428 protein-coding genes, 11 tRNA genes, 3 rRNA genes, 2 pseudogenes, 1 riboswitch and 3 other annotated features (2 of these 448 running past the window's edge) are annotated in these 461373 nt (G+C 36.5%); of the genes and pseudogenes, 361 read left to right on the plus strand and 83 right to left on the minus strand.

What is annotated here, in order from left to right:
• The 9 genes from MOO47_RS04825 to MOO47_RS04865 all read left to right on the plus strand — a co-directional run.
• Positions 1 to 587: the 3' portion of a lysophospholipid acyltransferase family protein gene (locus MOO47_RS04825; RefSeq protein WP_249512341.1), read on the plus strand. It extends 268 nt beyond the left edge of the window; only the last 587 of its 855 coding nucleotides appear in the window; its start codon lies beyond the left edge, outside the window; its stop codon occupies positions 585 to 587.
• Between the two features lie 215 nt (positions 588 to 802).
• Entirely contained in the window at positions 803 to 1180 is a 378-nt protein-coding gene (locus MOO47_RS04830; RefSeq protein WP_249512342.1) for an MFS transporter, read from the plus strand.
• The gene (locus MOO47_RS04835; protein ID WP_249512343.1) at positions 1170 to 1865 is read left to right on the plus strand and encodes an MFS transporter; all 696 of its coding nucleotides are present in this window, start codon (positions 1170 to 1172) and stop codon (positions 1863 to 1865) included. The genes MOO47_RS04830 and MOO47_RS04835 overlap by 11 nt, the downstream gene beginning before the upstream one ends.
• A gap of 822 nt (positions 1866 to 2687) precedes the next feature.
• On the plus strand, positions 2688 to 3422 hold the full coding sequence (locus tag MOO47_RS04840; RefSeq protein WP_249512344.1) for an HXXEE domain-containing protein: 735 nt from the start codon (positions 2688 to 2690) through the stop codon (positions 3420 to 3422).
• A gap of 47 nt (positions 3423 to 3469) precedes the next feature.
• Complete coding sequence (locus tag MOO47_RS04845; protein ID WP_249512345.1) at positions 3470 to 4441, plus strand: NADP-dependent oxidoreductase; 972 nt, start codon at positions 3470 to 3472, stop codon at positions 4439 to 4441.
• An 83-nt stretch (positions 4442 to 4524) separates the two neighbouring features.
• Positions 4525 to 5454, plus strand: a complete 930-nt coding sequence (locus tag MOO47_RS04850; RefSeq protein WP_249512346.1) for an SDR family NAD(P)-dependent oxidoreductase — start codon at positions 4525 to 4527, stop codon at positions 5452 to 5454.
• A gap of 276 nt (positions 5455 to 5730) precedes the next feature.
• A complete protein-coding gene (locus MOO47_RS04855) occupies positions 5731 to 6426 on the plus strand; it encodes a nicotinamide mononucleotide transporter family protein (protein ID WP_249512347.1) in 696 nt (231 codons plus the stop codon).
• 560 nt (positions 6427 to 6986) lie between these two features.
• Positions 6987 to 7229 carry a hypothetical protein gene (locus MOO47_RS04860; RefSeq protein ID WP_317617082.1) on the plus strand — a complete coding sequence of 81 codons (243 nt, stop codon included), beginning with the start codon at positions 6987 to 6989 and terminating at the stop codon, positions 7227 to 7229.
• 2 nt (positions 7230 to 7231) lie between these two features.
• The gene (locus MOO47_RS04865) at positions 7232 to 7600 is read left to right on the plus strand and encodes a type II toxin-antitoxin system PemK/MazF family toxin (RefSeq protein WP_396022017.1); all 369 of its coding nucleotides are present in this window, start codon (positions 7232 to 7234) and stop codon (positions 7598 to 7600) included.
• Between the two features lie 659 nt (positions 7601 to 8259).
• Here MOO47_RS04865 and MOO47_RS04870 read toward each other — a convergent pair.
• From MOO47_RS04870 to menB, 3 genes are read right to left on the minus strand one after another with little or no spacing between them, the layout of a single operon-like run.
• Positions 8260 to 8787 carry a DUF308 domain-containing protein gene (locus tag MOO47_RS04870; protein ID WP_249512349.1) on the minus strand — a complete coding sequence of 176 codons (528 nt, stop codon included), beginning with the start codon at positions 8785 to 8787 and terminating at the stop codon, positions 8260 to 8262.
• A gap of 30 nt (positions 8788 to 8817) precedes the next feature.
• The gene (locus MOO47_RS04875) at positions 8818 to 10251 is read right to left on the minus strand and encodes an o-succinylbenzoate--CoA ligase (RefSeq protein WP_249512350.1); all 1434 of its coding nucleotides are present in this window, start codon (positions 10249 to 10251) and stop codon (positions 8818 to 8820) included.
• A gap of 33 nt (positions 10252 to 10284) precedes the next feature.
• Positions 10285 to 11100 (minus strand): 1,4-dihydroxy-2-naphthoyl-CoA synthase, encoded by an 816-nt coding sequence (gene menB, locus MOO47_RS04880; protein WP_249512351.1) that lies wholly within the window; start codon positions 11098 to 11100, stop codon positions 10285 to 10287.
• Positions 11101 to 11135: 35 nt separating this feature from the next.
• Between menB and MOO47_RS04885 the strand changes: the two genes are divergently transcribed.
• Positions 11136 to 11510 (plus strand): PaaI family thioesterase, encoded by a 375-nt coding sequence (locus MOO47_RS04885; RefSeq protein ID WP_249512352.1) that lies wholly within the window; start codon positions 11136 to 11138, stop codon positions 11508 to 11510.
• 207 nt (positions 11511 to 11717) lie between these two features.
• Entirely contained in the window at positions 11718 to 13445 is a 1728-nt protein-coding gene (locus MOO47_RS04890; RefSeq protein WP_396022018.1) for a pyruvate oxidase, read from the plus strand.
• 117 nt (positions 13446 to 13562) lie between these two features.
• Here the strand turns inward: MOO47_RS04890 and MOO47_RS04895 are convergent, their stop codons facing one another.
• Positions 13563 to 13889, minus strand: a complete 327-nt coding sequence (locus tag MOO47_RS04895; RefSeq protein WP_249512353.1) for a hypothetical protein — start codon at positions 13887 to 13889, stop codon at positions 13563 to 13565.
• A 62-nt stretch (positions 13890 to 13951) separates the two neighbouring features.
• Positions 13952 to 15127 (minus strand): MFS transporter, encoded by a 1176-nt coding sequence (locus MOO47_RS04900; RefSeq protein ID WP_249512354.1) that lies wholly within the window; start codon positions 15125 to 15127, stop codon positions 13952 to 13954.
• A 105-nt stretch (positions 15128 to 15232) separates the two neighbouring features.
• Here MOO47_RS04900 and MOO47_RS04905 point away from each other — a divergent pair, with 105 nt between their 5' ends.
• Entirely contained in the window at positions 15233 to 16420 is a 1188-nt protein-coding gene (locus MOO47_RS04905; RefSeq protein ID WP_249512355.1) for a MalY/PatB family protein, read from the plus strand.
• A gap of 97 nt (positions 16421 to 16517) precedes the next feature.
• On the opposite strand, the gene MOO47_RS04910 is transcribed toward MOO47_RS04905, so the two are convergent.
• Entirely contained in the window at positions 16518 to 16961 is a 444-nt protein-coding gene (locus tag MOO47_RS04910; protein WP_249512356.1) for a Fur family transcriptional regulator, read from the minus strand.
• A 119-nt stretch (positions 16962 to 17080) separates the two neighbouring features.
• Here MOO47_RS04910 and MOO47_RS04915 point away from each other — a divergent pair, with 119 nt between their 5' ends.
• The 6 genes from MOO47_RS04915 to MOO47_RS04940 all read left to right on the plus strand — a co-directional run bounded on the left by MOO47_RS04915 (position 17081) and on the right by MOO47_RS04940 (position 24445).
• Entirely contained in the window at positions 17081 to 17965 is an 885-nt protein-coding gene (locus tag MOO47_RS04915; RefSeq protein ID WP_249512357.1) for a metal ABC transporter solute-binding protein, Zn/Mn family, read from the plus strand.
• A gap of 40 nt (positions 17966 to 18005) precedes the next feature.
• Positions 18006 to 18599, plus strand: coding sequence for a metal ABC transporter ATP-binding protein (locus MOO47_RS04920; protein ID WP_260523916.1), 594 nt, complete (start codon positions 18006 to 18008; stop codon positions 18597 to 18599).
• Entirely contained in the window at positions 18599 to 19411 is an 813-nt protein-coding gene (locus tag MOO47_RS04925) for a metal ABC transporter permease (protein ID WP_249512359.1), read from the plus strand. Before MOO47_RS04920 ends, MOO47_RS04925 begins: the two co-directional genes overlap by 1 nt.
• Positions 19412 to 19553: 142 nt before the next feature.
• Complete coding sequence (locus tag MOO47_RS04930; RefSeq protein ID WP_249512360.1) at positions 19554 to 21728, plus strand: phage tail tip lysozyme; 2175 nt, start codon at positions 19554 to 19556, stop codon at positions 21726 to 21728.
• A gap of 196 nt (positions 21729 to 21924) precedes the next feature.
• Positions 21925 to 23319 (plus strand): APC family permease, encoded by a 1395-nt coding sequence (locus tag MOO47_RS04935; protein ID WP_249512361.1) that lies wholly within the window; start codon positions 21925 to 21927, stop codon positions 23317 to 23319.
• Between the two features lie 55 nt (positions 23320 to 23374).
• Positions 23375 to 24445, plus strand: a complete 1071-nt coding sequence (locus MOO47_RS04940) for a S66 family peptidase (RefSeq protein ID WP_249512362.1) — start codon at positions 23375 to 23377, stop codon at positions 24443 to 24445.
• 34 nt (positions 24446 to 24479) lie between these two features.
• Here the strand turns inward: MOO47_RS04940 and MOO47_RS04945 are convergent, their stop codons facing one another.
• Positions 24480 to 25316, minus strand: a complete 837-nt coding sequence (locus tag MOO47_RS04945; protein WP_249512363.1) for an outer membrane protein assembly factor BamD — start codon at positions 25314 to 25316, stop codon at positions 24480 to 24482.
• A gap of 82 nt (positions 25317 to 25398) precedes the next feature.
• Here MOO47_RS04945 and MOO47_RS04950 point away from each other — a divergent pair, with 82 nt between their 5' ends.
• From MOO47_RS04950 to MOO47_RS05010, 13 genes are all read left to right on the plus strand, one after another.
• Complete coding sequence (locus MOO47_RS04950; RefSeq protein WP_249512364.1) at positions 25399 to 26133, plus strand: hypothetical protein; 735 nt, start codon at positions 25399 to 25401, stop codon at positions 26131 to 26133.
• Positions 26134 to 26198: 65 nt separating this feature from the next.
• Positions 26199 to 26906 carry an MgtC/SapB family protein gene (locus MOO47_RS04955; protein WP_249512365.1) on the plus strand — a complete coding sequence of 236 codons (708 nt, stop codon included), beginning with the start codon at positions 26199 to 26201 and terminating at the stop codon, positions 26904 to 26906.
• Between the two features lie 66 nt (positions 26907 to 26972).
• Positions 26973 to 27191: a hypothetical protein gene (locus tag MOO47_RS04960; RefSeq protein WP_249512366.1), complete on the plus strand. Its 219-nt coding sequence runs from the start codon at positions 26973 to 26975 to the stop codon at positions 27189 to 27191.
• Positions 27191 to 27538: a type II toxin-antitoxin system PemK/MazF family toxin gene (locus MOO47_RS04965; protein WP_249512367.1), complete on the plus strand. Its 348-nt coding sequence runs from the start codon at positions 27191 to 27193 to the stop codon at positions 27536 to 27538. Before MOO47_RS04960 ends, MOO47_RS04965 begins: the two co-directional genes overlap by 1 nt.
• Positions 27539 to 27661: 123 nt before the next feature.
• Positions 27662 to 36112, plus strand: a complete 8451-nt coding sequence (locus MOO47_RS04970; protein WP_249512368.1) for a DUF1542 domain-containing protein — start codon at positions 27662 to 27664, stop codon at positions 36110 to 36112.
• Positions 36113 to 36452: 340 nt separating this feature from the next.
• Positions 36453 to 38741: a BspA family leucine-rich repeat surface protein gene (locus MOO47_RS04975; protein ID WP_249512369.1), complete on the plus strand. Its 2289-nt coding sequence runs from the start codon at positions 36453 to 36455 to the stop codon at positions 38739 to 38741.
• 258 nt (positions 38742 to 38999) lie between these two features.
• The gene (locus MOO47_RS04980) at positions 39000 to 40535 is read left to right on the plus strand and encodes an SLAP domain-containing protein (RefSeq protein WP_249512370.1); all 1536 of its coding nucleotides are present in this window, start codon (positions 39000 to 39002) and stop codon (positions 40533 to 40535) included.
• 156 nt (positions 40536 to 40691) lie between these two features.
• Positions 40692 to 41696, plus strand: coding sequence for a glycoside hydrolase family 73 protein (locus MOO47_RS07695; protein ID WP_317617083.1), 1005 nt, complete (start codon positions 40692 to 40694; stop codon positions 41694 to 41696).
• A gap of 128 nt (positions 41697 to 41824) precedes the next feature.
• Positions 41825 to 42775 (plus strand): peptidoglycan recognition protein family protein, encoded by a 951-nt coding sequence (locus MOO47_RS04990; protein ID WP_249512371.1) that lies wholly within the window; start codon positions 41825 to 41827, stop codon positions 42773 to 42775.
• A gap of 431 nt (positions 42776 to 43206) precedes the next feature.
• Complete coding sequence (locus MOO47_RS04995) at positions 43207 to 44697, plus strand: hypothetical protein (protein ID WP_249512372.1); 1491 nt, start codon at positions 43207 to 43209, stop codon at positions 44695 to 44697.
• An 18-nt stretch (positions 44698 to 44715) separates the two neighbouring features.
• Positions 44716 to 45732: an AI-2E family transporter gene (locus MOO47_RS05000; protein WP_249512373.1), complete on the plus strand. Its 1017-nt coding sequence runs from the start codon at positions 44716 to 44718 to the stop codon at positions 45730 to 45732.
• A 74-nt stretch (positions 45733 to 45806) separates the two neighbouring features.
• Complete coding sequence (locus MOO47_RS05005; RefSeq protein ID WP_249512374.1) at positions 45807 to 47228, plus strand: RNA-binding protein; 1422 nt, start codon at positions 45807 to 45809, stop codon at positions 47226 to 47228.
• A gap of 134 nt (positions 47229 to 47362) precedes the next feature.
• Positions 47363 to 48052, plus strand: a complete 690-nt coding sequence (locus tag MOO47_RS05010; RefSeq protein WP_249512375.1) for a 2,3-diphosphoglycerate-dependent phosphoglycerate mutase — start codon at positions 47363 to 47365, stop codon at positions 48050 to 48052.
• A gap of 317 nt (positions 48053 to 48369) precedes the next feature.
• Here the strand turns inward: MOO47_RS05010 and MOO47_RS05015 are convergent, their stop codons facing one another.
• Entirely contained in the window at positions 48370 to 49764 is a 1395-nt protein-coding gene (locus MOO47_RS05015; RefSeq protein WP_249512376.1) for a TPM domain-containing protein, read from the minus strand.
• A gap of 37 nt (positions 49765 to 49801) precedes the next feature.
• On the minus strand, positions 49802 to 51010 hold the full coding sequence (locus tag MOO47_RS05020) for a TPM domain-containing protein (protein ID WP_249512377.1): 1209 nt from the start codon (positions 51008 to 51010) through the stop codon (positions 49802 to 49804).
• Between the two features lie 243 nt (positions 51011 to 51253).
• Here MOO47_RS05020 and MOO47_RS05025 point away from each other — a divergent pair, with 243 nt between their 5' ends.
• The 6 genes from MOO47_RS05025 to MOO47_RS05050 all read left to right on the plus strand — a co-directional run bounded on the left by MOO47_RS05025 (position 51254) and on the right by MOO47_RS05050 (position 62810).
• Entirely contained in the window at positions 51254 to 52057 is an 804-nt protein-coding gene (locus MOO47_RS05025) for a PfkB family carbohydrate kinase (RefSeq protein ID WP_249512378.1), read from the plus strand.
• The gene (locus tag MOO47_RS05030) at positions 52054 to 52605 is read left to right on the plus strand and encodes an ECF transporter S component (RefSeq protein WP_249512379.1); all 552 of its coding nucleotides are present in this window, start codon (positions 52054 to 52056) and stop codon (positions 52603 to 52605) included. The genes MOO47_RS05025 and MOO47_RS05030 overlap by 4 nt, the downstream gene beginning before the upstream one ends.
• Positions 52605 to 53288 carry a YczE/YyaS/YitT family protein gene (locus MOO47_RS05035; protein ID WP_249512380.1) on the plus strand — a complete coding sequence of 228 codons (684 nt, stop codon included), beginning with the start codon at positions 52605 to 52607 and terminating at the stop codon, positions 53286 to 53288. Before MOO47_RS05030 ends, MOO47_RS05035 begins: the two co-directional genes overlap by 1 nt.
• Positions 53289 to 53410: 122 nt before the next feature.
• Entirely contained in the window at positions 53411 to 55990 is a 2580-nt protein-coding gene (locus MOO47_RS05040) for a BspA family leucine-rich repeat surface protein (protein WP_249512381.1), read from the plus strand.
• Positions 55991 to 56303: 313 nt separating this feature from the next.
• A complete protein-coding gene (locus tag MOO47_RS05045) occupies positions 56304 to 60185 on the plus strand; it encodes a BspA family leucine-rich repeat surface protein (RefSeq protein ID WP_249512382.1) in 3882 nt (1293 codons plus the stop codon).
• Positions 60186 to 60434: 249 nt separating this feature from the next.
• Positions 60435 to 62810, plus strand: a complete 2376-nt coding sequence (locus MOO47_RS05050) for a BspA family leucine-rich repeat surface protein (protein ID WP_249512383.1) — start codon at positions 60435 to 60437, stop codon at positions 62808 to 62810.
• A gap of 405 nt (positions 62811 to 63215) precedes the next feature.
• Here MOO47_RS05050 and MOO47_RS05055 read toward each other — a convergent pair whose 3' ends face one another.
• The 3 genes from MOO47_RS05055 to MOO47_RS05065 form a co-directional block, all read right to left on the minus strand.
• Positions 63216 to 64190, minus strand: coding sequence for a BspA family leucine-rich repeat surface protein (locus MOO47_RS05055; RefSeq protein WP_249512384.1), 975 nt, complete (start codon positions 64188 to 64190; stop codon positions 63216 to 63218).
• Positions 64191 to 64260: 70 nt separating this feature from the next.
• Positions 64261 to 66909 (minus strand): L-type lectin family protein, encoded by a 2649-nt coding sequence (locus MOO47_RS05060; protein WP_249512385.1) that lies wholly within the window; start codon positions 66907 to 66909, stop codon positions 64261 to 64263.
• 326 nt (positions 66910 to 67235) lie between these two features.
• Positions 67236 to 68174, minus strand: a complete 939-nt coding sequence (locus tag MOO47_RS05065; RefSeq protein ID WP_249512386.1) for a sugar-binding transcriptional regulator — start codon at positions 68172 to 68174, stop codon at positions 67236 to 67238.
• A 181-nt stretch (positions 68175 to 68355) separates the two neighbouring features.
• Between MOO47_RS05065 and MOO47_RS05070 the strand changes: the two genes are divergently transcribed.
• The 13 genes from MOO47_RS05070 (at position 68356) to MOO47_RS05130 (ending at position 82407) form a co-directional block, all read left to right on the plus strand.
• Positions 68356 to 69501: an NAD(P)-dependent malic enzyme gene (locus tag MOO47_RS05070; RefSeq protein WP_249512387.1), complete on the plus strand. Its 1146-nt coding sequence runs from the start codon at positions 68356 to 68358 to the stop codon at positions 69499 to 69501.
• 64 nt (positions 69502 to 69565) lie between these two features.
• Positions 69566 to 70834 carry a 2-hydroxycarboxylate transporter family protein gene (locus MOO47_RS05075; protein ID WP_396022065.1) on the plus strand — a complete coding sequence of 423 codons (1269 nt, stop codon included), beginning with the start codon at positions 69566 to 69568 and terminating at the stop codon, positions 70832 to 70834.
• 15 nt (positions 70835 to 70849) lie between these two features.
• A complete protein-coding gene (gene citC, locus MOO47_RS05080; protein ID WP_249512389.1) occupies positions 70850 to 71908 on the plus strand; it encodes a [citrate (pro-3S)-lyase] ligase in 1059 nt (352 codons plus the stop codon).
• Complete coding sequence (gene citD / locus MOO47_RS05085; protein WP_249512390.1) at positions 71898 to 72191, plus strand: citrate lyase acyl carrier protein; 294 nt, start codon at positions 71898 to 71900, stop codon at positions 72189 to 72191. The genes citC and citD overlap by 11 nt, the downstream gene beginning before the upstream one ends.
• On the plus strand, positions 72192 to 73106 hold the full coding sequence (gene citE, locus MOO47_RS05090) for a citrate (pro-3S)-lyase subunit beta (protein WP_249512391.1): 915 nt from the start codon (positions 72192 to 72194) through the stop codon (positions 73104 to 73106).
• On the plus strand, positions 73096 to 74634 hold the full coding sequence (gene citF / locus MOO47_RS05095; protein ID WP_249512392.1) for a citrate lyase subunit alpha: 1539 nt from the start codon (positions 73096 to 73098) through the stop codon (positions 74632 to 74634). Before citE ends, citF begins: the two co-directional genes overlap by 11 nt.
• Before the next feature lie 42 nt (positions 74635 to 74676).
• Entirely contained in the window at positions 74677 to 75213 is a 537-nt protein-coding gene (citX, locus tag MOO47_RS05100; RefSeq protein WP_249512393.1) for a citrate lyase holo-[acyl-carrier protein] synthase, read from the plus strand.
• A gap of 3 nt (positions 75214 to 75216) precedes the next feature.
• A complete protein-coding gene (locus MOO47_RS05105; RefSeq protein ID WP_249512394.1) occupies positions 75217 to 76068 on the plus strand; it encodes a triphosphoribosyl-dephospho-CoA synthase in 852 nt (283 codons plus the stop codon).
• Between the two features lie 77 nt (positions 76069 to 76145).
• Complete coding sequence (locus MOO47_RS05110) at positions 76146 to 77516, plus strand: NAD-dependent succinate-semialdehyde dehydrogenase (protein ID WP_249512395.1); 1371 nt, start codon at positions 76146 to 76148, stop codon at positions 77514 to 77516.
• Between the two features lie 157 nt (positions 77517 to 77673).
• Complete coding sequence (locus tag MOO47_RS05115) at positions 77674 to 78870, plus strand: aminotransferase class I/II-fold pyridoxal phosphate-dependent enzyme (protein WP_249512396.1); 1197 nt, start codon at positions 77674 to 77676, stop codon at positions 78868 to 78870.
• Between the two features lie 58 nt (positions 78871 to 78928).
• A complete protein-coding gene (locus MOO47_RS05120; protein WP_249512397.1) occupies positions 78929 to 80311 on the plus strand; it encodes a hypothetical protein in 1383 nt (460 codons plus the stop codon).
• An 87-nt stretch (positions 80312 to 80398) separates the two neighbouring features.
• Positions 80399 to 81667: a tyrosine--tRNA ligase gene (gene tyrS / locus MOO47_RS05125; RefSeq protein ID WP_249512398.1), complete on the plus strand. Its 1269-nt coding sequence runs from the start codon at positions 80399 to 80401 to the stop codon at positions 81665 to 81667.
• An 8-nt stretch (positions 81668 to 81675) separates the two neighbouring features.
• Positions 81676 to 82407, plus strand: coding sequence for a DUF975 family protein (locus MOO47_RS05130; RefSeq protein WP_249512399.1), 732 nt, complete (start codon positions 81676 to 81678; stop codon positions 82405 to 82407).
• 32 nt (positions 82408 to 82439) lie between these two features.
• On the opposite strand, the gene MOO47_RS05135 is transcribed toward MOO47_RS05130, so the two are convergent.
• On the minus strand, positions 82440 to 83090 hold the full coding sequence (locus MOO47_RS05135; protein ID WP_249512400.1) for a metal-dependent transcriptional regulator: 651 nt from the start codon (positions 83088 to 83090) through the stop codon (positions 82440 to 82442).
• A gap of 88 nt (positions 83091 to 83178) precedes the next feature.
• On the opposite strand from MOO47_RS05135, the gene MOO47_RS05140 reads away from it, so the two are divergent.
• From MOO47_RS05140 to MOO47_RS05165, 6 genes are all read left to right on the plus strand, one after another.
• On the plus strand, positions 83179 to 83697 hold the full coding sequence (locus tag MOO47_RS05140) for an HdeD family acid-resistance protein (RefSeq protein WP_249512401.1): 519 nt from the start codon (positions 83179 to 83181) through the stop codon (positions 83695 to 83697).
• 56 nt (positions 83698 to 83753) lie between these two features.
• Positions 83754 to 83826: transfer RNA gene (locus tag MOO47_RS05145), tRNA-Thr, on the plus strand.
• 132 nt (positions 83827 to 83958) lie between these two features.
• Complete coding sequence (locus tag MOO47_RS05150) at positions 83959 to 86496, plus strand: M1 family metallopeptidase (RefSeq protein WP_249512402.1); 2538 nt, start codon at positions 83959 to 83961, stop codon at positions 86494 to 86496.
• A gap of 93 nt (positions 86497 to 86589) precedes the next feature.
• On the plus strand, positions 86590 to 86898 hold the full coding sequence (locus MOO47_RS05155) for a glycine cleavage system protein H (protein ID WP_249512403.1): 309 nt from the start codon (positions 86590 to 86592) through the stop codon (positions 86896 to 86898).
• A 236-nt stretch (positions 86899 to 87134) separates the two neighbouring features.
• Positions 87135 to 89279, plus strand: a complete 2145-nt coding sequence (locus MOO47_RS05160; RefSeq protein WP_249512404.1) for an ABC transporter permease subunit — start codon at positions 87135 to 87137, stop codon at positions 89277 to 89279.
• The gene (locus MOO47_RS05165) at positions 89276 to 90013 is read left to right on the plus strand and encodes an amino acid ABC transporter ATP-binding protein (protein WP_249512405.1); all 738 of its coding nucleotides are present in this window, start codon (positions 89276 to 89278) and stop codon (positions 90011 to 90013) included. The genes MOO47_RS05160 and MOO47_RS05165 overlap by 4 nt, the downstream gene beginning before the upstream one ends.
• A 33-nt stretch (positions 90014 to 90046) precedes the next feature.
• Here the strand turns inward: MOO47_RS05165 and arcD are convergent, their stop codons facing one another.
• A complete protein-coding gene (gene arcD / locus MOO47_RS05170) occupies positions 90047 to 91453 on the minus strand; it encodes an arginine-ornithine antiporter (protein ID WP_249512406.1) in 1407 nt (468 codons plus the stop codon).
• 259 nt (positions 91454 to 91712) lie between these two features.
• Here arcD and MOO47_RS05175 point away from each other — a divergent pair, with 259 nt between their 5' ends.
• Both MOO47_RS05175 and MOO47_RS05180 read left to right on the plus strand, forming a co-directional pair.
• Positions 91713 to 93062 (plus strand): cytosine permease, encoded by a 1350-nt coding sequence (locus tag MOO47_RS05175; RefSeq protein WP_260523898.1) that lies wholly within the window; start codon positions 91713 to 91715, stop codon positions 93060 to 93062.
• A gap of 134 nt (positions 93063 to 93196) precedes the next feature.
• Complete coding sequence (locus MOO47_RS05180; RefSeq protein WP_249512407.1) at positions 93197 to 95146, plus strand: hypothetical protein; 1950 nt, start codon at positions 93197 to 93199, stop codon at positions 95144 to 95146.
• Positions 95147 to 95198: 52 nt separating this feature from the next.
• Here the strand turns inward: MOO47_RS05180 and asnB are convergent, their stop codons facing one another.
• Entirely contained in the window at positions 95199 to 97157 is a 1959-nt protein-coding gene (gene asnB / locus MOO47_RS05185; RefSeq protein ID WP_249512408.1) for an asparagine synthase (glutamine-hydrolyzing), read from the minus strand.
• A gap of 156 nt (positions 97158 to 97313) precedes the next feature.
• On the opposite strand from asnB, the gene MOO47_RS05190 reads away from it, so the two are divergent.
• Entirely contained in the window at positions 97314 to 97580 is a 267-nt protein-coding gene (locus tag MOO47_RS05190) for an SWEET family sugar transporter (RefSeq protein WP_249512409.1), read from the plus strand.
• A 37-nt stretch (positions 97581 to 97617) separates the two neighbouring features.
• Here the strand turns inward: MOO47_RS05190 and MOO47_RS05195 are convergent, their stop codons facing one another.
• Together MOO47_RS05195 and MOO47_RS05200 are read right to left on the minus strand one after the other, a co-directional pair.
• Positions 97618 to 98490, minus strand: coding sequence for an aldo/keto reductase (locus MOO47_RS05195; protein ID WP_249512410.1), 873 nt, complete (start codon positions 98488 to 98490; stop codon positions 97618 to 97620).
• Between the two features lie 51 nt (positions 98491 to 98541).
• Positions 98542 to 99012, minus strand: a complete 471-nt coding sequence (locus MOO47_RS05200; protein WP_249512411.1) for a nucleoside 2-deoxyribosyltransferase — start codon at positions 99010 to 99012, stop codon at positions 98542 to 98544.
• Between the two features lie 94 nt (positions 99013 to 99106).
• On the opposite strand from MOO47_RS05200, the gene MOO47_RS05205 reads away from it, so the two are divergent.
• Complete coding sequence (locus MOO47_RS05205; RefSeq protein WP_249512412.1) at positions 99107 to 99985, plus strand: RluA family pseudouridine synthase; 879 nt, start codon at positions 99107 to 99109, stop codon at positions 99983 to 99985.
• A 198-nt stretch (positions 99986 to 100183) separates the two neighbouring features.
• Here MOO47_RS05205 and MOO47_RS05210 read toward each other — a convergent pair whose 3' ends face one another.
• The 8 genes from MOO47_RS05210 to MOO47_RS05245 all read right to left on the minus strand — a co-directional run bounded on the left by MOO47_RS05210 (position 100184) and on the right by MOO47_RS05245 (position 105393).
• The gene (locus tag MOO47_RS05210; protein WP_249512211.1) at positions 100184 to 100489 is read right to left on the minus strand and encodes a DUF4176 domain-containing protein; all 306 of its coding nucleotides are present in this window, start codon (positions 100487 to 100489) and stop codon (positions 100184 to 100186) included.
• A 21-nt stretch (positions 100490 to 100510) separates the two neighbouring features.
• Positions 100511 to 100834 carry a DUF4176 domain-containing protein gene (locus MOO47_RS05215; protein WP_249512413.1) on the minus strand — a complete coding sequence of 108 codons (324 nt, stop codon included), beginning with the start codon at positions 100832 to 100834 and terminating at the stop codon, positions 100511 to 100513.
• A gap of 16 nt (positions 100835 to 100850) precedes the next feature.
• On the minus strand, positions 100851 to 101471 hold the full coding sequence (locus MOO47_RS05220; RefSeq protein ID WP_249512414.1) for a hypothetical protein: 621 nt from the start codon (positions 101469 to 101471) through the stop codon (positions 100851 to 100853).
• The gene (locus tag MOO47_RS05225; protein WP_249512415.1) at positions 101468 to 102145 is read right to left on the minus strand and encodes a hypothetical protein; all 678 of its coding nucleotides are present in this window, start codon (positions 102143 to 102145) and stop codon (positions 101468 to 101470) included. Before MOO47_RS05225 ends, MOO47_RS05220 begins: the two co-directional genes overlap by 4 nt.
• A 269-nt stretch (positions 102146 to 102414) precedes the next feature.
• Positions 102415 to 102825 carry a hypothetical protein gene (locus MOO47_RS05230; RefSeq protein WP_249512416.1) on the minus strand — a complete coding sequence of 137 codons (411 nt, stop codon included), beginning with the start codon at positions 102823 to 102825 and terminating at the stop codon, positions 102415 to 102417.
• Between the two features lie 2 nt (positions 102826 to 102827).
• Positions 102828 to 103574: a hypothetical protein gene (locus MOO47_RS05235; protein ID WP_249512417.1), complete on the minus strand. Its 747-nt coding sequence runs from the start codon at positions 103572 to 103574 to the stop codon at positions 102828 to 102830.
• Positions 103501 to 103983, minus strand: a complete 483-nt coding sequence (locus MOO47_RS05240) for a hypothetical protein (protein WP_249512418.1) — start codon at positions 103981 to 103983, stop codon at positions 103501 to 103503. Before MOO47_RS05240 ends, MOO47_RS05235 begins: the two co-directional genes overlap by 74 nt.
• Positions 103984 to 104295: 312 nt before the next feature.
• Positions 104296 to 105393, minus strand: coding sequence for an SLC13 family permease (locus MOO47_RS05245; protein WP_249512419.1), 1098 nt, complete (start codon positions 105391 to 105393; stop codon positions 104296 to 104298).
• A gap of 171 nt (positions 105394 to 105564) precedes the next feature.
• Between MOO47_RS05245 and alsS the strand changes: the two genes are divergently transcribed.
• The 4 genes from alsS to htpX all read left to right on the plus strand — a co-directional run bounded on the left by alsS (position 105565) and on the right by htpX (position 109498).
• Complete coding sequence (alsS, locus tag MOO47_RS05250) at positions 105565 to 107238, plus strand: acetolactate synthase AlsS (protein ID WP_249512420.1); 1674 nt, start codon at positions 105565 to 105567, stop codon at positions 107236 to 107238.
• A 9-nt stretch (positions 107239 to 107247) separates the two neighbouring features.
• Positions 107248 to 107955: an acetolactate decarboxylase gene (gene budA / locus MOO47_RS05255; RefSeq protein ID WP_249512421.1), complete on the plus strand. Its 708-nt coding sequence runs from the start codon at positions 107248 to 107250 to the stop codon at positions 107953 to 107955.
• Between the two features lie 67 nt (positions 107956 to 108022).
• A complete protein-coding gene (locus tag MOO47_RS05260) occupies positions 108023 to 108577 on the plus strand; it encodes a LemA family protein (RefSeq protein ID WP_249512422.1) in 555 nt (184 codons plus the stop codon).
• Positions 108578 to 108589: 12 nt separating this feature from the next.
• Complete coding sequence (htpX, locus tag MOO47_RS05265) at positions 108590 to 109498, plus strand: zinc metalloprotease HtpX (RefSeq protein ID WP_249512423.1); 909 nt, start codon at positions 108590 to 108592, stop codon at positions 109496 to 109498.
• Between the two features lie 41 nt (positions 109499 to 109539).
• Here htpX and MOO47_RS05270 read toward each other — a convergent pair whose 3' ends face one another.
• Complete coding sequence (locus tag MOO47_RS05270; protein ID WP_249512424.1) at positions 109540 to 110202, minus strand: HAD family hydrolase; 663 nt, start codon at positions 110200 to 110202, stop codon at positions 109540 to 109542.
• Between the two features lie 47 nt (positions 110203 to 110249).
• Here MOO47_RS05270 and MOO47_RS05275 point away from each other — a divergent pair, with 47 nt between their 5' ends.
• From MOO47_RS05275 to MOO47_RS05285, 3 genes are read left to right on the plus strand one after another with little or no spacing between them, the layout of a single operon-like run.
• Complete coding sequence (locus MOO47_RS05275; protein ID WP_249512425.1) at positions 110250 to 111212, plus strand: SGNH/GDSL hydrolase family protein; 963 nt, start codon at positions 110250 to 110252, stop codon at positions 111210 to 111212.
• Positions 111213 to 111223: 11 nt separating this feature from the next.
• Positions 111224 to 112879, plus strand: coding sequence for a putative polysaccharide biosynthesis protein (locus MOO47_RS05280; protein ID WP_249512426.1), 1656 nt, complete (start codon positions 111224 to 111226; stop codon positions 112877 to 112879).
• 25 nt (positions 112880 to 112904) lie between these two features.
• The gene (locus MOO47_RS05285; protein ID WP_249512427.1) at positions 112905 to 113690 is read left to right on the plus strand and encodes a hypothetical protein; all 786 of its coding nucleotides are present in this window, start codon (positions 112905 to 112907) and stop codon (positions 113688 to 113690) included.
• Positions 113691 to 113904: 214 nt separating this feature from the next.
• Here the strand turns inward: MOO47_RS05285 and galE are convergent, their stop codons facing one another.
• On the minus strand, positions 113905 to 114900 hold the full coding sequence (galE, locus tag MOO47_RS05290; protein WP_249512428.1) for a UDP-glucose 4-epimerase GalE: 996 nt from the start codon (positions 114898 to 114900) through the stop codon (positions 113905 to 113907).
• A 174-nt stretch (positions 114901 to 115074) separates the two neighbouring features.
• Between galE and MOO47_RS05295 the strand changes: the two genes are divergently transcribed.
• The 3 genes from MOO47_RS05295 (at position 115075) to MOO47_RS05305 (ending at position 120831) form a co-directional block, all read left to right on the plus strand.
• Positions 115075 to 116427: an NCS2 family permease gene (locus MOO47_RS05295; RefSeq protein ID WP_249512429.1), complete on the plus strand. Its 1353-nt coding sequence runs from the start codon at positions 115075 to 115077 to the stop codon at positions 116425 to 116427.
• Positions 116428 to 116523: 96 nt separating this feature from the next.
• Positions 116524 to 117684 carry an MFS transporter gene (locus tag MOO47_RS05300; RefSeq protein ID WP_249512430.1) on the plus strand — a complete coding sequence of 387 codons (1161 nt, stop codon included), beginning with the start codon at positions 116524 to 116526 and terminating at the stop codon, positions 117682 to 117684.
• Between the two features lie 222 nt (positions 117685 to 117906).
• Positions 117907 to 120831 carry a BspA family leucine-rich repeat surface protein gene (locus tag MOO47_RS05305; protein WP_249512431.1) on the plus strand — a complete coding sequence of 975 codons (2925 nt, stop codon included), beginning with the start codon at positions 117907 to 117909 and terminating at the stop codon, positions 120829 to 120831.
• A gap of 127 nt (positions 120832 to 120958) precedes the next feature.
• On the opposite strand, the gene MOO47_RS05310 is transcribed toward MOO47_RS05305, so the two are convergent.
• A complete protein-coding gene (locus MOO47_RS05310) occupies positions 120959 to 121450 on the minus strand; it encodes a peroxiredoxin (protein WP_249512432.1) in 492 nt (163 codons plus the stop codon).
• A 102-nt stretch (positions 121451 to 121552) separates the two neighbouring features.
• Here MOO47_RS05310 and MOO47_RS05315 point away from each other — a divergent pair, with 102 nt between their 5' ends.
• The 20 genes from MOO47_RS05315 (at position 121553) to MOO47_RS05410 (ending at position 142964) form a co-directional block, all read left to right on the plus strand.
• Positions 121553 to 123055 (plus strand): glycosyltransferase, encoded by a 1503-nt coding sequence (locus MOO47_RS05315; RefSeq protein ID WP_249512433.1) that lies wholly within the window; start codon positions 121553 to 121555, stop codon positions 123053 to 123055.
• A 95-nt stretch (positions 123056 to 123150) separates the two neighbouring features.
• The gene (locus MOO47_RS05320) at positions 123151 to 123639 is read left to right on the plus strand and encodes an LPXTG cell wall anchor domain-containing protein (protein WP_249512434.1); all 489 of its coding nucleotides are present in this window, start codon (positions 123151 to 123153) and stop codon (positions 123637 to 123639) included.
• 90 nt (positions 123640 to 123729) lie between these two features.
• Positions 123730 to 124461 carry a WxL domain-containing protein gene (locus tag MOO47_RS05325; protein WP_249512435.1) on the plus strand — a complete coding sequence of 244 codons (732 nt, stop codon included), beginning with the start codon at positions 123730 to 123732 and terminating at the stop codon, positions 124459 to 124461.
• A 146-nt stretch (positions 124462 to 124607) separates the two neighbouring features.
• Complete coding sequence (locus MOO47_RS05330) at positions 124608 to 125642, plus strand: DUF3324 domain-containing protein (RefSeq protein WP_249512436.1); 1035 nt, start codon at positions 124608 to 124610, stop codon at positions 125640 to 125642.
• Between the two features lie 102 nt (positions 125643 to 125744).
• Entirely contained in the window at positions 125745 to 126749 is a 1005-nt protein-coding gene (locus MOO47_RS05335) for a WxL protein peptidoglycan domain-containing protein (RefSeq protein WP_249512437.1), read from the plus strand.
• A gap of 32 nt (positions 126750 to 126781) precedes the next feature.
• On the plus strand, positions 126782 to 127810 hold the full coding sequence (locus MOO47_RS05340; RefSeq protein ID WP_249512438.1) for a DUF916 domain-containing protein: 1029 nt from the start codon (positions 126782 to 126784) through the stop codon (positions 127808 to 127810).
• 37 nt (positions 127811 to 127847) lie between these two features.
• Positions 127848 to 128582: a hypothetical protein gene (locus tag MOO47_RS05345; protein WP_249512439.1), complete on the plus strand. Its 735-nt coding sequence runs from the start codon at positions 127848 to 127850 to the stop codon at positions 128580 to 128582.
• A 3-nt stretch (positions 128583 to 128585) separates the two neighbouring features.
• Positions 128586 to 129650 carry a WxL protein peptidoglycan domain-containing protein gene (locus MOO47_RS05350; RefSeq protein WP_249512440.1) on the plus strand — a complete coding sequence of 355 codons (1065 nt, stop codon included), beginning with the start codon at positions 128586 to 128588 and terminating at the stop codon, positions 129648 to 129650.
• On the plus strand, positions 129647 to 130441 hold the full coding sequence (locus MOO47_RS05355) for a WxL domain-containing protein (RefSeq protein WP_249512441.1): 795 nt from the start codon (positions 129647 to 129649) through the stop codon (positions 130439 to 130441). The genes MOO47_RS05350 and MOO47_RS05355 overlap by 4 nt, the downstream gene beginning before the upstream one ends.
• A 12-nt stretch (positions 130442 to 130453) precedes the next feature.
• Positions 130454 to 131488, plus strand: a complete 1035-nt coding sequence (locus tag MOO47_RS05360) for a WxL protein host-binding domain-containing protein (protein WP_249512442.1) — start codon at positions 130454 to 130456, stop codon at positions 131486 to 131488.
• A gap of 124 nt (positions 131489 to 131612) precedes the next feature.
• On the plus strand, positions 131613 to 132392 hold the full coding sequence (locus tag MOO47_RS05365; RefSeq protein ID WP_249512443.1) for a WxL domain-containing protein: 780 nt from the start codon (positions 131613 to 131615) through the stop codon (positions 132390 to 132392).
• 42 nt (positions 132393 to 132434) lie between these two features.
• The gene (locus tag MOO47_RS05370) at positions 132435 to 133490 is read left to right on the plus strand and encodes a DUF3324 domain-containing protein (RefSeq protein WP_249512444.1); all 1056 of its coding nucleotides are present in this window, start codon (positions 132435 to 132437) and stop codon (positions 133488 to 133490) included.
• 23 nt (positions 133491 to 133513) lie between these two features.
• A complete protein-coding gene (locus MOO47_RS05375; protein WP_249512445.1) occupies positions 133514 to 134287 on the plus strand; it encodes a WxL domain-containing protein in 774 nt (257 codons plus the stop codon).
• A gap of 250 nt (positions 134288 to 134537) precedes the next feature.
• A complete protein-coding gene (locus tag MOO47_RS05380; RefSeq protein WP_249512446.1) occupies positions 134538 to 136124 on the plus strand; it encodes a helix-turn-helix domain-containing protein in 1587 nt (528 codons plus the stop codon).
• A gap of 240 nt (positions 136125 to 136364) precedes the next feature.
• Positions 136365 to 137642 (plus strand): serine--tRNA ligase, encoded by a 1278-nt coding sequence (gene serS / locus MOO47_RS05385; RefSeq protein WP_260523899.1) that lies wholly within the window; start codon positions 136365 to 136367, stop codon positions 137640 to 137642.
• Positions 137643 to 137930: 288 nt separating this feature from the next.
• A 16S ribosomal RNA gene (locus MOO47_RS05390) occupies positions 137931 to 139497 on the plus strand.
• Between the two features lie 165 nt (positions 139498 to 139662).
• Positions 139663 to 142571 (plus strand): 23S ribosomal RNA (locus MOO47_RS05395).
• A gap of 75 nt (positions 142572 to 142646) precedes the next feature.
• Positions 142647 to 142763, plus strand: a 5S ribosomal RNA gene (rrf, locus tag MOO47_RS05400).
• The 16S, 23S and 5S rRNA genes sit together here with 2 tRNA genes alongside, the layout of an rRNA operon.
• Positions 142764 to 142770: 7 nt before the next feature.
• A tRNA-Asn gene (locus tag MOO47_RS05405) sits at positions 142771 to 142843 on the plus strand.
• Between the two features lie 48 nt (positions 142844 to 142891).
• Positions 142892 to 142964: transfer RNA gene (locus MOO47_RS05410), tRNA-Thr, on the plus strand.
• Positions 142965 to 143086: 122 nt separating this feature from the next.
• On the opposite strand, the gene MOO47_RS05415 is transcribed toward MOO47_RS05410, so the two are convergent.
• Positions 143087 to 143533 carry a GNAT family N-acetyltransferase gene (locus MOO47_RS05415; protein ID WP_317617084.1) on the minus strand — a complete coding sequence of 149 codons (447 nt, stop codon included), beginning with the start codon at positions 143531 to 143533 and terminating at the stop codon, positions 143087 to 143089.
• Between the two features lie 48 nt (positions 143534 to 143581).
• On the opposite strand from MOO47_RS05415, the gene MOO47_RS07770 reads away from it, so the two are divergent.
• From MOO47_RS07770 to MOO47_RS05445, 7 genes are all read left to right on the plus strand, one after another.
• On the plus strand, positions 143582 to 143899 hold the full coding sequence (locus MOO47_RS07770; protein WP_396022022.1) for a DNA-3-methyladenine glycosylase: 318 nt from the start codon (positions 143582 to 143584) through the stop codon (positions 143897 to 143899).
• On the plus strand, positions 143830 to 144210 hold the full coding sequence (locus MOO47_RS07775) for a DNA-3-methyladenine glycosylase (RefSeq protein ID WP_396022023.1): 381 nt from the start codon (positions 143830 to 143832) through the stop codon (positions 144208 to 144210). Before MOO47_RS07770 ends, MOO47_RS07775 begins: the two co-directional genes overlap by 70 nt.
• Positions 144211 to 144332: 122 nt before the next feature.
• On the plus strand, positions 144333 to 145793 hold the full coding sequence (locus tag MOO47_RS05425; protein WP_249512447.1) for a peptide MFS transporter: 1461 nt from the start codon (positions 144333 to 144335) through the stop codon (positions 145791 to 145793).
• Positions 145794 to 145993: 200 nt separating this feature from the next.
• A tRNA-Tyr gene (locus MOO47_RS05430) sits at positions 145994 to 146076 on the plus strand.
• A gap of 4 nt (positions 146077 to 146080) precedes the next feature.
• Positions 146081 to 146152 (plus strand) — tRNA-Gln (locus tag MOO47_RS05435).
• A gap of 77 nt (positions 146153 to 146229) precedes the next feature.
• Complete coding sequence (locus MOO47_RS05440) at positions 146230 to 146922, plus strand: GntR family transcriptional regulator (RefSeq protein ID WP_249513550.1); 693 nt, start codon at positions 146230 to 146232, stop codon at positions 146920 to 146922.
• An 11-nt stretch (positions 146923 to 146933) separates the two neighbouring features.
• The gene (locus MOO47_RS05445; RefSeq protein ID WP_249512448.1) at positions 146934 to 148343 is read left to right on the plus strand and encodes an O-antigen ligase family protein; all 1410 of its coding nucleotides are present in this window, start codon (positions 146934 to 146936) and stop codon (positions 148341 to 148343) included.
• 116 nt (positions 148344 to 148459) lie between these two features.
• On the opposite strand, the gene MOO47_RS05450 is transcribed toward MOO47_RS05445, so the two are convergent.
• Positions 148460 to 149176 carry a WecB/TagA/CpsF family glycosyltransferase gene (locus MOO47_RS05450; RefSeq protein ID WP_249512449.1) on the minus strand — a complete coding sequence of 239 codons (717 nt, stop codon included), beginning with the start codon at positions 149174 to 149176 and terminating at the stop codon, positions 148460 to 148462.
• 77 nt (positions 149177 to 149253) lie between these two features.
• Here MOO47_RS05450 and MOO47_RS05455 point away from each other — a divergent pair, with 77 nt between their 5' ends.
• The 17 genes from MOO47_RS05455 to rlmD (MOO47_RS05535) all read left to right on the plus strand — a co-directional run bounded on the left by MOO47_RS05455 (position 149254) and on the right by rlmD (MOO47_RS05535) (position 167135).
• Positions 149254 to 150330: a glycosyltransferase gene (locus tag MOO47_RS05455; protein ID WP_249512450.1), complete on the plus strand. Its 1077-nt coding sequence runs from the start codon at positions 149254 to 149256 to the stop codon at positions 150328 to 150330.
• A 28-nt stretch (positions 150331 to 150358) separates the two neighbouring features.
• Positions 150359 to 151177 (plus strand): ammonia-dependent NAD(+) synthetase, encoded by an 819-nt coding sequence (gene nadE / locus MOO47_RS05460; RefSeq protein WP_249512451.1) that lies wholly within the window; start codon positions 150359 to 150361, stop codon positions 151175 to 151177.
• Positions 151178 to 151191: 14 nt separating this feature from the next.
• Positions 151192 to 151623 carry a hypothetical protein gene (locus tag MOO47_RS05465; RefSeq protein WP_249512452.1) on the plus strand — a complete coding sequence of 144 codons (432 nt, stop codon included), beginning with the start codon at positions 151192 to 151194 and terminating at the stop codon, positions 151621 to 151623.
• A gap of 47 nt (positions 151624 to 151670) precedes the next feature.
• Positions 151671 to 151756 (plus strand) — tRNA-Leu (locus tag MOO47_RS05470).
• Between the two features lie 208 nt (positions 151757 to 151964).
• A complete protein-coding gene (locus MOO47_RS05475) occupies positions 151965 to 152165 on the plus strand; it encodes a cold-shock protein (RefSeq protein ID WP_249512453.1) in 201 nt (66 codons plus the stop codon).
• A gap of 102 nt (positions 152166 to 152267) precedes the next feature.
• Positions 152268 to 152900, plus strand: coding sequence for a glycoside hydrolase family 73 protein (locus MOO47_RS05480; RefSeq protein ID WP_249512454.1), 633 nt, complete (start codon positions 152268 to 152270; stop codon positions 152898 to 152900).
• 51 nt (positions 152901 to 152951) lie between these two features.
• Positions 152952 to 153527: a xanthine phosphoribosyltransferase gene (locus MOO47_RS05485; protein WP_249512455.1), complete on the plus strand. Its 576-nt coding sequence runs from the start codon at positions 152952 to 152954 to the stop codon at positions 153525 to 153527.
• A gap of 8 nt (positions 153528 to 153535) precedes the next feature.
• Positions 153536 to 154648, plus strand: a complete 1113-nt coding sequence (locus tag MOO47_RS05490) for an ATP-grasp domain-containing protein (protein ID WP_249512456.1) — start codon at positions 153536 to 153538, stop codon at positions 154646 to 154648.
• A gap of 15 nt (positions 154649 to 154663) precedes the next feature.
• Entirely contained in the window at positions 154664 to 155962 is a 1299-nt protein-coding gene (gene purB, locus MOO47_RS05495; RefSeq protein WP_249512457.1) for an adenylosuccinate lyase, read from the plus strand.
• Between the two features lie 126 nt (positions 155963 to 156088).
• Positions 156089 to 158326, plus strand: coding sequence for a DNA helicase PcrA (gene pcrA / locus MOO47_RS05500; RefSeq protein ID WP_249512458.1), 2238 nt, complete (start codon positions 156089 to 156091; stop codon positions 158324 to 158326).
• A gap of 4 nt (positions 158327 to 158330) precedes the next feature.
• Entirely contained in the window at positions 158331 to 160349 is a 2019-nt protein-coding gene (ligA, locus tag MOO47_RS05505; RefSeq protein ID WP_249512459.1) for an NAD-dependent DNA ligase LigA, read from the plus strand.
• Between the two features lie 9 nt (positions 160350 to 160358).
• Entirely contained in the window at positions 160359 to 161504 is a 1146-nt protein-coding gene (locus MOO47_RS05510; protein WP_249512460.1) for a CamS family sex pheromone protein, read from the plus strand.
• A 35-nt stretch (positions 161505 to 161539) separates the two neighbouring features.
• Entirely contained in the window at positions 161540 to 161836 is a 297-nt protein-coding gene (gatC, locus tag MOO47_RS05515) for an Asp-tRNA(Asn)/Glu-tRNA(Gln) amidotransferase subunit GatC (protein ID WP_249512461.1), read from the plus strand.
• Positions 161837 to 161838: 2 nt separating this feature from the next.
• On the plus strand, positions 161839 to 163284 hold the full coding sequence (gene gatA / locus MOO47_RS05520) for an Asp-tRNA(Asn)/Glu-tRNA(Gln) amidotransferase subunit GatA (protein ID WP_249512462.1): 1446 nt from the start codon (positions 161839 to 161841) through the stop codon (positions 163282 to 163284).
• Positions 163284 to 164714 carry an Asp-tRNA(Asn)/Glu-tRNA(Gln) amidotransferase subunit GatB gene (gatB, locus tag MOO47_RS05525; protein WP_249512463.1) on the plus strand — a complete coding sequence of 477 codons (1431 nt, stop codon included), beginning with the start codon at positions 163284 to 163286 and terminating at the stop codon, positions 164712 to 164714. The genes gatA and gatB overlap by 1 nt, the downstream gene beginning before the upstream one ends.
• Positions 164715 to 164727: 13 nt before the next feature.
• A complete protein-coding gene (locus MOO47_RS05530) occupies positions 164728 to 165726 on the plus strand; it encodes a diacylglycerol kinase family lipid kinase (protein ID WP_249512464.1) in 999 nt (332 codons plus the stop codon).
• A gap of 53 nt (positions 165727 to 165779) precedes the next feature.
• Positions 165780 to 167135: a 23S rRNA (uracil(1939)-C(5))-methyltransferase RlmD gene (gene rlmD, locus MOO47_RS05535; RefSeq protein WP_249512465.1), complete on the plus strand. Its 1356-nt coding sequence runs from the start codon at positions 165780 to 165782 to the stop codon at positions 167133 to 167135.
• Between the two features lie 47 nt (positions 167136 to 167182).
• Here rlmD (MOO47_RS05535) and MOO47_RS05540 read toward each other — a convergent pair whose 3' ends face one another.
• From MOO47_RS05540 to trpX, 3 genes are read right to left on the minus strand one after another with little or no spacing between them, the layout of a single operon-like run.
• Entirely contained in the window at positions 167183 to 167947 is a 765-nt protein-coding gene (locus tag MOO47_RS05540; RefSeq protein ID WP_249512466.1) for an ABC transporter ATP-binding protein, read from the minus strand.
• The gene (locus MOO47_RS05545) at positions 167934 to 168839 is read right to left on the minus strand and encodes an ABC transporter permease (protein ID WP_249512467.1); all 906 of its coding nucleotides are present in this window, start codon (positions 168837 to 168839) and stop codon (positions 167934 to 167936) included. The genes MOO47_RS05540 and MOO47_RS05545 overlap by 14 nt, the downstream gene beginning before the upstream one ends.
• The gene (trpX, locus tag MOO47_RS05550) at positions 168836 to 169834 is read right to left on the minus strand and encodes a tryptophan ABC transporter substrate-binding protein (RefSeq protein ID WP_317617085.1); all 999 of its coding nucleotides are present in this window, start codon (positions 169832 to 169834) and stop codon (positions 168836 to 168838) included. The genes MOO47_RS05545 and trpX overlap by 4 nt, the downstream gene beginning before the upstream one ends.
• Positions 169835 to 170225: 391 nt before the next feature.
• Here trpX and MOO47_RS05555 point away from each other — a divergent pair, with 391 nt between their 5' ends.
• Entirely contained in the window at positions 170226 to 171254 is a 1029-nt protein-coding gene (locus MOO47_RS05555; protein WP_249512468.1) for a branched-chain amino acid aminotransferase, read from the plus strand.
• Between the two features lie 3 nt (positions 171255 to 171257).
• Here the strand turns inward: MOO47_RS05555 and MOO47_RS05560 are convergent, their stop codons facing one another.
• Entirely contained in the window at positions 171258 to 172553 is a 1296-nt protein-coding gene (locus tag MOO47_RS05560; RefSeq protein ID WP_396022025.1) for an APC family permease, read from the minus strand.
• A gap of 72 nt (positions 172554 to 172625) precedes the next feature.
• Here MOO47_RS05560 and MOO47_RS05565 point away from each other — a divergent pair, with 72 nt between their 5' ends.
• The 6 genes from MOO47_RS05565 to MOO47_RS05590 all read left to right on the plus strand — a co-directional run bounded on the left by MOO47_RS05565 (position 172626) and on the right by MOO47_RS05590 (position 178473).
• Positions 172626 to 173381 (plus strand): GH25 family lysozyme, encoded by a 756-nt coding sequence (locus tag MOO47_RS05565; RefSeq protein WP_249512470.1) that lies wholly within the window; start codon positions 172626 to 172628, stop codon positions 173379 to 173381.
• On the plus strand, positions 173382 to 174377 hold the full coding sequence (locus tag MOO47_RS05570) for a Gfo/Idh/MocA family protein (RefSeq protein ID WP_249512471.1): 996 nt from the start codon (positions 173382 to 173384) through the stop codon (positions 174375 to 174377).
• Positions 174374 to 175549, plus strand: coding sequence for a DEAD/DEAH box helicase (locus MOO47_RS05575; RefSeq protein WP_249512472.1), 1176 nt, complete (start codon positions 174374 to 174376; stop codon positions 175547 to 175549). Before MOO47_RS05570 ends, MOO47_RS05575 begins: the two co-directional genes overlap by 4 nt.
• Positions 175550 to 175595: 46 nt before the next feature.
• Positions 175596 to 175669, plus strand: a tRNA-Arg gene (locus MOO47_RS05580).
• A 288-nt stretch (positions 175670 to 175957) separates the two neighbouring features.
• Positions 175958 to 177100: a non-hydrolyzing UDP-N-acetylglucosamine 2-epimerase gene (wecB, locus tag MOO47_RS05585; RefSeq protein WP_249512473.1), complete on the plus strand. Its 1143-nt coding sequence runs from the start codon at positions 175958 to 175960 to the stop codon at positions 177098 to 177100.
• Between the two features lie 23 nt (positions 177101 to 177123).
• Positions 177124 to 178473 carry a serine hydrolase domain-containing protein gene (locus MOO47_RS05590; RefSeq protein ID WP_249512474.1) on the plus strand — a complete coding sequence of 450 codons (1350 nt, stop codon included), beginning with the start codon at positions 177124 to 177126 and terminating at the stop codon, positions 178471 to 178473.
• Positions 178474 to 178482: 9 nt separating this feature from the next.
• Here the strand turns inward: MOO47_RS05590 and MOO47_RS05595 are convergent, their stop codons facing one another.
• On the minus strand, positions 178483 to 178950 hold the full coding sequence (locus MOO47_RS05595) for a GtrA family protein (protein WP_260523917.1): 468 nt from the start codon (positions 178948 to 178950) through the stop codon (positions 178483 to 178485).
• A gap of 13 nt (positions 178951 to 178963) precedes the next feature.
• Positions 178964 to 179416: a flavodoxin gene (locus MOO47_RS05600; RefSeq protein WP_249512476.1), complete on the minus strand. Its 453-nt coding sequence runs from the start codon at positions 179414 to 179416 to the stop codon at positions 178964 to 178966.
• Between the two features lie 127 nt (positions 179417 to 179543).
• Between MOO47_RS05600 and map the strand changes: the two genes are divergently transcribed.
• The 3 genes from map (at position 179544) to galU (ending at position 182222) form a co-directional block, all read left to right on the plus strand.
• A complete protein-coding gene (gene map / locus MOO47_RS05605) occupies positions 179544 to 180332 on the plus strand; it encodes a type I methionyl aminopeptidase (RefSeq protein ID WP_249512477.1) in 789 nt (262 codons plus the stop codon).
• 2 nt (positions 180333 to 180334) lie between these two features.
• Positions 180335 to 181246, plus strand: coding sequence for a YihY/virulence factor BrkB family protein (locus MOO47_RS05610; protein ID WP_249512478.1), 912 nt, complete (start codon positions 180335 to 180337; stop codon positions 181244 to 181246).
• A gap of 82 nt (positions 181247 to 181328) precedes the next feature.
• A complete protein-coding gene (gene galU / locus MOO47_RS05615; RefSeq protein WP_249512479.1) occupies positions 181329 to 182222 on the plus strand; it encodes a UTP--glucose-1-phosphate uridylyltransferase GalU in 894 nt (297 codons plus the stop codon).
• Between the two features lie 7 nt (positions 182223 to 182229).
• Here the strand turns inward: galU and MOO47_RS05620 are convergent, their stop codons facing one another.
• Positions 182230 to 182517, minus strand: a complete 288-nt coding sequence (locus tag MOO47_RS05620; protein ID WP_249512480.1) for a hypothetical protein — start codon at positions 182515 to 182517, stop codon at positions 182230 to 182232.
• A 70-nt stretch (positions 182518 to 182587) separates the two neighbouring features.
• Between MOO47_RS05620 and MOO47_RS05625 the strand changes: the two genes are divergently transcribed.
• From MOO47_RS05625 to MOO47_RS05635, 3 genes are read left to right on the plus strand one after another with little or no spacing between them, the layout of a single operon-like run.
• On the plus strand, positions 182588 to 183751 hold the full coding sequence (locus tag MOO47_RS05625) for a thiolase family protein (protein ID WP_249512481.1): 1164 nt from the start codon (positions 182588 to 182590) through the stop codon (positions 183749 to 183751).
• Positions 183741 to 184985, plus strand: a complete 1245-nt coding sequence (locus MOO47_RS05630; protein WP_249512482.1) for a hydroxymethylglutaryl-CoA reductase, degradative — start codon at positions 183741 to 183743, stop codon at positions 184983 to 184985. The genes MOO47_RS05625 and MOO47_RS05630 overlap by 11 nt, the downstream gene beginning before the upstream one ends.
• A 13-nt stretch (positions 184986 to 184998) precedes the next feature.
• On the plus strand, positions 184999 to 186159 hold the full coding sequence (locus MOO47_RS05635; RefSeq protein WP_249512483.1) for a hydroxymethylglutaryl-CoA synthase: 1161 nt from the start codon (positions 184999 to 185001) through the stop codon (positions 186157 to 186159).
• 55 nt (positions 186160 to 186214) lie between these two features.
• On the opposite strand, the gene rlmD (MOO47_RS05640) is transcribed toward MOO47_RS05635, so the two are convergent.
• Positions 186215 to 187591: a 23S rRNA (uracil(1939)-C(5))-methyltransferase RlmD gene (gene rlmD / locus MOO47_RS05640; protein ID WP_249512484.1), complete on the minus strand. Its 1377-nt coding sequence runs from the start codon at positions 187589 to 187591 to the stop codon at positions 186215 to 186217.
• Positions 187592 to 187665: 74 nt separating this feature from the next.
• On the opposite strand from rlmD (MOO47_RS05640), the gene recX reads away from it, so the two are divergent.
• Positions 187666 to 188454: a recombination regulator RecX gene (recX, locus tag MOO47_RS05645; RefSeq protein WP_249512485.1), complete on the plus strand. Its 789-nt coding sequence runs from the start codon at positions 187666 to 187668 to the stop codon at positions 188452 to 188454.
• A gap of 63 nt (positions 188455 to 188517) precedes the next feature.
• Positions 188518 to 189054 (plus strand): DUF402 domain-containing protein, encoded by a 537-nt coding sequence (locus MOO47_RS05650; protein ID WP_249512486.1) that lies wholly within the window; start codon positions 188518 to 188520, stop codon positions 189052 to 189054.
• A gap of 64 nt (positions 189055 to 189118) precedes the next feature.
• Here the strand turns inward: MOO47_RS05650 and MOO47_RS05655 are convergent, their stop codons facing one another.
• Positions 189119 to 189574: a hypothetical protein gene (locus tag MOO47_RS05655; protein WP_249512487.1), complete on the minus strand. Its 456-nt coding sequence runs from the start codon at positions 189572 to 189574 to the stop codon at positions 189119 to 189121.
• A 105-nt stretch (positions 189575 to 189679) separates the two neighbouring features.
• Between MOO47_RS05655 and MOO47_RS05660 the strand changes: the two genes are divergently transcribed.
• The 4 genes from MOO47_RS05660 to MOO47_RS05675 all read left to right on the plus strand — a co-directional run bounded on the left by MOO47_RS05660 (position 189680) and on the right by MOO47_RS05675 (position 193250).
• Positions 189680 to 191257: a peptide chain release factor 3 gene (locus MOO47_RS05660; RefSeq protein WP_249512488.1), complete on the plus strand. Its 1578-nt coding sequence runs from the start codon at positions 189680 to 189682 to the stop codon at positions 191255 to 191257.
• A gap of 88 nt (positions 191258 to 191345) precedes the next feature.
• A complete protein-coding gene (locus MOO47_RS05665) occupies positions 191346 to 191669 on the plus strand; it encodes a PadR family transcriptional regulator (protein ID WP_249512489.1) in 324 nt (107 codons plus the stop codon).
• Complete coding sequence (locus MOO47_RS05670; RefSeq protein WP_249512490.1) at positions 191662 to 192318, plus strand: DUF1700 domain-containing protein; 657 nt, start codon at positions 191662 to 191664, stop codon at positions 192316 to 192318. The genes MOO47_RS05665 and MOO47_RS05670 overlap by 8 nt, the downstream gene beginning before the upstream one ends.
• Positions 192315 to 193250 carry a DUF4097 family beta strand repeat-containing protein gene (locus MOO47_RS05675; RefSeq protein WP_249512491.1) on the plus strand — a complete coding sequence of 312 codons (936 nt, stop codon included), beginning with the start codon at positions 192315 to 192317 and terminating at the stop codon, positions 193248 to 193250. Before MOO47_RS05670 ends, MOO47_RS05675 begins: the two co-directional genes overlap by 4 nt.
• 89 nt (positions 193251 to 193339) lie before the next feature.
• Here the strand turns inward: MOO47_RS05675 and MOO47_RS05680 are convergent, their stop codons facing one another.
• On the minus strand, positions 193340 to 195571 hold the full coding sequence (locus MOO47_RS05680) for an ATP-dependent Clp protease ATP-binding subunit (RefSeq protein WP_249512492.1): 2232 nt from the start codon (positions 195569 to 195571) through the stop codon (positions 193340 to 193342).
• Between the two features lie 227 nt (positions 195572 to 195798).
• Between MOO47_RS05680 and MOO47_RS05685 the strand changes: the two genes are divergently transcribed.
• The 4 genes from MOO47_RS05685 to MOO47_RS05700 all read left to right on the plus strand — a co-directional run bounded on the left by MOO47_RS05685 (position 195799) and on the right by MOO47_RS05700 (position 200485).
• Entirely contained in the window at positions 195799 to 195984 is a 186-nt protein-coding gene (locus MOO47_RS05685; protein WP_249512493.1) for a hypothetical protein, read from the plus strand.
• A 136-nt stretch (positions 195985 to 196120) separates the two neighbouring features.
• Positions 196121 to 196387 carry a phosphocarrier protein HPr gene (locus MOO47_RS05690; RefSeq protein WP_249512494.1) on the plus strand — a complete coding sequence of 89 codons (267 nt, stop codon included), beginning with the start codon at positions 196121 to 196123 and terminating at the stop codon, positions 196385 to 196387.
• Positions 196387 to 198120 carry a phosphoenolpyruvate--protein phosphotransferase gene (ptsP, locus tag MOO47_RS05695; RefSeq protein WP_249512495.1) on the plus strand — a complete coding sequence of 578 codons (1734 nt, stop codon included), beginning with the start codon at positions 196387 to 196389 and terminating at the stop codon, positions 198118 to 198120. The genes MOO47_RS05690 and ptsP overlap by 1 nt, the downstream gene beginning before the upstream one ends.
• 337 nt (positions 198121 to 198457) lie before the next feature.
• A complete protein-coding gene (locus MOO47_RS05700) occupies positions 198458 to 200485 on the plus strand; it encodes a copper-translocating P-type ATPase (RefSeq protein ID WP_249512496.1) in 2028 nt (675 codons plus the stop codon).
• On the opposite strand, the gene MOO47_RS05705 is transcribed toward MOO47_RS05700, so the two are convergent.
• On the minus strand, positions 200475 to 200876 hold the full coding sequence (locus MOO47_RS05705; RefSeq protein WP_249512497.1) for a hypothetical protein: 402 nt from the start codon (positions 200874 to 200876) through the stop codon (positions 200475 to 200477). The two genes, MOO47_RS05700 and MOO47_RS05705, sit on opposite strands and share 11 nt — an antisense overlap.
• Positions 200877 to 200904: 28 nt before the next feature.
• Between MOO47_RS05705 and MOO47_RS05710 the strand changes: the two genes are divergently transcribed.
• The 4 genes from MOO47_RS05710 to MOO47_RS05725 all read left to right on the plus strand — a co-directional run bounded on the left by MOO47_RS05710 (position 200905) and on the right by MOO47_RS05725 (position 203957).
• Positions 200905 to 201642 (plus strand): MBL fold metallo-hydrolase, encoded by a 738-nt coding sequence (locus tag MOO47_RS05710; RefSeq protein WP_249512498.1) that lies wholly within the window; start codon positions 200905 to 200907, stop codon positions 201640 to 201642.
• A 158-nt stretch (positions 201643 to 201800) separates the two neighbouring features.
• The gene (gene spxA, locus MOO47_RS05715) at positions 201801 to 202202 is read left to right on the plus strand and encodes a transcriptional regulator SpxA (protein ID WP_249512499.1); all 402 of its coding nucleotides are present in this window, start codon (positions 201801 to 201803) and stop codon (positions 202200 to 202202) included.
• A gap of 136 nt (positions 202203 to 202338) precedes the next feature.
• Positions 202339 to 202992, plus strand: coding sequence for an adaptor protein MecA (locus MOO47_RS05720; protein ID WP_249512500.1), 654 nt, complete (start codon positions 202339 to 202341; stop codon positions 202990 to 202992).
• A 41-nt stretch (positions 202993 to 203033) separates the two neighbouring features.
• Complete coding sequence (locus MOO47_RS05725; protein WP_249512501.1) at positions 203034 to 203957, plus strand: competence protein CoiA family protein; 924 nt, start codon at positions 203034 to 203036, stop codon at positions 203955 to 203957.
• On the opposite strand, the gene MOO47_RS05730 is transcribed toward MOO47_RS05725, so the two are convergent.
• On the minus strand, positions 203905 to 204519 hold the full coding sequence (locus MOO47_RS05730) for a DsbA family protein (protein ID WP_249512502.1): 615 nt from the start codon (positions 204517 to 204519) through the stop codon (positions 203905 to 203907). The genes MOO47_RS05725 and MOO47_RS05730 overlap by 53 nt on opposite strands.
• 158 nt (positions 204520 to 204677) lie before the next feature.
• Here MOO47_RS05730 and MOO47_RS05735 point away from each other — a divergent pair, with 158 nt between their 5' ends.
• The 4 genes from MOO47_RS05735 to mgtE are packed head-to-tail and all read left to right on the plus strand — an operon-like array spanning position 204678 to position 208405.
• Positions 204678 to 205361, plus strand: a complete 684-nt coding sequence (locus MOO47_RS05735) for a GTP pyrophosphokinase (protein WP_249512503.1) — start codon at positions 204678 to 204680, stop codon at positions 205359 to 205361.
• Positions 205333 to 206133: an NAD kinase gene (locus MOO47_RS05740; protein ID WP_249512504.1), complete on the plus strand. Its 801-nt coding sequence runs from the start codon at positions 205333 to 205335 to the stop codon at positions 206131 to 206133. The genes MOO47_RS05735 and MOO47_RS05740 overlap by 29 nt, the downstream gene beginning before the upstream one ends.
• The gene (locus MOO47_RS05745; protein ID WP_249512505.1) at positions 206130 to 207029 is read left to right on the plus strand and encodes an RluA family pseudouridine synthase; all 900 of its coding nucleotides are present in this window, start codon (positions 206130 to 206132) and stop codon (positions 207027 to 207029) included. Before MOO47_RS05740 ends, MOO47_RS05745 begins: the two co-directional genes overlap by 4 nt.
• A 5-nt stretch (positions 207030 to 207034) precedes the next feature.
• A complete protein-coding gene (mgtE, locus tag MOO47_RS05750) occupies positions 207035 to 208405 on the plus strand; it encodes a magnesium transporter (protein WP_396022026.1) in 1371 nt (456 codons plus the stop codon).
• A gap of 28 nt (positions 208406 to 208433) precedes the next feature.
• Here the strand turns inward: mgtE and MOO47_RS05755 are convergent, their stop codons facing one another.
• On the minus strand, positions 208434 to 209261 hold the full coding sequence (locus MOO47_RS05755; protein ID WP_249512507.1) for an undecaprenyl-diphosphate phosphatase: 828 nt from the start codon (positions 209259 to 209261) through the stop codon (positions 208434 to 208436).
• 29 nt (positions 209262 to 209290) lie between these two features.
• Positions 209291 to 210310 carry a lactonase family protein gene (locus MOO47_RS05760; protein ID WP_249512508.1) on the minus strand — a complete coding sequence of 340 codons (1020 nt, stop codon included), beginning with the start codon at positions 210308 to 210310 and terminating at the stop codon, positions 209291 to 209293.
• Between the two features lie 121 nt (positions 210311 to 210431).
• On the opposite strand from MOO47_RS05760, the gene MOO47_RS05765 reads away from it, so the two are divergent.
• Positions 210432 to 211586 (plus strand): AI-2E family transporter, encoded by a 1155-nt coding sequence (locus MOO47_RS05765; RefSeq protein ID WP_249512509.1) that lies wholly within the window; start codon positions 210432 to 210434, stop codon positions 211584 to 211586.
• Positions 211587 to 211613: 27 nt separating this feature from the next.
• Here the strand turns inward: MOO47_RS05765 and MOO47_RS05770 are convergent, their stop codons facing one another.
• The gene (locus MOO47_RS05770) at positions 211614 to 212600 is read right to left on the minus strand and encodes a GMP reductase (RefSeq protein ID WP_249512510.1); all 987 of its coding nucleotides are present in this window, start codon (positions 212598 to 212600) and stop codon (positions 211614 to 211616) included.
• Positions 212601 to 212889: 289 nt separating this feature from the next.
• On the opposite strand from MOO47_RS05770, the gene trmL reads away from it, so the two are divergent.
• The 21 genes from trmL (at position 212890) to MOO47_RS05875 (ending at position 234764) form a co-directional block, all read left to right on the plus strand.
• The gene (gene trmL / locus MOO47_RS05775) at positions 212890 to 213399 is read left to right on the plus strand and encodes a tRNA (uridine(34)/cytosine(34)/5-carboxymethylaminomethyluridine(34)-2'-O)-methyltransferase TrmL (protein WP_249512511.1); all 510 of its coding nucleotides are present in this window, start codon (positions 212890 to 212892) and stop codon (positions 213397 to 213399) included.
• A 19-nt stretch (positions 213400 to 213418) separates the two neighbouring features.
• On the plus strand, positions 213419 to 213796 hold the full coding sequence (locus MOO47_RS05780; protein ID WP_249512512.1) for a DUF1149 family protein: 378 nt from the start codon (positions 213419 to 213421) through the stop codon (positions 213794 to 213796).
• Between the two features lie 77 nt (positions 213797 to 213873).
• Positions 213874 to 214641 (plus strand): YveK family protein, encoded by a 768-nt coding sequence (locus MOO47_RS05785; RefSeq protein WP_249512513.1) that lies wholly within the window; start codon positions 213874 to 213876, stop codon positions 214639 to 214641.
• 11 nt (positions 214642 to 214652) lie between these two features.
• A complete protein-coding gene (locus MOO47_RS05790) occupies positions 214653 to 215369 on the plus strand; it encodes a CpsD/CapB family tyrosine-protein kinase (protein ID WP_249512514.1) in 717 nt (238 codons plus the stop codon).
• A gap of 68 nt (positions 215370 to 215437) precedes the next feature.
• The gene (locus tag MOO47_RS05795) at positions 215438 to 216376 is read left to right on the plus strand and encodes a GDP-mannose 4,6-dehydratase (RefSeq protein WP_249512515.1); all 939 of its coding nucleotides are present in this window, start codon (positions 215438 to 215440) and stop codon (positions 216374 to 216376) included.
• Between the two features lie 23 nt (positions 216377 to 216399).
• The gene (locus MOO47_RS05800; RefSeq protein WP_249512516.1) at positions 216400 to 217776 is read left to right on the plus strand and encodes an exopolysaccharide biosynthesis polyprenyl glycosylphosphotransferase; all 1377 of its coding nucleotides are present in this window, start codon (positions 216400 to 216402) and stop codon (positions 217774 to 217776) included.
• Positions 217769 to 218581 carry a glycosyltransferase family 2 protein gene (locus MOO47_RS05805; protein WP_249512517.1) on the plus strand — a complete coding sequence of 271 codons (813 nt, stop codon included), beginning with the start codon at positions 217769 to 217771 and terminating at the stop codon, positions 218579 to 218581. Before MOO47_RS05800 ends, MOO47_RS05805 begins: the two co-directional genes overlap by 8 nt.
• Positions 218568 to 219575 carry a stealth family protein gene (locus MOO47_RS05810; RefSeq protein WP_249512518.1) on the plus strand — a complete coding sequence of 336 codons (1008 nt, stop codon included), beginning with the start codon at positions 218568 to 218570 and terminating at the stop codon, positions 219573 to 219575. The genes MOO47_RS05805 and MOO47_RS05810 overlap by 14 nt, the downstream gene beginning before the upstream one ends.
• A gap of 3 nt (positions 219576 to 219578) precedes the next feature.
• Complete coding sequence (locus MOO47_RS05815) at positions 219579 to 220676, plus strand: hypothetical protein (protein WP_249512519.1); 1098 nt, start codon at positions 219579 to 219581, stop codon at positions 220674 to 220676.
• Positions 220673 to 221749: a glycosyltransferase gene (locus MOO47_RS05820; RefSeq protein ID WP_249512520.1), complete on the plus strand. Its 1077-nt coding sequence runs from the start codon at positions 220673 to 220675 to the stop codon at positions 221747 to 221749. The genes MOO47_RS05815 and MOO47_RS05820 overlap by 4 nt, the downstream gene beginning before the upstream one ends.
• 16 nt (positions 221750 to 221765) lie before the next feature.
• Positions 221766 to 222992, plus strand: coding sequence for an oligosaccharide flippase family protein (locus MOO47_RS05825; protein ID WP_249512521.1), 1227 nt, complete (start codon positions 221766 to 221768; stop codon positions 222990 to 222992).
• Between the two features lie 98 nt (positions 222993 to 223090).
• Positions 223091 to 225331, plus strand: coding sequence for an FtsK/SpoIIIE family DNA translocase (locus MOO47_RS05830; RefSeq protein WP_249512522.1), 2241 nt, complete (start codon positions 223091 to 223093; stop codon positions 225329 to 225331).
• Complete coding sequence (locus MOO47_RS05835) at positions 225324 to 226595, plus strand: M16 family metallopeptidase (RefSeq protein ID WP_249512523.1); 1272 nt, start codon at positions 225324 to 225326, stop codon at positions 226593 to 226595. The genes MOO47_RS05830 and MOO47_RS05835 overlap by 8 nt, the downstream gene beginning before the upstream one ends.
• Positions 226588 to 227844: an EF-P 5-aminopentanol modification-associated protein YfmH gene (gene yfmH, locus MOO47_RS05840; protein ID WP_249512524.1), complete on the plus strand. Its 1257-nt coding sequence runs from the start codon at positions 226588 to 226590 to the stop codon at positions 227842 to 227844. The genes MOO47_RS05835 and yfmH overlap by 8 nt, the downstream gene beginning before the upstream one ends.
• Positions 227841 to 228566, plus strand: a complete 726-nt coding sequence (ymfI, locus tag MOO47_RS05845) for an elongation factor P 5-aminopentanone reductase (protein WP_249512525.1) — start codon at positions 227841 to 227843, stop codon at positions 228564 to 228566. The genes yfmH and ymfI overlap by 4 nt, the downstream gene beginning before the upstream one ends.
• A 51-nt stretch (positions 228567 to 228617) precedes the next feature.
• The gene (locus MOO47_RS05850) at positions 228618 to 229460 is read left to right on the plus strand and encodes a helix-turn-helix domain-containing protein (RefSeq protein WP_249512526.1); all 843 of its coding nucleotides are present in this window, start codon (positions 228618 to 228620) and stop codon (positions 229458 to 229460) included.
• 4 nt (positions 229461 to 229464) lie between these two features.
• Positions 229465 to 230046, plus strand: a complete 582-nt coding sequence (pgsA, locus tag MOO47_RS05855; protein WP_249512527.1) for a CDP-diacylglycerol--glycerol-3-phosphate 3-phosphatidyltransferase — start codon at positions 229465 to 229467, stop codon at positions 230044 to 230046.
• A gap of 93 nt (positions 230047 to 230139) precedes the next feature.
• Positions 230140 to 230667 (plus strand): CinA family protein, encoded by a 528-nt coding sequence (locus MOO47_RS05860; RefSeq protein WP_249512528.1) that lies wholly within the window; start codon positions 230140 to 230142, stop codon positions 230665 to 230667.
• A gap of 36 nt (positions 230668 to 230703) precedes the next feature.
• The gene (recA, locus tag MOO47_RS05865) at positions 230704 to 231759 is read left to right on the plus strand and encodes a recombinase RecA (protein ID WP_260523900.1); all 1056 of its coding nucleotides are present in this window, start codon (positions 230704 to 230706) and stop codon (positions 231757 to 231759) included.
• A 227-nt stretch (positions 231760 to 231986) separates the two neighbouring features.
• A complete protein-coding gene (gene rny, locus MOO47_RS05870; protein WP_249512529.1) occupies positions 231987 to 233549 on the plus strand; it encodes a ribonuclease Y in 1563 nt (520 codons plus the stop codon).
• 129 nt (positions 233550 to 233678) lie between these two features.
• Positions 233679 to 234764 (plus strand): glycosyltransferase family 4 protein, encoded by a 1086-nt coding sequence (locus MOO47_RS05875; protein ID WP_249512530.1) that lies wholly within the window; start codon positions 233679 to 233681, stop codon positions 234762 to 234764.
• Here MOO47_RS05875 and MOO47_RS05880 read toward each other — a convergent pair whose 3' ends face one another.
• Complete coding sequence (locus tag MOO47_RS05880; RefSeq protein WP_317617102.1) at positions 234765 to 235415, minus strand: YigZ family protein; 651 nt, start codon at positions 235413 to 235415, stop codon at positions 234765 to 234767.
• A 48-nt stretch (positions 235416 to 235463) separates the two neighbouring features.
• Between MOO47_RS05880 and MOO47_RS05885 the strand changes: the two genes are divergently transcribed.
• The 25 genes from MOO47_RS05885 to MOO47_RS06005 all read left to right on the plus strand — a co-directional run bounded on the left by MOO47_RS05885 (position 235464) and on the right by MOO47_RS06005 (position 265285).
• On the plus strand, positions 235464 to 236741 hold the full coding sequence (locus MOO47_RS05885) for a DEAD/DEAH box helicase family protein (RefSeq protein ID WP_249512531.1): 1278 nt from the start codon (positions 235464 to 235466) through the stop codon (positions 236739 to 236741).
• Entirely contained in the window at positions 236734 to 237417 is a 684-nt protein-coding gene (locus MOO47_RS05890) for a ComF family protein (RefSeq protein WP_249512532.1), read from the plus strand. The genes MOO47_RS05885 and MOO47_RS05890 overlap by 8 nt, the downstream gene beginning before the upstream one ends.
• A 77-nt stretch (positions 237418 to 237494) precedes the next feature.
• Entirely contained in the window at positions 237495 to 238055 is a 561-nt protein-coding gene (gene hpf / locus MOO47_RS05895) for a ribosome hibernation-promoting factor, HPF/YfiA family (RefSeq protein ID WP_249512533.1), read from the plus strand.
• A 160-nt stretch (positions 238056 to 238215) separates the two neighbouring features.
• A complete protein-coding gene (secA, locus tag MOO47_RS05900; protein WP_249512534.1) occupies positions 238216 to 240576 on the plus strand; it encodes a preprotein translocase subunit SecA in 2361 nt (786 codons plus the stop codon).
• 92 nt (positions 240577 to 240668) lie between these two features.
• Positions 240669 to 241782 (plus strand): peptide chain release factor 2 gene (gene prfB, locus MOO47_RS05905; protein ID WP_396022027.1). Its coding sequence is split into 2 segments (ribosomal slippage): positions 240669 to 240728 and positions 240730 to 241782, totalling 1113 coding nucleotides; the frame shifts between segments, so codons are not numbered across the junction.
• A gap of 18 nt (positions 241783 to 241800) precedes the next feature.
• The gene (locus tag MOO47_RS05910; protein WP_249512536.1) at positions 241801 to 242472 is read left to right on the plus strand and encodes a response regulator transcription factor; all 672 of its coding nucleotides are present in this window, start codon (positions 241801 to 241803) and stop codon (positions 242470 to 242472) included.
• Between the two features lie 10 nt (positions 242473 to 242482).
• A complete protein-coding gene (locus tag MOO47_RS05915) occupies positions 242483 to 244153 on the plus strand; it encodes a sensor histidine kinase (protein WP_249512537.1) in 1671 nt (556 codons plus the stop codon).
• A 142-nt stretch (positions 244154 to 244295) separates the two neighbouring features.
• Entirely contained in the window at positions 244296 to 246497 is a 2202-nt protein-coding gene (locus MOO47_RS05920) for a BspA family leucine-rich repeat surface protein (RefSeq protein WP_249512538.1), read from the plus strand.
• A gap of 72 nt (positions 246498 to 246569) precedes the next feature.
• Positions 246570 to 247427: a phosphate ABC transporter substrate-binding protein PstS family protein gene (locus MOO47_RS05925; RefSeq protein WP_249512539.1), complete on the plus strand. Its 858-nt coding sequence runs from the start codon at positions 246570 to 246572 to the stop codon at positions 247425 to 247427.
• Between the two features lie 10 nt (positions 247428 to 247437).
• The gene (gene pstC / locus MOO47_RS05930; protein ID WP_249512540.1) at positions 247438 to 248358 is read left to right on the plus strand and encodes a phosphate ABC transporter permease subunit PstC; all 921 of its coding nucleotides are present in this window, start codon (positions 247438 to 247440) and stop codon (positions 248356 to 248358) included.
• The gene (gene pstA / locus MOO47_RS05935) at positions 248355 to 249239 is read left to right on the plus strand and encodes a phosphate ABC transporter permease PstA (RefSeq protein WP_249512541.1); all 885 of its coding nucleotides are present in this window, start codon (positions 248355 to 248357) and stop codon (positions 249237 to 249239) included. The genes pstC and pstA overlap by 4 nt, the downstream gene beginning before the upstream one ends.
• 1 nt (position 249240) lies before the next feature.
• Positions 249241 to 250041 (plus strand): phosphate ABC transporter ATP-binding protein PstB, encoded by an 801-nt coding sequence (gene pstB, locus MOO47_RS05940; protein WP_249512542.1) that lies wholly within the window; start codon positions 249241 to 249243, stop codon positions 250039 to 250041.
• A 10-nt stretch (positions 250042 to 250051) separates the two neighbouring features.
• Positions 250052 to 250810, plus strand: a complete 759-nt coding sequence (gene pstB / locus MOO47_RS05945) for a phosphate ABC transporter ATP-binding protein PstB (protein WP_249512543.1) — start codon at positions 250052 to 250054, stop codon at positions 250808 to 250810.
• 12 nt (positions 250811 to 250822) lie between these two features.
• Positions 250823 to 251491 (plus strand): phosphate signaling complex protein PhoU, encoded by a 669-nt coding sequence (phoU, locus tag MOO47_RS05950; RefSeq protein ID WP_249512544.1) that lies wholly within the window; start codon positions 250823 to 250825, stop codon positions 251489 to 251491.
• Positions 251492 to 251538: 47 nt separating this feature from the next.
• Positions 251539 to 251886: a phage holin family protein gene (locus MOO47_RS05955; protein ID WP_249512545.1), complete on the plus strand. Its 348-nt coding sequence runs from the start codon at positions 251539 to 251541 to the stop codon at positions 251884 to 251886.
• A gap of 40 nt (positions 251887 to 251926) precedes the next feature.
• Entirely contained in the window at positions 251927 to 252877 is a 951-nt protein-coding gene (gene hprK, locus MOO47_RS05960; RefSeq protein WP_249512546.1) for an HPr(Ser) kinase/phosphatase, read from the plus strand.
• Positions 252874 to 253719 (plus strand): prolipoprotein diacylglyceryl transferase, encoded by an 846-nt coding sequence (gene lgt / locus MOO47_RS05965; protein WP_249512547.1) that lies wholly within the window; start codon positions 252874 to 252876, stop codon positions 253717 to 253719. The genes hprK and lgt overlap by 4 nt, the downstream gene beginning before the upstream one ends.
• A 65-nt stretch (positions 253720 to 253784) precedes the next feature.
• The gene (trxB, locus tag MOO47_RS05970; protein WP_249512548.1) at positions 253785 to 254711 is read left to right on the plus strand and encodes a thioredoxin-disulfide reductase; all 927 of its coding nucleotides are present in this window, start codon (positions 253785 to 253787) and stop codon (positions 254709 to 254711) included.
• A 130-nt stretch (positions 254712 to 254841) separates the two neighbouring features.
• The gene (locus MOO47_RS05975) at positions 254842 to 256563 is read left to right on the plus strand and encodes a phospho-sugar mutase (protein WP_249512549.1); all 1722 of its coding nucleotides are present in this window, start codon (positions 254842 to 254844) and stop codon (positions 256561 to 256563) included.
• 145 nt (positions 256564 to 256708) lie between these two features.
• The gene (gene uvrB, locus MOO47_RS05980; protein WP_249512550.1) at positions 256709 to 258721 is read left to right on the plus strand and encodes an excinuclease ABC subunit UvrB; all 2013 of its coding nucleotides are present in this window, start codon (positions 256709 to 256711) and stop codon (positions 258719 to 258721) included.
• A complete protein-coding gene (uvrA, locus tag MOO47_RS05985; RefSeq protein ID WP_249512551.1) occupies positions 258721 to 261567 on the plus strand; it encodes an excinuclease ABC subunit UvrA in 2847 nt (948 codons plus the stop codon). The genes uvrB and uvrA overlap by 1 nt, the downstream gene beginning before the upstream one ends.
• Positions 261568 to 261708: 141 nt before the next feature.
• Positions 261709 to 262593, plus strand: coding sequence for an RNase adapter RapZ (gene rapZ / locus MOO47_RS05990; protein ID WP_249512552.1), 885 nt, complete (start codon positions 261709 to 261711; stop codon positions 262591 to 262593).
• Positions 262594 to 262602: 9 nt separating this feature from the next.
• Positions 262603 to 263646, plus strand: coding sequence for a gluconeogenesis factor YvcK family protein (locus MOO47_RS05995; protein ID WP_249512553.1), 1044 nt, complete (start codon positions 262603 to 262605; stop codon positions 263644 to 263646).
• A complete protein-coding gene (gene whiA / locus MOO47_RS06000) occupies positions 263646 to 264605 on the plus strand; it encodes a DNA-binding protein WhiA (RefSeq protein ID WP_249512554.1) in 960 nt (319 codons plus the stop codon). Before MOO47_RS05995 ends, whiA begins: the two co-directional genes overlap by 1 nt.
• Positions 264602 to 265285, plus strand: a complete 684-nt coding sequence (locus tag MOO47_RS06005) for an SDR family oxidoreductase (protein ID WP_249512555.1) — start codon at positions 264602 to 264604, stop codon at positions 265283 to 265285. Before whiA ends, MOO47_RS06005 begins: the two co-directional genes overlap by 4 nt.
• A gap of 35 nt (positions 265286 to 265320) precedes the next feature.
• On the opposite strand, the gene MOO47_RS06010 is transcribed toward MOO47_RS06005, so the two are convergent.
• On the minus strand, positions 265321 to 266166 hold the full coding sequence (locus MOO47_RS06010) for a YitT family protein (RefSeq protein WP_249512556.1): 846 nt from the start codon (positions 266164 to 266166) through the stop codon (positions 265321 to 265323).
• A 74-nt stretch (positions 266167 to 266240) separates the two neighbouring features.
• On the opposite strand from MOO47_RS06010, the gene MOO47_RS06015 reads away from it, so the two are divergent.
• The 4 genes from MOO47_RS06015 (at position 266241) to rbsK (ending at position 269533) form a co-directional block, all read left to right on the plus strand.
• Positions 266241 to 266311: transfer RNA gene (locus tag MOO47_RS06015), tRNA-Gly, on the plus strand.
• A gap of 175 nt (positions 266312 to 266486) precedes the next feature.
• Positions 266487 to 266618: a hypothetical protein gene (locus MOO47_RS07665; RefSeq protein WP_260523901.1), complete on the plus strand. Its 132-nt coding sequence runs from the start codon at positions 266487 to 266489 to the stop codon at positions 266616 to 266618.
• Positions 266619 to 266870: 252 nt separating this feature from the next.
• The gene (gene argS, locus MOO47_RS06020) at positions 266871 to 268571 is read left to right on the plus strand and encodes an arginine--tRNA ligase (protein ID WP_249512557.1); all 1701 of its coding nucleotides are present in this window, start codon (positions 266871 to 266873) and stop codon (positions 268569 to 268571) included.
• 29 nt (positions 268572 to 268600) lie between these two features.
• The gene (gene rbsK, locus MOO47_RS06025; protein WP_249512558.1) at positions 268601 to 269533 is read left to right on the plus strand and encodes a ribokinase; all 933 of its coding nucleotides are present in this window, start codon (positions 268601 to 268603) and stop codon (positions 269531 to 269533) included.
• A 421-nt stretch (positions 269534 to 269954) separates the two neighbouring features.
• On the opposite strand, the gene MOO47_RS06030 is transcribed toward rbsK, so the two are convergent.
• Positions 269955 to 270416, minus strand: coding sequence for a MarR family winged helix-turn-helix transcriptional regulator (locus MOO47_RS06030; RefSeq protein ID WP_249512559.1), 462 nt, complete (start codon positions 270414 to 270416; stop codon positions 269955 to 269957).
• A 141-nt stretch (positions 270417 to 270557) separates the two neighbouring features.
• On the opposite strand from MOO47_RS06030, the gene MOO47_RS06035 reads away from it, so the two are divergent.
• Positions 270558 to 271247 carry an ABC transporter ATP-binding protein gene (locus MOO47_RS06035; protein ID WP_249512560.1) on the plus strand — a complete coding sequence of 230 codons (690 nt, stop codon included), beginning with the start codon at positions 270558 to 270560 and terminating at the stop codon, positions 271245 to 271247.
• 4 nt (positions 271248 to 271251) lie between these two features.
• The gene (locus tag MOO47_RS06040; protein ID WP_249512561.1) at positions 271252 to 273501 is read left to right on the plus strand and encodes an ABC transporter permease; all 2250 of its coding nucleotides are present in this window, start codon (positions 271252 to 271254) and stop codon (positions 273499 to 273501) included.
• Positions 273502 to 273520: 19 nt separating this feature from the next.
• Here the strand turns inward: MOO47_RS06040 and MOO47_RS06045 are convergent, their stop codons facing one another.
• The 4 genes and pseudogenes from MOO47_RS06045 to MOO47_RS06055 form a co-directional block, all read right to left on the minus strand.
• Positions 273521 to 273787: a hypothetical protein gene (locus MOO47_RS06045; protein WP_249512562.1), complete on the minus strand. Its 267-nt coding sequence runs from the start codon at positions 273785 to 273787 to the stop codon at positions 273521 to 273523.
• Positions 273788 to 273816: 29 nt separating this feature from the next.
• Positions 273817 to 273954 (minus strand): hypothetical protein, encoded by a 138-nt coding sequence (locus MOO47_RS06050; protein WP_249512563.1) that lies wholly within the window; start codon positions 273952 to 273954, stop codon positions 273817 to 273819.
• 126 nt (positions 273955 to 274080) lie between these two features.
• A pseudogene (locus MOO47_RS07780) lies at positions 274081 to 274296 on the minus strand (helix-turn-helix domain-containing protein); the annotation flags it as partial.
• 422 nt (positions 274297 to 274718) lie between these two features.
• A complete protein-coding gene (locus MOO47_RS06055; protein WP_249512564.1) occupies positions 274719 to 275585 on the minus strand; it encodes an RluA family pseudouridine synthase in 867 nt (288 codons plus the stop codon).
• Positions 275586 to 275689: 104 nt separating this feature from the next.
• On the opposite strand from MOO47_RS06055, the gene MOO47_RS06060 reads away from it, so the two are divergent.
• From MOO47_RS06060 to MOO47_RS06070, 3 genes are all read left to right on the plus strand, one after another.
• Positions 275690 to 277744, plus strand: coding sequence for a transglycosylase domain-containing protein (locus MOO47_RS06060; protein WP_249513554.1), 2055 nt, complete (start codon positions 275690 to 275692; stop codon positions 277742 to 277744).
• Between the two features lie 18 nt (positions 277745 to 277762).
• A complete protein-coding gene (locus MOO47_RS06065; protein WP_249512565.1) occupies positions 277763 to 278104 on the plus strand; it encodes a YlbF family regulator in 342 nt (113 codons plus the stop codon).
• A gap of 61 nt (positions 278105 to 278165) precedes the next feature.
• On the plus strand, positions 278166 to 279122 hold the full coding sequence (locus MOO47_RS06070; protein WP_249512566.1) for a 3'-5' exoribonuclease YhaM family protein: 957 nt from the start codon (positions 278166 to 278168) through the stop codon (positions 279120 to 279122).
• A gap of 38 nt (positions 279123 to 279160) precedes the next feature.
• On the opposite strand, the gene MOO47_RS06075 is transcribed toward MOO47_RS06070, so the two are convergent.
• From MOO47_RS06075 to MOO47_RS06085, 3 genes are all read right to left on the minus strand, one after another.
• Positions 279161 to 280090, minus strand: a complete 930-nt coding sequence (locus tag MOO47_RS06075; RefSeq protein ID WP_249512567.1) for a peptidylprolyl isomerase — start codon at positions 280088 to 280090, stop codon at positions 279161 to 279163.
• A 114-nt stretch (positions 280091 to 280204) separates the two neighbouring features.
• Entirely contained in the window at positions 280205 to 280474 is a 270-nt protein-coding gene (locus MOO47_RS06080; protein WP_249512568.1) for a hypothetical protein, read from the minus strand.
• 2 nt (positions 280475 to 280476) lie between these two features.
• Positions 280477 to 280917, minus strand: coding sequence for an HIT family protein (locus MOO47_RS06085; protein WP_249512569.1), 441 nt, complete (start codon positions 280915 to 280917; stop codon positions 280477 to 280479).
• Between the two features lie 90 nt (positions 280918 to 281007).
• Between MOO47_RS06085 and MOO47_RS06090 the strand changes: the two genes are divergently transcribed.
• The 3 genes from MOO47_RS06090 to trmB are packed head-to-tail and all read left to right on the plus strand — an operon-like array spanning position 281008 to position 283605.
• Positions 281008 to 281736: an ABC transporter ATP-binding protein gene (locus MOO47_RS06090; protein ID WP_249512570.1), complete on the plus strand. Its 729-nt coding sequence runs from the start codon at positions 281008 to 281010 to the stop codon at positions 281734 to 281736.
• A gap of 5 nt (positions 281737 to 281741) precedes the next feature.
• Entirely contained in the window at positions 281742 to 282953 is a 1212-nt protein-coding gene (locus tag MOO47_RS06095; protein WP_249512571.1) for an ABC transporter permease, read from the plus strand.
• 13 nt (positions 282954 to 282966) lie between these two features.
• On the plus strand, positions 282967 to 283605 hold the full coding sequence (trmB, locus tag MOO47_RS06100) for a tRNA (guanosine(46)-N7)-methyltransferase TrmB (protein WP_249512572.1): 639 nt from the start codon (positions 282967 to 282969) through the stop codon (positions 283603 to 283605).
• 48 nt (positions 283606 to 283653) lie between these two features.
• Here the strand turns inward: trmB and MOO47_RS06105 are convergent, their stop codons facing one another.
• Positions 283654 to 283968, minus strand: coding sequence for a hypothetical protein (locus tag MOO47_RS06105; protein ID WP_249512573.1), 315 nt, complete (start codon positions 283966 to 283968; stop codon positions 283654 to 283656).
• 122 nt (positions 283969 to 284090) lie between these two features.
• On the opposite strand from MOO47_RS06105, the gene MOO47_RS06110 reads away from it, so the two are divergent.
• From MOO47_RS06110 to MOO47_RS06170, 13 genes are all read left to right on the plus strand, one after another.
• Positions 284091 to 284414 (plus strand): thioredoxin family protein, encoded by a 324-nt coding sequence (locus tag MOO47_RS06110; protein WP_249512574.1) that lies wholly within the window; start codon positions 284091 to 284093, stop codon positions 284412 to 284414.
• A 27-nt stretch (positions 284415 to 284441) separates the two neighbouring features.
• Positions 284442 to 285077 carry a YtpR family tRNA-binding protein gene (gene ytpR / locus MOO47_RS06115; RefSeq protein ID WP_396022066.1) on the plus strand — a complete coding sequence of 212 codons (636 nt, stop codon included), beginning with the start codon at positions 284442 to 284444 and terminating at the stop codon, positions 285075 to 285077.
• Positions 285078 to 285096: 19 nt separating this feature from the next.
• A complete protein-coding gene (murC, locus tag MOO47_RS06120; RefSeq protein WP_249512576.1) occupies positions 285097 to 286416 on the plus strand; it encodes a UDP-N-acetylmuramate--L-alanine ligase in 1320 nt (439 codons plus the stop codon).
• Positions 286417 to 286539: 123 nt separating this feature from the next.
• Complete coding sequence (polA, locus tag MOO47_RS06125) at positions 286540 to 289200, plus strand: DNA polymerase I (RefSeq protein WP_249512577.1); 2661 nt, start codon at positions 286540 to 286542, stop codon at positions 289198 to 289200.
• Between the two features lie 81 nt (positions 289201 to 289281).
• Positions 289282 to 290112 (plus strand): DNA-formamidopyrimidine glycosylase, encoded by an 831-nt coding sequence (gene mutM / locus MOO47_RS06130; RefSeq protein WP_249512578.1) that lies wholly within the window; start codon positions 289282 to 289284, stop codon positions 290110 to 290112.
• The gene (gene coaE, locus MOO47_RS06135) at positions 290082 to 290708 is read left to right on the plus strand and encodes a dephospho-CoA kinase (RefSeq protein ID WP_249512579.1); all 627 of its coding nucleotides are present in this window, start codon (positions 290082 to 290084) and stop codon (positions 290706 to 290708) included. Before mutM ends, coaE begins: the two co-directional genes overlap by 31 nt.
• Positions 290709 to 290710: 2 nt before the next feature.
• Positions 290711 to 291229: a transcriptional regulator NrdR gene (gene nrdR / locus MOO47_RS06140; RefSeq protein ID WP_249512580.1), complete on the plus strand. Its 519-nt coding sequence runs from the start codon at positions 290711 to 290713 to the stop codon at positions 291227 to 291229.
• Positions 291207 to 292514 (plus strand): DnaD domain protein, encoded by a 1308-nt coding sequence (locus tag MOO47_RS06145; protein WP_249512581.1) that lies wholly within the window; start codon positions 291207 to 291209, stop codon positions 292512 to 292514. The genes nrdR and MOO47_RS06145 overlap by 23 nt, the downstream gene beginning before the upstream one ends.
• 13 nt (positions 292515 to 292527) lie before the next feature.
• Positions 292528 to 293433, plus strand: a complete 906-nt coding sequence (gene dnaI / locus MOO47_RS06150) for a primosomal protein DnaI (RefSeq protein WP_249512582.1) — start codon at positions 292528 to 292530, stop codon at positions 293431 to 293433.
• Between the two features lie 260 nt (positions 293434 to 293693).
• The gene (gene thrS, locus MOO47_RS06155) at positions 293694 to 295637 is read left to right on the plus strand and encodes a threonine--tRNA ligase (protein WP_249512583.1); all 1944 of its coding nucleotides are present in this window, start codon (positions 293694 to 293696) and stop codon (positions 295635 to 295637) included.
• Between the two features lie 131 nt (positions 295638 to 295768).
• Positions 295769 to 296494 carry an ABC transporter ATP-binding protein gene (locus MOO47_RS06160; protein WP_249512584.1) on the plus strand — a complete coding sequence of 242 codons (726 nt, stop codon included), beginning with the start codon at positions 295769 to 295771 and terminating at the stop codon, positions 296492 to 296494.
• Positions 296491 to 297600, plus strand: a complete 1110-nt coding sequence (locus MOO47_RS06165) for an ABC transporter permease (RefSeq protein ID WP_249512585.1) — start codon at positions 296491 to 296493, stop codon at positions 297598 to 297600. The genes MOO47_RS06160 and MOO47_RS06165 overlap by 4 nt, the downstream gene beginning before the upstream one ends.
• A 1-nt stretch (position 297601) precedes the next feature.
• Positions 297602 to 298237, plus strand: coding sequence for a TetR/AcrR family transcriptional regulator (locus tag MOO47_RS06170; RefSeq protein ID WP_249512586.1), 636 nt, complete (start codon positions 297602 to 297604; stop codon positions 298235 to 298237).
• Between the two features lie 43 nt (positions 298238 to 298280).
• Here MOO47_RS06170 and MOO47_RS06175 read toward each other — a convergent pair whose 3' ends face one another.
• Positions 298281 to 299456 carry a hypothetical protein gene (locus MOO47_RS06175; protein ID WP_249512587.1) on the minus strand — a complete coding sequence of 392 codons (1176 nt, stop codon included), beginning with the start codon at positions 299454 to 299456 and terminating at the stop codon, positions 298281 to 298283.
• Positions 299457 to 299611: 155 nt separating this feature from the next.
• On the opposite strand from MOO47_RS06175, the gene MOO47_RS06180 reads away from it, so the two are divergent.
• From MOO47_RS06180 to MOO47_RS06250, 15 genes are all read left to right on the plus strand, one after another.
• Positions 299612 to 300811 carry a metal-dependent hydrolase family protein gene (locus tag MOO47_RS06180; protein ID WP_249512588.1) on the plus strand — a complete coding sequence of 400 codons (1200 nt, stop codon included), beginning with the start codon at positions 299612 to 299614 and terminating at the stop codon, positions 300809 to 300811.
• A gap of 50 nt (positions 300812 to 300861) precedes the next feature.
• Positions 300862 to 300970, plus strand: a sequence feature (ribosomal protein L20 leader region).
• Between the two features lie 52 nt (positions 300971 to 301022).
• The gene (gene infC, locus MOO47_RS06185; protein ID WP_249513555.1) at positions 301023 to 301532 is read left to right on the plus strand and encodes a translation initiation factor IF-3; all 510 of its coding nucleotides are present in this window, start codon (positions 301023 to 301025) and stop codon (positions 301530 to 301532) included.
• Positions 301533 to 301550: 18 nt separating this feature from the next.
• Positions 301551 to 301751 carry a 50S ribosomal protein L35 gene (rpmI, locus tag MOO47_RS06190; protein WP_249512589.1) on the plus strand — a complete coding sequence of 67 codons (201 nt, stop codon included), beginning with the start codon at positions 301551 to 301553 and terminating at the stop codon, positions 301749 to 301751.
• A 37-nt stretch (positions 301752 to 301788) separates the two neighbouring features.
• Positions 301789 to 302145, plus strand: a complete 357-nt coding sequence (gene rplT, locus MOO47_RS06195; RefSeq protein WP_249512590.1) for a 50S ribosomal protein L20 — start codon at positions 301789 to 301791, stop codon at positions 302143 to 302145.
• A 72-nt stretch (positions 302146 to 302217) separates the two neighbouring features.
• Entirely contained in the window at positions 302218 to 302757 is a 540-nt protein-coding gene (locus MOO47_RS06200; RefSeq protein WP_249512591.1) for a YqeG family HAD IIIA-type phosphatase, read from the plus strand.
• Complete coding sequence (gene yqeH, locus MOO47_RS06205) at positions 302750 to 303862, plus strand: ribosome biogenesis GTPase YqeH (RefSeq protein ID WP_249512592.1); 1113 nt, start codon at positions 302750 to 302752, stop codon at positions 303860 to 303862. The genes MOO47_RS06200 and yqeH overlap by 8 nt, the downstream gene beginning before the upstream one ends.
• 13 nt (positions 303863 to 303875) lie before the next feature.
• Positions 303876 to 304190, plus strand: a complete 315-nt coding sequence (locus MOO47_RS06210; RefSeq protein ID WP_249512593.1) for a YhbY family RNA-binding protein — start codon at positions 303876 to 303878, stop codon at positions 304188 to 304190.
• A 70-nt stretch (positions 304191 to 304260) separates the two neighbouring features.
• Entirely contained in the window at positions 304261 to 304842 is a 582-nt protein-coding gene (locus MOO47_RS06215) for a nicotinate-nucleotide adenylyltransferase (RefSeq protein ID WP_249513556.1), read from the plus strand.
• Entirely contained in the window at positions 304826 to 305404 is a 579-nt protein-coding gene (gene yqeK, locus MOO47_RS06220) for a bis(5'-nucleosyl)-tetraphosphatase (symmetrical) YqeK (protein WP_249512594.1), read from the plus strand. The genes MOO47_RS06215 and yqeK overlap by 17 nt, the downstream gene beginning before the upstream one ends.
• Before the next feature lie 14 nt (positions 305405 to 305418).
• Entirely contained in the window at positions 305419 to 305772 is a 354-nt protein-coding gene (gene rsfS / locus MOO47_RS06225; protein WP_249512595.1) for a ribosome silencing factor, read from the plus strand.
• A 1-nt stretch (position 305773) separates the two neighbouring features.
• Positions 305774 to 306916 (plus strand): nucleotidyltransferase, encoded by a 1143-nt coding sequence (locus tag MOO47_RS06230; RefSeq protein WP_249512596.1) that lies wholly within the window; start codon positions 305774 to 305776, stop codon positions 306914 to 306916.
• Between the two features lie 8 nt (positions 306917 to 306924).
• Entirely contained in the window at positions 306925 to 307482 is a 558-nt protein-coding gene (locus MOO47_RS06235; protein ID WP_249512597.1) for a DUF177 domain-containing protein, read from the plus strand.
• Positions 307483 to 307567: 85 nt separating this feature from the next.
• A complete protein-coding gene (gene gndA / locus MOO47_RS06240) occupies positions 307568 to 308983 on the plus strand; it encodes an NADP-dependent phosphogluconate dehydrogenase (RefSeq protein ID WP_249512598.1) in 1416 nt (471 codons plus the stop codon).
• Between the two features lie 178 nt (positions 308984 to 309161).
• The gene (locus tag MOO47_RS06245) at positions 309162 to 309851 is read left to right on the plus strand and encodes a response regulator transcription factor (protein ID WP_249512599.1); all 690 of its coding nucleotides are present in this window, start codon (positions 309162 to 309164) and stop codon (positions 309849 to 309851) included.
• A 53-nt stretch (positions 309852 to 309904) separates the two neighbouring features.
• Complete coding sequence (locus MOO47_RS06250; RefSeq protein WP_249512600.1) at positions 309905 to 311359, plus strand: HAMP domain-containing sensor histidine kinase; 1455 nt, start codon at positions 309905 to 309907, stop codon at positions 311357 to 311359.
• 45 nt (positions 311360 to 311404) lie between these two features.
• Here the strand turns inward: MOO47_RS06250 and yidC are convergent, their stop codons facing one another.
• Both yidC and MOO47_RS06260 read right to left on the minus strand, forming a co-directional pair.
• Positions 311405 to 312376: a membrane protein insertase YidC gene (gene yidC / locus MOO47_RS06255; protein WP_249512601.1), complete on the minus strand. Its 972-nt coding sequence runs from the start codon at positions 312374 to 312376 to the stop codon at positions 311405 to 311407.
• Positions 312377 to 312390: 14 nt separating this feature from the next.
• Entirely contained in the window at positions 312391 to 312666 is a 276-nt protein-coding gene (locus MOO47_RS06260; RefSeq protein WP_249512602.1) for an acylphosphatase, read from the minus strand.
• A 147-nt stretch (positions 312667 to 312813) separates the two neighbouring features.
• Here MOO47_RS06260 and MOO47_RS06265 point away from each other — a divergent pair, with 147 nt between their 5' ends.
• The 15 genes from MOO47_RS06265 (at position 312814) to MOO47_RS06335 (ending at position 325874) form a co-directional block, all read left to right on the plus strand.
• Positions 312814 to 313581: a TrmH family RNA methyltransferase gene (locus MOO47_RS06265; protein WP_249512603.1), complete on the plus strand. Its 768-nt coding sequence runs from the start codon at positions 312814 to 312816 to the stop codon at positions 313579 to 313581.
• Between the two features lie 12 nt (positions 313582 to 313593).
• Positions 313594 to 314088: an HD domain-containing protein gene (locus MOO47_RS06270; protein ID WP_249512604.1), complete on the plus strand. Its 495-nt coding sequence runs from the start codon at positions 313594 to 313596 to the stop codon at positions 314086 to 314088.
• A gap of 29 nt (positions 314089 to 314117) precedes the next feature.
• Positions 314118 to 314307: a binding site (T-box leader), on the plus strand.
• Between the two features lie 59 nt (positions 314308 to 314366).
• Complete coding sequence (gene pheS, locus MOO47_RS06275) at positions 314367 to 315410, plus strand: phenylalanine--tRNA ligase subunit alpha (RefSeq protein ID WP_249512605.1); 1044 nt, start codon at positions 314367 to 314369, stop codon at positions 315408 to 315410.
• Positions 315411 to 315413: 3 nt separating this feature from the next.
• Entirely contained in the window at positions 315414 to 317834 is a 2421-nt protein-coding gene (gene pheT, locus MOO47_RS06280) for a phenylalanine--tRNA ligase subunit beta (RefSeq protein ID WP_249512606.1), read from the plus strand.
• Between the two features lie 67 nt (positions 317835 to 317901).
• Positions 317902 to 319038: an endolytic transglycosylase MltG gene (gene mltG, locus MOO47_RS06285; RefSeq protein ID WP_249512607.1), complete on the plus strand. Its 1137-nt coding sequence runs from the start codon at positions 317902 to 317904 to the stop codon at positions 319036 to 319038.
• A gap of 49 nt (positions 319039 to 319087) precedes the next feature.
• Positions 319088 to 319735: a uridine kinase gene (gene udk / locus MOO47_RS06290; protein ID WP_249512608.1), complete on the plus strand. Its 648-nt coding sequence runs from the start codon at positions 319088 to 319090 to the stop codon at positions 319733 to 319735.
• A 21-nt stretch (positions 319736 to 319756) separates the two neighbouring features.
• Positions 319757 to 320230: a transcription elongation factor GreA gene (gene greA, locus MOO47_RS06295; RefSeq protein WP_249512609.1), complete on the plus strand. Its 474-nt coding sequence runs from the start codon at positions 319757 to 319759 to the stop codon at positions 320228 to 320230.
• A gap of 51 nt (positions 320231 to 320281) precedes the next feature.
• Positions 320282 to 320578, plus strand: a complete 297-nt coding sequence (locus tag MOO47_RS06300; RefSeq protein ID WP_249512610.1) for a HesB/YadR/YfhF family protein — start codon at positions 320282 to 320284, stop codon at positions 320576 to 320578.
• Positions 320579 to 320668: 90 nt separating this feature from the next.
• Complete coding sequence (locus MOO47_RS06305) at positions 320669 to 322765, plus strand: peptidoglycan D,D-transpeptidase FtsI family protein (protein ID WP_249513557.1); 2097 nt, start codon at positions 320669 to 320671, stop codon at positions 322763 to 322765.
• 76 nt (positions 322766 to 322841) lie between these two features.
• Positions 322842 to 322991 (plus strand): 50S ribosomal protein L33, encoded by a 150-nt coding sequence (gene rpmG, locus MOO47_RS06310; RefSeq protein ID WP_249512611.1) that lies wholly within the window; start codon positions 322842 to 322844, stop codon positions 322989 to 322991.
• A 55-nt stretch (positions 322992 to 323046) separates the two neighbouring features.
• Positions 323047 to 323583: a 5-formyltetrahydrofolate cyclo-ligase gene (locus MOO47_RS06315; RefSeq protein WP_249512612.1), complete on the plus strand. Its 537-nt coding sequence runs from the start codon at positions 323047 to 323049 to the stop codon at positions 323581 to 323583.
• 12 nt (positions 323584 to 323595) lie between these two features.
• Positions 323596 to 324261 carry a rhomboid family intramembrane serine protease gene (locus MOO47_RS06320; RefSeq protein WP_249512613.1) on the plus strand — a complete coding sequence of 222 codons (666 nt, stop codon included), beginning with the start codon at positions 323596 to 323598 and terminating at the stop codon, positions 324259 to 324261.
• 18 nt (positions 324262 to 324279) lie between these two features.
• Positions 324280 to 324489 (plus strand): YqgQ family protein, encoded by a 210-nt coding sequence (locus MOO47_RS06325; RefSeq protein ID WP_249513558.1) that lies wholly within the window; start codon positions 324280 to 324282, stop codon positions 324487 to 324489.
• Complete coding sequence (locus tag MOO47_RS06330; RefSeq protein WP_249512614.1) at positions 324489 to 325451, plus strand: ROK family glucokinase; 963 nt, start codon at positions 324489 to 324491, stop codon at positions 325449 to 325451. Before MOO47_RS06325 ends, MOO47_RS06330 begins: the two co-directional genes overlap by 1 nt.
• 21 nt (positions 325452 to 325472) lie before the next feature.
• Positions 325473 to 325874 (plus strand): rhodanese-like domain-containing protein, encoded by a 402-nt coding sequence (locus MOO47_RS06335; RefSeq protein WP_249512615.1) that lies wholly within the window; start codon positions 325473 to 325475, stop codon positions 325872 to 325874.
• A gap of 57 nt (positions 325875 to 325931) precedes the next feature.
• On the opposite strand, the gene MOO47_RS06340 is transcribed toward MOO47_RS06335, so the two are convergent.
• The gene (locus MOO47_RS06340) at positions 325932 to 326123 is read right to left on the minus strand and encodes a DUF3042 family protein (protein WP_249512616.1); all 192 of its coding nucleotides are present in this window, start codon (positions 326121 to 326123) and stop codon (positions 325932 to 325934) included.
• 91 nt (positions 326124 to 326214) lie between these two features.
• Between MOO47_RS06340 and miaA the strand changes: the two genes are divergently transcribed.
• The 5 genes from miaA (at position 326215) to MOO47_RS06365 (ending at position 330318) form a co-directional block, all read left to right on the plus strand.
• On the plus strand, positions 326215 to 327135 hold the full coding sequence (gene miaA / locus MOO47_RS06345; RefSeq protein ID WP_249512617.1) for a tRNA (adenosine(37)-N6)-dimethylallyltransferase MiaA: 921 nt from the start codon (positions 326215 to 326217) through the stop codon (positions 327133 to 327135).
• Between the two features lie 2 nt (positions 327136 to 327137).
• Positions 327138 to 328388 carry a methionine gamma-lyase family protein gene (locus MOO47_RS06350; protein ID WP_249512618.1) on the plus strand — a complete coding sequence of 417 codons (1251 nt, stop codon included), beginning with the start codon at positions 327138 to 327140 and terminating at the stop codon, positions 328386 to 328388.
• An 80-nt stretch (positions 328389 to 328468) separates the two neighbouring features.
• On the plus strand, positions 328469 to 328834 hold the full coding sequence (locus tag MOO47_RS06355; protein WP_249512619.1) for a MerR family transcriptional regulator: 366 nt from the start codon (positions 328469 to 328471) through the stop codon (positions 328832 to 328834).
• A gap of 21 nt (positions 328835 to 328855) precedes the next feature.
• The gene (gene glnA, locus MOO47_RS06360; RefSeq protein ID WP_249512620.1) at positions 328856 to 330196 is read left to right on the plus strand and encodes a type I glutamate--ammonia ligase; all 1341 of its coding nucleotides are present in this window, start codon (positions 328856 to 328858) and stop codon (positions 330194 to 330196) included.
• A 48-nt stretch (positions 330197 to 330244) separates the two neighbouring features.
• Positions 330245 to 330318 (plus strand) — tRNA-Arg (locus tag MOO47_RS06365).
• A 686-nt stretch (positions 330319 to 331004) separates the two neighbouring features.
• On the opposite strand, the gene MOO47_RS06370 is transcribed toward MOO47_RS06365, so the two are convergent.
• Together MOO47_RS06370 and MOO47_RS06375 are read right to left on the minus strand one after the other, a co-directional pair.
• Positions 331005 to 332204, minus strand: a complete 1200-nt coding sequence (locus MOO47_RS06370) for an MFS transporter (protein WP_249512621.1) — start codon at positions 332202 to 332204, stop codon at positions 331005 to 331007.
• Positions 332205 to 332423: 219 nt separating this feature from the next.
• Entirely contained in the window at positions 332424 to 333431 is a 1008-nt protein-coding gene (locus MOO47_RS06375) for an AraC family transcriptional regulator (RefSeq protein WP_249512622.1), read from the minus strand.
• A 179-nt stretch (positions 333432 to 333610) separates the two neighbouring features.
• On the opposite strand from MOO47_RS06375, the gene MOO47_RS06380 reads away from it, so the two are divergent.
• The 5 genes from MOO47_RS06380 (at position 333611) to MOO47_RS06400 (ending at position 340521) form a co-directional block, all read left to right on the plus strand.
• Positions 333611 to 335314 carry a glycoside hydrolase family 3 protein gene (locus tag MOO47_RS06380; RefSeq protein WP_249512623.1) on the plus strand — a complete coding sequence of 568 codons (1704 nt, stop codon included), beginning with the start codon at positions 333611 to 333613 and terminating at the stop codon, positions 335312 to 335314.
• 23 nt (positions 335315 to 335337) lie between these two features.
• Positions 335338 to 338145: an alpha-L-rhamnosidase gene (locus tag MOO47_RS06385; protein WP_249512624.1), complete on the plus strand. Its 2808-nt coding sequence runs from the start codon at positions 335338 to 335340 to the stop codon at positions 338143 to 338145.
• Between the two features lie 8 nt (positions 338146 to 338153).
• On the plus strand, positions 338154 to 338807 hold the full coding sequence (gene pgmB, locus MOO47_RS06390; protein ID WP_249512625.1) for a beta-phosphoglucomutase: 654 nt from the start codon (positions 338154 to 338156) through the stop codon (positions 338805 to 338807).
• 577 nt (positions 338808 to 339384) lie between these two features.
• The gene (locus MOO47_RS06395; protein ID WP_249512626.1) at positions 339385 to 340134 is read left to right on the plus strand and encodes a response regulator transcription factor; all 750 of its coding nucleotides are present in this window, start codon (positions 339385 to 339387) and stop codon (positions 340132 to 340134) included.
• Positions 340135 to 340215: 81 nt separating this feature from the next.
• Positions 340216 to 340521 (plus strand): DUF4176 domain-containing protein, encoded by a 306-nt coding sequence (locus MOO47_RS06400; protein ID WP_249512627.1) that lies wholly within the window; start codon positions 340216 to 340218, stop codon positions 340519 to 340521.
• A gap of 70 nt (positions 340522 to 340591) precedes the next feature.
• On the opposite strand, the gene clpP is transcribed toward MOO47_RS06400, so the two are convergent.
• Together clpP and MOO47_RS06410 are read right to left on the minus strand one after the other, a co-directional pair.
• Positions 340592 to 341179, minus strand: a complete 588-nt coding sequence (gene clpP / locus MOO47_RS06405; protein ID WP_249512628.1) for an ATP-dependent Clp endopeptidase proteolytic subunit ClpP — start codon at positions 341177 to 341179, stop codon at positions 340592 to 340594.
• A 126-nt stretch (positions 341180 to 341305) separates the two neighbouring features.
• Positions 341306 to 341860, minus strand: coding sequence for an NADPH-dependent FMN reductase (locus MOO47_RS06410; RefSeq protein ID WP_249512629.1), 555 nt, complete (start codon positions 341858 to 341860; stop codon positions 341306 to 341308).
• Between the two features lie 212 nt (positions 341861 to 342072).
• Here MOO47_RS06410 and MOO47_RS06415 point away from each other — a divergent pair.
• The 14 genes from MOO47_RS06415 (at position 342073) to MOO47_RS06480 (ending at position 355443) form a co-directional block, all read left to right on the plus strand.
• A tRNA-Arg gene (locus MOO47_RS06415) sits at positions 342073 to 342144 on the plus strand.
• A gap of 275 nt (positions 342145 to 342419) precedes the next feature.
• The gene (locus MOO47_RS06420; protein ID WP_249513559.1) at positions 342420 to 343457 is read left to right on the plus strand and encodes a sugar-binding transcriptional regulator; all 1038 of its coding nucleotides are present in this window, start codon (positions 342420 to 342422) and stop codon (positions 343455 to 343457) included.
• Between the two features lie 35 nt (positions 343458 to 343492).
• Positions 343493 to 344512, plus strand: a complete 1020-nt coding sequence (gene gap, locus MOO47_RS06425; protein WP_249512630.1) for a type I glyceraldehyde-3-phosphate dehydrogenase — start codon at positions 343493 to 343495, stop codon at positions 344510 to 344512.
• Between the two features lie 103 nt (positions 344513 to 344615).
• Positions 344616 to 345830: a phosphoglycerate kinase gene (locus MOO47_RS06430; RefSeq protein ID WP_249512631.1), complete on the plus strand. Its 1215-nt coding sequence runs from the start codon at positions 344616 to 344618 to the stop codon at positions 345828 to 345830.
• Between the two features lie 24 nt (positions 345831 to 345854).
• Complete coding sequence (gene tpiA, locus MOO47_RS06435; RefSeq protein ID WP_249512632.1) at positions 345855 to 346610, plus strand: triose-phosphate isomerase; 756 nt, start codon at positions 345855 to 345857, stop codon at positions 346608 to 346610.
• A 69-nt stretch (positions 346611 to 346679) separates the two neighbouring features.
• Positions 346680 to 347975, plus strand: coding sequence for a phosphopyruvate hydratase (eno, locus tag MOO47_RS06440; protein WP_249512633.1), 1296 nt, complete (start codon positions 346680 to 346682; stop codon positions 347973 to 347975).
• A 181-nt stretch (positions 347976 to 348156) separates the two neighbouring features.
• Entirely contained in the window at positions 348157 to 349221 is a 1065-nt protein-coding gene (locus tag MOO47_RS06445; RefSeq protein ID WP_249512634.1) for an alcohol dehydrogenase catalytic domain-containing protein, read from the plus strand.
• 62 nt (positions 349222 to 349283) lie between these two features.
• Positions 349284 to 349562 carry a hypothetical protein gene (locus tag MOO47_RS06450; RefSeq protein ID WP_249512635.1) on the plus strand — a complete coding sequence of 93 codons (279 nt, stop codon included), beginning with the start codon at positions 349284 to 349286 and terminating at the stop codon, positions 349560 to 349562.
• A gap of 325 nt (positions 349563 to 349887) precedes the next feature.
• Positions 349888 to 350859, plus strand: a complete 972-nt coding sequence (locus tag MOO47_RS06455) for a DUF4097 family beta strand repeat-containing protein (RefSeq protein WP_249512636.1) — start codon at positions 349888 to 349890, stop codon at positions 350857 to 350859.
• Between the two features lie 149 nt (positions 350860 to 351008).
• Complete coding sequence (gene secG / locus MOO47_RS06460) at positions 351009 to 351245, plus strand: preprotein translocase subunit SecG (RefSeq protein WP_249512637.1); 237 nt, start codon at positions 351009 to 351011, stop codon at positions 351243 to 351245.
• Positions 351246 to 351302: 57 nt separating this feature from the next.
• A complete protein-coding gene (locus tag MOO47_RS06465; protein ID WP_249512638.1) occupies positions 351303 to 352043 on the plus strand; it encodes an alpha/beta hydrolase in 741 nt (246 codons plus the stop codon).
• A 9-nt stretch (positions 352044 to 352052) separates the two neighbouring features.
• Complete coding sequence (rnr, locus tag MOO47_RS06470) at positions 352053 to 354377, plus strand: ribonuclease R (protein WP_249512639.1); 2325 nt, start codon at positions 352053 to 352055, stop codon at positions 354375 to 354377.
• Between the two features lie 12 nt (positions 354378 to 354389).
• On the plus strand, positions 354390 to 354860 hold the full coding sequence (gene smpB, locus MOO47_RS06475; RefSeq protein WP_249512640.1) for an SsrA-binding protein SmpB: 471 nt from the start codon (positions 354390 to 354392) through the stop codon (positions 354858 to 354860).
• A gap of 37 nt (positions 354861 to 354897) precedes the next feature.
• A complete protein-coding gene (locus MOO47_RS06480) occupies positions 354898 to 355443 on the plus strand; it encodes a hypothetical protein (RefSeq protein WP_249512641.1) in 546 nt (181 codons plus the stop codon).
• A 138-nt stretch (positions 355444 to 355581) separates the two neighbouring features.
• On the opposite strand, the gene thiE is transcribed toward MOO47_RS06480, so the two are convergent.
• From thiE to thiM, 3 genes are read right to left on the minus strand one after another with little or no spacing between them, the layout of a single operon-like run.
• Positions 355582 to 356232, minus strand: coding sequence for a thiamine phosphate synthase (thiE, locus tag MOO47_RS06485; protein WP_249513560.1), 651 nt, complete (start codon positions 356230 to 356232; stop codon positions 355582 to 355584).
• The gene (gene thiD, locus MOO47_RS06490; RefSeq protein ID WP_249512642.1) at positions 356213 to 357043 is read right to left on the minus strand and encodes a bifunctional hydroxymethylpyrimidine kinase/phosphomethylpyrimidine kinase; all 831 of its coding nucleotides are present in this window, start codon (positions 357041 to 357043) and stop codon (positions 356213 to 356215) included. The genes thiE and thiD overlap by 20 nt, the downstream gene beginning before the upstream one ends.
• A gap of 2 nt (positions 357044 to 357045) precedes the next feature.
• On the minus strand, positions 357046 to 357840 hold the full coding sequence (thiM, locus tag MOO47_RS06495; RefSeq protein WP_249512643.1) for a hydroxyethylthiazole kinase: 795 nt from the start codon (positions 357838 to 357840) through the stop codon (positions 357046 to 357048).
• Between the two features lie 94 nt (positions 357841 to 357934).
• Positions 357935 to 358033, minus strand: a riboswitch (TPP riboswitch).
• A 159-nt stretch (positions 358034 to 358192) separates the two neighbouring features.
• On the opposite strand from thiM, the gene MOO47_RS06500 reads away from it, so the two are divergent.
• On the plus strand, positions 358193 to 358789 hold the full coding sequence (locus tag MOO47_RS06500) for a C40 family peptidase (RefSeq protein ID WP_249512644.1): 597 nt from the start codon (positions 358193 to 358195) through the stop codon (positions 358787 to 358789).
• Between the two features lie 12 nt (positions 358790 to 358801).
• Positions 358802 to 358987 (plus strand): hypothetical protein, encoded by a 186-nt coding sequence (locus MOO47_RS06505; protein WP_249512645.1) that lies wholly within the window; start codon positions 358802 to 358804, stop codon positions 358985 to 358987.
• A gap of 39 nt (positions 358988 to 359026) precedes the next feature.
• Here the strand turns inward: MOO47_RS06505 and MOO47_RS06510 are convergent, their stop codons facing one another.
• Entirely contained in the window at positions 359027 to 359500 is a 474-nt protein-coding gene (locus tag MOO47_RS06510; protein WP_249512646.1) for a nucleoside 2-deoxyribosyltransferase, read from the minus strand.
• A gap of 159 nt (positions 359501 to 359659) precedes the next feature.
• On the opposite strand from MOO47_RS06510, the gene MOO47_RS06515 reads away from it, so the two are divergent.
• The 3 genes from MOO47_RS06515 (at position 359660) to MOO47_RS06525 (ending at position 362932) form a co-directional block, all read left to right on the plus strand.
• A complete protein-coding gene (locus tag MOO47_RS06515; RefSeq protein WP_249512647.1) occupies positions 359660 to 360691 on the plus strand; it encodes a zinc-binding alcohol dehydrogenase family protein in 1032 nt (343 codons plus the stop codon).
• Positions 360692 to 360752: 61 nt separating this feature from the next.
• Complete coding sequence (locus MOO47_RS06520; RefSeq protein WP_249512648.1) at positions 360753 to 361466, plus strand: response regulator transcription factor; 714 nt, start codon at positions 360753 to 360755, stop codon at positions 361464 to 361466.
• A complete protein-coding gene (locus tag MOO47_RS06525) occupies positions 361466 to 362932 on the plus strand; it encodes a sensor histidine kinase (protein ID WP_249512649.1) in 1467 nt (488 codons plus the stop codon). The genes MOO47_RS06520 and MOO47_RS06525 overlap by 1 nt, the downstream gene beginning before the upstream one ends.
• A 47-nt stretch (positions 362933 to 362979) precedes the next feature.
• On the opposite strand, the gene MOO47_RS06530 is transcribed toward MOO47_RS06525, so the two are convergent.
• Positions 362980 to 365100 carry an LTA synthase family protein gene (locus tag MOO47_RS06530; RefSeq protein WP_249512650.1) on the minus strand — a complete coding sequence of 707 codons (2121 nt, stop codon included), beginning with the start codon at positions 365098 to 365100 and terminating at the stop codon, positions 362980 to 362982.
• An 80-nt stretch (positions 365101 to 365180) separates the two neighbouring features.
• On the opposite strand from MOO47_RS06530, the gene MOO47_RS06535 reads away from it, so the two are divergent.
• Complete coding sequence (locus tag MOO47_RS06535) at positions 365181 to 365795, plus strand: VanZ family protein (protein ID WP_249512651.1); 615 nt, start codon at positions 365181 to 365183, stop codon at positions 365793 to 365795.
• A 56-nt stretch (positions 365796 to 365851) separates the two neighbouring features.
• Positions 365852 to 367192 carry a glucose-6-phosphate isomerase gene (locus MOO47_RS06540; protein ID WP_249512652.1) on the plus strand — a complete coding sequence of 447 codons (1341 nt, stop codon included), beginning with the start codon at positions 365852 to 365854 and terminating at the stop codon, positions 367190 to 367192.
• 39 nt (positions 367193 to 367231) lie between these two features.
• On the opposite strand, the gene MOO47_RS06545 is transcribed toward MOO47_RS06540, so the two are convergent.
• Positions 367232 to 368164, minus strand: coding sequence for a glycosyltransferase family 2 protein (locus MOO47_RS06545; protein ID WP_249512653.1), 933 nt, complete (start codon positions 368162 to 368164; stop codon positions 367232 to 367234).
• 82 nt (positions 368165 to 368246) lie between these two features.
• Here MOO47_RS06545 and MOO47_RS06550 point away from each other — a divergent pair, with 82 nt between their 5' ends.
• The 8 genes from MOO47_RS06550 to MOO47_RS06585 all read left to right on the plus strand — a co-directional run bounded on the left by MOO47_RS06550 (position 368247) and on the right by MOO47_RS06585 (position 375061).
• On the plus strand, positions 368247 to 368735 hold the full coding sequence (locus MOO47_RS06550) for a GNAT family N-acetyltransferase (RefSeq protein WP_249512654.1): 489 nt from the start codon (positions 368247 to 368249) through the stop codon (positions 368733 to 368735).
• Positions 368736 to 368822: 87 nt separating this feature from the next.
• Entirely contained in the window at positions 368823 to 370253 is a 1431-nt protein-coding gene (locus MOO47_RS06555) for an APC family permease (RefSeq protein ID WP_249512655.1), read from the plus strand.
• A 165-nt stretch (positions 370254 to 370418) separates the two neighbouring features.
• On the plus strand, positions 370419 to 370886 hold the full coding sequence (locus tag MOO47_RS06560; protein WP_249512656.1) for a PTS sugar transporter subunit IIB: 468 nt from the start codon (positions 370419 to 370421) through the stop codon (positions 370884 to 370886).
• Positions 370887 to 370912: 26 nt separating this feature from the next.
• A complete protein-coding gene (locus MOO47_RS06565; RefSeq protein WP_396022067.1) occupies positions 370913 to 371725 on the plus strand; it encodes a PTS mannose/fructose/sorbose/N-acetylgalactosamine transporter subunit IIC in 813 nt (270 codons plus the stop codon).
• Positions 371706 to 372527, plus strand: a complete 822-nt coding sequence (locus MOO47_RS06570) for a PTS system mannose/fructose/sorbose family transporter subunit IID (RefSeq protein WP_249512658.1) — start codon at positions 371706 to 371708, stop codon at positions 372525 to 372527. Before MOO47_RS06565 ends, MOO47_RS06570 begins: the two co-directional genes overlap by 20 nt.
• Positions 372528 to 372538: 11 nt before the next feature.
• Complete coding sequence (locus MOO47_RS06575) at positions 372539 to 373609, plus strand: SIS domain-containing protein (protein WP_249512659.1); 1071 nt, start codon at positions 372539 to 372541, stop codon at positions 373607 to 373609.
• A 15-nt stretch (positions 373610 to 373624) separates the two neighbouring features.
• A complete protein-coding gene (locus MOO47_RS06580; RefSeq protein ID WP_249512660.1) occupies positions 373625 to 374620 on the plus strand; it encodes an SIS domain-containing protein in 996 nt (331 codons plus the stop codon).
• A 12-nt stretch (positions 374621 to 374632) separates the two neighbouring features.
• Positions 374633 to 375061, plus strand: coding sequence for a PTS sugar transporter subunit IIA (locus tag MOO47_RS06585; RefSeq protein WP_249512661.1), 429 nt, complete (start codon positions 374633 to 374635; stop codon positions 375059 to 375061).
• Between the two features lie 31 nt (positions 375062 to 375092).
• Here MOO47_RS06585 and MOO47_RS06590 read toward each other — a convergent pair whose 3' ends face one another.
• Positions 375093 to 376145: a YdcF family protein gene (locus tag MOO47_RS06590; RefSeq protein WP_396022029.1), complete on the minus strand. Its 1053-nt coding sequence runs from the start codon at positions 376143 to 376145 to the stop codon at positions 375093 to 375095.
• Between the two features lie 31 nt (positions 376146 to 376176).
• Positions 376177 to 378591 carry a Xaa-Pro dipeptidyl-peptidase gene (locus tag MOO47_RS06595; RefSeq protein WP_249512663.1) on the minus strand — a complete coding sequence of 805 codons (2415 nt, stop codon included), beginning with the start codon at positions 378589 to 378591 and terminating at the stop codon, positions 376177 to 376179.
• A 160-nt stretch (positions 378592 to 378751) separates the two neighbouring features.
• On the opposite strand from MOO47_RS06595, the gene MOO47_RS06600 reads away from it, so the two are divergent.
• The 28 genes from MOO47_RS06600 to MOO47_RS06735 all read left to right on the plus strand — a co-directional run bounded on the left by MOO47_RS06600 (position 378752) and on the right by MOO47_RS06735 (position 401273).
• The gene (locus tag MOO47_RS06600) at positions 378752 to 378997 is read left to right on the plus strand and encodes a GlsB/YeaQ/YmgE family stress response membrane protein (RefSeq protein WP_249512664.1); all 246 of its coding nucleotides are present in this window, start codon (positions 378752 to 378754) and stop codon (positions 378995 to 378997) included.
• Between the two features lie 97 nt (positions 378998 to 379094).
• A complete protein-coding gene (locus MOO47_RS06605; RefSeq protein ID WP_249512665.1) occupies positions 379095 to 380471 on the plus strand; it encodes a hypothetical protein in 1377 nt (458 codons plus the stop codon).
• 254 nt (positions 380472 to 380725) lie between these two features.
• Positions 380726 to 380923 (plus strand): CsbD family protein, encoded by a 198-nt coding sequence (locus MOO47_RS06610; protein WP_396022030.1) that lies wholly within the window; start codon positions 380726 to 380728, stop codon positions 380921 to 380923.
• A gap of 86 nt (positions 380924 to 381009) precedes the next feature.
• Positions 381010 to 381684, plus strand: coding sequence for an NAD(P)H-dependent oxidoreductase (locus MOO47_RS06615; RefSeq protein ID WP_249512666.1), 675 nt, complete (start codon positions 381010 to 381012; stop codon positions 381682 to 381684).
• A complete protein-coding gene (locus MOO47_RS06620) occupies positions 381668 to 381853 on the plus strand; it encodes a hypothetical protein (protein ID WP_249512667.1) in 186 nt (61 codons plus the stop codon). Before MOO47_RS06615 ends, MOO47_RS06620 begins: the two co-directional genes overlap by 17 nt.
• Positions 381854 to 381918: 65 nt before the next feature.
• Positions 381919 to 382155, plus strand: coding sequence for a hypothetical protein (locus MOO47_RS06625; protein WP_249512668.1), 237 nt, complete (start codon positions 381919 to 381921; stop codon positions 382153 to 382155).
• 58 nt (positions 382156 to 382213) lie between these two features.
• Positions 382214 to 382281, plus strand: a sequence feature (ribosomal protein L21 leader region).
• Between the two features lie 8 nt (positions 382282 to 382289).
• The gene (gene rplU, locus MOO47_RS06630) at positions 382290 to 382598 is read left to right on the plus strand and encodes a 50S ribosomal protein L21 (protein WP_249512669.1); all 309 of its coding nucleotides are present in this window, start codon (positions 382290 to 382292) and stop codon (positions 382596 to 382598) included.
• 2 nt (positions 382599 to 382600) lie between these two features.
• A complete protein-coding gene (locus tag MOO47_RS06635; RefSeq protein WP_249512670.1) occupies positions 382601 to 382945 on the plus strand; it encodes a ribosomal-processing cysteine protease Prp in 345 nt (114 codons plus the stop codon).
• A gap of 15 nt (positions 382946 to 382960) precedes the next feature.
• Entirely contained in the window at positions 382961 to 383242 is a 282-nt protein-coding gene (gene rpmA / locus MOO47_RS06640) for a 50S ribosomal protein L27 (RefSeq protein ID WP_249512671.1), read from the plus strand.
• A 113-nt stretch (positions 383243 to 383355) separates the two neighbouring features.
• Entirely contained in the window at positions 383356 to 383919 is a 564-nt protein-coding gene (efp, locus tag MOO47_RS06645; RefSeq protein WP_249512672.1) for an elongation factor P, read from the plus strand.
• Between the two features lie 20 nt (positions 383920 to 383939).
• On the plus strand, positions 383940 to 384356 hold the full coding sequence (locus tag MOO47_RS06650; protein ID WP_249512673.1) for an Asp23/Gls24 family envelope stress response protein: 417 nt from the start codon (positions 383940 to 383942) through the stop codon (positions 384354 to 384356).
• A gap of 16 nt (positions 384357 to 384372) precedes the next feature.
• The gene (nusB, locus tag MOO47_RS06655) at positions 384373 to 384786 is read left to right on the plus strand and encodes a transcription antitermination factor NusB (RefSeq protein WP_249512674.1); all 414 of its coding nucleotides are present in this window, start codon (positions 384373 to 384375) and stop codon (positions 384784 to 384786) included.
• A 58-nt stretch (positions 384787 to 384844) separates the two neighbouring features.
• Positions 384845 to 385690: a bifunctional 5,10-methylenetetrahydrofolate dehydrogenase/5,10-methenyltetrahydrofolate cyclohydrolase gene (locus MOO47_RS06660; RefSeq protein WP_249513562.1), complete on the plus strand. Its 846-nt coding sequence runs from the start codon at positions 384845 to 384847 to the stop codon at positions 385688 to 385690.
• Between the two features lie 2 nt (positions 385691 to 385692).
• Positions 385693 to 387030, plus strand: a complete 1338-nt coding sequence (gene xseA / locus MOO47_RS06665; protein ID WP_249512675.1) for an exodeoxyribonuclease VII large subunit — start codon at positions 385693 to 385695, stop codon at positions 387028 to 387030.
• A complete protein-coding gene (locus MOO47_RS06670; RefSeq protein ID WP_249512676.1) occupies positions 387023 to 387274 on the plus strand; it encodes an exodeoxyribonuclease VII small subunit in 252 nt (83 codons plus the stop codon). Before xseA ends, MOO47_RS06670 begins: the two co-directional genes overlap by 8 nt.
• Positions 387267 to 388160 carry a polyprenyl synthetase family protein gene (locus tag MOO47_RS06675; protein WP_249512677.1) on the plus strand — a complete coding sequence of 298 codons (894 nt, stop codon included), beginning with the start codon at positions 387267 to 387269 and terminating at the stop codon, positions 388158 to 388160. The genes MOO47_RS06670 and MOO47_RS06675 overlap by 8 nt, the downstream gene beginning before the upstream one ends.
• On the plus strand, positions 388157 to 388984 hold the full coding sequence (locus MOO47_RS06680; RefSeq protein WP_249512678.1) for a TlyA family RNA methyltransferase: 828 nt from the start codon (positions 388157 to 388159) through the stop codon (positions 388982 to 388984). Before MOO47_RS06675 ends, MOO47_RS06680 begins: the two co-directional genes overlap by 4 nt.
• A gap of 12 nt (positions 388985 to 388996) precedes the next feature.
• Positions 388997 to 390673: a DNA repair protein RecN gene (gene recN / locus MOO47_RS06685; protein ID WP_249512679.1), complete on the plus strand. Its 1677-nt coding sequence runs from the start codon at positions 388997 to 388999 to the stop codon at positions 390671 to 390673.
• 94 nt (positions 390674 to 390767) lie between these two features.
• Positions 390768 to 391385, plus strand: coding sequence for a guanylate kinase (gene gmk / locus MOO47_RS06690; protein ID WP_249512680.1), 618 nt, complete (start codon positions 390768 to 390770; stop codon positions 391383 to 391385).
• A gap of 2 nt (positions 391386 to 391387) precedes the next feature.
• Positions 391388 to 391672: a DNA-directed RNA polymerase subunit omega gene (gene rpoZ, locus MOO47_RS06695; protein WP_249512681.1), complete on the plus strand. Its 285-nt coding sequence runs from the start codon at positions 391388 to 391390 to the stop codon at positions 391670 to 391672.
• A gap of 58 nt (positions 391673 to 391730) precedes the next feature.
• Positions 391731 to 394106 carry a primosomal protein N' gene (gene priA, locus MOO47_RS06700; RefSeq protein ID WP_396022031.1) on the plus strand — a complete coding sequence of 792 codons (2376 nt, stop codon included), beginning with the start codon at positions 391731 to 391733 and terminating at the stop codon, positions 394104 to 394106.
• Between the two features lie 3 nt (positions 394107 to 394109).
• Positions 394110 to 395054 (plus strand): methionyl-tRNA formyltransferase, encoded by a 945-nt coding sequence (gene fmt, locus MOO47_RS06705; RefSeq protein ID WP_249512683.1) that lies wholly within the window; start codon positions 394110 to 394112, stop codon positions 395052 to 395054.
• On the plus strand, positions 395008 to 396378 hold the full coding sequence (gene rsmB / locus MOO47_RS06710) for a 16S rRNA (cytosine(967)-C(5))-methyltransferase RsmB (protein WP_249512684.1): 1371 nt from the start codon (positions 395008 to 395010) through the stop codon (positions 396376 to 396378). Before fmt ends, rsmB begins: the two co-directional genes overlap by 47 nt.
• 3 nt (positions 396379 to 396381) lie before the next feature.
• Positions 396382 to 397137, plus strand: coding sequence for a Stp1/IreP family PP2C-type Ser/Thr phosphatase (locus MOO47_RS06715; RefSeq protein WP_249512685.1), 756 nt, complete (start codon positions 396382 to 396384; stop codon positions 397135 to 397137).
• Positions 397130 to 399073, plus strand: coding sequence for a Stk1 family PASTA domain-containing Ser/Thr kinase (gene pknB, locus MOO47_RS06720; RefSeq protein ID WP_249512686.1), 1944 nt, complete (start codon positions 397130 to 397132; stop codon positions 399071 to 399073). The genes MOO47_RS06715 and pknB overlap by 8 nt, the downstream gene beginning before the upstream one ends.
• A 1-nt stretch (position 399074) precedes the next feature.
• Complete coding sequence (gene rsgA / locus MOO47_RS06725; protein WP_249512687.1) at positions 399075 to 399965, plus strand: ribosome small subunit-dependent GTPase A; 891 nt, start codon at positions 399075 to 399077, stop codon at positions 399963 to 399965.
• 5 nt (positions 399966 to 399970) lie between these two features.
• On the plus strand, positions 399971 to 400642 hold the full coding sequence (rpe, locus tag MOO47_RS06730; RefSeq protein ID WP_249512688.1) for a ribulose-phosphate 3-epimerase: 672 nt from the start codon (positions 399971 to 399973) through the stop codon (positions 400640 to 400642).
• A complete protein-coding gene (locus tag MOO47_RS06735; RefSeq protein ID WP_249512689.1) occupies positions 400629 to 401273 on the plus strand; it encodes a thiamine diphosphokinase in 645 nt (214 codons plus the stop codon). Before rpe ends, MOO47_RS06735 begins: the two co-directional genes overlap by 14 nt.
• Positions 401274 to 401306: 33 nt before the next feature.
• On the opposite strand, the gene rpmB is transcribed toward MOO47_RS06735, so the two are convergent.
• Positions 401307 to 401492 carry a 50S ribosomal protein L28 gene (rpmB, locus tag MOO47_RS06740; RefSeq protein WP_249512690.1) on the minus strand — a complete coding sequence of 62 codons (186 nt, stop codon included), beginning with the start codon at positions 401490 to 401492 and terminating at the stop codon, positions 401307 to 401309.
• Between the two features lie 187 nt (positions 401493 to 401679).
• Here rpmB and MOO47_RS06745 point away from each other — a divergent pair, with 187 nt between their 5' ends.
• From MOO47_RS06745 to rplS, 15 genes are all read left to right on the plus strand, one after another.
• Positions 401680 to 402045, plus strand: a complete 366-nt coding sequence (locus MOO47_RS06745; protein WP_249512691.1) for an Asp23/Gls24 family envelope stress response protein — start codon at positions 401680 to 401682, stop codon at positions 402043 to 402045.
• A 15-nt stretch (positions 402046 to 402060) separates the two neighbouring features.
• Complete coding sequence (locus MOO47_RS06750) at positions 402061 to 403740, plus strand: DAK2 domain-containing protein (protein ID WP_249512692.1); 1680 nt, start codon at positions 402061 to 402063, stop codon at positions 403738 to 403740.
• Positions 403741 to 403789: 49 nt separating this feature from the next.
• Entirely contained in the window at positions 403790 to 405814 is a 2025-nt protein-coding gene (recG, locus tag MOO47_RS06755) for an ATP-dependent DNA helicase RecG (protein ID WP_249512693.1), read from the plus strand.
• Between the two features lie 12 nt (positions 405815 to 405826).
• Positions 405827 to 406825, plus strand: coding sequence for a phosphate acyltransferase PlsX (gene plsX / locus MOO47_RS06760; protein ID WP_249512694.1), 999 nt, complete (start codon positions 405827 to 405829; stop codon positions 406823 to 406825).
• Positions 406826 to 406846: 21 nt separating this feature from the next.
• A complete protein-coding gene (gene acpP, locus MOO47_RS06765; protein ID WP_249512695.1) occupies positions 406847 to 407089 on the plus strand; it encodes an acyl carrier protein in 243 nt (80 codons plus the stop codon).
• A 25-nt stretch (positions 407090 to 407114) separates the two neighbouring features.
• Positions 407115 to 407801 carry a ribonuclease III gene (gene rnc / locus MOO47_RS06770; protein WP_249512696.1) on the plus strand — a complete coding sequence of 229 codons (687 nt, stop codon included), beginning with the start codon at positions 407115 to 407117 and terminating at the stop codon, positions 407799 to 407801.
• 12 nt (positions 407802 to 407813) lie between these two features.
• Positions 407814 to 411365 (plus strand): chromosome segregation protein SMC, encoded by a 3552-nt coding sequence (smc, locus tag MOO47_RS06775; RefSeq protein ID WP_249512697.1) that lies wholly within the window; start codon positions 407814 to 407816, stop codon positions 411363 to 411365.
• A gap of 3 nt (positions 411366 to 411368) precedes the next feature.
• A complete protein-coding gene (ftsY, locus tag MOO47_RS06780; protein ID WP_249512698.1) occupies positions 411369 to 412601 on the plus strand; it encodes a signal recognition particle-docking protein FtsY in 1233 nt (410 codons plus the stop codon).
• Positions 412594 to 412929: a putative DNA-binding protein gene (locus MOO47_RS06785; RefSeq protein ID WP_249512699.1), complete on the plus strand. Its 336-nt coding sequence runs from the start codon at positions 412594 to 412596 to the stop codon at positions 412927 to 412929. Before ftsY ends, MOO47_RS06785 begins: the two co-directional genes overlap by 8 nt.
• Positions 412930 to 412941: 12 nt before the next feature.
• Positions 412942 to 414378, plus strand: a complete 1437-nt coding sequence (gene ffh, locus MOO47_RS06790; protein WP_249512700.1) for a signal recognition particle protein — start codon at positions 412942 to 412944, stop codon at positions 414376 to 414378.
• A 105-nt stretch (positions 414379 to 414483) separates the two neighbouring features.
• A complete protein-coding gene (gene rpsP / locus MOO47_RS06795) occupies positions 414484 to 414762 on the plus strand; it encodes a 30S ribosomal protein S16 (protein ID WP_249512701.1) in 279 nt (92 codons plus the stop codon).
• A gap of 14 nt (positions 414763 to 414776) precedes the next feature.
• On the plus strand, positions 414777 to 415022 hold the full coding sequence (locus MOO47_RS06800; protein ID WP_249512702.1) for a KH domain-containing protein: 246 nt from the start codon (positions 414777 to 414779) through the stop codon (positions 415020 to 415022).
• Between the two features lie 93 nt (positions 415023 to 415115).
• Positions 415116 to 415640, plus strand: a complete 525-nt coding sequence (gene rimM / locus MOO47_RS06805) for a ribosome maturation factor RimM (protein WP_249512703.1) — start codon at positions 415116 to 415118, stop codon at positions 415638 to 415640.
• The gene (gene trmD, locus MOO47_RS06810) at positions 415630 to 416352 is read left to right on the plus strand and encodes a tRNA (guanosine(37)-N1)-methyltransferase TrmD (protein WP_249512704.1); all 723 of its coding nucleotides are present in this window, start codon (positions 415630 to 415632) and stop codon (positions 416350 to 416352) included. The genes rimM and trmD overlap by 11 nt, the downstream gene beginning before the upstream one ends.
• A 111-nt stretch (positions 416353 to 416463) precedes the next feature.
• The gene (gene rplS / locus MOO47_RS06815; protein WP_249512705.1) at positions 416464 to 416820 is read left to right on the plus strand and encodes a 50S ribosomal protein L19; all 357 of its coding nucleotides are present in this window, start codon (positions 416464 to 416466) and stop codon (positions 416818 to 416820) included.
• 765 nt (positions 416821 to 417585) lie between these two features.
• On the opposite strand, the gene lexA is transcribed toward rplS, so the two are convergent.
• Entirely contained in the window at positions 417586 to 418212 is a 627-nt protein-coding gene (lexA, locus tag MOO47_RS06820; protein ID WP_249512706.1) for a transcriptional repressor LexA, read from the minus strand.
• An 83-nt stretch (positions 418213 to 418295) separates the two neighbouring features.
• Between lexA and MOO47_RS06825 the strand changes: the two genes are divergently transcribed.
• From MOO47_RS06825 to MOO47_RS06840, 4 genes are all read left to right on the plus strand, one after another.
• On the plus strand, positions 418296 to 418556 hold the full coding sequence (locus tag MOO47_RS06825) for a DUF896 domain-containing protein (RefSeq protein ID WP_249512707.1): 261 nt from the start codon (positions 418296 to 418298) through the stop codon (positions 418554 to 418556).
• 90 nt (positions 418557 to 418646) lie between these two features.
• Positions 418647 to 418862 (plus strand): YneF family protein, encoded by a 216-nt coding sequence (locus MOO47_RS06830; RefSeq protein ID WP_249512708.1) that lies wholly within the window; start codon positions 418647 to 418649, stop codon positions 418860 to 418862.
• Positions 418863 to 418998: 136 nt separating this feature from the next.
• Positions 418999 to 420732 carry an ABC transporter ATP-binding protein gene (locus MOO47_RS06835; protein ID WP_249512709.1) on the plus strand — a complete coding sequence of 578 codons (1734 nt, stop codon included), beginning with the start codon at positions 418999 to 419001 and terminating at the stop codon, positions 420730 to 420732.
• A 9-nt stretch (positions 420733 to 420741) separates the two neighbouring features.
• On the plus strand, positions 420742 to 422514 hold the full coding sequence (locus MOO47_RS06840) for an ABC transporter ATP-binding protein (RefSeq protein WP_249512710.1): 1773 nt from the start codon (positions 420742 to 420744) through the stop codon (positions 422512 to 422514).
• A 46-nt stretch (positions 422515 to 422560) separates the two neighbouring features.
• On the opposite strand, the gene MOO47_RS06845 is transcribed toward MOO47_RS06840, so the two are convergent.
• Positions 422561 to 423187: a lysophospholipid acyltransferase family protein gene (locus tag MOO47_RS06845; protein WP_249512711.1), complete on the minus strand. Its 627-nt coding sequence runs from the start codon at positions 423185 to 423187 to the stop codon at positions 422561 to 422563.
• Positions 423188 to 423246: 59 nt separating this feature from the next.
• Between MOO47_RS06845 and MOO47_RS06850 the strand changes: the two genes are divergently transcribed.
• The 17 genes and pseudogenes from MOO47_RS06850 to rbfA all read left to right on the plus strand — a co-directional run bounded on the left by MOO47_RS06850 (position 423247) and on the right by rbfA (position 441916).
• A complete protein-coding gene (locus MOO47_RS06850) occupies positions 423247 to 423969 on the plus strand; it encodes a tRNA1(Val) (adenine(37)-N6)-methyltransferase (RefSeq protein WP_249512712.1) in 723 nt (240 codons plus the stop codon).
• Positions 423962 to 424216: a GIY-YIG nuclease family protein gene (locus MOO47_RS06855; RefSeq protein ID WP_249512713.1), complete on the plus strand. Its 255-nt coding sequence runs from the start codon at positions 423962 to 423964 to the stop codon at positions 424214 to 424216. The genes MOO47_RS06850 and MOO47_RS06855 overlap by 8 nt, the downstream gene beginning before the upstream one ends.
• A 140-nt stretch (positions 424217 to 424356) precedes the next feature.
• Complete coding sequence (gene rpsB / locus MOO47_RS06860; RefSeq protein ID WP_249512714.1) at positions 424357 to 425130, plus strand: 30S ribosomal protein S2; 774 nt, start codon at positions 424357 to 424359, stop codon at positions 425128 to 425130.
• Between the two features lie 85 nt (positions 425131 to 425215).
• A complete protein-coding gene (gene tsf / locus MOO47_RS06865) occupies positions 425216 to 426094 on the plus strand; it encodes a translation elongation factor Ts (protein ID WP_249512715.1) in 879 nt (292 codons plus the stop codon).
• Between the two features lie 93 nt (positions 426095 to 426187).
• Positions 426188 to 426919, plus strand: coding sequence for a UMP kinase (gene pyrH, locus MOO47_RS06870; RefSeq protein WP_249512716.1), 732 nt, complete (start codon positions 426188 to 426190; stop codon positions 426917 to 426919).
• The gene (frr, locus tag MOO47_RS06875; RefSeq protein WP_249512717.1) at positions 426912 to 427469 is read left to right on the plus strand and encodes a ribosome recycling factor; all 558 of its coding nucleotides are present in this window, start codon (positions 426912 to 426914) and stop codon (positions 427467 to 427469) included. Before pyrH ends, frr begins: the two co-directional genes overlap by 8 nt.
• Before the next feature lie 90 nt (positions 427470 to 427559).
• Positions 427560 to 428288: an isoprenyl transferase gene (locus tag MOO47_RS06880; RefSeq protein WP_249512718.1), complete on the plus strand. Its 729-nt coding sequence runs from the start codon at positions 427560 to 427562 to the stop codon at positions 428286 to 428288.
• A gap of 14 nt (positions 428289 to 428302) precedes the next feature.
• Positions 428303 to 429118, plus strand: coding sequence for a phosphatidate cytidylyltransferase (locus tag MOO47_RS06885; RefSeq protein WP_249512719.1), 816 nt, complete (start codon positions 428303 to 428305; stop codon positions 429116 to 429118).
• A 17-nt stretch (positions 429119 to 429135) separates the two neighbouring features.
• Positions 429136 to 430404, plus strand: coding sequence for an RIP metalloprotease RseP (gene rseP / locus MOO47_RS06890; protein WP_249512720.1), 1269 nt, complete (start codon positions 429136 to 429138; stop codon positions 430402 to 430404).
• Positions 430405 to 430425: 21 nt separating this feature from the next.
• Positions 430426 to 432132, plus strand: a complete 1707-nt coding sequence (locus tag MOO47_RS06895; RefSeq protein WP_249512721.1) for a proline--tRNA ligase — start codon at positions 430426 to 430428, stop codon at positions 432130 to 432132.
• Between the two features lie 19 nt (positions 432133 to 432151).
• Positions 432152 to 436453: a PolC-type DNA polymerase III gene (locus MOO47_RS06900; protein WP_260523902.1), complete on the plus strand. Its 4302-nt coding sequence runs from the start codon at positions 432152 to 432154 to the stop codon at positions 436451 to 436453.
• 181 nt (positions 436454 to 436634) lie between these two features.
• Positions 436635 to 437108, plus strand: a complete 474-nt coding sequence (gene rimP / locus MOO47_RS06905; protein ID WP_249512722.1) for a ribosome maturation factor RimP — start codon at positions 436635 to 436637, stop codon at positions 437106 to 437108.
• 17 nt (positions 437109 to 437125) lie between these two features.
• Positions 437126 to 438175: pseudogene (gene nusA / locus MOO47_RS06910) on the plus strand (transcription termination factor NusA); the annotation flags it as partial.
• Positions 438176 to 438235: 60 nt separating this feature from the next.
• A complete protein-coding gene (rnpM, locus tag MOO47_RS06915) occupies positions 438236 to 438544 on the plus strand; it encodes an RNase P modulator RnpM (RefSeq protein WP_317617088.1) in 309 nt (102 codons plus the stop codon).
• Positions 438541 to 438843, plus strand: coding sequence for a L7Ae/L30e/S12e/Gadd45 family ribosomal protein (locus tag MOO47_RS06920; protein WP_249512724.1), 303 nt, complete (start codon positions 438541 to 438543; stop codon positions 438841 to 438843). Before rnpM ends, MOO47_RS06920 begins: the two co-directional genes overlap by 4 nt.
• Before the next feature lie 23 nt (positions 438844 to 438866).
• Positions 438867 to 441551, plus strand: a complete 2685-nt coding sequence (infB, locus tag MOO47_RS06925) for a translation initiation factor IF-2 (RefSeq protein ID WP_249512725.1) — start codon at positions 438867 to 438869, stop codon at positions 441549 to 441551.
• A gap of 11 nt (positions 441552 to 441562) precedes the next feature.
• Positions 441563 to 441916 carry a 30S ribosome-binding factor RbfA gene (gene rbfA, locus MOO47_RS06930; protein WP_249512726.1) on the plus strand — a complete coding sequence of 118 codons (354 nt, stop codon included), beginning with the start codon at positions 441563 to 441565 and terminating at the stop codon, positions 441914 to 441916.
• Between the two features lie 41 nt (positions 441917 to 441957).
• On the opposite strand, the gene MOO47_RS06935 is transcribed toward rbfA, so the two are convergent.
• The 4 genes from MOO47_RS06935 to MOO47_RS06950 all read right to left on the minus strand — a co-directional run bounded on the left by MOO47_RS06935 (position 441958) and on the right by MOO47_RS06950 (position 445850).
• Positions 441958 to 443112: an ArgE/DapE family deacylase gene (locus tag MOO47_RS06935; RefSeq protein WP_249512727.1), complete on the minus strand. Its 1155-nt coding sequence runs from the start codon at positions 443110 to 443112 to the stop codon at positions 441958 to 441960.
• Positions 443113 to 443121: 9 nt separating this feature from the next.
• Complete coding sequence (locus MOO47_RS06940; protein WP_249512728.1) at positions 443122 to 443874, minus strand: amino acid ABC transporter ATP-binding protein; 753 nt, start codon at positions 443872 to 443874, stop codon at positions 443122 to 443124.
• Entirely contained in the window at positions 443867 to 445360 is a 1494-nt protein-coding gene (locus MOO47_RS06945; RefSeq protein ID WP_249512729.1) for an ABC transporter substrate-binding protein/permease, read from the minus strand. The genes MOO47_RS06940 and MOO47_RS06945 overlap by 8 nt, the downstream gene beginning before the upstream one ends.
• A gap of 94 nt (positions 445361 to 445454) precedes the next feature.
• On the minus strand, positions 445455 to 445850 hold the full coding sequence (locus MOO47_RS06950; protein ID WP_249512730.1) for a hypothetical protein: 396 nt from the start codon (positions 445848 to 445850) through the stop codon (positions 445455 to 445457).
• Positions 445851 to 446107: 257 nt separating this feature from the next.
• On the opposite strand from MOO47_RS06950, the gene truB reads away from it, so the two are divergent.
• The 11 genes from truB to MOO47_RS07005 all read left to right on the plus strand — a co-directional run bounded on the left by truB (position 446108) and on the right by MOO47_RS07005 (position 458357).
• Positions 446108 to 447004 (plus strand): tRNA pseudouridine(55) synthase TruB, encoded by an 897-nt coding sequence (gene truB, locus MOO47_RS06955; protein WP_249512731.1) that lies wholly within the window; start codon positions 446108 to 446110, stop codon positions 447002 to 447004.
• Between the two features lie 9 nt (positions 447005 to 447013).
• Entirely contained in the window at positions 447014 to 447961 is a 948-nt protein-coding gene (gene ribF, locus MOO47_RS06960; RefSeq protein ID WP_249512732.1) for a riboflavin biosynthesis protein RibF, read from the plus strand.
• A gap of 87 nt (positions 447962 to 448048) precedes the next feature.
• On the plus strand, positions 448049 to 449128 hold the full coding sequence (gene hrcA / locus MOO47_RS06965) for a heat-inducible transcriptional repressor HrcA (protein WP_249512733.1): 1080 nt from the start codon (positions 448049 to 448051) through the stop codon (positions 449126 to 449128).
• A 14-nt stretch (positions 449129 to 449142) separates the two neighbouring features.
• Positions 449143 to 449709, plus strand: coding sequence for a nucleotide exchange factor GrpE (gene grpE / locus MOO47_RS06970; RefSeq protein WP_249512734.1), 567 nt, complete (start codon positions 449143 to 449145; stop codon positions 449707 to 449709).
• Between the two features lie 21 nt (positions 449710 to 449730).
• Positions 449731 to 451560, plus strand: coding sequence for a molecular chaperone DnaK (gene dnaK / locus MOO47_RS06975; protein WP_249512735.1), 1830 nt, complete (start codon positions 449731 to 449733; stop codon positions 451558 to 451560).
• A gap of 91 nt (positions 451561 to 451651) precedes the next feature.
• Positions 451652 to 452788, plus strand: coding sequence for a molecular chaperone DnaJ (gene dnaJ / locus MOO47_RS06980; RefSeq protein ID WP_249512736.1), 1137 nt, complete (start codon positions 451652 to 451654; stop codon positions 452786 to 452788).
• 75 nt (positions 452789 to 452863) lie between these two features.
• The gene (lepA, locus tag MOO47_RS06985; protein ID WP_249512737.1) at positions 452864 to 454696 is read left to right on the plus strand and encodes a translation elongation factor 4; all 1833 of its coding nucleotides are present in this window, start codon (positions 452864 to 452866) and stop codon (positions 454694 to 454696) included.
• 30 nt (positions 454697 to 454726) lie between these two features.
• Positions 454727 to 455386: a class A sortase gene (locus tag MOO47_RS06990; RefSeq protein ID WP_249512738.1), complete on the plus strand. Its 660-nt coding sequence runs from the start codon at positions 454727 to 454729 to the stop codon at positions 455384 to 455386.
• A 12-nt stretch (positions 455387 to 455398) separates the two neighbouring features.
• Positions 455399 to 457714, plus strand: coding sequence for a single-stranded-DNA-specific exonuclease RecJ (gene recJ / locus MOO47_RS06995; RefSeq protein WP_249512739.1), 2316 nt, complete (start codon positions 455399 to 455401; stop codon positions 457712 to 457714).
• A gap of 14 nt (positions 457715 to 457728) precedes the next feature.
• Positions 457729 to 458241, plus strand: a complete 513-nt coding sequence (locus MOO47_RS07000; RefSeq protein WP_249512740.1) for an adenine phosphoribosyltransferase — start codon at positions 457729 to 457731, stop codon at positions 458239 to 458241.
• Between the two features lie 27 nt (positions 458242 to 458268).
• Positions 458269 to 458357, plus strand: a tRNA-Ser gene (locus MOO47_RS07005).
• 223 nt (positions 458358 to 458580) lie between these two features.
• Here MOO47_RS07005 and MOO47_RS07670 read toward each other — a convergent pair.
• From MOO47_RS07670 to MOO47_RS07020, 4 genes are all read right to left on the minus strand, one after another.
• The gene (locus MOO47_RS07670; RefSeq protein WP_260523903.1) at positions 458581 to 458838 is read right to left on the minus strand and encodes a tyrosine-type recombinase/integrase; all 258 of its coding nucleotides are present in this window, start codon (positions 458836 to 458838) and stop codon (positions 458581 to 458583) included.
• Positions 458801 to 459415, minus strand: coding sequence for a site-specific integrase (locus tag MOO47_RS07010; protein ID WP_260523904.1), 615 nt, complete (start codon positions 459413 to 459415; stop codon positions 458801 to 458803). Before MOO47_RS07010 ends, MOO47_RS07670 begins: the two co-directional genes overlap by 38 nt.
• A 313-nt stretch (positions 459416 to 459728) precedes the next feature.
• Complete coding sequence (locus tag MOO47_RS07015) at positions 459729 to 460649, minus strand: hypothetical protein (protein ID WP_249512741.1); 921 nt, start codon at positions 460647 to 460649, stop codon at positions 459729 to 459731.
• Positions 460650 to 460906: 257 nt separating this feature from the next.
• On the minus strand, positions 460907 to 461373 hold the final stretch of the coding sequence (locus MOO47_RS07020) for a DUF5067 domain-containing protein (protein WP_249512742.1). 469 nt of this gene lie beyond the right edge of the window; the window shows 467 of its 936 coding nt (coding positions 470–936); its start codon lies beyond the right edge, outside the window; its stop codon occupies positions 460907 to 460909.

Here is a 461373-nt window from a genome sequence, read left to right on the forward strand (position 1 = left end):
TGCCAGCTCTAAAAATGCCAGCTATTATTACTTCCAATCATTTTAGTCCGATTGATAGTTTGCTGCTTCGCCGGGGGTTGCAGTTGCGACGGATGGCGATTGTCATTGAACCGACCAATTTGAAAATGCCTGGAGTTTTGGGTTATTTGATGAATTACACGGATACGATTCCAGTGAGCCAAAGCTTTACCTATATGAAGAAGGATTTTCAAAGTTTAATTACACATACTTTGCATCAGCAATTGCCACTGCTAATCTACCCAGAGCGGGAAATGTGGTTCAATTATCGCAAGCCGCGACCTTTACAACGCGGGGCCTATTATTATGCGGCTAAGAATCAGGTGCCTATTTTGTCTTGTTTTACGGCAATGTATGATGCACCAACCAATAAAGATCCTCACGCGATCCGCTATGAATTAATGGTCTTAAAGCCGATCCTGGTAGATTCGAGTTTGTCAATTAATGCAGCGTCGGAAAAGATGCGCCAGCTTGATTATCAACAAAAAGTGGCGGCTTATGAACAAGCCTATCACAAAGCTTTTAAGCCGGAATTCGAAGCTGCAGATATTGCTGGGAATTATATGTAAAAGTGAGATATTTTATTAATGAAACGCTATTCTTAATGTTGATGACCTAATTCAAAATAAGGATAAATTTATATGATTAATCACTTAAGTGTGATAAAGACAAATAAAAACTTAAAATATCTTGTTTCAGCTAAATTTCTTTCTGATATTGGCTCCCAAATGCAACGTTTTGGTTTGCCCTGGCTCGTCTACGAATATACTAGTCTGGTAGCCTGATGGCATTAAATTTCACACTGACCTTGCTTCCGGGATTGTTATTTGGAATTATTGGTGGGAAAATTGCGGACATCGTTGATAGAAAAAAGATTCTGATATTAGGTGATATTATCTCGGGTCTTACAACAATATGTTTATTTGGTTTGCATCTCATTGAGCCCAATATTTCCGTAATTATCATCTTTGTTTTGACTTTTATTTTGTCGGCGATATCCTCATTTTATACACCGGCATTCACAGCGATTTTGCCCAATATCGTTAAGAAAGATGAAGTTGTTGATTCTAACAGTCTTTTGAGTCTTTTTGATTCCATTGTTAGCTTAATAGGACCGGTGTTTGCTACTTTGATTATTGGTGTTATGGGCGTTGCTCATTAATGCGGGTTCTTTTGTCTTATCAGGCTTCATTTTATTTCATTTAAAATATGTAAATGATGATAATGTAGCAACAGCTAACAAATCTCATTGGAATTTTAAAAATATGTTAACAGTTTTCGCCGATTTTTCTTGGCTAAAATTTTATCTGTATATTATGGTCGTGTTATATTTCTCTTTGGGGTGCATAGGAAGTATCTTACAATACTACTTCATCCATAACTTGCATTTAAAGGGAATCTATTTAGGTTTAACTTTTGTATTATTTGAGTTTGTTCCGGTTTTGTTAGCTAGTCTGCTCATTAATTATTTGATAGCGAAGTTTTCTTATAAATTCTCGATAGTTTTAGGTGTTGGTGTATTTGCTATTAGTATAATAACAATGGGTTTGAGTACTAATTATTTGATTGTTGTACTATCAGGAATGGTTCAAAACTTTTTTGGAACGATAGCCTTGATTTCTTGGGAATCAATTAGACAAGAAAGAATCCCCAGTAATACGTTAGGAACAGTATCAGGAGTTGTAGTTACTGTTCAATCGGTTCTAACACCTATTGGAGGAATTATCGCATCAATTTTATTGAGCAAAATTCACGTGCAAAATATATTCATATACTCAGGCTTATTTTGTTTAATATTAACGTTAATAATTTATGGAGTATTTGAATTTAATGATGCAACAGATTAATATTTGGTAGCTGATTGCGGGCTGATTAAAATATTCGCCCAAGAGAATTTATTAAGTGGAGTACTAATGGTCCACTGTTATATATAGCCCCACTGGGAAGTCCTGTTAGCGCAGGGCTTTTTTGCGTCCTTATCATGGGGCTAGCCAGTAATACCGGTTTAACACAATTGTGATTTTTAAAATAAAGATGTTATTGCATAGTGCGCAAGTCGATAATTGGTTTTTTTCAGCATAAAATGTTATTTTGAAAAATTATTGAGGTAAGGTAATCAAATTACTCAAAATCATTCAAGCAAAAAATTTACGACGAAGGTATAAATCAAACCGTATAAGGGATTATGTAACGTTGTCGCAATGTTAAGGAGGTTACAATGTGTGTAGCTGATGATATTTATTTTTATTTGCAGAAAAGTTAAATGAATTTATTTTAACCGAAAGACAAAAGGCTGTTTTACGTGCAAAGTTAATTTTATTGTCAGCGGAAGAACAGTTTATCAATAATTTAAAGCAAAATATTAATTGTTAGATACTATTATTAATCTGATTATTGCGTATATAATTTCAAAATTAGCAAATGTCAAACAATTACGGGTTGACGAGTAGCGAATTTTAAACAAGTTTTGCGTAATTTAAATGCGGATCAGATCAATTTGTTAAGCATAACTTGCCTACAAATATTGAATATTAGCTACAATAAGGATATTTGATCATGTATTAGCTAGTTATGTGGTTTCAATGTTGAACAAGTAAACAACAGAGTTTTTAATACAAGAATTAATATCAATTGAAAAAATAAAGAATGTTAGGAGTTGAACGGTAAAAATGATAAATACAACGCCTTGGTATCAATGGGTTTGGCCCTGGATTGGTTTAGGAGGGGCTATCGTAATTATAATTTTGCTATTTTGTACTAATTTTTTACGGCGCAACTTAAATATCACACGTTGGCGTGACCCAGCTTGGCTAGCTTGGGCCTTAACAGCAGCTTATTTAATTCATAACACGGAAGAGTATGGGATAGACTTAACAGGTGCTCTGTATAATTTCCCAACGACTATGTCAAAAATGTTAAATACTGGGGCAAGTGTCGGCGGTAATCCACCTGCAGACTTTTTTACCGCAGTCAATATATCAATGTTTTGGATTGCATCACCAATCGCAGCTGTACTTGCACGCAAAGGTCATAAAGTTTTTGCTGTTGGAATGGCAGGTGAAGAATTGTTAAATGCTTTTTCTCATATTGTTCCTTTCTTTATTGGTCGTGGTTATAATTCAGGAGCTTTATCAGCAATAGTTATTTTCTTACCACTTTCTTTGTGGACTTTTTATAGTTGTTTCGGGAAAGGAAAGCTGAAGTATGTTACAATGTGGCTTGTTGTTGGAACCGGTGCCTTTTCCCATCTATTTTTGATGGCTTCCATTATAATGTTTACACATGGACTAATTGGCTCACAAATTTTAGTTTTACTGCAAATTATTAATGCATGTCTAGCCTTATTCTTATGGTGGTTAATTGAAAATGTAGATGGAAAGCGGTTTGTGCAAATAAAATATTAGTCATGTTAATTTAACTGCATGATGAACAGATATTGGAGATTTTTTTTATGACAGAACAAAAAAAGACGATGGAAGCAGCATATTATAATGAATTTGGTGGACCTGAGGTTCTTGAAGTTGGTCAAATGCCAATGCCTCAAATTAGTGACAATCAAGTGTTAGTCAAAGTTGCCGCTGTTTCCTTTAATCCCTTAGATGGTTATCAAAGAATGGGACAATTGGGAGATGTTCAGTTCCCACATATTCCGCAAATTGATTTTTCTGGGATAGTTACGGAAGTTGGAAGTCAAGTTACAGATTTTAAATCTGGTGACAGAGTTATTGGAGCTAACGTTGATTTTCAAAAAGATGGTGCGGCAGCTGAATATGTTGCTTTGGCAATTGATGATCCGACAAGTATGCTGGTCCATGCACCAAGCAATGTATCACTTGCTGATGCTGCTACCTTGCCTTGTGCAGCCTTGACTGCTTACCAAGGTTTATTAACACATTGCCAGGTCAATAAAGGTGATCGTATCTTCATTGCAGGAGGTGCAGGAGGAGTTGGTTCTTTTGCAATCCAGATAGCTAAAGGGCTAGGAGCTCATGTTATCTCATCTGCTTCTTCGAAGAATTTAGATTTTCTGAAATCTTTAGGTGCAGATGATGTTTTTGACTATGCAAATGATAGCCTAGAAAACCATGTGAATGAAAAATTAGATGCTGTTTTTAGTATTGCGCCGATCTCGACGGAAGCACTGGATCAATTTATTCCTAGCATAAAAGAGGGTGGTCATCTTGTATCTACTCTAAATCCAGCAAGTGAAGAGCTGGCTGAACAGTATAAAATTAAGGCTTCTACTATGGCAGTGACTCCTGCAACCAATGATCTACAAGAAGTTGTTAAATTAGTGGAAAACAATGTTGTTAAACCATATGTTACTGAACGTTATCCGTTAGACCAAATTGTGCAAGCCCATGCAACTGCTGGACAAACACATGGCAAGGTAATAGTTGTAGTGGACAATGATCTTAATTAGAAAATTTTAGCGTATAGGATTATTTTGTAGCCCACTTCATTTTAAGCGTGTGGATGATGGATTTAATTTGAGGAGAATGTTTTATGACTGAATTTTCAATACCAGAACCAGAAAAATTTACTGAGCTTTTATCTTTAAAAAACAAAGTAGCTATTGTAACGGGTGGTAGTCGCGGTATCGGGAAACAAATAGTTAAGCGATTATCTGAAGCCGGGGCTACAGTAGTTTTTACGGCCAGAGGAAAAGACGCTTTACAACAAACTCAAGAAGAAATTACCGCTGCAGGTGGCAATGTTGTGGGAGTGCAAGCTGATTCTAGTAAAATACAAGATTCTAAGCGGGTGGTTGACTACACCGTTGAAAAATTTGGAGCAGTTGATATTTTAGTTAATTGTGCAGCTGTTTTTCCCATGAAAAATGCTATGGACATGGACGAAAAAACTTGGGATCAGACTTTTGCGATTGATACTAAGGGAGCCTTTTTCTTTGCTAAGTTAGCTGCAGAGAAAATGATTGCTGCCGGCAATGGTGGACGAATCATTAATATTTTGTCGACGGCCGCTAATAAACCACTTAGTTCGTTGATTGCTTATGGTGCCGCTAAGAGTGCATTATGGTATGTTACACAAGCATTGGCACAAGAGTTAGGACAAAATGGTATTGTTGTGAATGCAGTAACTCCTGGTGGAACGATGACCGAAGAACGTTTGGCAGCTTTAAAAGGCGGTGACATGGGAGATCTAGCTCAGTCATTTGCGGGTTCTGATAGCGCTAATGGATCGGATGGACCTGATTTTAATACTATTTTAAATAAATTACCTCAAATGATAAAAAGCATGATGCCTTTAGGTCGATTAGGCTTCCCAGATGATATCGCGAAGGCAGTTTTGTTCTTAGCTTCTGATATGGGTCAGTATATCAGTGGAGTGAACATCACTGTTGACGGTGGTCAAAGCTTAGCAGATCCTAAATCTTCTATGATGCAAAAAATTCAAGATTCTAGTAAAAATTGATAAAAATTATTTGTTCTAAAAATTAAAGTTTATTTTAAAACACCTGTATTATTAGCATTCACTGTTAATATTATGGGTGTTTTATTTTGCTAGTCCTGCAATTCATACTATTGTACGACCGTCTACTGTCCATTTTGGCTTGTTTGGTCTAATGCATTATCTTGAAAGGGATCAATAAATTATAATAAAAAAATTTTAACCGTAATAGTATAATCAGTAAGCAAAAGAGGGTTGCTTCCGTTACGCCTTCTTAAAAACAAGCAGGAGATGACTTAGATGTTAGTTAAAATAGCCAAATCAAAATGGTTTGACTTGCTAGGAATTGCCATTGTCATAATAATTTCCATTGCTTCAGGTTACTTAACAGAAACCTTAGCTGATGTAGTCAACTGGGGTTCGTGGACACGTTGGGTGCCCTTTGGTATTATCAGTATTTTTAATACCGTTTTGTCAGTTATGTCAACGCGCTTGACTGGGCGCATGTTAAACTCTGGTAATATAGTAGGAATTATTAATACTGTTTTATCAGGAACGATTGACTATCTACTAGGAAATAAAGCTGCTGTTATAACTTATCCCATTACTTTTATAATTTATGTACTAGCCATTAATAAGTGGAAAAATAGTGAGAAATATAAAGCAAGTAAGCCTTTAACCGGCAGGAAAGGTTTGCTGACGGTGTTAGCTATCTTATTAGTTAGTTTTGTGTTTAGTTATCTCGTGAATTATGCTGGTTATCAAGGCAAAATTAGTCTTTTGTTCTGGTTAACCACGATAGTTTTTGGGTTATCAATGGCGGCGAATATTTTAAATGCGATGAAATTATCTGTTCAGTGGAGTTATTGGTTCATATATAATATTGCTCAGTTAATTAAAGCTTTTGTTCAGGGGAACTTTGCTAATGTCGGAAAATATATTTATTATATTATTAATGCTGTTGCTGCAGCTAGCTTCTGGAAAAAGCCAGCCTAGATAAATAAAAAAAGAAGAGACAATTTTCTCTTCTTTTTTATTTAATGACTAGCAATCAAGTAATAAGAAATACTATTTAAAATTATTGTCACCTCATACTAGCTAGTTAATTATTTTGGTTTTACTACTGCTAAATCCTTAAGGGTACAAAAACTACAATTCTCTCGCGGATACTACTTGTTTAGTTTTACTACTGCTAAATCCTTAAGGGTACAAAAACTAAAACATAGATCAAAGATAACCAGTTATAGTTTTACTACTGCTAAATCCTTAAGGGTACAAAAACCTCAAATCAAATAAAAAGTCTAATAATTATTTTACATATGAAGTTTTTGCACAATTTAATAAAAGATTTATTAAACAAAATGACGTCTCATAGCCTAATAATTTCTCATTGATTTTATCATAGCAAAAACATTGACAAATAGTAAAGTTCTTTAATATTTAATTACACTGAAATTATTAACAATACCTAAATGTATATACAAATGTATTGATAATAACTATATTTTAGTATATTCTTTGACAAAGAAGGTAGGTGATTTTCAATGAGTAAATTTGTGACGCTTCGAAAATCTGGCAATAGTCTTGTTTTAACTGCTCCATCGACTTTAAAAGATAAGGTTGGTTATAAGTACGAAGTTGAGAATAGATCTGACGGTTCTATTGTTTATCAACCAGTAAAAAAGCAAAATATTTTTGATAATTTAGATTGGATGCAATATGATTACCAAAAAGATTTATTAGAGGATCCTGAATTACAACAGCTTAATCCAGTCGGAAAAGAATGGCCGAAAGAATGAAAATGCCAGAACAAAAAGATGTTGTTATTGTAGATGCGGAACCTTATTCAGGAAGAGAATATGGTGGACATGCACCGCATAGTGGCAATGTTAGACGACATATGGTTGTTATGAGTTCGAGTAGTTATACAAAGGCAACGGGCATGATCTTAGCAATGCCAATTACAACATCAAATAGATATATGAATAATCCACGTTATCTGCCTATTCTATTAAGTGGTGGCAAAAATGCAGGTGTTAAGGGATTTATCGCACTTTGGCAATTGCAGAATTTTGATTTTATGGCCCGCAACGGTGCGATTGTAAACAAAATTAGTGATAAAACTTATCAAGACTTGTTACCTTATGTAAAAGACATGTTAGGTTTGTGATAATTTATGCAAGAGATTTATAAGTAGTGCTATTCTGAAATCTTTTGGGAAATTCTTACGTATAATTAATACGTAAGAAACTGAAGGACTGCAACAGGGTAACCAGAATAAACAAAAAAATTGCTTCACATGACTTTGGCTGTTGCAGCGCCTTTTTTATTTATAAAACGATTATGTTATTTTGAGAGACTTCGTAAAAAAATAAATTTAATTTGGGCAATGTACCTTTCTTTTTAGTTTTGCTGAATTTTTAGGAGTACAAAAACTGATCATGAATAGAATCAATTTAAAAATACGTTTTACTACTGCTAAATCCTTAAGAGTACAAAAACAAAACCGTCACTTTGATGTCCCCGTCGAGTGTTTTACTACTGTTAAATCCTTAAGGGTACAAAAACATAAAACTTTTTGCGCTGGAACGATAGCCAGTTTTACTACTGCTAAATCCTTAAGGGTATAAAAACCTCAAATCAAATAAAAAGCCTAGCAATTATTTTACATATGAAGTTTTTGTACGTTTTAATGAAAGATTTATTAAACAAAATGACGTCTCAAAGCCTAATAATTTCTCATTAATTTCATCATAGCAAAATGCGCCGTCAATAGTAAAGTTCTTTTGATAATCCACATAAAAAAATAGCGCCGATCAGGCACTATTTTTAATGATAAAGTCGCGTATTGATGAATTCTAAAATCGCTAAAATCATTAAGCCAATTCCTAAAATCCTAAAGAATAATTGCAGCATGCCAAACGGGTTAAAGATTAAGACAACACCTACAATAATCAGTAGCAACGAATAAATATAATCTGGCCAAGGCGTGATATTAACATATTTGCGATTCACACGCGCATTGAAGAATTGATTGACGCCATTAATTAGTAAGATAATCCCTAAAATTAGTGGCAACAATGGCAATAGAATATGTGCCACCGGAAAAATTAAAATTGCTAAAATAAAAGAAATCGTTGCTGTTGCAAAGGGACTATTGTTATCGCTATTGTTTTTAGCTAATAGCCAACCATCACGCAAAGCAATGATGCCTAAAAAAACCAAGTAAGCTGCGATGAGATAAAGTATACCATTTAAGCTTTTATTAGGATTGAGCACAATTAAAAGCCCAGCTAGAAACAAAAATACAATTCTCAACCAGCGATACCAATGAAACTTGCGTGAATATTGATTCATATATATCACCTAAATTTAAAATGTAAACAATTAAAGTAACTCGAAAGATAATTTTGCTAATGCATGGCGCTGGATTTTACCACTGCCAGTGCGCGGAAAAGCCGATATTCGGCGAAATTCCACCGGCACTTTATAATGTGCTAAGTTTTGACGTCCAAAAGCTTGTAATTGTGCTTTAGTTAAAGAAGCATCGTCTATGAGATAAGCAATCGGTACTGCGCCCCACTTATTGTCTGCTTGGTGGTCAACCACGATTTCTTTGATAGCCGGTATTTGCTGGTAAACAGCTTCAATTTCGTTGGGAAAAATATTTTCGCCACCAGAAACGAACATATCATCACTTCTACCTTGCACAAATAAATAATTTTGTTCATCTAAATAGCCGACATCACCGGTTTTAAACCAACCATCTGGTGTTAATTTTTGTTGGAATAAAGCATCATTTTGCCAATAACTTGGGGCTAAAGCAGGTGACTTAAGTTGGATCTCACCTGTAGAACTAATCCGCACTTGATTGGTAAACAGCGCTTGACCGCACGAGCCCGGTTTGCGTGTCGCGTCAGCTGGATTTAAAGCCACAATATTGGAACAAGTTTCGGTCATACCGTAAGATTGTACCAATGGAATTTGCCGTTCTTGACATTGTTGCAAAGTTTGGCTGTCGCTAGGTGCACCGCCCAAAAACATTAAGCGAAAAGCTGAATTATATGGCGTTGCCTGTGGATTGACTGCTAATAATTCTTGTAACATTGTCGGCACTACAGAAAAAATTGTTATTTTTTGCGTAATTAATAATTGATGACATGTGGCAGCAGAGAATTTAGGCTCCAAATAAATCGGAATGCCATAAATTAAAGAACGCAGAAGAATTGAAAAGCCAGAAATATGAAATAACGGTACTACACACAACCAAGCATCTTGTTGAGTAACTTGGAAATTTAATAACGTGTTCATAGCCGAAGCCCAGTGATTACCATAAGTTTGGATAACGCCTTTGGGCTTGCCGGTTGTGCCAGAAGTGTACATAATGCTGGCAATATCGCTATCTTGCAACTCAGCTGCTTGATAAGATATATTTGCTAAGTTTTGTAACATTTTTGGTGTTAAAATTTTAGTATTCGTGACTGCTCGTAAATTTTCTGGTACTTGATTTTGGTCACAGAAACAATATTTAACTTGTGCATCAGCTAATTGATCTTGCAACTCATTAGCAGCTAGTCGCGTATTTAACAAAACTAGCGTGACATTAAGTTGCTGCAAAGCTAATATATTGAGATACATTTGCCAACTATTTTGTCCAAAAAGGGCAACGCGATCTTGTGATTGTAAGTTTAAAGTCGCGATTTTTTGTGTTAGTGCGCGAACTTGTTCATAAACTTGCGCAAATGAATACGCTTGTCCTTGATAAACAAGTGCAGTTTGTTTTGGCGATAAAGTGGCACGTTTAGTTAACCAATTGTCCATTATAGCTGATCCTTTTGTCCAAAAAGCATATTATTAGGGAAACTTGGGGAATTTATCAAAATCCGGTTCACGTTTTTCTACAAAGGCATCGCGCCCTTCTTTACCTTCATCGCTTTCATAAAAGAGCATTGTTGAATCGCCGGCGATTTGTTGCAAACCTGCTAATCCGTCGGTGTCGGCATTCATGGCTGCTTTAATGAAGCGCAAAGCTGTAGGCGATTTTTTCAAAATTTCTTGACACCAAGCTAAAGTTTCTTTTTCTACGTCAGCTAAAGGAACAACTTTATTGATCCAACCCATTTCTAAAGCTTCTTGGGCTGTATAAGGTTTGCACAAGAACCAAACTTCTTTAGCTTTCTTATGACCAATGACGCGTGCCAAGTAAGCTGAACCGTAACCGGCATCAAAACTGCCGACTTTAGGACCAGTTTGCATGAATTGAGCATTATCAGCAGCAATAGTTAAATCACAAACTAGTTGCAAAATATTACCACCGCCGACAGACCAACCGCGCACCATAGCAATAACAGGTTTAGGAATAACGCGAATTAAACGTTGCAAATCTAAAACGTTGAGGCGAGCAATCTTATCTTTGCCGACGTAACCACCGTTGCCCCGAACTTTTTGGTCGCCACCAGAACAAAAAGCGAGATCACCTTGTCCGGTTAAAATAATTACGCCAATACTTTCATCGTCGCGGCAATAAGTGAACGCTTCGATCATTTCTTGAATGGTGTCGGGAGTAAAAGCATTGCGTACTTCCGGACGATTGATTGTTATTTTAGCAATGTGGTCCATACGTTCAAACAAAATTTCGGAATAAGTAGTAATAGTTTTCCATTCAGCCATAATAAAACTCCTTTAATATTTAATGAGGTAATTTAATGAATCTAATCGAATCTTTGCATATCCAAACTGTAACTAAGACGCCGGAAAAAGTCGTTTTACAGATGCCTGTGACGGCTGAGGTGAAACAACCTTTTGGTTTGGTACATGGTGGCATTAATGCAGTTTTAGCCGAGACAGCTGCGAGCATTGGTGCTAATCTAACTTTAGACACTGAACATGTTGCTGTAGGCTTACAAATTAATACGAATCATCTCCGCAGCGTCCAAACGGGAATTCTATATGTTCAAGCTGTTCCTGTCAAAATCGGACATCAGGTGCAAGTTTGGCAAGCAACCACATATCAAGTTGATGTTACTAAAGCGACCAGTTTTAGTACGGTTAATCTTAAGATTCAAAAAATTAGCAGTTGATTTCTGGGTATCACTTGTAATAGCATAGTTAATTAGTGCTAATTGGTCAACTGCAAACAACATCGTGTTAATATGTGCACAATCATTTGTGAAAAAAGCTTTCAAAGCCTAGTTATGGAACCACATTTATTTAACTTTAGTTTGTGATTGATTAGTGTTAAAGTATCTAATATGTAGTTAGAAATTTATTCGGAGAAGGATTATATTATGACAAAAATTAATGCAGCCGATAAAATGGTCCAGGTCATGGAAGCTTGGGGCATTGATAATGTATATGGTTTGCCCGGTGATTCAGTTGATACAACAGTCGAAGCTTTGTATCGTCAACGTGACAAAATTAAGTTTACACAAGTGCGCCACGAAGAAGTTGCTGCTTTAGCTGCTGCTGCACATGGCAAGTTAACAGGTAAAGTGAGTGTTTGTTTGTCCATTGGTGGACCTGGTGCGATCCATTTATTGAATGGTTTATACGATGCTAAGATGGATCATGCCCCAGTTGTGGCTATTTTAGGTCAAATTCAATCGCATTTGTTAACGACCGGCTTTTTCCAAGAAGTTAACACACCAACATTGTTTGAAGATGTCGCTGTTTATAATCAAATGGTTACCAATCCCAATACTTTGCCCGCTGTGATGGACGAAGCTATTCGGGCTGCTTACACACATAATGGTGTAGCTGTGTTGACGATTCCTGATGATATCCCTAATCATACTATTTCTGATACTTTCCAACCAACGGCTGAGCAATTTTACATTGATAAACCACAAACTAATATTACAGATATTGATAAAGCTTTAGCAATGATCCAAAAAGCTAAAAAACCAGTTGCTTTAATTGGTGGTGGTGCTAAGAATGCTCAAGTTGAAGCTAAAGAATTCGTGGAACGCTATTCTATCCCATTTATTCAAACTATGCCTGCTAAAGGTACAATTGATGACGATCATCCTAATGCCTTAGGACAAATTGGTAAATTAGGTACTAAGCCGGCTTATGAAGCTATGTTCAACTCTGATTTACTAATTTTAATTGGAACAGATTATCCTTATGCACCTTACTTGAATAAGAAGATTCCAGCTATTCAAATTGACAATGACCCAGAAAAAATTGGTCACCGTCATAATATTGATTTAGCATTGGTAGCTGATTCTAAAGATGCGCTAACATTATTGAATACTCGCGGTGAAGTGGTAGCGCAACGTCCATTTTTGTCTGCTTGCCAGAAAAATATGAAAACTTGGCGTTCTTGGATGGAAGATGCTAAAAATAAAAAACATACTGGCGTTTTGCCATCTAAAATGTTTGCTAAGATGAGTGAAGTTGCTCCAGATAATACAGTTTGGTCCATTGATGTTGGTACTTCTACTTCCTTTGGTGCGCGTTTCATCGATGTTAAGTCTACTCAGAAATATACTATTTCCGCTTGGCTTGGAACAATGGGCTGTGCTTTACCGGGTAGTATTGCTTCTAAATTAGCAATGCCTGAACGTCCGACCTATGCTATTTGTGGGGACGGTGCTTTTGCTATGGTCATGCAAGACTTTGTTACTGCTGTTAAATATGATTTGCCAATGGTGGTCGTAGTATCTAATAACCACTTGTTAGCTTTCATTGAATACGAACAACAATCTGTAGGTCAACAAAACTACGGTATTGATTTGGCAGATATTGATTTTGCTAAATTTGCCGAGGCTTGTGGCGGTATCGGTGTGACTGTTAAGACAGACGAAGAATTTGCACAAGCTATTGAGCAATACAAGAATCCAACTAAGCCAGTTTTAATCAATGCTGCAACTTATGATGAAGCGCCTTTACCAGGTAAAATTGTCAAGGATGAAGCTGAAGGTTACTTGAAATTTGGTTTTGAATACTTCAAAGAAAAATTCGAAATTCCTAAGATGCCACCATTGAGAGAAATCATGCGTCAATTCTTATAGAATATAAAAATGCTGTCTCTTCAAAAAAAGGCAGCATTTTTTAGTTATAATACGCCAAATAAAAAACGTACATCGTTAACATAATAGTTGAAGATGTGCGTTTTTTATTGAGTTGTTTTATCGATCAGGGTAACTGATCTGATTTTTTTGCTCCGTGTACCAATTCTCCCAAGCTTGGGGCGTATCTAGAGTATCAACCGCCAAATCGGCATTTTGGATCAAATCATCCAGCAACAGATTGATAATTTCTATGTGACGGTTGATGAGGAGCGGAACGATGTCCTTCAGGCGAAAACTACGATCCCAAGCAATAAAAGCATTCAATTCATTAACATGATGATCCACATCATATTGAGAAATAACTTCCAAGTCATCAGCATTGAAATGATGAATATAAAAGGTTAAAAATGATGTGATGAATTTCTCACTGTAACGCTTATCCACACAATTCCTCCTTAGATACTACTTTTCATCATACACTAAAGAAGCCAATTATAAAAGATTTACTATGATTTGTGATTTTGCCAATAAGTTGTGCTAATTAATAATATTCCCATGACGGTAGCGATAATTAGCTGCATAATATAAGTTCCTTGTAACAAGTTTTTGGTGAAATGTCCCACAATGCTATTAAATAACAAAGCAGAACTAGAAAAACCTAGGCTAGTGATCGCTGAAAAAATCCCCATTACTAACGGATAATGTTGAGCAGGCGTTAAAGTGGATAAAATATATGGTACCGTCATTAAGGTGGAAGCACTAGCAGCACCAATGACAAAGGTTGCTATAGCAATACTGAACGCACTATGCCAAGTTAACAGCAACAAACTGCCGAGGATTACTAGAGAAAAGTTGAACACTAAAATATATTTTTTAAACAAGCGACGCAACCACCTAATAATTAAGCCGACCACAATGGCTGCTAAGCCGTCTAACATCATAATTTTACCAGCTAAAGCGGGAGAACCAAGCTTAAACTGCTGAATATATAAAGCATTTTTGTTGTACAAAACAGCTTCTAATAAAACCATGACGCTAGCAGCTAATAAGTAATAAATAATTTGGGATATTTTAAGAGTGGTTACCACCTCGTTGGCTGGTGTACCTTCATTTTTTTGATCGGGTCGTCGATTAGGAATAACGATGCAAGTAATGACGAGTGTAATTAAAGCTAGGAAAAATAGGTAGTAAGCATGTAGCCAATTTTGACTAGCCAATAAGCCACTGAAAAAAACGAGTAACATTGAAGAACCATTCTCAATAGCAACTACAATGCCCAACATGGTGGCTAATTTTTCTCCGTCAAAGGCATAAGCTTGTAAACTCGGCAAAAGTGTTGTGATACCGCCAGTACCCAAACCAGCGATGAACCCCCAAAGTAGTAACTGATTGACTGATTGATGTAAGAGTAACGGTAAAAGTCCCCCCAGACTTAAAATGGCAACACTTATCAGCGCAATCCATTTGAAAGACCAGCGATTGAGCATCTTGCCGATTAGTAAGGCAGAGATTACTGCTGCTGCGTCACCAATGGTTGCGATAGATTCGACAGCAGTATCACTAGCTTGTGGAAAAGCATGTGCAATAGCTGCAATAGCAGGTGAAGTAGAGGACGATAAGCGGGCAATTACAGCTAAAGCGATGATCCCTATGAGAATATGAGTTGACTTTTTAGAAGACATAAAAGTTCCTTTCTGAATAACAATTTAATTTTTATGAAAAATAATAACGAACTACCTACATTAATTGTATAGTAGTGATATATTAAATTTTGCGGAGGACTGTTGATGGAATTTGATCAAGTACAACCAAGAAAGAATACTTACAGTATTAAATGGGACGGCGCAGCAGCCGTTTACCACCACAAAGAAGTGTTGCCGATGTGGATTGCGGATATGGATTTTCAATCGCCACCAGCCGTTGTTAAAGCGATATGCGAGCAGGCACAACGTGGTATTTACGGCTATGTAACGGAGCCACAGACAACGCGGGTGCCCCAAGTGATCGCCGATTGGTTGCAGAAACAAAATGACTGGCAAATTAATCGCCATTTTCTAGGTTATAGTGCGGGAGTGGTCAATGGTTTGTCACTAGCGATTCGCGCCTTGACACAAGAAGGTGATGCAATAATTACGCAAACACCACTTTATGGTCATTTTCAAAGTGCCGTAGAAAGCAGTAAGCGCCGTTTAGTTACTAACCCTTTACATCAGCACAATGGTCGTTATGAATTTGATTGGCAATTATTTGAACAGCAAATTCAAACCAAACAGGTTAAAATGGCCATTTTATGTAATCCACATAATCCCACGGGACGCGTATGGACTATAGCTGAATTAAAACAATTTGCGCAAATTTGTGAACGGCATCAAGTCATTATTTTGTCTGATGATATTCATAGCGACTTGATTTTGCCAGGTTATCATTATCAGCCATTAGCTAAAGTTTATCCGGAATACCAAGATCAGATTATCACTTTTAAGTCGCCTTCAAAGACTTTTAACTTAGCGGGTTTGCAGTTCGCTTACTATTACACCACTAATAAGCAATATCGGCAACAAATGACGCAACAAGCTGCTTATGCTTGTGATCCTGATCTACCAACGGCGTTTGCTTTGCCAGCAGTGATCGCAGCTTATGAGCAATCGGATGAATGGTTGCTCGATTTATTATGTTATTTGAAAGACAATTTGCAGTGGATGACTGCTCAAATCGAAACAACTACGGCTGCTAAGGTTACTCGCAGTGAAGCAACTTACTTATCTTGGATTGATGTCAGTTATTTACGAGTTTCTGAAAAAGCTTTGCAAACAGCTTTAGCGGATCATGGTGTGGGCTTGCAAACTAACGAAGATTTTGGTTTGAGTGCCAAAGATGGTTTATTCATTCGCTTGAACTTTGCTACAGCGCGCAAAACGCTAGAAGAAGGCGTGAATCGCTTGATTGAAGCTCTGCAAAGTTTAGAGCATAAGTAAAAATATATCACATGTGACATGTAGATTTCGTTCAAAATTTATTACCTTTATTTTTGCGAAAATTAGACAATTAACTGGTTTAAAGACTAGATGTTATTCAGTCGCCTTCAGGCGGCTGTTTTTGATTGCATTGTGCACAAATACCCTGCAATTCGACAAGTTGTGTTTTAATGATACAATTGCCCAATTCAGCTTGCGCAGTGGCAAAATCGGGCAACGGAATCTCTGTGGTACGTCCGCAATTTTGGCAAATGAAATGACTGTGTTTTTGTGATAGAAAGTCACATTGAAATTTAGCACGTAAGCCATTTTGAAAATGCTTAGTCTCGACAATGCCGATATCATGCATTTCTTTAACATTACGATAGACTGTTTCATGACTCATTTTTGGAAACATAGCGCGTAAATGCTGATCAATTTGGGCTAGCGCAATATAATAATCCGCATTTGTAGCCAAATATTGCAATAAAGCTTGGCGTTGCTTAGTCAATTTATAATTATTAGCTTTTAAAACAGCGAGTGCTTTTTGTAAATCGGACAATTGCTCACTTCCATTATCATTTATAGACGTTACGATAAGATTATGCTAAAATGTAAAAAGTAATTATTACTGTTTAGAGTATATAATTAACTATTTTATCCGTCAATAAGGAGTTTATCATGTTCAAGAAACGTTTATTTTGGCTAGTTCCTGTTTTACTGCTGTTAGTTGGTTGTCAAACTACCAAGTCACAGCAAAGTTCCAAAGCAACAACCAAGATTCAAGTGGTAACATCAACCCCTACGTATGCCCAAATGGCACGCAAAATTGGCGGAGGGCAAGTTGCGGTCACTTCTTTAATTAGTAATCCTAATGCTGATCCGCATGATTTTGAGCCGAGCGTGCAAGACGCTAAAAAAGCCAGCCAAGCCGCCGTGGCAATTTATAATGGACTTGGTTACGACAGCTGGATGAATAAATTGCTGGTTAATAATGAGCAAGTGCACAAGATCAATATTGGTCAGCTAATGAATAAAAAAACTGGTGATAATCCGCATATTTGGTACGAACCGAAAGCTTTACCTGCAGCAGCCAATCAGCTAGCGCGTGAATTGAGTGCCCAAAGGCCAGCTAAAAAGAATTATTTTGAAAAGAATGCACAAAAATATATTGCTGATTTAAAACCAATCAATGAACAACTTCAAACTATTAAACAAAAGCGACAACTCAAACAAGTTGCAGTCAGCGAGCCGGTTTTTGATTATTCATTAGCAGCTATGGGATACGAAATTGTGGATGCTGATTTTGCCAAGGCTGTGGAATCTGGTTCTGATCCAGCTCCTAAAGACGTAGAAGCTTTGCAAGAGTTGATCAAAAAGCGTGAAATTGCGTTTTTTGTAGTGAACAAACAGACTACCAATCCGGTTGTAGGCAATTTAACTAAGCTAGCGCAACAACACCAAGTTCCAATAGTCAAGGTTAGTGAAACCCAGCCAGCCGGGCAAACTTATCAACAATGGATGCAAAAGCAATACCAGCAAGTTTTAAAAATCGAGGCGCATTAAATTGACAGCACAAGCATTAATCCAAGTTAAAAATCTCAAAATGAGATTTGACCAACACTTAATCTTTGAAAATATTTCCTTTGAAGTCCTTCAAGGGGATTTTTTTTGTATTGTGGGACCAAATGGTTCTGGCAAGACCACACTGCTCAAAATTTTGTTAGGGCAATTGACACCGACTAGTGGCCAAGTACAACGGCAAGTTGATAATTCTAAAATTGGCTATGTGCCACAATTTCGTAATTTAGATATTGAATATCCTTTATCGGCACGCTCGTTTGTTGCGCTGAAGTTGAGCCATTCGCTAATACCTTGGCTGAGTAGGAGTGAACGCCAACTGGTGCAAAACTCTTTAGCACAAGTACATTTAACTTCTAAAAGTAGCTTTCGTGTAGGACAAATGTCAGGTGGAGAAAAACAACGTGCTTATTTAGCACAAGCAATTGTCAATCAGCCAGAAATTTTGATTTTAGATGAGCCGACAGCAAGTTTGGATGAACACGCTAAATTTTTGGTGATGGATGTTGTACAAGAATTGAATGATCGTGGTACCACGGTGATTTTGATCTCGCATGATTCCTCGGTGCTACAACGTTTTGGTAAACACAAATTAGAATTAACGGGGGCAAAAGACTAATGCTGCAATATGAATTTATGCAAAATGCGTTCATCGTCGCGACAGTTATTTCAATCTTGTGTGGCGTGATTGGCGTTTTTATTACCATACGACATTTATCATTTTTGACGCATACTTTATCTGAAATTGGTTTTGCAGGAGCCAGTTTTGGATTATGGTTAGGCTGGACACCTTTGAATGGTATGTTACTGTTTACTATTTTTAGTGCTCTGGCTGCTGGTACAGCGAATCGTAATCGGCCTTTGAAGAGTACTGTGATTAGTTTGATATCTGCTTTTTTTATGGGTTTGGGCGTTTTATTTTTGTCAATTTCACAAGCCAATTCTTCATACGCGACTAATATCTTATTTGGTAGTATTGTAGGAATTAGTAATCATGATGTGATACAAATTTTGTTAATTGCACTTGGTGAATTAGTGGTCGTCTTTTTATTATATCGGCGCCTGAAATTTACTTTTTTTGATCCGCTTGGTGCGCAAAATAGTATTCGGCATAGTTGGGCAATCAATTTGTTGTTTTTAATTATGATGTCACTGAGCGTAAGTGTTGTTTCACAGATTGTCGGCTCGCTATTAGTCTTTGCTTTATTGACTTTGCCGGCTGCTGCAGCGCAATTTTTTGGTCGATCAACCAGCAGTTTAATTGGTTTGAGTATTGTTTTTGCCTTAGTTGGCACTTGGCTAGGATTATTTTTAGGCTATTTGACTAATTTGCCGGTTACTTTCTTTATTACTACCGTGGAAACAATTATTTATTTAGGTTCAGCATTGATTAATAAAAGTTTAACTCTTGGAATTTTTCACAAAAGTTAATGATAATGTTAAGAAAATGTAAAGCTTTTTTAAAGATTTTGGGTTTCTTGTTGATGTTAATGCTGTTAAAATGTATTGCAGATGTTTAGGATAATGCACCCAGGCAATTTATTGTGGTTCATTATCACAGGAGGACAGTATTTTGCGTAATTTAAATTATATTTTAGGATCGTGTTTGGTTTGCGGCGCTATGTTGACAGTTAATAATGTCACTAATGTGCATGCTGCTGATGTGAAACAAGCTGAAACTGGACAAGTACAATCACCAAACAACAATAATGAACAGTCATCCTCTCAGATTGGTGTTGCTGATCAGGAGGTGACACCTGCTATTGAGCAGAATCCTGCTAATGATTACCAGCAAGAACAGAATGTTGCTGGACCAGATGTAGCTAATGATATTGAGGCTGAGACCTCCGTAGCAACACAGAATTCTACTTATACAGTTACAAATCAGTCTGTTGCTAGTTCAGCGTCCACTACTCCAGCAGATCAGATTGATTCCAGCGCTACTGCCAATAATATTGAAGCTACTCCCAACCAAAATGACACGTCAATAACAACTGCAACTAATGATGTTGATGTGACGGCATCGACCATGCAAGATAATCAAGTTGTTAATCCTGCACCTGCTAGTGCCCCAAATATTAGTGTGGCTAATTTTGCCTCGACTAGTCCGAGCGCTTCATATACGCAAACACAAATTGCTAATGCCCAATATATTTATAATTTCTTTATTCAACGTGGTTGGACGCCTAATGCAATCGCTGGTTTGATCGGAAATATTGTTTCAGAAAGTGCTTTATATCCAGATACTTGGGAAAATGGTGGTGGCGGTGGCTACGGTTTGGTTCAGTGGACGCCAGGTAATAAATATATTACATGGGCCCAAAATCAAGGTCTAGATCCTAAATCACTTTACGCTCAATGTTTACGCATCAACTATGAAATGAGTAATCCGAGTGCTGGACAATATTATGCAACTTCTAAATATCCAATGACAGCAACACAGTTTACTCAAAGCACCCAATCTCCGGAAACTTTAGCTTTAGTTTTCTTAGCCAATTATGAACGACCGGCTAATCCTAACCAGCCGCAACGTGGCACGCAAGCTAGATACTGGTACAATTATTTAAGTGGTACTACTGATAGTAGCGATGTGAATGGTACTTATACTTTTAAAGTGGATACTAATATTCGGTTGAGTCCTAGTTTGAGTGGCCAAATTGTCGGTCGGTATGCTGCCGGTGAACAAGTAAATTATTTCACTGTTGTGCAAGCTGATGGTTATAGTTGGCTAGGCTACTATACTGCTAGCGGGCGAATTTGTTACGTTGCAGTAGTCGATAGTGGCAGTAATACAGATAGTGCTGATATTGAAACGCCAGATGAAGTGGTTGACAATACTGAAGTGCCAGCCAATGGTACTTATACTTTCACTGTTGATACCAATATTCGCTTAAATCCTAGTTTGAGTGGCCAGATTGTTGGTCGCTATAGTCGCGGTCAAAGTGTGAATTATTCGTCTAAAGTTGAAGCCGATGGTTATACTTGGCTTGGTTATGAGACCAATTCAGGTCGTCGATGCTATGTGGCTGTAGTTGATGGCAATGTACCGGATGACAATAATACGCCGGTTGTTGCCCCACCAGCTAGTGAAAGCTCGACAGGCACTTATACCTTTACAGTGGATACCAATATTCGCTTAAATCCTAGTTTGAATGGTCAAATTGTTGGTCGCTATAGTCGCGGTCAAAGCGTGAATTATTCTTCCAAAGTTGAAGCTGACGGTTATACTTGGCTTGGTTATGTGACTAATTCAGGTCGCCAATGCTATGTTGCTGTAGTTGATGGCAATGTACCAGATGACAATAACACGCCGGTTGTTGCCCCACCAGCTAGTGAAAGTTCGACAGGCACTTATACCTTTACAGTGGATACCAATATTCGCTTAAATCCTAATTTGAGTGGTCAGATTGTCGGTCGCTATAGTCGCGGTCAAAGCGTAAATTATTCTTCCAAAGTCGAAGCTGATGGTTACACGTGGCTGGGATATCAGACTGCTTCTGGTCGGACTTGTTACGTAGCTGTTGTGGACAATTACGACACACCAAGTTCTGCTGTATCTCAACAAGGCAGTTATTATTTCACTCAAACAACTAATATTCGTTTAAGTCCTAGTTTAAATGGTCAGATTGTTGGGCAATATCAACCTGGTGAGACCGTTTATTATTATCAAACGGTGCAAGCTGATGGATATACTTGGTTAACTTATAAGACCAATTCTGGGCGAACTTGTTATGTTGCAGCTTTATAGACAATTCCAAAGCGTTGCCAGCAAGCAGCGCTTTTTTTGTAGAATAGATCCATTTTTCTAATTGTGATTTAATATACGCATTTGGTTATTTTTATTTCTAAATATATTATATTGATGCTGTCATTCCATGTCGATTTGACAGTAGCATCAATTTAATTTATCCTAAAAATTAAATTTAAATTAAAGGATGATACCTATGTCAGTTTGGAAACAGATGACCCAAAAAGCAGCCGTTCAAGACTATTTGCAGGCTGATCAGCGATTTGAGAAAACCATGACCGCTAAAGATTTGATGGCTTTAGGCATTGGCGCAGTTATCGGTACTGGTATTTTTATCTTGCCAGGTACTGTGGCAGCTACTGTTAGCGGTCCGGGTGTTATTTTAAGTTTCTTGTTGGCAGCTGTAGTTTGTGCAACAGCAGCGATGTGTTATGCCGAATTTGCTTCTGCTTTACCAGTTGCGGGCAGCGCTTATTCTTATGGAAATATTATTTTTGGTCAATTTATCGGTTGGGTGATTGGCTGGGCTTTGATTTTGGAATATATGTTGGCTGTAGCAACTGTTTCTGTTGGCTTTTCAGCTTATTTTCATTCTTTTTTGCAAGGTTTTGGTGTGCAATTACCTAAAGCGATTTCTGGGGCGTGGAATCCCAGCCAGCATACGTATATTAATGTTGTCGCAATCTTGGTAGTACTAGTTATTTCATTAATGTTGTCACGAGGTATGCAAACCTCCATGAAAATTAATGATTGGATGGTACTTATCAAAATTGCCATTATTGTGTTGTTTGTAGTTGTCGGTTGTTTTTATGTGAAACCTAAAAATTGGTCACCTTTTTTGCCATTTGGAACTAATGGTATGCTAGCGGGTGCCTCGACGGTCTTTTTTGCTTATCTAGGTTTTGATGCAGTGTCATCATCAGCACCAGAAGTGAAAAATCCGCAGCGCAATTTGCCAATCGGCATCATTGGCACTTTAATTGTAGCGACGATTTTATATATGGCAGTATCCACCGTTTTGACTGGGATGTTACCATATAGCAAGTTAAATTTAGCGGATCCAGTTTCTTATGCTTTGCAATATTTTCATTTAAATAAAATTGCAGGAATCATTGCGATTGGTGCCATGGCAGGCATGTTTACGATGATGATTACCATGATTTATAGTAGTTCACGTTTAGTTTATGCAATTGGTCGTGATGGTTTACTGCCTAATTTTTTGGGTCAAGTTAATAATAAACATTTGCCAAACCACAGTTTAACTGTAGTAACAATTATTATTGCTTTGATGGGTGGATTAATCGACTTAAATCAATTGGCAGAATTGGTTAATATTGGTACGCTGATTGCCTTTTCCTTCGTTTCACTAGGTGTGATTTTCCTACGTAAGCGTGACGACATTGTGAATGATGGTTTCAAAGTTCCTTTATATCCTGTGCTACCAATTATTTCGTTGTTGTTATGTATTGGTCTGATGCTGAAATTACAGCGAATTACGTGGATTGCATCGCTCATCTGGTTTGCAATTGGGGCAGCCATTTATTTTGCATATGGCATGCATCATAGTCATATGAAGAATCATAAGATTTAGTCGCATAATTAAGCGGCTTTATTGCTACATAGATGGGGAAAAACGGGGGATTTTGATGCAAAAACCAGTAGTATTAAAACATGATGATCAAGTAGCCATTGTAAGTTTATCAGCAGGTACTTTGGGTGAATCATTTGCTGCCCATCAGTTGCATTTAGGCACGCAACGTTTGCGCCAATTTGGCTTGAAACCAGTCATGATGCAGCATACCTTAGCAGGGCAGGATTATTTAAAAGCACATCCTGAGGCTCGTGCCGCAGATTTAAAACAAGCTTTTCATGACTCCAATATTAAGGGCATTATTGCTGCCATTGGTGGTAATGACACTTATCGCTTGTTACCTTATTTACTGGAAGATACTGACTTTAAGCAAGATGTCTATGATCATCCTAAACTTTTTACTGGTTTTTCTGATACGACAATTAATCATTTATTGTTCTACAAGTTAGGTATGCAGTCTTTTTATGGACCTAATTTTTTGAATGATTTAGCAGAATTGGGTCCAGAAATGTTGCCGTACACGCGGCAAACTTTCATGCATTATTTACAAGATCAAGCACAAACACCAATTGAATCCAGTCCCAGTTGGTACGAAGAGCGTACTGATTTTTCTGTTTCTAGTGTTGGCAGTCAACGCGTCATACATCAAGAGCAGCATGGCTATCAAGTTTTGCGAGGACGAGGAATTGTTAGCGGACAATTATTAGGCGGTTGTCTGGATAGTCTTTTTGCTGCCTTAGCAGGTTCAGATGAAGAAGTGCAATTGATTAAGCACTATCATCTTTTCCCACCGGCAGCACAGTGGCAAGACAAAATTTTGTTCTTGGAAACCAGTGAAGAATGTCCAAAACCAGCTTTATATCGGCAAATGTTGCAAAGCTTAGCTTCCACAGGAGTGTTAGAATATGTGGCAGCTATTATCGTTGGTAAACCACAAAATGAAAAATATTTTCATGAATATAGGGAGATACTACTAGCACAAACGGCGCAATGGCAGATGCCAATTTTATACAATGTTAATTTTGGGCATGCTTATCCACGGACGATTTTACCATATGGTGCGCAAGTCCAGTTGGATCTAGATCAACCTGGCCTGACGGTTATGGAACCTTATTTTCAGCACTAAAAAAGCAGCCCATTATTGGACTGCAATTAACAGATTAAGCACCAACATCTTCGGGAGTAACTTTGGTCCTTCCTTGTGAAGCGGCTTTTTGAATACCACGAATGATGTCGCTATCACTTGCCGCTTTTTCTTGGACACCTTGTTCTTGTAATTGCTGGCGGGCCTTTTGAATATCTTCAGCGGTGATTTTCTTGCCATTGGCAGTTGGATTTTGTATGGTGTCTGTTTCACCAGGTGCAGAATTGTTCTGATTATTGGTAGCATTTTTATTAGTATCATTATCAGTTTGAGAAGGATTATTCGAAGTTTTTTGATTGTTAGAACTTTGAGAACTCGTTAGCAAAATTTCGACAGCTTGGTCATATAAATCACGGTAATAATTCTGGTGAAATTTGGTTGTTTTCAAGAGCTTAGTAACTTGCGCATGAGCTTGTTGGGTATTGCCCTTGTCATTATTTTGCTCCGCTTGTTCAATTTGTTCGTGGTACAAGTGGCGATTTTTCTTGACGGTTTTCAGAGTTTTTAGTTGCTGTTTAGCGACTTTGATCATCTTGTCGGAACCGTTATCAATGTGCGTAACGGCTGTCAAAGAATCCTTAGCATTGGCAAAATAAAATTTGGCAATATAGTTTTGCGCATCTGCTAAATGTTGAGCTTGCTTTTGGTAAGCACTAGTCTTAGTATTATTTTTTTCTAGACTGGCAGATTTGAAATAAGCTTTGGCGGCTTGATAATTTTTTTGTTGCACAGCCTTGTTCCCTTTTGCCATAATAGTTGAATATGATTGGGTACTATTTTGATTCTGGCAACCAGCTAGTGTCAGAGCGCTGATGCCTAAAATAATGATTGTCGTTAATCGTTTTTTGATCACAGTAAAGACCTCCATGTTTAAGACTTATTTATTATAGCATGCACAGGATCAATCTAATAGTTTAGGAAGATGGAGAAGTAAGATGTCAACAGGACGAGCTCAAATTAAATATTCGGATATGCAATTAAAAGAGTTGCTGCCAATGCGAGAATTACAAGGGCCAGCTGGTCAAAAAATTAGTTTAGAAGTTCCTAAAATTAATAATTATGTTTATTTCATGACGACGGCTTTACAAACAGTTGCTCAACAACAACCTGTTTTTCAAGCAGAGACACTGCAAGTTTTTGAGTTGCGTTACTTATCAATTGCAGAAAGTGAAAGAATGATTGCCGCTTCTAAGCAAGTTACGCAAAATAGTCGGCGTTGTTTTCAAGTAAGATTGGATAAGATGATTGTGCCAGTAGTCAACCAAGATAATCAGCCGTGGTTTTACCGAACTTTAGTTGCGGGTACTTATCATGTATATCAAGGTATTCGCCAATTGCGAGATACGAAATTGTATCGACTGGGGGGCAATCAGTGGGTGCGCGCTAGCGATGTTGCTTTAATCAATCATTCTTGGCAAGCAGATCAAAGCATTTTTGCGAAAACTTTACAGAAAATTAATCAAAAAGTATGTGTGCAAGTTCCACAAGGTTTAGCAGTTACTTTGTGGGATATTGATAAGCAAACGGCAACTGCTTATCAGTTGCCTCAACAGCGTGTTTTAGCAGGGGAGATTCTAGACATTGATCAGCAAGTTCAACTAAATGGCGAACTTTTTAACCATATTGTCAATGGTCATTGGATTAAACAGCGCCGTGTAGTGCAATTGTGAATACTTTATCTATATTTCAAAGCAGTATATACTATTTAGTGTTATTCAAAAAAAGGAGCAATTTTATGGGTTTACATTTACCTCTTAGTGAAATTATTATTCGGTTGTTATTGGCGGTTTTTTGTGCGGGTTTAATTGGTTATAATCGCCAACAACGTAATCATTCGGCTGGCGTGCGGACACATATTTTGGTTTGTGTGGGTGCTTGTATTATTGCCATGATTCAAAAAGAAATTGGCTTTGATGCGTTGAATGTGGCTGCTAGATATCCTCATTATGCCGGAGTTTTACGAGCAGATAATGCACGTTTAATTGCTCAAGTAGTCAGTGGCGTCGGCTTTTTGGGTGCGGGTACAATTTTAGTGCATCATCATGTGGTACGCGGTTTGACGACAGCAGCCAGTTTATGGACGGTGGCTGGTTTGGGCCTAGCCGTTGGTATGGGTAATTACGAAATTGCTGTTGCTGGAACGGTGGTCATTTTTCTAGTTTTAACAGCTTTAAAGCGGATTTTTCATATTGTGCCTGTGAAAAAAATTATGATTGAATATCGCCATAAAAAAGAAACTAAAGAATTTATTCAAAAATATTTTGATATGCATAATATCACAGTGAGAGATGTAAACTTTAACGTCAGCAATAGTGATACTGATAATCGGATTTACACTAATATTTATGAAATTGAAATCCCTAATAAATTGAATTATGCCAATATCATTGAAGATATTTCTATGAATAAGAATGTCATGGCGATTAAAATGATCAGTGTTTAGCTGAGCTATTTAGTTGTGTTATTTCTCTAGCGAGTGGTTTACTCAATAAAAGAGGAGATGACACCCATGAAGGAAGTTCAAGTTCAACAAATTGGTCAACGGCTATTTTTAGAGTTACCTGCAGATGGTTCTTTTACAGTGGAACAGCAATGGTTGTTGATCCCACAAGCTGGTAACAATTACTTATTGATGAAAAAAACAGCAAATCCTTATCTCAACCCCAATTTTCAGAAGCAGTATGTGCCTGAAGAGTGGGGTGATTTTGATTTCTTTGAGGTGGAGTGATGGATTCTAGTCGTGTCCGCCAACGCGATTTGGTCTGGGTAGATTTTGATCCTCACCGAGGTCGCGAAATAAAAAAACGACGTCCCGCGTTGATTTTGAGTAGTGATGCTTTCATTGCTGACACGGGTTTTATTATTGTGGCACCAATAACTTCGACAATTCGTCAAAAACACGGTTTTTTTGACTTGGTTGGCTACCATACAGCTGGTCAAGTCGTTGCTCGGCAGATTTATTCCTTTGATATTACAGCCGATTCCAAACGGCACGTCGAGTTCATTGAACGGATGCGTTACGCTGATTTTTATAGCGTAGCACAGCTGATTGCCTTTGATTTTGGTTTTATGTAAACAGCTTCTTCTGATTTTGTAAGCGATTTATTTGACGATAATTCATTTAATATTGTACGATGCGCTCGTCAATAGTGAAACAATTCTCAATAATGCAAATTGATTTATGAGGAGATAGATATTATGCCAAGTAAAAATAAAGTTTTACTAACAATGGGTGTTACGTTATTTTCAACTACCTTGTGGTTATCAATGAATGACAACAAAGTAGCTGCCGACAGCGTTGACAATCCACAAGTTGAGACTGCTGAAAATTCTGCAACTAGTCAATCAGAATCAAAAACGCCTCTATCAAGTCAGACGGATGTCCAACAACCAGCAACAACGCCAGTTGCTAGTCAACAGGCGTTAGCTTCCTCAGCCGACTCGTCCACGGTAAATACAAATACTAATCAAAATAGCACTAGTCCAGCTACTAATAGCAATGCTGACAGCACAACAGCTAGTAACAATATTACAACACCGACTACTGATAATTTAGTTGCTAATAAAGCCACGGATCCTAGTGATAGCGCAACAGTTGCCCCTCAGCAACCAACAATTACTAATTTAGATAGTACCGTAACGCATGTTACCAATAGCCAAGAGTTTAAAACAGCTTTGAACAATCAGGATATCAATACGATTTATATTGATAATGATATTACGATGAGTGGTTCAGGTATCTTATCAACCCCCGCGCGTAATTTAACGATTCAATCAACTGCCGGAAATCACTTTTATATTGATTTTAAAGGTACTTATGTTCAATTATCTAGCGCAGTGGATAATCCGATAGTGACTTATCGTGATTTAGATTTATACGGGACTTCTTATTGGGGAATTGCGCAAACCGGAAATATTGGTGCAGCAACGATTATTTTAGATAATATTAGCTACACTGGTTCGCAGATGATTTATGCTGGTAATAATCAAACTTTCATTATGCAAGGTCATGTTACTTCTAATTCAGTACCGACTTATGTAAGTCCATCAGATAATGCTTCCAATGTGACAGACGATAATTCCCAACAAGTTTTTGAAATTGGAAATGGTGGGAAAGTTATCTTTGATGAAAATTCCGTTTTTGAAGGTACTACAGACCGTGATAATGTAATTTATATTTCTGGTGCCGGCAGTGTAGATATTAGAAAAGGTGCACAAGTTACTTTTAATCCGCATTCTCATGGTAATCTTGCCCAAAATACTTGGAGTAGTGGAGGAGGTATTTATTTAGCGGGTACAGGTAAAGTAACTTTAGAAACCGGGTCCACGTTAAATATTAATATTACTGGTTCCGGTAATGATACGGCTAATGCCATTTATATGGCAAGTTCTGGGTCAAGTTTAACTGTTAATGATGGTGCTACGCTTAATGTTACAACAAACGGCAATATTAAAAGTACTAATGGCGATAACGCAATTACTGTTGGTGGTACTTTTACTACTGGCAAAAACTCGGTAATTAATATTATTGGCGATGATATGGGTACTTACAGTGGTAGTTTGGTGGCCTTGACGGGTTCTAATGCCGCACTAAAAATTACTGGTAGTCAATTTAAAGTTGCTTTGAATGATACGACCGGAAGTGGTTCGGGAACTGGCAATATTAAGTTATTGAATTTGACTAATGGTGCTCATATTACTACCGATAATCCTGAGGACTTTGTCCTAGATGCCGGTAAAAATACGACAGCTAGCTTAATTTCTAGCGGTGTAATCTTGACTTTATCGACAGTTAGTTATGTTTTTACTGATTCGGAAAATAAAGATAAATCAGATCCTTTAAAGAAAATCAATTTACAAATTGGTAATGACAATACGGTGGTGCCGATCACTGATGATAACATTGAAGGTATTGATCAAGACACTGAACAAGCTGTTACAGCAGATTTAGATAGCAAGAATCCACGGCGTATTGAATTTGTCGCTGCTGGTGATTTCGTAGATATCGTTAATGGCAGTGTCACAGCACATAAAAACACCGACGGTTCATGGGATATTTCTGGTAAAACTTCTGTTGGTGATGCTTATTTATCTGTGAGTTCAGTGGTTAATGGTAATACCACTACGATTGAAGGTACGTTAGATAGTCCGTATTGGCGTGAACAACAAGATGGTAATATCGTGAAATACTTTGCCAAATCTGATGATAATGGCAACTTCAACTTCACCATTAGTGCTGATCAAGCTAACCAAATGGGTACAGATCCTACTGTCTCCATTACCGCTACGAAAGATTTTGTCTACAGTGATCCAATTCAAATTAATTTGGAACAGGCAGTCTTTAATCAAGATAAAAATGCAGCTGTGACAACTTTACAAACCACACTTGCTAACGCTAATGACAAAATCAATGGTATGAATGTATCCCATGATGCTCAACAGCAGTTAAAACAAGAGGCACAAGAAGCTTATAATGATGCAATTAACGCTTTAAATTCTGCCACAACACAAGATGATTTGACGACTGCCACTAACGACGGTGTGACAAATATTAACACAGTTGTGCAATCTGGCTTGGGTCAAGCATTATCTGGCGCACAAACAGATGCTTTAAATGGTTTGCAAAATGTTGCTACTAGTGCCAAACAATCAATCTCCGGCATGAATTTAACTAATGAGCAGAAAAAAGATTTTGATAATCAAATTCAAACAGCTTATGAGCGAGCTGCAGCTAACATCAATAGTGCTACAACGGTAGAAGATGCCACTAAAGCACAAGATCAAGGAATTTCAAATATTGATGATATTTTGCAGACCGCTAATAAGCAACATACTTTAGGAGAGGCACAATCTGATGCTTTAAATGCTTTGCAGACGGCAGTTAACACGGCTAATCAAACTATTGATAATATGAGTTTGTCACAAGAACAAGAAGACCAATTTAAACAAAGCGTTAAAGATAAATATGATGCTGCTGTTACAAATGTGAATAATGCGACTAGTGTTGATGGAGCTTCAGCGGCGCGTGATTTAGGAATTAGTGATATTAATGGTGTTGTTATAGATGCTACTAATTCTGATTTGGCACAAGCTAAAACCGATGCCACGCAAGCTCTGCAAAATGCGGTCAATTCGGCTAAGCAAGTTATTGATAACACAAATAGTTTGACTCAGGCACAAAAAGATACTTTGAATCAACAAGTGCAAGATGCTTATAATACAGCAGCTGATAATGTGAAAAATGCAACTTCGCCTGCCAGTGTGCAATCGGCTTCGTCTGCGGGGGTCACTAACATTAATAGTATTGCTAATCAGGCAGTCAGTGATGATTTGTCACAATCTCAATCTGATGCCAATGCTGCTTTAGAATCTGCAGCCAATAAAGCAATCACTAACATTCAAGGTATGAATTTGGATGATGATACTAAAGCTGGTTTAGTTCAGCAAGTTAATTCTGCTTTAACGACTGCTAAAACGTCGGTTAATGACGCTACTTCCTCGACAGAGGTTGCTGTTGCACGTGATACAGGTGTTAATAATATCAATAATGTGCAACAAAAAGGTACTCAGCAAGTTTTGCAAGCTAATAAAAATAAAACCAATTCTGAGTTAGCTGATGCAGCTGCAACTGCTAAAAGTAATATTGACAGTATGGGTCTTTCAGCTGAAGATACAGAAGATCTCCAAAATCAAATCAATGCTGCTTTGCAAGATGCGCAAAATAATGTTAATAATGCAAATAGTGAGTCTGAGGTAACGACTGCGCAAACAGCTGGCAAATTAGCAATGCAAAAGGTTAATGCCAATGCTGCTTTGCAACAAGCTGCTAACAAGGCTAATACCGCAATTGATGCTACTGATCTTTCTGCTACTGCTAAAAATGATTTGAAACAACAAGTCAGCGATAAATTAGTTGCTGATAAATCAAATATTAATAATGCTGACACATCTGAAGCCGTCACTAACGCACAAGATAATGGTGTTGCAGATATTAAAAGTGTGCAAACTGATGCTGGCAACCAAGAACAAGCGCTCACGCAAGCTAAAAACGATGCTAATAATGCTTTACAGCAAGCTGTGGATAATACTATTGCAAAGATTAACCAATCCGACTTGCCAGAAAGTGATAAAACCAACTATGTTAATCAAGTCAATGATGCTTTAGATACAGCGAAAAATAATGTTAATACGGCGACAAGTACTGACGACGTCACCTCTGCCCAAACAGCTGGTGAGCTTAATATTCAAAAGTTGAGCGCAAATACTTCACTGCAACAAGCTGCTGATAAGGCGAGTGCAGCAATTGATGCCACTGATCTTTCCGATGAGGTTAAGACTGACCTTAAACAACAAGTTGCTGATAAGTTGAGCGATGCTAAAACGAATGTCGAGAATGCTACAACAACTGACGATATTAATAATGCGCAAACAGCCGGCGAACTTAATATTCAAAAAGTGAGTGCTAACGCTGCATTACAGCAGGCTGCTACTGAAGCTCAAAATTCCATTGATCAGACTGAATTATCAGACACAGATAAAAATAATTTGAAATCTCAAGTTGATAGTGCTTTGACTACAGCACAAGGAAAAGTCAATTCTGCCACAACTTCTGCTGATGTTACGACAGAACAAAACACTGGTACAAACAATATTAATGACGTTAAAACTAGTGCTGCTAATCAGAATGGTTCTCTGCAAACCGCGCAAAATAACGCCGATACTGCTTTAGATAATAAAGCGCAATCTGCTAAAGACGCTATCAATGCGACTGATTTATCTGCCGATGATAAACAAGCTTTGCTTGATCAAGTAGATTCTGCTGTGACGACTGCTAAGAATAATATAGCTGCAGCCACGACACCAGAAGCAGTTACAGACGCTCAAAATACCGGCGAACTTAATATTCAAAAAGTGAGTGCTAACGCTGCATTAGAGCAGGCTGCTACTGAAGCTAAAAATTCCATTGATCAGACTGAATTGTCGGACGCCGATAAAAATAATTTGAAATCTCAAGTTGATAGTGCTTTGACTACAGCACAAGGAAAAGTCAATTCTGCCACAACTTCTGCTGATGTTACGACAGAACAAAACACTGGTACAAACAATATTAATGACGTTAAAACTAGTGCTGCTAATCAGAATGGTGCCCTGCAAACCGCGCAAAATAACGCCGATACTGCTTTAGATAGTAAAGCGCAATCTGCTAAAGACGCTATCAATGCAACTGATTTATCTGCCGATGATAAACAAGCTTTGCTTGATCAAGTAGATTCTGCTGTGACGACTGCTAAGAATAATATAGCTGCAGCCACGACACCAGAAGCAGTTACAGACGCTCAAAATACCGGCGAACTTAATATTCAAAAAGTTAACGCTAACGCTGCTTTACAGCAAGCCGCTACTGAAGCTAAAAATTCCATTGATCAGACTGAATTATCAGACACAGATAAAAATAATTTGAAATCTCAAGTTGATAGTGCTTTGACTACAGCACAAGGAAAAGTCAATTCTGCCACAACTTCTGCTGATGTTACGACAGAACAAAACACTGGGACAAACAATATTAATGACGTTAAAACTAGTGCTGCTAATCAGAATGGTGCCCTGCAAACCGCGCAAAATAACGCCGATACTGCTTTAGATAGTAAAGCGCAATCTGCTAAAGACGCTATCAATGCGACTGATTTATCTGCCGATGATAAACAAGCTTTGCTTGATCAAGTAGATTCTGCTGTGACGACTGCTAAGAATAATATAGCTGCAGCCACGACACCAGAAGCAGTTACAGACGCTCAAAATACCGGCGAACTTAATATTCAAAAAGTTAACGCTAACGCTGCATTACAGCAGGCTGCTCAACAAGCTGATGCAGATATTGACCAAACGAGTCTTTCCGAAGCAGCTAAGTCAGAATTAAAAGGGCAAGTTAATGATAAATTAAGTTCTGCCAAAGCAGCTGTTAATAGTGCAAGCACTAATAGTGCCATAACAGACGCAAAAAATGATGGTGTTTCAAATATTGAAAGTGTACAAAACACTGCGCATAACCAAGATAAAGCTTTATCAGATTCTAAAACAACAGCTAATAATAATTTGACCCAAGCAGCTGACAATGCCAAAAATGCAGTTAATGCCTTGAATTTGTCTGAAGATGTCAAAACAGATCTCATTGATCAGATTAATTCGGCTTTGTCCACCGCTCAAACAAATGTTAATAACGCAACTAGTCCTGACGATGTTAATAATGCGCAAACAGCTGGCGAATTGGCAATGCAAAAAGTTAATGCTAACGCTTCCTTGCAACAAACAGCTGACGATGCTACAAATGCAATTGATGCAACCGATCTTTCCGATGCTGATAAAACTGACCTCAAACAGCAAGTCGCGGATAAATTAAGTGACGCAAAAACATCTGTTGATCATGCTACAACGTCTGAAGCCGTCACAAATGCACAAACAGCTGGCAATTTAAGTATTGATAAAATCAAGGCCAATGCTACTTTACAGCAAGATGCTAAGCAGGTTGACGACTCAATTGACCAAACGACTTTGTCGAATTCTGATAAAGCTGATTTGAAAAATCAAGTCGAACAAGCTTTAACTAACGCGCAAAATCAAGTTGCAAGCGCTATCGATTCTGATGCTGTCAATACGGCTCAAGCAGCTGGTTCTGCTAAGATTACCAATATTCAAAACGATGCTGATAAGCAAAACTTAGAGCAAGCTCAAGCTGGGGCTAACGCTGCTTTACAGCAAGCTTATAATAATGCTAACGCGGTAATTGATAATTTGGCTATCTCGTCTGTCGATAAAGCCGCCGCTCGCCAAAAGCTTCAAAATCAATATAAAGGTGCAAAAGCAAATATTGATCATGCAACAACGTCGACAGAAGCACAAGTAGCAGGTCAAGCTGGTGCACAACAAGTGCAAGAAGTTGTTTCTTTGAATCAAGATAATAATAATTTAGATCAAGCTAAAACTGATGCTCATCAGCAATTGGATTCTGCTTTAGCAGCCGCTAATTCAGCTATTAGTGGTCTGCCATTATCGGCGACTGATAAGCAAAGTTTGCGTGATCAAGTACAAAATGCCTACCAAAATGCACTCAATAATGTGCAAAACGCTACCACTGCAACTGCTGCTAATACTGCTGCTAATAACGGGGTTGTTGCCATCAATGAAGCTGTGACCCAAGCAACTACAAATAATGATTTGGCTTCTGCCCAACAAGCAGCACTTTCTGGCTTGGATAATGCTAAGACGACAGCTAATCAACGGATTAACGCTCTCAATGTTCCCGACAGTAAGAAGAAAACTTTGCGCGATCAAGTCAATAGTGCTTATACCGCTGCTAAAGATCAGATTAATGCTGCTACTACGTCTGCTGATGCCATGGCTGCTGGCTTGTCTGGTAATTCTGCCTTGGATGCGATTGCTAATAGTATTAAGGGTTCTGATATTGATCAAGCTAAGCAAGATGCTTTGAACAGCTTAGCTAATACGCAAAATAATGTGAACGCAATTATTGATAACTCGAACTTATCGTCTGAAGCTGTGACTGCTTTGAAACAACGAGTGAAAGATGAATTTGCTAAAGCTTCCACTAATGTGAACAATGCTACAACGCAAGATGGTGTTGGTTCAGCGGCTAACGTCGGCATTTCCAATATGAATGGTTTGCTCACTGATCAGCTGTCTGATGGTGATTTAGCTGATGTTCAAGCTATGGTGCAACAAGCTTTGGCTGCTGCTAAAAAACAAGCTATGGATCAAGTTGCTGGTTTGAATGGTTCCACTGCTGATAAGCAAGCTTTGGAAACTAAAATTACTCAAGCTTACAATGATGCTTTAAATAATATTACTAGTGCGCCAACTAATTCAGCAGCAATTGCAGCTGCGATTAATGGCATTGATGATATCAATGCGAATATTACTGATTACCAAAATCAGCACCCTAGCGTACCAGCTTCGACTAATTCACAACCTGGTCAATTAACTGACAGCCAACAAGCAATCTTGCTAGCTGCTGGCGATGGTGGAAATTTTGTTCAGATTTATGATCAAGATGGTCAACCGATGGCTTCTGATACGTTTTTGACAAGTGGTTCTTGGTTCTATATTGATAAGAAAGTTAGCGTTAATGGTGAAGACTTCTATCGAATTTCACCACACCAATTTGTTAAAGCTAGTGATATTCAGCAAAAGATGGATGCTATGGGTACGTTGATGATTGCGCCTGAAAGTCAAGCTTCTATTTATGACGCTAATGGTCAGTTGACTGCTACAGTGGTGCCGGCTGGTTCGCAATGGATTGTTACAGATAAAAAGAAGTTGGTGGACGGTCAAGTGTTGTATCAAATTGGTGATAACCAATATGTTCATGCAGAAGATATTGCTGCTACATTAGTTCATAAAACTGATCATATGAATGATATCGGTGCTAATCATGCTGTGATGATCACTACAGCACCTCAAGCTAGCTTGTATCAATTGAACTACGCTACTGGTGCTATGGCTAAGATTAGTAATTGGGTCTTGCCAGCAGGTACGAGTTGGCAAGTTGGTGTGACTGTGCAAATTTCTGGTCAAACTTATTATCGAGTATCGACTAATGCATGGGTTAAATCAATTGATGGTTTACTGAATTAAATTACGCAAAAAACCAAATTGTTTTGCAAAGCAATTTGGTTTTTGTACATAAAGTTAATGTGCTATTTTAGTTATTTTTTGGTTTTGTGTGGGCAATTTACTTTAAATAATTTATATAGTGAAATAATAAACATACCCGTTTTTGTGTAGTATAATAGCGATGAGGTGATACATTAGGATTCTTTTTTGACTCTCAATGATATCTTATTTATTACCATAAATCTGTATGGACATAATATAGATATCATTGTTTATCTCGTGTCATAACCATAGTATTCTCTTAAATAATTATAACTAATATATGTTTTACGATATTGCATACGATCATTGGGGAGATATTATGTTTAGTAAGAAGTTTATCAAAATTTTAGGTAGTCTATTAATGACTGCCTTTTTATGTATTCTGGTTATGTCTAATGTCTATAATGCTGTTAACGCTAGCGATATGCAGCAAACCATAGATTTTAATCAAAAATTAACTTCCAAGACTCCAGTTTCCACTGGTGATAATGATACTTCCTCTCCCCTCACTTGGAAAGTGACTAATAATTTAGACGCCACCACCACAACAAATGTTCCTGATTTTAGCGTTAATGATCCTAATGATTCAACAAAGTGGTGGTACATAAAAGATAATGTCTTGCACATCAGAAATCATCAATTAAACTACAGTAATGATGCGCTTTCAGGTGTTTTGAATGATCCTAATGCCCCTATTGCAATTATATCTCGTCCGTGGCCTTGGACAAAGTATGCGCAATACATTACCTCAGCAGTGATGGAAGATACTACAACTGCTACTTCAATTCCCGCATTGTTTCAAAATTGTATTAACTTACGTCATGTGACTGGTTTAGATAGATTGATTAGTAGTGATATTACAAGGCTAAATTCTTTATTTGCTGGATGTAAAAGTTTGACTGACGACGATCTTAATGAATCTATCGATTTTTCTAAATGGGATACCAGTAATGTGATTACTGTTGAGTCCATGTTTGAACAGTGTTCTTCTTTAACTACTATTGATTTGAGTGATTTAAATTTATCTAAGGTAACATCTACCTCAAAGATGTTTAGTAAAGACACAAGTTTGCAAAGTGTCACTTTGGCACCTACCATGCTTGCGGTCGCAGGTTGTGGAAGGATGTTCTCTTACGATGATAAACTGCAAAAAATTAATTTTAATGATTTCAATATGCCTCCTGACAGGAGTGCTAGACAAACAGATTCACCATTAACCGGTTGTAGTAGTCTCTGGCAGTTTTCTGTGGGACCTAATGCTAAAATTAATATCAATGTTGTTGATGTACCGGGAATTTCCGGAGGACAATCTTACTACACTAATCTCTTTCCTACTAGGGATCGTTCAGCAGCTCCTTACGAATTAGCTGCTGAAGACGGTGGTGCTTGGAATTGGAAGGAAATGGGAGGCAAAGTTGGTATTCCTGAAACCGATCCTACTAAGGCTAATGGGGTAGCTACTCTGTCACCAATGCTACTTATCGATGATATTAACTCTCACAATAGTAATAGTGTCAATTCTATAACAGGGTTGCCTATTTGGACATATGTTTGGGAGCCACAGTGGTGGACAATTGATGATCAAGGAACTTTACACATTGCTCACCATCAGTTGTCTGACACTGATCATCAAACTTTCTATTGGCCTTGGAATTCAGAATCTTCGGCTAATATTGGTGCAGTACAACGAGTAGTTATCGATGATGATGTAACGGTTAAAGGTAGTAGTCTGAATGGTTTTTTTCAAAGCATGTACAATCTAACTGAAATTAAGGGCTTACAGCATTTGTTTAATTCTAATATTTCTTCGGCTGAATCTTTGTTTGCTGGATGTAAAAGCTTACAGACCCTTGATTTGACTGGATTAAATTCTAATGGTGGTGCATACACAACTAGTATGCTTTCAGGTTGCACAAGTTTATGGCACTTGCATGTTAATGGTAAATTTAATGCGAAGGATGCAGGTTTACCTAGTCATACAGCTAATCAAGTTTTTTATGATAGTGATCACCCTAAGTATCTATTGAAAGCTGCTAGTGCTAATTGGCGCGAAGTTAAACCTAGTGATAATCCTAATGAACCAGCAGGAGACAAATTTTCACAGGACGATGTGTATAAAGCCATGGCAGACGGGAAAGATCATGATTTCGTCTGGGATCAAAATCCAGGTTTATTAACCATGAGTGCGCCTACTAAGTTTAATTTTGGTAGCCACTTTTTACTGACAAGTAACTCTTCACAATTGCATCCATTGGGTACTGGTTCTGGCGATCTAAAAATTGTAGACACGCGCTATGATCGCTTGGATCGTGATGCTGTTCCTAATGATGTGACCATGACTGCTAGTCATCCTGCAAGTGCTGATTCTTTCGATCTGGCTAATCATTTATTTTTCCGTCAGAGTGAAGATAGTCCTTGGCAGTCACTTGAAAAACCGATAGGTTTAACTGATGTTGATTTAAACAAAACAGTTGCTGCCGACCAAGTTAGTTATAGTAAGACAGATCTAGCTAGTTTATTTCAGCTACAATTTCTACCAAATAAATATCCTAAATGGGGTACCTATAAAACAGCAATTACCTATACTTGGAACAATACCCCCCACTAATATTGCAGTTATGTAACAAATTATTTACGGATCCCCAAAGAATATGATTATTCCTTGCAAACGAACTCAAATGCGTTAAAATAACTATGTTGGTAATAATATCGATTAGTTGACGGTAACTATGATGTATCTGTTCAGTACTTGACGACTATCAACGATTCATTCATTGTGCTGGGGTTTGGATGCAATTTAAGTTATACTGCGAGTAATCGATGTTAGTTTAATATTATGATAATTTCCAAGGAGGAATACCACACTATGAAAAAATCTTCATTAATGGGTGCTAGCGTTGTGGCTGCTGCTTTATTGGCTGTTGCTCCAGTCGCTGCTCCCGCTGTAAGTGCCGTTTCTGGTACACAAGTAGTTAAAGCTGATAATGCTCCTACAGATGCTCAAAAAGATGCTGCTGTTTCTAAGGCTTTATCCGCTTATAACTTTGCCAATAGTAAAGATGAGAGCGTTTCTGTTTTAAGGCCTAGCTCTGATGGTAGCGTTCCTGCTGAATTGACAGTTGACGGATTTGATAAAGATGGTACTACTTTGGCTGATTTCTTTAATGGAACTTCAGCTAGAAACGCGTTTGCAAAGTACTTCCAAACTGGTGCTTTAGCTGGCAAGGATGATGTAGCTGCTTTGGCTGCCGCTAGTGGTTACAATGTCAAAGTAACTTACAGTGATGGAACTAATAATTTAGGCCAAGATGATTTATCTACAGCTATTAGCAAAATTTCTGCTGACAATAAAGGTAGTCTTAAAGAAACAGTTACTGTAACTGCTAAGAACACTGATGGTAGTGAACGTACGGTTGCTACTTTACCAATGACTCTTAATTTCACTCCTGCAGCTACTCCGGCCCCAGACCCAGCTGCCGAAACAACATCTTTGTATGTGAGTGGTAAAACTGATTTCACTCCCGCAGCCGGTGATAGTGTATATCCTTACCTTTTGAATTCTTCTTTTAAGAATGAAGGCGGCACTATTTATAATCAAAATGCTGATAGTGTAGGTAGCGCTGCATCAGGCAAGATGTATGTTGCTGATGCTTCTGGTAATGCTACTGGTGATGCTTTGACTTCATCTGATAAGTTTGAAGCTGGTAAAACTTACACACAAGATATTAGTATCGCGACTAACGATTTTAACTTGAGTAATAATGATGTTGATCGTAACCCACTTATTTTCGTTAACGGTAAACCTGTCGCAGCAGATGCTACGGGTAATGTTACTTTAAAACGTACTTTCACAGTTCCTAAGGGTGATGGCGTTAATGTTACTCCAGCACCTGCTAAAGAAGAAGCTGTTGATGGCGTTGTTGTAATCAACAGTGACGTTGCTCATGGCAATGCTCAATTATATGATGAAGCTGGCAATCCGATTGTTGACTGGGTCTTACCTGCTGGTACACCTTGGTATACAGGTATGAAACGTACTATCTTGAAAGATGGTCAAGCATACTACCAAGTTTCCACACATGCTTACGTTAAAGCTAGCCAAGTTAAATATATCCCTGAAGCAGATTGGCAAGCACAAACTGCTAAAGCTGATATCACTAACGTTAACGGTGTCTTCACTGTTAAAGTCGATGGTTCCGATATCTTACCTTTAAAGACGGTTGCTTTGAATGATGCACAAAACTCTTTTGTATCATCTGACCGTGTCTTAAATGGTGGCACATCTTGGGCAGTTGACCAAAAGGCTGTTTTAAATGGTGAAACTTACTACCGTGTATCCACTAACTTATGGGTACGTGCTTCCTCAAACGGAATCAGCAACGGTAACTTTGTTGAACGTTAATCTTAATTGATTGTAAAAGACGAGATCTTTGGATCTGGTCTTTTTCTTTTACATAATATTAATATTTTATTTGTGTTACATCTTTTTAATAGCTCTTGTTTCACTTTCTTTTTATCGCTATCATGAATTTATACTTGATTTGCAGGAGGCTTTCCTTTGAAACGTACTATTTTTAATTCGGCTTTGGTTGCTACTTTGTTAGCAACGGCGATTACACCTGCTATAGCTAATAGCACGCAGGCAGCTGACAATAACAATGTTGCCGCTAGCCAAGCTGACACCAATAATAACAACCAACAAATTGATTCGGCTACTGCCCAAGCGGCTAATCAAGCTAGCAACAATCAACCACAATTTTCCACGAAGGACCAACAAGTGGATCCAACGGTTAGTCCAGTAGCACCAACTGCAACACCAGCAGTTTCGACGAAATCAGTAACGACTTCTAACTATGCTTCACCACAAAGTTTCATTCAACAAATTGCGCCTTATGCACAGCAATCGGCTAATAATTATGGTCTTTATCCTTCCGTCATGATGGCACAAGCCATTTTAGAAAGTGGTTGGGGTTCTTCGACTTTATCGCAAGCACCAAATTACAATTTATTTGGTATCAAGGGTTCTTATAACGGTGCTTCTGTATCCATGCCTACATTAGAATGGATCAACGGTGGCTATGTCACGGTTAATGCTAATTTCCGCAAGTATCCGAGCTATTTAGAATCTTTCAATGACAATGGTGACAAGCTGCGCAATGGTATTTCTGGTGCTCCTGATTTTTATAAAGGTACTTGGCGTGAGAATACTAGCAGCTACAAAGATGCCACTGCTTGGTTGCAAGGACGTTACGCAACGGATCCTAGTTATGCTAGCAAGTTAAATAATATCATCCAAACTTACAATTTAACACAATATGATGGTAGTTCTACTACTGGTGGTAGTACAGGTACAGCCACTGAAGGCAGTTATGTAGTCCGGATCACTAATGTTGATCAATATGCGAATATGTATGATGATCAAGGCCAGTTAGTCGATGGTCCTGTCTTATTGAAGAACACTGATTGGAAATCTGACAAATTAGAAATTATCAACGGAGTGCAATATTTCCGTGTTTCTACTCATTTGTGGGTGAAAGCTTTAGATGTTACGCGTATTAAATAATTTAGAAAAGTAATACTTTTGAGTAAGTATTACTTTTTTGCATTTGTGTTACACAATGATTAAAGATATTGTTGTCACAGGCACAGCTTGCTAAAATAAAAGTAACAATATAAGAGAAGGATAAATAGATGTTGAAGTCAAAAAGTAAAGTCTTCACTATTTTGTGGAGTAGTTTATTAGCGCTTTTAGCAGTGCTAGTTTTTCATCAGCGTGTCAATGCGCAATCAGTGAATGATTACATTGAACAAAATAATATTCAACCAACCAATATTCAGCGAGTAGCAGGTACTTTTGATCAGTGGTTCGGCTATCGTAATGGTGTTGGTAAGCCAGAAGGGGTTGTGATCCACGAAACAGCTACGCCTGGTGCTACTGCATGGAATGAAGTAACTTATTTCAATCGTGAATGGCGTAATGCCCAGACTTATGTGCATGCCTTTGCCGATGCTAATAATATTTTGCAAATTCACGATACTGATTACGGTGTTTGGGGTGCAGGATTATGGGCTAACCAGCGCTTTATCCAGATTGAACTTTGTCGCGAAACAACTTGGGATAACTTTGCTCGTTCTGTAAATAATCAAGCTTATTTTGCTGCTTACATGCTCAATAAATACGGTTTGAAGCCATCCTTGGCTGATAATACTGGTAGTGGAACAATTTGGTCACATGATGCTGTTAATAAGTATCATCCATCTGCTGGTATGCACACTGATCCGATTGGTTACTTTAATCAATGGGGTTACAGCATGCAACAGCTGTTTGATTTAATTCAATACCATTACAACAAGTTGCATGGCGATCCAGGCAATCCTGCAGCTGGCAGTGCTGATAATGGTTCTAATGCTGATCAAGGTATTGTGCGTGTTAATAGCAATATTCCGTATACGCAACTATACACTGAACAAGCCGACGGCAGTTTGACACCGATTGATTCTTGGGTGCTATTAAAGAATACAGATTGGTTGACCAACAAAACAATGGATTACAATGGTCATCGTTACTACCGTGTTTCCACGCATGCTTGGGCAATTGATAGTGATGTGCATATTACCAAACCAATTCCTAATCAAAAATAAAATAAAAACGCCTCTTGATTGAGGCGTTTTTTTGTGAGCGTTTGGAGATAACAAAAAAGAGCGAACAATGTTCGCTCTTCTTCGTATTTTCAATAAGCGACCTTACTGAAAAAAGGATTTGACAATACGGTCTGGGGGAACCTTATCGTCAGCTGGGGATTCGTAGTACCAACGTACTACGACAATAGTTATTATATGATACCATCTAAAAAATAGCAAGATATTTATTCGATTTTTCAATAAAAAAAATTGATCTATCTTTTTTAGTTACGCATTTATAAATTATCAATAAATACTAAAAAAAATCGCTTAAATTTACTACCAATTTACCACCTTATATTTAGATTACCATAATTAGATAGCTAATTGCTTCCAGAGATATTATAGTAGTAATAAGAGCTAAATTCGAAGCTGGGAGATAAATATTTTTCATGTTTAAAAAAAATTTCCGTATTTTTAGCGTAATATTAATTAGCTTGCTTTTGTTAGTAGGGTGTCATTCACGTGTGCCTTTCAACCAGCAAATTACTCAAAGTAATAAGGCTTGGTATTTGTACCGGCAAGATAGTCATAAGCATCCACACAATGTTATGCGTCTGCAATTTTATAATGATAAAAGTGTTAGTGTGCAAAATGTTAATCTGTTAGGTGATCAACACGGTTATAATGTTTTGGATAAGGATTTTGCTAATCCGGCTTACCATCTCAATCAAGATGGTAAAGAGATCATTATTGAAACGGCGCATCCACGTATGGATTTAGCAGTTAAAGATGCTTATCAAGCCACCGTAGCAGGTTATAAGATGCAAGGTTTTCATGTGACCTATCAAGGCGCAAATTGGAATCTCGCACAGATTAAAGGGCAAAACAAGAAGCAGGTACACAATTACCAAAAGCAAGCTAAAAAGACGAATTATATTTCTAAAAAGCGTTCTGATCAATTGGGGAAACATCTTATGCAACATTTAGTTAAGATACCAGCGAAAGCATCTAAAAGTGTTGAAATTGCGCAACACAATGTCGCTGGCAATTACAATTATCGAGCAATGCTTGAAAATAAGCGAGTTTATGGTCATTTAATGCTCACCCAAGATGGTCAATTTACGAATACACTTTATATTCATGCTAAGCAAAGCAAAAAAAATCCCACTATCGATAATCCTGTGATTGAGCAACAACAAACAACAAATGGTTATTTACAAAGTGCTTATGGCAAGTTGTATATGAAGCCCTTGAATCAGCTCACGATTAAGTATTTCACGACTAACCAAAATCCTGATAACCCAGCCATTGATCAAATTAACTTGCACACTAATTCCAAGCGTTCTGGGCAAAATATTCGTACTGCCAGCTATCGGCTAGAGCTCAATAATGATAAGTTGTTTTTGTATAATAATACTTTAGCTGCTTGGACAGACGATCAACAAGCTAATTCGACAGGAATTATTTTGTATAGCGATGATAATGCGCAGACTAACTTATCTTTGCCAGAGCAGTACAAGGAACTTTATCAACATTATCAACAGCTCAAAAAACAACCAATCGCCTCTAATAAGGATTTGCGTCAGTTTGTTGGCATCACCGCTCAGCAACATGATGATGCAATTGCTGGTATTGATATTAACTTAAATGGTAAATTTAGTGTGACACAAAAAACAACCGACTTTATCGGTGTGGCGCGTTCGGGTAAGAAGCAAGCAAAAATGCAATATTTGACGATGCTTGAACCAGCGATTATGCAAGAACAAAAAAGTAAGCATACAATTAATACCGCTGTGGGACAATTTTTGGTATTTGGCTATCGTCAGCAACAATTATACTTGTTGCAACAACCCAACACTGATTCGCAGACAGTTACTTGGACTAAATTTAATAATTTGCCTGTTCACTTGCCACTTGCTAACATTACTTTAAATAAATAATTATTCATGGGAGTTACGATGAAAGCATATCAGAATTTTGTTGCTAATAGATCTTTGCGCCGAATGGTGGTACTACTGTTTTGTATTGTCTTGATCTGGTTTATGCGTAGCATTATGAGTACTGTTTTATTGACTTTTATATTCACCTTTTTGTCTATTAGTTTGATTCGTTGGGTGCAAAAATATCTCAAGTGGAGTCCTTTTTGGATAATTACTCCGATTTATTTGATTATTGTAGGTTTAGTTTATTTGGTGGCGACGCATTATATTCCCAGTATCGTGGATTCTACGGTTATATTGGGTAAAAAAGTTTTTCACTTCTATAACAGCAGTCAAGTTCAGCACAACCCTAATATCAGCGTGTTAGTTGATTGGCTCAAAACACTTAAATTAGATGAACAGCTTAAAACGGGGGTAACACAAATAGTTCACTATGTTACAAGTATCGGTGCTATGGGTGTCACTTTGGTTATTTCATTTTTATTAAGCTACTTTTATAGTTTTGAAGCTGATCGGATGAATGCTTTTGGTCGCATGTTCAAAAATGGGCGTTTTAGTTGGTTTTTTGAAGATGTGCAATATTTTGCACAAACCTTTGTGAATACTTTTGGGGTAGTATTAGAAGCGCAATTAATTATTGCTTTTATCAATACGATTCTAACGTCAATTGTTTTGATTGCTTTGAAGATCCCCAGTGTACCAAGTCTAGCTATTATGATTTTTCTGTTATCACTGATCCCGGTGGCTGGTGTTATTGTGTCTTTGGTGCCATTGTCAATTGTGGCTTATACCGTCGGCGGCTTTCGAGTGATGGTCTATATTTGGATTGCCATAGCTTTAATTCATTGTTTAGAAACTTATGTTTTGAATCCAAAGCTAATGTCAAGCCGTACCCATTTGCCGATTTTTGTTACATTTATTATCTTATTAATCTCCGAAAAATTATTGGGGACTTGGGGATTAATTGTTGGTATACCAATTTTTACATTTTTCTTAGATATTATGGGAATTCGTCAAGGAAAAGTAAAAAAATGAATTTTATATGATGTTTAGATGAGCTACTTTGTGCTAAACTAAAGTAGCTAGTATAGGATTGTGAGGGGACTTATATGTCATTATTTAAGCAACAACCTAAAAATCAAGAAGCAACGCAAAATTTTCCAGTACCTGATAATCCAGATTTGAGATCGCAACAAGCTAATGAGTCTGGGGATCAGCAAAATCAACAACAATATTTTCAAGATGTTACGGAATACCCGGTTAATACAGCACCGGCTTCCGGCACAGAAGATAATTTATATAGTTCAAGTAGCAATAGTGATCCAATTGCTATGCCAAATAGTGCGCCAGTACCTAATGAGCAGGCTTTTCCTAATGTGAATGAATGGCAAGCTACGGAGGAACAGTTGAATAATTTGGAGGATCAAGCCGGCAATTTAAAGCGTATTCTCAAGGATCAATTACTTAATAGTCGAACTTTTTATAATCAAAAATTACAAAGTACGACGGTTGTTAATGATGCTTATTCTGCTGATTTGCAACAAATTCAGCAGATTAATGATTCTTTAAAGCGTTGGTTCGGTACGGATGCTATTTCAGGCAGTATTGCATTTGATTCAGCACGTAAATATTTCATTATGTCCGAGAATTTATTCACGGACACGGATCAGCGCCAAAATAATATGGCGGATTTAAATTATTTTTTAGATGATTATGGTATTTTGCCAACAATGATGACGATCAGTTATGATGAAGATTTGACTGGTAAATGGCAAGATTACATTAATGCTGGAATCGTTAATCCTGAATCGAATTTAATTAACATTTATCAATATTTTCAAAACGAGAACCAAGCCAATACTCCAGCAGCTTTACGCAAAGGAACTATTGAGATTAGTCCACATGCGCGAGTTGAAAATGATGCTGAAAATAATATTGACCGGATTTATGAGGGCAATAGTCTGATTATGCGCGTGGTTAAGGATCTGAATAATCATCCTGCTCAGATTTTTCATTATTTTGATGATATATTGTTAAGCTTAGATCACTTAGATGTGCAAGGTAATAATTTATTGACGCAATTTTTCGATAAAAATGATGCACAGCATATTTTGCGGGAACATTATTATCGTCTTGATGGTAGTTTGGCTGTAATCAAGAGTTTCCAAGATACAGAGCCATATGTGCAAGTTATGAATCAAGCTAACGTGTTGGTGCAAGCTTTTAATACTGAACAAGATTTTATTGCTTGGTGGTTGGTCAATAAGATTTTGGATGAGCAGACAACCATTATTTTACCTATTGATTCGCCAATTTTGCCGATTTTATTGGACTATCCGGATGCAAGTTATCAAGTTATTCCTTATATCACTAATTATCATAAGCAAGAAGCTTTGGTTGATAAATTGCTAGCACGTAACTTGGAAGCTGGTCCCGGTATTTTGGTTAATGATCAGCAAGCACAGCTGAAAATTAGTGAATTGACTCAGGGTCAAGTGAATGTGTCAGTCGTTTCTGATACGAATGCTTAAAGATTTTATTTTTCAGATTTTTGAAGAGTAAAATCTTTTTTATTAGTCAGGTATTTAAAGATAATTGACACGTTTTTCATGAAAACATATAATATTTGTGAGTTTGTAAACCGAAAAGAAGAGGTATTTCAATTATGGCAAAATTAGTATTTATTCGTCATGGCCAAAGTCAATGGAACTTGTCTAACCAATTTACTGGTTGGGAAGATGTTGACTTGAGTGATGAAGGTGTACGCCAAGCCAAGAATGCAGGACAATTATTGAAAGCAGAAGGCATTGAATTTGATCAAGCTTATACTTCTGTTTTAACTCGTGCAATCAAAACTTTGCACTATGCTTTGGAAGAATCTGGTCAATTATGGATCCCAGAAGAGAAGTCTTGGCGCTTAAATGAACGTCATTACGGTGCATTGCAGGGTTTGAATAAAGAAGAAACTGCTGAAAAATATGGTGATGAACAAGTGCATATTTGGCGCCGTTCTTATGATACTTTGCCACCATTACTAGATGCTAGTGATGAAGGTTCTGCTGCAAATGATCGTCGCTATGCTTATTTAGATCCTCGTGCTATTCCTGGTGGGGAAAACTTGAAAGTTACTTTGGAACGGGTTATCCCATTTTGGCAAGACAAAATTGCCCCTAAATTGATCGACAATAAGAATGTCATTGTTGCTGCTCATGGTAATTCCTTACGCGCTTTGACTAAGTATATTGAAGATATCTCTGATGAAGATATTATGGATGTTGAAATGGCAACCGGTGAACCAGTTGTTTATGATTTGGATCAACAATTAAATGTTATTAGTAAAAAGAAATTAAACTAGTTTATAATATTTGCTGAATATAAGATTCGCGATGATTAGGATTTTGTCCTGATTGTTGCTAGTTTTTTTGTGCATAAAAAGAATATGTATTCAAAAGATAGAGGGAAAGCATCAGATCAATTCTAAAAATCAAGAATGCAATATGATAATTTTTTTCAACATGTAAAATAAATCCAATAACTTATGTTATTGAAATTTAGTAAATAGTGTTCAGTAAATTAAGATAAATTAAAAACCATCCTTAAGGATGGTTTTTAATTTGCATATCTGACAAAGACGGATTATTTTGTTGTACCCTCGTTTTTATTAAACTACTTTTACCAACTACCAGTTGCTCCCCCGCCAGAAGATGAACCCCCGCCGAAAGAACCACCACTGTTGTTTTTGTAATCAGATGTGGAGTAGTGATGTGTCAAGATAGCACCGTCATAATCATATAGTGTATCATCATATAAAAAGTGTTTGCGCTTGATTTTACCATCAGGAAATTGGAACTTGAAGCGGCGTAAATTGATTTTTTGCTCAAGTGATTCTGATGTTAACAGCCATGGGAATGTGCTTGTTGTCAGCATAAATAAATCAATTTGTAGCACAACTTCGTAAGGTAATAAATTATCTGGATAGTTGTACACAATTTGTTTCATTTCTGCATACATTTGATCTAAATACCTCTTTGTGTAAGGCAATTCAAAGTTGATATAAAAGGCGATAATTAAGTCAACGATAATTAGAACGACAAAGCAGATGATCGGAAAACGCCATAAATGACGTAATAATTTTTTGTCAGAGTGAATTAAGGTAGTCTTAGAAGGATGCATGAGCGGTGTTAACATATTAACAGTCCTTAAAATACCATCGGAGTAATCATCACCGCGATAATCTTTCTTGACTGTTTTGTCATCGACAATTGTCTGGCAAGTGCCATTATCTAAAATATTTTCTAAACCAGTGCCCACTGTAATCCGCGTTTGATGATCTTCCACGTCAATTACATACAAAACGCCGTTATTAAGATGACGTTGACCAATTCCCAACGTGTTGAAAGCCTTTAAAGCGAATTTATCAATCTTTTCATCTGAGGATAAACTGTCTAGTGTAATGACCATCAATTGCGCGCCGTTAGCATTTTGCTTCAAATCCTGATTAATATCATAAATCTTCTTTCTGGCACTTTTAGGAATAATATCGGCGTTGTCGGATACATAAATATTATTGTGATTGACAGCAATGTCGCCATAGTCACCAATTTCGACATCGTAATTAGCTGCTTTACTATGATAGCCACGATCTTGGTGATATGAATTTTGTTGCAAAACTTGAGGTTTAATTTTGTGATTGCTTTGTAACTGGGCGATTTGAGTTTTTAGAGCTTGACGATAAGGCTGGGTTTGTTGGTGATGAATGATAATTATGCCCACTGTAATTAAAAAAGTAGCTAAAATGATCCAACTAAAACATTTTTGTAAAATACGAATTGTTTTAGTAGCACGTTTATAAAATTTAGCACTTCGAATTTGAATAGTGGGGCGATGATATTTTTGATTGAGTAACTTACGCGGAACCTTGTCTAAAGCAATAATTCGTTTTTTCTCAGTTTGGCGTCGGTTATCGAAATCTTCATTGTATTCTTGCAGATTTTCCTGTTTAGTTTTTATAGGATAATCTTTACCATATTTGGCTTCATCGCGCTGATTTTTGTTTTTGGACTCCATTTATTGGCATTTCCCCTTCTGTTTGTTAATAAAATTTTTACCAACCACCAGTTGCTCCTCCGCCAGAAGATGAACCCCCGCCGTAGCCACCACCACTGTAGCCTCCGCCGAAGCCTCTGCTATGAAAAGGAGCAGTCAAGATAAAGAATATGCAGCCAACGCATCCCATGTTATACCAGTGCTGACTAGCATATACAGATGTCCTGAAATGTTTAGTTATCACTTTTCCGTTGAGATCATATAAAATATCGTCATCTACAAAACCCGCCTCTTTAAAATGGCCATCTGGAAAGCGAAATTGTAGGCGACGTTGATCAGTTCGTTTGGTTATATTAGCAGTAGTTTGCTTTATAATTTGATCGCCTGTAGACAACATAAATAAATCAATTTTGAAGACTGCTTCAATCGGAACTTCTGTGCCATCATTATCTTTTAGACTATCCTGCATCTGTTGGTTCATTTGTCGCATCAATTGGTCACTTTTGGCTAGGTCCCAATCGGTATACCAAATTGTGATGCTGAGTAGTACTAGTGCCAGCAGGATTATTCCAATTGGTATATACCACAATTGTCGCAATTTTTGATGAATGATTTTTATACGACTATCTTGTTGTGGTGTCTTATTTTTCATTTTGGAACTAATTTTATTTACGACATCCATGACACCTGTTGAATAATCATTTTGTTGATAGGCTCTACGTGATTTTTTAGCGTCTAAAATTTTTTGACAAGTACTATCCGTAAGAATCTCGTTATAACCAGTGCCGACAGTAATACGATCTTGGTGATCTTGAACCGCGATTAAATAGAGCACACCGTTGTTCAAGTAGCGCTGCCCGATACCCGGCGTATTAAAAATATCCAGTGCATAATCTTGAATATCGCTAGCTTTATCTGGAACATGATCGACTGTGATGACGACTAATTGAGTCCCGTTAGCTTGTGTTTTCAAGGTTTGATTGAGCTGATAAATCTGCTGTTGTGTTGTTGACGGAAGCACTTGGGCATTATCGGAAACAAAAATATTATCGCGATGAATTGTTAGCGTGGAACCATCAATAAATGCTTTATAAGTACGTGAACCGTGTGAGAAGTGATACGAATTATCCGTGTTTTGAACCTTTTCGGTCACTATTTTTTGCTTATGATGTTGCTGTGTAGTTAATTGGGTGTGTAAATGTTGTTGATAAGGATGTATTTCATGAGCATAAAATAAAAGTATTATTGCCGTAATGCTTAAGATCACAATTAACGGAATTTTGCGCCATTTATAAATTTTGGCTTAGGTTTTTTACGCTTGTAAGCTTTTTTGGTGTACGACTTAATGCGCGGAACTTGATAATGATAATTTTTTGCAGTTCTAATTGTAGAACGCCCCCCCTATATGTTTAATAAAAATAATTTTAGCATAAATTATCCGTCAAACGTTTTTTTGTTGTGGCAGCAGCATGTGTTAGAATGGATTTATATCAAATAGGAATGAATTTGGATGATTGATAGTAAAAAACGTTTTTTAATCGGACAAGACTGGTCGAGTTGGGGCGATATTTCACTACAAAGTGCTACGACTATTTTTAATATTCTGGGTGTTCCGGCGATTAAATTGCCAGTTCATTTGTTGGCGGCCCACCCAGGTTGGGATCCCAAAGCACCTCAGCAAGATTTGTCAGCTTGGATTAAGCAAGTGTTGACGTTTTGGCCTGCAAATAAGTGGGCAGGTGTCTATTTAGGATATTTGGGGACCACCGCAATGGTTGAGCAATGGTGTTTTTATGTTAAAGATTGTCCGCAGTTGGTGATTGTTGATCCGGCGATGGGTGATCATGGTCATTTGTATCGTTCATTGGATGCTGATTATGTGTTAGCGCAGCAAAAATTACTTGCCAATGCTGATGTGATTACGCCTAATGTCACGGAAGCCCAGTTATTATTGCAACATCCGATCACTGATTTAAAGCAAGCTTTGTTAGAATTACAGGAACTCATTAAGGGTTCACAGGCGGTCATCACAAGTGTGATTCAAGGCTCACAAATTGGTTGTGCTTATTTGAGTCATGAACATTTGCAACTGCTGATGCAGCCACGCCAAGAACGTGATTTATTTGGAAGTGGGGATTTATTTACGAGTTTATTAGCAGCCCTTTTGTTTACCGGCATTGACTGGGAAGAGGCTTTAGAACAAGCTACGCAACTGGTGACCAAAGCAGTCCGTCAAACGGTGTCTTGCCAAAAAGATGTCCAAATTAAACCTATTGTGGCAGATCTGATGAACCTGGGAGGTAATCTGGAGTGAAAATTAATCAGCTACGTAAAATTATTTTGACTGGTTTATGCGCGGCAATTATTTTTGTCGGAGTAAGTTTATTTCGCATTCCGATCCCGGCCTTGGTTGGGCGTCCGTTTATCCATTTTGGGAACACTTTTGCCGTACTCACTGTGCTGATCTTAGGTTTTCGCTACGGTGCTGTTGCAGCCATGATCGGCTTGGGTTTGTTTGATTTGTTAAATGGTTATGCAGCTACAGCTTGGCTGACAGTCTTAGAAGCATTGGTATTGGCAGCAGTTGTAGCGGTTGTTTTCAAGGGGGTCAATTATCAACAAAAGCCACGCGTTTTGAAATTATATGCGGTGTCCTTGGCAGCTGGTTTAATTAAATTGTTGACTTCATGGTTAAGTGGAATTGTCGAAAGTATGATGGTTGGCACAAGCTTTTCAGTGGCGGTTATTAGAGCATTTTTGAGTTTGCCAGCAACGTTAATTAATTCGATTGTATTGTTTTTAGTGGTTCCGTTATTGTACGTGGCATTAGCTAAAACGGTTTTGCAAAGGTTGAAAATCTGATGATTGAACAAGCAAATGGTACGCTGCGACGTTTACGGTCTTTTGAAACGATATTTTACTTACTATTTTCTATTGCATTAAACTCTCTGGCCAATGGCTTGACGATTGCTACTAATTTGGGTAGTGCCGTCTGGACAGCTTCGGCGGTTAACTTAAAAGATCAGTTGTCTTGGAGTTTAGGGACCATTTTGTTTGTGTATGCCATTTTGGTGCAATTGGTTAATATACTTATTCGCCGGCGATTTTTAGGTAAGCTTGTTGTTAGTAATTTGCTTTTTGCTTTTTTATTTAGCTATTTAGTGCAATTTTGGCACCAAATATTTTTGCGTTTAGGTGTGACTAATTTGCCACTTGGTTGGCGCTTAGTTTTAGATCTGGTGGGGATTGTCTTGATTGCAACGGGGGTGTCTATTTACCAAAGAGTTAATGTAATGTTGCACCCTAATGATGAATTGAGCTATTTGTTGCGTTTTCGTTTTTTTCATGGCAATGCGACAGTGGGGCAGATTGTGAGTTACGTCACGCCAGTGACAATTATGTTGTATTGTTTGTGGCGAGCTAAAACCTTGTATGCAGTGGGATTAGGAACTGTGTTTGCTATTGTGTGTCAAGGGGGGTTAACAGGTTGGGCTGATAAGCATATTTTCAAGCGTTTGCATCATCGTCGAGTAAAAAGTAGCTAGTTTGATAATTTTATCACAAAAAAGCCAAGTTATTTATGATTAATTTGACTTTTTTTAATTTTTAATTACAATGAGATGTAATTACATAAGAGCTATAATATCGAAATTCTGGGGGATTTTGTTTGTTGAAAGCTAAAAGTGTCTTTAAATGTATCTTACAAATTGCAATGGTTGTAGTGTTATTAATACCTGTCTGGGGGGGAGATGTTGCACCAGTTAGTGCATCAGCTACTAAAAGTAAGCAATTTTCCAGTAGTTTGCACAGCTTACAGGTCAAACAGACAGTGGCTCCAGTTACTTCTGCGCCTGCTGACAATAAACCTGACATCAAAACTACACAACATGATCAAGCAGGTCAAGCTATGCAAAATTTGCCGCGCCAGTTTTCGGGAAAAAGTGTTGATTTGAAGGATGGTACTGATGCTGTTGATTTAACGTTAGGCACCAATTGGTGTAAATTGATACCAAATGCGGACGGAACGACTTATACACTAGATATTTATCAAAATGGGCCTGATGGCAGGGGTATTAATTATTGGAATGATACTGTGAGGAATACTGATTATTCCCCAGATCCTGATGGTACTGTTTCCTATCAAGCTTCTAGGTGGTGGCCATGGCAAGAAAATGAGACTGTAAGATCATCAGTAAAGGATATTGATATTGAAACTAAGCTGACCGTAGCTCCTACCGACAATTCAATTTCTGAAGCACCTTCCTTGGAATATTTATTTGGCTCATTATCTGATTTGGATTCAATTATTAATTTAGAGAGGCTGGATACAAGCGGAGCTACCAGCTTGCAGGCAATGTTTACCAATGATAGAATGCTTAGCTCATTGGACGTGAGCAATTTTCATACAGAAGATGTTATTAATATGAGTATGATTTTTGCATTTGTTGGCCTTGATTATGATTATCCATCAGAATCACCTACAACTTTGTCTTTGTCATCATGGGATACTAGTAAAGTTACAGATATGTCAGGACTTTTTATGGGTTGTGATGAGTACCTTGATGGCTATGAGGACTTTGATACCAGTAATGTACAGAATATGAGATCAATTTTTGAGTCGTATTTTGTAACCAATATACCGGGGGTTGATCAATCCGTGCCTATAGATATTAGTAAATGGCAAACACCATCCTTAACAGCTGCTGATTCTATGTTTGAGAGCAGTAATGTAAGTGAGATTAAATTTTTCTCCAGTGATCCTACCACCGGCCCTACCACTGGTCTTGATACTAGTCGTATTACGAACATGTCACATATGTTTGCAGGAACTAAACATTTAAAACAGCAGCCCGTAGCAGATGGAGTATCTAAAATAGACCCTACAAAAGATATTGCTAAATTAAAGACTGATAATGTAACTGATATGTCAAATATGTTTTCGTTAACAGCTTTTTCGACAATTGATCTGAGTGGTTTTGATGTTAGTAATGTCACGGATATGAGTGCAATGTTTTATAGCAATAGAAATTTAACGACAGTAAAAGGTATATCTCAGTGGAAGACTGGTAATGTAACTGATATGTCAAATATGTTTTCGTCTTGTAAATCTTTAACGCAAATTTATAATGGTGATGGTGATCTGAGCGGTTGGGATACTTCTAACGTTATTAGGATGAATGCTATGTTTCAGGGTACGGGTATTGATTATATTGATGTCGGTAATTGGGATGTATCTAATGTTATATATATGCAATATATGTTTTATAAATGTTCTAATTTAGTACATTTAGATTTATCCAAGTGGTCTTGGAATGCTGAAGGTAATGGTAATTTAAACCAAGCTGCGTCTATGTTTAGTAGAGATAGTAAATTAGTTTCTTTAAATTTAGGTGGTATGAATACTCGTCTAGCTGCAAGTAATACTGAGGGTGGTGCCTTAGAAAATATGTTTAAAGGTGATGACAGCCTTTGGAAATTAACTATGGGTAAAGATACGGTTTTCACTGATATGGGCAATGGGGGTACTGCGCAGACATCGGGGTTGAACGACGCTTTAAAAGATAAAGTTATTGCACCTGATCAATTAACGAATACACCCAATTTTCCTACATCGTATGTTTCTACTGGTGGGTGGCGAGTTTTACAAGTTGATGATAAGGATGATCATCATCCTACTGGCTACGTACCTGTTGAAGAGGAAACTGACGACAAGGGTACTGGTACAGCTGTTTTGACGGATCCCAAGCGTAGTGGCTTAACAACTTATGTATGGAATCAGCAAGAAGGTGATGTTTCCTTAACTGCTATTCCACAATTTGATTTTTCGGGTTCTAAACACATAATTGATTTAGACAAGAAAAATATTAAAGGTGAGTTTATGAAAGACGGGGTTACAAATCAGCCTTTGAATTCTCTGAGTGTGAGTGATACCCGGTTTGGCTCGCTCCAAGGGAATTTTAGGATCAATTATAGTTTTACGCCATTTAAGAATTTAGATAATTCTAATGCTGTTGAGTTAACCCCTGTAATCACATATTATGGATTGAATGATACTGATGGTATAAAGGGGGCTAGTGGGACAATGGTCTCACAAGCACTAGGATCTCCTTCAGATGGTAGTTCTGCTTATACGTGGTCATTTAATAAGGTACCATTTGTTTTTGACTTCAGTAATAGTAATCAAATATCTAGCGGTAGATATGAATCTACTTTAACTTATCAAATAGTTTCGGGAATAGACGATTAATATTTTTGATTTATAGGTTTGGTAAATCAACTTTAATGCATGGTTCTGACATTTTGCTGGCATCATGTGTTTTTGTTACATAATTTTTAATATGATATTCGGATTTTACTATTTTAATTATAAAATGAAATAATGGATGTTTGCTAGGTTACAACTATATCACTAAATTAAAATATATATTTACAAAATTAATTATTTGATTTACAATTTCTAATTGTAAATCAGTTTTATACGCAATAAACAAGGAGGCTGTGGGAGAGTAATATAGTAATATTAGTAATTTAATTTTATGATATTGAAGGGGAGATTTATTTTGAATAAGCGACAAAAAGGTTTAACTTCGGCTGGAACATTTCTAGGATTAGTGTGTGGATTAGTGCTAACACAACAAGTTGTTTCAGCTGACACTAATGCAAATACTGACCAAAATACACAGGTAACGGTTCAAACAACAAGTAATAATATGACAAACACTGCTGATAGTGGTAGCACAGCAGCGCCAGTCGAACAGCAACAGGCTACAACGCAAGCGTCAGCTACAGATGGTAATAACAATATCGTAACTAATTCGTCGCCAGCTGTTGTTTCAGATGCATCGTATGCTAGTGACGACACAGCAACAAGTAATAATACTGTAGCAAACAATGTTGCTCAACCAGTTGCCGAGACTACTTCAGATAGTTCAACTTCAGATGCAACTACTGTTCCGATAACGTCTGACACTGTAGCTAGTGGCGTTTGGGGAACTAGCGCATGGGATTTAGTAAACAATGATTTTGACTATACGCTAAACTTTCATGCTGGAACTTTAGGATCCGGATCAATTAAAAGTAATGTTTTAGCTGATAATGCCGACTGGATTAACAGTTTAACTACGATTAATTTTGATCAAGGTGTTGTAGCAAATGAAGATTCAACTTACCTGTTTTTAAATTTAGATCATTTATCCAACATTAACTTGGCCAATTTAGATACATCTAATGTTACTACTATGCAAAGCATGTTTTATGGTGACAGTAATTTAACAAGTTTGGATCTCAGTAATTTAGATACATCTAAGGTTAAGAATATGTCTTATATGTTCGAGAATGACAGCAGTTTAACCAGCCTAGACCTGAGTAATTTTGACACGTCTAACGTTAATAGTATGTTTGAAATGTTTTATGGCGCTAGCGGTTTAACCAGCTTAGACCTGAGTCACTTTGATACGTCTAATGTTACTGACATGTATGGAATGTTTTCTGATGATATTAGATTGTCTCATTTAATTCTAGGGTCCAAAACGCGTCTTGATAATGATTCTGGTTTAGCAAATGTTCCTGGTATAGGTACAACAATTGCCGGAACCAACAAAGTAGTAAAATCCCCTAATTGGGTAGCTACTAGTGGCTATCAACAAGGACAAAAATATAGTTCTAAAGATTTGGTTAATTTAACTAGCCGCGATCAGGTGACAGTCTATGATTGGGACAGCATGCCTGAAACAACTCATGATTCAATACTCGTAACAGATGGTGTCTGGGGTACCAGCGCATGGGACTTAATGTTGCAAGATGGTAGATATACTTTGAATTTTCATGCTGGAACCTTGGGAGCTGGATCAATTAAGGATAATATTTTAGCTGATAGTGACAACTTAGTCGTTAAGTTAAACAAAATCAATATTGATTCCGGCGTGGTAGCAAATGAAGATTCATCTTATTTATTTGCTGATTTACGAAATTTGATTAATCTAGATTTGTCCAATTTGGACACATCTAATGTAACCGATATGAGTTATATGTTTACTAATGATGATAGTTTAACGACTTTGAATGTGAGTGGTTTGAATACATCTAATGTAACTAATATGATTGGTATGTTCGCAGCCGATAATTCTTTAAATAGTTTAGATTTAAGTAACTTCGATACTTCCCAAGTAACTTATATGGATGGAATGTTTGATGGTGATAGCAGTTTAACCAGTCTGGATGTAAGTAACTTTGATACTTCCCAAGTAACTGATATGAATGGTATGTTTGCTAATGATAGCAATTTAACCAGTCTGGATGTAAGTAACTTCGACACGTCCAAAGTAACTGATATGTCTTATATGTTTTCTGGTGACATCAGTTTAACCAGTCTGGATTTAAGCAACTTCGACACGTCCAAAGTAACTGATATGATTTGGATGTTTGATGGTGATTACGGTTTAACTAGTCTGGATGTAAGTAACTTCGACACGTCCAAAGTAACTGATATGAATGGTATGTTTGCTAATGATATCAATTTAACCAGTCTGGATTTAAGTAACTTCGACACTTCCCAAGTAACTGATATGAATGGTATGTTTGATGGTGATTACAGGTTAACTAGTCTGGATGTAAGTAACTTCGACACTTCCCAAGTAACTGATATGAATGGTATGTTTGATGGTGATTACGGTTTAACTAGTCTGGATGTAAGTAACTTCGACACGTCCCAAGTAACTGATATGAATGGTATGTTTGATGGTGATGACGGTTTAACTAGTCTGGATGTAAGTAACTTCGACACGTCCCAAGTAACTGATATGAATGGTATGTTTGATGGTGATGGCGATTTAACCAGTCTGAATGTAAGTAACTTCGACACGTCCCAAGTAACTAATATGGGTGGGATGTTTGATTTGGATATCAGTTTAACGAGTCTGGATTTAAGTAACTTCGACACGTCCCAAGTAACTGATATGAGTTGTATGTTTAATGGTGATGACAGTTTAACTAGTCCGGATGTAAGTAACTTCGACACTTCCCAAGTAACTGATATGAGTTGGATGTTTGCTGAAAATATCAGTTTAACCAGTTTGGATTTAAGTAACTTCAACACATCCCAAGTAACTGATATGTATGGTATGTTTTCTAATGATAGCAGTTTAACGAGTCTGGATTTAAGTAATTTTGATACCTCCCAAGTAACTGATATGAGTGGTATGTTTTGGTTTGATAGCAGTTTAACGAGTTTGAATTTAAGTAACTTTGACACGTCCAAAGTTACTAGTATGAGTTATATGTTTTCTAATGATAGCAGTTTAACGAGTCTGGATTTAAGTAACTTTGACACGTCCCAAGTAACTGATATGATTTGGATGTTTGATGGTGATGACGATTTAACCAGTTTGAATTTAAGTAACTTCGACACGTCCCAAGTAACTGATATGAGTCGGATGTTTTCTGGTGATAGAAGTTTATCTCATTTGATTTTGGGATCCAAAACCGATTTACGTGCTGATAATTCTTTAGCAGATGTTCCTAAAGTTGGCAGTTATATTCCGGGAACCGACAAAACGGTGACTTCGCCCAATTGGATAGCTACTAGTGGTTATCAACAAGGGCAAAAATACAGTTCCAAAGATTTAATGAATTTAACAGGTCGTGATCAAGTAACGGTTTATGATTGGGACAGTACACCTGTAGCTGCTACTAATACCTCTGTAGTACACAGTGTTACCCGCACAATCAACTTTCATTTACCGAACGGCTTGACACAAACCCAAACGCAGCGCGCTTTGATTACGCGTACTAAAATTGTGAATAGTGATGGCACCATTAGTTACAGCGCTTGGACACCAGCTCAATGGTCTAACGTGGATATTCCAAGCGTGCCTGATTATCAAGCTAGTCAGCCGGAAGTTCCCGAAGTAGATATCGACAGTGACACAGCTGATCAAACAATTGACGTTTATTACACGCCAATTCAGCACACTTTAACGATTAATTATGTAGATGCCGATGGTAAGACAGTGAGCTCGCAAAAGTACAGTGGCGCTAAAGGATCTACGATAACCCCGCAATATTATTTGCCAAATGGTTATCAATTGGCCAGTGTTCCACCGACAACTGTGCAAATGGATAATACTGATCAAACCATCAATGTTTTAGTTAGTCATGCGCTGGACTTCAGTGACGAACAACATTCGATTGTGCGCTTGATTAACGTGCACCAACCGAACGGACAAACACAGACCATCACGCAATGGGTTACTTTAAAGCGCAGTGTGAAGATTGATCGTGTCACTGGTGCTAAGACTTATGGTCATTGGTCGATGGATTATTGGGATGAATATGAAGTTCCGACTTTTAATGGTTATACCCCAAGTCAAAGTGTAGTTGAAGAATCACCAGTAAGTAGTGATATGACCGACCAAGTGGTGGATATTTATTACACGCAAGTTTAACTGAACGCAATTCAATATCAATACACGATTCTGTTAATTTAACGGAATCGTGTATTTTTGTTTATAGATTATGATAATGAAGTAATAAATATTTATTAGTCGATAATAATCTCGTTAGATTAAATTATATATTTACAAAACTAATAAATGAGCTTACAATTTCAACTGTAATTTAATAATAAAAGGGGCTGTGAGTAAAATAAACAATATTAGTAATTTGATTTTATGATATTTAGGGGGAGATTTATTTTGAATAAGCGACAAAAAGGTTTAACTTCAGTTGGGACATTTTTAGGTTTAGTATGTGGTTTTGTACTAACGCAACAAGTTATTTACGCTGATACTAATTCAACTGCTAGCCAAACTCAAAATATACAGGCAACAGTTACATCGACAAGTACTGGTTCGCTGTCGAGAACTGCTGATAGCGATAATGATCAAACGCCTGTTGTATCACAGTCGTCATTCGCAAATGATAATAATAATACGGCTAGTTCGTTGTCAGATACAAGTGCTGATACGGTGGAAAGCAATAACAGTGGTTCATTCAACAATGCAGTACAACCAGTTGCGGACACTGCTACAACCTCAGATAGTTCTACTCCAGATGTGACTACTGATCCAGTATCATCAGAACCTGTAACTAGTGGTGTTTGGGGAACTAGTGCGTGGGATTTAGTGCAAAATGATGCTGACTATACTTTGAATTTTCACGCTGGTAATTTAGGATCTGGATCAATTAGCGACAATGTTTTGTCTAATAATGCTGACTGGATAACTGGATTAACTACGATAAATTTTGATTCTGGTGTTGTAGCTAACAAAGATTCATCTTATTTGTTTCATAATTTGAGAGATTTGGCACAACTGAATTTATCTAATTTAGACACTTCAAATGTTACTAATATGAATCACATGTTTTCCATGGATAATTATAGTCATTTAGTTAGCTTGGATTTGAATAATTTCGATACGTCCAATGTAACGGATATGTCTAGTATGTTTGCAGGAGCTATGTCATTAACCGGTTTGGATTTGAGTAATTTTGATACTTCTAACGTTACAAATATGTCTAGCATGTTTTCTATTGGCAAGAATTTGAAAAATCTGGATTTAAGCAGCTTTGACACATCTCATGTTACTAACATGGCTTATATGTTCAACGGTGATCGTTGTCTAACCGGTTTGGATCTAAGTGGTTTTGACACATCTCATGTTACTAACATGGCTTATATGTTTTCAGGAGATAGGTCATTAATCAGTTTGAATTTGAGTAATTTTGATACTTCTGACGTTACAGATATGAGGGCTATGTTTTACGGTAACAGTGCTTTAACCAACTTGGATATTAGTAATTTTGATACATCTCATGTGCTACTCATGCCTAATATGTTTGCTAGTGATAGTAATTTGACGACTCTAGATTTAAGCAGTTTTGATACGTCTAATACAACTAATATGATTGCTATGTTCTCTAATGATAGTAGTTTAACGAGTTTAGATTTGAGTAATTTCAACACTTCCCAATTGCATAGTATGGATTCCATGTTTCAGGGAGACAGTAGTTTAACTAGTCTAGATCTAAGCAGTTTTGATATATCTAAATTTACTAATATATACTATATATTTTCTGGTGATTATGGATTATCTCATTTAGTTTTAGGTCCCAAAACTTATCTAAATGCTAATGTTGATATGCCTGACGTTCCTCCTGTCGGTACTCTAATTCCTGAAACCAATAAAGTAGTCACTTCTACTAATTGGGTATCTACAAGTGGTTACCAACAAGGACAAAAATATAGTTCTCAAGATTTAATGAATTTGATCGGTCGCGATCAAGTAACAGTTTATGACTGGGACAGCACAGAACCCATAACTACTGAATTTCACACTGTGACACGGACAATTAATATTCATCAACCTGATGGAACTTTGCAAGTTAAAACGCAATATGCGTTAGTAATGCGCAATAAGATTCTGAATAGCGACGGTACCATTAGTTATGATTCTTGGACTTCGGCTCAATGGCCCGGTTTCACTGTACCAGAATTTGATGATTATCAGACTAGTCAAACTAAAGTTCCAACAGTTACTGTAGATGGTAATACAGCTGATCAGACAGTTGATATTTATTACACACCTATTTGTCATAATTTAGTAATTAATTATGTAGATCAAGACGGAAGTACAGTAGGGTATCAAAAGTATAGTGTTTCTAATGGTGTTACAATTACACCGCAGTACAATATACCTGCAGGTTATAAATTAGCCAGTGTACCGCCAACATCAGTGCAAATGGATAATGTCGATCAAATTATCAATGTTTCAGTTAGTCATATTATTGATTTTAGCTATGAACAACATTCTATTACACGGATAATTAATTTGCATCAACCTAATGCGCAAATACAGTCTATCAAGCAATATGTTACACTTAGACGCAGTGTTGAAACTGATCGAGTTACAGGAACTAGAACTTATGGTCAATGGTCAGTTGGTAACTGGAATGAATATGATGTTCCAATGTTAGATGGTTATATGCCAAGTCAACTGACAGTTGCAGCAATGCCGATAACTATTTATACACCAGATCAACTGATAGATATTTATTATACTCATAATTAGTTGAGTGCGATAAAAAATTATATATTTTAGTTGTTAATTTTAAATGCACGAATTCGTTACTTAACGATTTTGTGTATTTTTTTGTGCTTTATACAATGCAAAAATAAATTGTAAGTTTTACTTGTAGATTAAAGAATAGCTTTAGGAATAAAATTTTTTGTATGTTTATTATGTAAGGTGATTTTATAGTCTTAAAACAAGCCCAAAATGGTTTTTAGCACCAGCATATTTCCCAGTATTTATGAAAATATGTTACAACGAGTCAAGTTTTCAGTTATATAAAATATTTGTTAATAAAAAAAGTGTTCATAACAATCAGATTTATATCTGACTACTACGGAACACTTTAATTTTACTTGTTCATGTGGCTAATACTGTAAAAAATAATTTCCACAAAAAATAAATCTAGTTTGACCATACTACAGTAAACGGTGCAGTTGCTTTTTGAGAATTATCTATTACATTTTTGGCCGTGCATATATCACCTATAGGATCATAGTCACTACCTTCACCAACAATAGTCCAAGTAGCCTCTGTATTCGGAATGTCGGGATTTTCTGGCATAGGATTACCGTCATCGGGAGGGTTAGATAAACCACAGTCAGATATTAGGTAGCTATAATTTCCAAATTTAATTTTCCATAAATTGAATTTGGCTGACATCTTCAACATGTTTGTTTCAACTACTTTTTTATCGGTTGTATTCCAGTTGCTTAGGTCTAACTGTAACAAATTATTATCATAATAGAATAATCTTGTTAGATTGACAGCGCCATGAATGTTCCAATTGGACACATCCAATTTCTTTATAGAATCTAGTCCTTCAAACATTGATTGTAGATTAGTTGCGTTATCAACGTTGATTAAATTAGCGTCCAACGTTTCCAATTTAGTATCGTTTAAGAACATATTTTGAAAATTATTAACGTTGTCTGTTTGAAGTTTGTCTAGACCGTCAATCTTAGTTAAGTTAGGCATATAAGCAAACATATTGCTAACTGATCCATTCTTAGAACTTACTTTACCGTCAAAGATAATATGATTAACTTGATCACGAACGTCGTTCCATGGCCAATCACTTGAAGATGGATTAATGTTACCATTAAAATCTTCACTATTCATATCATGTTTGTAAATTGTTAAAGTATGATCTTTCAGACCCCACCATTTAACATTTACAGTCGGATCTGGCACTTTAACTGTTTTTTTGTCACTATCTTTGTCGTTGTCTAAAGTAGTATCACCCTTCAGATCTCCTGATTCACTAGTGTCACCAATTTGTACTTTATAAGTTTTAGTAGTGGATACAGGGTTTAGGTTAAGATCTACAATGTTAGATTGCGTTCCAGAAGGATCCGTATACATCCAGCCAACTGGCAATTGATTCTTTAAATGAATATTCTTCCAACCGGATTTACGGTTATCTATTGTGAGTTTATATTCTAATATATCACCTCTGCCTCGCTTGGGTATATGATGAATAATCAGTATCACCGTTAGTTATATTTTTAACAGTTTCAGTAGCTACAGGACTTGTTGCTTCTGATACTGTTATGACAGGTTCATTGTTCACTTTAATGTCTTTATGGTTAGGACTTGTTATAGTAGTTGAACTTTGAACCTCACCCAGTGGCGTTTTACCAACTTTGACCTTGTAGGTAAGTGGATTAGTAGGTGTCAAATGATTATTTGACGGATTATCTAGTTGTAACGTAATAGTGTTACTACCATCAAGTGGTGATTTCCAAGTTCCTGGTAGTGTATCTATTAGATTTACAGTGTTCCAATTCTTGATACCATTACTGTTATCCACAGCTACTTTATATTCTAAAGTATCACCAGGTTTTGCAGTAGCCGTCTTGGTGAATGGTGCATTAGGATCATCGGTAGTGTTTCTGACAGTCTTTACGATAGACGGTTCATGATCACTACTTTGAATATTAATAGTGGGATCACTCACTTTAACATTCTTATAGTTACTACTCTTGAAAACAGTTGTACCTTGAGCTATACCTATAGGAGCATCATCATTAACTTTTACATTATAAGTTGTTTTAGTTGGTGTAGTACTGTTAGTAATGTTTTTATCAAACACGAACTGTATTGAATTGGATTCATTGAGAGGTGATGATAAACCATCAGGTAATGTATCAGTTAGTTTAACATCGTTCCAACTGCCATTCACACCTTTGCTGTTATCAATGACAACTTTATATTTCAATTTATCGCCTTGAGTGGCATTAGTGTTTTTAGAGAATTTAGTGTCACCGGCAGTAATATTTTTCACTTTGATTTTGATACTTGGATTTTGATCACGGCTCTTTATATTAATAATTGGGTCGTCAACTGTAACTGTCTTGTAATTGCTACTACTAAAGGTAGTCTTACCTTGAGCTAGACCCACAGGAGCATCTTTATTAACTTTTACCTTATAAGTTTTTTTGGTCAATGACAAGCTGTTAGAAATATTCTTTTCAAAGTCGAATTTTATTTCATTTGAATCATCCAAAGGTGATGCCAATCCCTTTGCTAAGTCATCAGTGAACTTGACATCGTTCCAACTGTCTTTAACACCGTCACTATTATCGATGGAAACTTCATACTGTAAAGTATCACCTTGTGTGGCATCAGTGTTTTTAGTGTACTTATCAGCCCCAGTAGTGAGGTTTTTAACTTTTGTAGTGATTACCGGGTCTTTATCGTTACTTTTGACGTTAACTATTGGTTCAGATTGTGGTCTAGCGATCATTCCATCACCTGGCCAATTTTTTCCGGTTAATTTATCTGATTGACTTTGTAATAACTGGTTTTTCGTATTTTTATCAATCGTTGCGCGATAAAAGAAAGATACAGAGCCAGTATCTAGACCAACATTGCCAACATATTTATCAAAAGTATTCTTACCATCTGTGGCCGATGACATTCCAGTAGGTAAGACGTCATGATATTGAACATCATACCAAGGACAACCAATACCATGTGCAGTAGAATTGTTAATTGTAACTTTATATTCCACTATATCACCTGGGTTTGCATCTACTGTATTGGTATATTCAGAATTAGGATCTTTTGTAAAGTTATGAACTGTCTTCGTTATTGAAGGACCACTAACAACAGTAGGTGTTGTCGGATTAGTTGAGGTATCTTGTCCTGGTAATGACGTGGAGCCAGTAGGTGCAGTCTTTACATAGTCCAAAGCTACAGCAGCATTCATTGTTTGATTACCTGTGGCAGAAGTAAAGCCCCAGTATACAGGTTTATTGCTGTCATAGTCGCTTAAGTCTTCAACATAGCTGATTTTTTGAGAATAATTATCAGGAACATTGGTTTCTGGGAATACAGCATCATCTTCTTGAAAAACTGTTAAAGTGCCTTTGTTAGTTAGATTATTTGGATCCCATTGAACAGTTACATGTTTCCAGGCATTGGAGACCATCTTAGCATCGTAAAATTTGTTCCAATGATTGATAGCATAATGACCGTTACTCATACGAGTAGTACCGTCAGTGATTGCTACGTGAGAACGATTTACTTTAACAGCATCCCCAGTATCCAATGCTAAATCACTGTCACTTGTATTCTCATTATACTTAGGGTCAAATTCTACTGTTAAACCACCATCATATGGTTTGGTGTAGCTACTAGAATTACGCAGACTGCCGTAAATACCTATGGCTTCGCCGGCAGAACCCAGTAATTGGTTACCGGAGTTTTGCATAGTGAAAGTTAAACCGTCACCAGTATGAGTGGTATCTTTACCATTCATGTAGTAGTAAAAAGAAATGCAGAACGGTTTATGGATATTGATTGGTGTCTTGTTCCACATTGCCTTGCTGGCATCGTTTTCCCCTGAAGCCATTTTTTGTGTTTCCGGGTGACCAGGAATAATTGTTTGACTACTTGAGCCTAAGTTACCACCCAAAATGTTAAAAGTGTCATTATTAATGGCATTTGTAGCATTTAAACTTGTGGGTGGGTTCGTTAAATCTAAAGTGGGTGTAGTTGCTGCCGATGCTTTGACAGCAGTGAAAACACCCAAAATAAATAACGTGGAAAACATTTTCAGTATTGAAAATACTGAACGTAGTTTGTTTTTCATTGTATTTCCCCCTGTAAAATTTAGTTGAGTGTTTGTACAAATTGAAGCTATGATACAAATACTCACTACTATATTACAACTAATTTATGCGGGAAAAGCAATGCCCTTATTCATCATTTATTCATTAAATTATATTAAAACGTCAATTATTAATAATATTTTCATCAATTAAATGATTTTTTTAGTGTAAAAAATGATAAAAGTGTATTTTACTAGTCCTAATTTTTGGCAAAATAGTTATTTATTAACTGTTTTAAGCCACCAAAAAATAATTAAATTTATTATCTCAATTTATACACGCTTATTATTTCATTAGTTATTAATAATTACTTAGTTAACTCATATAAGGCGCGTCGGGCAACACTTTCATTAGTGATGATGTGGGTAAATAATTTGCCACGTAAAGCACCTAATAAAGCCTCAACTTTAAATTTGCTATCAATAATGCCAAAGCGTGTCGGTGTTTGTAAAATAGTCTCCAAGTCAAGGCCAAATGTTTTATCAGTTTCAGGATTTAAAAAGTGTCCATTAATATCATAAGGTCGCCCATAAGCCATACCGGCGACTTGATTTAAGTCGACTTGTGCAAAAATTTGTTGCCGGTTACGCCACCAAATAGGAATCGACTTCACGGAGTGGAGCGTGCCAATGCCGGTAAAGATCATTTCCATGCGTTGTGCTTTTTTGATAGTTTCTTGTGTGGCGATTTCTTGAAGCATTCCGTGCCGCGTCTCGTCATTCAATATATATAAAGGCCCTGATAATGTCGAGTAATTACTAGAGAATTGGTTAGCTGCATACTCCACCATTCTTGCAGACCCTACAGCAGAATTATATTTCATATTTTCACCAATAAATTGCACAAATTGCAGATCTGGCAAACTGCGTCGTTCAAACTTAGTAATGACATTATAAACAGTACTACCCCAGGCGGTACCAACGATATGACAATGTTGTAATTTTTCTTCAATTTTTTGTGCTGCGTAACGTGTGAGAATATCCATATTTAGAGCGGCATCATTAGAATCTTTCAAAACATAAATATTAGGAATTGCAGACAACTGTTGCAAATCATTTTCTAAATTCCAGTTACGGGCAGTCGGTGATTGAATAGAGAAAGTAACAATCCCTTGTTGTCGCGCTTTATCCAATGCTTGGTTCACTAAATAGCGACTAATATGGTATTTTTCAGCTAATTCAGCTAAATTTAAGCGATTTACATAATAATCTTTGGCTAAATTAGCTAATAACTCATTTTTAAGCATGATTTTACCTCCTGCCATCAGTGTAAACTTCTTTTTAAAAAAATTAAATCATTAGAATTTTTTTGTGTTAAATAAAAACATGCTTTAAATTTTTTAAAAAATGGTAGTTTATCATTTTAAAATTTAAATTTGTTGCTACAATGATGACGTTTTTATAGATAGATGAAAGGGGAGAATCATTGTGGCACAACAGCAAGATGAATTGTTGCGTCTGCATGAACAGCACACTGGTGTTTTGCGTATTGCAGGTGAGCTGCCTGTCACCAACCGTGAGCAATTAGGGCAAGCTTACACACCTGGAGTGGCTAAACTAGCTAAGTTGATTGAGCAAGATCCAGCTACCAAGGCTAAGTACACAATTAGTGGCAAGCTAGTGGCTGTGATTACAGATGGAACAGCGATTTTAGGCTTAGGTAATGTTGGTCCAGCAGCAGGATTACCAATTGTGGAAGGCAAGGCATTGCTTTATAAACAATTAGCCGGCGTGGATGCAATTCCATTAACTTTACAACAAGTAAAGACAGACGAATTAGTGCAAACGATTGTTAATTTTGCCGATTCGTTTGCGGGTATTCATTTGGAGGATATCAAAGCACCACGCGTATTTGAAGTCGAAGATCAGCTCAAGCAAAAGCTAAATATTCCTGTTTATAACGATGATCAAACGGGAACAGCGATTGTGGTGTTGGCTGGGCTCATTAATGCAGCTAAAGTAGTGCACAAAAATTTAGTCGACTTAAAGATTGTGATTAATGGTGTTGGTGCTGCTGGAGTTGCCACGGCAAAATTACTATTAGCTGCAGGTATTAAAAACATTACTTTGGTGGATATTCATGGCGTAATTCAAAGCTCTGATGAACGCTATAACCATTATCAACGTGATTTGGCAGCACAAGTTTCACCAGCAACGGGGACAACATTGGATGAAGTTATTACGGGACAAGATGTTTTTATTGGCTTATCAGTAGCTGATGTTTTAAATGCACAACAAGTACACAAAATGTCCACGGATCCAATTATTTTTGCTTTGGCTAATCCAGTACCTGAAATTAATCCAGAGCAAGCACTGCAAGCAGGCGCCAAAATTGTAGCGACAGGCTCTTCACAATGGGCTAATCAGGTTAACAATATCTTAGTATTTCCTGGTTTATTTCAAGGTTTGCTGCGTTATGACGTTAAACAAGTGGATCTAAAACTTCAACAATCAGTGGCGGTTAAATTAGCAGCATTAATTAAAGAACCAAGTGCACAAGAAATTGTTCCGGGCGTCTTTAGTTCAGGCGTTGTGGCTGCAGTTAGTTCTGCAGTCGAGGAATATCAAAAATAGAATTAATTTATTATTGGGGGATCTAACAGTGATTGCTAAATTGAAAAAAATAAAGATTGGTTTTATGCCTTTACCGCTTTATTTGGTATTAGCGTTGGGCTATGTGTTATTGACATTGACTAATGTCATGCCAACTAACGACATGCTGATCTCTCTAGGAGTAATGGTTGTGTTTTCTTATTTGTTGGAAGAAATAGGTCAGCACATACCAGTTTTGAATAATTTGGGTGGTAAAGTTTTAGTTGTTACTTTTGTACCCTCGTATTTGGTATTCATGCATTGGCTACCCCAAACGACAATCAAGACAGTGTCGGATTTTATGAATCATAATAATTTCTTGATGTTTTTTATCACGATGCTGGTAGTCGGTGCGATAGCTTCGATGAATCGGCGTACACTGCTAAAAGCTACTTCACGCATTATTGTTGTTTTAGTATTGTGTGATGTTATTGGTTCTTTAGTAGGAACAGGTGTTGGAATGCTGCTGGGACTGTCGGCTTATAAAGCTTACTTTTTTGTGGTAGCACCTATCTTAGCTGGTGGCGTTGGTGAAGGTGCTATGCCGTTATCAATTGGTTACGCTGCAGTGATTAGTGGCATGACGCAGGGAGATATTTTCGGCTCTATCTTGCCAGCTGTAATGTTAGGCAGTTTAGTGGCTGTTGTGTTAGCTGGTTCATTGCGACGTTTGGGTGATAAGAAGCCAGAATTGACAGGCAATGGTCGCTTAATAGATGATGACGATCAGCTAGCTAATTTGAAAAGTGGCAATCAAGAAGTGAGTGTCGAAAAAACTTTAATGGCTGGTGTTTTGGCTATTGCACTGTACTTTTTAGCGGTATGGCTTAATTTTGTGATTCAAAAATATTTGCACATCTCGATTCCATCACCAATTATTCTATTAATTGTCTTGATGGCCGCTAAAATGCTGGGTTATATTCCTAAAAGCATTGAAGAAGGTGGGATTTCATTAAACAGTTTCACAGTGAAAGGTATCACGCCACCACTATTATTTGGCGTAGGTGTGGCACAAACAGATTGGAATAAATTGATTCAAGTTTTTAAATCACCAGCTTCTATTGTGGTAATTATCGCTACGGTGGTGGCAGTGGTGGCAACTGCATTCATTGTTTCAAAGTTACTAGGAATGTATCCTGTGGATACAGCAATTGCAGTTTCTTGTTGTTCTGGACAAGGTGGAACCGGAGCACTAGCTATTTTATCGGCGGGTGATCGAATGGAATTAATGCCGTTTGCTCAAGTTTCAGTACGAATTGGCGGAGCTTTAACAGTTACACTAGCCATTTTTTTGATGGGGTTAATAGTTCATTAGGAGCAGCGAGCATTTATGGAAGTCATTAAAGATTTATATTTGCTAAATAGTGCTGTAAAAAAACAGTGGGAGTCATTTCTACAGCAGCATGGAATTGATAATTTTAATAATGCAGAGACTAAATATCTGAATCAGACTGTTGGTTTATTTGATGAGCATGATCAGCTGGTGGGTACCGGATCCATTGCCCAAAATGTCATGAAATATGTGGCAATAGAGGTGCATGGGGAAATCCATGCTGGTGTGCGATTCAATAAAATTATATCAGCCTTGATTCAACGTCTAGACCAAGCGCAAATAAGCCACTATTTTGTTTTTACAAAGATCAAATATGTTAGTAGTTTTAAGCACATTGGTTTTCATTGTTTGGCGCAAGTGCCGCAAGGTGCACTATTGGAAAGTGGATTTCCAACGATTAAGAATTATTTGGCACAATTATCGCAGCCTAATAGTGAGCAACAACAAGTTGCTGCAATTGTAATTAATGCCAACCCTTTTACAAAGGGGCATCGCTATTTGATTGAAAAAGCTGCCCAAGAAAATGATCTAGTGTATGTGATCGTAGTTCAACAAAATGCTTCGTTATTTACAACACCGCAACGCTTGTATTTAGTACGCTTAGGTGTGCAGGATTTAATGAATGTAAAAGTTATTGATGGTGGCGAGTATACTGTTAGTTTTGCCACTTTTCCCGCTTATTTTTTGACTAGCAGTGATGCTGTCATTGACTATCAAACGCGTTTGGATGCACAATTATTTAAAAATTGGTTTGTACCGGCTTTGCAAATCAAGCGTCGCTATTTGGGTACAGAGCCAACATCGCATACTACACGATTATATAATGATAATTTACAAGCTATTTTACAGCCCGAAGTTGAAGTGCTTGTTGTGCCTCGTTATCAGTTGGCTGATGGACAAATAGTATCTGCTTTTCAAGTACGTCATTATTTGGTGACCCAAAATTTAGAGCAGATTGCTCGGTTAGTTCCAGCGACAACCTTTGATTTTATCAAGGCACATTGGGCTATTTTGCAACAACGAATTCAGAAAGGATGGCATGGTAATGGAAATTAAAAGGATTGCTACGGCAGGAACCTTAGAATCATCTGATATCCAAATAACTATTGCACCAGGTAATAATGGTTTACAAATTGAGCTGCAATCTGATGTTATTAAACAATTTGGCGCGCAAATCAAACAGACAATTATTGATGTTTTAACAAATTATGGTGTTCAAAACGCGCAAATCAAAGCAGTTGATAAAGGAGCTTTGGATTTAGTAATCAAAGCGCGTGCGATCGCTGCCGTACAAAGAGCCCTGGAGATTAGTGAAGAGCCACGTTGGGAGGTGCTTTAAATGTCTGATTCTGCAACAAGATTAAGACGCACAATGATGTTTGTTCCAGGCAATAATCCTGCCATGATTAAGGATGCAGGTATTTATGGCGCTGATTCAGTGATGTTTGACTTGGAAGATGGCGTTTCTTTAGCTGAGAAAGATGCAGCTCGTTATTTGGTTTATGAAGCGCTAACTAATATTGATTACGGCGATACAGAACTAGTTGTGCGAATTAATGGTGCTGATACGCCTTTTTATGACAATGATATTAAAGCTATGGTTAAAGCGGGTGTTGATGTAATTCGTTTACCTAAAGTGGAATCTGCAGAAATGATACAAGATCTGGAAGTTAAAGTAGCTGCTGCAGAAAAGGAATTTGACAAGCCGGCAGGTTCAATTAATTTAATGGCAGCAATTGAATCTGCGCAAGGTGTTTTAAGCGCTGCAGAAATTGCTAAAGCTTCTAAGCGCATGATTGGTATTGCACTTTCAGCAGAAGATTATACGACAGATATGAAAACGCATCGTTATTCAGACGGTGCAGAACTATTTTTTGCTCGGAATATGATTTTGCATGCTGCACGTGCTGCCAAAATTGCTGCTTTTGATACCGTCTTTACTAATATGGATGACCCTGAAGGATTTTATCGTGAAACTAAATTAATTCATCAATTAGGTTTTGACGGTAAATCGTTGGTTAATCCACGACAAGTAGAAATGGTTAATAAAGTTTATGAACCAACCAAGAAAGAAATTTTGAATGCCCAAAATGTGATTGCTGCTATTGCACAAGCCCAGAAAAAGGGTTCTGGTGTTATCTCGATGGATGGTCAAATGGTTGATCGTCCAGTAGCGTTACGTGCACAAAGAGTCATGATGTTGGCTAAAGCTGCTCATTTGGTAGACGAGGAGGGGAACTATCTTGGAGAATAGTCTAGGTCGCAATTTATCAGCTGAATTATTACAAAAATTAGCATATCAACCTTATCAAACAACGGATTTTGGTCATCCAAAAATTCAACGTCATGCGCCAATGGTGACCGCTACTACTGGTAATGATAAAGTCGTAAATTCCTTAAAAGAGGTCGTGCAAAAAACGGTACGCAATGGCATGACTATTTCGTTTCACCATCATTTTCGGGAAGGTGATTTTGTTTTTAACAAAGTCATGCGTATTATTATTGATGCAGGTTACCAAGATTTGACGTTGGCGCCATCTTCATTAACTAATGTAATGAATGATATTGTTGTGGAAGCTATTGAGAAGGGTGTTGTTACAAACATTACTTCATCGGGGATGCGTGGATCTTTAGGTGATGCTATTTCACACGGTGTGTTAGATAATCCGGTTATTTTTCGCTCACATGGTGGTCGTGCCCGTGCTATCGAAGAGGGTTCTTTGAACATAGATGTTGCTTTTTTAGGTGTTCCCAACGCGGATCGCTTAGGTAATGCGAATGGTATGAATGGTAAAACAGCTTTTGGATCCTTAGGCTATGCCCTCATTGATGCGCAGTATGCCGACAAAGTGGTGTTGATTACTGATAATTTGCAAGAATATCCGAATACACCCGCTTCCATTAAGCAAACACAAGTTGATTATGTGGTGCCAATTGAGCAAGTGGGTGACCCTGATAAAATTGGTTCTGGTGCAACACGTTTTACGAAAGATCCAAAAGAGTTAAAAATTGCGAAAATGGTTAATCAAGTCATTGTTAATTCACCTTATTTTAAGGAAGGTTTTTCTTTTCAAACTGGATCTGGTGGAGCAGCATTAGCGGTAACTCGCTTTTTGCGCGAGTCAATGTTGGAAAAGGATATTAAAGCTTCCTTTGCGCTGGGAGGCGTCACTAAACCAACCGTTGATTTATTAGAAGAAGGATTGATTGGGCGAATTATGGATGTGCAAGATTTTGACAAAGGCGCCGCTAAATCAATGCACTTGAATCAAAATCAGCAAGAAATTGATGCTTCTTGGTATGCTGACCCTGCTAATAAAGGGGCCATGGTTGACCAACTCGATGTGGCGATTTTATCCGCGTTGGAAGTGGATACTGACTTTAATGTGAATGTGATGACAGGATCGGATGGTGTGATTCGTGGTGCTATTGGCGGGCACCAAGACGCAGCAACTGCTAAATTAACAATTATCTGTGCACCACTTGTGCGTGGACGCATTGCCACGATCGTACCCAAAGTGACTACTGCAGTTACACCGGGGGCTTCGATTGACGTGATTGTGACGGAAATTGGCATTGCCATCAATCCTAAACGTACCGATTTGCAACAAGCCTTAGCGCATGTGCCAGGGCTAGTTGTTTATACGATTGAACAGTTACAACAAAAAGCGGAAGCAATTGTTGGTAAGGCTCAACCATTACAATTCAAGCAACGTCCTGTAGCATTGGTGGAATATCGCGATGGTACAATTATTGATGAAATCAATGAAGTACAAGATTAAAAAATTAAGGGGCGAAAGCCTCTTTTTCTTTGAGGTGTGCATGTGATTTTAGATGAAGGAAAACCGCAATCCTTACTTAAGATTTTACAAAATAAAGAATGGCGTCAATATTATCAACGACAATTATTGGATCGCGCACCTCAAGCTAGTTTGGTAGCTGTAAAATTGAATATTCCAGGTGCAATTAAAAATAACTTTTATTTACAAAAAATGTTTCAAAGTGGATGGCAAGAATTACTTGCACAAATTAAACTTGAGTCGACTATTTTAGAATCCGCTGTTTATTTACAATTATCCACAGGACCTGAAGCTTTTGCCACCACGAAGTTGAATAGTACTGATTTAAAGCAAATAACGATTGCATTTGAAGATAATTTTGCTTTAGGACGACTATTTGATGCAGATGTTTTGTGTTCTGACACACCCCAACCGTTTTCACGACAAGATTTAGCACTTCCGCCTCGGCGCTGCTTAGTTTGTGATTTGCCGGCTAAGCAATGTGCCCGCGAACAGACACATTCTAAAGCACAATTGCGACAGGCTATTGAAAATTATTATCAAAATTATTTTGGAGCGTAAGTCATGTCAGAGCAGACGAAATTTTTAGCGCAAATGGCGCAAAAAGCCTTACTTTATGAAGTAGTCGTGCACCCTAAACCCGGTTTAGTGGATCCGGTTGATACCGGCTCGCATACGGACATGGATATTTTTACTTTTTTAGATAGTACAGTTAGTTTATTGCCGTATTTTCAACAAGCCAGTCAATTGGGAGCAAGTTTTGTGGGTGACAAGCTGCCAGCTTTATTTCAACAATTGCGGGTTTTAGGACGGCAAGCTGAAAAAACTATGTTTGCTGCCACTCATAATATAAATACGCATAAAGGGGCAATTTTTTCTTTAGGAATTGCAATTGGGGCAACTAGTTTTTGCTGGCAACATGAAAAGCGTGATTTGCCAACAATTCAAGCGACTATTCAAGGTATGCTGGTCAACTTAATTCGAGATGATTTGGGCGCTGCAATATCGAAAAAAAGCCCACAAACTGCAGGTGAGCAGCAATTTGTGCAATATGGTTTATTAGGTATTCGTGGTCAAGCCCAAGCTGGTTTTCCAGTGGTTATAGAACAAGCTTTACCATTTTTGCGACAAAGCCACGGCACTACTAATACACGGTTGTTAGACACTTTAATGCTTATTTTGCAATATACGGATGATTCCAACTTAATTAAACGCGCGCACAGCCAACAAATCATGCCTTGGGCACGTCAACAAGCCCAACGATATTTCGACTTAGGTGGTGCGAATACACGATCTGGGATGGCCTTTTTGCACAAATTAAACCAAAAATTTATTCGATATAATTTGAGTTTAGGTGGGTGTGCAGACTTGTTGATCTTGACGATTTATTTTGGTTTACTGGAAAATATTATTTGAGTTGTATGCTACTTTAGTTCTTTTAATTTATAGATGCACTATAATAAGTATGAATTTATGAAGGAGGTCATATTATTATGGCATATCAAACGATTTATCCATATACTGGTGAGTTATTGCAAAAATATGATGATGCGACAGAGGCAGATTTGGAAGCTGCGTTATCGACTGCTAATCATCTGTATCAAACTAGGCGAAAGCAACCAGTTTCTGAACGTGCCCAAATTTTACACCAAATTGCGAAAGCGCTAACAAATCATGAAGATGAGTTAGCTAAAGCAATGACTTATGATATGGGTAAGTTACTGACTGAGTCCAAAGGCGAAGTTGAATTATGTGCTTCTATTGTGGAATATTACGCTCAACATGGCGAAGAATTTATGCAACCAGTCCCATTGGATTCACAATCCGGTAAGGCTTATTATTTGAAACAAGCTACTGGCGTGATTGTGGCTGTGGAACCGTGGAATTTTCCTTTATATCAAGTTATTCGGGTGTTTGCTCCTAACTTTATCGTGGGTAATCCAATAATTTTGAAGCACGCTTCTATTTGTCCTACTTCAGCACAAAAATTGGCTGATGTTGTCTTGGAAGCAGGGGCACCTAAAGGTGCGTTGACTAATTTGTTTATTAATTATGATTTAGTAGCTAAAGCTATTCATGATCCTCGAGTTACGGGTGTTTGTTTAACTGGTTCTGAGCGCGGGGGTGCCTCGGTAGCCAAAGAAGCCGGCGATGCTTTGAAAAAATCTACCTTAGAGTTGGGCGGTAACGATGCTTTTATTGTTTTAAGTGACGCTGACGATGCCCAACTTAAAAAAATTGCCCCGAATGCGCGGTTATATAATGCAGGGCAAGTTTGTACTTCATCCAAACGTTTTATTGTCATGGCTGATAAGTATGATAATTTTGTGGCGATGCTAAAGGAAGCTTTTGCGAAAGCTAAAATTGGCGATCCGATGGATCCAGAAACGGTAATTGCGCCACTGAGTTCACAAAGTGCTCAAGAAAAATTGCAAAAACAAGTTGATACAGCTATTGAACATGGCGCTAAATTAGTTTATGGTAACGAGTCAATCAATAGTACCGGTTTCTTCTTTCAACCGACCATTTTAACTGATATTAATAAAGATAATCCAATTTATAATCAAGAAATGTTTGGTCCGGTGGCTACTGTCTACAAAGTAAATTCTGAACAAGAAGCTATTGATTTAGCTAATGATTCCAGTTACGGCTTAGGAAATACGATTTTTTCTAGTAATGTGGAACACGCGAAAGCTGTGGCAGCTAAAATTGAGACAGGAATGTCTTTTATTAATTCTGGCTGGGCTTCCTTACCAGAATTGCCATTTGGTGGTGTGAAGAATTCCGGCTATGGTCGAGAATTGAGTAGTTTAGGTTTAAATGCTTTTGTGAATGAACATTTAGTATTCGAGCCTAATAATTAATAAGAATAGCCTTGAGCTGACCATCAACTTAAGGCTATTTTTATTCTTAATTTTAATGAAATTTAACCATAATTGTTTTCCATTTAATAATAGCGGTATAATTAAGGCTTACAAGTTTACGATAATTGCTAGCCAAATATAGAAAGGGACTCATTATATGTTTGACATGGAACAAAGAATGAATACGGTTGCATTACAAATTAAACCTCAAGATATTTTTTTGTTTAATGCGCGTGCTTTAAAAACACCGGGTATCATTAATATGACAGTGGGTGAGCCTAATTTTGCTACGCCAGAGCATATTCGCCAACACACCAGTACACAACTTTTGCAGCAAACTATGCACTATACTATTCCTGAAGGAAAGCCTGCATTAACAGCAGCAATTGCCAATTTTTTGCATGATAAATATGATTTGAATTATGATCCAAGTAGTCAAATTATCGCAACGCTTGGTGTGACTGAAAGTGTTTATACCACTTTGGCTGCTATCTTAAATCCAGGTGATGAAGTCATTGTGCCCACGCCTTCTTTCACAATTTATGGACCTGATATTATTTTAAATCAAGCCAAACCAGTTTTTGTGGATACCTCTAAAACTAATTTTCGTTTGGATCCTGCAATGCTACGTGCAACATTGCAAGAACACCCTCGAGCAAAGGCTTTAATTTTGAATTATCCTAATAATCCTACGGGAATTACTTATGATAAAGCGCAATTACAAGCTTTAGCTGAAGTTCTGCAAGAATATGCTATTTTTGTGATTAGTGATGAGATATATAGCGAATTATCTTATGCACATAAGCATGTTAGTTTTGCAACTTTATTACCAGAACAAACGATTTTATTAAATGGTTTATCAAAGTCGCATGCGATGACTGGATGGCGTGTGGGCTATATTTGTGGTCCACAAAAAGTGATTGCACATATTTTGCATGTACATGAGTTAATCACTACTTCTATTCCAGAAGTGACGCAAGATGCCGCTATTGAAGCTTTGACTAATGGTCAAGACGATACGCATACTATGAGTGTTCAATATCAGAAACGACGGGATATTTTGTATAATGGCTTGCAGCAATTAGGGTTTAAAGTCGCTAAGCCACAAGGTGCTTTTTATATTTTTGCTAAAATTCCAGCGCAGTTGACGCAAGATGATGTGAAGTTGGCAGAAGACTTAATTGCCAAAGAAAAATTAGCATTGTTGCCAGGAAGTTTCTTTGGTATTGGTGGTGCAGGTTATTTGAGGATTAGCTATGCTGCCAGCCTTGAAAATATCAAGATTACATTAACAAAATTGCAACATTATTTAGTTGAAAATGGGGTGGAGACTAAGATTGAGGGGAAGAGTTAGGCTTTATACAACCAATTTATTAAAGATAGTTTTAATTATATTTGCTTCACTGATAGTCGTGGGTGCCGGTTTAGCTAGTTGGCAGTTATTGTATGCTGATCCGCTAAGTGGGCGCTTGAAAATATTATTTGGTTGGTTATTGATCGCAATACTAGTGCTGGTAGCTAGCTTTATTTTAGTTAAAATACCTGACCAGAGATCAACTAATTATTATGTGATCGGTAGTGTGCTTGGTTTATTTGCCATCGTCTATCTAGTTTGGATTAAGCAAACACCAGTCCAACAATCTAGTGACTATCATACTTTTTGGCACACTGCTGATGCAGCACTTAAAGGCGTGCCGATATATCACAGTGACAATGGTTATTTTGCTAAATGGGCTTATCAAACAGGTTTTTTAGCTTATGTGATATTAGTAGTTAAGCTTTTTGGTCATCAAATTCAAGTGGTGCAGTATTTGAATGTCATACAGCAAATGCTGATTTTGCTGTTGACTTATCGTTTAGCAGTTAAAGTTACTGGCAAAACCACTATTGGGCGACTTAGTTTGTTATTGGTGGGAATTAATATTGAATGGTTTGCTTTAAATAATCGAGTCACCAATCAATATTTAGCTACGATCTTTTTTTTAATTGCCATAATTTTAGTCTTATCACCAAGACGCTTTAATTGGTTGTGGGCAGCATTTTCGTTAGCGATTGCTAATATTTTGCGTCCACTCGGGATTGTTTTTTTAGCAGGAATTATTGTGTTTGTGGTGATTTATCAACTATCAAAAGTAAAACGGACACAATTAAAAGCTGCTATAAGTAAATTAGTTGGCTTGATAATCATTTATTTTGTTACTTTGCTGAGTGCTAGTTTTGCTGTTAAAGCAACTAATTTTAATTCTTATGGACTCAGCAATCAAGATAATCCGTGGAAATTTGTTTTGGGCTTGAATTATGAAAGTAACGGTACTTATTCGACAGCTATTAAGAACCAAATTAATCCGCACGCTGATCGCAAAGCGTGTTTAGTTCAGGAAAATCGATTGGTCAGGCAAAATATTATATTTTTGCAACAACGCCATTTATGGTGTCGATTATTTATACACAAATTTTTTATTTTGTGGGCGCAACCATCCAATACATTGGATTTTTCGTTATTTGCCAACAACCATAGTTGGGTACACACGCAACAATTAAAATTAATAGCTTACGGAATCAGTGTGTTGGAAATGCTGGGAGTGTTTTTAGGTGCACTTGTTTTATGGCGCAAGTCAGTGGGAGATGATTTATACCTATTATTGTTGACTTTATTTGCTTATGCCAGTGCGCAACTGCTGATTGAAGTGCAAGGGCGCTATCGCTTAGAGTTTGTTCCCTTTTTAGCGATTATTGCTGCGATTGGACTGGATTTTGTTTGGACTAAAATCACATTGATAAAATTTAAAGATTGATTATGGTGATTTGTTGGTATAATTAATTATTGATATGATTACACATAAATTAATACTTAAATAAGGATTATTTTTCAGGAGACCAAGATGACTAAAAATATAATAGATGAATTAATTTGGCGTGATGCCATTAACCAACAAACCGATGCTGCTGGTTTAAGGGAATATGTAAATGATCACCACATTGCCTTATATTGTGGTGTTGATCCGACCGGCGATTCTTTGCATATCGGTCATTTAATTCCCTTTATGATTTTAAAAAGATTTCAGTTATTAGGTCATAAGCCGGTTATTGTGATTGGTGGAGCGACAGGATCTATTGGCGATCCTTCAGGCAAGAAAGCCGAACGCGTTTTACAAAGTAAGGAACAAATTGAGCACAATCAAGCTGCTTTAACACAACAGATGATCAACTTGTTTGGTACAGAGAACTTTGAAATTGTGAATAATTATGATTGGCTATCACGTTTAGACTTGTTAACTTTTTTGCGTGATTATGCCAAGTTATTTAATGTTAATACTATGTTGAATAAAGATGTGGTGGCTTCACGGTTGAAGACGGGAATTTCTTATACAGAATTCACATACCAAATTTTGCAAGCTATCGATTTTTTGACGTTGTATCGTGAACATAATGTGCAATTGCAAGTTGGCGGTGGCGATCAATGGGGTAATATTACCGCGGGTATTGATTTACTTCACCGCGTTGAGGGTGCTGATACTAAAGTTTTTGGTCTAACCATCCCACTATTACTAAAAGCAGATGGTACTAAATTTGGTAAAACGGCTGGTGGCGCAATTTGGTTGGATCCTAAGAAGACTAGTCCTTATGAATTTTATCAGTTTTGGTTAAATACTGACGATCGTGATGTGATTCGTTATTTGAAATACTTTACTTTTTTAGATGCAACGGAAATTGCTGATTTAGAGCAGCAAGTTCAAAGTGCACCAGAAAAACGTATTGCCCAAAAAACTTTGGCACAAGAAGTAACGCGTTTTGTGCACGGTCAAGCAGCAGTAGAACAAGCAGAACATATTTCTGAAGCTTTATTTGCTGGCGATTTATTGAGTTTAACAGCAGTTGAAATTGAACAGGGCTTTAGCTCGGTGCCTACAGTAACTTATGATGGTGCCACCTTGAATTTAGTGGAATTTTTGGTAGATGCTACAGCAATCGAACCGTCACGTCGCCAAGCGCGCGAAGATATTCAAAATGGCGCCATTTATATTAACGGTACTCGACAGTCCGAACTGGATTACCAAGTGGACCCTAATGCTGCTTTTGAAGGACGTTTCGTTATTGTTCGCAAAGGCAAGAAGAAATACACGCTAGTGCGTGTTGCAACAAATGATTAGGAGAAAGTATGCAACATATTAGTATAATTAAGCGTGAAGCTAGACATGTATTAAGTAAAAAGCCACATAATCTAGTAAATTTGGGTTTAATACCCACGATTGTTTTAGTTATTTTGTTCATATTACTTTTTAGATTATCAACACAAATTGTGTTGCAACTGAATTTAACGCAAATTGATAAGCAATTTTATGCTGATGTACAAAGTTTTTTGACTAATAATCCACAGATTTCATTGTATTATTTAGAAGGATTCTTAGCTTACGGAATGTTTGCAGTTAGTGTTTCGTTTGCTGCTTTAGATCAATTGCGTGAAACTACCAAACAAATGGGGATTGCACAAAGTTTACAGGTTTTTTCAGGCGTCTACTTTTTTAAAGTTTTAGTTTTATGGTTAGTAATCTATTTGATTTATTATTTAGGTAATTTAATTTTGTTGCCAATTGGTCTATATTTTTATTACGGCTTCAAGTTAACCTATTTCATTTTAAAAGACTTGACGCAAGGATCTGCCCGTATTTCTTGGCGCAACGCATTAAAAACTTTAGGTTATAGTTGGACAATGATGCGTGGTCATAAATGGCAATTATTTGTTTTAGATTTGAGTTTTATTGGTTGGGATCTCTTGAATTTTATGACACTAGGTCTTTTTAATTTATATGTGGCGCCTTATCGGGCTGCTAGTTATGCTGTTTTCTATCAAAACTTATTAGATCAGCAAATTGGTGCAAGGTTATCATAATAAAAAAATCGTCTGGCTTAGCCAGACGATTTTTAGATTTTCTCAACAAATATATAATGGGTCAATTCTTTACTAACGGAAATTTTTTGGTGCTCTTTGGTTTCCAATAATAAAGAATGATCAAAATTAGAACGTTTCACAACAGTTAATACTTGGTTTAATTTCAAGCCTAAGCTGTGAAAGTAACTTAGAAAATCGCGATTATCAAAAATGCGCACAATTTTAATTGTTGTATTTTCTGTGATGTTACTCAATAATAAATCATCATCATCACTTTGTCCTTGTCCGTTACCTGGAATAATTCCGCCGTGCGGGCATTTTTGTGGATATTGGAGATATTGATTTAAAGCTTGCGCTAATTGAGTATCAGTAGCGTGTTCTAGGTCATCAGCAGCTGAATGAACTTGATCGATATCATAATGTAATTTATTTACCAGAAACACTTCCCATAAACGATGCTTTTTGACCAAATCTTTCGCCAATGCTTGACCATTTTTAGTTAAAAAAATCTGGTTATACGGAGTATGCTCAATCAAGTCGTCTTTGGCTAAAGGAACTAACATTTCTGTTACTGAGGGTGCGCTAACTTGCATCATTTCAGCCAGACGTTTATTGGTAACTTTTTGGGAACTATGCTGCAATTCGAAAATGTTTTTAAGGTAATTTTCCTTATTGGGTGACAAATTTTTGCTACCTCTCCTATTATGGTATATCCTACATTATAGGATTTTCCGTGGGAACCTGCAATTTTATTTATGAGGTGGAGTTAGTATGAATAGTAAAAAAGGTTTTGATATTTTTAGTTTGATTATCGGACTTTTCTCGTTGTATGTGGGTTATTTAGTTATCAAAAATCCGATAACTGGTTTGTTATCAATAGTGATTACGATTGGTATTTTTGCTTTAATTCGAGGGATTTATCAGTTGTACTTGAGCTACAAGTTACGCAAATGGACCGATAAAAAAGTTGGTTGGTTGATTTTTTCGGGGATTGTTGATATTTTATTGGGCATTATTTTCATGTTTAACCTCGCTTTAGGACTACAAACTTTGATATTGATTTTTGCTATTTGGTTTATTATTGATGGAATTGCTGAGCTGAGTTTGGCTCCCATTTATGATCTTGCTGGCAAAAGCTATCGTTGGCTGATTATTGTTTTGGCTGTTTTAAGTATTATTGCGGGGATTATTTTATTATTTCGACCGTTATTAGCAAGTGTGTTAATTGTTAGTTTAGCAGCTATTTATTTCTTTGTTGCTGGGATTTTAGAAATAGTTGAAGCTTTTTAATAAATTAGTTCTTGGCAAAGACTGTTACTTTTGCTATCATAAATAGGTGCTCAGTTGCCATCTTAGCTCAGCAGGTAGAGCGCCACCATGGTAAGGTGGAGGTCGTCGGTTCGAATCCGACAGATGGCTTATTAGAAAGCCTGTCTTGATAGACAGGCTTTTTTGTTTGGTTGATTGTTAGATGCTAATCTTGTAATCTAGAAGTTGACCAGTTAAAATTTACTCAATTGGACGAAATAAAAATATTATAAGGTAAGGATAATGATAGAAGTTAAAAGATTTTATGACACTTTTGTACCAGAGCACTATGATTTGTTTCTGGATATCAATCGAACGAAAAAAACAATTACTGGTCAAGTTAAGGTGCAGGGAGAAGCCAAGGAGTTAAATATTTTATTGCACCAAAAAGATTTGCAAATTGTCGGTGTGCACTTAAATGATCATCCTGTTTTATTTCAAGTTTTGCCACAGCAAGATGCTTTACAAATAACTTTGCAAAAAACAGGCATTGTACAATTGGTTATTGATTATACAGCCGAACTAACGGATTCAATGATGGGTATTTATCCTTCATACTACCAAGTCGATGGTGTTAAAAAGCAGATCATAGGAACGCAATTTGAAACAACTTTTGCACGACAAGCTTTCCCTTGTGTCGATGAACCCGAGGCTAAGGCAACCTTTACACTAGCTTTGAAGTTTGATGAGCATCCTGGTGAAATTGCTATTAGTAACATGCCAGAGCAAAAAGTTGTTGGGGGGGTACATTATTTTGAACCAACAGTGAAAATGTCTACTTATTTAGTTGCCTTTGCTTTTGGGGAATTACAAAGTGAAACTACACAAACTAATAGTGGTGTCCAAGTTGGCGTTTTTGCGACAAAAGCACATCCAACAAAAAATTTGAAATTTGCATTGGATATTGCTAAAAGAGCGATCGAATTTTTTGAAGAATATTATCAAACACCTTATCCGTTGCCACATTCTTGGCAGTTAGCATTACCGGACTTTTCAGCGGGTGCCATGGAAAATTGGGGATTGATCACTTATCGAGAAGCTTATCTGCTTTTGGATCCAGAAAATGATTCTTTAGCCACTAAAATCAGTGTAGCAACTGTGATTGCCCATGAATTAGCGCATCAATGGTTCGGGGATTTGGTAACTATGAAGTGGTGGGATGATCTTTGGTTGAACGAAAGTTTTGCCAACATGATGGAATATGTAGCCATTGACGCATTGGAGCCGGATTGGAAAGTTTGGGAAACTTTTCAAGATAGTGATGTTCCCTTAGCTTTACAAAGAGATGCGATTTTTGGTGTACAGCCAGTGCACGTGCAAGTTGAACATCCTGCTGAAATTGATGCTTTATTTGATTCAGCAATTGTTTATGCTAAAGGTGCACGAATGCTTGTAATGGTACGTTCTTTGATTGGTGAGCAAGCTTTGCGTACAGGATTGAAGAATTATTTTGCACAGCATCAATATCATAATGCGACAGGTGAAGATTTATGGACAGCTTTAGGTGCTGCTGCCCAATTAGATATTAAGTCTATTATGAATACTTGGTTGGAGCAACCCGGTTATCCTGTGGTGCGCGCGCAAGTTGTAAATGGTCAATTGACATTAACGCAACAACAATTTTTCGTTGGTGCGAGTCAAGATGCAGGACGTCTATGGTCGATACCTTTAAATGGAAATTACGCAGCTACACCGCAAATTTTGCAGGCAAAAAATATTACTTTAGGTGACTATCAAAAGTTACGTGATCAAGCAGGTCATCCTTTCCAATTGAATTGTGGTAATAGTTCTCATTTTATTGTGCAATACGATAAGTTGCTATTAACAGATTTGTTGACAGATTTGCCAAATTTGGCTGCTATTGATCAACAGCAGTTATTGCAAGATTTACATTTGTTGGCTGAAAGTGGTGCGATTGCTTATGCTGATTTAATGACTTTAATGACTAAGTTTGCCGACAGTCCATCTAATATTGTGATCAATGCTTTATATAAAATTATGAACGATGTTAAAAAATTTGCAGTGCGCGATGCAGTGACCGCCAATAATTTGCGTCAATTTTTTGATAAATTGAGTGGATCTAAATTACAAGATTTAGGCTATGAACCAAGGACAACGGATACTTTAGATGACCAATTGGTACGTCCTATAATATTAAAGGCTTCATTGTATGCTAAAAATAAGCAAACGATGCAAGCTTTGCATGCTATCTATCAACGTTATGATGCTGATCTAGCTACTTTGCCAGCTGACATTCGGTACTCGGTACTTCTAAATGAAGTCCAAAATTATGGCAATTTGGCGTTGCAGCAACATTTATTAACCACTTATCAGACAACAGCTAATAGTAGTTTCAAGCGAGATCTACAGCAAGCTTTGACTGGTTCACCGGATAAGCAATGGTTGAATAAATTGGTAACTTCTTTTGAAGACAGCAAAGTTATTAAGCCACAAGATTTACGTGCCTGGTTTGCAGGAATCTTGGCTAATCGCACGGGACAACAACTAGCTTGGGATTGGATTCGCAATGATTGGTCTTGGCTAGAAAGAACAGTTGGCGGGGACATGGAATTTACAACCTATATTACTGTCATCTCCAGCACTTTCAGTACAGCGCAACGTTTGCAAGAATTTACTGAATTTTTTGAGCCAAAACTAGAAACGCCAGGTCTGACACGCGAAATTACGATGGATACCCAAATCATTCAACAGCGAGTCACCTTAGTTGATAAAGAATATTTGGCTATGGTAACCCAATTAGCTAAATGCGCTAATAAATAAACAATTGGCTACTTTCTGAATTTTTGGAAAGTAGTTTTTTATTGATTGAGGTCTGTAACTACTTATTATAAAATGAGTTTGGAGGTGGATTGAGTGGGTAATAATGAGCAAGATTATTTCTGGCAAGACCAATTAGCCAATGGGCATACTTTAATTGGGTTAAATGAAAAAGGGCAAGAAGAGATTGGCACTGCTGCTTTTGTGGACTTTGCACCTAATTTAAAGAACGTTCAATTAGGTGACCCGCTTGTGGCGATTGAAGGATCCAAAGTAGTAACACAGTTTGATACGCCGTTAGCGGGTAAAGTAGTTCAAATCAATCAAGACTTGTTGGAACATCCGGAGAACTTGAACAGTTCGGATCATCAGGCAACTTGGATCGTGGAATTAGCAGAGGAATAATAATTTTAAGGTGGGGTAACAATATTATTGTTGATATGCCATCTTTTTTTGAATAAGCACTAATTAATTAAGACTTATAATTGCTCACTTATTTCTAACTATCTTGATTAGGTGTATAATATTTTTATTATTTCGTGAAGCACATCAATCAATCTAAATAAATGGATTATTAGAATGGAAAGAATAATTTATTCCGCACGCTAAATAATAGATCAATCATTGACGGAGGAATTAAAATGAAAAAACGATTGAGGCAAGTCTTCACGTGGTTAATGTTCCTAAGTGTTTTTGTGACTTGTTGGAACTTAACAACCACCAAAACACAAGCCAAAACTTATCAAATTGGGACAGATGTTACCTATCCCCCCTTTGAATTTGCGAACGATCAAAATCAATATGTGGGGATTGATATCGATTTATTAAAAGCAATTGCTAAAGAAGAGGGTTTCCAAGTCCACATTAAGCCAGTTGGTTTTAATGCGGCAGTGCAATCTGTGCAATCTGGGCAATTAGATGGAATTATTGCTGGTACGACTATTACCAAGGAACGCCAAGCTAAGTTTGATTTTGGAACTCCATATTTTAAAACGGGCGTCGTCATGGCGGTTGGCAAAAATAGCGCTATCACTAATTTGAAACAGTTAAAAAATAAAAAAGTGGCTTTAAAGACAGGGACAGCAGCTGCTAGTTATGCTAACAGTATTAAGGACAAATATGGCTTTAAAACCGTGACTTTTGACGATTCTAATAGTATGTATCAAGATGTAAAGACTGGAAATTCAGTGGCTTGTTTTGAAGATCAGCCAGTGATGCAATATGCCATTAACCAAGGTATGGATTTGAAGATTGTGACTAAGGCTGCTAATACTGGCTGGTATGGTTTTGGTGTGAAAAAGGGCACTAATCCAGAGTTAATACAAAAATTTAATGCTGGTTTTCGTAAGATCAAGCAAAATGGTACTTATAACAAGATTATCAATAAGTATCTAGGTACTAAACAGAATCCTGCGGTTAAAGGCAAGACTTTCACGATCGGAACCGATGTAACTTTTCCTCCCTTTGAATTTGCGGACAAGCAAAATAAATATGTGGGTATTGACATTGAACTGATGCAATCAATTGCTAAAGATCAAGGTTTTAAAGTTAAGATCAAGCCATTGGGTTTTAATGCTTCAGTACAAGGATTACAATCTGGGCAAATTGAAGGCATGATTGCGGGTACTTCGATCACTAAAGATCGGCAAAAAGTATTAGATTTTTCAGAGCCTTATTTCACATCAGGGGTGGTCATGGCAACTTCTGATAAAGGCGATGTTCATAATTTGTCCCAACTGCATGGCAAGAAAGTGGCTATTAAAACCGGAACCGCCGGTGCGCAATATGCCAACAGTATTAAGAAGAAGTATGGTTTTAAGACAGTTACTTTTGATGATTCTAATAACATGTATCAAGATGTGTTAACTGGTAATTCAGTGGCTTGTTTTGAAGATCAACCAGTAATGCGTTATGCCATCAAAAAAGGTACAAATCTGAAAATTGTTACGAAGCCGGCATTAAAGGCACCATATGGATTTGCCGTAAAAAAAGGTGAAAATAAAGCGTTGTTGAGTGCTTTTAATAATGGTTTGAAAGATGTTAAGGCTAACGGCACTTATGATGATATTAAAGCTAAATATTTGGGAACTAAGAAAGATAATAATGCAGCTGTTAGTAGCAATGACCAAGATGATCGTAGCTTTATGGGATTGTTGAAGCAAAATAAAGATGCTTTATTATCTGGTTTTGGGCAAACAATGTGGTTAACGTTGGTGGCTATTTTCTTTGCAACTATCTTTGGTATTTTAGTCGGTTTAATGGGTGTGGTGCCTATTAAATTCTGTAATTGGCTATCTAGTACGTTAATTTATGTTTTCCGCGGAATGCCCTTGTTAGTTTTAGCCCTGTTTATTTATACTGGAATTCCTAGTTTAACAGGACAGAAAATCCCCGCTTTTATAGCTGGGATCATTACTTTGACGTGTAACGAAGGGGCTTATATTGCAGCTTTTGTCAAAGGTGGTATTGAAGCTGTGGATTCAGGGCAAATGGAAGCGGCGCGTAGTTTAGGTTTGCCTTTTGGTAAAGCGATGCGTAAAGTTATTTTGCCACAAGGAATCAGGATTATGATTCCTTCCTTCATTAATCAATTTATTATTACCCTAAAAGATACTTCAATTTTGTCAATTATTGGTATTTTAGAATTGACGCAAACTGGTAAAATTATTATCGCTCGCAATTTGGAGGGTTTCAAAGTTTGGACCATTATTGCATTAATTTATTTGATCGTCATTACCTTGTTAACATGGCTTTCTAACTGGGTGCAAAGGAGAATTAAAGGATGAGTGCGCGAATAAAAGTAACGGATTTAGTCAAAACTTATGGCAACAATGAGGTACTCAAGGGTGTCGATTTAAATGTTAATAATAATGAAGTGGTCGTGATTATTGGACCCTCAGGATCTGGGAAAAGCACGTTGTTGCGGACATTGAATAAGTTGGAAGCGCCGACTTCTGGCTCAATTGTCGTAGATGGTGTGGATATTGCTGATAAAAGCGTGGACATTAACAAAGTACGTGAAAATATCGGTATGGTTTTTCAACATTTTAACTTATTTAATAATTTATCGGTTGGGGATAATATTACTTTGGCACCTTTGCAATTAGGTAAAAAAGATAAATCAGCGGCTGTGCAACAAGCTCAGAAGTTATTGGAAACTGTCGGCTTGGCTGATAAAATTGATCAACCGGTTAATTCTCTATCGGGTGGGCAAAAACAACGAGTTGCCATTGCCCGTGCTTTAGCAATGGAACCTGATATTATGTTATTTGATGAACCAACATCAGCTCTAGATCCGGAAATGGTCGGTGATGTTTTACAAGTTATGAAGAATTTGGCTAGTCAAGGTATGACGATGATTGTAGTGACCCATGAAATGGGCTTTGCCAAAGAAGTGGCGGATCGGGTAGTCTTTGTCGATGAAGGCAAAGTACAAGAGCAGGGCACACCAGAACAAATATTTAATCAACCAAAAAATGCCCGGTTACGTGACTTTTTAAATAAAGTGCTGAATATATAAAAAAAGGACAAACCTAATTGGTTGTCCTTTTTTTTATATTTTAATAATTTGTGCTAAAACAAGAATTAGAGCTAAGACGCCTAGAAAGATTAAGCAGATGACACCCCATTTTTCACGTTTGCTAAAAAGTGGTGCTGAAAGTTGGCGCCGAGCCAGATAATAGAGATAAATTCCCGGAAGATAAATAATTGTACAAACTAACAAATATTGAAGACCAGCTAAAGTAATGCCGACTAATTCGAATAGTAATGTTCCCCAACCAATTGCTAATTGTAGGCGATTGCCTTGTTGTTTAGCTTGCTTGATTTGAAAAGCAGCTACGATGATGTACGAAATGACAACTGCTGCTGTGCACAAACTGTAAGCTAATTCATAAGCTTCTTGACTGAATAGTAGGGTTATCAGAAAGATTTGCACCATTACTCCAGTAATAACTAAGGCAAAAGTTGGCGCTTTGTGTTTGTTCAATTGTCCAATTTTGGCAGGTAGGAGTTGTTTTTTAGCCATTTCACTGAGGGTTTCTGCAGGCAACATTGTCCAAGAAATCCATGCACCGAAAATAGATATTAATAAGCCAATGCTAATAAATGTGCCACCCCAAGAACCTACTAATTCTTTAAATAGGTAAACCATGGCTGGTTGTTTAGCGTTAATTAGTTGGACTCTTGTAAAATGACCATAAGGTAATATAGAAGCACAAATATAGATCAATAATAAACAAAGTACCCCAATGATGGTAGCGCGTCCAGCTGCTTTTTGACTGGAAGCACGCGCAGATAACACGGAAGCTCCTTCAATGCCGACAAACACCCACATCATCACCATGAAGCAATTTTTAATTTGTTTCAAAATGCTGCCATCACCAACAGAATTATGCAAATTACCCCAGAAATCTTGTGTAAAAATACCACTTTTAAAAGCAAAGATGCTAACGATGATAAATGTAAAAATGGGAATTAATTTGCATAAAGTAATAATGGAATTGATGAAAGCAGCATTTTCAACGCCACGATTGACTAGCCAAGTTAAAAACCAGGAACAAAGACTAGCAATAATAATTGATATAAGACTATTATTTTTGAGGAAAACAGGAAAAAAATAACCTAAGGTGCTCATGAATACTGTGGAAAAGGCAACATTGCCTAACCAACATGACATCCAGTAGCCCCAGCCACTAATAAAACCAGTGAAAGGACCAAAACCAGATTGACCGTAACTGAAAATACCTTGTAAATCTGGTCGTTCGTGCAATAAATTATTGAGAGTGGTAGCCAATAATAAAATGCCGCAACCAACAATGAACCACGATATTAAGGCAGGACCAGGTGACGCAGCCTTTGCTAAATCGCTGCTCAAGGCAAAAATACCGGAACCAATTGAGGTGGTCACCACTAATGAAACTAAAGTTAAACTATTAATTTTTTTATTTGGTGTTTCCATGAAATACTGACAACTCCTAACTTGCTTACACAATAATAGCAAATTTTATAAATATAAGATATAAAAGATTACTATGTAAAATACAGTATGTTAGATGGATTGACATTTGATAAAACGATCGGTAAAATGCTATCCAAGGTATACGTTAAATCCTTTAAATAATTCAGAGAAGTTATTAAGGAGCGTTAGTTGTTGATAGTGACTAGGCGCACAAGATAATAACTTGTGCGCTTTTTTTGTGGAAAACAGGAGAAATGTTGTGGGATTTAGAGATAAAAATGTAGTTCCAAAAGCACAGCGTAATTTGTCAAATTGGGATATGTTTGCTACTTGGATCGGTGCGAATGCCAATAATGGTACTTGGTATATTGGTGGCGTGATTGCTGCTTGTGGTTTTGTAACTTCTTCGACTTTATTGATTTGTGTGGGAATTTTATCTTATGTTTTGCTAGCTTTAGTTTCATTGGCAGGTTTTGAAACAGGTTTGAATTCTATGAACTTGATGCGGGGCGCTTTTGGTGTTAAGGGATCTTTGCTTCCTTCGGTGATTAATGTTATTCAATTCATTGGTTGGGCGGCTGTGAATACTTATATTGCGGCTATTTCAGTCAGCTTTATTTTGCGGGATATTTTTGGTTGGTCAGCCAGCAATCAACAGCTTGATCGTGTTGGCTTGTTTGCCGGTATTATCATCATGTCTTTACTCCATTTGTTGAGTATTTCCTTGGGTGAAAAATCTGTGCGTTGGATTGAGCGAATTGGGATTATTTTGGTAACAATTTTTGTGATTTGGGAATCCATCATTGTTTTAAAAATGGTTCCTTTTCACGAAATTGTTAAATGGCGCCCACAAGCTAGTTTACGTTTAGACAATGGTGTAGCAATTGATACGTTAGCTGCTTTTAATCTGGCATGGGTTACCGCTGCAGCTGATTTTAGTCGCTACGCTAAAAATAAAAAATCTGCGGTGAGTGCTTCATTTTTCGGCGCTAATATTGGTTTGATTTGGTTTGCGTTGATGGGGGTCATTGCTACCATCGCAACCGCTATTACTTTGGATAAATTTGATCCAAATAATTCTGATCCTAGTACGATTGCAACCAAATTGGGATTAGGTGTTTTAGCACTCGTTGTGATTATGTTAACCAGTACAACCGCTAATGCAGTTAATTTAATGGCTGCGGGATCAGCTGCAACTAATATTTTTACCAAATTGAAATTAAAGCCAGCTTTATGGATTGTAACTGGTGTGGCAACGTTAGTAACATTTATTCCAGCTTACATTGCGACCTTTTTAGAAACTTTTGAATTGTTTTTAAATGGTGTAGGTATGTTTTTGGGCCCAGAAATTGCAGTCTTTTTAGTGGACTACTTCATTATCCATCAGCATACTTATCAAATTGATGATTTTGATCAAGTACAAGGCCAATATTGGTACACTAAAGGTATTAATTTACGTGCTCTCTTGGCGTGGCTAATTGGTGTAATTTTGTACTTTGTTTTGCGCCAATTGCATGTAGTTAACGTTACTGTGGGTGCTACATTTATTTCAATGCTGGTTACAGCTGGTATTTACTTGTCGTTAATGAAGAGAATAAAAAATAAATAATAAATTCAACTAGCTTTTCTATACTTAGAAAAGCTAGTTTTTTATTTGGTTTGAAAAATGAGGAGAAATAAAGGTATCCACGCTATGCCAATAATGATATTATTACTCCTGTAAAAAAAATTGGGGGCGTGTCCATGCTACAAAGGTTTTATCGAATTATCCTGACTTTATTTTGTATTCCATTAATAATCGGGATTATTACCAATGTTTTTACTAAGCGTTATTGGCCGCTAACGCTAATTTTATTGGTGCTCCTAGGTTGTTGGCTATTTTGGCGACCCAAAGTGGCGAGATATTGTCAAACGTTAAGTAATAAACAAATTAAATGGCTAGTTGCGGTTGCTTTGAGCTTGATTTTGTTAATTCAACTTTTTTCTTTAAAAGAACTGCCAGTCAGTGTCTACCACGATCCTTACCGTGTTTTGTATCAAGCTCAGCGTCTGAGCCAAGGTAGCCACAATTGGGGCGAAACGACATATTTTTGGCATTATCCGACCAACGTGCCAGTGACTTGGATTCTAGCAGGCTGGTTATATATAACTGCCAAAATAGGCTTAAGTACAGTTTGGGCCATGAATTTAATTAATTTATTGCTGTTAGATTGTTTTATTTTGGTATCTGTAAAGCTGATATATCGGTATTCCATTAGTAGATTAGGTCTATTGGAATACTTATTTTTCTTGATTGTCAGCAGTTTTAGTTATACTTATTATTTAAAAGTATTTTATACAGATATGCCTTTGTTGTTAGCTTTGATAGTAGATTTTTATATCTTGCTGTCGTGGTCAAATAGTTCTACTAAGAAAAGAATTTTAGCAGTTATTGTGTTATTAGCTGTTAATATTTTTGCACAATTAGCGAAAAGTAATTTTGCGATAATTGCTTTGGCGGTAGTTTTAGTTGTTGCTTTATTTGCTAAGAAACAGCGTGCTTCTATTCATAGACTTTATCAGCCTTTACTTGCCATTGTGTTGGGGTGTTTGTTGGCATTACCGACGGGCAAAATTATGCAAAATCAAGTAGGTTTTCACCATAATGAGCAATATCAAGTTGCGTTGACTCATTGGATTCATATGGGGTATAATCCGCAAACCCACGGTATTTATTCCGGTGATGATGTGCATAATTTTATGAAGCATAAAGATCCACAGGATCAAAAGCTTTATTTAAAACAACAATTAAAGAATCGTTTACAACATTTAGGACCGTTAGGAATTGTTAAGCAATGGTTTGCCAAAACTAGTTCACTTTTGAATATTAATTCGTGGATATGTGCTTATAACGGTGGTTTCATCAAAATACCGCGTGGCTACAGCGCAGTGCAGGCATTCTTGCATTATTGGGGTGTCTTAATGAACCAACTTGGCTATATTATCTTATTTAGCGCAGCATTGATTGTAACGCTGAAAAATTTATTTAAAAAGACGTCCCCCAATTTAGTTAATTGGTTAAGCTTGATTACTGCAGGTGGTTTTTTACTATTTTATATTTTGATTTGGGAAGTAAATAATCGTTATGGACAAGTTTTAATCCCGTTGTTGCTGGTTTATTTATGCACTGCAAAACAGACACCGCAACTAGCCATTAAATGGCGCAAAAGTTCTGTATTGACAGTCGTAAGTTGTTTAGCGGTGATCTTTGGCATTTGCTTGGTGGATGATTTACACGCCAAACCACAGAAAATGTCAGTTGCTACACAAACTAGTCAATTATCGCATCAGTTTAAATTTAAAACGCCAGAATTTAGGCAGATTAGTCTGATAGAACAACAGATTACCCTTAATCACGCCGTTAATAATTTTACTTTACTGATTCCTAAACGTGCCAACTATACCACTACTTTGCAAAACACAAAAACTAAAAAATATTATCCTGTTCCAATGACGTATCCTTTAGCCAGCAATCAAAGCGTAATTCCCGCGGGAACTTATAAGTTGCAGCTGAAGACGATTGATCCACAGAATAAAATTAGAGTAGTTTTGACCAGTGGACTAGGGCTAAAAATAGCTCAACAAGATGTATTGCTTGATAACAAGCCTTTACATCATACTTCACTAGTTTATAAAGCTTCTTATGACAGATAAATTTTAAATATGTAATTAAAAAAAGCAGCAGTTTTCAAAACTGCTGCTTTTACTATACCAACGTACCATTGGCGATAAATTTTTGCACGTCAGGTTGTACATGGCAATATTTTTCTACAGTCTCATCAAAGTCAATGAAGTACAATTTGTACCAGGTTAAGAAAGTATAAATATTCCATATTTGCCGCCGTGCGTCAATGTTCTTTTGATAATTATCATCCAAGATAGCAATGATTTTAGCTTGATCAAAAATGTCAGCGACCCAATCTTCACTAAATAAATCATGAACTTGTTGATAGTACTTTTCTTCCCGCAACCAAGAAGTGATTGGGACAGGGAAACCTAATTTTGGACGATTAGCCCAGTCTTCTGGCAAATGTCGATGAGCGGCTTTACGAAAAGCAAATTTTGTATCGTGATTGTTTAACAACATCCTTGATGGAATGGAATTGGCTAATTCTGCGACCGCTTTATCCAAATAAGGCACCCGCAATTCCAAAGAGTGTGCCATTGATATTTTGTCAGCTTTTTGCAAGATATCATTTATCATAAAATGATGCAAATCAATATATTGCATTTGCTTAACATCTTCAGCATTTTCAACTTTCGCAAAATCTTTTTGGTAAATGCCGTTAACAGTTAAATCATTTTGGTAATCATTTTGCAAAATATTATTAGCTTGCTGCGAAGTGAAAATCGTAGGCTGATCGAGATCGTAAATTAATGATTCACCAACATAATAGTCCGAAGGCTTGGCATTGCGGGTATAAAGATGAACTTTTCCCGGGAAATTTGGTAATTTTTTGATACCCTTAGCCAAAGTATAGCGAATGTTCCGCGGTAACTTATGCAAACCACCAGCAAATACTTTGACGACACTATTATGTGTGTGCATGCCATAATTGACGTACCCAGCGAATAATTCATCTGCACCTTCGCCAGACAAAGCGACTGTCACTTTTTTACGGGCCAAGCGACATAAATACCATAAAGGAATGACCGATGGATTACTGTCTGGTTCGTCTAGATGATACTGCATTTCTGCAAAATCACGAAATGCTTCATCACCATCTACCGTTGCTAGATTGAAATGTAATCCTTCTTCATCGGCTAATTCTTTAGCAACGCTAGCTTCATCATAAGGACCATTATCAAAATTGACGCTAAACACTTCTTGCGGGCGCAAAACAGAAGTTACATAACTTGAATCAACACCCTCTGACAAAAAACTACCCACGGGAACATCAGCAATGTTGTGCAATTTAACTGAATTCATGACTGTATCATCAATTTCGTTCACAGTTTTATTCAAAGAACGTTGGTGGTTAATATTATATTTAGCATCCCAATATTGATGTGTCTGAAAGTTATTATCATGCAATTCAAACCAATGCCCTGCCGGAAAACGATAAACATCTTTGAAGAATGTTTCATCCAAATCATTATATTGGTTCATCAAAAAAGGCTTCAAAGCTGTCTTATTGAGTTCCTTTTTAAAATGTGGATGCTTCAAAAAGGATTTAATTTCTGAACCGACAATGAATGTTTCATCTTTGTGATAGTAATAAAGGGGTTTAATTCCGAAAAAGTCGCGAGCTCCAAAAAGAGTTTGCTTGTTGCTGTCCCAAATTAGATAGGCGAACATACCGCGAATTCGATCCAGGGTGCCTTGCATACCCCATTCTTCATAACCGTGCAATAAAACTTCGGTATCTGTTTGGGTCTTGAAATCATGTCCCGCTTGAATTAGTTCAGTTCTTAAAGTTTGATAGTTGTAAATTTCACCATTAAAAGTTATTAAAATTGAATTGTCTTCGTTATAAATTGGTTGGTGACCTCCCTTGAGGTCGATAACACTTAGTCGGCGAAAACCCAAGGCAACTTGATCATTTGTGTAAAATCCACTGCCTTGGAGATTAGGACCACGGTGTTCGATCATTTTCATCATGGACTTGATGGTTGTTTCTTTGTCTTCAACAGCCGGGTCACTAAATGCAATAATGCCGCACATTAATTATTCCTCCTATACCATAATAAATTAAGTTTAATGAATGAATTGAAGTGTGTCAATTTGATTAGATCTAGTAATGCTAAGTTTTATTATTTTATTTGTTTGCTAAGATGTGTTTATACTATCTATAATAATTAACTACTAGGAGGAGTTACTTTGCATAATAATAAAAAAGTTCAACTTTTGGGAACTGTTGCCGCTGTTGTCTGTGTATTGATGTATGTTTCCTATATTCCACAGATTATATCCAATTTTTCTGGTAATCCTGTCCAACCCTTGCAACCATTAGTGGCCATGATTAATGCCACTTTATGGGTTACTTATGGTTGGCTATTGAAGCCTAAGTCTTGGCCAGTGATTATTGCTAATTTTCCTGGTGTGATTTTTGGCTTAGTAACGTTTGTGACGGTTTATATCCACTAAAAAAACTTGCTGGTTATAAGCAAGTTTTTTGTTTGCATTAATTTTTAGGGTAGATAGTTTTAGTTTCATTCAAGTAAGCCTGATCAGAAGGATCATGACCATTTGGCTGGTTTTTATCTAGTTGTTTAATTTGTTGCATCTGCTCAGCAGTCAGCTCAAAATCAAAAATATCAAAATTTTCTTGCAGTCGATTTTGATGGACTGATTTTGGGAAAATGATTCGTCCAGATTGAATATGCCAGCGCAAAACGACTTGTGCGATACTTTTGTGATGTGCAGCGGCAATTTTTTGAAGCACTGGTTCAGTTGATAAATCATTGCTGCCTTGTCCTAAAGGACCCCAAGCTTCTACAGCAATATTTTGCTCAGCTAAATAATTAGTTAATTCCGGACGTTGATAATAAGGATGCAGTTCAATTTGATCCACTGCCGGCGTCACGCTACCGCGCGTTAAGATATCTTGTAGATGTGATGGTAAGAAATTAGAAACGCCAATTGCTCTAATTTGCTCATCATGATACATTTCTTCCATTGTAATCCAAGCTTTCGCATATCCTGGAGCTGGCCAATGAATTAAATAAAGATCTAAATAGTCAACACCAAGGCGTTTACAAGAATCTTGATAAGCTTGTTGTGGATCGTCAAAATCCGACGGCCATAATTTGGATGTTAAAAACAAATCTTGGCGGTCAATTTCAGCATTGTTGATAGCTTCACCAAGCCATTTTTCATTGCCATATATCGCTGCCGTATCAAAATGGCGATAGCCAATTTCTAAAGCCCAATTAAAGGCTGCCATAAACTGCTTTTTGTCTTGCATTTTAAAGACGCCTAAGCCCAATTGGGGAATTAGAATATCATTATTAAGCGTTACTGCAGGCACTTTTGTCAAAATAATTCCTTCTTTCATTCAATTTATAGTTATGATAAATCAAATAAAGCTGGAAAGGTTGTACTAAGTTTAGATGATGTCACCTTGATACAGCTTAGTAGGTAATAAGTTAAAGTCGTAAGTTTCCAGTTCCGACGTTGTAGTCAAATAAGCTTTAATCCCCTTGACGAGCATTAGATTCAAACCTTCAGTTTGTACATCATCTTCGCAAAACATAATTACTGGTTTTTGGCTGGCTAACATGTAACCCATTTCCCAAGCTGTACCCGTATCTGGATTTTGATTGTCCCAAGAGATGACCGCTAAATCGGCTAGATTCATGGCTGTTACATCGTTGTTATAAGTTTCATTAGCCCATTCATAACTACCAAAAATACCATCTGGATCGTGGTCAATGCTGGCATTTTTGTATTGATGATCTCTAGGACTGTGGATGTAGCCAACAGTTTCGTTATTTTTTAAGGCGGCTTCCACGCGATCTAATAGTGCGATTTGTTTCGGGTTGAAGAACCCACCTGCTAAATAAATATGCTTTTGCAATATTATTCTCCTTTGTGAACGTATTTCTGTTACAATTTTATTCTAAAATATTAATAAATCCTAGTGTTTAATCCTAGTTTAGTTAGGTAAATATATGAAGATAACATTTTTAATTAATGAAACACAACCAACCACTTTAAAAAAATTTTTACAGCGGCAGGGAATTAGTCATCGTTTATATCGCAAATTAAAAAATGATTTGCGTAATTTTCGGGTGAATGAGAAGTTAGTTGATGGCACGCAACTGGTTCACGATAATGATTGCTTAGAATTATTTTGTCCGCCAGAGCCCAGTGATTCCAATGTTGCTATTAGTAGTCAAGCTTTGGAGATTGTTTACGAAGATGCTAACTGGTTAGTTGTCAATAAGCCAATTTTATTGAGCTCAGTGCCGGGCCCCAGCAATCGTGTGGATACTTTAGTTAATCGAGTGAAGGGTCATTTGATATCACAAGATAGTGAATATTTGGTTCCCCACGTTATAACGCGCTTAGATCGCGATACACAAGGCTTAGTACTGATTGCTAAAAATTTATTAGCCAATAGTTTAGCCAATCAGCAGTTAGCCCAACATCAAATTATTAAATATTATTATGCGCTTGTTGCTGGGCAGCTATCCAGCGATCATCAGCTAATTGATGCACCGATTGGACAAGTTGATGGTCAAATCGCTCGTCAAGTAATTGCCACTGGACAGCCTTCCAAGACAGAATATTGGGTGATGGAGCGTTTTGACGATTGTACTTTGGTGAAAGTTCAATTGCACACAGGACGTACGCATCAAATTCGGGTTCATTTTGCTAGTTTAGGGCACCCGTTAGTTGGCGATCGCCTGTATGGTGGACCGCTAATTAGAGGCTTTAAGCAGCAAGCTTTGCAAGCTTATCACTTATCATTTTTTGATCCGTTACAGCAGCAACAATTGACTTTTACATTGCCTAATAAATTAATAGCACACCAAAAAAGATCATAATCTGATGTGTCCCAAATTTGAGACAGCTTAGTAACTTAGGATTGATTGTCGGTAATTATATCGGCATCAATCCTTTTAGTTACTTGACGCTAGCCGTGGCGCCGAGTTAATTGAGATATTCATATGTCTATTTTAGATGATTTGACCATAAAAAATGCACCTCCAAAATTGTCTGAATTTGGGGATGCATTTTTTTTACTAATCATCAACCGACAATTTGTCGTAGCCGGAAGCTTGAACTAAATCTTCGTAATTATCCGCAAATTCCAATTCTTCATCGTCGCGGTAACCGAGAAAAATTAATTCTGCGATATCTTCATGATTGAAAAAGCACAGTTCATTACTATCCTGCAAGCCCGCTGGATAAATTACGGAAGAATAGTCAAAATAACCGGTTTGTTCTTCAGTTTCGTATAAAGCAGCGCGATTAATGATCATGACGGGAGTGCCGTTGCCATTTTTGAGGGTGACGATCGAGCCAATTGGTAAAATTTTATCTTGCATAGTAAATTCTCCTTAGTAAATTTATTTTGTTGCCAGATCTTGCACCGTTAATTTGTGGTGAGTATCATCTTTTATCATGGTGTCGTAATTTTGTTCAAATTCTAATTCTGCTGGATCGCGATAACCTAAGAAAAGTAAATTGGCAATATCTTCGCGATTGAAATAATATTTATCATCACTCGGATCATCCAATCCTTCAGGGTAAAGCACAGCTGAATAATCCAGATAACCTAGACATTGCTCCTTTTCGTAATATAACGGTGTGCGATTGACGATCATGACCGGCGTATTACCACTGTTTTTGAGAGTGACGATCGAGACAATTGGTAAAATTTTGTCGTTCATTTGGTAGTTCCTTTCGTTAAAATTCCAAATTATATTTATGCGTAACTAACTTGCGGGCAATACCGATCCACAGTAAATATTCCCACAAGGCGGTCCAAAAAATAAAGAAAAAAGAATCCGCAATGAAATAATATAAGCTGGTTCCACTGATAAACATACATAATAATAAGATATCCATTGCTAGTGCCGCTAATATAAATAAAGGTATAACCAAACCCGTATGCTTTGGTAAAGACTTTGCATTCTCTTTACGATCTTCATGACAGTATTTTTTCAGCAATTCTAAATCTGTAAAATTAGCTTGCAATAGCTTGCCACTTTCGGCTTGCTTGCCAAATAAATAGTACATAACTATCATTAATACCACTGCCGAACCAAGATAAATTAATATTACTTTACCCATATTTGGTGTTTGAATTAACGGCTTAATATGATAGCCAGTTTCTTCGATATAATGCTTTGTAGAATAATCTTTGGCGGGCATGACTCCCAAAAAAGTTAGTACTCCAATAGTAATAATAAGTGCTTTATTAATCGTTTTAGGTTCCTGATACTCACTAAATTTTTTAGTTGCAAAGTCGTACATGATATAAGAATTAGGTGTTTTACAAACGCGAATGTGCGCAAAGACTGTCATTTGTTAACTCCGGTGTTTTTGGCTTCTCTTTTGCAAAGATGTTTTTCAATTAAAAGACGCTCTATATATATTATCAACATATAAAAAATAGGCACAAAACCACACCACGTCAAGAATATGAGAGCTCCAGCAACAAATATACTATCATCATATATTGCAAATATATTGAAAAAGTTTAGAAAGAGAAAACCGCATACAAAAGTAAGCATTATAATACTAAATAATTTAAAATTAAATTTTTTAGAATATATATTTTTTTCCTTGATCTTAAACTGTTTTATATAAGCTTGACGTAAAAGTGTAAAAGCTTTTCTGAGATCTGTATCGTCTAAATCTTGGTATAACTTTCCCGATCTTTCCAATTCATTTTGGATTAACATAGAAAGTAAAAATCCGCCAATAACAATTGAAATAAGATACCACATTGCTAATTGTGGAAAATTAGAATATCTGATTAGAGGTATCGTTTTGGCAGTTTCTCGTCTGAAAACTCTCACAAATGCCGCCAAAGAACTAGAAACTCCAGAAACAGCTATACAAATAGCTAATACTTTAATAACTAATTTACTAGGCTGTTTTGGCTTGTGGTAGCCGATAACTTTGTGTGTGGCAAAATCGTACATAATTCGCTTATTTTCATTGTCGCAAATCCAAACGCGTGTTAATAATGACATAATTATCCTTAATTTTGATTTTTTTGAATTCTTTTGTTCAAGCCTATTTCTACTAACTTTCTGTAAATCGTTACAATTAGTGTATATGTCATAGGTACGTATCCGAACCAAAATAGAATAAAGACTGCTAGTACTATCAAGAAATTTTTATCATATAATTCCACACTGCCAAAAAGTGATAATGCTAAAAATCCCAGTATAATAGCCAATATATTGATTAAATTTAAGATGACTTTGAATTTTGTAGAATCAGTATCTTGAATATTAATTCAAAAAGCTTTTTTATATCTTTTTCTGTTCAGACTAAAGTATCTTTTCAGCTCTAGATCACCTACGTGCTGATATGGCATTCGTCCTGCACGTTCGATTTCTCTTTGAGTAAGCCAATACATAATTAATCCGCCAACTAATACTGAAATAAAATAGTATAAAAGAACCTTAGTTAAATATGGTTGCTTAATTAAAGGATCCATTTTAGTTCCAGTGTGCATAATAATACAAGAAATTCCCGCTAAAGCACTGGAACCACCAGAAATAACTATACAAACAGCCATTAATTTTATAAATAATTTACTGGGTTCTTTTGGTAAATTGTAAGCAAGAAGTTTTTTAGTTTTAAGATCATAGACCAATCTTTTTTTATCTAGATCTGCTATCCAAATGCGTGTTAATAATGACATATTTACCTTCGGTTTTTATTTACTCTAGTATCTAGTCTTTTTTTAGCAAAATATCTAAATATTGAGACAATATTGCCATAAATAATAGCTGCTGAGCAGAACAAAAGTAATGGTGAGATACTCAGGATTTTGTTTAAAATTGTTGTAGTCACGCACATTAATAGCATAATAAATAATATTAAATATGATACTAAAAATATCAGTATATATTTATATTTAAAATTATTATTGAATATTTTAGACGTTATTCGCCCCTTAATTCCTAAAGATTTTTTGTATTCTGAATCCAGTTTATTTAAAGCTTTGCTTATTTGTTCGTTGTTTAATTCGTAATTTACTTGTCCAGCGCGTTCCAATTGTTGTTCTGATATTATGTGAAATAATATAGTTCCTAAAATTGCCAAAAATAAATAAATTAGAAGTATTTTCCAGAAGTAAGGCTGATCCTTCAGTGGTTTAATCCGCGGTGAAGTTACAGCGGAATAATGAATGGTTCTTCGGGAAGAACCGCCAAACCAGATTGCGATTCCAATTACTACAGTAAACACATAAAAGAAGATTACACTAGTTTTCTCGGGCTTTTTGTAACCTAAGACTTTTTTAGCATGTACATCATAAATTACGCGAACGTTATCAAGATCAATAATAAAAATTCTGGTCAAAATAGACATAAAATCACCCAAATAAATGAAAGTGCTTATCAGTTTTATCGTTAATGGCTGAACCAGCAGAATCACCAATCCAACCACCAATGATATCACCAGCGACAGATCCTATAGCAGCTCCTGCCTCCGTTCCCAATCCTGGAAATACAACAGTTCCGATTGCGGCACCCATGGCAGCACCGACTTCTGTACCAGCGCTAGAACCTAAAGCTGTGGTTCCGGCTGTAACTGCTAAATGTTCGCTAGCATAAGCGGCTGACGATAAAGCGCTGTGTTTACGATTCAGATTTTGAAAATCGTCTACCCAATCAATGGCATCACTAATAATTCCTAATCCTTTGCCAATTTTAGAATCCTCTATAGCATTAGCTCTGTGATATTTATTAGTCATTTCTAGGTCATTGCTAACTTGACTGTGTCCATATAATTTTATATTACCTCTACGTTCCGCTTGATAGAGATGCTTAGTAAAGAATTTTTTGAGCGAATTCATAGAATATAAGTACCATATAAACTTAGCATTAAATTGTTATTTTGCAATAGATGATTTTTAAGTTGACTAAAGTTTTGCTATTTGAGGGTTTTATTTATCATTGATATTATTTAATTTTCACTGCTGTATGTGTCTTAAAACGGTACACTTTATCATGACCGCGTCATAGTCCATATCCGGAGCGATGAGTTAATTCTTCAGGGTTAAGATGATCATGTGTCCACAAATAATAAAAATCCATTTTATCCTGTTTAGATAATTTAACTATAAAAAATACACCTCCAAAATTGTCTTAATTTTGGGGATGCATATTTAAACCAGTAAAAAGCCGATAGTTCCTAAAATAGCTAGTAAAACAACATTTAAAGCAAAGGAAATTTCTAAAAAACGTAAGGCTCCTTTTTTATTGGTGAAAAAAACATATTGCTTATAGGAAAGTAGGTTTGCCATGGAAGCAATAATTGTCCCCAAACCGCCGATGTTAGATCCTAATAAAATGGGATAAATATGATGGGTAAACTTAGCGATAAGAATTGTGGATGGCACATTACTAATGAATTGACTGAGCCCTAAAGAAGTCAGGTAAGTAGAATGTTCTTGAGCAACCAAACGATTGATAGTATCAGCAATCCAAGGTGAGCGACTAATGTTGCCTACAGCAATAAAAAAACAAATAAAGACTAAAATTGTTGCGTAATCGACTTGTTGCAAAATTTGCGGCTTAAGCCAACAAGCGAATAATAAAGCAATTATCACTGCACTGAAAGTCGGCACTACCTTAAAAATACCCAAAAAAATATAGATCGTTAATATCAAAGTAGCCATAATTTTCTTATAGTTGATCTCAAGGGGCACAATTTTTACTTCAATGGGTTTAGATTTAGTTAAAATTAAAGTGATAATTAAAAGCAATACAATGCCAATGAAAGTTATTGGCGTCGTCATCTTAAAAAAACTGAGCGGTGATAAATTGTAATGTGATAGTAAGAATAGATTATGTGTATTGCCAAAAGGTGTAAAGGCACTGCCTAAATTAGCGGCAATGGTGATTAAAACAATCGTTAAAGTGCGGCTCAATGGGACTTTTTTAGCAATTTTAAAAAATAAAGGGGCAATGATCAAAATTGTGACATCATTAGTCACAAACATAGCACTAAAAAAAGCCAGCAAAACCAATGCTAGCATCAGTTGCCGGGTATTTTTGGCTTTAGAAGTTAAATTAGTTGAAATGTATTGCAATAAACCAACGTTTTCTAGTACTTGGACGAGAATCATCATTGCTAAAAGGGAAAAAATTGTATGAAAATTAATATCAGAAATTTGGGGACTACTCACTAAGGTTGATAAAATGGCAGCAGTAGCGGAAATCCAAAGCATCTTATCAGTGAAAATATTTTTTAACAGGGCCATTTAGAAACCTTCTTAACTTATAATGCATAACTATTACAGCACTTAATATTGTACTTTAAAATTATTTTATAATAAAGAGTTAATTATTGCTGTAAACTTAACTTTTATGACTTTCATATCAAATTTATTCCTAGTATACTGTAGTAAATTTTTATATTTGGAGGGAACAAGATGACAACTAATTCTGCAGCTTCGGCTTTAGTTGAAACAATGATTAATTATGATATTAAATATGTTTTTGGCATTCCAGGAGCGAAGATTGATAAGTTGTTTGAAGAATTGGAGTACAATCAAAGTCCTAATAAACCACAGCTAATTATTGCTCGCCATGAGCAAAATGCGGCTTTTATGGCGGCAGCTGTAGGACGTTTAACCGGTAAGCCTGGGGTTGTATTAGTAACTTCTGGTCCTGGAGTTGCTAATTTAGCAACAGGCCTTGTAACAGCAACTTCAGAAGGTGATCCAGTTATTGCTTTGGGTGGTCAAGTGCAACGTGATGATTTAGCGCGTTTGACGCATCAAAGTATTCCCAATCAGGAATTATTAAATCCAGTTACCAAGTATAGTGTAGAAGTTCAAGATCCTGATAATTTATCTGAAGCCTTTGCTAATGCCTATCAAGAAGCTTTAGCTGCCAAAAATGGTGCAGTTTTTATTTCCATTCCGCAAGATGTTATTGATGCCAATGTTAAGCGTGAGGTGATGGTTAAAAGTCCGTTAGTCGAGCAAGGAGTGCCCGCTAAAGATCAGTTGAAGTCTTTTGTGCAAGAAATCAAACAAGCGCAGATGCCCGTTATTTTAGCTGGCATGCGTGCTTCACAACAAAAGGCGACACGAGCTTTGCGTACTTTATTACATGATGTAGCTTTGCCAATTGTAGAAACTTTCCAAGGAGCGGGCGTACTATCGCGTGATTTGGAAAATTTATTTTTTGGACGAGTAGGTTTGTTCCGCAATCAAACTGGTGATACGTTATTAAAACAAGCTGATCTAGTTATCACAGTTGGTTATGATCCGATTGAATACGAAGCGCGTAATTGGAATAAAGAACGCCAAAGTAAAATTATTCATTTAGATAGTGTAGTACCAGAATTAACGCAAGAATATCAGCCAGAATTGATTTTGCAGGGTGATATTGGTGATACATTATTAGCTTTGCGAGAAATTTTAAAGGGTGATTATGCCTTGTCTACTTCTACCAAAGAGCATTTACTTGCAATTAAAAAAGAATTTGACGATAAAGATGTGCCACCGACAACACAAAGTAATCAAGGTTTACATCCGTTAACTATTGTTAATGAGTTGCAACAACATGTTTCTGATCAAATGGTAGTTACTGTTGATGTTGGAAGTCATTATATTTGGATGGCGCGCCATTTTCGCAGTTACGAACCGCGCCACTTGTTGTTTAGTAATGGGATGCAAACTTTAGGTGTAGCTTTGCCTTGGGCTATTGCGGCATCGTTATTGGATCCTAAGCGTAAAGTGGTTTCAGTAGCCGGCGATGGTGGTTTTATGTTTTCTAGTCAAGAATTGGAAACTGCAGTTCGCTTGCATTCTAATTTGGTTCAATTAGTTTGGGTGGATGGTTATTATGATATGGTGCGTTTCCAAGAGCAAAGCAAATACGGGCAAGAAGCTGGTGTCAAATTTGGACCGATTGACTTTGTGAAATTTGCCGAAAGTTTTGGCGCAAGAGGACTGCGTGTCGATGAGCAGCATGATTTGTCGACGATTTTGGATGAAGCTTTTGCTATCTCGGGTCCGGTAGTTGTGGAAATTCCTGTTGACTATTCGCAAAACTTCAAATTAAACCAAAACTTATTAACAGATCAATTTAATTAGGAGGGCAAGATGAATTCAACTTTATATCAACACGGTACTTTAGCGCTATTAGTTCCTGGTTTATTGAAAGGTACAATAACTATGGGTGAACTTTTAAGCCATGGCAATACGGGTATTGGTACGGGCGAAGGTTTAGATGGTGAACTTGTCATTTTAGATGGTACGCCTTACAAAGTCGGTGGTGATGGACAAATTGTACAAGTTCCAGCGACTTTCACAATGCCATTTGCCAACATCCATCAAGCAGATTATCAAACATTAACTTCTTTGACTAATTCAAATAGTGCGGCTACCTATCAAACAGTATCTGAGCAAGTGCAATCTCCCAATACTTTTTATTCGGTTCAGATTAAAGGTCTTTTCCAAGCTGTTAAAACTCGGGCAGTTAATAAAGCTTCACGACCTTATCCGACTTTGGTGCAAGCTTCTCAAGCACAATCTGTTTTTCAACAGGAACAAGTAGCAGGTACTTTAGTGAGCTATTATTCGCCGGAAGTTTTCCACGGAGCAGCTGTGGCTGGTTTTCATAGTCATTTCTTAGCCGACGACTTATCAATCGGCGGACATGTTTTAGATTTTACGGTGGAACAAGCCGCTGTCACTGTACAGATTTTTGATACGTTGCAACAACATCTACCTGTTGGCGACATCGATTATATGCAGCATGATTTTTCTGCGGATAATGTAGCACAAGATATTAGCACTGCCGAACAGTAATTTTAACAAAAAATTAAATAAGCTTAAAAGTTATGTTAAAATGTTAGTAAAAATGAAGGAGAATTATATGTCGACCACAATGTGGATTATTTTAGCGATTATTGTTTTGGTGGTTATTGCCTATATTATTTGTTATAACGGTTTAGTGCAAAAACGTAACCAAGCGCAAGAATTCCAAAGTCAGATCGACGTGCAATTAAAGCGCCGGACAGATCTTATTCCCAACTTAGTTGAGACGGTTAAAGGTTACGCTGATCATGAAAAGCAAACGCTGGCTGATGTTGTTAAATTACGTAATTCAGTTATTAGTGCTGATTCTTTATCAGAAAAAGTGGCTGCCGATAACAAATTAACAGGTGCTTTGCGGCAAGTGTTCGCACTTGCTGAGAATTATCCGGATTTGAAAGCTAATCAAGAATTTGGCAAATTGATGGAAGAATTAACTAACACGGAGAATAAGGTGGCTTATGCTCGCCAAGCATATAATAGCTCAGTGCAGTATTACAACACTGCTACAGAAACTTTTCCTCGCAACATCGTGTCTAGTATTCATCATTTCCGTAAAATGAATTTCTTAGAAGTTCCGGAAGCTGATAAGCAAGCTCCGCAAGTTAAATTTTAAGGAAATTAATTGATGTTATATCAACAAATTGCTAGTAATAAAAGAAAGACTTATTTAGTTTTTGCAGTATTTTTTACAATTTTAGCGACTATTGGTGCAGTCATTGGTTATTTGTTTTTTGATTCTATTGGTAGTGGTATTGTTATTTCATTGGTGATTACGGTCATTTATGCATTATTGATGTATTTTAAGTCTACTAGTTTAGTTATGCAGATGAATGGGGCCACAAAAATAACAGCCAGTGATCAAGCTCCAATGCTATGGCACATTGTTGAAGATTTATCATTTGTCGCTAAAATACCACAACCGGATATTTATATCATTGATGATCCTAGTCCCAATGCTTTTGCGACGGGACGCGATCCTAAACATTCGGCAGTAGCTGTAACTAGTGGATTATATGATATGATGGATCGTCAAGAACTAGAAGGTGTTTTGGCGCATGAAATATCCCATATCCGCAATTATGATATTCGCGTTTCTACGATTTCGGTAGCTTTGTCATCCGCGATCGTTTTCATTTCTTCTATGCTAGCTAATATGTACCGTTGGAGTTGGTTGTTTGGTAGTAATGATCGCGACGATGATGATTCACGTGGCAATATAATTCGTTTAGTTTTGTGGTTAGTAGGCTTGGTCTTTGCAATCCTCGGTCCTATGATTGCGACAATTGTACGTTTAGCAATTTCTAGAAATCGGGAATATTTGGCAGATGCTTCCGGTGTAGAGTTAACGCGTAATCCGGCTGGATTGATTGGTGCTTTGCATAAATTGGCAGATAATACGCAACCGATGCAGCAAGTAGATGATGCGAGTGCAGCTTTATATATTACTAATCCACTTAAGCATCAAAATTTTGCACATTTATTTGATACGCACCCTCCTTTGGCAGATCGAATTAAGCGTTTAGAAAAAATGTAATATAAAAAAACACATCGCATTAGGCGATGTGTTTTTGTGACTTATAAAACTTTTAAAACATCTGCAGGCTGTTGAAAAAGATATTCTGCGTCAGAAAAATCATCTTTTTCATTAGCTCCCCAACCGGCTAATCCAAAAGCAACATTGGCACCGTGTGCACTACCAATATCGCTTCTTGAGTCGCCGATAAATAGGGTCTCAGAAGAATTAGCTTGTAATAATTGCAAAGCCTTTTTTGTTGGCTCAGGATCAGGCTTTGGATTATCAACTTGATCGGCGGTCACTGCTTGATTGAAAAAACTATTGATCGCAGTTTGTTGAAAAATCGCCTTAAATTCTTGTTGATCTTCAGAAGTAACAATAATTAAATTAATCTGCCGTGCTTTCAATTGCGCCAATAGTTCAGGGATGCCGTCAAAAGTTTGGACTTCATTAATAAACTCAAAAGCATTTTTCATGACACTTTGGGCTGCAGTAGCATGTTGCTCTTCTGGAATGTTAAAGCCATTAAAAACTTGTTTTGCCGTACTAGAGAAAGCAAATTCTAACTCGGCGATGGTTTTATCAATTTGATAATCATCTTTTAAAGTTTTTTGTAAAGCTAATAAGCCAACTTCCTTAGTTTCTAGTAGAGTGCCATCAACATCAAAAATAATATTTTTAATCATCAAGATCATTCCTTTAGTAAATGATATAGTAATCATTATAATATTATTGTTCCGTTAATGGTAATAGTCATAGGAGGATAATTATGAAATTACAAAAAACATCAGCTAATTTTGATATTGCGGGGTTATACTTTGTCGGTCGCTGGGCCCATACTGAGCATGGTATGTACACTAGTAATTTAGGTGCACAGATTTTTACACAATTAACGGATTGCGCACAAATTGAATTTGTTTTTTCCACTAAAGCTAGCTTAGAAGATACTTGGTTAGCCTATCAGATTGATGATGAATCCTATCAGCGACAAAATTTGACTGCTGGTAATTTGAAAATTATCTTGCCCGACAAAAAAGCACACTCAATTCGCGTATTTTATAGTGGTTGTGATGTTGAAAATAATTTATGGAAGCGTCATGAAGGTTTATATTTTGATAAAATAATTGCTGATAAATCTGCTAAATTAACACCTGTGAAGCCAGTCAATGAAGCAATTGCCTTCATTGGTGATTCGGTTAGTGCTGGTGTGCGTGTCAAAGGTACACAAGCTGGTTCAGATACTTGCTCAGAATTAAGTTACGCAGCCCAAGTAGCTAATTACTTTGATGCATCAGATATTCGTATTGCTTACCCGGGTGCTTCAGTGACCCATCCTGGAAAAGGTAGTGTACCTAAAATTGCTTTGACCTTAGATAAAATAGATGTCAGTCATTTATGGCAACCAATTCCTAGTGCTGATGTAGTAATTAATATTGGTACGAATGATCAAAAAGCTAATGAACAACTTTTTAGAGTAGATTTTGAAGTTCTAATGCAAAAAATAAAATTATTATATCCTACTAGTCGTTTATGGGTAGTGATTCCTTTATCGCAATTACATGCACAAGTAATTCGCGAAGAAACCAGAGAATACGCAAATGCACAAGTTATTGAAACCAAAGATTTAGATTTAGTATATACTGACGGATTGCATCCCGATGTTGCTAGTTCGAAAACATTTGCAAAATGTGTCATAGATTCTATACAGACTAAGCGCAAACCAGAATATTAGGAGTTTATAGCATGACTAAACAAGAAGCTAATAGTGACAATAAGTTGAAACAAGATTCTTTATTGTCAGGTTCGGCTTGGATTACGGCTAGTGGCATTGTTTCGCGAGCCTTATCAGCACTATATATTATTCCTTGGAATATTTGGATGGGTTCAGCAGTCGTGGTTGCGGCAGCGAATGCTTTATATGGTAAGGTTTACCATATTTACGACTTCTTTTTATTAATTTCCACAGCAGGTTTACCAAGTGCGATCTCCAAACAAATTTCGCATTATAATGCGCTGGGTGAGTACGAGGCTAGCAACCAATTATTTAAGCAGGCTTTGAAAGTTACGGCATTAATTGGAATTTGTTTTGCGGCTTTGATGTATTTCGGCGCTAGTTGGGTAGCAACTTTATTTACGAATGGCGATCCGCACAGTATTCCTGCTATTAAAGCCTTGGCGATTGCAGTTTTGTTGTTGCCGACTTTAAGTATTATGCGTGGTTATTTGCAAGGTCATGCTCAAATGGGACCGTCGGCGATCTCAATGATGTTAGAGCAATTGGCGCGCGTCGGTTATATGCTGTCGATTACGTATATTATTATGCAAATTAAACATGGTAATTATGTGGATGCAGTTACTAAATCAACATTCGCTTCATTTGTTGGTGCTACAGTATCTATCTTGTATTTGCTATATTGTTTTTGGCGCCAGCGACATACCTTTGCTGATTTAGCTAAAAATGGCAAGCACGAAATTAGTTTTACGGCGCGTGATTTCACGAAAGAAATTTTGCTTCAAGCTATTCCTTTCATTATTATTGATTCGGCTATTACGGTGTTCAATTTATTTGATCAATCAACTTTCAATCCTATGATGCGCAGTTTTATGACTATTTCGCAACAGCAACTAGATTATTATTACTCTTTATTCGGTTTTCAAGCTAACAAATTAATTATGGTAGTCGTTTCATTAGCGACAGGCGTCGTATCTTCTTCCATACCACTAGTTTCATCGCTATACACTACTAAAAATACTAGTAAAATTAAGCAACAAATTGTCAGCATTTTGCGCTTGTTTGGATTTTTCATGGTTCCTGCAGCTTTAGGTATGTTAGCAGTATCAAGACCTTTATGGAGTTGTTTTTATGGCTATGATCAATTAGGTGTTAAAATCATGCAATTGTCTTGTTTGATGGCACTATTGTTTGGATTTTTCATGGTTTTAGCAGCGATTTTGCAAGCTTTATACCGGAATACTTTAGCAATTAAGTATTTAGTCTATGGTTTTGTTTTGAAAATTATCATCCAATGGCCTTTAGTTTACTTGTTTCATGAATATGGACCGATTGTGGCTACGATCATTGCAATGATTTGGATTTGCTATTTAATGTTAAACAAAATCCATGAACTGTATCCCTTTAATTTGCGCGATTTTATCTTGAATGATTTGCGTAAAATAACTGTAATTGCAATCTTAATGACTATTGTAGTGTTGTTGCTAGATTGGATTTTATATGCAACTAATCAACATGTTGGACGTATTATGAGTACTGTCTATTTGCTGATTGAAGTAGGACTGGGTGGCATAATTTATGGTTATTTAGTTTTGAAAACTAGATTATTGGATCAAGTATTGGATTTGAATGCGCAAAAATTGCGTCAACTGCTCCATATTAAATAATATGCAAGGCAAAAAGAGGTAAATTATGATTCAAGTGCAAGATGTCACTGTTAGTAATGGTAAATTGGTTTATTATTTTGAAGATAATCAGCAAACTAAAAATACGATCTTTTTGCCAGATATGACGCAAAGTGTGAATAGTTGTTTGCAAATAATGATTTATAATGGCTTAACTAATAGTTATGCGTTAGATTTTCGCTATCATGGGCTATCTTCGGCACAAGGTGCTTATGATTTAAATAGTTTAGCGTCAGATTTGACAGAATTTATCCAAAAAATAGCTTTGACTAATTATCAAATTGTCGCCGCTGGTAATGCAGTTTGGGTAGTGGAGCAAGCTATTTTGCAATATCAAATTCAGCCACAAAAAGTTGTAGCATTAGATTCAGATTTTATTACTGATAATACTTCAATTTTGGATGCTGATTTTGCGGATTACTCCACTCTACTAGCAACGAAAAAACAAGCTATTAATCAACAAGCAGCAACTTTAGATTTGCAGGAATATCAGCAGCAGATGATTTTAAATGCTCAAATGGCGGACTATCATAAAGTTGAGCAAGCATATCAATTATATGTAACAACTACAAAACAGCAAGAGTTCAATGCTAGTTTACCTAGACGTAGTTTTAGTAGTTTAGCAATGCCAACTACACTGTTGTTGACCAAAGCTTCCCAGCAAAAAATTGTGACACAGAAACTAACGCCAACTCAACGAAAAAGTTACGCAGCCTTTGAATGTTATGTTATTGATAAAACACCACATGAACTTCTGTGGTATGCACCGCTAACAGTTTTAAATTTTATCTAAGCAAACAAAAAAACCACTCCTAAGAGTGGCTTTTTTAATTTAAATATTGAGGGGGGATTCAAGATTTAAATATTTGAGGGGGGAGAAGAGAAGTATTGTTAAATACCTCATCAACTTACAAAACATATTCTAAAGCTTAACTGTGAATCCTTGACTACTAAAATGTGAATTATTTATGAAATAATATTAAATTAATGGTAAATATAACTTAATACTAATCGTTGTATCCATTAGGATGCTTTTGCTTCCAAGTCCAAGCGGTTTGTACAATATCGTGAATATTATCATATTGTGGTTGCCAACCCAAAATTTTGCGAGCACGGCTACTATCAGCCACTAAAATATCTGGATCGCCATCTCGGCGTGGGGCAATTTTAGCGGGGATTTCTTTGCCGGTAACTTTTCTAGCCGCTTCCACAATCTCTTTTACAGAAAAACCGGTACTGGAACCGAGATTGAAAATATCACTGGGATTACCAGCAATTAAATATTTCAAAGCTAAAATATGTGCTTTTGCAAGATCTAAAATATGAACATAATCACGTACATTAGTACCGTCAGGCGTATTATAATCATCGCCATAAATTTGCAAAGTGGCTTGCTGACCAATGGCAGTTTTCAAAACAATCGGAATCAAATGTGTTTCCGGAGTATGATCTTCACCCATCGAACCATCAGCCATCGCTCCTGCAGCATTAAAGTAACGCAAAGCTACGTATTTGATCCCATAGGCTTGATCTACCCACTTCATGATTTTTTCCATCATTAACTTACTGTCACCATAAGGATTGATTGGATCCTTAGGCGCATCATCTGGAATAGGTGTTTTTTGGGGATTGCCAAAAGCGGCAGCTGTCGAGGAAAAAATCAAATATTTAATATCCTGATCGCGCATTGCTTCTAATAAGGCAATCATGCCGATGACATTGTTGTCAAAATATTTCAGCGGATCCTTGACTGATTCCGGAACGATAGAAAAAGCATCCATATGAATTACAGCAGTAATATCTTCTTTTTGAAAAACTTGCTGCAAAAATTGTTTATCACGCGTATCGCCCTCGTAAAAACGAGCGGCAGGGTTAATTGCTTTTTGATGACCAGTAGAAAGGTTGTCTGCAACAACTACATCATAATCTTCATCAAGTAACTGTTGTACCATATGCGAACCAATATAGCCGGCACCACCCGCCACCATAACTGTTTGTTTCATTGCCAAAACCCCCTTAAATTTACTTAATTATAGCATTGATCAATATTTTTGAGTAAAACACGAACATTAATTAATTTATCAATTAAAATATTAGTAAAAAATACTTTAAAATGTTAAATATTACTGTATAATGAATGATGTTCTTTGAAATAGTTAACATTATGGAGGAAAACCATGGGAACAAAATCCAACAAAGTTAGTCAAGATAATATTTTAGAACGAATTTTTAAGCTAACTGCTAACCAGACGAATATTCGCCAAGAAGTGGTTGCTGGAGCAACTATTTTTATGGCAATGTCTTATATATTATTTTTAAATCCAACTGTTTTGGGCGCTGCAGGGATGGACAAGGGTGCTGTATTTGTGGCAACTGCTCTAGCAACAATCGTTGGCTGTGTGGCAACCGCTTTTTTGTCTAATTATCCGATTGCGATTGCTCCTTCTTTAGGTAGTAATGCCTTTTTTGCTTATACAGTGGTTCAAGGTATGAAGATTCCTTGGCAAACAGCATTGGCAGGGATATTTGTAGCTGCATTGCTGTTTTTACTGGTAACTCTTTTTAAAATTCGTGAAAAAATTATTGATAATATTCCAGCAGACTTAAAATCTGCGATTGCTGCCGGCATCGGTTTATTTGTGGCTTTTGTTGGTTTGCAAAATGGTGGCTTAGTTCGAGCTAGCTCTTCCACTTTATTAACTATTACAGATTTTCATGATCCTACTGTTTGGTTAACCGTATTTGGTTTGATTTTCACTTTGATTTTGATTTGTTTAAAAGTCCCAGGTAATATGCTTTTGGGAATGGTCGGAACTTCAATTGTCGGGATTATTACAGGCTTAATTAAAATGCCACAAGCTGTGGTAGCGCCAATTCCGAGTCTGAAACCGACTTTTGGGCAAGCTTTATTTCATCTGCAAGATGTTTTTAATCCGCAAATGATTATAGTTATTTTGATTTTCTTTTTAGTTGCTTTCTTTGATACTACGGGTACTGTAGTTGGTTTAGCTGAACAATCAGGCTTGATCAAGCGCGGTGGAAAAGTTCCGCCAAGATTAAGTAAAGCTTTATTGAGCGATTCTTTATCTATGATTAGTTCTTCTGTTTTTGGTAGTTCACCGACAGCAGCCTATGTTGAATCTTCTACCGGAATTGCAGTGGGTGGGCGCACCGGCTTGACTTCTTTGACGGTGGCAGGATTGTTTGGTGTTAGTTTGTTCTTCTCGCCATTGTTAGCTGTAGTTACTTCGCAAGTTACAGCACCAATTATGATTATTGTAGGTGCTTACATGATTACAGCAGTTGGCAATATTGATTGGAGCAAATTTGAAAGCTCATTTCCGGCGTTTGCGGTCATGGTTGGTATGCCACTGTTTTATGATATTGCGTATGGTTTTGCTTTTGGCGTAATTTCGTATGTTTTGATTATGGTTGCACAAAAAAAGGGGGAACAAGTTAGTCTAATTATGTATATTGCTGCAATCATTTTCTTAATATTATTGGTTGCTATGAATCAAGCACATTATTAATAACTAAGCCTACTAATCTTTTGGTAGGCTTTTTTTGTGGCTTTGAAGTAATTGTTTTGTATTATACAATGGAGTGAGTTTGAAGCTGGAGGAAATATGAAAAAACTGCATTTAAAGCCTTTATTAATAGTTGCCTTTTTAAACGAAACAGCCTATAGCATGATGTGGCCTTTGGCGACGATCTATATTCATGATATATTGCATAAATCGTTGACAATAGCGGGAATTGCCTTACTACTTTTTTCCACGGCTAACGTTATTGGAGCGGTAGTTGCCGGTAAATTATATGATCGCTGGAATCAATTCTGGTTAACGATTGGCGCCATGATTGGATGCATAATAGTTTGTATATTAGGGGCTTTTTTCGTGGATTGGCCCGGATATGCACTTGTTTTGACAGGTTTTGGTTTTGTGACTGGTTGGCTAACTACGGCAGTAAATGTATATGGTACGTTGATGAGCGGTCGTTCCACTACTAAGATCTTTAATGAATTATATTTAGTTTTGAATTTAGGCTTAGTAATAGGTACTATGGCGATCAGTGAAATTTTTAAAAATTCAGTTGTGCCAATTTTTATTTTAGTTACCATAATTTATATCGTTTCCTTAGTAGTTTTGTTGTTTTATTTTCCACAGCAACGTTTGGAATATACTAGCTTTCAAGCTGACAAAAAAGTTGCGAGCCAGCCAACTAAGCGACTTGATTCACGGATATTAGCCGTTAGTTTTTTAAGTTTGGTAATTATGTGGATGATGTATACGCAGTGGGAATCTAATTTTTCAATTTATTTGTTGGATAATGGTTTTAAATTGCGCTTTTATAGTTTGCTTTGGGCGCTCAATGGCGTGGTTATTATCATTGTGCAATTATTATTAGCCCGTTGGCCACAATTAATTAGTAAATTGAAAAATCGCATTATCGTGGGATTACTGTTTTTGGCAATCTCGTATTTCGTCACTTTAGCGACCAATAGTGTTCTTTTGATTTGTGTCGGCATGATTTTATTGACGATCGGCGAAGCTTTTTATGTACCGACAGTGCCCGCTTTGATTAATGCAGGCACACCTGTGGAACAAAAGGGGCATCGGCAAGGATTGGTTAATGGTTTTTCTTCCATAGGTCGCGCGATTGGTCCCATGTTTGGTGGCTTGATTGTTGATCATGCGTCTTTTAAAGTATTATTCATCGTGGCTGGCTTTGCACTTTTAGCGATCACTTTGTTGAATTATTGGGCAAGTAAAGGAATACAAGAATGAAAATTTTTGGTGTATAGTGGAGGACGTTTGATATTCATTGCTTGATAAATATCTCTTTGAATAAAATTATATATTTACAAAACTTATGAATACGTTTACAATTCTAAACTGTAAATTAATATTGGAAATGATAGGTTTTTCTTTTTTGTACATAGGTAAAAAGAGGAAGTGAAAGTTCAATATTAATAATTTTATTTTGTGATATTTGAGGGGTGATTTATTTTGAATAAACGACAAAAAGGTTTAACTTCAGCTGGAACATTTTTAGGATTAGTTTGTGGGCTCGTACTGACACAACAAGTTGTCTCGGCTGATACTAATGCAACTACCGATCAAAATGCACAGGTAGCAGTTCAAACAGAAAGTAATGACAATAATAATAGTAACAATACGGCGGCAGCGCCAGTTGCACAGCAATCAGCCACAGATGATGATAATAGTATAGTTAGTCCGTCGGTGGCTACAACTTCAGATATGTCGGTTGATGGCGCTGATACTGCAGCAAGTGATAATACCGATACTAACAACACAGCAAACAATGCGGCTCAACCAGTGGCCAGTACTACGACAGATTCTGACGGATCAACTTCAGAATCGACTAGTACTCCGGCAACTGACTCTGTAGCGAATGGAGTTTGGGGGACTAGTGCTTGGGATTTAGTGCAACAAGATAAGGATTACACTTTAACTTTTCACGCTGGTACTTTAGGATCCGGGTCAATTAAAAGTAATGTTTTAGCTAATAATGCTGACTGGATTAACAGTTTAACTACGATTAATTTTGATCCAGGTGTTGTGGCAAATGCTGATTCATCCTATTTGTTTGTCAACTTGGATAAAGTAGTTCAGATTAATTTGGCGAATTTAGTTACGTCTCAAGTAACCAATATGTATGAAATGTTTTCTGGTGATAGCAAGTTAACCAGTTTAGATTTAAGTAACTTTGATACTTCCAAAGTAACTAGTATGGCTAATATGTTTTATGGTGATAGCAGTTTAACCAGTTTAGATTTAAGTAACTTCGATACGTCTAAAGTAACTAGTATACATGCAATGTTTGAAGGTGATAGCAAGTTAACCAGTTTAAATTTAAGTAACTTTGATACGTCTAAAGTAACTAGTATGTATGCAATGTTTTATGGTGATAGCAGTTTAACCAGTTTAGATTTAAGTAACTTCGATACGTCTAAAGTAACTGATATGTCTTTTATGTTTTCTGGTGATAGCAGTTTAACCAGTTTAGATTTAAGTAACTTCGATACGTCTAAAGTAGCTGATATGTCTTTTATGTTTTATGGTGATAGCAGTTTAACCAGTTTAGATTTAAGTAACTTCGATACGTCTAAAGTAACTGATATGTCTTTTATGTTTTATGGTGATAGCAGTTTAACCAGTTTAGATTTAAGTAACTTCGATACATCTAAAGTAACTAGTATGCATGCAATGTTTGAAGGTGATAGCAAGTTAACCAGTTTAAATTTAAGTAACTTTGATACGTCTAAAGTAACTAGTATGTATGCAATGTTTTATGGTGATAGCAGTTTAACCAGTTTAGATTTAAGTAACTTCGATACGTCTAAAGTAACTGATATGTCTTTTATGTTTTCTGGTGATAGCAGTTTAACCAGTTTAGATTTAAGTAACTTCGATACGTCTAAAGTAGCTGATATGTCTTTTATGTTTTATGGTGATAGCAGTTTAACCAGTTTAGATTTAAGTAACTTCGATACGTCTAAAGTAACTGATATGTCTTTTATGTTTTATGGTGATAGCAGTTTAACCAGTTTAGATTTAAGTAACTTCGATACATCTAAAGTAACTAGTATGCATGCAATGTTTGAAGGTGATAGCGGTTTAATAAGTTTAGATTTAAATAATTTTGATACTTCCCAAATAACCGATATGTCTTTTATGTTTTATGGTGATAGCAGTTTAACCAGTTTGGATTTAAGTAACTTTGATACGTCCCAAGTAACTGATATGTCTTTTATGTTTGAAGGTGATAGCAGTTTAACCAGTTTAGATTTAAGTAACTTCGATACGTCTAAAGTAACTAGTATGTATTATATGTTTGAAGGTGATAGCAAGTTAACCAGTTTAAATTTAAGTAACTTTGATACTTTCCAAGTAACTAATATGTATTATATGTTTTTGTCTGACAAAAATTTATCGCATTTAATTTTGGGATCCAAAACCAATTTACATTATTATTCTTATTTAACGGATGTTCCTAAGATGGGTACTTCCGTTCCTAGAACTAAGAAAAAAGTAACTTCACCTAACTGGGTGGCTACTAGTGGATATCACCAAGGTCAAAAATATAGTTCCAAAGATTTAATGGAATTAACGGGTCGTGACCAAGTAACGGTTTATGATTGGGACAGTACGCCAATTGATACTATTGAAACACACAGTGTTACCCGCACAATCAACTTTCATTTACCGAACGGCTTGACACAAACCCAAACGCAGCGCGCTTTGATTACGCGTACTAAAATTGTGAATAGTGATGGCACCATTAGTTATAGTGCTTGGACACCAGCTCAATGGTCTAACGTGGATATTCCAAGCGTGCCTGATTATCAAGCTAGTCAGCCAGAAGTTCCCGAAGTAGATATCGACAGTGATACAGCTGATCAAACAATTGACGTTTATTACACGCCAATTCAGCACACTTTAACGATTAATTATGTAGATGCCGATGGTAAGACAGTGAGCTCGCAAAAGTACAGTGGCGCTAAAGGATCTACGATAACCCCGCAATATTATTTGCTAAATGGTTATCAATTGGCCAGTGTTCCACCGACAACTGTGCAAATGGATAATACTGATCAAACCATCAATGTTTTAGTTAGTCATGCGCTGGACTTCAGTGACGAACAACATTCGATTGTGCGCTTGATTAACGTGCACCAACCGAACGGACAAATACAAACTGTCACTCAGTGGGTTACTTTAAAGCGCAGTGTGAAGATTGATCGTGTCACTGGTGATAAGACCTATGGGCATTGGTCGATGGATTATTGGGATGAATATGAAGTTCCGACTTTCAATGGTTATACCCCAAGTCAAAGTACGGTAGAAGAAACCCCGGTAAGCAGTGATATGACTGACCAAGTGGTGGATATTTATTACACGCAAGCTTAACTGAACGCAATTCAATATCAATACACGATTCTGTTATTTTAACGGTGTCGTGTATTTTTGTTGTGCAATATTTTGTGGGCAAAATAAAAAGCCACCAGCCAAGCTGATAACTTTTTACTGTTCGGATTTAGTTTTGGTTCAATTGATCTAACGCCTTGCTATAATTGGGCTCATCAGTCATTTCGGACATGATTTCGGAATAAATAATTGTCCCTGAAGGATCTAGAATCCAAACAGAACGTGCCAATAATCCTGAATCAGCCATCAATAAATTGGTTTGTTTACCAAAATCTAGCTTTTCGTCAGAAAGTAAACGCATTTTCTGAACGCCTTCAGCAGCACACCAATTTTGCTGTTGTGCAACGGAATTAGTTGAGATCGTCACAAAGTTAATTCCGTTATAGTTGTCCATTTCTTTATTGAAATGTTGAGTTTGCAGACTGCATACGCTAGTGTTGATATCCGGTACTACGCTAATTAATAGCGGACGATCTAGCAACTTCGCTAATTCCACTTCCTGATTTTGATCATTGATTACTGTGAAATCAGCCATTTTTTGACCAACTTTAGGATAGTTAGTGATTGTGCAAAATTTCTCACCCTTGCGTGTAATGTCCATAAAATCACCTCTAAATTGATTATAACCTTTTTTGTGTTATTAGTCGCTGTCGTAATCTTATGTTATTTATTATAAAATTAGTTGAGAATTGGAGGGGGAACAATGAATTTTTTTATTAATACTGATCTATCAAATGCTTCTTCAGGTATTGAACATTCGCAAATTAAACGTTTACATTTATTTCAGCAATTCCAAGAACCAGCTAAAATAATTACTACTTTTTATCGCAACAATTGGGCACAGGGTCCTGGTAAATTCAATGTTGCTTTAGATGATGTAATCAATGTATTTGATTATTTTGGCAATAATCGAACAGACTATTTTCAAGTAAATACCCCGCAAACATATTGCAAGCAGCATGGCTTTCACATACAGCGATTTTTAGGTGTGGATAAGAATGAAGAAGGCTATTTAGCTATTACTGATGATCATCGGCAATTATTAATTCGCAGTGATACGCATAGCCATCAAGTAACTTCTGTGGTGTTTTCTAATCTTAATAGTTCAGTACCTACCTCAGCGGAGGGTTATGATACTCGCGGATTTTTATCGGCACATTATGAATATAATCGCCGGGGCCAGGCTGCTAAGCTAAGAATTATTAATCAGCAAGGGCAAGCTTTTTGTACAGAAATTTTCAAAGATGGCCAAAAAGTAATGTTATATAAATTACTTTTCCGGGGTCAAAAGCACAATTTTAATAATTTATACTCTTTTCAAGCTTTTTTCTTTGATAATTTGAATCAAGATTTCGGCGAAAATAATTTATTTATTTCTGATCGCGTTGAATGTACTCAAGGTTTATCTCAGATGCAAACACCAGCTAAAAAAGCAGTTTATATCCATAGTGTATTTTCCAAAGATGTAATAAAAAATGATCCTATGACTGACGAATTGAATTTCAATTATGAATACGCTTTGCGACATGCTGAGCAATTTGATTATCTTATTTGTCCCACACAATGGGAGAAAGATGAACTTAATCAGCGATTTTCTTTAGGAGATAAAGTACGAGTTATTCCGAGTGGAACTACTACGCCATCTCTGAAACGCATTCCGATGAAAAAACGTGATCCCTACTTAGTGCTGTTAGTCGCGCGGATTTCCCCAGAAAAACAAATTGATCAAGCGTTAAAAATTATTGCGCGTGTTAAAAAACATATTCCACAAGTTAAATTAGAAATTTATGGTGGGATAACTTATATGCAAGAAGCAACTAAAATTAATAATTTGGTCAATGAATTGCATTTAAAAGATACGGTTTCTTTTAAAGGTATTGTACCTAATTTAGATGATGTTTACGATCAAGCTTCTGCTTTAATGTTAACTTCTAGTAATGAGGGGTTGTCTTTGGCGTTGTTAGAGGGCTTGAGCCATGGCTTACCAGAAATTAGTTATGACTGCCGCTACGGTCCAAGTGACATAATGGTCGACAACCAAAATGGCTATCTTATTGCTCAAGGTGATATTTATTCAGCTACTAAAAAATTAACTACTATTTTGTCTGACAGTAAATTGCGTCAAGATTTGTCCGACAAATCTTATGAACTAGTGCATAATTTTTCGCCCAAAACTATTTGGCAAAAATGGCAAACCATTATTTAGAGATACAATATGGTTTGAAATATCCTTGCCACGGTGATATATTGTTCGTTGTGAACATGTATTGTTATGAGGTGCTTACGAAAGGGGTTATGGCTATGAAAAAACAGCCATCACATGATTTTAAGCGACTCACTTGGCGGAAAGTAATTGGGATTACAGTTGCTGTAGTAGCGACTATTGCCGTGGTAATTGGTGTTTATTCCACTTCAATGTGGGCTGGCACGGGTTATGATTATCAAGGTAATGAAGTTGCTCGAGCACTCCCAGTTACTAAGGGATCTAGTCAGGGGGGAAGCGATACTAGTGATAGTTCACAAAGCAAAGGTAGTACTGCTCGTGTTTTTGTTAAAGATAATGTTGGTGAACAAACAACGACTGTCCAACCAAAATTAGAACATTTGAACACTGAGGGTGGTGCCGTGAATGTTGTTCAAAATCCATCTTATCCACAAACTGGTGATCAGGTGAATTACGGAGCAGTTCTGCTAGGTTTTGCGCTGTTACTAGGTCTAGCATTTATATATCGCAAGAGTTTAACAACATTATGTAAGAATAATTTATCTATTATTCGTGAAAAATATTAGATATTTGTTGTTTTTTTTGTGAAAAGTGCTATCCTATTTATTGTATCAATTGCACCTTAAGGTGTGAAATATTTTTAGGGGGATTCTATTATGAAAATGAATAAATTATTTGCTTCAGTCGCAACTGCTGCTGTTGCTTTGTCAGCTATTGCACCTGCTACAATAGCTAATGCTGCTACTGGTGTTAATGGTGACAACATTAAGTTGAATGATTCAAACTCAGATCAAGTTGCGGAAGCTAATTCTGGTACTAACGCAGTTGCTAATTCATATGCTAGTGTTAATGTTGTAGAGGATACTTTGTCTCTAGATAGAGTACCTGATTTCAACTTCAACCCAGCAGTTGCTGGATCAGATGCTGTCTTGAAAAACAATTTGAACAACAGTGGCAAAGCTGCAGATGGTAATAAAGATGGTGTTTTGCAAATTACTGACTCGCGTGCAGATAGTTCAACTGGTGATGAGGGCTTAGGTTTTAAATTGGCACTTGGAATGGGTAAGATGAATGACACTTCTACGGGTTCAGCTGCAACGAATCCAGGCTTTGCTTTGAACTTGCCTACAGTGACATCTGATGGTCTAAGCACTGTTGGTCATAAAACTGTTACTTTTGGAGCAAATACTATTAAAGCTAATGATGCTGCAAAAACTGTCATTGATGCACCAAAGAATGAAGGTAAAGGTAACTTTGTGTTCAATTTCCAAGACCAAGATGGTATCACAATGACTGTTCCACAAAACACACCAAAAGGTAGTTACGCTGCAGAATTGACTTGGACTTTGTCTACTGATGTTGATCCTTCTACAGTTGGAAGTAATTAATAGTTTATTTTTATTTATGTAGAGAGATAGTTTCTACTATCTTTCTATTTTTTTGAAAACCATGATATGACGTTGAATTTATTTTTTATAAGTATACAAGTCTATCATAGTTTTACATAGATTCTATACTTGAGGTGTGGTTATTGATGAAAAAATTTATTAGATTGTTTGTATCTTTTGTTATGACTGTAAGCTTTGTGAGTTTGAGTAGTACGTTAGTGGATGCATCTGTAGGTAATTATGGTTTGAAGCCAGTGTATGGCGACAATCAATTGGGGAAGAGCGGTTTTATTGATATTTATGGTGATCCGGGGAGTACACATACTATTGCTACGACCGTAATTAATAAAGATACTAAATCACATAAATATACTGCTAATGTTTATACTGGTTATACTAATAATAGTGGGACATTAAGTTTTTCATCTAATTCTGCTAATGACCCTAGTTTGAAAATTAAGTTGCGTAATATTGTGCAACCTAAAGCCCAGACAGTTACGGTGCCTGCTGGTGGCATGGTTGATGTTAAGTTCCAAGTGCAAATTCCAGTTCAAAAATTCAAGGGATTTTTAATGGGTGGTATTGCTGTTACACCTGCTAAAGGTGAGAAGACGCAAACGACTGTTTCTAGTAATGGAACTTTGTTGAAGAATAAATTTGTGCAAGGTATGGGCATTGTTATTCGTCAAGATAAGAATTCCAAAATGCAACCTAACTTCAAAGTCCGGACAGTCGTACCGTTCGCCAATGCTACGTTGAAACAACGTGGTGTGAAAGCTAACTTGCAAAATTATGTTAAAGGTTATAACGCTAGCATCGACGCTAAAGCTACTGTAACGCGACGTCCTGATGATCATAAATTCAAAAAAACAGCTACTATGTCGGCTATTTCTCCTGCCCCTAATTCCAACTTTGATTATATGATTGATTGGGGCAAGACACCTTTACAAGCTGGTGATTATCATTTGCGGATTAAATTAGTTTCTAATGATAAGACAAAATCCTGGGTAGTTAACAAAGACTTTACAATTTCTGATGCTGATGCAGCTAAATATAACAAGTTGTCAGGTATTAAGCCCAACTATATGTGGTTATGGATTTTAATTGCCATTCTAGTTATCTTGTTAGTTTTAGGTTTAGGTATTTACTTTGGTCGGCGCAATCAAAAAAATAATAATTAACTGTAGTTAATGACACAATTTTTATAATGCAGATACTTTTAATAGGTGTCTGCATTTTTTGTACAAAGTGTGATATCATCATTATTATTGTGTGGGGTAATTATGAAGAAAATACGATTATTTCTATTTGCGATTTTATTTTGTACATTGTTTATTTTTACTAATAGAACTATCGCGACTCAGGCTAGCACTGAAAATGTGTCGGTAACACCAATTATTGATAATTCAGATATTACAGATCATTTTCAGATTATTGCTAAACCTAATCGCATGTATCAAGTGAAGCTTTCGATAACTAATTTTGGCGTCGGTAGTGTTAAACTGCGCGTTCGTCCAACTAATGCGTCAACTAGCACTGAGGGAACGATTACTTATCAACAGGTTATTAGTTCTGGGCAAAATGGTCTGCGTTATGCTTTTAAAGATATGACACAAGCTAAGAATGTTACTTTGGCACCCAATCAAACAAAAGAAATCGCTTTTAACATTAAAACACCAGCCAAGTCTTTTACTGGCTTGATGATGGGTGGCTTTTATATTTATGATCTTAGTCAGCCGTCTAGTCCTGGTTTAAAGGTTCCTGTTTGGTTGACTGAAGATAATAAAGCGGTTGGTGGTGTCTTAGTACTATCCGATGTTTCTGCAGAAGTTGTTCAAAAAAAGCCTTTTATTAATGTCAATTTATCCAATAATCAACCTGGTTCAATGAAAAATGTAACGGTGCACATGAATTTGAAACGCAAGGGGCTTTTAGAGTTACTCCATTTAGGGTTCAAACCGGTTAATGTGGATCAAACTTATAAGAATATTGCACCTAATTCAACGGTTCCCGTTGCTTTTGACCAGCAATCACTTCCTGTAAAGCCTGGTATTTATCAAGCTACCGGAACAGCGCGTAGTGGTAAAACGCATTGGAGGTTTTCTGGTAGTTATCGTATTACTCAGACCCAAGCTGATCGCGTCAATAAAGCAAGTAGTAATTTGATACCTGACCGGACAGTAATGTATTTAATGATTGTTTTAGCACTTTTGTTATTGATTTTCTTTGTAGTGTGGGGACTTTGGAGCCAATCCCGTCAACAAAAAACGAGATCTGTGCACCGTTAAATTTAATTAATGAACAAGAGAAGTGAGATTGTATGAAATATAAAATTTCGATGCTGATAATGATGATTTGTAGCTGGTTTGTTTTTCTACAACCAACCAATGCACAGGCTCGTAGTGGTGATCAGACGCAACCACATTCTTTTTCAGTTCGAGCCATTTTGCCGGATAATCAGATTAATAATAAAGAAACGTTTTATGATCTAAAGGTTACGCCCGATGCCCAGCAGGATTTAAAATTGGCAGTTATTAATTTGGGTACGAAGACTACAAAAGTAACTGTAGCGGTGAATGATGCTTATACTTCAAACAATGGGATTATCAGCTATGATCGCTCTAATGTAAAATTGTACAAGGCTAATCAGCCATCCTTGAGTTCTTTGATTGTGGGGAAGCATTCAAAGAAAGTCATCCTGAAACCTCAAGAAACAAAAGTGGTTAGCTTTACTTATAAAGCACCTAAAAATCCATTTTCTGGAATTATTTTAGGGGGAGTTTCGGCGACAGCCAATGCGGGGGAGTCGACGAATAGTAATTTTGCCATTCAAAATCGTGTTCAATATGTGACTGGTATTGTTTTACGCAGCAAGCCAGATGAAGCAGTGACGCCTAATGTTACGATGAGCAAAGATGTGGTAGCTCGCAGCCGTAATATGCAAAAGGGAATTGGTTTTGAGCTACGTAACTCTGCTCCTATCAATGTTAGCGGCATGAAATTGCGAGCAACTTTTATCCATAATGGTAAAAAAACGGTTAAAAAAATGGATAATTTGCAAATGGCACCAAATTCAATTTGGCATGTATTATTACCATTTGATAAATTACCAGCAGGGTCTTATAAGCTTACGTTAGTTATTAATGCTAAAAATGGTTATAGTAAGACTTTTGTTCGTCACTTTACGATTACTCAAAAACAAGCCACTAAAGTTGAGAAATCAACACAGCCTAAAAGACCTCATCGCTTCTTGCCATGGTTGTTTATATTTGGCATTCTAATAGTTCTAGCTGTTGTTTTATATTTATTATGGATTTATATGAGGGGACAAAACCAGCATAGACGTTAAGCAAGATGATTGCTATAATAAATTTGAGGTGTGTATAGTGAATAAGTCAAAATGGGGTATTGTTTTATTTGCGGTTTTCCTAATGGGGGGAATTACTGCAGCCAATGATTTTGAGAGTGTTTGTGCAGACGATGTTACGGGAACAACGGATGTCTCAGTTACTTTTACTGATGCTAAGTTATATATTGTTAGTATGCCTAATTTAGATTTTGGGACGAATAAAAATTATCGTAAAACTAGTTTGAATTTGGCAAATACAAATACAGAAGAAACAGGAAAAGATAGATATTTACAAGTTAATTCACCTGACACTAATGTTCCTTTTAAGGTGTCGGTTCAAAATGGTACCAACTATTTAGTGAACCCTGCTACTGGTAAAAAAGTTGATGATGATGCGTCTGATTTGATTAGCGAAAGTGACAGCGAATCGGGTCTGGGTACTTTAAGTTTATCCAGCGATGCTAATTCAGTATCGGTTTCATCAACGGGGAATGCTAATGATTGGACTACTGAATCGGGGGTTGCAGGAGTTAGCGGTGATATTCCATTAGGTGGACAGACTCCTACCGATGTCTTTACTTCTGCTGCTGGTTTTCAAGGACAAGTCCGTGTAGCGCTTAATGATAAATCGTCTGCAACTTTACAATTAAATCCAGGTACTCGACGTAATTTAGAGGCAAAATTAGGTAGTTACGGAAATACTGGTTTAACCCTGATCATGCCATTAACTTGGACTATTTCCATTGATAATACTCAAAGTATGGGGCTGTAATTTGTGCAATTCCCGAATATTAATATAAAGCGGCGCTGTTTTTTTGTTTTAAGTTGTATCAGCTTAGTTATATTTACTGTATGTCATTTTAATACGCCTGTTCAAGCTGCAGGTGGCACTTTTAGTGTCATTCCTGAAGCTACAGAACATCAAGTAGGTTCTGTGAAAGGTGGTTGGTATTTAGCAGTCCAGCCACAGCAGACTTACACGTTAAAATTCAAGCTGATTAATCTGACTAACAAAGAAAATATAATCACCGTTACCCCAACAGTTGCACAGACTTCCAATGATTTACAAATTGGAATTGACAATCCTAAGAATAATCCTGGTCCGGGTGCACAGAACGATTTGCGTAAGCTAGTTTCTAAGCAGAAAGTAACGGTTCCGCCCAATGGTTCAACTGATTCGTCAGTAATTTTAACTACTCCTCAACGACCTATTAAGGGTACATTGATGGGAGGGCTGTTCTTTAAGTCAGAATCAGACGTTGCTCACCAGACTAGTCGGGTGAAGAAAAATCACAATCAGTCTGTTATTTCAACAGCGGCGATTAGTTATGGCTTGAATATTTTTCAAAAAAGAGCAGCACTGGCACCGAAGTTTTCAGTTGCTGCCCCAACATTGAAGTCAGAAAATGGCAAGGTTATGTTACGGACACCAATTAGTAATCGGCAGAATTATCCTTTGCTACGGGCATCCGCCCGAGTTAAAGTGGAGCAAGCTCCCAAGTCACGGCTTAATTTTCAGAAAACTTTCCCAAATGTGGAATTCGCGGGAAACTCTAAGCTTAATTGGTTGGTACCTTGGGGCAAGGGTCCCTTGGTAGCAGGAACATATAAAGTTACTTATGTTTTAAAGAATAAGAAGCGACATTATGTATTTCATCGCAATTTGATAGTTACTAAAAAGCAAGCACAAGAATTCAATAAATTATTACCCAAGAAAGATCCAGATTATAAGGTTATAATTATTGTGGTATTGGTTTTATTGTTACTAGTTATGGTTTTATTGACTTGTTTAGTTTACTATTACGGTGGTAATCAAGCTTTTAAAGGGGGAGAAAAATGAACTTAAAATTACAATTATCTGTTGGTGTCATTATGGCGCTGGGAGTAGGGAGTTCAATGGTCAATGTTTTACCTGTTAATGCAGACAATGCACTGGGTGGTAGTGGAGTTCCTAATGGAATTGATGGAGTTCCTAGTGGAATTGATCCGGATGGTGTGACAGCTGCTAAGACTTCTTCTAGTACAGGGACGTCTTATGCTGGAGTGAATTATACAACAGACTTAGTATCTGCTCCTTTGAGCCTGACCTCCGTTCCTAATTTTGATTTTGGTAGTAACAAAAGCAATATAAAGTTACCTAACTTCGACGATAGATATAGATCAACTTGGATATCCTTAAATAATGAAAAAAAACCTGGTGATCGTAAATTAGTAGTTGAAGATGGTAATAATAATGTTAATTGGAATGTGTCTGCAAACCTTGCATCACCTACCAATGCACCTACCAATGCTTCTAATAGTTATCCTAATTCCAAAATTAGTTTATATTTGAACCCTTCCTTAAAGGATCCAAATCCAGGTTCTCCTGCTGCTGCTGATGTTGCAACTTATAAGCCAACCTTGATAGCTGATGACAGTTCTAGTACTAGTAATCATGTGTTAGTATCTAGGAGTAAAAGCACTGATATTTCCAATCCCATCACTAGTACTACTTATTCTTTCACATTTTCTGATAATTCTTCTACTGATAAAAAGGTTCAATCGGGTCTTTTATATGTTCCTAGTAGCTATATTTCTGTCAATAAAACATATTTGATGGATATTACTTGGACCTTGTCCACAACAGCTTAAGGTTTTATTTAAATGATGAAAAAACACAGCTTTTCTTATTTCATGGTGATAGTTTTGATCAGCGCGGGATGGCTTTTTTGTAATCAACATGAAGTGCATGCAATAGATCAAGGAATGCCGATTACTACGCAACTGGAAGTTCCAGCAACTAATAAAGTTCTAGCGTCTAGTTCTGTAGTCAATGTTGATTTGCAGCCCGAAGCTACTGCCGATTTTGCGGTTCGTTTGAATAATACCTCTAATCGTGATCTCAAGGTGTTGGTTCGTGGCACAATTGCTCATACTGATGCTACTGGCAATATCAATCTGGTCGATCCTAGTCATCATAATTTGGATAAGTCGTTCAAATATGATCTGCAGCAATTGGGGTTAAAGCCGCAGAAAGTTACTGTTAAAGCACATTCAACAACACGTGTTCCATTGACTGTGGAAGCACCTAATAATTATCAAGGAACGATCTCTGGTGCAATTCTAGTCAAATTGTTACAAAAACATCATCGTCATAATCAAGTTAATACTTTTCAAATTGCTTATGGCGTACTATTAAATATTGGTGATTACAATCAATTGAAACCTAAAGTTGACTTGGGTAAAGTCGCTTTCCAGAGCAAATCAGGCAGTGTCAATTTAGTTGCCAATTTGCATAATCAGCAGCCACTTTATTATGGTAGTGGGGCGGTTGATTATCAGATGCAACTTAAAAATAGTCAAGGCAAGGTTATTAAGCAGCAGCATTTGACTGCCGGATCTTTGACAGCCAATGCAATTGCCCCATTGAGTTTAGATATGGGGAGGCAAATGATTAAGCCAGGACGCTATCAATATTCTATGAAAGTGGATACTGGTGATAGCAAATGGCATTTTAAGCGCTATTTAGTGGTTAGTGAGCATGAAGCCAATAGCTTGAACAAACATAATCTGTTTTTGAAACATGATAAGTTGCCATTTATTATTATTATAATTATTTTAGTTATTTTATTGTTTATGATTTTTTTATATGTTATGTTTAAGTATGCTTTTAACCGCGGTATTAAGCGGCAAAGGTAAATTATTATTTAAATGGTTACAATGTTTGTGACATAATTGTGACTTGTTTGAACTTTATTTGTGTTTTTAGTTAGCTTATAATGTTAAATTATAAGTGTTAAATATTTGAGGAGGGAATTAATTCATGAAATCTAATAAATTAAGTATAGCTTTTAGTTCTGTTGCATTGTTGGCTGTAGGAGCTCCGTTAGTAGTTCAAAATGTTCAAGCTGCTGGTAGTGGAGTATTAAGCAGTGATTCAGAGGAAATTAACGATGGCTCTGGCGTAGCAGCGACATCTGGTTCTGCTGCCACTCATGATAGCACAGCTGGTGTGCAGTTTGAATCTGGTGATTTATTGCTTGTTCAAGTGCCTAACTTTGATTTTGGCGCAGGCAATAAAGTTTCTACGAAACCACTTAATCTATTTAATGCCGATTCTGGTAGTGATGGTAGTGATAGGAATCGGGCTGCTATTGTTGTTGATAATCGTGATACAGAGGCCAACACTGCTCCAGATCATTCTTGGAATTTAACATTATCTATGGAGGAATTTGCTACTGCTGATTCCGGTGATGCTAAAATAAATATCCCTATGAAAATCAGTGGGGTTAACTTTAGTAATATAAAGACTACAATCGATTCAGACGGTACTCCATCATATTCAGTTGATAGTGGTAGTCCAAGTGCTACAGATAAGATTTCTTTAGATGGTCCTTCTGCTGATTCACCAGTCTCAACTGTTAGTACCAACCCATCGGTTATAGCTAGTGTCAAGCGTTTTGGACCTACTGGTATTAGTTTTCCTAGTGCAGATGTCACTTTAAATCCAACTGTTGACAACATCCAAAGTATAAAGACTGGTAAAGTTTATAAATCAACACTAAATTGGACACTTAATGCAGATCCAACACCTGGTAACTGATAGTAATGTTTTATTAACCTGCACATGAACTAAGCTAGGAGAATGATAGTGCGACAATTTCGACGAATATTTATAGTGGTAGCTATTTTAGTAGTTGCTGTATTTGGATTCCATACTACTGCTAAAGCTGCTATTAGCGGTGCAGCAGGTTTTTCTGTGGAGCCTACTACTGGTGCGCAACCTACCGCCAGTAAAGATGATTTTTTTACTGTTAGTGCGCAATCCGGACAAAGTTACCCACTAACAATGAAGATTACAAACAACCATAAGTATCCAATCAAAGTGGTTGTTGTACCAACCGTTGCCGGTACTACTAGCCAAGGTCAACTTAATTATTCGAATTTGTCGCATAAAGTTGACTCTAGCTTAAAGTATAACTGGACTAAAATGGGTCCTACCAAGAAGACTATCAAGATTCAACCAAAACAATCGCAAGATGTAGTGGAGAATGTTCAAGTTAATGCACCTAAATTAAATGGTGCTATGCTTGGTAGCTTTTATATTTATTCACCTACTGTGAATAATAAGGCAGCTAAAAAGTCAGCTTCTAAATCTGGTATGCACTTGAATAATGTTTATTCTTACGCTGTCAGTGTGTTGTTCAAGGTCGGTAACTTTGATGAGGCGCAACCTGATTTGCGTTTAGTTCGAGTTAAACCAGCGCTTTTAGCCAACAATCCTGCTGTATTTATCAATTTGCAGAATTTTGAACCTAAGTATATAACTAATAATGACATGCAGGTGGATGCTAAAATTTATCCTGCTAATAGTAATAAGTTGTTATTTAGAAGTAACCAGAAGCAGATGAATTTTGCCCCTAATTCTAATTTTGATTTTCCGATTAGTTGGGGAAATGAGCCTATGAAAGCTGGTAATTATCAGGCTCGTGTTCACGTTAAGACTTCGGCTCGTAGTTGGAATTTTAAAAAGAATTTTACTATTTCACCTGAAGATGCTAATCGTCTGAATAGACAAAATCCTGCTGTAAAGAAGAATTATTGGCCGTTGATTATTATTATTGTTATTATTTTAATTATTTTGATCGGGATTTTGTTCTACTGGTTTTATAGAAAAGGTCAAAAGAAAGCATCAAAATGATATATAGATAGTGGGGGGATAGTTTGAAAATTTCAAAGCTGCTAAATATATTTAGTCAATTTTTGAGTGTTCTGGCTATCATAACTGCATTAATTTGTAGTTATAATATTGAGGTTAGTGCAGAAAGTTTACCTGATAATGTGCCAGTTGATCCTACAAGTTCTAAGCCACCACAAAGTACAAGTGGTGTTGGTTTTGCTACGGGCAAACTGGGTGTTTATACACCCAGTACTCAAAACTTTTATTTCGGAAAGCAATTACAATATGTCAGTCGTAAGTGGCATTTTGTTCCATATTCTGATGGTACACAGCCTGTAGATAACGCTAGTATTTTACAAAATTCAGTCATTGTTGCTGACAGTCGGGGTGCTGATAATACAGGCTGGAGTTTAAGTGCTAGCATATCTCCTTTTAAAAATGGAGATAATGTGCAAGATATTGAATCACTGAATATTGAGTCGTCTACAGTTTATGCTGTTAAGAACTTTTATGAGAATGCTGGCGACCCTATATTTGAAAGTACTGCGGGAATGGCTACGGCGCCGTCTAGCAGTAATGTTAATAATAGTAATCCTATATCCATTAAGCCTGTTGAACCTGTTACTTCACAAGGTTTGCTTAAAGACGATGTACCTACTTCTGCTGTAGTTATGTCTGCTGACAAAGGAAAAGGTACAGGTGTATGGGGACTGTGTTTTAATAAGATGAATTTATATACTGGTCCTACTAGTGGTCAAAAAGTAGGTGATTATACTGCTACAATTACTTGGACACTTGCTGCGGACAGCACACAATAGTAAAAATACCTTCACTAAAAAGTGAGGGTATTTTTTTGTGCTAAATGTTATTTTTAAATCTCATTTCATGGATTTTTTTGGTGCGTTTTAAGGTCATAGGCAAGATAAAATAATAAATTATTGTTTTATTTGAATTTTTATCTTTAATAGGATAGATTATAACTAGTATCATAACAATATATTAGTTTGAATTATTTTGTTTATGATAATAGATTTGGGGAAATCTTATTAGAAGCTGGAGGATTGAATTTTGGATAAACATCAAGATATATTTTTATCGACTTCGGATTTAGAGAAATTAAAATTGTTTGAGCAAGTTCGACAGTCAAAGATTTTGGAGCACGCTAACAAAGCTAGTTTAGATGCGTATCGTGACCTGCAATTTGATATTTACGATATTAATTTTAGACAGATTGCTGCTCAAATGAACAAAAGTTACGGCAGTATTTATAACACTTATGACAGTATTGTGCATGATATGAAGGTTTTACTTGATAAATTAGATCCTTCTATTAGGGATATTTTTGCAGTTAGCAATGATGAGTATCATTATTTTTTGGTTAAGCAATCAGATACTTTTAATTTTATGAGTGCCATTTTGGAGGGAAGTTGCCAATCTTTTGAGAATTTTTATCAAGAACGTGGCAACAGCAAGGCTACAGCTTTACGTCATTTACGTTCTATGCGTATTTTTTTGAAGAAATTTGATATTCGCGTTACTTATGAGCCAATGCGCTTTGTAGGTGACGAGAAAGATATTCGTTTGGCTTTGGGTATTATGTTTTGGGATGCAACAAGAGGATTTGCCTGGCCTTTTAAAGAATTTGACCAAAAATCTGCTGTTTGGTTGATGCAAAATGCGCTGCAACAACTAAGATATTCGGACTTCAACGAAATAACTTTCTTGCTCTTTACTAATTTTGCTGCTGTCAGTTGTTTACGCAGTTATCATGGTCATTCATTGAAAAAGGATCCACGAATTAACTATATTCAATATCCGCATACTAATATTTATAGCTCACTTTTGAAAGATGCTGATAATAATAAAGTTACTGAATCTGGATTGAAACCTATTATTAAACATTTCTTGGATTTGCCCGATTCAATATTGATGAATGAAACTTATAATTTATATAATTTAATCCATTGTTCTTTAAATGATATTCCTTATCGTGCTGATAAATTAGGAGAAATTCTGGATTATGTGAAGGAATATGATACAACAATTTATCATTTTGTGATTGAATCTTTGCAAGCTATGCCTTACGACGTGCAACAGCGCCTAAATCTTGATGATGATGCCATGAAGTTGTTACAAGTGAATTGTGTACGCATTATTATTGGAATTTTGGCGTTTGGCAATAGTTATTATCAGATGGTAACTTTCTATGCTGGTGAAGAAATGGATATGTCAAGTATTGATTTACCGGAATATAAAAAGCAGATTAGAACAGTTTTGACTAATTTAGTCAATAATGAAGAGTTTTTGGATTTTGATGATAAGGTAACTCTTTTGACTGATACATTATATAATGTATCTCTACGTTTAATGGTTTTGTCTTCAAAACATTTTGCGGTGAAAGTATATCCTAGCATAGAAGAAGATTTCTTTTACTATGTTGACTTAATCGGGACTTTATATGCTTTGCCTTATGTAGAATTGGTTGATGATTCCACGACAGCTGATTTGATAATTACCACAAGTTCAACAATCAATGTTAAGCATAAATCAACTGCTTACATGTTTCAGTGGAATCATGATACTGATAGTATTCAATATGGTCAATTGTTGAGTCTGATTAGAGATATTTGGACTAATGAGAAAATTTCTAAGTAATTGCAATTTGGTATGCATTATATTATCATGTATGTAGTATATGGTACCTTTAGAATTTACAGAGAGCTAGAAGAAGTTGAGAATCTAGCAATTCGTCTTCCAGTATCATGAATATATTCTCAATTATTTAAATAAAAACATCAAAGTGGCAACATTAGTTTGTTGAACGTGGGTGGTACCGCGAATCTAGAGATTCGTCCCTATTGGGGATGAGTCTCTTTTATTTTTGGAGGAATTGTTATGTTAGATATTAAATTAATTCGAAAAAATCCAGCTTGGGCTAAAGAAAAAATGGAGCAACGAAATGTTTCAGGTAGTCAAATTGATGATTTATTAATTCTAGACGCAAAAAGGCGTGAAATAATGACTCAAGTTGAAGAACTAAAAGCTCAACGTAATGAAGTTTCTAAGCAAATTGCTACTTTGAAAAGAGCTAAAGAAGATGCAAATCAACAAATTACCAAGATGCAGCATGTTGGACAAGATATTAAGCATTTAGATGCACAATTGGAACAAATTAGTGAGCAAACGGAACAAATTTTAGTTCGCTTACCTAATTTTAGTGATGATTCTGTTCCTGTAGGTGCTGATGAATCAGCTAATACTGAATTGCGCAAATGGGAAACCCCTCGTGAGTTCAGCTTTGAGCCTAAGGCACATTGGGAGTTGGGCGAAAATCTTAATATCCTGGATTTTGAACGTGGTGCTAAAGTAGCAGGAAGTCGCTTTGTATATTACATGGGCTTAGGTGCTAAATTAGAACGTGCTCTATATAACTTTATGTTAGATGAACATCAAAAAGATGGCTATACTGAAGTGGTTCCACCATATTTGGTGAATAATGATTCTATGTTTGGTACAGGACAGTTTCCTAAATTTACGGAAGATGTTTATTCAATTATGGATGAAGAACGTCCTTTAACGTTAATTCCTACAGCTGAAGTTCCTTTGACTAACTATTATCGTGGTGAAATTCTTAGTGAAGAACAATTACCAACTTATTTGACAGCTTTGACACCTTGTTTTCGTTCAGAAGCTGGTTCTGCTGGACGTGATACTCGTGGTTTGATTAGATTGCACCAATTCAATAAAGTTGAAATGGTCAAATTTTGTAAACCTGAGGATTCATGGAATGAATTGGAAAAGTTAACAGCTAATGCAGAAAATATTTTGCGTAAATTGAATTTGCCGTATCGTGTAATAACATTATCAAGTGGTGATGCTAGTTTTAGTTCTGCAAAAACGTATGATTTAGAAGTATGGATGCCTCAACAAAATATGTATCGAGAAATTTCTAGTTGTTCTAATTGCACGGATTTTCAAGCTCGTCGCTCGCAAATTCGTTATCGTAATTCAGAAGGTAAGCTAGAATTTGTTCACACTTTAAATGGCTCAGGATTAGCTGTAGGGCGTGCTGTAGCAGCAATCTTAGAGAATTATCAAAACGAAGATGGTACTGTTACTATTCCTGATATTTTGGTTCCTTATATGAATGGGGAGAAAAAAATAACAAAATAAAGAAAAAAGTACTTGCCAAAAGGACGAAAAGTTGATAATATATCATTTGTTGTCAGCGAGACAGACACAGGCGTTGAAAGAAACGCAAACACTTCTAAAAAAAGTTGTTGACATGTGATCGTTGAGATGATATAATATGAGAGCCGACGCAAGTCGACGAGCAACAAAGTAGACCTTTGAAAACTGAACAAAGTTTCTTTTAAGCAAAGTGCAGGGTTCACAAGAACCTGTCAATTAAGAGCAATAAAGAAGACAAGAACGCAAGTTTGAGTCTATGAGTCACAAACTAAAAATGAGAGTTTGATCCTGGCTCAGGACGAACGCTGGCGGCGTGCCTAATACATGCAAGTCGAGCGAGCTGAGCTAACGGAATACCTTCGGGTAGGAAGATAGTAAAGCGAGCGGCGGATGGGTGAGTAACACGTAGGTAACCTGCCCCAAAGCGGGGGATAACAACTGGAAACAGTTGCTAATACCGCATAAACCTTTTGGTCACATGGCTAGAAGTTGAAAGACGGTTTCGGCTGTCACTTTGGGATGGACCTGCGGTGCATTAGCTAGTTGGTAAGGTAACGGCTTACCAAGGCAATGATGCATAGCCGACCTGAGAGGGTAATCGGCCACATTGGGACTGAGACACGGCCCAAACTCCTACGGGAGGCAGCAGTAGGGAATCTTCCACAATGGACGAAAGTCTGATGGAGCAACGCCGCGTGGATGAAGAAGGTTTTCGGATCGTAAAATCCTGTTGTTGAAGAAGAACGTATTTGAGAGTAACTGCTCAGATAGTGACGGTATTCAACCAGAAAGTCACGGCTAACTACGTGCCAGCAGCCGCGGTAATACGTAGGTGGCAAGCGTTGTCCGGATTTATTGGGCGTAAAGGGAGCGCAGGCGGTTTTTTAAGTCTGAATGTGAAAGCCCTCAGCTTAACTGAGGAAGAGCATCAGAAACTGGAAGACTTGAGTGCAGAAGAGGAGAGTGGAACTCCATGTGTAGCGGTGAAATGCGTAGATATATGGAAGAACACCAGTGGCGAAGGCGGCTCTCTGGTCTGTTACTGACGCTGAGGCTCGAAAGCATGGGTAGCGAACAGGATTAGATACCCTGGTAGTCCATGCCGTAAACGATGAGTGCTAAGTGTTGGGAGGTTTCCGCCTCTCAGTGCTGCAGCTAACGCATTAAGCACTCCGCCTGGGGAGTACGACCGCAAGGTTGAAACTCAAAGGAATTGACGGGGGCCCGCACAAGCGGTGGAGCATGTGGTTTAATTCGAAGCTACGCGAAGAACCTTACCAGGTCTTGACATCTCCTGAAAGCTGTAGAGATACAGGGTTCCCTTCGGGGACAGGAAGACAGGTGGTGCATGGTTGTCGTCAGCTCGTGTCGTGAGATGTTGGGTTAAGTCCCGCAACGAGCGCAACCCTTGTTACTAGTTGCCAGCATTAAGTTGGGCACTCTAGTGAGACTGCCGGTGACAAACCGGAGGAAGGTGGGGACGACGTCAAATCATCATGCCCCTTATGACCTGGGCTACACACGTGCTACAATGGATGGTACAATGAGAAGCAAACTCGCGAGGGCAAGCAGATCTCTTAAAACCATTCTCAGTTCGGATTGCAGGCTGCAACTCGCCTGCATGAAGTTGGAATCGCTAGTAATCGCGGATCAGCATGCCGCGGTGAATACGTTCCCGGGCCTTGTACACACCGCCCGTCACACCATGAGAGTTTGTAACACCCAAAGCCGGTGGGGTAACCCTTCGGGGAGCTAGCCGTCTAAGGTGGGACAAATGATTAGGGTGAAGTCGTAACAAGGTAGCCGTAGGAGAACCTGCGGCTGGATCACCTCCTTTCTAAGGAAAATAACGGAAGCACTTTGTAGAAACTTTGTTTAGTTTTGAGAGGTCTACTCTCAAAAATTAGTACTTTGAAAACTGAATATTAAGAGAAAGAAACAGAAAACACCGAGAAACTGCGAATCGAGAGATTCAAGAAGAAACGAATTATTGTTTTAGTAAGGTTAAGATGATAAGGGCGCACGGTGGATGCCTAGGTACTAGGAGCCGATGAAGGACGGAACGAACACCGAAATGCTTCGGGTAGCTGTAAGTAAGCGTAGATCCGGAGATCTCCGAATGGGGCAACCCAGCTAGAGTAAAAGCTAGTTACACCTTAACGAAAGTTAAGAGTGAGGTAAACGTGGTGAACTGAAACATCTAAGTAGCCACAGGAAGAGAAAGAAAAATCGATTTCCTGAGTAGCGGCGAGCGAAATGGAAAGAGCCCAAACCAAAGAGCATGCTTTTTGGGGTTGTAGGACTGGGACATGAGAAAGTCAAAGATAGCAGAATCAGTTGGGAAGCTGAACCAAAGATAGTGACAGTCTAGTAAGCGAAATCAGAGACACTCTACCAGGATCCTGAGTACGGCGGGGCACGTGAAACCCCGTCGGAAGCAGGGAGGACCATCTCCCAAGGCTAAATACTCCCTAGTGACCGATAGTGAACAAGTACCGTGAGGGAAAGGTGAAAAGCACCCCGGGAGGGGAGTGAAATAGATCCTGAAACCGTGTGCCTACAAGTAGTCAGAGCTCGTTAAAGAGTGATGGCGTGCCTTTTGTAGAATGAACCGGCGAGTTACGTTTGCGTGCAAGGTTAAGTTGAAAAAGACGGAGCCGAAGCGAAAGCGAGTCTGAATAGGGCGAAGAAGTACGTAGACGTAGACCCGAAACCAAGTGACCTACCCATGTCCAGGTTGAAGGTGCGGTAAAACGCACTGGAGGACCGAACCCACGTAAGTTGAAAATTGCGGGGATGAGGTGTGGGTAGCGGTGAAATTCCAAACGAACTTGGAGATAGCTGGTTCTCTCCGAAATAGCTTTAGGGCTAGCCTCGAGGAGAGGATCGTGGAGGTAGAGCACTGTTTGGACTAGGGGCCCGTCATGGGTTACTGAATTCAGATAAACTCCGAATGCCATAGATCTATACTCGGGAGTCAGACGGTGAGTGATAAGATCCATCGTCGAAAGGGAAACAGCCCAGATCACCAGTTAAGGTCCCAAAATCCATGCTAAGTGGAAAAGGATGTGGAGCTGCATAGACAACTAGGATGTTGGCTTAGAAGCAGCAATTCATTTAAAGAGTGCGTAATAGCTCACTAGTCGAGTGGCTCTGCGCCGAAAATGTACCGGGGCTAAGCATGGTACCGAAACTGTGGATGTGCACGTAAGTGTATGTGGTAGGAGAGCGTTGTAAGCACGAAGAAGCCAGATCGAGAGGACTGGTGGAGAGCTTAGAAGTGAGAATGCCGGTATGAGTAGCGCGAGATCAGTGAGAATCTGATCCACCGGAAGACTAAGGTTTCCTGGGGAAGGCTCGTCCGCCCAGGGTTAGTCGGGACCTAAGATGAGGCCGAGAGGCGTAATCGATGGATAACAGGTTGAGATTCCTGTACTAATCAGTTTTGTTTGAACAATGGAGGGACGCAGGAGATTAACGTGAGCATGCAGCTGGAAAAGCATGTCCAAGCAGTGAGTCTGGGAATGAGTCAAATGCTTATTTCTAAGGACGAGCTGTGATGGGGAGCGAAATTAAGTAGCGAAGCACGAGCGTCACACTGCCGAGAAAAGCTTCTAGTTAGAAACTGATTACCCGTACCGCAAACCGACACAGGTAGTCAAGGAGAGAATCCTAAGGTGAGCGAGAGAACTATCGTTAAGGAACTCGGCAAAATAGCCCCGTAACTTCGGAAGAAGGGGTGCTGGTGTAAAAGCCAGCCGCAGTGAAAAGGCCCAAACAACTGTTTATCAAAAACACAGGTCTCTGCAAAATCGTAAGATGACGTATAGGGGCTGACGCCTGCCCGGTGCTGGAAGGTTAAGAGGATGAGTTAGACTTCGAGTCGAAGCCCAGAATTGAAGCCCCAGTAAACGGCGGCCGTAACTATAACGGTCCTAAGGTAGCGAAATTCCTTGTCGGGTAAGTTCCGACCCGCACGAAAGGCGTAATGATTTGGGCACTGTCTCAACGATAGACTCGGTGAAATTATAATACCCGTGAAGATGCAGGTTACCCGCGACAGGACGGAAAGACCCCATGGAGCTTTACTGTAGCTTGATATTGAATTTTTGTGTAACATGTACAGGATAGGTAGGAGCCATAGAAATCGGTACGCTAGTATCGATGGAGGCAATGGTGGGATACTACCCTTGTTATATGAAAGTTCTAACCCACGCCGTTGAAGCACGGCGGGAGACAGTGTCAGGTGGGCAGTTTGACTGGGGCGGTCGCCTCCTAAACAGTAACGGAGGCGCCCAAAGGTTCCCTCAGAATGGTTGGAAATCATTCGTAGAGTGTAAAGGTAGAAGGGAGCTTGACTGCGAGACAGACAAGTCGAGCAGGGACGAAAGTCGGGCTTAATGATCCGGTGGCACCGTATGGAAGGGCCATCGCTCAACGGACAAAAGCTACCCTGGGGATAACAGGCTTATCTCCCCCAAGAGTTCACATCGACGGGGAGGTTTGGCACCTCGATGTCGGCTCATCGCATCCTGGGGCTGTAGTCGGTCCCAAGGGTTGGGCTGTTCGCCCATTAAAGCGGTACGCGAGCTGGGTTCAGAACGTCGTGAGACAGTTCGGTCCCTATCCGTCGCGGGCGTAGGAAATTTGAGAGGATCTGTCCTTAGTACGAGAGGACCGGGATGGACATACCACTGGTGTACCAGTTGTCTTGCCAAAGGCATCGCTGGGTAGCTATGTATGGAAGGGATAAACGCTGAAAGCATCTAAGTGTGAAACCCACCTCAAGATGAGATTTCCCATTCAGTAATGAAGTAAGACCCCTCAAAGAAGATGAGGTAGATAGGTTGCGCGTGGAAGTGTAGTGATATATGGAGCGGAGCAATACTAATCGGTCGAGGGCTTAACCAAGCAGTGAAGGTGAAGAATTATCTTAATATTCAGTTTTGAGAGGACTAAGGTTCTTTCAGAAGAGAAGAGAGCAAGTGTGGTGGCGATAGCGAGGAGGAAACACCTGTCGACATGCCGAACACAGAAGTTAAGCTTCTCAACGCCGAAAGTAGTTGGTGGGAAACTGCCTGCGAGGATAGGTCGTTGCCACGCTGTTTATTCCGGTTTAGCTCAGTTGGTAGAGCATCTGACTGTTAATCAGGGTGTCGTCAGTTCGAGTCTGACAACCGGAGCTATAGTCGGGATACCGGCTTTTTTTGTTTACTGGTTTTCTTTTCTTCGCCAGTTTAGCTCAGTTGGTAGAGCATCGGTATCGTAAACCGAGGGTCACAGGTTCGAATCCTGCAACTGGCATGAGCATTGATCAATAAAAAAACATAGTATATATTCAATATACTGTGTTTTTTTGTTGTATAAGTATATACCCTAAAATTAAGTGTGTGCTTGTTTTCCCCAAATATTAACAGATGCATCTCTTAATTTATTGTTTTTTTCATATTGTGGTGTTTTATTCCAGCATCCAGAAATTGTTTACTGGTAACTTCATAGCCTAATTTTAGATAAAATGGCTGAGCTTGATCTTGTGCTGATAGTTCTAAATAGGTAATATTATTCATTTTGGCCTGTTGTTCTATATAGTCAAGCAACTGTTTACCTAGTCCTTTATGGCGATATTCTTTTAAAGTAGCGACACGCTGAATATGCCAACCGGAATTATCTGAAGTTCTTAAAGAGCGAGCAGTAACTACGGGGATTTCGTTGTCATATCCTACATAGTGTGTATAAATTTCTTCGTTGTTATCAATTTCCAGATCAATAGGCACATTTTGTTCTTTTACAAATACTATTTTTCTGATTTTAAGGCTATCTTGATAAATTCTATTATTTAAGTTATTAGTTTTAATAATTTTAATAGTTCTCACTTCCTATCTAGATTTCATTTTAACATTTTGATTTAGGAGTAAACAATAATGAAGTCAGGGTTAACTGGATTTTGTCAAAATAATGTAACCTCACAAATTGCGCAAGATATCTTAGGGTGCGAATTGGTTTATCGGAATGGATCACAAATTACAAGTGGATTAATTGTAGAAGCTGAAGCTTATTTGGGTGGAGAATATTCGACTGCTCATGCCTATAAAGGACATCGGAGTCTTGCTAATGAAGCATTGTATGCTGATCCAGGACCTATTATATTTATTCTCTATATGGACACCTTATGCTTAATCTGGTTACGCAAAAAAGAGATTTGCCACAAGGAATTTTATTGCGTGGTTTGCAGCCAATAAGTGGAATTGATTCAATGGAAAAAAATCGCTCACAAACTGGTTTTAACTTGAGTAATGGACCTGGTAAACTGACACAGACCTTGGGAATTACATCGAAGCAATTAAATTTAGCGTCAATTTTTGACTCGGCGTTAACTATGAAAATACAGAGAAGTAAGATTCCTCGACGAATTATGAGTTCACCGCGCATCCATGTAAGCAAACGTGGTACATGGACTGATAAGCAACTGCGTTTTTATGTATCTGGCAATCCATATGTTTCAGAAATGAATAAAAGTAATATTGATTATAAAAATTATGGTTGGATTTGATATAATCTTATATTTATAGGTTTAATTATAAATTTATTTATTATTTTTGATAAGAACTGCTTTGACTTTATTCTTAATAAATATTAAAATATCTCTTGTATGTTTAATATTAGGAGATTACTATGGAAAATAAATCTGACAGAGCGTTTTTTGGTCAACCAAAGGGTTTAGAAACGCTTTTCATGACTGAGTTTTGGGAAAGATTTAGCTATTATGGCATGCGTGCTATTTTACTTTATTACATGTATTATGCAGTTAGTAAAGGTGGTTTAGGTTTTAATCAAGAAACAGCGGCTTCAATTGTTGCTATCTATGGTTCACTAGTTTATATGACTGGTGTGTTGGGTGGTTATATCAGTGACCGTATTTTAGGTAGTCGTCGCACAGTTTTTTGGGGTGGCGTCTTAATTATGTTTGGACATATTTGTTTGTCACTACCATTAGGTGCTCCCGCATTATATATATCAATCTTATTTATTACTATAGGTACTGGATTATTAAAACCAAATGTTTCTGAAATGGTCGGCGGATTATATAGTGAAACTGATCAAAGGCGTGATGCAGGTTTCAGTATATTCGTCATGGGAATTAATTTAGGTTCAATGATTGCTCCTTTTGTGGTTAGTCAATTTTGGAGTTGGTTCAATTTCCATGTTGGTTTTTCATTGGCAGCAATTGGTATGTTCTTTGGTTTAATCACTTACTATTACCAAGGTAAGAAGTATTTACCAAAGAACAGTTTAGTTGCCCCCGATCCATTGAATCATGCAGAAAAAATTAGTTTAATTAAAAAAGTATTTGTGGCAATTATAGCGCTTATTATTATTGCTTTAGTTATGTTTATGACTAAAACGGCTAGTCTAAATAATGTTATTTTGTTGCTAAGTATTTTTGGTGTTATTTTGCCAATTGCTTATTTTATAATTATTTTGAGTAGTAAAAAAGTTACTAAGATTGAAAAATCGCGAGTTAGTGCTTATATTGGCTTATTCGTTGCCGCAGTTATTTTTTGGGCAATTGAAGAACAGGGATCGTCCATTTTGGGATTGTTTGTTGCTAACAATACTCAGTTGAATATTGGTGGCTTCAAGCTGATTCCTAGTTGGTTCCAAAGTTTGAACCCATTCTTTATTATTATTTATACGCCGATTTTTGCTTTGTTATGGACCAAATTAGGTAAAAAGCAACCGTCTTCGCCAACTAAATTTTGGTTGGGTCTTATCTTTACTGGGATTTCTTATTTAGTTTTAGTATTGCCCTTGATGTTTGGTAATGGTGGCAAAGTTAGCCCATTATGGCTAGTCTTGAGTTGGGGTATTGTAGAGATTGGTGAAATGTTGATTTCGCCAATCGGTCTATCTGTTACGACTAAATTAGCTCCAAAGGCTTTTTCTTCTGAAATGATGAGCATGTGGTTTTTGACAGATTCTGCAGGCCAAGCAATCAATGCACAATTAGTGAAGTTCTATCCTGGTCATGAGATGGTTTACTTTGGTGCTATTGGTATTGTTGCCATTTTCTTTGCCATTTTATTAATGATTGTTACACCAAAAATAAAAGAATTGATGGCTGGTATTAACTAAAAAGGTTCGACTAATTTGTCGAATCTTTTTTATTTTGTGAAGTGCTAATTTTAGTTTTTTGGCACATTAATTGTTATACTTCTTATTGTATTAATGTTTTTAGCAAAATATTCAATAGAATTCATTGAAAAAATTAAATTAACTATTGCAATGAGTGATAATATTAGGTATTATTATTTGTGTTCTATTGATAGTTTTTTGGAAGGGTAGCGAAGTCTGGCTAAACGCGGCGGACTGTAAATCCGCTCCTTCGGGTTCGGTGGTTCGAATCCACTCCCTTCCATTATTGGGTTATAGCCAAGCGGTAAGGCAATGGACTTTGACTCCATTATGCGCTGGTTCGAATCCAGCTAACCCAATTCTTAGCTGAAACGTTAGTTTCAGCTTTTTTATTTTATAAAATTAATGGGAAGTAGGAGGGAGATCTGTGCAGGAAATGCCAATTTATGTACAAATACATAATACAATTAAGCAAGATATTGCTGCGGGTAAATGGAAAATCGGGCAGCGGATTCCATCTGAAAGAGAACTAGCTACTAGTTTTAAAGTTAGTCGGATGACTTTACGACAAGCAGTACAGACGTTAGTTGATGAAGGTATTTTACAAAGGAAGGTGGGATCAGGAACTTTTGTAGCGCGCCAAAAGGTTCAAGAAAAAATGTCGGGAACAACTAGTTTTACTGATATAATGTTAGCACAAGGTAAAAAGCCTTCTAGTAGAGTTGTTTCCTATCATATGGCTAAACCTACTGCTAGCGAACGTGATCATTTGCGGCTTGTGCAATTGGATCAAGTCTTGAGAATGGAGCGGATTCGTTTAGCTGATCAATTGCCTATTTGCTTTGAGATAACTACTGTACCAATTAAGATTGTAGAAAATTTGAGTCGTCAGGAAATTACCCAATCTTTTTACCATGCTTTGGAACAAAAAGGCTATGAATTAGGGCATGCACAACAAACAGTTTCTTCTATGCTATCTTCGGAAAAAGTATCTGATTTATTAAATATTAAACGAGGATCGGCAATTTTGCGACTGCGACAAATAACTTATTTAGCAAATGGACAGCCATTTGAATATGTTAGAACTCAGTATGTGGGTGAGCGTTTTGAATTTTATTTGGAAAGATGATGGATAATATTTTGAAGAAAAAGCAGCTACAAAATTTTGGTTTATTCTTAATATATTTTGTGATATTGCAACCCGTTTTGGATGTTATTACTGGTTGGCAAGTTAAATTAATGCCACACTTTGGTTTAACGATCGGTGTGTTGGTGCGCGCCATAGTATTATTAGCAGTTATTTGTTTTGTGGTTTTTGCAGCTAAAGAGAATAGTAATTGGTTAGATCGTTTGGTTCCTTGGTATTTAGTCACGTTATTAGTTTTTATTATTGTTAATTTAGTAGTTAGTAAGTTTAATAAACCTGTTTTTTCGCTGACTAATGAAGGCGTCAGTACTTTTAAAACGATAAATTATTTGTTAATTTTTTTAGGTATGTATTACGCATTACGTAATTTAAAAATAGAAACTGTTAGAGTTTTAGTACCTAAAGTTATCTACTGGGCCGTTATGATAATTAATATAGTCATGATTGGGGCAACTTTAACGCATAGTGGCTTTAATACTTATCCTCAGGGTAAAGTTGGTCAAAGTGGCTGGTTCAACGCTGGAAACGAATTAGGTGCTATATTAGCCATTTCTTTTCCGATAATATTATTATATGCGATTAATTATTCTTATAAACATGGTAGATATTGGCATTTTATTGGTGTTTTTTTAACAGTATCTTCTGTCGTGATGTTAGGAACCAAAAGTTGTTTTTATGGTATGATTATTGGCTTGATTTTTGCTTTAGTTTATTTAGTTATTAAATGGTTTACTAAAACTAAAAATGGCAAAAGATCACAAAATTCAGTCAATATTTTGTTGATTATGGTCACTTTTATCGGAATTGGGATGATTTATCCAAAATCGCCGGTGCACATGAATAGCGCAATTCAAGCGGATATTATTAAGGATAATCAAGCCAATAAGAAAAAAATTATTCGTGATAAAAAAGAACATAAACATATGGATCATTATGAGAAATTTTTGATTCAAAACAAGGAATTGAGCAACCCATTAGTTGCCAAATTATTAAGTGGTCGTACTAACTATTTTCGGGTAACTGCTGAGCAATACACTAGAGCCCCTGTAGCACAAAAATTGTTTGGGCTAGGTGTTGGTGGCAACTATAAAAATAGACCCCGAACAATTGAAATGGATTTATTTGATCTCTATTTCCAATTTGGTATTATAGGATCAATCTTAACAATATTACCTTTAGTTGGGTTGATTTTATATCTGGCATTTTATTTTGTTCGTTATTTAACCAAGTATGTTATTCAAGACAACTTACTGTACTTTGTGGCTTTTGGTCTAGGACTTTTCATGTCAATTTTGTCTGGACATGTGCTGAACGCTCCTGGTGTAAGTATTTATTTCGGATTAGTAGCGGCGTATTTAGTGAATCAATTGGAATATTTTTCGCAAAATAAAAAAAGATACTAAAAACAGTGCTCGATAATAGTTGGTTAGCCAGCTGATTATGCAGAGCACTGTTTGTTTAATTAGCAAGCAAAATAAAATCCGCTACACCTAAAATAGTCTTGGCGGATTTTATAATACTAATGTTGTTCTTTTTTTACTAGTTTAATGAACCGAGGTAAAACTTTGATGCGCTTCAACCTTGTAGGATGTGTAGCAAAGCGGTAGAACCATTCCAAATGAAGATCTTGGAAAATTTTTGGCGCGCGTTTGACTTTGCCTGATAAAACATCAAAACTGCCTCCGACACCAATCCATACAGCGTCGCTAATATTACGATTACGAGCGATAAATTCTTCTTGTTTGGGATAACCTAAAGCTACTGCTACGATGTTAGGTTGCTTTTCTTTAATATCAGCAACAATTGGCTGCTTATCAGTAAAATAACCATCATTGTAACCTACTAGCTGTAAATTAGTATATTTTTGCTGAATATTTTGAACAGTTTGTTGAATAATTTCGGGCTTAGCACCTAAAAGATATATTTTCAGACTATGATTATTGGCAATTTCTAGTAAACTAGTAAGTGTATCAAAACCAGTAATCCGCTCAGTCAATGGTTTGTTGAGCATTTGTGATGCTTTAACGATTCCAATGCCATCTGGGGTAATATAATCTGCCTGCTGAATTAATTGTTTGTAAGCGGGATTATCATGAGCATAAACGGCGATTTCTGGATTAGCAGTTACAATAAAAGTATTTAGTTTTTTTTGCAGGCGTTTAACTAATTCTTGATTGAACTTTTCCTGGGTAGTGTTGATAAAAGGTAAATCTAAGATTGTTATTTTTTGATTCAATTTATCTACTCCTTGCTGAATTACTTTAAGTGTACGATAACTGTAAAATTTTAACAATTTAATTGTGAGGGTAATTTATGAAAACTTTACAAATTAATGCTGGTAATGAAACCGGCGGTGGACGCACTGTAATTATTAATTTATTAGCGGCGTTGAATAAAGAAGAAAATCATAATTCGCAGTTGCTCGTTTTTGAAAAGGGACCAGTATCTGATTGGTCAATGAAAAAAGGTCTGCCGACAACGATTATGAATCAAAGCAGTCAATTTGACTTGCGAGTAGTTCATCGGTTGAAGAAGTTTATCAATGATAACCAAATTGATGTCGTTAACACCCATGGGCCACGAGCTAACTTTTTAATGAGCTTAATTCATAAAAAAGTCAAAGCTAAGTGGGTAATTACAGTTCATAGTGACCCTAATGTTGATTTTCCGGACACACTGAAGGGTAAAATTATGACTAAATTGAATGTGCGAGCTTTAAAGAAAGCTGATTTACTAACATTAGTGACACCTCGTTTTCAACCCATTTTAGAAAAATTAGGAGTAGCAAGAGCTAAAATACATCCTATTTTTAATGCAATTGAATTTAGAAAACAAGCGCCGCAAACGACACGTCAACCAATTTTTACGATGATCAATGTTGCTCGTTTAGTACCAGTGAAAAATCAACAATCTTTGATTCGTGCATTAGCAGATTTAGATTTTGATTATCGATTGCAAATTATTGGTAATGGTGTTGATGAACCAAAACTGAAGAAATTAACTAAAAGGCTCAATTTAGAACCTAAAATTGATTTTGTGGGTTTTAAAGACGACACTACACCGTATTATGATAATGCTGATCTTTTTGTGTTACCGTCCACTTCAGAAGGTTTCTCAATGGTGCTTTTAGAATCGGCTAATCACGGCCTGCCAATGATTGTTACAGATACTGGATCCAATGCTTCAGTCATTGCTCCCAATACTGGCTGGGTTGTAGAGATTAATAATATTGAACAGTTGAAGAAGGCAATCTTAGCTGCTCATGAAAAATGGGAAAACGATCAATTAAGGCCGATGGGACAAGCTTTTTATCAATATTGCGCTAAGAATTTTTCTAGCACCCATTTAGCAAAGACGGTAACGAGTATTTACCAAGATATGCTAAAATGAGTTCTATTTGGTAATGGGAGGTTTGAAAATGCGAGCTTTGCAAAAAGAGATTATTGAATATGAAAAAGTGCAACCAACAATTGATCCACAGTTGGAAGTGAAACGCTCAATCGGATTCATGAAAGAATTTTTGAAAAAAAGTGGTTTAAAAACTTTAGTTTTGGGTATATCTGGTGGGCAAGATTCCACTTTGGCTGGTAAATTAGCGCAAATGACTGTGGAACAATTACGTCAAGAAACAGGTCAAAAAAGTTATCAATTTGTAGCAGTACGGTTGCCGTATGGTCAACAAGCTGATGAAAGTGATGCTTTGCAATCAATCAATTGGATGAAACCTGATCAAGTTTATCGTGTTAACATTAAACCGGCAGTAGACGCTATGGTTGACAGCATTGCCGAAAATAATTTAGTTATTAATGATTTTAATAAGGGCAATATTAAAGCTAGACAACGCATGATTACGCAATATGCGATCGCTGGTGAATTGCAAGGTTGTGTTGTGGGGACAGATCATTCTGCTGAAAATGTAACCGGTTTTTATACTAAATTTGGCGATGGTGCAGCTGACATCACTCCTCTGTTCAGGTTAAATAAACGACAAGGTAAGCAATTACTAGAATTTTTGGGAGCACCTAGCATGTTGTATCGAAAAGTACCAACAGCTGACCTAGAAGAAGATCGTCCTGGATTAGCAGATGAAGTAGCTTTAGGTGTTACTTATCAGGAAATAGATGATTATTTAGAGGGTAAAGAAATTGCCGCTGATTCTGCGAAAAAGATTGAATCCTGGTACTTAAAAACAGCACATAAGCGACAATTGCCATATACAGTATTTGATAAATTTTAGTGAGGTAAAAACTTATGAATAAAGCACAACAGCGTGCAATTAAATATGTAAATACGTTGAATGAGATTATTGAAACAACGCAACAAGTTCAAGAAAAATTAAATCCGGGCTATCAAGAAATTAAAGCTGCTTTGGAGCAAGAAAATTTGATCAATATGGATGCTAGCCACTATTTGCAAATTCAAAGTAGTTTTCAAATGGGAACTGATGAATATGCTGAGTTGACAAAAAAATTACAACAAACTAAAGCACCTGCTCGTATAATGGGTGTTAATATGCTTTTGGTTGATGCTTATAAAGATTATGTGGTAGCTTGTCAATCGATGGTTGACAGCATGCATGATGATCGGACGGTAGATCAAGAACAATTTTTGGCTGCAGAACAAGCACAAGATAAAGCTACAGATTTAATCAGTAAGCATTTGCAAAAAATGAATCAAATGTAACTTGCAAATTTTGCTCATTCATATTATCATGAATGGGTGTTATTTTTGCGGGTATGGCGGAATTGGCAGACGCGCAAGACTAAGGATCTTGTGGAGAATTATCTCCGTGGAAGTTCGAGTCTTCTTACCCGCATTAGGTGGTCTTGTTATGAGGTTGCTTTTTTGTCGAGAATTATTTCTTAAAAAAACATTAATTTTTTAAGAAGTGTGATTGATTATATTTTTCGAACATGTTAAGATAAGAACGTATTTTTGAATGGTTATGGTTCGATGGTTCATGTGTAACTACATCCATATAGACCACAATGAAATGCAAAAAGTGTTTTGAGGAGGATGTTCACATGGAACATGGAACAGTAAAATGGTTTAACGCTGAAAAGGGTTATGGTTTTATCACTCGCGAAGATGGTAGTGATGTATTTGTACATTTCTCAGCTATCAACGGTGAAGGTTATAAGACTCTTGAAGAAGGTCAAGCAGTATCTTTTGATATTGAAGAAAGTGACCGTGGACCTCAAGCTGTCAACGTTAACAAAGACTAATTCCATCAGTTTTAGTTTGAACCAGCCATTTGGCTGGTTTTTTTGTACATAATTTGCGTACTTAAAAAGGGGATATCCGGAAGTCGGATAAGGGTTAATAATTTGGCAAAAAGGTTACGTTTTAAAAAATTCAAAAAAAATCCTGGTCGTTCATTACTGACTGTTGGTGCCTGCACAGTCGTGCTCGTGGTTTTATTGACAATAGTCAGTTTGTTACGTCCAACAGCTGATCACCAAACTAAATCTGTGACTGTTACTAATCAATATAATCAAAAAAATGAGTTCATTAAACAAATTGCACCAGCAGCAATGAAGTATGGCAATCAGTATGGTGTTTTTCCTAGTATTACGATTGCACAAGCTATTTTGGAAAGTGACTGGGGAAAAAGTCAGTTAGCTGCCGATTATCATAACTTATTTGGGGTAAAATCTGATGGCGGAGATCAGTACGTGTCTTTGCAAACTAAAGAATATGTTAATGGTGATTGGCAAACAGTGTCAGCTCAATTTCAAATATATAATAGTTTTGATGCTTCTATTGCTGACCATGATAAATTACTGGCTTACGGAACTAGTTGGAATACACATCAATATAAGCATGTGCTAGCATCAAGCAATTATGTTGAAGCTGCTCAAAATCTGCAAGTAGATGGCTATGCGACAGACCCTGACTATACTGATAAGATCATTAGTTTAATTGAAAAATACAATTTATATCAATATGATACCAAGTAATCATTAATTGCCGTATCATGATTGCTAAATAATAGTCTGGAGGAGATAGCTGTGAAAGAATTAGAAGATAAGATTCTGGAAAAGGGGCAGGTATTAAATCATGATGTTTTGAAAGTTGATAGCTTCTTGAATCATCAGGTTGACTCGCAACTTATGTATAAAATAGGTCAAAATTTCTATGAATATTTTAAAGCTCAACCGATTACTAAGATTTTAACAGTAGAATCTTCAGGCATAGCACCAGCAGTAATGACTGGATTGTTTTTTCAGGTGCCAGTTGTTTTTGCCCGCAAGCATCGTTCAGTGACGATGAATAGTGATATATTTGTGGCGGATGTTTATTCTTTTACTAAAAAAGTTAATAATAAAATTAGTATTTCTAAAAATTTTTTACAATCAAGTGATAATGTCTTGATCGTTGATGATTTTTTAGCTAATGGACAGGCAATTGCTGGGCTCACGGATATCATTAACCAGGCAGAAGCTACTTTATATGGAATTGGCATTGTTATTGAAAAGACTTTTCAAAAAGGTCGCCAAATGGTTGAGCAACAGCAAATACCAATTAAATCTTTAGCACGGATTGCAGGTTTTCAAAATGGTCAAGTTATTTTTGCTGAAGAGTGAGGAAAAAGATGAATTTTCTAGGACCGAATAGTACAGTTGGAATTATCACAGGTGATAAGCAGCCTCTGAGGCTTGCACAAAAAGCTAATGAAATGGGATTTAAAGTTGTTGTGCTAACTCAACAACTTGCTATGTGGAAATTTGTTGATTGTCAAGTGATTGTTGGTGATTCACAAAATAGAGTCGATTTGCAAAAATTATTAGACGTTAGTGATGTAGTTTTGTATGGAGAAGGTAACGTTCAACTAGCGGATCTACAGACTTTGACCGCTGCGTCTAAGTTGGTGCAGGACACGGAAATCTTAGATTTGGTGCAAGATGCGTATTTGGAAAAATGCTTTTTTAACGATAATAATATTAATATACCGCCATTTACGACTGTTGTAGATCAAAATGATTTGCAACAAACTGTACAAGAAATTGGTTTTCCTTGCGTCTTAAAGCCAATTCAGCGTAGTTTAAATCATTCCTTTCACAAAATCTTTACTAATCAAGAAGAAATTGATAACTATCGATTGCCGATGCAAACTTTTATTTTGGAATCTTTAGTAGATATTGAACAAGAGTTATTTGTTATGGTCGGTAAAGACCAATCTAAGCAAATTCAATTATATCCAATTATTAAAGTTAATCAGACGGATGGCCTACAAACAGCTTTTGTCAATCTAAAAGACAACGATGTTATCGCTAAAGAGGTCCAAGATATTGCACAAACCATTGCTACTGCGATCACTTATCAAGGCTTGTTAGCTGTTAAATTGTGTGTTACAAAGACTGGCATGCTTTATGTCGAACGAATTTATCCGGGGACGATTTTTGCTGCAGATATTTATCGCGAAGTAATGAATTTTTCACAAGAAGAGCTATTGTTGCGCAGTGTTTGTCAATGGCCGATGCCCTTAGGGCAACCTAGAATTAGTGGCTGCAACTTAATGGTTACACATGACAATTTAGACCAAATTATTAAGTTGGTTCAAGAACATCCTCAATGGAAAGTAACTTTTAATAATAATTATCAACAAGATGTCGGTTCCAATCACGTAGGCGTTCTAACGATAACGGCTGATAGTGAACAAAAATTACGCAGAATGGTAAATGCCACTAATTTATGGAAATTATAAGAGGTATAAAATTTGATGGTTATTAAAAGATATCAGCGTCCAGAAATGGCACATATTTGGAGTGAACAAAATAAATATCAAGCTTGGCTTGATGTGGAGATAGCCGTTGACCGAGCTTGGAATAAATTAGGTAAAATTCCGGATACTGATTTGGCAAAAATTGAACAAAATGCGTGTTTTGAAGTGGCTGATATTTTAAAAATGGAGCAAATTACCAAACATGATGTGGTAGCTTTTACACGAACAGTATCTAAGAGTCTAGGACCAGAAAAGAAATGGATACATTTTGGAGTTACATCGACTGATGTTGTGGACACAGCTTATGGCTATTTGTTGAAGCAAGCCAACGATTTATTACGAAATGATTTACGAAAATTAAAGCAAGTGGTGGCGCAAAAAGCTAAGAAATATCAAGATACGGTGATGATTGGTAGAACACATGGCGTCCATGCTGAACCGACAACGTTTGGCTTAGTTTTGGCTAACTGGTATGCAGAAATTAACCGCGATATTGACCGTTTTGAGCATGCAGCTACGGGAATTGAAGTTGGTAAAATCAGTGGTGCAGTTGGGACTTTTGCTAATATCCCACTAGAAGTAGAAAGTTTGGTTTGTGCAGAATTAGGATTAACTCCCCAAGATATTTCGACGCAAGTTTTGCCGCGTGATCTGCATGCAGAATATATCATGACCTTAGCATTAATTGCTTCTTCTTTGGAGAGATTTGCTTTAGAAATAAGACACTTACAACGTACCGAAGTACGCGAAGTGGAAGAATATTTTGCGGCCGGTCAAAAAGGTTCTTCCGCAATGCCGCATAAGCGCAATCCGATTGGTTCGGAAAATATTACTGGTTTAGCGCGTGTGATTAAGGGGCATGTTTTCACAGCTTTAGAAGATATTCAGCTGTGGCATGAACGTGATATTTCACATAGTTCTGCTGAAAGAATTATTTTACCGGATACTACTGAATTATTGGATTACATGTTGCAACGTTTCACTAAAATTATGCAAGAATTGACTGTTTTTCCTGATAAAATGGTAGCTGATTTGAATATTACGCATGGTTTAATTTATTCACAACGGGTCATGTTAAAATTGGTGGAAGCTGGATTGAGTCGTGAGCAAGCCTATGATCTAGTGCAACCTAAGACAGCGCAAGTTTGGGAACAACAAGTTGATTTTCGTCAACTTTTAGAGTCAGATAATACGATTATGCAGCATTTAACGCAAGCCGATTTAGATGATGCTTTTGATTACCAATGGCATTTGCGTAATGTGCAATCTGTGTTTGATCGCTTAGGCTTAATTTAATATTGATTATTTAGGCGGGATAAGTTTGTTATCCGCGCCTTTACTTTTTTATGTTGGTAAATCAGTTTTACAAGCCGTACTTTGCTATAATTAATTTGAATAATTACGAAAAAGAGGAAGATTTTCATGTCTGATGCAGCGATTTTGCAAGGCTTAAATGATAAACAGCAATTAGCTGTCAGCACAACGCAAGGTCCGCTATTAATTATGGCAGGAGCTGGCAGTGGTAAAACTAGAGTTTTGACACACCGTATTGCTTATTTAATTCAAGATAGGCAAGTTTTGCCGTGGCATATTTTAGCAATTACTTTCACTAATAAAGCGGCTCGTGAAATGCAAGAACGAGTTCAGAAATTATTAGGTGAAAGTGCTCAAGGTGTTTGGGTATCTACTTTTCATTCAATGTGTGTACGAATTTTGCGCCGTGAAGCTGAAGCTATTGGTTATAGTCGTGCTTTTACAATCACTGGTTCGTCGGAACAATTAACTTTGGTAAAACAGATCTTGAAGCGTTTAAATTTAGACCCTAAGAAATATGATCCACGTTCACTTTTGCATATTATTAGCAATGCTAAAAACAGTGTGCAGACACCGGAAGATTATCAAAAAGTGGCTGCTTCACCGTTTGAAAAGATCGCGGTTGATGTTTATCAACAATATCAGAAAAGTTTGCAAGATAATCAAAGCATGGATTTTGATGATTTGATTATGCAGACGATTATTTTATTCCAAACTAATCCGCAAGTTTTGCAATATTATCAAGATAAATTTCAGTATATTCACGTTGATGAATACCAAGATACCAATGATGCACAATATCAGTTAATTTATTTATTAGCACAAAAGCACCAAAATCTATGTGTAGTTGGCGATGGTGATCAGAGTATTTATGGTTGGCGTGGTGCAAATATGGATAATATTATGAACTTTGAGAAAGATTATCCTACAGCGCAAACGATTTTGTTGGAGCAAAATTATCGTTCCACGCAAAATATTTTGCAAGCAGCCAATGATGTTATCGCGCATAATAATTACCGTAAGCCTAAAAAATTGTGGACTGATAATCCAGCCGGAGAATTGATTACTTATTATCGCGCTGCTACAGAAAAAGACGAAGCAATTTATGTGATTGAGCAAATTAAAAAATTGCAACAAGAGCAAAATTATCATTTAACTGATTTTGCCATTTTATATCGAACTAATGCCCAATCGCGTATTTTAGAGGATCGTTTATTAAAAGCCAATTTACCTTACAAGATTATAGGTGGACATAAATTTTATGATCGTAAGGAAATTAAGGATACTTTAGCTTATTTACAGTTGATTGCTAATCCTAAGGATTCTTTGAGTTTTCAGCGAATCATTAATGAGCCTAAAAGAGGAATTGGTGCCGGTTCGTTAGAAAAGTTGCAGTCTGTGGCTTTGGAGCAAGATTGGAGTTTGTTAGAAGTTGCTTTGAATGCTGATACGGTAGGTAATTTGACTACGCGTGTCAAAAATAATTTACAAAAATTTGCCCAATTTATTACCGAATTGATTGATAATCGTGCGGGACAATCAATGACTGAGTTACTGACACAAACTTTAGAAAAAAGTGGTTATGTCGCGGAATTAGAGCGACAAGATACATTGGAAGCGCAAACCCGCTTAGAAAATATTCAAGAATTATTGACAGTTACCCAGCAATTCGATAAAGATTATCAACCTGAAGACGAAAATGCTGACCGTTTGGTAGATTTTCTAGCTGACTTAGCCTTAGTTAGCAGTGAAGATCGTACTGATGACAAACAAGATCAATTGACCTTAATGACTTTGCACGCAGCCAAAGGATTGGAATTTCCGGTAGTCTTTTTAGTTGGAATGGAAGAGGGAATTTTCCCATTATCGCGTTCTCTAACAGATGACAATGAGCTGGAAGAAGAACGCCGGCTAGCTTATGTGGGAATTACGCGAGCACAAACTAAATTATATGTAACTAGCGCTTGGTCCAGAATGTTGTATGGACGCACGCAAAGTAATGTACAATCACGCTTTATAGATGAAATTAGTACTGATTTGTTGGATGTGCAAAATAATTCTAATATGCAGCAAATGGAGGCCGACTACCCATTTGAGAATTCTGCACGTTCAGTGCGTCGACCACGTAAGCATAATCAGCCACCTAAAGCGCCTGAAGTAATGAACCATTTTGCGACCGAAACGATCATTTGGCAAGTCGGTGATCAAGTTCAACATAAAAAGTGGGGTACAGGTACAGTTGTCAAAGTAACCGGTAGCGGTGAAAATACTGAATTGGATGTTGCCTTTAGTGAACAAGGTATTAAACGCCTATTAGCTGAGTTTGCGCCAATTCAAAAAGTATAGGAGGTTGCTATTTTTGGATAAAAATCAAGCCGAGCACCAATTAGAGCAGTTGCGCAAAAAGTTAAATCAAGATCGCAAAGCTTACTATACTGATGATGCACCTTTAACAACAGATGCTAATTATGATCAAAAATATCAACAGCTATTAAAGTTGGAGCAACAATATCCAGAGTTGATAACTGCCGATTCGCCCAGCCAATTAGTGGGGGGAGCTGTATCACCAGAATTTTCTAAAGTTAGTCATGAAATACCGATGCTTTCGATGGGGGATGTTTTTTCTTTCGCAGAATTGGCAGAATTTAATGAACGCGTTAAGAAATTGATTGGCCATCCAGTAGATTATAATGTGGAACTTAAAATAGATGGATTAGCTTTAGCTTTGCTTTATCAAGATGGTAAATTAGTGCAAGCTTCTACACGTGGTGATGGATCAGTTGGTGAAGATGTAACTGCTAATGTCCAAAATATTGTTGATGTACCAAAAGTTTTGCCATATCCTATCAATGTTGAGGTTCGTGGTGAATGCTACATGTCTAAAGCAGCTTTTCAAAAGTTGAATGATGCCCGTGATCAAGATGGACAAAATGTTTTTGCTAATCCGCGTAATGCTGCGGCTGGCAGTTTGCGGCAGCTGGATCCGACAATAACTAAGCAGCGGCAATTAAGTACGTTTATCTACACTTTGGTTGATCCCGAAGATCTGCAAGTTACTGAACAGTCTGAAGCTTTGGCAAAAATGGCAGAATTAGGTTGGCATACTAATACTACTAGTTTTGTTAGTCATGATTTAATAGGAGTAGCAGACTATATTGCAAAATATCAAAAATTGCGGTTAGATTTGCCTTATGACATTGATGGTATAGTTTTAAAGGTTAACAATTTGAATTTGCAGCAAGAATTAGGTAATACAGTTAAAGTACCGCGTTGGGAAATTGCCTATAAATTCCCACCAGAAGAAGCTAAGACGGTTATTCGGCAAATTGTTTGGACAGTAGGACGTACGGGAGTGGTGACACCAACAGCAGTAATGGACCCTGTCCAATTGGCAGGAACAACAGTAACACGAGCTACTTTGCACAATATGGCGATGATTCAGCAAAAAGATATTCGCTTAGGTGATTCGGTAATGCTTTATAAATCTGGTGACATTATTCCAGAAATTGCCAGAGTCTTGGTTAATGAACGCTCTAAGAACAGCACTAGCTATCAAGCACCGACTTTATGTCCATCTTGTGGATCTAAATTGGTCCATTTGGAAGATGAAGTTGCATTACGTTGTATCAATCCCATGTGTTCAGCGCAAGTTAAAGAAGGTTTGACACATTTTGCTTCACGCGATGCTATGGATATTACGGGGTTAGGTCCACGAATAATTCAGCAATTATGGGATCAACAATTAGTTCATGATGTGGCTGACTTATATCGACTTACAGAAAGTGATTTAGCGCAATTAACAGGTTTCAAAGAAAAATCCATTAACAATTTGTTGCAGTCTATTGCATCTTCAAAGCGCAATTCGCTAGAACATTTATTATTTGGCTTGGGAATACGCCATGTTGGTGCTAAAGCTGCACGGTTATTGGCTCAAAAATTTCAAAATATGACTGCTTTATTGCAGGCTTCTAAAGAACAGTTGGCACAAATTGACAGTTTGGGTGAGATTATTGCAGATAGCGTGACCGTTTACTTTGCTAATCCAAAAGTTCAAGAATTAATTAGAGATCTGCAACAATTAAATGTTAATATGAATTATGTAACTGCTAATTTAGTGTCCGATGTATCTAATGATAATTATTTTACAAATAAAAAGGTGGTTATCACTGGCACTTTAGCACATTATAAGCGTCATCAATTAGGTGAATTGTTGGAACAATTAGGGGCTCGGGTTACCAATTCAGTTTCACAAAAGACTGATTTATTGATTGCTGGTCAAAAGGCAGGTAGTAAACTCGGCAAGGCACAACAGTTAAATATTACCGTTATGAACGAAACACAATTACAACAAAAGCTAGATTCATTGTAGGGGTTAAGTATGAAGAATTTTTATAAAGTAGGATTAATGCTAACAGTTAGTGCATTGTTGGCGGGTTGTGGCAATTTAACTAATTCTTCTTTGTCATCGCATTCTAATGGAACTAAGACCAGTAAAGTAACTACTACTGGTACTTCAAAATCAGGTCAATATAGCACATTGTTGCAAGGTGGTGAATACCATACGAGTGCGATTACCGGACTCAATTCTGAAAGTGATAGTGACAATGCAAGTAATCCTAAATCATTTGAAGCCGGACTTTTGGAGATATCCAAAAAAGAATTTTCACCTGATAAATATTTTTTCCAAGAGGGGAAAATGATCTCTGCTAGTCAGGCACAAAAATGGCTGGGGCGAAAATCTAAAAATAATCCGGAAGGTTTAAATCCGGAGGATAATGGTTCAACGGATGCTGATAAGCGCAATCCTATTTATTTACAGCAGTTATTGGAACAAGATTTTTATACACAAAATGACAAAAACTATGATTTATCAGGTATGACAATTGGTTTATCAATGAATGATGTAGATTATTATACCAAGGAAAAATATGGTGCTAAGTTTGAAACCAAGATTTCTGATGAGCAGCGTTTGAGCGAAGGTCGTGAGATGGCTAATGAAATTGTTAATCGTTTGCGGCGGAGATCCAATTTGAAAAATATTACTATTACAGTAGGATTATACAAGCAAAATGTTAATGATTCACTGGTTGGTGGTACTTTCTTTAATTATGGCGTAAGTTCTCCTGGGCAAAAAAAGGTCACTAATTGGAAAAATATCAGTCAGCAAAATCAAGTTTTGCCAGTAGTTAACGATGAAAAACCAATTAATAGTAATGATTCAGAAGATTTTTCGAACTTTAAGAATCATATTCAAAGTTATTTTTCAAATTTAAGTGGAGTAACTGCGCAAACGCATTATCAAGATGGTAAGCTAAAGGGTATGGCAATCAATATTACGACGCAATTTTATGGTGTAGCGCAGATTGATAGTTTTACACAGTTTGTACAAGATGCAGCCGGCAAATATTTACCACAGCAGCCGACAATTGAGATTAAAATTCAGACTGTGCAAGATCCTGAGGCAATTTTGGTGAAAGATTACAATACCAAACAGTATAGTAGTCATGTGTTTGCATCTTATTAATAGATATAAGTTGTAAGAAGAAAGGAAGTTTAAAGATGCTTGATAAAGAACTAGTACAACACGTAGCTCATCTGTCAAAGCTAGAATTTGACGAGGCTGATTTAGAAAAATTCACTTTACAGTTAGACGAAATTATTCAAATGGAAAATGAGCTAACTGCAGTCGATACTACTAATGTCCGGCCAACAACACACATTGCGCGCCAAGAAAGTACTTTTCGGGCTGATGAACCGCAAAAAGGACCTAGCCGGACTGAGTTACTATCTAATGTGCCAGAACAAGCTGATGGCTTCATTAAAGTTCCATCAATATTGACAACGGAGGAGGATTAACTGTGAATTATTTTGATGAAACGATCACTTCTTTGCACCAAAAATTGGTTACTAAACAAATTAGTAATGCTGAATTAGCTCAAGCAACTTTAGACAATATTGATAAAACTAACGATACTATTAATTCTTTTATTTCAGTAAATACGTCCATTGGTCAAGAACCGGCATTTGAGATTGCTGCTGACCAACCCCTACAAGGTATACCGTTAGCAATTAAGGACAATATTTTAACTAAAGATTTAAAAACTACAGCAGCTAGTAAAATGTTGGCTAACTTTCGGCCTATTTATGAAGCAACTGTAGTTGATAGAGCTTTACGAGCAGGCATGGTCAACATTGGCAAGACCAATTTAGATGAGTTTGCGATGGGTTCATCTACGGAAACATCATATTTTGGTGCAACTAAGAATCCTTGGAATTTGAATAAGGTTCCTGGTGGCTCTTCTGGTGGTTCAGCTGCAGCCGTGGCTTCAGGGCAAGTTATTGCAGCACTAGGAACTGATACTGGTGGTTCTGTGCGCCAGCCTGCTTCATTTAATGGTGTTTTTGGTATTAAACCTACTTATGGGCGTGTTTCACGGTGGGGTGTGATTGCATTTAGTTCTAGTTTGGATCAAGTTGGTATTTTATCACGTCATGTTGTTGATTCGGCGCAAATTTTAGAGGCTATCAGTGGCTATGATAAGCATGACGATACTACTTCAACACAGGAAGTACCGGCATTTAGTAAAATTAAAGCTGATGTTAAGGGATTGCGAGTTGCTGTACCAGAAGAATTTATGGGTTATGGTGTTGATCCTAAAGTTAAAGAGCAAGTTCAAAAAGCAATCAATACTTTACAGCAGCAAGGTGCCGTTGTGGAAAGTGTGCAATTGCCTCATGCACAGTACGCTGTCCAAGTTTACTACATTATTGCTTCTAGTGAAGCTTCATCTAATTTGCAAAGATATGATGGGATTCGCTATGGTTATCGGGCTGATGATGTTCATAATTTAGAAGATGTTTACATTAAATCGCGGAGTGAAGGTTTCGGTGATGAAGTTAAGCGACGCATCATGTTAGGAAGTTTTGCTTTGTCAGCAGGTTATTTTGATGCTTATTTCAATAAAGCTGCTCAAGTAAGAACTTTAATTATCGAAGATTTTAAGAAAATTTTTGCAGATTATGATTTAGTAGTTGGACCTACTGCACCGACTACGGCTTTTGATCTTAATTCGCGAATTGATGATCCTGTAGTTATGTATATGAACGATATTTTGACAATTCCTGCTAATTTAGCTGGTTTACCAGCGGCTTCTGTTCCTGTAGGCTTGGCTGATAATATGCCAGTAGGATTGCAGTTGATTGCACCTCCCTTTGCTGAACAAACGATTTTTAATGCGGCACAAGTTTTAGAAAATGAAAGTAACTTTTTGCAAATGCAACCAAAGATGGGAGGTCAAAAATAATGAATTTCGAAACGACAATTGGACTTGAAGTACACGTTGAATTAAAAACTAAATCTAAGATGTATAGTCCTTCTCCTGTTAGTTATGGGGCTGCTCCTAATACAATGACCAATGTGATTGATTTTGGTTTTCCTGGCGTTTTGCCAACTTTGAATAAGAATGCTTACCGTTTAGGCATTATGGTCGCACTGGCTTTAAATGCTGAAGTTGAGCATCATACACATTTTGATCGTAAAAATTATTTTTATCCTGATAATCCTAAGGCTTATCAAATTACGCAAAAAGAAAAGCCACTGGCCCACGATGGTTGGGTGGAAATTGAAGTTAATGGTCAACACAAAAAAATTGGAATTGAAGAAATGCATGTGGAAGAAGATGCGGGTAAAAACACGCATGCCACTGATGGTTATTCTTATGTTGATTTAAATCGGCAAGGAACCCCGCTGATTGAGATTGTTTCCAAACCTGACATTACTTCACCAGAAGAAGCCCATGCTTATTTAGAACGTTTACGACAAATTATTCAATTTACCGGTGCTTCTGACGTTAAGATGGAAGAAGGATCAATGCGTGTGGATACTAATATTTCGATTCGACCAATTGGTTCTGACAAATTAGGACAAAAAGTAGAGTTGAAGAATTTGAACTCCTTTAAGCACGTTTTAAATGGTTTAGCCTATGAACAAAAGCGCCAAGCTGATATTTTACGGGCTGGTGGCAGTATTGGACAAGAAACCAGACGTTATGATGAGGCAACTGGATCAACTATTTTGATGCGGGTCAAAGAAGGTGCTGATGATTATCGATATTTCCCAGAACCAGATTTGCCAGATTACCATATTACCAGTGAATGGATAGAACAAATTAGCCATGAAATACCAGAAATGCCTGATAAAAGGCGACAACGCTATATTAAAGAATTAGGAATTCCGGAATATGATGCTGGTGTTTTAACTGATACCAAAGAAATGTCAGACTTTTTTGACCAAACTGTAGCTTTGAATGCTGATCCTAAACAAGTTTCTAATTGGTTAATGGTGAATGTTAACGCTTATTTAAATGAAAATAATTTAGATTTAGAGCAAACCAAATTGACGCCACAGAATTTAGCCATGATGATTAATTTAGTGAAAGACGGTACGATTTCTTCAAAAATTGCGAAAAAAGTTTTTGCCGAAACGATTGCTAATGGTACTGATCCGAAGGCTTGGGTGGAGCAAAAGGGAATGGTGCAACAATCTGATCCTGCCGTTTTAGAACCTATCATTAACCAAATTTTAGATGATAATGAGCAATCTATTATTGATTTTAAAAATGGTAAAGACCGCGCTTTTGGCTTTTTAGTTGGTCAAATTATGAAGCAAACACGTGGTAAGGCTAATCCTAAAGTTGTTAATCAGCTTTTGACGGCAGAAATTAATAAACGCTAAGAGGATACAGTGCATGAAAGCTCGTTTAATTTATAATCCTACTTCTGGAAATGAAACAATTTTAAAAAGTGTAGCGGATATTCTTGATGTTTTAGAGCTGGCAGGTTATGAAGCTAGTGCTTTTCGTACTACACCTGAACCATTATCGGCCCAAAACGAGGCTAAAAGAGTTGCTGAAGCAGGCGTTGATTTAATTGTTGCTGCTGGTGGCGATGGAACTTTGAATGAAGTGGTCAATGGGATTGCCCCCTTAGCTAAAAGACCACCAATGGCCATTATTCCGGGAGGCACAACTAATGATTATGCACGTGCTTTGAAGATTCCACGTAACGATCCAGTAGCGGCAGCTAAAATTATTTTGAAAAAGCAATTGCTGCCAATGGATATTGGGCAAGCTGGTGATCATTATTTTATGAATATTGCTGGCGGTGGTTCTATTTCAGAGCTGACATATGAGGTGCCATCTGAATATAAGTCGATCTTAGGTTATTTGGCTTACCTGGTAAAAGGCGCGGAAATGATCCCACGGATTAAGCCGATGAATATGCATTTAGAATACGATGATGGTGTTTATGACGGTGATGTGACACTTTTTTTGTCTGGTTTGACCAATTCGGTTGGTGGATTTGAACAGATTGCACCGGATTCTGAGCTAGGGGACGGCAAATTATCATTATTAATCGTTAAGGGTGCTAATATTGCGGAATTAATGGTATTAGTTGCTAAGGCACTTAATGGTGGCAAACATATTCATGATCCAAAAATAATTTATACAAAAACTAAGAAATTGTTTGTTAAATCCAATGATAACAATCAGATTATGATTAATTTGGATGGTGAATATGGTGGTGATGCGCCGATCACATTGAGTGTGTTACGCCATCACATTAGTATGTTTGCTGATGTTGATGCCATACCAGATCAATCGATTAATTCGGAAACATTAGTGCAAAAACAGGCAGAAGATAACTTTGTGCAAGGTGTAAATGCCTTGCGACATGATGAAGACTAAGTTTTAATAACCCGAGTAGGTCTAGCTGCTCGGGTTTAATTCTAAGGAGAATTATGCAAACAACTAATTTAACCAAGAATCAACAAATAAAGCTCAATATTTTAGACTTGTCTTATGAGGGGTTAGGGGTAGCCAAAGTTGATGGCTATTCTTTATTTGTTGAGAATGCACTGCCAACAGAACAAGTGGTAGCAATTGTGACCAAAGTGGGCAAAAATTTTGGCTTTGCCAAAACTATCGAAATTTTGCGACCATCAGCTGATCGTGAAACACAATATGATCTTAAATATTTACAAACCGGCATTGCCCCTTTGGCGCATTGGCGTTATGAACGTCAACTAGAGTTTAAGCGTCAGCAAGTTGTTAATAATTTTGCTAAACAAAAATTAACGATCCCTGTTAAGGAAACATTAGGGTCACAAGATCCGGTGGGGTATCGCAATAAGGCACAAATTCCAATTCGAACGGTTGCTAATCAAGCTACGACGGGTTTTTTCAGAAATCGTTCGCATAATTTGGTGCCAATGGAAGATTTTTTGATTCAAGATCCACAAATTGATCAAGCAATTAAACAAATTCGTGATTATATGCGTGAATTGAATATTCAAGGTTATGATGAAATTAAGAATAATGGACAAATACGCCACATCATGGTGCGTCGTGCTTATTATACAAGAGAGATTATGATAGTGTTAGTTGTTACTAATTCTAAATTCGCTACTTTGCCACAGCTACTGGATAAAATTATGCAAAATATGGCACCAACTTCTTTGTACATTAATGTTAATTCAAAAAAGACCAATGTGATTTTGGGATCTAAATTTAAATTAGTTGCTGGACAAGAATACATTACAGATGAAATTCTGGGTAAAAAATTCCGCATTTCACCGCAATCTTTTTATCAAGTTAATCCTAAACAAACACAAAAATTATATCAGCTGGCAATTGATGCAGCAGATTTGAAAGGCAACGAAATTGTTGTAGATGCTTACTCAGGAATTGGAACCATCGGTTTGAGTATGGCTGACCGTGCGCAAAAAGTCATTGGCATTGAAGTTGTGGATCAAGCGGTGCAAGATGCTAAAATGAATGCGGCAATTAACGGCATTACTAATGCCGAATTCATTCAAGGTAAAACAGAAGATGTTTTACAAAAATGGGCCAAAGAGCAACAAAAGATTGATGTTCTAATAGTTGATCCACCGCGTAAGGGATTAGCGGATCGTCTTGTTCAAAGTATTTTGGCGTTGCAGCCACAAAAAATTGTTTATATTAGTTGTAATCCGGCTACTTTAGCACGTGATGTAGCAGCCTTGGCCGATGTCTATCAAGCTAGCTTTGCAACACCAGTTGATATGTTTCCACTTACCAAGCATGTGGAAAGTGTTACTACTTTAAATGTACGTTAAATAATTAGCAGCCTGATAAGGCTTATTAATTATACATATAAATAATTTTAGTTTGCTCTTTCAAATATTTGTAGCAATTGTTCTTTGGTTAACTGGGATTTTTGTGTGGCATCAAAATCATATTTGATTTTACCTTGATCTAACACTAATAAACGGTTGCCAAATTGCAAAGCGTCATCCAATTGGTGCGTAATCATTAAGCAGGTTAACCGGTCTTTATTAATATACTTGTTAGTTTGTGTCATTAAAGTGTGGCTAGTTTTGGGGTCTAAAGCGGCAGTATGCTCGTCTAGCAATAGTAACTTTGGACGCACTTGTACAGCCATTAAAAAACTTAGTGCTTGTCGTTGACCACCTGACAAATTTTCGGTGGCAGTGTTTAAGTGTTGATCTAAATCATTGTACATCGCTTGCGTAATTTGTTGGAACTGACCTAAATGCTGTTTCAAATGACGGTTACGTAAACGGCGTTTTTGTCCACGATGCAAAGATAATAATAAATTTTCAGCAACTGTCAACCGAGGCGCCGTACCAACTTTGGGATCTTGGAAGACGCGACTCAAAAATTTAGTTCGCTGGATAACTGACCAATTAGTTATTTCTTGCTCTTGCAAAAAAATATGGCCACTACTAGGTAATAAATTGCCACTAATAGTGTTAAATAAAGTTGATTTTCCAGCACCATTTGCTCCCAAAACGGTAATGAAATCTTTTTCATGAATTGTTAAGTTTAGATTATTTAGAATTTTGTGGTTATTAGCGGTCACGGAAACATTTTGCATGGTTAATAATGGTTTTTTAGCGTCGATCATAAGGAGTCAAGCCTTTCTTGAGAACATTACTTAAGTGTAGTTTATTTTTTAAGCTTGGCAAAATTAAGCAAGTTGCCAAAATCAGAGATGAAATCAAATTAAAGTCATTCGTATTGAAACCTAATTGTAAGACAATTAGTAAAACTAAACGATACAAAATACTGCCACAAATGACTGCCACTAGACGTTGATTGAGTGTAAGTTCACCAAAAGCTACTTCGCCGATAATAATAGAAGCTAGTGCAATAACAATAATACCAATTCCCATGTTGATATCAGCATAACCGTTATTCTGTGCGATTAAGGCACCGCCAACAGCGATTAGGCCGTTAGAAACAACTAATCCTAAAATAGTCATGTTATCCGTATTGATACCTAAAGAATGCGCCATTTTAGGATTGTCACCAGTAGCAATGAAAGCTTGACCTAAGTCGGTTTGTAAAAAGAAAGCTAGCAACAAAGTAATAACAATCATTAAAATTAAGCCGACGCAAACACTATCAAAATAGTTGGGTAAAGACTTTAGAAATGAATTACTAAAAATAGTTTTTTTGCCTAAAAGAGAAATATTGGCACTACCCATAATACGTAAGTTAACTGATAAACAAGCATTCATTACCAAAATACCAGCTAGTAAAACTGGGATTTTTCCTTTGGTGTACATCAAACCAGTCAAAAGTCCCGCACAACTACCAGCCACGAAAGCCAAAATTGTGGCTAATATGGGATTCAAACCGTGTGTGATTGCAGTTACTGCAGTAGCTGCTCCTAATGGGAAAGTCCCTTCTACCGTCATGTCTGCAAAATCTAAAATTCGAAAAGTCAGGTAAAGCGCCACACCCAAAATGGCCCATAATAGACCTTGACCAATGCTGGAAACAACCATACTCATTTAAAAATCACTCCCTTTTGTTGTGCGTTATGAATTAATTGATGAGGAAATTTGATGTCTAATTGTTTTGCTTCCTTGAAGTTCAGTACTACTTGCCCATGTGTTAAAAATTTGATGGGATAAGTTTTGGGGGCGCGCCCTTTCAAAACTTGTGCTGCTATTTTGCCCGTTGCTTTACCTACAGCAAATTGACTGGTGGACACTGTCGCTATTCCGCCATCTTTGACCATGGTGTCAACTGCTGGAATAACCGATATTTTGGCTTTATTAGTGACAGCAACCAATGTTTTCATGGCACTAGCAACACCGTTATCTTGTGGCGCGTAAACGACGTCTACCTGTCGACTCATAGTTTGGGCTATTTGTTGCATGTCATTGGTATTGGCGATCGTAAAGAGTTTGGGTTGTAAATTATTTTTTTGGCAAAGTTTTGCAAATTTTTTAGCATTATATTCGCCACCCTTATCAGAAGTTGTATAAATAATACCGATTCGTTGTGCTTGAGGAAACAATTGTTGTATTAAATTTAATTGTTCTTTGAGCGGGGATTCGCCGGAAGTCCCGGTAACATTATTGCCAGGTCGTCGCTCACTTTTGATTAAATGTCCACCAACTGGATCAGTAATACCTCCTAGAATGACTGGAGTTTTTTGATTAGCTGCTTTAGCTAAAGATTGGGCAGCTGGTGTAGCAATCCCCACCACTAATGCATCATTGTTATCGATAAATTTTTGACTCATCGTCTTCAGGTTGCTTTGATCATTTTGAGCATTTTGGTAATCAATTTTGATATTTTTATTGGGAGTATAGCCTTCTTGTTTGAGACCAGCGATAATGCCACGATGAATGTCATTTAAAGCCGGATGATTTACTAATTGTAAAATCCCGATAGTTGGAACTTGTTGAGTGGTATTATTTTTGGGCGATTGCATTTTAACAAAAGCAAATGTTAAAAATAAAAACACTACACTAATAAATGCTACTAATCTTTTCAATGAAAGTACCTCTTTTAAAATTAAGCAAAATAAAAGGACAAACCAGCAGCACTGATTTGTCCTAGGAGAACGCATTAGCTTGCTAGTAACTTTAAATTATTCCTGCAAGCTTGCTATGATATGAATAAGCTGGCAGAACACAAACTGGAAGCAGATTGTGTTCACCTTGGAACTACAATCTACACACTTGTGCTTTGCCAATAGCTATAATTGTAATTAAAGCTTATCAATGACATCATTTTCCCTCCACTGTTTGAATTACTAAAAATGATACTGCTTAATAAAATGACTGTCAACTCCTCAAATAAATGAGCAATTTGATAATGGTAATTGACATCAGTCAGTTAAATGGTACGCTGATAAACAATAACATTATTGGAGGTAATTAATTATGGTTAAAAAAGAAGATGTTGATTTTAATAATTTGGGATTCGATTACCTTAACTTGCCGTATCGATATCAAGCTATTTATCGAGATGGTGATTGGCAAGAAGAAGGCTTATTAACAGACAATGAAATGCATATAAGTGAGGCCGCGACAGCTTTGCATTATGGTCAAGCAGATTTTGAAGGTCTAAAGGCATATCGTACTAAATCAGGTCAGATTCAATTATTTCGTCCTGAAGAAAACGCGCATCGTATGCAAAAAAGCTGTGCGCGTCTATTGATGCCACAAGTATCAACTAAGATGTTTGTTGATGCAGTTAAAAGTGTGGTGCGTGCTAATGCGGATTTTGTGCCACCTTACGGTAATGGTGCCACCTTATATTTACGTCCCATTATGATTGGTGTAGGTGATACTTTGGGGGTTCATCCGGCTAGTGAATATATTTTTCGTATTTTTGCTGTGCCTGTCGGCAATTACTTTAAAGGTGGCTTAACGCCTACTAATTTCACTACTTCTCAGTACGATCGAGCAGCGCATAAGGGAACTGGTCAAAATAAAGTTGGCGGTAACTATGCGGCTAGTTTAATGCCTGGTGAACAAGCGCATCAAAACGGCTATTCTGATTGTGTCTATTTGGATCCCATCGAACATAAAAAAATTGAAGAAGTTGGTTCCGCTAATTTCTTTGGCATTACTAAAGATAATGTTTTTGTTACCCCAAAATCGGACTCTATTTTGCCTAGTGTCACTAAGTATTCGTTATTGTACTTAGCGGCTAATAATCTTGGTATGCAAACTAAAGAAGGCGACGTTTTCATTGATCAATTAGATCAATTTACTGAAGCAGGGGCTTGTGGCACAGCAGCAGTGATTTCACCAATTGGTGCTCTAGAACATGAAGGTAATGTACATGTTTTCTATAGTGAGACCGAAGTTGGTCCCGTAACTCAGAAATTATACGAATTGTTAACGGGAATTCAATTTGGTGATATTGAGGGTCCCAAAGGTTGGATCCTGCCAGTAACGGAATAAAGATTATTTATTTTGCCAATAGTAAATCGGCAAGCCCGAGAGGGTTAGTAAAATGCCAATAATTGCTAAGCTTGGTTTGGTTATTGTTGTGGTGATAATGATAAATAAGCCGCCTAAAATAGCAAGAATTGGAGTTAGTGGATAGCCGAATGTTTTATAAGGACGAAGTAAATCAGGCTTATTTTTGCGTAATTTAAAAACGCCGATGAACAATAAAATAGAAAAAATCCATGAAATATAAACAAGCATGTCTGTCAATGAGTCAAACGTGCCTGAAAAAATCATAATAATAGCGATGATGCCCTCAAATAATAAACTGTTTGTGGGCATTTTAGTAATAGGCGAGAGCTTTGCAAAAAATTGTGCTTTAGGCAACTGTTGGTTAGCGCCCATTGCGTAAGGCATACGCGATCCGGTAATGCAATGACCGTTAATAGCACCATAAACCGAAATTAAGATTCCTAGAGTTAATATTTTGCCACCACTGTTGCCGAGTAATTTTTGTGCAGTTAAGAAAGCTGTATTCTGATTGCCAATGATTTGATTTAACGGCAAAGTCCGCAAAAAACTCAAATTCAGTAGCAAATAAATAATAGTAATTGCAACTAAACCACCAATAATTGCTCGCGTGAGATTTTTAGCTGGATTTTTCAGTTCACCGGCCAGATTACCGATACTCAGCCAGCCATCATAAGCAAATAAAGTAGCTAATAAAGCTTGACTTAAAGCAGAAATGAAACTTGTATGTGTACCATTAGTTAATGGCCACAAATGTACTTGGACAGGATGGGTATCAACCAAAGATGCGATGATCAAAATGAAAATAGGCAATAATTTAACTATTAAAGTTAATTTTTGGACCCAACCGCTGAAGCGGGTACCCAACCAATTAATCAAAAGAATTGATAAAGTGGTCAAAATTGCTAAAGGGATGGGATTAGCTAGCGGCAAATTTAATAAATTAATAGCTTGTGTGGCAAAAACAATTGCTAAAGCAGCAATATTTGCTGGATAATAAATAATAATTAATGACCAGCCAAATAAGAAGGAAATTTTTGATCCATAAATTTCCTGTAAATATTTGACGGGACCACCATTTTCGGGGAAGGCAGCGGCTAATTCAGCAATGCACAAACCAGCAGTGATAGCAATAATGCCTGCTAAAAGCCATACAAAAAGTGTTAAGCTGGTACTGTGTGTCAGTGCAGTTATGGTAGCAATTTTGAAGAAAGCACCTCCACCGATGACAGTTCCCATCACGGTGGCTAGCGCTGACGTTAAGGTTAGTTGACGTTTCATGATTTTCATTCCTATCTTGTATTAAGCATAACTTAAAAAGTATATCGTAAATGTGACTTTTGAGGTAAATTATTGAAAGATAAATATCAATTACGTCATCAAAAAAAAGATTTAAGTTTTTCTCGTAATTTATTTTTGATGTTCTTGACTGTTTTTTTAGTAATGATTTTGTTAGGTAGTTGGCTAATACGCTATTGGCAACGTGATGGTCGTCCCAATATTAATGATTACCCGGTTTTGGGGGTTAGTTTGAGTCAAGAAGATGGATACCAAGATTTTCGTTTGCTGAAAAAGCACGGAATTGATTTTGTTTATTTAAAAGCGACTCAAGGCGCTGATTACTTCGATGATGCTTTTAATACTAATTACTTTTTGTTGCAAGGTGCGCAAATTCCTTTTGGAGTTTATCATTATTTCAGTTTTAGTACGACTCCGCAACAGCAATTCGTTAATTTCAAAACTAATGTTCAGCAAAATATTGGTACGCTACCAATTGTTATTCAGGTTAATAATTATCAGGAAACATTGCCCAAGCCAGCAACTGTTAAAAAATCTGTTTCGCAATTATCAGATTTATTGCTAAAATATTACCAGCGTCCGGTGTTGATTGAAGCTGATCCCCAATTTAATTATTTGAAAGATGTTACAAATAACAGCTTATGGTTGCAACAACGACCACATCCAACTAATAATTTAGTGGTGACTTTTTGGCAATACAGCAGTCACAGCAAAATTCCCAGTTTGGCTTCGGATAATCGTTATCATTTATCAGTTTTTAATGGCACACAGGAGCAATGGGATCATTTTAGGCAGACAGGGGGTAATTAAATGTTAAAACTAGGCGTGATTGGTACTAATTGGATTACGAAGCAATTTGTCGAAGCTGTGCAAGAAACAGCAACTTTTCAACTGACAACTATCTATTCACGTACTATGGAGCACGCTTTGGAATTTAAAGAACAGCTAGCGAATGGTTCTTACCAGCTAGAAACTAATTTAGAGCATTTTTTGAGTAGTACAGAAGTAGATGTTGTTTATGTAGCATCACCAAATAGCTTGCATTTTGCACAAGTTAAACAGGCAATTTTACACGGTAAACATGTCATTGTGGAAAAGCCACTTGTTTCGACTCGCACAGAATTTTTGGCGCTACAAGAATTGTTAGCGCAACATCCTAAAGTATATGTATTTGAAGCGGCGCGCCATATTCATGAGCCAGAATTTAAGTTTCTACAAGCGAGTGTTGCAGCATTACCCAAAATTGATGGTGCAACGATTACTTATCGTAAGTATTCTAGTCGATATGATCAAGTTTTAGCTGGGCAAACACCCAATATTTTTTCACCTGTTTTTTCAGGAGGAGCCTTATATGATTTAGGTGTTTATTTATTGTATGATGCGCTGTGCTTGTTCGGTATGCCGGAAAAAAGTGAGTACATGCCCCAAATGTTACCGACTAAAGTCGATGGTCAAGGCACGATTATTTTACATTATCCTACATTTGATGTTACTTTATTAGTTGGCAAAATAAGCAATTCTTTTTTGCCATCAGAAATTTATAGTGGGTCCAAGACTATCTTGTTTGATGATGGCGGGACAGTTCGTAAACTATGGAATAATGAAGTAACGACACCGATTGTTTTTCCTGAGCATAATCCGATGTTGGCAGAAGCACAAGTTTTCAGTCAAATCCTTCAAAAACAAGATCGTGGAGCTTTCAATAAATTATGGTCTTTAGCAGACCAAGTTAACCAATTATTAACTACATTACGTACCACAGCTGGCATTGAATTTGCTGCTGATTCAGAAATGAGGAACCAATGACAATCCCCCAAGCTTTTCAAGAATATTACCAAAAGCATCACTTTAAAGAACTAACACCAATTCAAGCACAAGTTTATGAACCTTTATCGCAGGGTGCCTCAGTATTAGCATTAGCACCAACCGGATCAGGTAAAACATTAGCTTTTGGCATGCCTTTAGTCCAAACAGTTCAACCAGAAGGTGGCGTTCAAGCTATCATTATTGAGCCTTCGCAAGAATTAGCGATTCAAACGCGCGATACAATCCGTGAACTGAATCCTCAATTACAAGTTTATGGCTTAATTGGTGGCGCTAATATCAAACGGCAAATTGAACATTTAAAAACTAAACCAGAAGTGATTGTTGGCACAATTGGGCGTTTATTTGATTTAGTTGAAAAGCGTAAATTAAAGCTTAAAAATGTGCAGCATGTGATTATTGATGAAGCTGATGTAATGTTAAGTGATAAATTAGGTGAGGTCCGTTCATTATTAAGTCGTATTCCGGCTGATTTTCAGTTAGCGCTATTTTCGGCAACAGTAGCACCAATTTTTGAGCAATTGTCGCGTTGGTTTAATCAACAGTTTATGACAATTGATTTACGGCAGACTGGCAATTTTCGGGCCGGCATTAAGCATTATTTTTTGTTGACATCCAATGCACATAAGGCTGATGTTGTTCAACAATTGGCGCATCGTTTGAAAAAAAGTAATCTGGTTTTTTATCAATCTAGTAAAGAACTGCATCATTGGGCGGCTGATATGCGCTATCGACGGACTTATTTTGCAGTGCTTGATACCAGTGATCCTAAAAAAAGACGTGAAGATGCATTGAAAGCTTTGCGTAATCATAAAACCTCGCTTTTATTAACGACTGATGTAGCAGCACGGGGCATGGATATTACAGGATTGTCCACTGTCATTAATTTTAATAATCCACAGGATCTGACCCAATATATTCATCGCAGTGGGCGCACAGGTCGTATGGGCAGTAATGGTGAGGTTATCACCTTAGGCAATGAACATGATTATCGCCAATTACAAAATATGTTACGCCCAGCTAAAATTAGGTTGCAACAAGTACAATTACAAGATAAAAAATTGCTGTTAAATAATGCTTCAACTGCTCCACGTGTAACTTTCAAGAAAAAGAAAACACATGGATCTAAAAATAAAGGTCAGCACAATAAATAATATCGGACCTTTACAAGGATAACTTTTCGTGGCAAGATAATGCTATGGTCTCGTAGCTCAGCTGGATAGAGCAACTGCCTCCTAAGCAGTAGGTCATCGGTTCGAATCCGATTGAGATCATGGTTTGAATAGTCATAATGACGAACACTGCTGAATTTGGCGGTGTTTTTTTATTAGCAAAGGTAATTGTATAAAATGCTGAGTAAAACAACGGTGATTAAAATAAATATGCTTAAAGCTAACCAACCCAAATATCTTTTTTTGGTACTTATTAAATAGTAAATTGTGAAAATACCGCCAAAGCCACAAATAAATAAGCCAAAACCTAGAATTAATAATTTTAACAATGTTATTTCCTGCTTATAAATAAATTTGATATAATTTGGAATGACGAATGGGAGTATAGTAATGCGAAAAATTAAAGTAATGACTGTTTTTGGTACGCGACCAGAAGCGATTAAAATGGCACCACTGGTTTTAAAATTGCAAGAACAAAAAGAATATTTTGAAACAACAACAGTAGTGACTGCTCAACATCGGGAAATGTTAGATTCTGTTTTGGATATTTTTAAAATCAAACCGGATTATGATTTGAACATTATGAAGCAAAAACAAACCCTGAGTGGTATCACGAGCTCTGTTTTGTTGGAATTGGACAGTGTTATTGAAAAAGTTCAACCAGATATCGTGTTAGTTCATGGTGACACAACGACAACATTTGCTGCGGCGGTATCTTCATTTTACCATCAAACTGCGATTGGGCACGTGGAAGCTGGTTTGAGGACTTGGGATAAATATTCTCCTTGGCCGGAAGAAATGAATCGGCAGATGACAGATGATTTAGCGGATTTATATTTTGCACCAACAACGCAAAGTAAGACTAATTTGTTAAAAGAAAATCATTCTGCAGAGCGGATTTTTGTGACGGGTAATACGGCCATTGATGCCTTAAAGCAAACTGTACAAACTGATTACCAACACGAAGTTTTGGCTGATTTAGATACCAATAAGCGTATGATTTTGGTGACAATGCATAGAAGAGAAAATCAGGGTAAACCTATGCGACGAGTGTTTAAGGCAATGTTAGCAGCTGTCCAGTCGCATCCGGATGTGGAAATTGTTTATCCGGTGCATCTGAATCCTGTAGTTCAAGCAGCAGCTCAAGAAATTTTAGGCAATCAAGCACGAATTCATCTAATTGATCCCTTAGATGTAGTTGATTTTCATAATTTAGCTGCACGCTCTTATTTTATCATGAGTGATTCTGGTGGGGTACAAGAAGAAGCACCCGCGTTAGGTAAGCCGGTCTTAGTTTTGCGTGACACGACCGAGCGTCCTGAAGGAATTGTTGCCGGCACTTTGAAGCTAGTAGGTACTGATCCAGCAGAAGTGCGTCGCGAAATGGAAAAATTATTAGATGATCAATCAGCTTATCAAGCTATGGCACAAGCTAAAAATCCTTATGGTGACGGTTTAGCTAGCGAACGCATTTGTGCAGCTATTCGCTATCATTTTCAACAAATAACTGAGAGACCGGCGGAATTTGAATAATTGTGCTTCATGGGGAGCAAAATATGGATCTGGATAAAATTATCCAATGGGCGGAAGTTGCGCAACAACAATTTGATTTGCCTAGCCTAGGAATTGGAATTAGTCAAGGAGATCAGCATTTTACTGCGGTTTATGGTGATGCTGATGAACAAACTTTATATCCCTTGGCTTCAATCTCAAAAACATTTTTAGCCACAGCAATTTGTCGGTTGGCACAGCAACAACGCATTGATTTGGATTTACCATTAAAAAAATATTGGTCGGATTTTCGATTGCAAGATTCTTATGCCACTACTCATCTGACATGGCGTGATGTGTTGTGTCATCGCAGTGGTTTGCCGGCACACAATGTAATGCGTTTTACTAATCGCAACAAACAACAGCTTTCGCTAGAACAAATAGCTACTAAAGTTCGTTATCTACAACCAAGTTGTGAATTGCGCTATAAGATGCACTATAGTAATTTGATGTATGCAGTGGCTTCTTACGCTTTTGAGCAAGTGGTGCAAGAAGATTATGGAACTTACTTACGTAAAAATTTGTTGCAGCCCTTAAATTTGCAGCACACGTATATCAATCATCATGAAAAATTAGATGCACCGATTGTTACACCATACATCAAAACGACTGCTGGGCAAGTAATATCGGTTCCGTTTATTGCACCAGGACCTGTTGGTGGTGCTAGTAGCATGTTAGCCACAATTGCTGATTTATTACATTGGGGCGAGTATCAATTAAAAAGTTTCCAAGAATCTGCTAATCCACGTTTTCAACCACAGATGGTGATGTCTTCTCGCAGTTCACTCAATGGTGCGGTTATTAACTATGGTCTTGGCATGATGTTAGAAAATTATCAAGGTTATCAATATTTTTATCACAGCGGGTCGTTCATTGGCTGTTGCTCATTAATGGGGATAGTGCCTGAACTGGATTTGACATTTGTCTTGACGACTAATTTGGATTCAACTACAGCTTTGTTCGCGCTAGCTTATCAAATTATAGATTTAGCCATTGGCAACACATCTACTGATTGGTTGCCAAAAGGTTTAGAAGTTGATCAGCAGCGTCGAGAACAAGTTTTACAGCGCCAAATTCGAGCTAAAGCAATGAAAAGTGTGGCGGTGGTTCCTGAATTATTAGGTGATTATCAAAATGCTGGTTACGGATTAGTAACGATCACAAAACAAGACGATTGTTTGCAAATAGTCTTAGGGCCAGTAATGGCACAAATTTTACAAGATGCACAACGGCAAATGTTTGTGCAGTTGCCAGAATCATCAGAGTTATTGCCTTTGACCATTAATTCCAGTGTCTTGCAATTACACACGGAACCAGCTATTAAGCAACCTACTATTTTTCAAAAAGTTAATTAAAAAAGACCATCATTTTAAATGATTGGTCTTTTTGATTTTTAAATTAAGATTACTAATATATTGAACTAAATGACTGCTTTCACGCGAAAAAATAGCTTGGGTGGATAAGTAATTTAGTAAACCAACTAAAATTTGGTCACCCACTTTGACTAAAATATTATTCCAGTGCAATAAATTAACACCTAGCCACATAAAAATGTTGTCACAAATTAAAGCTAAAATACGTTGGGATAAAAATAAGCAACTTTCACTGCCAAAAGATCTTAAACTCTTAAATTTGGATTTGAAAACAAACTTTTTGTTGGCAATGAAAGAAAAAATATTAGCAAATAGCCACGCCCACGTATTAGCTGCTAATATATTTATTCGGCACTGATTGTGTAACAAACTAAATATAATGACGTTCAATATGGAAGCTAAAAAACCGTATATGGAGTAAATAAAAAAATTATGATACTTTCTAAAATGAAATTTCATGTTGAGTTCTTTTCTATGCGAATTTTGCAATAATTTGTTGAGCAAATTCGTCCAAATTAGCGATATCTTGGCTGTTAGGAGCAAGCTCGACTTTGACACTTGGGGCACCTTGCAGAGCACCTGCTTGTTGAAAAGCAGTTGTGAAGTGATCTACTGCGACACCAAATTCCTCATAAAAAGTATCACCTGAACCACACACTCCAAAAGTTTTGCCTGTTAAATCACTATCTAATAAATCATGGTAGAAATCCAAACCCTCATCAGGAATATTACCTTCTAGACCATCAGAGTAAGTGTAGCTAACCATGATACATATATCGGCGTCTTGATAATCTTGTACGTCGGTTTGCGAAATTTCGGAAATATCGACCTCCATGCCAGCTTCTTCGAAATTTTCACTCAAAATATCGGCCATATCTTCATCATTACCAGTCATACTGGCAAATACTATCTTAACTTTTGTCACTAAACTAACCTCATTTTAAATTCTTTGATAATATTATAGCAAAATATCGGCAAAAGCTCAGAACTAGATTCTCTATTAGATCACAGTGTTATAATGTTAAGCAGAGAAAATAACGGAGGTATTGTATTTGATTACGTTAAAATCAGCACGTGAGATTGAAGGAATGCGCAAGTCTGGAGCTTTATTAGCACAAACGCACTTGGGTATTAGCAAAATTATTAAACCGGGAATTTCCAGCTTTGAAATTGAGAAATTTGCGGATGATTTTATCACTAAAAATGGTGGCCATCCTTCCGAAAAAGGTTTTGAGGGTTATCAATATGCAACTTGTGTCTGTGTTAATGATGAAGTTGCGCATGCAGAACCCCGTAAAAATTTAATTTTAAAAAAGGGTGACATCGTTAAAGTAGATATGACCGTGGAGTTGGACGGTTATCAAAGTGATTCTTGTTGGTGTTATGCAGTTGGTGAAATTTCTCCTGTTAAACAGCATTTGATGGAAGTTACTAAAAAAGCTTTGTACTTAGGCATTGATCAAGCGCAAGTTGGCAATCGTTTAGGTGATATCGGTTATGCAATTCAGCATTATGTAGAAGATATTGAACATTATGGCGTGGTGCGCGATTTGATTGGTCACGGTATTCAACCAACAATGCACGAAGCACCTAATGTGCCACATTATGGTGAACCAGGTAAGGGGTTACGTTTGAAAGAAGGGATGACCATTACGATCGAACCAATGGTTAATTTAGGTACTTGGGAAATAACTAGCAAATTTACACCTAATGATTGGGAATATTTTGTATCTGCAGATGGGACAACTTCAGCACAATATGAGCATACGATTGCCATTACCAAGGATGGACCGAAGATTTTAACATCACAAGATCCCATTGCTGATCAAAAATATTTATAAATATGAAATGGACAGAGCAAAATTACTGGATCAAGAAAATAATAGAATTTGTCAAATTAGTAATTCAAAAAATTAATAACGGTAATTTGAGTTTATCTTCTAAGGCGGTTGTTTATTATGGCTTGCTGTCCTTTTTCCCATTGATCTCCTTGTTAGGTAGTGTTTTACCATTATTTAATATTGATCGGACATTATTAACAGATCAAATGGCACTTTTGATGCCTAAGCAATTAAATCATTTTGTTGAGCCTATAATTGTTAAATTATTAACACAAAAAAGTGGTGGCTTACTATCTTTTGGTATTTTGGGTACGTTGTGGTCTAGTTCAGGTTTGGTAAATATTTTAAAGTATAGCATCAATGAAATTTATGGCTTGGACAATAGCAGTGTTTATACAAAACGTTCGATAGTTAACTATGTAATTTTGCGGCTGGCTTCAATATTGACGACAGCATTATTTATTGTTCTGGTAGTTGCAGTAATGTTAATCCTAGTAATTGGACAGCAGTTTTTAGATTGGGTGAAACCTTACTTTATCTTATTGCCCAATATTTTGACAGAGTTATTACGGTGGAGATGGCCTTTAGCTGTCTTAATGTTGTTATTTATGATGATTTTAGCCTATTACTTTTTGCCTAATTCACGCGAAAAATTTCGATATTTGTGGTCAGGTTCGTTATTTGCAACATTTGGTTTTATTTTATTAACTTTATTTTTCTCCTTGTATGTCAAGTACTTTGGGGGACGCTTGAATTCTTATGGTACGATCGGCACCTTTTTTATTTTAATTATTTGGCTTAATTTAGTTGCTTATATTTTTTTGATTGGTGCGGCAATTAATGCGGCAATGACACAAATAAAGACTGGCAAGATTGTCCAATCTAGTGGTTTGCAAAGATTTCAGCACAAGTAACGAGATATTTTTTATTTAACGAAATTAGTGTATGATTAATGCTGTAATTAATTTAAATGGGGTCAGGTTGAGGAAAATAACCATGAAAAAAGTTAGAAAAGCTATTATTCCTGCTGCTGGATTAGGTACTAGATTTTTACCAATCACTAAAGCAATGGCGAAGGAAATGCTGCCGATTGTTGATAAACCAACGATTCAATTTATTGTGGAAGAAGCTAAAGCTTCCGGGATTGAAGATATCTTGATCATAACTGGTAAAGGTAAGAGACCAATTGAGGATCATTTTGACTCTGCACCTGAATTGGAACAAAATTTGGCTGCTAAGCATAAAGATAAATTGTTGGATTTAGTGCAAGCAACAACTAATATTGGTGTTAATTTGTATTTTACCAGACAATCTTATCCTAAGGGGCTCGGCGATGCTGTCAATTTGGCGCGTTCTTTTGTGGGTGATGAACCATTTGTAGTCATGCTCGGCGATGATTTGATGTATGATACAATACCACTAACTAAGCAATTAATGAATGAATATGAAAAAACGCAGTCTTCCACTTTAGCAGTTATGCAAGTTCCTGAATCGGAGGTTTCTAGCTATGGTGTCATTGATCCGGACAAGGAAGTTAAGCCAGGGTTATATCAAGTGCATAATTTTGTGGAAAAACCGGCTGTAGAAGATGCTCCTAGTAATTTAGCCATTATTGGTCGCTATTTATTGACACCAGAAATTTTTGATATGTTAGACACCCAAAAACCTGGTGCGGGCAATGAAATTCAATTAACGGATGCAATTGATCGCTTGAATAAGGAGCAGCATGTTTTTGCGCATGAATTCAAGGGTGATCGTTTTGATGTTGGCGATAAATTTGGTTATATGAAAACCAGCATTGAATATGGTTTATCGCATCCTGAAGTAAAAGAACAATTGCGTGAGTATATTATTGGTCTGGCACAAAAATTACAGTCAACTAATGATTAGTGCGACATTATTTCAAATAAACTTTTCCGTCATCAAATCGTAAACCAAAGATTTGATGACTTTTTTGATGATCTAAGACATAAATTAAAGTGTCGTTTGGCAACTTTTGTAATAAAATTACCAGTTCCCAGACTTTCAGTCCATTGGCTGTATTTTTAGTAAGTAGATTAACACAATGCGTGTGATCGTATTTCAGACTAGTTATTCCCAATATTTTATTAATCCCTATTTCAAAAAAAACATGAGCATTTTTTTTGACGTCAGCTAATAATGTGATTAAATTTTGAACATTCATTTTTTGCCTCATACTTTACTGAACTCTAATGTATAATATAAGTTATTTTTAGTTATTTAGGAGTGATTTTTTGAAAACAAACGAAATTGTAATTGTAGCAGCTAAAAGAAGTGCTACTGGTAAATTTCGCGGTAGTTTAAGTAGGCTAACAGCGGTGGAATTAGCCACAAAATTAGTAACAGAGATGTTGGCACAGACTAAAATAACTCCCACAATGATTGACCAGGTGATTTTAGGAAATGTTTTATCAACAGGTTTAGGACAAAATATTGCACGCCAAGTACAAGTTAAGGCTGGTTTACCAGTTACTGGCACGGCAATGACTATCAATCAAGTTTGTGGATCTGGCTTAAAAGCGGTTCGTTTAGGGCAAACAGCCTTGATGTTAGATGATGCACAAGTAGTTTTAGCTGGTGGCGTTGAAAGCATGTCTAACGCACCTGCTTTTGCTGCACGTAAGGATAAAAAAGCTTTTGCACTTGATGATTTTCAAGATACTTTGTTTTATGATGGTTTAAATGATGCTTTTGGTGGTTACGCGATGGGGGTCACGGCGGAGAATTTAAATCGGAAATTTAATTTAGATAGAGTGCAATTAGATCAGTATGCACTATTATCACAAAAAAAAGCTACTCAAGCGCAACAAAACGGTTTTTTGACTGAAGAAATTGTACCAATTAATGGTTTGGCATATGATGAAGTAGTTAGATCGAATACGACACTTGATAAATTAGCAACCTTAAAACCCGTTTACCAAGAACATGGTTTAGTTACTGCGGGTAATTCTTCGCCTTTGAGTGATGGTGCAAGTATCGTAGCGTTAACTACTAGTCAAACCGCACAAGAACAAGGATTAAAACCTTTAGCGACAATTAAAGGATTTAGTGAGGTAGGGTATCAACCAGAATTGATGGGGTACACACCAGTTTTAGCAATCCAAAAATTGTTGCAGACTCAGCAACAAACAGTTGCCGATATTGATTGGTTTGAAGTTAATGAAGCTTTTGCTAGTCAAGCTTTAGTTGTACAACAAGAATTACAAATTGATTCGGCTAAATATAATCCTCTGGGTGGAGCTTTAGCTTTAGGACACGCTTTAGGTTCTTCAGGCGCCCGTATTCTAACAACTTTAGTGCATAATTTAAAGAGAACAAAGCAAAAGACCGGCATTGCCGCTTTATGTATTGGTGGCGGACAAGCAGTAGCGATGGAAGTGGAAAATTGTGAAGTCTAAATTTTATGAATTAAGTACGCAACAGCGTTTGCAAGAGTTGCAGAAAGCTGGTTATTTGACAATGGATGATCTGCAACTTTTGATTGAACAACCTGCTTTACCAGAAGTTGTGGCTAGCAATTTGGTAGAAAATCAAATTGGTAGTTATCCACTGCCTCTAGGATTAGCAACTAATTTTTTAATTGATGGCAAACAATATTTAATTCCTTTGGCAACGGAAGAGCCATCGGTCGTAGCAGCAGCTAGTAATGCAGCCAAAAGATCGCAAGCTAGTGGCGGTTTTCAAACACGAGTTCAGCGACAAGGCTTGAGTGCGCAGGTAGTTTTTCAAGGACAATTAACTGATGCACAGGTCTTTTTGCAACAACATTTGGCAAAAATTAAGCAAATTGCTCATCAAGCGCATCCTAGTTTACAGGAACATGGTGGCGGTTTACGACAAGTTAGTGTGCAAAATATTGTTGACTATGTCGAATTTAACTTATTGATTGATACGGGTGAAGCAATGGGGGCAAATATTGTGAACACAATTGCTGAAGCCATCGGTGATTACTTGCAACAGCAACTGCCCCAATTATCATTATTGATGGCGATTTTGTCTAATGATGCACCTACGCAAATGGCTAATGCTAGTACTAAGATAGCTTTTGATCAATTGGCAACAGCTGATCTTTCTGGACAGCAGGTAGCGCAAAAAATTAGTGCAGCGAGTGATTTCGCACAAATTTCGCCACAGCGTGCAGCTACGCAAAATAAGGGAATTATGAACAGTATAGAAGCCTTAATTTTAGCAACGGGTAATGATACGCGTAATGTAAATGCTGCTGCATATAGTGTTTTAAATGATACGCGTAAAACTTGGAGTAACTGGCACGTGGTAGATCAATATTTGGTGGGTGAAATTAGTTTGCCTTTACCTTTAGGTGTTGTTGGCGGTGCGATTTCCACTTTGCCCTTGGCGCAGTTGAACTTGCGCCTGTTGCAAAATCCTTCTGCCGAACAATTAATGGGGATCACGGCAGCTGTTGGCTTAGCGTCTAATTTGGCAGCTTTGCGTGCTTTAGTCACCCAAGGAATTCAGGCCGGACACATGAATCTACAATTACAAAGTTTAGCTTTAATGGCTGGTGCGACAGCTTTAGAAGTGGATACATTAACTGAGCAGTTGCGAAAGCAGGCAAAGCAAGCTAATTTGACTTTAGCTAAAAAGTTACTAGCAAAATTACGTAATTAATAGGAGAACGACAATGAAGATCGGAATTGATAAAATAGATTTTTACACTCCACCACAATATTTAGATTTGGTGGACTTAGCGCATGCCCGCCAAGTTGATCCTAATAAATACTTAATCGGAATTGGGCAAAAGAAAATGGCAGTGGCACATTTAGATCAAGATATTGTGGCAATGGCGGCCAATGCTGCGGAAAAAATTTTGACGCCAGCTGATAAACAAGCTTTGGGATTGGTGATTGTTGCTACGGAAAGTGGTGTTGATCAATCTAAAGCCGCAGCTTTATTCGTCCAGCAAGTATTGCAATTGACTACTAATTTACGGGCGATTGAAATTAAAGAAGCTTGTTATGGTGCAACGGCAGGCTTGCAAATGGCAAAAGATTTTGTACAGTGTCATCCTGATAAAAAGGCTTTAGTGGTGGCTTCAGATATTGCCCGCTATGGTTTGAATTCCGGTGGTGAAGTGACGCAAGGAGCTGGTGCGGTGGCAATGATCGTTAGTGTTGATCCACACATTTTAGCTTTAGAAGATCAATCTATTTATCAAAGTCAAAGTACCGGTGATTTTTGGCGTCCTAATTATTCGACAGAAGCTTTTGCACGTGGCAAATATTCTGAGGAAGTTTATTTACAAATGTTTAGTGATATTTGGCAGCAAGCTAGCTCGCAAAAAATGACACAAACTGAACAACTGCAAGCTTTATTGTTCCATATTCCTTTTTCCAAAATGGGTCGAAAAGGTTTGAAGACACTAGAAGATAAATTGGCAACTGCCGATTACCAGCGCTTGTTGCAGCGTTTTGAGCAGAGTATTATTTACGGTCAAGATGTTGGTAATATTTATACGGGATCTTTATATTTGAGTTTACTTTCATTGTTGGAAAATGATTCTACACTTCAAGTTGGTGATCGCATCGGCTTGTTCAGCTATGGTTCTGGTTCGGTAGCTGAATTATTTTTTGGACAATTACAACCAGATTTCAAGAAGTATTTAACGCCTCTTGTGCATCAGGAGTTATTGAAACAGCGAAAACAGTTAACGTTAGTTGAATATGAAAATATTTTTCGACAAAAGTTGGTAACTGATGGTTCAACGCAAAAATTGTCGCAAAGTGATTGTAACGCGCCACATTATTTAACAAAAATACAAGATCATGAACGTTTTTATAAATAAAAAATAATGGCAAAAAGAATTATTGCTTTTGCCATTATTTATACATAAAAGTTCATTACATTTTGCGCAACGAAACCACAGCTTCAGTTTGAGGTGTTTGTGGGAACATATCAAAAGGTTGAATGAATTCAACTTGGTAACGTTTGCGTAATATTTTAAGGTCTCGCGCAAGCGTGGAAGGATTGCAGGAGATGTAAATCATTTTAGCAGGACAATACTTCAATAATAATTGGGTGAAGCTTTTTTCCAACCCCGTTCGTGGTGGATCAACTATTAAAGCCGTGGGTTTAATACCTTGCTGTAACCATTGCGGATATAAGTTTTCTGTTTTGCCGACTTCATAAGTGATGTTGCTTAATTTATTTAACTTGATGTTTAATTGCGCATCATTTACAGCTGCTGGGATAATTTCTGAACCTATCACTTGTTTAACTTTTTTTGCTATCGCAATTCCGATAGTTCCCACGCCAGCATAAGCGTCAACAACAATATCTTGCGGTGTGAGTTTCAAAGCAGCAATTGCAGTTTGATATAATTTGGCAGTTTGGTGCGGATTTAATTGTAAGAAAGCTTGGGGTGATAGTAAGTAATCAAATCCTAAAATTTGTTCGTGTAAATATTTTTTGCCCCACAATAATTTAGTTTGGTCGCCCCAAACTAAACTTGTTTCACCAGGATTAAAATTTTGCGATAGTGAAATGACTTCTGGAATGCGTTCTTGTAATAAACTTAAAAATTTAGAAAGATGGGGCACTTTCCAGGAGTTAGTGACTAATGTTAGTTGTGCATTATGATCTGCCACAGACTCACGAACGATAACTGTTTTGAAAATACCCGAATTATGGGCGGGATCATAAATTGGCCATGCTAGTTCAGTCATAATATCTACCAAACGCTGCAAAATACTCAAAGTTAGTGGTTTTTGAGTGGGCATGTTAAGTGAATCAATAACGGTATGGGTCTGATTTTGGTATAATCCACAAACAATTTGATTGTGGATTTCACGTAGTTGAAACTGTGCTTTGTTACGATAGTGCCACGGATTTGTCATACCAATAGTTGGCTTAACAATGAAATTTTGGTAATCTTGGGGATGAAAGTGGGTCAAAGCTTGCATAATAACATCATGTTTATATTTTAGTTGTGCAGGATATTTTAAGTGAACTAATTCTAGCCCACCAACTTGCCCGTACAACTCTGGCGGATTAAGATTGCGCAGAGAGCTGAAATTATGAAATTGCAATACTTTAGCGCGCAAAAAATGGTCTTTAACCTGGGTTATTTCACAAGTTACGATTTCTTGCGGGAGTGCTTGGGTGATGAAAACTAGTTTTTTTTGTAAATAAGCTATACCTTCACCATTGATACCTAATTTTTTAATTGTTACTTTAATTTTTTGACCGACTTGAAAAACGGCAGTTTGATTTTTCACGATAATAATTCCTTATAATTAACAATTTAGCATTAAACCAATTTAGTATAGCATATTAATAGAGAGGAGCATTTATGGCAACAATTACCAAAATTACTACTCAAAAACGCCCGGGACGTTACAATATTTACATTGACAATCATTATGCTTTTGCAGTAGGTGAAAATATTTTATTGCAGCAACAATTAAGCAAAGGTATGCAGTTATCCAAAGAGCAAATAACGCAATTACAGTCTGCTGATAATAAGGATTATGCTTTGCAACAAGCTTTAAATTACTTAAGTTATCAGTTGCGTACCCACTATGAATTGCAGCAATTTTTAATAAATAAAGATATTGACACAACGATAGTTGATTGGGTTTTGCAAAAGTTGCAAGATCAAGGTTATGTTGATGATTTAAATTATGCACAAAGTTTTGTACGCACGGCGATGAAAACGTCCATGGACGGTCCAGCGCAAATTAAATACAAATTACAACAAAAAAAAGTGGCGCCAGTGTTAATTCAAAAAGCCTTACAATTATATACTTTAGAAATCCAAACTTCGATAGCTAACAAAGTAGCAAGCAAAGTTTGGCAACAAAATAAACGGCAAGCTTATCGCAAACGTTTAGACAAAATTAAGCAAAAATTACTTATTGCTGGTTTTGATCCTGCAGTTCAACAACAAGTTTTAGCACAATTACCACCAATGGAAGATGAGGAGGAACAAGAACAAGAGTTGTTGCAACAAGCCGTTCAAAAGCTGTGGCCGCGTTATCAAGATAAGCCCCAAGGAAAAAGAAAATTATATGCTGCTCTTTTGCGCCGGGGCTTTATGAGTTCTGCAATTGCTAGTTCTTTAGAAAATTTGGATAATTAGTGTCACATACTATGGATTTTGTTATAATTTATGTGCATTAGTAATTAGAAAGCCGGGTCGTCTATGCAAGTTCCGCGTGAAGGAGATTACATAGCAATCCAAAGTTATAAGCATGACGGTCATTTACATCGTACTTGGCGGGACACGATGGTATTGAAAACTAGTGAAAATGAAATTATTGGCTGTAATGATCATACTCTGGTAACTGAATCTGATCGTAGACGTTGGTTTACTAGAGAGCCAGCCTTAGTTTATTTTCACAAGCATTATTGGTTCAATATCGTGACGATGTTGAGAGATAGTGGACCGGCATATTATTGTAATTTGGCAACGCCATTTGTTTTAGATACGGAAGCTTTGAAATATATTGACTATGATTTAGATGTCAAAGTTTTTCCTGATGGTGAAAAGCGGCTTTTAGATGTTGATGAATATGCTGCCCACAAAAAAATGTGGCACTATTCCACAGATATTGATGAGATTTTAAAGTACAGTACTGAAACATTAATAGACTGGATCAATCACCAAAAAGGTCCTTTTTCTGCAGGATATGTTGATCTTTGGTATCGAAGATATCAAGAATTATTACATCGTGCTTAGTGGATTGACTATGTAAAAGGGGGTCGGAATGTTCTTGTTCCGGCCCTCTAGTCACATTAAAGTATTAGTTTTGATCAATACTGAGTGTTTGATATTCAATGTTAGAAGCAAAGACTAATGATAAAATAAGTAAAGCTATGATCCATCCTGTCAAGGTTCCTTGGATTTTATATAATGGAAATAAGTGATGAATTATAAGAGACATTACAATTGTCAAAATAAAATCAATGGCAAAATTATAATAAAAATTGCGAACGCTATAATCAATGTTAAAAAAATTAATAACATTTTTCAAAAAATTATTGGTCGTTTGCTTAGTAATTATTTTGATAGGTCGGTGAGCAATTGATTTGATCGCCAACATTAAAATAGAGCCAATCAAAGCGCAAATCATTAAGCGCCACCAGCTGCTATAATGTCTGATCAAGGCGTTATAACCCGTGGCAATCAGAGCTAGGCACAGCAAGTAGGGAATAATAAATAAAAAAGTATAAATAACGGATATTTTTTTGTTTGACATAACTAATTCCTTTCATTGCTTTTATCCTACAGTAAACCTTGATATTTGTCACACTGTTACATTTTAAGTAATTTATGGAAATAATAGAAATTTTGAGGTAAAACGATGAAAACAGAACAATTAGCCCAAGAAGTAGCTAAACGTCGAACTTTTGCGATTATTTCGCATCCGGATGCTGGTAAAACTACGATTACAGAACAAATGCTGCTGTTTGGTGGTGTTATTCGTTCCGCAGGGACGGTAAAAGGTAAAAAAACAGGTAATTATGCTACTTCTGACTGGATGGAAATTGAGAAAAAGCGGGGAATTTCTGTCACTAGTTCTGTCATGGAATTCGACTATCAAGGTAAGCATGTTAATATTTTGGATACTCCTGGACATGAGGACTTCTCGGAAGATACTTATCGAACTTTAATGGCAGTCGATGCTGCTGTGATGGTCATTGACTCGGCTAAAGGTATTGAAGCACAAACCAAAAAATTATTTAAAGTTGTTAAACAACGCGGTATTCCGATTTTTACTTTCATGAATAAATTAGACCGTGATGGTCGCGAACCATTAGATTTGATCGGTGAATTGGAAGATCTATTAAATATTGAAGGTTGTGCAATGAATTGGCCTATGGGTAGTGGTAAAACGCTACGTGGCTTGTATGATATGCATAATCAGCGTGTCGAATTATACCATCCAACTAATGAGGATCAGCGTTTTGTAGCTTTAGATGCTAATGGACATTTACCAGCGGATAATGAACTGACAGCTGATAGTATTTATCAACAAACTTTGGATGATGTTAGTTTATTGCAAGAAGCTGGTAATACTTTTGATCCGGAAAAAATAGCTCAAGGTAAGCAAACACCAGTCTTTTTTGGTTCAGCATTGACTAATTTTGGTGTACAAACTTTCCTAGATGAATTTTTACGTCTGGCACCAGCACCTAGCAGTCACAAGTTAGCAGATGATCAAGAAATTGCTGCTGATGCTTCACAATTTTCGGGCTTTGTTTTTAAAATTCAAGCAAATATGAATCCCAAGCATCGTGACCGGATTGCATTTATTCGTATTGGTTCAGGAGAATTTACGCAAGGCATGGATGTTACTTTGCAACGTACACAAAAAGATTTGCGTTTAAATAATGCGACAGAGTTTATGTCCGATCAGCGTGAACAAGTCAAGCATGCAGTTGCTGGCGATATTGTTGGTTTGTATGATACTGGTAATTTTCAGATTGGTGATACCATTTATACAGGTAAACAAGCATTAAAGTATCCAGCCTTGCCACAATTTACACCAGAAATGTTTATGGAAGTAACTGCTAAAAATGTTATGAAGCAAAAATCTTTTCATAAGGGCATGCAACAATTGGTGCAAGAAGGTGCCGTGCAGCTGTACCGCAATTATCAAACAGGTGATTATATTTTGGGGGCTGTTGGTCAATTACAATTTGAAGTATTTAAGTTCCGAATGCAAAATGAATATAATACAGAAGTGGTAATGAAGCCGATTGGCTCGCGAATTGCACGGTGGATTGATCCTGAGCAATTGGATCCAGCAATGTCTTCCACACGTAATATTTTGGTGAAAGATCTGCACGATCAACCATTATTCTTGTTTGAAAATCAGTTTGCGCAACGCTGGTTTAGCGACAAATATCCAGATGTTAAATTAACAGCTAAATTATAAAAAGAAGAAGTGTTATTGCCAATTGTCAATAGCATTTTTTTGTTTTATAATACTATATACAATATAATATTAGCGAGGAAATGATGTTATGGCAATTCAAATTCCTACGCGGTTGCTTGATGGTGCAGTCTTATCTTTTTTACGGGTAGATGATTTGTATGGGTATGCGTTGACACAAAAAGTACAGTCGATTTTCGATGTATCAGAATCAACTATTTACCCGGTTTTGCGTAGGCTAAAAAAAGATGACTGTTTAAGTACTTATGATCAACCTTACCAAGGTCGTAATCGCCGTTATTATCATTTAACAACCGTGGGACTGCAGTTGTTGACCGATATTCAAGACGAATGGCAGGATTTCAGTCAACAAATGAATAAAGTGATGAAGGAGACAAAGCTAAACGATGATTAATAAATATATTACAGAATTAGAATCTTATTTAACCGCTTTGCCACCACAAGAACGGCAAGATGTTGTGGACTTTTATCGTGAATTCTTACTAGATGCCCATTTTAATCAAGTTGAATCAATTTATGATGAGTTAGGAAACCCTAAGCAATTATCTCATAAAATTTTGGCTGATTATTCGTTGACACCTGCCATTATTCCCACTCAAAATAAGCAAATTTCGGGTAACAAAAAAGTTAGTTCTCGCCATAATCTACAAATGATTTGGTGGATTTTGTTAGGAATGATGGCTGCCCCTGTGGGCATCCCTGTGATTTTAGTAGTTGTTAGTGCAATTGTTGCATTGGTACTGATCTTTTTAGGTATTATGGTTATGTTTGCTGTCGTTTTGCTGACTTGTATTATTTTTAGTCTCTTTTTGCTTATTAAAATGGTGCCTCTGTTGTTTTCCTTGCATTGGTCTAGTGCTTTGTTTTATGGCGGAAGTGCACTAGCTTTGCTGGGAATAGGTGCTATAGGAATTGGTATTGGTCTAAAATTATTGCGCTTTTTGAGTAGTAAATTAGTGCAAGCAGCTCGGTATTTAGGTAATAAAATCTTTAAAAAACATTATTATCAAAAAAAATCCCAACATAAGGAGCCAAAAAAATGAAAAAATATTATTTTGGTAGTTTAGTCGTGGTTCTGGTGGGCTTTATTTTGGCAGTAGTAGGTGCTATGAATGGCGGTATTAAGCAAGTTGGATTAATGCAAAATTCTTTGTTATCTAGAGCTATTATTTTTAGCGATGACAAACAAGTCTACACTAAAAATCTGGCTTCTTTTAAAAAGATTAAAGTCGATACCCAGACGGCTGATTTGGTGATTAAACCGGGGGATAATTACCATGTCAAAGTGACTGATACGCCTAATTATGCCATTACCACTAAAGTTGACAATAATCAATTGGTTATTAAGGAAAAACAGCGAGCTAATATGATGATTAGTTGGGGTCCCAGTCATACTAAAGTGGAAATCACAGTTCCTAATCAAAAAGCTCTAAAAGAACTGACTGGAACAGCTCAAACTAGTAAATTAACATTAACGAATTTAAAAATGGATAAGCTTGATCTTCAGCAAGATGCTGGAAGGATAACTTTGCAAAATGTGCAATTCAGTCACAATTTTAAATTGCACGCCGATGAAAGCCGAATGAATCTGCATAATTCGCAATTGCAAAATGTCCAAGTTTTAGCTGATGAATTGAATTTAACTGCTGATAATACGATGTTGTCTGATAGTAGTATGACTAGTTCAGATAGCAATCTGAAGTTAACTAAAAGTTCGTTAGCCAATTCGATGGTGAAAGCTAGTGAATTAAATATTACTACAAAAAATTGTAAATTGACTGGTGATAATGTCTGGCATGCAGATGTGGGCAAGCTAAAGTTAGCAACCATGAATAGTCCATTAGTTTATTCTGTGGATCAAGCACGAATAAATTATTTTGGGCAACATAAGCGATCTTTAAAGCAGTCTGCGCATTCAGTTGATAAATTACAGGTTAAGATAGAAGATCCCTCAACTACTGTAGATATTTCATGATGATAAAAGCAAGCATTGGATTGCTTGCTTTTTTACATAAAAAAAGTTCTTATCAGCACTGATTTAACAGGCTAATAAGAACTTAAATATTACTTTTTATCTTTGGCTTGGTCATCTTTAGTTTTCTTGTCGTCTGCAGCAACTTCTTTTTCTTCAGCAGTATTATCCACAACCTTAATGTTGTCATTGTCTAGTACTGCTTTGAGATGCTTGCGTTTAGGATGATCCAAATAATAATCAGCAACTCGATCTTCGATCTGATCTTGAATTACTCGTCGCAATGGTCGAGCACCAAGACTTGGATCATAACCAAGATCCACGATTTTCTCTTTGGCTGGTTGGGTAACTTCAATATCCAAGCCTTGATCGGCGATCATTTTGTTAGTATCAGCAATCATGAGATCAACGATCTTTAAGAGATTTTCTTTAGATAATGGAGCAAATTCAATAATACCATCGAATCGATTAATAAACTCGGGCTTAAAGTAATTGCTTAATTTATCCAAGACAGAATGGGTCTTACCTTCGTTTTCAGCACCAAAACCAACATTAGCTTCAACTTCGCCTTGACCAGCGTTAGAAGTCATAATAATAATTGTGTCTTTAAAACTAACAGTCCGCCCTTGAGAATCAGTTAGACGTCCATCATCTAAAATCTGCAAGAACATGTGCAATACATCAGGGTGTGCTTTTTCAATTTCATCTAACAATATTAAACTATAAGGATGACGGCGCACTCTTTCAGTTAATTGACCAGCTTCTTCATAGCCCACATACCCCGGAGGTGAACCGATTAGCTTGGAAACACTGTGTTTTTCCATATATTCCGACATATCAAAGCGGATCATGGAATCTTCACTGCCAAATAATTCTTTAGCTAGTTGTTTAGCAAGTTCTGTTTTACCAACACCAGTTGGACCAACGAATAGGAAAGAACCAATTGGGCGACCAGTTTTATTGAAACCAACACGATTACGTCTAATAGCACGGCTAACTTGTTCGACAGCTTTATTTTGACCAATAACATTAGCTTCCAAGTCAGAAGTTAAATTACGTAATTGTTCTTGTTCTTGCGATTTCAATTCACCAACTGGGATATTAGTCCGTTGTTCTACGATGTGCTCAATATCTTTTTCGTTAACAGTAGGTTCTTTTTGCGTATCTGTTTTATTATCACGTACTGCTTCGAGTTTTTTGACTTGATCGCGATAAAAAGCAGCTTTTTCATAGTCTTCATTACGCAAAGAAGTTTGCTTATTACTCTCAGCTTCCTTGAGTTTTCTTTCAATATCTTTAGGATCTACAGGACTCAAAGTTAGATTCTTTTTAGAACCAGCCTCATCTAATAAGTCGATTGCTTTATCAGGCAAAAAGCGATCTTGAATGTAGCGATTAGACAAGGTAGCAGCTGCTTTGATAGCGCCTTCAGTGTATTTAACGTGATGATAACTTTCGTACTTGGGTTCCAAACCTTTTAAGATTTGGACGGTTTGATCAACAGATGGTTCATTAACTTCAACTGGTTGTAATCGACGAGCTAAAGCGGAATCTTTTTCGATTTGGCGATATTCATTGAAAGTAGTAGCACCAATTAATTGCAATTCACCACGAGCTAAGGCTGGTTTTAGCACATTACCAGCGTCCATACCGCCCTCAGCATTGCCAGCACCAACGATTTCATGAATCTCATCAATAAATAAAATAATATCTTTGTTATTTTGCAAAGCGTCGATTAATTCTTGCAAGCGTTGTTCAAATTGACCACGCACACCAGTACCTTGCACTAGCGAAACGACATCTAGGCGAATAACGCGTTTGTTTTGCAACTTTTCAGGAACTTCGCCGTCTACGATTTTTTGTGCCAGACCTTCAACAACTGCTGTCTTACCGACACCGGCTTCCCCAATCAAAACAGGATTATTTTTTGTTCTACGATTTAAAATTTCAATGACACGATCAATTTCTTTATCACGACCAACTACTGGATCAATCTTACCGTCTTTGGCTTGGGCAGTTAGATCAACACCAAATTGATCCAAGACACCACTACCCGAACCATTGTTGCCACCACCATTACCACCTTGTGGTTGCATTGGTTGTTGTCGATGTACGGATCTTTGGGGCTCTATGGCACCAAATAATTCGCTGAGATCACCAAAACCAAATGGATCATTATTCATATTTGAATTACCTCCCATTGCTTGTTGTTCTCTCAATTTTTGATAACAGTTTTGGCACAGATTAATTTCTGCACGATGACCATTAACATTAGTATAGAGATGGATGGTTGCTTCATTTTTGTGACAATTTTGACAAAGCATTAAACACGTTTCCACCTTTCTTATGAAAATATGATAGTCAATAAGCAACTATCACCTTGTTAGCTAAAATATTTTAGCTTGGTGCCAATTATACAATTAGCACTCACCTATATCAAGTGCTAATTGCTAAAAAGACACTAAATTACAGACAATCTTTACTTGATTGTCGACCATATTATACAAGGTGTGTCATAATTATTACAATTATTTGCATCGAGGTGATGAAAATGGATTACCGGCAATTATTGTCAGATTTAATAGACGGTAAAATTGATAAAATTGAAATAGATGAGCAGAGTTTTTTTGCCTTCAATCAAGCTTGGAAAGAATGTACGAAACGTAAGCAAATTATAGGAACCGCTGGGCGTGGCGGGCATGTTATATACCGCTTTTCTGAAAGCGACAACAAGTGAGTTATAAAGGGCAATCAACTGAGTATTTTGTTAGGAAAAAACTTGCCTTGTATTTTGAATAATGTTAATGTTGTTCATGTGTAAAGTTAACCCTTTTCATTTAAAATGAAAATTATATATTAGCGAGGTTTTAGACATGGAAAAGAAAGATTTTAATATTATTGCAGAAACAGGAATTCACGCACGTCCCGCAACAATGTTGGTACAAACTGCTAGCAAGTTTAGTTCTGATATCAATTTGGAATATGATGGCAAAAATGTTAATTTGAAGTCCATTATGGGCGTTATGTCTTTGGGTGTTGGTCAAGGCGCCAATGTCTCCATCACTGCTGAAGGCGACGATGCTAGCGATGCTATTGCTGCAATTAGTGAGACAATGACGAAAGAAGGACTTTCTGAATAATGTCGACAACTTTAAAGGGAATTGCCGCTAGTGATGGTTTTGCTAATGCACCAGCATATATGTTGGTGCAACCAGATCTTTCTTTTGACAAGAAGGAGATTACTGACATTGATGCTGAAGTAGAACGCTTACAGGATGCAATTAAACAGTCTGATGATGAACTAACAACTATTCGTGATATTGCTAAGGAATCTTTGGGCGAAGAAGAATCTCAAGTTTTCGATGCTCATAAAATGATTTTAGCTGATCCTGAATTTACTGGTGCTGTAGCAACACAAGTAAAAACAGATCAAGTTAATGCCGAACAAGCTTTGCAAGATGTTTCTGATAAATTTATTGCGATGTTTGAAGCAATGACTGATAACAAGTATATGCAAGAACGTGCTGCTGATGTTCGTGATGTATCTAAGCGCGTTATGAGTCATTTGTTAGGTGTTAAATTGCCTAGTCCTGCTTTAATTGATCAAGAAGTTATTGTGGTTGCCCATGATTTAACTCCTAGTGATACTGCACAATTAAATAAAAAGTATGTTAAAGCTTTTATCACTGATATTGGTGGACGAACTGCTCATTCAGCAATTATGGCACGTTCATTGGAGATTCCAGCTATCGTAGGTAGCGATACAATTACTAAAGATGTGCAAGATGGCACACCTTTGATTGTAGATGGTGTTAATGGTGAGGCAGTTATTAACCCTGATGCTGATGATGTCAAGAAATATCAACAATTAGCTGATAATTATGCGCAAGAAAAAGCTGAATGGGCTAAATTGCGCGATGCTAAAACAGTTACAGCAGATGGCAGACATTTTGAGATTGCTGCTAACATTGGTACACCAAAAGATTTAGCTGGTGTTAAAGAAAATGGTGCCGAAGCGATCGGTCTTTACCGGACAGAATTTTTATATATGGATTCTTCAGAATTACCGTCTGAAGACGATCAGTACGAGGCTTATAAAGAAGTCTTAAAAGGTATGGACGGTAAACCAGTTGTTGTGCGGACAATGGATATTGGTGGCGATAAGCATTTGCCATATTTGCCATTACCAGAAGAAATGAATCCGTTCTTAGGTTATCGTGCTATTCGGATCAGCTTAGATCGTCAAGATATTTTCCGAACACAATTACGTGCTTTATTACGCGCTTCTTCATTTGGTAAATTACGCATTATGTTTCCGATGATTGCGACTGTTCAAGAATTTCGTCAAGCTAAAGGCATTTTGCAAGAAGAAATGGCTAAGTTAAATGATGAAGGAATTGCTTTTGATGCCAACCTAGAAGTCGGCATTATGATTGAAATTCCTGCTGCCGCAGTTTTGGCAGATCAGTTTGCTAAAGAAGTTGATTTCTTTAGTATCGGCACGAACGATTTGATTCAATATACGATGGCTGCTGACCGTGGTAACGAACATGTTTCTTATTTGTATCAACCTTACAATCCTTCCATTTTGCGCTTAATCAAAAACGTAATTGATTGTGCGCATCGTGAAGGTAAATGGGTTGGTATGTGTGGTGAAGCTGCTGGCGATTCTGTCATGGTGCCATTGTTGTTAGGTATGGGCTTAGACGAATATTCCATGAGTGCAACTTCAGTTTTACGGGTACGCTCTTTGATGAAGCACTTAGATACCAACGAATTACAAGATTTAGTTGAACAAGCTTTGAATGTTTCATTAACTAATGCAGACAATGAAAAATTAGTTAATGATTTTGTAGCTGATCATCGTAAATAATTTTAATCAAAAGGTTGCTGTTTTAAACAGTAGCTCTTTTTTTGTGGTTTAATTTTTGATAGGAGTTTATTTTTATGCTAATTTTGTCAATATAAATTGAGTGAAAGAGTTGCAGTGTCTACTTGGTTGTGAGACTACTGAAAGTACAAGGATTAATGTTAGTGTAACTGAATTTTTTGATAGTTTATGTGCAAGTCAAAAAAGTAAGTCGCAATATTTAAGTTGTTAAAGACGACAATTATCAGTCAAAATGATATTTTAAAACTAGGACAAGCCTTGGTCGAAAAAAGTGTGCCGATTGAAGTGGCATACAATTGTTTGTAGGAGGGTACTTGTAATGAAAATGAATGACATGGACATGAATATGGACATGGGGCACCACCAACATGAAATGGGTGGTGGCGATATGATGATGCATGGTGGACACATGATGCACATGGGAAATTTAAAACAGAAATTTTGGGTATCTTTAATTTTGGCGTTACCTATTTTATTTTTGTCACCTGCGATGGGTGTTTGGTTGCCATTTCAGTTTAGTTTTCCAGGGGCACATTGGGTAGTAATTATTTTCGCTACAATTTTATTTTTCTACGGTGGGCGCCCATTTTTTAATAGTGCCTATTATGAAGTGAAAGATCACAAGCCTGCGATGATGACTTTGATTACTTTAGGAATTACTACTTCATATCTTTATAGTTTGTATGCTTTTGTTAGTAACACTTTTTTCCCTAATCGTCCTCATGTTACAGATTTCTTCTGGGAATTAGCTACTTTAATTCTGATTATGCTGTTAGGTCACTGGGTTGAAATGAATTCTATGATGAAAGCCAGCAGTTCCTTGCACGATCTAGCTTCTTTGTTACCGGCAATGGTGCATGTAAAAAACGGTGATAATTTTAAAGATGAAGCTTTGGATCAAGTTCAAAAAGGGTCAACTGTAATGGTGAAGGCTGGCGAAGCGATTCCTTTGGATGGTACTGTGATTTCTGGGACTAGTGATGTCAATGAAGCTTTAGTAACTGGAGAATCCAGTGCGGTTACTAAGGAAAAGGGGTCTTCAGTAATAGGAGGATCGTTGAATAATTCACAAACTTTGGTGGTTAAAGTTAGCCAACCAGCCACTTCTGGTTTTTTGGCAAACGTCAATAATTTAGTTGAAACTTCCAAAGAAAATAAATCTAAATTACAAACTTTAGCAGATCGAGTTTCTGGTTGGTTGTTTTATGCAGCGGTTCTAGTGGGATTACTAGCGTTAATTATTTGGAGTATTGTGACTAATTTTGCAACAGGATTGGAAAGAATGGTAGCTGTTTTAGTGATTGCTTGTCCGCATGCTTTAGGTTTAGCGATTCCTTTAGTCAATGCACGCAGTACTTCTTTGGGATCAAAAAATGGGTTATTGGTGCGCAATCGGCAAGTTATTGATATCAGTGAACACATTGATTATGTAGTTTTGGATAAGACAGGAACTTTGACACAAGGCAACTTTAAAGTAGAAGAATATCATACTTTTAATGCGAAGATTTCTGATGAAGAAATTTTGCAGTTAACTGCTAGCTTAGAGCAACAATCTGATCATCCAATTGCTAAAAGTATTACAAAATTAGCTAAAACTAAGCAGATAACTCTAAAACCGGCAACAGCCGTCCAAACTTTAGCTGGTCAAGGTATCAAAGGTAAAATTGGTGATGTTGAATATCAAGTTGTTAATGAAAAATCTTTGGCAAAGCAAGAAATTTTTGTGCCAAAATTAGCTAATAATGCTGCAACAATCAGCTACTTGGTAAAAAACAATACGGTAATCGGTTATTTGACGGTTGGCGATCAAATTAAAGCGGAAGCGCCTGAATTGATTAAGCAATTAAAGAAGCAAAATATAACACCGCTCATGTTGACGGGTGATAATCAAGCAGCAGCCAAAGCCGTTGCTGAAAAGTTAGGAATTAGTGAATTTAAAGCAGAGCTTTTACCGCAAGATAAACAAAAGATTATCAAACAATTGCAACAACAAGGTCATAAAGTGATGATGGTGGGGGACGGAATCAATGATGCTCCCAGCTTAGCCCAAGCAAATATTGGGGTAGCGATTGGTGCCGGAACTGATATTGCACTTGATTCAGCAGATGTTATTTTAGTCAATAGCAATCCAATTGATATTATTAAATTCTTCAATTTAGCTAATAACACCCATAAAAAAACTGTGGAAAATTTATGGTGGGGAGCAGGCTACAATATTATTGCAATTCCTTTAGCTGCTGGTATTTTAGCTTTTGCAGGCATTATCTTAAGTCCAGCAGTTGGTGCCATCTTTATGTCTTTGTCAACAGTGGTAGTGTCAATTAATGCTTCATTGCTTAAACTATAAGATATTCTATTAAAGATGAATTTAAATTAGCCACACTAACGTGTAACATTTGACTGACAGTCGCTAAAATATTTTGATCACTGGTCAAAATTAAAAGCACTTGTTGGTCATTTCTTTTATATAAAATACTCTGTGGGCGTAAAGCTGCTGCTTGATTAATGAGTAATGCACGATTTGTTTGATCTAAATCTAAACGTGCTGCATAAAATTTATGAGTCAATAATAAAGTAGCGTCGCTAGGAAGTGAATGCCAAGTGATATTTTCGGCAAATGTGGTTTGAATTAATAAATAGTCGTGAGGGTGTTGTGCATTATGAGCAAGTATACTATTCTTGTCCATACGTTGTTCTAAGAAATTCTTGGTTCCTAAAGTAAGATTGATTGTGGACATAATATTTTCTCCTAACGAGGTGTGGTTGATGAAAATAACAGTACTAGGTTATTACGGTGGCTATCCTTACCGTCAGCAAGCTACAAGTGGATATTTAATTCAAGATCAAGGTTTTAATTTGTTACTGGATTGTGGCAGCGGTGTACTGAATGCCCTACAAAACTATCTTGATCCGTTGCAACTGGATGCGGTGGTTTTAACACATTATCACCATGATCATATTGCGGATGTGGGTGTTTTGCAACATTATTGGCAATTAAATTCTGGTAGCAAAAAGCACGAATATTTGCCCATTTATGGTAATACCCAAGATCCGTTGCATTTTGCTAGTTTAAATTTTGGCGATTTTACTAAGGCAATGCCTTATGTTGACTATGATAAATTGCAGCTAGGACCTTTTACGTTACACTTTCAAAAAACGATTCATCCAGTTCCCACTTTTGCAGTTCGAATTATTGATAGTCAAAAGAAAATTTTTACTTTTACAGCGGATACAGCTTATTTTGATGGTTTAATTGATTTTGCCCAGCAATCTGACTTATTGATTACAGATACTAATTTTGGTGCTGCTAAAACAGGACGAATTTGGCATATGACGTCTACGCAATCGGGATATTTAGCACAGCAAGCGCACGTTAGGCACTTATTATTGTCACATTTGCCCCAAGAATATCCGCTAGAATTATTAGAGCAAGAAGCTAAAAAGGAAGTTTCTGGTGCAATGGTTCGGCGAGCTAGAACAGGGTTATCATTAATATTAAGTTAATGATTTAACTAACTTTGCCCTAATATTCGCTATTTTGATGTATATAATTATTAGATTTTAATAAAATGCTTATAGCTGGACAATATTTTTGTTGTTAGATACAATCTGATTGTGGTGATTTGTTATTAATAATTCATGTGAAAAGGAGAGATTTATCTATGGTCACTTTATATACATCTCCAAGTTGCACATCTTGTCGCAAAGCTAAGAAATGGTTTAAAGAAAATGCTATCCCCTATAAAGAACGTAACATTTTTTCGCAACCATTGTCTAAAGATGAAATAAAAAACATCTTGCAGATGACTGAAGACGGAACCGAAGAAATCATCTCCACGCGTTCTAAGGCTTATCAAGCTTTGAATGTGGACATCAATGATTTGACGATTGATTATTTGATTGACTTAATTGAAGCTAATCCTGGTCTGTTACGTCGTCCAATCATGATGGATGAGAAGAGTTTGCAAGTTGGTTATAATGAAGACGAGATTCGCCGTTTCTTACCGCGTTCTGTTCGAGTTATGGAATTACATCAACTGCAGCAAGCACAGATTAATCTTTAAGTATCAACAATATAATAAATCACTCAAAATAAAGAAGTAATTTAATTATTTAAATTACTTCTTGTTTTTTTGTAAGTCTGTAGCTTTACTTTCACTAATAGGCTGATAGAATGAAGTAATAAGTGAGGTGGTAGCTGTGGAAGTTGAACACGTAAATGAAAATATGATCCGTGTTATCTTAGAAAGAAACGATCTGCAAGAACGCGGTGTTGAAGTTTTAGATCTGTTAGAAAATCGCAAACAAATTGAAAGCTTTTTTTACAATATTTTAGAAGAAGTTGATACTGATCATAGTTTTGTGAAAGATCAGACCGTTACCTTTCAAGTAGTGCCTAATAATCAAGGTTTAGAGTTGTTGATCACTAAAGTGCCTTTAGATGAGCAAAATAATTTTGATGATAGCTCAGTGGTACAAGCTACTGAAGCTTTGGCAGAGCAATCAGAAGACAATGATAGTGACGGTGAAGAAACTATTGAAAAAACCAGTAATAAGTTTAGGAAAACGGTAATTTTTAGTTTTATTGACTTTGAGAATTTCGTTGATCTTAGCAAAGTTTTACGCATTGATGGTGCTAGTGTTATTACTAATTTATATCAATATAGGCATAACTATTATTTAGAATTGAGTTTAGATCCTGAAGAACTTCGCGAAACTAGTTGGGCTGATCTTATTGCATTGATGAAAGAATATGGTTTTCTGGAATCAATTGCACCAGCTACAATTGCAGAGTTTGGAACTTTAGTAATGAAGCAAACGGCGCTTGAACTAACACGCTATTATTTTAATTGAAAGACGCAAAAAATTGCGTCTTTTTTTGTAATTAAATAAGGGTGATTATAATACTTATTGCTAAAAATAATTTAGGACAATTAATTTATGCTGTTAATTATCAAGCAGGCATGCCAGTATTTTGTCCAGACTGTGACCGACCAGTAGAATTAATAGTTAGACCGCAGCAAAGACCTTATTTTCGTCATAAGGTTACACATCGTGGCAATAATGAAACAAAAGTCCACCAGCAAGGCAAAAATTGGTTGGCAGACTTTTGGCGACAACAGGGAAAAGTACGCTTAGAAGCTGTAATTACTAGTCAGCAACGCGTAGATGTTTTGGTGCAAATGCGTAATATACAATTAGCTGTAGAATATCAATGTTCATCAATTAGTGCCCAGCAACTACAACGGCGACAACAGCTTTATTTACAGCAAGGTTTGCATGGACTGTGGATTTTCGGGCCTTCGCACTATAATAAAGCTAGCAAATTAGTCCATTTGCAAACGATAATGAGCTATACTGCGCGGTGGGGCTTTTTCGTTATTTTTAAATTGCCCCAAGAAAATTATTTACGCTTGCAATATCACTATCAAGTGCATCCTACCAGTAATCAATTATATTATCAGCAGCAAAAAATTAGCACAGTTCAGCAATTATTGAATTTTAGACCAGTTCTAACTTCTAAAAAAATTGCCATGATTAATTGGCAAAATTGGTATCAATATCGCCAAAGACGTCCAGATAGGCAATTTATTTTGCTACAAAATTGGTGTTATCAGCGACAAATAAATTTATTGCAAACAATAAAAAAAACATCGCTATTCGCGGTGTTACCAATTTATAAATATTTAGCTTGTTATTTAACAATTGTTAGACAAATACCGAATGCACAATATTTGGTTGAAGTTCCTTTAGTCGGTGATAATATTATTCAACAATGTGCAGATCAGGAGTCTGCGCAGCAATTTGGTCAGATTTAACTAAATTATCCATTAAGCTGTCTAGATCATCAATGCTGCAGCGATCAATAAAGACGCCACTTTCATCACATGGCTTGCTATAATCATAAATAATTGTTGATGGTGTTGAAGAGACTCCTAATTCAGAAGCTCGTTGTTGATCAGCAAAACATTGTTTTAAAATTAAATCACTATGACTATCTTTTTCCAATGCTTCCCAATTTAAACCAACTTCTTGTGAAATATCATAAGCTAGTTGATTATTAAATTCTTTATTATCAACATTTAAAGCATTTTGCATGCTCATCAAAAATGCGCGAGCTTTTTTGTTGCCTTGTAAAGTAGCTGCTTTATAAAGTAAAGTTGTTCGATAGGTTTTTTGTGTAATTTCATTACGTAGGTCTATATTATGAATGTCAAAGTTATTGTTTTGAATATAATTATTAACGGTTTGGAAGCTGCTTAAAGCGATAAAACGGAAATGAGCTTTGATATTGTGCTTATTTGCAAATTCAATGATTGTTTGTTCTGTTTTTAAACAGTGATTTCCAATAGGATTAATAAATGAGAAAACTTCCCACATTGAAAACAATCCTCCTTCGTATGCTATTTTGTAACGCATAATATAAAGATATCAAAAATAAAAAATTTTACAACAAATTTGCTTAATCTGTTGGATTTAAATTATTAAATTAATTCGTTATAGTCTGTGTTATAGTTAATCACGGCGAGGTGATCATTATGGTTGAAACAAATTGGAATAGCTTTTTATTGCCGTATAGTCAAGCGATAGCTGAGCTTAAAATAAAATTACGCAGTATTCGAGCTGAATTCATTGAAAATGGCGAGCATTCGCCCATTGAATATGTGACCGGACGTGTCAAATCGGTTGATAGCATTAAAGAAAAAATGAAGCGTCGTTATATTTCTGCTGATTTATTAGAGCAAGATATGCAAGACATTGCAGGTTTACGTATCCAATGTCAATTTGTGGAAGATATTTATCAAATCGTAGATATTTTGCATGATCGTACCGATTTAGCAGTGGTGGAAGAGCGTGATTATGTAACCAATAGTAAGCCTAGTGGTTATCGTTCTTATCATATTGTCTTACAGTACCCTGTGCAGCAAGCTAGTGGTGTTAAAAATATTTTGGTGGAAATTCAAATTCGGACGTTAGCGATGAATTTTTGGTCTACGATTGAACATTCTTTGAATTATAAGTATCAAGGTGACTTTCCTGAGGATATCAATTCACGTTTAAAACGAGCTGCAGAAGCTTCTTTCATGTTAGATGAAGAAATGTCAAAAATTAGAGAAGAGATCCAAGATGCTCAAAAATATTTTACGCATAGTAAGTCATCTGATTTTCAATCTTTAAAGGGGAGCCAGCAACATGAAGGTGTGGATTCAAAACAATCATAAAAAATTATCACAGCGTATTGCCGAAGAACTGTGCGCTAAATTAGTGCAAAAAGGTGTACAAATTGCGGAATTGGATCCTGATTTAGTAATAACTATTGGTGGCGATGGAACATTTTTAAGTACTTTTCACCGCTTTAGTAATCGTTTAGCTAAAACCAAATTTGTAGGGATTCATACCGGGCACCTGGGTTTTTACACAGACTGGAAAGATAGTGAAGTTGATGATTTAGTTGATAATATCACGCATAAAGAACCTGAGGTTACGTTGTTTCCTTTATTAGATGTAAAGTTGACAATGGAAAATTTACAAAGTAGTCATTTTTTATCGCTAAATGAGTCTGTCCTCAAGCGGGTTTCGCAAACGATGCGTGCGGAAGTTTATATTGATGATGATAAGTTTGAGCGTTTTCGTGGTGACGGTATAGCAATTTCGACACCGACTGGTTCAACTGCTTATACTAAGTCAATTGGTGGCGCCTTAGTAGATCCCACGATAGCAGTCATGCAATTCAATGAAATAGCTCCTATCAATAATCGGGTCTATCGGACAGTTAATTCGCCTTTGATCTTGCCTCGAGGTCAGGTAGTCACGATTATTCCTGATCAACAAGATGATTATGTAGTGACGATTGATAATTTAGCTAATGCTAATCAAGCAGTAATTAAAGCTCAATATCAAATTGCTCAAGAGCAATTACAGATGGCTACTTACCGTCCTAAGAACTTTTGGGTGCGCGTTCGTAATGCTTTTTTGGTGGATGGAGATCAATGAATTATAAGTGGTATAAACAAACACTTATCTCGCAAAGTTTAGGGAGCTTTTTGCAGCAAAAAGGCTTTTCACGGACGCAATTAAAGCAGTTTAAGTTTAGACAAGGACAAATTTATGTCAATCATAAAAAACGGCACTTGGATTTTAAATTAGTCTTAAATGATGAAGTTATCGTGGTATTGCCAAAAGAAGTAACTTCCACCAAAATTAAGCCAATGGCTGGCAAAATTGATATTTTGTTTGAAGATGATAATTATTTATTACTCAATAAACCAGCAGGAATCGCTTCCTTGCCAGCCAAAAATATAAATACGCCAACAATGGCTAATTTGGTGAAATATTATTTACAACGAACTAACCAAGATAATGATGTTATTCATTTAGTGTCACGTTTAGATCGAGATACTTCTGGTGTATTGACTTTGACTAAGAATTCCTATGCGCATCATTTGATTGACCGACAATTTAGAACAGCTAATATTCAAAAAGAATATTTAGCATTAGTACACGATAAATTGCCGGTTTCAACAAAGTGGCAAACAATTGATTTACCGATCGGAATTAATGACAGTAACCCTAATTTACGGCAGGTTACAAATGATGGTAAACCTTCTGTGACTAAATATTTGACTGTTCAACAATTTAGCAATTATACGCTGGTTAGATTGCGCTTAATAACGGGACGAACGCATCAAATTAGGGTTCATATGGCTGCGATTGGGCATCCTTTGGTGGGCGATTTGAATTATGGTGGATCTCAAGATATCATCAAACGGCAAGCATTACATTGTATAAGTTTAACTTTTTGGGATTATATTGGTGATCGAAAGCTTCAAGTACGGGCTCCTTTGCCCAAAGATTTCAAATTATTAGCAGATAAAACAGTTGGGAAGTGACTATTTTGCAAGAATTAGAAAAGCGTGTCAAATTACAATTTCAAAAGTTGCATCAGTTATTAAAGGATGATCGTGCGAAACAATTTCGTAAAAATTTTTTGGATATGCATTTTTACGAGCAGGGGCAATTCTTCTTAACTATGAATGCTTCACAGCGAAAGCAATTCTATCAAATAATGAATCCTGATGAAGTGGGAGATATGTTTGATACCTTGCGAGATGATCAATTGGATATTTCCCAACTTTTAAGTGAGATGGATTTGAAATATGCTTCAGAAATGTTGAGTGATATGTATGATGATAATGCGGCTGATTTGTTGGAGCATTTGGATAAAGTTGAGGTAGATCGCTATTTAACAGTGATGGCACGCGAAGATGCCAACCAATTACGTGGTTTATTGCATTATGATACCGAAACTGCCGGTGGGTTAATGACAACTGATTATGTGGTCATGCAACAAGATGTGACAGTGCAAGAAACCTTAAAAGCGTTGCGCAAATTTGCACGAACTACGGAGACTATTTATTACATTTATGTTATAGATGTCAATAATGATTTAGTAGGTGTTTTGTCCTTACGTGATTTATTCGTGCACAGTGATAAAACTCTTTTGAGTAGTATTATGACGCACAATGTGATCTCGGTGTATGTTGATGATGAACAAGAAGAAGTCGCACAATTTTTCCGGGATTATGAGTTTACTTCTCTGCCAGTTGTAGATCATGCTAATCAATTAGTTGGGGTGGTAACCGTTGATGATGCGATTGAAGTTATGGATAACGAAGCCCAAGATGATTATTCCAAATTAGCGGGTGTTGATGTTGATGAAGATGACAATAGTCCAATTAAATCAGCCACCAGTCGTTTGCCATGGTTAATCACTTTACTGTTTTTAGGTATGATTACAGCTACATTGATCTCCCATTTTGAAACTTTATTGAGTAAAGCTAGTATTTTAGCTGTTTTTATTTCTTTAATTACAGGTACTGCAGGAAATGCCGGTACGCAAAGTCTAGCGGTGGCGGTACGCAAATTGTCTGTCGAAAATAATAAAGGACGGCATATTACCAAATTATTGTTAAAAGAATTAGTTACGGGTTTATTTATTGGCTTAGCGACAGGGGTTACCATTACAATTGTCGTTGGGATTTGGAAGCATAATTTTGTTTTGGGATTTGTGATTGGTTTAGCAATGATGGTAGCAATTACAGTAGCTAATTTTGCGGGAAGTTTGATTCCAATGTTAATGTCTAAAATTGGTTTTGATCCAGCGGTCGCTAGCGGCCCCTTTATTAGTACTTTAAGCGATTTAACTAGTGTTTTGATTTACTTTAATATTGCTAGCTTATTTATGAAATTTTTTGTAGGTATGTAAAAAGCCCATTATATGGGCTTTTTTGTTACTATCTAATAAAACCAAAATAGCCAATAACTATGATTGCCAAAATAATTCGATACCAGCCAAAGGCTTTAAAGTCGTTGCTCTTGATATAATTTAATAAGAATTTAATTGCAAAGTAAGCTACGATGAAAGATACTAGTGTACCAACGAGTAAGACAGTGACTTGCATGCTGGTAAAAGTATTACCCGCTATGAAGAATTTGGCTAGTTTTAGTAAACTAGCACCAAACATTGTTGGAATAGCTAAAAAGAAAGAAAATTCTGTTGCCACGAAACGTGAAGTGCCAATTAAAATGGCCCCTAAAATCGTTGCACCAGAACGCGAAGTTCCCGGAATTAGCGATAAAACTTGGAATAGACCGATTATTAAGGCAATGGAATAAGGTAAATTATTTAAATTAGTTAAACGTGGTTGGCGTTTTTTATTCCAATTTTCAATAACAATAAATAAAATACCATAAACTAATAAAGTCGCGGAAATAACTTGCCAATTATTAAAATGTTCATCCATAAAATCATTTAGCGGCAAACCGATAACGACGGAGGGAATACAAGCAATTATAACTTTTAACCACAAAACCCATGTGTCTTTTTTAGCACTAGTATTTTTTTTGGGGGAAAAGGGGTTCAATTTATGAAAGTAAATAATCACGACAGCTAAAATAGCACCTAATTGTATGACTACCATAAACATGTGGATAAATGCCGGTGATTCTTGCAATTTGATGAATTCATTAGCCAAATAAAGATGTCCGGTGGAACTAATTGGCAGAAATTCAGTGATTCCTTCAATGATTCCCAAGATTATTGCTTTGAAAATATTTAACATAAAAAGTTCTCCATTCATTGCCTGATAGCTTAATAAAATTTGATGCAAGTTCCTTCTGGTACTTTGCTGTCATTATTTTGAAATGTCAAATAACCAGTTTGTAAATTGCGTTGTAGTACAGTTACATCGTTTGATTTTTGATGAGGGACAAGCAAATAATTTTCAGTAGGATCCAAAATAAAATCGCGCGGGAAATCACCCTTTGTTTTGACAGTTTGTAGATGTTCTAAAGTACGTCCATCAGCGCTGATTTTAAAGGAAACAATCGAGTTATGACCACGATTGGAAGTATATAAATATTGACCGTCTTCAGAAATGCGGATAGCAGCAGCTGTATTTTGCCCGCTATAACTTTCTGGTAATAAAGTTTGTTGATCAATGAGTTTAAAATGTCCATCTTGATAGTTTAAAACGAGCACAAGAGATGCTAATTCACAAATACAATAAGCAATCTGTGGGTGCTTAGGATTGAAAATTAAATGTCTCGGGGCAGCTCCGGCAGGTGCATTAAATTCACTCAAAAATGTTGCCTTGCCAGCATCATCGAAGCTATAAGTAGTAATTTTGTCAGTCCCATAATCACAAATGACTAAATTATCGTCAGGTGTCAAGTGTGCCATATGCGGATGACTGGCTTCTTGTTCAGAGCGCACGCTATGTCCGGTTAGTTGAATTTGATCAGTAATTGTTAAAGTTTGATCAGCATTGATTTTGTGAATAGTGACAATTCCTGTATGAAAATTAGCAGAGAAAACAAGCTTGTGTTTTTCTGCAATTTCAACATAAGCTGGGGAATCAGCAGGCTGCAAGGAGCTGCCTAAGTATTTGAAATTGGCGTTAATATCATAGGCAGCAATCCCACCTTGCTTGTCAGTTTGTACAATTGTATATAAAATATTTTTAGCAGAAACAGTAAAATAAGTAGGTCCTTGTAATTTTACTGCCAGCTTAGCAGACGATAATTTACCTGTTTGCGTATTGAGGCTCAATTGGTAAATACCTTGACTAGTTTTACGCGTGTAACCGCCGATTAATAAATTTTCTTGCATAAAAATTCCTCCTTATGCAATATTTTATAACAATCTGACAGGAATTGCTGGCAGGATTATTTTTATTTGCTAATATATATGTTAAAACGGAGTAATGGTTTGCTTAAGGAAGCTGGTATGAATGAAAACAAAAGAAACTTGGTTTACAAAGTGGTTTCTAAATAATAAAATTACAATCTTTCTATTAAATATTTTATTGATTTTTTTGATTATTGCTATTTTTGCACAAATTGGTTATGTTTTTCGACCAATTAATAAAATTATTAGTATTGTGTTACCGCCAATTGTGGTAGCAGGTATTTTATATTATTTAATCAATCCGCTAATTAATTTTTTGGAAAAACGTTGTCATATTAACCGGATATTGTCGATTACTGTGATTTTTTTATTGATTATTCTTTTGTTGGTTGGACTGGTCTTGACTTTGATCCCGGCAATTCAGAGTCAAGTTAATTCTTTAATTCACAACTTGCCGCATTATTGGAATGATATTCAGCAAGCCAGCAATAATTTATTGGATAATCCACATCTGCGACGTTTTCATCTGGATGAGAATATTTCCTGGGATAAATTTACTAAGTCATTTATCAATAGTTTTGATGGTACTTTTAACACTGCTTGGAATAATTTCACTTCGGCGGTTGGCGTGATTTCTAATATTTTGATGATTATTTTAACTGCGCCGTTTATCTTGTTTTTCTTATTAAAAGATGATCGCAAGATCAAACCACTGATTTTAAAATATGTCCCGTTACGTTTGAGAAATTCAACATCCCAAACATTAAGTGAAATCAATGAATCTTTGAGTTCTTATGTACGTGGACAATTGACGGTAGCATTTTGGGTAGCGGTAATGTTTTCTTTGGGTTATTTAATTGCTGGTATGCCTTATGGTGTTTTATTAGGGATTTTTGCGGGACTTTGCAATTTAATTCCGTATGTAGGCTCGGCAATTGGTTTGATGCCAGCGATTATCTTAGCTTTATTGTCAGGTCATAATATGATTTTTAGTGTAATTATCATTTTTGCAGTTGAACAAACGATTGAAACACGTGTAGTTTCGCCTCTAGTTGTGGGCAATAAAATGAAAATGCACCCAGTAACCACAATTTTGGTGCTGTTAGTTTCAGGAGGGATGTTTGGTCTAATTGGCGTGATTGGTGGTATTCCGATCTTTGCTATCTTAAAAATTTTGGTCAGTCATTTCTTTGATTGGGTAGTGCGCAATTCTACATGGTATCAAAATAATAATGTTCCACAAGATAAAGATATGTAAAGCATGCTAAATTAGCATGCTTTTTTACTAGTCACCATTAAAAATAGAATTACGTACCACCACATAATCTACTTTTTGCAAATCGGCAATTTTATTACCACCAGCATAGGAAATGGCTGACTGGATATCTTCTTGCATTTCTTTTAAAGTGTCTTTGATACTGCCACGATAAGGAACAGTTAATTTTTTACCCTCAATATTTTTACGAATTTTTTTCTGAGCTTGCGAAGCTGAACCGTAGTAAACTTTAACTTTCTGTTCGTTAACTTCAAGTACTTCGCCAGGGTTTTCATCATGACCCGCTAACATTGAACCTACCATCACCATTTTGGCGCCGAAGCGCAAGGATTTAGCGATATCACCATTACTGCGAATTCCACCATCAGTAATAATAGGCTTTTGCGCAGCATGAGCACACATTCTGAGAGCTGATAATTGCCATCCGGCGGTACCAAAACCAGTTTTGATTTTAGTAATGCAAGCTTTACCTGGTCCGATACCCATTTTAGTAGCATCAGCTCCAGCGGCTTCTAGAAAATGAACTGCTTCAGGGGTCGCTACATTACCAGCGATGACAAAAGTATCAGGCAATTTATTTTTAATATAAGCAATCATATCAGCAACAGCATCGCTATGACCATGTGCAATATCAATAGTGATATATTCGGGGATTTGCTTTTGCATTGCTATATTATCAATTAATTGATAATCCTCAGCTTTAATACCAACACTAATTGAGGCAATTAGATTAAGAGAGTGTAATTTTTGGATAAATTTTAAGCGTTTCTGGGGTTCAAAACGATGCATGATATAAAAATAATTGTTTGTTGCTAGCCAAATAGCTAATTGCTCATCAATAATGCTAGCCATGTTGGCAGGGATAATTGGTAATTTAAAAGTATGCTGCCCCAACTTAACGGAAGTATCAGCTTGGTGACGATGTTCTAAAATACATTTTTTGGGGATTAATTGAATATTTTCGTAATCAAAAACTGGAAAAGCATTATTATTCATATATTAGACCACCTTATTCGTTATTTACGAACTATATTGTAACATAAATGATAAATAGTTCGATATTTATATCGAACTATCTTTTCTAAACAGCATATTAACTAAATTGATTATTGATAATCATCGTCAGTGATACTATAATGATTAACGTAGACTTATTTGAGGTCTTTTATTAGACTATGGTTTGATAAAAGAATTCAATTAGAGGTGGACTAACGTATCTTCTTGCTGCATATGCCGAGGGGATGCGTTTTTTTATGATCTATATTAAATAATAAGGAGTATTATTATGACTAATCATATTGCATTGTTTGAGCCATTGATGCCAGCTAATACCGGCAATATTGCGCGTACTTGTGCAGGGACGGATACTGTTTTGCATTTAATTCGGCCTTTAGGATTTAGCTTGGATGATAAACATATGAAGCGTGCGGGGCTAGATTATTGGGATAAAGTGAAATTAGTTTTGCACGATGATTTGGCTGATTTTATGGCTAGCGTACCCGACAAGAAACATCTGTATTTGATTACAAAATTTTCTGATCAAGTTTACAGTGATGCGGATTATTCAGATGTTAGTCAAGATCATTATTTTTTGTTTGGTAAAGAGACCACTGGTTTGCCAGAAAAATTCATGCGCGAATATCAAGAGCAGTGTTTACGAATACCGATGACTGAAAATATTCGGGCTTTAAATTTGTCGAACAGTTGCGCTTTGGTTATTTATGAAGCTGTGCGCCAGCAAAAGTTTCAAGGCTTAGAATTAACACACTATTACGAGCACGATAAATTACATTAAAATTTCTGGAGGTTATAAAATGCAAGTAGCTAGTGGACCAATAATTATGCAGTCGTATCATTATGATTTAGTGGAGGCTGATAGTGAAGCTAAAACCGATATTCAAGTGCAAATACAAAATTATGAAGTCGAAGATGAAAATGTATCTGGTACTATGATCCAGCTTTTAATACCTTTTGATGTTCATCCAGAAAATGTTGGTTTTGCGATTTCTGGATTGGTAGGACAAGTAATTCAACTGACAGATTTTACAGGTGAGATTAGTGATTTAACGGGTGAACAAGTTGAACAATTGTCTCGTCCCTTAATTACAGAAATTCAGTCCTTAACTTATCAAGTTACTGCTTTGACACTAGACCATGGTTATAATTTGGATTTTCAAGCTAACACAAATTGATATTTTTGCAAAAAAAATAATTTATTTTTTATGGAAACTATAATAAAATATTTATAAATTAGTTTTGGAGGATATAAATGGACCAAACCCTAAGCGTTGCTGCTTTCGGTAGAATTATGAAAAAGCATTGGCGAATTCTACTGAATAGTACAGTGGCAGGCATTGTCTTAGCTTTGATCGTTACTTTTATTGTGATGACTCCGAAATATCAATCACAAACGCAAGTCGTCGTTTCTTTGCCTAAAACAGCTTCTCGTAATGGTGCTAATGATGTCAGCAATAACTTACAGTTAGTAAACACTTATAAGGAATTTGTCACGGGTGATGTTGTCTTAGAGCGTTCATCGCAAGCTTTAGCTAAAATGGGCATTAAACGCAGTAGTGCTCGTTTGAAAAAAGAAATAAAGGTTACACAACCACAGAATTCTTTGATGTTTACTATTACTGTTACAGATACTAGTCGCTATGATGCTAAGGTTATTGCTGATACGGTTTCTGACTCCTTTCGCAATAATGTCACAAAATATATTAGTGTTAGTAAAATTGCAATTGTTTCTCAAGCGCAATTAGCTCAGGCACCTGCTACACCCAAAAAGTCTTTTAATCTAATGATTGGCTTAGCTTTTGGAATCGTTGCTGGTATTATTTTAGCGTTATTGCTGGAAATGACTGATTTAACTGTGAAGGATGAAGAATTTATTAAGGATAAATTGGGTTTGCCTATCATTGGTTATGTTTCACAAATTTCGCTCCCCGATTTACAAAAAACGACTAGAATTCGCTCATTTGCTGCTGATGAGCAAGCAGTTAAACCGCAAATGTCGCGTTTTCATTCGGAAGATTAGGTGAGTCAAAAATGTTTAATCGTAAGAAAAATAAGACCAAATTTGCGACACGACCACAACCAGTTAGTTTGATTAGTTTATTAGATTCTCGTTCTAATATTACCGAACAATATCGGACGATCCGAACCAACGTGCAATTTGCATCTTCCAGTGACCACCCAATTAAATCCATTGTAGTTACTTCTGCTGGTCCGAGCGAAGGTAAGTCTACAACTGCTGCTAATTTGGCGGTGGTTTTTGCTAAGTCTGGTCAAAAAGTATTGCTGGTAGATGCTGATATGCGTAAACCGACGGTTTGGCGCAGTTTTAAGTTAAATAATGAACAGGGTTTGAGTACTTTGCTAGTTTCAGCAAATGATGTTACGCAAGCAATACAAAAAACGGTTATTGAAGAGTTAGATATTTTAACTAGTGGACCTAAACCGCCCAATCCTTCAGAATTATTAGGATCTAAGCGTAAAGATGAAGTTTTGCTGCAGTTAAATTATTTATACGATATTATCATTATGGATATGCCACCAGTTGTAACAGTTACTGATGCACAAATTATGGCTTCTAAAGCCGATGGCACTATTTTAGTTACGCGAGAAAATATGAGTGATAAAACGGATCTAATCAAAGCTAAAGAATTGTTAGATATTGCGCATGCTCGCATTTTGGGTGTTGTTTATAATTGTGTTGCCAACACTAAAGAACGTAATGATTACTATGGTGCATTTGCCAAATAGTTTAGAATTAAGTAAAGTAATTGTTGATTAATTTTGTCACAAATGTCGTTACTTTTAAGGGAGACTTAATGAAATATTTAGTTACAGGTGGGGCAGGCTTTATCGGCGCCAACTTAGTAGAATATTTAGTCAATGCTAATGAACAAGTTGTGGTGGTCGATGATCTGTCAATGGGTCAATATCAAAATATTGCAGCATTGGTAGGCGATAAGTTGCGATTTTATAAGCATTCTATTACGGATGATGCTTTTATGACAGAATTATTGCTTGCTGAAAAATTTGATTATATTATTTTGCTGGGTGCAATAGCTAGTGTGGCGGATTCTATTGCGCGTCCCATGCAAACACATCAGGTTAACTTGGAAGCCAATCTGCATATTTTAGAAACTATCCGTAAAAATCAATTGCCCTTGAAGAAATTGTTATTTGCTTCTTCGGCCGCCGTATACGGCAATCAAGGTGAATTACCTAAAAAAGAAACCTCGCCAATTGATCCTTTGTCACCTTATGCGATTGACAAATTTGCCAGCGAACGCTATGTCATCAACTACGGTAAATTATATGGTCTAAAAACGGTAGCAGTGCGCTTTTTTAACGTTTATGGTCCTAAGCAAAATCCTGCTTCACCTTATTCGGGGGTACTTTCGATTATTAATGATTGTCTGCTGAATAATAAGAAGTTTACGATGTATGGTGATGGACAACAAACGCGGGATTTTGTTTACGTTAAAGATGTTGTTATAGCATTAATGCTACTCTTAAATGAGCCAACAGCGTTGCACGATGTTTATAATATAGCTACTGGTACACCAACCACTTTGACTGAAAATATTATGGCTTTTGAAAAAGTTTGGCATAAAAAATTAGTTGTGCAACATGAACCAAGTCGAGCGGGTGACATCCAGTATTCTTATGCTAATATTGCTAAGCTAAAAGCTCTGGGCTTCACGCCTCAATACGATATTCAAGAAGGCTTATTCGAGTACATTCAACAAACAAAAAAATAAACTGCCAGAAAGGCGCCAGAACTTTGTCCATTAATAAAGATATGAACAGTGTTATTGACCCACAACAGCATTTTTACAGCAGTTTACAACTCAAAATAGTAAAGTTTGTCAATTTAGTTGGGGTAACGGCTATTTTTGCTTTAACATGGTTGTTTAGTTATGCAACTATGACTGCTGCCCACCTTAATAATTACGGAAATCATTTAGTTATTTTTTTATTTTCTCTTATTTACTTTTTTTATGGTCGCACGTATGACGCTTTTGTTGTGTCGCTATCTTCGATAGGTGATAAAGTTTATAGTCAAGCACTGGCTTGTTTCTTCACGAATACGATTATGTATATTGTGATTGTAATTTTAGCAGGCTCGTTAATTCATATTGGACCCTTAATTTTGTGTTTTGTGTTACAAATTTTTTTCGCGCTTGTTTGGAGTAAAGTCACTGAATATTGGTATTTTAAGAAATTTCCAGCACAAAAAACACTTTTACTGGGTGATGAATTAGCGGATTTTCGCGCGTTGCTTCATAAGCATGGCTTGAAACGCAATTTTATTATACAAAAAACTATGAATCTGCAGACTTTTTTTTTAAATGATCTTTCTCAATTACGTAATTTTGATTGTGTTTTCTTGATTAATATTCATAGTCACGAGCGTAATCAAATACTTAAATATTGTGTAACGCACGATATTAAAGTTTATATTGTCCCACGTATTGGTGATCTTATTATGTGCAGCTCAACACCAGTTCATATTTTGCATCTGCCTTTACTATATTTAGGACGTTACAATCCTAAGCCAGAATATTTATTGCTTAAAAGAATATTTGATTTAATTTTAGCGGGTCTCGTCTTTATTTTATTAATTCCGTCATTTGTTTTGATTGCGATGGCAATCAAAATTGAAGATCGTGGACCAATTTTTTATAAGCAAGTACGTTTAACTAAAGATGGTCAATTGTTTAATGTTTTGAAGTTTCGCTCAATGCAAGTTGATGCAGAGCAAGCTGGCAAAGCATTATTGAGCACTGGTAGTAATGACAAGCGTGTCACTAAAGTGGGAACTATTTTACGAAAATTTCGCCTAGATGAATTACCCCAATTATTAAATATTATTCGCGGCGAAATGAGCATTGTGGGGCCACGACCAGAAAGACCGGAAATTGCTACTGAATATGCAAAAAATTTACCAGAATTTGTGTTACGCTTGCAAACTAAAGCTGGTTTGACGGGCTATGCACAAGTTTATGGCAAATATAATACAACACCTTATGCCAAACTCGAAATGGATTTAATTTATTTGGCTAATTCTAGTCTGCTTGAAGATTTAAAAATTATTTTTGCTACAGTGAAAATTTTATTTAAATCAGATAGTACTGAAGGATTTGAAACCGATGAATAAAATAAATTCACCCTTTATTTCGATTATTATTCCAGTTTATAATGCGGCTCATTATTTGCCACAAACGTTAGACAGTGTTTTGCAGCAAACGGAGCAAAATTTTGAAATATTAATTTTGGATGATTATTCCATAGACGATTCTTTTCTAATTGCACAAAATTACGCTCATTTATATCCGCAAGTTCATTGTTGGCAAAATCCTACTAATTTAGGAGTGGCAAAAACGCGTAATCGAGGTGTTAAAAAAGCGCAAGGAGAATGGATTGCTTTTTTAGATGCAGATGATCAATGGAAACCAACAAAATTAGCGCAGCAAAGGCAAGTAATGTTGGAAAATTCGACTGCTCAATTCATTTTTACCGAGGCTACTTTTTGTGATCAGAAGGGACAAATAATTGACTATCATTTATCTGTCCCTAAGTTTATTAATTATCACAAACTATTAAAGCAAAATAAAATACCGTGTTCTTCTGTATTAATAGCCAAAAGCTTGTTAGTCTCGCATCCGTTGCCTGATGGTGACGGTTTTCATGAAGACTATGCTACGTGGTTGGCAATTTTAAAAACAGGGGTTGTCGCTCAAGGAGTTCAACTACCTTTGATTATTTATCGATTAGATAAAACTTCCAAATCTGGCAATAAAATTAAATCGATTAGTATGACTTATCGAACTTATCGCCAAAGTGGACTGTCGGTTGTTCACACATTATATTATTTAACTTGGTATTTATTTAAAAATTCTATCAAATATTTTAAATTAATGACAAAATTGATGAAAGGTAAACTAAAAAGTGAAGCAGCCTGATTTTGCGATTGATTTTATTATTTCGTGGGTGAACTATGATGACCCGCACTGGCAAAAAAAATATCAACAGCATGCGCATGCCGACCACGATTATAGTTCCAGAATTCGTTATCGTGATTATGGTACGCTTAAATATGCTTTGCGTTCTATAGAAAGATATGCTCCGTGGGTTAATAAGATATTTTTAGTGACCGATCAACAAATCCCTACATGGCTTTGCACCACCAATGATCAATTGGTGGTGGTGGATCATCAAGATTATATTCCGCAACGATTTTTGCCAACATTTGATTCTAATGTTATTGAACTTAATTATTTTCAACTACCAGAATTAGCGGAACATTTCGTTTGCTTTAACGATGATATGCTATTAAATAAACCAGTCTCACCGAGCGATTTTTTTGATCAAGCGGGTAATCCACGAGATTCATTGGCTTTAAATTCGATTATGCCAACGGAATTATTCGATCATGTTTATGTCAATAATTTAAGTATTGTCAATAATTTGTATCCTAAAGCGACTACTATGAAGCACTTATTTTTTCGATTTTTTACTTGGCGTAACTGGGAATGGAATTTGTTGACGTTATTATTGATGCCATGGCCAAAGTTTACGCGATTTTATGATCCGCATATACCGTTATCATTTAAAAAAAGTTCTGGACAGCAGATATTGGAGCAGTATCCGGTAATTTTAGAAAAAACCGGTGCTGCTAAATTTAGAACTGCTGATGACTTTTCTATTTGGGTGATTCGTTATTTGCAATTATTGTCCAGTGATTTTACACCGCGATCAGTGCATTTTGGTAAACAATATAATATGCAAAATTGGGCTGGTTTTGTCCAAGATGTCCAACATTCTCGGCATGCTTTATTAAACATTAATGATTTTGATTTTTCTGATCCCCTTGACTTTCAAACAGCTGCCAAGGCAGTAGAGGAAGCTTTGACAACCAAATTTGCAACTCAGTGCAGCTTTGAGATTAAGGAGTAATTGGTGGATATTAAGCTCAAACAAAATGTCCTTGTGTTAATAATTTCCATCGGTTATCAAGTTTTTTGTAGTAGCGCTTGGCAAGATATTCATACTAGTTTTTATTGGAAAATAGCCAATTATTTAATGTATGTAGCAATTTATTTTTTAGCAGCTTATGAAACAGCCTTCATGAATTTTAACAAAAAAAGGGCGATTTTTTTCGTTGTATTAACTAGTTTAATTATCATAGGCTTGCTTAAAGGACAAACGGCAGCGGTGATGGTCTTTATCTACTGTGCATTAGCTATCAATATGTCAACACGTGATTTGATATCGGCTTATTTAGTAGCGCTAATCATTGCAATTTTAATGGTAATTGTTTTATGCGTTGCTGGAATTTTGCCTAGTTATACAGAAGCAGGTCTTTTAGCATGGGGATTTAGGAATCCTAATGCACTAGGATTTTATTTAGCATTGATCTTTTTATTGGGACAAACTTTAGTTACCCATTCTAATTGGATAATAAACATTGTGGCATTTATATTAGTTCTTGTAGTTTATTTACCGCTTAATGACCATACAGCGTCTTTAATGATTATTTTGGGATTGGTTTTAGGTTGGTGTAGCTCCATATTTAAATACAAGATAATTAATATTTGTATTTCCACTATGCCACTATTTTTTACCGGGTTAGTATTTTGGATCGGTCATAATTATACCAACTATGCGTGGATGCCTCGATTTAATGATTTTTTTACGCTGCGTCCGATGATTTGGCATTTTTATTTTGATAATTTCCCCGTTACTTGGTTAGGTACTGCCATTCCTGATATGAAGTTAATTGGTTTTGGTGCTTTTGATGGCGCTTACGCTTTTTATACGATTACTTTTGGCATATTATTTATTAGCACTGTAGTAGGTGCTTTAACGTGGTCATTGAAAAAAACTTTAAATAGCCAAAATTATTATTTGACGATTTTATTATTAGTTTTGACTTTGGCAGCTGTTTCTGAAAATACACCCTTTATTGGTTTCCAGTCACCACTGATTCCTCTAGCTTTTTTGATTTGTTACCATACTTTATCCACTAAAAATGAATCTGACGGAGTACTAAAATGAAGAAAAAAGTGTTAATTGTTGCTAGTTTTTTGGCGGGGCACGGTGGAGAAGAAACTGTTATTAAGCAATTTATTAATTTAATGGCACCGGAGTTTAAGATTGATTTATTGGTTGTGCCAGCTATCGGTACTCAAACTTGGCTCAATGACGACCATGTGCCGCTAAATAGGCTTTATGTGACTACTAAACAAACTGCATCTGCGAAGTTTAGCTTTCTTTTACATAACTTGAATAAAAGCCAGCCAGACATTGTAATATGTTTAACACCCAAATTATTATTTAATGTTTGGCTGATTCAAAAAATTTTACGACGTAATTTTCGTATATTATCTTGGATACAATTTACTTTAAAAAATAAATTTGCACCAAAAATTTTACGTTTTTTAAGATTTGCAGATGGACATTTAGCTCTGACACGAGAAATGGTTGCAGATTTAAAGGATTTACAAATTCCTGCTACAAAAATTTTTTTAGTGCATAATCCTGTTTTACCGCAAAATAAAGTTATTATTCCTGCTAAACCAACACGTTTTTTGTTTGTGGGGCGCATTGAATTTAAAGGTGACAAGAATTTGCAAGAGCTATTGCATGCTTTAGCTTTAATTGAACCAACACAAAACTGGCAATTAGATATTTATGGTCACGATGATTCGCCAAAACAACAAGAAACTCAACAATGCAAAGCTTTGATTGCACACTTACATTTAGCTACACGTGTTAATTGGCGTGGTTTTCAACCACAATTATGGCAAAATTTGCAAAGAGCAGATTGTCTAATTTTACCATCATGTTCAGAAAGTTTTGGGATGGCAGTCTGCGAGGCAATTAGTTACGGGTTGCCAGTAGTAGCAGCAAATAGCGCCTGTGGTCCTGTTGAGATTATAAATAATAACAATGGTTTCTTGTATTCAAGTGGCAATATACAACAGTTAAGTAGTTATTTAACCGGTTTTTGTCAGCATAAATATCAATTTGAAGCAGAGAAAGTTAAAAAAAGCATTGAACCATTTTATACGGATAATTATCAACAAAATGTTAGTCAGATACTCCAGCACTTGCTAAAAGAAAATTAAGGTGTAATACGGAAATATGCAATCAAAAAAAATTATTAATAACACCATCATGCTGTATATTTTAAGCTTCACCAAAATTATTTTGCCGTTAATAACTTTACCTTATTTGACACGAGTTTTGACGGTGGAAATGTATGGTGTAACAACATATGTTAAATCAATTATGACTTACATGCAGATGATTGTTGATTTTGGTTTTATTTTATCAGCGACTAAAGATGTTGTGCGCGCACGATCTGATAATAAGAAAGTTGGGTTGATTGCAGGCAATGTGTTAATTGGCAAGTTGATTTTAAGTATTTTAGCTTTATTAATGTTAATAGTTTTGATAATTACTATCCCCCTATTAAGACAACATTTAATATTTACTTTGCTATCGTTTGTCCCAGTGTTTTTAACAATTTTTTTGTTTGATTTTTTGTTTCGGGGTTTAGAAATGATGCAAATTATTACTTATCGTTATTTAATCATGAAGGGATTTGCAACTATTTTGACCTTTATCCTGGTTAAAAGTGATCAAGATATTTTGTGGATTCCTATTTTGGATATTATTGGAACTTTATGTGCTGTTACTTGGATTTTTAGCACATTACAAAGATTAAATATTTGTTTGCAATACGGTTCTTGGCGACAAATAATTAAGACATTGCAAGATTCTTTTATCTACTTTTTTTCTAGTGTTGCTACTACTGCTTATACAGCTATGAATACAGTAGTGGTGGGAATGATACTAGCACCATCGGATGTAGCATATTGGGGATTAATAATGCAATTTGTAGTAGCTGTACAAGCATTGTACAGTCCTATTGCCGACAGTATATACCCTGAGATGGTTCAAAAACCTAACCTGAAAATAATGCAAAGATTATTTTTGTTTTTGGTACCATTAGTTATTGGTGGTTGTCTAATCACGTACTTTGAAGCACCTTGGATTCTACGCTTGGTGGGAGGCAGTAAATATATTGGTCAAGCCTATTTATTACGTTGGACAATACCATTATTATTTTTAAGCTTTTGGTCAATAATGCTTGGCTGGCCTTTATTAGGGGCCATTGATAAAAATAAAGAAACTACTTGGACGACTATTTTAGGTGCTTTAGTGCAAATTATAGGTGTTATTCTATTAGTGATCTTGCGGCGATTTACGCTGTTAAGTTTACTAGTTTTACGTTCATTTACTGAACTAGTTTTAGTGATGGGGCGTTCATTTTATATTAAAAAATATAAGAAAAAATTTTATTAGAATTATCCATTATTTCCTGGGAAATAATCTGTGATCAGTTTATCTTTGTGGTTTAATTATGTCATAATAAGCGATGAAAGATTGTTTAGGAGTATGCTATGTCTGCAAAAGTAACCAAAAAATCATCGAGAACCAAAAAAAAGGCTTCTAAAAAAACTACAGTCAACTATACAATAAATGTTGTAGGATTAATTTTGATTTTTATTTCTTTAATGGCTGACTTTAAATTCGGTATGTTAGGACGATTTTTGGCTAATATTTATCGCGTTATTGGTGGTAATACTTTTCAAATACTAGCTTTATTAACTGCTATCTTTGGAATTTCGCTTTTTGCTTTTAGTCGCATGCCAAAATGGGGCTTGAAACGTTATTTAGGAATTTGCCTGTTGATCAGTAGTTGTTTAACTTTGATGCATGTACAACTATTTCAGAAAATAACTTTGAATAATGATGTTACGATGATTTCTTGGCGTTTATTGCTAGAAGATTTAGCTAATAATCAAGTTGCTAGTGATGTTGGTGGCGGAATGATCGGAGCATTTTTATATAGTATCTATAAGCCGTTATTTTCTTTGCCGGGTACAATTATAATTAATGGCGTTTTGGCTATTATTGGCATTTTATTGTTATTCGATGTTAGGTTAGCCCAAGTTATCAACATTTTTCATTGGTTGCTTATTCAATGCCATAATTTTGTAGTATTACTACAAAATAAATGGCAACAACGTGAAACAACTAAAAAGAGTTCTAGGTCAAAGCATGCAAAAGTTCCAAAAACCGAGGCTGATCCTATAATAGCAACCAAAGAAATGAAAAAAGTTGATGATTTTACAATTGAAGGTCCAAAAGACACCCCACATAAAAATGTCAAAAGACCATCATTAGCTTCATCAACAGAGTCAGCTAAGGTTAATGATAACTACCAATTACCTACGCTAGATTTATTGACACCGGTTGATTCTAATGATCAATCAAGTGAATATCAATTAATTGAGCAAAATCGTAAGAAATTAAAGACTACTTTGGATAGTTTTGGGGTACCAGTAGAGGTTAAAAAAGCTACCTTAGGACCAACAATAACTAAATATGAAATTCAACCTGCAGTTGGCGTTAAAGTGAGCAAAATTGTTAATTTAACTGATGATTTAGCGCTTGCTTTAGCAGCTAAGGATATTCGAATTGAAGCGCCAATTCCTGGCAAGCCTTATGTAGGCATCGAAGTACCTAATCAACATCCAGTGATTGTGTCTTTTCACAGTATTATTGCTAATGAGCCACCACATACTCATCAAAAATTGGCTATTCCGATCGGTAAAGATGTTTATGGGCAAATTGCGATGTGTGATATTGCTAAATTACCTCATTTATTGATTGCTGGTTCTACAGGAAGTGGTAAGTCGGTAGCTATTAATACGATTATTACGGGAATTTTAATGCAGGCCCACCCAGAAGAAGTTAAAATGATTTTGATAGATCCAAAAATGGTTGAATTAAGTATTTATGATGGCATTCCGCATCTTTTGATCCCAGTTGTGACTGATGCTAAAAAAGCCAATAATGCTTTGCAAAAAGCAGTGCAAGAAATGGAACGGCGTTATGAATTGTTTCAACAACATGGCTATCGTAAGATTGAAGAATATAATGATGCTGCACAACAAAGTGATATAGAACCTTTGCCATACATCATTATTGTGATTGATGAATTGTCTGATTTAATGATGGTTGCTGGTCGTGATGTGGAAAATTCGATTGTGCGCTTAGCGCAAAAAGCACGTGCGGCAGGCATGCACTTGATTATTGCTACGCAACGTCCTTCTGTAGATGTTATTACAGGCTTAATAAAAGCTAATATTCCTTCCAGAATGGCATTTGCCGTTTCTAGTAGCATTGATTCCAGAACAATATTAGATGCTACTGGTGCTGAAAAACTATTAGGTCGTGGTGACATGTTATTTGAACCGATTGGTCAAAGTAAGCCTCAACGAATTCAAGGAGCTTATATTTCTTCACAAGAAGTAGAACGGGTTGTGGAATTTGTTAGCAAACAACAGCATGTAAAATATGATGAACAATTAATTCCACAAGACAGTGCCGAGCAAGATGACAAACAACAAACGCCCAATGATGAATACTGGAACGATGCTGTTAACTTAGTGGCACATGAACAAAAGGCTAGTGCTTCTATGCTACAACGGCGTTTTCAGATCGGTTATAATCGTGCAGCCCGTTTGATTGATGATATGGAAGAACGGGGCATTATTGGACCAGCACGAGGTGCTAAGCCTCGTAAAGTATTGGTTGAACGTCCAGAAATTGAGGATATTAGACAAGATGACTAAAATAATAAATTATAATTTGGCACCCGGAATTGAAGTTATTTGGTTGCCTAGTAACAAATTTAGTGCGCTTAAATGGAAATTTAATTTTATTGCTCCACAAATTGGCTCTAAAACTACGGCTAGACGTCTGCTGGCTGATCTTTTGCAACGTTCCAACCAAAAATATTCTAGTGAGGCACGATTAGCACAACGACTAGCTTTTCTATACGGAACGGATTTAAGTGCGCAAACGACTATTTTGCAAAATTTGAATATTTTGTCTTTGGCAGTTACGGTACCGCAAGTGCCTCATAAAGATGTCAATAATCAAGCATTGACGCTTCTATGGCAAACTTTACAGCATCCTAATCTAGTGCCGACGCATGACCAGTTTCAAGAGCAAGCGTTTCAGTTAGAACAATATAATTTAGCTAACTTGTACGAGTCATTGACAGATAATTATGCTTTACGAGCAAGTCTTGCTATGCACAAGATGCTCTATCAAAATAACCCTGAATTGGTTGTACCAGATTTTGGTTGTGCCAAGCAGCTTTCGACTTTGAATGCCGGTCGATTGTATCATGAATATCAGCAATTACTTACTACTAATCGCGTTATCATTAGTATTGTAGGTGACCCACGACAAGAAATCGTCCCCCAGCGTTTAGAGCAGCTTGACTTTTTGGCAAGCAATTATGATTTGTTGAAGTTAGAATCCAAAAATTTAGTTGAATTACCAACCAATTTCATTAAAAAACAAACTATTGAACCGCTTCAACAAACACAATTAGTTGTGGCTTATAAAATGACGCAAAATGTTTCCAAAGCTATTTCACATGTTTTGAATATGTTATTGGGTGGTGATGATCAAGCATTATTGTTCCAGCAAGTACGCGAACAAGCCGGGCTAGCGTATTCTATTTATAGTGAAGTCAATGTACGTCAGCAGTTTATAATAATTCAGGCGGGCATTACAGCCAAAGATATTGTGCAGGTGGAAGATTTAATTGACCAGCAAATTAAAAATTTAACGCAAAAAGTTGATGAACAAAGTCTAGCACATGCTAAATTAGCAATTATTAATCGACGTTTGGTAGGTTCTGATAGTCTGAATCAGCAAGGTGAACGTTTGCTAATGAAAGCTTTGGATCCAAAAATTATTTTGGATGATCAATATTTCATTGAGCAGATTCAAGCGGTCACAGTTCGTCAAGTAAAGCAAGCTGCTGCTGATTTAGTTAAGGTGGCTGAGTATGATTTGATAGGAAGTGTTGAAAATGGATGAACTACAGGCAATTAGAGTTGATAATGATTTAAATTTGCCTCTTTATGTGCTTGAAAGACCGCAATTTAATCAAACTTATGCCGTGGCAATGGTGGATTTTGGCTCTATTGACTCCGCCAGTGGACAAATACCTGCAGGTTCAGCCCACTTTCTAGAACACAAATTATTTGCTAAGCAAGGGTTTGATAGCTCACAAAAATATGCGCAATATGGTGCTAGTTCGAATGCTTTCACTAGTTATACTAAAACCGCTTATTTATTTAAAACAGTTGGTCAAGTGGAGAATAATTTAGGTGTATTATTGGATTTAATTAGTGAACCTTATTTTACAGCGGATAATGTTCAAAAAGAACGGGAGATAATTGGACAAGAAATTCAAATGTATGCTGACATGCCAGAGTGGGTTATCGAGCAGGTAACTTTAAATAATCTTTATCCCCAAGATGCTTTAGGTAATGATATTGCTGGTGATTTAACTTCCATATCGCAGATTGATGCCAAAGTATTGCTGGATATTTACCAAACTTATTATGTTCCTGACAGATTTCGCATCTATTTGGCTGGATCTGCCTCCACTACAGCGATTCAACAATATTTAACGTCAATTACCAAACAATATCCACATTTGCAGGAATTTGCTCAGCGTGTGCCGACAAATGCAATTCAACAATATCCTGTTTTAAATCCGGTAAAATCAATGCAAAGGATTACTTTTAAAGCACAGCGTCCACATTTGATGTTTGGTTTACGCATTGACCCACAACAACGTAATTTACAACAAATGATCATTTTACAAAATCAATTAGAATTATTGTTTGAATTGATTTTAGGTGATACAGCCACTTTTCATGAGCAAATGGTGGGGCAAAATTTAATTGATGATTCGTTTTCCTATAGTGTCATTGTGGAACGTCACTATTCGTTAGTGCTAATTAGTATGCAAACGGATCAACCGGAAAAATTAGCGCAAGCGCTGCATGATTATTTATTTAGTGATAGAATACTGCAGGAATTATTACCCGAGAAATTTGTAGCGGTTCAACGGGATAGCTTGGGGAGTTATTTGTTTGCACAAAATTATATGGAGAATTTAGCTTTAGAGTCTGCGGAATTAAATTTTTATGGTTTAACTTATCAGCAAATGTTTGAAGTTTTGTCAAATATTAATTTGCAAGATTTATTGGAGCTGGCAACTAATATTTTTCAAGAAGCCAATTTAACAACAACTTATTTGGAGCCAAAAAAATGAAATGGGCATTAATTTTAGGAGCTACCGGAGCTATTGGACAAGAAATTGTCCAAGAGTTAGCTCAATCTGGCTGGTCATTATATTTACAAGGTTTCAGTCAGCAGGAACAATTGCAACAGCAAGTGGAACAACTAAATTCAGACTATCCTGATCAGGATTTTTTACCGTTGATAATTGATATGACCAAAATTGATGAATTAGATATTATAGTGAATAATGTTTTTAGTTTGGATGCTTTGATTGCTGCTCAGGGGGTTACTGATTATCATTTATTCGCGCAATTGCCAGCTGATAAAATGACGCAAATTTGGTTAATTAATTTGCAATTTACTTTACGTTTAATTCAACGATTGCAAGTCAAATTAGCTAAAAGTCCGACGGGGAGAATTATTTTATTGGGGTCGGTTTACGGCAAACAAGGTAGCGCTATGGAAGTTATGTATAGTACGACTAAGGGAGCTTTGTCAGCTTTTGCTAAGTCTTATGCTAAGGAAGTTGCTAGTTTAGGCATTACCGTAAACGTTTTGGCACCAGGTGCAGTGGATACGCAAATGAATAATATGTTGAGTGAAAATGACAAAAATGATTTGATTGCGCAGATCCCCCTTGGCAGAATGGCTCAACCACAAGATATTAGCTATTGGGTAAAAGTCATGTTAGATGAACGAGCACAATATTTCACAGGTCAAACTCTTTACGTCACTGCTGGTTGGCTGGAATAATGTTTTTTGTTTGTGTTATACTTTACGAAGACTAATAATGGTGGTTATGTAATGAGTGAATTAGGAGATAAGTTACGTGATGCCCGCTTGCAAAAGGGGTATTCGATTGATGATTTACAGAAAATAACAAAAATTCAAAAACGTTATCTGACAGCAATTGAAGAAGGTGCTTTTGATCGTTTGCCAGGTGATTTTTATGTGCGAGCTTTTATTAAGCAATATGCACAAAGTGTTGGTTTAGATAGCGCTAAGTTGTTCGACGAATATGTCGCAGAAATTCCTACAGTTCAAACAGAAGAACCCAGTGAGGATGTTCCGGTTATTAAGAAAGAATCTTTACTGAGTAATTTAAAAAGACATTGGCCGCAAGTGACTATTTTGGCGATTGTTATTTTGATTGTAGTATTTATCGCAGTTGCGGTAGCGCAAACGCATAAAAAAAATGATGCACAAATTCCAGACTCTGGGCAAGAACAAGTTGCCAAAAAGCCGGCTGCTAAGAAGAAAAAGCCAGCTAAATCAAGTAATAAAGCGCCTGATAATAAAAAGGCAGAGCAACAAAAAGAGCGTAACCTAAAAATTGTGGCTGATCAGGATGCAACAGATCAATTTACTATTGAAAATTGGCAAGCTGAACAACAGCATACAGTTAATGTTACTACACAAGATGCTGATGCCTGGATTACTGTCAAAGTTGCAGATACTGTTTTGTGGCAAGGTACAGTCACTGCCGGTTCCAGTAAGGACATTAGTGTTGGTAATGACGTTAAAGAATTGCAAATTAAAACCGGTAATGCTCCAGTTACGAAAATTAAAATTAATAATCAAGATTTACCTGTTGCAGAAAAGCAGACAGGGACAGTTCATAACTATACTTTGAAGATTAAGGAGTAGTTGCATGAATTTACCCAACAAATTAACAGTAATTCGAATGTTTTTGATTCCTGTATTTATGGTTTTTATGTCTTTTAATTTTCATTGGGGACAAGTTCGTTTTTTAGGAACTAGTATTTCTTGGGAAATATTGATTGCAGCAGTTATTTTTGTGTTTGCTTCTTTGACTGATTATGCTGATGGACAAATTGCCCGTAAACGGCATTTAGTTACTAATTTCGGTAAATTCATGGATCCTTTAGCTGATAAGATGCTAGTTTTAACGGCCTTCACTTTTTTAGTGGCTCGTCAACAAGCTCCTGCTTGGGTGGTTGCGATCATTGTTTGCCGTGAGTTATTAATAACCACATTGCGCTTACTGATTATAGAACAAGGTGGTTCGGTAATGGCAGCGCAAATGCCAGGTAAAATTAAGACAACTACCCAAATGTTGGCAATTGTCTTTTTGTTATTGAATGATCCTATATTTAGTTATTGGCATATTCCGTTTGGAATGATCATGCTTTATGTTTGTTTATTGTTTACTGTCTATTCTGCTTGTGATTATCTTTGGCAAAATAGGCAATACTATTCTGATTTTAAATAATTATGGACCGGCCACTGAAAAAAAGGTGAGGCGGTTTTTTTAATTGTTAAATATTTTGGACAAAAAAAGTGTAATTAATAAAGGGGCAAAATAATGAATACGTTGCAGGACTTTATTGAACAAGAAAGTAATAATCTTCACTTTGATCTGGCTGCTTATAATCCTGTTATCAAGCAAGTGGTAGCAACTTTGAAATTGCAAAAACAGTCAATTACCGCAGCAGAAAGTTTGACAGCGGGATTGTTCCAAGCAACTTTAGCGAATATTTCGGGTGCTTCCAATGTTTTTTCTGGTGGTTTAGTTACGTATTCAATGGAAATGAAGAGTAAACTACTAAAAATTAATTTTAATTTACTGCAAAAATACGGTGTAATCAGCCAATGGACAGCAGAGCAAATGGCGCTACAAAGTGCTACTGTGATGCAAAGCGACTGGGGAGTAGGTTTGACAGGTGTGGCAGGACCTGAAACGTTAGAACAACGGCAAGTAGGAACAGTTTACATTGGCATTAGCAATAAAACCGATTTGTGGTGTCAGGAATTTTTGTTTAAAGGTCAGCGACAAATGATTCGTGAAAAAAGTGTCGTTGCATCTTTTATTATGTTAGCTACTCAGTTATAATGATGTTGAAAGAACAAATGTTCGGGAGGTATATTCGTGGCTAAAGATGAACGACAAGCAGCACTTAATATGGCTTTAAAAAAAATTGAAAAAGATTTTGGTAAAGGTGCTGTGATGCGATTAGGTGATAATGCGCAAACCCAAGTATCTTCAATCTCTAGTGGTTCTCTATCATTGGATCATGCTTTAGGAATTGGTGGATTTCCACGCGGTAGAATTGTTGAAATTTATGGACCTGAAAGTTCTGGTAAGACAACAGTTGCTTTGCAGACTGTCGCTGAAGTACAAAAAAACGGTGGCACAGCTGCTTATATTGATGCAGAAAATGCGATGGACCCCACTTATGCTAAGGCATTAGGTGTTGATATTGATAGCTTGTTATTGTCGCAACCGGATACAGGTGAACAAGGTTTAGAAATTGCTGATGCATTAATTTCTAGTGGCGCAATTGATATTTTGGTTATTGATTCTGTTGCAGCATTAGTACCTCGGTTAGAAATTGAGGGTGAAATGGGCGATTCTCACGTAGGTTTGCAAGCACGAATGATGTCCCAAGCATTACGTAAGTTGTCGGGGACAATTAATAAGACCAAGACAATAGCTTTATTTATTAACCAGATTAGAGAAAAAGTTGGTGTGATGTTTGGTAATCCCGAAACAACGCCTGGTGGGCGAGCTTTAAAATTTTATGCCACGGTTCGGTTAGAAGTGCGACGTTCAGAACAAATTAAAGATGGTTCAGACGTGATTGGTAATAAAGTTAAGATTAAAGTTGTCAAAAATAAAGTTGCACCACCCTTTAAAGTTGCTGTTGTAGATATGATGTACGGTCAAGGAATTTCACAAACTGGTGAAATTTTGGATATGGCTGTAGAAAAAGATATAGTCAATAAAAGCGGTTCTTGGTATTCATATCAAGATGAGCGAATTGGTCAAGGACGAGAAAATGCTAAAGCCTATTTGGATGAGCATTCTGATATGAAAGATGAAGTTAAGCAAAAAGTTCGTACTGCTTATCAGATGGATGAACAAAAGACTGATGAAGATCCAGAAACTTTAGATTTAGATGATAAAGAAAAAAAAGAATCCTAAAGATATGGGATTCTTTTTTATTTTTCTAATTAATGTTATTTTAACTGTTTATATTTGAATATACATCGTTGACAGTTTGCTAAATAAACAATAATATTGAAGAGTACCAAGTTTTTTGATAATCATTGGTACTTTAAATATTAAACTATAAACCAATTGTTAGTTCTGCTGTCTTTAATTTTAGATAGCACTGAATGGTTTTATTAGTGTGACTTGGAGGAATTTTTATGTCAGGTTTATTACTCCTCGCGGTCGCTGTGTTGATGCTAATTATTGGTGGGTTATCAGGTTTTTTGATACGGAAAAATGCTTATGAAAACAGCTTGAAGCAAGCAGGTCAATCGGCAGAAGAAATCATTAATTCTGCTCAAAAAACTGCTGCTAATGCAAAAAGAGAGGCATTACTAGAAGCGCGCGATGAAAGCCATAAATATCGCCAAAAGCAAGAAGATGAGCTGCGTGATCGCCGTAAAGAGTTGCAACGCCAAGAAAATAGAATGCTCCAGCGAGAAGAATCTTTGGATCGTAAAGACAATTCGCTGGATCAACGTGAGCATTCCTTGGAAAAGCGCGAACAAAAAATAGATGTCACCGAGCATAAATTAGATAGTCAACAAAAAGAAGTAGTCACTAATTTAAATTTGCAACACCAAAAGCTAGAAGAAATCGCGGGCATGACTCATGATCAGGCACGTAATTATCTTTTGGAACAACTGGACGCCAAATTAGTTCAAGAAAAAGCCCATTTAATTCGTATTAGTGAAGAGTCTGCACAACAAGATGCTGCTAAAAAGGCTAAAGATATTATAGTAACTGCTATCCAGCAAAGTGCTGCTGATACAGTATCGGAAACGACGGTTACGACTGTTTCTTTGCCTAATGAAGAGATGAAAGGTCGGATTATTGGTCGTGAAGGTCGTAATATTCGGACTATAGAGTCCTTGACGGGGATTGATGTCATTATTGATGATACCCCTCAAGCAGTGGCTTTGAGCGGTTTTGATCCGATTAGACGTGAAATAGCGCGGCTAACTTTAGAAAAATTAATTTCGGATGGCCGTATTCATCCGGCACGAATTGAAGAAACTGTTGATAAATCAAGAAAAGAAATGGATACAAGAATTCGTGAAATCGGTGAACAAACGATTTATGATTTAGGTATCCATAATATTAATCCTGATTTAATCAAAATAATTGGTCGCTTGAATTTTAGAAGTAGTTATGGGCAAAATGTTTTGAGTCATTCGGTTGAGGTTGCAAAATTAGCGGGTACAATGGCCGCTGAATTAGGTGAAGATGAAACTTTAGCGAAGCGAGCGGGATTGCTACACGATATTGGTAAGGCATTAGATCATGAAATTGAAGGTTCTCATGTGGAAATTGGTGTCGATATTACCACTAAATATAAGGAACCTAAATTAGTAATTAATACAATTGCTTCACATCATGGTGATGTGGAACCACAATCAACAATTGCTGTTTTAGTAGCAGCGGCTGATGCAATTTCAGCAGCGCGTCCTGGCGCTCGTTCAGAATCCATGGAGAATTATATTCATCGTCTTGAAAAATTGGAAGAAATTGCTAATAGTTATGATGGCGTTGATCATAGCTATGCAATCCAAGCTGGACGTGAAATCAGGATCATGGTGAAACCAGATAAAATTTCGGATAATCAATCGACTGTGTTATCACGTAAGATTAGAAATAGAATTGAAAAAGAACTTGAATATCCTGGCCATGTAAAAGTGACCGTAATTAGAGAAACTAGAAAAATAGCTTATGCTAAATAATCATGACTCATGCGATCAAGTGCTTGGCTAATAATGATTGTATGAGTCATTTTATCTATTATTCTAGTATTTTTGATGGACAACTATTGTAATCCAAAGAGTATGTGAGAAGAGGAGCTGCTACTGACGATGTTTAATATTATCGTAAAATTATTTTTAACCATGATTATTGCTGCAGCAATAACTCCTTTTGTACGTAAACTGGCGTTCGTTTTAGGTGCGGTGGATAATCCTAATGCACGTCGGGTCAATAAAAAGCCGATGCCCACTTTGGGTGGTCTAGCTATTTTTTTGGCTTTTAATTTTTCGACCTTTGTTTTATTGCGAACCCAGTTTCCTACGCATGAATTATTTAGTGTCTTTTTAGCAGAATGTATAATTGTTTTAACGGGTTTAATTGATGATATTCGTGAGCTAAAGCCAATGCAAAAGATGTTAGGTATTTTAGTCGCTGCTTTAGTTGTGTATTTTTTAGCAGGAATTAAGATGACCTATATTGTTTTGCCTGTTTTTGGGACTTTTCAATTAGGATGGTTGAGTTTGCCAATTACTATTTTTTGGATCTTAGCTATCACCAATGCAGTTAATTTAATTGATGGTCTGGATGGCCTGGCTACAGGCGTATCCATCATTGCCCTCTTTACGATGGGAATGATTAGTTATTTCTTTTTAACTTCAGGTGACACGTATGTTGCAATTTGGATCTTAGCCATGGTTGCTTCTTTATTGGGCTTTTTACCACATAATTTTCACCCAGCTAAAATTTTTCTAGGTGATACTGGTGCGTTGTTCATTGGTTTTATGATTGCGATTTTTTCACTGAAAGGTTTGAAGAATGTCACTTTTATTTCCCTAGTAATTCCAATTGTTATTTTAGGTGTACCAATTAGTGATACAGTTTATGCTATGCTGCGACGAATTTTAAATCATAAGCCGATTTCACAAGCTGATCGTCACCATTTACATCATCGTTTAATGCAATTAGGTCTGAGTCATCGACAGACAGTTTTGGTTATTTATGGTATATCACTAGTATTTTCGTTTATTGCTTTACTATATCCAGTTTCTTCTTTTTGGGGCAGTATTTTATTAACTGTAGCAGTTTTAATTGGTTTGGAGCTGTTTGTAGAGTCAATAGGCTTGGTAGGCGAGAATCGCCAACCTTTGTTGCATTTAATTCAGAAAGTAGTTAAAAAACTAGAAAAAGACGACTGATTAGTCGTCTTTTTTGTTGGGAAAATATTCAATTTCATTAAATACTATTTCACCAATTTTGATAGTCGTTTCTTGTTTTAATTGATTATTTAAATTGGTAATGAAAGAAGTAATCAAAGGCTGATCAATCAGTAAACTTACACTAATTTTGGCTTGGTATTTAACTTCGGTAATGTCCACAGGTTGCTGTTGCAACCAGTATTCCAGATTATTCCATTGCTTATAATCTACGTCAAAAAAGATTTGTTGTTGCATGACGCCTTGGACTAGACCACAGTAGTGAATGGCTTGAATGACACTTTGGCGATAGGCACGGATTAAACCACTGCTGCCCAATTTAATACCTCCAAAATAGCGGCTCGTGACTGCTAAAACATTTTGCACTTGCATTTGTTGGAGAGTTTCTAGCATAGGAACACCAGCAGTTTGACTAGGCTCTCCATCGTCTCCAGCATGTTGAATTTCATTATTTTCACCTAGAAGATACGCGACACAATTGTGATTGGCGCGAGAATTTTCTTTTTTAATACTTTGAATCAAGTCTTGAGCTTGCTCAAGTGCTTGAATACGCTTTAAAGTAGTGACAAAGCGAGATTTTTTGATGATAAGTTCGTGAGTGTCATTTTTTTTGATCGTAATGTAATTTTTGATAAAAAATTAACCTCCAAATTTCGTATTTTATGATGAGGTGATTTGATATTGCAAAATAAAGAACTATCGGGGCGATTATTAGTCCTTAGGCAGCCTTTAGTCAACAGGAGTGTACCTGCGTTAACTGAAATAGATGAAAATACTTTATTATGCCAGCGTTGTCAAATGTCGATTGCCAAAAAAATATATTATCTAGGGTCTAATACATTTTATTGTCCACATTGTCTATTCTTAGGACGCTTGACTAATAAAGACTATTTGTGGGCAGTGCCAGAAATTAACGCTTTCCCAAAGCAAAGCGCTCCACTAGTATGGCAAGGAAAATTGACAACCCAACAACAAATAGTAGCACAAAAGTTATGTCTGGCAGAGCAAAATAATCAAGATTATTTAGTTTGGGCTGTTACTGGCAGTGGAAAAACCGAGATGTTGTTTTTAGTTTTAGAACAAGCTATCAAAAAACAAAAGCGGATCGCACTAGTTGCACCACGAGTGGATGTTTGTACGGAGTTATATCCGCGTCTCCAGCAGGCTTTTGCTCAGGTAAGCATTCAATTGTTACATGGACAAGGCGCTCACGATTATCATTATACACAGTTATTAGTTTGCACTGTTCATCAATTGTTGAAATTTAGACAGGCTTTCGATGTCTTGATTTTAGATGAATGTGATTCTTATCCATATGCAAATAATGTTTTGCTGCATCGTGCTGTGGAACAAGCTGTAAAATCCACACATACAATCATTTATTTATCAGCGACTCCTAGTTCGGAGTACCAGCAATTAATTCACAAGAATAAGTTGGCTTATAGTATTTTAAATCGGCGTTTTCATGGCAAAGACTTACCGGTGCCACATTTTTATTTGTGTAGTAAAAAAAATAAGCACCAATTGCCCGTTAAGTTAGTTAGTCGTTTACAGAATTTAGTTACAACAAAGCAGCGCTTTTTACTATTTGTAGATCGTATTTTGCAAGCTGAACAAATCTCACAATTTTTACAAAAAAAATTGCCTCAATTAGAACAAACCTTTGTGCACTCTAAAGATCCAAAGCGTCAGCAAAAAGTTGCTGCTTTCCGCAAGGGGCAGCGCCAAGCTTTAGTTACAACAACCGTATTAGAACGAGGAGTTACATTTAAAAATATTGATGTTATTGTTTGGCAAGCCGATTCACAACGGTTTGATTCGCAATCTTTAATTCAAATTGCTGGCCGGGCTGGTCGAAGTAGCGAATTTAGTGATAATAAAGTTTCTTTCTATGCAACGACCTATAATAAAGCGATTGACCAAGCTATTAAAACTATTAAGAAGTTGAACCATGCGTAATTATTGTGTTTTGTGTCAGGAAGCAATTGTTCCACAGCTTACGATGTTACAAATATTAGGCATCTCTAAAGTTCAAAATAGTTCAATGTGTTGCCGATGTCGCCAAGAATTTTATTTTATTGGCGATAAGTGTTGTCAAGTTTGTGGCAAAATGGATATGCAACCAATTTGTTCAGACTGTGAAAAGTGGCAACAGCAAGGTTATAACGATTATAAACACCAGGCTTTATGCGTGTATAATGAATCAATGCATGATTATTTTAAGCGCTATAAGCGCTATGGTGATTTTTCATTACGTAAAGCTTTTCAAATGGATTTGCGGAAAATGTTAGTTGACTATCCTGAACCATTCATTTTTATTCCCAGTTCACAAGAACATTTACAGCAACGCCAATTTGATCCCACTGTTGGTTTGTTCGGTGATTTAATCAATTTAACTCCAGCGTTCATCAAAATGCCGACGAAAGTTGCTCAAGCGCAAAAAAATCGGCAGCAACGTCTAGCTACACCACAGTTTTTACAGTTTGATCATCAATATAATGCTTTGTTAACTGCTAAGCAGATTACAATTGTTGATGATATTTATACAACAGGTAGGACCATTTTACATGCTTATGATTGTTTGAGAGCAGCAGGCTTTACCGGCGTAATTCGATCTTGTTCACTAGCGCGCTAATTGTCTTTTATTTGTAGATAAATATAAAAATTATTATAATAATTCCAGTTAGCTGATATTTGAGGAGGCATGGTAGCATGTTAAAAATTAATGTCCGTGGTGAAAATATTGAAGTTACAGATGCGATTCGAGATTATGTTAACAAAAAATTAAATAATCTCAATAAATATTTTAAAGATACAGATAAGCCAATTGCGCATGTTAATTTAAAAGTATATAACGATAAAACTGCTAAAGTTGAGGTAACTATACCGATGGTTCACCTGATTTTACGTGCTGAAAAAAATGATCCTGACATGTATAAAGCAATCGATGATGTTTTTGAAAAATTAGAACGTCAAATCAGAAAATATAAAACAAGAATTTTAAAAAGCAATCGCGGTCCAGGAATTAAAAAAATAGATTTATCTGGACCAAACGATTCCAATTTAGATGAAACAATCAATGAAAGTGATGATGAGCAGATTGTGCGTACTAAACGTGTTTCCCTAAAACCGATGGCAGCACAAGAAGCAGTTTTACAAATGGATATGTTAGGACACAATTTTTTTGTGTTTGAAGATACAGAAACTAATGGCACTAGCATTGTTTATAAAAGACGTGATGGACGTTATGGACTAATTGAAACTGATGAATGAATTTTCAATAATTTTGTTTTGGCAAGATGGTCTGATACAATCATTGTTTCAGACTGTTTTTATTTGGAATTAATGAATGGTAGTTTAATTATCACGTTGTAAATGATAAGATGTTATAGATGAGTTAGACTCTTTGAAAGTACAGGAGAAATTTAAATAGATGGCTAATCCGATTAAAAAATTGGTAGAAAGTGACAAGCGTGAAGTTAAACGTATGGGGAAAATCGCTGATCGAGTCGAATCTCATGCTGATGAATACGCTGCCCTTTCTGACGAACAATTACAAGCAAAAACACCAGAATTAAAAAAACGCGTACAAAATGGTGAAACTTTAGACGATATTTTGCCAGAAGCTTTTGCTGTAGCTCGTGAAGCTTCCAAGCGAGTGCTGGGATTGTACCCTTTTAGAGTACAAATTATTGGTGGCATTACTTTACATGAAGGCAATATTGCCGAAATGAAAACAGGTGAAGGTAAAACTTTAACAGCTACATTACCAGTTTATTTGAATGCCTTAACCGAGAAAGGTGTCCACGTTGTTACAGTTAATGAATATTTATCGCAACGTGATGCTGAAGAAATGGGTCAGCTTTATAATTGGCTGGGTCTATCAGTTGGTTTGAATCTTAATTCAAAGAGTTCTGAAGAAAAGCGTGAAGCTTACAATTGCGATATTACTTATTCTACTAATAGTGAACTAGGTTTTGATTATTTGCGTGACAACATGGTTGTGTATAAAGATCAAATGGTTCAGCGTCCCTTGAATTATGCGATTGTTGACGAAGTGGATTCTATTTTAATTGATGAAGCACGGACACCCTTAATTATTTCTGGGCAAGCTGAGCAATCTACGGCATTGTATTTGCAAGCTGATCGTTTTGCCAAAACCTTGAATAAAGATGACTATAAGATCGATTGGCCAACTAAAACCATTGGTTTGACTGAAAGTGGTATCAAAAAGGGCGAGAAGAATTTTGCTTTAAAGAATTTATATGATATTGATAATACTTTGCTGAATCACCATATTGATCAAGCTTTGCGAGCTAATTATATTATGGAATTAGATAAGGATTATGTTGTTAGCGATAAAAAAGTGATGATTGTTGATTCTTTCACTGGACGTGTCATGGAAGGTCGACGTTTTTCTGATGGCTTGCACCAAGCGATTGAAGCTAAAGAAGGTGTGCCAATTCAAGATGAAACGAAAACGATGGCTAATATCACTTACCAAAACTTCTTTAGAATGTACAATAAACTTTCTGGAATGACAGGTACAGCTAAGACAGAAGCTGAAGAATTTCGGGAAATTTATAATATGGAAGTTATCTCCATTCCAACGAATAAGCCAATTGCGCGAATTGATAATTCAGATGCTTTGTATTTTGACTTGAACGCTAAATTTAATGCGGTTATTGCAGATATTAAGGAACGTCATGCTAAAGGGCAGCCCATTTTAGTCGGTACTGTCGCAGTTGAGACTTCTGAATATTTGTCCAAGCAATTGACAAAAGCTAATATTCCGCATGCAGTTTTAAATGCTAAAAATCATGCTAAAGAAGCAGAAATTATTTCTCATGCAGGTCAAAAGGGTGCAGTTACTATCGCTACTAATATGGCTGGACGAGGAACTGATATTAAATTGGGACCTGGTGTTCGAGAAGTGGGCGGACTTTGTGTTATTGGTACAGAACGGCACGAGTCGCGTAGAATTGATAATCAGTTGCGTGGGCGTTCTGGGCGTCAAGGTGATCCCGGTGAGACAATTTTTTACATGTCTTTAGAAGATGATTTGATGAAGCGTTTTGGTTCTGAGCGTGTGCAAAGAATATGGCAGCATAATGATGAAGAAGTGAAGAGTGCTCCCATCCAAAGTAAATTATTAAGTCGACAAGTGGAATCAGCTCAAAAACGGGTTGAAGGTAACAACTATGATACACGTAAAAATACTTTGCAATATGATGATGTGATGCGTGAACAACGGGAAGTTATTTATAACCAAAGGATGCAAGTTATTACAGCTAATGATAACTTGAAACCTGTTTTAATGAACATGATTAAGCGAACAATTAAGAGTCAAGTAGAGTCCAGAACTAATGGTGATATTAAGGAATGGGATTTAGATGGTATTTATGATTTTGCAATCACGGCACTAGTTAGTCCTAAGCAAATTCAACGTTCTGATCTTTCTGGTAAATCACGAGAAGAATTAATTCAACTGTTAGAAAATTTTGTTGAAGAAAACTACAATACTAAGCAGCAACAATTGCAAGATGATCAACAAATGTTAGAATTTCAAAAAGTGGTAATTCTGAGAGTTGTGGATGAGCATTGGACAGATCACATTGATGAGATGGATCAATTGCGCCAATCCATTGGCTTGCGGGGTTATGGACAGTTAAATCCGTTGGTTGAATACCAAGAAGAAGGCTTTCGGATGTTTGAACAAATGATTGCCGATATTGAATATGATGTTACGAAATTATTCATGAAAGCAGAAATTCGTGAAAATGCGCAACGCTAATTAAGTAAGTGTAGTTGGCAGGCTGGAACAAAACAATGTTTTGTTTGAGCCTGCTTTTATCTAAATAAAAACAATTTTTTGTGAGGTAAAATATGGAAATAGCAGATTTTAAAAGGAAATTAGGACAAACAGCGGCTAAAATTCAGCAATTTAGGGGGTCACTTTGACTTCGATGAATTGCAAGAAAGTATTGCTATTAACGAAAATAAGATGGCGCAACCTGAATTTTGGAATGATCAACAGGGTGCACAACAGTTAATTGAACAAAATAATACTTTAAAGACGAAATTAGAAACTTTTGAGCAATTGCAACAAATGCAAAATGATTTGCAAGTCGCCTTAGAATTATTACAGGAAGATCCAGCAGACCACAATTTACAACAGGAAATTGAAACTGATTTACAGCAATTGGAACAAAAAATGCAACAATATGAAATTGCGATGCTGCTAGATGGACCTTATGATACACACAATGCTATTTTAGAAATTCATCCTGGGGCTGGTGGAACTGAGTCGCAAGACTGGGGTTCGATGCTTTTGCGGATGTATGAGCGTTGGGCAGAGCAACATCATTTCCAAATTGAAGTTGAGGACTATCAATCTGGTGAAGAAGCGGGTCTGAAGAGTGTCACTTTAATGATTAAGGGTCATAATGCTTATGGTCTATTGCGGTCAGAGCATGGGGTTCATCGATTGGTGCGAATTTCACCGTTTGACTCAGCAGGACGTCGACACACTTCTTTTGCTTCAGTGGAAGTCATGCCTGAACTTGACGATTCCATCACAATTGAAGTTAATAATGATGACTTAAGGATTGATGTTTTTCGTTCTAGCGGAGCTGGTGGACAACATATTAATAAAACTTCATCGGCTGTGCGGATTACGCACTTGCCAACGGGAATCGTTACTAGTTCACAAGCACAACGTTCGCAATTGCAAAATCGTGAAACGGCTATGAATATGTTAAAAGCTAAATTATATCAGCGCCAGTTGGCTGCTCAGGCGCAAAAGCAAGCACAAATTAAAGGTGAACAATTAGAAATTGGTTGGGGTTCACAAATACGTTCCTATGTTTTTCACCCTTATTCAATGGTTAAAGATCATCGTACTAACTATGAAACCGGTAATGGTCAAGCAGTTATGGATGGTGAATTGGATCCTTTTATTTATTCTTATTTACAATGGAAACTCGGTCAAACTGATTAAAATATGTGAGGTCTGACTATGCAAAAAATATTGGTAGTTGATGATGAAACTACAATTGCTGAATTGTTGCGATACAATTTGGAACAAAATGGTTTTCAAGTTACGGTAGTTAACGATGGTCAAAAAGCCTTGGATTTATTGAATCAATCGCATTTTGACCTTGTATTATTAGATTTAATGTTGCCAAAAATTGATGGTTTACAAATTACGCGCCAATTACGCCAGCAAAATAATACAATTCCCATTATTATGTTGACAGCACGTGCTAATCAAATGGATAAAATTAGTGGCTTGGAAATGGGAGCCGATGATTATGTGACCAAGCCTTTTGACATTCAAGAATTGATGGCGCGTGTTAAAGCAATTTTGCGAAGGCATCGGCAATCCGCATCTGCTAAGTCCGGCTTAATGATTGATCATGCTAATTTTCAAGTTTTACTTGATGGACAGCCAATTGCATTAACTAAAACTCAATATAAACTTTTTGCTTACTTGTATAAGCATGCTAACCAGACTTTGACTCGCCAGCAAATTATGGATTATCTTTGGGGAACGACGCCGACAACGGCCTTGGATTCGCGTGCAGTTGATATTCAAATTAGTCATTTGCGCGATAAACTGGAAAAAGATCCGAAACATCCCCAATATTTACAAACAATGCGTGGATTTGGTTATCGGTTAGCTATTTGAAGGAGTATGTATGAAACGGCAACGACGTACTATTTTGTTAACAGCTTGTGTGGGGATTTTAGTTTATATATTTTGTTTGGTTATTTTGACGCAATTTAATAAGCAAGAACAAATTAAGCATTTGGTGGCTTTGCGTTCGGATTATCAAGTTTTTCAAGCTAACACTAATCAGGCTGACTTGAATAGTTGGGAGTCAGATCATCAGCTGAAAGTGGTTAAGCTCCAGCCCAATTCGCACAATTTATTACAAAAGCAAGTTCATGATTTATTGAGTCAAGATCAATTAAATAGTAAGCATCCTTATCAAATTGGTCATTATCAGGGGCGGAAGTATTTATTTTATTTGTTGACGACTAAAGACATTAACCAACAACAAGTTTTGGTAAAAAAATATCGCTCAATTTGGCAGGCTTCATCCTTAGTGACTTGTTTTTCAGTTATTTATTTGTGCTTGTGGGTATTGGGTTTTATGGTACAATATTTGACTTACCGACAACAGCGCAAGTATATTCATGCTCTAGTGCATAAGTTGCACAATATTAATGATAATCAGCATACGGACTCGTTAATAACTAAGGACAATACGCCTTATATAGAACTAATTCATACTGTGAATGCCTTGGATAAAAATTACTCGCAATTGGCAGAAAATAATGCTTTATTGCAGCGACGTTTTAGCAGCTTGTTGAAGCATCTGCCTGTTGGAGTAATGTTATTAGATGACGCTGGCAATGTTTTATTGCACAATCAAGCCATGGCAACTATTTTAGGGCGTGAATTAGAAGATCAGGTACATCCCTTTGTTGATGATGTACAGACCTATGCACTGAGTAAGTTAATTAAGCACACTTTGAAAGATAATCATAGTCGACATCAAGAAATACAACTATTCGGTGGTGCCAATCGGTTTGTTGATGCTAATGTGATTAGAATTGTTCCTGATGATGAGTCATTAGATCAGCAAGTGATTGTTATTTTATATGATTTAACAAATTTGCATCAAATTGAGCAACAACAACTTGATTTTGTTGGTAACGTGAGTCATGAATTAAAAACGCCATTAACAGCCATTATGGGTTTTACTGATACTTTATTACAAGGTGCTTTAAATGATCCGGTGAAAGCCAAAGAATTTTTACAAATTATTCAAAAAGAAACTGGGCGCTTAAGTAATTTGGTTGATGATTCATTAGCTTTAACAACCATGGATCAAGCTAAAACTTCAGCGCCACAAACTGTTGATATTGCTGAATTGATTAATACAGCTTTGCTTCAACGTCGAAAAAGAATTACTGCGCTCAATCTAACAGTCACTAAGCATTTTACTGGTATTTTGCAAGTTCAGATAGCTGTTGATGAAATTACGCAAATCGTAACTAATTTATTGAGTAATGCGATTAAATATAATCGCCAAAATGGTTCTATCAAGATTGTTGTTCAGCAAGACCAAGATTATTTGAATTTGATAGTTCAAGACAGTGGTCGTGGGATTGCATTAGAAGATCAAGACCATGTTTTTGAAAGATTTTATCGCTGTGATAAATCGCGTAATCAACAAATTAGTGGTACTGGCTTAGGACTAGCAATTGTCCAACAGGCTGTACGGAAATTAAATGGCACAATTAAATTAGCAAGTCAGTTAAATAAGGGTACTACGGTCAAAGTTCATTTACCACTGTAAATTCAAGTCAGCAATAGCTGACTTTTTTTGTTGCTTTTGGCTATAAGCAGATAAGCAGTTTTTCATTTGGGGCTGCTGTATACTGACACTGAAAAAAACAGTTAGCAATTGTTTATTGGCAACTGTTGGTTAGGGGAATTTGATGTCAGTAAAAAAAATAATAATTTCCACTGGCTTGACTACTTTATTATTTTTTATTTGGTTTACAATAGTGCAAGTCAGTGCCCAAGCCGCTAATTTTAAATTATCTGTTTTAAATCCTCCACGATTGGATACTACATTAACAACTGTACCTGCAACAGCTAATAACCTAAAAAAAGCTTCCACGCAAGATGATGATCAATGGTTCGCTTACGATTCTGCTAATCAAACATTGACCTTACAAGCTAATTCATCTGCTGCACCTACCTATGATAGTGCAGGTAATCCGCAATGGCCGTGGGCAGCTTATCAAAGCGAAATAACTCGGGTTGTGATTGCTGGCAACATCACGGTACAAAATGGTACGCAAATGTTTGCTAATTTGACGAATCTAAAAAGTATTTCGGGTTTAACTAATTTAGATGTTAGTCAAAATCAAAACTTCACGCAGATGTTCGCTAATTGTCCACAATTAAATGAATTGGATTTGAGCAATTGGGACATGCAACAAACGCAAGATACGACAGATATGTTTGCCAGCGACAATATGATGTGGAAAATCACTTTAGGACCTGCTGTGCGCTTTGATAATGATCCCCAACTGCCTGTTTCACCAGCTGATGGTAGTGAGATTCCTGATGGTCAAGCAGCTTCTGCAACTAAAATAGGCGAAACAGACTGGCAAGAAGTCGGTGATGGGAACCAAGATTTTTATCATCCTAGTGGTGAAGTGGTTAGCTATCAAGAAGACAGCACGGCGCAAAATTTACGGAGTACGCGACAAAATAAGTCAGGTTTATATCAACGTTACCAAAATGATCGCGATACCTATCCTAGCAGTGCTAAAACTTATGTTTGGCAACAAGATTGGTGGGGGATTAGTGATGATCCAGACAATCCCGGTTATAAATATTTAAAAATTTATCCGCATACAATTGATATCGCGATTACAGAAGTTATGAAAGGTGACGACGCTGCTGCTATGTGGCCGTGGCATCAGTATCGAGATGAAATTTCGCGCTTGCAGATTAAACCTGGTGTTAAATTTACGACAGGCAATAATGGTACTGCTAAAGCAATGTTTTCTAAGATGCCACATTTAAAAGTGGCTAGTGTACATTATCTGAATACTGCCAATTGTATAAGTTTTTCTTTGATGTTTGCCAAAGACACTGCTTTGACTAGTGTGACTGGTTTGCAACATTGGCAAACAGGTGATGAATCAGTTGGCAGTAATACTAATAGTTTGACGGATACTGCCAATATGTTTAATGGCTGCAGTAATTTACAAACTATTTCTGGTATCGGTCAATGGAATGTAGCTAAGATTACCAGCAGTGTTAATGGTATGTTGAGCATGTTTGCTAATTGCACTAAGTTACAGCAACTAGATTTGAGCGGTTGGCAAATGTCAAAAGATGATACGCCTAATACTTCAAATATGTTTCGTAGTGATCGTAACTTGTGGTTATTAAAACTTGGTGATTCTTTTTATTTTCGTGATAACAAACCACCTAAAATCCCCGCCCCCCCTGGTAATAATACTAATTTTCCTGATGGTAGCAACGCGCAAAGTATTGATAATTATTGGCGTTCTGTTGGTAGCGGAGATGTCCATAATCCAACGGGAGATCTACAAACTAGTTCAACATTATTTGCTTTATATAAAGCGAATAGTGAAAGTCACCCCACGGATACCAGAACCTATGTGTGGAATACAGCAGCTGATTATTTGTATCTTAATTTTGATCCAACAACAATTGATTTTGGTACCCATAAGTTACCTGTAAGTGATGTTAAGAGTACAAAATCTTTTGAACTATCAGTAAATGATTACCGTCCTGATAGAGCTGGTGCCAATTGGAGTGTAGCTGTTAAAGTATCGGCTATGCAACATGACGGTGACGAAAATAAACTAGCAGATACTACTTGGCATACAGATAGTTCTTATAATGATAGCGTACGATCAGAAGTTGTCCAATCTGGAACTAGCAATGCTTCCGAAACAAAATATCCACTTTTTACTGATGGCTTCCCATTTTATCTGCATTTTAATGCTAATGATCAACCGCAACTTGGTCAATATCATGCTCAGGTAACGTATAGTCTAACCAATGATGGTTTTTCTACAGCTATTGATCCAGATGATGCTGTAGGTAGTGATGATATTGATGCTATTTTTACAGGTAGCAACACTGAATAATTTACAAAAGATTTACAATACTGAAAATAAAGTTTTACATTCCTTTGTTATCCTAAAAAACGGAGGATTTTTATGAAAAAGTACAGATGTGGGTTGTTCATAGTTCTCGCAGTTTTATGTTTGACAGCCTGTTCTCACACCCAAGCTAAGGAGCAAACCATTACGGCCGTTGGCTCATCAGCTTTGCAACCTTTAGTAGAAGCAGCTGGTGAAAAATATAATCACGTTAATCCGGCGTCGTTTATCAATGTTCAAGGTGGGGGTAGTGGAACCGGCTTATCGCAGATTCAACAAGGAGCAGTCGCAATTGGCAATTCCGATGTTTTTGCAGAACAAAAAAAGGGTATTAAAACATCTAAATTAGTAGATCATCGTGTTTGTGTTGTACCAGTTGTGCCAGTTTTGAACAAGGATATTAAGGTTAAAAATTTGTCATTGCAGCAATTACAAAATATTTTTGTGGGCAAAATTACTAATTGGCGCCAAGTCGGTGGACCTGATTTGCCGATCGCGATTATTAATCGAGCTCAAGGTAGTGGTACACGAATGATTTTTGAACAGCAAGTGCTGCAAGGACACACAGGTATTAAATCACCGGAACAAGATTCTAGTGGTATGGTGCGGCAAATTGTCAAAAATACTCCCGGTGCAATTAGTTATGTGGCGCTGCCTTATTTGACAGATGATTTGGCAGCTTTGAAAATCAACGGTCATGCAGTAACTGCGCACAATGTCCAAACCAATAAGTGGCCTATTTGGTCTTACGAGCATATGTACACTACTAAAAATCCAGATCATTTAACTCGTGATTTTATGAAGTTTATTTTAAGCGATGAATTTCAGCAGCAAGATGTTAAAAAGATGCGTTATGTGCCGATTAGATCAATGCACTATCGACAAGATTATCAAGGAAATAAGACTAAAATTTAGGGAGCTTTTTATGGATCCGATCGCCAAAAGTTTAAAAAGTACGTCAGTATCTGCCAAAATTGAGCGACGTGGTAAATTAATTACACAATTGTGTACAATGGTGATTGTTTTATTAGTGATTGCCATTTTTGCTTTTATTGCTAGCAAGGGTGTGGCAATTTTTGGGCAAGATCATGGTAGCGTGTTAGATTTTTTTACTAAAACAACGTGGAATCCTGATAAACAAGATGCTTATCATCGTCCTTTGATTGGAGCTTTACCGATGATTGTGGGTTCTTTTGCAGTAACTTTATTATCAGTCATTGTTGCGACGCCTTTTGCTTTAGCAGCAGCTATTTTTATGGTGGAAATTTCCCCTAAATCTGGCAAAAAATTTTTGCAACCAGTTATTGAATTATTGGTAGGCATCCCTTCAGTTGTGTACGGATTTATTGGTTTGGTGGTCATTGTACCCTCTGTCCAAAAAATTGCTGGCGGTAGTGGATTTGGTATTTTAGCGGGTTCTTTAGTACTATTTGTGATGATCTTACCAACGATTACCTCAATGTCAGTTGATGCTTTGAAAGCTGTTCCTCGCTATTATCGAGAAGCTTCTTTGGCTTTAGGAGCAACGCGCTGGCAAACAACTTATAAAGTCGTTTTACGAGCTGGTGCTCCGGGGATTATGACGGCTGTTATTTTTGGAATGTCGCGGGCCTTTGGCGAAGCTTTGGCAGTCCAAATGGTTATTGGAAATGCAATTTTGATGCCTACTAATTTGGCTTCACCAGCAACAACATTAACCAGTATTTTGACGATGAATGTGGGCAATACTATTATGGGAACGACTGCTAACAATGCCTTGTGGACTTTAGCATTGCTATTATTATTGATGTCTTTAATTTTCAATATCATTATTAAATATTTGGCAAAACGGGGTGAACTCAAGTGAATCCTAAGCGCACTGATAAAATTGCAACCACGATTATTTATGTGATGGCGACGACAATTGTTGTCATTCTAATAGCTTTACTGTTATATATTTTCTTTGCTGGCATCAAAACTATCAATTGGCATTTTTTGACAGGCGCTGCTAAAAGTTTTCAGGCAGGTGGCGGAATTGGTGCGCAACTGTTTAATTCTTTATATTTGCTGGTTTTATCAATGCTGATTTCTTTGCCATTGGCTTTAGGAATCGCTATTTATTTATCTGAATATGCCAGTGCTCAAAAGGTTGCTGCTTTAATTCGCTCAATGATTGAAGTTTTGAGCTCGTTGCCTTCGATTGTGGTAGGTCTTTTCGGATTTTTAGTGTTTGTAATTAATTTTCATTTGCAGTTTTCTATTTTATCTGGTGCGTTGACATTAACAATTTTTAATCTACCTTTGTTAGTACGCGGAATTGAAGATGCTTTACAAACAGTTTCTAATAGTCAACGTGAAGCGGGATTAGCCTTAGGCTTATCAAAATGGGAAACCGTAACCCATGTGATTATTCCAGAATGTTTACCTGGGATCATTACAGGAGTGATTTTAGCAGCTGGAAGAGTTTTTGGTGAAGCGGCGGCTTTAATATATACAGCTGGGCAAAGTGCTCCGCCGTTAAATTTTAGTAACTGGAATATTTTGAGTTTAACGTCACCATTGAACCCTTTTCGTCCAGCAGAAACCTTGGCAGTGCATATTTGGAAAGTTAATTCAGAAGGACTAATTCCTGATGCGACGGCAGTTTCTGCTGGTTCATCGTTAGTTTTAGTAGTAGTAGTTTTAATTTTCAATATCTTGGCGCGTTATTTGGGTAATAAACTTTATAAACGCTTAACAGGAGAATAAGATGGCACAGGAATTAGCAACTTTTACCAGACCATTAGCAAAAGATGCTTCATCGGCGTTAAGCACGGAAGATTTACGGGTTCATTATGGTGCAAAAGAAGCTTTACATGGTGTCAGTCTCAATTTTGAACGCCATAAAATAACTTCTTTAATTGGCGCTTCGGGATCGGGCAAATCCACTTATCTACGCTCATTGAATCGGATGAATGATACAATTGCTACTGCGCAAATAACTGGTAAAATCATGTATCGCAACGTTAATATAAATTTGCCACAAGTGGATGTTTATGAGGTTCGTAAGCATATTGGCATGGTTTTTCAACGACCGAATCCTTTTTCTAAATCAATTCGCGATAATATTACTTTTGCATTGGAGCGACGTGGTTTAAAGGATCGCCAAAAATTAGCTGAAATTGTGGAACAAACTTTAAAGCAAGCTTCACTATGGGAACAAGTGAAAGATGATTTAGATAAGAGTGCACTAGCTTTATCAGGTGGACAACAGCAACGTTTGTGCATTGCACGAGCCTTGGCGATGAAACCTGATATTTTATTAATGGATGAACCAGCAAGTGCATTAGATCCAATTTCTACTGCTAATATTGAGACTACGATGCAAGAATTAAAAAAAGATTATACAATTATTATTGTGACGCATAATATGCAGCAAGCTTCACGTATCAGTGATTATACAGCCTTTTTTCATATGGGGCAGATGATTGAATTTGATCAAACGCGCCGCATTTTTACACGTCCGCAAGTACAATTAACGGAAAATTATGTCTCGGGACATTTTGGGTGAGGAATTTTGGATGACACAAGAAGTTATTACTGCACAAGATGTTCATTTGTTTTATGGTAAAAAAGAAGCTTTGAAAGGCATTTCCTTAGACGTTCGACAACATGAAATTATGGCAATGATTGGACCTTCAGGCTGTGGGAAATCCACGTTTTTACGCTGTTTAAATCGAATGAATGACTTAATTAATGATGTGACCATTACAGGTAATATTACGCTGGAAGGACAAAATATTTATGCTCCTGCTACTGACACCGTTAAACTACGTAAAAAAGTGGGAATGGTTTTTCAACAACCGAATCCTTTTCCATTTTCGATTTATGATAATGTGGTTTATGGCCTGAAAATTGCGGGTGTTAAAGATCGTCAAGTTTTAGATGAAGCTGTGGAAACTAGTTTGCGAGCGGCAGCGGTTTGGGATGATGTGAAAGATAAATTAGATCAAAGTGCTCTAGCCTTATCCGGTGGTCAGCAACAGCGCGTTTGCATTGCACGGGTGCTAGCAGTGAAGCCAGAAGTTATTTTGTTAGATGAGCCTACAAGCGCTTTAGATCCGATATCGGCAACACAAGTGGAAAATATGTTATTAGAGTTATGTTCACAATACACGATGGTAATTGTTACACACAGTATGCAACAAGCTTCACGCATTTCAGATCGGACTGCCTTTTTTTATCAAGGTGATTTAATTGAAATGGGTAAAACAAAAGATATTTTTTTGAATCCTAAAAATAAAAAAACTGAAGATTACATTAGTGGTCGTTTTGGTTAGAGAGAGTTAATTATGCGTAGTGAATTTGAAACGGAATTAAATGAATTGCATATTCGCTTTTCAGAAATGGCAATGATGATTAATGAAGCCATCAAAAAATCGATGCAGGCGTTCATTAATGATGATCCTAAATTAGCTCGCCAAGTGATTAAAGATGATCAAAAAATTAATAATCGCGAGGTGGATCTAGAGCAGAAATCTTTTGAAATGATCGCTTTACAGCAGCCAGTAACTTCTGATTTGCGAATGATTGTCACTATTTTAAAAGCTAGTTCTGATTTAGAGCGAATGGGTGATCATGCAGCTAAAATAGCGCAAACTAGTTTACAATTGCAAAATAAAGTGCCGATTGTGGATGCTAAAAATTTGTTAGCTCAGATGGCAACGGAGATTGAAACCATGTTTTCACAAACAATTGATGCTTATCTGAAAGAAGATGACAAAGCGGCTATTCAATTAGCGCAGCGTGATGATAATATTGATAAATTAGCTGAAAAAGTGGATCATGTTTGTATTGAACATATGAAAAATGATAGTCAAATGGTTGAAGATGGGACCTCTTATATGCTTATTTCGACTTATTTAGAGCGGATGGGTGATTATGTAACTAATTTATGTGAATGGATTGTGTATCTAAAAAGCGGTAAATTGTCTGAATTAAATGCCAAAAATCACAACTAGATGTATGTTATAATAAATATTACGTCAAAGCAGAAAGTGGGCTTGCTGTGAAAATTATTTATCAAACTTTGATTAATACATTACTTTTTATGGCAATTGCTCGCGTCTTACCAACAATGTTATGGTTAAATGACTGGGTAAGCGCTGTGATTGCTGGTTTTATTTTGTTTATTTTGAACATTACTATTAAACCTATTTTAAAAATTATTTCTTTACCGATTACTTTATTAACTTTTGGACTGTTTTCAATCGTAGTTAATGCACTGACATTGGAAATAGTTCGACTGATCATCCCGGGGTTTGGATTGAGTAGTTTTAGTGCAGCCATGCTTATTTCCGTGATTATGTCGATTGCCAATGCGTTTGTCGGTTATAATGCTTTTAAACGAACTTAGCTTATTAGCTAGGTTTTTTATTTACTTATAAGGGGACGTTATGGGAAAAGTAAGTGTTACAGTACAAGATTTAATTAATCATACTAATTTGACAGTTTATAGCGGTCAAGATTTTTTGAGCGAGCGATTTTTAACAGATACGGAAATTTCTCGACCAGGACTAGAATTAACTGGTTATTTTGATTATTACCCGGCTGATCGTGTGCAATTGTTTGGGCAAACGGAAACGTCGTATGCCCGCTCGATGACCTCAAAGAATCGCTATCATGTTTTACGTGAAATGTCGACTGATAAAACACCCGCCTTTGTCTTTTCCCGGGGAATAAAACCCTCAAAAGAAATGGCACAAGCTGCGAAAGCAGCACATATTCCTATTTTAGGCTCTAATTTAACTACAACTCGTGTTTCAAACATTATTACGCAATATTTGGAAAAAGTTTTAGCACCGCGTAAAAGTATTCACGGCGTTTTAGTAGATGTTTACGGTTTGGGAATTTTAATTAAGGGGGATTCGGGAATTGGCAAAAGTGAAACAGCTTTAGAACTGATTAAAAACGGGCATCGTTTGGTGGCTGATGATCGCGTTGACGTTTATCAACAAAATGAGCATACGATTGTCGGCGAAGCGCCAGAAATTTTAAAGAATTTGATGGAGATTCGGGGAATCGGCATTATTGATGTAATGACTTTGTTTGGTGCCAGTGCGGTTCGAACTTCTATGGAAATATCTTTGATTATCAATCTTAATAATTGGTCCAAAGATCAAAATTATGAACGTGTCGGTTTGGATAATAAGGTTGAGCGGATCTTTGATGTGGATGTCCCGTCGATGGTGATTCCTGTTAAAGTTGGTCGAAATATCTCTAATATTATTGAAGTGGCGGCCATGGATTATCGTGCTAAAAAATTGGGCTATGATGCCGCGGATCGCTTTGAAAATAATTTAACTGGTTTAATCAAAAAAAATTCAGAAAGTGATCGTAATAAATGACAAGAACTGCTTTAAATCCCATTTTTTTACAAATTGGTCCATTAACTATTCGTTGGTACGGCGTTTTAATTGCTATTGGAGCCATTATTGGCGTGTGGGTGGCTGTAAAAGAAGCTAATCGCCGTCAAATTATGTCAGAAGATATTATTGATTTGGTTTTATGGGGTGTGCCTTTTGCTTTGATTGGGGCCCGCCTCTACTATGTCATTTTTCAGTGGCCTTTTTATTCGCAGTATCCAAGTGAAATTATTAAAATTTGGCATGGGGGGATTGCTATTTATGGTGGCTTGATTGCGGCTTTCATCGTAACGGCAGTCTTTACTTATCATCGTCATTTACCTTTGTGGCTAGTTCTCGACATTGCAGCACCTAGTGTTTTAATTGGACAAATTGTTGGGCGCTGGGGAAACTTTATGAATCAAGAAGCTTATGGACGTATTACTTCTGCACATTTTTTGCATACTCTACATTTACCTAATTTTATTATTGAGCAAATGTTTATTAATGGACATTATCGCCAACCCACTTTTTTGTATGAGTCTTGCTGGAATTTATTGGGCTTGATTATTATCTTGAGTTTGCGACATAAACCGGGCTTATTTAAACGTGGCGAAGTTTTTTTGAGTTATGTTTTGTGGTATTCTTTCGGTCGTTTTTTTGTTGAAGGTATGCGCACTGACAGTTTGTATTTAGGTGCAGGCATTCGTGTTTCTCAGCTGTTGTCGCTTCTATTATTTGTTGCTGCATTAGTGATTTTTATTTATCGCCGTCGTCAAAAAAATATGCCGACTTATTTGGCTGGTAGTGGTTTACGTTATCCTTATAAACGTGAGGCAGATTAGTGGCATTTATGATGCCTAATAATTAAACTAGAATAATGATTAAATAGAGTTGAGGTGGGTATGTCTTGGCAAAAGAATATGATGTAGTAATTATTGGTGCAGGACCAGCTGGTTTGACAGCAGCTTTATATGCGTCACGGGCTAATTTGAAAGTTTTACTTTTAGATCGTGGAATTTACGGTGGGCAAATGAATAATACTGCTGCTATTGAGAATTATCCTGGATTTGATTCAATATTGGGTCCCGATTTGAGTGAAAAAATGTATCAATCGGCAATTCAATTTGGTGCACAGTATCAATATGGGACAGTAGAACAAATTGAGGATCATCAGACTTATAAAATTATTAAGACTAGCGACGAGGAATTTAAAGCTTTGGCAGTTGTTTTAGCAACTGGTTCCGAATATAAAAAAATTGGTGTTCCAGGTGAAGATGAATATTCTGGTAAAGGTGTATCTTATTGTGCGGTTTGTGATGGTGCTTTTTTCAAAAATGAAGATGTGGTCGTTATCGGTGGTGGTGACTCAGCCATAGAAGAAGGTGTTTATCTTACGCAACTAGCTAAGTCAGTGACGATTATTCATCGACGTGATAAATTACGTGCACAGCAAATTTTGCAAAAACGTGCTTTTGCCAATGATAAAATTAAATTTATTTGGAATGCAGCCGTAGAAGAAATTCAAGGCGACCAAAATAAAGTAACGGGTGTCAAATATCGCGACAAAAAAACGGATGAACAACGAGTAATCAAAACTAGTGGAGTCTTTATTTATGTAGGAATTCAACCTAATACCGAAAAATTACGGAATTTGGGTGTTACCAACGCTACTGGTTGGATTGAAACTAATGATTTAATGCAAACCAAAGTTCCTGGTATTTTTGCAGTTGGTGATGTGCGGCAAAAGAATTTGCGGCAAATTACGACAGCTGTCGGCGAAGGTGGCTTGGCTGGACAAGGTGTCTTTGATTATATTCAAACTTTAAAAGACTAGCTGAATAAAGCTAGTCTTTTTAATATAAATCTTGGCGACAGCGAATGTTTCTTATAATATTGATAGTGATAATTCATTGTTATGATAAAAAGGTATAATAAGGACAGCAAGATATTTGGAGGTTCAACTTATGAGTTGGCAGGATAATTATCAAGTTTGGCAAAATAATTCAGAAATAGATCCAGCATTAAAACAAGAACTAACGCAGATGGTAGCCAATCAAGCAGAATTGGAAGAAGCTTTTTATGCACCTTTAGAATTTGGCACTGCGGGAATGCGTGGCTTGATGGGGCCAGGCATTAATCGCATGAATATTTATACGGTACGCCAAGCTGCCGAAGGTCTAGCGTTATTTATGGACACATTACCATTGGAACAAAAGCAAAGAGGTGTGGTAATTAGTTTTGATTCACGCTATCACTCAGAAGATTTCGCTCAACAAGCAGCTCGTGTTCTAGGACAGCATCAAATTCCTGTCTTTTTGTTTGACAGTTTGCGTCCAACGCCAGAATTATCTTTTGCGGTGCGCCATTTGAATACTTATGCTGGAATTATGATCACGGCGAGTCATAATCCGGCACCTTATAATGGTTTTAAAATCTATGGACCTGATGGTGGTCAAATGCCGCCACAAGAATCCAATTTAATTACTAATTTTGTGCGCCAAGTTACCGATTTATTTGCTATTGAAGTAACTACTTTACATCAAATGCGCCAGCAACATTTATTACAATTGATTGGTGAAGATGTCGATCAAGCCTATTTGCGAGAAATTAAAGCTGTCTCGTTAGATGAAGAATTATTGCATGAATATTCGGATTTGAAATTTGTTTACACACCACTACACGGTACGGGTAAAATGCTAGCTAGTCGCGTCTTTGAACAAGCCGGGTTATCTAATATGCGTATAGTGGCTGAACAAGCAATTTTGGATCCAGAATTTGCCACTGTGGAATTTCCTAATCCGGAATTTCCAGAAACCTTTGATCTGGCGATTAAGCAAGGTAGTGCTATTTCTGCCGATGTTTTGATTGCAACAGATCCGGATGCTGATCGCTTAGGAGCTGCAGTTCGCCAACCTGATGGTCAATATCAGTTAATGTCTGGTAATCAAATTGCTTGTGTATTATTAAATTATATTTTAAGCACAAGGCAACGGCAAAATAAATTACCAGCTAATGGCGCTGTGGTTAAATCAATCGTTTCTACAGAACTAGCGTCTAAGATTGCACAATCTTATGGCGTAGAGATGATTAATGTGTTGACTGGTTTTAAATTTATTGCGGAGCAAATTCAGTCTTTTGAAGAGACTGGTGAACATGAATTTTTATTTGGTTTTGAGGAAAGTTATGGTTATTTGATCAAGCCTTTTGTGCGGGATAAAGATGCTTTGCAGGCTAGTTTATTGTTAGCCGAGGTGGCAGCTTATTATCGCAGTCGGGCCATGACTTTGTATGATGGTTTGCAAGAAATTTATGCAGAATATGGTTATTTTGAAGAGAAAACTATTTCTAAAACTTTTGTCGGCATAAATGGTACGCAACAAATGCAAAATTTGATGGATTCTTTTCGCAAGCAAGCTCCCAAAATGATCGGTGATACTGCAGTAGTTAGTGTGCAGGATTTTCAAAGTGGAGTGCAAACTGAGCAAGATGGCAGTCAAATAAATTTAGGTTTGCCTAAGGCAAATGTGTTAAAATTTATTTTAGCTGATGGTACTTGGATTGCTGTACGCCCTTCAGGTACTGAACCTAAAATTAAGAATTACATTGGGGTGGATGCTACTACTGCTAAAGAGGCAGCTGCTAAAATTGCTGATTATGAACAAGTTATCCAAAATTGGTATAAATAAATTGATTAAGCGTCCTTTGTTCAATGACAAAGTGGCGTTTTTTGTTATTGTGCGCTAAAATAGCGAAAGTATGTTCGGTATGCTATGATATTTGTTAGTATGCAAAATTGTGTATTGTCGACTTTTGTTTGGAGGAAAGTAATTAATGATTGAACGAGTTACTAATAATCAATTTCAATTAGTTTCTAATTATCAACCAGCTGGTGATCAACAGCAAGCAATTAATAAGATTGATGCTGGTTTCCAAAAGGGCGAAAAGGCGCAGATTTTGAAAGGTGCTACGGGCACGGGTAAGACCTTTACTATGGCAAATGTTATTCAAAATTTAAATAAGCCTACTTTGGTGATTTCACATAATAAGACCTTGGCAGGTCAATTGTACGGTGAATTTAAAGAATTTTTTCCGCATAATGCAGTGGAATATTTTGTTAGTTACTATGATTATTATCAGCCAGAAGCTTATGTTCCTTCTAGTGACACTTATATTGAGAAAGATTCTAGCATTAATGATGAAATTGACAAACTGCGTCATGCTGCTACTTCAGCTTTATTGGAACGCAATGATGTGATTGTGGTGGCTTCTGTTTCTAGTATTTTCGGTTTAGGTGATCCACGTGAATATCAAGATAGTGTCATTTCTTTACGGACAGGACAAGAAATTAGTCGTGATTGGTTGTTAAAAGAACTAGTGCGTAATCAATTTGATCGTAATGATATTGATTTTCAAAGGGGACGTTTTCGGGTCCGTGGTGACGTGGTCGATATTTTCCCTGCTTCCAAAGATGATAACTCATTGCGGGTGGAATTTTTTGGTGATGAGATTGATCGGATTTTGGAAATGGATCCGTTGACTGGTGAAATTTTAGGTGAACGATCACAAGTTTCGATTTTTCCGGCGACGCATTTTATGACTAATGATGAGCAAATGCAAAGGGCAATTCAAAGTATTGAAGTGGAATTAAAACAGCGTTTAGCTGAACTTAAGCAGGCGGGACAATTGTTGGAAGCACAACGTCTAGAACAACGTACCAACTATGATATTGAAATGATGCGAGAGATGGGCTACACTTCGGGAATTGAAAATTATTCGCGCCATATGGAAGGACGCTCAGCCGGTGAGCCGCCATTTACGCTGTTGGATTTTTTCCCAGATGATTTTAATATTATGATTGATGAATCGCATGTGACGATGCCACAAATAAGAGGGATGTACAACGGTGACCGAGCTCGTAAGCAAATGTTAATTGATTATGGTTTTCGTTTACCGAGTGCTTTGGATAATCGACCGTTAACTTTAAAGGAATTCGAAAGTCACGTGCACCAAATTTTGTATGTTTCTGCTACACCAGGTGATTACGAAATGAATCAGACCGATCATGTCGTGGAACAGGTTATTCGTCCAACTGGGTTATTGGATCCTCAAGTAGAGTTACGTCCAATTATGGGACAAATTGATGATCTGGTAGGCGAAATTAATCAACGCATTGAGAAAAATGAACGAACCTTAGTTACTACTTTAACTAAGAAAATGGCAGAAGATTTGACGGATTATTTAAAGGATTTAGGTATAAAAGTCGCTTACTTGCATAGTGATATTAAAACTTTGGAACGTACCGAAATCATTCGCGATCTACGTTTAGGTAAATATGATGTGCTAATTGGTATTAACTTATTGCGAGAAGGAATTGATGTACCTGAAGTGTCTCTGGTAGCGATTTTAGATGCCGATAAGGAAGGTTTCTTGCGTTCAGAGCGTCCACTTATTCAGACTATTGGTCGAGCAGCACGTAATGCTCATGGGCATGTCTTGATGTATGCGGATAAGATTACCGATTCTATGAAAGTGGCTATCAGTGAAACTAAGCGGCGCCGTCAATTACAAGAACAATTTAACAAAGAGCACCATATTACACCGCAGACAATACAAAAACCAATTCGTGATGCGATTTCGGCTATTAAATTAGTAGATAATAATGGTAATGAACAAGAAGAAATTGTAGCCGATCATTTTGATTTTGAGAATCTATCTAAGCATGATCAGCAAGATTTATTAGAACAATTGACAGCACAAATGCAGCAAGCTGCTAAAAAGCTAGATTTTGAACAAGCTGCTAATTTGCGAGATACAATTTTAGATTTGAAAGCAGAGATTAGCTAATGGCAAATGAAAATATCGTAATTAAGGGAGCGCGATCCCACAATTTAAAAGATGTTAACGTAACTATTCCGCGTAATAAAATGGTTGTCGTTACCGGACTATCTGGCTCGGGGAAGAGTTCTTTAGCATTTGACACACTCTATGCCGAAGGGCAAAGACGTTATGTGCAGAGTTTATCGTCTTATGCCCGCCAATTTTTAGGACAAATGGATAAGCCTGATGTTGACTCCATTGATGGTCTGAGTCCAGCGATTTCGATTGATCAAAAAACTACTTCTAAGAATCCGCGTTCAACTGTCGGCACAGTGACTGAAATCAATGATTATTTACGGTTACTGTGGGCACGCGTTGGTACGCCAATTTGTCCGAATGATGGTACGGAAATTACTAGTCAATCAGTTGAGCAGATGGTTGACCGCTTATTACAATTACCTCCCAAAACTAAATTACAAATTTTAGCGCCAGTTGTGCGTAGTAAAAAAGGGCAACACAAAAAAGTTTTGGCACAAATTGCTAAACAAGGTTATGTGCGTGTGCAAATTGATGGACAGCAATATAATATTACTGATGAAATTGAATTAAGTAAAAATCAAAAGCATAATATTGCTGTGATTGTTGATCGAATTGTCATCAAAGAAAATATTCGTTCACGTCTTTTTGATTCGGTAGAAGCAGCACTGAGAATGTCTGGTGGCTACATGAATGCTGATGTGATTGGTGATCAGACATTGATTTTTTCTGAACATTATGCGTGCCCTTTATGTGGCTTTACTGTTGGTGAATTGGAGCCTAGATTATTTTCTTTTAATGCGCCTTTTGGTTCTTGCCCTGATTGTGACGGATTAGGAATGAAATTGGAAGTAGATCCGGAATTAGTAGTGCCTGATTCAACGTTGTCCTTAGATCAAGGTGCCATTGTACCTTGGAACACAGATCACTCACAATATTATCCGCAAGTTTTAGAGCAAGTGGCTGATCAATTAGGGATTGATCGACGTAAACCGTTTGCTGATCTGAGCGAACAGCAGCAACATGAAATTTTGTATGGTACCAATCGTAAACAAATTCATTTGCATTTTGATAATGATTTTGGCAGTGTGCGTGATGTGGATACGGAATTTGAAGGAGTTATTCCTAATATTGAACATCGCTATCATAAGCCTTCTAGCGCTTTTATGCGTGAAATCATGCGTAAATATATGACAGAATTAGTTTGTCAAACTTGTCATGGTACGCGCCTGAATGAAAAAGCTTTAAGTGTGCAAATCGCTGGTCATAATATTGCAGAAATTTCTGACTTGGCTATTAAACAAGGCTTGCCGTTTTTTGAAAATATTCAACTTTCTCAGCAAAATCAAGTTATTGCACAGCCAATTCTAAAAGAAGTAATTGATCGTTTAACGTTTTTGAAAAATGTTGGTTTAGATTACTTGAATTTATCTCGTGCTGCCGGGACTTTATCTGGTGGTGAAGCTCAACGAATTCGTTTAGCTACGCAAATTGGTTCTAATTTGTCGGGTGTTTTATATATTTTAGATGAGCCATCAATCGGTCTGCATCAACGTGATAACGATCGTTTGATTGCGTCATTGAAGAAAATGCGCGATCTTGGTAATTCTTTAGTGATTGTGGAGCATGATGAAGATACGATGCGCCAAGCAGATTATTTAATTGATGTAGGTCCTGGGGCTGGATCAGCAGGTGGTAAGATTGTGGCTTCCGGTACGCCGAAAGAAGTGCAAGCTAATCCTCAATCATTGACCGGACAATATTTATCTGGTACTAAATTTATTCCATTGCCCGCTACGAGACGTTCAGGGTCCGGTGAATTTGTTGAAATTTTTGGCGCCAGTGAAAATAATCTGAAACAGATTGACGTTAAATTTCCGTTAGGCAAATTTATCGCAGTGACTGGGGTGTCGGGTTCTGGTAAATCGACATTGGTAAATACGATTTTGCAGCGCGCTTTAGCGCAAAAAATTAATCGTAATTCCACACGACCGGGTAAATATCGAAAAATAACTGGTTATGAAAATATAAAGTCACTAATTAATATTGATCAAAGTCCAATCGGACGAACTCCACGCAGTAATCCAGCAACATATACGGGGGTTTTTGATGATATTCGTGACTTATTTGCGCGGACTAATGAGGCTAAATTGCGCGGTTATACTAAGGGACGTTTCTCCTTTAATATTAAAGGCGGTCGTTGTGAAGCATGTAAAGGTGATGGAATCATCAAAATAGAGATGAACTTTTTACCGGATGTTTATGTACCGTGTGAAGTTTGTCATGGTACACGCTATAATTCAGAAACACTAGAAGTAACTTACAAGGACAAGAATATTGCCGATATCTTGCAGATGACCGTGACGCAAGCTTTGCAATTTTTTGATCATTTACCAAAAATTAAACGTAAATTGCAAACCATTGAAGATGTTGGCTTAGGATACGTGCAATTGGGACAGTCAGCAACAACTTTATCTGGCGGGGAAGCTCAACGGATGAAGTTAGCTTCTGAGTTGTATAAAAAGTCAGATGGTCATAATTTCTATATTTTAGATGAGCCCACTACTGGTTTACACGTTGCAGATATTGAGCGCTTACTTGTTGTTTTACAGCGTTTAGTAGATCAGGGCAATACAGTTTTGGTAATTGAGCATAACTTAGATGTAGTTAAATCTGCTGATTGGTTGATTGATTTAGGTCCAGAAGGTGGCGATTTAGGTGGTCAAATAGTTGCGCAGGGCACCCCTGAAGAAGTTGTAACAATACCTGAATCTTATACTGGTCAATATTTAAAACCTATTTTAGCTAAGACACCCAAGATGTCGACTACTGATTAAAGATCTATTTGATTGTAGAATAGATCTTTTTATAATTACGTATTTTTAGATTATTTTTTTTAATTGTGGTCATTAATTAGAAATATTATAATTAACGAGAAGATAATAATATTATGGCAAACCGATTATTGAGGTAATTAAATGAGTAAAAAAGCAAATTCGCCGACAGATATTGTCATCGTTTCGGGAATGAGTGGTGCTGGTAAAAGTGTGGCAATTCAAGCTTTTGAAGATATGGGTTATTTTTGCTTAGATAATATGCCACCGTCTTTATTGGATAAATTTTATCAATTGGTGCAAGAATCCGGTACCACCAACAAAATTGCGGTGGTCGTTGATATTCGATCGCGGATTTTTTATGATCAGTTGCTCCGCATTTTGGCTGACTTTGAAGATGTTGCAGAAATGAAAAGTCAGATTCTGTTTTTGGATGCTACAGATATGGAACTAGTGGCACGTTATAAAGAAACGCGGCGTGTGCACCCTTTGGCAACTAATGGTCGTCTAATTCAAGGCATTCAAGAAGAACGACAATTAGTTCAACCAGTTTATCAAAAAGCTTCTTTAATCATTGATACGACTGATTTAACTGCTAAACAATTACGTGAAAAAATATTTAATGATTTTGCGGACGAAAGAACAGATCCTTTTCATATTGTGGTGATGTCTTTTGGTTTCAAATATGGCGTACCGATTGATGCTGATGATATGATGGATGTTCGCTTTTTGCCTAATCCTTTTTATATTCCCAAGTTGAAATCTAAGACTGGTCTTCAACAAGCAGTTGCTGATTATGTATTTGATCAGCCGATGACCAAAGATTTTTATCAACAATATTTACAACTACTAACAACTATTATTCCCGGTTATTATCAGGAAGGAAAGGCTAGTTTGACGATCGCAATTGGTTGTACTGGCGGTCAACATCGTTCGGTGGCGATTGCGCAAAAGTTGGGCACGGATTTGCAGCAACTCCCTTATCCTGTCGAAATTATCCATCGTGATATTGATCGTCATCAACAATAGGTAAATAGTATGAATGTTAATACCACAAAGACAATTAAAGTTATTAAAGGGCGTCGACCCAAGATTACGGTAATCGGTGGAGGCACTGGTTTACCGGTTATTTTAAAAAGTTTACGTAATTTAAATGCAGATATTACTGCTGTGGTTACAGTAGCTGATAATGGCGGTTCATCAGGCGCTATTCGCGATTATATCAATGTTGTACCACCGGGAGATATTCGTAATGTCTTGGTTTCTCTATCAAATCAAGAAAATTTAGCTTTAGATATTTTTCAGCATCGTTTCAATAGTAATGATTCTTTTTTAGCGGGACACGCGATCGGTAATTTGATTATTGCGGCGCTTTCCGAAATGTATAATGGTGATATTTTTACTGCAGTACAAGAACTTGCGCGCATGATGAACGTGGAAGGTCATGTTTTTCCGGCTTCTAATGTACCATTGACGTTAAATGCTGAATTCACTGATGGCACAATTATTGCAGGAGAACACGAAATCACTTATGCTGGCAAAAATATTTCACGAGTTTGGGTAACGGATACCAATCACCCTACTAAAACGCCTCAAGCGGTTTTACCTGTTTTAGCGGCAATAATGCAAGCCGATGTGGTTTTATTAGGACCAGGCAGTCTATTTACTAGTATTTTGCCTAATTTGATGATCCATAATTTAGGTAAAGCTTTGCGCCAAACTTCCGCGGAGATTGTTTATGTTTGCAACATTATGACACAAATTGGCGAAACGGTTAATTTTAGTGATGCCGATCATGTGCAAGTCTTAAATAAGCATTTAGGTGGTAATTACATTGATACAGTGTTGGTCAATAGTACGCCTATTCCGCAGGATTATATGGATCATGACAAGTATTCTGAATATTTGTCACAAGTCAGTTGCGACTTTCCAAGATTACGCCAAATGGGTTGTCGCGTGATTACTAATGATTTTTTGTTGTTGCGTGATGGCGGAGCTTTTCATGATGGTGATAAAGTAGCACATGAAATCATTAATTTAGCTTTTCAATACGGAAATCGTAAAAATAAGGAGCAAATTTAGTGGCATCTTATGCAAGTGAAGTTAAAAAAGAATTAACTACTTTAGAAGTTCATCCTGAGCATGCGCGCGCTGAATTATCAGCTTTGATCCGGATGAATGGTAGTTTATCTTTAATTAATCACCATTTTGTTTTAAATATTCAAACAGAAAATCCGGCAATTGCTCGCCGCATTTATGCGCTGTTACACCAGTTATATACTGTGGAATCTGATCTAGTGGTACGTCGCAAAATGAAACTTAAGAAAAATAATCAATATATCGTTCGTTTGCGCCAACATGTGCAGGAAATTTTGGCTGATTTACGAATTATTGAAGCGGACAGTTTTCAAATCCGTACAGATATTCCAGAAGACGTGCTGAATTCTAAGCAACGGGCGCGTTCCTATTTACGTGGCGCTTTTTTAGCAGGTGGCAGTGTCAATAATCCGGAAACTTCTAGTTATCATTTAGAAATATATTCATTATATGAAGACCAAAATACAGGTATTTTGCAATTAATGAATAAATTCGATTTACATGCCCGTGCTACGAGTCGTCGTAATGGTTTCATCACTTATTTGAAAGAAGCAGAAAAAATTTCGGATTTTTTCCAAGTTACTGGCGCAACATCTGCAATGCTGAAATTCGAAGATGTTCGTATTGTGCGCGACATGCGTAATTCGGTGAATCGTCTAGTAAATTGTGAAAATGCAAATATCAATAAAACCATCAAGGCTGCAAGTCAGCAAATAGAAAATATTAAGTTTTGGCAGGATAATTATGGCTTAGAAACTTTACCACCTAAATTGCAGGAAATTGCGCAAGTTCGGTTGGCTAATCCAGAAGTTTCTTTAAGTGAGTTGGGCAATTTAATTCCGAGTGGTACGATTTCTAAATCAGGTATTAATCATCGCTTGCGTAAATTGAATGATTTGATTAATTCCAAAAGGAGTCCGCAACAAATTGGGGAGGAAGTATGATGAGGGTTTTAGTGATTGGGGCACATGGTAAAATTGGTTTTCAAGTAGTCAATGCTTTGCAAAAGCGTTCAGAATATCAAGTTGTTGCTGGCTTAAGAGCTTTAACACAAGTACAAGATTACCAAAATAAAAATTACCAAGCACGTTTTTTGGATTTAGAAGGATCTTTAGCTGATTTGACAAATACTATGGCAGATATTGAAGCAGTTGTTTTCAGTGCTGGATCTGGTGGTGAAACCGGTGCTGATAAGACAATGATGATTGATTTGGATGGCGCAGTGAAAGCGATAGAAGCAGCTAAATTAGCCGGTGTGAAGCGATTTATTATGGTTAGCGCGATCAAAGCTGATGAACGATCTTTTTGGTCTTATAAGCAAAACGATTTAGCAGTGGGTAATTATTATTACGCTGCCAAATATTATGCTGATCAGTGGTTGCAGAATAGTGGATTGGCTTATACGATTATTCGACCTGCAGTTTTAACTGATGCACAACCGACAGGAAAAATTGATTTGGCAACTCAGTTGACACTCAAAAAAAATGAGCATGTGCGGACTATTACGCGCTCTGATGTGGCTCAGCTAATTGTAGTGGCTTTAGATAATCCTGTTAGTATTGGACAAGCATTTGATGTTAGCAATGGTGACTTGCCTATGAATGAAGTTATGCTTAATTTTTAAGCACAAAAAAAGTAAGCTATTGAAAGCTTACTTTTTTAGAATCTACCATTGTGCACTTCGGCCACACTATCAGCTAAGACAAAAGCTTCCGTGTCAATCTCAAAAATATTGTCTAAAACGGTACCGTAGTTTTGTGTGTCGGTAACTAGCATTAGCATCTCTTTTTGATCATTAGAATGGCCACCACGAACATCAAAGACGGTACTGCTAGCTTGTAATTCCAGCTCCAACTTATTTTTGATAGTATCTAGATGTTGTTCACTCATCACATAAACAACTAATTTTTTGTCAATACCAGTTTGAATATAATTTAGAACAATGGTTGAAATACCGACAGACAAGATTGCTAGAAAAAAGTGCTCGAAGCCAGAAACAAAAATATTTCCTAGACAAACAATACCATCAATTACGAAAAGACTGTTAGCTTTGCGGATCCGAAAATATTTATTCAAAATCATTGGCGGAACGGTTGTGCCACCAGCCGACGATCCTAAACGATACAGAATTGAAAGTCCAAATCCAAAAATAATACTGCCAATAATATCTGACAATAAGGGATTTTTGATGATCATATAATTTGGAGTAATAGCTAAGAAAATTGGGAGTACAATACTACCAAACGTGATTTTAGCAGCTGCTATTTTGTCCAGAAAGATCATCGTTAAAATCCACATGAAAATATTAAAAACCAGCAAGGTCATCGATAGTGGAGTGTTCCACAGTTCTTTGACTAAGATAGCAATACCGGTGGCACCACCAGCCGCAATCTTATGCGGATCAAAAAACATCGAAACACTGATTGCAATTAATTCTAGACCTAGTAAGATTGAGAGGAAGCGGATAACTTTTTTCAGATATTTGTTTCTTCTTATATTTACCATAATAATATTATTACAGATTTTTTAAAAAAAGTCAGCAAAAATAAAAAATTAGGTGTATAATAATGTTTCATATCGCGGATGTAGTTTAATGGTAAAATTTCAGCTTCCCAAGCTGACGTCGCGAGTTCGATTCTCGTCATCCGCTTTTGTAGACGTGCAAATATATATTTATGTGTGTGGTATATATGTTTTTGTAACCTTAAGGATTTAGCAGTAGTAAAACGCCATATTAATTTATATAACGCTCAAATTTTATTCTTGACACGATCCCAATATGTGAGTAAAATGGCGCTTAATCATTAATTAAGGGGGTAGTGAACATGAATAATTTGCGTATACAATTAGACATGGCTTCACAAAAGTTCATTGCCTTGATTCCGGGTGCTAACGAACATGGGCAAGGTCAGACTATTCAAGAAGCAATTGCAGATTTAGATCACAGTATCAATTAGTTCTTAGTAAGGTTCTTGAAAATTTAAATAGATTACTTTAAAATAAAAGCGCAGAGAATTAAAGCACTTTGTTATTCTGTTGTAGTGAAGCTGGATTAGTGAAAACCAGCTCAGATTAGGTGCCGTCGCGACTTTGTAATAATCAAATATGATTTTTAAAGTGGATTACTGATCAATTAGAGTGGTACCGCGGGTCAAACTCGTCTCTTCCAAATATATTTTGGAGGAGATTTTTTATTTTGGAGGTCAATAATGGATATTAAGCAAGCAAAACAGGCAGTTAGAGATGCGTTAGTTCCAGTTTTGAAATCAACACAACTAACAGCGGATGAAATTTTCAATTTAATTGAAGTACCCAAAAATGCCCGAATGGGTGATTTTGCATTTCCTACCTTTCAATTAGCCAAACAATTGCACCAATCACCAGTTAATATTGCCCAGGAAATAGTAGGAAAATTAGATCAAGCAGCTTTCACGAAAGTTGAAGCTAAGGGACCTTACATTAACTTTTTTGTTTTGCGTGATCAAGTAACACAAACAACATTAAATGATATTTTAGTGGCTGGTGAAAATTATGGTTTTAGTCAGCAAGGTCAGCAAAAGACGATTGTGTTAGATATGTCTTCGCCTAATATTGCTAAACCTATGTCTATGGGACATTTGCGTTCGACGGTTATTGGTAATTCTTTATCCAACATTTTCAATAAATTGAATTATAAAACGGTCAAAATCAATCATCTGGGTGATTGGGGAACGCAATTTGGTAAATTGATGGTAGCCTACAAAAAATGGGGCTCAGAAGAAGAAGTGAAACGAGATCCGATTACCAATTTGCAACGTTATTATGTTAAATTCCATCAGTTAGACAAGGAACACCCTGAATTAGACGATGAAGCGCGTGAATGGTTCAAAAAGTTGGAAAATGGCGATCCAGAAGCAACTCATCTATGGGAGTGGTTCCGGTCTGAATCCTTGAAAGCTTTTGAGCAAGTTTATGAAGAGCTGGGTGTAGACTTTGATTCTTTCAAAGGGGAAGCTTTTTATAACGATAAAATGTCGGAAATTGTGCAACTGTTAGAAGATAAAAATTTACTACAGGCAAGTCAAGGGGCCGAAATCGTTGATTTAGGTGATGATTTGCCACCGGCTATGATTAAAAAATCCGATGGCGCAACATTATATATTACGCGTGACTTGGCAGCAGCTTTGTATCGTAAGCGTACGTACGATTTTGATAAGGCGCTTTATGTGGTTGGTAGCGAGCAAAGTATCCATTTTGAACAACTTAAGGCAACATTAGCTAAAATGGGGTACGACTGGGCAAAAGATATTGAGCACGTTAAGTTTGGTTTGATTACGTCTGGCGGTAAAAAGTTGTCAACGCGTTCTGGCAGAGTAATTTTATTAGAGCAAGTTTTGCGCGATTCTGTTAAATTAGCACGCCAACAAATTGAAGAAAAAAATCCAACCTTAGCTAATAAAGAGCAGGTGGCTCATGACGTTGGTGTTGGTGCAGTAGTATTTCATGATTTGAAAAATAATCGGACTGATAATTTTGATTTTCAACTTGAAGAAGTGGTACGCTTTGAAGGAGAAACGGGACCTTACGTTCAGTACAGCCATGCTCGGGCAATGAGTATTTTGCGTAAAGCTAATTACCAAGTTGAAGCAACAGGATTACCAGCTGCTTTAGATGATAACACTTGGGCAATTGTGACGGATTTGGCAAAGTTTCCACAAGTTGTGCAACAAGCTGGCATGCAGCGTGAACCATCGGTGATCGCTAAATATGCTTTGCATCTAGCCAAAACTTTCAATCATTATTATGCGCATACAAAGATTTTAGTAGAGGATGCTGATTTACAGTTGCGCTTAAACTTAGTGCAAGCTGTGGCAATTGTGCTTAAAGAAGCGCTCAACATTTTAGGTGTGGCTGCGCCAGATGAAATGTAGGATTCCACTGCGTTAGTTAGGAGTTTGAAATGACAAATAAAATCGTAGTATTGGGCAGCTTAAACATGGATACTATTTTGACAATTACTCAATTGCCAAAACCTGGAGAAACAATCAAGTTAATTAATAAAAATACTGCTTCTGGCGGTAAAGGTGCCAATCAAGCAGTGGCAGCAGCCAGAGCAGGTGGTGCGATTACTAGCTTTATTGGTAAAATCGGTGCGGATCCAGCTGGTCAGCAACTTAAGGAAGCTTTAATAGCTGACAAAATTGACATTACTAATTTGACAGTGGATCCACAAAGTGGTAGTGGGCAAGCTTATGTTTTATTACAAGAAAATGGGCAAAATAGTATTGTGATTTCTGGTGGAACTAACGATTTGGTCGCAACTGCAGATATTGACCAGGCTAAATCGCTGATTGCTAAAGCCGATTTTTTGATTGCTCAATTTGAAGTTCCTTTGGCAACCATTGATTATGCGTTTGCATATGCGCATTCTGTGGGCGTAAAAACCATTTTAAATCCGGCACCAGCTAAAGCGGCTATGCCGGCAGAATTACTGCGTAATACAGATTTGATTTGTCCTAATGAAACAGAAGCCCAAGCAATCACAGGAGTCACGATTACCGATGAAGAGTCTATGCGACGAGCAGACCAGATTTTTAATGACTTAGGTTGCGTGAGGACTATTATTACAGTTGGCGAAAAGGGCGCTTTTTATGCTGATGAAGTTGCACATACTAGCTCATTTGTTCCAGCTTTTAAAGTGGTAGCTAAAGATACAACGGCAGCGGGCGATACCTTTATTGGTGCTTTAGCCGCGCAATTAAACCCCGATTTTAGTAATTTAGCCTTGGCGGTATTATTTGCTAATCAAAGTTCAGCTTTAGCGGTGCAAAAATTAGGTGCGCAACCTTCAATTCCTACTTTGGCTGAAATAAATGCTTTATTAAATAAATAACAAATTAAAAAACGCATCTTCCAAATTAAGACAATTTGGGAGGTGCATTTTTTATGGTCAAATTATCTAAATAGGATAAAGGTGAGCTTTATCCTATTTAATTGACCGTCACGGAATTAAAGTCTTGGATCGTTCTATATAGTGTCAAAATCAAGAAAGTGGTCAACAAGGTACCATTAACTCCAATTTAATGTAATTTCAAGCTTATTTGCTCTTCTAAAAGAAGGGGGGTGAGAAGAGTTTTAATAATTTAGCATACTTAGAAATAAATGGCTATCGAAGAATGTTACAACCATGACAGGACGAAAAGTAAATTAAAATGATTGATTCCGATAGAATATCAATGATCAATCCTGAGCTAAGTTATCAATATGTCTCAAATTTGGGCGCATATCACAAGTACTTTTTTGTTAGAGCAGTTTTATAAATTTTCAAAGCGATGTGCTAATTTAGCATAGCTTTCGGTATTTTTTAAATAAAAGCTGAGAATCTTGATTAATTCAGTAATTTGCTCTGGATTTTTAATTTTTTGTTTAATACTTGCATTAAATTCCGCATTCTTTTGGCGCAAGATTGGTATCAATTGCTGACCAGCAGACGATAATTGAACTAAATTCACTCGCTTATCTTTTTGATAAGGAATAGTCCGGGCTAATCCCTTATTTATAACGGAGGAAACTAAACGACTTGGTGATTGACGTTCACAAATTAATAGCTGCCCCAAATTTTTAATGGACATTGGACCATAAGTATCTAGGACAGTCAATACTTCAGCCTGATTAGCAGTAATCTTTAGTTCTTTCAAAAGATTGTTGAAGTTAGCTAAGCCTTCACGTTCACAGCTTTTTAGTAGGAAACGCAAAAGCTCAATTTGTTCATCCATCAAGGTGACCTCACTTAATTTATTATGCATTATTTTAACCGATTCAAAATTTTGGTTCAATGAAAAACATTGACATTAATATGAAACTAATCTAATATTCAATATACATGACATATCATGTATATTGAGGAGGATTTTAAGATGATTGAATTTAAACAAATAGATAAAGACTATTCGGTTGGCGATCAGACAATCAGGGCTTTGCACGATATTAATTTTCAAATTGAAACACATAAGCTGACAATTATTTTAGGACCATCTGGTTCGGGCAAGAGTACTTTACTAAATATTCTGGGGGGCATGGATCGACCTACGCGAGGAACAGTTCAATTTAATGAACAAAATGTTGCATCATTAAATGATCATGAATTGACTAATTATCGACGCAATTTAGTTGGCTTTGTCTTCCAATTTTATAATTTAATCCCTAGTCTGACAGCTTTGGAAAATGTTGCAATTGCGGCCCAATTGACGAAAAACGATGCCAACTCATTAAAATATTTAAAACAAGTTGGTTTGGAGCAAAGATTAGATAACTTTCCTAATCAAATGTCTGGTGGTGAAATGCAACGCGTTTCTATCGCCCGAGCGTTAGCAAAACAACCACAGTTGTTGTTATGTGATGAACCTACGGGAGCGTTAGATTCCAGGACCAGTTTAAAAATTATGAAAATTCTACAAGATGTTGCTAAAACTACTGACACAGCGGTCGTTTTGGTTACACATAATCCTGATTTTGAGCAATATGGTGATCAAGTGATTCGACTTAGGGATGGTCAGGTGGAATCTATCTCGCAAAATGATAATCCGTTAGCTATCGAAGGAGTATAAGGAGATGAAATATTTAAATCAAAAGCTTATTCGCGAAGTCAAACAAAATTGGACGCAATTTTTTTCTGTTTTTTTGATGGCGTTGTTATCAATTATCGTGTTTGTCGGACTACAAGGCTCTTGGAAAGGTCTAGAATCAAGTTTAAATCATTATATTAGTGACACTCATTTAGCCAATTACTGGGTTCAAAGTAGCTCCATTAGTGATACGGATGTGTGCAGAGTTAAAAATTTATCTGGAATCACAAACGCACAAAGTGGAACACGGATACAAACCAAACAGGGTAAACATCATTTAATCATTGATTCCTACAAAAAACCGGTTACCAAGTTACATGTAGTAACAGGAAAAAAATATCAGTCGACTCAAAATGGTATTTGGATTAATCAAGAATACGCACAAGCACATCATTTGAAAGTTGGCAATGATCTGCAAATTTCTTATCTTTCACGACATTTTTCACTGAAAATTCGTGGGATTGTGCAAAGTTCTGAGCGGATTTATTTTACAGGTACACGTGAATTTATTGCACCAAATTATTCTAATTATGGTTATGCTTATATTTCGCCGCAAACATTGGCTCAACAAGTCAAGTATCACGGACCTCAAAATGTGATGACCATTAAGGGATATCATCCTCAAATGCGCCATCAAGTGGAAAAAATTTTGCAGCAACGTTTAATGTCATATGATAATCGTTCAACATTACCCGATGTTTCCAATGCAATGGATCGGGTGGATGAAATCAAAAATCTTTCATATCTATTTTCATTCATTTTTATATTGTTGGCGATCCTAGCGATGTATACAACAATCAAAAGATTGATTGAAAGTCAAGGTCAAGAAATTGCGACTTTAAAGGCGCTAGGTTTTTCTAATGCCAAAATTATGATTCATTATGCTAGTTTTGGTCTCTTAGTGGGTGGTTTGGGTTCGCTGGTTGGTTTGTTAGTAGCACCATTCATTTCTTGGTTTGTTTTACGTACGCAAAAACAAATGTTTTCGATTCCTCAATGGACACTAGCTTACGGTTGGAGTTCTTTATTCGTGGTGTTATTGGTGACTTTGATTTGTGTTTTGGCCGCTTTTTTAGCGGCAAGAAGTGCTACGAAAGGTTTGCCGGCTGTTTTCTTGCAAGGAACCAAAACAACCAAAGTTCACAAAATTATTTTAGAAAAGTGGACAGGTCTCTGGAACCATCTTTCTTATACAGGTCGTTGGGCGTTCAGAGACATTTTTATTAATCGGACACGAACCTTGATGGGGATTATTGGTGTTGCAGGAAGCATGATGTTGATGATTGCAGGGATTGGCATGCCACAATCTATGACGCATTTAGTTAACAAGGCGTATAATCAAGATTTTACCTATAATCAGCGTCTTTATGTCAATAATTATCAGCAATATCAGCAAGCTCATCCTCATGCACAACAATGGGTTCAAATTAGTCAAGCCCATTTTTCACCGGATGATGGTTTTAACCGCCTTTTGATTGTGGTGGGTAAGGGGCATGAAGTGCATATGAAAACCCAGAATAATCAAAGTATCAAAGATGGTGGCCTTTATGTAACGCATGGTTTTGCTCAATCTGCTCATATTAAGAAAGGCGATCAATTAAAAGTTCGGACTTTTGGCAGCAATCAACAGTATCAATTTAAGGTTAAGGGCATTCTTTTAAGTGAAACGAATCAAGGAGCCTATTTAACCAAACACACTTGGGAACAAGCGGGTGGTTTGTCTGCGCCAACAACGCTATTAGTTGATCCCAATTATCACTATCACAAGCGTGATGTTAGTTCCACAATTTCCATTAAAGAACAAAAAAAGAATGCTTATAATTTTGTGAATAACTTGATGAGTATCTTCCTATTAATTATTGTCTTTGGTGTGTTACTGATTGTGATCGTTTTGTATAATTTAGGTTCACTTAGTTTTGTGGAAAGATTACAAGATTATGCAACTTTGCGCGTTTTGGGAATCCATAAACCAGAATTGAGAAATCTAGTTTTTATTGAAAATGTGATAACTACTTTTGTTGGTTGGCTGCTTGGTATTCCGGCTGGAATCTGGTTCTTGGGTCAATATGTTAAAACATTTTCCACGATTAACTTGGAATATACGCCATATGTTAATGTTTGGACCATTGTTATTTCCTCTGCATTTGTTTGGCTGTGCTCGTTATCGACGACCTTTTTTGTTAGTCAACGCTTGAAAAAAGTTGATATGGTACAAGCTTTGAAGGGATCTGAATAAAGTTAATGGAACGCAACTCTCAATGGTATGGACAGTGATAATATTTAATTTGCCAACGTCTGGAATCACAAGCAACGAGTTTTGAATCAGCCAGTAAATAAGTTGGTAAAATAGCGCTGACTTTTTCTTGTTTAACTAATTGTAAAATGTTTTCCAGCGAATCGATTTCGATGACATTGGTTGTCTCAGGCAATAAATCTAAAGTTAGCTTGCGAAGGGGACATTGTGTATCATGATTAACAGCAATGGGTAGCGAAGCTGCCACATTAGTATTCGTGCCTGCCATCCAGCAAGTCTCAATGCTAGCTTCTGCCGTTAAGTCATAACCCTTGAATTTAATGGGATTAAATGTAGCGACGTGTTGGAAATGGTTTTAGTTAAAGATTGCTGAAATTCACGCGTTTCTTTAATCGTAATTTCGTAATGATTAACATCGAACTCTTTTTGAGCCATAATTGGGTAATTTAATAATAATTCGGATATTAAGAGGCGTGGTTTGGTTGTAATCATGGTAGACTTCAATTGTTGAAATTGATCTAAGATTTGCTTGGCAAATTGATACAGCAGTTGACCGTTTTCGGTTGGTGAAACACCATTGTTGGTTCTGATGAAAAGATTCGTGTCTAATTCTTGTTCTAGTTGTTGGAGCCGGGCGGTTAAATTCGATTGTGTGTATTGTAATTTGTTGGCGGATTGATTGATAGACTTGGTTTCAAAAATCGTTTGATAGATTTCTAAGTTTTTGCAGAATAATTTGTAGGGGGTTAATAACTTGATGGAGTATGATACGTAAATTGAGTAAAAAAGTTCTGTTTAGTAAAATGAGTATTGGAAAATAAATATACTATAATTTCAAAGTAATAAAAAACGCATCTTCCAAATTAAGATAATTTGGGAGGTGCATTTTTTAATATTCAAATTATCTAAACAGGATAAAATTGAGCATTATTATTTAAGGGCATTAATTGACCGTCACTGAATTAAAAAGCTTGGATCGTTCGTCTTTATACAGATTGTTCTATAGTGTCCTAAATTAGGAAAGTGGTCAACAAGGTGCCATTAACTCCAATTTAATGCAATTTTCAAGCTTATTTGCCATTTTAAAGGACTGATTTGGGAATACTTTTAATAATTTAGCAGACTTAGAAATGGCTATCGAGAATATTATAACCATGATTGGATTAAATTTAGGATGCATATAAGATTCTTTGAGCTTTTTATTTTACTAATTGTAAAAAATCTGACGGAATAGACAAATTTATTTGGCGATAACTGGAACTAAAAGGTATTTGATAACGTAATTTATAAGCGTGCAAATATAAACGCGAGGCTGTTTGATTATTGTATAAAGGATCACCAATAATTGGTGCTTGAATTGCTTGTAAGTGAACACGAATTTGATGGGTACGTCCCGTTTGCAATTGTAATTGAAGTAGTGCTAAGTTTTGATTATGCTGCAGAATGCGATAATCAGTCAAAGCAGTTTGACCTTTAGGATCAACACGGCGTTTGCGCGGATCGGTTAAGTCAGCCCCAATTTTGGCATTTATGTGTCCAGTTGTCGGTAAATCCGGCTTATATGGAGTAATTGCCACATAAGTACGTTGCAACTGCTTTTTGGCTAACTGACGCTCGATAATAGGAACGATTAGCGGATTTTTACCAATCATGATTAAACCACTAGTTAACATGTCCAGACGATGCAACATCAAGGGACTGGTTGGTAGATAGCTTGTTAATTGATTAAATAAAGTATTTTTTTCTTTCGGAGAATTGGGGTGCGTTTTAAGACCAGCAGGTTTGTTGACGATCAATAAATCGGCATCTTCATAAACAACCTTAAAATCATGTTTTGGATTAGCTAAATAGACTTGTGGTTTAATATTAGTTTGTAAGTGCAGCTGAATTTGATCACCAGCTAAAATAGTTTGATTAAAATAACGATATTGACCGTTTACTAAAATTCCGTGTTGAATTCGTAATTCATGCTGCCATTTTCGTGGGATGCACCAGGTATTTAATAATTGACGGACTGTCAAACCAGAAAAAGCAGGTTCTACATTCAATTGACGTTCTAAAAGCAATTAAGTCTCCTATCTAGCTATGGTAAAATAAGCGTTGAGGTAAATTTATGAAACATAATGAAAAATTTGATTGGAGCGCTTGGCTACATCAAAAAGCAACAGCCATGGGGCAAGCACTTTTTTATTGGATTAAAAGATTTCACCTATTCAGATGGCTCGTGCTTATTTTTCTAACTATTTTTTTGTTTTTTAGTGGATATCTGACTTTTAAGGCCAAAACGGCAAGCGTTGGCAATCTAAAAGCCACTTTGCAGACTAATACAGTGATTTTAGATAAGAACAATCAAAAAGCGGGTTCGCTCTATTCTCAAAAAGGTTCTTATGTAAATTTAGATCATATTTCGGTTAATATGCAAAATGCGGTCATTTCCACGGAAGATCGGACTTTTTGGACGAATCACGGCTTCAGTATTAAAGGGTATGCGCGTTCTTTAGTTGGTTTAATATTACACCATCAAATTACTGGTGGTGGTAGTACTTTGACGCAGCAGTTAGCCAAAAATGCTTTGCTATCGCAAAAACAGACCTTTACACGTAAAGCTGAAGAGTTTTTCTTAGCGGTGGAAATTAATCGCGTTTACAGCAAAAAAGATATCTTATCCATGTATTTGAATAACGCGTATTTTGGTAATGGTGTGTGGGGCGTGCAAGATGCTTCTAAAAAGTATTTTGATCAAAATGCAGCAGATTTGACACCGGCACAAGCAGCTACTTTGACTGCCATGTTGCGCAATCCTAGCTTTTACGATCCTTATCGCAATCCTGATAACTCTAAATCGCGACGCAATTTGATTTTGCAGATGATGCAATCAAATAATAAACTAACAGCTAGCCAAGCTAAAGGTGAAAAGCAAGAGTCCTTGCAACTGACTGATGGTTATCAGAGACAAAATGGCTATCGTTATCCGTCTTATTTTGATGCAGTAATTTCTGAGGCAGAAAGTCGCTATCATTTAAGTGAATCAGATATTTTAAATAAAGGCTACACTATTTATACAACCTTAGATACGCAAATGCAGCAAAAAATGCAAGACAGCTTTGATAATGATCAACTATTTCCTCAAGATGCTGTAGACACCACGCCTGTACAAGGAGCTTCCATTGCTATTGATCCTAACACTGGAGGGGTTAGTGCGGTGGTTGGTGGACGTGGCCGTCAGCATGTTTTTCGGGCTTTAAATCGCGCTACGCAGATGAAGCGCCAACCGGGATCGACTATTAAACCATTGGCAGTATATACGCCGGCAATTGAAAATGGCTACAAAATCGATTCACAATTGCCTGATCAAGTGACTAGTTTTGGTAAGGATCATTATACACCGACGAATGCCGATGGCTCTTATGCTAACGAAATACCATTATATCAAGCTTTAAGCAATAGTGAAAATGTTCCTGCGGTAGCTTTATTGGATAAAATCGGTGTCAATAAAGGTGTAGCTTCTGTGGAGAATTTTGGCATTCAAGTGCCAAAATCCGATCATAATTTAGCATTAGCATTGGGTGGTTTGCAAACTGGTGTGACTCCATATCAAATGGCACGTGCCTATACTGCCTTTGCTAATCAAGGTAAATTAGCTAATACGCACTTCATTACTAAAATTGTCGATGCGACTGGAGCAGTTATCGCTCAAAATAGTGACCAAACTTCCCGTCCAATTATTAGCAAATCAACAGCGCAAACGATGACTAGTTTGATGCTTGGTGTATTCAATGAAGGTACTGGGCAAAATGCTAAACCGTATGGTTATAAAGTGGCTGGTAAAACGGGAAGCACTGAAGTTCCGCAAAGTTACAGCGCCAAAGGTACCAAAGATCAATGGATTGTTGGTTATACACCAGATATAGTGGTGGCAACGTGGGTTGGTTTTGATAAAACGGATAAAAATCATTTTATGCAAGAAAATAGTGAGCAAGGGGTTGCTCCTTTGTTTAGATCTGAGATGAATGGTATTTTGCCACAAACCAAGCAAACAACTTTTGAAACTGACGATGCTTCGACGATTATTAATCGGCAAAAGCATAATACTTCTAAGGACTGGAAAGACGATTTAGAATCGGGCTTTAAAAATACGGTTGATAATACAATAAATAAGTTTGATGATGCCCGCCAAAATGTTGGTCAATGGTATAATCAAGTGAAGGGTTTTTTTAGTCATTAATTAAGGAGAGAACATTAAATGGTCAATGTATATGATACTGCTAATCAATTAGAGAAAGATTTGCGTCAATCTGAAGAGGTTTTGGGCTTACAAGGGGCTTTTGCCAAAATGAAGGCTGATCCAATGGCTTATAAATTATTTCAACAGATGCAGCAAATGCAAGAACAATTGCAGCAAAAACAAGCTAGTAATCAAGAAATTAGCGATGATGAAATTAAGCAATTACAAGAGTTATCTGGTAAATTAGCTAAGTTTGATTCTGTACAAAACTTAATGGAACAAGAACGAAAAATCAATGCCATGATGGAAGAATTGAATAAGATTATTTCTAAACCTATTGCTGATGTTTATAATAGCTAGAAATTGAATCGGTACTGTTTACAGTATCGATTTTTTAGTACCATAATAAAAATGGAGGTGTATGATGACGCAAAAAATAGCGGAATTAAAAGTTAATGATAGTTTTGAATTGCCAGTTTTAATTAAGCAAGCCGATGTTCGGCTAACTAAAAATGGTAAACAGTTTTTAGCTTTAGTTTTTACAGATGATACGGGAACCATCAATGGAAAATATTGGGATGCTTCCGCCACTGATGTAGAAATGTTTCAAACAGGTAAAATTGTCCTGCTAAGCGGCAAATGTGAATTGTACAATCAAGTTATGCAAGTTAAAATTACTAGTTTGAAGCTAGCAGAGAATGATCAATATTCAATTACGCAATTCATGCCACATGCTCCTATTAGCAAGCAACAATTACAAGAAAAAATTAATGATTTGGTTTTACGTATTACTAAACCACATTGGAATCGCGTAGTACGTTATTTATTACAAAAACATCAAATAACTTTTTTTGATTTTCCCGCTGCCAAGTCCAATCATCATGATTATGCTGGTGGATTGGCATTTCATACTATCAGCATTGCTCATTTGGCATTAGCTGTTTGCAAGCAATATCCTCAAATCAATGAAGCATTGTTAATTGCTGGAGTGCTATTGCATGATTTAGGCAAAACTAGTGAATTAAGTGGTTCTGTTGGTACCCAGTATACTTTGGCGGGAAATTTATTAGGTCATATCGTGATTATTGATGAAGAAATTGTTGCAGCTTGCACACAACTTAAAATTGATGCACAAGCTGAAGATATGTTGCTCTTGCGTCATTTGATTATTGCTCATCATGGTTTAAATGAATATGGTTCACCTAAGCGTCCACAACTATTGGAAGCAGATGTTTTACATCAATTAGATGAATTAGATGCTTCAATTAATATGATTAGCAAAGCGACTGCTAAAACGGCATCAGGTAATTTCAGTGAACCAGTTTTTGGTTTGGATAAACGCCGATTTTATGTTTCTAGTGATGATGATGTTATGTAATAAAAAAAGACTACTTAAACAGTAGTCTTTTTTGTTGTCTATTGACCAGAACCTTGTTGTTGAGTAGAAGCATTACTATTAGATTTATTGTTAGATAAGAATCCGGATAGCACATTCTTCAAATCATTGTCTTTAATAGAAATGTCTGAACGCTTCAAAATCTTAGAAATAACTTTTTGCATTGTTACAGAATCATTCATACGAGCATCGTAAATTTGATTCTTCAATTGTTGTTCATGTTGTTTCATTGTTCCCTTAGCAGGACGTTTGTCCATCTTAATGATATGGTAACCATAAGAAGACTTGACAGGTTCTTTAGTGTACTCGCCTTGTTTCAACTTAAGAGCAGCCTTTTTGAAGTTAGCATCTAAAGAAGTATCATCATTGTTAAATGCAGGCAATTTTCCACCCTTATTTTTGGTTCCGCTATCGGTAGAATACTTCTTAGCTAATTTGTCAAAGTTTGCACCGTTGTTTAATTGATCAATAACTTGGTTAGCAGTATCTTTGTCTTTAACTAAGATATGTTGAGCAGTTACTTTAGGTGTATACTTCTTCCACTGTTTCTTTAATTGAGCATTGGAAACGGAGGTTTCTTTGCGGATTGCAACCTTAGTTAACAATTGAGTCCGAATGGTGTCTTTGAAATCAGAAGCATCCATTCCGTTTTGTTGCAATAATGTATTGAATTGGGAACCGTATTGCTTCTTGTAGTTGTTGTATTCCTTGTTAACTTGCTTATCACTAACATCATCACCGTATTGGGATTTTAAAGCTTGGGCGATGACCATTTGTTGTAACTGTTGTTGACCAGCTTGGGACTTCTTCATCTTTTGATAAAGTTGTTCTTGCGTGATTTTGCCACCCTTCATAGTCACAACGGCTTTATTACCAGAACACCCAGCAACTAAACTGACTGATAATAAAGCGGTTAAAGTCAGGACAAACTTGCTAAATTTTTTTGACATAATTACTTACACATCCAATCTATTCTATCTTAAATCTAGATAACATTATCAACGATAACATACATATGTTATTTTTAACATGCTAATAAGTCAAATCTAGTAAAAATTTAATATTTATAAAGGTAATTTTTCTTTTAAATCACTGGCTTGAGTTTTAATATTTTGCACATCAGCCATAATGGGATCTTTTTGTTCATCAAGACTAGTCTTTAACTCAGTTAGTGTTGGAATTACATCTTCTTTAACTTCAGTTAATAAATCTGTAATTTGCCCCTTGAGTCTTGTTATTTTCTGAATTTTGGGAGCATTACGCTTTAATAAAAAAATCCCCCCGATAACGCTAGCGCTACCACTAATCAATCCTAATTTGAAACTGTGTTTCATTATTAATCTCCTAACTTGCTTTGAATTGCTTGCGCAATTTGCGTCAGCTTTTCATTATCATATTTATCAGTGTTGTCAGCCCATTTCATCAAAACCCCGTCTTGCTCGCTATACCGGGGAATCAGGTGAATGTGGGAATGTAACACCGTTTGATAAGCAATTTTACCATTATTAAGGCAAATATTCATCCCTTTAATTTGTGGATTGGAGTCGCGAATCGCGCGGGCAATTACTGGAACTCGGGCAAAAACTTGCCCCGCATATTCACTGTTATAGGCATAAATATCTGGCAAGTGTTTTTTTGGTATAACTAATACGTGTCCCGGATTAACTTGAGAAAGGTCTAAAAAAGCTTTGACAATTTCATCTTCAAAAATTGTATAACTTGGAATTTCATTAGCAATAATTTTACAAAAAATGCAATCATTTGCTGTATTGGACATAAAAATCCTCCTTTAATGTTAAAAAAAACTATACAAGACTGATTTAATGCTATCATAGTTACAAGTAAATTGGAGGAAGTAGGATAAATAATGACCTTAAAAGTAGATAATTTAACTGGTGGATATGGGCGTTTACCAGTAATTAAAAATGAAAGTTTTACCGTTAAGGCAGGAGAAACAGTTGGTTTAATCGGCTTAAACGGCGCTGGTAAATCAACCACTATTAAGAATATTATCGGTTTACTGCAACCCCAAAGTGGCAGTATTACTATTGATGGATTGCGATTGAAAGATGATATTACCAAGTATCGTCAACAAATTGCCTATGTGCCAGAACTACCCGTGTTATATCCAGAATTGACTTTACGTGAGCATATCGAAGTTACAATGATGGCTTATGATCTGCCCAAAGAAGCTACTTGGCAGCAAGCTAATGAATTATTGAAGACTTTTCGTTTAGCGGACAAGTTGGACTGGTTTCCGATTAATTTTTCTAAAGGAATGAAACAAAAAGTTATGATTGTATGTGCTTTCATGACGACCGCTAAACTTTATATTATTGATGAACCCTTTACAGGACTGGACCCGCTAGCAGTTCGTGATCTATTAGCTTTAATCAAAGAAAAAAAATCACATGGTGCGGCAATTTTGATGTCCACGCATATTTTGGCTAATGCAGAGCAAAATGCTGATCGCTTTGTTTTGTTGAATCATGGGAAAGTGCGAGCTGAAGGCAGTTTAGATCAATTGAAAACTAAATTTGGCACGCAGGATGCTAATTTAGATGATTTATATGTGCAAATGTCACAGGAGGATTAATTTTAATGAAAACATTGTGGCAAAAGCGACTCGGTCTCCATCTGAAACAACAAAGTAAATTTTTAAAACTAGTTTTTAATGAATATTTTATTATTGCGATTATTTTTATGTTAGGCGCTTTTGGATTTTGGTACTCCAAAGCACTAGATCACCTAGTTCCTAATACATGGTGGGTCAGACCAGTAGGCATTATCGTGTTGACCATTGTGGTAATTTGCTTTCAAGCAGCGACATTACTACAACAAGCCGATGCTACTTTCTTATTGCCCAAAGAAGTTCAATTACAGTCTTATCTAAAACGTTGTCGCAATTACAGCTTGATAATGCCCACAGCCACTGTGATTTTAATTGGTTTTTTTCTGACGCCATTGTGGGCGCGCGGTGCCAATTGGACACCATGGAACGTAGCAGGTGTTACACTTGTTGCTGTAATTGATGTAGTGGCAGTAATCAATAATGAAATCAGTGCGCTTTACAGCTGGAAAAACAATTTTAATTGGCGCTTGAGTGGTGCATTGCTAACATTAATATCCTTAATTATTGCGGTCTATTGGCAATTTTGCCTAGGACTATTAATAGCCGTTTTAGGTGTAGTTTTAAGTTTTTATTTGTTGCATAATGTTCAAGTTAAACAACCGCTCAATTGGTTGTATATGGTCAAAAAAGAAGAGCAGCGCAGTTATCGCTTGAAACGTTTTTATAATTTATTTACCGATGTGCCTGGCTTAATCAGCAAAGTTAAGCGCCGCCGCCTTTTGGACACTTTTTTGCGCTTTATTAAAACTAAACAAGCTAATACGTATTTATATTTATTTGCACGCACATTTATTCGTAATACAGACTACAGTGGTCTATTTTTGCGCTTGACGATTATTGCAATGTTGCTCGCTTACGCAATTAATAACGTGGTGGTCATAACTATTGTGAGTGCACTGTTTATTTATTTGGTCGAATTTCAGTTGATTCCGTTGTATAAAAATTATGACAATAATGTTTTGTTGCAAATTTATCCTGTGACTGTTGCGCAAAAAGATAATAGCTTAAAACAGCTGTTATGGCTAATCTTGCTAATCCAATGGTTGTTAATTACGATTGTTTTGGTAATAATAAGAGGTGTTACTTTAGCGGCAGTAATTCCTAGTGGAATTAGTTTAGTCTTTTTAATAGTATTATTAATGCTATATTTACCGCGTCAGTTGCAAAAATTAAATAATTAAGGAAATCGTTACTATGCGTTTGCGAAACAAGCCTTGGGCACAAGAATTAATCAAAAATAATGAACAATATATTTTAGTAGAACCGACAGCAATGGCGGGTAATTGGCAAAAGCGTTTTGCTAAGTCACAACCTTTAGAATTAGAACTAGGTTCCGGTAAAGGCAAATTTATTTTAGAACAAGCAAAAAAACATCCTGAGAAAAACTTTATTGCTATGGAGTTGCAAACCATGGCTGCTGCAATGATCTTAAAAAAGCAGTTAGCAGAAAAGTTGCCTAATTTACAGATTTTGGTAGCCAATGGACAAAACTTATTAGAATTATTTGCTGTGGACGAAATTAGTAAAATGTATTTGAATTTTTCCGATCCGTGGCCTAAGACACGTCATGAAAAACGGCGTTTAACAGCACCTAATTTTCTGAAATTGTATCAACAAGTCTTGCAAGATAATGGTCAATTGGAGTTCAAAACCGATAATCAAGGACTGTTTGAATATTCTTTGGTAAGTATGAGTAATTATGGCTTGCATTTTGAGCAGATTTCATTGAATCTGCATGCTAGCGTGTTGGCAGATGATAATGTGACAACAGAATATGAAGAAAAATTTGCACAAAAAGGACAGCCGATTTACTTTTTGACCTGTCGATTCTAAAATTAAAGTCAAAAAAACAGTTAGTTTAAACTAACTGTTTTTTAAATGTTAAACACGTTTAATATCTAATAATTGACCGCTGAGGGCAGAAGCGATGAAGTGATATTGAACTTCCTTATCGTCTTGAACTGCGGTAACGCCACCAACTAAAGCCCAAATGTCACGACCATCTACGTTAACTTTTTGAAACATTGGTTCTACCCAAGTAGTAACAATAGTTACGTCAGATCCGAGGTTATTTTTGATACGATCCGTTACGGCCTTGCTATCGATTTGATGGGTTAAGTATAATACACCTGCGCCTACAGCAGCGACAGCAGTTGTTGCCACAACGGTTGACTTGATTAAACCTTTTAAACTCATAATGTAACCTCCTATAATATAATTCTATTCTATCATTATCTGAATTGAAGTTAAGGTAATTGACAACTTTTTTTTAATTTGTAAGATTAAATGTGTAATAAACAAAGAAGGGATGCTAATTTATGAAAAAGCTAGAAGACTATCAAACAACTGATTTGCAAGAGATTACTCAAGAAGGTAAATATATTTTATTTTTTGAGGCTGATTGGTGTCCAGATTGTCATTTTATTGAGCCAGAACTCCCTAGCATTGAAAAAGATTATTCCCAATATCAATTTATTCAAGTGGATCGAGATAAATTTCTGGATCTCGCTAAGGAACTTGGAATCATGGGTATTCCCAGCTTTGTCGCTTTTGAAAACGGTAAAGAAATTGGTCGATTAGTAAATAAAGAACGTAAAACTAAAGAACAAGTAGAAAACTTTATTGCTTCTTTAGCTAAATAATAAAAATGGAAAGTTATGGTGAAAAATGTGCAGGTAACATCTTATAATCCCCAAGAGTTGGGCGATGTTTTGATTATGGTTTTAGGTGCGGATACACCGAAACAATCAGTAATTCAAAAGGGCAATGTTGTACAAATTAAAGACGAACAACAAAAAGTCATTGGTTATAACTTTTTTGATGTTGCACAACAATTGAATTTGCAATCAACTGATAACGGACAAGTTTTTTTAGACGAAGCACAAATTGCGACACTAAATAATATCTTGCAAAATAATGACTTTGAACCTGATTTGCAAGTGGAAAGTACACCAAAATTAGTTGTCGGTGACGTTAAAGAAATTAAAAGTCATCCTGATTCTGATCATCTGCACGTTTGTCAGATTGAATTAGATAACGGTCAAATGGCACAAATTGTCTGTGGAGCACCCAATATCGCAGTTGGTCAAAAAGTAGTAGTTGCCAAAGTTGGTGCTATGATGCCCAGTGGGCAAATTATTTTTGCAGGAGTATTGCGTGGTGTAGATAGTGCGGGCATGGTATGTTCAGCGCGTGAATTAGGCTTAGAAAATGCACCGCAAAAACGTGGTATTCTGGTACTAGATAACAATTATTCAACAGGATCGGCGATTGATTTGGTAAAATTAAACCAAGCTTATCAATAAATCTGGGAAGGAATAATTCATGGATAAAGTATTTTATCATTTTGTGGGTATTAAAGGGACAGGCATGAGTGCGCTGGCTTTAGTGCTCCATGATTTAGGATATCAAGTGCAAGGCTCAGATATTACTAAAAAAACTTTTACGCAAAAAGGTTTGCAGCAAGCTGGCATTGATGTTTTACCCTTTGATCAAGCCAATATTCGTTCAGGAATGACATTAATTTTAGGAAATGCTTTTGGAACAGATAATGTGGAAGTAAAACGTGCAGAACAATTGGGGTTGCCGATCATTAAGTATACTGAAATGGTGGGGAAATTAGTCGATAGTTATACGTCGATTGCAATTGCTGGTGCACATGGTAAGACTAGTACAACTGGTTTACTAGCGCATGTGATTGGTGGCATTGAGCCAACTAGTTATTTAATTGGTGACGGAACTGGTAAAGGTCAACGTGATAGTCAATTTTTTGTTTTTGAAGCTGATGAATATCGGCGTCATTTTCTGGATTACAAGCCTGATTATTTGATCGTGACTAACATTGATTTTGATCATCCGGATTATTTTAAAGATTTAGCAGATGTTTTTGCGGCTTTTCAGAGTGAAGTATCGCAAACTAAAAAGGCTGTTTTGGCTTGGGGTGACGATCCATTAGCTCGCAAATTAGAAACACGCCCAGGAGTGCCTTTATATTATTATGGCTTAAAAGCACAAGATGATTTTCAAGCAGTGAAAATTGAACGTACGACGACAGGTTCAAGTTTTGAAGTTTTGCATCAAGGCAATAATTTAGGTCGTTTTGAAATTCCAATGTTTGGCGAACACAATATTTTAAATAGTTTGGCCGTCATTGCAGTCAGCTATTTAGAAAAAATTTCGTTAACTGATTTACAAAATGAATTAAGCACTTTTAGTGGTGTCAAACGGCGTTACAATGAGAAAAAAGTGGGTGATATGATTTTAATTGATGATTATGCCCATCATCCTTCGGAAATTAAAGCGACGATTGATGCTGCGCGACAACAATATCCTGAAAAAGAAATTATTGCCGTGTTTCAGCCGCACACTTATAGTCGGACTAAAGCTTTGTTTAAGGGATTTGTTCAAAGTTTAGATCAAGCTGATCAAGTTTTCTTGACTGATATTTTTGGCTCTATTCGCGAACAACAAGGTGATATCAGCAGCGCAGATATTGGAGCTGATTTGCAGCATGGCGGGCAAGTAGTTACACTTGATAATTTGCAACCATTACTGCAATATCATAATGCTGTTATTATTTTTATGGGCGCCGGCGATATTCAAAAATATGAGCAAGCTTATGAGCAGCTTTTAGCTACACGATAAAAAATAGTCTAGTTGAATTTTTAAACTAGACTATTTTTGTTACATAGCTTGAAACTTCTCGTTTTAAAACATATTTAAATTGTTATTTGGTAAAATTAGGTTAGTAGAAAACGAGGTAGCTAAATGAATTCAAAAAAATTAGTTTTAGTTGATGGCAATAGTATCGCCTTTCGAGCCTTTTTTGCCATGCACAACGTTTTAGAGAAATTCAAAAATGCTGATGGTCTGCATACCAATGCTATTTATGCTTTTAACAATATGCTGGATTTGATTTTGTCTAAAAGTAAACCGACAGATATGTTAGTTGCTTTTGATGCTGGAAAGACGACTTTTAGAACTAAAATGTATGCCGATTATAAGGGCAATCGACCACATACACCGAGTGAATTTAGTGAACAGCTTCCTTGTATCAAGGAATTATTAACTGCTAGAGGCATTAAAAGTTATGAATTAGCTAATTATGAGGCAGACGATATTATTGGAACGATGGCACGTACTGCGCAAAAGCAAGGTTACCAAGTTGTAGTAGTAACTGGTGACCGTGATTTGACACAGTTGGTTACTGATCAAATTACTGTAGCAGTAACTATCAAAGGAGTGTCTGATCTAGAGTTTTACACACCGGAACATTTTCAAGAAAAATTAGGGATTACACCAGAACAATTAATTGATTTAAAGGCTTTAATGGGAGATAATTCGGACAATTATCCAGGTGTGACTAAAGTTGGCGAAAAGACAGGACTAAAGTTGCTTAAGCAGTATGGTTCGCTAGAAAATCTCTATGCTAACTTGGATATGATGAAGCCGAGTAAATTAAAAGAGCATCTGCAAAGTGATCAAGAACAGGCTTTCTTGTCTAAAAAATTAGCGACGATTGATACTGCTGCTCCGGTGCAGCTTGATTTAGCAGATTTGGCATATGCAGGTGATCAAGAAGAGCAACTGATTCCCCTTTATCGTAAATTAAATTTCCGGTCTTTTTTAGATAAAATGAAAGTGCCATTTGATCCTAATCACATGGAAAGCCAACAACAAATTAACTACCAAATACTAGACGCAACAACTTTGCCAGATTTAATTGAAACGACGACCCCAGTTAGTGTAGTAGTGGAAATGATTGAAGATAACTATCATACTGCGCCTATCATTGGTTTAGCATTTGCTAGTAGTGAACAAGTTTGGGTGAGCGATGATGCTGGTTTGCTAGCTGATGCGTCATTTAAACAGTGGCTACAAGATGCTGCTAAAGCCAAATATGTATTTGATTTTAAACGAGATTACGTCGCATTACATCGCTATGGTGCTATTTTGGATGGAGTGCTGTTTGATGTTTTACTTGGCTCATATTTGTTAGATGTTAATGATAACTCAAATGACTTGGGATCGTTAGCACAGACTTATGGGTACAGTGGCTTATTGCCAGATATTGAATTTTACGGTAAAGGTGCCAGAAAGGCTGTTCCTCAAAGTGCACAACTGTTGGAGCATCTAGCTAGCAAAGCTGCTGCAATCAGATATTTGCAAACTAAGTTGCCTGAGCAACTACGCCAACATGATCAAGATCAATTGTTTGAAGAAATTGAATTACCGTTGGCACAAGTCCTAGCTGATATGGAAATTGATGGTGTGCGTGTTGATCCGACTATTTTGTACAAAATGCAAAATCAATTAGGCGAACGTTTACAACAATTGCAAAATGATATTTATCAGCAAGCAGGTAAAGAGTTTAATATTAATTCTTCACAGCAATTGAGTAAAATTTTATTTGAAGATTTAGGATTGAAACCACTCAAAAAAACCAAAACTGGTTATTCAACGTCGGTTGAAGTTCTGGAGAAATTACGCGATCAAGCGCCTATTGTGGCAGATATTTTAAATTATCGTCAAGTTGCTAAAATTCAATCCACTTATGTTGGCGGTTTATTGAATTCAATTGCACCTGATGGACGCGTGCATACACGTTATTTACAAACATTAACGCAAACAGGGCGTTTGTCGTCAGTTGACCCCAACTTACAAAATATTCCTGCTCGTTTAGATGAAGGACGTAAAATTAGACAGGCTTTTGTGCCTAAGCAAGCTGATTGGGAAATCTTTTCGAGTGATTATTCGCAAATTGAACTGCGTGTTTTAGCACATTTATCGGGCGATCAAAATATGCAACAAGCTTTTAAAGAAAATTATGATATTCATGCACACACGGCAATGCGGATTTTTGGGTTGGACGATATAGCTGAAGTGACACCAAATATGCGCCGCAAAGCCAAAGCTACTAATTTTGGAATTGTATATGGCATTAGTGATTATGGTTTAGCCAAAAATATTGGAATTTCTCGCACTGAAGCTGCACAATTTATTCAATCTTATTTTGATCAATATCCGGATGTTAAAAAATATATGGATCAAATGGTGCAATTGGCGCGCGAAAATGGTTATGTGGAAACAATCATGCATCGACGCCGTTATTTGCCTGATATTCATGCTCGTAATTTTAATTTACGGTCTTTTGCGGAGCGAACGGCGATGAACACACCAATTCAAGGTAGTGCAGCAGACATTATTAAGATTGCAATGATTAATATGCAAAAGCAATTGCGCCAACGAGATTTGAAAGCGCGGATGCTCTTGCAAGTTCACGATGAATTGATTTTTGAAGCTCCAGAAGATGAAATTCCAATATTAGAAAAATTAGTACCGCAAATTATGGATTCAGCAGTGCAGCTGGACGTACCTTTAAAAGTATCGTCTGCGCATGGTAAAAGTTGGTATGATGCTAAAGGGTAGGCAGAGACCCTTTTTTTTGCCTGAATTATGGGCTACTATTAGTTAAAATAATATTTTAATAATATAAAGGAGAATGAGTCTATGCCTGAATTACCTGAAGTGGAAACAGTTCGGCGCGGTTTAAATAAAATGATTATCGGTCAAAAGATAACGGCTATTGATATTTTATACGACAAGATTATTGTTGGTGATGTGGACACTTTTAAAGAACAGTTAATAGATGCAACAATTGCCTATGTTGGTCGACGTGCTAAATACTTACTCTTCAATTTTGACAATGGCTTGACGATGATTAGTCATTTGCGCATGGAAGGCAAGTATCAAGTTCGTTCTAAGATTAGTGACTTTGACAAACATGTGCACATTATTTTTCATTTGAGTAATGGAGAGTATTTGGGTTATCGTGATGTCCGTAAATTTGGTCGTATGCAATTGGTAGACACCAATGATGTGACAAAAGTGAAGTCGATCGCTTTATTAGGGCCGGAACCATTGACACCAGAATTTACTTATCAATCTTTATTAGAGGGTCTAAAGAGTACGAGAAAAACTGTAAAAGCAACTTTATTAGATCAGCATGTAGTTTCTGGGTTGGGCAATATTTATGCGGACGAAGTTTTGTGGCTTGCTAAAGTTCATCCCGAACAACCAGCTAATGAATTGACCACACAGCAAGTGAAAGATTTGCATAATGGAATCAATGAAGATATTAAAAAAGCAATTGATGCCGGTGGCACAACAATTCGCAGTTATGTTGATGCCACAGGACATAGTGGTGAATTTCAGTTTCAATTGAATGTTTATGGACGACAAGGTAAGCCTTGCAAGCGCTGTGAGACGATTATTGAAAAAATTAAAGTAGCTGGTCGGGGAACGCATTTTTGTCCACACTGCCAGGTTTTGCAGTCATGAAGCAAGTCATTGGTTTAACTGGTGGAATTGCCACAGGTAAAACAGCAGTACAACAAATTTTATTAACAGCAGGTTACAAGTTGGTTGATGCTGATGAGGTGGCTAGGCAAATAGTAGCTGTAGGTAGTAGTGGTTGGCAGCAAATCATTGAATTGTTTGGTGAGGAAATTTTATTACCCGATCAAACGATCAATCGCAAGCTTTTAGGACAGCTAGTTTTTCAGGATGCCCATGCTTTACAACAGTTAAATAAAATTGAGCAACCGTTAATTCGGCAGCGAATTGAGCAATTGATTACCACTGCACGAGAAGCTGAAATGCCGGTGTTTTTTGAGATACCATTACTATATGAGCAACATTATGAAAAATTATTTGACTATATCGTAGTAGTCACGGCAACCCAGCGACAACAATTATCTCGACTCCAACAACGTAATAATTTAACCAAAACTCAAGCTCGTCAGCGAATTAATAGCCAGCTATCTTTACAGCAAAAAGTTAAATTAGCTGACTATGTGATCTATAATGAAGGATCAAAACAACAATTACAAAAGCAAGTGCAGCTATTATTACAGACGATAGCAAAGGAGAATTAATTATGATTTGTCCCCATTGTCAACAAAACTCTTCGCGAGTAGTCGATAGTCGTCCGAGTGATGAAGGCAAGGTTATCCGTCGTCGCCGAGAATGCGAAAATTGTGGTTATCGTTTTACGACGTTTGAACGAGTAGAACAACCTCCATTGCTGGTTATTAAGCGTAATGGCAATCGCGAAGAATTTAAGCGCGAAAAAATTTTACAAGGCTTGATCAAAGCGGCAGAAAAAAGGTCGATTTCATTAACGACAATGAACCAATTGGTCAATACAGTGGAAGCTAACATTCGTTCACTTGATGAAAATGAAATTGAATCGCGACAAATTGGCGAATATGTGATGCAGCAATTAGCTACTTTGGATGATGTTACTTATATTCGATTTGCCAGTGTTTATCGGCAATTCACGGATATTAATGGCTTCATGAAGGAAGTCAAAGAAATGATGGTCAGTCAAAATGATTTGCAAAATATAGAAAGTAAGCGAGCCAAAAAGTACAATGATGAAGCAGAAAATGATTGATCCAATGCAAGGTTACTGGGTGATAGCTGAGCAGACTTTGACGGATCTTGATCGGAAAGTGTTGATTGATTTGTATCAGCCGCTGGTTGGCAGTGATGCGCTGAGTTTATATCAGTTATTATGGGGACATCAAGTAGCATTATTGTCCGATCGCAAAGCTCATGCGCAGCTGTTAAATTTATTGGATATTGATGCTACTGCATTTTATGTTGCACGCATCAAATTAGAGGCCGTTGGTTTATTGCGCACATTTTCTAGTCAAGATAGCTGGGGGGATTATCTTATTTATCAGTTAACTCCACCCGCTACGCCCAAAGAATTTTTCCAGACTAATATTTTGAAGACTTTTTTATATGAAAAGATTGGTCAAAATGATTTTAAATTGTTACAGCAAAAATATTGTCCGACCCCACGTAAATTGACGGCAGCAACAGAAATTACGCAATCTTTCTTTGATGTGTTTCAATTATCGAATAAAAATTTACTCACTGCGGATGAAAAACAGTCAAAAAGTATTAATGCTAACGTTCCTCAGTACAATACTAAGCAAATGGCGACTTTTGATTGGGACTTTTTGCAACAATTAGTAGCGCAATACCAAATTACTACAGCTGATGTTATGCGGCATCAGAGTGAATTATTTAATTTACATGTCTTTTACGGTGTTTCAGAAATGGAATTGGCTAATTTATTGGGCCGAACTGTCAATCGCAATACTAACCAAATTGATATGACAAATTTGCAGCGTCAAACGCAAAAAGCTTATGAACAAAGGGTTAATTTGCGCCCAACTTTGAATCAAAAAGCAACTGTTGCTAATAATCAAGATTTGTCACAATTTACCACAACGCAACGTGAATTAATTAAGCAGGCTAATCAGTTGTCACCCGCGGAATTTTTGGCAATGCAAAAGCATAGTAAAAATGGCGATGTTGTATATAGCTCAGAAACACGTGTTTTACGCCAATTACAATCGCGTGAAGTGTTATCTGCTCCTGTTTTAAATATCTTGGTGGCTTACGTTTTGGAGAATTCGTCTACGCTGACACAAAGCTTTGTGGAAAAAGTTGCGAGTGACTGGGTTCAGCATAAAGTCCAGGATGCGCCCGGTGCTGTGAAAAGAATTCAAGACTTTGCTACTAAGAAGAATTCAGCAGCACCAAAATATCGCAAAACTAATAATCAAAAAGTAGAAACAGGTACAGACTGGGCCAAACACAAAGTCACTAATGTTGATCAAACAGAATTACAAAAATTGCAGCAACAGTTAAAAGATCATTCGTAACTGAGGTAAAATTATGAAAAATTTAGCACAAGAGATGGCTGATATTATTGCTCAACATCAATGGAATCAAAAATATCAAGAATTACTGCAAGAAGCAGTGCAAGATGAAGATGTGCAACAATTTTTAGCAAGTCATCCACAAATTAAGTCAGTAGCTTTGCAACAAGATGTTGATGCTATTTACGAATTTGTGCAGGCTAAAAGTAAGAGTTTGGCTGGTTATCAGCCTCGTTTAATTTGGCAAAATCAACATATTTTAGTTAGTTATGAACCCGATCAGCAGTTAATTGCGCACAAAAAAGCGCAAGCTTTTAAAAATAAGTTCCAGACAATTGATATGGCTAGTGATTTAGATCAAGCAGATTTGGATGATTTTGCTCAAGGAGATACCGGACGTCAAGCGGCATATTTGCAAGCTTTGCGCTTTTTAACTAGTTATAATCCTCAGCAAAATTTTGTGCCGGGACTTTATTTGGCTGGTGATTTTGGTGTTGGCAAAACTTATTTATTAGCAGCGATTGCAAAAAAGTTGGTTAGCCAAAATACTGCTGTGATGCTAGTTCATTTTCCAACTTTTGCAGTTCAAATGAAAAATTCAATTAATGATCATTCGGTGATGGATAAAATTGAGCAGATCAAAGATGTGCCAATTTTGATGCTGGATGATATTGGCGCGGATTCTTTGAGTTCATGGGTGCGTGATGAAATTTTAGGTGTTATTTTGCAATATCGCATGCAAGAAAAATTGGCAACATTCTTTTCTTCCAATTTTTCGATGGCTGATTTACAAAAGCATTTAGCTGTCAACCAACGTGGCGACCAAGAGCCAATTAAGGCTGCTCGGATCATGGAGCGAGTTCATTTTTTAGCACAAGAAGTGGTCGTGTTAGGTACTAATCGCAGACATCAGAACCATTAAATAATTGATAGTTGCAAAATATTAAAAACCGTGTTTATAATTAAGTAGTTCTACTGGAGTTTTTGTAATAGGGAAAGTGATCTTAGACTGCAAGTCACTTACTGAAGACTTCAACCATAACAGACAAATTAAATGACGGTGGTTAGTCGCGTTAAAGACTGTAGAGTAGAGTACTGTGCACTTTAAGTGGGTGGAACCACGTCAATCGGCGTCCCTTAGATTAATATCTAAGGGATTTTTTTATTATTTGGAGGATAGATATGACACAAATAACTTTATCATTTCCTGATGGCTCAAGAAGAGACTTTGATCATGGTGTTACTGCAGTGCAAGTAGCAGCTTCCATCAGTAACAGTCTTAAAAAGCAAGCTATTGCTGCTAAGGTCAATGGAATTTTAATTGATCTACAACGACCAATTACCCAAGATGCGCAAATTGAAATTGTGACCGATAAAGATACTGATGCTCAACAAGTTGCGCGTGATACAACAGCGTTTTTGTTAGGTGCTGCTTTAAAACAAATGTATCCAGAAATTAATTTTGGTGAAAAACAAGTTAATGATGACGGTTTTTTCTTGGATACGGACAAAAAACCAACGCAAGTTAGTGTAGCTGAACTGGCAGATATCACAAAAGCAATGGAGCAAATGATTAAAGACAATCATCCCATTGAACGTCAATTAATGGACAAAACGGAATTATTGGCAATGTTTAGCGCTGATCCTTATCAAAGTGCCATTATTAATTCTTACGATAGCGTTCAAATTCCGGTATTCAAAATGGACGACTTTATTGATTTTGGCGAGCATGCTTTATTCCCGAAAGCCAGTGATTTGAAGCACTTCAAATTGTTGTCTGTGGCGGGGGCTTATTGGCAAGGTAAATCCAGTAATCCTATGTTGCAACGTATTTATGGGACAGCTTTCTTAAATGACGCTGACTTACAAGCTGATTTGAAACGACGTGCTGAAATTAAAGATCGCGATCACCGTACGATTGGTCGCGATCTAGATTTATTCTTTGTAGATCCAGATGTGGGCGCTGGTTTGGCTTACTGGATGCCTAAAGGTGCTACTGTACGTCGAACAATTGAGCGTTATATCACTGATAAAGAAATTGCTGCTGGTTATGAGCATGTTTATACGCCGGTTTTGATGAATTTGAATGCCTACAAGACTTCAGGGCATTGGGCACATTATCGCGAAGATATGTTTCCGGCAATGGATATGGGTGACGGCGAATTTTTAGAGTTACGTCCGATGAATTGTCCTTCCCATATTCAGATTTATAAACACCATGTCCGTTCTTACCGCGAATTGCCGATTCGGATTGCCGAATTAGGGATGATGCACCGTTACGAAAAATCAGGTGCTTTATCTGGTTTACAACGCGTAAGAGAAATGACTTTAAATGATGGTCATACTTTTGTGTCCTTAGATCAAATTCAAGCTGAATTTAAGAAAGTTTTACAGTTAATGATGGATGTTTATAACGATTTCAATATCAAGGATTATACTTTCCGTTTAAGTTATCGTGATCCAGCTAATACGGAAAAATATTTTGATGATGATGAAATGTGGAATCGTTCCCAAGGCATGTTAAAAGCTGCCATGGATGATCTTGGTTTGGATTATTATGAAGCTGAAGGTGAAGCAGCCTTTTATGGTCCAAAATTAGATGTGCAAACTAAAACCGCGCTTGGTAATGAAGAAACATTGTCGACGATCCAATTAGATTTTATGCAACCTGAGAAATTTAATTTGAGTTATGTTGGTGAAGATGGGCAAGAACATCGCCCAATCATGATTCACCGGGGCGTTATTTCGACAATGGAACGGTTTATTGCTTACTTGATTGAAATGTATAAAGGCGCGTTTCCAACTTGGTTAGCGCCGGTCCAAGTAAAGATTATTCCTGTTAAAAATGAATTGCATTTAAAATATGCGGAAGAATTGCGACAAAATATGCGCCAAAAAGGTTTGCGCGTAGAAATCGATGATCGTAATGAAAAGATGAATTATAAGATTCGCGATGCTCAAACACAGAAAATTCCGTACACCATCGTTATTGGTGATCAAGAAGTGCAAAATGCGGCAGTCTCAGTACGTAAGTATGGGGAAGCTGCTAGTGCTAGTGAAGATATCAATATGTTTGTTGATAGTGTCGTGGCTGACGTCAATAACTATTCACGTACTAATGACTAAAATAATATAAAGACAAGTTTGCTGACAAGGTAACTTGTCTTTTTTATTTGCAAAAATTGGGCTATAGAAGTATACTTGCTATGGTTAGTAATTACTTACTAACCGAAATTAAATTAGTAAGGAGCAAGCTAATGGCTAAAAGAATTGTTCAATTACAGCACGTGCATAAGAAATTTGGCACGCATACTGTGTTAGAAGATGTATCTTTTAATCTTGATCAAGGAGAAATTGTTGGTTTAATCGGTCCTTCTGGTGCTGGTAAATCAACTATTATTAAAGTTACTTTAGGTATGGAGAAAGCCGATGGTGGTCAAATAACTGTTTTTGGTGAGCAGATGCCACAACGTCAGTTATTAAAAAAGATTGGCTATATGGCACAAAATGACGCTTTATATGATTCTTTAACAGCTTATGAAAATTTAGAATTTTTTGCACAAATGAAAGGCGTGTCAGCTAAAGAAATTCCTGCCCAGATTGACCATGCTGCCAAAATTGTTGATTTGAAAAATCAAATTAAACAACGTGTAGGTAGTTATTCTGGTGGAATGAGACGGCGTTTGTCTTTAGCTATTGCTTTGTTAGGCAATCCGCCACTAATAGTGTTGGATGAACCTACTGTGGGAATAGATCCAGCTTTACGACGCCAAATTTGGCACGAGTTAAGTCGCCTGCGAGATGATGGACACGCTATTTTGGTGACGACGCATGTGATGGATGAAGCAGAATTAACTGATCGAGTAGCATTACTTTTGGATGGCAAATTGATTGCTAACGATAAACCAAAAATTTTAGAAAAGCAGTATCAAGTAGCTAATATTGAAGAAGTCTTTTTGAAAGCTGAAGGTGATCTGGCATGAGAATATGGGCCATTACTAAAAGAGTATTAAAACAGTTATTACGTGATAAAAGAACGCTGGCTTTAATGTTTATCGCTCCCCTAGTTGTTTTAGCACTGATGAGCTATATTTTTAGTGTGAATATGACTTCTAATGTAACAATTGGTACAGTTGGTGTTTCGCAAACTTTGCAGAAGGACTTGAACAAAGTTCAACATGTTAAAGTTAAAGCGTATTCTTCTAAACAAAAAGCGCAAACAGCACTTAAAAATGAGCAAGTAGATTCCACTTTAGAGAAGCGGCATAATAATTTTTACGCAACTTATGCCAACACTGATTCCAGTAAAACTAAATTGGCTAAAACAGCTTTACAAACAGTCTTAAAGCAGGAAAAAATGAATGGCTTAATACAACAATTTAAGCAGGTCCAACAAAAGTTACCGGCTACAGCAGCACAACAACAGCCAAAAACAAAGCAGACGACTCCCAAAATCCACAATGATTATCGCTATGGAAATGGTAATTCAACCTTTTTTGCTAAATTAATGCCGATTTTAATGGGATTTTTCGTGTTCTTCTTTGTTTTTCTAATTTCGGGAATGGCTTTATTAAGTGAGCGTACGTCAGGAACGTTAGAACGACTACTAGTAACACCAGTTAGACGTTCTGATATCATTTATGGTTACATGTTAAGTTATGGGCTGATAGCTGTTATTCAAACCTTGTTGATTGTCATTTTTACTGTTACAGTATTGAACGTTCAAGTCTTAGGTTCTTTGTGGCTAGTTTTATTGATTACCATTTTGCTAGCTTTGGTGGCTTTATCTTTAGGTATCTTTACGTCAACTTTTGCCAAATCAGAATTTCAAATGATCCAATTTATTCCGATTATTGTTATTCCGCAAATTTTCTTCTCTGGGATTATCCCGTTGGAGTCCATGGCTAATTGGGCCCAATGGTTAGCTGATGTGTTGCCAATGAAATATGCTGCTGATGCATTAACCGCTGTGATTATGAAAGATGCTACATTTACTCAAATTGCCGGCGATTTATTAGCACTATTGATCTTTATAATTGTTTTAACTGCTGGTAATATATGGGGGTTAAGACGTTATAGGAAGGTCTAAAATGGCACACCAAAACAAATTTAATTTTTCTGAATGGTTGATGCAAACTCCAATGCCGGAAGGTAAGCGCAAAATCATTCAAGCCAGTGTGAAATTATTTGCACAAAGGGGTTATCAGGCAACAACTACGGCAGCAATCGCTCAAGAAGCGGGAATGAGCGATGCTACAATGTTCAAGTATTTCAAATCTAAACAAGCATTATTAGATGCAATTATCATGCCGTTAATTGAAGAAATGATTCCCACTTTAACTGCTAATTTTGCCGATACTTTGAGTGAGCAATCTACTTCAATCGATGACTTGATTGCTTACTTTATCGCTGATCGTTACGCTTTTGTAGAACAAAATTATCAATTGGTTTTAATACTCTTAAATCAGTTGCTGGTTGATAGCAAATTACGTTCTAAGGTAATAATGCAATTAGAGCCTAATTTACAAAAGATCTTGCAAGTTTTACAACGGTTACTGGCAACCGATCCGCAAGTCGCTGCAAATTGGCAAGCAAGTGATGTTTTGCAGTTGATTGCTAGTCAGCTATTGACCCAATTTATTTGTCACCGTACGCTCAATTTATCAACTAACGATCAACAAGTTAATAAATTGATTACTTTGGTGCAACATGCTTTGCGTCCGTAGTCAAATATGTAAAAAAACCTGACATTTAGTCAGGCTTTTTTTGTTAAAGTAATTTTAAAAAGACGGAAGCAATAATGACTGATGCGACAGAAACTGTGGCAAAACCGCCAACTAACATTTTGGGAACCATATTATTAACAAGCATATTTTCTTCTGCTTGTGACTGAGCAACGTTTTGGCAAATTTCAGTAGTTAAAATATAATCAGCTGGGAAACCAAATAGGGCTGTTAATGAGCAAGCAAAAGCCATTTCACCACTCATTTTGAAAGGTTTAGCTAAAATCCAAGAAGCTGTAAACATACCTAAAATACCTAAGAACATTAAAACAATAATTTGTACAACAACTTGACCGATGATTTGTGGTGTCGTGATATTCAATTGCGAAAAAATATAAGCTAATAAACCGTACATTAGCCATTGGAACACTCCAGCTTTGTTTAAAGCATTGTCTTCTAATAGACCTAATTGGTGAGCAATGACTCCAAAAATCAAGCATAATACATTTGCATTAATAGTATTTTTAGTTAAAAGTGCTAAACCATTAGCCAATAGTGCTACTATACCAATACGTAATAAAATAAAACTAGCAGTTTGTAAACCACTAGGAAATTTAGCGATTAGACTATTTTGTGTTATTGCATTTTGCTTTTGCTCGTTATTTATATCGTCTAATTCTCCTTTACGAAATTTGGTAACTAAACGGCGACCCTCTTTTTTGAGCATAATCGCAGTTAATGGATAACCAATTACTGAATGAAAAACAAACATTGCAATTGGTAAGGTAACTAAAGTCGTACTGCCAGCTGCTTTTAACCCTGAGGTCATTAATAGAGCTGCAACTAAACCACCTGTCAATGGTGGAATAGCGGCAATAACAGTTTTCCAATCAAAAATGAAAGTCCCAATGGTAAGTGTCAATAAAATTGTGCCGACAACGCCTAATAAAGCAATACAAACGGCGCGCCATTGCTGTAATAATTCTTTGAGATTCATTAAGGTTCCTAAATGGACTAGTAGCAATGATATACAAACGTTGGCAAATTCTGGACCAAAAGAAGCCTGTGCAACAATGTTTTTAGGCAAAAAAGTCCAATAACCAATTAAAAATAAGATTGCCGTCACAAAAATAGATGGTACGTAAGCTTTGGTTAAATGAGAGATCCATTCGCCAATCAGCAAAAACAACATGACCGTTCCAAAAGCGAGAATTGCATTCATTTCAATCTACCTCCCCAATCGCAGAAATAAAATATTATGAGTTGCAACTAATCCTAAAGTATTAAAATTAAAAATTCAATAGTATTTTCTAAAAAAGTGTGTTAATTTAATTGATATAGTTTTTCAATATATCGCTGGGGAAGGTGTGTCTTACCATGAAAACTTTATATTATAATTGTCAGCTATTAAGTAGTGATTGCCAAAATTGGTTGACCGATGCATGGTTTGAAGTTGATACCAAAGGTAGGATTAATAATTTTGGTCAAAGTAAAATTCCTACCGCAGATCAAAAAATTGACTTGCATGGGCAATATGTGATGCCTGGTCTAATTAATGCGCATACGCACATTATGATGGATTGTAACGACAGTAAAACGGCTTATTTGACGGAAACTGAAGCAACAGTTAATGCTTTGAACAATTTGCAAGATTTATTAAAGTCAGGGGTAACTTATATTCGTGATTGTGGGGCAGTTTTTGATGTTGATGTTAAATTGATGAAATTGCGTCAAATGGGTAAAATAGCAGGTCCACATATTGTCGCTTCTGGGCGTCCAATGACGATTTTAGGCGGTCATGGTGATTTTCCTGAAGGCGATGATGGTAAGCAAGTTTGGGGGCATATTGTTAATTCAGGCGCTGATATGCGTCAAGCAGTACGTGAAGAGTTTAAGCACGGTGCTCAAAATATAAAAGTGATGGCAACAGGGGGCGTGATGTCAGCAACTGATGAAGTTGATGACACGGAATTAAGCCTGACCGAACTCAAAGTAGCTGTGGAAGAAGCTCATTCTAAGCATATGACGGTAGCAGCACATGCCCAAGGCAATAATGGAATTCAATTGTCGTTGGCTGCTGGCGTTGATTCTATTGAACACGGGATTTATTTAGATGATAAACAAGCTGATTTTATGAAGCAGCACAATATTTATTTAGTGCCTACTTTGAATGCTTCACAGGCGATTGCTGATGCTCCTGAAGGCGTTTTGCCACCTTATATGCAACGTAAAAATGAAGCTGTAAAAAAAATCTTTTTTGCAAATATTGCCAAAGCTTTAAAAAAAGGTTTAAAAGTAGTTGTGGGAACGGATGCTGGGACGCCTTATAATCGATTTGATCAAGGAACTTTCAATGAATTAAAATTGCTGGCAGAAATTGGTGCTACCACACAGCAGGTATTGTTAGGAGCAACACAATACGCCGCAGAGCTATTGCAGATTGATCGAGATTACGGTTCTTTAGTTACTGGCAAATATGCAGATTTTTTGGTGTTGAATGACGATCCTTTAAAGAATCTTGCAGCGTTGGCACAAGTTGATAAAGAAGTTTACCAAGCTGGTATCAAAGTTAGATAAATTTAGTGGTTGACAGATGAGTGCATTAATGGTTACAATGATATCTGTATTGAAACAAGCAGAAGTTCCCGCTTCTCACCTAAGCCATAGGCCACTAGGTAGATAATAATAATCGATTAATTATTGCGGGTGCTTTGGCACCCGCATTTTTTTGTGAGTGATAAATTTTCGGAGGTGGATACTCATAGCTAATAATAGCAAAAACAACATGATCTTGAATGATAAAATTCGTTCACGTGAATTGCGTGTCATTTCGGTTGATGGTGAACAATTAGGTGTTAAATCTACACAAGATGCTTTACGTTTAGCTGAACAAGCTAATTTGGATCTCGTTTTAGTTTCACCTAATGCCAAACCACCGGTTGCTCGGATTATGGATTATGGTAAATATCGTTTTGAGCTTCAAAAGAAAGATCGTGAAGCTCGTAAGAAACAAAAAACTGTCAGTATCAAGGAAGTGCGTTTAAGTCCTACTATTGAACAAAATGATTTCGATACTAAGCTTAAAAATGCACGTAAATTCCTTGAAAAAGGTTCTAAGGTTAAAGTTTCGATCAGATTTCGTGGCCGGGCTATCACTCACAAAGAAATCGGTCGGGATGTTTTAGAGAAAATGGCTGACGCAACTAAAGACGTTGCCACAGTAATTACGCGTCCGAAAATGGACGGTCGTAGCATGTTCTTAATGCTTGCTCCAATTAATGATAAAAAGAAGAATTAACGCAGGAGGATCTCTGTAATGCCTAAGCAAAAAACACATCGTGCATCAGCTAAACGTTTTAAGAAGACGGCTAATGGTGGCTTAAAGCGGGACCATGGTTTTACAAGTCACCGTTTTCACGGTAAAACTAAAAAACAACGTCGTCAATTAGCTAAATCAACAATGGTTAGTGCTAGCGACATGAAACGTATCAAACAAATGTTAACTACCTACAAATAAGTTTTAGTTAAATTTACAATTTTTAGGAGGAATCTCTATGCCACGTGTTAAAGGTGGAACAGTAACTCGTAAACGTCGGAAGAAAGTTCTGAAGTTAGCCAAGGGTTACCGCGGTTCTAAACATATTCAATTTAAGGCTGCATCAACGCAATTATTCAATTCTTATAACTATGCTTTTCGTGATCGTCGTCAAGTGAAACGTGATTTCCGCAAGTTGTGGATTGCTCGAATTAATGCTGCTGCTCGGATGCATGATATTAGCTACAGCAAGTTAATGCATGGTTTGAAATTAGCTAACATTGACATGAATCGTAAGATGCTAGCTGATTTAGCAATTAATGACCAACGCGCATTTAAGAAGTTAGTCGATACTGCTAAAGACGCATTGAAGTAAACAAACACGTAACTAGTTTGACTAGTTACGTGTTTTTATTAAAGTAAATAATTTATTATAAAATCAACAGAGGTGGATATTCTGGGACTTTTTAAGCCGACAATGATGGTTGATCAAATTATGCAGATTGATGCGCAGGAGTTTGTGAATCAAGGAATTAAAGTTGTTTTGTCTGATTTAGATAATACTCTAGTTCCTTGGAACAAAGAAGATCGGCAAAGTGATCAATTAATAACTTGGATGCAGCAATTGCAAGATCATGGTATTGAATTAGTTATTGTTTCTAATAATAGTGCTGAACGGGTGCAGCGAGCATTAACAGGCATTGATATCAAAATTGTGGCACGAGCTTTGAAGCCTTTGCCTTTTGAATTACGTAACTATCTGAAAAATCAAAAAATTGATCCTGCCACAGCTGTAATGGTGGGCGATCAATTAATGACGGACATTATGGCGGGAAATTTAGCCGGTGTTAAGACGATTCTAGTGCATCCATTGGTTCCAACTGATTCTAAAAAAACTAGAGTGAATCGTTTTTTTGAGCGACCTATTTTAAAGATTAATAGTTGGCTACATCCTAATTTAAAATGGAGGCAGCATTTAAATGACTGAAGAACTATACTGCATTGGTTGTGGAGCGTTGCTGCAAAGTACGAATTCAACACAACCGGGCTACGTGCCAGCAAGTGCTTTGCAAAAATTTGCTACTGCTGATGATCATGAACTTTACTGCCAGCGCTGTTTTCGGTTACGGCACTATAATGAAATAACGCCAGTTTCTTTTGCTGATGATTTTTTTCAAAAGTTATTAAAAAATATTGGTCGAGAAGATGCACTAGTCGTTTACGTAGTGGATGTTTTTAATTTTGCTGGCAGTGTGATTCCTGATTTACAAAAATATATTCGGCACAATCCTTTGTTGGTAGTGGGTAATAAAACAGATTTGTTACCCAAATCCTATAAGAAAACTAAAGTTAAAACTTGGTTACAACAGCAAGTACAACAAATTGGTTTAAAGCCATTAGCAACTACTTTGGTCAGTGCCAAGAAATTGACGCAAGTTGATGAATTATTGCGTAAAATTGATTCCTTGCGTAAGGGACGCAATGTTTATATCATTGGGGCAACTAATGTTGGTAAATCGACTTTAATCAATGCAATTATCAAGGCACGTTCAGATTTTCCAGCGTTAATTACGACTTCTAATTTTCCGGGAACGACTTTAAATGAGATCCACATTGGTCTAGATGATGGTAGTGATTTGATTGATACTCCAGGTGTTATTCATGATGGGCAAATTGCTAATTTATTAGATCCTAAGGAATTAAAGTATATTGCACCCCAAGCTGAAATTCATCCGCGTATTTTTCAATTGAATCCTGGTCAGACATTGTTTTTAGCAGGGCTGGGACGTTTAGATTTTATTGCCGGGGAGCCAGGTTCTTTTATTGCCTATGTGGAAAATAATTTATATGTGCATCGCACTAAATTAGCTAATGCGGATCAATTTTATCGCCAACATGTGGGTGAATTGTTACAACCGCCACATTTGAATACAGATTTACCACCTTTAGTCGGACAAGAATTCAACTTGACTACTAAAAGTGATATCATTTTTTCTGGTTTAGGTTGGATTAGTGTGCCTGCTAACGTGCAAGTGAAAGCCTATTTACCTACCGGAATTACGCTAGAAACGCGACAGGCATTGATTAATTAAATTGAGGACAGTAATGATAACAAATAAGCAAAGAAAATATTTACGTTCTAAAGCACAACCATTGTCAGCAGCGTTCCAAATTGGTAAAAATGGAGTTAATCAAGCTGTTTTAGCACAACTTTTACAGCAGTTAGAAACTCATGAATTGTTGAAAGTAAACATTTTACAAAATTCAACGGTAACACCAGAAGATTTGGCGACTGCTTTAACGCAATTTAATGCACAAGTACAATGGGTTAATAGTATCGGACGAACAGTAATTTTTTATAAAAAAGCTTCCAAGGTGAAAAATCGTCAATTGAGTGTAGAAGTTGAGCAAATAAAGTAGGTGATTTAAGATGAGCCAAGCTGTTACACCAGTAACTATTCCACAAATTCAAACTGTAACTAGTGATTCCATGCAACATGTTGGTATTTTAGGTGGAACGTTTAATCCACCACATATTGGTCATTTGATGATGGCTGACCAAGTTATGAGTCAATTGGGTTTAGACAAAATTATTTTTTTGCCGGATGCCAATCCGCCACATGTAGATCACAAAGAAGCGGTGCCAGTTTTGCATCGCGTCGAAATGGTGCGCCGCGCTATTATCAATCATACGAATTTTGATTTAGGATTGATGGAAGTTGAGCGTGGCGGTATTAGCTACACGTATGACACTGTTCAGCAATTAGTAACTGAGCATCCGGAAAATAAGTATTATTTTATTATTGGTGGCGATATGGTTGCTTACTTGCCTAAGTGGCATCGCATTGATGAGTTGGTGCAATTGGTGCAATTTGTTGGTGTCAAGCGACCTAATATTTCGCAAACTTCGCCTTACCCAATTATTTGGGTAAATATGCCTGAAGTTGACATTAGTTCCACTTGGATTAGAAAAACACTGCAAAATAATGGTTCAGTACGTTATTATGTTCCGGATTTGGTTTTGCAATATATTGCCGAAAAGAGGCTTTATTTCAATGATCGTAAAAAATGATTATAATCTAGTACAATTGCAAGCTAAGGTGCAGTCGCAATTATCACAATATCGTTTTCAACATTGTTTGCGAACGGCTGATAAAGCAGTTGAATTAGCTGAATTAAATCAAGGAGATGTTCTCAAAGCACGTGTTGCCGGATTAGTACATGACTATGCCAAAGAGCGCAGCGATGCCGAGTTCATTTCTGTAATCAAACAAGAACATTTTGATCCTGATTTATTGAATTATGGTAATGCGATATGGCATGGTGTAATTGGTGCTTATTTCATTAAGCATGAATTGGGCATTTATGATGAGGAAATTTTGAATGCAGTGCGCAATCATACTACGGCTGCTCCACAAATGACTTTGTTAGATAAAATCGTCTTTATGGCTGATTATATTGAAGATGGACGCGATTTTATGAATGTGGATGAAGCTAGACAAGTGACCCTGGCTGATTTGGATGATGGTGTACGCTATCAATTAACCCATACTTTAGAACTTCTATTAAATAAAAAAACTAAAATTTATCCCAAAACTATTACCAGCTATAATGCTTGGGTGGCGGGACATTAAAAATGAGGTAAGCAATGAACAGTCAAAAAATGATGGAGATTGCTGTAAAAGCTGCAGATGCTAAGCGTGCTAATGATATTGTGGTTTTGAATATGAGCCAAGCTAGTTTGCTGGCTGATTATTTTGTGATTGCTTCTGCTGACAACCAACGCCAATTGGCAGCGATTGTGGACAATATTGTTGAACAAGAAGAAAATGCGCAAGTTAGTGTTAATCATTTAGAAGGCCAAAAGGACTCTAATTGGATTTTGGTGGACTTAAATGACGTTGTTGTGCATGTCTTTACTAACGAGGCACGCGATTTTTATAAATTAGAAAAATTGTGGTCGAATGCACCATTGATTGATGTTACAACGTTATTAAGTTAAGATGACGATTGTTGGACTAGTTGTAGAATATAATCCTTTCCACAATGGTCATTTGTGGCAAATTCAACAAGTTAAACAAAAGTTGCATCCCGAATGTTTAGTAGTTGTTATGTCAGGTAACTTTGTTCAGCGTGGTGAAGTAGCTTTAGTAGATAAATGGCAGCGTGCGCAAATGGCTTTGGCTGCCGGGGTGGATTTGGTGATTGAATTGCCCGTTTATGGTGCGCTTCAACCGGCAGATTTGTTTGCAGAAGAAGCAGTACGTTTGCTGCGGGAATTACAAGTCACTGATTTGGCATTTGGTACAGAAAAGCCAGCATTAGATTATTGGAAGTTAGGACAACAACTTAATGAATTAACAACTGAGCCCGCTTTATTTAAAGATTATCGTAATACCTATGCCACGCAATTTAATCAGTTGTTGCAAGAGCAATTAGGTTTTATGCTAACTAAACCCAACGAATTATTAGGCGTGGCTTATGCACAGGCAGCTGGTAAGTTAGATTATGCTGTCAATTTGTTGCCGTTACCTAGAATTGGTGGAGTTCAACATGATGATCCACGTTTATTGCCCTATTTTTCTAGTGCGAGCGCGATTCGTACAGCGGTGCTCAATAATCAAAATTATGCAACTGCAGTGCCACCATTTGTGCAGCAGCAGTTGTCTAACAATGCTTTGTTTAATGAGCAATTATTTCCTTATTTGAAGTATCGATTATTAACAGCAAATCTATCAGAATTAAGCCAAATTTATCAGATGAGTGAAGGTCTGCAATATAAATTGCAACAAGAAATAACTAATGCTACTGATTTTCAAGATTTCTTGTATAAAATTAAGAGCAAACGCTTTACTTTTGCCCGTTTGCGACGACTTTGTTTGTATACTTTATTAAATATTACTACTGAGCAAATGCAAGAGATGCGTGCAAAACGTTATTTACATGTTTTAGGCTTTAATGCTCGTGGCAGACAACAGTTGCATAATATTAGACAACAAGTTACGTTGCCTGTTGTAACTAAAGTTACTCAAAAAATGGGGCAAAAAAATGGTTTGATGGCTAAGGAAATTCAGGTTGATCAGATGTTACAACTTTTAGGAGTGCCAGAACAAAATTTTGGTCGTCAGCCAATTATGAGAAAGTAGGTGAAAATATGTTAGTATGGTCCACTGCTGAGTTGGAGAAATATCGGCACCACCCCTTGCAATTGGAGCAAAACTTGGATTTGACTGCTGAACTGAAACAACGTGATTCACAAATTATGGATATGAGTCTTGTGCATGTTAAAGGAATGATTAGTTTAGATGGACCGCTGATTTTTAGCGATTTAACTGTGCAAACAAAATTAGTTTATCCGTCCACAAGAAGTTTGAAACCGGTAGATTTAACTTTAGATTTTACGATTCATGAAGCTTATACAGTAGATGAAAAGGTATTAACGCCGGAACAAAAGGATGCACAAGAAATTATTATTGTTTTAGATGATCGCAAGTTAGATTTGAAACAAGCCATTGCTGATAATATTTTGTTGAGTATTCCGACCCAAGTCTTGACACCCACTGAGCAACAAAATGGTGTAATGCCTGCTGGTTCTGAGTGGCAGGTAATGTCTGAAGAAGAATACGATAAGACTGTTGCAGGCAATAAGACAGCCACTAATGAACAATTTGCAAAATTAAAAGAATTATTTCCAGATTCTAAGCCAGATTGAGTATGTTATACTGAAAGAAATTTGTTTTATTGGAGTTCAAGTTTAAGTTTTGATTATTTTTGAATAAATTGGGAGGCTGAATTGAATGAGTAAACCAGCAATTGGCGTTATCGGTATGGCGGTTATGGGAAAGAATTTGGCATTAAATATTGAAAGCCGTGGCTATGAAGTAGCGATTTTTAATCGTACAGGTGCTAAAACTGAAAAAGTAGTCGCTGATCATCCTGATAAAAAATTAGTTCCAAGTTATAATATTAGTGATTTTGTGAACTCCCTCGAAAAGCCTCGGCGCATCATTATGATGGTCAAAGCTGGTAAACCAACTGATGCAGTGATTGATGAATTACTGCCATTGCTAGATCGTGGCGATATTTTGATTGATGGAGGTAATACTTTCTTTCAAGATACAATGCAACGTAATGCTCGTTTAGATAAATCAGGTATTAACTTTATTGGTATGGGTGTTTCCGGAGGAGAACTGGGAGCTTTGCACGGGCCTTCTTTGATGCCCGGTGGTCAAAAAGCAGCTTATGATTTAGTGGCGCCTATTTTGCAGCAAATTGCTGCTAAAACTGATGATGGACAGCCTTGTGTGGCATATATTGGACCAAATGGTGCCGGTCATTATGTCAAAATGGTACACAACGGCATCGAATATGGCGATATGGAATTGATTGCTGAAAGTTATAATTTGATGCTTAACTTAGGTAAATTATCGACAACAGAGATGGCTGCGACTTTTAATGATTGGAATCAAGGCGAATTGTCCAGTTATTTAGTTGAAATCACTGCAGATATTTTAACTCGCAAAGATGATTTAGGTACTGGCGAGCCAATCGTCAAAAAGATTTTAGATGCCGCTGGTAATAAGGGTACTGGTAAATGGAGTTCGCAAAGTGCCTTAGAATTAGGTGTGCCCCAGTCTTTAATTACTGAAGCTGTTTATGCCCGATATATTTCAACTTTCAAAGAACAACGTGTACAAGCTAGTTCACAACTTCCGGGTTCTAAGTTAAGCGTGCAAATTAGTAATGATTTCACCGAAAAAATTCGGCAAGCACTTTATTTTAGTAAAATTATGAGTTATGCCCAAGGTTTCGCACAAATGAAAGCTGCTTCCAAGCAATATGATTGGGAGCTGAATTATGGTGAGATTGCTAATATTTGGCGTGAAGGATGCATTATTAGGGCACAGTTTTTACAAAAGATCACAGCTGCTTATCAAAAAGATTCGCAATTAGATAATTTGTTATTAGATGATTACTTCAAAGAGATCTGTGCTAATTATCAAGATGCAACGCGTGAAGTTGTTGCTTGGGCAGTGCAAACTGGAATTCCTGTTCCAGCAATGTCTGCAGCGATTGCTTATTATGATTCTTATCGGGCTGAAGTTTTACCAGCTAATTTGATTCAAGCACAACGTGATTATTTTGGCGCCCATACTTATCAACGTGTGGATCGACCGGGTACGTTCCACTATTCATGGTACCAAGAGCAGTAATTAGTTTAGAATAAAATAAATTGGGGAACTCGGTGAGATCATCACCGAGTTTTCTAGATATTAAGAAAATTTTATTGAAATTAGTAAGATAGTTTGTTAGGATATTTTATTGGTCTGTGCTAGAGTATTAATGTAATATTGATGTAAATGAAATTTTATTAAGAACTGGAGTATTGAAATGGCTAAAATTTTGATTATTGAAGATGAGAAAAATTTATCACGTTTTGTTGAACTAGAGTTACAACATGAGGGTTATAAAACACGTGTAGAATTAGATGGACGCAAGGGTTTAGATGCAGCTTTAGCTGATGATTGGGATGTAATTTTACTAGATTTAATGTTACCAACTTTGAATGGTTTGGAAGTTTGTCGTCGTATTCGCCAAGAAAAGAGTACACCAATTATTATGATGACAGCACGTGATTCTGTAATTGATCGAGTATCCGGTTTAGATCATGGTGCTGATGATTACATCATCAAACCTTTCGCAATTGAAGAATTGTTAGCTCGCTTACGTTCTTTATTGCGACGGATCGATATTGAAGATCAAAAAATGGCTCCGCATTCTACTAAAATTGAATATCGTGATTTAGTGATGGATAAAGAAGCCCATACTTTGAGTCGTGAAGGTAAAATTATTGAGTTAACACGACGTGAATATGACTTGTTCTTGACTTTATTGAATAATATGGGCAAAGTTTTGAGTCGTGAACAATTACTCAAGAGTGTTTGGAGTAGTGATGCTACTCAAAGTGAAACTAACATTGTAGACGTTTATGTGCGTTATTTACGTAATAAGATTGATCTACCAGATAAGGAAAGTTATATTCAAACTGTTCGTGGAACAGGTTATGTTGTTCGTCCATGAAGAAAAAAATAGTTAATTTCCACCCAAATATTCAATTGAAATGGACTTGTTTTTTGAGTTTAGCTTTTTTTGTGGTTTTTGGAATTTTTTCTACACTGATATATACATCAGTGACCCGTGGATTATTGACTAGTGAAACTAATAACGTCCGCGATACAATGTCGGCGGTTGACAGTCGCTTTAATGTGTATCACACGCCCTTAACTCAAGATCAAGTTCATCACCGCTTATCGCCGCATGTACCCCGTAAAAATTTAGGACGCGATCAAGAAGGACGCTTGTTTACTGAAAATCCGGAAGATTTTTATCGGGATAGTTTATCTAAGCAATTGACGCGCGGTGATTTGTCCTTGGTTTTGTACAACGATCAAGGACAAGTACTATTTCAATCTGGTGATATTAGTGCTGATTTTGCTAAAACCGATGTACAAAAAAAGATTGTTTTAGTTAATCCCAAGCATGGACCCAATTATTTGGCGGTTACCATGCCTATTCGATCTAGTAGTACGCATAAAATAATTGGCTATGCTAAGATTAACGATGGTTTGCGCAATTATCATCATACAATTGAAGAATTGCACCGTAATATTATTGCAACTGTTTTAGTGGTGTTAATTTTGAGTTTTGTTTTGGGTTATTTCTTAACGCAGCCTTTGGTTCGTCGTATTCATCAAATCAATCGCACTATTGATAAAATTGATGAAGATCCTGATTCTCAAGCGCGCATACCAGTACAACAAGCTACTGATGAAATTACGGATTTAGCGGAGCGTTTTAACCATATGTTGGATCGCATGCAGGAATACACTAATCAACAAAAAGAATTTGTGGAAGATGTTTCGCATGAATTACGTACACCGGTAGCCGTAATTGAAGGTCATCTTAAATTATTGCAACGCTGGGGTAAAGATGATCCGCAAGTTTTAGATGAATCAATTGATGCATCGGTTAATGAAATTTCGCGTATGAAAAAGTTAATCCAAGAAATGCTTGATTTGACACGTGCTGAACAAATAGAAACTAATTATACTAACGAAATTACACAGGCTAATGCCACGATTGAGCAAGCTTACAATGATTTCAGAATGCTACATCCTGATTTTAAGATTGATTTGGACAACACGGTTCCTGACAACACGCAAGTACAAATTTACCGCAATCATTTGATGCAAATTCTAGTTGTTTTGTTGGATAATGCTGTGAAATATTCTAAAGATCGTAAAGAAATTAATTTATCTACTTCTACTGAGAATGGCATGCTGTCTATTGCTGTACAAGATTTTGGTGTAGGCATTAACCAGCAAGATCTTCAGCGGATTTTTAATCGGTTTTATCGTGTCGATAAAGCACGTTCGCGAGAGAGTGGTGGGAATGGTTTAGGTTTACCAATTGCTAAAAAGATTGTAGAAATGTATAAGGGAACGATCACTGCTGAGAGTGCTGTCGGTTCGGGTACTGTTTTTCGTGTCAATATTCCATTAGTTAATAAAAATAAAATTAATATGTAATAGTAAAAAACACTTTGACAAATTTCAAAGTGTTTTTTTACTGCATTATTTATGATGTTGTTGCTTACCAGCATTACGTTTGCGATTGCGATCATGTAATTGGCTGGCAGGTTGTTCAGATGGATTATTTTCTTTTGAACTAGTAGCAACACTTTGCTTTAAAGTATCTTCTGTCACAACGGTGACGATTGGATTATTTTCAATTTCAGCATCAACTTGCTTACGAACCCTTGGTGTTATTAAGTAGTCACTAATTACTTGTTGAATAACAATAATGACACCGCCAATTAGAAAGTACAGTGCTAACGCAGTTGAGGAAGCAATACTAATAAAGAAAGTCATGGCAGGACTTAAAAACATCATCATTTTCATTTGCTGTTTTTGTTCAGCAGGAATATTTTTTAAAGACATCCAACTTTGCAGGACATAAAATAAAGTTGCAATGATCGTAATGATAATGCTTGGTTTAGCTAAAGGTGCACCCCAAAAAGTAGCTTTGGAAATTTCACTAGAATATTGGACAGCCTGGTAAATAGCGATAAAAACTGGAAATTGCAGTAACAATGGTAAACAGCCTAATCCACCAGTTAATTTGATATTATTTTTGGAATATACTTGCATCATTAATTGGCTGATTTTGGCTTGTTCTTCTTGCGTTTTAGCATTTTTTTGTTGTTCTTGAATTAATTTTAATTGTGGCTGAATCAATTTCATTTTTTCTTGTTGTAAAATTGATTTGCGTTGCTGCCATAAACTCAGTGGCAATAATAACAGCCTAACAATAAAAGAAATAATGATAATGCCCCAAGCATAACTATCTTGCCCACCGATAATATTAGACATCGCTAAAATTAAGTTTTGAAATGGAATTCCCAGATAATGATAAATAAAGCCATAAGGTCCACTGGTAGGTGCCTTAGCAGCCACATTAATACCGCTATGCGAACAAGCACTTACTGTGACCAATAATCCCAGTAGTCCAGCAGCAATTAAAATTTTTTTGAAATTTTTCTTCATTATTATTCTCCAAATTATGATATTGAAAAGTCTGAGTAATCAGCTAAAGGTTGTGATTTTATTTTAACATCATCGACACGAGCAAAACGATTTGGTCCGTGTTTAATGGCACTAATAAATTCATTTAAATCAGCATGTTGCCCTTGTGCCTCAATATGAACACTACCGTCGGACAGGTTTTGAACAGAGCCGACAATGCTAAATTGTTGGGCATACGTAAAAGTGGTATAGCGAAAGCCAACCCCTTGAACACGTCCATAAACATCAATACTTACGTGAATTAATTGCAAGTTGTTACCTCCCGATTATCATAACGCTACTATTATAACGAAAATAATGATTAAACAAAATGGCAAGTTCAGAAATCTTCATATTATAGCTTTGAAAAATGCTATCATACAATTAATATAGAAATTAAATAAAGGAAGTTTAACCGCGTGGAATATATAACATCTGTTAAAAATAATAAAATTAAAGAGTTAAAAAAATTACTAACAACGCGTGGCCGTCGCAAAGCTCAAAAATATTTGCTTGAAGGCGAACATCTAATTAAAGAAGCTTTACAAAATAATATTTCGTTAAATGAAGTATATGTTACCACAGAATATTTAAATCGTGATCGATTGCATTTGATACGTGATTATTTCCCACAAGCGATTCAGATTACAGAAGAAGTTGCCCAAGTTATTACGGATACTGTTCATCCCCAAGGGTTGGTATCAGTTGTTGATATGCCTGAACAGCCGGACTTAGATATGAGTCAAGGTAGGTGGTTACTTTTAGATGAAGTGCAAGATCCCGGAAATGTTGGAACAATGGTGCGAACAGCTGATGCTGCAGGTTTAAAGGGAGTTGTTTTGAGCCCTGATGCGGTAGATCTTTATGCGCCCAAAGTTCAACGTGCGATGCAAGGCAGTCAATTTCACTTGCCGATACTTGTTAATGATTTAGCAGAAACTATTACTGTAATGCAACAACATGATTTAATTGTTTATGGTAGCTTAGTTGACGAAAGGGCACAGGATTATCGGCAAGTCAAGCCACAAAAGGATTGGGCATTAATCATGGGCAATGAAGCACGAGGCATGAATTCGGCATTGTTGGAAAAAGTGAACGCTAATTTATATATTCCTATTTTTGGCAAAGCAGAATCTTTGAATGTTGCAGTAGCAGCAGGTATAATTATATATGGACTTTCTAGATAAGGAAGGTAAGATATGAACAGCTTGAATTGGCAAAATGATCCTGAATATCTTCAACAAGTTGCAGACTTATTAATTTTACCGGAGATTCAACAATTACAACTTATTACTCAACATCGTTATTCTAATCGCCTAGAACATTCTTTGAGTGTTTCTTATCATAGTTTTTTGATAGGAAAAAAATTACACCTCAATGTGCGTGCCCTAGCACGTGGCGGATTACTGCATGATTTGTTTTATTATGATTGGGATAATCAAGCTTTGGATTTTAGAACACATGCTTATGTTCATTCACAAATTGCATTGGAAAATGCGCAATCATTAACAGATTTAACACCGATGGAAGCAGATATTATTAGTAAGCACATGTTTGGTGCTACGTTAGCACCGCCAAAGTATTTGGAAAGTTTATTAGTTAATTTGGTAGATGACTATTGTGCGGTCAAAGAAGCGTTCACACCAATATGGGCTGCTGTGAAACAAAAGTTACAAACTGTAATATCTTATTGAATTTTTATTATGAAACTTATAAAATAACACTAACGACTATGACAGGAAGTAGTAATACAGTAAGTTGACTTAACAGGGACAATTGGTGAGTGAGAACAATTGAAGTTAATTTGTATGAATTCGTTCTGGAGTCAACAGTATGTCGGCGTTATTCGACAATTAAGTGTAAGTAACCAGGTTACTTAAACTAGGGTGGTACCGCGAAGCTTCGTCCCTTTGAGACGAGGCTTTTTTTGTTGGTTGATATTTAAATTATTTCCAACTTTTTGGAGGAAACTATGGAATTAAAAGACTTATTAAAAGATTTGCATGAAAAGGGATTGCAACAAATTAGCGCTGTTGATCAGATTAATAAATTGAATGAAATTCGTGTTCAATTACTGGGAAAAAAAGGTCCTCTGACGCAAGCTTTACGAGGAATGAAAGATTTAAAGCCGGATGAGCGTCCAGAAATTGGCGCGTTGGCTAATGTCATTCGAGATGACTTGCAAAATAAATTGGATCAAGCTAAGCAACATTTAGAACAAGAAGCAATTCAATTACAATTACAAAAAGAAAAAATCGATGTTACCCTACCAGGAAATAAGCGTAAAGTCGGTACCAAACACGTTATTAATCAAGTGATGGATGATATTGAGTCCTTATTTATTGGTTTAGGTTATCAAGTTGTTGCTGGACCTGAGGTAGAGGAAGATCATTATAATTTTGAAATGATGAATTTGCCTAAGGATCATCCAGCACGAGATATGCAAGATACTTTTTATATTACTAAAGAAACATTGATGCGTACGCATACCTCGCCAGTACAAGCGCGTACCATGGAGCAACATGATTTTAGTAAGGGACCATTGAAAATGATTAGTCCAGGACGAGTTTATCGGCGGGATACTGATGATGCAACACACTCGCATCAATTCAATCAAATTGAAGGTTTAGTGGTCGATGAGCATATCACAATGGCTGATTTGAAGGGTACTTTGGAATTATTAGCCCAACACGTTTTTGGTTCTGATCGTGAAATTCGTTTGCGCCCTAGTTATTTTCCATTTACTGAGCCATCGGTTGAAGTGGATGTTTCTTGCTTTAATTGTAATGGTCAAGGTTGTAGCGTCTGCAAAAAAACTGGTTGGATTGAAGTTTTAGGTGCAGGTTTAGTCCATCCAAATGTTTTAGAAAATGCAGGAATTGATTCTAAAATCTATGGCGGTTTTGCTTTTGGTGTGGGACCAGATCGCTTTGCAATGCTGAAATACGGTATTAATGACATTCGTGATTTTTATTTAAATGACGTGAGATTTTTAGAACAATTTAAGGGAGAATAATTAATGAAAATTTCAATGAAATGGCTTGCTAAGTATGTAGATTTGCCAGAGTCGCCACAAAAATTAGCAGAACGAGAGACAGTTACCGGAATTGAAGTCGATGAAATTATTTATCCGGCTGAAGGTCTAAAAAACATCGTGGTTGGACAAATTTTGACGTTGGAAGCACATCCAGATTCTGATCATCTGAATATTTGTCAAGTAGCTATAGGTGAACAACAGCCGTATCAAATTGTTTGTGGTGCCCCCAATGTTGCCGAAGGGCAAAAAGTTATTGTTGCTTTACCAGGTGCGCGAATTGTCAATAACCAAAAAATCAAAAAAAGCAAGATGCGTGGTGTTGAATCTAGAGGGATGCTCTGTTCACTTCAAGAAATTGGGTTCAATGAAAATGTAGTGCCAGATGAATTTAAAGATGGTATTTATGTTTTTCCAGAAAATGAGACAATTACAGTGGGAGAATCAGTTTTCCCTTATTTGGGCATGGATGATACGATTTTAAACTTTGACGCGACACCTAACCGTGCTGATGTCTTAGGAATGCGTGGTGCAGCTTGGGAAGTAGCTTCTATGTATGATCAAAAGCCGCATTTCACGGTACCTGATGTGCCAGAAGAAACCGAAATGGCTGATTCCAAGTTTACTAATGAAGTGTTTGATAATAATTTGGCGCCGACTTATCGTAATCGGATAGTCACAAATGTTAAAGTGCAACCAAGTCCTTTGTGGTTACAGATTTATTTATGGAACAATGGTATTAAACCTATTAATAATATTGTTGATATTACTAACTATGTTCTATTAGATTATGGTCAACCTTTGCATGCTTACGATTTTGACAAGTTAGGATCTAAAAAATTAACTGTTCGCAATGCAGAAAATGGCGAAACTTTCAAAGCTTTGAATGATAATGAGTATGAACTGACCGATCAAGATATAGTTATTGTCAATGATGAACAAGCTGTGAGTTTGGCTGGTGTAATGGGTGGGCAATCCACTAGTATTGATGCGCAAACTAAGACTGTTGTTTTAGAGTCAGCAGTGTTTGATTCTATTAGAGTCCGCAAAACCGCACAACGTCATAATTTGCGAACAGAAGCAGCAGCTCGCTTTGAAAAAGGGATTGATGTTGCTACAACACAAGAAGCTTTAGATCAAGCAGCTCAATTGGTACAAACGCTAGCTGATGGTAAAGTATTGGCTGGTCAAGTAGTTGGCAGTCAGACCAATTTAGAGCCTACAATTGTAAAAATTACGATTGAACAAATTAATCATGCCTTGGGAACAAACATTAAACAAGAAGAGATTATTGCGATTTTTGAGCGCTTAGGATTTACAGTCCAAGTGGAAGCTGATATTTTGGTCGTTACGGTACCGTTGCGTCGTTGGGATATTTCGATTCCTGCTGATTTAATTGAAGAAGTAGTCCGGATTTACGGCTTTGATAAGTTGCCTAGCACCTTACCAGTCAGCACACAAACTGTCGGTGGTTATACAACGCAACAACAATTTTTGCGCAACGGTAAGACCTTTTTGCGATCATTAGGATATGACGAAGCGATTAGTTATGCGTTAACGACTGAGGAAAAAGCGCAAGCCTTTACTGTAGAGCAGTCTACATTGACTAAGGTAGATTGGCCGATGACTCGCGATCATGAATATTTGCGTTTGAATCTGGTTAGTGGTTTATTAGATGATTTAGCTTATAATGTAGCTCGTAAACAAACTAATGTTGCTTTGTTTGAACAAGGTCGCGTGTTTGTTAAAAGCCAATCTAGTGCGGTGCGACCGACAGAAGTAGAAATGTTAGCAGGAGCTATCACGGGTACCGTGCAAGAGCAAACTTGGGAAACAAAAGCGCGCTTAGTTAATTTTTACGATGTTAAAGGTGATGTCGAACAATTAATTAACAGTTTCAATAAACAAGGTAGAATTTCTTACCAAGCAACTACTTCTATTACTCAGCTTCATCCAGGACAAAGCGCGTTAATTATGATGGATGATCAATGTATTGGTTTTATTGGCACGGTGCATCCTGTTTATGCCCAACAATTGAAATTACCTGTTACAATAGTGTTTCAGTTGAATTTAGATAAAATTATGGCATTAACTGATCAATCCCAAATTTATGTTCCTGCTTCTAAATTTCCATCTATTACGCGTGACGTTGCAATTTTAGTTCCAAAAAATGTTACTAATGAAGCAATTGATGATACTATTAGACAAGCAGCTGGCAAGTATTTAACTGATATTAAATTATTCGACATTTATGTTGGTACAGGGGTTCCTGCAAAGTATAAGTCTATGGCTTATAGTTTAACCTTCCAAAACAAACAAGAAACTTTAACTGATGCGGTTGTTAATCAACATTTTACGAAAGTGCAAACAGCTTTACAAAACATTTTAGGGGCAAAAATCAGATAAAGTTTATTCACAATGCTAAAATTTGTGTATAATTAACCATTGAAATTAACATTTGGAGGACCCATTTGTGGCTAATTCAGACAAGCAAAATGATTCCAGTTTGCAAAAGAAAAAAGAGCGTGACTCTGAGCGCCGGGTTGTCAATAGTATTGTATATTGGATTGTAGGAATTTTAGCAATTTTAATTTTAACGCTTGGTATTTTAGGTTATAATTACGTGCAAGAATCACTGCAACCTTACAATAGTAAAGATAATCAAGAAGTGGAAATTAAAATTCCGGTTGGTTCATCCAATAAAGAAATTGCTTCTAAATTACAGGATAAGAAGATTATTCATAGTGCAATGGTCTTTAATTATTATGTTAAATCGCATAATTATACTGATTTTCAAGCAGGCTATTACTCCTTTAAACCATCAATGACTTTAACTCAAATTGTCGCCAGGTTGCAAAAAGGTGGTAGTTCTGAACGAGTAGGTCAGCCAACACAAAATGTTATTGTGCGCGAAGGAGTTACTGTTGATCAGATTGGTACCGAAGTTGCTAAGAAAACGCCTTATTCCAAAAAGCAATTTTTAGCTTTGATGAAGAATAGAGATTTCTTGGAACATTTGCAGAAGAAATATCCACAGTTATTGGATTCTAGCATGGCTTCTAAAGATGTTCGTTATCATTTGGAAGGTTATTTATTCCCAGCGACGTATCCTTATTACAACGGGATGTCTTTGAAACAAATAGTCAGCGAAATGGTGTCTAAGGCTAACCAAGAATTATCACCATATTATGGACAAATCAAAAATGAAGATTTAACCGTTCAGCATATGTTGACTTTGGCTTCTTTGATTGAACGTGAAGGTGTTACAGACCAGGATCGTCGAAAGATTTCAGGGGTCTTCTTTAATCGAATTGCTGCTGATATGCCATTACAATCTGATATTTCAGTTATGTACGCTTTAAATACGCATAAACACAGTTTGACAAATAAAGATACGAGCGTAAAATCGCCGTATAACCTTTATAAAAATAAAGGTTACGGACCAGGACCATTTAATTCACCAAGTTTGAGCTCTATTCAAGCTGTCTTGAATCCAAGTGATCAAGATAAGGGTTATCTGTATTTTGTTGCTAACTTGAAGACCGGAAAAGTTTATTATTCCACCTCATACTCGCAGCATTTAACAACTAATTCGAAAATTGGTCAATAAAATCGTGGACTGACTCAGTTGTCAGTCCCTTTTGATAAGGAGAACAAATTTGCAAGCTTCAAATACTAATAAACCATTGATTATTGGTGTCAGTGGTGGTTCCGGTAGTGGTAAGACAACAATCGCCAATAAATTGATTATGGAATTACAAGATGAATCTATTGCTTTAATTCAAATGGATTCATATTACAAGAAATTAGATCTGCCTTATGAACAACGGAAAAAGCAAAATTTTGATCATCCGTTATCTTTTGATACAGATCTACTGGTAGAAGATTTAAATAAATTGAAGCATTTGCAAAGTATTGAAGTGCCTATTTATGATTTTGTGGATAGTAATCGAACTGAGCAAACTAAACATCAAGAACCAACTGATGTTATTTTGTTAGAGGGAATTTTAACTTTGTATGATAAGCGACTACGTGATTTAATGGATATTAAAGTGTTCGTGGATACGGATGATGATATTCGCTTGATTAGACGCATTAGTCGTGATGTAGAAGAACGTGGCTACACTTTAGAAACGGTTTTTTCACAGTATTTAGATCATGTGCGTCCTATGTATCAGCAGTTTATTGAACCAACGAAGCGCTTTGCTAATTTGATTGTTCCTGAAGGTGGATCGAATAAAGTAGCGATTGATTTATTGACTACCAAAATTAAATATTTAATACAAGAAAAAAGAAATACTAACTAATTTTACTAATGGGGTGAAAAAATGGCTGAACAAAGATATCCAATGACTGCAGAAGGTAAGCAAAAATTAGAACAAGAATTAGAAGATTTAAAATTGAAAAAGCGACCAGAAATTATTGAGCGGATTAAGATTGCACGTAGTTTTGGTGATTTATCCGAAAATTCGGAATATTCTTCGGCTAAAGATGAACAAAGTGTAGTAGAGTCACGTATTTCAGAAATTAAAACAATGCTCCAGTATGCTGATGTTGTGGACGTGAGCCAAGTTGATGCTAATGAAGTAGCAGTGGGTAAAACTGTCACTTTCCAAGAAGCTGACGAAGATCCTGAGACTTATCAGATTGTCGGTGCTGCTGAATCGGATCCTTTACATGGCAAAATAAGCAATGAATCTCCCATTGCTCAATCTTTGTTGGGGCAAAAAGTTGGTGCTGAAGTTGAAATTATGACTCCTGGTGGCTCTTTTATGGTAACTATTACAGCGGTAAATAATTAATTGTCTTTCAACATAGTAGTGGTGTATGCTTTAAAGTGGGGGTGCATAGCAATGAAATTTATGGTTAGTGATGCTGCACAAAAATGGTACCAAGATAATTTGGAGCTAGAAAAAGGTGATGGATTACATTTTTATGGCAAGGTTTATGGTAAAACTAATGTCCATGATGGTTTTTCGTTAGCTTTTATCAAAGAGAAACCGCACAATCCTTATTATGTTAAACAAATAGATGGTATTAATTATTTCTTTAGTGATAATGACATTTGGTTTTTTAGCGGATATGATTTGCAGATTGATTATGATCCTGCAATAGATAGTCCCAAATATACTTTTATTGAGGAAGATTAAGCAGTTTGCGATAATGTTTGTTTTGCAAGCTGCTTTTTTTGCTATAATAACTTAGTAAACTTTAACTAGGAGAATTTGCTCGTGAAATTTATGCACCGTTTTAATAAGGCTAAAACTACACAATCTATTTTGCCGTTTCGTTTAAATGTTTTATTGATTTTAGTCTTTGGCTTGTTTGCACTTTTGATAGGACAATTAGCATATTTGCAACTTTTAAATGGGAGTAAGTTTCAAGCGGAAGTGGATCGTTCTGATAAAACCGTGATTAGTGGTAATGTTCCACGTGGCTTGGTTTACGATTCCAAGGGACGTTTGATCGTGGGTAATGATCCTAGCAGTGCAATAACTTATACACGTAGTGGATCAGTAAAAACTAGTGATATGTATCAAATTGCTAATCGCTTACAAAAATTTGTTTATCTAGATGATGGTAATTTAACTAAACGTGATAAAGCTGATTATTATTTGGCTGACAGCAAGCATTATAAGAAGATTCAAGCTCTAATTACTAAGGGAATGTCAGATGACGAAGTACAGTCGATTGCGCAAAGTGATTTGTACAATCGAGCTGTAAAATATGTATCTAATCATATAAATTTAGATTTGACTCCTGCCCAAGAGCAAGCGGCGCTTATTTTCCAAAAAATGAGTTCTGCTTCGCAATATTCAACGGTTTATATTAAAAGTTATCATGCTACACCTAAAGAAGTTGCGGAGGTTAGTGAACATCAAATCGAATTGCCTGGCGTTCAAGCTGGTGTAGATTCTCAGCGCTCTTATCCAATGGGTGATTCCATGAGTAGTATTATTGGTAAAGTTTCTACTGAAAAACAAGGTTTGCCTGATGATCGCGTTAATCAATTATTAGCTGAAGGCTATTCGCGCGATGATCGTGTCGGGACTAGTTATTTAGAACAAGAATATGAGCCAATATTAAAGGGCAGCAAATCTCAAACTCAAATTTCTGTGGGACCTAATAATAAATTAACGGATTCAATTTTGAAGTATAAGGGCTCACAAGGTAGTAATCTTAATCTAACCATCGATTCACAATATCAAAAAGCAGTTGATAGTGCGGTGAAACAAACCTTTTCCTCGGCTCAAGCAGCAGGTGTTGCTCAATATTCTGATGGAGCCTATGCAGTCGCAATAAATCCTAAAACTGGTGCTATTTTAGCAATGTCTGGTGTTCATTATGATCCTACAACTGGAAAAACCACAGACGATGCACTTGGTGTCATTAACCGTACATTTGTTATGGGTTCGGCTGTTAAAGGTGCTACTGTATTGGGGGGGTTGATGTCGGGCGCAATTTCACCAGAAAATAATGTTTTATCTGACGAACCAATTTATTTACCGAGTACGCCAGTTAAAAAATCTGTTTATCCTAACGGTACTTTTGGTGCATTAGGTGCCACACAAGCCTTGGAAGTATCTTCGAATATTTATATGATGCGTTTAACAATGCGTGAAGGTAATGCTAAATATACTCCTAATAAGTATATTCATATTGATCAAGATATTTTCAAAAAAATGCGAGCTAATTTCAACCAATTTGGTTTAGGTGTTAAAACCGGTATTGACTTACCTGGAGAGTCCAGTGGTATTGAAGGTCCGACCATGAGTGATGGTATGGTAAAAGTGGGTTCAGCTCTGGATGAGTCCTACGGTAACTATGATGCTTATACGTTAATGCAAATGGGGCAATACGTTTCGACTATTGCTAATGGTGGATATCGCATGAAGCCATATATTGTCCAATCAATCCAAAAATCTAAAAATGATGGTACCTTGGGAGCTATCGTTAATATTACACAGCCCCAAGTTTTGAATCGGGTAGGATTTGACTCTAGTCAATTGAATGTTGTTAAAACTGGATTTTATAATGTGGTGCACGGCACTGGTGCTTGGACAACTGCTAAAGATTTGGCAGATGTTTCGCCATCAATGGCTGGTAAAACAGGTACCGCACAATCATTTTATTATGATCCTAAGCATCCAGACAATCCTAATCCTCCATCAACGATTACTTTAAGTATGGTTGGCTATGCTCCGGCTAATAATCCACAAATTGCCGTAGCCGTTGTATTGCCTAATTTGAGCACAGAAAAGGGTAATTATAATTTAAACTTAGTTAAAAATATGATGAATGCCTATTTTGGTAATTCACAATCAGATTCTGAATAAAATGCTGGAAAAATTAACTTGGAAATGTTAACATAAGGAAGTTGTCTAGCAAAATTTGTAAAGGAGTTTATAGATTATGCGCGTAAATATTACTTTAGAATGTACAGAGTGTCATGAACGTAACTATTTAACTAGCAAAAATAAACGTAATAATCCAGATCGCTTAGAGTTAAAGAAATATTGCCCTCGGGAAAGAAAAGCAACGTTACATCGTGAAACTAAATAAAAAACAACAGGATGATTCCTGTTGTTTTTTATTAAAATGAATTGGAAGCGATTGATTGTTAGCAAAATCATATATTAGAAAAGAACAGCCAAAGAAAATAGCCGCTTGGTTGAAACAAAATACTGAATCATTGTCAAAGTTATATGATAAATTATTTATGTGTACGGCATTTCAAATGGCAAATACAATTGCCACTACGATCAGCATGGAACACGAGTTATCTACTAAACCAATTATCCAGCGTGCTCGGCAAATGTCAAAGCAAGTTTATGTGCCTCAGACATTAGCCAACAACCAAATGCAGTTTCGTTTGTTCAATCAAGAGACAGTTTTAAAACCTACGCAATTTGGTGTTTTGGAACCTAACAATGGTGAAATATTGGCACAAGGAGCGGATTTAACTATTGTGCCAGCGTTGGCGGTGTCTTTGGATCATAATCAGCGAATTGGTTTTGGTGCTGGTTACTATGACCGTTATTTAGCCAAAGTCACAACAATGAGTATTTCTTTAGCAATGTCACCGATTTTATTTTCTGAGACTGTTTGGCAAGTAGATGACCATGATCAGCCCATCAATCAAATTATTTATTAATGTGAGGACAATATGAACTGGCAAAAAATAAAGAACTATCCTATTGCTACTTATGGTTTACTGATTATTCAAGTATTGGTATTTTTATGGGAGCAAACGCATGGTGGTAGTTATAATACGCAAACACTAATACAAGCTGGTGCTAAAGTTGATAGTTTCATCATTGCTGGTCAATGGTGGCGCTTGATCACGCCAATTTTCGTACATATTGGCTGGATGCATATATTGCTTAATTCCTTAACTTTATATTTTGTCGGTATCCATTTAGAATTAATGTATGGTAAAATGCGCTTTTTAATATTATATTTATTAAGTGGCATTGGCGGCAATCTAATGAGTTTTGCTTTGGGCAATCCAGAAACTATTTCAGCTGGTGCTAGCACTTCATTATTTGGCTTGTTTGGCGTTTACGTCGCTTTAGGTATTGTTTTCCGGGGTAACAGTGGTGTTAAACAATGGTCAAATCAGTTTTTAGTTTTGATTTTCTTAAATTTGGTCACTGATCTTTTTGCTGGCAATATTGATATTTGGGGACACGTTGGTGGTGCATTGAGCGGTGTTTTATTGGGAATTGTGATTAGTTTGCCACAAGTTAAAGAAAAATTTATCTGGCGTTTTATCAGTACTTTATTATTGCTATTAGGCTGGATTCTATTTTATTTTATGGGGGTCAATTAATTTATGCGTGAAACGAATATTAAGACCTTATATGATGTGCAGCAATTGTTAAAAAAGTTTGGTATTTATGTTCATTTAGGTAAACGACTTTGGGATATCGAATTAATGGCGCTAGAATTGGATCGCTTATATCAAGAAAAAGTGATTGATCAAGCTAATTTCATTACGTGTAAGTTGGTTTTAACTAGAGAACATAATTATGAAGAAAAACAAGCGGGGAATTATTGATGTCAAAAAAGTTATTAGGAATTGATTTGGGTGGTACAACTATTAAATTTGCTATTGTGACTACCAAAGGTCAAATAACTAAGCAGTGGAGTATCAAAACCAATATTTTAGATGCTGGTAATTGTATTATCCCTGACATGATTGAGTCGATAACTGAGCATCTCAAGTTGGAACGACTGACGACCACTGATTTTTTAGGTATTGGAATTGGTACTCCTGGAAGTGTCAATTATAAAGAAGGTACAGTTAATAATGCCTTTAACTTAAATTGGGATCATCAAGTCAATATCAAGACTGAATTAGAGGCACAATTAAAAATGCCCGTTTTGATAGAAAATGATGCTAATGTGGCAGCTTTAGGCGAACAATGGCAAGGGGCTGGTGAAAATAGCTCCAATATGGCATTCGTTACTTTAGGGACTGGTGTTGGCGGCGGCATCATTATTAATGACCAGATTGTTCATGGCATTGGTGGTGCTGCGGGAGAAATTGGACATATGATAATTGATCCACAGGGTTATCTATGTACTTGTGGTAAGAAAGGTTGTCTAGAAACAATTGCTTCTGCCAGAGGGATTGTACACTTGAGTTATGATTTAGCAGAACGTTATGCAGCTTCTTCAGCACTAAAAGACTTAATTGCCGAAGGTCAAGATATTTCAGCCAAAAATGTTTTGGATTTAGCTAAAGAAAATGACGAATTAGCTTTACAAATTTTACAGATAGTAAGTGACAATTTAGGACAAGCTTTGGCTAATATCTCAGTGACTATTAATCCAGAATATATTATCATTGGTGGTGGAGTATCCAATGCTGGAACTTTTTTGTTGGATAAAGTTCAACAGGCTTATGATAAATATGTATTTGCAGGTGTGCGTAATACGACACGTTTGCGCCTAGCAACTTTAGGCAATAGCGCAGGAGTTTTGGGTGCAGCTTCATTGGTAGTTATTAACCAATAATAATTTTGTGAGGTGTAACGAGTGTCATTTTTAAGTGCTTTAATTTTTGTTATTTTGATTGTTGTCATTTACTACGGTGGTTCTTGGCTTTATTATCGTTTGCGGGCTAAACAATTAGGCGGAGCCTTAGACAATGAAGTTTTTGAAGAGACGATGCGTAAAGCGCAGTTAATTGATTTGCGCGAGAAAAAATATTTTGATAGTGGTCATATTTTGGGTGCTCGAGATATGCCTTATACACAGTTTAAAATGTGGGTACCTGAATTACGCAAAGATTTACCAGTTTATTTATATGAACAAGGCAGTACTTTAAGTGTGCGGGCTGCTTTGAAAATGAAAAAACGTGGTTTTACTGATGTTAAATGGTTAAAAAAAGGATTTAACGAGTGGAATGGTAAAACTAAAAAGACAACTAAATTATAGTATAAGCAACTAATAATGACCTAAGAAGATTGACTTCTTAGGTCATTATTGCTTTAATCAATAATTGATGGATTGAGCTGAATGAGCTTTACGATTGGCTTTTTTACGATTTTCTGCAATGCGATTGTCTTGCTTTTTAATTGGTTTGATTGTTTTTTGGCGGTACATTAATGCTGAACCGACTGCTGCGCCGGCAGTTACAATAGCGCCAACTACAATACCAGAAATCATTCCAGATTTACTTGTCATAAGCTTTACCTCTCTTTCTACTTACCTTAATTATTCATAAATTAAGGTGTAATTTCAACTAAAATCACCTTGAAATCAGAAAGGAAATTATTTGAAAAAAGCAGTTGTCATTGTAGGACCTACCGCTGTAGGTAAAACCGACCTCAGTATTAGATTAGCTAAAAAATATCATGGCGAAATTATTTCCGGTGATTCGATGCAAGTCTATCGTAAATTGGATATTGGAACTGCCAAAATTTTACCCGATGAGATGCAAGGTATCAGACACCATTTGTTAGATACTTTGGATGTCACGCAAGCGCATACCGTCCATGATTTTCAACAAGAAGCTAATTCTTTGATTGAAGACATTTATCAACGGCAACATTTACCGTTAATTGTTGGTGGTACTGGTTTTTATATTAATGCGTTAATTAGTAATTTGAATTTAGGTGGTGATCAAATTGCTGAGCAATCACATGCAGTTAGAGAGCGTTATGAAAATTTAGCGAAAAAGCAGGGTAATCAAGTCTTATGGCATTTGTTGGCGCAAAAAGATCCGCAAGCTGCTAACAATATTCCCGTAGCTAACACACGCCGGTTGATTCGTGCTTTGGAAGTATTGGATTTAACTGGATCATCATTTAGCAAGCAAAAAAAGCTAACTTCACCATATGAATTTTTGGTAATTGGTTTGAATACGCAACGTAAATTGTTATATCAACGAATTAATCAACGTGTTGATTGGATGATGCAACAAGGCTTGGAACAAGAAGCAGCATGGTTGTACCAAAATGCGCCAAGTAGTCAAGCAAGCCAAGCAATTGGCTATAAAGAATTTTTTACTTATTTAGCCGGAGATGCTACCAAGGAGCAGGCTATTGAACTAGTCAAACGTAATTCACGGCGTTTTGCTAAGCGCCAATTGACCTATTTTCGTAATCAAATGACTGTTCAATGGTACGATATTTTACAAAATCCAGCGCAAATTAAATTGATTGAACAAGTTATTCAGAAATTTTGGGAGGAATAAAAATGAATTGGATGGCCGATTTACCAGAAAAAGTACAAAAAGCAATAGTGGAAGTTGACCAACAGATTCAACCACAAATTGCAGAAATTGATCGCAGAATGGATAATAACCAAGCTAAGGTGTTGCAAGCTTTTATGGATCAACAAGTTGCAGAAAGTCATTTGAATGGTTCGACTGGTTATGGTAATAACGATGAAGGACGTGAAGTTTTAGATAAAGTATATGCTCAAGTATTCGCTACGCAAGCAGCATTAGTTCGACCACAATTTGTCTCTGGAACGCATACTTTGGCTGTTGGTTTGTTTGGTTGTTTACATCCCGGACAAAAGTTGCTGTATATTACAGGAAAACCTTATGATACTATGCAAGAAGTTATTGGTATGACTGGTAGCGGTGTCGGAAGTTTGCAGGAATATGGAATAAAATTTGATTATCAAGAATTAAATCAGCAAGGCAAAGTCGATTATGAACATTTGGGCAATAAATTGACTGATTTTAAGCCGGATGTGATTGCTATTCAACGTTCACGTGGCTATGATCCGCGCCCTAGTTTTACGGTAGCAGAAATTGCCGAAATGATTACTTTTGTGCGGCAGTTTGTGCCACAGACCATTGTGTTTGTGGATAATTGTTACGGCGAATTCTCAGAAGAAACAGAGCCTTCACAAGTTGGAGCTGATTTGATAGCTGGATCCTTATTTAAAAATGCGGGAGCGGGTTTGGCTACGACAGGTGGTTATTTAGCCGGACGCCAAGATTTGATTGAGCGATGTGCAATTCGTTTAACAGCGCCGGGAATTGGCTTGCATGAAGGGGCAACTGGGAATAATTTACGTTGGATGATTGAAGGCTTTTTTTTAGCCCCCCAAGCGACGGGAAATGCTATTAAAGGGGCTATTTTTGCAGCAGCTTTATTAGAAAAATTTGATTTTGATGTCACACCCAAATACGATGAACCGCGCACTGACTTAATTCAAACAGTAATTTTAGGTACAGCGGATAAGATGGTGCAATTTGCCAAGGCCATTCAAAAATATTCGCCTATTGACTCCTTTGTAGCACCAGAACCAAGTTCTATGGTTGGTTATGAGGATCAGATTGTAATGGCTGCAGGAACTTTTGTACAAGGTTCGACGATTGAATTGTCGGCAGATGGACCTTTGCGATCACCTTACGCGATTTATTTGCAAGGTGGTTTAACTTATCAACATGTTCGTATTGCGGTTAGTCATGCCTGTGCGGATATTTTATAGTTTCATGTTATAAAAGCTAACATGAGCGCTTGACAGATTTTAGGTGCCTTGATAAAGTGACATTGTTCGAGGTGGAAATAATGAGTGAGAAGGAATTACGACGTAATTTAGCAGTGTTAACTGTGTCAACCACGATTAAGTTAACCGGACTTACGGCACGCCAATTGCGCTATTATGAAAGTTTCTCCTTAGTTCAACCACAAAGGAGTGCGGGTAATCAACGCTTATATTCTTTGAATGACATAGATTGTTTATTAGAAATAAAATCTTATTTGTCTTCGGGTATGACGATGGAAGAAGTGAAGCGTGTTTTGACATCTGGCAAGTCCACTAATTTAGTTAATGATTCCACAGTTAGTGATTCTCAGGCTCGCAAAATATTTCGGAAAGAAATGTTACGTATTGGTCAATGGGGCAATAACCATGACTCGAATAATTTGTTTTAATTGAGGAGAGAGATTGGTTTTATGACGACACAAAAGTACACTGAACAAGATATCAGGCAAATGGTTCAAGACAATCAAGTTGAATTCTTGCGGTTAATGTTCACGGATATTAATGGAATTATCAAAAATGTTGAGGTGCCAATTGATCAGCTTGATAAAGTATTGGCTAATAAGGTTACACTAGATGGTTCTTCCATTGATGGTTTTGTACGGATTGAAGAAAGTGACATGTTGCTATATCCGGACTTGAACACATGGCTCATTTTTCCTTGGGGTTCAGAGCATGGTAAAGTTGCTCGCTTGATTTGTGATATTCACATGGCTGATGGCACTGAGTTTGCTGGTGATCCCCGGAATAATTTGCGGCGGATTGTTCGTGAAATGCAGGATGCTGGTTTTACATCTTTTAATATCGGACCGGAGCCTGAATTTTTCTTGTTTAAGATGGATGATAAAGGACAGCCAACGTTAAATTTGAATGATAATGGCGGTTACTTTGACTTTGAGCCTGTTGATTTAGGTGAAAATTGTCGACGTGATATTGTTTTGGAATTAGAAAAAATGGGTTTTGAAGTTGAAGCCAGCCATCATGAAGTAGCTCCTGGACAACACGAAATTGATTTTAAATATGCTGATGCGATTGAAGCAGCAGATAATATTCAAACTTTTAAAGTGGTTGTAAAAACAGTGGCCCGTAAGCACGGTTTGCATGCCACATTCATGCCTAAACCTCTAGAGGGTATTAACGGGTCTGGTATGCATGTTAATATGTCTTTATTTAAAAATAAGGATAATGTTTTTTATGATCAAAATACTAAAAATGGATTGTCTCAAACTTCCATGTACTTCTTGGCGGGATTATTAGATCACGCAATCGGAATGACCGCAATCAATAATCCAACAGTAAACTCTTATAAGCGTTTGGTTCCAGGATTTGAAGCGCCTGTTTATGTAGCTTGGTCTGGTAAAAATAGGTCACCATTGATTCGTGTTCCTAGTGCACGTGGGGCGGGCACACGTTTAGAGATGCGAAGCGTTGACCCCACAGCCAACCCATATTTAACGATTGCAGCTATTTTGCACAGTGGCTTAGAGGGTATTAAGGCAGCACAATTACCTGTTGCTCCAGTTAACCGTAATATTTATACGATGGATGAAACTGAACGCCATCAAAATAAGATTTATGATTTGCCTGCTACATTGCATAATGCAATTCAAGCGTTAAAACAAGATGATGTAGTACGAAAATCCATGGGAGAACATTTATATAAGAGCTTTATTGATTCAAGAGAATTAGAATGGGCAGCTTATTGCCAAACAGTTTCACAATGGGAAAGAGATCAATATTTAAAACGATTTTAGAAAAATATTGACAAGTGATGTTATTATTCAATATAATATTACTTGTTTGTCGCAGTGGCTCAGCTGGATAGAGCAACGGTCTTCTAAACCGTAGGTCGTGGGTTCGAATCCCACCTGCGACATTCATATACTAATGGATACTCTTATACATAAAAAATCTTAAATACTTTATTTGAGGATTTTTTATTTTTATTCATTTACAAATATATTTTTTTGAATGAATCTTTTAAATTATAATTCATCTGACAGTTTAATAACTTTCAGTTTACATTTATAACCCAGTCTAATTTTTGATGGATTACAAAAATATGAATATTAAATTTTTTTACTAAATTTACTGTTTGAATTATTTTTAGATGATAGTTTATATCAGATCAGTATTGTTTTCATTTTTAACCAAATAAAATATCAGAGCTTGTTTGCTCTTTATACGAAATATTTTAACGTGCATCAATTAATTATTATATAAGATTATCTGAAACATGAATTGCTAACGATGAATTGTTTTATTTTAATGAAAATAAAATAATTTTTTTGTGTGTTCCAAATTTAAGTTACATGGTAAAAATTTAGTTCATAAAATAATCAACAAGTTTTACTACTGTTAAATCTTTAAGGGTACGAAAACCTCAAATCAAACAATAATTTTTATTTGATGGAATTATTAATCTTTGGTCAATAAATAAAATATTTATCATCACTATCCAGCTTTTTCCTAATATAACTGCCTAACATTACTTTTATAATAACAAAAATACTTGAAGTCTATGACAACTTCAAGCACTTTTATTATATTTAACTGCTAATATCATTCGACAACTGTTTCTTGTGGTTGTTTATTTTTATCAATAATTTTACCAAAACGTGTCAATAATAATAGACCGGCTAAGATTAAAGACATGACGGTTGCCATAATAAAAGAAGCGTTACCTGCAGAAACATGGAGTATGGCTAATAAAATAGGTGCAGCCATTCCAGCTAATGATGATGCTAACGTATTTAAAGATATAACTACTGGGAATTGTTTTTCGTTAGCAAGTACTGATAGTTGAAATTGGATCGTGGCATTTACCATGACTACGCCCATGCCAGAAAACATATTGCCCAAAATATGAAAGGCAGGATTATGGAAGTACATTACAAAGATATAAGATAGGGCAAATGCAATAAAACCATAAGCTAAAGTATCAGTTTTAGTTAATTTGCGAATATATTTTAGTCCAAAACCAGTTAAAATACCGCCAATATTGCCAATTGAAGTAATGATAGCTACATAAGCAGTTCCACGATGCTGAGATTGTAAAACAAGTGACTGATTGGACATGAAAATCATTAGAGCTAACGAAGTCAAGAAAGTTAATAAAATGATCACATACGTATAACCGTTGATGTTTTTGATGATTGTGCCAAAACTTTGTTTTTCTCTTTGATCATCAACGTTAACTTTGATGCCAGAATCTTGTGGCACTAGAATCCAAACAATTAATAAAACAATAAAAGCTAAACCATAAACCCAAAATAGATTACGCCAATTAGATCCACCCAAAATTCCACCTAAGGCTGTAAAAACCATCATTCCAATGTTATTGAATCCCACGGACCAACCCATAACACTAGCACGATCTTCATCGACAAAATGCTCTTGTAGCAATACAGGACTGACATTACTGATTAAACCGGTACCACAACCTAAAACAGCCATACAAGCTAGTATCAAGTTCAGGCTATTAGGATGGATCAATGGAATAATTCCACTGACACCAACTAGTAAAACAGCGATTAAACCAATATTTTTACGCGTTAAAATATAAGTTAGCCAAGTGAAAAATATTGTAGCCACCAATTGTCCCAATTGCGAAATGGAACTGACCATTTGCACTTTAGCAATTGTTTCGTGTGGAAATGATTTGGCAATTGCAGCAATAGCAGAGCCGATTACTGATCCGGTCATCAATAGTAAATTCATGCTTAGGATACCTAAAGCTAGAACTATTTTTTTACGTGACACTTTAAAAGTCCCCCTCAATATTTATAAATTAGTTAATCTCAGTTTATTTTTTTGAAAACGATTCCACAATATGCTAAATACACTATTTCTATGTCTATTTCGCAGATGTTAATGTTTTAGTTAAAAAAATATGATTAATACGAAAAAAGCATAAAGTCTTTCTGACTTTATGCTGGAATAATTATGTAACAATGATGAGTAGTTTGGTATTTTTACTAATTAGCGCGTTTTACGATAGGTGGCTGGCGATATACCGAAAATTTTTTTGAAAATTTTATATAAATAAGACGGATTTTCATAGCCAACCTCTGTGGCAATTGTTTCCACTGAAGCATCAGTATAAAGCAGTAGCTGGGCAGCAACGTTAATTCTTTGCAGATGAACAAGTTGGATAAAAGTATGTCCAGTTTCTTTTTTTAAATAAGTGGATAGATAATTGGGATTAAAACCAAAGTGCTGAGCTAAATTATCTAAGGTAATCGTCTTATAATGACTTTCAATGTATAACAAAAGCGCTAATAAATTAATTTGGGAATGATTGCTTTGAGGAGCATAGATTTTGGAATAGTAAGACTGACGCAATAAGCGTGAAAAGAGTGTCAAAATATCAAAATGCAGAATCTGTTGAGATTGAATATCGGAATGATAATATTCATCAATGATGTCATAAATATTGTTAACAATTTTTTGTTGATGATTGATTTTAAACCAAACGTAGCGTTCCTCGCTGTATTTTTCGCTTGCAAATAAAGAAAGCAACAGTTGAAAAATGCTGGCACCACCACTATTGTTTTGCAGAAAATTTAAATCACTCAATGAAAAGGCAGCCTGTTTAAGCATAATATTAATGACAATATCATTTTTACCGATCGGTTTCACTTTGTGAGCAGTCTTACTGCCAATTAATAAAATATCTTCACTTTTTAAATTTAAAGTTTGCTTCTCAAAATAAACACTGCATTCGCCAACTAATGGGATCATTACTTCAATATAATTATGCATGTGATACGGAATATAAGAGCAAACTGGTTGTGCTGAAATTGTGATCGGCTGCAAATTTAAAACTAGATTATCTGAGTAAGTTTCAAAAAAATTGTATACAGGTTCATCTATATTAGTGACAGTTTGGGCAAGTGGGTTGCCCTGTTGCGTAAATGCTCGGGCAATTTGTTGCCAATCTCTAGGATAATTATTCTTACGTAAAAGTTCTTGAAGTTCCTTTTTCATACCTTGAATTCACTCCTTGTTTTTTATGATATAGGATTTGGTTGTACGGAACATCTTTTTTTGAGATATTCTAAGAAATAAATACAATTATTATGTTTTTTAACCATAGTGCCAAGTACTTAACTTGATTAAAATAAATAGAAATCATAGCAAATTGATTGACAATGGAGGCTATAAGAATGGTTGACTTAACGAAGAAACCTTACTATTTAACAGCAGAACAAATCAATAGTATTCATCAAAAATTGGTAAAAATGAGCACAAAGGAAAAAATTGGACAATTGTTTTTTGTTATTGGACCAGATGCAAATACTACTGATATACCAGAATTTATCCATAAATATCAACCAGGTGGAATCATGTATCGCCCTGATCAAGCTGATAAAATCAAGTCTTCATTAATCGCTGCGCAAGCTGCTAGCGAAATTCCTTTGTTGACAGCAGCAAATTTGGAATCTGGTGGTAATGGAATTGTTAATGAAGGAACTTGGTTTGGGACACCTTTGCAAGTAGCTGCTAGCGATAATCCAGATAATGCTTATGAACTAGGTAATATTTCAGGCATAGAGGCCCAACAAGTAGGTACTAATATGGCATTTGCACCTATTGTGGATATTGACAAAAATTTTCGTAATCCAATTATGAATACTCGAACTTTCGGCAGTGATCAAGCTAGAGTTTTAGCCATGTCCCGAGCTCAAATTAAAGGACTGCATGCTAACAAAGTTATTCCAGTAATTAAACATTTTCCTGGTGATGGAGTTGATGAAAGAGATCAACACTTACTTAGTTCGGTGAATTCATTGTCTAAAGATGATTGGATGAATTCTTATGGGCAGATTTATCAAGCTTTGATTGATGAAGGAATTCCCGGTGTTATGATTGCACACATTTTTCTGCCAGCATGGGAAAAAGCACTAGCACCTAATACTACAAATACAGATTTACGCCCAGCTTCTAGTTCTAAATTATTGATCAACGGATTATTGCGCGATGTTTTGCAATTCAATGGCTTAACTATCACAGATGCCACACCAATGATAGGTTATAATGCTGCAATGCCAAGACGCGATCTTTTACCAGCAACTATTAATGCTGGAATTGACATGATTTTATTTAATAAGAATATTGATGAAGATTATGGTTTTATTACAGATGCGGTACAACAAGGTGTGATCACACAAGAACGCTTAAATGAAGCAGTTTTACGCATTTTAGGAACAAAAATGGCACAAAAAATTATGACTACTGACTACCAACTAATTGCTAACGATTTGCCGGTTGCAGATTTACATTCGGATCAAGCTCTAAAAGCAGTGGCTCAATTAGCTGATGAATCAATAACTTTAGTTAAAGATCGCGATAATTTATTGCCTTTAACACCGCAAAAGTATCCTAGAATTCGTCTAGTTATTTTGGGTGATCAAGATGATGGAGGTTTTAAAGAAGGAGGCAATATCAAAGATATTGTCTATCAGCAATTAAAAGAGCGAGGGTTTCAAGTAACGCTTTTTGATCAAAACAAACTGGATTTTCATGAAGTTTTTGAAGAAGGAGTAGCTGATCTGCAAGCTAAATTTGATTTAGCCTTGTATATTGCTAATGTAGAAACTGCCAGCAATCAAACAACTACACGTTTAGATTGGGTGCACTTGATGGCAGCAGATGCACCTTGGTTTATGAAGTCAATTCCAACTGTTTTCGCGTCTACTGCTAATCCATATCATCTTTTTGATATTCCTAATGTTTCTACATTCATTAATGCTTATACAGGTAATGCTACTACTATTAATGCTTTGTTGGATAAGTTAATGGGTAAAAGTACCTTTAAAGGGATTAATCCTGTCGATCCTTTTTGTGGTGATTTCACAACAAAACTTTAATTTGTATGAAATGAGGTTATGATATGAAGATTATGCATATTTTAGTTAACCATATGTCCGAGCCTTTGGGCTTTGAATTAAAAAATTTACGAATTGAATTTCAAGTACAGCAAGATCATGCCAACAATATAAAATTACAAAAAAAAATCCAAATTTATCTCGATTCACCAAATTCACTGGAGTATCAAACTGATTGGCAAGATTTTCCTAATAATTATTTTAATGTGGATTTGGATTTACAACCTCGAACTCGTTATCAAGTAGTGATAAGTATACGTAGTGTTAACCAAGAAATTCAAGCCCAGACTTGGTTTGAAACTGGTAAAATGTCCGAACCCTTTAGTGCACATTGGATTGGTAACGCTGATATAGATAGCGCTAATATTATTTTACAACGAGAATTAGCGATTAATAAACCTTTAAAAAAAGCTCGACTATATATTAGTGGCTTGGGCTTATATGAGACTTATATTGATGGTCAAAAGGTTGGTCAGGAATATTTAACACCAGGCGTTAGTGCTTATGATCAATTTGTACAAGTCCAAACTTATGATATAACAAGACAATTGGTAACAATGCGCACACACAAGTTGTGTATTGGTTGTGGTGATGGCTGGTACAAAGGCAATTTTGGTTTTGATGGTGGGCAAGATTGTATTTACGGCAATCGCCAACAAGCAATTGCAGAATATCATTTAGATTTTACTGATGGCAGTCATCAAGTAATAATTACTGATCAAAATTGGCAAACAACGACAGGTCCTATCAAAAAAGCTGCGATTTATTATGGTGAAGACTACGATGCTACTGATTTATTGAAAGATTGGCAGCCAGTCGAACTCATTGAGCAATCTAAAACTGTTTTAAGAGATCGGTTAAGTTTGCCAATCACTGTTAATCAACGTCTGGTCCCTAAGCTTATTCAGACACCTTCTGGGGAACAGATTTTAGATTTTGGACAAAATCAAGCGGGCTGGATAGAGTTTTATAATCGCGAGCCATCAGGAATTAAATTGAGTTTTGAAATGGGTGAAATTCTGCAAAATGGTGAATTTTATCGCGATAATTTACGTGAAGCGCGGGCTACATTTACTTATGTATCTAATGGTAAATCTGAATGGGTGCGTCCGCATTTTACTTATTTTGGGTATCGTTATGTCAAAGTTAGTGGCAATACCTTGCCTTTGAATGCTGAAGATTACCAAGCGGCAGTTTTATGTTCACAAATGGAGGATACGGGGAGTATTACAACTAATTCTTCTTTAGTTAATCGATTATTTAAAAACGTTATCTGGGGACAACGCAGTAATTTTTTAGATATTCCAACTGATTGTCCGCAACGTGATGAGCGATTAGGTTGGACTGGTGATGCTAATATTTTTTCACAAACAGCTGCTTATAATATGAATGTTTTCGCCTTTTTTAAAAAATATGCGCATGACATTGCTTTAGAACAGCAACAAAACGATGGTTTTGTGCCAATGTATGCGCCTGCGATGGGACAAAAAGATGGCGGCGCAGCGGTTTGGGCGGATGCAGCAACAATGATTCCCTGGAATATGTATCAAATCTATGGTGATCCAGCTATTTTAAGGCAAAATTATTCGCAAATGAAAGCTTGGGTAGATTGGATTAGTCAACATACCACAACGCCTAATTTGTGGACAGGGACTTTTCAATTCGGTGATTGGCTAGCCCTTGATGGTGAGAACCCTGGCAAACCAACAGGCAAGACTGATGAGGATTTTATCGCATCAATTTATTATTATTGTTCCACTAACATTGTGGCGCAAACGGCTCAATTGCTAAAGGATCCGGCTAATTATCGACGCTATTTAGCACAAGCCCGTAACATTAAAAAAGCTATTCAACAAGAATATATTACTGCTAATGGGCGCTTAGCTATTGATTCGCAAACTGCTTACTCTTTAGCACTGTGTTTTGATATTGTCACACAGGAGCAAAAAGAACATGTAGTAGCGGATTTAGTTCGGCGTATTAATTTAGATAAGCAGCATTTGACGACAGGTTTTGTTGGTACACCATATTTATGTCAGGCATTGTCTGATAACGGACAACATAAATTGGCTACAACAATCTTTTTGAATGAAGATTTTCCAAGTTGGCTGTATGCTGTTAAACTTGGTGCGACAACTGTTTGGGAACGCTGGGACTCTGTGCAAGCTGATGGAACTATTAATTCGCAAGGAATGAATTCGTTAAATCATTATAGCATTGGCGCTATCATGGCTTGGGCATACAAATATTTATTAGGTATTAAAGCCCAAACCCCGGGTTTTCAAAAAACTACTTTTTCACCGCAATTTGATTATCGCTTGCCTAGAGTAGAAGGCAGCTTTCAGACTTCTTATGGTAAAATAGCTGTCCAAAGTGCAATTGAAACTGATGAACAGCATACAATTTTGATCAAATTGGTAGTACCCATAGGAGTTGATCTACAAGTCTTTTTGCCACGCTCCCAACAGCAAATAATTAGTGTAAATCAACAAGAAAAAATTGGTGATGGTTTCTGGTTGTCATCTGGTGAATATCAGATTTCATATCAACCTACGTTAGATTATATTGAACGCTATACGCCTCAAACGCCAGTAAAGCAAATCTTGGTAGATCAAGATTTAGTGGCACAAATTATGGATATTGATCCAGTGCTTAATTTTTTTGTGCAAGATCCACAGGCTATTGATAATTTTGGTTCGATGAGTTTGACAGAAATGAATACTACATTTCCATTTATCAATATCTCTGAACAACATTTACAACAAATTAATGATTTATTAACGCAAACTGAAATTTTAAGTGAAAGAAAGTAGGTTAAATAATGATTAAGGGCGCTTTATTTGATTTAGATGGAGTAATTGCTGACACTTCACGATATCATTTTCAAGCTTGGCAACAATTGGTTCAATCGCAATGGCAAAAAAAATTACCAGCGACTTTTGAACAGCAGACCAAGGGCGTTAGTCGCACCGATTCCTTGCAAAAAATAATAACTTTTTTGCAAATCAACGTCACTGAAGAAGAATTCAATAACTTATTAGCTATTAAAAATAAGATGTATTTACGACTATTGGCAGATTTGACACCAGCTAATATATTGCCTGGAATTACTACATTATTGTCTAATTTACGTCATCAAAAAATCAAAATAGCTTTAGCTTCAGCTAGCCAAAATGCACCATTAATTTTAAAAAAATTAAATTTATTATCTAGTTTTGATTACTTAGCTGATCCCACAAAAGTTAAGGCTGGCAAACCGGCGCCAGATATCTTTTTAGAGGCAGCGGCGGGAATTAAAATTCATCCACAAGATTGCTTCGGATTGGAAGATTCTATTGCTGGCATCGATGCCATTAATGCTGCCGAAGTTTTTTCTGTGGGTGTGGGATCACAAACGGAGCTTCACGCAGCCAATTTATTATTCGCAACTACTAATGATATAAGTTTAGATACAATAGAACAAAAGTTTAAGTAATGAAACTATAAAACGTAATTTACTTATAATTATTTTTTTATTATAATGAGTGATAAGTTGAGATTTGATGACTAATTATATATTACACAATCTTTTTTATTAAGGTGTGTATATTGATTTTAATTGTCGTTAATCAAGTAAATATTGTCGTTTATCAATAAAACTATGAATATTTTTTGATTATTGTATAATGTTTGTTGTGTGGAAGGAGGTAATTATATTTTGCTTGAATTTTATTTATCATAGAAACTTAACTTTGGGGGAAGATATAGTTTTTTATTTTAAATGAAATATATACAAATATATTTTTTATTGAGTTACTTTTAATAATTTAAGCATTATTATTTTAAATGAAATGACTTTTGTTCTAATATATAAATGGTGAATCGGGGATTCGTGGTAATAGCAAATATATTCAAGATTGTTATAGATATTTGAATATTGGAATTTTAAACTGAATCACAAAATATGGTTAAATAGGAATTTGTTATTAGTTGGTTAATAGTGTTAGACTCAAAAGTGCTTTTATATGACAACCGTTTACAGATAGCAATTAATTATTTCGGAGGAGCTCACCTTGTATCCAGTTTATTTGCTGGAAGATGATTTTAAACAGCAAGAAGAATACAGTTCTATAATTAAAAATGCCATTAAGAAAAACAAATGTGATATGCAGTTGGTTTGTCGGACGATGTCACCACTAGAGCTGATATCAATGGCCCAAGCGCAAGAAGGCAATGATGGTTTGTTCTTTTTAGACATGGAAATTGGTGATAATCGGCAAGCTGGTTTGCAGACAGCAATTCAAATTCGAGAGTTGCTACCGTTTTCTCAGATTGTTTTTATCACTGTTCATGAAGAATTAGCTTTTTTGACTTTAGAAAATCGTGTAGCTCCAATGGATTATGTCATTAAGGATCAAGATTCGAACCAAGTTGCTAAGAAAATTAGTGAAAACATTGTTCGTGTTTCTGCTATGTTTCAGAAAAGTGACTATAATCATCCTAAAATGTTTACTTATCGTGTGGGGCAGCGTTACCATTCTTTGCCGTTAGATGATATTATGTTTTTTTCTACAAATAAAACTTTGCGTGGGCATGTGTTGTGGCATACTGCCGACCAAGAAGCTGAGTTTTTAGGAAGTTTGACTGAGCTGAATCATCGTTATCAGAATCAGAATTTTTTCAGGTGCGATAGGAGCTATTTAGTTAATTTAAATCAAAAATGTTCTTTTGATAATGAGACTAGAAAGATTAGTTTTGCTGATGGCAGCGAAGCTTACGTAGCTTCTCGCAAGGTGCACGAATTTTTACAAAGATTTCAATAAAATAAAAACACTTTCTTTGTTGCTGAAAGTGTTTTTTTATGGTTTTATTTAAATATAAGTTTATGTGAAGGATGTGTTATATTGTCTGAAATTTTACCTATTGGTTCTGTTGTGACACTCAAAGGAGAAAATGCAACACCGGTCATGGTTACAAGCCGGGCTGCTATATATCAAGAGATTAGTAATAAAACAGGTTATTTCGATTATTCAGCTGTTTTATACCCAGATGGTGTTGAAGATCCCCAAGATTTTATTTTTTTTAATCGTGAAGATATAGCTGAGCTATTATTTAAGGGTTTTGTTAATGCTGAAGAAAGTGAATTTGCACAACATTACGATCAATTAGTTAACGATAGCGGTTATCCTAAATTGCATATCAAGGATTGATTTTATTAAATAAAAAATGATATGTTCTACGAAATTAGTCCAAAATTTCGCTAGCATATCATTTTTTCATTTAATTATTTTGACTGTTGACCATAATATCGTCGATTAAACCATATTCTTTAGCTTCAGGAGCTGTTAAATAGTTATCGCGTTCAGTATCTTTTTTAATTGTTTCAATATCTTGACCGGAATTATCGGCTAGAATTTTATTTAAACGACTTCTGGTTTTGAGAATTTCTTCTGCAACAATTTCAATTTCAGTTTGCTGACCTTGGGCACCGCCGGACGGTTGGTGGATTAACACAGTAGAATTAGGTAGTGCAAAACGTTTGCCACGCGTTCCAGAAGATAATAGAACACTAGCCATTGAAGCGGCCATACCCATAGCAATTGTTTGTACATCAGCTTTAACAAAGTTCATAGTATCCATGATTGCTAATCCAGCAGTAACCGATCCACCTGGTGAATTAATATACATATAAATATCTTTCTCAGAATCTTGAGCATCTAAGAAAAGCAATTGTGCAATAATTGTATTAGCCATTTCGTCGTTAACTTCGCCGGAAAGCATAATGATTCGATCTTTTAAAAGGCGTGAATAAATATCGTAAGCGCGTTCACCACGCGAATTTTGTTCAATAACTGTAGGAACTAACATATAAAAACCTCCCAATGTTTTGGCACTCATAGTATCACTCTGCTAATTTATCACACATCTAGTAAATGTCAAATTGTTTTTACTATAATATATGAAAATAAAAAACCACCATAGGTGGTTTAATTATTAATACCGTTGGATTAAATCAACGAACGCATCTACAATTGATTTTAAGAAGTTTTTAGTATCTCGATTGGTGATTGTGCCATCTTCATTAATGAAGTTAGTAACATTGCCTAAATAGGCTTCTGGCTGTTGCAGTGTTGGCATGTTTAAGAATACCAATGATTGGCGTAAATGATGATTAGCGCCAAAAGCTCCAGGAGCCCCAGGAGATAAGCTGACAATAGCAGCTGGTTTACCATTCCAAACACTTTTACCGTATGGTCTAGAACCAACGTCAATTGCGTTTTTTAAAACGGCCGGAACACTGCGGTTGTATTCAGGGGTAACGAACAAAATTGCATCAACATTTTTAACTTCCTGACGAAAGCGCTGATAACTTTCAGGTTCTTGCAAATCACCATCTTCAAAATCTTGATTGAATAATGGCAAATCACCAATTTCAATGAATTTAGTTGTGAAATCAGCTGGAAACATAGTTGACATTTCCTTACCGACTACTTTAGAAAAAGACTTCTTTCTTAAACTACCTACTAGAATTCCAATAGTTTTAGTCATATTAAAATTCCTCCTCATTTATAATTACAAGGCAAATTATACATGATTTTCAAATAAAAGTGTTGTAGAAGGCCTTATCAAAAAGCAAATTTATTATTTTTAAATTTTGAATATCTAAATTAGATCAATAAATCGAAATATATTTACCATTTTATTTTATAGTAATTAGGTATTGTCAAATTGTATGTAAAAATGTAAAATATAAAAGTATTGCGCCGCTAGTGTAATGGATAGCACACAAGATTCCGGTTCTTGGGATCTGGGTTCGACTCCCAGGTGGCGCATTGAAGCAATATTTAACCACAACTCAACCATTGAGCTGTGGTTTTTATTTTTGTGTTTTCTACTTGTTAGAAATCATTTTAGATATTAGATTAAATAGTTACTTATTTTGTAGTTTACCGGGTAAAATCCAATAGCTTTTATTGCAAATAATAATTTTAGTTGTTATAATTTCCTTGTGAGTTGAAGGATTGACACTCACATATATTTTTTTGATTGGATGGGTCTTGTTATGCCACACAGGGACATAAACGGTCCCAGTGATGAATTCGTGAACCTGAGTAACAAGTTAGGGTGGATCGAAGCTGTGGCGCCGGATTTTTTAAATACTTTGCGCAATCGCTATCGTATTTTGCAAAATTTGCAGTGGTTGCAGCCAATCGGTCGCCGTGTATTAGCGACGGAACTAGACGTCTCAGAGCGAGTCTTGCGGCGTGAGACTGATTTGTTCAAGAAAAATGGGTTAATTGATTCATCTAAATCTGGAATGATGTTAACCTATAAGGGTACAGAATTGGTACGTATTTTGGATATGATTATGGGTGAGTTAAACGATAATTCAGTTACTGAACAGCGTTTAGCGACACTACTAAATATTCAAACTGTTATTGTTGTTCCAGGTGATAGTGCTCACTATCAACGTGTCATGGATAGTATGGGCAATCAGTTGAATCGGTTGTTGGATAAGATCTTGCCTGCAGGATTTTCGACGATTGCCGTGATGGGCGGAACTACGATGTCAGCCGTTGCTCAATATCTAACTCCTGATTTGTCTAACCAGCGCAATTTATTATTTGTTCCTGCGCGTGGCGGACTAGGTGAAACAGTTTCTATCCAGGCTAATAGTGTTTGTGCGGAAATGGCGCATCATAGTGATGGTCATTACCGAGCATTATATGTTCCAGAAGATGCTAGTGCCGAAAGTATTCAGCCTCTGCTCCATGAACCTGTAGTGAAATCAGTTTTGGATTTGATTCATAAAAGCAATACCGTGATTCATAGTATTGGTCGTGCCAAAACTATGGCTAATCGACGAGAGATGTCTTCTAAAACAATTGCATTATTAGAAGAAAAAAAAGCTGTTTCAGAGGCTTTTGGCACATTTTTGGATCAACAAGGTAACATTGTGTATAAGATACCGAAGATCGGTTTACAGGTCTCGGATCTTACTAATATTTCTCATGTAGTGGCAATTGCTGGTGGTGCTGGTAAAGCCGATGCAATTTGCTCTTATATGAAAATTGCCCCTCATCAGACGATTTTGATTACTGATGAGGCGGCCTCAGAAGCGATTTTAAGGGATAATAGCCTTTAAAATAAAAATAAATTTCCTGAAGGAGGAAATCTTATATGACTACAAAAGTAGGTATTAATGGTTTCGGACGTATTGGTCGTTTAGCATTACGTCGTATTTATGAAGTGGCAAATGGCGATTTGGAAGTTGTTGCTATCAATGACTTAACATCTCCAGATATGTTGGCACATTTATTAAAATATGATACAGCGCATGGTAACTTCAAACATGAAGTTTCTGCTACAGATAACGCTATTGTTATTGATGGCAAGAATATTCCTGTATATGCAGAATCAGACGCTCGTAATATTCCTTGGGTTAAAAATGACGGTGTTGAATTGGTACTTGAAAGTACAGGTTTCTACACATCAAAAGAAAAATCACAAGCTCATATTGATGCTGGTGCTAAGAAAGTTCTTATTTCCGCTCCAGCTGGTGATTTGAAAACAGTTGTTTACGGTGTAAACGACGACACAATCAATAAAGATGATCAAATTATCTCTGCAGCTTCATGTACAACTAACTGTTTAGCACCAGCTGCTAAAGCTCTTAATGATGCTTTTGGTATCCAAACAGGTACAATGACAACAATCCATGCTTATACAGCTACTCAAAAATTACAAGATGGTCCTGATCGCGGCGGTAACAAGCGTAATGCTCGTGCAGCTGCACAAAACATCATCCCTCATTCAACAGGTGCTGCTAAAGCTATTGGTTTAGTTATTCCTGAATTGAAAGGTAAACTCGATGGACATGCACAACGTGTTCCAGTTATCACTGGTTCTTTAACTGAATTAGTTGCTATCTTAGACAAGAAAGTTACAGCTGATGATGTTAATGCTGCTGTTAAGAAAGTTACTGAAGGCAACGAATCATTCGGTTACAACGATGATGAAATTGTTTCATCTGATATCATCGGTACAGAATTTGGTTCCGTATTTGATCCAACTCAAACACAAGTTGTTGAAGGTGCTAATGGCGCACAAGTTGTTAAAGTTGTTGCATGGTATGACAATGAATCTGGTTTCACAGCTCAAATGATCCGTACTTTGCAAAAATTTGCAAGCATGTTGTAATCCGTAGCTATCTAAAATAGTATATGAATTACTTTTAAGAAGGCGGAGGGAGGTTTCTCCTTCGGTCTTTTTTTATTGAAGTGAAAAATTGGGAGGCAAATTAATGAGTAAATTAATTGTTTCGGATGTCGATGTAAAAGATAAAAAAGTTTTGATGCGTGCAGATTTCAACGTTCCAGTTAAAGACGGCGCAATCACCAATGATAATCGGATTGTGGCTGCTTTACCAACTATCAAATATATTATTGATAATGGTGGCAAATTAATTTTATTGTCTCATTTAGGTAGAATTAAAAGTGATGCTGATAAAAAAGCTCTAACTTTAAAGCCCGTGGCTCAACGTCTATCGGAATTATTAAATAAAGATGTAAATTTTGTACCAACTAACGAAGGCACGCAATTAGAAGATGCTATTGCTAAGATGCAAGATGGCGATATTCTTTTAATGGAAAATACACGTTTTCAAGATATTGATAATGATTTTGGCAAGCGCGAAAGTAAAAATGATCCTAAATTAGGTCAGTACTGGGCTTCACTAGGTGATGTATTCGTTAATGATGCTTTTGGTACAGCACATCGTGCTCATGCTTCCAATGTTGGAATTGCTGATGCAATGAAGGCTGCTGATAAACCTGTTGCTGCTGGATTCTTAATGGAAAAAGAAATCAAATTTTTAGGTAATGCAGTGGAAAATCCGGTCCATCCATTTGTTACAATTTTGGGTGGGGCTAAGGTTTCTGACAAAATTGCCGTTATCGAAAATTTAATTCCTAAATCCGACCATATCCTGATTGGTGGCGGTATGGCTTATACTTTCTTAGCTGCTCAAGGATACAAGATTGGTAAATCATTATTCGAAGCTGATCGTGTTGAAATGGCTAAGGATTTATTGGCTAAAGCTGGCGATAAGATTGTTTTACCAATTGATCATGTCGTTGCTACAGAATTCTCTAATGATGCTCCACACGAAGTAACTGAAGGTGTGGATATTCCTGATGACATGATGGCTTTAGATATTGGCCCTAAAACAGTTGAATTATTCGAAGATAAGTTAAAGGGTGCCAAAACAGTTGTTTGGAACGGTCCAATGGGTGCCTTTGAAATGAGTAACTTTGCTAATGGTACTTTGCAAGTTGGTAAAGCACTTGGTGATTTACAAGATTCAACAACGATTGTTGGTGGTGGCGACTCAACAGCTGCAGCACAACAATTAGGAATTGCTGATAAGTTGAGCCATATTTCTACTGGTGGTGGCGCTTCCTTAGAATACTTGGAAGGTAAACAATTACCTGGTATTGCAGCTATTTCTGATAAATAATTAATTACGAGGAGAAAATTTATTATGCGGACACCAATTATTGCTGGTAACTGGAAAATGAATAATAATCCAGCGCAAACAACAGAATTTGTTAATGCTGTGAAAAATCAATTGCCTGATTCTGACAAAGTAGAAGCTGTCATTGCTGCTCCGGCAGTAGACTTACCAGCTCTTTTAGCAGCAGCTAAGGGATCAAACTTAAAAACAGCTGCCGAAAATTGTTATTTTGAAGATGCGGGTGCTTTTACTGGTGAAACTAGTCCTAAAGTTTTGCATGAAATGGGTGTTGATTACATTGTAATCGGTCATTCTGAACGTCGTGATTATTTTCATGAAACTGATAGTGATGTCAATAAAAAAGCTCACGCAATTTTTAAAAATGACATGTTACCAATTATTTGTTGTGGTGAATCATTAGAAACGCGCGAAGCTGGCAACGCTGAGACTTGGGTTCAAGAACAAGTTACAGCAGCTTTAAAAGATTTGAGTGCTGAACAGGTTTCTTCATTGGTTATTGCTTATGAACCAATCTGGGCAATTGGTACTGGTAAAACTGCTACTTCTGAACAAGCACAAGAAATTTGTCATATTGTGCGCGAAACTGTTAAGAATTTGTATGATGATGTAACTGCCCAAAAAGTACGTATTCAATATGGTGGTTCAGTAAAACCTGCTAATGTCAAAGAATTGATGGCAAAACCGGATATTGATGGTGGCTTAGTTGGTGGTGCTAGTTTAGATCCCCAGTCTTATTTACAATTAGTAAATTATCAAGATTAATATGTTTAATTGCTATCAGTTAAATGTTAAAATTAAAAGAGTTATTGGTCTAAATAAAGGAGAATACGAATGTCTTTAATTACTGATATTTTAGCTCGTGAAATTTTAGATTCACGTGGCAATCCAACTGTTGAAGTGGAAGTTTACACTGAATTGGGAGGCTTTGGTCGTGCAAGTGTTCCATCAGGTGCTTCTACAGGTGAACATGAAGCCGTTGAATTACGTGATGGCGATAAATCCCGTTTTATGGGACAAGGTGTTTTAAAAGCAGTCAAGAATGTTAACGATATTATTGCTAAAGAAATTGTTGGCATGGATGTTACTGATCAACGTGCGATTGATCAAAAAATGATCGAAGTTGACGGTACTCCTAATAAAGGTAAGCTTGGCGCAAACGCTATTTTAGGTGTTTCTTTAGCTGTTGCTCATGCTGCTGCTGATGAATTAGGTTTACCTTTATATGAATATTTAGGTGGACCAAATAGTCATGTTTTACCAACGCCAATGATGAATGTCATTAATGGTGGTAAGCATGCCAACAATAATGTTGATTTCCAAGAATTCATGATTATGCCTGTTGGTGCTAAGAGTATCCATCAAGCAATTCAAATGGGTTCAGAAACTTTCCACAATTTAGCTGCGATCTTAAAAGAACGTGGCGATTCGACTGCTGTTGGTGATGAAGGTGGTTTCGCACCAAACAACATGAAGAATAATGAAGAGCCTTTCCAAGTTTTAGTTGAAGCTATCGAACGTGCAGGTTATAAGCCTGGTGAAGAAATTGCAATTGCGTTTGACTGTGCATCTTCTGAATATTACAATACTGAAACTGGTAAATATGATATGAAAGGTGACGGTAAATCTTATACAGCTGAAGAAATTGCTGATTTATTAGCCGATTTAGTTGCTAAATACCCTATTGTATCCATTGAAGATCCTTTGGATGAAAACAACTGGGAAGATTGGCAAATGCTTACCGAAAGATTGGGCGATAAAGTTCAATTAGTCGGTGATGACTTGTTTGTAACTAACACTGATTACCTTGAAAAGGGAATTAAGATGGGTGTTGCTAATTCAATCTTAATTAAAGTTAACCAAATCGGTACTTTAACTGAAACTTTTGAAGCTATTGAGATGGCTAAAGAAGCTGGTTATACTGCCATTGTTTCTCACCGTTCTGGTGAAACAGAAGATACAACTATTTCTGACTTAGTTGTGGCTACTAATGCTGGCCAAATTAAGACTGGTTCTATGAGTCGGACAGACCGGATGGCTAAATACAACCAATTGATGCGCATTGAAGAACAATTAGGTTCAGCTGCTGACTACAAAGGACAAGCTAGTTTTTACAACGTTAACAAGTAAAAATATTTTTTAAACTAATAAAACTCCCAACATTAATTTTGGGGGTTTTATTTTTATTACATCAATTTTGTTATTGTAAATCTTTTTGTTAAACATTTAACAAATTTATGGTACTGAAATAAAAAAGTGTTAATATATTCACGAATACATTTTTATAATTACAAATTGGGGGTTGTCTATAATGAAGGCAGCAAGAATTTATGGTCAAAAAGATTTACGAATCGAAGATTTGGATATTGAAGATCCCAAAGCTGATGAAGTTCAAATCAAAGTGCATGATGTCGGCATTTGTGGTAGCGATATTCACATGTATCAAGAAGGAACAGGTATCCCGTATGAGAAGCATCCATTAACTGGCAAAACGGTGCCAATTACCGAAGGACATGAATTTTCTGGTGAAGTTGTACAAATTGGTTCTGCAGTAACTAATTTTGCAGTGGGTGACCATGTTTGTGTGGAACCCGTGCTTGCTTGTGGCAAATGTGAATTTTGTCGCAAAGGTTTATACAATTATTGTACTCAAGGTGTTGGTCCAGATGGTAGCTTACAATTTATTGGCTTTAGTGCTGATGGTGGCATGGCTGAATTGGTGAATGTTAATGAAATGTACACCTTTAAATTACCTGATGGCATGGATTATGAATTAGGCGCTTTGGTAGAACCTGGAGCAGTAACTTACGAAGCAGTGCGTGATAGTGGTTTGATCACTGGACAAACTGTGGCGGTTTTGGGTGCAGGACCGATCGGTTTATTGACTGCTTTAATGGCCAAATACGCTGGAGCTACTAAAGTTTATATTGCTGATTTAGTTCCTGAAAGATTGGCTAAGGCTAAAGAATTAGGCTTTAGTGATGTGATTAATTCAGCTGAAGTAGATATTGTAGAGCATGTTTATGATGAATTGCCCAATGGTGTAGATGTGGTTTTTGAATGTGCTGGCGTGCAGCCGACGCTCAATCAAGCTGTGCAATTAGTGGCTCCAGCTGGAGTTTTGGAAATCGTGGCTTTATTTAATGGCGATTATACTTTGGATATTACAACTTTGCAGAATAAGGGGGTTGATGTGCACACCATTATGGGTTATGCTAATTGTTTTCCACCAACAATCGGCATTATTAACGAACATCAAGCTACTTTTAAGAAGTTAGTAACAAAACGAATTAGTTTGGATCAAGCAGAAAAAGGTATAAAATCCTTAATGACTGATAAGAACCAAGTTAAAGTAATGATTGAGCCTCAAAAGTAATTTAGTAATGTGGGCTTATTGATAATTTATTTCAGTCAAAGAATATTTTGGGGTGTAATTATATGAAATTGAGTAAGAATTTAGTAAAAATGATTGCATTGTTGGAAATTGCTACGTTTGTTGTTGGTAATACTAGTGTAGTAAAAGCCAGTAGCAACAGTAGCCATAAACAAGAGCAAGTAAGTCGTCATCATCTTCATAGTAAGAAAAATAACAATGATAATCTCCGCAAAAATAGTTCTTCCCAAACCAGCAAGCATTCAACAGCATCGGTAACGGTAGTTGGCGAGCAAAATCCAGGAATAGATATTTCACCAGTACTTCATTTTCTGGGTTTCTGAATTAAATGATCAGCATGTAATGAATGTTTTTATAGTTTAAAAATCAATTTTTCCCTCATTGATTTAATGATCGATGAGGTTTTTATTTACGCTAACTCTTTTTTAGTAAACCCTCATCAATCAATGATAAATTAAAAAAGCGGATCTGCAATATTATTGTTCATTGCAGGGCTATTTTTTTGCTTTCCAAGAAATTATTTATTAACATAAATGATTAATTATCATTTTATAAATTTAACTTGAATGTGATAAATTTGTCACTTATAATGACCTTGATTGGAATTTAATTCAATCAAATAAATAATTTTTTTGGGGGCAAAATTGTATGAAATTGAATAAAAATCTAATGAAGTTGGTTGCATTATTTGAGGTTGCTGTTTTTGTCGGTGGTGGTGCTAGTGTTGCACAAGCTAGTCACCATAATCATAACAACAATAATCAAGAGCAAGTAGATCGTCATCACCACAATAACAACGATCATCATAACAACAATGATCATCATAACAACGATCATCATAACAATAATAATGATCACCACAATAACAACGATCATCATAACAATAATAATAATCACCACAATAATAACAATTCTTCAAGCAATAATAACCATTCAACGTCAACGGTTACTAGTGCTTATCAACAAGGTGATGCCTTTAATCAAGTTCAGTTGAAAAATGTAGCTTCAAGTAATGTACAATTTAAGGTAGGTTCTGCTTACAGCGTAGACATTCAAGATACAACAGTTAATCCTATCCAAACGCAAGAAAAGAATTCTAAATTAGTTATTAGTCAATCAGGACGTAATCAAAATGCTAATGCAGACGATTATTCAATCGTGGTTACAGTGCCAAGTTCTTCTTCATTAGATAGTATTGATGCCAGTGTTGGAAAAGGCCAAGTACAAATTTCAGATTTAGATTTGACAGCACAAAGTACAGTTAGCTCCAATTCTGGACAAGTAACAATTAGTGATTCCACTTTTAATGGTCTAAAATTTGATGCTAATTCCGGTAACTTAGAGTTGGACAATTCACAAGTTAATCGGTTAGTTGCAGTAGGTAACTATTCTGAAGTTAATGTTAACAATACTAACTTGACTGGTTACAATAAGATTAATGGTAACAATGTTCGAGTTTCTTTGAATAATGTTGCTGATGATCTTGGGTTAAGTGTCAAAGGTGCAATAGTTAATGCTGACTACTATGGCACACACTATGGTTATAGTTTCACCCAAAATAGAAATGCCAGTGATGAATTAGATATTACCGGTCGTTCATTGAATGTTAGCGTTCAATAATTTTAATTATTTTCAATAAAATCTCTCTATTTAACCACATAGGTCTGGTGATCTGTGTGGTTTTTTATTATGAAAGCAAACGACAATAACTAGTAAATAATTATGCTTTATGTTATCCTACTAATAGTGCCTTAACGGAGGTTTGAAACGTGTATAGTTTATTGACTGATATTTTAATTATTGATTCTATTTTGATTGTCATTGCCGTTATGATGCAGCCACAAAAGCAACAAGATGCTTTGAATGCTTTGTCAGGTGGTGCAGGTGATTTATTTAATAACCAGAAGAAACGGGGCTTTGAAGCATTCATGGAAAAAGTTACAGTCTTCTTAGCCGTTGTTTTCTTCGCTTGTGCCTTAGCTTTAGCTTTTATGTCGTCAAAATAATCTTTCAATCCTCCTGTTGTATAACAACAGGAGTTTTTTATATATAATGAGGTTATTATGAATATAGTAGCGCCACAGACATTATTTATGAAAGCAAAACCCAGTGAAAGAAATATTTTATTTTTACATTCTTATACTGGTAGTCCCAATGATTTTAGAATTATTGGGCATTCATTAGTACAAAATAATATGAGTGTCTATTTACCACTTTTTACGGGACACGGGACAAGTAATCCAATTGATATTTTACAAAAAGGCAGTGTAGATGCCTGGTGGAAAGATACTTGTCGCGCTATTGAACACCTAACTACGAAACATTTAATAGTGATTGGCTTGTCTTTGGGAAGTATTTTTGCCTTAAGAGCGCTAGTTGAGTATCCGCAAATTGAGGCAGGTGTGGTATTAGGTTGTCCAGTGGAAGCCACTGATTTTACAGCAGTTAATGCTGGATTTTATCAATATGTTCAAAAAATAGATACCTTACAGCAAGTAGATGTTGCTACGAAGGCACAGCATATGCGAATTGCGCAACAAAAGTTACCAAAAGCTCTACACGATATTCAAAAACAAGCTGTGCAAGTCAAACAACAATTAAAAGCCATCAAACAACCACTTTTCATTGGACATGGTCAAGAGGATCAAATTATTGACCCTAAAGTTGCCTTAAATTTGGTAGATAATTTTCCCGATCAGCAAGTTAACTTGCATATTTATCCAAAAGCGGGCCATGTAATTACTGTCAATCAGGCACGTCCTGCTTTGACTCATGATTTAATTAAATTTTTAACAGTAAATTAGGAGCAAATAATGACCTTAGAAAAAAATAAATTTATTGCGGATATTCTAGAAATTTTCCGTAATTATCCTGAACGTAAATATACGACGCAGCAAATTAATGATATTCTGCATCTTAGTGGTACGAATAAATATAATGATGTGTTAAAAGCCTTGGCTGTTTTAGAAGGCGAAAAAAAGATTATTGCTACTAGTAACAATAATCAGTTTAAATTAGCACCTATTAATCAAACTGTAATTGGTAATTTTCGTGCCAACGATCGTGGTTTTGGTTTTGTGCGCTATGACGATGAAGAACCTGATATTTTTATTGCGCGCCCAAATACGAACCATGCCATTAATGATGATGAAGTAGAAGTGAAAATTATTAAGCCGGTTAATCCATGGGGTGATAATGGTGCTGAAGGTAAAATTACTAACATTATTGAGCATGGTGTGAAGCAAATTGTTGGTGAATTCATGCCTTACAGTGATGTTCAAGTTAAAAAAACGGGGTTGCTAGGCTATGTAAAAAGTCATGAAAAGAAATTGGCTAATAATTTAGTTTTTATCAAAGATACGGGTATTTTGCCACAGATGGGCGATATGGTCCAAGTAGAAATTGTTGAGTATCCTAGTGAAAAAGCTCCTCGTAGCATGAAAGGGATTGCTCTAAAAACTTTGGGCAATAAAAACGCTCCCGGTGTCGATGAGCTATCAATTGTTTATCAAAATGATGTTAAAGATGAGTTTCCACAAGAGGTTTTACAGTCTGCGCAACAAGTGCCTGATCATTTAACAACTGCTGATTGGCAAGGACGTCGTGATAATACTGAACAAATCACCGTAACCATTGATGGCGATGATTCTAAGGATTTTGATGATGCCGTGACATTGTGGAAGTTGGAAGATGGTAATTATCATTTAGGAGTTCATATTGCTGATGTTACTCATTATGTAAAATCGGGGACACCATTAGATATGGAAGCTTATGAAAGAGGAACGAGTACGTATTTAGTGGATCGTGTAATTCCGATGTTGCCTTTTCGGTTGTCTAATGGAATTTGTTCATTAAATCCTGATGAGGAGCGTTGTGTTTTAACTTGTGATATGGAAATTACGCCTCAAGGAGAAATTGTGAGTCATGAAATTTATCCTAGTGTTATTCGTTCACACGCACGTTTAACTTATGATAATGTTAATAAAATTATTCATGGTGATGAAGAAGTTCGGTCACAATATGCCCAACTTGTACCAATGCTTGAAGATATGGCTCAATTGCATGATATTTTATTTAAAGTACGTCACGAACGCGGTGCAATTGACTTTGATGAAACAGAGGCTCAAATTATTGTCGACAATCAAGGTAAACCAATTGATATTAAACTGCGAAATCGTGATACGGCAGAAATGATGATTGAATCATTCATGCTTGCAGCCAACGAAACAGTAGCCAAGCATTTTAGTAGTTTACATGTGCCTTTCTTATATCGGGTGCATGAGCAGCCTGATCCAGAAAAAGTCAAAACATTCTTTGAGTTAGCTAATTCTCTTGGACTTTCAGTACCGGGTGATGCTAAAAATGTTACCCCAAAGATGTTTCAAACAGTTTTAGAAAAAGTAGCTGATCAACCTCAAGAAGCAGTTATTACAACAATGTTATTACGTAGTTTGCAACAAGCTAGATATTCACCGGAACCTTTAGGACATTTTGGTTTGGCAGCGACTGATTATACACATTTCACTTCACCGATCAGACGTTATCCTGATTTAATGGTTCACCGCATGATCCACAGTTATGCGCAAGAAGGATTAGGTGAAGATGTGCAAAATAAGTGGGATGAGCAATTAGACGAAGTAGCTGTGCACACTTCAGCTTGTGAACGTAAGTCTATTGATGTTGAACGTGCTGTAGATGATTTGAAAAAGGCCGAATTTATGGAGGATAAAGTTGGTCAAAAATTCGAAGGTGTTATCAGTGGTGTAACTAGTTTTGGGATGTTTGTTTCTTTGGATAATACGGTTGAAGGTTTGATTCATATTTCTAATATGTTAGATGATTATTATGAATACAATGAAAAAATGTTATCCATGGTTGGAAAAACTACTCATAAAATCTACACAATGGGTGATCCCATCGAAGTTAAGTTAATTAGAGCTGATGCTGAACAACGTCAAGTGGATTTTGAGCCAGTATTAACACTAGAAGAACAAAAAGTAGCTGATAAAGAAAAAGCACGTCGCGAGCAGCAAAATAATCGCCGGCACACTACCAAAACGCAGCATGGTAAATCGCAACGCAATTTTAAACATCGTTCTAATAAATATGAAAACAATAAGCAAAAAACGCAGCACTAAGGAGGGAGTTCCTTGAAAAAACATCCCAAAGCAAGCAATGAAGTTGCTAATAATAGAAAAGCTCGTCATGACTATAATATTTCAACAACATATGAAGCAGGACTTTCATTGACTGGAACAGAGATCAAATCAATTCGAGCTGGTCGAATTAATATTCGTGATGGTTTTGTGCAACAGCGTAAAGGAGAATTGTGGTTAGCTAATGTCCATATTAGTCCTTATGATCAGGGCAATCAGTTTAATCATGATCCATTGCGTGATCGTAAGTTATTATTGCATAAGAAGGAAATCGCTAAAATTAGTGGACAACTACAAACCAAGGGCATCACGGTGATCCCGTTAAAAGTTTATTTAAAGCATGGCTTTGCAAAGGTTTTGCTAGGGGTAGCGGAAGGGAAAAAGCAATACGATAAACGCGAGACAATTAAACGACGGGATCAAGACCGTGAGATGCGGCGTAATCTAAAAAATGTTTTGAGATAAGACTCTTTGCAAACCTGCTTTGTGAGGAGCTTTTTTTATGGTATTGAACATTACAGCAGAATATTTACTCTATCGTTTAGACAATTTATTATTTCAGCAAAATATTAAAATAAATTCTTTAACGCAATTTTTAAAATATGTACCAGTCAGCCGTAGTACAATTTATCGCCATTTTGCTGGCGGCTTAGATGAATTATATAAGCAGGTCGCGCTTCGCAAATTCACACCGCTTTTGCAACACAATTTTACTAGTTGGCAGCAAGTGACTAGTTTTTCAGTGGCTTATGTCCAAAAACATCATTTTGGTGTGCAATCTTTATATCATTATTTGACTAAAATTGATCAGCAATTGGTCTTTACTAAGTTAATCAAGAACATGTTATTGCAGCAATTAGTCTCTTTAGAAAGCGATGTTTTTATTTTGGAATTTTTAACTGGTGCAATTTGGCAGCAATGGCAAATTTGGCTAGATAGTAGTTTACAAGTAGACCAAGAAATTATCATAAAACGATTATCAACTGTTGATTTATTAATAAAAAATAACTTATTAAATGAAATAATTTCAAAAAACGACTCAAAATGAAATGATTGGCTAATATTATCACTTTTGTTAAAGGACTTTTTTGATATATTTAAGAAGTCATGACGACAATTTTAAATAATGAGGAGGAAACTAGCTGATCGAAAAAGGTGGTGATTGCAAGCACCGCCTTTTTTCGTGTCAACTTTTTATTAATTGTTGCACACTTTTTTGAATGTCTGAACTGTTAGTAATCATTGATATTACAGCACTGCCTGCTACTTTAATTTGTGAAATAGCGCTGATGTTATCGGCTGTAATTCCGCCAATTGCTACTATAGGTCGAGTAGCTATTGTTTTAAGTTGCGCTAAACCACACGGTCCAATAGATGGCGCGGCATCTTCTTTAGAATTAGTCACAAATATTGGACCACAACCATAATAATCAATTCCTGTAATTTGGTTAGCAATTTCAATTTCTTGTTTATTAGAGCAAGATAATCCTACGATCATTTTTGATCCTACTTTTGTGACGACTTGTTGAATTTTGGCGTCGCTTTGACCAACATGAACACCATCAGCATTTATTTGTTGCGCTAGTGTAACATCATCATCAACAATAAATGGAACTTGATATTGATGGCATAATTGTTTCAATTTGAAAGCTTCTTCTAAGCGTTGCTGATGACTTAACATAGCATGCGGTCCTTTATCGCGGAATTGATAAGCAGTAATTCCTGCTTTTAAGGCTTGCTGAACAATAACTATTAATGATTGTTGCGGTGTTAAATCTTGGGTGCCACAAACAAAATAGGCTTTGAGTACATCTGGATTAAAGCTCTGCGTTTTTATTTACCTCCTGATAGGCCCAGTGATTTAAGGGACCATGTCCATGGCCAACTTGAATTGTTTTTTTAATAGCTAGATTGATAAAATCTTTTGCTATATGAACTGCTGTTTTTAGCGGGATACCTCTAGCTATTTGGGAGCATATACAAGCTGATAAAGTGTCGCCAGTTCCATGGGTGCGTGGTGTAATAATACGCGGGGCGTTCAACCATAAATCTGTATGATCCAAAAATAAGCAATAATCGCTAACTTGCTGACCTTTTGCATGTCCGCCTTTAATGATGACATTTTTAGCACCTAAGTCTTGTAATTTTTTAGCAGCTAACTTGATGTCATTTGCATCTTTAATTTCTTGATCAACTAAACGTTGTGCTTCTATGATGTTGGGAGTGATCACTGTTGCTAGGGGAAATAGTTGTTGTTTAACTAATGAAATAGCTTCATCGGTCAATAAAATGGCTCCACCTTTGGCAACCATAACAGGATCGACAATTAATGGTCCAAAATCATATTTTTTTAAATTATTGACAACGTATTGAACATGTTGTACATCACCCAACATACCGGTTTTACAAGCTCTAATCTGGAAATCAGCGGCGATAGAAGCAAATTGAGCATCAATAATTTCTTTTGGCAACATGAAAGATTGTTGGACGCCTAGGGTGTTTTGTGCAGTAACGGCAATTATAACACCAGTGCTAAATGTATGACATTCTTGCATGGTTTTTAAGTCAGCCATCATTCCTGCACCCCCACCTGAGTCAGTACCGGCAATGGTTAATACTTGTGGAAAAGAATTAATTTCAGAATTCATCTTTATAACTCCTCATAATCGGCGATAGCAGAAATTTGTTGAGATTCTGCTAAAAATAATTGATCCAGTAAATTTACAGTGAAACTGCCTGGACCGATGCATTTATCTTTAGCTGCCAGTTCACCAATTGCAGCAAATACTAAGGCCGCCGTTTGGGCAGCTTCAAAATAATCTCCCTTACTGACAGCTGCAAAAGCACCAACAATGCTCGTTAACATATCGCCTGAGCCAACGTGGATTGCGAATAATTTGGTACCATTGTGAACAGCAGTAACACGATTGCCATCGGTAATATAATCCGTTTTGCCACTCATTAAAATAATACAATGAAATTTCTTAGCAACTACTTTAGCCATTTCAACTACATTACTGTCACCAAAACCAGCATCAATCCCCTTAGCTTGCCAACTAAAGTTCGCTAAAGCAGCAATTTCTCCCGCATTGCCGCGAATTACAGCCACTGAGAAATCTTGTAATAACTGCAGTGCGGTTTGTTTGCGGTAACTAATTGCGCCGACAGCCACTGGATCCAAGACAATCGGGTTATGTGCGAAATTAGCTTCTTGACCCATTTTTTTAATATGTGCAATTTGAGTTTGCGTAAAAGAACCCAAATTTAAAGCTATAGCATCACTAATCGCGACCATTTCTTTAGTTTCGGCAATTTCTTCAGACATGATAGGCGATGCGCCTAATGCATTTAGACCATTAGCTACATCTTGTACGGTGACAAAGTTGGAAATATTCAATACTACTGGATTTTGTTCACGCAACTTATCTAACCATGCTAGTTTCACTGGCTCTTCCCCCTAATGAGCACAGAACTTTTAAATTAGTCATTCGCGAAAAGACTATTAAAATAGACGTCTTCTTGCTCGACGTCTATTACTTGAATTATTAATAGCACATCCCTACGCAAGTTCTAACTTACAGGTTCAAAGGGTTTAGATCAAAGATCTATCTCAGCCACAGGCACCCCTTGCTTCAATATTATTTTAAAGCAATCATAATCAAAATAACAAATTTGTGCAAGCGCTTAATTGATAAATTTAGGCAAAGCCGAACTAAACTTTATTGCTTAAATTTTAATTAAAATATAAAATAATCAGTAGAATTTACGTAATATAAGTTAGAATAACGGAGGGGAAAATGAATAGGAAAAAAGCAACTCCATTGGTAGTGGGATTTTTGTTATTTATAAGTGGATTTAACAATGTGTCTATGATACAAGCTAAAGATATTATTGTTAAGCATGCTCTAACACCCATTGTTGAGGTAGCTAATAAAATTGATGATCAGCCGACAGAAATCGCTTCTGCACCTGCTACAAAAGAAAGTGTTACTATCTCTAATATACAACCAACTAGTTATAATTTTGATGCTACAATGGCTGAATCAAATAGTAATCTAGTACAAACTGCTTATTCTTACTTGGGCGTCCCATATGTATTTGGCGGCAGTAATACTAGTGGTTTTGATTGTTCTGGCTTAGTGCAATATGTAGCACGTTTGAATCACATTTTATTACCGCGAACTTCGCAATTGCAAAGTTTACAAGGAAAATATGTCTCTTTAGATAATCTGAAATCAGGCGATCTAGTGTTTTGGGGTAGTGTTGGTAATGCTTATCATGTTGGTATTTATATTGGTAATGATCAATATATTCACGCACCACAACCAGGTGAAGTGGTTAGTGTTGGTAATATGCAATGGTTTAAACCAGATTTTGGACGAAGGATAGCTTAATGCTTGATGATTATGAATTTAATAATTAGTATTATAATTATTATGTTAGGGATTTGGCAACTTGTACAAATATTTAGAGGTACTCGTCAACAAGTTGATACAAAGTATCGTAATATAATGTTTTCGGCGCGATTGGGTAATTTGGTTATTGCTATTTTACTGTTTGTATTAGCAATTATGATTTTGTCTAAAAAATAAAACCTTCTTGCCCGTATATAAGGCTAAGAAGGTCGGATTTTAATAAGCTGTTAGCGGTCGTATATTGTATTCTAATTGATTAAAGTCAAAAGTGGCTAATTCGCTTATTGTAATATAACTTGTCACGCTGGGAATGAGCATTAAATTTATTTCAGCTTTAGAGTTGTCAGGAATTACTGAAACTATGGGTTTATGTGTTGCATAGGCATAACCATACTCAAAGGACATTCCTGGATCAGCTCGGTGCGGTAGGAACAAGCCGCAAATAATATCTGATTTATCAATTCCAGTAATGTCATTTTGAAAAGTACCAATTTGCCATAAAGGATCAGATAAAGCTTCAGGATGCTTAACTACATCAATATTTTTGAATTGATGATCTAAGGGACGGTAGCTGTCAGGCCAATTTACTGTAGGATTAGCAGATATTGCTTTTTGACCTTGTTCCATGTATTTTTGTTCTTCTTCTGAAAACCAGGAACAAGCAAAATAGACAGTATTTTGTTTTGTCATTATTATTCTCCTTACATTTGATAACTCATTATAACTTATTTTGAATGTTTTTATGAGATTCTAAAAACAAATTTTTGAGAACAATGTTTGTTTATTTTGCCAGAAAAATATCTCGTAATGTTTTTCTTATATTTTTTAGTGTAAAAGTGAGGTTATTAGATGTTAACTGAAGCTGTTGGTTTTGATAATTTTTATCCTATAAATGATCAGCGTAGTTTTCAAGATGTCACTGTTCAAATAACTGAACCTACTGGCTTTGATTTGTTGGTTAAAGTAACAGCCAGTGCAGTTAATCCAGTAGATGTTGTTGCACGAAAGTCGTTGCAAAAATCGGAACAGCCGACTATTTTGGGCTTTGATGCTTGTGCAATAGTGGTTGCTATTGGCGATGAAGTAAGTGATTTTAGTATTGGAGAGCGGGTATTTTATGCGGGAGATTATCAGCGTAACGGCAGTAATGCCCGGTTGCAATTGGTAGATAGTCGATTAGTGGGACACGCTCCTAAAACTTTGAACAATGTTCAAAGTGCAGCTTTACCGCTTACTTCATTGACAGCTTATGAATTATTGTTTGAAAAAATGTCTTTGCACATAGATCCACAGTTAAATAAACAAAAAACCATTTTGATTATTAATGGTGCAGGTGGTGTGGGTTCTATTGCTATCCAGTTAGCGAAATTGTGTGGATTAACGGTTTTGGCAACTGCATCGCGGCCTAAAACTCGCCAATGGGTTAAACAAATGGGAGCAGATGAGATTTTAAATCACCGTCAAGATCTGGTAAAGCAAGTTAAAAAATTAGGTTATCAATATGTAGACTATATTGTTGCTTTAAGTGATGTGAATCCACATTGGTCGGAAATTGTCGCTCTCATTCAACCGGTTAGCGGTCTTGTAGGTACTATTACGAATATGTCTTTACCACAGATGAATGATTTGAAACATAAAAGTGTGATGTTTGCTTGGGAGTGGATGTTTTCCAAAAGTTACTATCAAACTGCTAATATGGCGACCCAAGGACAATATTTGGATAAAATAGCTTCTCTGGTTGATGAGCAAAAATTGCAATCAACACTTTATACCACAATTCCGCATTTTAATGCAGCTGGTTTTAGAAAAGCTACGCAAATTATTGAAGCAGGTCAAGCGATTGGTAAAATTGTAGTCCAAAATTCTCAAAATGAAGCATAAAATGGTAAGATAAAGCGGGGATTGAAAGCTCTGCTTTTTTTATATAATTAGGAGAAAATTTATGAAATTATTAATGGTGGAAGATAATAAATCTGTTTCTGAAATGATGTCAATGTTTTTCCAAAAAGAAGAATGGGATGTATTTTTTGCATATGATGGAGAACAAGCTTTAGAAGTATTTAAAAAACAGCCGACAGATTGGGATATCATTACATTAGATCTGAATTTGCCAGCTAAAGATGGAATGGAGGTAGCCAAAGAAATTCGGCAAATTTCTTCAGTACCAATTATTATGTTAACTGCGCGTGATTCAGAAAGTGATCAAGTGTTGGGCTTGGAATATGCTGATGAATACGTAACTAAGCCTTTTAGTCCCATTACGTTAATTGCGCGTGTTAAAGCTTTGTACCGTCGAAAAAAATTAAATAATGACACAGAGCACCAAGGTGTAGCGGATAATGAATTTGATATCCAAACGGATCATTTTCGCTTAAATAGTCGGACACGCGAAGCGTATTTAAATAACAAAGAAATTCCTGATTTAACTCCAAAGGAATTTGATTTGTTGAAGAGTTTGGCAAGTAAACCGCGACAAGTCTTTTCAAGAGAGCAGTTACTTCAACAAGTCTGGGGTTATGATTATTTTGGCGATGAACGAACAGTTGATGCGCACATCAAAAAATTACGTCAAAAAGTTGAGCAAGTGGGACCTAAAGTTATTCAAACAGTTTGGGGCGTAGGCTATAAATTTGATGATTCCGGCGTTAAAGACTAATGAAACTAATTTATCAGTATATGCTAGGCTTTTTAATTGTTGTGATTACTTGTTTGAGTATTGTGATTTTGACTGTTTTTAATTACAGTGAAAATATGGCATATAAGCAAACTTGGGGTCAATTGGAAGGTTATTCAGATAATTTGCAGAAAATGTCGCTTAAATTTGACGCCAACAAGCAAACTATTGAAAATATTACACCGGATACTTTGGACATGTTTCAAGACATTTTAGCTGATCAAAAAGTTAAATTAGCAATGTTTGATAATAATGGTCGGGAAATTTATCCACAAGCAACCCAAAATTCTGTTTTTAGCGCTAAAACTTGGAAATTATTAGAGTCAGGGCATGTTTTACGTGAGCGTAATAGTCACGAAAATCAAAATATGAATGTGCATCGCCGTCGTCCAATGACTTATATTATTAAGCCATGGTTTGACCAAAATAATAACTTGGTTGCCGTTTTGTGGGTAGGCGCAGAAGTTTCTTCAATTCAAACCAATATTAACGAAATTAAGCAAAATTTGCTCTTGGCTTTCTTAGGTTCTATTTTGATTGCGATAGTGATGAGTTGGTTTTTGGCTAATTGGCAAGTTAAGCGAATCGATCGCCTGCGTAATGCTACTAAAAGAGTGGCTGCAGGAAATTTTGAAGTACAAATTAGTGAAGATGGGCAAGATGAAATTGATGATTTAGCTTCTGATTTTAATGAAATGACGCATTCTTTGCGAAAATCTAATCAAGAAATTAAGCGTCAAGAAGAGCGACGCAAGGAATTTATGGCAGATGCGGCTCATGAAATGCGCACACCTTTAACTACAATTAATGGACTGCTTGAAGGAATCGCATATGATGCTATTCCTAAAGAATCACGAAAAAAAAGCCTAGAATTGATGCGCAATGAAACCAAGCGTTTAATACGCTTGGTCAATGAAAATCTGGATTATGAAAAAATCAGAACTAACCAATTGCCTTTAAAACAGCGTAATTTTGATGTCTCCGATTGCTTGCAAAATATTATTTCACAATTGACTAATAAGGCTGAGCAAGCCAATGATCAATTATTATTGGAGGTTTCGCCTGAATTAGTCGTTTATGCCGATTATGATCGCTTTATTCAAATTGTGTTTAATATAACGCAAAATGCGATTCAGTTTACCAATAATGGCTGGATCAAAATTAAAGCACAACATGATGATATTCAAAAGGCAGTAGTAATTAAGATCGCTGATAACGGTATGGGGATGAGCGAAGAGCAAGTTAAAAATATTTGGGAACGTTATTATAAAGCAGATCCATCGCGTAAAAGCACCAAATACGGCGAGTCTGGTTTAGGATTAGCCATTGTGCACCAACTGATGCAGCAACATCAAGGCAAGATCCAAGTTACTAGTCATTTAGATCAAGGTACTGAATTCACGTTAACTTTTTATGATGAGCAAGTTATTCAAAAAAAAATAAAATAGTTGAGCAATAAAAAACCTAATACTTAAATGTATTAGGTTTTTTATTTTTACTTAGGAATTTCGTAAATCGGAGTAAAGTCATTTTGTAATTCTGGAGCATTAGTTTTATATAAATTAGTAGTGGAACGATTGTTATTACGTGAGTATAAACTAGTTGATTGGCTGCCTAATTCATCGCGTATCTTGAGAAGTTGTTGAAATTGATTTTGATAATTATAATGCTTGGGATCAACTGGCGTGAAATTAGGTGGGGTATAAAAGCGTAAGAGATTAGTTTTATTCACCGTATCAGAAATATTCAACTCGTTATTTTTAGTTTTCGCTACTTTTCGCATCTTTTGTTCCAATTTTTTAGAGGGGTGCTCAATCAAATGTCCCGTACTATTTTGATAAATAGTAAGACTATTATTATTGTTGTTAGTCATTACGGTATACTGTGGTGTAACAAAATTGTGATTACGGAAAATAACATTTTGGTCATGTTGTTTGGATAACAAATCATTTCCCATAAAAATATACGGTTTGGTATTGACGCCTAATAAATGTAAAAGTGTTGGCAATGCGTCAATTTCGCCACCATATTGTTTTTGAATGCCACCTTTTAAACCTGGCATATGAATCATAAACGGTACTCGTTGTAATTGCGTGTGGTCAAAATTAGTCCAGTGATTAGGATCTTTATTCAATAAGGGCGCTAAATCTTTCTCATCGCCAGCATTCAAGCCAAAATGATCACCATATAAAATTACGATAGAATTATCATATAGACCGCTAGACTTTAAATAATCAAAGAATTCGCGTACAGAATCGTCTAAATAATGCGCCGTGGCAAAATAATTATTTACCATTGTATTGGGTGTATCTGGCTTGTCAAAGCCCTCAGTATCATTTTCAGCTAACTCGAAAGGATTGTGATTAGTAACTGTTAAAAATTTAGTATAAAAGGGTTGTTGTAATTGTTCTAAATATTTAGCGCTTTCAGCAAATAATAATTTATCTTTGCTACCCCAGTAAGTGTTGCTATCGGCAGTTTGCTGATAATACTTTTGATCAAAAAAGTAATTGTAGCCCATGTTTTTATAAACAGTGTCACGACTCCAAAAAGATCCTGTATTGCCATGGAAAGCGGCACTTGTATAACCTTGTTGCTGATTTAAAATCGCCGGTGCTGCTTGAAAAGTATTATTAGATCCTAAGCTAGTAAAAAACGAACCTTCAGGCAAACCAAATAAACTGGTTTCCATCATTGTTTCTGCGTCACTAGTTTTACCTTGCCCCACTTCATGGAAAAAGTTAGCAAAAGATAGTGTGTTGTCAGAATGATAAAGACTATTCAAAAATGGTGTTACTTCTTGATCTTTGACCTTGCTATCAATCAAAAATTGTTGAAAACTTTCTAAATGAATGATAATAACATTTTTTCCTTTAGCCACGCCATAGTAATTGGGATTAGGCTTAGCATAATGTTGTTGCACATAGTCTAAAACAGGATCCATATTAGTACCTTGAGCACTGGATCGTAAGGTATTGCTTTGAGCTGTCTTAAAGCTATCGTATGCCAAGAAGGAATTTAGACCTAAATATTTGACTATATAAGTGCGATCGAAAGTTCGCACCAGTAATTGTGGACGATTAGCTTCAGCTAATAAAATATTTAAGGATAGACCAGTAACCGCTAAACTAGTAACCATGAAAGCCTTAAGGTGGCTATAATAGGTGGTGTCTAATTTAATTGTTTTGGTAAGCCAAAGAATTAATAAAATCAAAAAATCTAATGCATATAAAAAGTCGTGAGGCTGAGCCATAGCAATTGCACTGCTACCCAGACCTTTGGAAACTTTTCCCACACTTAAAATAGTACTAATACTGATAAAATCGCTGAATTCACGATAATAAAGAATATTGCTGTACAGTAAAAGTGTTTCCAAAAGATAAATGACAGTGGCTAGCGAATAGGCTAGTTTAGGATTTTTAATGTAGAGTGGTAAACTTAGCAATAACAAGGTTGAAGCTAGAGGATTTAAGATTAATAATAAGTGTTGTAGTGGGTCACTGGCCCCCATGCTAAAATCTAAATAATAAGCTAGGATTGTTTTGATCCAGATACAAAATACTAATAATAGTGTCCAACCGATACGTTTGGACAGCAGTTGCTTTAATTTTGCCATATTTTGGGGTCACTCCAAAGTTAATTGTCACGTTTAATTTTACCATTGTATCACTATCGTTAGCTAGGGAGGTTTTGTTAATGTTCTTTTTAAATCCAATTTATCAACTAATTTATACATATTATGCTGGTCGACTCAACCATTTTCCTTTGATTCACTTAGTTTTTATCAGTTTGGATAAAACTATTTTTTATTTTTTGATATTTGTTATTTTACGGATTGCTTTTTTAGTGTGGCGCTCGCAAAAAATTGTTTGGTGGCATGAATTTTATTTGGTATTGTTAGTAATTTATCTTTTATTGTTGCTATGTCTGACTGTATTTAGACAACATTATTTTCCTTGGGAATTTCACCCGTTATGGCATCGATCTTTCAAAGAAATTAATTGGTTGCCTCTAGTCGAAACTTGGAAATTGACTAATGGAAAATCATTAATTGATTTTTTTTATAATTCTTGTGGCAATGTCGTCTGGTTTTTGCCATTGGGATTGCTATTACCAGTATTAAGTTCTCGGCTGCATTCTTTTGTTAGGGTAGTAGGGATTGGTCTATGTTTATCAGTATTGATTGAAAGTTTGCAATTTATTTTGAATACTGGCGTTAGTGATATTGATGATGTGATTTTTAATACTTTGGGAACGATCTTAGGTTATGCAATTTGGTCGATAGTGCAACGAATTAGTCGGAAGGTTTAACTGCGGCTATGCTATAATCTAAGTGAGATAAGTAATTAAATTTTCAGGGGGTAACTATGGCACATATTACATTTGATTCTTCTAAATTGGGTAAATTCGTTCATGATAATGAATTGTCCGAAATGCAGGCATTAGTTGATGCTGCTAGTCAAGAACTATTTAAAGGCACTGGTGCAGGAAATGATTTCCGCGGTTTTTTAGATTTACCAGTTGATTATGATAAGGCTGAATTTGCGCGTATTAAAACAGCTGCTAAGCAAATTCAAAGTGATTCAGAAATTTTCATTGGTATCGGAATTGGTGGTTCCTACTTAGGTGCCAGAGCAGCAATTGATTTTTTGAGCAGTAGTTTTTACAATATCAACAATGAACGTTCAGTGCCGGAAGTTTATTTCTGCGGTAATTCGATTAGTCCTAATTATTTAGCTGATTTGTTAGCAGTGATTGGCGATCGTGATTTCAGTATTAATGTGATTTCTAAATCTGGAACAACAACTGAGCCATCAATTGCCTTTCGAGTTTTAAAAGCTAAGTTAGTTGAAAAATATGGTGAGGATGAAGCTAAAAAACGCATTTATGCCACGACAGATCGGGCCAAGGGTGCTTTAAAACAGGAAGCAGATGCACAAGGATATGCCGAATTTGTAGTACCTGATGATATTGGTGGTCGTTTTTCTGTTTTGTCAGCTGTGGGATTATTGCCAATTGCAGTAGCGGGTATTGATATTGATCAGTTAATGGCGGGGGCAAGAGCCGCTCGTAGTGAGTATCAATCCAGTGATCTAGAACATAATGATGCTTACAAATACGCTGTTTTGCGGAATATTTTATATCGTAAGGGCTACACGACAGAGTTATTGGAGAATTATGAACCAAACTTGCAATATTTTGGTGAGTGGTGGAAACAATTGATGGGAGAATCGGAAGGCAAAGACCAAAAAGGTATTTTTCCAGCTTCCGCCAATTTTTCAACAGATTTGCATTCCTTAGGACAATATATTCAAGAAGGTCGGCGCAATCTTATGGAAACTGTTATTATGATTGATCAGCCACGTCAGGACATTCAAATTCCTAAAGAAGCTGATAATCTGGATGGCTTGCAGTATTTAGAAGGTAAGTCGATGGATTATGTAAATAAAAAAGCTTATGAAGGTGTCGTTTTGGCACATACAGACGGTGGTGTGCCCGTGATGAGTATTACTATTCCAAAACAAGATGAATTTACTTTAGGCTATTTGATTTATTTCTTTGAATTAGCGGTCGCTATTTCTGGCTATCTAAATGGTATTAATCCTTTTAATCAACCAGGTGTGGAAGCTTATAAAAAGAACATGTTTGCTTTATTAGGACGTCCCGGTTATGAAGAACTCGGTCAAGAGTTAAATGAACGACTTTAAATAAAGCTTATGTAAAATAAAAATGCCTTCGAGGCATTTTTATTTTTTTTCTTTAATAATATAAAGTGGACGCTGTTTAACTTCTAAAAATATTTTACCAATATAATTACCGATAATTCCAAGGAAAAATAGTTGCATGCCGCCTAAAAATAAAATAATGGAGATTGTTGATGACCATCCGCGAGTTGGATTGCCAGAAATTAAAGCACTAAGTACGATGTACATCAAAGCTAAAAAGGCGATAACCATCACTAATAATCCGAGCCACACTGCTACAATTAGGGGTACCGTCGAAAAGTCAGTGATTCCTTCAATTGAATATTTGAATAATCCCCAAAAATTCCAACTACTAGTGCCGGCCACACGTTCCACATTTTTGTAAGGTAAATATTTCGTTTTGAAACCTACCCAAGAAAAAATCCCTTTAGAGAAACGATTATATTCGGTCAATTCTAAAATTGCATCTACCATATTGCGGCGCATTAAACGAAAATCTCGTGCTCCTGGAACAATTTGGGTATCCGAAATTTTGTTGATTAATTTGTAAAACATGTTCGAAAAAAAAGAACGTATTGGTGGTTCACCCTTTCGATTTTCCCTTGCCGTACCGATGCAATCATAATCAGTAGTTTCCAATAAGTGGACCATTTCAATAAGCATTTCTGGTGGATCCTGCAAGTCGGCATCCATAATCGTTACGAGCTCACCAGTGGCATTTTTCAGTCCTGCATAGATTCCTGCCTCTTTTCCAAATTGGCGCGAAAAAGATAAGTAATGACTTTCAATTTCTGGTTGTTGAACTAATTTACGCAACTTAGGTAAAGTTTGATCAATTGAACCATCATTCACAAAAATAATTGTGGGTTGGTAATTAGGTATTTTTTTAAAAGTTTCGCAAATAGCTTTATAAAAAATATCGACAGTTTTTTCCTCGTTGTAGCACGGTACAATAATGCTTATTTTTTTAGTCATCGAAGCAAAATCCCCCTCATCTTTGATAAAATAATCATAACTTGAAATATAATATTTAGCTAGAGTAAAGAGGGAAGAATCATTGAAAGATTCACAACTAAAATTGCTACCAATGACTGAAGTGGAATTTTCAGCTTTTTGGCAATCACAAATTAAAGAATATGCCAAACAAAAAGTAGCTAATAAGTTATGGTCTGAAAAAGAGTCTTTACAAAGAGCGACAGATGAATTTACATTGCTATTGCCACAAGGCTTGGAAACTTATAACAATTTTTTATATACTATTAAATTGGTAGCAGGTAGTTTATGTGGCTATTTGTGGTTGACAGAAGTTGTTGATGGTGATAATCCTGCACGACCATATTTATTCATCAATGATTTTACTATTTTGCCAGCATATCAAGGACAAGGCTTATCAGAAGTGGCACTAAAATTAGCAATGATACAAGTTAAAAAGCTTGGATATCAACAAGTTGGCTTACATGTTTTTGGTAAAAATACTCAAGCTATGCATATCTACCAAAAAGCTGGTTTTAAAATGACAGACATTACGATGATTAGGAGAATTTGACTTGTAAAAACTATTGACTTTGTGAATTCTATGTTAGAAAATACCAATTAAAATTAAATTGACAATAGAAATGAATGTGATGAGACTATGGAAAATATCAAAACAAAAATGTTGCGTAAAGAAGACCCTAGTATTTATGCAACTAAGGACGCTCATTTAAAAAGAACCTTAACAACTAAAGATTTTTTAGCACTAGGAGTAGGAACAATTGTTTCAGCGACGATTTTTACTTTACCGGGAGATGTGGCGGCTAAACATGCTGGACCAGCAGTGATTTTATCTTTTATTGGTGCGGCAATTGTTGCTGGTTTAGTAGCTTTTGCTTATGCAGAAATGGCTTCAGCGATGCCCTTTGCTGGGTCGGCATATTCATGGATTAATATCATCTTTGGTGAATTTTTTGGTTGGATTGCCGGCTGGGCATTATTAGCTGAGTATTTTATTGCGGTAGCTTTCGTTGGGGCGGGATTTTCTGCTAATTTCAGAGGGTTGATTTCACCTTTAGGATTGCAACTGCCAAAATCTTTAGCCAACGCTTTTGGTACTGATGGCGGAATTATTGATATTACTGCGGCAGTAGTTATTTTATTAGCAGCTGCGTTATTATCAATGGGTGTTTCCAAAGCCTCACGAGTTGAAAATATTTTGGTAGTTGCCAAAGTTTTGGCTATTTTAGTATTTATCGCTGTTGGTGCCACAGCTATTCATGTACGGAATTACTTTCCTTTTATTCCCAAGTATCATGCTAATCCCGATGGCAGTGCCTTTGGCGGTTGGCAAGGTGTTTATACCGGAGTGTCAATGATTTTTCTGTCCTATGTAGGGTTTGACTCGATTGCTGCTAATTCTGCTGAAGCTAAGGATCCACAAAAGACGATGCCTCGTGGTATTTTAGGTTCTTTGATTATTGCGGTAACTTTATTTGTGGCTGTGGCGTTAGTTTTGGTGGGTATGTTTAAATATACAGCTTATGCCAACAACGCTGAACCAGTAGGCTGGGCTTTGCGACAAAGTAATCATGAAACAGTTGCAGTGGTAGTTCAAGCAGTAGCAGTGTTAGGAATGTTTACCGCTTTGATCGGTATGATGCTGGCGGGCTCACGCTTAATTTATTCTTTTGGGCGTGATGGTCTGTTACCACGCTGGCTGGGCAAATTGGATCATGCTCAAAGACCAAATCGTGCTTTGCTCATTTTGACATTGGGTGCAGTTGTGATTGGGGCTATTTTTCCATTCGGAACTTTAGCACAATTGATTTCGGCTGGAACGCTAATCGCTTTTATGTTTGTGACTTTGGGTATTTATGGTTTACGTAAGCGTGAAGGAAAAGATATCGCTGAACCGGGTTTTAAAATGCCATTTTATCCTGTGTTACCTTTGCTAGGATTTTTGGGTTCCTTATTGGTATTTTTAGGCTTAAGTCGTAATGCTAAAATTTATTCTTTAGTTTGGTTTGTCATCGGTTTATTAATTTATTTTGGTTATGGTATCAGCCATTCATTTTTAAATAAAAAATAATTATAAAACTCATCATTTCATGATGGGTTTTTATTTTGGATTAGTGAACATAGATTAAAAAATATCATTAATTTTATCGTGATATTAGTTGCTATATGAGATCTAAATTTGGTATTTTAATTGTAGTATATTTTTTTATAAAATTTAATTTTTGGGGGTTGTATTATGATTAAACTAGTGAGGGTCGATCATCGCTTATTACATGGGCAAGTTGCGGTGTCATGGTTCAATACCTTGGGTGCCAATACTATTCTAATCGTTAATGATGCGGTGGCTGGCGATGAATTACGTAAGTCTGCTATTCGCTTGGCTAAGCCGGAGCATGCCAAATTAGTTATGAAATCGGTTGCAGATAGTATTGCTTCCATTAATTCAGGAATTACTGATAAATATGACATGCTAGTGGTTGTAGAAAATGTGGCAGATGCCAAACGATTGATTCAAGGAACAGAGGGTCTTATTACAGATTTGAATTTAGGAGGGACGAAACCGCGCGCTAATACTAAAAGTTATGCTAAAACAATTAATCTTAGTGAACAAGAAGTTCAACAGCTGACAGATTTACAAAATTTAGGAGTGCAAGTTTATATACAGCAAGTTCCTAGTGAGACAAGGCAGGTTTTCAAAGCATAGCTTAAGGGGGGATTTGAATGGGTTCTTTGATTTTTACGTCTATTATATTGGCGTTAATTGCAATGTTAGGTAATGGAGAATATTTTTTAGGATCTTCTATGTTATCGCGTCCTTTAGTTATGTGTACTTTGACAGGTTTAGCTTTAGGCAATGTTCGCCAAGGAATTATCATTGGGGCAAGCTTAGAATTAGCATTTGTAGGTTCGTTTTCCATTGGAGCTTCTATTCCCCCGGAAATAATTTCCGGTAGTGTTTTAGGCACTGCTTTTGCTATTGGACAGCATAATAGTACTGCGGTAGCACTTACTTTAGGCATTCCCATTGCTTCATTAGTCCTAATAGTTAAGAATTTGTGTTTTATTTTTATCTTGCCTTATTTTGTTCACAAGGCTGATGCATATGCAGCACAAGGTGATGGCAAAAAAATGGGGCGTATGAATCTTTTAGGCGGTTTTTTGGCAGTTAATTTACCTATCGGATTAGTTGTAGGTTTATCATATTTATTCGGTAGTAGTGCGGTGAAAGCTTTGCTAGCCGTTATTCCTGCCTTTATTATCAAGGGATTGCAAGTAGCTACCGGTTTATTACCAGCCTTTGGTTTCGCCATGTTAATGAAAATAATGATTAATAAAAACAACGCTACGTTTTTTATTTTGGGCTTTGCAATAGCGGTCTACATGAAAGTACCCGTAACAGGTGTGGCAATTTTAGGTGCTTGCCTGGCTTTAATTTTGACGGGATATTCGTCTTTTCACGGTAAAAAAGTTGTAACACAAACATCAAATGACGACAATGCTGCCGCTAAGGAGGATATTGATTATGAAGATGAGGAATTCTAAGTTATTGACCCGTAAAGATTTATTAGCAACTTTTTGGCGTTCTTTTACTGCTGAGTGGGCTTGGAACTATGAACGACAAATGAATCTTGGCTATGCCTATTCTATGGTACCAGCGTTACAAAAAATTTATCACCATCAAAAAGATCAACTGATTAAAGCGTATCAGCGCCATCTAGAATTTTTCAATGTGACACCGTGGTTAGTTACTTTCCCCCTAGGAATTTCCATTGCTATGGAAGAACAAAATGCTTTGAATGATGATTTTGATGTTGCTACAATTAACGATATTAAAGTTGCTTTAATGGGACCGTTGAGCGGTATTGGTGATTCTTTTTTCTGGGGAACATTGCGAGTCATTGCTACGGGAATTGGCACATCACTGGCGCTGCAGGGTAATATTCTAGGACCACTACTGTTTTTATTAATTTTCAATGTACCAGCGATTTTAGCGCGTTATTATGGACTGTGGATTGGTTATAATATTGGCTCTTCTTTTGTTGAAAAAATTCAAAAAACGGGCTTGATGGATAAGTTATCTTACGGTGCATCAGTTTTAGGACTGGCTGTAGTAGGAGCAATGGTTGCTACCATGGTAACTGTTAAAATGCCATTCAAAATTGGTAGTGGCAGTGATGCAACATCATTGCAAGGTATTTTTGATGGGATCGTTCCCAAAATATTGCCATTACTATTCACCTTATTTATTTATTGGCTAGATAAAAAGGGCTGGAAAGCACAGTGGATTTTGCTATTAATTGCTGGTATTGGCATTGCCGGTGCAGGATTAGGAATTTTGGGTTGAGGAGGAAATAAATGAAGAGCATTACTGATTACGTCAATTTAGAACCTGATTTTTATGAAAAAGCTTTAAAACAACAATCAACAGCTTTACAACCTTTATTGGCAGCTCTTAAAGAGCGACCAGTTGATGAAGTGGTTTTGTTTGCCACTGGCTCTAGTGCGAACGCTTCTTATGCGGCAGTTCCATTTATGAGTCAAGTGTTAAATTGTCCGATTCATGTTGAGGAGCCATCTTTAGCAGCTAATTATTTGGTGCATAATCGGCCACAAACTTTGTATATTGCTATTTCACAAGGCGGTCACAGCTATTCAGTTATTCATCTAGTGCAAAAATTACAGCAGCTAGGTCAAATGGTTTGGGTTTTGACAAGTGATTTAACTAGTCCTTTAAGTAAAGTTAGCAATCATGTTTGGTCGATGTGTATGGAACATGAGCAGATGCCTTATGTTAGTGCTGGCTACAGTGTGACAATTTTAGATTTGGTTTTGCTAGCAATGCAACTTGGTTTACAGCAACAAACTATAGGGTCGTCCAAATATGATCAGTATTATCAAGCGATTCAACAAATTATTGAGCAAATGCCACAAGTTATAAAACGCTCCACTAGTTGGGTTGAAAATTGTATATCAGAATTTCAACGGGCACAACGTTTTATTTTTATTGGCTATGGTGCTACTTATGGAATTGCGCGTGAAGGTGAAACGAAGATAACTGAAACTGTGCGCGTTACTGCTAGTGGCAAAGAATTAGAAGAATATATGCATGGTCCTTATATCGGGTTAGCCAAGACAGATTGTATTATTTTTATTGATCCGCAAGGTAAATTACAAGCACGACAACAAAAATTACAACAATTTTTACAGCCTTATGTGTCTCAAGTTAGCATCATTTATGCTAATCAAAGTGCTTTAGCAGAAGCTATGGATTTGCAATTACAAGTTTCTTGCGATGAACTTTTAGCAGCATTATTTATGACTATTCCGATCCATTTGCTGGCTGCCCAACTTTCGCAAGCAGCGGGAATTGATTTAACAGTTTCTGCATATCCGGATTTTGACCAAATTACAGCTTCTAAAATATGATGGGGGATATTTATAATGAGAAAATTTAACGAAGAAAAAGAATTGTCTAGTATGAACGGTGCTTTGCACTTGCGTTCACAAATTAATGAAATTATTGATAAAATTCATGCTAATAATTATCAAAATATTTGTTGGTTAGGAATCGGTGGCACTTACGCTTCTGCTATGCAAGCTGTGGCGCATATGAAAGAAAAGTCTGCTTTGGAAACTTTTGTGCAAAATGCTGCTGAATATGTTGTGACTGGCAATAAACGCATCACCAAACAAACGCTGATTATTATTTCTTCTGTGACAGGTTCTACACAAGAAATGGTAGAAGCAGTCAAAAGAGCTGCTACTACGGGCGCAACTATTTTAGCTTTCTTGGATATTGCTGACTCACCATTAAGTAAGTTAGCTAATTATGTCGTATCATACCCGGAAAATGAGCAGTTGAAATTTTTCATGGTGGCTGATCGTTTGATGTATTTAGCGGGTGAATTTGCGGATTATGATAACTTTTACCAAGAAATGGATCAAAATTTTGCCCAAGCTATTGTGGAGGTCGCTAAAAAAGCGGACAGTTTTGCTAAAGAATTTGCGGCTAAGCATCACGAAGATTCTATGCACTATTTTGTCGGTGCCGGTAATCAGTGGGGGGCAACTTATTCTTATGCGATGTGTTACTGGGAAGAACAACATTGGTTGCGTAGTAAATCAATTGAAGCGGCAGAATTTTTCCATGGCACTTTAGAAGTTATTGATCGTGATACACCGGTGACAGTTTATGTTGGCGAAGATATGCAACGTTCTTTGAGTGAACGAGTAGCTAAGTTTTTGCCACAAATTTGTGGTAATTATACGATTATTGATACGAAAGATTATGATTTGTTGGGCATTTCACTCCAATATCGTGGTCTAATATCGCCATTTGTATTTCATGAGATTAATAATCGTATTGATGCTTATGTTGAGCATATTAATCGTCATCCGATGGATATTCGTCGCTATTATCGACAGCTCAAATATTAGGAGGTAAAAATAATGACTCCTGTATTAATTTGTAGCCATGGATCTTTGGCAACTGGTTTATTAGATACAGCACAAATGATTTGTGGCGTTCAATCAAAGTGTGTAGCGTTGACTTTTAAAACGGGAGCATCTGTTGAACAATTTAAACAACAGGTTGTGACTGAATTACAGAAGTTTAGCGAGCAAAAAGTACTAGCAGTTGTTGATATCAAAGGAGGTACGCCTTTCAATGTGTTGACTAGTTTGCTGACCCAATTTCCTAATTTGAAAATTATTACTGGTGCAAATATTCCAATGCTGTTGCAAATTTTTCTGCAACGAGAACATATGGAAGAAGAAGACTTGTCAGCAACAGCCGTGGATCAAGGTATTGCAGGGATACAATCTTTTGATCAAAAAATATTAGTCAATGATGAGATTTCCGAAGACGAAGAATTTTAAATAAAAAAGCTTATCTAATAGACAAGCTTTTTTATTGTGTTAATAAAGCGAATAAATCAAAGATAGAAACTAATAAAATAAAGCTAAGGCAAATAACATGGAATTTTTTATGATTGGCTAATAAAGCCACATATTCGCGCAAAAAAGCGTTTGGAATAAAGAATTTACTAGTTTGTGCACCAATACCGTTGATAAATAGACCGACAGAACGCGCATAGCTGGCAGCACGGAAAGTATGGTAATCACTAGTAGCAAAAATGCCTTGCTGCAAATTCAGGTGTAATTTTTCTAAAATAGCTTTTGAGAATTTAAAATTTTCATAAGTGTTTTTGGAGCGCGTTTCACTATAAACTTGTTGTGGTAAAGAACTATGTTCCAATAAATAAGCACGCATTGCTTGCCCTTCCGGCAAAGATTCGTCAGACCCTTGTCCGCCAGAACAGATAATGATTGGCGAATATCCATTTTTTTGTATTTGCTTATTTGCAAATTCTAAAGCTATGTCCAGACGAGAAGCCAACAAGGGTGAAATTTCAGTACCATTTAACAACCCTGCACCTAAGACGATAATATATTCTTGATTATATTTAGGTTTATATAGCCGAGTAATTAAAAAAGAAGTTATAAAAGCCAATAGCCAAAAAAGAACATAAAAAATAATTGGTAAAAGTAGATGGGTGTATAAATTAAGTCCCAAATCGGGAAATAATTTTTTAGAAATTAAACGAAGCATTGGTAACAGTAAAACACCCAAGCCTAATAGTAAAGTTAATTCATTAGTTAGTGAATGGCTTTCTCTGCGCCACACGATGCTAGCGTTCCAAAGTAATAATAAGCCTAGTGAGGAATATAACACTAAAATTGGCACGGATATTATTACTAGTATCCAATAAACTAATTGATACAGCCACTGAATTTTACTAGCTTCCACTGTTAAAATACCAGCGACTGCGGTGATGGCTAATAATAAATTGACTAAAGCACCATTGATGAGTCGAAATTTATTCTGGTGAAAGCTAATGGCTAAAATTATAAAGATTACTAGCACACTAATCCATAACCAAATAATATAAGATATATTCAAAAAAGCCATCCCCTCGTTATTTCTGCGTTTATTATAAATGGGGAATGGTCAAAGAACAATTACTTAACGTTAGCGAGTACAAAATGTTTTGATTGGCGCGGATTGTCATTTCCATATCTGTCGCATAGACAATCAATCCTAGTTGGTGTCCAGTTTTGATTTGATAGTGTGTCGGTTGCAGGGGTATTTTAACATCATAAAATTGCTCAGGTGTGATTGTCTGAACTTTGGTCAATTTTTCTCGATTTTGCAAATTAAGATGGGCAAAAGAAATTAGTTGTGAATTCGTTGGTTCAGTAGCTAATTGATAATCTTTTAAAGTTTCTTTTTGATAATGGAATCCGAGATCAAAAGCCTGGGTTTCCAAGATTGTAGGTAATTGTTGTAACCGAAAATCTCGCCCATAATCAATTAAGCGAATACTGATTAAACCAACATTTTGGCTACTAGCCACACGCAATTTGACTATGGGGCGACCGTCGATGATGAGCGGTTCTGATAAAGGATTACTTTGAAAAATTAATCGATTGTTGTCCAAATTGTTACTTTGAGTTGCTACTAGATCTTCTCGCCACTGTTTGAAATTCTTAGTATAGTTTTTAAATATTTTTGGCGATAGTTGATCTGAAAAAGTTACTGTTTTAGTAGAAGTCGACGTAGGAGTCAGTTTATTTGGTGCTAAGAAGAAAGTGGATTTTTTATTGGCATTATTTCCCCAATCAGTATATTTAAGCCATGTTTCAGGCTTGGTGTTGTCTTGAATTAAGACGTCTGGCAAAATTTGTTCAGCCTGATTAGCTATACCGTACAATTTGTTTGACAGCCATAAATTCATCATATCAGTAAAATCTAAAGAACGAAAATTATTGATATAAATATGTGGCCCTTGATGCAAAATCAACTTTTTGGAAATGTTATTTGAATCTAATGCTTGCCATAATTTGAAAGCATTTTTTGGTTTAACATTCCAATCATTTAAACCGTGTACTAAGATTAAATCAGCTTTAATTTCAGCGACATTGTGGCGATAATTACGTTCATCCCAAAAATTGTTATAGTCACCGCTAGTGCGATCTTGTTGCTTTTGAATCCTTTGCAATTGCTGTTGCCAAGTTTTTTTGACAGTCAGATAATTGCCTGCTTGCTGTTGTCTGGAAAAAGTTTCTGCTGCTAAAACATCCGCATCTTCACCAGGAAAACCACCCGGTGCTACGACTAATCCATGTTCGCGGTAGTAATCATACCAACTAGAAATACCAGCTTCAGCAATAATCGTTTTAAGTCCCGTTACGCCGGTGGTTGCCGCTGCTATTGCCAAAGTACCCAAATAAGATTTGCCGGTCATTGCAATATTTTGGTTGCACCACCAAGCTTTGATAGCGATATTATCTGTTCGATTGGTGAAAGCTGTTCGCGTACCATTAAGCCACTCAATGATAGCAATAGTCGACATAGTTTCCTGATCGTCGCCACAAGTACGCAAACCATCGGAGTCCTTCGTGCCAATTCCAGCAGCATAGACAACGGCAAAACCGCGTGCCAAGAAATAATCATTTAAGCTGTAAGTGAAGTTGGAACCAAAAGTTTCTTCTGCAACAGTAGTTTCTGATTGTATGGTTCTTGTTTGAATGTCAGAAACTAAATTAGCCTTTGCAGATTGGGTGACAGTATTATCGCAAGGTGTTTTTGGTGCTAATAGTTGGTTAACATTATGTGTTAATTTTTGTCCAATTTCATCATTGGTGCCTTGATTGTACGGTGAAGCAGTATATAACACCGGTACTTTGAGCCCGGTATTTGTTTCTACTGGGCGGATTACTTCAGCCTTTAATAAATCAAGTTGACCATCGTGATCGCTATCTAAGTTGGATTCTACATAAACAACTTCATGAATTAATTTAGTTGTGTCAAAAACGGCTTGGGCTTTTCCGTTGAAAAATAAGGGTTGGGAAATTTGCTTGTTGGCAATTAATTTTTGGAAATAACCGCGTGAAGCCAATTCGTCCAAAAAGGTTTGCCCATGGACAGTATGGGTGATTAATAATTGATACCAGCCGTGCAAAATATCTGCAGTTTGCAAAATGTTATTAGGAAAAACGGGATAATTGATTGAGCTTTTTAAAGCTAGCGGGTGTTCAGGATCGAAATCAATTCCTACTTTCAGACCTAGCAATTGAAAATATATATTATAAAAAGCATTGACCGTAATTTGTTTTGTTTGCAAGTAGTCATAAGCGTTTTGCGCAGGAGTCGCTAAAAGTGCAGCGATTTTCGTATTTTTCGCAGTAGTTGTGTGGCATTCTGGAAAGCTTTGTTGCAATAAAGTGTAAAAAGCTTGTGTTGGTGTTTGTTGCAATATTTCAGTATTAATGAATTTGATCGCTTTCAATTCGGCAATCTCTTGTTCATAGGAAAGCTTTTGTTTGGCAAATTGATTTATTTTCATAATATAAGGCTCCCTTTAATATTTGGATGAGGGTACATATAATGTTGATGAGATTAATCTTTGTCAACATTGTAGCAAATGTTGGTTAGACATGTTGAGCAAAATATTATAATTGACGGGAAAAATTTCGTATAGTAAAAATTATAAGGGAGTGGTATTTATGCATTGGCTATGGGTATTGATTGTGGGCGCTATTATCGGTTTGATTGCTGGTGCCTTGACTAAAAAGAGTGCATCAATGGGCTGGGTTAGCAATATTATTGCAGGACTAGTTGGTTCAGCATTAGGTGAAGCTATTTTAGGTAGTTGGGGACCGCAAATTGCAGGAATGGCCTTGATTCCATCAATTATCGGTGCAATTATTTTGGTCTTAATTGTGTCGTTTATTATTAATAAGTTAAACTAAATAGTAATCTATAGGAACAACTTAAACTAAGAAGTTGTTCTTTTTTATTGGTGTCCAGTTATAATAAAAGCAAGATTAATGTATTTGGAGCGTGGTTATGCAATTAAGGTGGAAAAAATTTTCTAAAATAACTATTCTTATTTTTATTTTAGATTTTCTATTATTTGGTTCGCTGGGTTATTTAATGCCTTTGGTCGGCGATGATCTGAACTGGTGGAGTTCTTGGGGAGTCCATTATTTTTTTAATGGCACTTTTTTGCATTATGATGGACGTTATTTAGGCGATTTATTGATTATTTTGTTGAGTCATTCTCCGTATTTTAGTTTTGTTATGTATGGTGCTTGTGCTGTTGTGCTTGTTTATTTGCTGAGTAAAATTGTATTGACCATTTTCCCAAAAATTAGCTGGCAATTAGTCTTATTAGTCAATTCGTGTTTTCTATTATTCTTGCCACGCAGTATTTTTCAACAAATATGGGGTTGGCATGCTGGTTTTGCGAACTATTTACCGTCGCTAATTTTTCCCTTGTTTTACTTATTATTAACTTTGCAGGCGCAAAATAGTTCTAAAGTTTGGTCGCATCGTTATTGGTGGTTATTGTTAATAATCGCAACTTTGAGTCAGCTATTAGCAGAACACATCACTTTATTGAATTGTTTTGCCGTAATAATGGTTTTCTTTTTCCGGAAACATTATGTACCAACATTTGTCAAAAATTGCTGGCGTCCTATAGCAATTGGTAATTTTTTAGGTGCTATATTGATGTTTATGAATGAGGCATATTGGAAAATACTTTTGGGCAAAGATAGTTATCGTAGTTTAAATCAGCAACAAAATGAAACTTTGATTAGTTATTTAAAAAATATGTCTGTATTACACCAGCAGCGCTTTTTATTAAGTTGTTTGTTAATATTTTTCCTATTGGCTTTCGTAATTTGGAATAATTGGCATTTTAATAATCCTACCTTACAAATAACGACATTTGTTTTGCTGAGTATGGCCATAATTAGTCAATTACCATTTATAATCGTGGCACCTTATGGACCGCGCTGTGCTTTGATTTTTGTTTTATTGTTTGAATTAGTTTTGGGTTTGAATTTAGCGCCTTGGATAACAAAAGTCCAATTGTTCTTGAGTCCTTTGTTATTAGTGATACTAACATTTGGCGGATTGTTACTAGTAAATGTTGCCCGCGATTATCATCAAACATTTACACTAGCTAGAGACCTTAGTGTTTATCAGTGGCACCAGCATCAACCTAAAACTTATGTTTTGAATTATCACAATACCGATTTGTTATGGACTAACAATAATAGTATCGATCATAATTTCACGACTTTATTTGTGAATCCTAAGAGTAAAGTGGTGCCAGTGGATTATCAAACATGGCGTAAATTTAGTAAAGATTTAAAGTTGGAGCAACCAACTGATCGAAAAATATTGTTGCACCGTTTGCAGGAAAAAGTGCACTAAATTGTTTTTATGGGACTTTTCTATTATCGTTGATTTTTTCAATCACAATATTGGCTACTAAATTTATATAGAACTATTGATCCCTAGAGACGTGGACTTGTCCTTTAAGGCTAAGAAGGTGGAACTATTTTGTTGCAATCTTAAAATCATTGTACCTGATAATAATCGGCTAATTCATTTTTAGTAGTGTCTTTTCCTTTATCTTTTGCTTCGATTATCTTATTATCACGTTATAAATACGAGGAGGTCTGATTATGAGTGCTGATGGAAGTAAAGATAAATTAACTGGGAAGATTCATGAAGGATTAGGTAAGATCAAAAATGATGATTCCGAAAAGTTAAAGGGTAAAGCCAAGCAATCTTGGGGTGACGTTAAAGATAAGGTTAAGGATGCTAAAGATGATGTTGCTGGTAAAATTAACAAAGAAGTGGATAAACATAAAAAGAATTAAACATTAACAAATAAGTACGTTAAACTTATTGAGCTAAGACAAATAAATATTGTCTTAGCTCTTATTATTTGAAAAAGAGGTGTGATATGAATGCATTAGTAATCGTTGCTCATCCTAACTTGGCTGATTCGCCGACTCAACAATTTTTAAAGCAAGGTGCAAAACTTACGACTGCTAAATGGCATTACTTAGATCCGTTACAAGAATTTTCGCCAGCAACTGAGAGGCAATTATTAGTTGAAGCTGAGCGGATTATTTTGCAGTTTCCTTTGTATTGGTATGGCGCTCCGGCAATTTTAAAAAAATGGCAAGAGCAGATTTTATCCACTAATTTTGTGCAACAAAAGCTAAAAAACAAACAGCTGGGAATAGTTGTTAATACTGGTTTGCCAGAAAAAGATTTTCACAGTGGCAGTAAAGTAGGTTTTAGTGTTGAGCAATTATTAGCACCTTATCAAGCTTTAGCCCACCAGGCACATATGCATTGGCTCAATCCTTTGACAATTTACCAATTTCAATATTTGACTGATACTCAGCAAATGCAGTTATTAATGGACTATCAGCGCTATCTAGTGCAACCTTATCCAGATACTTTGAAGACGCGCAGTCGATGGTATTTAAAAAAAATGCAAGACTTGTCCTTTAGAGATGAACAGAGTAGTTTGATTCAAAACACTCTGAAACAGACCACAGCTGAACTGGAAAATAATTTATCAATATTAGCAATGATTAAAGCAGGAGAAGATGAAGTTAATGGATGATACGCAATGGCTTTTGGATCAAATTAGAGCGCAACAGAAAAAAGCGCCACAATATGAAATAAGAGCTTTTTGGCAAGGCTTAGCCACACTTGTTGAACAACAAGCCAAGCGTAATGAACAATTAGAAGCAGAAATTGATGGTCGGCTGTGGAATCATGATCAGTGGTAGTAATAACTTAATTATGCTAAAATTAATAAATATTATATTTATTTTTAATTGACTGGTAGGTATTCATGAAGAAAAAAACATTCAAGTCTATCTTGAAACAAAATAAAGCTCCACAAAAGCTAATCTACGCCCAGGTTTCTTTTTCTGATGGTAGTACTTTGCGGATTAATGTTGCTAGCGATGATCAAACGGCAATTGCCCGATTAAAACGCCAATTACGGGATAAAGATGGTATTTTTACTGATAACAATGGGCGCCAATTTGATTTAAAAAAATTAGTCTCCTATCGTTTCGTGGACTAACGTAATGAGTTGACGAGACTGTTTTTTTTGTGTATGATGAAACAGTTGTAATTGTGATCCACAGCTGCAACCGCACATGGCTAGGTTTAAGCATAAGCGCCTAGCGTGGCGAGTCTAAGAATGGAGGTGTACACATGTACGCAATTATTGAAACTGGTGGCAAACAATATAAAGTTGAAGAAAATAAGCCGGTGTTTGTAGAAAAGTTGGATATTGAAGAAGGTCAAGAAGTTACTTTCGACAAAGTCTTATTAGTTGGTAGCCGTTCTATTACTGTCGGCACACCAACAATTTCTGGTGCAAAAGTTACTGGTACGGTGGAAAAACAAGGTCGTGAAAAGAAAGTTGTTACTTTCAAGTACAAGCCTAAAAAACATTCCCATACTAAAAAGGGTCATCGTCAACCTTATACTAAAGTAGTAATTAAGAAGATTGAAGTTTAATAATGATTAAGGCAACTTTCCATTGTAACGGTGCAGGGCATGTTACCAGCTATCAAATTAGTGGTCATGCACAATCTGGTCCTTATGGACAAGATATTGTCTGTGCGGCTGTTTCTGTTGTAAGTATTGGCACGATCAATTCGTTACAAGAAGTGGCTGGTGTCAACCCTCATTTTACAAGTAATGATCTTGATGGTGGTTTTTTGCAATGTGCTGTTGATTATCCCAAGATTACTGATGTAATGCAGCAGAATTCAGCGATAACTTTGATGGATAGTTGTTATCAAATTATGAAATCAATTGTTGCTAATTATAGTGATTTTATCCAAATAGAATTATTAACGTGATTGGAGGTCAAAAATATGTTAAAAATGAATTTACAATTCTTTGCTCACCATAAGGGGGGCGGATCCACTGCTAATGGTCGTGATTCAGCAGGTCGTCGTTTAGGTGCTAAACGTGCTGATGGTCAACAAATCAAGGCTGGTACGATTATTTATCGTCAACGTGGAACTAAGGTTCATCCAGGTGCCAATGTTGGTCGTGGTAGTGATGATACTTTGTTTGCTTTAAAGGCCGGCGTTGTTAAATTTGAGCGTTTGGGTCGTAGTAAGAAACAAGTATCTGTTATCACAGAAGATTAATATTTTAAAAGCCGCCGCAAGCGGCTTTTTTTATAGACTCAAAATAATGTGTTATCTTGCTTTTCAGTAGTATAAATTGATATAGTATAACTATTAGAATTAGGGAGTTTATTATGATTTCAGTTAATGAATTTAAAAATGGTTTAACCATCGAAGTTAATAATGATTTGTGGCGTATTGTTGAATTTCAACATGTCAAACCTGGTAAGGGTGGCGCTTTTGTACGTTCTAAATTAAAGAATTTACGTACTGGTGCAGTTCAAGACAAGACTTTCCGCTCCACAGAAAAAGTTGAACAAGCTCAGATTGATAATAATAAGATGCAATATTTATATGCTGAAGGTGACAGCTATGTTTTTATGGACACGACAACTTATGAGCAATTGTCTTTACCTAGTGAAAATATGGGTGATGCTTTGAATTATTTAACCGAAAATATGGAAGTTAATATCATCATGCATGGTGGGGAAACTCTAGGGATTGAAGTACCTAAAGTGGTTGATTTAAAAGTTGCTGCCACAGAACCAGGTATTAAAGGTGATACTTCTTCTGGAGGTAGTAAGCCAGCAACCATGGAAACGGGTCTAGTAGTACAAGTGCCGTTTTTTGTCAACGAAGGCGACTTATTAACTATTAATACCGCTGATGGCAGTTATAGTTCACGCGCTAGCAAATAAATTTAGCAAGGAGCTTTAGGATGACTACTAATAATAAGTATGTAGCGATTGATGCAAACCAAGATAATGGTGCTTTAGGGGAAATTAGTGTCTCCACCAATGTATTAGAAGTTTTACTAGGAACAGCAGCTTCTAAAGTGGCGGGTGTTTATGGCATGCGCGGAACTCTAGCAAACAATATTAACTCATTATTAGGTCGCCAAAATCGTGGTAAGGGCGTCGTTGTTTCTTATGGTGAAGATCGAATTTCAGCTGATGTTTATGTTTATCTAGAATATGGTGTTTCAGTACCTAAAGTAGCTTTAGCTTTGCAAAAAGAATTAAATCAACAATTAGAATATATGACCGATATGAAGTTGGCAGATGTTAATATTCATGTTGTGGGATTGGTAGCTCAAAAAATCAGTTCCCAGCAAATGTCAACGAAGATTAATTAGGAAAAGTGGAATTCAAGTGACTTTAAACAGACATAATGTGCGTGAAGTTGCATTTCAAGCGTTATTCATATTAAGTTCAATGCCCGAAATGAGTTCAGAAGAAGCTTTACGACAAGTTCTAGATTTATATGACGAAGAACAAATTCCCGAGTATTTACAATTTTTGATAACTGGTGTCAAAGAACAACAAGCTAATTTAGATGCTCAGATCACCCCTTATTTAAAAAAGGGGTGGACTTTGCAGCGAATTGGTCGAGCTGAAAGTGTTATTTTGCGGTTAGGATTGTTCGAAATCCAAAATAGTTCAGCTGTTCCTAATAAAGTAGCTATTAATGAGGCATTACAATTGGTTGATCAATACAGTGACCCATCCTCTAAAAAATTTGTGAATGCTATTTTGTCTCATTTTGTGAATGAAGTAATTGAATAAGATGTTATTAAGGTGCTGAAACATAATGTTACAGCACCTTTTTATCAGAGGTGATTAGATAGTGGATTTATTAGATGGAAAAAAGGCGGCACAATTAGCTGATCAAGAATTTAGCCAGCGTATAAATGATCTCAAGTTGATGGGAATTACACCAGGATTGGCAGTTATTTTGATTGGTAATGATTCTGCTAGCCAAGTATATGTACGTAATAAAAAACGTCGTGCACAAAAAGTGGGGATTAATTATCAACTTTTTCATTTGGCGGAAAATATTACTCAGACAGCTGTTTTGCAACTCATTAATAAATTGAATCATGATCCAGAAATTGATGGAATTATGGTGCAAATGCCAGTACCACCGCAAATTGATGCAGCAAAAGTTATGAATGCGATTGCTGTAGATAAAGATGTCGATGGTTTTAGTTTTGATAATATCGGACGCTTATGGTCCAATAATAGTGGTAATTTTCCAGCCACACCACGCGGTATTATACGTTTATTGCAACAATACGAAATTAGTGTTGCGCAAAAACATGTGGTCGTGGTGGGGCGAAGTAATATTGTTGGTCGCCCCATGGCTGGTTTATTATTGAATGCTGACGCCACAGTGACCATGGCTCATTCTAAAACTCCTAATTTAGCTGCGCTTACTAAACAAGCGGACATTTTAATTGTTGCTATTGGCCAGGCTGAATTTATTACTGCTGACTATGTTAAACCGCAATCCGTGGTGATTGACGTGGGAATGAATCATGATGTCACTGGTAAATTAGTCGGTGATGTTGATTTTAGTAGTGTCAGCCAAGTGGCTTCTATGTTGACACCGGTTCCTGGCGGGGTTGGTCCAATGACTATTACTGGTCTTTTGGAACAAGTAATTATTTTAGCAGAAAAAAGAGCGTAATTATGGGTGTAAATGATTATTTAACTGTTAGTGCTTTGACGCAATATTTGAAACGTAAATTTACTGCTGATCCGTATTTAAAACGGGTTTATTTAACAGGCGAAATTTCCAATTTTCGTCTTCGACCACGACATCAATATTTTTCTTTAAAAGATCAACATGCCAAAATTTCTGCTATTATGTTTCAAAATGCTTTTCAAAAAATTAAATTTCGTCCTGAAGAAGGGATGAAGGTTCTAGTGGTTGGTTATGTATCGCTATATGAAGCCAACGGACAATATCAAATTTATGTTGAACAAATGCAACCTGATGGTGTTGGTGCATTGTATCAAGCTTTTGAACAATTAAAAACTAAGTTAAAAGCTGAAGGTGTTTTTGCGCTACCTAAAAAAGCTATTCCGTCATTTCCACGACGCATTGCAGTAATTACAAGTGCTTCGGGTGCCGTAATTCGTGATATTATAACAACTGTGCAAAGACGTTTTCCCATTGCACAAATTGTTTTATTTCCTGCGCAAGTTCAAGGGGAAAGTGCTGCTAATAGCTTAGTAGAACGCTTACAGCAAGTTAATCAACAAGGTGACTTTGACACGATTATCATTGGTCGTGGTGGTGGTTCGATAGAAGATTTATGGCCATTTAATGAAGAGCGTGTTGCACGAGCAATTTTAAATTCATCGATTCCTGTGATCTCATCTGTTGGTCATGAAACAGATACGACAATTGCTGACTATGTGGCTGATTTGCGGGCACCAACACCTACAGCGGCAGCAGAATTAGCCACACCGGTTTTACAAGATCTAATTTTACAAATCCGCAACCTACGTCTGCAATTGTTTCAAATTTTAAAAAATTATTTAGCACGCCAACGCCAACATTTGCGTTTTTATCAAGATAATTATCTATTGCAAAATCCGCGCCGTTTATATCAAGATTATTTACAACGTGTAGATCAATTGACGGTCAAGTTAGGCAATCAATTTGCGCAAATCGTGCAAAAAAATAATCAAAAGTTTCAATTGCTGCAGCAAAGTTTACGACATTATCAGCCTGATCTTAGTTATCGTCAACAATTGGTAATGAATAATAATAAAAATTTATTAGATTATTATCGTAATTATTTAAAGCATTGCCGTCAAAACAGTCAATTATTAGTCAGTGGTTTAGATGATTTGAGCCCTTTAAAGACTTTAAAACGTGGTTATGCTGTTGTTCAACAAGAAGAACGAATTTTAACCAAAGTAGCTGATGTTAAGACAGAACAACAACTGCAAATCCGATTAAGTGATGGAATAATTAAGGCACAAGTAGTACAAGTTGAGGAAGAAAAAAATGACTGAAAAAAAGCAGAGTTTTGAAGATAATTTAAATGAGTTACAACAAATTGTTGAGCAATTGCAACAAGGTGATATTCCGTTGGAAAAAGCGATGGATCAATTTCAAAAAGGTGTTAAATTAAGCAAAAAATTAGAACAAACTTTGACAGAAGCTGAAAACAAGCTTACACAAGTTGTGGATGAAGATGGCGGAACTTCTACTTTTAATTTACCTGCTGATGATAAACGAGATGAAACAGATGAATGAAAATTTTCAAAAATTACAAGATCAATATTTGTCAGATTTCAATGCTTATTTGCAGCAGCAATTAAGCAAGGAAGTTGTCAATCCGGAATTACAAGAAGGTATGCTCTATTCATTAAATGCTGGTGGCAAAAGACTGAGACCGTTACTATTTTTAGCTACTTTGAGTTCCCTTTGTCCACGGCGGGATTTAACTTCATATTTTCGCATTGCTGGTGCGCTGGAATTAGTTCATACGTATTCTTTAATTCATGATGATTTGCCAGAGATGGACAATGATGACTATCGTCGAGGAAAATTAACTAATCATCGCCAATTTACAGTCGGTCGGGCGGTTTTGGCCGGAGATGCTTTGTTGACGCAAGCTTTTTTATGGTTGACAGATAATAATTTAACGTCAGCAATTCAAACGAGCTTGGTTAAGATATTGGCTGAAAAAGCTGGTGCTCAGGGAATGGTTGCTGGTCAGATGACTGATATTGTGCATACTGGCGAACAGTTATCACTAGTACAAATCCAACAATTAGATCGTCAAAAAACTGGCGCTTTAATCACAGCAGCTGTACAGATGGGTGCTGTTTGTGCTCAGGCTGATGTTAATATACAACGGCATTTGATCAATTTCGCACAAAAATTTGGACTTGCTTTTCAAATTTTTGATGATTTATTGGATTTAACTAGTGATAGTCAAACAATGGGTAAAGCGGTAGGAAAAGACATTGCTGCTGGTAAAAATACTTATCCAAAACTATTGGGCTTAACGCAAGCACGCGATCAATTGCGAAGTTTAGTTCAGGCTGCTCATGCTGAATTGACAGCAATTGATTTGCAAAATAGTGTTTTGGATTCAACTTTAACGTACTTTGAATTAAAGGAGTCGAATGGATGAATACTAAAAAGCAGCGGGTTGATGTTTTAGTGGTCGAACAAGGTTTGACTGCATCGCGCGAACAAGCTAAGCGTGCCATTATGGCTGGTGAAGTTTATAATGACGTCAATTTACGATTAGATAAACCCGGTGAAAAAATTGCTGGTGATAGTCACTTGCATTTAAAGGTTAGTAAGCATCCTAATTTTGTCGGTCGTGGTGCTTTTAAGTTAGTCAAGGCTTTAGAAGTGTTCGATATTAACTTACAAGATAAGTTGTGTTTAGATATTGGAGCTTCCACGGGTGGTTTTACGGATGTTGCTCTGCAAAATAAAGCTCGTGGGGTTTATGCTTTAGATGTTGGCTATAATCAATTAGCATGGAAATTACGTACTGATAATCGTGTTCAAGTCATGGAACGTGTTAATTTTAGGTATAGTAAGCCAACTGACTTTGATTTAGGCTTACCTGAATTTGCAATGACAGATGTGTCTTTTATATCTTTGAAATTGATTTTGCCACCATTACAAGCAATTTTATTGCCCGAACATGATGCTGTTTGTTTAATTAAGCCACAATTTGAAGCTGGTAAAGAGAAAGTTGGAAAAAATGGGATTGTCCGTGACCCTAAAGTCCATCAAGCAGTGTTAAATGAGATTGTGGAATTTGCCATTGACCATAATTATGATGTTTTAGGTTTGGATTTTTCACCGATTACTGGTAGTGAAGGCAATATTGAATTTTTAATTCATTTGAAATTGGCGCAACAACAGGGCAAAATTGATGAGCATATTGATATTGATCAAGTTATTCAAAATGCTCATCAGCAATTAAAATCCAAATAATGGGGGTAAATCGTGCTACAAGAATTGATTATTCAAGATTTTGCAATCATTGAAAAAATTGATGTCAACTTTGAAAATGGTTTAACTGCTTTAACTGGTGAAACTGGTGCCGGTAAATCAATTATTATTGATGCTCTAGGATTATTAGTTGGAACCCGTGGTTTGAGCGAGTATGTTCGTACGCAGTCACAAAAAGCTGTTGTTCAAGGAATGTTTACAATTGATACGGTTAATCAAGCGACAATTAGTGGGCTGTGTCAAGATCTCGGGCTAGATTTTAGTGATAATACTTTGATTGTGAAGCGTGAACTGCATAAAAATGGTCGCAATGTTTGTCGGATTAATGACCAATTAGTTTCTGTAGCAACTTTAAGACGTTTAGGACGCTATTTAATTGATTTAAGTGGGCAAAATCAAAGTCAGCGGTTATTAGATCCTGCCACCCATTTAGAATTATTAGATCAATTTGGTCATCAGCAAATTAATCCTTTGTTAAAAACATATCAGACTACGTACGCCACTTATTGCTCATTAAAAAAGCAATTAACACAAGTACAAACTAATGCCCGCCAGCGGGCACAAGAAATTGATATGTTGCAATTTCAAGTTCAAGAAATTACCGCTGCTCATTTGCAACCAGATGAAGAAGAGCGTTTACAAGCGCAGCAATTACAGTTAGCTAACTTTGAAAAAATCAACCAAGTTTTACAAACAATTTATAATGAATTGGGTGGTAATGATGGTAATTTAGTCGAACGATTAGGGCAGTTAGTGAAGCAAATGCAGTCTATTAGTGAGTTTGCTTCAGTTTACGCTAGTCTGGCGTCGCAATTGTCAGGCGCTTATTATGACTTACAAGATAGCCAAGATCAGATTTTACAACAATTGGATGAGCAAGATTTTGATAGTCAGCAGTTAGAGGAAGTTGAACAACGCTTACAATTAATTAATAATTTAGAAAAAAAATATGGTGCTACATTGCCAGAGGTACTTGCTTTTGGACAAGCTGCCCAGCAACGTCTGCAAACTTTGCAACAGCAGATTCAAGATCCGAAAGTTTTGCAACAGCAATTAGAAAGTGTTCAAAAAGATTTGGCCCAGCAGGCTGTAGCTTTGACTGAACAACGTCAAAAAGTAGCGCACCAATTAACGGCATTGATTTTGCAACAATTAAAGTCAATGTACATGGATAAAACATTATTTGAAGTGCATTTTACGCCGCAAGATTATACTAATATGGGTAATCAAGCTGTGGAATTTTATCTACAAACTAATCCTGGAGAGGATTTTAAGCCTTTAGCGAAAATTGCTTCTGGTGGTGAATTAGCGCGTATTATGTTAGCTTTAAAAACTATATTGGCACAATACCAACATGTTGAAACGCTAGTTTTTGATGAGATTGATACCGGAGTTAGCGGACGTGTGGCTCAAGCTATTGGTGATCAAATGCGTCAACTTGCTGATCAAATGCAGGTTCTATGTATTACACATTTGCCGCAAGTGGCAGCTGACAGTCAACAACAATATTTAGTACAAAAAAAGGTCGTTGGGCAAAAAACGCAAACACAAGTTATTCCCCTAGATCAAAAACAACGTGTTGAGGTTATTGCGCAAATGCTTGAAGGAACTAAAGTTACTGCATTGACGCGCCAACATGCGCAAGAATTATTACGGTTAGCGCAACATTAGAAGATTGCTTATTTAATGAAGATTACTACTCTTGAAAAAAGATGCTAATTGTTGCACTATAGTAGGTAAATATTTTATCTAAAAGGGTGTCAGTATGTCTTTGGAAAAAGGTATGTTAATTGTGTTATCCGGTCCTTCAGGTGTTGGTAAAGGAACGGTTCGTAAAGCGATGTTGCAAGATTCCAATATCAAGTTTGAATATTCAGTTTCGATGACAACACGCAACATTCGACCTGGGGAAAAAGATGGCGTAGACTATTTTTTTAGTAGTAAAGAGTCATTTGAAGCAGAAATTGCAAATGGCGGTATGTTAGAATATGCTAAATACGTGGACAATTATTATGGCACGCCATTGCGACGAGTGCAAGAAACCTTGGCTAATGGGACAGATGTTTTTTTAGAAATTGAGGTTAATGGTGCCATGCAAGTGCGTGAAAAAATGCCAGATGGGGTATTTATTTTTTTAACACCACCTGACTTAGCTAGTCTAAGGAGTCGGATAACTGGACGCGGTTCTGAAGATCAAACTACAATTGATAAGCGCATGGAAAAAGCTAGACAAGAAATAAAAATGATGTCAAACTATGACTATGCTGTAGTTAATGATGAAGTTTCTTTAGCTGTGAAGCGTATTGAACAGATTATTAAAAGTGAGCATTTGCGAGTGCCCCGCGTTATTGGGAGTTATTATAAAATGATTGGAGACAAATAATAATGATTTCTTATCCTTCGATTGATAAATTATTAGATAGTGTGAATTCACGTTATTCTTTAGCTGTTTTATCAGCTAAAAGAGCTCATGAAATTGAAGATGGCGATTCTAAAATGTTAGCTAGTTATGAGTCACCACGTTATGTAGGCAAAGCTTTAGAAGAGATTGCTGATGGTAAAGTTAAAGTTGATCCAAAATCGATTTTGTCGGAAAGAGTCGCTGAGGAAGTTGACTTAATTGAAGAAACAAAACGTGAGCGTTCTGAAGATTTAACAGATGACGAATAGTTTTTCTCCATTAAGATGATTAATCTAATGGAGCTTTTTTTTTAGAGAGGTGGCAAATTTGTACGCGCAAGTAATTGTTGATGTGCCTACTCAACAAACGGACCACACTTTTGACTACATTGTCCCAGATGCTTTGGTACAAGCTGTTGTCCCGGGGATACGGGTAGCTGTTCCTTTTGGTCGCGGTCAAAGGCTAGTGCAAGGTTTTGTAATTACAACTAGTAATACTAGTTCTTTTGCTAAGCAAGCTAAGGCTATTGATCATGTTTTAGATTTCGCACCGGTATTGAATACTGAATTATTAGATCTATCACGTTGGTTAGCATACCAGTCATTTGCTTTTCGGATTTCTTGTTTGCAAACAATGTTACCTAATGTCATGCGAGCTAAATATCATAAAATAGCTGTTGCCCAAGATCCAACACTACAAAAATCAACTTTTTTTAACGGGCAAAACCAGTTAATCCTTGACGATAAATTGTCTTTAGCTACGCAACGCCAAATTGTCATTTGGCAAAAAGAAAATAAGATCACCCTAAAATATCAGGTACAGGATCAAGCTAAACACGTTCAACAATGGTTTTTGATGCGAGCAGATTTAGATTATGCCGAACTTTTAACGACGATCAATACAAGAGCCAAAAGACAACGTCAGCTGATTGAATTGTTTTGCAACCCTACACTAAAAAAAATTAGTTTTACTAAGTTGCAACAACAATATCACATTGATCGTTCTGTAATTAATAAGGCGGTAAATAATCATTGGTTTACTAAAAAACAAGAAATAGTTTTACGTAATCCTAATAGTGAGCCAATTTCAAAGACAACTGCCAAAAAATTAACCGCAGAGCAAGATAATGCTTTACAACAAATTATTAATGCTAAAAAACCGGTTTTGCTAGAAGGAGTCACAGGTAGTGGTAAAACGGAAGTTTACCTCCAAACTATTGAACATTATTTAAAGCAGGGTAAAACTGCTTTGATGTTGGTACCGGAAATTTCTTTGACACCACAGATGGTTGAACAAGTCCGCGGTCGTTTTGGGAGCGCTGTAGCAGTTTTACACAGCGGTTTGTCTAAAGGTGAGCGTTATGATGAATGGTCGAAAATTGAAGCTAAACAAGTACAAGTAGTGGTGGGAGCACGTTCAGCGGTGTTTGCACCCTTAACTAATTTAGGTGTCATCATTATTGATGAGGAACATGAAACTAGTTATAAGCAAAATGATAATCCTCGATATCATGCGCGTTCGGTTGCTTTGTGGCGCGGTCGTTACCATAATTGTACAGTTATTTTAGGCAGTGCCACACCTAGTTTGGAATCGCGTGCTCGGGGGCAAAAAGGAGTCTATCAACTTGTACAATTGCCCCATCGTGTGGCTAATCAAGAACTCCCTCCAGTTGAAATAGTTGATATGCGTCAAAGTGAAAATTTAACAGAGCAGCTAGAATTGTCTAAGCCTTTGGTTAAAGCTATTGCTTTGAATTTAGAAAACAAGGAACAGACAATTTTACTTTTAAATCGGCGCGGTTTTGCCTCATTTGTTCTGTGTCGTCAGTGCGGTTTTGTGCCACAATGTCCTAACTGTGATGTGTCATTAACCGTGCATCTTCAACAACATAATTTAGTTTGTCATTATTGTGGTTTTAAGCGTGCTATTGAGCACCAATGTCGTCAATGTAAAAGTACTAAGTTGCGTTATAGCGGTACTGGTACGCAAAAAATTGAGCAACAATTGCAACAAATGTTTACTGATGCCAAAATTATTCGTATGGATAATGATACGACCACTAAAAAAGGTTCCCATCAACGATTATTGCGACAATTTGCGACGCAAGGTGACATTTTATTAGGAACGCAGATGATTGCCAAGGGGTTAGATTTTCCTAATGTGACTTTAGTAGGAGTCATAAATGCCGATACGGGCTTAAATGTGAATGATTTTCGTTCTAGTGAGCAGACATTTCAGCTATTAACCCAAGTTAGTGGTCGTGCTGGTCGGTCGCAAAAAGCAGGCCGGGTATTTATTCAAACTTATAATCCAGATAATGCAGCGATCATATTGGCAGCTCAGCAAAATTATGAGCTTTTTTATCAGCGTGAAATGCAATTTCGACATCAAGCAGCTTATCCGCCTTATTTTTATTTGATTAAAGTTACTGTGTCGCATCGTTATCAAGCACAAGCCTTGAAGATGGCTTATAATATAATTAAACAAATTAAGCCGGTTTTAAAGACACGTGAGCAATTATTGGGGCCCACGCAACCGCCAATTGGACGTATCAAACAGCGTTATTATTATCAAATTATAATTAAATATCGACAAAATGAGCAGTTATTTACCGCATTGCACCAATTATTGAATGAGGTTCAGAGTTATCAAAAAAGAGGCTTCTTAGTGGCAATTGACAACGAAGCTCAACAATTGGAGTAAAAAATGACAAAAATAATTTTTATGGGTACACCGGATTTTTCTAAAACAGTTTTGGCAGGTTTAGTTGACGCTGGCTATGAAATTGCTGCAGTTGTTACGCAACCTGATCATCTTGTTGGCCGACAAAAAAAGTTGCATAGTTCGCCAGTTAAACAATATGCTCAAGAGCATGATTTTTTGGTTTTGCAACCGGAAAAAATTAGTGGTAGTCCAGAAATGGAACAACTAATATCTTTAAAAGCTGATTTGATTATTACGGCAGCTTTTGGACAATTTTTACCAACTAAATTATTGAATTCTGCTCAAATCGCAGCAATTAATGTGCATGGATCTTTGTTACCACGTAATCGAGGCGGTGCACCGATTCAAAGAGCTATCATGAATGGCGATCAGCAAACAGGTATCACTATTATGTATATGGCAGCTAAAATGGATGCTGGTGACATGATTGCTCAAGAAGCTATTGATATTTTGCCAACGGATACGACAGGTGATTTATTCGCCAAATTAAGTGTAATCGGTCGGGATTTGTTGTTGCAAGTCTTACCAGATATTATTGCTGGCACTAATGACCGGCAAGTGCAGGATGAATCTTTAGTTACAGTAACACCCAATATTTCTGCTGCAGAAGAAAAAATTGATATTACTAAATCAGCATTAATAATTAATCGTCAAGTTAGAGGATTAAATCCGAATCCTGGTGCTTACTTGAATTTAAACGGTGTCCGTACCAAGATTTATCAAACTGTAATTGGCACCGCTAAAACGACTGCTACACCTGGTACTGTGGTTGAACGTACTAAAAAGCAATTAGGTATCGCTACAGGTGATCAAACTGTATTATTTTTAACGGAAATTCAACTAGCTGGCAAATCAAATATGCCGATAGCTGCTTTTTTGAATGGCAAAGGAAAGGATATTCAAATTGGCGATCACATCATCGACTAACAATAATCCGCGTTACTGGGCAACTAAGATTTTAACGCAAGTAACAAAAGGTGCAGGTTACTCCAATTTACTAATTAATCAAACTGTCCACGAACAGCAATTTAGTGACAAAGATCAGCGACTAATGGTGCAGTTAGTGTATGGCGTTTTGCAACATAAATTGACCTTGGATTATTATTTGGAACCTTATTTAAAAGGCAAACAAATAGCCGAGTGGGTGCAAAATTTATTGCGAGTTGCAGTATATCAAATGGTCTACTTGGACAAAATTCCCGCACACGCTATTTTTTATGAGGCAACTCAAATTGCTAAAGAATTAGGTAACATTGGTCTTAGTAAATTAGTCACTGCTGTGCTACGCAATTTGCAACGTCATAAGTGGCGTAGTTTTTCTACTTTGGCACCAAAAACACGTTTGAGTATCGAATATAGTATTCCATATTGGATTGTAGAGCAACTGGAACAACAAGTTGGTTTAGTTAAAACCGAGTCAATTTTGAAGAGCTTAAATCAACCGCCAAAAACTTCTATTCGTGTTAATACTGCTAAAATAGCTGTTGATGAATTGCAACAAGAGTTAGATAAAGATGATTTGTCGACTACTCAAAGTCAGTTAACACCTGAAGGATTAGTAGGTGAGCATGGTTTTGCTGCAGGAACGCAATGGTTTCAAGCTGGTTTTTGTACGGTTCAGGATGAAAGTTCTATGTTAGTAGCTCCAGCTTTACAGCTGCAATCTGATAGTCGAGTTTTGGATGCTTGTGCGGCTCCTGGTGGCAAGACTACTCAAATTGCTAGTTATCTTGGTTCTGAAGGTCAAGTTATTGCCTTAGATTTACATGCTAAGAAGGTCAAGTTGATTGAACAAAATGCCAAACGTTTAGGCTTGCTGGAGAAAATACAAGCAAAAGCTTTAGATGCGCGGCAAGTTGGTAATGAGTTTGAAGCAGCGAGTTTTGATCGTATTTTAGTTGATGCACCTTGTTCGGGTTTTGGCTTAATGCGACGAAAGCCTGAAATACGTTATGAGCGTGATTTGTTTGATTGTCAAAATCTATCCAAAATTCAAAGTGATATTTTAGAAGCCGTAGCTCCGTTATTGAAAGTCAATGGATTGTTGGTTTATAGTACTTGTACAATTTTTGATGTTGAAAATCAGCAGGTTATTACCAAATTTTTAGCTAAACATCCTGATTTTCAGTTAGTTCCGGTGAAAACGATGAACGATTTGCCTTCAATTAAACGTGATGGTTTTATTAAAATATATCCGGATGATTATCAAACAGATGGCTTTTTCATTGCTTGTTTGAAAAAAGTGAGGTAAATAATGCAAATTGCTTTTAGCACTGATGTAGGCCGTAGGCGGCAAAGTAATCAGGATTATGTTCAAGTGTATCGTAATCAAGCTGGAGTTATTTTTGCTGCTGTAGCTGACGGTATGGGGGGGCATCGTGGTGGTGACGTAGCTTCTGATATGGTTATCAATCATTTTGGCACAGTTTTTGAGCAAACTGATTTGGTAGATGTACACCAAATTGCCCGCTGGGCCAACGATTTTTTAACAACGGAAAATGAACGGATCATACAAACTGCACAAGAAAAAACAGAACTTTCAGGTATGGGAACTACTATTGTAGGTGTTTTTATTGTGGATCAGCAAATGCTGGTTTTTAATGTGGGCGATAGTCGTTGTTACCTATTGACTGCTACTCATTTGCAACAGCTGAGTTTTGATCATTCATTAGTTAATGAATTGTTAGTTGCTGGCGAAATTACGCCACAAGAAGCGAAAGATTTTCCTAATAAAAACGTAATTACTCAAAGTTTGGGTGTTTCCTCAGGTGTTCAGCCAACTTTTGGCTTTTTTGATGTACCTAAAAATGCGCAGATTTTATTATGCAGTGATGGCTTAACCAACATGATAAATGACCAGCAAATTAAAACTATTTTACAAAAATCGATAACTGTCAAGCAAAAATGTAGTGCTTTGGTTAATGCTGCCAATCAAGCCGGCGGTTTGGATAATATTACAGCGCTAGTCATTGCAATAAATGATGACGATGAGGTGCAAGGTAATGATTAACAAAGGTGATCTAATTGCGGGGCGCTATAGAATTTTAGATACCTTAGGTGAAGGTGGCATGGCTAATGTTTATTTAGCTGAGGATACTTTCTTGCATCGCAAAGTAGCTTTAAAAAGTTTAAGACTTGATTTGACTGACAATAAGCAATTTCAAGAGCGCTTTAAGCGTGAATCGCAAGCTATGAGTAAATTATCCAGTCCTTACATTGTTAATATTTTAGATGTAGGTGATGATGATTTCTCTTATATTGTGATGGAGTATGTAGACGGTCCAAGCTTGAAAAAATATTTGCGGCAACATTATCCATTGGATTTGCCTGAAGTTGTCAGTCTAATGGAAGAAATTTTACAAGGTGTTATTGTAGCACACAATCATGGCATTATTCATCGTGATTTAAAATCACAAAATGTACTTTTAACACCGCAAAAACATGCTAAAGTGGCAGATTTTGGCATTGCTTTGGCGCTGGGAGATCAGTCGATTACGCAGTCAGATACGACGATAGGCTCAATTCATTATATGGCACCAGAAAGAGTGCGTGGAGCACAAGCTAATCAGCGTTCAGATATTTATGCACTAGGAATTATTTTGTTTGAGATGTTAATGGGGAAGTTGCCATTTGATGGTGATAACGCAATGGCGGTCGCTTTACAGCATTTCAATGATCAATTACCTAATATGCGTGCAATAAATCCCGATATTCCACAGGCTTTGGAGAACGTGGTACGTAAGGCAACAGCTAAAGATCTGACACAACGCTATAAATCGGTGCAAGAAATGGCACAGGATTTAAAAACATCATTAGATCCTGCTCGTAGTAAGGAGTCACCGTTACCGTTATCAGCGCTTAATAAGCCAGTTGACAATCGACAAACAAAAGTTTTGCCCAATTTGACTGCAGAGCAAACTGTTCCCCAAAGTAATAATTCTAAAATTAAAAAACCCTTTAAGAAATGGCGATTATGGTTATTGCTTGTTTTACTAGTTGTTTTATTGGTTGGTTTATTTTGGTATCCACGTAGAGAAGTGACTGTTCCAGACGTGGCTAATTTAACACAAGCGCAAGCACAAACCGTCTTAGGAAATTCAGGGTTAAAAGTACAACAAGTCGTTGGTATACATGATGTTAAAGTCGCTAAAGGTAGAATTATTCGTTCAGCACCTGCCGAAGGGTTACACTTAAAAAAGGGCACTAAGATTAAACTGGTTAAAAGCCTAGGACCTACCTTAAAAAAACTTCCCAATGTGCAAGGATTAAACTATTATGATGCCAAGAAAAAATTGCAACATGCCGGTTTTCGAGTGCAAAAAAAGCATCAATATTCTAATCAAGTAGCAGCTGGGTTAGTTGTAAAACAATCACCTTCTACCAGCAAACACCAAAAGGTTGCTCAAAATAAGATTATTAAGTTAACAGTTTCTTTAGGACAAAAGAATTATGGTTTTGTCATTAAGGACCTAGTTGGTTATAATTTGCGCGAAGTGCAAGATTATGCTAATGAAGAGGGATTGCAGTTAATTGTTAAAAATGCACCTTCCGCGACTGTTGATAAGGGATTAGTTATTGAGCAAAATCCTAGTCCAGGTACTACAGTCTTAAGAGGTTCACAACTGGAAGTAACAATTTCTTTAGGCAATAAAAGTACTCCAGTTCCTAATGATCATTCCAATGACACTGATAATAATGATAATTTACAAAATGTAGCACAGACTGTTAATATTCCTTATAACAATGCTAATTCTAGTGGCAATAATCAGGTGAAAATTTATTTAAAAGATGCGAACCATAGTTTAAGCAATGTTTACCAAAATTTGACTATTACAGCGGATACGCCAGTTACTCTTAATTTTCAATTAAATCATGGACAAGTGGGACAATATATAATTGAACGTGATGGGCAAACAATCGTATCGCAGACAGTGACGGCTAATTAATATGCAAACAGGAAGAATTATTAATTCAAATAGTGGTTTTTATTATATTCAAACTGCCGACAAAAAAATTGTCACCACAAAAGCACGTGGTAATTTTCGACAACGCAAAATTAAGCCTTTAGTTGGTGACTGGGTGGATTTTGACAATGCCTATTTGTTGAATATTCATCCACGACGTAACGAAATTGCACGTCCGTTAATTGCTAACGTTGATCAAGCTTTAGTTGTTGTGTCAGCCACGGAACCGGAATTTTCGACTAATTTATTAGATCGTTTCATCGTCATTTTACAGTCGAAAAATATTAAACCAATTATTTATTTGAGTAAAACGGATTTATTATCTAGTGAACAATTAGTGGATATTAAACAGCAACTTGATTACTATCATCTATGTGGCTATGAAGTTTTTACTAGTCACCAATCAGAAATAGAAGAAAAACATTTTATGGCTGTTTTAGGTGACCAAGAAACAGTCGTTACCGGACAGACTGGTGTTGGCAAGTCGACATTATTGAATAAATTGTTACCAGAACTTAAATTAAAAACTGCCAGTATTTCGACCAGCTTAAATCGAGGTAAGCATACTACACGCTTAGTAACGCTATATCCCTTTCAAAATGGTCTAATTGCTGATACGCCTGGTTTTTCTTCGTTACAATTTCAAGATATAACTGTAGAACAATTGCCTAATTTGTTTCGGGATCTGCAATATTATGCTAGTGATTGCAAATATCGTAGTTGCTTACATTTGAATGAACCCGATTGTGCTGTTAAAAAAGCTGTTACATCCGGTGATATTTTGCCCAGTCGTTACCAAAATTATCAGCAATTCCATGAAGAAATTGCAAAAGTTCGTCCAACTTATCAAAAGAAGTCGAAAAAACGGAGGTAAAAATAATGAATTTTGATGTCATTGCACCATCAATTCTGAGTGCGGATCGTTTGAATTTACATCGTGATTTGCAAACTGCAATTCAAGGCGGTGCACAGATGTTTCATATTGATATTATGGATGGGGTATTTGTACCAAATTTATCTTTTGGACCGAGTTTTGTACAAGCTATTCGCAAAATTACATCATTGCCGCTTGATGTTCACTTAATGACAATTAATCCTGAAAATTATCTAGATGAATTAATTGCTGACCAGGCTGATTTAATCAACTTACACGTAGAAAGTACTAATCACATTTATCGTGCTATCCAAAAAGTACAGGCTGCGGAAATTAAAGCCGGAATTGTGCTTAATCCAGGAACGTCAATCAGCAGTGTCGCGCCCTTATTGCCTTTAGTGGATAATGTTTTAGTGATGAGTGTCAATCCTGGTTTTGGTGGACAGCAGTTTATCTATGCGATGACGCAAAAAATTCAAAAGTTGGCACAATTACGCAAGCAAAATGCTGATTATACTTATACTATTGAAGTTGATGGAGGTATTAATGAGCAAACAGCTAAACTTTGTAAAGTGGCAGGTGCACAAATTTTTGTTGCTGGATCTTATGTATTTGACCATGATATTGCCCAACAAATTGCGCGCCTAAAAGAGGTTTTGGTCATTGAAAACAGTTAGATTGATGCTGGGAGGCAATACCACCAACATTCCTGATTTAACTATGTTGCATGGCAAGACTTGGATAGGAGCAGATCATGGTAATTTAGTGTTATTGGAACAAAATATTGTGCCTCAAATTAGTGTTGGTGATTTTGATTCGCTGACACCATTAGAAAAAAATCTAATGGAATTGCAAGTTAATGATATTCGTTACGCCAATGCTATTAAAGATTATACAGATTCGCAGTTAGCACTAGACATAGCTTTAACTGACTTGAAAGCACAACAAATACTAATTTATGGTGCTACCGGCGGGCGTTTAGATCATGAGCTGGTGAATTTATTGTTGCCGCTGGATCTAAGCTCTGAGAGCGATATTGGACGCTTGAAAATTATTGATCGGCAAAATGTGATCTCATATTTTACACCAGGTAGATACACTTTAACCAAAATAGCTGATATGGATTATTTAGCTTTTGTGAACCTAGTACCAGTGAATAATTTTACTATTCAAGGAGCCAAATATCCTTTGAAATCGACTAATTTAGCACGTCCGATATCGTTCGCTAGCAATGAATTCGTGGGTTATGCACCAGTTGATTTTGCATTCACTGATGGTGTCATGGCGGTGATTCAAAGTCGAGGGTAAAATAAAAAAGTCGCCTTTAAGCGACTTTTTTATTTAGACGCGAGTAACTTTGCCAGACTTTAAAGCCCGTGTAGAAACCCAAACGCGTTTTGGCTTACCATCAACTAGGATACGCACTTTTTGTAAATTAGCTTTCCAAGAACGCTTAGAAGAGTTCAAAGCGTGCGAACGTTTATTACCAAAAGTAGTTTTGCGTCCTGTAATAATATCTTTTGCCATGGGACAAACCTCCTTGCCCTGTAATACTTTTACATGTACAATACGCTAGATATGTTACCATTTACTATCAGAGAACGCAAGTTATAATTCAAGTAATTTTGCTTGACACTTTTAGTTGTTCTTTTACAAATGAATAGGCTATGATAAAATTTATTAATGATACGATTACAGATCGGGGTGTTGTTCTTTGGCAGTATCTATTAAAACAAAATACGGAAATATTGCTGTTTCTAACGAAGTGATTGCTTCAATTGTTGGAGTGGCAGCAACTGATATTTATGGCATTGTCGGGATGGCTAGTAAAAGTCAGATTCGTGACGGAATGAATATGATTTTAAATCGAGATAATTATACTCGCGGTGTTGTGGTGCGCCAAGAAGGTGATGATACTGTGGTTGATGTCTACATTATCGTCGGCTATGGCGTTAAAATTTCAGAGGTTTGTCGTAATGTGCAAAATCGGGTGAAATATAATTTAGAAACCATGTTGGGAGCGCCAACGGCTAAAGTGAATGTAATAGTTCAAGGTGTTAAAATTTTAGAAGCGGATTAATTGGAGGAATAGCTGGTGTCAGTGAAGAAAATTACGGCAAATGAGTTTAAGGATATGATTCGCATAGGTTCGCATCGTTTGGACCAAAATGCGAAATTTGTCGATTCTTTAAATGTTTTTCCTGTTCCTGATGGCGATACCGGAACAAATATGAATTTAACCTTTCAATCAGGCTATAAAGCTGTTAATGAAGCTGATTATGAACATGTTGGTGAGTTGGCAAAAGCCTTATCTAAAGGCTTATTGATGGGTGCTCGTGGTAATTCAGGAGTGATTACATCGCAAATTTTTCGTGGTTTTGGCAAAAGTCTAGAACAAAAATCTCAGTTAACAGCTACGGATTTATCAGAGGCATTAGTTGGCGGGGTACAGACAGCCTACCAAGCAGTGATGAAACCAGTTGAAGGTACTATTTTAACAGTTGCGCGTGGCGCTAGTGAAGCTGCTCAGGTTGTGGCACAACAAGATGCTGATGTATTAAGTGTGATGCAAGCAGCTGTTGCAGGTGCTAAGAAGGCTTTAGCTAAAACGCCGGATTTGTTACCGGTTTTAAAAGAAGTTGGCGTGGTTGATTCTGGTGGTCAAGGCTTATTATTTGTCTATGAAGGATTTTTACAAGCTTTAGGTGGGCAAGTAAGTGATGCTGAAGTATACCAACCTAATGAATCCGAAATGGATGACATGTTAAACGCGGCACATCATCAATCAGCGCAGGCGCAGTTTGAAGTTAGTGATATTCATAATGGATTTTGTACAGAAATGATGGTGCAACTGGGTGTAGATCCAACTACTAGTGACACTTTCCAATATGAAGAATTTCGCAACTATTTAGCAAATATTGGCGATTCTTTGCTTGTAGTGGCTGATGACGAAGTAGTTAAGGTTCATGTTCATACACAGCATCCACAGCAAGTTTTTGCATATGGAAAGCGTTTTGGTAATCTATCCAAAATTAAAATTGATAATATGCGTATTCAACATGAGACCATTGTGGAAAATGATGATGATTCTGTACCAACAAGACAGCCAGTTAAAGAATTGGACTACGCAATTATTGCTGTAGTTTCAGGAGCAGGTTTAGAAAAATTATTTACTAGTTTAGGTGTGACGACGATTATTAGTGGTGGACAGACAATGAATCCTTCAACACAAGATATTGTTGATGCGATTAATAATAGCCATGCGCAGCGTGTTTTAGTGCTACCCAATAATGGCAATATAGTGATGGCTGCCCAACAAGCACAAGAGGTTGTTGATATTCCCACGCAAATCGTCCCTAGTAAATCGATTGCGCAAGGTATGACGGCGTTACTTTCATTTGATCAAACTGCTGATTTGATGACTAATCAAGAAAATATGACTGAAGCGTTACCTGATGTTAAAAGTGGTCAGATCACGCAAGCTGTTCGTGATAGTGTGATTAGTGATTTGCATGTTAAAGAAAATGACGTTATCGGTATTGTCGATGGAGAGATCGTCGTTAATGGTTCTGATGCAGTACAAGTTAGCATTGCGATGGTGCAAAAAATGGTTGATGGTGATAGTGAAGTAGTTACTATTATCATTGGACAAACTGGTGAACAAGCAATTGCAGAACAAATTGCTGCGGATATTGAAACAGCTTTTGACGATTTAGAAGTGGAAATTCATCAAGGCGATCAACCAGTTTATCCTTATTTGATAGCTGTAGAATAATCATCAATTTAGTATTGACGACATTAGTCGTCTTTTTTTGGAGTTGGGTATGCAAGCAATTGGACAATCGGTTATTCATTTAAATGGTGTCGGTCCGAAACTGCAATCAGCGTTAGCAGAACTAGGAATTATAACCGTCAGAGATTTGCTGTATTATTTTCCAAGGCGGTATGAAGATTTAGTTATTAAATCTACCAAAGAAGCTAACGACCAAGAAAAAATTGTTTTACAAGGGGTAATTGCTAGTCCCGCTATTTTGAAACGTTTAGGTAATAAGCGGACGTTGACAATTATGCGTTTGTTAGTTGATAATCAGAGTATACCGGTGACTTTTTTTAATCAGCCGTGGCTCAAGCAGAAAGTTACTGCTGGTCAGGAAATTTTAATCTATGGTCAATGGAATCTAGCTAAGCAATCTTTGACTGGTATCAAAATTTTAGCTAATGATAATCTTACTGGTGCTAGTGTTGATGCAATTTATCCGACTAATAAAAAAGTGCCCCAAAAGACACTAATTAAACTTATTAAACAAGCAATAGATTTAAGCTTGACAGAGGTGGTAGATCCTTTACCGGTGGTATTGCAACAAAAATATCAACTTTTAAAAGAACAAAATATAATTAAATGGATGCATTTTCCTGAGAATTTGGAGCAAGCCCGTTTAGCACGTAGAAGTGCTAAGTTTAGGGAATTTTTTTTGTACAGTGCACGTTTGTGCCAGTTGAAAAACGCTAAAACTTCAGATCTAGGAGTTAGTGAACAATATAATGAAGAATATGTTCAGCAGTTGATGTCTTCTTTAGATTTTTCTTTAACAGCAGCTCAACAACGTGCTTTGACAGAAATTTTACGCGATATGGCGCAATCTAAACCGATGAATCGGCTTTTGCAAGGTGATGTTGGCAGCGGTAAAACTATTGTAGCAGCGATTGCAATGTTTGCAGCCGTGACAGCTGGATTTCAGGCGGTATTGATGGTTCCAACGGAAATTTTAGCACAGCAACATTTTAAAAAATTAGCGCCTTTGCTGGCAAAATTTCAAGTAACTACTACTCTACTAACCAGCTCGCTGACGGCCAAACAACGTAAACAGCGTCTAGCTGCTATTCAAGCTGGACGCTATAATTGTATTATTGGTACGCAAGCACTTTTTCAAAAAGATGTCCAGTATGCTCAGTTAGGTTTGGTGGTTATTGATGAGCAACATCGCTTTGGTGTTCAGCAGCGGAAAGCATTGCGTCAAAAGGGTATTAATCCAGATTTATTATTGATGACTGCAACACCGATTCCGCGAACTTTAGCGATTACTTATTATGGCGAGATGGATTTGTCACTGATTGATGAATTACCTCAGGGACGGCAGCAAATCACCACTTTTTGGCTACGTTTCAATAAGTTAGGTCAAGTGAAACATTTTTTGCGCGAACAGTTAGTGCAAAAGGCGCAAGTATTTGTAGTTGCACCGTTGATTGCTGATTCTTCAAAGATTGATTTAGCTAATGCACAGGATATTTATCAAAAATTAGTTGATTTATTTCCGAATCAAAAAGTTGGTTTATTGCATGGACAAATGACGACTATAGAAAAAGAACAAATTATGACTGCCTTTCAAAAGCAAGAAATTGCAATTTTAGTTGCAACGACAGTCATTGAAGTAGGTATTGATGTGCCCAACGCCTCTATTATGGTAGTTTTAAATGCTGAGCGTTTTGGTTTGTCACAATTGCATCAATTACGTGGACGTGTTGGACGTGGTCAACGAGCTTCTTACTGTATTTTAGTTAGTGACCCCACCAATAAAATTGCTCTACAGCGCATGAAAATCATGACACAAACGACAGACGGTTTTAGGTTAGCTCAAAAAGATTTAGAATTACGGGGTTCCGGTGATTTCTTTGGTGATAATCAATCTGGTTTACCGGCTTTTAAGATTGGTGATCCTGTAGCTGACGCTAAAATGTTGGACATCGCCTATCAAGAAGCACGACACTTGTTTCAAAGTGATCAAAAATTAATGGATTATCCAATTTTGAAATCATATATAAGTAATACACAGACAAACAATATAGATTAGTGAGGAAAGCAAATGAAAGTAGCTGTTGATGCTATGGGTGGCGATAATGCCCCACAAGTAGTAGTGGAAGGAGTTAAACGAGCTCGCGATGAATTTAGCGATTTGGAATTTATTTTATTCGGTGATCAAGAACAAATTAAGCAATATTTGGATAATGATGAGCGAATTACAATTATGCATACGACAACCCAAATTTTAGGGACTGACGAACCGATGAAAGCAATTCGCCAAAAGAAAGATTCTTCAATGGTTTTGGCAGCTCAAGCAGTCAAGGATGGACAAGCTGACGCGATGACTTCTTTAGGTAATTCTGGAGCTTTATTAGCTGCTGGTATTTTTATTATTGGACGTTTGAAAAATATTTCACGTCCAGCTTTAATGCCAACGATGCCCATTATTGCTGGTGATCATGGCTTTGTCTTGCTAGATGCTGGCGCTAATGCAGAAGTTAAAGTGGATTATTTGAAACAGTGGGCAATCATGGCTTCTTTTTATGCTAGTGAAGTGGAAGAAATAACTAATCCGCGCGTTGCTTTGCTAAATAATGGTAGCGAATTCGATAAAGGGGATCGTTTGCATCAAGAAGCTTATCAACAGTTATCCCAGTTGGAAGGTATTAACTTTGTGGGGAATGTGGAAGCAGATAATGTGTTGCAAGGGTCAGCTGATGTCATTGTGACGGATGGTTTTACCGGCAATGCAGTTTTGAAATCTATCGAAGGTACTGCTAAGCTAGTGGTTTCTGAATTGAAGAATGCTTTGTTGAATAATGGCTTAAAAGCTAAATTAGGTGCTGCTTTGGCAAAACCTGCTTTAATTAACATTAAAGATACTTTTGATGTCTCTAAATACGGCGGAGCAGTCTTGATGGGTGTTAAAGCACCGGTTGTTAAATCACACGGATCTTCTGACGCCCGAACTGTCTATTATGCTTTGGTGCAATTGAGAATGATGTATAATAAGAGAATGCTTGATAAAGTTATTCAATACTTTGATCAAGAACATAAATAAATATTTTAGAGGTTAATAATAATGGATAAAGAACAGGTATTTGCTAAAATTACACAAATGTTGAGTGAACGCTTTAATGTTGATCAAGCACAAATTACAGCGGAAACCAATTTTCAAAATGATTTAAACGCTGATTCCATTGATATGGTGGAATTTGAATTAGAGTTGGAAGACGATTTTGGTGCTGAAATTCCTGATGAACAGGCGGCACAAATCCAGACTGTTGGACAAGCTGTCGATTATATTGTCGCGCAACAAAAATAAAGATAATTTTATTAAGGAGTTAATATTGAACGATCGAAAACTAGCTGATCTATTAAAAGATCGCTATAATATCGTCTTTAAAGATATTAGTTTATTACATTCAGCTTTGACTCATTCTTCTTATGCCAATGAACATCGTGAATTGCATGTGAAAGATTACGAACGCCTAGAATTTTTAGGTGATGCCGTATTGGAATTAAATGTTTCTGAATACATTTTTAAAAAGTTTCCGCAATTGCCTGAAGGTCGCCTGACTAAATTGCGTGCAGATATTGTTTGTACTGCTAGTTTCTCGCAATTTTGTCGTGAAGTTGGTTTGCCAGAGTTTATTCGTTTAGGTAATGGTGAACAAAAAGCTGGTGCTCGCAATCGTGATACTTTATTAGAAGATGTTTTTGAAGCTTTTATGGGCGCTTTGTATTTAGATCAAGGCAATGCTCAAGTAGTAGCTTTCTTGCAACAGACGGTCTATCGACATATTGATGCGGGACAATTTAGTTCGGGAAATGATTTCAAGACTGAATTACAAGAAGAACTGCAGCAAAATGGTGATGTAGATATCAATTACCAAGTGGTAGCTGAGAACGAAACTGATTTTACCGTTCAGCTTTTAGTTGATGGCAAGGCATTAACTAAAGGTACTGGTCACAGCAAAAAAGATGCCGAGCAACAAGCTGCTCAGCGTCAATTAGATGTTTTACACAATAATTAGGAGGATCTTTGGTTGGTATTAAAGTCACTGCAGATTAATGGTTTTAAATCTTTTGCTGACAAAACGACGATTGATTTTGGCACTGGTATCACAGGTGTGATTGGGCCTAATGGTAGTGGTAAAAGTAATTTAACTGAAGCCGTGCGCTGGGTAATGGGCGAACAGTCTGTCAAGAGTTTGCGTGGCGAAAGAATGCAAGATATTATTTTTGCAGGTAGTGATACCAGACCACCTTTGAGTCGTGCGGAAGTAACGTTAACTTTTGACAATAAAAAACGTGATCTAAATTGGGATCATGACGAGGTAACTGTGCAAAGACGGTTGTTTCGTGATGGTGAAAGTGAATTTCTGATCAATGGTCGTAAATTACGTTTGAAAGATGTTGCTAATTTGTTTTTAGATGCTGGATTAGGGCGGCATTCGTTAACCATTATTTCGCAAGGCAATGTGGAAGCTATTTTTGGCAATAAACCTGAGGCACGCCGTTTTTTGATTGAAGAACCTGCTGGTGTGGCAGGGTTTAAATTAAAAAAGCAGCAAGCTCAGCAACAATTAGCACAAACTGATGATAATTTACAACGAGTTTGCGATATTGTGCAGGAGTTAGCTAATCGTGTAGAACCATTGAAGGAACAAGCTAGTATTGCGCGTGATTATCAGGAACAAAAAAGTCTTTTTGATCAGCTGGAACAAAAAATTTTAGCTACGGAAATCACACAATTGGCTGATCAACAACAAACTTTGCAAGAGCAAAAACAAAGTATTCAACGTCAATTGGTAACTGTGGCACAGCAAGTAACAGATTCCAACCAACAAGTTACTCAAAATAGAGAGCAAATTGCTGCTTTGACTGCTGAATTAGATGATAAGCAACAACAATCTGCTCAATTGAGCCAGCAATTAGAAGTTTTAAGAAGGCAAAAAGCAGTTAATGCTGAACGCTTTGATTTTACAGATAATAGTAAAGAGCAACTGCAAAAAGATATTGCAACTTTGCAACAAGCACAAACAACTTTGCAGGCTAATAATCAAAAGCATACTGCGAAATCAGCTCAATTAAAAAAGCAGATCAAGGATTTAAAGCAGCAAGTAACTCTTTTGCAGGGTAAATTAACCGCTGATCCGCAAACAATTGCCCAAACTATTGAGCAATTACGGCAACAAAACATTACAACTATCAAACAGCAATCAGTAGCGACTAATCAGGCGCAGTATCAAGCTCAACAATTAAAAGATTTAACTGCTCAATTAGACCAATTACGACAGCAACTGGCAACTTTCAAGCAAGATCAAGTTGAATTAACACAGCAAGAAAATGCTTGGCGGCAAAAATATCAAGATCAAAAAGAGAAACTTACAAAAGCACAGACAACTTTGACTACTAATAACCAGCAATTAATTCAGTTGCAACAACAATTAGAGCAAACGCAAACAACTTATTACGAAAAACTGCGACGATACCAAAATAAGCAAGCTGAATTGCAATCTTTAAAGCGAGTGATTAAACAACATCAAGGCTTTTATCAAGGGGTGCGTTCAGTCTTGAATGCTCAACCGCAACTAACTGGTGTGGTAGGTGTTTTGGCAGAGTTAATTGATGTTCCAAAGATTTATCAAACCGCTATTCAAAGTGCCGCTAGTGCACAATTACAGGCGATTGTTACGCAAAATCAAGCTGCCGCTCGTGATGCGATTGCTTTTTTGCGGCAGCAAAAGGCTGGGCGAGCTACTTTTTTGCCACGCGATATTATTAAATCTAGACAACTAAGTAAGCAGCAGTATGCAGCAATTGCTAATCAAGATTATTTTGTTGGTTTAGCTAGTGATTTAATTAGTTCTAAACTGGATATCAGGAATATTATTGAGAATATTTTTGGTTCGTTAATTGTGGTTAAAGATATTGATGCTGCCATTGCTGCTAGTAATGTTTTACATCAGCGTTTTAAAATTGTTACTTTGCAAGGTGATTTGATCAATCCTGGTGGTTCATTGACGGGTGGTCAAAATAAAAATCAAACAGAGTTATTAGGTCAAAAAACACGTTATAAAACTTTGCAAGAACAGTTAAAGCAATTTCAGCAATTACTTGTTCAAACAGAATCTAGAATTAAAGATTATCAAGAACAAGTGCAAAACTTAACGCAAGTTGTTGAGCAAAAACAAGTTAATATTCAATCTTTGTTGCAAAAAGCACAAGAAATTAAAAGTGCTCGAGAAGTTGAGCAACAAAGGCAATTGGTCAAGCAACAACAAGTGCAAGAATTAAAAGATAAACTATTAACTGTTCAGAAAGAACAAACTAATTGCAACCAGCAATTACAGGTTACACGGCAAAATATTACAAAATTGACACTAAGAATAGATCAGCAAAAGCAACAATTGTCACAGAAACAAGATTCTTTGCAGGATTTTGATCAGCAAAAAGCTCAAATAACAGAACAACTGCAAGCGCAAAAAACGCAACTGGCCTTGGCTGAAAATAATTTGCAAAATCAAGTAATTGTATTGCAACAAAGTGAAACACAGTTGCAAGATAATCATAAGCAATCGGCAGAAAAGCAAGCGGTGTTGACAGAGTTAGTTAAAAATCAAGGTACTTTACATGATTCAGTTGCAGCAACCACAACAAAAATTAAGCAAATTGAACAGCAGCTTTCAACTTTGAAAGAGCAACTACCCAGTCTAAGGCAATCTCGTCAGCAAAAACAAGAGCAAGCCCAAGAAATTGAACCAGTTGCGCAACGTTTGTTTTCTTTGCAAAAAAAATGGTCTGATGAGCAAGAACAAAATGCCGTACAATTGGCACAAATATCTACGAAAATTAAGCAACGTCTACAAACTTTAGAGCAAGATTATCATTTAAGCATTGAAGTAGCTGTGCAACAGTTGCCTGATAATTGGGATTTAGCAGCTGCTCAACGCAAAGCGCAAATGTTGCAACAAGGTTTACAAGAATTGGGTTCGGTTAATTTGGCTGCTATCGAAGAATATGATGAAGTTAAAGAGCGTTATGAGTTTTTGACGGATCAGCGTGCTGATTTGTTAACGGCTCGAAAGCAATTGTCTGCAACTATGAAAGAAATGGATCAAGAAGTCATTCAGCGATTTAAGGCGATGTTTGATCAGGTGGCAGTGGCATTTGGTGATGTTTTTCCACAGATGTTTGGTGGCGGGCATGCTAAGTTAGCATTAACTGATCCTGCTGATTTATTAAATACAGGAATTGAAATTATTGCACAGCCACCCGGAAAACGATTGCAGCGCTTGAGTTTATTATCTGGTGGTGAAAAAGCTTTGACGGCAATTACTTTGTTATTTGCCTTATTGAAAGTAAAACCAGTACCATTTTGCATTTTAGATGAGGTAGAAGCCTCTTTAGATGACGCTAATGTGGAACGTTTTGCCACTTTTTTAAATCAATATGATGCTCAAACGCAGTTTATTGTTATTACGCATCGTAAGGGTACCATGATGCAGGTTAATCAGTTATACGGCATTTCAATGCAAGAATCAGGTGTATCTACAGTATTAGCCTTGGATTTGAAAGCGAAAGAAGTGAGTTAGTTAATGGGACTATTTAATTTTTTAAAGAAAAAAGATCATAAGCAGACTGAGGAAAAAAAGCCTGAAACACCAGTATCTGAACCAATTGCTGAAACCAAGTCTGAGACACCAACAGTTTCAGAAGATTCGACAGTTGAAGTGGCTGAAACACCAGTAATTTCGGAAGATACAGCAAATAGTGAAGGCAACACTCCTGACCAAAAAGCTGAAATAAACAGTGAAATTGTGGTTTCAGACAAACCAGCACAGTCAGTAGATGCTACACAAGAATCAGAATTAAAGACTGATGCTGTTGAATACGAGCAAGGTCTTAAAAAGACGCGGCATAGTTTTCGTGATAAGTTCAATTCATTTATGGCTAATTTTCGTTCAGTCGATGAAGATTTTTTTGATGACTTAGAAGATTTGTTAATTCAAGCTGATGTTGGTTATAACATGGCTATGAGAATTTCGGATGCTTTACGTACGGAAGTGAAACTACAAAACGCCAAGTCTAAAGCTGATGTATCCAAAGTAATTATTGACAAGATGGTGGAACTTTATCATGAAGACAATCAAAATGAAGATTATGAATTAAATATTGATAACGAGCGGTCTTTAAATGTTATTTTATTTGTAGGTGTTAATGGTGCTGGTAAAACAACTACTATCGGTAAATTAGCAGCACGTCTAAAAAACGAAAATCATAAAGTTTTATTGGCAGCGGCCGACACTTTTCGTGCTGGTGCTATTGAACAATTACAGGCTTGGGGCGAACGAATTGATGTACAAACAATCGCTAAACCTGCAGGCAGTGATCCGGCTGCTGTGGTTTATGATGCTTTACAAGTTGCTAAAAATGATGACTTTGACGTCTTATTAGTAGATACTGCGGGTCGCTTGCAAAATAATACCAATTTGATGAAAGAACTAGAGAAAATCAAGCGTATTATTACCCGGGAAATCCCCACTGCTCCACACGAAGTTTTGCTTGTAGTGGATGCAACAACCGGACAAAATGCTTTAAGTCAAGCTAAACAATTTCAAGAAGTTACTCAAGTTACAGGAATCGTCTTATCTAAGTTAGATGGTTCATCACAAGGTGGAATTGTTTTGGCGGTTAATAATGAGTTGCATATTCCTGTTAAGCTAGTTGGATTAGGTGAACAAATTCAAGATTTGCGTACCTTTGATCCAGAAAAATATACAACTGGTCTGTTCAGCACTTTGTTAGCAGCTGGTGGAAGTGATGAATGATAGTTTATCGCGCAAAACAAAAGTTAATATGTTGTATGATTTTTACCAACCGCTTTTGACTAATAAGCAAGACTTATACATGCGGCTATATTATGGTGATGATTATTCTTTAGGAGAAATTGCTGCCAACTATCAAGTGAGTCGGCAAGCCGTTTATGATAATTTGAAGCGCACGGTTAATTTGTTGAATGACTATGAAAATAAATTACACTTATACCGTAATTTTTTAAAAAGAGAGCAATTGCTGAGTAAGTTGCAGGATTTAGTGGCGCAATCTGATGATCCAGAATTGCAACACTTAACTACCGAATTGACAGAACTAGAATAGGAGATAGATAAGATGGCTTTTGAAGGATTGAGTGAACGACTCCAGAAGACTTTTTCTAAGTTACGCGGCAAAGGTAAGGTTACTGAAGCTGACGTAAAAGAAATGATGCGTGAAGTCCGGCTAGCGTTATTGGAAGCGGACGTTAACTTCGATGTTACAAAAACCTTCATCAAAAAAATTCGTGAGCGGGCGGTTGGCAGTGAGGTTTTAGATAGCTTAACACCAGCGCAACAAATTATTAAAATTGTCAATGAAGAACTCACCCAAATCATGGGTACTAGTGCAGTTAGTTTAAATAAGGCACCTAAAATTCCGACAATTATCATGTTGGTTGGTTTACAAGGTGCTGGTAAAACGACTTCAGCTGGTAAATTAGCGCGTTATTTAAAGGATGAGAAACGTGCTCGGCCACTTTTTATTGCGGCAGATGTTTATCGTCCAGCTGCTGTTGAACAATTAAAAACAATTGGGCAACAAATAGATGTGCCGGTCTATGAAGAAGGGACAACTGCTAGTCCAGTAGATATTGTGCAACGTGGCTTACAGCAAGCACAAGAAAATAAGAACGATTATGTTTTGATTGATACGGCAGGTCGATTAGAAATTGATGACCAGTTAATGGATGAATTAAGCCAAATTAAGGCTTTAGCGCAGCCTAATGAAATTTTATTGGTTGTGGATTCTATGACTGGTCAAGCAGCTACGCATGTAGCGGAAGGTTTTAATCAACGTTTGGATTTAACTGGTGTAATCTTAACCAAATTAGACGGTGATACTCGTGGTGGGGCTGCGTTATCTATTCGAGCTGTTACTGGAAAACCAATTAAATTTATTGGTTCTGGTGAAAAATTAGCTGCTTTGGAAGTTTTTCATCCCGAACGAATGGCTAATCGCATTTTGGGTATGGGCGATATGATGACTTTGATCGAAAAAGCCCAAAAAGATTATGATGAACAACAAGCTGAAGAATTAGCACGTAAAATGCAAGAGAACAGCTTTGATTTTAATGATTTTGTAGCGCAATTAGAACAAGTGCAAAAGATGGGTCCCATGGAAGATATTATGAAAATGATTCCCGGCATGGGAAATAACCCAGCTTTGCAAAATGCAAAGATGGATCCTAAAGATTTAGAACATCTGAAAGCAATTGTTTATTCGATGACACAAAAAGAAAGACAAAATCCTGATTTACTGAATCCATCGCGCCGTAGAAGGCTAGCAGCTGGTGCTGGGCGACCTATTGCTGAAGTTAATCGGATGATTAAGCAATTTAAGCAAATGCAGCAGATGATGCAAAAAATGTCTAATGGTAATATGGCTGGTCTAGAGCAGATGCTAGGTGGTGGTTTTCAAGGAAAAATGGGCAAGATGGCAGTTGGCTCCATGATGCGCAAAACCAAGAAGAATAAAAAGAAGCGTTTGAAAAAAGTTAAGCGATTTAAATCATAATTTTAACTTTAACTATGTAAAGAAAAAAGACTTTACACATGAACTAGTGTAAAGTATACTTATTAAAGTTAAGAATAATAGTTTAGTTTTATGGAGGATTTAATTATGGCAGTTAAGATTCGTATGCACCGAATGGGAAGTAAAAGACGTCCTTTTTATCGGATAGTTGTTGCTGATTCTCGTGCTCCTCGTGATGGTCGTTTTATTGAACAAGTTGGTCACTATAATCCATTACGTAAAGAAGATATCAAAATTGATGAGGCAATGGTGTTAGACTGGTTACAAAAGGGTGCTCAACCTTCAGATACAGTACGTAACTTGTTGCAAAAACAAGGCATTATGCAAAAATTTCATGAATTAAAATTAGCTAACAAATCCAAATAGTTGTGATAAACGAAATGGATTCTAGTATTGTTAAGTTAATTAAGGCAATTGTTGTTCCATTGGCTGATAATAAAGAACAGATCGAAATTACCACAGAAATGAATGATGATTGTTTAGTCTATAACCTGCACGTGAGTGCAGCTGATGCTGGTAGAATTATTGGAAAACATGGACGCGTGGCTCAGGCCATTCGCACAGTGGTCTATTCGCAAAATCATAATAATGATCAGCGAATTAAGTTAAATATTATTCCTGAATGATATCTATCTAGTATGAATTTGAGCAATTTTTATGATAAAAGGCTGGTGCAAAACTTAGTTTTGTTCTGGTCTTTTTTAAAAGGATAAACATTTATGATTAATGAAGATTATTTACGTGTCGGGACAATCATCAATACTCACGGTTTAAAAGGTGAGTTAAAAATCAGGACCACCACTGATCAACCAGAACAGCGTTTTATTAAAGGTCAACAGTTATTTATACAAAGTCAACAGTACTTGCGACCGGTAACCTTGCAGAGTGTTCGCGTACACAAAGGCAATTGGTTATTACAGATTAAAGAAATTGCTGATTTGACAGCTGCCGAACAATATCGTAATTGTGATTTATATATTGCCACAGCAGATTTGCCTGAATTACCACTGGGGCAATATTATTATAAGGATATTTTAGGTATTACAGTAATTGACCAAACGCATGGTTTGCTCGGAAAAGTAGTTGATATTTGGGATTTGGGACCGAACGATGTTTGGACAGTGCGCAATCAACAAGGTGCGGAAGTTTTGATTCCCATTTTGAAATCAGTATTATTAAATGTCGATTTGCAACAAAAAAAAGCACAAGTGGATCTACCAGCGGGGTTAATTGATGAAGATTGATATTTTAACTTTATTTCCAAAGATGTTTGCAGCTTTAGATGAATCACTTTTAGGCAAGGCGCAGGAAAAGGGTTTGATCGACTTAAATATTTGTGATTTTCGTAAATATTCCACTGATAAACATCATCATGTTGACGACACTCCGTATGGTGGAGGCGCTGGTATGTTGTTACAACCGCAACCTTTTTATCGTGCGATGGATGAAATTAATGAACAAGATGCTGGCCGCAAGCGTGTGATCTTACTAGATCCTGCTGGTCAACGTTTTGATCAAAACATTGCCCAAGATTTGGCGCAAGAGCAACATTTAGTATTTTTATGTGGGCACTATGAAGGTTTTGATCAACGTATCGAAAATTTAGCCACAGATCATTTATCAATTGGCGATTTTGTGATTACCGGTGGGGAAATGGCAGCGATGATGATGGTTGATGCCACAGCACGCTTTATTCCTGGTGTATTGGGCAATCAAGCATCCGCATATTCCGATTCTTTTTCAGACAATTTGTTGGAGTACCCGCAATATACGCGTCCGGTTGAATATCGAGGGATGAAAGTGCCCGATGTTTTGTTAAGCGGTAATCACCAAAAAATTGCCCAATGGCGTCATGAACAAGCTCTATATAAAACTTATTGTCAACGCCCTGATTTATTGACTGAATTATCTTCTGCTGATCAAAAGTTAATTCAGCAGTGGCAAAATAACAAATAATAGTTTGCTAAGTTCATATGATATGTTACAATTACATTTGTATGTTTATAGAGATGATATTCCGCTGTGATGTTAGATTTGCATGAGTATCAGAATAAAGGAGATAATTTTATGGGTATCAAAAGTCCATTAATTGAAACAGTTACTAAAACACAGTTGCGTGATGACATTCCTGAATTTCGTCCTGGTGACACAGTCCGCGTGCATGCCAAGGTTGTTGAAGGTAGTCGCGAACGTATTCAGATTTTTGAAGGCGTAGTTATTAAGCGTCGCGGAATTGGTATTAGTGCAACTTATACGGTACGTAAAATTAGTAGTGGTGTTGGTGTTGAACGTACTTTCCCATTACATTCACCACGTGTTGCTAAGATTGAAGTTGTCCGTTACGGTCGTGTTCGTCGTTCCAAGTTGTATTACTTGCGTGCATTGCGTGGTAAGGCAGCACGGATTCCAGAAAAACGTCGTTAATATTTTAAATATAAAATTAAGAGTGTTGCTAAGATTGGCAGCACTCTTTTTATATATATTTTTTTAAATTTTTGCACCTGTAATTGCCATTCGCGATAAACATTAATTTCTTTAGTAAATTGTAAAGTGCCTAACTGATATTTAATTTTTAAGTTGTGTAATTTATTTTAAGAAATAAGAAACGCTTTCATTGTGGTAGCGCTATCAATTAATCCTAACCAAAAATCATGCATTTTTTAGTGGATGCGTACTGGAACTTGTTGTAAACAGTTATTGGTTCAACTGTGTTTACTAAGTGCAGGTAGTTAGGTGTAAGGGCTAAACTAGTAGCAGGCATGCTGGTACCGCAAGCGTTTAATCTTTTACCGCAAATAAATGTTTTTTAAGCAAATGGCTGTACTCATGAGTAATGTAAGATAAACCATAAAACCAAAAAATGATAAAATATTGTACAATTAAAAATTATTGCTACTTGTGTGCGTGTACTAGCAATTATTGGTCATGGTGGAGCAATCTATTTTTTGGTTCATGATAAAAAGACCAGTTGTATTTAAATTAAAGCTGTACTAAAGAAAGCACCAGGTGTTATTGTGCAAGATATCCAGATCCACAAACTCTATCCTCACCATTAACTGAAATCAATCAGTGTGCTATTTTTGTGGGATTATCGCGAGCTAATTTGGAAAATCCTAGTGCTTTTCATTTATGGTTTGTTTCCAATAACTTATTAAAGGCTACTGCATGTTGAGTGGCTGATGAGTCACTTTAATTTATGTTTTGCCGGTATAAACCAACTACTTTGCCTAAAATGGTAACTTGTTCCAAATAAATAGGTTCAAAATCATCATTTTCAGGCTGCAGGCGAAATTGATTCTGATCTTTAAAAAAACGCTTGCAGGTAGCTTCATTATCAGCATTCATAGCAATAACAATTTCTCCGTTTTGAGCGGTACTTTGTTGGCGAACAATAACTTGATCACCGTCTAAAATGCCAGTATTGATCATGCTTGAACCATTGATTGTTAACATAAATAATGGCTGGGTTTCAGTTTTTAAATTGGGTGGCATTGGAAAATTAGTTTCGGATTGCTGTTGGATAGCTAACAACGGTTGACCAGCTGTTACCGTGCCAACAACTGGAATTTGATCTACAGGAATGGATAAAACAGCTAATCCATCAGTCGTTAATTCGAGTGCGCGAGGTTTTGCAGGGTTACGACGCAAAAACCCCTTTTTTTCCAGACGTTCTAAATGTCCGTGAACAGTTGAAGTCGAAGATAAATTTACTTGATAACCAATCTCGCGTACAGTTGGTGGATATTGGTGTTCCTTTAAATAATCATAAATATATTGCAAAATTTCAAACTGTTTTGCACTAATTGGTTGACTCATTGTGACACTCCTAGTATGTTTAAAATTAGATTAGCATATGTGACTTATTGTTGCAAACGAATGTTCGCTGAAAGGAAATGATTATGACTAAACAAGAAAAGAATTCGCAACCACCAGAATTAGTTAAAAGAATTAATGAATTAGCACAGAAGCAAAAAATGGGTACATTAACAGATGCTGAGGCTAAAGAACAAGGAAAGTTGCGACAAGAATATTTGGCTAATTTTAGGCAAGGCTTAAAAGACCGTATTGAACACACTAAATTATATGACAAAAACGGTAATGAAATAACATCGCGCAAAGTGCGTAATCTACAGCAAAAAAATGGCTGGCGTAAAGATTAAATGCAATTTTGTGACTGGAATATGATATAATCAAATTAACTAATCAAGTCATGGATCTTATTTTGATCTGTGAATAAGGATGGATGAGAAATGGGAATTACAATCCTAGTCGGAATTATTATGTTAATTCTAGGTCTGGTTGGTGGTTTTTTTGGTGCACGAGCTTATATGAAGAAATATTTGCAAGATAATCCGCCAATTTCACCGGATATGATGCGACAAATGATGGCACAAATGGGACAAAAACCTTCACAAAAGAAATTAAATCAAATGATGCAAATGATGAAGAATCAAAACAAAAAGTAATTTGATTAAAAAAGACAGTTTAACTGTCTTTTTTTTGTATTTCATTAAGTAATTTAAAATTTTAGCACGGGACACTTGCAATGTTAAAATAAATTGTTAAAGTTAGAAATAACTAATCAATTGTGAGGCGCAAAAAGTGACAATTTTTAGGAAGTTGAATTGGTTTTTTAAAGAACAAAAAAAGCATTATTTGATTGGTGTCTTATTCCTTATTTTAACTGCAGTGGCTAATTTAGCGATCCCCCAAATCATTGGTAAATTTGCTGATTGGATTAATCAGCATCAGCTTAATGTACAACGCTTATTATTTTTACTAACAATTTTGGCTATTGCTGGAATTGCACAGTATTTATTTAGATATGGTTGGCGGCGTGAAATTTGGGGTGGAGCAGCACAACTGGAAAAGCAATTACGCAGTCGCTTATTTTGGCATTATTTGAATATGGATGATACTTTTTTTAGGCGCCATAGAATTGGTGATTTAATGGCGCATGCGACTAATGATATTTCTGCTGTACAAAATGTAGCGGGATCAGGTATCTTAACGTTAGCTGATTCCATTATTACCGGAGGGCTAACGATTATTGCAATGGTAGTTTTTGTAGATTGGCATTTAACAATTATTGCTATTTTGCCACTGCCTTTGCTTGCAGTTATGGCACGCTTATTGGGAAATCGTTTGCATCATTATTTTTCTAAATCACAAGCAGCGTTTTCACAATTAAGTAATAAAACCCAAGAAAGTATGACCGGTATTAAAGTCATTAAAACTTTTGGTCAAGAACAAGAAGACATCGCAGATTTTAATCGGCAAGTTGATCAAACAATTAACATTAATCGAAAAGTTAACCTAGTGGATGCTTTTTTTGATCCCATAACTGGTTTAATTATTGGGTTGACTTACGTTATTACGATCATTTATGGTTCACAACTGATTTTGCAACACGTGATTACTATCGGACAATTGATTGCTTTTGTAGGTTATATTAATGCGTTAGTCTGGCCAATGTTTGCAATTGGTCGCTTATTTAATATTTTAGAGCGCGGCAATGCTAGTTTTGATCGAATTCAAGATATTTTAGGTGAAAAAGCGCTATTGACGCAATCAGATCAGCAACAATTACCAGTTAACAATGCAACTTTGAAGGTTGATATTCAGAGTTTTACTTATCCTGATGGGCAAAATACAGCGTTACAAAATATTACTTTTGAATTAGCGCCTGGACGCACATTAGGTATTGTCGGACGAGTTGGTTCCGGAAAAAGCACGCTAATTAAGCTGATTTTGCGAAGATTTGATCAATATACAGGTCAAATTACTTTAGGTGGCAATGATATTCGGAATTATTCTTTAGATACTTTGCTAACTAATATTGGCTATGTTCCCCAAATTAATTTTTTATTTTCAGCTTCTGTGAAGAATAATATTCGCTTTGCTAATTATCAAAGTTCTGATCAACTGGTAAAAAATGCTGCTTTAGCGGGTGCCGTTGATGGTGACATTCAGGACTTGAGTGCGGGCTACCAAACAATGATTGGTGAGCGTGGTGTTTCTTTGTCTGGCGGACAACAGCAACGCTTAGCTATTGCTCGTGCTGTTTTAAGTGGACCCAAAATTTTAATTTTAGATGATGCTACATCAGCTGTTGATGCTAAAACAGAGGTAGCAATTAATCAAAATTTACGCCAATATCGTCCAGCTGGTCAGTCTACAATTGTTATTGCCCAACGTTTGCGTAGTGTTATGGATGCAGATGAAATTATTGTTTTAGAGTATGGAACAATTGTTGAAAGAGGAACGCATCAACAATTATTGGCGCACAGTGGTTGGTATGCTAAAATGTGGCAGCGCCAGCAGATGAATTATTAGGAGAAAAATATGACGACACATAAGCAACACATTTCACCTAAAGAACAACATCAGATCGTTTGGCGTTTATTGGGCTTTGCTGCTAAACATTGGAAGACTTTTTTTATAGCGGCTGTAGCTGTTATTGTCCAATCGCTGATGAACATTGTTTTGCCCCGTTTTTTGCAATATTACATGGATCATTATTTGGTGAAAGCTGCACTTTCCTTACAAGTTATTATTGGCAGTGCTTTACTATATCTTTTGGGTGTAGTAATTCGTTCAATCAGTCAATTTAGTACCACTTTTGCTTTTAACATGGGCAGTGAATATATGTTGGAAGATCTGAGACGTGCGCTTTTTGCTAAATTGCATCAATTAGGAATGAGTTATTTTGATCGAGTGGCTGCCGGTTCGATTGTTTCGCGCGTTAATAACGATACAATGTCAATTTCAGATTTTATGCAGGTGTTTTTGTCAGGCATGATCGGCTTATTTTCAGTGATTGCGGCTTTTATTGCAATGCTTATGACTGATAGAATGGCCGCTTTAGTTGTGTTGTTATTTTTGCCTTTGTTGCTGGTGGCGATTGCCTTATATAATAAGTATAGCTTAGTGGCTTATCGCTATATGCGACAAAAATTAAGTGAAATTAATACCCAAATTAGTGAAACGATTCAAGGAATTCAGATTATTCAAAATTTTCGACAACAAAAGCGTATTAATAAAGAATTTGCGAAAACTAATCAAGAATACTTTCAATCACGTAAATCAATGATTCGCATTAACTCATTATTACTATCGCCAATTGTTAATTTGCTGTACACTTTAGCTTTAGTTTGTGTGTTAGGCTTTTTAGGTTTTAGAAGTCAACATATCTTTTTACAAGCAGGGATGATTTATGCTTTTACAACTTATGTGAGTCAATTTTTCAACCCAATTACTAACTTAATGGATACTTTGTCTTTTTTCCAAGACGGGGTAGTGGCTGGACATCGCGCTTTTAAAATTTTGGATAGCCAAGAATATGGTCCTAAGCAATTAACACCAGTTGCTGGGAAAATAACTCAAGGTGCCGTGGAATTTCGTCATGTTAGTTTTGCTTATCCGGATGGACCGGAAATTTTACATGATGTTTCTTTTAAATTAAATCCAGGTGATCATCTAGGGATTGTGGGACACACAGGTAGTGGCAAAAGTACGATTATTAATATTATGTTGCGCTTTTATGAATATGGCACTGGTGAGATTTTGATTGATGGTTATGACCTGCGACATTTGCCAGTAACGCAAATTCGCCAGAAAATTGGTTTAGTACTGCAAAATTCCTATTTGTTTTATGGTGATATTAATTCTAATATTCGTTTATTTAATCAAAATATCAGTGATGAACAAATCAAAACAGCAGCACAATTAGTGAATGCGGATGAGTTTATTGAAAAATTACCGCAAAAATATCATACTTCCATCACACCCGGCGAAAGTGGTCTATCAGCCGGGCAGCGACAATTGATTTCTTTTGCTCGCACAATAGTTACTGACCCAACTATCTTGGTATTGGATGAAGCTACAGCAAATATTGATACGGAAACAGAAGATCAAATTCAGCAAGGTTTGAATAATTTGCGTTCTGGCAGAACGACTATCGCGATTGCTCATCGTTTATCAACAATCAAAAATTCTACCCAGATTTTAGTTTTGGATCAGGGGTGTGTTGTGGAATTAGGAACACATGAACAGTTAATACAACGCAAAGGTAAATATTATGAATTGTATAAATTGCAACAAAGTCAGATGTTATAGATTTTGAATATAAAAAAAGTAGCTGTAAGCTACTTTTTGATGATTATTATTTTTTAGTTGGCAAAACATATTTAAAATTAGGATCAATGGACTGATCGATTTTTTGCCAAGCCTGTTCAATTTGTTGATTAACCAATTCTGTATTAGTTTCATCAACTTTCATGCACCGTGAAATGCTGATTGGTTTACCAAATTTTACTGTGCAACGTTGCCGTTTTAGAAAATTTTTGAAACTCAAAGGACCTTGATAAACGACGGGAACAAGTTGCTTTTGAGATAATTTAGCAATCAAAACAGCGCCGCCTTTTAATTGACTAGAATAACGCGTTCCAGAAGGAAACATAATTAAACTTAGATTACGTTTGTTCAAATCTTTCACGGGTGTTTTAATGGTAGATGGTCCTGGGTGTTTGCGATCAACGGGGAATGCATTAGAATGTTTTAAAATAAAACGTAAAATTGGATTTTGAAATAATTCTTTTTTCGCCATAAAAGCACAAGGTGTTGGGCTAACAGCTAAGGCGAATAACAATGGTTCCCACCAGGTTCGGTGTGGTGCCACCATAATATAAGATTGATCCGTTGGTAAATTTTCTTTGCCTTCATAGTGGGTATTGCTATTTAGTAAGAAGACAATAAAGCGTACAATCGGAACAATTATTTTATAAAACATAAACTTTTACCTCAAATTTAAATTTTCGTATATTATTATAACAAAAAAGGAAAATAATAATGACTACAACTGTAGAATACGTGCCGGGATTTAATGTTGAATTACTGCAAGATACTGATTTATATCGTAGTTCAATTGATTCCGTTTTATTAGCACATTGGATTCAAGCACGTCCACATCAAATAGTAGTAGATTTGTGTAGTGGCAGTGGTATTATCGGTCTATGTGTTACACAAAAATTTCAAGTGACGACTTATTTATTTGAGTTGCAAGAGCAGTTAGCAACTTTAGCGCAACAATCCATTAACCGAAATCATTTGCAACAACAAGTCCAAATGATCAATAGCGATGTTAAAGATGTCTTACAATATTTGCCACATGATAGTACCGATATTATTAGTTGCAATCCGCCGTATTTTGCGCCTAAAGACACGCCAACATTAGGTAAATCATTGTCACACAATATTGCACGGCATGAAATATATTTTTCGCAAGAATTATTAGCTCAAACTGCTAGTAGCTTATTAAAAGATAATGGTGTGCTTTACTTAGTGTATCGCTTGGATCGCTTGTTTGAATTGTCTGAAATATTGAAACAACACCATTTGCCTATTAAGGAGTTGTTGTACATTCATCCACACGTTGGCGATGATGCTAATTTGGTACTTGTTAAGTGTCGAAAAACGATGCGCAGCAATGGCTTGAAAGTATGGCCTTCTTTAGTTTTATATAATAATGATGACACTTATACTAAGCAGTTACAGGATTTTATTAATGACTGAAAACATTTATAGTGTTTATATTGTGCTTTGTTGTGATGGCACTTTATATACTGGAATTTCTAATGACGTAAAAAAACGCTTAAAACAGCACAATAGTGGTCATGGAGCTAAATATACTAAGACACGGCGGCCGGTTAGCTTGCAATATCAAGAAATTGTAGGAGATCGCTCACAGGCCTCTAAAAGAGAATATGCCATCAAGCAATTATCGCGGCAACAAAAATGGGCTTTAATTAACCAACATTAAATTAAATAGTTGCATAAGTATGGTTATTTAAGTATAATGCTAGCTGTATTAAATACTCACGTTGGTTTTTGATTTGTTGGTGCACAATGTGTAGCAGATCAGTTAAGATCAGCGGTGGAAAAACCATGGAGGTCAAGTTAATGTCCGTATTATCAATGAAACAGTTACTAGAAGCAGGGGTGCATTTTGGTCACCAGACACGGCGCTGGAATCCCAAAATGAAGCCTTATATTTTCACACAAAGAAATGGTATTTATATCATTGACTTACAAAAAACAGTTCATATGATTGATGATGCTTATAATTTTGTGAAAGATGTTGCTGCTGATGATGGTGTCTTCTTGTTTGTTGGTACTAAAAAACAAGCACAAGATTCTATTGCTGAAGAAGCAACTCGTGCTGGTCAATACTTTGTTAATCATCGTTGGTTAGGTGGTACTTTGACTAACTGGGATACTATTCAAAGTCGGATCAAGCGTTTGAAGCAAATTAAACACATGGCTGAAGACGGTACTTTTGAACGTTTGCCTAAGAAAGAAACTGCTTTATTAGTTAAACAACAACAAAAATTGGAGAAATTCTTGGGTGGTATTGAAGATATGCCTAGAATTCCTGATGTAATGTTTATTGTGGATCCTCATAAAGAAAGTATCGCCGTTAAAGAAGCTCAAAAACTAAATATTCCAATCGTTGCAATGGTGGATACTAATACTGATCCTGATGATATTGATGTTATTATCCCTTCTAATGATGATGCTATTCGTGCTGTTCGTTTGATTACAGCTAAAATGGCTGATGCAATTATTGAAGGTCACCAAGGTGAAGAAAACATGGAAATGCCTGAACAACAAGAAGCAACTACTGATGATGGAGCTTCCATTGAAGAAGTTGTAGAAAATTCAGACAACCAATAAGATTTAATTATTTTAGACAAAAACTGTCTTGCATTACACAAGATAGTTTTTGTTGTGTAAACAAGATGTTTTAGGAGGACTTTAAATGACTAAAATTACTGCTGCACAAGTAAAAGAACTACGTGATAAGACTAGCGTTGGTATGATGGACGCTAAAAAAGCTTTAGTTGCTGCGGATGGTGACATGCAAAAGGCAATTGATGAATTACGTGAAAAAGGTGTTGCTAAAGCCGCTAAGAAAAATGATCGAATTGCTGCCGAAGGTGTTGCTGCAATCAAAATTGTTGGTAATGTTGCTGCATTAGTAGAAATCAATTCTGAGACTGATTTTGTGGCTTCTAATGATAAATTCACAAGTTTAGTCGCTGATATTGCTAATGCAATTGCTGCTAATAAACCGACTGATTTAAAAGCTGCTTTGCAATTGGAAGTAACTCCTGGAACTAGTGTACAAGATGCAATTACTAATTTAACAGCTGTGATTGGTGAAAAAATCACATTACGGCGTTTTGAAATTGTTGAAAAAAGTGATTCTGATAACTTTGGTTCTTACTTGCACAATGGCGGTCAAGTAGCTACTTTGGTTGTGCTTGACGGTGCTGATAGTGAGGCTGCACATGATGTGGCAATGCACGTGGCTGCCATTAATCCGGATTATTTAAATCGTGACGAAGTTCCTAGCAATGTAATTGATCACGAGCGTGAAGTATTTACTGAAGAAACAATTAATGAAGGCAAACCTGAAAAAATTGTTCCTAAGATTGTAGAAGGTCGTTTGAATAAGTATTTATCTGAAATTAGTTTAGCTGATCAAGATTTTGTTAAGGATCCAGATCAAACTGTTGCACAATTTGTAGCTTCTAAAAATGGCAAATTAGTTTCTTTTGATCGTTATGAAGTCGGCGAAGGTATTGAGAAAAAAGAAGAAAACTTTGTTGACGAAGTCATGGGTCAAATTAAATAAAAAAGCGCTTAGCGCTTTTTTTTTTTGGATTAAATCATGGTATCTGGTTTGATTATGTTAAAATATATAGAAGAAAATTGAAGGAGTTTGCAAATGTCCGTTAAATATCAACGAGTTGTTTTAAAATTAAGTGGAGAAGCCTTGGCTGGCGATGAAGGATTCGGTATCAATCCACCGATTATTAATACAATTGCGCAACAAATCAAAAAAGTTCATGATTTAGGTGTTCAAGTAGCGATTGTTTGCGGTGGTGGCAATATTTGGCGAGGCGAAACTGGTTTTGAAATGGGAATGGAACGTGCCCAAGCTGATTACATGGGAATGTTAGCTACAGTAATGAATGGCTTGGCGTTACAAGATGGTTTAGAAAGTATTGGTGTTCCTACGCGGGTGCAAACCTCAATTGAAATGCGGCAAATTGCAGAACCTTATATTAGGCGTAAAGCAATCAGACATTTAGAAAAAGGACGGGTAGTCATTTTTTCTGCGGGCACTGGCAGTCCTTACTTTTCAACAGATACAACTTCGGTACTACGAGCAGCTGAAGTTGGTGCTGATGTTATTTTGATGGCTAAAAATGGTGTGGATGGCGTTTATACAGCTGATCCACAAAAAGACGCGACAGCTGTTAAGTATGAAGAATTAACTCAATTAGATGTGATTAACAATAATCTGGGGGTTATGGATTCTACTGCTAGTTCGTTGTCGATGGATAACGATATTCCGCTGGTTGTTTTCAATTTGAACGAATCAGATAATATTTTACGAGTTGTGCAAGGTGAAAATATTGGCACGACTATTAAAGGAGCAAAAACTAATGACTAATGAGCTAATTGAACAAGCAAAACAACATATGCAAAAAAGTGAGGCATCTTTACAGCGTGAATTAGGACAAATACGTGCTGGTCGAGCTAATGCAAGTATTTTAAACGGTGTGACAGTGGAATATTACGGTGCACAAGTGCCACTTAATCAAGTAGCATCAATTAGTATTCCAGAAGCGCGAGTTATTTTGGTGACTCCATTTGATAAAAGCGCATTAAAAGATATCGAAAGAGCATTATTAGCTTCTGATGTCGGTATAAATCCAGCTAATGATGGCAGTGTAATTCGCCTAGTAATTCCGCAATTAACCGGTGAAAGACGGCAAGAGCTGGTTAAAGAAGTTGGCAAAATATCTGAAAATTGTAAGGTAGCGGTGCGTAATATTCGTCGTGATGCCATGGATAGTTTAAAGAAGCAACAAAAAAATAACGAAATTACGGATGATGAATTGCATGATTTAGAAAAGCAAGTGCAAAAAGTGACTGATGCTAGCATCCAAAATGTCGATCAAATTACGGCTGATAAATCTAAAGAATTAGTTGAAATTTAATTTAGTTTTGCTTTATTTAGGTGCGAAATTTTAGGGACTAGATGGCAGATCAAGTCCCTTTATTAAACTATTTGGTAGAGGTTTTGGATTATGTTAGATCAAACGCTGCCGCAACATGTAGCAATCATTATGGATGGTAATGGTCGATGGGCGGCAAAGCAAGGATTGCCACGAATCGCGGGGCATCGTAAGGGAATGAACAATCTTAAAACCATTGCTAGTTCTGCTAGTGATTTAGGGATTAAAGCTTTGACAGTTTATGCTTTTTCCACGGAGAATTGGGCACGACCATCATCTGAAGTTAAGTTCATAATGAATTTGCCAATTGATTTTTTCAGTAAGTTTATGCCTGATTTAATAGCGAATGATGTACGGGTTTTGGTTACCGGCATGACAGAAGAATTACCTGAGAAAACGCGGGAGGTTTGCCAAAAAGCGGTGCGCCAAACAGCGGATAATCAAGGAATGATCTTGAATTTTGCTTTTAATTATGGTGCCAGAAGCGATATTTTGAATGCCGTAAAATCATTCAGTCGCCAAGCAATAGATAATCCACAAGCTATTGATGAATTATCTGAACGTGATTTTGGCACATATTTAAGAACAGCGCAGTTGGGTTCTTTGCAAAATCCTGATCTGTTAATTCGAACTGGCGGTGAAAAAAGATTATCTAACTTTTATTTATGGGAGTTAGCTTACTCTGAATTAGTATTTGTTGATGAATACTGGCCTGATTATTCGCCAGATAATTTGCAACGTGATTTAGCTATTTTTCGTCAGCGTGAACGTCGCTATGGCAAGATAATTGATGAACAATAAGTGAGGATTATTTTTTGAAAACAAGAGTTATTACGGCTATTGTCGCTTTATTGATTTTTATTCCAATTTTAATCGTTGGTGGCTTTTGGATTGATTTAGCTGCTTCTGTATTGGCAGTTATTGGCTTATCAGAAATCTACATTATGCGTAAAAGGATCATTGTATCTTTAGATTTTTTTATTGGTGCAATTGGGGTTTTATTACTTTCGTTGCCTGAAAAGGCTTTAACTTGGTTACCGGCAGATTTTTCACGTTTTGATTTAGCCTATGTTTTTGTAGTATTACTATTGATCTTGATGGTCTTTACAAAGAATAATTATAATTTTGAGGATGCTGGAACCACTATATTATCAATGTTTTACATTGGTAATGGTTTTCATTATTTAGCTGCAATCCGTAATGCTGATAACGGAGGGCTATCTTTGTTACTATTTGGCATGATCATTGTTTGGGTAACAGATAGTGGCGCATATTTAGTCGGTCGTCAATTTGGTAAGCATAAGCTATATCCAGCAATTAGTCCGAATAAGACTTGGGAAGGTTCTATTGGTGGTATTGTTTGTGCAATGATTTTTGCCTGGCTTTACGTTATTGTATTCCAACAAGCCAGCAATTTATCAACGTTACCGCATAATATTTGGTTGGTTATCGGAATAGCTTTTTTATTATCCGTTGTCGGACAAATTGGAGATCTAGTTGAGTCAGCATACAAGCGTTTTTACAATGTGAAAGATTCGGGGAAAATTTTACCTGGACATGGCGGCATTTTAGATCGCTTTGACAGTATGTTGTTTGTGTTGCCATTAATTCATGCATTAGGGTTTATTTAGCCTAGAGGGGGAATTATTTGTTAGCAATTATTACATTTATTATTGTTTTTGGGCTAATCGTTTTAGTTCATGAATTTGGGCATTATTTTGTTGCAAAACGTTCGGGAATTTTAGTGCGGCAATTTTCAATTGGCATGGGTCCTAAATTGGTTTCTTACACACGCAATCATACTTTATATGTAATTCGTTTATTGCCTTTAGGTGGTTATGTGATGATGGCAGGTGCTGAAGATGATGATGACGAATTAAAACCTGGTACAGTAGTTGGGTTAAAAATAAATGATCAAAATGAAGTGGTCGAAATTGATAATTCTCAAAATACTAATAATGATTTGGTGCCACTACAAGTAATTCAAAGTGATCTGCAAAAAGATTTGTTCATTGAAGGCTATGAAGCTGGCGATGATCAAACTGTGAAACGCTTTGCTGTTAACCATGATGCGATCATAATTGACGAAACTGGTGCGCCAATGCAAATTGCACCGATTGATGTGCAGTTTAATTCGGCCAGTTTGAAAAATCGTTTGGTAACTAATTTAGCGGGACCTTTTAATAATATTGTTTTTGGGATCTTGGTTTATATATTTAGTGCCTTTTTATTGGGTGGTGCGCCAGTTAGCACTAGCCAACTTGGCACTATTCAAGCTAATTCGCCTGCTGAACATGCACATTTGCAATCTGGTGATCAAATTGTTCAAGTAGGTCATCATAAAATTGACAATTGGGATCAATTAGTTACAGAAATTCAAAAACGACCTAATCAAAAGACAAATTTGGTTGTTAAAAATACCAAAGGGCAGTCGCGATCAGTGGTGATTACGCCAAAATCGGTGGCAGAAAATAAACAAAAAATTGGTCAAATCGGTATTACTCAAGCGCGTAATCATGATTTTGGCGCGACTTTGCAGTATGGTTTTCAGTCAGCTTTTGCAGCAGTTGCGACAATAGTTAATGCTTTGAAAAATATGGTAACTGGTGGCTTTAATATTAATCAACTTGGTGGTCCAGTGGCTATCTATTCAGAAACTAGTCAAGTAGCAGCAATGGGTTGGAAACAAGTTGTACTGTTTGTTGCTTGGTTATCTATTAATTTGGGTATTATGAATATGTTGCCAATTCCTGCTTTAGATGGCGGTAAAGTTTTGTTAAACATCATTGAGGGAATAAGACGTAAACCGGTTTCACAAAAAACTGAAATAGTAGTTAATTTAATTGGTGTTGGTTTGTTAGTTATTTTGATGGTGGCGGTAACATGGAACGATATTACGCGCTTTTTCATTAAATAACGTTATTTGGAGGGTGAGAGTATGCGACAATCACGGGTTTTAATACCAACTTTAAAGGAGACACCTAATGGTGCTGAAGCAATTAGTCATCAGTTAATGTTACGTGCGGGATACATTAGCCAGATTTCTGCTGGTAATTACGCTTACTTGCCGTTAGCTTATCGAGTTTTACAAAATATTGAAAAGATTATTCGTGAAGAAATGGCCAAAATTGATGCTGCAGAAATTTTGTTACCGGGTTTGTTGCCAGCCGAATTGTGGCAGGAGAGTGGCCGTTATGATACTTATGGCGCTAATCTATTTAAATTACAGGATCGGCATGAACGGGACTTTATTTTGGGTCCAACTCATGAAGAAACAATGACTTTTTTGGTCAGGAATGTATTGAATTCTTACAAAAAAATGCCTAAAGTGTTGTACCAAATTCAAACTAAATATCGTGATGAGGATCGACCACGCTATGGTTTGTTACGTGGACGTGAATTCATTATGAAAGATGCTTATTCTTTTACGGCCAATAAAGAAGATTTAGATGTTATTTTTGATCAAATGGAACAAGCTTATCGCAATATTTATGATCGGTGTCATTTAGAATATCGTACTATTTTAGGTGATAACGGTGATATGGGGGGAAGTGGTTCCAAAGAATTTTCTGCAATTGCGCCGGTGGGTGAAGATACGATTGTATACTCTGATGTTAGTGATTATGCAGCTAATTTAGAAATGGCAACTAGTATTATTGCGCCTAATCCTGACCAAGCACCAAAACCATTAGAAGAAGTTTCTACTGATCATGGTCAAACGATGACGGATTTAGCTGCTTTGTTAGATATTAATTTACAGCAAACTATTAAAAGTGTCGCTTATATAGCTGATGGTCAACCTGTTCTAGTTATTATTCGGGGTGATTTTGAAGTTAATGATGTTAAATTAAAAAACCATTTACATGCTGTAGATTTACGCTTGGCGACTGATGATGAAGTTATTCAAAACTTTCAAAGTGTTATTGGTTTTGTTGGTCCGGTTAATTTGCCCAGTGATGTTCGTTTGATAGCAGATTTGTCAATTGATAATTTAGCTAATGCTGCTTGCGGTTCCAATGTTGAAAATATGCAACTTAAAAATGTTAATGCTTCCCGTGATTATCAACCTGAGGAATATACGGATATTCGCCTAGTTAAAGAGGGCGAATTGTCACCAGATAACAAAGGTGTGTTACAATTTACGCGAGGAATTGAGATTGGGCATATTTTTAAGTTGGGTACAAAATATTCTGAAAGTATGCATGCTAATTTCTTGGATGAAAATGGTAAACAAAAACCGATTATTATGGGAAGTTATGGCATTGGAGTTAGCCGTTTATTGTCAGCTATTGTGGAGCAAAATCATGACGAAGCAGGGATGATTTGGTCATGGGATTTAGCCCCATATCAAGTTCACGTTGTGGCAGTTAATACTAAAGATGAAGCTCAAGTTGCTTTAGCTGAACAATTAGAAACGACTTTGAATGATGAGGGTTTATCAGTTTTATATGATGATCGCAAAGAGCGACCAGGTGTAAAATTTGCAGAATCAGATTTGTTAGGTATCCCAGTCCGTATTACAGTTGGTAAAAAGGCTAGCGACAATATCGTTGAAATTAAATTGCGCCAGCAAGCTGAATCAATTGAAGTAGCTGTGGATGATGTGGAAGATACAATTAAAATCTTATTACAAAATAACGATTAGAATTATTTGAGGTGATTTTTTGGCAAATTCTGATCCACGTGAATTATTTCAAACTTTACTAGAGCAAATTGAATTGCCAATGGATTTGCGTCAGCAAGTGTTGTTTCAAACAGCACGTATACGAAAAGTAGAAGTCCATACTGAATCTCAGCGATGGACTTTTATTTTCGAATTTGCACAAATTCTCCCATTGACAACTTTTAAATTGTTTAAAAAATATCTTGAGGCTGGTTTTCAGGGCGTTAAGAAAATTGATTTATTGATCAAGACTTCTGACCAACAATTTGACCAACAATTATTAACTTCTTATTGGGAATACGTGGTCCAACAAATTTCACCCAATTCTTCTATTATGAAAGAACTAGCTTTACAAAAAGGTCCAGTATTACAAAACGGGCGTGTTTTATTAGCCGTAGATAATGATGTTTTAAAACAATATTTGTCACAACAATATTTAGCGTTAATTGAGCAAGTTTATGCTGATGTGGGTTTTCCCAAATTCAAAATCAAGTTATTAATTGATAATTCACAAACGCAAGCTCAGATTGAAGATTTACGTAAGCAACAAGTCAAACAACAACAAGCCATTAGTGTAGCTGCTTCCAGTAAAAAAGCTAAGCAAAATACTTTTAATGAAATAGCGCACCACGTTTTAGGTAAGAAAATAGCTAATGATGCGCCGCTGGTCTCCATGGCGGAAATTTCAGAAGAGCAACAATCTGTAGTTGTAGAGGGTTATATTTTTAGTAGTGAAGTGCGTAATTTACGTTCAGGGCGGCAATTACTAATTTTGGAGATGACAGATTATACTTCATCTTTTGTTGTAAAGAAATTTTCTAAAAATGGTGAATCAGATGATGTTTTTGCAGCTTTTACCCGAGGTCATTGGGCAAAAGTGCGTGGTTCTGTACAAGAGGATAACTATTCGCGTGAATTGACGATTAATGCTTACGACATTATGTTGATTCAGAAATTAGGTCGCCAGGATCAAGCAACAGATAAAAGAATTGAGCTACATGTTCATACTAATATGAGTCAAATGGATGCAGTTAGTTCAACGACTGATCTGGTCAAACGAGCTGCTGATTGGGGACACGAAGCTATTGCGATTACTGATCATTCGACCGCACAATCTTTTCCTGATGCTTATAGCGCTGGGCAAAAATATGGCGTGAAAATAATTTACGGGATTGAAGCTAATTTGGTTGATGAAGGTGAATCGATTGCCTATAACTTGCGCGATGAAGTTTTAGAAACTGCAGAATATGTTATTTTTGATGTAGAAACAACAGGTTTATCGGCGGTTTATGATTCGATTATTGAATTAGCAGCGGTTAAGATGTGTAACGGTAAAGTGCTGGCAGAATTTGATGAATTTATTGATCCTGGCAAACCACTGTCTGCGACAACGATTAATTTAACTTCTATTACCGATGAAATGGTGCATAACAGTAACACAGAACAAGAAGCCATGGATAAATTTGCTCAATTTATGGGCGACGCAATTCTAGTCGGACATAATGTAACTTTTGATATTGGTTTTTTGAATGCTGCGCGACGACGAAGTGGTTATGATCCTGTCGCAGTTCCTGTAATCGATACGTTAGAAATGTCTCGTACGTTGCATTCTGAATATCGTAATCATAAATTAGATAGTTTAGCTAAGCGTTACAATATCAAATTGGAACATCACCATCGAGCTAATTCGGATGCGCTGACGACAGGCTGTTTGATGTATACTCTGTTGAAAGAAATGCAAGATCAATTTCAAACTTTGAATGTTTTACAGCTAAATGATCATTTGGGTGGCAAGGAAGCTTATAAGCAGGCTCGTCCGTATCATGCTATTTTGTTAGCACAAACCCAGGATGGCTTAAAAAATTTGTTCAAGATAATTTCTAGTTCTATGACAGAATATTATTTTCGAACTCCAAGAGTGCCCCGCCGACTATTGAATGAATATCGTACGGGTATTTTAGTAGGTTCAGCTTGTAGTTCAGGTGAAGTATTTACGACGATGATGCAAAAAGGTTATGATGATGCCTACCAGAAAGCTCAATTTTATGATTATTTAGAAGTTATGCCACATGCTATTTATCAACCATTGTTAGATTCTGGCTTAATCAATGATCAAAAAGCACTAGAAGATATTTTGGCTAATATTGTTAAACTAGGGGGGGAATTAGATAAGCCAGTGGTGGCTAGTGGTGATGTACATTACTTGGATCCTAAAGATGCTATTTATCGCGAGATTATTGTGAAAGCTGTTAAAAGTAATCCTTTGGCACGTCAGCAATTACCTTTGGCTGATTTTAAGACTACCGATGAGATGCTACAAGATTTTGCATGGCTAGGTGCTGAAAAAGCGCATGAAGTGGTGGTCGATAATCCCCGTAAAGTGGCAGAGATGATTGATGAGATTGTACCGGTTAAGGATAAATTGTATACACCCAAAATGCCGGGAGCAGAACAAGAAATTCAAGATTTAACTTATACTCAAGCGAAAACTTTATATGGCGATCCGTTACCGGAGATTGTGGCACAACGTTTAGACAAAGAATTGAAAAGTATTATTGGTAATGGATTTTCAGTGATTTATTTAATTTCACAACGTTTGGTGCATAAAAGTAACAAAGATGGTTATTTAGTTGGCTCGCGGGGATCAGTTGGTTCAAGTCTGGTGGCGACAATGACTGGGATTACTGAGGTTAACCCGTTGCCACCACATTATCGTTGTTCAAAATGTCATTATTCCCAGTTTTTTACTAATGGTGAAGTGGGTTCTGGTTTTGATTTGCCAGATAAGCAATGCCCGCAATGTGGCAGTGATTTAAGCAAAGATGGTCATGATATTCCTTTTGAAACTTTTTTAGGCTTTAAAGGAGATAAGGTGCCAGATATTGATTTAAACTTTTCTGGCGATTATCAACCAATTGCGCACAATTATACAAAAGTATTGTTTGGGGAAGATCATGTATTTCGTGCAGGTACGATTGGTACAGTGGCTGATCGTACCGCATATGGTTACGTAAGTAACTTTGAAGAACTAACAGATCAAAAATTTCGTGGTGCAGAAAAAGATCGCTTAGCAAGTGGTGCAACTGGTGTTAAGCGCACTACTGGACAGCATCCGGCGGGTATTATTGTAGTGCCTGATTATATGGATATTTATGATTTTACACCGATCCAATATCCGGCTGATGATCAAAGTGCAGCTTGGAAAACGACTCATTTTGATTTTCATTCTATCCATGATAATATTTTAAAACTTGATATTTTAGGACATGATGATCCGACTATGATTCGGATGTTGCAAGATTTATCTGGCATTGATCCACAAACTATTCCAACTGATGATCCAGGAGTTATGGCACTATTTTCGGGCACAGAATCTTTAGGTGTTACACCTGAGCAAATTGACTCTAAAATGGGTACTTTAGGTGTACCAGAATTTGGGACGCGTTTTGTACGAGGAATGTTGGAAGAAACCCACCCAACAACTTTTTCAGAATTATTGCAAATTTCTGGCCTTTCTCATGGTACTGATGTTTGGTTAGGTAATGCGGAAGAATATATTCAGCAAGGTATTGTAACTTTAAAAGATGTGATTGGGTGTCGGGATAATATTATGATGGACTTAATTCATTGGGGGATGGAGCCGCAATTAGCGTTTCAGATTATGGAACATGTCCGTAAGGGGAAAGGAATTCCTGATGATTGGCAAGAGCAAATGCGGGCGCATAAAGATATTCCTGATTGGTATATTGAATCATGTTTAAAAATTAAGTATATGTTCCCTAAAGCTCATGCAACAGCTTACATCATGATGGCTTTGCGAATTGCCTATTTTAAAGTTCATTTTCCAATTATTTATTATTGTGCTTATTTATCCGTGCGTGCTGACACTTATGATCTAAAAGCGATGGCTAGTGGTAAAACGGCGGTTAAAGAGGCAATGAAAGCAATTAATAGTCAAGGCAATGATGCTAGTCAAAAAGATAAAAGTACTCTGACTGTTTTAGAAATTGCTAATGAATGTTTAGAGCGGGGAATAGCAATTCAAATGGTGGATATTGAAAAATCAGACTCGTTGAATTTTAAAATTATTGATGAACATACTTTGTTAGCGCCATTTGTTGCGGTGCCAAGTTTAGGTACTAATGTGGCTAAACAAATTGTAGCTGCTCGCGAAGAACAACCTTTTTTATCAAAGGAGGATCTTTCCAAGCGTGGAAAAGTGTCGCAGTCAATTATTGAATATTTAACGACTAACCATGTTTTAGATGATTTACCTGACGAAAACCAGTTATCCTTATTTTAATTGTGTATTTAACAGTATTTTGTGCTTTTTGCAGTTAATTTCTTGAATTGTTGTTAGATTAGCTATATACTGTATCTAAGTTGATTTCACATGACGAGTGAGCAGGAATGCTCACTCTTTTTATTGCAGATTAACAATGTGGTATGAGTAGATAAGTTATTTTAATCAAAGGGGTGTTGGCTTGGCTTCAGTTACGGAAAGTATTGAACAGATGGTTAATCCTATTTTAAGTAAGTATGGTTTTTATTTAGTAGAGATTGAATACGTCAAAGAAGGCAATAGTTGGTATTTGCGACTTTATATTGATAAGCCAGCGGGGATTGACATTGAAGAATGTTCTTTAGTCAATCAAGAATTAAGTGACGTTTTAGATGAGCAAGATCCGGACTTGATTCCGCATGCTTATTTCTTGGAGGTTTCCTCACCAGGTGCGGAACGCCCTATTAAAACGGAACGTGATTTACAATTAGCTAAAGAACAATTTATTCATGTTAGCCTTTATCAAAAGTTAAATGGACAAAAAGTTTTTGAAGGAACACTTGTTGATTACAATGCACAGGAATTAATTTTAGAAATTAAAGTTAAAACACATAAGCAGCAAATAACAATTGCTCGAAAAAGTATTGCTTCAATGCGCTTGGCAATTGAATTTTAAAGTGAGGGGATATTACGATGAGTAAAGAATTAATTGGCGCGTTAGATGCTTTGGAAGAAGAAAAAGGTATTTCTAAGGATTTAATTATTGAAGCGATGGAATCAGCTTTAGAATCAGCTTATAAACGCAATTATAATCAAGCCCCTAATGTGGAAGTTGATTTTGATGCTAAAAAGGGTGCTTTTCATGTATACATGGTGCGTAAAGTTGTTGAAGAAGTTGCTGATGAACGTTTAGAAATATCTTTAGATGACGCCTTAGCTATTAATAAGGGTTATGAACTAGGTGATCATGTTAATAAAGAAGTGACGCCTAGCAATTTTGGGCGTATTGCAGCCCAAACTGCTAAACAAGTAGTGATGCAACGAGTTCGTGAAGCAGAACGGACAAGTATCTATAATGAATATAATCAATATCAAGGCGAAATTATCCAAGGAGTAGTGCAACAACGTGATAATCGTTTTGTATATGTTGATTTGGGGCGTGTTGAAGCAGTTATGGGACGTTCTGATCAGATTTCTAGTGAATCTTATCAACCACAAGATCGAATAAAAGTTTATGTTTCCAAAGTGGAAAATACTACTAAAGGTCCGCAAATTTATGTTTCGCGTACTGATACCGGCATCATTCGGCGTTTATTTGAACAAGAAGTTCCAGAGATTTATGATGGCACTGTAGAAATTGTTTCAATCGCTCGTGAAGCTGGTGACCGTACAAAAATTGCGGTACGTTCTGATGATGCTAATATCGATCCAGTTGGGACGACTGTAGGAACGCGTGGTCAACGTGTCCAAGCGGTTGTTGATGAATTAAATGGTGAAAATGTTGACGTCGTTAAGTGGGAAGAAAATCCTTCAGATTATATTGCTAACGCGCTAAATCCGGCAGACGTGATTGCGGTACAATTTGATCAAGAAGATAATCCTAAATCTTGTATTGTGATTGTGCCAGATTATCATTTGTCTTTGGCAATTGGTAAGCGCGGGCAAAATGCCAAGTTAGCAGCTCATTTAACTGGATTTAAAATTGATATTAAGCCGGAATCTGAAGTAGAATTTGTTGATGAAACTGGTGCAGAAGTTGATGAAGAAGATCTTTAAACGATAACTTTTTAGGGTGGTGATTTGGTGAAACCAAGAAAAGTACCAATGCGCAAAGATGTTTTGACTAATGAAATGGCACCAAAAAGGTTACTGGTTAGAATCGTTCGCAACAAAGAAGGTGAAGTTTCATTAGATGAAACTGGCAAAAAGCCTGGTCGCGGCGCTTATGTAGGCTTGGATCCAAAAGCTGTGCAGGTGGCAGCAAAAAAACATACTTTAGATAAAATATTTCAATGTGAACTATCCGATGAGTTTTATGAAGAACTTTATAAGTATGTTGAGCATCAAAAAGCCCGTTTGGATTTATTTGGTGAATTAGGTAAGAAACATTGAATGAGCAAAAAATATTAAATTTCTTAGGTATTGCACAACGAGCAAATCAAATTATTTCTGGGCAAGAATTGGTTTTGAAGGCAATTAAAAAGCAGCATGCCAAATTCGTTTTTATAGCTAGCGATACTGGCAATGTGGCACAAAAAGATTTTTTATTGGCTTTGGAGCGTCAGCAAATAGCATATACGGACTATTTTTCACAAATACAATTAAGTTCTGCGATTGGTCGCTCAACTAAATCAATTGCCATTATGGATATTGGATTTGCGCAGAGATTTCGGGAGTTAATAAATGATTAATTAAATAATAGGAGCGTGAATTTATGGGCAAGAAACGAGTTTATGAATTAGCAAAAGAATTGTCTGTTTCAAGTAAAGATCTAGTAGATTTGGCTCGTAAGCACAAAATAGACGTTTCATCACATATGGCTGTTTTAACCGAGCAACAAATTAGTGATGTAACAAAATTAGTGCAACAAGCTAATAAGTCTAATAATACTCAAGTAGCAACACATCAAACTGATGAATCTAATAGCAATAAAGGAAAAACAAAAATCAAAGTGACAGCTATCCGTCATTCCATTAAACCAAGTAGTACTGCCAATGCACAGTCTGCTGATAAAACGAATAATACAAAATCTGCTAATAATAAATCCCAAAACAATCGGACTTCGACGCAGAACAATAATACTAAGCCAAATGAGCAACGTCGGAATAATAATAACAATCGACGTAACGATCGCAATTCCAATAATCGTAATCGTAATTTGAACAGTGATCACCGTTCTACGATGATGAATCGCGCTAGTGCTGGTCGTAAGCATTTAGCACAATATAAACAAAGTGTGCAAGCTTCTGCTGAGCAGATTGATAACAATCGTACTCAAAAGCGCACGAATAATAACAAAAATGCCCGTCCACAAAACTCGCAACGCAATAATAATCATAATGTGCGTCCCAATAGTTCACGCCCACAAAATAATAATGCTACGCATAATACTGCTAAAACTACTAATCATCCAGTTAATAGAACTGCTAAACCTGTGGCAACTGTGAAGCCAACAGCTATGGTTCAACCAACTGAGAAAAAGGCAGATGATAAGCAACGTCCGCAATTTACTAATAATCGACGTAAAAATGAGCATATTGATTATCGTAATCGTCCTAAGCATAAAAATAAGCGTAAATTGCGTAAACAACAAGCTAACCAACCGAAAAAAGAAATGCCTAAGCGTAAAGAACGTCCATTGCCAGAAGTTTTGGAATATGCAGTAGGTATGAATGCACAAGATTTGGGTAAAATTTTGCACCGTGAACCGGCAGAAATTGTTAAAAAATTATTTATGCTGGGAATAATGGTTAACCAAAATCAATCGTTAGACCAGGATACTATTGAGTTATTAGCAGCCGATTTCGGTTTAGAAACACGGCAAAAAGTTGAAGAAGATATTGCTGATATTGATACTTTCTTTGAAGATGAAGTTAATAATACCGATAATTTGACAGGGCGCCCACCTGTTGTCACGATCATGGGTCATGTTGACCATGGTAAGACGACGTTATTGGATAATTTGCGTCATAGCCATGTAACTGCTGGTGAAGCTGGTGGTATTACACAGCATATTGGTGCTTACCAAGTAGAATTAAATGATCGGCTAATCACCTTTTTAGATACTCCTGGACACGCAGCCTTTTCCAATATGCGTGCCCGCGGTGCAGATATCACGGATATTGTTATTTTGGTTGTTGCGGCTGATGATGGTGTTATGCCACAGACTATTGAGGCGATTAACCATGCTAAAGCTGCTGGTGATCCGATTATTGTAGCAATTAACAAAATGGATAAACCAGATGCTAATCCACAGCATGTTACTGAAGAATTAATGAATTATGGATTAATTCCTGAAGAATATGGTGGTGAAACCATTTTTGCGAACATCTCCGCTAAAGAAGGTACAGGGATTGATGATTTATTACAAATGATCTTGTTAGAGGCTGATGTTTTGGAATTACAAGCTAATCCTAAGCAGAAAGCTATTGGAACTGTCATTGAGGCACGTTTGGATAAAGGTCGTGGACCAGTTGCTAGTTTATTAATTCAACAAGGTACTTTGCACAAAGGTGATCCAATTGTGGTTGGTAATACTTTTGGGCGCGTGCGGGTGATGACTAATGATCGTGGTCAGCAAATTGATGTCGCTTATCCTTCCCAACCAGTGATGATTACTGGTTTGAATGAAGTTCCCCAATCAGCTGATCGTTTTGTAGTGTTTGCTGATGAGAAAACAGCACGTGCTGCCGGTGAAGAGCGTGCTAAACGAGCACAAATTGAAGAACGTAAACGTACTAATGCCGTTACTTTGGATAATCTGTTTGATACGATGAAACAAAATGATATGAAAAAAGTTGATGTCGTTATTAAAGGTGATGTACAAGGTTCTGTTGAAGCTTTACGGAATAGTTTAGAGAAGATTGATGTAGAAGGCGTTCGTGTGAATATTATTCATGCTGCTGTTGGTGCCATTAATGAAAGTGACGTTACTTTAGCTTCAGCAAGTAATGCGATTATTATTGGCTTTAATGTTCGTCCAACTAACCAAGCTAAAATTCAAGCTGATGAAGAGCATGTTGATATTCGTTTGCATAATGTGATTTACAATGCTATTGATGAAATTGAATCAGCTATGAAGGGTATGTTAGAGCCAGTTTACGAAGAAAAAATTATTGGTAATTTGACAGTTAGAGAAACTTATAAGGTTTCTAAATTAGGTACAATTGCTGGATGTATTGTTGACAGTGGCTTTGTACAACGTGATAGTAGCGTCCGTTTAGTTCGTGATGGCATTGTAATTTATGAAGGTCAATTGGCATCTTTGAAGCGCTTTAAAGATGATGTTAAAGAAGTTAAACAGGGCTTTGAATGTGGTATTATGATTACTGATTACAATGATATTAAAGTTGATGATCAAATCGAAGTTTATGTAATGCAAGAGGTACCAGTTAAGTAAGGAGGTGCCCGATGAAATATCGTATCGGTCGAGTAGAGCAAGAAATTCAACGTGAAGTAAATGATATTTTGTTAAAACGTGTGCGGGATCCACGCGTTAGTGGGGTAACGATTACTGGTGTAGATGTGACTGGTGATTTGCAACAAGCGACCATCTATTTTAGCATTTTATCAGATACTGCTAGTTCTGCCAGTAAGGCATTGGCAGGTTTAAATAAAGCTAAAGGATTGATTCGCCGTGAGTTGGGTCAACGTTTAACTATTTATAAAACACCTGAGCTATTCTTTAAGCAAGATGATTCCATCCGCTATGGCGAGCATATCGATCAATTGATCCGCCAATTGCATGAAAAAGAAAATGATTAAAAAAAGCTTGTTGTTGATATTTTTATCGACAACAAGCTTTTTTATTTTGCTAATTGATCTTTCCAAAATTGCCAAGCTAATTCTTCATAAAATTGACAACCTAATAGATAATTTTTGATACTAACCCATTCATTATCCTGATGATCGCTAATGCCTTCACCCGGCCCACAGACTAGAATAGGCATGTTAGGTACTTTAACATATTCACAAGCTTCCGTTGCACCAGTGCCAGCAATTATTTCTCCAGGTAAGTGTAATTTATTTTGTAAGACGCCTTGTGCCACAAGTACTAATTTATTATGTGATTGATCAGGTAATGGTGGCTCTGGATAGCGATATTCGATTGTTAACTGTGCATCATCAGCTTGATTAATTTGCTCAATAGCATTATCCAGAAATTGATAAATTTGCTTATGTGAATAAGCTGGTATGGTACGAATATTGCCTGTTAATTGGGCTTTGGCAGGAACTGAATTAATTTGTTCACCACCATTAATCTGACTTAAAACATGCGTCATTTGACCTAATTTTGGATCTGAAATAGTGGCTTGTTCAAAATAATCATGTACTTTTTGTGCAAATAAAATTAATGGCCAAATAGCATTTTGCCCAGCCTCAGGTTTTGAAGCATGCGATGCTAGACCGACTGAAGTCACACAATAATCAATAACGCCCTTGTGAGTGACTTCCAATTGCAAATTGGAAGGTTCTCCAATTACAATGCCGGCTAAATCATCGACTAAACCTTGTTGTACCACCTGATTGGCACCATATTCGCCAGTTTCTTCGCCAATAGTTGCTAATAGGCGAATACGCCCTGGTAGTGGCTGGTTGCTTGCCAATAAATCTAACATGGCAACTACCATTGCTGCTAAACCAGATTTCATATCACTAGCGCCACGACCATAAATTCTATCATCGCGCATCGTACCTACAAAAGGATCTGTTTGCCATTGATCTTTATCAGCTGCTACTACATCTTCGTGTCCGCTAAATCCTAGAATAGGTCCTTGTGTGCCCACAGTTATCAATAAATTGTCACGTCCAGGAGCAAAAGAAATACGCTTTAGCTGAGCTCGATCGGCAAAGGGGACAAATAAATGTGTCAGATAATCAGCTACTTGGCTTTCATTTTGATCCACTGTCTCAATGCTAATTAAATCTGTCAAAATCTTTAAAGCTTGCTTTGGTTCCATTATTCACCTCTATGATGCTAAAATTTTGGTCAAAAATTCTTGGGCGCGAACAGTTTGAGGTTGCTGGAAAAATTGCTCTGGCGGTGTCATTTCTTGAATTTTGCCCTTTGCCATGAACCAAATTTGGTCCGCTACATTGCGTGCAAATCCCATCTCGTGCGTCACAACAATCATAGTCATGCCTTTTTGAGCTAAATCTTGCATAACTTTTAAAACCTCACCTACCATTTCTGGATCTAAAGCCGAAGTAGGTTCGTCGAATAAAAGAACTTGGGGATCCATCATTAGGGCTCTGGCAATAGCCACTCTTTGTTGTTGCCCACCAGATAGATTAGCAGGAAAAGCTTCTTTTTTAGCACTTAAACCCACCTGATGCAAAAGAGATTGTGCTTTAGCAATCATTTGTGGCTCAGATAATTGTTTAACCTTGAGGGGGGCTAATGTTAAGTTGTCTAAAACAGTCATATTAGGAAATAGATTAAATTGTTGAAATACCATGCCCATTTTTTGGCGTAAATCATCTAATTGCTTATCGGATAACGTGGTCAAATCTTGCTCTTTAAAAAAAACTGATCCAGAAGTGGGTTTATCTAATAAATTTAAACATCTTAAAAAAGTACTCTTACCTGCACCGGAAGGACCGATTAAACAAATAACTTGTCCTTGATAAATTTGGGCATCAATCTGGTTTAAAATGATATTTTGTCCAAAAGTTTTAGTTAATTTTTCTGTACTTAATAATGGAGTTTGTTGATTAATCATTGCTATGACCCATTTTCCTTTCAAAATATTTCATTGAACGTGATAAGCTAAAAGTAATAATGAAATATAGAATCATTGTGATTACTAAAGGCATAACACCACGATAAGTGTCCGCTTGTACAAGTCGTGATTGATAAATTAAATCTTTAACACCAATAACAGAAACGATGGAACTTTCCTTAATGAGAGAAATAAATTCATTGCCTAAAGCTGGCCAGATATTTTGTATGGCTTGTGGGAAAATAACATATCGCATTGTCAATTGGCGTGACATTCCCAGTGAGCGTGCAGCTTCTTTTTGCCCCACATTAATAGAATTAATGCCTGAGCGAATAACTTCTGCCACATAAGCTGCTGAGTTTAAGGAAACAGCGATGATACCTGATAACAAAGCGGGAATGTTGACTACAATGCCTAAACCAAAATAAATAAATAATAATTGCACCATTAAAGGTGTTCCCCGCACAAATTCGATATATGCGCCGGCTATTTTTTTTGCCCAGCTATTTTTACTTAAGCGCATTAAGCTTAGAAAAATGCCTAGTAATAAACCCAAGCAAACTGAAAGGGCAGAAATCATTAGCGTATAGCCAATGCCAGCTAAAAAGAAGTCTTTATAAGCCCACATTGAATTAGCTTTTTGCCGGTCTTTTTTTGATTTATGATTAGTCATATATTTACTAACTTTAGGCAGATAAACTTTGTTGATTAAATCATTTTTGCGAATTTTGGTGATGGATTGATTGGCAACTTGTACTAGCGAGTTAGCACCTTTGGGGAAAGCCACTGCTGAACCTGCACTAGATGTTTTAAAGCCAGAAGGAATTCTGATTAAGCCATTGGTGTTTTGAATAAAGGCCTTTGCTGTGGCAGTGTCAACAGCCAAAGCATCAATTTTGTGTGTTTGTAATGCCAATATCAGGTCATTGTCTTTATCCATACCTTTGAGTTTAGCTTTTTTAGCTTGTTGTTTAACTAGTGAATATTGAATGGAGCCAGTTTGTGCGCCGATTGTCCTATTTGAAAGTGATCGGTAATTGTGATACCTATGTATATCTGCTTGCCGAATTAATAAATCCTGCCCACTTTGATAATAATTCTTACTAAAGGACACACTTTTAGCCCGTTGTGGCGTATTATTCATACCAGAAATGACCATATCAACTTTGCCGGTTTCCAGTGCCACTAATAAAGAATCAAAATCCATCCGTTCAACTACTAATTTAACGCCTAAATCAGACGCAATTTCTTGCCCCACTTCTACATCTAAACCAACTACGGTTGACTTGCCATGAATATTTTTCACAAATTCATATGGGGGAAAGTCTGGACTAGTTCCCATGACTAGTTCTTTTTTTGCTTTAATTTTTTGCACATAATTTTCGTGTATAGTATCTGCAGCTTTTATAGGTGTGTTGATTGTAATACATCCTATAAGTGCCACAAAGATACCTAAAACTGGCAACCAGTATTTTTGTTTATTCATTAATAGATCCTCCTTATTTATAACTGCATTATAAAATAAGGAGTAAAAATTGCAATGCTTTAATGGATTAACTTTACATAACAACAAATATATATTATTGACTGCGGTTACTTAAAGTATTGATTTTACCATTCTCAGATACGCGATAACTGCCCAGATAACCAGATGCACCTTGTTCACTTTCAGATGTTGAAACTAGTTTGAAAGTGTAATATTGTGGATGAAAGCTAGTTTTGTTTTGCTTTTCAAAACGCACATCAGCATCGTCAACTAACCCTAAGTATCTGCGTAAATAACTTTCGGCTACAGTAGAATTAGTTAAGTGAATTGTCGAAGTATGCTGTTGACTTGATTTTTTATTAGAATTTGCAAAGTGAACGTGTTCAGTTTTAGATGGATTTTTCTTTAGATGAGTATTTCGATGGTGACCACAAGCGCTTAAAAGCATTGCTAAATTTAGCATCAATAATAATTTCCATAATTTATTCATTATCAACCTCTAAGCAATTAAGTTTATTATTAATGATTGCAGAAAAATAATTAAATAGCAATGTAATATTGAGATTTTACTATTACTATTTAACTAAATATCACCAACAATATGTTACTTAATTCGTTTAGGGGGAGTTATAGGATATCTTTCTTTATTAGTACCGCTTTTTGTTGGCATAGCTTTATTCATTAGCTTATTGGCAAAATAAATATGCTATAATTTTAAGCAATGACTTATTGATTGAAGGTAAATTCATGAATGGAATTATTCCCCTGTATAAACCACGCGGTGTGACCAGCGCAGATTGTGTTTATCAGTTGCGTAAAATTTTGCACGAGAAAAAAATAGGGCATACTGGCACATTGGACCCGGAAGTAGATGGTGTATTAGTAATTTGTGTTGGACAAGCAACCAAGTTAGTGAATCGTTTAATGATTTCCCACAAAGTTTATCAAGGTCAGATTTTGTTGGGACAAGAAACGACTACCGAAGACGCAACTGGTGAGGTCGTGAAGCAAAAACCAGTGGATAAACCATATTCAGATCAACAAATTTCAACAGCTATGCTGGAATTAACTGGTAATATTAAGCAACAGCCGCCCATGTTTTCAGCTGTGAAGATCAATGGTAAAAAGTTATATGAATATGCGCGTGCAGGCCAAAGTGTGGAGCGTCCTATTCGCGATGTAGAAATTTATCAATTTAAGCAGACGGAATCAACTATTTTTGACGAGCAGCTACATCAACAAACTATAGCTTTTGAAGTGGAGTGTTCCAAAGGTACTTATATTCGGACTTTAGCAGTGCAATTAGGTCAACTACTGCAAGTACCAGCACATATGAAGCAACTTACACGCACGAAAGGCAGTCATTTTGCACTGGCGCAGACCTTTACATTGGAGCAAATTCAAGCACAGTTTGCGCATGGTCAAACAGATTTTTTGATTTCATTAACCAATTTGTTAAAACCATTAGTTTCAGTAGATTTGACTGTTAATCAGTGGCAAGTTGTACAAAATGGCGGTCGATTAAAATTGGCACAAAATGCATCGGAAATAATTTTAAGATATCAAGGAATTGTCAAAGCCATTTATCGCCACCAGCAAGACTTTTATGAACCAGAATTAATGCTTTTAAAAAATGATTTATGAGGTTGTGAAATGCAAGTAGAATTTTTATGCTATCCTAACTTGGATGCGGCTGATCTAACAACGCCCAAAGTTCTGGCAGCCGGTTTTTTTGATGGTGTTCATTTAGGACACAAGAACGTAATTCAAACAGCGATTCGCTTGGCACGCTCTAAGAACCAAGTGGCAGCCGTTTTGACGTTTGATCGGCATCCAGCAACTGTTTTTGGGCAATATCCACCAGATAAGATTTTTCAGTATTTAACGCCTTTGGCACGTAAATTAGAAATTTTTGAGCAACTAGGGGTGGATATTGTTTATATTGCGGAATTTAATGATCAGTTTATGAAACTACCTCCGAAAAAATTTATTAATGATTTTTTGATTAAATTAGGTTTGACCACTTTAGTGGCTGGCTATGACTGGACATTTGGTCCTAAAGCGGTGGCTACGATGGATTATTTGCGCCAACTTGCACAAGGTCGTTTTCAAATTTGCCAAGTGCCAGAATTAATTTACGAGAAAAATAAAGTATCTTCTACTAACATTCGCAATTATCTTAAAGAAGGCGAAATTACAGCGGCCAACTTGATGCTTAGTTACAATTATCGCAATCAAGGTGTAGTAGTTCATGGAGCTAAAATGGGACGTCAATTGGGCTATCCGACAGCTAATTTAGCCGTTGGCGCTGATCAATTGCTACCGCGGATTGGTGTTTATGTAACGCGGGTTTTAGTAGCAGGTAAGTGGTATCCAGCGATGACTTCGATTGGGCGTAATATCACTTTTAAGCGTGGTGATAATCCGTTGACTGTGGAAGCTAATTTGTTAAATTTTGAACGAGATTTGTATGGGCAAGAATTGACAATTGAATGGTTATATTACTTACGTGATGAAATTAAATTTGCGGATGCCACAGGATTGATGGATCAGTTAGCAGTTGATCAACAAAGCACTGAAAAATATTTTGGTAAAAAGTAGCAATCGACTTGACATAGTGCTGATTGATTGCTATATTCTATGTGTTAGCACTAAGAAGTACTGAGTGCTAAAATGAGGTGATTTGTTTTGATAACTGAGAGACAGGCAACAATTTTAAAAGCAATTGTGCAACAGTATATTGAAACTGGTCAACCAATTGGTTCCAAGGCTTTGATGGATTTGTTGCCAACGCATGTTAGTTCGGCGACCATTCGTAATGATATGGCTAGTTTAGAGCAGGCCGGCTTGATTGAAAAGATTCACTTGTCTTCAGGTCGTGTCCCTTCTATTCAAGGTTATCGCTATTATTTGGATAACTTGTTAGAACCGATTAGTGTCTCTGAACAAATGTCTGAATTGATTCAGTCAGATTTTTCTGAGCACCAGTTCAATAAAATTGATGAAATTGTAGCACAATCAGTTAAAATTTTATCCAATTTGACTAGCTATACAGCCATTGCTTTGAGTCCAGAAAGTAAAAGTGTTAGATTAACTGATCTTAGAGCCTTACCGCTTGGAGCTAATCAAGTGCTTGCTATTGTTATGACTAGTAATGCTGAAGTGTATAGTCAAGTATATCGCTTGCCAAATGGTTTTTCTGGTGATCAAGTAGAAAAAATAGTACGACTTGTGTGTGATCATTTAATAAATAAGACTTTGTGTGAAGCACAGCGGTGGATTAAAAATGAATTTCCACAGGTAATTAAGAATTATATTGAAGATCCAGCAAGTTTGGTTTCGTTGCTAAGCGACGCTTTAGAACAAGTGTCTGGTGATCATTTCTTTGTTGATGGGCAATCTAATTTATTAAATTACGTTGACGCACCGAATAGCACTAACTTAAAGTTTTTTTATTCGCTGTTTGAAAATGACAACAATTTATCACAATTGTTGGGATTACATGAATTGACAGCTGATCCAGGTGATACTATTCAAGAAGGAATTAATGTTCGCTTGGGTTATGATTTAAATCCACAAGTTTTGAAAAACTACAGTTTAATTACTGCCAAGTATGATTTGGCTGATTATGGTGCTGGAATTTTAGCTTTATTAGGACCGACTAACATGCCTTATTCGGAATTGATCGGTTTGATTTCGTCTTTGCGGCAGGAGTTGGCTAAGAACTTAATTAATTATTTTGGTGAATTAAATGGAAATTCCGGTTAGGAGGAATTGTAATTATGAAGCAAAATGAGATTAATCCGGAAGAATTTCCGTCAGAAGAAGATGAACAGATTGAATCCGTAGATTCTGATCAGGAACAACCCAAAACGGATGATGCACTTGTTGATAAGCTATTAGATGCTAATCAAGAACTAGAAAAAAAATTAAAAGATAGTCAAGATCAACTTTTACGATCACAAGCTGAGATTCAAAATATTAAAAAGCATAATCAGCAGGATCAAGCTAATTTAATCAAATACGATGGTCAAAAATTAGCGACAGCTATTTTGCCGTCAATTGATAACTTGCAAAGAGCATTGCAAGCTCAAGCAGAAGAACATGAATCTGCCATTGTTACGGGTGTAGAAATGGTTTTAAAACAGTTGCAGCAAGCTTTGAGTGAAAACAACATTACTGAAATTGTGGCAACTGATGTAAAGTTTGATCCAACCTTGCATCAGGCTGTACAAATGGTACCAGCTGATGATGAACATGAACCAGAGACAGTAGTACAGGTTTTACAAACTGGCTATAAATTAAAAGATCGTGTCTTACGGCCTAGTATGGTTGTCGTAGCACAATAAAATGAGGAAGGTTAAGATATTATGTCAAAAATTATTGGTATTGATTTAGGAACAACTAACTCAGCTGTTGCTGTTTTAGAGGGTGGCGAACCTAAGATTATTGCTAATCCTGAAGGAGGACGAACAACACCTTCTGTAGTTGCCTTTAAGGATGGCGAAACACAGGTTGGTGAAGTGGCTAAACGTCAAGCAATTACTAATCCAAATACGATTTCATCTATTAAGAGCCACATGGGGGAAGCAGGTTATAAAGTTAGTGTTGATGGCAAAGATTACACACCTCAAGAAGTTTCGGCAATGATTTTGCAATATATTAAGGGCTTTTCCGAAAAATATTTAGGTGAAGAAGTTACTGAAGCAGTTATCACTGTGCCAGCTTATTTCAATGATGCACAACGTCAGGCAACTAAAGATGCTGGTAAAATTGCTGGCTTAGATGTTAAGCGGATTATTAATGAACCAACAGCTTCAGCTTTAGCTTATGGCTTAGATAAGAGTGATGCTGACGAAAAAGTTTTAGTTTATGATCTTGGTGGTGGTACGTTTGATGTTTCCATTCTTGAATTAGGTGACGGCGTCTTCCAAGTTCTTTCCACTAATGGTGATACTCATTTGGGTGGTGACAATTTTGACCAAGCAATCATTGATTGGTTAGTTGCTGACTTCAAAGCTCAAAATAGTATTGATCTAGCACAAGACAAGATGGCTTTACAGCGTTTGAAAGATGCTGCTGAAAAAGCTAAAAAAGATTTATCTGGTATGAGTGAAACTGAAATTAGTTTGCCGTTTATTTCTGCTGGTGCTGCTGGTCCTTTGCATTTGCAAACAACCTTATCACGTGCAAAATTTAATGAATTGACAGCTGATTTAGTAGATCGTACTAAGATCCCTGTAGAAAATGCTTTAAAAGATGCTGGTTTAAGCAATTCTGACATTGATAAAGTTATTTTAAATGGTGGTTCAACGCGGATTCCTGCCGTTCAAGAAGCTGTTAAAAATTGGACGGGTAAAGAACCTGATCATTCCATTAATCCTGATGAAGCAGTTGCTTTAGGAGCTGCTATTCAAGGTGGTGTGATTACCGGTGATGTTAAAGATGTTGTCTTGTTAGACGTTACGCCACTATCTTTAGGTATTGAAACAATGGGTGGTGTTTCCACGAAGTTAATTGATCGTAATACAACTATTCCAACCAGCAAATCGCAAGTATTTTCCACGGCTGCTGATAATCAACCGGCTGTTGATATTCACGTGTTGCAAGGTGAGCGTTCAATGGCAGCAGATAACAAAACTTTGGGTCGTTTCCAATTGACGGATATCCCTGCTGCTCCTCGTGGCGTACCACAAATTGAAGTTACTTTTGATATCGACAAAAATGGTATTGTGAATGTTTCTGCTAAAGATTTAGGTACTGGTAAATCACAAAAGATTACTATCAAGAGTTCATCTGGTCTATCTGATGACGAAATCGAACGGATGAAACAAGAGGCTCAAGAAAATGAAGAGTCTGATAAGAAACGTAAAGAAGAAGCTGATTTACGTAATGAAGTTGATCAATTAATTTTCACGACCGATAAGACTTTGAAAGATCTTGAAGGCAAAGTTTCAGAAGAAGAAATTAAGCAAGCGCAAGATGCGAAAGAAGCATTGCAAAAAGCTCAAACTGATAATGATTTAGAAGCTATGAAAGCTAAAAAAGATGATTTGAATAAAATTGTGCAAGATCTATCAGTTAAGTTGTACCAACAAGCACAAGAACAAAGTGCTGATGCAGCAACTGATGATCAAGCAGGCACAGATGACAAAACAGTTGATGGTGACTTTACAGAAGTTGACCCCGATAAGAAATAGTAATTACCTGAATTGGGACAATTGGCATTTGCCTGTTGTCTCAATTTGTTGTATTTAAATAAATTGATAAAAAAAGAAAGGTCATGTCAAGATGGATCCTTATGAAACCTTAGGCTTGGATCGGAATGCCTCTGATGATGAAATTAAAAAGGCTTACCGAAAATTATCCAAGAAATATCATCCTGATATTAATCAAGAGTCAGGTGCCGAAGAAAAGTTTAAAGAAGTCAATGATGCTTATGATATTTTAAAAGATCCGCAAAAAAAAGCTCGTTTTGATCAATATGGTGCTACTGATGATCAAGCTGGTTTTGGTGGCGGTAGTCAGGGATTTGGTGGTTTTGATGGTGGCGGTTTTGGCGATTTTAGTGATATTTTTGAATCGTTTTTTGGCGGTGGTTCAACCAGGCAGCAAAATCCTAATGCGCCACGAACTGGTCGTGATTTAGAATATCGTTTAAAAATAAAGTTTGATGAAGCTGTTTTTGGTGGGCAACAAACGGTTCGTTATAATCGTAGTGAAATATGTGCTACTTGTGATGGTTCAGGTGCTAAACCAGGAACGACGGCTAAGACTTGTCATAAATGCCATGGTAGTGGTCATATTCAAGTCAACCAGCGTACACCTTTAGGTGTTATGCAAAGTCAACAAGTATGTGATGTTTGTGGTGGTACCGGAAAAGAAATTAGTGATAAATGTCCAGATTGTCACGGTCGTGGTAAAGTTACTAAAAGTCATGCTGTGGAAGTAACGATTCCTGCTGGAATTGATAACGGGCAGCGTTTGCGTTTAGATGGGCAAGGTGAAGCTGGTGATAACCAAGGTGGTTATGGTGATCTATACGTAACTTTTGAAATTGAACCCAGCAAAGATTTTGAACGTGATGGAACGACTTTATATTCACATGAAACGATTTCTTTCCCGCAAGCAGCTTTGGGTGATACGATTCAAGTGAAAACTATTCGCGGTAAAGTAGAACTGAAAATCCCTGCTGGAACACAATCGGGGACCGTCTTTCGTTTGAAAGAACAAGGTGTTCCTAGATTACAAGGTAACGGTATTGGTGATCAGCGTACAACAATTGAAATTGTGACACCAAAACATTTAAATGAAAAGCAAAAGCAAGCTCTACAAAATTATGCTGAATTAGGTGGGGGTAAAGTTAAAGAACAAGATCGCAATCTTTTTGAACGTATGCGTGATAACATGAAAGATAAATTTAAATAATTTCAAAAAGATTCATAGGTGACTATGGATCTTTTTGTTATAGTATTAATTAGGAAATGATAAAGAGGTTAGTTCATGACGGATCCAAAATTAACAGATAAACAAAAATATATCCGCAATTTTTCTATTGTGGCACATATTGATCATGGTAAATCAACGATTGCCGATCGTATTTTGGAAATGACTGATACTATCGCTGAACGCGATATGGAAAATCAAATTTTAGATGATATGGATATTGAGCGTGAGCGGGGAATTACTATTAAGCTTAATGCGGTAGAACTAAAATATCAGTCTAAAGATGGGCACACTTATACTTTTCATTTGATTGATACTCCCGGACATGTAGATTTTTCATATGAAGTATCGCGCAGTTTAGCTGCTTGTGAAGGAGCGTTACTGGTTGTAGATGCAGCTCAAGGTGTGCAAGCTCAAACAATGGCAAATGCTTATTTAGCTGTAGATAACGATCTAGAAATTTTGCCAGTTATCAATAAAATTGATTTGCCCGCTGCTGATAGTGCTCGCGTACAAGATGAGATTGAAGACATGATTGGAGTCCCGGCTGAGGACGCTGTTTTAACTAGCGCTAAAAGTGGCTTGGGGATTGCTGAATTATTAGAGCGCATTGTTAGTGATGTACCTGCACCTGCTGGCGATCTTAATGCGCCTTTAAAAGCTTTGATCTTCGATTCAGTTTATGATAGTTATCGTGGCGTTGTCTTGAGTGTGCGAATTTTTGATGGAAAAGTTAAAATTGGTGATAAAATAAAGCTTATGAGTAATGGTAAAACCTTTGAAGTTACTGAAGTGGGTGTAATGTCGCCTAAAGCTGTTCCACAAGACAATCTCAGCGTTGGTGATGTTGGGTATATTACAGCTAGCATTAAGACTGTGCAGGATACGCGTGTTGGAGATACAATTACTTTAGCGGATAATCCAACAAAACAGCCTTTACAAGGCTATCGCAAAATAACACCAATGGTTTATTCAGGTATGTATTCTGTGGACAATTCTAAATATGAAGATTTACGGGAATCTTTAGAAAAATTACAATTAAATGATGCTTCTTTGGAATTTGAACCAGAAACTTCTCAAGCATTAGGATTTGGTTTTCGTGTAGGCTTTTTAGGATTACTACACATGGACGTGATTCAAGAACGTTTAGAACGTGAATTTGGCTTAGATTTGATTATGACAGCGCCCTCAGTAAATTATGAAATCAATTTGACTAATGGCGAGCAATTAATTATTGATAATCCATCCAAAATGCCGGATATTTCTGAAATTAAAGAAATTAAAGAACCAATGGTACGTGCAGAAATCATGGTTCCAAAAGATTATGTGGGGGCGGTCATGGAATTAGCCCAAAGTAGGCGCGGCCATTTTGACACCATGGATTATTTAGATGATTATCATGTGAATATTATTTATAAATTGCCTTTGGCGGAGATCATTTATGACTTTTTTGACGATTTAAAATCCAATACGCGTGGATTTGCTTCTTTTGATTATCAAATTACCGGTTATGAGCCAACTGATATGGTTAAAATGGATATTTTACTGAATTCGGAACCAGTCGATGCGTTGAGTTTTATTGTACACCGAGATTTTGCGTATGATCGTGGGCGTAAAATTGTTCAAAAATTAAAGGGAATTATTCCGCGACAGCAGTTTGAAGTTGCGATTCAAGCAGCGATTGGTAATAAAATTGTAGCGCGTTCCACAGTTAAAGCTTATCGAAAAGATGTGACCGGGCCACTTTATGGTGGTGATCAGACGCGTAAAAATAAACTTTTAGACAAGCAAAAACGCGGCAAGAAGCGCATGAAAGATGTTGGTAGTGTTACAGTTCCTCAAGAAGCTTTTATGGCGGTTTTACAAAGTGATGATAATGATACAAAATAGTCTTGAAGAGGGTAGGTTGAAAGCTAACTTATGAAAAGATTTTGGAAATGGTTTGGGACAATTCTCGTTGTGTTAGTGGCTTTGATATTAATCTTCAATGCGCAAATTAAGGGATTAATGGTTAAAGAGTTGGCACAAGAGCAGTTGACTAGTGTCACGCGTAAGCAAATTAAGCAAAACGAGTTGCGCGATGGATCATTCAATTATTCCAAAGTGAAACCTATTACTGCTAAACAAGTAGTTCGTGCCAATTTGAAACATAACGCTGCTGTTTTAGGCAAGATTGCCATCCCTGCGGTTAATTTAAAGTTGCCTATTGTTAAAGGCATGGATGATACAGCATTGTCTACGGGCGCCGGTACGATGAAACCTGATGAAAAAATGGGACATGGAAATTATGCTTTAGCTGGTCATTACATGACACAAAAAGGAGCTTTGTTTTCGCCTTTAGAAGATACTAAAATTGGTGATTTAGTGTATATCACAGATTTGAAAAATGTGTATATTTACAAAATCACCTTGAAACAAATTATTTCACCGCATGCTACTTGGATGATTAATGATCAAAAAGGATCTAAATTATTGAGTTTAGTAACGTGTGCTGATGGTGGCGCTAATCGCTGGATTGTACAAGGCGATCTAGTGCAAACCCAAGTCGCTAATCGCGCCACTTTATCCACTTTTAGTTAGGAGTATTAATAATTGAGCTTACGTTATCAGTGGCATTTATTACCTAAGACAGATAAACAAAAAGAAGCCCAGTTAGTAAAAGATACTGGACTTCCTTTATTTTTGGTTAAACTGTTATTAAATCGAGGAATCAATAACTCCGCTGCGATCCAAAGTTTTTTACAACCATCTACGCAACAGATTTCTGATCCGTTTTTAATGCATGATATGAATTTAGCAGTGGAAAGAATTAGTAATGCAATCATGAATAGTGAAAAAATGGTTATTTATGGTGACTATGATGCTGATGGTATTACTAGTACAGCGATTTTAAAAGAAGCTATTGAGACTTTGGGTGGTCAGGTTGACATTTTTATTCCCGATCGATTTAAAGATGGTTACGGTCCTAACCTAAAACGTTATCAAAAATTTGTGGCACAAGGTTATCATTTAATTATTACGGTGGATAACGGAATCACTGGGTTATCAGAAGTTACGTATGCCCAAGAGCATGGTGTAGACGTGATTGTAAGTGATCATCATACGATTCCGGACCAGTTGCCACCAGCATATGCGATTGTTCATCCACAATTTAAGCAAGAAATTCCTTATCCTTGTCCTTATTTATCAGGGGCAGGAGTAGCTTTTAAAATTGCTAGCGCTTTGTTGGAAGAAATTCCTTATGACTTGCTGGATTTAGCAGCGATTGGTACAGTAAGCGATGTCATGGAATTAGTCGGTGAAAATCGTGCTTTAGTGGCTTTAGGTTTACAGCAAATTAAACAACAAGAACGTCTTGGCTTGGTTGAGTTATGTAAAGTAGCGCATGTGCAAATGCAAGATTTCAACGAAGAAGATATCGGGTTTCAAATTGCTCCACGACTAAATGCGTTAGGGCGTTTAGCCAATGCCACCACTGGTGTAGAGTTGTTAACGACCTTAGATAGCGATCGTGCTCATCAATTGGCACAAGAAATCAATCAATTGAATGAAAAGCGCAAGCATTTAGGGCAAGAAGTGTTTGAATTAGCTTGGCAACAAGCGCAAGAACAAATTGCAGCAGGTGATAAAATTTTAGTGGTGGCTGGCGATAATTGGCATCAAGGAATTTTGGGCATTGTAGCTGGTAAAATTTTGCAACGTAGCGGTTGTCCATGTCTGGTTTTAAGTATTAATAATTCTGGGCAAGCGGTTGGATCTGGTCGTAGTAGTGCTAATTTTGACTTATATCAAGCATTAATGCAATTTAGAGCGATGTACCAAAAATTTGGTGGACATGCGCAGGCTTGTGGCATGACTTTAGCAGCACTAGACGTTGATAACTTGCGTCAGCAATTAAATCAATTACCACAAGTGCGTGATTTAGATACACAGTTACAAGCTAGTGAGCAATACGAATTAGAATTAAGATTATCAGGTCTAACTTTAAAGTTATATAAACAAATTCAGCGTCTGGCCCCTTTTGGTAATGGAAATCCAGTGCCGGTGATTAAAGTGACAGATTTTGATCAGTGCATGGTGGATTATTTAGGTAAAAAAAATCAAGATCATCTCAAAATAAGTTTGCAACAGCAGAGTAAAAAAATTGATTGTATGGGCTTTGGAATGGGGGAATATCAGCCTACTATACAACAAAATGGCTTACAAGCAGTTTATGGTACTTTGATGACCAATAATTGGCGTAATCAGTCATATTTGCAGTTAAAGGTTGATGACTTACAGCTACAAGCCGAAGTTCAACTGGCACGTGCCAAAAATATTCAGTTTGTGGATTTGCGGCAGAAACCCAAGTTTTCTGTCCCCAAGGATTTACCAAGTTTTGTTTTCTTCCAAGCTGCTAATCAGCAAAAATTTATGGCACAGCACGGACAATGTGCTACTTATTTATCTGATGAAGTACCTAATTTATCCAAATTAGTCGTGACGGATATGCCGACACACATGGCGCAATTTGATGATTTAATAATAAAGTTGACAAACGTTGAGCAACTAAGTTTTATTTTTCATGATCCAAATCAAACTTGGATTTCGATTTCTAAAGATAATTGGCACCAAACTTTGAAATATTTGTTTTCGCATAAAAACTTGCAAGTTACTGATTTGCCTGTTGTGGCACGTTATTTACAATTATCGACTGTACAAATAAAAGTCATAATTAGAGTGTTTTCTGAATTAAATTTTGTTACAATAGTAGATGGTTTTTTGAAATGGCCGCAGCAATTACCCGCGCATCAATTAGACGAATCAGTTACTTACTGCCGTCTGCAAGAACGTCAAAAGATCCAATCGTTATTAGTGGAATCTGATTTTTCACAACTGATTGATTATGTATTGCAATTAAGACATTAATTTTAGGAGATAATATGGATTTTAAAGATTATGTGGCAAATGTTCCTAATTTTCCTGAGCCGGGAATTTTGTTTCGTGACATCTCACCACTCATGTACAATGGCAAAGTTTATGCTGCTGCTACTAACAAGATTGCTGAATACGCGCAACAACGTGGAACTGAGATGATTGTTGGACCAGAGGCTCGCGGATTTATCGTTGGTTGTCCGGTAGCTTATAAGTTGGGGGTAGGTTTTGCTCCTGCTCGCAAAAAGGGTAAATTACCGCGTGAAACAGTTTCAGTGACTTATGATTTGGAATACGGTCAAGGCGAATTATTTATGCAAAAAGATGCTGTACGTCCCGGGCAAAAAGTTTTGGTTGTGGATGATTTAATGGCAACTGGCGGTACTTTGGCAGCGACAATTCAATTAGTAGAACAACTTGGTGGAATTGTTGTGGGTACAGCATTTTTGATTGAGTTAACTGAATTGCATGGTCGCGATAAAATAAGTGATTATGACATGTTTACTTTAATGCAGTATTAGGATAGAATATAGATGCTGCTTTTTTATGGAGAGTTGGCAGAGTGGTAATGCACCGGACTCGAAATCCGGCGAACCGATTCGATATCGGCGCGCAGGTTCAAATCCTGTACTCTCCTTTGGCAAGTTTTCAATCTATTCCAGTTAGTTCCATTATTTTCCAGAAGCCCTTTGAGTTCAACACTCATAGGGCTTCTTTTTTAATTCTTTTTTTGTTAGTCTTTCCATTTTGTTACAATCTGTTACGAATTTTTGTTACCAGAAATGTTACCAAACCTACTAAAATTTGTTACCACGGTCAAAAAAACGCTAGATATAGAATTAAATTTGTTACCAATCCAATTATTCGGCGTTTTGTTGGTCAAAGGAATTAATTGCTTCAATAATTTTTTTATCTGAATTGTCAGTTGCATGTTCGTAAATATTCATAGTCACACTAACATCTGAATGCCCTAGGCGCTTTTGGACGTCTTTAGCTGTAATATATGGGTTCTTGTCGTAGAGTAATGTAGCATGCGTGTGCCGGAAGCCGTGGACGGTTATTATTGGTAACTTTGCTAGTTTAGCAATTTTGATTAACCATTTTCTTGGTTGTTTCATCAAGAATAATGCTTCTAACAGATGCTACACTTTTAGGGCTAGTAATTTGTTCTACATAGTTTAAACCAGAAGATATAGTTTTATTGATCCTAAGGTTTGAGTCATGAAAATTGATATCTCCCCAAGTCAGTGCCAAAATTTCGCCTTTACGCAACCCCGAGTAGGCTAGCAATCTAAAAAATGTATAAATTTGAAACGGCATAAATATACGTGCAGTTTTTAAAAACTGTTCTAATTGTTTTTTGTTATAAAAATTATGGTTATTTTTTTGATCGCGTAACTCTTTAATGTGTTTGGTGGTTTTTGGAACATCTACATTATCCATAGGGCTATTTTTGATGTAGTTAAGTCGCACAGCGTCTTTAAAAACATGGTTTGCATAATTGTATATAAACTTGTATTTAACCATTTTCTCAGCCCAAAAATCGACTGCAGTTTGGCATTCCTGAACCGTGATGTCATTGACGTATTTATCACCAAAGCGGGGTAAAATGTGCAACTTAAAAATTGTCATTGTTTTATTTAGCGTACTCTCTTTTACTGTATTAGCATAACGTTTCAGCCATTTGTTATACAATTCTTCATATTTAATTTTTTTTATATCAGCATCAACGTCTCCGTTAATAATTTGCTGTTTTAAATTATAAAAAGCTATTTCGGCATCTTCATAGCTCGAAAATCCACGCTTATGCAGAACTTTATTTTTATTAGCGCGTATCGAGAACTCGTATTTTTCTCCACCAGATGCTAATTTATATTTTTTGATCGCTTTGATTTTTTTGGCATGCTATTTCCTTTTTAGAACATACGTTCTTTTTTATTTAAAAATAAAACCCAAATTTAATTGGGTGATTTAATTGGGTGATTTAATTGGGTGAATGATGCGATATTTAATTTGTCAATTGTATTTTATCAACTTCTATCAATGTGATTGGTTTATTAAAATAATTTTCACTAATTCCACTATTAATTTGTGAATCATTCACTTTACTTTTTCCGTTCAATGGTCCTTGAATTGATACAATATCGCCTAATTTTACTCTTTGACTCAATTTATCTGTGACAGCTAAAAAATATTGATCACTATTTTGTGTGGGTGTCAATAGCAAATGATATTGTTTCATTTTATCCGCACCTATATCTTTAACATAAAAATTTGTAAGAGTTACAGCTTGTCCTAAAAGATCTTCACTAGAATATTGAGACATATTATTCACATCAAAACTATTAGTTATGTCAGGATATTCAGAATTTGAATTTATCGTGTTTTGATTTTTTTGGGTATCTGTATTATTTGAATTGTAATCACCTAGAGATGCATAATATTTTGCTTGTTTAGCATTTACCGTTAGCGTTACTGGCTTATTATTATTTTTAGCCCACTTAACCATTTTGGTAGAAAAATCATCATTTTCCCAAGATTTGTTGTAATTGCTTACTGCGATAACTAATACTTTAGCTTTAGAACCTAATGTTTGATCTTCTGTTGAATCTAGTGTATCTACTTGTACTTCAAACTTATGATGCTTAACTTTAGCCCAAGATGCCCCTTTTATTGACTCGCCTACATTAGCGGTTGAATTTGCATCGTTAGTGGTCGAAGTTGCATCATTATAATTTGATAAAACTAAAATTTTGGAATTGTCAGGAGCATTTGTTGTGCCTTTTAGATTCCAATTATTATCAACCACTGAACTGCTTGTTATTTTTGCTTTATAAGATTTAACTGGTTTTGAATTTGTGTTACTGCATCCAATCAGCAAACCTAAAGAAAGAAATCCAATTGCGACTATACCTAGTTTTGTATTCAAAATAACTTCCTCCAAAAAATTCAGTTTTTATAGTCATCAGGTTTTGGACTAATTATTAATCAAGCTTTCTTTTTATCTGTAATAAGTCGCGTCTCTCGAATCATCCATTGATGAATCAACAGATTGTCCAAAGTTATCTATTTTTTTGGAAAAATTGTTATAACTGCCAGATGGATTAACTACTGTATTGCGAAAATTTCTCACCTTTGTTCTTTTTTATTTAAAAATAAAACCCAAATTTAATTGGGTGGATGATACTAGTTATTATTCAAATTAAAATCCAAAGGTACTTTGAGAGTACCTAAATCAGTATTACTTTGTCTATCGCTAGCTTGAAATAATAAAGGCTTATCTACATTTGATAATTTATAGCATTCAACAGCTTGCATTGATTTTTGGGGCTTTATTTGAGTTAAACTGCTATCTTCGGATAAAGTTTTGTATTCTTGACTGTTTTCATAATCGGTACCGGGACTTCCAAGATCAAGGTGACTGTAAGAATCTCCATTATCTTGCACTAATTTTGCTGCATCTAAAAACAATTCATAAGGAGCTTGTGGTTCATCTGATAAATTTGTTGCAGTGTAGTAAATTAATATATTTTTGTTTCCTTCGTCATCGTTTACAATTTTAGTTTTTGTAAAGTCGATTTTTTCTGTACTAGTTAAAATTTCCATATTCTTTTTATCAATATGTGGTTGCTTTTCTCTGGCTTCTTTCATTG

It is taken from the genome of Bombilactobacillus thymidiniphilus (genome assembly GCF_023380245.1).
Lineage (GTDB): Bacteria > Bacillota > Bacilli > Lactobacillales > Lactobacillaceae > Bombilactobacillus > Bombilactobacillus thymidiniphilus.

Bases quoted from the DNA above. Each gene is read 5' to 3' on its own strand.
- menB (WP_249512351.1), bottom strand. From the start codon at position 11,100: ATGGCTGAATGGAAAACTATTACTACTTATTCCGAAATTTTGTTTGAA.
- MOO47_RS05975 (WP_249512549.1), top strand. From the start codon at position 254,842: ATGAGTTGGCAGGATAATTATCAAGTTTGGCAAAATAATTCAGAAATA.
- MOO47_RS04915 (WP_249512357.1), top strand. From the start codon at position 17,081: ATGTTCAAGAAACGTTTATTTTGGCTAGTTCCTGTTTTACTGCTGTTA.
- infB (WP_249512725.1), top strand. From the start codon at position 438,867: ATGGGCAAGAAACGAGTTTATGAATTAGCAAAAGAATTGTCTGTTTCA.
- MOO47_RS05320 (WP_249512434.1), top strand. From the start codon at position 123,151: ATGAAAAAACAGCCATCACATGATTTTAAGCGACTCACTTGGCGGAAA.
- MOO47_RS05670 (WP_249512490.1), top strand. From the start codon at position 191,662: ATGATTAATAAATATATTACAGAATTAGAATCTTATTTAACCGCTTTG.
- MOO47_RS05540 (WP_249512466.1), bottom strand. From the start codon at position 167,947: ATGATCGACGCTAAAAAACCATTATTAACCATGCAAAATGTTTCCGTG.
- recG (WP_249512693.1), top strand. From the start codon at position 403,790: ATGCAAGCAATTGGACAATCGGTTATTCATTTAAATGGTGTCGGTCCG.
- MOO47_RS06465 (WP_249512638.1), top strand. From the start codon at position 351,303: ATGAATATAGTAGCGCCACAGACATTATTTATGAAAGCAAAACCCAGT.
- MOO47_RS06445 (WP_249512634.1), top strand. From the start codon at position 348,157: ATGAAGGCAGCAAGAATTTATGGTCAAAAAGATTTACGAATCGAAGAT.
- MOO47_RS07670 (WP_260523903.1), bottom strand. From the start codon at position 458,838: ATGAAACAACCAAGAAAATGGTTAATCAAAATTGCTAAACTAGCAAAG.
- rapZ (WP_249512552.1), top strand. From the start codon at position 261,709: ATGAGTAAAAAAGCAAATTCGCCGACAGATATTGTCATCGTTTCGGGA.
- pstB (WP_249512543.1), top strand. From the start codon at position 250,052: ATGACACAAGAAGTTATTACTGCACAAGATGTTCATTTGTTTTATGGT.
- MOO47_RS05065 (WP_249512386.1), bottom strand. From the start codon at position 68,174: ATGCTTAAAAATGAGTTATTAGCTAATTTAGCCAAAGATTATTATGTA.
- lgt (WP_249512547.1), top strand. From the start codon at position 252,874: ATGACAAGAACTGCTTTAAATCCCATTTTTTTACAAATTGGTCCATTA.
- ymfI (WP_249512525.1), top strand. From the start codon at position 227,841: ATGAAATGGGCATTAATTTTAGGAGCTACCGGAGCTATTGGACAAGAA.
- asnB (WP_249512408.1), bottom strand. From the start codon at position 97,157: ATGTGCGGCATTATTGCATTTAGTGACCCGGCTGTTGAAGACAAAGAA.
- ffh (WP_249512700.1), top strand. From the start codon at position 412,942: ATGGCTTTTGAAGGATTGAGTGAACGACTCCAGAAGACTTTTTCTAAG.
- MOO47_RS05220 (WP_249512414.1), bottom strand. From the start codon at position 101,471: ATGACAGTCTTTGCGCACATTCGCGTTTGTAAAACACCTAATTCTTAT.
- MOO47_RS04950 (WP_249512364.1), top strand. From the start codon at position 25,399: ATGTCAACAGGACGAGCTCAAATTAAATATTCGGATATGCAATTAAAA.
- MOO47_RS05610 (WP_249512478.1), top strand. From the start codon at position 180,335: ATGAAATGGACAGAGCAAAATTACTGGATCAAGAAAATAATAGAATTT.
- thiD (WP_249512642.1), bottom strand. From the start codon at position 357,043: ATGAATTCTGAAATTAATTCTTTTCCACAAGTATTAACCATTGCCGGT.
- arcD (WP_249512406.1), bottom strand. From the start codon at position 91,453: ATGGAAACACCAAATAAAAAAATTAATAGTTTAACTTTAGTTTCATTA.
- MOO47_RS05490 (WP_249512456.1), top strand. From the start codon at position 153,536: ATGAATTTTCTAGGACCGAATAGTACAGTTGGAATTATCACAGGTGAT.
- MOO47_RS04975 (WP_249512369.1), top strand. From the start codon at position 36,453: ATGTTTAGTAAGAAGTTTATCAAAATTTTAGGTAGTCTATTAATGACT.
- rplU (WP_249512669.1), top strand. From the start codon at position 382,290: ATGTACGCAATTATTGAAACTGGTGGCAAACAATATAAAGTTGAAGAA.
- pyrH (WP_249512716.1), top strand. From the start codon at position 426,188: ATGTCCGTTAAATATCAACGAGTTGTTTTAAAATTAAGTGGAGAAGCC.
- MOO47_RS04870 (WP_249512349.1), bottom strand. From the start codon at position 8,787: ATGAATCAATATTCACGCAAGTTTCATTGGTATCGCTGGTTGAGAATT.
- trmB (WP_249512572.1), top strand. From the start codon at position 282,967: ATGCGTTTGCGAAACAAGCCTTGGGCACAAGAATTAATCAAAAATAAT.
- MOO47_RS06615 (WP_249512666.1), top strand. From the start codon at position 381,010: ATGAATGCATTAGTAATCGTTGCTCATCCTAACTTGGCTGATTCGCCG.
- hpf (WP_249512533.1), top strand. From the start codon at position 237,495: ATGTTAAAAATTAATGTCCGTGGTGAAAATATTGAAGTTACAGATGCG.
- MOO47_RS06210 (WP_249512593.1), top strand. From the start codon at position 303,876: ATGATAACAAATAAGCAAAGAAAATATTTACGTTCTAAAGCACAACCA.
- galU (WP_249512479.1), top strand. From the start codon at position 181,329: ATGAAAAAAGTTAGAAAAGCTATTATTCCTGCTGCTGGATTAGGTACT.
- MOO47_RS04900 (WP_249512354.1), bottom strand. From the start codon at position 15,127: ATGTCTTCTAAAAAGTCAACTCATATTCTCATAGGGATCATCGCTTTA.
- MOO47_RS06830 (WP_249512708.1), top strand. From the start codon at position 418,647: ATGGGAATTACAATCCTAGTCGGAATTATTATGTTAATTCTAGGTCTG.
- tsf (WP_249512715.1), top strand. From the start codon at position 425,216: ATGACTAAAATTACTGCTGCACAAGTAAAAGAACTACGTGATAAGACT.
- MOO47_RS06060 (WP_249513554.1), top strand. From the start codon at position 275,690: ATGGGGCAAGCACTTTTTTATTGGATTAAAAGATTTCACCTATTCAGA.
- MOO47_RS04990 (WP_249512371.1), top strand. From the start codon at position 41,825: ATGTTGAAGTCAAAAAGTAAAGTCTTCACTATTTTGTGGAGTAGTTTA.
- MOO47_RS06650 (WP_249512673.1), top strand. From the start codon at position 383,940: ATGACTACTAATAATAAGTATGTAGCGATTGATGCAAACCAAGATAAT.
- pheS (WP_249512605.1), top strand. From the start codon at position 314,367: ATGGAATTAAAAGACTTATTAAAAGATTTGCATGAAAAGGGATTGCAA.
- MOO47_RS05230 (WP_249512416.1), bottom strand. From the start codon at position 102,825: ATGTCATTATTAACACGCATTTGGATAGCAGATCTAGATAAAAAAAGA.
- argS (WP_249512557.1), top strand. From the start codon at position 266,871: ATGGATATTAAGCAAGCAAAACAGGCAGTTAGAGATGCGTTAGTTCCA.
- MOO47_RS04855 (WP_249512347.1), top strand. From the start codon at position 5,731: ATGTTAGTTAAAATAGCCAAATCAAAATGGTTTGACTTGCTAGGAATT.
- MOO47_RS06785 (WP_249512699.1), top strand. From the start codon at position 412,594: ATGAATGATAGTTTATCGCGCAAAACAAAAGTTAATATGTTGTATGAT.
- MOO47_RS05805 (WP_249512517.1), top strand. From the start codon at position 217,769: ATGAATAAAATAAATTCACCCTTTATTTCGATTATTATTCCAGTTTAT.
- MOO47_RS05705 (WP_249512497.1), bottom strand. From the start codon at position 200,876: ATGTCCACAATCAATCTTACTTTAGGAACCAAGAATTTCTTAGAACAA.
- MOO47_RS07000 (WP_249512740.1), top strand. From the start codon at position 457,729: ATGGATTTTAAAGATTATGTGGCAAATGTTCCTAATTTTCCTGAGCCG.
- rsgA (WP_249512687.1), top strand. From the start codon at position 399,075: ATGCAAACAGGAAGAATTATTAATTCAAATAGTGGTTTTTATTATATT.
- pstB (WP_249512542.1), top strand. From the start codon at position 249,241: ATGGCACAGGAATTAGCAACTTTTACCAGACCATTAGCAAAAGATGCT.
- MOO47_RS05115 (WP_249512396.1), top strand. From the start codon at position 77,674: ATGTTTGACATGGAACAAAGAATGAATACGGTTGCATTACAAATTAAA.
- pstC (WP_249512540.1), top strand. From the start codon at position 247,438: ATGGATCCGATCGCCAAAAGTTTAAAAAGTACGTCAGTATCTGCCAAA.
- uvrA (WP_249512551.1), top strand. From the start codon at position 258,721: ATGGCAAATGAAAATATCGTAATTAAGGGAGCGCGATCCCACAATTTA.
- MOO47_RS05825 (WP_249512521.1), top strand. From the start codon at position 221,766: ATGCAATCAAAAAAAATTATTAATAACACCATCATGCTGTATATTTTA.
- MOO47_RS05850 (WP_249512526.1), top strand. From the start codon at position 228,618: ATGAGTGAATTAGGAGATAAGTTACGTGATGCCCGCTTGCAAAAGGGG.
- greA (WP_249512609.1), top strand. From the start codon at position 319,757: ATGGCTGAACAAAGATATCCAATGACTGCAGAAGGTAAGCAAAAATTA.
- MOO47_RS05075 (WP_396022065.1), top strand. From the start codon at position 69,566: ATGCCTTTACCGCTTTATTTGGTATTAGCGTTGGGCTATGTGTTATTG.
- MOO47_RS06455 (WP_249512636.1), top strand. From the start codon at position 349,888: ATGAAATTGAATAAAAATCTAATGAAGTTGGTTGCATTATTTGAGGTT.
- efp (WP_249512672.1), top strand. From the start codon at position 383,356: ATGATTTCAGTTAATGAATTTAAAAATGGTTTAACCATCGAAGTTAAT.
- yqeK (WP_249512594.1), top strand. From the start codon at position 304,826: ATGATCGTAAAAAATGATTATAATCTAGTACAATTGCAAGCTAAGGTG.
- MOO47_RS05295 (WP_249512429.1), top strand. From the start codon at position 115,075: ATGGGAACAAAATCCAACAAAGTTAGTCAAGATAATATTTTAGAACGA.
- MOO47_RS06945 (WP_249512729.1), bottom strand. From the start codon at position 445,360: ATGAATAAACAAAAATACTGGTTGCCAGTTTTAGGTATCTTTGTGGCA.
- thrS (WP_249512583.1), top strand. From the start codon at position 293,694: ATGACACAAATAACTTTATCATTTCCTGATGGCTCAAGAAGAGACTTT.
- MOO47_RS05760 (WP_249512508.1), bottom strand. From the start codon at position 210,310: ATGCAAGAAAATTTATTAATCGGCGGTTACACGCGTAAAACTAGTCAA.
- MOO47_RS04980 (WP_249512370.1), top strand. From the start codon at position 39,000: ATGAAAAAATCTTCATTAATGGGTGCTAGCGTTGTGGCTGCTGCTTTA.
- MOO47_RS04960 (WP_249512366.1), top strand. From the start codon at position 26,973: ATGAAGGAAGTTCAAGTTCAACAAATTGGTCAACGGCTATTTTTAGAG.
- ribF (WP_249512732.1), top strand. From the start codon at position 447,014: ATGCAAGTAGAATTTTTATGCTATCCTAACTTGGATGCGGCTGATCTA.
- MOO47_RS05015 (WP_249512376.1), bottom strand. From the start codon at position 49,764: ATGGAGTCCAAAAACAAAAATCAGCGCGATGAAGCCAAATATGGTAAA.
- MOO47_RS05785 (WP_249512513.1), top strand. From the start codon at position 213,874: ATGGACCAAACCCTAAGCGTTGCTGCTTTCGGTAGAATTATGAAAAAG.
- MOO47_RS06065 (WP_249512565.1), top strand. From the start codon at position 277,763: ATGGTCAATGTATATGATACTGCTAATCAATTAGAGAAAGATTTGCGT.
- MOO47_RS06935 (WP_249512727.1), bottom strand. From the start codon at position 443,112: ATGGAACCAAAGCAAGCTTTAAAGATTTTGACAGATTTAATTAGCATT.
- MOO47_RS06380 (WP_249512623.1), top strand. From the start codon at position 333,611: ATGGTTGACTTAACGAAGAAACCTTACTATTTAACAGCAGAACAAATC.
- MOO47_RS06510 (WP_249512646.1), bottom strand. From the start codon at position 359,500: ATGACAAAACAAAATACTGTCTATTTTGCTTGTTCCTGGTTTTCAGAA.
- MOO47_RS05920 (WP_249512538.1), top strand. From the start codon at position 244,296: ATGTCAGTAAAAAAAATAATAATTTCCACTGGCTTGACTACTTTATTA.
- MOO47_RS05465 (WP_249512452.1), top strand. From the start codon at position 151,192: ATGAATAAAGCACAACAGCGTGCAATTAAATATGTAAATACGTTGAAT.
- MOO47_RS05795 (WP_249512515.1), top strand. From the start codon at position 215,438: ATGAAATATTTAGTTACAGGTGGGGCAGGCTTTATCGGCGCCAACTTA.
- MOO47_RS05475 (WP_249512453.1), top strand. From the start codon at position 151,965: ATGGAACATGGAACAGTAAAATGGTTTAACGCTGAAAAGGGTTATGGT.
- pknB (WP_249512686.1), top strand. From the start codon at position 397,130: ATGATTAACAAAGGTGATCTAATTGCGGGGCGCTATAGAATTTTAGAT.
- MOO47_RS06895 (WP_249512721.1), top strand. From the start codon at position 430,426: ATGCGACAATCACGGGTTTTAATACCAACTTTAAAGGAGACACCTAAT.
- MOO47_RS05335 (WP_249512437.1), top strand. From the start codon at position 125,745: ATGAAGAAAATACGATTATTTCTATTTGCGATTTTATTTTGTACATTG.
- MOO47_RS05590 (WP_249512474.1), top strand. From the start codon at position 177,124: ATGGATCTGGATAAAATTATCCAATGGGCGGAAGTTGCGCAACAACAA.
- MOO47_RS06050 (WP_249512563.1), bottom strand. From the start codon at position 273,954: ATGGCTCAAAAAGAGTTCGATGTTAATCATTACGAAATTACGATTAAA.
- MOO47_RS06500 (WP_249512644.1), top strand. From the start codon at position 358,193: ATGAATAGGAAAAAAGCAACTCCATTGGTAGTGGGATTTTTGTTATTT.
- rpe (WP_249512688.1), top strand. From the start codon at position 399,971: ATGAATTTTGATGTCATTGCACCATCAATTCTGAGTGCGGATCGTTTG.
- MOO47_RS05745 (WP_249512505.1), top strand. From the start codon at position 206,130: ATGAATTATAAGTGGTATAAACAAACACTTATCTCGCAAAGTTTAGGG.
- MOO47_RS06595 (WP_249512663.1), bottom strand. From the start codon at position 378,591: ATGAAAATAAATCAATTTGCCAAACAAAAGCTTTCCTATGAACAAGAG.
- MOO47_RS06505 (WP_249512645.1), top strand. From the start codon at position 358,802: ATGAATTTAATAATTAGTATTATAATTATTATGTTAGGGATTTGGCAA.
- rpmA (WP_249512671.1), top strand. From the start codon at position 382,961: ATGTTAAAAATGAATTTACAATTCTTTGCTCACCATAAGGGGGGCGGA.
- uvrB (WP_249512550.1), top strand. From the start codon at position 256,709: ATGATTGAACGAGTTACTAATAATCAATTTCAATTAGTTTCTAATTAT.
- MOO47_RS04905 (WP_249512355.1), top strand. From the start codon at position 15,233: ATGGAATTTGATCAAGTACAACCAAGAAAGAATACTTACAGTATTAAA.
- MOO47_RS05455 (WP_249512450.1), top strand. From the start codon at position 149,254: ATGAAAACTTTACAAATTAATGCTGGTAATGAAACCGGCGGTGGACGC.
- citD (WP_249512390.1), top strand. From the start codon at position 71,898: ATGGAAATTAAAAGGATTGCTACGGCAGGAACCTTAGAATCATCTGAT.
- MOO47_RS05140 (WP_249512401.1), top strand. From the start codon at position 83,179: ATGAATAGTAAAAAAGGTTTTGATATTTTTAGTTTGATTATCGGACTT.
- MOO47_RS06010 (WP_249512556.1), bottom strand. From the start codon at position 266,166: ATGGTAAATATAAGAAGAAACAAATATCTGAAAAAAGTTATCCGCTTC.
- MOO47_RS04850 (WP_249512346.1), top strand. From the start codon at position 4,525: ATGACTGAATTTTCAATACCAGAACCAGAAAAATTTACTGAGCTTTTA.
- hprK (WP_249512546.1), top strand. From the start codon at position 251,927: ATGGGAAAAGTAAGTGTTACAGTACAAGATTTAATTAATCATACTAAT.
- citC (WP_249512389.1), top strand. From the start codon at position 70,850: ATGGAAGTCATTAAAGATTTATATTTGCTAAATAGTGCTGTAAAAAAA.
- pcrA (WP_249512458.1), top strand. From the start codon at position 156,089: ATGTCTGATGCAGCGATTTTGCAAGGCTTAAATGATAAACAGCAATTA.
- grpE (WP_249512734.1), top strand. From the start codon at position 449,143: ATGAAGCAAAATGAGATTAATCCGGAAGAATTTCCGTCAGAAGAAGAT.
- pgsA (WP_249512527.1), top strand. From the start codon at position 229,465: ATGAATTTACCCAACAAATTAACAGTAATTCGAATGTTTTTGATTCCT.
- MOO47_RS05150 (WP_249512402.1), top strand. From the start codon at position 83,959: ATGATAGAAGTTAAAAGATTTTATGACACTTTTGTACCAGAGCACTAT.
- MOO47_RS05675 (WP_249512491.1), top strand. From the start codon at position 192,315: ATGAAAAAATATTATTTTGGTAGTTTAGTCGTGGTTCTGGTGGGCTTT.
- MOO47_RS06670 (WP_249512676.1), top strand. From the start codon at position 387,023: ATGACTGAAAAAAAGCAGAGTTTTGAAGATAATTTAAATGAGTTACAA.
- MOO47_RS06560 (WP_249512656.1), top strand. From the start codon at position 370,419: ATGATTAAACTAGTGAGGGTCGATCATCGCTTATTACATGGGCAAGTT.
- MOO47_RS06950 (WP_249512730.1), bottom strand. From the start codon at position 445,850: ATGAATAAATTATGGAAATTATTATTGATGCTAAATTTAGCAATGCTT.
- rny (WP_249512529.1), top strand. From the start codon at position 231,987: ATGTCAGGTTTATTACTCCTCGCGGTCGCTGTGTTGATGCTAATTATT.
- MOO47_RS05655 (WP_249512487.1), bottom strand. From the start codon at position 189,574: ATGTCAAACAAAAAAATATCCGTTATTTATACTTTTTTATTTATTATT.
- MOO47_RS05275 (WP_249512425.1), top strand. From the start codon at position 110,250: ATGAAATTACAAAAAACATCAGCTAATTTTGATATTGCGGGGTTATAC.
- MOO47_RS05210 (WP_249512211.1), bottom strand. From the start codon at position 100,489: ATGCAAGATAAAATTTTACCAATTGGCTCGATCGTCACCCTCAAAAAT.
- fmt (WP_249512683.1), top strand. From the start codon at position 394,110: ATGACAAAAATAATTTTTATGGGTACACCGGATTTTTCTAAAACAGTT.
- MOO47_RS06180 (WP_249512588.1), top strand. From the start codon at position 299,612: ATGAAAACTTTATATTATAATTGTCAGCTATTAAGTAGTGATTGCCAA.
- MOO47_RS04965 (WP_249512367.1), top strand. From the start codon at position 27,191: ATGGATTCTAGTCGTGTCCGCCAACGCGATTTGGTCTGGGTAGATTTT.
- MOO47_RS05685 (WP_249512493.1), top strand. From the start codon at position 195,799: ATGGATTACCGGCAATTATTGTCAGATTTAATAGACGGTAAAATTGAT.
- gmk (WP_249512680.1), top strand. From the start codon at position 390,768: ATGTCTTTGGAAAAAGGTATGTTAATTGTGTTATCCGGTCCTTCAGGT.
- galE (WP_249512428.1), bottom strand. From the start codon at position 114,900: ATGAAACAAACAGTTATGGTGGCGGGTGGTGCCGGCTATATTGGTTCG.
- alsS (WP_249512420.1), top strand. From the start codon at position 105,565: ATGACAACTAATTCTGCAGCTTCGGCTTTAGTTGAAACAATGATTAAT.
- MOO47_RS06170 (WP_249512586.1), top strand. From the start codon at position 297,602: ATGGCACACCAAAACAAATTTAATTTTTCTGAATGGTTGATGCAAACT.
- MOO47_RS06430 (WP_249512631.1), top strand. From the start codon at position 344,616: ATGAGTAAATTAATTGTTTCGGATGTCGATGTAAAAGATAAAAAAGTT.
- MOO47_RS05325 (WP_249512435.1), top strand. From the start codon at position 123,730: ATGAAAATGAATAAATTATTTGCTTCAGTCGCAACTGCTGCTGTTGCT.
- MOO47_RS07775 (WP_396022023.1), top strand. From the start codon at position 143,830: ATGCTTAATCTGGTTACGCAAAAAAGAGATTTGCCACAAGGAATTTTA.
- MOO47_RS04920 (WP_260523916.1), top strand. From the start codon at position 18,006: ATGAGATTTGACCAACACTTAATCTTTGAAAATATTTCCTTTGAAGTC.
- MOO47_RS06075 (WP_249512567.1), bottom strand. From the start codon at position 280,090: ATGTCAAAAAAATTTAGCAAGTTTGTCCTGACTTTAACCGCTTTATTA.
- trmL (WP_249512511.1), top strand. From the start codon at position 212,890: ATGACTAATCATATTGCATTGTTTGAGCCATTGATGCCAGCTAATACC.
- MOO47_RS06355 (WP_249512619.1), top strand. From the start codon at position 328,469: ATGAGTGAGAAGGAATTACGACGTAATTTAGCAGTGTTAACTGTGTCA.
- rsmB (WP_249512684.1), top strand. From the start codon at position 395,008: ATGGCAAAGGAAAGGATATTCAAATTGGCGATCACATCATCGACTAAC.
- MOO47_RS05105 (WP_249512394.1), top strand. From the start codon at position 75,217: ATGTCAGAGCAGACGAAATTTTTAGCGCAAATGGCGCAAAAAGCCTTA.
- MOO47_RS05665 (WP_249512489.1), top strand. From the start codon at position 191,346: ATGGCAATTCAAATTCCTACGCGGTTGCTTGATGGTGCAGTCTTATCT.
- MOO47_RS06095 (WP_249512571.1), top strand. From the start codon at position 281,742: ATGAAAACATTGTGGCAAAAGCGACTCGGTCTCCATCTGAAACAACAA.
- rsfS (WP_249512595.1), top strand. From the start codon at position 305,419: ATGAACAGTCAAAAAATGATGGAGATTGCTGTAAAAGCTGCAGATGCT.
- rpmI (WP_249512589.1), top strand. From the start codon at position 301,551: ATGCCTAAGCAAAAAACACATCGTGCATCAGCTAAACGTTTTAAGAAG.
- purB (WP_249512457.1), top strand. From the start codon at position 154,664: ATGGTTATTAAAAGATATCAGCGTCCAGAAATGGCACATATTTGGAGT.
- polA (WP_249512577.1), top strand. From the start codon at position 286,540: ATGAATTCAAAAAAATTAGTTTTAGTTGATGGCAATAGTATCGCCTTT.
- MOO47_RS05790 (WP_249512514.1), top strand. From the start codon at position 214,653: ATGTTTAATCGTAAGAAAAATAAGACCAAATTTGCGACACGACCACAA.
- MOO47_RS05545 (WP_249512467.1), bottom strand. From the start codon at position 168,839: ATGAGTATGGTTGTTTCCAGCATTGGTCAAGGTCTATTATGGGCCATT.
- MOO47_RS05925 (WP_249512539.1), top strand. From the start codon at position 246,570: ATGAAAAAGTACAGATGTGGGTTGTTCATAGTTCTCGCAGTTTTATGT.
- MOO47_RS06450 (WP_249512635.1), top strand. From the start codon at position 349,284: ATGAAATTGAGTAAGAATTTAGTAAAAATGATTGCATTGTTGGAAATT.
- ptsP (WP_249512495.1), top strand. From the start codon at position 196,387: ATGTCGACAACTTTAAAGGGAATTGCCGCTAGTGATGGTTTTGCTAAT.
- plsX (WP_249512694.1), top strand. From the start codon at position 405,827: ATGAAAGTAGCTGTTGATGCTATGGGTGGCGATAATGCCCCACAAGTA.
- MOO47_RS06320 (WP_249512613.1), top strand. From the start codon at position 323,596: ATGAACTGGCAAAAAATAAAGAACTATCCTATTGCTACTTATGGTTTA.
- rpsB (WP_249512714.1), top strand. From the start codon at position 424,357: ATGTCCGTATTATCAATGAAACAGTTACTAGAAGCAGGGGTGCATTTT.
- lepA (WP_249512737.1), top strand. From the start codon at position 452,864: ATGACGGATCCAAAATTAACAGATAAACAAAAATATATCCGCAATTTT.
- MOO47_RS06340 (WP_249512616.1), bottom strand. From the start codon at position 326,123: ATGACAAGTAAATCTGGAATGATTTCTGGTATTGTAGTTGGCGCTATT.
- MOO47_RS06005 (WP_249512555.1), top strand. From the start codon at position 264,602: ATGATGAGGGTTTTAGTGATTGGGGCACATGGTAAAATTGGTTTTCAA.
- recX (WP_249512485.1), top strand. From the start codon at position 187,666: ATGGCAACAATTACCAAAATTACTACTCAAAAACGCCCGGGACGTTAC.
- MOO47_RS05730 (WP_249512502.1), bottom strand. From the start codon at position 204,519: ATGTGGGAAGTTTTCTCATTTATTAATCCTATTGGAAATCACTGTTTA.
- MOO47_RS06800 (WP_249512702.1), top strand. From the start codon at position 414,777: ATGGATTCTAGTATTGTTAAGTTAATTAAGGCAATTGTTGTTCCATTG.
- MOO47_RS06080 (WP_249512568.1), bottom strand. From the start codon at position 280,474: ATGAAACACAGTTTCAAATTAGGATTGATTAGTGGTAGCGCTAGCGTT.
- MOO47_RS06035 (WP_249512560.1), top strand. From the start codon at position 270,558: ATGATTGAATTTAAACAAATAGATAAAGACTATTCGGTTGGCGATCAG.
- MOO47_RS06105 (WP_249512573.1), bottom strand. From the start codon at position 283,968: ATGAGTTTAAAAGGTTTAATCAAGTCAACCGTTGTGGCAACAACTGCT.
- MOO47_RS05560 (WP_396022025.1), bottom strand. From the start codon at position 172,553: ATGAAACGTCAACTAACCTTAACGTCAGCGCTAGCCACCGTGATGGGA.
- rplT (WP_249512590.1), top strand. From the start codon at position 301,789: ATGCCACGTGTTAAAGGTGGAACAGTAACTCGTAAACGTCGGAAGAAA.
- murC (WP_249512576.1), top strand. From the start codon at position 285,097: ATGGATAAAGTATTTTATCATTTTGTGGGTATTAAAGGGACAGGCATG.
- MOO47_RS06620 (WP_249512667.1), top strand. From the start codon at position 381,668: ATGAAGTTAATGGATGATACGCAATGGCTTTTGGATCAAATTAGAGCG.
- nadE (WP_249512451.1), top strand. From the start codon at position 150,359: ATGCGAGCTTTGCAAAAAGAGATTATTGAATATGAAAAAGTGCAACCA.
- MOO47_RS04940 (WP_249512362.1), top strand. From the start codon at position 23,375: ATGCAAAAACCAGTAGTATTAAAACATGATGATCAAGTAGCCATTGTA.
- spxA (WP_249512499.1), top strand. From the start codon at position 201,801: ATGGTCACTTTATATACATCTCCAAGTTGCACATCTTGTCGCAAAGCT.
- budA (WP_249512421.1), top strand. From the start codon at position 107,248: ATGAATTCAACTTTATATCAACACGGTACTTTAGCGCTATTAGTTCCT.
- frr (WP_249512717.1), top strand. From the start codon at position 426,912: ATGACTAATGAGCTAATTGAACAAGCAAAACAACATATGCAAAAAAGT.
- gatB (WP_249512463.1), top strand. From the start codon at position 163,284: ATGAATTTCGAAACGACAATTGGACTTGAAGTACACGTTGAATTAAAA.
- rpmG (WP_249512611.1), top strand. From the start codon at position 322,842: ATGCGCGTAAATATTACTTTAGAATGTACAGAGTGTCATGAACGTAAC.
- MOO47_RS05195 (WP_249512410.1), bottom strand. From the start codon at position 98,490: ATGAAAGAAGGAATTATTTTGACAAAAGTGCCTGCAGTAACGCTTAAT.
- MOO47_RS04935 (WP_249512361.1), top strand. From the start codon at position 21,925: ATGTCAGTTTGGAAACAGATGACCCAAAAAGCAGCCGTTCAAGACTAT.
- rimM (WP_249512703.1), top strand. From the start codon at position 415,116: ATGATTAATGAAGATTATTTACGTGTCGGGACAATCATCAATACTCAC.
- MOO47_RS06110 (WP_249512574.1), top strand. From the start codon at position 284,091: ATGAAAAAGCTAGAAGACTATCAAACAACTGATTTGCAAGAGATTACT.
- dnaK (WP_249512735.1), top strand. From the start codon at position 449,731: ATGTCAAAAATTATTGGTATTGATTTAGGAACAACTAACTCAGCTGTT.
- pgmB (WP_249512625.1), top strand. From the start codon at position 338,154: ATGATTAAGGGCGCTTTATTTGATTTAGATGGAGTAATTGCTGACACT.
- MOO47_RS05370 (WP_249512444.1), top strand. From the start codon at position 132,435: ATGATAGTGCGACAATTTCGACGAATATTTATAGTGGTAGCTATTTTA.
- MOO47_RS05820 (WP_249512520.1), top strand. From the start codon at position 220,673: ATGAAGAAAAAAGTGTTAATTGTTGCTAGTTTTTTGGCGGGGCACGGT.
- MOO47_RS06610 (WP_396022030.1), top strand. From the start codon at position 380,726: ATGAGTGCTGATGGAAGTAAAGATAAATTAACTGGGAAGATTCATGAA.
- truB (WP_249512731.1), top strand. From the start codon at position 446,108: ATGAATGGAATTATTCCCCTGTATAAACCACGCGGTGTGACCAGCGCA.
- MOO47_RS04885 (WP_249512352.1), top strand. From the start codon at position 11,136: ATGAATCTAATCGAATCTTTGCATATCCAAACTGTAACTAAGACGCCG.
- MOO47_RS04840 (WP_249512344.1), top strand. From the start codon at position 2,688: ATGATAAATACAACGCCTTGGTATCAATGGGTTTGGCCCTGGATTGGT.
- MOO47_RS05915 (WP_249512537.1), top strand. From the start codon at position 242,483: ATGAAACGGCAACGACGTACTATTTTGTTAACAGCTTGTGTGGGGATT.
- acpP (WP_249512695.1), top strand. From the start codon at position 406,847: ATGGATAAAGAACAGGTATTTGCTAAAATTACACAAATGTTGAGTGAA.
- MOO47_RS05530 (WP_249512464.1), top strand. From the start codon at position 164,728: ATGAAAGCTCGTTTAATTTATAATCCTACTTCTGGAAATGAAACAATT.
- MOO47_RS05035 (WP_249512380.1), top strand. From the start codon at position 52,605: ATGATTGAACAAGCAAATGGTACGCTGCGACGTTTACGGTCTTTTGAA.
- MOO47_RS05355 (WP_249512441.1), top strand. From the start codon at position 129,647: ATGAACTTAAAATTACAATTATCTGTTGGTGTCATTATGGCGCTGGGA.
- MOO47_RS04925 (WP_249512359.1), top strand. From the start codon at position 18,599: ATGCTGCAATATGAATTTATGCAAAATGCGTTCATCGTCGCGACAGTT.
- MOO47_RS05425 (WP_249512447.1), top strand. From the start codon at position 144,333: ATGGAAAATAAATCTGACAGAGCGTTTTTTGGTCAACCAAAGGGTTTA.
- MOO47_RS06165 (WP_249512585.1), top strand. From the start codon at position 296,491: ATGAGAATATGGGCCATTACTAAAAGAGTATTAAAACAGTTATTACGT.
- MOO47_RS05755 (WP_249512507.1), bottom strand. From the start codon at position 209,261: ATGTTAAATATTTTCAAAGCAATAATCTTGGGAATCATTGAAGGAATC.
- MOO47_RS06525 (WP_249512649.1), top strand. From the start codon at position 361,466: ATGAAACTAATTTATCAGTATATGCTAGGCTTTTTAATTGTTGTGATT.
- MOO47_RS05205 (WP_249512412.1), top strand. From the start codon at position 99,107: ATGAAGATAACATTTTTAATTAATGAAACACAACCAACCACTTTAAAA.
- MOO47_RS05780 (WP_249512512.1), top strand. From the start codon at position 213,419: ATGCAAGTAGCTAGTGGACCAATAATTATGCAGTCGTATCATTATGAT.
- MOO47_RS06570 (WP_249512658.1), top strand. From the start codon at position 371,706: ATGAAGATGAGGAATTCTAAGTTATTGACCCGTAAAGATTTATTAGCA.
- MOO47_RS04875 (WP_249512350.1), bottom strand. From the start codon at position 10,251: ATGGACAATTGGTTAACTAAACGTGCCACTTTATCGCCAAAACAAACT.
- rlmD (WP_249512465.1), top strand. From the start codon at position 165,780: ATGCAAACAACTAATTTAACCAAGAATCAACAAATAAAGCTCAATATT.
- MOO47_RS06330 (WP_249512614.1), top strand. From the start codon at position 324,489: ATGTCAAAAAAGTTATTAGGAATTGATTTGGGTGGTACAACTATTAAA.
- xseA (WP_249512675.1), top strand. From the start codon at position 385,693: ATGGGTGTAAATGATTATTTAACTGTTAGTGCTTTGACGCAATATTTG.
- MOO47_RS06575 (WP_249512659.1), top strand. From the start codon at position 372,539: ATGAAGAGCATTACTGATTACGTCAATTTAGAACCTGATTTTTATGAA.
- MOO47_RS05240 (WP_249512418.1), bottom strand. From the start codon at position 103,983: ATGAATTCGCTCAAAAAATTCTTTACTAAGCATCTCTATCAAGCGGAA.
- MOO47_RS05310 (WP_249512432.1), bottom strand. From the start codon at position 121,450: ATGGACATTACACGCAAGGGTGAGAAATTTTGCACAATCACTAACTAT.
- MOO47_RS06600 (WP_249512664.1), top strand. From the start codon at position 378,752: ATGCATTGGCTATGGGTATTGATTGTGGGCGCTATTATCGGTTTGATT.
- yidC (WP_249512601.1), bottom strand. From the start codon at position 312,376: ATGAAGAAAAATTTCAAAAAAATTTTAATTGCTGCTGGACTACTGGGA.
- dnaI (WP_249512582.1), top strand. From the start codon at position 292,528: ATGAAAAATTTAGCACAAGAGATGGCTGATATTATTGCTCAACATCAA.
- rbsK (WP_249512558.1), top strand. From the start codon at position 268,601: ATGACAAATAAAATCGTAGTATTGGGCAGCTTAAACATGGATACTATT.
- htpX (WP_249512423.1), top strand. From the start codon at position 108,590: ATGTTATATCAACAAATTGCTAGTAATAAAAGAAAGACTTATTTAGTT.
- MOO47_RS05300 (WP_249512430.1), top strand. From the start codon at position 116,524: ATGAAAAAACTGCATTTAAAGCCTTTATTAATAGTTGCCTTTTTAAAC.
- MOO47_RS05025 (WP_249512378.1), top strand. From the start codon at position 51,254: ATGATTGATAGTAAAAAACGTTTTTTAATCGGACAAGACTGGTCGAGT.
- MOO47_RS06385 (WP_249512624.1), top strand. From the start codon at position 335,338: ATGAAGATTATGCATATTTTAGTTAACCATATGTCCGAGCCTTTGGGC.
- citE (WP_249512391.1), top strand. From the start codon at position 72,192: ATGTCTGATTCTGCAACAAGATTAAGACGCACAATGATGTTTGTTCCA.
- MOO47_RS06585 (WP_249512661.1), top strand. From the start codon at position 374,633: ATGACTCCTGTATTAATTTGTAGCCATGGATCTTTGGCAACTGGTTTA.
- MOO47_RS05860 (WP_249512528.1), top strand. From the start codon at position 230,140: ATGAATACGTTGCAGGACTTTATTGAACAAGAAAGTAATAATCTTCAC.
- MOO47_RS06375 (WP_249512622.1), bottom strand. From the start codon at position 333,431: ATGAAAAAGGAACTTCAAGAACTTTTACGTAAGAATAATTATCCTAGA.
- MOO47_RS05995 (WP_249512553.1), top strand. From the start codon at position 262,603: ATGAATGTTAATACCACAAAGACAATTAAAGTTATTAAAGGGCGTCGA.
- MOO47_RS05010 (WP_249512375.1), top strand. From the start codon at position 47,363: ATGGCAAAATTAGTATTTATTCGTCATGGCCAAAGTCAATGGAACTTG.
- MOO47_RS05060 (WP_249512385.1), bottom strand. From the start codon at position 66,909: ATGAAAAACAAACTACGTTCAGTATTTTCAATACTGAAAATGTTTTCC.
- MOO47_RS06520 (WP_249512648.1), top strand. From the start codon at position 360,753: ATGAAATTATTAATGGTGGAAGATAATAAATCTGTTTCTGAAATGATG.
- MOO47_RS06085 (WP_249512569.1), bottom strand. From the start codon at position 280,917: ATGTCCAATACAGCAAATGATTGCATTTTTTGTAAAATTATTGCTAAT.
- MOO47_RS06305 (WP_249513557.1), top strand. From the start codon at position 320,669: ATGCACCGTTTTAATAAGGCTAAAACTACACAATCTATTTTGCCGTTT.
- MOO47_RS05365 (WP_249512443.1), top strand. From the start codon at position 131,613: ATGAAATCTAATAAATTAAGTATAGCTTTTAGTTCTGTTGCATTGTTG.
- MOO47_RS06625 (WP_249512668.1), top strand. From the start codon at position 381,919: ATGAAGAAAAAAACATTCAAGTCTATCTTGAAACAAAATAAAGCTCCA.
- MOO47_RS04890 (WP_396022018.1), top strand. From the start codon at position 11,718: ATGACAAAAATTAATGCAGCCGATAAAATGGTCCAGGTCATGGAAGCT.
- MOO47_RS05740 (WP_249512504.1), top strand. From the start codon at position 205,333: ATGAAGGTGTGGATTCAAAACAATCATAAAAAATTATCACAGCGTATT.
- MOO47_RS06350 (WP_249512618.1), top strand. From the start codon at position 327,138: ATGAATTGGATGGCCGATTTACCAGAAAAAGTACAAAAAGCAATAGTG.
- MOO47_RS06270 (WP_249512604.1), top strand. From the start codon at position 313,594: ATGAACAGCTTGAATTGGCAAAATGATCCTGAATATCTTCAACAAGTT.
- MOO47_RS05510 (WP_249512460.1), top strand. From the start codon at position 160,359: ATGAAGAATTTTTATAAAGTAGGATTAATGCTAACAGTTAGTGCATTG.
- serS (WP_260523899.1), top strand. From the start codon at position 136,365: ATGTTAGATATTAAATTAATTCGAAAAAATCCAGCTTGGGCTAAAGAA.
- MOO47_RS05770 (WP_249512510.1), bottom strand. From the start codon at position 212,600: ATGAATAATAATGCTTTTCCAGTTTTTGATTACGAAAATATTCAATTA.
- MOO47_RS06300 (WP_249512610.1), top strand. From the start codon at position 320,282: ATGAAATTTATGGTTAGTGATGCTGCACAAAAATGGTACCAAGATAAT.
- MOO47_RS05835 (WP_249512523.1), top strand. From the start codon at position 225,324: ATGACTAAAATAATAAATTATAATTTGGCACCCGGAATTGAAGTTATT.
- MOO47_RS06215 (WP_249513556.1), top strand. From the start codon at position 304,261: ATGCAACATGTTGGTATTTTAGGTGGAACGTTTAATCCACCACATATT.
- MOO47_RS05330 (WP_249512436.1), top strand. From the start codon at position 124,608: ATGAAAAAATTTATTAGATTGTTTGTATCTTTTGTTATGACTGTAAGC.
- MOO47_RS05315 (WP_249512433.1), top strand. From the start codon at position 121,553: ATGAATTTTTTTATTAATACTGATCTATCAAATGCTTCTTCAGGTATT.
- tyrS (WP_249512398.1), top strand. From the start codon at position 80,399: ATGACTAAAAATATAATAGATGAATTAATTTGGCGTGATGCCATTAAC.
- MOO47_RS05360 (WP_249512442.1), top strand. From the start codon at position 130,454: ATGATGAAAAAACACAGCTTTTCTTATTTCATGGTGATAGTTTTGATC.
- wecB (WP_249512473.1), top strand. From the start codon at position 175,958: ATGCGAAAAATTAAAGTAATGACTGTTTTTGGTACGCGACCAGAAGCG.
- MOO47_RS05260 (WP_249512422.1), top strand. From the start codon at position 108,023: ATGTCGACCACAATGTGGATTATTTTAGCGATTATTGTTTTGGTGGTT.
- MOO47_RS05285 (WP_249512427.1), top strand. From the start codon at position 112,905: ATGATTCAAGTGCAAGATGTCACTGTTAGTAATGGTAAATTGGTTTAT.
- MOO47_RS06245 (WP_249512599.1), top strand. From the start codon at position 309,162: ATGGCTAAAATTTTGATTATTGAAGATGAGAAAAATTTATCACGTTTT.
- MOO47_RS06535 (WP_249512651.1), top strand. From the start codon at position 365,181: ATGTTCTTTTTAAATCCAATTTATCAACTAATTTATACATATTATGCT.
- MOO47_RS06635 (WP_249512670.1), top strand. From the start codon at position 382,601: ATGATTAAGGCAACTTTCCATTGTAACGGTGCAGGGCATGTTACCAGC.
- MOO47_RS06940 (WP_249512728.1), bottom strand. From the start codon at position 443,874: ATGATTAATCAACAAACTCCATTATTAAGTACAGAAAAATTAACTAAA.
- MOO47_RS05270 (WP_249512424.1), bottom strand. From the start codon at position 110,202: ATGATTACTATATCATTTACTAAAGGAATGATCTTGATGATTAAAAAT.
- MOO47_RS06480 (WP_249512641.1), top strand. From the start codon at position 354,898: ATGGTATTGAACATTACAGCAGAATATTTACTCTATCGTTTAGACAAT.
- MOO47_RS04995 (WP_249512372.1), top strand. From the start codon at position 43,207: ATGTTTAAAAAAAATTTCCGTATTTTTAGCGTAATATTAATTAGCTTG.
- MOO47_RS05595 (WP_260523917.1), bottom strand. From the start codon at position 178,950: ATGAAATTTCATTTTAGAAAGTATCATAATTTTTTTATTTACTCCATA.
- rpoZ (WP_249512681.1), top strand. From the start codon at position 391,388: ATGATTTCTTATCCTTCGATTGATAAATTATTAGATAGTGTGAATTCA.
- MOO47_RS06545 (WP_249512653.1), bottom strand. From the start codon at position 368,164: ATGACTAAAAAAATAAGCATTATTGTACCGTGCTACAACGAGGAAAAA.
- MOO47_RS05680 (WP_249512492.1), bottom strand. From the start codon at position 195,571: ATGCTTTGTCAAAATTGTCACAAAAATGAAGCAACCATCCATCTCTAT.
- MOO47_RS06030 (WP_249512559.1), bottom strand. From the start codon at position 270,416: ATGGATGAACAAATTGAGCTTTTGCGTTTCCTACTAAAAAGCTGTGAA.
- MOO47_RS04970 (WP_249512368.1), top strand. From the start codon at position 27,662: ATGCCAAGTAAAAATAAAGTTTTACTAACAATGGGTGTTACGTTATTT.
- MOO47_RS06880 (WP_249512718.1), top strand. From the start codon at position 427,560: ATGTTAGATCAAACGCTGCCGCAACATGTAGCAATCATTATGGATGGT.
- MOO47_RS05215 (WP_249512413.1), bottom strand. From the start codon at position 100,834: ATGAACGACAAAATTTTACCAATTGTCTCGATCGTCACTCTCAAAAAC.
- rpsP (WP_249512701.1), top strand. From the start codon at position 414,484: ATGGCAGTTAAGATTCGTATGCACCGAATGGGAAGTAAAAGACGTCCT.
- MOO47_RS06850 (WP_249512712.1), top strand. From the start codon at position 423,247: ATGACTACAACTGTAGAATACGTGCCGGGATTTAATGTTGAATTACTG.
- yfmH (WP_249512524.1), top strand. From the start codon at position 226,588: ATGGATGAACTACAGGCAATTAGAGTTGATAATGATTTAAATTTGCCT.
- MOO47_RS05875 (WP_249512530.1), top strand. From the start codon at position 233,679: ATGTTTAATATTATCGTAAAATTATTTTTAACCATGATTATTGCTGCA.
- MOO47_RS05910 (WP_249512536.1), top strand. From the start codon at position 241,801: ATGCAAAAAATATTGGTAGTTGATGATGAAACTACAATTGCTGAATTG.
- MOO47_RS06680 (WP_249512678.1), top strand. From the start codon at position 388,157: ATGAATACTAAAAAGCAGCGGGTTGATGTTTTAGTGGTCGAACAAGGT.
- MOO47_RS05575 (WP_249512472.1), top strand. From the start codon at position 174,374: ATGACAATCCCCCAAGCTTTTCAAGAATATTACCAAAAGCATCACTTT.
- MOO47_RS05000 (WP_249512373.1), top strand. From the start codon at position 44,716: ATGAAAGCATATCAGAATTTTGTTGCTAATAGATCTTTGCGCCGAATG.
- MOO47_RS06090 (WP_249512570.1), top strand. From the start codon at position 281,008: ATGACCTTAAAAGTAGATAATTTAACTGGTGGATATGGGCGTTTACCA.
- yqeH (WP_249512592.1), top strand. From the start codon at position 302,750: ATGACTGAAGAACTATACTGCATTGGTTGTGGAGCGTTGCTGCAAAGT.
- MOO47_RS05700 (WP_249512496.1), top strand. From the start codon at position 198,458: ATGAAAATGAATGACATGGACATGAATATGGACATGGGGCACCACCAA.
- MOO47_RS06040 (WP_249512561.1), top strand. From the start codon at position 271,252: ATGAAATATTTAAATCAAAAGCTTATTCGCGAAGTCAAACAAAATTGG.
- tpiA (WP_249512632.1), top strand. From the start codon at position 345,855: ATGCGGACACCAATTATTGCTGGTAACTGGAAAATGAATAATAATCCA.
- ftsY (WP_249512698.1), top strand. From the start codon at position 411,369: ATGGGACTATTTAATTTTTTAAAGAAAAAAGATCATAAGCAGACTGAG.
- MOO47_RS05660 (WP_249512488.1), top strand. From the start codon at position 189,680: ATGAAAACAGAACAATTAGCCCAAGAAGTAGCTAAACGTCGAACTTTT.
- MOO47_RS06715 (WP_249512685.1), top strand. From the start codon at position 396,382: ATGCAAATTGCTTTTAGCACTGATGTAGGCCGTAGGCGGCAAAGTAAT.
- nrdR (WP_249512580.1), top strand. From the start codon at position 290,711: ATGATTTGTCCCCATTGTCAACAAAACTCTTCGCGAGTAGTCGATAGT.
- MOO47_RS05180 (WP_249512407.1), top strand. From the start codon at position 93,197: ATGCTACAAAGGTTTTATCGAATTATCCTGACTTTATTTTGTATTCCA.
- MOO47_RS06580 (WP_249512660.1), top strand. From the start codon at position 373,625: ATGAGAAAATTTAACGAAGAAAAAGAATTGTCTAGTATGAACGGTGCT.
- rnr (WP_249512639.1), top strand. From the start codon at position 352,053: ATGACCTTAGAAAAAAATAAATTTATTGCGGATATTCTAGAAATTTTC.
- MOO47_RS06230 (WP_249512596.1), top strand. From the start codon at position 305,774: ATGACGATTGTTGGACTAGTTGTAGAATATAATCCTTTCCACAATGGT.
- MOO47_RS05650 (WP_249512486.1), top strand. From the start codon at position 188,518: ATGCAAGTTCCGCGTGAAGGAGATTACATAGCAATCCAAAGTTATAAG.
- MOO47_RS06070 (WP_249512566.1), top strand. From the start codon at position 278,166: ATGATGACGCAAAAAATAGCGGAATTAAAAGTTAATGATAGTTTTGAA.
- MOO47_RS05005 (WP_249512374.1), top strand. From the start codon at position 45,807: ATGTCATTATTTAAGCAACAACCTAAAAATCAAGAAGCAACGCAAAAT.
- rbfA (WP_249512726.1), top strand. From the start codon at position 441,563: ATGAAATATCGTATCGGTCGAGTAGAGCAAGAAATTCAACGTGAAGTA.
- glnA (WP_249512620.1), top strand. From the start codon at position 328,856: ATGACGACACAAAAGTACACTGAACAAGATATCAGGCAAATGGTTCAA.
- MOO47_RS05620 (WP_249512480.1), bottom strand. From the start codon at position 182,517: ATGAATGTTCAAAATTTAATCACATTATTAGCTGACGTCAAAAAAAAT.
- MOO47_RS05635 (WP_249512483.1), top strand. From the start codon at position 184,999: ATGAAGATCGGAATTGATAAAATAGATTTTTACACTCCACCACAATAT.
- MOO47_RS05440 (WP_249513550.1), top strand. From the start codon at position 146,230: ATGCCAATTTATGTACAAATACATAATACAATTAAGCAAGATATTGCT.
- MOO47_RS05555 (WP_249512468.1), top strand. From the start codon at position 170,226: ATGGTTAAAAAAGAAGATGTTGATTTTAATAATTTGGGATTCGATTAC.
- MOO47_RS05160 (WP_249512404.1), top strand. From the start codon at position 87,135: ATGAAAAAACGATTGAGGCAAGTCTTCACGTGGTTAATGTTCCTAAGT.
- MOO47_RS06555 (WP_249512655.1), top strand. From the start codon at position 368,823: ATGGAAAATATCAAAACAAAAATGTTGCGTAAAGAAGACCCTAGTATT.
- MOO47_RS04830 (WP_249512342.1), top strand. From the start codon at position 803: ATGGCATTAAATTTCACACTGACCTTGCTTCCGGGATTGTTATTTGGA.
- dnaJ (WP_249512736.1), top strand. From the start codon at position 451,652: ATGGATCCTTATGAAACCTTAGGCTTGGATCGGAATGCCTCTGATGAT.
- MOO47_RS06845 (WP_249512711.1), bottom strand. From the start codon at position 423,187: ATGTTTTATAAAATAATTGTTCCGATTGTACGCTTTATTGTCTTCTTA.
- MOO47_RS06840 (WP_249512710.1), top strand. From the start codon at position 420,742: ATGACGACACATAAGCAACACATTTCACCTAAAGAACAACATCAGATC.
- MOO47_RS05340 (WP_249512438.1), top strand. From the start codon at position 126,782: ATGAAATATAAAATTTCGATGCTGATAATGATGATTTGTAGCTGGTTT.
- MOO47_RS05110 (WP_249512395.1), top strand. From the start codon at position 76,146: ATGGCATATCAAACGATTTATCCATATACTGGTGAGTTATTGCAAAAA.
- MOO47_RS06825 (WP_249512707.1), top strand. From the start codon at position 418,296: ATGACTAAACAAGAAAAGAATTCGCAACCACCAGAATTAGTTAAAAGA.
- pheT (WP_249512606.1), top strand. From the start codon at position 315,414: ATGAAAATTTCAATGAAATGGCTTGCTAAGTATGTAGATTTGCCAGAG.
- MOO47_RS05225 (WP_249512415.1), bottom strand. From the start codon at position 102,145: ATGTCATTATTAACACGCGTTTGGATTTGCGACAATGAAAATAAGCGA.
- rplS (WP_249512705.1), top strand. From the start codon at position 416,464: ATGGGTATCAAAAGTCCATTAATTGAAACAGTTACTAAAACACAGTTG.
- lexA (WP_249512706.1), bottom strand. From the start codon at position 418,212: ATGAGTCAACCAATTAGTGCAAAACAGTTTGAAATTTTGCAATATATT.
- phoU (WP_249512544.1), top strand. From the start codon at position 250,823: ATGCGTAGTGAATTTGAAACGGAATTAAATGAATTGCATATTCGCTTT.
- gap (WP_249512630.1), top strand. From the start codon at position 343,493: ATGACTACAAAAGTAGGTATTAATGGTTTCGGACGTATTGGTCGTTTA.
- MOO47_RS06160 (WP_249512584.1), top strand. From the start codon at position 295,769: ATGGCTAAAAGAATTGTTCAATTACAGCACGTGCATAAGAAATTTGGC.
- MOO47_RS05690 (WP_249512494.1), top strand. From the start codon at position 196,121: ATGGAAAAGAAAGATTTTAATATTATTGCAGAAACAGGAATTCACGCA.
- secA (WP_249512534.1), top strand. From the start codon at position 238,216: ATGGCTAATCCGATTAAAAAATTGGTAGAAAGTGACAAGCGTGAAGTT.
- MOO47_RS04955 (WP_249512365.1), top strand. From the start codon at position 26,199: ATGGGTTTACATTTACCTCTTAGTGAAATTATTATTCGGTTGTTATTG.
- MOO47_RS05830 (WP_249512522.1), top strand. From the start codon at position 223,091: ATGTCTGCAAAAGTAACCAAAAAATCATCGAGAACCAAAAAAAAGGCT.
- MOO47_RS06145 (WP_249512581.1), top strand. From the start codon at position 291,207: ATGATGAAGCAGAAAATGATTGATCCAATGCAAGGTTACTGGGTGATA.
- MOO47_RS06675 (WP_249512677.1), top strand. From the start codon at position 387,267: ATGAATGAAAATTTTCAAAAATTACAAGATCAATATTTGTCAGATTTC.
- MOO47_RS06540 (WP_249512652.1), top strand. From the start codon at position 365,852: ATGGCACATATTACATTTGATTCTTCTAAATTGGGTAAATTCGTTCAT.
- eno (WP_249512633.1), top strand. From the start codon at position 346,680: ATGTCTTTAATTACTGATATTTTAGCTCGTGAAATTTTAGATTCACGT.
- MOO47_RS06855 (WP_249512713.1), top strand. From the start codon at position 423,962: ATGACTGAAAACATTTATAGTGTTTATATTGTGCTTTGTTGTGATGGC.
- MOO47_RS05280 (WP_249512426.1), top strand. From the start codon at position 111,224: ATGACTAAACAAGAAGCTAATAGTGACAATAAGTTGAAACAAGATTCT.
- MOO47_RS06410 (WP_249512629.1), bottom strand. From the start codon at position 341,860: ATGACTAAAACTATTGGAATTCTAGTAGGTAGTTTAAGAAAGAAGTCT.
- trmD (WP_249512704.1), top strand. From the start codon at position 415,630: ATGAAGATTGATATTTTAACTTTATTTCCAAAGATGTTTGCAGCTTTA.
- MOO47_RS06605 (WP_249512665.1), top strand. From the start codon at position 379,095: ATGCAATTAAGGTGGAAAAAATTTTCTAAAATAACTATTCTTATTTTT.
- MOO47_RS05130 (WP_249512399.1), top strand. From the start codon at position 81,676: ATGCAACATATTAGTATAATTAAGCGTGAAGCTAGACATGTATTAAGT.
- MOO47_RS06175 (WP_249512587.1), bottom strand. From the start codon at position 299,456: ATGAATGCAATTCTCGCTTTTGGAACGGTCATGTTGTTTTTGCTGATT.
- MOO47_RS05765 (WP_249512509.1), top strand. From the start codon at position 210,432: ATGAAAACAAAAGAAACTTGGTTTACAAAGTGGTTTCTAAATAATAAA.
- MOO47_RS04865 (WP_396022017.1), top strand. From the start codon at position 7,232: ATGCCAGAACAAAAAGATGTTGTTATTGTAGATGCGGAACCTTATTCA.
- MOO47_RS05165 (WP_249512405.1), top strand. From the start codon at position 89,276: ATGAGTGCGCGAATAAAAGTAACGGATTTAGTCAAAACTTATGGCAAC.
- MOO47_RS06530 (WP_249512650.1), bottom strand. From the start codon at position 365,100: ATGGCAAAATTAAAGCAACTGCTGTCCAAACGTATCGGTTGGACACTA.
- MOO47_RS06045 (WP_249512562.1), bottom strand. From the start codon at position 273,787: ATGGCAGGCACGAATACTAATGTGGCAGCTTCGCTACCCATTGCTGTT.
- MOO47_RS06990 (WP_249512738.1), top strand. From the start codon at position 454,727: ATGAAAAGATTTTGGAAATGGTTTGGGACAATTCTCGTTGTGTTAGTG.
- MOO47_RS07770 (WP_396022022.1), top strand. From the start codon at position 143,582: ATGAAGTCAGGGTTAACTGGATTTTGTCAAAATAATGTAACCTCACAA.
- MOO47_RS06515 (WP_249512647.1), top strand. From the start codon at position 359,660: ATGTTAACTGAAGCTGTTGGTTTTGATAATTTTTATCCTATAAATGAT.
- MOO47_RS07665 (WP_260523901.1), top strand. From the start codon at position 266,487: ATGAATAATTTGCGTATACAATTAGACATGGCTTCACAAAAGTTCATT.
- MOO47_RS05245 (WP_249512419.1), bottom strand. From the start codon at position 105,393: ATGGCCCTGTTAAAAAATATTTTCACTGATAAGATGCTTTGGATTTCC.
- MOO47_RS05890 (WP_249512532.1), top strand. From the start codon at position 236,734: ATGCGTAATTATTGTGTTTTGTGTCAGGAAGCAATTGTTCCACAGCTT.
- mutM (WP_249512578.1), top strand. From the start codon at position 289,282: ATGCCTGAATTACCTGAAGTGGAAACAGTTCGGCGCGGTTTAAATAAA.
- MOO47_RS05570 (WP_249512471.1), top strand. From the start codon at position 173,382: ATGTTAAAACTAGGCGTGATTGGTACTAATTGGATTACGAAGCAATTT.
- MOO47_RS05710 (WP_249512498.1), top strand. From the start codon at position 200,905: ATGAAAATAACAGTACTAGGTTATTACGGTGGCTATCCTTACCGTCAG.
- rpmB (WP_249512690.1), bottom strand. From the start codon at position 401,492: ATGGCAAAAGATATTATTACAGGACGCAAAACTACTTTTGGTAATAAA.
- clpP (WP_249512628.1), bottom strand. From the start codon at position 341,179: ATGTTAGTTCCTACAGTTATTGAACAAAATTCGCGTGGTGAACGCGCT.
- gatC (WP_249512461.1), top strand. From the start codon at position 161,540: ATGCTTGATAAAGAACTAGTACAACACGTAGCTCATCTGTCAAAGCTA.
- MOO47_RS05735 (WP_249512503.1), top strand. From the start codon at position 204,678: ATGGTTGAAACAAATTGGAATAGCTTTTTATTGCCGTATAGTCAAGCG.
- MOO47_RS04845 (WP_249512345.1), top strand. From the start codon at position 3,470: ATGACAGAACAAAAAAAGACGATGGAAGCAGCATATTATAATGAATTT.
- MOO47_RS06235 (WP_249512597.1), top strand. From the start codon at position 306,925: ATGTTAGTATGGTCCACTGCTGAGTTGGAGAAATATCGGCACCACCCC.
- gndA (WP_249512598.1), top strand. From the start codon at position 307,568: ATGAGTAAACCAGCAATTGGCGTTATCGGTATGGCGGTTATGGGAAAG.